Here is a 459100-nt window from a genome sequence, read left to right on the forward strand (position 1 = left end):
ACTGACCACGCGTCACCAGACACGCCGCATCTCTGCCCGGTCACGGCGAACGACGAAGCGCCCGCCGGACAGACCAGCCCGACGGGCGCTTCACCCTGCCCGCTTGACAAAACGAGTTACATATCAGTCGACCAGCGACCCCCACGTCTTCGCACCGACGATCCCGTCCGCCGTCAGGCGCTTGGCCTTCTGGTAGGCGATGACCGCCGCCTTCGTCTTGGCGCCGAACGCGCCGTCGACCACAAGCGAGTAACCCTCGGCGCGCAATTCGGTCTGCAGCGCCTTGACCGCCGCACCCGACGACCCAGACTTCACGGTGGGCAGCACGGCCGGCCACGTCTTCGGGCCGGCGATGCCGTCGGCGGCCAGCTTGCGCGACTTCTGGAACTTCACCAGCGCCGCCTTCGTCTTCGCGCCGAACACGCCGTCGGCGGCCAGGCTGTATCCGCGCGCGGCGAGCGCATACTGCAGCGTGCGCACGGCGGCCTTCTTGGTGCTGCCCTGGGCGATGGTGGGGAACGAGGTCTCCGTCGCCTTCGGCGGCGTGGGCACCGACTGGCCGGTGAGCTTCTTGTAGTAGGTGCCGATCGCGCTCTTCGCGCCGACGTACTCGAAGTGCATTGTGTCGTGCTTGGTGTAGTGGCCACCCCAGTAGAAGCCCGCGTTCATCCACATCTTCACCACGGCCGGCGGGATCGTGCTGCGGAAGGTGTAGCTGTGCGGGTTCTGGTTCCAGTTGATGTCGACCGCGCGGCCGTAGGCGTGGTTGGACGGGGTCGTGGTGCCGCCGATGTAGCGGCAGTTGTACCCGCCGGTGCTGGCCGGGTCCATCGTGTAGCCCATCTTCTTGGTGCGGGTCAGCAGCTCCCGCACCAGCGCGGCAAGCTCGGTGCGCACGGTCACCCGCACGCCGCCGGCCGACACCGTCGTCGTGGCCACGTTGCACCGCGGACCGGGCTTGGTCACCTCGGCGGCGTCGTTGAAGCCCACCGGGTGGGCGCGGTAGGTCATGACCGCCTTGGGGTAGTCGCTCTCCTTGTAATTGGTGGCCGACGCGGCCGTGGGCGCGAGCGTGAGCGCGAGGGTCAGAGCTGCGCCGATGGCGACGAGTCTGCGCGCGGTGGTGCCGGTCTTCATGGTTCCTCCGATCGGTGGTGGCCAGGTCAGGCTAGAGTCGACGGTCCTCGGCGGTGAATGGGCAGTTCTCCCCACGTCCCGCGTATCGTGGAGGCCATGTCGATGGATGCCGGAAACTCCGACGAGCGCCGTGAAGATCTGCTGTCGGCACTCGAGGTGATCGAAGGGCAGCCGCTGAGCGAGCGCGCCGCCGCCTACGCCGCGCTGCACGACGAGCTCGCCCGACGCCTGGAGTCGGGGCCGCGCGACCTGCCGGCATGACGACCCGCCTCGACGCCGCCGTGGCCGCCCGCGGTCTCGCCCGCTCGCGCACGCACGCCGCGCAGCTGATCGGTCAGGGGCGGGTGAGCGTCGACGGGACCGCCGTGGTCAAGCCCGCCGCGCGCGTGGCCGACGACGCGGTCATCACCGTCGCCGGCACCGACCACTATGTGAGCCGCGCGGCACACAAGCTGATCGCCGGGATCGACGCGTTCGGAATCGACCCCGCCGGCCGGACGGCGTTGGACATGGGCGCCTCGACCGGCGGGTTCACCCAGGTGCTGCGCGAACGCGGCGCCGACCCGGTGCTGGCCGTCGACGTCGGCCACGGGCAGCTGGACCCGGCCATCGCCGTCGACCCGGCCGTGATCGCCGTCGAGGGCTACAACGTGCGGTACATGACCGCCGACAGCCTCGCCGAGGCGACCGGCATCCGCACCGCGCCGACGCTGGTCACCGGAGACCTGTCGTTCATCTCGCTCACCCACGTGCTGCCGGCCGTGGCCGAAGTGGCCGCCGACGATGCCGACATCGTGCTGCTGGTCAAACCCCAGTTCGAAGTCGGACGCACCGGCGTACGCGAAGGGCTCGTCACCGACCCGGTGCGCCGGGCCGACGCGGTCGCCGGCGTGCTGTGGGCGGCGTGGGATGCCGGGCTGGGCACGTTCGGTCTCATCGACTCGCCGATCGTCGGCACGCACGGCAACGCCGAGTACGTGGCGTGGCTGCGTCCACAGGTGAAGGGCGAACCCGCCGGCAATCCGACAGAATGGATGGGCACGGTGAACCGACTGGCGGGAGCTCCATGACCAGTGCCCCACGCAACATCCTCGTGGTCGCGCACGCCCATCGCGACGACACCGTCGCGGCGGCGCGGCGGGTCATCGCGGCGTTGCACGCCGCCGATGCGTGCCCGGTGGTCCCGGGGGACGATCCCGCGCTGCTCGAGGCCCTGCGCAGTCTCGACGTGCGCCTGCTGGGCTCCGACGTCGCCGTCGCCGACATCGAGGCGGCCATCGTGCTCGGCGGTGACGGCACGATCCTGCGGGCGGCCGAGCTGGTCCGCGACGGCACCGCTCCGGTGCTCGGCGTGAACATGGGCCACGTCGGGTTCCTCGCCGAGACCGAACGCGACGACATGGACGAAGCCGTCCGCCGGGTCATCGCCCACGACTACGAGGTCGAGGAGCGCCTCGCGCTGCAGGTGCGGGTGAAGGACTCCGCCGACGCGGTCGTCTACGAGACGTGGGCGCTGAACGAGGCCACCGTCGAGAAGGCCAGCCGGGAGCGCATGCTCGAGCTGGTCATCGAGATCGACGGGCGGCCGCTGTCGACCTTCGGGGCCGATGGCATCGTCGTGTCGACGCCCACCGGATCGACCGCCTACAACTTCTCCGCCGGCGGACCGGTGATCTGGCCGACCGTGCAGGCGCTGTCGGTCGTCCCGCTGTCCGCCCACGCGCTGTTCGCCCGGCCGCTGGTCGTCGGGCCCGAGCACGCCGTCGCGATCGAACTGCTCGAACGCAACCTCAGCGCCGGCGTGCTGTGGTGCGACGGCCGCCGCTCGCACGACCTGGCGCCGGGCGCGCGGGTGGTCGTGCGCCGGTCTGAGCGGCCGGTGCGCCTGGCCCGTCTGCACCCGGCCGCCTTCACCGACCGGATCGTGAGCAAGTTCCACCTGCCCGTCGAGGGCTGGCGCGGCCCGGGGGCGAAGACCACGACGCTGTCGACGATCCCGGCCTCGCCCGACCGGAGTGCACCGTGATCGAGCAGATCCACCTGCGCGACCTGGGCGTCATCGCCGAGGCCACCCTCCCGATCGGACCCGGGTTCACCGCGATCACCGGTGAGACCGGCGCCGGGAAGACCATGGTCGTCACCGGCCTCGGCCTGCTGCTGGGTCAGCGCGCCGACTCGGGCGCTGTGCGCTCCGGCGCCGCACAGGCGGCCGTCGACGGCGTGTGGCTCGTGCCGGAGCAGGGGCCGGTGGCCGACCGCGTGCGCGACGCCGGGGGAGAGGTCGAACCGGTCGGCGACGGCCGCGCTGAGCTCTACCTGGGGCGCGTGCTGTCCAGCGAGGGGCGCAGCCGGGCCACGGTCGGCGGCCGCACCGCCCCGGCCGGGGTGCTCGCCGACCTCGCCGACCAGCTCGTCGTCGTGCACGGCCAGTCCGACCAGCTGCGCCTGCGCTCGGCGGCCGCCCAGCGGGACGCCCTCGACCGGTTCGGCGGGGCGCCCCTCGCCGAGGCGCTGGAGCGCTACCGTGCGGCGCACGAGCACCACCGCACCGTCGCCGAGCGGCTGCACCGGCTCACCGCCACGCGCGACGACCGCGCCCGCGAGGCCGACGAGCTGCGTGCCGCGCTCACCGAGATCGAACAGCTCGATCCGCAGCCGGGCGAAGACGTCGAACTGGCGCAGCGCGCCGAACGGCTCGCCAACGTAGAGGAGCTCCGGCAGGCGGCTGCCCTGGCCCACGCCGCCCTTTCCAGCGACGACGACCAGCCCGACGTGCAGGGACTGCTCGGCGACGCGCGCCGGGCGCTCGAACGCGCCGCGCACAGCGACGAGACCCTCGCCGGCTTCGCCGCTGTGCTCGAGGAGATCGGGTACCGCGTCGCCGACGCCGCCGGTGACCTCAGCGGCTACCTGGCCGACCTCGACGAGTCGGGTCCGCACGAGCTTGCCGCCGTCGAGGAGCGTCGCGCGGCGCTGAACGGCCTCATCCGCGCCCACGGTACCCTCGCCGCCGCGCTCGAACTGCGCGAGATCGGCGCCGCGCGGCTGGCCGAGCTCGACGACGACTCCGACACCATCGAGCGGCTCACCGACGAGGTCTCGGCCGCGGCATCCACTCTCGACGACGCCGCCGCGGCACTCACCGCCGCCCGCACCGCCGCCGCCGAACGCCTCGGCGCGCAGGTGACCGAAGAGCTGCGCCACCTCGCGCTGCCGGACGCGCGCGTCGACGTGCGTGTCGCCCCCACCGCCGAGAGCGCCGCCGGCCGGGACGAAGTGACGATCCTGCTCGCGCCGCACCCCGGTGCCGAGCCGCGACCGGTCGCCCGGGGCGCATCCGGCGGGGAGCTCAGTCGCGTCATGCTGGCGATCGAGGTCGTCATCGCGCAGACCGACCCGGTGCCGACCTTCGTCTTCGACGAGGTGGATGCCGGGATCGGCGGCGCCGCGGCCATCGAGGTCGGGCGGCGCCTGGCACAGCTGGCGCAGAGCAGCCAGGTGATCGTGGTCACCCACCTCGCGCAGGTCGCCGCGTTCGCGACCAACCACCTGAGCGTCGTGAAATCCGGCGACGGCTCGGTCACCGCCTCCAGCGTCCGCGTGCTCGAAGGCGCCGAGCGCGAGGCCGAGATGGCGCGGCTGCTGTCGGGCCTGAGCGACTCCGACACCGCCCTCGAACATGCCCGGGAACTGCTCAGCCTCGGCGCACCACGACTGATAGGATGAAAGCCCGTGACGGACACTTCTGAATCGGGCCTTCTTTCCCACGACACCACCAAGCACATCTTCGTGACGGGCGGTGTCGTTTCCTCATTGGGCAAGGGTCTGACGGCCGCGAGCCTGGGCAATCTGCTCACCGCACGCGGCCTGCGGGTCGTCATGCAGAAGCTCGACCCCTACCTGAACGTCGACCCCGGGACGATGAACCCGTTCCAGCACGGCGAGGTCTTCGTCACCGACGACGGCGCGGAGACCGACCTCGACATCGGCCACTACGAGCGGTTCCTCGACATCGAGCTGAGCCAGGCCGCCAACGTCACGACGGGCCAGATCTACTCGCAGGTCATCGCCAAGGAGCGCCGCGGGGAGTACCTCGGCGACACCGTGCAGGTGATCCCGCACATCACCGACGAGATCAAGCGCCGCATGCGCCTGCAGGCCGACGAGACGCCCAAGCCGGACGTCATCATCACCGAGGTCGGCGGCACCGTCGGCGACATCGAGTCGCAGCCCTTCCTCGAAGCCGCCCGCCAGCTGCGCCACGAACTGGGCCGCGACAACGTGTTCTTCGTGCACGTGTCGCTCGTGCCGTTCATGGGCGCCTCGGGCGAGCAGAAGACCAAGCCCACGCAGCACTCCGTCGCGGCGCTGCGCCAGGTCGGCATCCAGCCCGACGCGCTCGTGCTGCGCAGCGACCGGCCCGTCAGCGAGAGCAACCGCAACAAGATCGCGCTCATGTGCGACGTCGACGTCGAAGGCGTCGTCAACACGGTCGACCTGCCCAGCATCTACGACATCCCCTCCACACTGAACGAGCAGGGGCTGGACGCCTACATCGCGCGTCGCCTGGGGCTGGCCGCCAAGGCGAACGAGGTCGACTGGACCCGCTGGAACACGGTGCTGCAGGCCGTGCACAACCCCAAGCACGAGGTCACCATCGGCCTGGTCGGCAAGTACATCGACCTGCCCGACGCGTACCTGTCGGTCACCGAGGCGCTCAAGGCAGGCGGGTTCGCGCAGGAGACGAAGGTGCAGATCACCTGGATCCCCTCCGACCTGTGCGAGACGCCGGAGGGCGCCGCGAAGGCGCTCGGCGGCATCGACGGCATCGTCGTGCCCGGCGGCTTCGGCATCCGCGGCATCGAGGGCAAGCTCGGCGCGCTGCGCTTCGCGCGCGAGCAGGGCATCCCCACCCTCGGCATCTGCCTGGGGCTGCAGTGCATGGTCATCGAGTACGCGCGCAACATGGCCGGGCTCGAGGGGGCCTCGTCGACCGAGTTCGACCCCGACACCGAGCACCCCGTCATCGCGACCATGGCCGAGCAGGTGGACATCCTCGACCACGGCGACCTGGGCGGCACGATGCGCCTGGGCCTGCAGGAGGCCGTGCTCGAGCCGGGCTCGCTCGCCGCCGAGGTCTACGGCTCGACCCGCGCGTCCGAGCGGCACCGCCACCGCTACGAGGTCAACAACAAGTACCGCGACCAGATCGCGGCCGCCGGCCTCGTGTTCTCCGGCATCCAGCCCGAGCGGAACCTCGTCGAGTACGTCGAGCTGCCCCGCGACGTGCACCCCTACTACATCGCCACGCAGGCCCACCCCGAGCTGCGGTCGCGCCCGACCGAGGCCAACCCGCTGTTCCGCGGGCTCGTGGCCGCGGCGCTCGAGCGTCACCGCGCGAGCGAGCTGTTCGACGTCGACAATGACTGACCCCGGCGCCGACCTGCTGCGTGACGACCCGCTCGAGGTGGAGATCACCGGCAGCGAGACGGTGTTCGAGGGGCGGGTGTGGAACATCCGCCGCGACCACGTGCGCTACGGCGACCAGACGCTTGTCCGCGAGTACATGGACCACACCGGCGCGGTCGCCGTCCTGGCGCTGGACGACGAGGACCGTGTGCTGCTGATCAAGCAGTACCGTCACCCGGTGCGCGTGCGCGACTGGGAGATCCCCGCGGGGCTGCTCGACGTCGCCGAGGAGGACCCGCTCCCCGCCGCCCGCCGGGAGCTGGCCGAGGAGGCCGACCTGGTGGCATCCACCTGGCACACCCTCGCCGAGTTCTACACGACGCCCGGCGGCAGCGACGAGGCGATCCGCGTCTACCTCGCGCGGGACCTGGCCGCCGCGCCGGCGGCCTTCGCGCGGTCGGCGGAGGAAGCCGACATCGAGGTGCGCTGGGTGCCGCTGGACGAGGTCGTCGACGCCGTGCTCGACCGGCGCGTGCAGAACCCGTCCCTCGTGGTGGGCGCGATGGCCGCGCACCTGGCGCGCTCGCGCGGCTGGCAGACCCTCGCCCCCGCCGACGCGCCGTGGCCCCGGCGCTCCCGCCCGGTCGGCGCGGCGCGGCCGTGAACCTCGACCGCGCGATCGATGCCTACCTCCGGCACATCTCGGTCGAGCGCGGACTGTCCGAGCACACCGTCGCCGCCTATCGCCGCGACCTGGCCGGCTACGCCCACTGGCTCGGCCTGCGAGACGTGCGCGACGTGGATGCCGTGACCCCGACGCTGGTCGCGGACTTCATCGCCGACCGCTCCGGCGCCGAGCCGCCGCCGGCGGCGACTTCACTCGCCCGCCTGCAGTCGTCGGTGCGCGGGCTGCACCGCTTCCTCGTGCGGGAGCAGCACACCGCCGAGGACCCCACCGCGCGGCTGCGCCCGCCCAAGACACCGCAGCGCCTGCCGAAGGCGCTGACCGTCGACCAGGTGCTGGCGCTGCTCGACGCCGCCGGCCCCGAACCCGGCGATTCCGTCGACGCCGACCCGCTGCGGCTGCGGGACCGCGCCCTGCTCGAGCTGCTGTACGCGACCGGGGCGCGGGTGTCCGAGGTCGTGCAGCTCGACGTCGACGACCTCGCGCACGGCGACGTCGTGCGGGTGCGGGGCAAGGGCGCGAAGGAGCGGATCATCCCCGTCGGCTCCTACGCGCGCGCGGCCGTCGAGGCCTACCTCACCCGTGTGCGGCCGGCGCTGGCCCGGCGCGGCACGGCGACGCCGCGCCTCTTCCTCGGCGCCCGCGGCGCCCCGCTGTCGCGGCAGAGCGCATGGCTGATCATCCAGCAGGCCGCCGAGCGCGCCCGGCTGACCGCGCACGTGTCGCCGCACACGCTGCGCCATTCGTTCGCGACCCATCTGCTCACCGGAGGCGCGGACGTGCGCGTCGTGCAGGAGCTGCTCGGTCATGCGTCGGTGGCCACGACGCAGATCTACACCCACGTGACCGTCGACGCGCTGCGGGATGTGTACGTCACCTCGCACCCGCGGGCCCGCTGAGCGGCCGCGGCTCCCGATTCCACAGACACCGTCGCGCCGCCCCCGGTGTGGACCGCGGCGTGACTAGAATCAGTAGGCGAAATGGTGAAGGCAGGAGAGCCGGTGGCGGGCAGCAAGCAGGGCACGGCCAAGCCCGCGAAGGGCGACACGCCGATCGGTCCCACCGGGCGTCCCTATCAGGGTTTCGCCACGCCGCCCAAGCTCGACGGGCACGGACCGGCGCGCATCATCGCGCTGTGCAACCAGAAGGGCGGCGTCGGCAAGACGACGACCACCATCAACCTGGCCGCCTCGCTCGCGCAGTACGGACGCAAGGTGCTCGCGGTCGACTTCGACCCGCAGGGCGCCCTGTCGGCGGGCCTGGGCATCCCCACCCACGACATCCCCACGATCTACGACCTGCTGCTGGACACCAAGCGCGACCCGCGCGAGGTCATCGTCTCGACCGCCGTCGAGAACCTCGACGTGATCCCGGCGAACATCGACCTGTCGGCCGCCGAGGTGCACCTGGTCAACGAGGTCGCGCGGGAGACGATCCTGTCGCGCGTGCTGCTGAAGGTGAAGGACGACTACGACGTCATTCTCGTCGACTGCCAGCCGTCGCTGGGCCTGCTCACCGTCAATGCGCTGACGGCGAGCCACGGGGTGCTCATCCCGCTCGAGTGCGAGTTCTTCGCGCTGCGCGGGGTGGCGCTGCTGATCGAGACGATCGACAAGGTGCGCGACCGGCTCAACCCCGCCATCAAGCTCGACGGCGTGCTGGCCACCATGTACGACGCGCGCACCCTGCACTCGCGCGAGGTGCTCGAGCGGGTCGTGGACGCCTTCGGCGACGATGTGCTCGAGACGGTCATCGGCCGGACGGTCAAGTTCCCCGACGCGTCCGTGTCCGGGGTCCCGATCACGAAGTTCGCGCCCGAGCATCCGGCCGCCCAGGCCTACCTGCGGCTGGCGCGGGAGCTGGTCGCACGTGGCGCCGTCGCCTGACGACGCGGCGTCGTCGCCCGAAGAGCACCCCGCCCCCGAGGGCGCCGAGCCGGTGGAGGGCACCGAGCCGACCGAAGGGGCGGAGCCGGCCGAGGGCGCCGAGCCCGCGGCATCCACGTTCACCGTCACGCTCGAGGGCTTCGACGGCCCGTTCGACCTGCTGCTGAACCTCATCTCGCAGCACGAGATGGACATCACCGAGGTGTCGCTGAGCAAGGTCACCGACGAGTTCATCTCCTACCTGCGCGGCCTCGACGAGGCCGGGCTCGAGCAGGCGTCGGAGTTCCTCGTGGTGGCCGCGACGCTGCTGGACATGAAGGTCGCGGGGCTCCTGCCGCAGGGCGAGCTCGTCGACGCCGAATCGGTGGCGCTGCTGGAGGCCCGCGATCTGCTGTTCGCGCGGCTGCTGCAGTACCGCGCCTTCAAAGAGGTCTCGGCGTGGTTCGCCCGCTGCCTCGAGCGCGAGGACCGCCGGCATGTGCGCGCCGTGCGCCTCGACGAGAAGTACCGCCGGGCGGTGCCGGAGCTGGTGTGGACGCTGTCGAAGGAGGACTTCGCCGCGCTCGCCGTGCTCGCGTTCACACCCAAGGAGATCCCGCACGTCGGGCTCGACCACCTGCACGCGCCGCTCGTGTCCATCCGGGAGCAGGCGGCCGTCGTGGTGACGCTGCTGCGGGATGCCGGAAGCCTCAACTTCCGGGAGCTGATCGCCGGGGTCGCGCAGCCCGGCATCGTGGTGGCGCGGTTCCTCGCCGTGCTCGAGCTGTACCGGCACGCCGCGCTGTCGTTCGAGCAGCTCGAGCCGCTCGGCGAGCTGACCCTGCGCTGGACCGCCGAACGGTGGTCGGAAGAGAACCTCGCGACTCTGGGAGCCGACTATGACCGATGACGCCGCAGCCGCCGCCCACGCCACGGCCGCCGACGACGAGACGCCGCAGCGCTCGCACGACCCGGTCGACGTCGCACGTCGCCTGGAGGCGATCCTCCTCGTCGTCGACGAGCCGCAGAGCCTCGTGGCGCTGGCCACCGCGGTCGGCGCCCCGGTGCCGGCCGTGCGCCAGGCGGTCGAAGGCCTCGTCGCCGACTACGACGGCGAGACCGGCGGCCCGCGCCGCGGGTTCGAACTGCGCGAGGTCGGCGGCGGCTGGCGCCTCTACGTGCGGGAAGAGCACGACGACCTCGTCAGCGAGTTCGTCAACGCGCAGGCCCCCTCGCGCCTGTCGCAGGCGGCCCTGGAGACCCTCGCGGTCATCGCGTACAAGCAGCCGGTGAGCCGCAGCCAGGTGGCGTCGATCCGCGCCGTGAACGTCGACTCGGTCGTGCGCACCCTGGTCGCGCGCGGGCTGATCACCGAGGCGTTCACCGACCCGGAGACCGGCGCCATCAACTACAAGACCACCGACGCGCTGCTGACCCACTTGGGCATCAACTCGCTCGACGAGCTGCCGCACATCTCGCCGCTGCTCGACGACGGCGCCGACGGGTTCGAAGGGGAGGTCCTGCCGTGACCGATACCGAAGGCGTCCGGCTGCAGAAGGTGCTGGCGAACGCCGGCGTCGCCTCACGGCGCGTGTGCGAGCAGTACATCGTCGAGGGTCGGGTGCGTGTCAACGGGCAGGTCGTCACCGAGCTCGGCACACGCGTGGACCCGGCATCCGATCTGATCGACGTCGACGGCACCGCGATCCAGCTCGACACGAGCAAGCGGTACGTCATGCTGAACAAGCCCACCGGCGTCGTCTCGTCCATGAAGGACGAGCAGGGGCGTCCCGACCTGCGCCGGTTCACGAAGGACTGGGACGAGCGGCTCTACAACGTCGGCCGGCTCGACGCCGAGACCAGCGGGCTGCTCGTGCTCACCAACGACGGCGACCTCGCGCACGTGCTCGCCCACCCGTCGTTCGGCGTCACCAAGGTCTACATCGCCCAGGTCTCCGGGCGGGTCACGCCGGCCACCATCGCGAAGCTCACCCGCGGCATCGAGCTCGACGACGGCCCCATCGCTGCCGACAAGGCGCGGCTGCTCGACGTCTCGGGCGGGGTGAGCCTGGTCGAGCTCACGCTGCACTCGGGCCGCAACCGCATCGTGCGACGCATGATGGCCGCCGTCGGACACCCCGTGCGCGAACTCGTCCGCCGCCAGTTCGGCCCGCTGCACCTCGGGACGCTGCCGGCCGGGAAGACCCGCGAGCTGACCGCCGCCGAGCGGGGCGCGCTGCTGACCCTGTCCCGCACCGAGCACGCATAGTCGCCGCCGGGCGGGCAGCGCCCAGGTGCGGCCACTAAACTGGTCCGCGGCGTGCCGCACTCGCGGGCGTCCTGCGGATCCCGTCCCCGGCGACCGCCCCGTCCCCGAGAGCGAGCCACCCCGTGACCGAACCTTCCCGCGCCGCCCGTACCCGCGGCGTCGTGCGCGTCGTCGGCGCCGGCCTGCTCGGCTCGAGCATCGGCCACGCGCTGGGCCGGCTGGGTGTCGACGTGGCCCTCGCCGACGCGTCACCGTCGCAACTGCGTCTGGCCATCGACTACGGCGCCGGCCGGGCCGCCCAAGACGACGACCGGCCCGTGCTGATCGTGGTCGCCGTGCCGCCGGATGTGGTCGCCGACGTCGTCGAGCGGGAACTGACGACCTACCCCGACGCCGTGGTCACCGACGTCGCCTCGGTCAAGCTCGACCCGCTGCGCGCGCTGCAGGCCCGCGGCGTCGACCTGACCCACTACATCGGCTCGCACCCCATGGCCGGGCGCGAACGCGGGGGAGCGATCGCCGCCCGCGCCGACCTGTTCGTCGGCCGCCCGTGGGTCGTGTGCCGCGACCACGAGACCCCCGCCGCCGACCTCGCGCTGGTCGAAGGGCTGGCTCTGGACCTCGGCGCCATGCCGCTGGAGATGACCCCCGAGGAGCACGACCGCTCGGTCGCGCTCGTCTCACACGTGCCCCAGCTGGTCGCCTCGCTCCTGGCGGCCCGGCTCGTGGACGCCCCCGACGACGCGCTGCGTCTGACCGGCCAGGGCCTGCGCGACACCACCCGCATCGCCGCCTCGGCCCCCGAACTGTGGGTGCAGATCCTCGGCGCCAACGCCACCCCGGTCGTCGACGTGCTCGACGCGCTCGCCGACGACCTGCGTGGGGTGTCCGCGGCGCTGCGCGCGCCCGACAGCCCCGGTGCGCGGCGTGCGGTCGCCGACACCATCCGCCGCGGCAACGACGGCGTCGAGCGGCTGCCCGGCAAGCACGGCCAGAACCGCCGCTTCGAGACCATCGTGGTCATGGTCGACGACACCCCCGGTCAGCTCGGGCGCCTGTTCGGCGAGCTCGGCGACCTGGAGGTCAACGTCGAGGACCTGCGACTCGAGCACTCGCCGGGCGCCCAGTTCGGCCTGGCCGAGATCAGCGTCGTCCCGAACATCGTCCGCCATGCCGTCGACGGCCTCGAGGCCCGCGGCTGGAAGATTGCGAGCACCACCGTTGACTGACTCCTTCGAACCCGTCGCCGTCGCGATCGACGGCCCGGCCGGCAGCGGCAAGTCGAGCGTGTCGAAGCAGGCCGCCCGCGTGCTCGGCTACGGCTACCTCGACACCGGCGCCGCCTACCGCGCGTTGGCCTGGCATGTGCTGCGCCGTGGGGCAGACACCGCCGATGCACCCGCCGTCATCGCCGCGGCCGACGACTTCGACTACGCCATCTCGCTCGACCCCGACACCTACTGGGTGCGGGTGGGTGACACCGACGTCACCGATGCGATCCGGGAACCGCGCGTGTCGGCCGCCGTCAGCGGCGTGGCCCGGGTGCCCGAGGTGCGGGAGCGGGTGAACGCTCTGTTCCGCACCCTGGTCGCCGAGTCGCAGACGCCGGGAGTCATCGTCGAGGGGCGTGACATCACGACCGTCGTGCTGCCCGACGCGCCGGTGCGCATCCTGCTGACCGCGGCGCCCGAGGTCCGTGCGGCCCGTCGCAGCGCCGAGCTGACCGGTGAGGATGCCGGTGAAGTGGCCGCCGCTCTGCACCGGCGCGATGCCTCCGATGCGCAGGTCGTCGACTTCCTCAACGCCGCACCCGGCGTGACCGTGGTGGATTCCACCGAACTCGATTTCGCCCAGACCGTGGACGCCGTCCTCGACGTCGTCCGGGCGGGGACAGGAGCGCACCGTGGCCGGTGACGAAGAATACGCAGGCGGTCCCGACCGCCTCGAAGAGAAGCTCGCCGACCTCGACGAGACGCTCGCCGAGCAGCGGGCGGCGGCACTGCGCAGCTCGTTGGCCGACTACGAGCTCGACGACGAAGACGCCGAGCTGCTGGCGGGTCTGACCGCCGGCGGCGAGGTCGTCGAGGTGCTGCCCGCGCTGCCGGTGGTCGCCATCGTCGGCCGCCCCAACGTCGGCAAGTCGGCCCTGGTCAACCGCATCCTCGGCCGCCGCGAAGCCGTCGTCGAAGACACGCCGGGGGTCACGCGCGACCGCGTCACCTACAAGGCCGAATGGATGGACCGGCAGTTCACGCTCGTCGACACCGGCGGGTGGGAGCCCGACGCCCGCGGCATCGACCGCTCCGTCGCCCTGCAGGCCGAGGTCGCCATCGAGCTGTCGGACGTCGTGCTGTTCGTCGTCGACGCCATGGTCGGCGCGACCTCGACCGACGAGCAGGTCGTGAAGCTGCTGCGCAAGAGCGGCAAGCCGGTCTTCCTCGTCGCCAACAAGATCGACGACGCCCGCCAGGAACCCGAGGCCGCGGCCCTGTGGAACCTGGGGCTCGGCGAACCGCACCCCATCTCGGCGATCCACGGACGCGGCGTGGCCGACCTGCTCGACGAGCTCATGAAGGTGCTGCCGACCGTGTCGGCGGTGGCCAAGCACGAGATCGGGGGACCCCGCCGGGTCGCGATCCTCGGCCGGCCCAATGTGGGCAAGTCGTCGCTGCTCAACAAGGCCGCCGGCGAAGAGCGCGTCGTCGTCAACGACCTCGCCGGCACCACCCGCGACCCGGTCGACGAGGTCGTCGAACTCGGCGGCAAGCTGTGGCGCCTGGTCGACACCGCCGGCATCCGTCGCCGCGTGCATCTGCAGCAGGGGGCCGACTTCTACGCCTCGCTGCGCACCTCGGCCGCGCTGGAGAAGGCGGAAGTGGCCGTCGTCGTGCTCGATGTCACCGAGTCGATCAGCGTGCAGGACCTGAACATCATCGACCTCGTGCTCGAGTCGGGCCGCGCGCTGGTGCTGGCCTTCAACAAGTGGGATCGCCTGAACGACCCGGACATGGACGGCGCGGACCGGCGCCGCTACCTCGAGCGCGAGATCGAGCAGGACCTCGCCCACGTCACCTGGGCGCCGCGGGTCAACCTGTCGGCACGCACCGGCCGGCACCTCGACAAGCTCGTGCCGGCGCTCGAGACGGCGCTCGAGTCGTGGGACCAGCGCATCTCCACCGGCAAGTTCAACGCGTTCCTGTCGGAGCTGGTCGCCGAGCACCCGCACCCGGTGCGCGGGGGCAAGCAGCCGCGCATCCTGTTCGGCACGCAGGTGTCGACCCGTCCGCCGACGTTCGTGCTGTTCACCACCGGGTTCCTCGACCCCGGCTACCGCCGCTTCATCCAGCGGCGTCTGCGCGAGCTGTTCGGGTTCGAGGGCACGCCCATCGTCACGAACATGCGGGTCCGCGAGCGGCGCCAGCGTTAGCGCGTCCCGACGCGAAAGTGGATGCCGGTGACCCCGGCATCCTGCTCACCCCTGTCGGGACGGGCGCACCATCGCTTGCCCAGGCCCGGATGGGGGCCCGACCCTCGCCGTGCGGGTGGTCGCGCACGGCGAGGGGGGCTGAGAGGTGGCGCCGGCCGGGTGCGGGGGATCGACCGGCGCCACAGGTTCGGGCGTGTCAGCGGACGATCACGCGCTCGAACCGGTCGGTGGGCACACCGCTGAAATCGACACGGCGGCCCGGGGTGGTGACCCGCGGCATCACGTCGCGGGTTCCGGTGTCCCGGAACCGCTGCAGCGCCCAGGTGCGCACGCCGGCATCCACCAGCCGCGTGGACAGGTCGGCCAGGCCGGTCTCGTCCACGGCGCCGGAGTGTACGGTGGTGCGCACCTCGAGGCCGAGGGGGCGGTCGGTGCCCTCGCGGCGGGCCTGTTCGGCGAGGACCAGTTCGAGGCTGCGCCACGCCTTGTCGCTCGCCCCGGGCCGGCCCACGACCTTCTCGTAGCCGGTCGCGGTGGCCTTCATGTCGAAGCCGATCCAGTCCACGAGCGGCAGCAGTGCCGGCAGCCGGCTCGGGTAGGCCCCGCCGGTGTGCAGGCCGATGCCGAAGCCGAGGTCGCGCACCGCCTGCACCGCCTCGCGCAGTGTGTGCTGCATGGTCGGTTCGCCGCCGGAGAAGACGACGCCGTCGAGCAGGCCCACCCGTCGGGTCAGGTGGGCCCACACGTCCCGCCAGGGCAGCGCGCCGGCGGCTCGCGGGTCGATCAGTGCGGGGTTGTGGCAGTAGAAGCAGTCCCACGGGCAGCCCTGCAGGAACACCGTCGTCACCAGCTTGTCCGGCCAGTCGACGCTCGACATGCGTGACATCCCCGCGACCTTCAGATCGATCGCGTCGCCGGCGCGCTGCGCGGTCATGCCGGCTGCACCACCTTCTGGTCGAAGTAGAGGCGCTCGGCCGCTTCCCCCTTCTTGCCGATGTTGAACGAGGAGATGGGGCGGAAGTACCCCATCACGCGGGTCCACACCTCGCACTCGGCGCCGCAGTCGGGGCACTGCTCGTGGTGGCCGGACACGTACCCGTGCTGCGGGCAGATCGAGAACGTCGGCGTCACCGTGATGTACGGGAGGCGGAAGCCCTCGAGGCACTTCTTCACGAGCGTCTTGCAGGCCGCGGCCGAGACCATCGCCTCGCCCATATACAGGTGCAGCACGGTGCCGCCGGTGTACTTGCCCTGCAGCGCCTCCTGCAGTTCCATCGCCTCGAACGGGTCGTCGGTGTAGCCCACCGGCAGCTGCGACGAGTTCGTGTAGTAGGGGTTGGCGTCGGTGCCGGCGTGCACGATCGCCTTGCCGAACCGGGCGATGTCGCTCTTGGCCAGCCGGTAGGTGGCGCCCTCGGCGGGGCTGGCCTCGAGGTTGTACATGTTGCCCGTCGCCTCCTGGAACTCGACCATCCGGGCGCGCACGTGATCGAGCAGGCGGCCCACGAGGTCGCGCCCTTCCGCGGAGGTGATGTCATCGGCATCCCGGGTGAAGTTGCGCACGAACTCGTTGAGGCCGTTGACCCCGATCGTGGAGAAGTGGTTGTCGAGGTTGCCCAGGTACCGCTTCGTGTAGGGGAACAGGCCGCCTTCGATGTGGTGGTTGATCGTGCGGCGCTTGGCCTCGAGCGTGTCGCGCGCGATCTCCAGCAGCTCGTCCAGGCGGCGGTACACCGCCTCTTCATCACCCGAGTGCACGAAGCCGAGCCGCGCGCAGTTGACGGTCACGACCCCCAGCGAGCCGGTCTGCTCGGCCGAGCCGAACAGGCCGTTGCCGCGCTTGAGCAGCTCGGTCAGGTCGAGCTGCAACCGGCAGCACATCGACCGGATCATGTGCGGGTCGAGGTCGGAGTTCACGAAGTTCTGGAAGTACGGCAGCCCGTAGCGTGCCGTCATGGCGAACAGTTCGTCGACGAGGGGGCCGTCCCAGTCGAAGTCCTTCGTGATGTTGTACGTCGGGATGGGGAAGGTGAATGCGCGGCCGTCGGCGTCGCCGGTGCTCATCACCGCGATGAACGCGCGGTTGATGACGGCCATCTCGTCGACCAGGTCGGCGTAGGTGAAGTCGCATACCGTGCCGCCGATGAGGGGATGCTGGTCGGCGAGGTCGTCGGGCACGGTCCAGTCGAAGGTGAGGTTGGTGAACGGGGTCTGCGTGCCCCAGCGCGAGGGCACGTTGAGGTTGAACACGAACTCCTGGATGGCCTGCTCGACCTCGTCGTAGGTGAGCGCGTCGAGCCGCACGAACGGCGCGAGGTACGTGTCGAACGAGCTGAACGCCTGTGCGCCGGCCCACTCGTTCTGCAGAGTGCCGAGGAAGTTCACCATCTGGCCGAGGGCGCTGGTGAGGTGCTTCGGGGGAGCGGACGCGATCTTTCCGGGGGCGCCGTTGAACCCCTGCTCGAGCAGCATGCGCAGCGACCAGCCCGCGCAGTAGCCGGCGAACATGTCGAGGTCGTGGATGTGCAGGTCGCCTTCACGGTGGGCGATACCGGCTTCGGGGGCGTACACCTCGTCGAGCCAGTAGTTGGCGACCAGCTTGCCGGCCGAGTTCAGGATCAGTCCGCCCAGGGAGTAGCCCTGGTTGGCGTTGGCGTTCACGCGCCAGTCGCCGCGCGACAGGTACTCGTCGATGGTCTGTCCGACGGCGACGGCGCGGGGCTGCGGACGGGCGGGCCGGGAGTCTTCTTCGGGGGTGCGCATGCGGTTCTCCTAGAGGGTTTCGAGTTGACTGCGTCCTTCCGACCACCGGTACGCGCGACCACTATATGTAGTGGTCTGTGGGATGAAGAAGCCCATATGTGGGGTTTGGCTACGTGGAAAATCTTCCGGACCTGTCCGGTTTGTGAGGGTGTACAGCCTCGCGTGTCGTGCGATGACATTCCCGCGGCCGGGTGTAGAGGCCGGCCGGTGACCGTGTGAGAGTCTGGAGGGGTGACGATCGTTCCCCCTGCCCCCGGTGAGCCGCGGCGCCCGCACGGTCCGCGTGATGCCGGGGACGCCTGGGTGGTCGCCGAGGACGGCACCCGCTACTGGGGTCGGTTCGGGGCGGCCGGGCTGTTGGCGGTGGATGCCGAGCGTGGCGTGCTGCTGCAGCATCGGGTGTCGTGGAGTCACTTCGGCGACACGTGGGCGCTTCCCGGCGGCGCACGGCACGAGGGGGAGTCCGCGTCTGACGGCGCGCTGCGCGAGTCCGCGGAGGAGGCCGGGGTGCCGCGTGAGGCGGTGGCGCCCCGGTTCATCAGCGTGCTCGATCTGGACATCTGGAGCTACGCCACGGTCGTCGCCGACGTCACCGCGCCGTTCGAGCCGGTGATCAGCGACCCCGAGAGTCGTGAGCTGGCGTGGGTGCCCGTCGACGCCGTGGAGTCGTACCCGCTGCACCCCGGATTCGCTGCGGCCTGGCCCGCACTGCGCTCCCTGCTGTCGGTGCGGCCGGTGGTCGTCGTCGATGCCGCGAACGTCGTGGGCTCGGTGCCCGACGGGTGGTGGCGCGATCGCGCCGGCGCCGCCGGGCGGCTGCTGTCCGCGGTCGCATCCCTCGCCGGGCGCGGGGTGGATGCCGGTGGCCTCGGCCTGGCGGGCGACACCTGGTTCCCGCAGTTCGAAGTGGTCGTCGAGGGCGCGGCGCGCGAGGTCGCCGACGTCGCGGGCGTGCAGGCGGTGCGCGCGGAGGGCCACGGTGACGATGCGATCGTCGCCGAAGCGGCCGCGCGGGTGGCGGGCGGTCATGACGTGACGGTGGTCACGAGCGATCGGGAGCTGTCCGAACGGGTGGCGGCCCTCGGCGCCCACGCCCGCTCGGTGTCGTGGTTGCGCGACCGGCTCTGACGCCGGCATCCGGCTGGTTCAGTCGCGGCCGCGCAGGCGGTCGATCTCGCGGCGCTCGCGCTTGGTGGGGCGCCCGGCCCCGCGGTCGCGGACCGCGACCATGGCGACGGGTTCACGCGGCGGCGTGCGGTCTTCCGCCGCCTCGGCGGCAACCGGGGCGCCCACCCGCTTGACGAGGAGCTTGCGGACCACGAGGATCCGGTCGAAGCCGGAGATGCGCACACGCACTTCGTCGCCGACGCGCACGTGCTGGGCGGCTTTGGTGCGCTCGCCGCCTATGCGCACGTGTCCGGCGCGGCACGCCGTGGTGGCTGCGGAGCGGGTCTTGTAGACCCGCACGGCCCACAGCCAGGCGTCGACGCGTGCGCTGTCCATCAGCGGGGGTCTCGCAGGAGGCGGACGATGCCGAGGGCGAGAAGGCCCTGGCCGAGCGTGTAGGTGGCCATGACCCAGCCGCCGGCGAACAGCGTGGGGTCGGGCCAGAACAGCCGGATCGACAAGATGGTGTCCGACGCCAGGAAGAACGCACCGCCGATTGCCGTGAGCACGCTACCGCGAGTGGATGCCGCGGCTGTGCCGCCGAGGACGAGCCCGTATCCGGCGACCGCGAAGGCCAGGGCGCCCAGGTGCGGCCACAGCAGGATCAGCATGCCGATCCACCACGCGACGTAGACGAGGGACCAGCGGGCCACGGGGCGCCGGGCGGCCGGGCGCACGAAGAGGGCGATGTACAGCAGGTGCGCGATGCCGAAGCAGGCGAGCATCGGGATCAGGGTCTCGTCGATGAAGGGGAAGAAGGCGGCGGCTCCGTCGCCGAGCCAGGAGAAGGCGAGGGCCAGGACGAGCAGTGCTGCGCCGAGGGGCCAGCGCGTGCCGCGCAGCGCCCAGATCACCGCGAGCGCCAGCGCCGGCATGAGGGCCAGCTTCGACGGGTACTCGACGACGCTCCAGCCGAAGATCAACGCGGCGACGTGGAACAGCGACACGGCAGCGTAGAGCCAGAAGCCCCACCAGCGCGTGTGGGCGCGAGTCGATGGGTGGGCATCGAGCTGTGTCACTGGTGCTCCTTCGTACCGGTGGCCGGTCCGCGTTCGGGTGGGCGGATCGCGACCATCGTACGCGGTTCGCTGATCAGGCGTCGGTCAGCGACAGGGCCACGATCGGCTGGTGCGGTGACGTGCGCGACACTTCGCGGAACCCGGCGGCGAGGAACGTCGAGAGGGTGCCGTGGAACAGGGAGTTGGCCGAGCTCTTCTTGGCCGCGAGGTCGAACGGGTAGCCCTCGACCACGCGTGCTCCGTTCCGGCGGGCGAAGTCGACGGCCGCGTCCAGCAACGCGGAGTTCAGGCCCTGCCGGCGATGCTCACGTCGCACCACGAAACAGGTTACGGCCCAGGTGGAGTCGTCGTCGAGCGACTCTTGGGAACCTTTGATGATGCGCATGCGCGCGACGCGGGCCTGTGCCGTTCGGGGTCCGACGCGCACCCATCCGGCAGCTTCGCCGTCGACGTAGGCGATCAGGCCCGGTGGGGGACCGGCATCCACTTCGTCGCGGAAGAGCTCGCGGCGCTCGTCGGCACTGGTGCTGTTCCAGTCGGCGTTGGACAACGTCATCCATTGGCACATGCAGGAGGCCCCGTCGCCGCCGCCGGTGAGCGCGTGCTCGGCGTCGGCGAATCGGCCGGGTGTGGCTTCGGCGATGGTGATCTCTGACATGGTTCGACGGTAGTGCGGGGCGCCGACATCGTCGAGGGTGCCGGTTCGCGGGGCGGGCGGCGAGCAGGTAGGATGGGGGAGTTGTCCGCGTGCGGATGGCAACGGGTTGTGGCGCAGCTTGGTAGCGCACCTCACTGGGGGTGAGGGGGTCGCAGGTTCAAATCCTGTCAACCCGACCGAATGGGCCGTTGGCAATATCGTTTGCAAAACGGTCGATAAACGAGACGGGCACTGGCGTGGAGCCAGTGCCCGTCTCGGTTTCTGCCGCCGTAGCGGGCTTTCTTGGGTGTTCGCATGGGTGGCGGAGCGAACTTTGCGCCGAAATAGCGAACGCGCCCGGTTTTCGGGCGCGTCGGATCGTCTGCGGTGAGCGGGGGTGTGCCGGGTTCGTCCCCGCTGCTAGGGTGAGCGTACTTTACCACGGGCGAAAGGTCATCGGATGAAGGGGATCAGCGCGGATCGAGCCCGACCAGGGTTGAGTTTTCGACAAAAGCTTGCCTTACTAGGGGTTGCTTCGTTTATCTTCGCCTCAGGTATTGCCGGGGGCTACACGGCATTCGCCGCTTCGGTTGAATCAAGTCTCGTAAAGATCGAGCCGTCCCAAGCAGGCGGCTGCATTCGTGTCAAGGCGAAAACGGTGAACACCTCGGGCGGATACGGTCAGATCTATTCGACTTCGTACGCGGCCGGCTTTCCCAGTGGTTGCGCATCCGCTCAGACGGCGGGCCATTTCGGAGGAAATGCCTTCCTGAAGAAGACTTCGGGTGCGATCTGCTCATCGATTGCGACCTGGTACTCCGGCGGCACGACCATCTACAACACTCGGAACGCCGTGAAGGCGGGATCCTCCTGCCCCAGCGGCCAGCTTTCGGGTGGCGGCCGCGCATACCTGTATACAGGGAGTGCTTACACGTCCAAGGTCGTTCAAGCACCCTACCTGGGAATGTGAGGTTAGCCATGGGTCGTCATTACAAGGTAAACGTGACCGCAACGTTCGGTGCCCTCGCGCTGGTTGGCGTGGCGGCCACCGCGGCTCTCGTCGGAGTATCGCTGGGGGGAACCTTCGGGGCCTCTGCTGTCCAGCGGGACGAAACCATAGGTGCTGGTACTGACGCGTTTGACGTGAATGAGTATGGTCAGACCATCGGGGAGTACGGGGTCGGGCTCCGCAGCGACCCAGCGGCGGAGCCGGAACTCATTCTGGCTGTCGGCGAAGATGGTAAAGAGGGATACGTCTACACCGTGGAGGCGTTCGGAGCGGTGCCAGCTACTCCGGAGGAAGCCCTCGAGAACCAGGCAGGTATCGGAGTGGACCCACTGCAAAAGAGGATTCCTTTATATGACGAGGACGGCAAGACGGTCATCGGGACATACCTAGCCACCTTCGGTAGTCCGGAAACACCGGACGACTAGGGCGTGTCTCCTAACCGTTTGAGCCAGAGGGTGATGGCTCGTAGGACGGCACCGCCGCGGGCCGGTGATCCTGGAAAGGCCGGCCGCCCTTGACCGACGTAGCCGACATCAACGGCTCGATCCGAGCCCACTCAGCATCCGAGAGAAGAGAAGTCCGCGACACCACTCAAGCCTGCCCGCGATTCGACCCCCGAGGTTAGGAGACACGCCCTAGCCGAGCACCCGTAACGACCACTCGTGTTGGGCCGACGTCAAAAATGCGGCGGCGGGTCATTCTCACACCCGATGCGCCGGACGTGAGCTCTTCGAGGGGACGGTGTCATGCAGCCGGCAAGGTCTCCAGGAAGTGCCTTGGAGAATCGCCGAGGCTGCGACATCTTGCGGATTCCACGCGTCCGCGTGCTAGCGGAGATGGGAAAGTGGTGAACACCCGAGGTGTCGCAGAGAGGTGACAGATGAGGGAAAGACCATGGACGCAATCGCACCACGATCCTGCTGCGGGCGACTAGTGGATGGGGCACCGATGCTAGCGGCGGCGGACCTGCCGGTGGGCCACTCGATGGCCGCGGTCGTCGGCCCTTGTTACACCGTGACGAGCATGGCGAACACCCTCGGTTGGAAAGAGTCCGAGGTTGTCGATGTCGCGCGTCAGACTTTGTGGCAGGACCATTGATTGAGTCCTGAGCGGAGAGTTTGACCATGGGTAGACCACCAGTGATCCCGGTGGAGAAGAAGACGAGGATCGTGCTGAGCATCCTCGCCGGCGAGATGACGATCGCGGAGGCGGCCAGGCGCGAGAAGGTCAGCGAGCAGTCGATAGGCCGGTGGAAGGCGGACTTCCTCGAGGCCGGGAAGACGAGTCTCGCGGCGGGCAAGAACGGGCCCTCGACCCGGGAGCAGCAGCTCGAGGCGGAGGTCGCGGAGCTGACTCAGGCGCTCGGTGAGGCGGCGGTCGAGATCCGGGTATGGAAGAAGTCCGCGGAGGGACGCTTGGGCCCTTCGAGGACCTCGAGGTGATCCGCGTCGAGGCGGGCATGTCGACCGCGAGGTTCTGCAAGCTGATCGACATGCCCGAACGCACCTGGCGACGCTGGCAGGCCAAGGCGCGGCAGGAGCAGCCGCCGAAGGGGCCGTGGCCGCAGCCGGCGAGGGATGCCGCTCGGCCGCTGGTGGCCAAGCATGCTCTGGCGAAGCCGGCGTGGGGTCACCGGAAGATCTGGGCGATGACGCGGCACGACGGGCACAAGGTGTCGCAGGCGACGGTGCTGCGGCTGCTGCGCGATGACGGGCTGATCCTGCCGTCGGAGTACCAGAAGCAGCGTCGGGAGTTGGCGAAGGACCGGAAGGCAGCGTTCGCTTGCAACCCGACCGGACCGAACCAGGTGTGGCAGCTGGACTTCAGCGAGTTCGAGACCACCCAGGGCGGGACCTGGCGGATCGCCGGGTGCCGGGACTGGTTCTCGAAGCTCGAGTACCCGTTCCATGTGTCGCCGACGGCGAACCAGTACGACGCGATCGCCGCGATCGAGCTCGCCCTCGCTGACTATGAGCAGATGTTCGGGCACCCGCTCGTCGACGAGTGCGAGGTCGACCCCGACACCGGTGAGGTGCTGCCGGTGCTGACGATCGTCACCGATAACGGCGGCCCGTTCCGGTCGCTGAACTTCGAGCTGTTCGTCATGCGGCACCCCGAGCTGCGGCACGTCCGTACCCGGGTGCGCTCGCCCGGGCAGAACGGGTCACGCGAACGCGGGTTCGGGACGCTGAAGTACGAGCGGCTGTTCCTCGACGAGATCCCGGACGCCTTGACGCTCATCGAGCGGGCCGAGGACTACCGAGTCGAGTACAACACCGAGCGCCCTCACGAGGCGATCGCCTGGAACCGGCCACTGGAGGTCCACCTCGGCCTGGCCGACCCCACCACCCCGACCTTTGAAACAGAAGAAATCCTGCCAACAACTTGACGCGGGACATCGAAGCCGGAGACCATTTACGGCTGCTTATGTTGCTGACCAGTGACGGCGTCCTCATCTTCCCTACGTTTCAGGTCGTTCATGGGGTGGTGGTGAAGGGACTTCCACGGGTCCTGCTCGTCCTGGAGACGGGGACCGACTCCCGTTGGATGTGGGCACAATGGCTGAACGCCGAGCGGCCCGATTCGGACCCGCGCCGCAAGATTGAGTACCTGTACGACGGTAGGCTTGAGGAAGCGATCCGCGATGCGAGACACGTGGTCTGGGCGTGGAACAGTTGAACCGTTCGACTGGGACCCGAGAAGGATCGGCGGCTCCGCGCGGTGCGCGACGCATCCGTGCCTGGTGCTGAAGCGCTACGCGGCTGTCGGACGCGCCGAGTAGGTTGGCCTGGACAGTACGGGGAGGGGTCACATGGCCGCCATGATCGAACTCTTTGGTGACAACGATGGTGTGGCGGTGGCTGGGGAGCCTGCCGCCGTGGAGCGCTTCCTGCGCCGCGTTGGCCTGCTCGATCGAGCGCACGTGTTCAAGCTTGACCGGTTGGCGGGCCCGCTGCAGCAGGGTGCGTCACTCCTTGAAGCAGCTTCGGGTATTGCCGAACAGTCGGCGATGTACTTGAAGCTCACCCCTCAATCGGCCGAACGTCTCAAAGAAGCGGGTGGGCTGATGAAGACGAAGTCCAGGGGCGTGAGTCACGCGATGCTCGGCGAGCCGGGTAAGGCCTCGCTCAAATGGCTCCAAGTGGAGGACAGGCCGAGCATGTTCTCGAATCCGGTCGTCCTCTCCGGAATCGGCGGCGTTCTCAGCCAGATGGCACGGCAAATGGAAGCGCAGGAGTTGCGCCGGCTTCTCGTCCGCATCGACGAGAAGCTCGAAGCGAAGGCGAAAGGTGAGCCTGTCATCGTGAGTGAGGAAATCGCACCGACAGAAGTCATCATTCCCGACTCCTCTGGGGCCCTCATCTCGCCAATGTCCACGTCTGATCCCGACAACTACTGGTGTGAACAGGGCACAAGATGCCACTCGGTTAGCACCGACTACAAGTCCAAGACCAAGGGCAACGTCGCCTGGGGCAACACGAATGGTGTGTCCGGCACATTCGACGTCGTTCTGCTGACCAACCTGAACGGGCGGTCAGCGCAAGCGCAAGTGAAACTCTTCCGTGATAGCGGCGCCTCGTTGCGCTTCACGAATCTCGCGATTGAGTGCAATCACGCCGGAAACCTGTTCGGTTGCGGCTCCAAGTTCGCAGATAAGGGCGACGGCATCGTTGTCGTATCGAGTTCGTGGATCGGTCCCACAGTGCAGGGGAACCTCCTCAATCAGACCGGCAAGTACAACAACCGGGTAACCGGACGTGTCACACCTACCGGAGCGCCGGTTCTACCAATGCCGGATCTCGTAGGCAAGCAGTTCGACTGCCCGTCTGGTGGCGGAGTGTGCAAGTTCCCGTGACCCAGACCAGATGGACCGCCATGTCCACTGTGCCGCCACACCCGGGGGATGTAGTGGTGCTGGGGCCACACCTGCAGCACTCGCTCGTCGCCTATCTCGCGGGTCCGCGTCATGTCCAGCGTGTGCCCCGGCAGCATGGGGACGTTCGTGTGCAGATCAACGATGGACCGCAGTTTGCGCGGCCGGCTGATGACGAGGACCGCGCCGAGATTCAGGATGCGCTCGAGTCGTACATGACCGACCTCGGCTTGCCTCCCCCGCCGTCGGAGGATGAATGGCGCCTCTATCTGCCCGAAAACGTCACGGAGGAGGACCTGTGGGCTGCGGTAAATAGCCCGGAGGTCGTGCCCTACACAGACACGAACGGTCGCGAGGTCGCCGCGCAGATCCGCGATCAGTTGGCTCGCTTGCTCGGTCCCCTCGACTAGGCCATACCTCCCATTAGTGCACACGTAGGTGCACACATATCGCTCTGATCAACGCAATGTTTTCGTCCGGGGACTGCTGCACGAGTAGGTGACATCTTGACCTGCCCCACGGAAAGGGTTCCAGTTTCGGTGGCTAACTGGTGGCCTGATCCGGAAGGCTCATCCTCATGCCTCGTCCCTATCCGCCGGAGTTTCGTGCTCGCGCTGTCGCGCTCGTGCGTGGGCGCTTGACCCCTGATCTGGGACACGCTGATTCCAGCACGGCGCTGGGGAAGCGAGAATCCAAGGGATGGCTAGGAAGAACTACACGGACGAGTTCCGGCAGCGGGCGGTGGACCTGTACGAGTCCACGCCCGGCGCGACGTTGAAGGGCATCGCGGCGGACCTCGGGATCTCCCGCGGTGCGCTGCGGGAGTGGGTCGAGAAGCACGGCTCCGGGACGACGACCGCCGGCACGGAATCGACGCCCGCGCGGCGGCGGGCGGAGTCGCAGGCGGCGAAGGTCCTCCGGTTGGAGGCCGAGAACGCGAGGCTGGAAGCGGAGAAGGTCAAGCTCGAGACGGAGCGGGACATCCTCCGTCAGGCGGCGAAGTATTTCGCCGGGGAGACGAACTGGTGAACCGCTTCCAGTTCGTTGAGGATCACAAGGACGCCTACGGCGTGAAGCGGTTGTGTGAGGTCGTCGAGATCGCGAGGTCGTCGTTCTACGCCTGGCTGGACGCGGCCCCGCGGCGCGCCGCGAAGGCCGCCGACGACGCTGCCCTCGCGGCGCGGATCCGGGTTTTGCAGGACCCCGCCCAGGGCGGCGACCGCGCCTACGGGGCGCCGCGGATCACCGCCGACCTCAACGACGGCGTCCCCGCCTCCGGGCGGGTGAATCACAAGCGGGTCGCCCGCGTGATACGGGAGCACCAGCTGGCGGGGATCCGGTTGCGACGGCGGGTGAAGACCACGATCCCGGACCAGTCCGGGCGGAAGTTTCCCAACCTGATCGGGAGGGACTTCAGCATCGGGGAGCCGAACCGCAGGTATGTCGGCGATATCACCTACCTGCCGATCGCGGACGGGTCGAACCTGTATCTGGCGACCTGCATCGACCTCGGCTCCCGGAAGCTCGCGGGTTGGCAGGTGGCCGACCACATGCGCACCGAACTCGTCGAAGACGCCCTCCGCGCCGCCGCCCGTGACCGCGGGTCACTGGCCGGCGCTCTGTTCCACAGCGACCACGGAAGCGTCTATACGTCGAAGGCCTACGCAACGCTCTGCGAGCAGCTCAAGGAGACCCAGTCCATGGGTACGGTGGGCACGAGCGCCGACAACTCACTCGCGGAGAGCGTGAACGCGACGCTCAAGCGGGAGCTCCTCGAAGGCGCTTCGGCGTTCCCGGACCAGGCCACCGCCTACCGGGCCGTGTTCCGGTGGGCGAACCGCTACAACACCCGAAGGCGGCACTCCGCGATCGGCCAGATCACCCCGAACAGCTACGAGAACGCCTACGCGGCGACCACGTCCGCTACCCTCGCGGAAGCGGCATAACCGAAACGACACCGTGTCCACGATCGCGGGTCAAGGCCCCGGCAAGTTCGACGACGCATGGCTCTGTGAGCGGCACGCTCGACCGATCATCTTGCGCGACCGCGAGGAAGAGCTATTGAGTAGCGACGACCTGGAAGTCGTCGACCCCAATGCGGACCCCGATGGACCGGCCAATCCGTAGAGGATCGCGCGCCCTCGCGGACCAGCACATTCGTTGCAGGAAAATCTGCAGTCACTTACAGGAAAAGTAGGAACAGCATGTCGCGCGTCAGACTTTGTGGCAGGACCATTGATTGAGTCCTGAGCGGAGAGTTCGACATGGGAAGACCACCAGTGATCCCGGTGGAGAAGAAGACGAGGATCGTGCTGAGCATCCTCGCCGGCGAGATGACGATCGCGGAGGCGGCCAGGCGCGAGAAGGTCAGCGAGCAGTCGATAGGCCGGTGGAAGGCGGACTTCCTCGAGGCCGGGAAGACGAGTCTCGCGGCGGGCAAGAACGGGCCCTCGACCCGGGAGCAGCAGCTCGAGGCGGAGGTCGCGGAGCTGACTCAGGCGCTCGGTGAGGCGGCGGTCGAGATCCGGGTATGGAAGAAGTCCGCGGAGGGACGCTTGGGCCCTTCGAGGACCTCGAGGTGATCCGCGTCGAGGCGGGCATGTCGACCGCGAGGTTCTGCAAGCTGATCGACATGCCCGAACGCACCTGGCGACGCTGGCAGGCCAAGGCGCGGCAGGAGCAGCCGCCGAAGGGGCCGTGGCCGCAGCCGGCGAGGGATGCCGCTCGGCCGCTGGTGGCCAAGCATGCTCTGGCGAAGCCGGCGTGGGGTCACCGGAAGATCTGGGCGATGACGCGGCACGACGGGCACAAGGTGTCGCAGGCGACGGTGCTGCGGCTGCTGCGCGATGACGGGCTGATCCTGCCGTCGGAGTACCAGAAGCAGCGTCGGGAGTTGGCGAAGGACCGGAAGGCAGCGTTCGCTTGCAACCCGACCGGACCGAACCAGGTGTGGCAGCTGGACTTCAGCGAGTTCGAGACCACCCAGGGCGGGACCTGGCGGATCGCCGGGTGCCGGGACTGGTTCTCGAAGCTCGAGTACCCGTTCCATGTGTCGCCGACGGCGAACCAGTACGACGCGATCGCCGCGATCGAGCTCGCCCTCGCTGACTATGAGCAGATGTTCGGGCACCCGCTCGTCGACGAGTGCGAGGTCGACCCCGACACCGGTGAGGTGCTGCCGGTGCTGACGATCGTCACCGATAACGGCGGCCCGTTCCGGTCGCTGAACTTCGAGCTGTTCGTCATGCGGCACCCCGAGCTGCGGCACGTCCGTACCCGGGTGCGCTCGCCCGGGCAGAACGGGTCACGCGAACGCGGGTTCGGGACGCTGAAGTACGAGCGGCTGTTCCTCGACGAGATCCCGGACGCCTTGACGCTCATCGAGCGGGCCGAGGACTACCGAGTCGAGTACAACACCGAGCGCCCTCATGAGGCGATCGCCTGGAACCGGCCACTGGAGGTGCACCTCGGCCTGGCCGACCCCACCACCCCGACCTTTGAAACAGAAGAAATCCTGCCAACTACTTGACGCGGGACAAGCACACCCTCGCCATCCGCACCGTGGATAGTAATGCCAACGGCCCACCGGTAAGTCCCGGGAACCTAAGGATTCCCGGGACTTTTTCGTTGGTGAAACTTGATCACGTCATCGCAATGCCATCACTTTGACCGCTCCATCACCCGATCGTGGCGCCGCGACTCGGCTGTCTCGACTTCGTTCGGGTCGCTTCCGAACGGTAGGGCGACATCGTGCCTACCTACTCGGTATGGACGCCATCGACAGCGTGACCCTCGAGCTCTGGGGCTTGGAGAGACTCCTCAACATCAACGAGCTCGCCGCATATCTGCGTGTCCCGGTGTCGACGATCTACGAATGGCGGATGAAGGGGCAGGCGCCTCATGCCCATCGATATGGCAAGCACCTGACCTTTGCGGCTTCCGACGTGCGCAACTGGGTGGAAGCGCACCGGGAGCTGGGCGCGCCGTCACCCGCCGACCCAAGGTGACGCGATGAGCCGCGCGCGGCTTGCGATCGGTACCTTCGGCGAGATCGGCTTTCTCACGGCCGAGAATGGCCGCGTGATCGCACGGGCGCGGTACCGCGATTGGGATGGTCGGACGAGGCTCGTGCAGGTTACGGCCGAGACGCGTGCACTCGCCGAACGTGCGTTGAAGGTGAAGCTCTCGGCGAGAAGCATGTTCCAGCCGTCGACTACTGTTCTCACGGCCGACTGTCTGTTCTCGCAACTCGTGGACTACTGGCTTGACGACCTCGATCAGGACGAGCAACCTGTGCCCGGTCACTGACCCAGCCCTCATCGCCGCAAAACTGACACAGGCCGAAGCCGAAATGTTCTTCACCGTTATCGACAACTGGGTCGAGTTCGCAGACCGACTCCGAGAGGCACTCGAGCAGCTCGATGACGACGATGAGGCAAAGCCCAACCTGCGCGCGGTCTGAGGGCAGACGCGTCTTGAATAGGCTTGGGTCATGGCTCGCCAACAAGAAACCGAAAGCCGTCTGGTCACTTCGCTGGTGCCTTCGCTTTCTCGAAGCCTCGCCGAGCAGTTCAATATGGGACTGCTGCACGATTAGGTGACAGGTTGTAGTCACGCAGCCAGCGCGGCTGGCGTGTTCATGATGACCTCGAATTCGACCGGCGTCAAACGGCCCAGGGCGGCCTGCCGGCGTCGGCGGTGATAGGTCCGTTCAATCCAGGTCACGATCGCGATGCGTAGTTGCTCCCGCGTCGTCCAGGACCGCCGGTCGAGGACGTTCTTCTGCAGCAGGGCGAAGAAGCTCTCCATGGCCGCGTTGTCACCGGCCGCGGCCACTCTCCCCATGGACCCGACGAGCCCGTGACGGGTCAGGGCACGCAGGAATTTCCGGCTGCGGAACTGACTGCCGCGGTCGCTGTGGACCACGCAGCCGGCGACGTCGCCGCGCATCGCGACGGCGTTGTTCAGCGCGTTCACGGCCAGACTGGACTTCATCCGATCGCTGATCGAGTAGCCGACGATCTTGTTGCCGAACACGTCCTTGATCGCGCAGAGGTAGAGCTTGCCCTCCGCCGTTCGATGCTCGGTGATGTCGGTGAGCCAGAGCTGGTTCGGGGCGTCGGCGGTGAACTCGTGCCGGACACGACCGTTCTCGTCGGTCACCGCGCACAGATCGTCGTGCACCGGCGGGCCCGGCTTCTTCCCGTTCCGGCCCCGCTTCTTCCCGAACGCGGACCACCAGCCATTGCTCGACGCGATCTTCCACGCGGTGCGATCCGACATCGCCTCGCCCGCCTCTGCGGCCTCGTCGGCGAGGAGCCGGTGCCCGAACTCCGGGTCGTCGCGGTGCGCGTCGAACAGGGCGTTCGCACGATACGCCTCCACCACCTCACTCGTGGTGATGGGGTCCGCCAGCCACCGGTAGTAGGGCTGGCGAGAGAGCTTGAGCACCCGACACGTCACCGTCACAGGGATCCCCGCGGCGGCGAGCTCCGTCACGAGCGGGTAGAACCTTTTCCCGGCAGGTTCGCCTGCGACAGATACGCAGCCGCCCGCCGCAGGACCTCATTCTCCTGCTCCAGCAGCCGATTCCGCTTACGCAGTTCACGGATCTCGGCCGCCTCAGTCCGGGACTGGCCGGGCTTGGCGCCCTCGTCGATATCGGCACGACGCAACCACTTCTGCAACGTCATCGGATGAACACCGAAGTCTTTCGCGATCTGCTCGATCGTCACTCCGGGCTCGCGGTTCCTCGCGACGCGGACCACGTCATCACGGAACTCCTCGGGATAGGGCTTGGGCACAGCAACATCCTTCCAGGCCCACCCCCTCGGGCAAGCCAGATCAGATGTCACCTATCCGTGCAGCAGTCCCGGTCTTTATCCTGGTGCGGTCTTCTGACGTTGAGAGCCTGCACCAAACGGATATCAGCTTGGAAGATGTACTCACCGGATTTGAGCCAGCGGATGATCGACTCGTTCAAACTGTGGTCCCGCTTGTACAGATGAACCATGCAGCTCAGGAATGATTCCGTCTGATCGCCACAGTGTTGAACCGGCCGACACGCTCGATCCGGCCTTCGTGTCGATCTGCAAATTCTCGTAGCCGCGAATTAGCGTTAGCAAGTTGTTGCGAGGTGAGGTCCGCAGTGACCGGCGCTTCATCTTCTGCATACGCCGACAACACCAGTCGGCCACGGGCATGACGCATGATCGATTCGCAGTCATCGTGTGAAAGATATGACGCTGAGCCGCCGAGCGCGAGCACGAGATCAAACTGTGTCCCTGCCAGGTTGCGGCGCGCGAGCGTGTCCGCAAACGTTCTTGGCTCAACCCGCGCCACGAGCGGGTGCTTCCGCACCAATTCATTGAGCATCGCCTGCGAAGGGTCTATCGCTGTTAGGCGGGGGGCTTCTGTCAGCCCCAGGTCGAGAGTGAGCCCGGTGCCTGCGCCGATGTCGAGTGTGCGGCACTTGCGGTAACCGCGGGTGACTTCGTCTACGAGTCGCGTGAACCCTCGTTGTTCTTCGTCAGACGCGGTGAAGTCGCGATCCCAGTAGGTTGCGATTGCGTCGTAGTCGGAGTGGAACTCGCTCTTCGTGCGTGGCATGTTCTGCACACCGTAGACGTGGTCGGCACGACCTCTGTTGATCAGCGTCACGTCGTCGTGCTCTCGATCCATGGTCCAGTACTTCCAGCCGTCGTGAACAAGATAGATGCGCGTTGATTTGAAAAACTTCTGCGGCTCACCGAACGTGTGAATGACCCGAGCCGCCCTGGCAAAATCAGCCTTTGTCATTCCTTCAGTTCGCTCAGCGATGTATTCGTGTGGTGCGCCCTCCGCGTAGGTCACTGCGAAGCCCCAGTCCAGCTTCGCAATCTTGTTTTGCCACCATTCAAGGTCGTTCTCGGTGATCGGCAACACGCTTACGTTCTTCCCAATACTCACTTGCTCACTCAACTATCTCTGCGCGTCTTGAATGACGTGCGTCTTCTTGTGGTTTCGAGTATGAGCCCAGCCACCGACATTCCTCGGTCAGTCGGATTCTGTGCTGGGTCACGTAAGGATTTCGACAAGACTTCATAGTCAGCGGCGTGCACCTGGGCTGACCCCACTTCGTAGGTCCGGCTGTTGTGAGAGTCGTCCTGTTGCCCGCGGTCGCGGGCAGGGAGACTGGTCTCATCATGACGAACAGCAGGAAGCGTCACACCCCGGAGCAGGTCGTCCGCAAGCTCGGGCAGGCCGACAGGATGCTCGCCGACGGCGCGGATGTCGCCGCGGTGTGCCGTGAGCTCGGCGTGTCCGAGCAGACGTACTACCGGTGGCGTAACCAGTACGGCGGCCTCAAGGCCGACGACGCGAAACGACTCAAGGAGCTGGAGAAGCAGAACGCCACCTTGAAGCGGCTGCTCGCCGAGGCGGAGCTGGAAAAGGCCGCGCTGAAGGAGCTGGCTGAGGGAAACTTCTAGGCCCGGATAGACGCCGCGCCGCCGTCGCTCACCTGATCAGGACCCTGCGGGTGAGCGAGCGGATGGCGTGCCGTTTGTCCGGGCTGAGCCGCTCCGCGTACCGCCGCCCATGCAAGGGCGACACCACCGCGGATCCGGACCGGGCGTTGCGAGACTGGCTCCGCCGGTACGCGAAGGACCACCCGCGCTGGGGGTACCGACGTGCGTACCATGACGCCTGCGCCGGGGGCTGGACGGTCAACCACAAGAAGATCCAACGGCTCTGGCGCGAGGAGGGCCTCCGGGTCCCGCAGCGACGCCGCCGCAAGCGCGTCGGGTCGTCGACCGCGGACGCACCGCCGGCGTCCGCACCGAACGTGGTGTGGGCGGTGGACTTCCAGTTCGACGCCGACGAGCAGGGCCGGGCGATCAAGATCTGCTCGATCGTCGACGAGCACACCCGGGAATGCATCGGCGGGCTCGTGGAACGGTCGATCACCGCCGACCGACTCACGAGCCATCTCGAGGACCTCGTCGCCGCCAGGGGCGCACCGGCGGTTCTGCGATCGGACAATGGACCCGAGTTCATCAGCGACGCGATGGCAGACTGGGCCGGCACCCGCACCGGCTTGTCCTACATCCCGCCCGGGTCGCCCTGGCGCAACGGGTACGTCGAGTCGTTCAACAGCCGGCTCCGCGATGAGTGTCTGAACATCAACAGCTTCTACTCGCTGCTGCACGCCCAGGTCATCATCGGCGATTGGAAGACCGAGTACAACCACGACCGGCGGCACTCATCGCTCGGGTACCTCGCACCCCTCGAGTACGCATCGGCGATGCACCCATCAAATAGAAACCGACGACTCACACACCGTCCGGACCTAACGAAGGGGGCGGTCCAGTGCCTTTCGGTCGGCAGCGGCGGGGTCTCGACAGGGCCCTCCGACGGGCTGGCGCTGGACGTTGTCCGCCCGGCGATGAGAGCAAACTCGAGAGCGAAGATGGCGATGCCAAGACCGGCCCACGCAGCGACCCGTGGACGGTTGTGACTGACGAGGCGGCCGATAGCAATGCCTATGGCGGTGGAGGCAGGCACCGACGCCAGCGCGAAACCGCCCGGAAGAGCGGTAACGAGCACGGTCGGCAATCGACAGCCAGCACCCTCGCAGAACTCTCTGGGATCGGATGGTGGCGTCCTCCCCGCCAGCGCCCGCCTTACTAACGATCAGTTATCGCCGATACGTTCCTGCGCCCAACGTTGTTGCGCTTCCTGAACTGACTGCTCCCGTTCCTCGAGTTGCGCGTCCGCCACGAACTTGACGAGCAGGTCCGAGTCGTTCGCCAGCGCTTCGAGTATGTCGAGCGGCGCATCCGGGTTCAGTGCAACCAGCAGTGCCAGCTCGGTGCTACGACCGGCGAGGTCGAACAGCACGTCGATCGGCGTGCCTGGATTGAATGCTATGGACATCAGCATGTCTGCGTCGTCCCGTGTTGCCAGCGATCTGAGGATCTCGGGTGGCGTGTTCGGATGCGCTGCCACGGCTTGTCGGACTTTCGCGCTGCGTCGCTCGCCGCCCAGGAACGCGAGGATGTCGGGCGTCGCGTGCTCGCTGTACGCAACTCGGATGCGTACTTCGGCCCTGGTGCTCGCGGCCATTTCCTGCATTTCCGCGACGTTGGGGGGCGTGTAACGGGTTGTAATGCCGACATCGGTCGACTCGGGCCTGTCGCCCTCGGTTGCATCGGCTTCGGTGTCGTCCCGGTACGCCGCAATACGAACGTCGAGATCATCGTCGAGGAGGAGAGTGTTGAGTAGGTCCTGCGGCAGGCGATCATTCCGGGCGACGGCTTGACGGACGGTTGCGTCCGCGTCCCGGGCCAGGCGTTCTATGATGCTCGGCGGGGTGCGAGGGTGCTCTGAAACCGCTATCCGCACGGCCGTGTCCTTGCTAGTGGCGAGGCGTTTCAGAGTCTTGATGCCTGTTCTGTGGTGCCTCGCCGCGTAGTGCCGGAGCTCTGGATCCCGGGCCCTGCTCTTCGATAAGCGGTCGAGTGCGTCCTCTATGCAGTTATCAGGGACTGTCAGGTCGGGCCGTCGCTCAACCTCGACGATGACCGAGTACAGATCGAGGTCCTCCGTCGACCCGAGGAGTGCCTCCGCGATGGAGGCGGCGAGGTCCTTGTGCGACCGGGGGTTCGCCATGACTGCCAGTCGGACATCGACCGAGTCATCCTGGGCCAGCCTCGACAGGACGTGCGGCGGTGCGGAAGGGTTGCGCGCCACTGCAGTACGAACATGAGTCTTCTTGTCCGTCGACAGTACTTCGAGGACCGCGGTCGGTGTCCAGCCCGATTCGCCGAATAGTCTGCGTGCGGCCTCAGTTCTGATGCTCGCCATCTTCTTCGTCAGCGACTCCCGTGTTCCCGCGCTGAGCGAGGGATTACCGGCCAATGCAAGGAGCACCTCGGGCGACTGTTCGGCGACCAAGCCTTCCAGCGCCTCGCCCGGGGTCGCCGGGTGGCGGGCGACGAGCCGTGCGACTTGGTCGCTGTACTCGGTCGGCGTGTTCCCGCGTTGGTTGGGGCCGAGCCCGTCGGTGATGAACTTGATCCGCGCGGTGCGGGAGCCGGCGAGTTCAGTGAGGACTTCACCCAGCAGAGGGTCCGGATCTCCCATTGATCGCTCGAGCGCGTGCCAGCGGATGGCAGGGTCCTCATCAGCGAAGAGCGCACGCCGGACGGCAGTGTCTGCGATAGGCAGCATCTTCGCCGCGATCTGGCGCACGTACGCTGGCCGGCGGTCCGACGTCAGATCCGCGATGATCTCCGGGGGGAGGCCCTGCGATGCTCTCGCCGGGAGGCGGAGGTATCTGTCAGATTTCCAGGACCAGAACCGGCTGGCCTCCGGCAAGCAATTGTCGAGCGCTCGAATGGCGGACCCGTGCAGCATCGCCCACAGAATCGAGCCGAGTGCGACCCCCGCAGTTGCTTCGGGGTCGCGGTCCTGGTTTATCTCCACGCGGCGCGTGTCGACCTCCGGCGATGGGCGCTTATCGAGCGGCACGATCTCGTCCGCCCCGGTCGCGAGCGGATCCGTACCACCGGGTTGCGCTGTGATTTGCGGCGTTTGCTGCGCCGAAGCGGTACCCTTCGAGGGGTTCGCGGCGGCTGCACGCCGCACCACCACGCTGCGGTCCTCGGCGAGGCGCTGCAGCACCTCGGCGGGTGCGGCTATGTTCGTGGCGACGCCTTCGCGCACGCGGGCGTAGTGGTCTTGCGCAAGCTGCTTCACGGTGTCCGTCGGAGCCGAAGCGTTGCGTCCCACCCGAAATCTGAGGTCGACGTCGTCGCCCTGTGCCAAAGCCATGAGCATGGCGTACGGGGTGTGCCGGTTGTCGGCGAGGAGCTGTAGCTTCCGGCGCTCCGACACCGGCACGTGCACGGCGATCTGATTCCGCGCCGCCGCGCCGATGAAGCCCTCGCGCAGCTTAGGCAGCAGCATCTCAGGGTCGTCACCGAGAAGATGTTCGAGCGGCCACGTCTTTAGTGTCTGCTGTCGCGGCAACCATACGCCGACTTCGCGGATGCCAAGCGCGTCCTCGAGGTCGAGCATCACGTATCCCAGTAGCTGGCGGAGGAAGTTGCGCAGCTTCGCGATGCTCAGCTTGTCGTAGACCTTGCAGTCGATGAGGGTTTCGCCGATTATCCAGTCGCCATCGGCCCCGCCCAGGAGTCTCGCGCCGCTGAAGCTTGGATTCGGCTCGAACCGTGTTCCCGACGCGATGCGCTCGCTCCAGGCATCAATTTGCGGGCGGCTCGCGTTCAGGAGGGCATCGACATCCTCGAGCCCCGACTCAGGAATCGCTCTTGCCAATCCCATCCCGTCCTCCGCTTCATCGCAGGCCGTGCCTAGACTTCCGGAGAGGGAACCGGAGCCGCCCCTGTAAACCTGCTCGCAGTACGCGAAAAGGATCGAAGCCCTCGTCAGTTTGGGCGGATCGTCGGGCCAGCCCAGCAGTTCCTCGCCGATGCGGAATGCTTCACTCAGCACCCGCGCACGGTGCTCGCCGTTCTCAACCTGCGCGGCGATATCGGATAGCGCCCGCACTCCAGCGGCGGACGACGATACAGCTGGTTCGAAGCCGCTGAGTTCGATCCGTGCGCGGATGTCGAACGCCGTGCCGGACAGCCGCCGGTCCACGCCATCGCTGGCGGGCACGAGCAACGGTTTATTGGCGAGGTCGACGAGGCCGAGAGCATCAGCAGCCTGCCGCGCGGCGGGGGTACTCCCTCGCGTCGCGGCCAGAACCGGTGAGACCCCGTCGACGTAAGCGCGGACAGGAGAGCGCGCGCTGCGCAGTTCGCGCGTGAGACTCATAGTGCGATCCTGTCAGACCACGACGTTTCCAAACGGCCCGGTTGCGGTCGCACGCCTCGTTGTTGAGGGCGGCTGGGCCGACGAGCGGGCGGCTCCGGCCGACTTCATCTCTCGTGGCACACTCGACCGATCGGCGAGTGAGCGCCTCGGTACAGGAAAAACGTGGACGGGTTACAGGGAACGTGGGAGCCGCTGGTATCCGCTGCCCGCATCAGGAGTAGTTTTGCCAACGGCCCACCGAATGGTCGTCGACGAACTCCACGCAGGAGTGTCGCAGGTTGGCTCCGCGTCTGCGTCGGTGTCGGAGCCCCTCCCTACGATCGAGATATGCCTCGGCAGCGCAGCTATACCGACGACCAACTCGCGCAGGCGATCGCAGCGTCGGCATCTTGGCGAGGCGTGTTGCGTGAGCTTAATCTGGTCGCCACGTCGGCCGGGGCGATGAGGTCCGTGCGGGCGCGCGCTGATCACATCGGCGTCAACTACCGACACTTCGTCGGGCAGCGCCGATGGACCGAAGAACAGCTCTGTTCGGCAGTTGCGACGAGTGACAGTTGGTCAGCGGTCACCAGCCAACTGGGCCTCACCGGCCGCTCGGCCGTTGCGACGGTCAAAGGTCACGTCGCACGGTTGGGGGTCGACGCCTCACACCTCTCTCCGATGCCAGCGGTCGTTCCGCATCCGGAGCCTGACTTCGCCCGGCTCGGCCGGGCTGGGGCCCTGATCGCCGCCGCCTGGTACACGCTTGCCGGTCACGATGTGTCGTGGCCGCTCGAGCCGAGCCGCTTCGATCTCATCGTTCACGGCGACCAGGGCCCACGGCGTGTCCAGGTCAAGACGACGACATCGCGAAAGGGCGACACGTGGCACGTTTTCCTGTCGAAGTCGCGTGGCGAGCGAATCACATACGATCCCGACGAGATCGATGACTTCTTCATCATCTGCGGCGACCTCAGCTGCTACCTGATTCCCGTGGAAGTTGTGGGAGGCCTCCACGCGATCAGTGTGAGAGCGTACGCGCAGTACCGCGTCGCCAGCTTCATCCCTCTGCCTGATCCGTCTGACTGTGTGGCGCCCACCTCACGCATCCAGACCGGCGAACACTGAGAACCCCGCCAGTCATCCGGCGGGCGTCGGCGGCGTCTCGGCGGACGGCAGGATCTCTCGCAGAGTGCCACAGCGATCGCGTCGCGCGCCGACACCGCCGGTGCCGATCGCTGCTCGCTGTCGAGGTCCAACGCGCGTTCGCGCAGCACCTCGCCGGTTTGCACATCCAGATACAGCTCGCCTCCGCTGCCGTCGGCGCGCAGCACGCCGACCTCCCACACCTCCACGCCGTCCTCGCGGTCGCGACTGAGCTCGACGACGACATCTCCCTCGGCGGATCGCGGCATCCACCGCCTGCTGGGCGTCGAGAGCCGCACCCGCACCCGGTGAGCCACCCGGCGATGTCTCGTCGGTGATCTGCGCGGTCGGTCCCGAACCGGGCTGCGAGTCCTCGGGCACGCACGCGGCGAGCCCCAGCGCGACGGCGGCAGCGCCCATTCTGCGATCACGCATTTCCAGCTCCGTCCTGTGATGAGGAGGCGACGCTAACACCGGGTGACCGCGACCGCCAGGGGGTGGCCTGCGCCGGCGCCGCGGGCAAGATGGAGAACCCGCGCGTCACCGCGCAGACAGAGAGTGGATGCCAGTGGCTGAGCCGACCGCGACCCCTGCCGCCTTCCGCGCGCCCATGCGCTCGCGTGATGACGCCGTGCCCGCCGGCGGCGCCGTCGAACGCGCGCTGACGGACGGGCTCTGTGGCCTGGGCGGGCGCCTCGACACGCCGCCGGCGAACCTCGATGCGGCCGTCCGCGCGGTCGACGCGAACTACGGCGAGCGTGCCGCACGGCGGCTCGAACGGTTCGCGGCGGCGCCGGACGGTGCGTTCGTATGGACGCGTGACGTCGACGGCGTGTTCTGGCTCGGCCGGCTCGCCGGGACCTGGCGCTACGACGCCGACCCGGCCGCCGTCGCGGTCGACCTGGTGCACGTGCGGCCGTGCCGGTGGCTACCCACACCGGTCGATGATGCCGAGGTGCCCTCCGAGGTGCAGGCCTCATTCGCCCGCGGCGGGCGCAACTGGCAGACCATTCGCGCACCCGGTGCCGCGGCGGCGACCGCGGCGGTATGGGCGGCGCGCAGCGACTGGTGAGCGAGGTGATCGCTCGGTCGGAGGTCGTGCGTGACGGGGCCGCCACCCACGACGACTAGTCTTCCTCGTCGGCGCCGTCGGATCCGCGCCGCTGCGCGAGGCGCTCCACGATCTTCTGCGAGAGACTCCCGCCAACCGATTTCGCGTGCTCCAATGTCGACAGGCCGAGTCTCCGCGCCGCATCGACGCTCTCGGCACCGGTCTCGATGGCTTTGTCGCGGGCTTCAGTGACGGCAGCACTCCAACGCTTCGCTTCGATCGCCCCATGCGCGGTTCCGATGCCGAGCCGCTCGTGAAAAGCACTGACATCGACCGCTACCGCGTTGCGTGACCGCACGACGCCCTCGGCACGCATTGGGTGAAGCAGGGCGCGGGCATTCGCGGAGCCTGCGACAGCATCGATGCGTTCGAGCAGCTGTCCGGTGGTGCCTGCGATGCGCTCTCGACGCTTGCGGCGGGCGGCCTGGAGGCCCGCGCGGTGGGCGTCCAATTCTTCCGGCTCCGCATCGCGGACGCGCTCGAGCTCGAGGACGGCCAGTCCATCGGAGAGCTGGAAGCAGCGTGCCAGGACAGCGAGCCACTCTCGGACGATCACCTCCGCAGACGCGGCAACCTCAGAAACCTCCCCGCGATTGCGCTTCTTCTCAAGCTTCTCGGCAAGCGCATCGAGTCGCCGTAGCGCGTACGCCTGTGTTGCAGCGATGGTCTGAGCCGTCCCTTGTACTCTCGACCACGTGACGTCCGAGACTCGGCCGGTATGTTCGCGGACCGTGATGGCGTCGTCGATCACGAGCCCTGCGCCGATCATTTCCGCGAGCACGGAGTCCTTCTGAGCGCGAAGAATGTCGTCGACCTTCTCATCGATCTTCGCGAGGTAGTCGGTGAGCTCATCCATCGTCTGTTGCATCGCCAGTTGAGCCATGAGCCCCGCTGCACCGGCGAGCACGGCCGGATTGGTGAATGTTGCTGTGAGCGTCTTCGGGTCAACGATTTCGAGCAGGCTCGACACCTTCCCCTTGTCGGTCGTCACGACGGCGCGCTTCACTCCGGAGGTCGAGCCCTTCATCAGAGAGCTGGTCTTCATCGCCTTGGCCGACTCCTCAGTCAGCTTGACCCACCGGCCCGCGCCCGCGGTGAGCTCCGAGCCCGCCTGCGCGACGCCCGCGGCGGTGCTCAATACCGACTGCGATCGCGACATGATCGCAATGTCTCGCGACGCGATGCCGGCGTTCGCGAGGTAGAGGTCGATCTCGGTGGCATCGCCGAAGAGGGCGATGCCATCGCCGTCGCTGAGAAGCTCGATTTCACTGCTCACCGGCACCCCGTTCCCGCGTCATCCCCGACGATCTTCCGCGTAGCGCGGCGCCATGGACTCCATCTGGTCCATGACGAGCTTGATGGCCTCCGGCTGCTTGTCCGGCGGGTACTTGTACTTCACGAGCAGGCGCTTGATCGACGACCGAAGCTTGGCGCGCACGTCGTCACGCACAGTCCAGTCGGTGCGCACGTCGCGGCGCATCACCTGCACCAGTTCCCGAGCGATCTGCGCGAGCACGCCTTCACCCTGCACATTCACGGCCGACTCGTTCGAGGCCACGGCGTCGAAGAATGCGAGCTCGTCGCTCGACAGCGGCGGTGAGAACTGATCGCCGCGCGAGGCCTCGGCGGCGACATCCTTCGCCATCTCGACGAGTTCGGCGATCACCTCGGCCGCGGTCAGCTGCTGGTTCGTGTAACGGCGCATGATCTCGGCGATCCGCTCCGAGAACGCCTGCTGGCGCACGAGGTTGCCACGCGTCGCGGCAGCTCCCGCGTCGATCAGCGACTTGCGCAGCGCCTCGATCGCCAGCTGCGGGTTGCGCGCGCGCTGCGCCTGCGCCAGGTACTCCGGGCCGAGATTGTCCAGCGCGATACGCGGCAGGCCGGCCGCCTCGTAGATGTCGAGCACCTCATCGGTGGCCATCGCCTCGGCCACGAGGTTGCTCAGCAGCCGCTGGATCTCTTCGGGAATGGGCTCGTCGCGCGCCTGCCGCTCGGCCGCGTCGTACTTCGCCATCCACACCCGCACCTCTTCGTAGAAGGCGATCTCGTCGTGCAACTCGGCGAGAGTGCTGCGGCCCGATGCCAGGGCCCAGGCCCGCGCAAGCTGCCCGCTCACCCGCCGGTACCGGTTCTTGAGCGTCTCGGTCTCGAGGCCGGGACGGTTCAGCGGGTTGCCGCTGTCGCGCAGGAAGTTCGTGGCCATCGTGGCGGCGGTCATATACGCACGGGCTCCGCCGCGCTGCCACACCTCACGCCAGGCGCAGCCGCGCAGCATCTCGCGGATCTCGGCGACCAGTTCGAGGGCGATGCCTGCAGCTTCGTCGACGCTGCGCCCGACGGGACGGGTCTGCTGGTCGTCGCGCGTGTACTCCGAGAGGGCCTGCGCAAGGTTGTCGGCCAGCGGCGCGTATGCCACGAGCAGTCCGTCCTCCTTGCCGCGGAATGTGCGGTTGACGCGGGCGAGCGTCTGCATGAGCAGCGCGCCCTTGAGCGGCCGGTCGAGGTAGAGGGTGTGCAGCGGGGGAGCGTCGAACCCCGTCAGCATCATGTCTTTCACGATGACGAGTTCGAGCTCGTCGTCCGGGTCTTTGAGCCGCTCCTTGATCGCCGCGTTCGCGGAATCGCGCCGTACGTGGTCGCTCACCGGTGGCTGATCCGACGCCGTACCCGAGTACACCACCTTGATGCGACCGGAATCGAGCGCATCCGCGTGCCAGTCCGGTCGCAGCTGCACGATCGCGTCGTAGAGCCGTGCGCAGATCTCGCGGGTGCCCCCGACGATGAGCGCTTTGCCGGGCGACTCGATGAACGGGATCATCCGCGCACGCCGCTCTTCCCAGTGGTCGACGAGATCCTGCGCGAGCTCGCGGATGCGCTCGGGCGCCCCGTACACTGCGTTGACGACGGCGACCGACGCCTCGAGACGCGCGCGCTCGGTGTCGTCGAGCCCGATCGTGTACTCGTCGGCGGCGCGGTCGATGTCGTCTTCGCTCGCATCTTCGGCGAACGCCACCTTGATCAGGCGAGGCTCGAAGTAGACGGGAACGGTCGCGCCGTCGGCGACCGCGCGGGTGAGATCGTAGACATCGATGTAGTCGCCGAACACCGCGCGCGTGTCGCGCTCGGCGAACGAGATCGGGGTGCCGGTGAAGGCAATCAGCGTCGCGTTCGGCAACGCATCGCGCAGGTGGCGTGCGTAGCCGTCGAGGTCGTCGTAGTGGCTGCGGTGCGCCTCGTCGACCACGACGATGACGTTGCGGCGATCGGTGAGTAGGGGGTGCTGGGCCCCGGCATCCTTCTCTTCTTTACTGAGCCCAAACTTCTGCAGCGTGGTGAAGTAGATGCCGCCGGTCACACGGCTGCGCAGCTCGTCGCGCAGCCGCGCGCGCTCGGTCACCTGGACTGGCTTCTCCGCCAACAGCAGGCTGCGGTCGAAGGTGCGGTAGAGCTGTCCGTCGAGTTCGTTGCGGTCGGTCACGACGATCACGGTGGGGTTCTTGAGAGTTGGATGCCGCGACACGAGGTTCGTGTACAGCTCCATCTCCATGGACTTACCCGACCCCTGGGTGTGCCACACGACGCCGGCCTTACCCGTCGACGAAACCGCGTGCACGGTGCTGCCGACCGCCTTGGTGACGGCGAAGTACTGGTGAGGCTTGGCGATGCGCTTGGCGAGACCGCCCGACCCCTCGTCGAACGCGGTGAAGTTGCGCAGCAGCTGCAGAAAGCGTTCCTGGTTGTAGAGCCCCGACAGGGCATCGTCGAGCGGCTGCACGTCGTGGCCGTCTTCGATGCGGGGCTGCTCGAGGCGGCCGCCGTCGTCGTCGACGTTCCAGGGTGCGAAGTGGTTGAGGGGAGTGAACGGCGTGCCGTACTTGGCGTCGAGGCCGTCGCTGGCGAGCACGAACACGCAGAAGCGGAACGCCATCGGAAACTCGCGCAGGTACGTGGTGAGCTGATCGCGGGCGGTCGCCGCGCCCGCGATCGCCGCGCCGGCGCGCTTGAGTTCGATGATGCTCAGCGGCATGCCGTTGACGAACAGCACGATGTCGAATCGACGGTGTAGGTCGCCCTGCCGGATTGTCACCTGGTTGACCGCGAGCCAGTCGTTCTGCGACGGCTCGGTGCTGAGCAGCCGCACGCGCACACTCTGCTCGGCGCCGTCGGCGTCGATGTAGGTGAGCGGATAACCGCCGACGAGGTACTCGTGGATGCGGTGGTTCTCGGTGATCGCATCCTGTGACTTCGGCGCGGCCAGTTCGGCGGCGGCCTGTTGCAGGTAGTTGAGCGGAACAGCGGGGTTCAGCTCTTGCATCGCGGCGACCAGCCGCGGCCGGATGAGCAGTTCGTCCCACGTGTCGCGTTCGTCGGTGCCCGGCGCGATCTGTTCTCCGCGTCGGGGCCGCCAGCCGAGCGGCTCGGCAAGCATGTCGAGCGCCGCAGTCTCCCAGTCGGATTCAGCCAGTCCAGTCACGTCACATCACATCCGTCAGCTCCGCGAAATCTTCTGCTCGGCAATCTTGCGGACAACGTCGAAGAAGCTGGGAGCATAATCGCTCCAGGCTTCACTGATCTTTTCAAGGTCAAGCTTGCCGGTGTGGACTTGCTCGCACAGACGCATCCACCCTTCGCCGGTTGCCGCAGTCAGCGCGAGCGCCACCGACGCGCCGATCACACTCCCCGCGCCAGGGATGACCTTGAGGAAGCTGCGTGCCAGAGCCTGCCCGGTCATCTGCACTCCCAGTTGCGCGAGCGCACCCGCTGACATCATCGTCTTGAGCTCCAGGTCGTAGATGGCCGCGATTCGCCCCATCATTCCGAGCTGGATCGGCGCCAGGGCCACCGCATCCGCGACAGGGATGGGAACTGCGGCAGCGGCGGCAGCAGCGGATGCCGCCGCTGCGATGATCGGCCGAGCCATCTCGCGCTTCCAGGGGAGGTTGAGTCGCTGTGCGATGCGAAAGGCATCCTTCTCGTCTTCAGGCGAAAGAGCGAGAGTCTCCGCGACGAGCTCACCGAGGCCGTGCCCCGATCCCTTTCCCTGCTTGTCTCGCGTTGAGGTGAGGATGACACGCTCGTAGGGGATCGAGATCGGCTGGTCGTTGTGGTCGACCGGGTTCTCGAGCCAGTCGACGAACTCCTCGACGCCCTTCGAGACGCCGCGCTGTCCGGTGATGCGGTTCTTGGTCCAGTCGACCTTGGTCAGCACGAGAATGACCGGCAACCGTGCAGACGCCAGTTCTCGGATCATCTCGATGTCAGCCGGCGTGAGACGGTCGTCATTCGCCTTGACGCAGTACCAGACGACCGAGATCTGCTGTTCGGCCGGATGACCTGCAATGACGCGCAGGTGCTCCCGCAGCTGCTCAGCCGGTGCCTTCTGAGACCCGATCTCGAAGCCCTCGACGTCCCAGATGCCGAGTGACTCATCGTGGTAATACCGCACACCACGGGTCACCGGCAGGCCTTTGCCGACCTTCGCCCAGTCACGCCCGAAGACGGCATTGACCAGCGATGACTTGCCGACGCCGGAGCCACCGATGACGGCGAGGTTGAAGCGTCCGTATCGCGATTTGGCCTCGGAGGTCGCGTCGAGAAAAGCGCGCCCGCTGATCTCGGAGGTGTCCACGTCCTGGGGCTCCGACTCAGATGCTATGTCCATCACTGCCTCTGTGATCTCACTCGCTGAACTCGAACGTCAGCGTGACTTCCGGGTCGATGCTCTCAACGATGCGGCTGTAGAAGTTGACAGCCTGGTCCTCGAGCAGAGGCCGGAAGCTATCCAGTTGCTCAGCGATCGACTCCTTGGCGAGCACTTCTTCAGCAATGGCGAGCTCGTCGATCTCGGGTGTTGCCCAACTCAGCAGCCCGTTGGCTTCGGTGGCGACGCTGAACTTGGGGTCGTCGTTGCCGAGCACCTCGAACGGGGGAATCGTGATCGCGTATGTCTTGTCGCCTGTGGGCGTGATGACGACGTTCCTGCCGTCGATTCCGAACTTGGCGTCGAACTCGTAGCGGAAGAACACGGTGCGGTCGCTCAGCGGAATATCGAAGAGCCCGAAGAACTCCTGGTTGTCCTGCTCCTCTTTGATGTCTGTGATTCCCACCGTGAGCAGGATGACCTGTTCTTCGGTCTGCACCGATCGCACGACCTGCACATCGCGGCTCTCGCCGGCGTTTAGCATCGAGCCAACGAAGTACGCGCCGACCATGGCCGCGAGGACCGCAAGCACGATGACGAATACGAGAAGGAACCTGGCCCAGACGGGTGACTTGGGCTTCGGTGCGACGGCGCTGGTCATGCGTTTGCTTTCATATGCGGGACATCATTGTCGGTTTCGGGTGGTGTACTGGAAATGTGGTCGGCTCATGGTCGCGCCATACCCGCGAGGAGCTTTGCCAGCCCCGTTTCGCCGACGATCGGAATGCCGTAGTCGCGCGCCTTCCGTGCCTTGCCTGACAGCGAGTCAGGGTCGGCGGCGACCACGAGCTTGACCTTCTTGGTCACCGCCGGGTGCGGCACCAGTCCTCTGCCACGCAAGTCGGCCTCCCAGTCCGATCGACCGCGGGTCATATCCCCAGTGAGAACGATCATGTCACCGGGCGCCAGCTGAAAGCGATCGCCACTCCCATTCGGCGAGGTCGTCGAATGGCTTTCCGCTTCCGTCATCGTCCGAGAGTCGACCTCGTCGGCGATGGATACCGGGATCTTCAGCAACGCCGCAACCGCGGCGAGATCCGCGCGCTCGGCATCGGTGAGGATGCCGTCCGACCACGCACGCTCGCCGAGCGCGCGGTAGTAGTCGACGTGCAACTCGTCGGCTCGCGCGCGGGTCACGCCGAGGTCTTTCGCGGCGTCGGCGAGCTCTGCGCTCTCGTGGGCGGAGATGTATCCGTCGAGCAGGCATCGATCCAGCAGCGCGAGGTACTGCGCGTCCGCACCCTCGACCGCCTCTCGAACGACGTTCGTAGAGATGCGCTCCAGAAAGCTCGGCGGCGCCGCCGACGAATCCGGGCGGGGCTTGACGGCGACGCCGGTGCGTCGCCCTTGCGGAAACGTGTAGGTGCGCCCGGCGTGCGCCACGGCATCCCAGTAGTCACTCCACCCCGGCCACTCTGCGCTCAGATGCCGGTAGGTACGCAGCAACTGGGCTGCCGCGTACGAGTCGGCGCCGGCGGAGTGCGCCTGTGAATGATCGATCGCGTAGGTAGTGCACGCGTGCACGAGCGAGGCCGACCCTCCCAGACCGAAGTTCGAGCCCAGCGTCATCGTGCAGATGCTCGGCGTGCCGCCGTTGAGCCAGTACCCCGCACGCTCGAACTCCGCCTGCAGAAATCTGAGGTCGAAGCTCGCGTTGTGGGCGGCGAACGCCCGGCCGTGCAGCAGTTCGGCGAACTCCGAGGCGATGTCACTGAACAGCGGTGCATCGAGGATGTCGACCGCGCGGATGCCGTGAATCTGCTGCGGGCCGAGATCCCGTTCGGGGTTGACGAGCGTCTCCCACCGGCCGGTGATCGTCCCGTCATCGTCGACGTGAGTCACCCCGATCTCGACGACTCGATGGTGGTACGAGGGCAGGATGCCGGTGGTTTCGAAGTCCACGACCGCGAACGCCATCACGCACCTGCTTCCTCGGCGATCCGCTCCGCGTCGCGGACACGGATCTTGCCGGACATGAGCTGCGGGAGCAGCGCATCGCGTGTCGCCGCGAGGGTGCGATTCTCAGCGAGAATGGAGCGGACCGAGGTACAGACTGCGTGAAGCCGCCTTGACAACGCGAGGCGTTCTTGTGCCTCAGGCCACGCGATCTCAACATCGCTGAGGTCCTTCCAACTCGTTCGAGGCATCCTCGTTCCCTCGCTCCGCGCGACTACCTCACGTACGACCAGGTCGCTGCTTAGCGCCGAGATGAGCATGCTCGACATGTCGGGGTCCTTCGCGCGAACCACCAATACATCGGTCGAACAGATACCATCCACGGGCGCGAGTACCACCTTGTGAAAGTACGGGCGCAGCTTTCCGAACAGCACATCGCTTTCCCGGAACCATGTCTTCCCGCTCGTAACGTCGTCAGCCACGCCGCTGGCGTCCAGCCACATCGACTTCCGGGGGATGTGCTCGAGACCGACGTATATGGTGTTCGGATCGAGTGCACGCGGCTCGGCGGAATCCCTAGGCGACAGCGCTATCTCGCCTATGCGGACGGTCCGTGTGGGACTCAAGGTCTCGTACTCTGCCCGTATCAAATTGTCCGCGACGGCGGCGAGGGTGGTGTTGGCGGCGATCTTGTCGTCGAGGGCACCCAGCACCTCGGCGATCGCCTGCTGTTCGGGGAGGGGCGGAATGGCCACGGGAACGCGGGCCAGCGTGCTCTGGTTCAGCGAAAGCAAAGTCGACCCGCCAGCATGCTGGAGGAGCCAATCCCGTACCGCGCGCCCACGCAGCTGGAATGCCACGAATCGCGAGTCCACGCCCGCGCGGGTCCGCACCCGGAGCCCATCAGACCCGAGAAACCAGCCCGCTTCCCGTGCAGAGACCCATGCGCTTCGGTCGACGGCACCCTTCCTTCCGAATACGATGTCGCCTTCGCGCAGGACGTACTCGCCGAGCCGCGAGGTGACTGATTGATCAACGCGGGGTGTGTCGTCACGGATCCGGAACTCGCCGTAACCGACTTCTCCGACAGAGATCACCGGCACTCCCTCTGCGCTGTACTCCGACGCTGAGAGGGCGGTGCCGAAGGGGCCAGACTTGATGCCTGCGTCCTCAGCGACGAGCTCGGACAAGGTTCCCGTCCGCCACTCAGACATCGACCCTCCCAAGCTGCTCGCGAACCACATCGGCCAGGCGGGCCGACTCGGCGAACTGCGACTCGAGCTCCGCGCGCAGGCGCGCGAGCTTCTCCTCGATCGGCTGGCCGTCGTCCTCTGCCTCGGCGGCGCCGACGTAGCGGCCGGGGGTGAGGGCATAGTCGGCGGCCTTGATCTCGGCCAGCGTGGCCGAGTAACAGAAGCCGGGAACATCCTCGTGCTCGGCGGGAGGGGCATCCGACGCGATGCCTCGCCATGCGTGGAAGGTACCCGCGATCTTCGCGATGTCGTCGTCGCTCAGGGCGCGCTCCGCGCGGTCGACCATATGGCCGAGGTTGCGGGCGTCGATGAACAGCACTTCGCCAGCACGCTTGCCCTTGTCTTTCGCGAAGAACCACACGCACACGGGGATGCCGGTCGACCGGAACAGCTGCGTCGGCAGCGCGACCATGCACGAAACGAGGTCTGCTTCGACGATCTCGGCACGGATCTGCCCTTCGCCGCCCGAGTTCGACGACATCGATCCGTTCGCCATGACGACGCCCGCCTGGCCGCCGGGGGCCAGCTTCGACAGGATGTGCTGGATCCACGCATAGTTCGCGTTGCCGACCGGCGGCACGCCGTAGCGCCACCGCGCGTCGGACTCGTTGCGCGCCCAGTCTTTGATGTTGAACGGCGGGTTGGCCATGATGAAATCCGCCTGCAGCTCGGGGTGCAGGTCGCGAGCGAACGTGTCGCCCCACCGCGGGCCGAGGTTGCCCGACAGTCCGTGGATGGCGAGGTTCATCTTCGCCATGCGCCAGGTGCGCTCGTTGAGTTCTTGGCCGTAGACCGAGATGTCGGCGCCCTCGCCGTGGTGCGCTTCGAGGAACTTCTCGGCCTGCACGAACATGCCACCGGATCCACACGCGGGGTCGTACACACGCCCGTGCGTGGGCTGCAGCAGCTCCACCAGCACCCGCACGACACCGGCGGGCGTGTAGAACTCGCCGCCCCGCTTGCCCTCGGCTGCGGCGAACTTCTCGAGGAAGTATTCATAGACCTCGCCCAGCAGGTCACGCGCGCGTCGCCCCGATTCGCCCGCCTGCCCCTGGCCGGCGAACCGCGCCGAGTTGAACAGATCGACCAGCTCGCCGAGCCGGCGCTGGTCAACGCTCTCGCGGTTGAAGATGCGGGGGAGTGTGCCGGACAGCTGCGGGTTGGCCTGCATCACGGCATCCATCGCCTCGTCGATCAGCGCGCCGATCGTCTTCTCGGCACCCTCCATCGACGGGCCCAGCCCCTTGGCGTTCTCTGCCAGGAACGACCATCGCGCGTGCGCCGGCACCCAGAAAACGCCCCGCCCCGTGTACTCATCGGTGTCGTCGATGAGCGCAGCGATCTGCTCGGCGTCGTAGCCGTCTTGATCAAGCTCGGCGCGAATCTGCGCCCGGCGCTCGTCGAACGCGTCGGACACGTACTTGAGGAACACGAGGCCGAGGATCACGTCTTTGTACTGCGACGCATCCATCGAGCCGCGCAGCTTGTCGGCCGCCTTCCACAGCGTGTCCTTCAGCTCTTTCATCGTCGACGGCGCCGCAGGTGCGGCTTTACGGGGACGGGGCATCGTGCTCCTCATTCGCTGCAGCGGTCGGGTGGCCGCTATCGGACAGAGTAATGGCACCGGCGACGACGCCAGCGGTCAGAACGTCGCGGTACGCATCGAGGCGTGCGATGCGCTCGCGCAGGTCGTCGCGCGCGGCGGCGATGTCAGCGAGCGTGCGCCGCAGACCCGCGATCGCGTCGGGTGTGACGCGGCGGAGCATCCAGCGTCGCCACGTGCCGGGGCCGGACGCCTGGCCGGCGATGTCGGCGGCGACGATCTCGGGCACCAGCCCGCCGGGGTCGGCGGGGTCGATGCGCAGCACCCGCGCGGGGTAGGCGACGACCGACGACCCCGCCGTGTCGACCCACGCGGCGGCAGTCGGGCTCGTGCGGAACACGACATCGCCGGGGCGGGTCAGCGGGGCATGTGGATGCCGGAGTGCGAAGGTCAGCGCGTCGATGCGCCGCGCGCCGATGCGCGTCGGGTCGTCGAGGTCGGCGGCGGTGACCACGACCAGGCCGGTGTCGTCGCCGTCGGCATCGGCCAGTCGCGTGCCGGCGATGACACGCGCATGGCGTTCGTGGATGAGATCGCCGAGCAGTGCCGGTGCGACGGATTCGAACGGAGCCGTTGCGGGTTCGACCCGCGGAGCTGCGAGATCGCCGGCGACGGCCTGGGCGGCCTCGTCGATGAGAGCCGGCAGCTGGCTCGGGTTGTGATCTGTGCGCGCGCGGCGAGTGGCCGCGCCCACCAGTGATCCACTTCGTGCGAGCAGCGACGACGTGCGCTGCAGCACTGCGAAGCGGAACGCGTGCGCCCGCACGTCGCGTGCCGAGCCGATGGCTGCCAGCACGTCGCTGACGAGGTCTTCGCGTGCGGCGCGCGTGGGCGCGGTGTCGGTGAGATCGGCGGTCGCGGTGAAGCGCTCGCCGAGCGGCACATCGCCCGTCGGCGGGCCGAGCACCCACACCCCGAGGGCCTCGCGCGCGGCGCCGGTGACCAGATTGGCCGGCAGTCGTACTGCCGCGCGCAGGCGACCACCGCGCAGCACATCCGACCGCACGAGGTCGGCCTGCCCGTCGAGCGCGTCGACGAGCGCGCGTGCGGGGCCGACCACCAGCCCGACGTCACCGTCGGCGAGGTGCAGCGCGACGTCGTCGGCTTCGGCGAGCATGGCTGCGATCGACAGACGTGGCACTGTCGGTACGCGCGCGATGCGCACCGATCGGCCGGTCGCGTCGTCGTCGGGCCAGATGCCGTCGGCGAGCAGCCGGCGACGGATGCCGCGGGCTGCGGCGCCCGGCAGAACAGTGAGCGGATGCTCGTCACCGACGGCGCGGACCAGCCTCGCGGCGAGCCGGGGATCGATTCCGCGACCGATCAGCAGGTGTCGGCCGGTGTCATGCGCGACCAATGCGGCGGTCATGGCGCTCAGCAGGTCTGTGGCGTCGTTCGTAAGGGCGGCCGTCGAGCCGACGCCCGTCTCGTGGGCCGAGTGCTTGGCGTGGATCAGGTCGAGGGCGTTCGTCGGCGAGTATGCCGAGTCGACCAGAGCATCGGTATACGCCGTCCAGTCACGGCCCTCCGCCACATGACGTTCGACCTCGGTACGCAGGTGTGTGTCGTTCGGATCGATGCTCGCGGCCGCGAGCATCAAGTCGTGGGACGTGAGTTCGGAGAGTCTGCCGTATCTCGCCTGCAGAGCGACCAGCGCCGCGAGCTCATCGACGACCGCCGGGTCGGCGAACGAGAACCCGTCCGGCGCGGCTGCTGCGGCGACATCCGCCACAGCGTCGGGATTGTTGCCCCGCCCGGTGTGCGCGAGCCAGCGTGCGACCTCACCCGCATCGAAAATCGGGGCGGCGGGAGTGCCACCGATCGATGACGGGAAGGCGTCGGGGCCTGCGCCATAGCGGGTGCGCCACATCGAGACGACCGGCCGCTGCACGCGCGCGAGCTCGGCGATGCCGCTGAGTGACACACGCAGTACGGCGTCACCTCGCGGCGCTTCGGTCACGGCGCTCGAGGTCATGGTCGAAACGATAGCGAGAGCTACCGACGCGAGGCGAGCGTCGAGGTGATAAGGGGGCTTATCGGACGGATTCGCCCAGTTGGTTGAATGCCGGTTCTACGTTCGGATCAGGCGGTCATCACCGCTGGAGCGGGCGGGTCACCGGTGGGGTGGCTGGGGAACCGGACCCGCCCGCTCATCTCGACCTCGCCCCGATCACACAAGGAGCACTGATGCGCCGATTCACCTCACTCATCGCCGCCGCGGCAGTCGTCGCCGCGCTGACCGGCTGTACCTCCGCGCCGGTGGAGCCCGACGCCGACCACCTGCCGTCGGCTGACCCGGTCGTCACCGAGCCGGCGCCCGAGCCCGAGGCACCGGAAGAACCCGAGCCGACGCCGAGCTCCGAACCGGCGTTCGGCGAGCGCATCGTCAACGATCGCGGCAACGTCATCAAGGAAGTGGGTCAGCTCGCCGGGCTGACGCTGAGCAACAGCGACGACACCGCGGCGCAGCTCGTCGTCACCGACATCGTCGTGGACATCGACTGCACCAACGAGTTTGCCGACCCTGCCCAGAATGGCCACCTCCTCGGCATCCATCTCAATGTCGAGACCACCCCGGCGCTGGCCCAGGACCCCTACCCGTCGCTGTCGTTCTCTGAGTACGGATGGGTCGCGTTCGACGCCGACGACAAGCGGGTCAACGACCCAATCGGCAACGGGCCCTACTGCATGGCCACGAGCGACCAGCTGCCCTACGACATCGGTCCGGCGCAGAGCGTTTCGGGCTGGGTCGTGCTCGACGTGCCGACCGAGCACGGATCGGTCGCGCTCACGATGGGCGCGCCGACCGGCTGGGAGTGGTCGTACTGACGGCCACGACGCCACCGATGAAGAACGCAATCACAAAGGAGGAAGCAGCATGACCACCCCGTCCTATCCCACGCCGCCACCCCCCGGACCCGTGCCGCCGGTGCCCACGTTCGACCCTTCGCGGGCAGGCGGGCCGGCCAAGTCCTTCATCGCAACCTGGCTGTTCGCCTGGCTGCTCGGCTTCTTCGGCGTCGACCGGTTTTACCTTGGCAAGATCGGCACGGGCATCTTGAAGCTCGTCACCCTCGGTGGCCTGGGCGTCTGGGTGCTCGTCGACCTCATCATGGTGCTCGCGGGTGCCGCCCGCGACAGTCGTGGCCGCCCGCTCGAGGGCTACGACAAGTCCAAGGTCATCGCCTGGATCGTCACCGGGGTCGTCATCGTCCTGGGCGTGGTGATCGGCGCCGTCAACGGCGCGACCCCGGGTTCGGGTGAGGAGCCGAGCGCGCCCGCCGTCGAACAGCCCGTGGATTCTGCGCCCGAACAGCCCGATTCTGATGCCGAAGAGCCGGCCGAAGAGCCCGAGCCCGCGCCCGAGGAAGAGCCCGAGCCCGAGGTCACCGCGAGCTCATGGGCGAACGAGGAGTGGGGCGAGTTCGCCGTGCTGGAGGAGTCCGGATCGGGCGACTCGCTGGTCATTCTGCCCGAAGGTGCACAGGGCGGCATCATCACTGCCACGCACGACGGATCCCGCAACTTCGCGATCTCGGTGATCGACGCATCGAACCAGTCCACCGGCGAGCTGTTGGTCAACACGATCGGCGTGTACACCGGGACCACCGCGTGGGGGCTCAATGCCTTCGGCGAGGGTACGCGGCTGCAGGTGACAGCCGATGGCGCCTGGACAATCACCGTGCAGCCGATGGGCGAGGCGCCCACCGTGGCGCCGTCGGGCACCGGTGACGCCGTGTTCCTCTACAACGGCCCGGCCGCGGCGCTCACCGCCACGCACGACGGCGAGCGCAACTTCGTGGTCTACGAAGAGACGGCCGAAGCGTTCAACATCGGGCTGCTCGTCAACGAGATCGGCGCCTACAGCGGCACCGTCCCGCTGTCAGCCGGCCCGTCGGTCATCACGGTGACCGCCGACGGCGGCTGGACGCTCGTCATCGAGTGATCACGCGTGGGGTGGCGCTCCACGGTTGAGCGCCACCGAGCCGGCGACGTGCGAGCACGGCGCGTCATCCTTCCGAACGACCCGGATCGGGTGAAGTCATCCTCGGGGGCGACGACGCAGACCCGCGCCGCGACGAGGCTTGAAGCATGGAAACTCCCGTGCTCCAGGCCACCGGCCTCGTCAAGACTTTCGGAACCACCACCGCCCTCGCCGGCGTCGACCTCACGATCCACCGCGGCGAGTCCGTCGCGGTCATGGGCGCGTCCGGATCGGGCAAGACCACGCTGCTCCACGTGCTCGCCGGCATCACCGCCCCCGACCAGGGGACGGTCGTGTACACCCCGGCATCCGGCACCCCCGTGCGGGTGACCGACCTCGGGGAGACGGCACGATCGCAGCTGCGGCGCGACCGGTTCGGATTCGTCTTCCAGGAGGGCCTGCTCATCCCCGAGCTCACCGCCGTCGAGAACGTCGCCATCGCCCTCATGATCACCGGCGTCTCCCGCGCCGATGCCACCGCCCGCGCCACGCAGTGGCTGGCCGCACTCGGGCTCGCCGGTATGGAGGAGCGGCGCATCAGCGAGCTCTCCGGCGGCCAGGCGCAGCGCGTCGCCATCGCCCGCGCGCAGGTCACCGGCGCCGAGATCGTCTTCGCCGACGAGCCCACCGGCGCCCTCGACTCGCACACCTCGGTCGAGGTCATGAGCGCCCTCCTGCACGCCACCACCGAACAGGGCCGCACTCTCGTCGTCGTCACCCATGACCCCGACATCGCCGCCCGCTGCTCGCGCATCGTCTCGGTGCGCGACGGTCGCCTGGTCACCGGAAAGGTGGCGGCATGAACCCCGGCGTGCTGAGGATGCTGCTGCGCCCCGGGCGCGGCGAACGCCACGTGCTCGCGCTGCCGATCGTGGCCTTCGCCACCGTGAGCGCCCTGGTAATCACCGTCGTCGGCGGCGCGCAGGCGTTCTGGCGCTGGGATGATGTCGAGGCGCCGATCTACCACGCGCTCGCCGCCATCGCCCTCGTCCTGCTGGTCGTCCCCCTCGTCACGCTGGGCGGGGCTGCCGCGCGCCTGTCGGCCCGCCGCCGCGACGAGCGCCTCTCGACGCTGCGGCTCCTGGGCGTGACCCCGGCCGGCGTCGTCGTTGCGACCGTCGTCGAGTCCGCGCTGGTCGCGGCCGTCGGCGCCCTCGCCGGCGTGGTCCTGCACCTCGCGCTCGTGCCGCTGGTGGGCCTCATCCCGTTCCGCGGCGCGGCCCTCGGCGCCGGCTCGGTGCTGCTGCCCCTGCCCACCGTCCTGGTCGTCGTCACGGCCATCGTGCTGCTGGCGGCCACGAGCGCCGCGCTGGGCCTGCGCAAGGTCGTCATCTCACCGCTCGGCGTGCGCACGCGTCAGAGCGCCGGCACCTCCCACTGGATCCGCGCCGTCATCGCGGTCGGCGTCCTGTGCGTCGCCTTCGCCCTCATCTCGCTCGTGCCGGCGGCCGCCGACATGCTGCCGACGATCATCGTGCTCACCGGCGCGTTCGCCATCGCATTCGCCGTCCTGAACGTGATCGGCCCCTGGGTGCTGCGCCTGCAGGCGCGCCTCCGCCTGCGCCGTGCCCGACGCGCCGACCAGCTGCTGTCGGCGCGGACCGTGCTCGAAGCGCCCAAGGCGGCATGGCGTCAAGTCAGCGGCATCGCGATGGCCAGCTTCATCGCCGTGTTCGCCGGCACCGCCGTCGCCCTGCTCGACGTCATGGGCACCGGCAACCAGGCGGACCTCCAGCTCGCCGTCGACATCCGCACCGGGGTGATCGTGACCCTCGTCGCCTCTTTCCTCATGGTGGCCGCGTCGGTCGGAGTCAACCAGGCGGCCGAGATCCTCGACCGCGGAGACCTGCACCGCAGCCTGCACCGGCTCGGCATGCCCATGACGACGGTCGAGCGGGCGCGCCGCGGCGCGGTCATGAGCCCGCTGCTGCTGGCCGCGGTCGGCTCGGCGGTGTGCGCCGGCGTGCTCATCCTCCCGCTGCTGGGAGTCGCCCTGGTGACCGCCCCCGTCTCGCTGATCACGACCGCCGCGGTCATCGCGGTCGGTTTCGCGATCGTCTGGCTGGGGCTGCGTGCCACCCGCCCGATCCTGAGCCGGGCGTTCGCCGCGGCGTGATCCGCCGGCCGGGCGTCACCCGCGCCCGGCCCACGGGTCGTAATCGACCTCGAGCGGCTCCTGCGGGGGCCGCTCCGATTCGGGCACATGCTGCAGGTTCACCCGGATGCGGTACCAGAGCGAGCTCGAACCGCGCATCCCGTCGACGAGCACATCGGCCGGACGCAGCTGCGCCACGACCCGGGGGTGCCGGTCCTTCCACCGCTCGAGCCCTTCGAGCGCCTCGTCCTTCGTCTTGGCCCGGGCGATCTCGATGAGCGGCATCGTCGACTGGCGGCGCCCCGACCCGTCGCCGCCGCGCGGCGCACGCTCAGCCGGACCCAGCTCGTCGGCCAGCGCCAGCAGCTTCTCCAGCGACCCGGCCGCGTCGTCCATGCCGGCGTGCGGACCGCCGATGTCGGCGAACCGGTCCGGAACCGTGCGGACCGTGAACTCGTCGGGCCGCCGCGTGCGCAGCTCGTCCCACCCCAACGGCGTCGACACCCGCGCATCCGGCAACGGCCGCACCGAGTAGGCCGAGGCGACCGTGCGGTCCTTCGCGTTCTGGTTGAAGTCGACGAACACGCTTTCGCCGCGCTCCTCCTTCCACCAGTGCGCCGTGGCCAGACCCGGCGCCCGGTTCTCCACCTCGCGGGCCAGGGTCTGCGCCGCCAGCCGCACGTCCGGATACTCCCACCGCGGGTCGATGCGCACCAGCACATGGATGCCGCGCGACCCGCTCGTCTTCGGCCAGCCCACCAGCCCCACGTCGTCGAGCACATCGCGGGCCACGAACGCGGCATCCACGATCTGCGCCCACTCCACGCCGGGCATGGGGTCCAGGTCGATGCGCAGCTCATCGGGATGGTCCAGATCCCACGCGCGCACCGGATGCGGGTTCAGATCCACGCAGCCGAGATTGACGACCCACGCCAGGCCCGCGGCATCCTGGATCACCGTCTCTTCGGCACTTGTGCCCGACGCGTACTCGAGCGTCGCCGTCTGGATGAAATCCGGATGCTTCTCCGGCACGCGCTTCTGGAAGAACGGCTGCCGGTCGATGCCCTTCACGAAGCGCTTGAGCACCATCGGCCGGTCGGCGGCGCCGCGCAGCGCCCCCTCGGCCACCGACAGGTAATAGTCGACCAGGTCGCGCTTGGTGAGCCCCGCCTCGGCGAACACCACCTTGCCCGGATGGGTGATGCGCACCTCGTGGTCGCCGATCTCGAGCATGACCGCGTCGTCCTTCGCCATGGCGCCCACGATACGAGCGCCGCCACCGCCCCGCGACGGGGTTGACGGCGCTACCGCGACCGGTTCGGCGCGTCAAGGCCCTGCGCACACGACCCGTCGCCGGTCATGCTCGCCGCAGAGCGAAAGGAACCCTCCCATGAGCATGGACAACCCCGACCAGGCCCCCATCGACCCCAGCACGGGAATGGCGCAGGAACCCGCGCTGCCCGAGCCCAGCGACGCCGAGGCGCCCGACGTGAACGAGCCGGAGACGGGCTTCGGCGCGGGAGAGTCGACCGACGTCGACCCCGACCTCGCGCTGGACAACCCCACCGACGAGGACGACACCCGGTGACGGCACGCGCCCCGGTGGCCGGCCGCCGGCGGTGATCGGCGACCCACGCGAAAGCGCCGGCGACGGAGAGGGCTGAGGTCTCCGCCGCCGGCGCGGCTTCGTGCGAGGGGGCGTGGGCCGTCAGGCCGTCTGGTCGCGGTGCGTGCCCTCGCCGATCTCCTCGACCAGCTTGGCGTTGAACGCCGGCAGGTCGTCCGGGGTGCGGCTCGTGACGAACCCGGCATCCACCACGACCTCCTCGTCGACCCAGTCGGCCCCCGCGTTGCGCAGGTCGGTCTGCAGGCTGGGGTAGCTGGTCATCTTGCGCCCGTCGACGACATCGGCCTCGACGAGGATCCACGCGGCGTGGCAGATCGCGCCGACCGGCTTGTGCCGCGCGAAGAAGTCCTTCGCGAAGGCGATCGACGCGTCGTCCATGCGCAGGTGGTCGGCGTTGACGACGCCGCCGGGCAGCACCAGCGCGTCGTAGTCGTCGGCCTTCGCATGCGCGGCCGACACCTCGACCGGCTGGGTGTGCCCCTTCTTGCCCTCGATCGAATCAGCCGTGGGCGAGACCATCACCGCCCGGGCTCCGGCATCCGTCACCGCCTGCCACGGCGACGTCAGCTCACTGTCTTCGTAGCCGTTCGTCGCGAGGAAGGCCACCGTCTTACCGGTCAGATCCGCCATAGTTCTCACTCTCTCCATCCGTTTCGGGTCGGTACTTTGCGGCACGCTACGGCAGCGTCCACCGGCGCCGTAGGGCCTTGACAAAGCCCGCCCGTCACAGCACTGTGAGGCCATAACCTGTGGCCACAGAGGAGCTGGGGATGAGCTCGGATGCGTCGGGGCAGGGCGGCACGCTGATCGCGTCGGTCCAGCGTGCGCTACGGCTGGTCGACATGGTGGCCAACGCGTCGCGGCCCGTGACGACCAAGGCGCTCGCGCAGGCCTCGGGGCTGACCCCGGGCACCACCTACAACCTCGTGCGCACCCTGCTGCGGGAGGGATATCTCACCAACCATCCCGACGGGCTGGTGCTCGGCTCCCGGTTCCTCGGCGTGCACGAGGAAGGGTCGGGGCTGTTCCTCGCCCGAGTGCGGGAATCGCTGCGCGAGGTGGCCGAAGGGCTCGGCGCGACGGCCTACCTGTCGCGGTACGACGACGGCGAGGTGCACCTGGTCGACATCGTGGACGCGAAAGCGAACCCGCGCGTCGAATTGTGGGTCGGGCTGCATGACAGTGCGCACGCGACCGCGCTGGGCAAGCAGATCCTGGCCGAGCTCTCGACCGACGAACGCCACGACTACCTCTCGCGGCACGAACTCGAAGAGCTCACGCCGTACACCATCAGCGACCGCCGGCTGCTGCTGCGCCAGCTCGAGCGCCCCGCGCCGGCCGTGCTCGACCGGCAGGAATACGCCATCGGCTTCGACTGTCTGGCCGTGCCGGTGCGTGCCCCGGGCATCACCGCCTCGCTCGCCGTCTCGCTGCCCGCCCACGCTGCGAAGCAGACGACCGCCGATCTGGCGGCGCGACTCCGGACGATCGGCAACCGGCTGTCGCTGCGCCTGGGGGCCGAACGACTCGACGACCGGTGACGCGGCTGTTCCCCAGGTTCACCATCTGAAATCTTCGGTCTGTCGCGGTGGCGGCCGGCGCCCTAACGTGGGTCAGGTAAAACGGCATCCGGTGTCTGCGTGCGTTGTCCCCAGCACGGCGCAGACGTCATCCCCCATACCGGATCGATCTCCGTGATGGCGCGCCGTCCGGCTTCCCCAAGGCCGGACGGCGCGCCGACTTCTTTCAGATGCGGGCGGCGATCTCGGCGGCGTCGACGCCGCGGGGGAGCGCTCCGTACAGACCGAGGGATGCCTCCTCACCCAGTCGCGCCGCGGTGAAACCGTCGGCGACCGGCGCCGGCGCGAAGCGCACCAGCAGCGAGGCCTGCAGGGCGAGGGCCAACGCGGCGACGAGACGCCGGGCCCCGGCATCCGGCACCGGATCGGCGGCGACCTCGGCCACCAGCCGCCGGGTGTGGTCGAGATGCGCGTCGAGGCGCCGGTCGGCGCCGCGGGCGAGTGACACCTCGGTATCGAACGCCTCAAGCGTCTCGGGCTCCCGCACCAGCGCGCGCAGCACGTCGAGGGCGATGACGTTGCCCGACCCCTCCCACACCGCCATGACCGGCTGCTCGCGGTACCGCATCGCGAGCGGGAACTGCTCGGTGTAGCCGTTGCCGCCGAGGCATTCGAGCGCTTCGTAGGCGTGGCCCGGGCCCCGCTTGCAGATCCAGTACTTCGCCACGGCGGTGGCCACGCGCCGGAAGGCCTTCTCGGTGTCCGATGCGTCGTCGTCGTGGGCACGGGCGAGTCGCATCGCGGTCGCTGTGGCCGCCTCGGTCTCGAGCTGCAGGTCGGCGAGCACCGCCGTCATCGCCGGCTGGTCGATGAGCGTCCGCCCGAACGCGGTGCGGTGCCGGGCGTGCCACGCCGCCTCGGCGACGGCCTGGCGCATGCCCGCCGTCGACCCGTAGACGCAGTCGAGACGGGTGCGCGCGACCATGTCGATGATGGCGCGCACCCCGCGGCCCTCCTCGCCGACGAGGTGCCCCTCGGCATCCACATACTCGACCTCGCTCGACGCGTTCGCGCGGTTGCCGAGCTTGTCCTTGAGGCGCTGAATGCGGATGCCGGTGCGCTCGCCGTCGTCGGTCAGCCGCGGCACCAGGAAGCACGACAGACCGGCCGGCGCCTGTGCGAGGACGAGGAACGCGTCGGACATCGGGGCGCTGCAGAACCACTTGTGTCCGGTCAGCGCGTAGCGGCCGGCGCCCAGGGGCCGGGCCGTGGTGGTGCCGGCGCGCACGTCGGAGCCGCCCTGCTTCTCGGTCATCGCCATGCCGAACAGGGCGCTGTGTTTCCCGGGCCGCAGTGCCGGGTCGTAGGTGGTGCTGTAGACGCGGTCGAGCCAGGCGCCGCCGACGTCCGGGTGCTGCTGCAGCACGGGCACGACCGCGTGGGTCATCGACACGGGGCAGGCGTGGCCGGGTTCGACCTGCGCGTAGAGCATGAAGGTGGCCGCGCGGGCGACACTGGCGCCGGGGTGCGGGTCGACGTAGGCCGAGGTGTGTGCGCCGTCGGCGACCGCGGCGCCGATGATGCGGTGGTAGGCGTCATCGTAGGTGACCTCGTCGATGCGGTGGCCGTACCGGTCGTGGGTGTGGAGCACCGGCTCGTGGATGTTCGCACGCTCGGCATCCCGCTGGAACGCTGCAGTGCCCACGCGCTGCCCGGTCAGGTGCAGCCGGTGGTGCGCCCACGCCGCATCGTGCCGCTCGACGGCCTCGACGAGCGCAAGGTGGGTGCCGTACTCGTCGATGTCGACGCGCGGCGGAGGCTGGTTCACGACGTCGTGGGTGCTCATGAGCCCCATCGAATCAGGCGGGCGGCGGCCGCGCCAGGGTGCTCACACGCCGACGTGCAGGCTCAGCGGTCGGCGACGGCGGCGTCGAGCCGCTCGAGGATCTCGACGCACCGCTCGACGTCCTCCGGCGTGCCCGCCAGTTCGAACTCGAACAGCACCGGCCGTCCCGACACCTGCGCGAGCTGACGGGCGGCGGCCTGGTAGTAGATGCCGAAGTTGCGGTTGCCCGACCCGATGATGCCGATCAGCCGCCGCCGGTTCATCGGGGAGCGCAGAAAGCTGCGCACCGGAGCGGGAAGGGTGACCTCTTCGGCATTGCCCGCCTTGTACGAGGGGGTCAGCAGCACCCACGGGCCCGACACCTCGCGGCGGCGCACCGCGGGGTCGGCGAGGTTGAACACGGCGCGGCCGTCGGCGGCGGCCAGATGCTCGGCGAACCGCCCGGTCAGATTCGAGACCGAGGAGTAGTAGTACACCGGCACCTTGGACATAGGGCCCAGTCTGCGCCGATCGGCCGGCGCCTGCACCGTCGGAGCGGCGTGACAAACCCCGCGCGTACGATCGGGCCGACCGCGCGCTCGACACGCTCATCGGGGTCGTGGAGGGCACCGGGGTCGCGGTCGTGTCGGCGTACGTGCGCCGCGCCCGCCGCGCCACGACCGCCTAACCTGGGGGTATGCAGCAACGACCCCTCGGCCGCACCGGCCGCACCGTGTCCACCATCGGCCTGGGAACGTGGCAGCTCGGCGCCGACTGGGGCGACGTGTCCGAAGACGCCGCCCTCGACGTGTTGGCCGCGTCGGCCGACGCGGGTGTGACCCTGTTCGATACCGCCGACGTGTACGGCGACGGACGCAGCGAGTCGATCATCGGCCGGTTCTTGGCCTCCCGCCCGGGCCACGGCATCACGGTGGCGACCAAGATGGGGCGCCGCGTCGCGCAGGAGCCGGGCAACTACACGCCCGAGAACTTCCGCGCCTGGACCGACCGTTCGCGCCGCAACCTCGGCGTCGACACCCTCGACCTCGTGCAGCTGCACTGCCCGCCCACCGAGGTCATCGAGGCCGACGCCACGTACGACGCCCTCGACGAGCTGGTCGCCGCCGGCAGCATCGCCGCCTACGGCGTCTCGGTCGAGACGTGCGCGCAGGCGCTCGCCGCCATCGCGCGCCCGAACGTGACCAACGTGCAGATCATCCTCAACCCGTTCCGGCTGAAGCCGCTCGACGAGGTGCTCCCGGCGGCAGCGGATGCCGGTGTCGCCATCTTCGCGCGCGTGCCGCTGGCCTCGGGTCTCCTCAGTGGAAAGTACACCGCGGACACGACGTTCGCGGAGAACGACCACCGCAGCTTCAACCGGCACGGTGAGGCCTTCGACCAGGGCGAGACGTTCTCCGGCGTCGACTATGAGGTGGGGCTGCGGGCCGTCGCCGAGCTCGAGGGTTCGCTGCCGGACGGCGTGAACCTGCCGACTGCGGCGCTGGCGTGGGCCGCCACCCGCCCGGGGGCGACCTCGGTGATCCCGGGTGCGCGCAACGTGGCGCAGGCGCAGTCGAACGCGGCCGCCGCCGCGGTGATCGACACCGTCGATCTGTCGCGGTTCGAGGCCGCCGTCGTCGACGTCTACGACCGCCTGCTGCGCGAGAGCATCCACCCGCGCTGGTGACGACGTCGGTTGCGCCCCGGCGCGGCGCCGCCGACCATGGAACGGTGGGTGCCCGTCGAACCGGAATCGCGCCGTGGCTGGTCACGGCTCTGTCGGCCGTGGCTTCGTTCGCCCTGGTCGGCGCCGCGGCGCTGACCGACCCGGGCGCTGCGGACGTCTCCGTGCCTCGCGCCGACACGACGCTGCCGGCACCGGCACCCACCTCGGTGGACGGAGAACCGGGGCAGACCGGACCCGACGCGGACACGGCCACGTACGACACCCGCCGTCTGCCGCGCCTGGATGTGTGGGTCGTCGACGGACGCCTGCCCGTCGACGACGACCCGTTCGGGCCGATGGCCGGCTATGTCGCGCAGCCGCACGAGGGCGGGGCCCCGGTGTTCGCCGAGCCGGGGGCGGAGCCGATCGCCTACCTGCCGCGCAACCAGACCTACGGGGGGACCAGCGTGCCGGTCGTCGAGCGACACGAGCACTGGCTGAAGGTCCTGCTGCCGGGACGTCAGGGTGTGCCGCCGCGCGGCGACGCCGGTCAGGTGGTGGGGTGGTTCCGCACGGCCGATGTGGAGCAGCGGCGCAACGACGCCTACGTCGAGGTGCACCTCGAGGCCCGGACTATCGACATCGTCACCGCCGCCGGGCTCGAGCGCGTCGCGGACGACTTCTCGTGGGGGAAACCGTCGACGCCGACGCCCACCGGGCGCACCTTCATCATGCTCACCAAGGTCGAGCCGCGGTTCGCGTATACGAAGGGGCACCCGCTCGTGTATCTCGGGGTGCAGTCGCCGGCGATGGCCGGGTTCGACGGGGGAGACGTCGCCGTCACGGCGTTCCACTACTACAAGGTGCGCTCGGGACCGAATTCCTTCGGGTGCATCTATCTCGACGGGCCCGCGACCGACCGGCTCGCACAGCTGGCGGAGGGGACGCCGGTGGTGATCCACCCGTAGGGCGACGACGGGGCGTGCCGGGTCACTGCGCCGCGTACACGGCCCGCTCGAACTCGGCGATGCCGTTGGCAGCCGGGGGATCGAAGAACGGCAGCAGCTGCGCGGCCCAGACGGCGGCGATGTCCGAGGTGCGGTCGATCCAATAGTGGATGTTGCCCAGGCCCGCCCACGACAGCGATCCGGCGCGGCGCCCGCCGGGCACATCGTCGTCATTGACCAGGAACGAGTAGGCCCACGACTTGGGTCCCGGCACGAGATCGGCGGGCCGGGTGAGGGCGGGGATCGCAGCCGTCAGCGGTGTGGCGACGAGTCCCGGATGGGGGCGCACAGCCCACTCGAGCGTCTCTGGGCGCAACACCCGACCGCCCGGCGCAGAGCCGTCGCCGAGCCACACCCGCAGCAGCGCGAGCACATCGGGCACGGTGGAGAACAGCCCCTGGCCGCCCATGTCGAGCTCCGGTGTATCCGGTGGGCTCGCTCGGGCGGGGACGATCTCGCCCTCGCGGTTGCGGCGGTGCATCGTCGCCAGCCGTGCCCGCATGTCGTGCGTCAGATCGAACGACGTCGACTGCATGCCGCAGGGGGCATAGATGCGCTCGCGTAAAACGTCTTCGAGCCGCCGGCCGCACACGGCGGACACGATCAGGCCCATCCAGTCCATCGAGGTGCCGTAGGTCCAGCGCTCGCCCGGGTCGTGCAGCAGCGGGGTGGTGATCGAATCCCGCAGGGGTGTGGTCGACGGCAGCGCGAGGCGCCGGCGGGAGATCGCGGCGTAGCGTTCGTCGAACATGTCGTAGGCCAAGCCCGAGGTGTGCAGCAGCAGCATCCGCGGGGTGATGTCGCGCACCGGTGGGCGTGTGTGGGCGGTGCCGTCGGGGTCGAGGCCGGTGAGCACCTGGAGGGCGCCGATCTCGGGCAGGTAGTCGCGGGCCGGGGCGTCGAGGTCGATCAGGCCGTCCTCGACGCACTGCAGGGCCGCGGTCGCGGTGAACGCCTTCGTCACCGAGTACAGCGCGATCACGGTGTCGGCGGCCGCGGCGAGTCCTTCCGACCGGATGCCGGCGGCGTGCAGCGCGATCGTCTCGCTCGGCGAGGTGATCCCGGCGACGACCATCGGCACGCCCGCGTCGACCGCCGCGTCGACTGCGCTGCGCACCCGGTCGTCGGGGGTGCGGACGGCCGCGTCGTCCCGCGCGCTGCTGTCACCGGTCATGCCTGCCCCTTCGCCTGCCCCGAGCCTACGTCGTCCGTCGCTGGCGCCGCGGGCGCGAAGCGCGGCCTCAGGGGCGGGAGAGCTCGATGACCTCGTGGTTCCAGCCCAGTGGGTGGTGCGCCACCCGGCGGCGGAGGCGCCACACCTCTGCGGCTGACCCTCGTCGGCCTTGCCCTGGGCGCGGTGCTGAACGGGCTGGCATCCACGTTCGCACTCATCAACCCGACGGCGTTCAACCATCTGCGGTTCTGGGCCGCCGGTGATCTGGCCGACCGTGAGCCGGAGGCGCTGCCGGTGGTCGCGGCGTGCATCTTCGTCGGGCTCGTCATCGCTCTGCTGCTGGCCCGGTCCCTGAACGCGTTCACACTCGGCGACGACCTGGCCCGCACCCTGGGCGCCCGCATCGGAATCACGCGCCTCGCCACGGTCGTCGCCATCACGCTGCTGTGCGGCGCGGCGACCTCCGCGGCGGGGCCGATCGCGTTCGTCGGGCTGATGGTGCCGCACGCGGTGCGGTGGTTCACGGGGCCCGACCAGCGGTGGATCCTGCCGTTCTCGCTCGTGCTCGCTCCCGTGCTGCTGCTGGTGTCCGACATCGTGGGGCGTCTCGTGGTCTGGCCGGGCGAACTGCAGGTGGGCATCGTGTCCGCGTTCCTCGGTGCCCCCGTGCTCATCTATCTCGTGCGGCGGACCAAGGCGGCCGCGCTGTGAACGCGAAGGCGGCGGCGCTGTGAACGCGATGACGGATGCCAGAGTGGAGAGCCCCGGGGTATCGACGCTGCGCTGGGGTGCGGTCTCGATGCGGGTGCGCCGGCGTGCGGTGATCGTGTGCCTCGCGCTGGCCGCGGTCGTGGGCGCCGGCATCCTGTCGCAGCTCGCGCTGGGCACCTACACGGTGTCGGTGGGCGACATCGTGGCGGCGCTGTTCGGCCAGGGGGACGAGCGGGTGCGCATGGTCGTGGTCGATTGGCGGCTTCCGCGCGCGCTGGCCGCCGCGATGTTCGGCGCCGCGCTGGGGCTGAGCGGGGCGGTGTTCCAGGCACTGACGAACAACCCGCTGGGCAGCCCCGACGTCATCGGGTTCAACATGGGGTCGTTCTCGGGGGTGCTGCTGGTCATGCTCGCCGGAGGCGCGAGCTTCGCGGCCATCGCTGGGGGAGCGCTCGCCGGCGGACTGGTCACCGCGTTCGCCGTGTATCTGTTCGCGTTCAAGCGTGGGGTGCAGGGATTCCGGCTCATCATCGTCGGAATCGCGGTTGCCGCGATGCTCGGCTCGCTGAACACCTGGATCATGGTCAAGGTCGACGTGGACTTCGCCATGCGCGCCGCGGTGTGGGGCGCGGGCACGCTCAACGGCGTCACCTGGGGGCAGGTGCTGCCGGCGGTGGGGGTGATCCTCGTGCTCATGGTGCTGATCGCGCTGGTCGTGCCGCGGTTGCGTCAGCTCGAGCTGGGTGACGAGATCGCGGCACTGCAGGGGCTGCCGGTCGAGCGCACGAAGACCGTGATGATCGCGTTGGGCATCGCCTTAACGGCGATCGTCGCGGCCGTCGCGGGGCCGATCGCGTTCGTCGCGCTCGCCGCCCCGCAGGTCGCGCGGCGTCTGAGCCGCACGAGCGCGTCGGTCGACCCGGTGACCTCGGCGCTCACCGGCGCGGCGCTGCTCACGCTCGCCGATCTCATCGCGCAGCACGCGCTGCCCGGAACCGCCATCCCCGTCGGCGCCGTCACGGTGTGCATCGGCGGGCTCTACCTCGTCTGGCTGCTGGCAAGGGAGACCAAGACCTCATGACCGAATCGTCGAACCGGCTCTCCGCCACCGGCCTCGAGGTCGCGTACGACGACCGGGTCGTGATCGACGGCGTCGACATCTCGATCCCGGACGGTTCGTTCACCGTGATCGTGGGGCCGAACGCCTGCGGCAAGTCGACGCTGCTGCGCACGCTGTCGCGCCTGCTGCCGGCGTCGCGAGGGTCGGTCGTGCTCGACGGGCGGGAGATCCACGAGTACCGCTCGCGCGAGGTGGCGCGCCGGCTCGGTCTGCTGCCGCAGTCGTCGACGGCGCCGGAGGGCATCGCTGTCGCCGATCTGGTCGCCCGCGGACGCTTCCCGCACCAGTCGCTCATGTCGCGCTGGTCGCGTGAGGACGAGCGCGTGGTGGCCGAGGCGATGGCGGCCACGCGGGTCACCGAGTTGCGCGACCGTCCGCTCGACGAACTGTCGGGTGGACAGCGGCAGCGCGTGTGGGTGGCGATGGCGCTGGCGCAGCAGACGCCGATCCTGCTACTCGACGAGCCCACCACCTTCCTCGACATCGCGCACCAGATCGAACTGCTCGACCTCATCGCGCAGCTGCGCGCCGAAGGTCGCACCGTGGTCGCGGTGCTGCACGAGATCAACCTCGCCGCCCGCTACGCGACGCACCTGATCGCGATGCGCGACGGGAGGATCGTGGCCGAGGGTACGCCGGGCGACGTCGTGACCGAAGCGCTCGTCGAGGAGGTGTTCGGGCTGGCATGCCGGGTGATCCCTGACCCCGACACGGGAGGACCGGTTGTGTTGCCGCGTGGGCGCGCCGTCGCGCAGTTGGAACGCGATTTTCACGGGTGAGTCCGAGGGCTGCGTGGGTCGCTAGGGTGGCCGCATGATCGTCGAGTTCGAGGGCACCGTCTTCCTGTGGGACGCGCGCACCGAGGCGATGTTCCTGGTCGCCGTGCCCGCCGAGCTCAGCGCCGACATCCGCGAGATTCCACGGATCCCGCGCGGTTTCGGCTCGGTCCGGGTGGGCGCGCAGATCGGTGGCTCACGCTGGCGCACGTCGATCTTCCCCGACGCGCGGCTCGGTGAGTACGTGCTGCCCCTCAAGCGCGCGGTCCGGGAGGCGGAAGGGTTCGGCGAAGGCGATGTGGTCGCGGTGCGGCTCGAGATTCTCGACGGCTGACCGGGGCGTGCGTCTCGGGGAACGCCTAGGGTGGCGCTATGGGCGGTCCGGCGATCAAGCTCGTGCACGGCGACATCACCACGCAGCGGGTGGATGCCATCGCCAACGCAGCGAACAACGCGATGCGCGGTGGCGGCGGGGGTCGACGGCGCGATCCATCGCGCGGGTGGGCCGGCGGTGCTCGAGGACTGCATCCGACGATTTCCAGACGGGATGGCAACCGGGGATGCCGGGTGGACGACCGCTGGCGATTTGCCCGCGAAGTGGGTCATCCACACAGTCGGACCGAGCTTTCGTGCCGGGCAACGCAATCGTTATCGCTTGGTGTCGTGCTACCGCCGAGTGCTCGAAGTGGCCGATGAACGGGGTGCACGCACGGTCGCATTTCCTCTCATCGGCGCCGGGGTGTATGGGTGGCCCCTCGATGATGCGATGGACGCCGCGGTCTTGACGATCGCGCGGGCAGAAACAGCGGTGGATCAGGTGTTTCTGGTGGCGAGGGATGGCGGGATCGTCGAGGCTCTTCGCGCTTGCGCAACCCGCGTTCAGTGACGCGCTGGCCCCGCTGTGGGGTTGTGTGCCCGGCAGGCGATTAACAATCGTCACGCCAGCCACACGCGTAACGAGTAACACTTTTCTCTCAGCTTTCTCACATTCACCGTTGACACAAACATGAGAGGTCTCTAATGTTTGGGATCGGAGAGGGAGATCCGTCCTCGCGGCGGGCTTTCTGAACCAGGCTCTGCATCTCTCAGGCTCACCCGAATCTGAGAGCCCCCCGAAGAGCCGGTTCCTGGGGAACCGCTAATCGGCGTGCACGAACAAGGGCCATGTCCTGTACACCCCCCCAAGGAAAGGCACGCATCATGCGCACCATCCACAACTATGTCCAGGCGGTGAAGGCCCGCCGCGAGGAGAACGGCGACGAGGGCTTCTCGCTCATCGAACTGATCGTCGTGGTCGTCATCCTCGGCATCCTCGCGGCGATTGCCATCCCGGTCTTCGCCGGACTGCAGGATCAGGCCAAGCAGAGTTCACTCGAGACCGTGGCCGCCAACGGCGCGACTGCCGCGGCGTCACAGATCGCGTCCGAAACTGATCCGACGAAGCACGCGGCTGCCATCACCGCGGAGCTCGGTCAGCTCGCGAAGGACGATGTGAAGGTCGCCCTCGTTCTTCCTGCTTCCGGTACCGCTCCCACTCTGGAGAACATCTGCGTGGCGGCGTACACAGGGAGTAGTGCCCCCACAACGGTCGCAGCCAACAGCTCAACCGCTGGGTTCGCTGGACCCGGATGCTGATCTAGCCACGACCTCATTCGAGGCTGGTCCGGCCCGGCGGGCCAGCCTCGAAGAACATCCATCCGGCGACCTCACTCCCCGACGGAGGTGATCATGCGCGGGCGATTCACCAGAGACGAGGGCTTCAGCCTCGTCGAGGTGATCATCGCGATGTTCATGCTCTCGGTGCTCGCCGTCGCCATCCTGCCCCTGATCATCGGTGCAACCCAGCTCAGCGCGACCAATCGCGAAATCACCACCGCCACGGCATTCGCCAACGCGCAGTTGTCACCGGTTCGCGACGCTTTCCCCCTCAACGCACTGACTCCCGCGACCTGCACCGCCGTCCAGACATACACAGCATCGGATGTTCCCGGGCCCGAAGGCCTCGAGGCGGACATTGTCGTGGGGAGTTGTCCAGCCTCGTATCCCGGGACTGTGACCGTCGACGTTTACGTGTCGTCTGGCCCCGACACCGTGGTGCACTTGCCCACACGCATCCTGGTGACGGCAGCATGAACGTGCTCCCCCGCGACGAAGACGGACTGACGCTGACGGAGCTCATCATCTACGTTCTGGTGTCCGCGCTCTTCGCCGGGCTCCTCGCAGCTCTCTTCATCAACGGCATGCAGGCGAACGCTCAGACGACGGACCGGGACAGCGCCACCGGTCGCGCTTCGGTCGTCAGCACGTCACTGTTCGGCTCGATCCGCAACGCGCTCTCGTTCACCGTGAAGGATGGCGGCAGCTCCGTCGTCGCTGTCGTCGCAACAGGGTCCACGGGCTGGGAGTGCCGGGCCTGGAGCCTCGTCGGTGACGAGCTCCGCTACCGCGCACAGGCGGGAGCGATCGACACCGCTACAGCGCCGGTCTGGGGAGCCCTCTCCGACGGAGTCACACCGACCCTTCCGGGGGCGGTCGCATTCGAGTCCACCGGCGCCCGCGGTCTGGCTGTGGGGCTGGACATCGCGGGTGAGGATGAGATCGTCAGTCTGGAAGATGGCGTGACCGCGCAGGCGGTCACCGACGAAGCGGGGACACCGACGTGTTGGTGACAATCGCCGATCGGTTGCGCGAAGGACGCGAGGCCGGATCCACGCTCATCTCGGTCCTGATCATCATGCTGGTCCTGGGCCTCGGGGGGATGACCGTTGCCGCCATCGTCGTGAACACGGCGGGACTGGTTGTCGACGGGCGCAGCACGGCCCAGTCGCGCGCCGCTGCCGATGCGGGGATGGCTGTGATCGTCGCCCAGGCGAAGAGTGGCGGCTCGATCTGCAGCGCGAGTGCGTCCTCGACTTCCGCTCCCCGCTACTCGGTGTCGGCAGCCTGCAGCGGAGGCAAGGTCACCTTCACGTCTGAGGGGCGTGGCGAGGATGGTGGCGTGACGAAAGCCCAGGCCGTCTACGAGATGCACGTCGCGTCCTCCACCCTCGACGGTGCACTCGTCTCGGCTAACGGCGGGCTGAACGTGTCGTCCATTCACGTCACTGCCTTCGACGTCGATGGCGACATCATTTTGAACCACGGCAGTTTGGACTGCAACAACTCCACCGAGATCGAGGGAGACGTCATCGTTCGAAACGGCTCGGTGAGCCTCTCGAACTACTGTCACGTCCACGGCGATGTCATAGCCTCCGGTGGTGTGACCCTCTCGAATCATGTCCAGATCGGCGGCGACGTGCACGCGATGGGCGACTTCAATATCAACAACAGCACCGTCGTCGCCGGCGATGTGTTCACTCGCGGAACGGCCACGATGACCAGTGGCGCCAAGGTCAGGAGCATCACTGCGCTCGGCACCGTCAGCGTGGACGGCGGCACCACCAGAGTCTTGGGTGCGATCCACACAGGCGGAACTGTCAGTGTCAACGCCGCCACAGTGACGGGGGCTGTGACAGCGGCGAGCAACTCGCCCTCGAGCTTCTACGGCGCGAAGACTGGAGCGATTCGTATCGCTGGTCGACTCAGTCAGTTGCAGGCCACAACCGTGACGGGCGATGTCATCTCGACGCTGGCCGGAGCGTCGCAGGATATTGCGCCCGACGTGACGATCACAGGGAATCTCACGCTTGCTGGCACCTACTCCACCTGGAACAGCGGACCCACAGTAGGCGGGTCGAAGACCGAGAACGTCGCAGGGCTCACTGTTCCCTCTGGGCCTTCCGTCGACGCGCCCTGGCAACTGGCCGCGGACGCATTCACCTGGTCGGATCTTCCTTACAACGCCGCTGCGTGGTCGAGCGCCGGTTACAACGAGATCCCCACTCCGGGTTGTACATTCCAAGGCAATCCCACGCTCATCGGCCAGATCAATTCCTTGACCACGCCGACCATCGTCGACGCACGGTCGTGCGGTCCGCTGAATCTGTACCAGGTGAACTTCAAGCTGAAGACCGATGTCACCTTCCTGGTGACCTCTCTCCAAGGCCAGCTCCTGAAAGTCGAGTCCGGAGACGGCAACGAGCACGTGTTCAACATCATCACCCCCGATCATGTGGTGAACCAGGCCAAGTCGTGCGTCGCCCAATCGCCGCTGCCCACGCCGGGAACCATCGGTCTGTCGGATGTCCAGATGGACCCGCTCATCACCGGCGTCGCATACTCACCCTGCACGATCCATCTCGGTCAGTCTGGCGGCAACCCCAGCCGATGGAACGGCCAGGTGTATGCCGGGACGGTCACGTGGGGTGGGAACAGCGGCACGCGCATGATTCTCGATTACCGCGAGGTGAATCTGCCCGGACTCGTCTCGTCCCCCGCCGGTGGCGGCGGCCCCGTCGCGCCGTCAGGGTTGGGCAATCTTCTGTGGCAGAGAGACGTGCCGTGAACGGTCTCGTTCTCACCCCTGCGCTGGTTGCGGCACTCGTTCTCGTCGGCCTGCTCGGACTCGTCGTCGGCTCCTTTCTGAACGTCGTGGTCTACCGTGTGCCGGCGGGCATCTCGCTGCTGCGTCCGAGTCAGTGCCCGGTATGTGACGCCCCAGTGAACCCATGGCAGAACATTCCGATCGTGTCCTGGCTCATCCTGCGGGGGAGATGTGCATCGTGCGCGGCTCGGATCTCGCCGCGATATCCCCTCGTGGAACTCGCGACGGGCCTGGCGTTCATCGGGGTCGTGTGGGCATGTCTGGATTCCGCGGCCCTCGGGCTCCAACTCACCCAGCAACCGGTGGCCTTCGTTCTCATCGCGATTGCCTATGTCTATCTGGCATCCATCAGCATCGCCTTGGCGCTGATCGACCTCGACACGCATCGCCTGCCCAACAGCATCGTGCTGCCTTCGTATCTCGTGCTCGGAGTGCTGCTCACGGCCGCGTGCCTGTTCGGTGCGTCGTGGGAAGCGTTGCTGCGTGCGGCCGTGGGGGGCGCAGTACTCTACGCGTTCTATTTCATCCTGCGCTTCGCGCAGCCGGGCGGCATGGGCGGCGGCGACGTCAAACTCGCTGGCGTACTTGGCATCGCACTCGGATGGATCGGCTGGGGAGCGCTCATCGTCGGTGCGTTCGCGGCGTTCGTGCTCGGCGGTGTCTTCGGGATCGCCCTCATGGTCGCACGTCGCGCGGGGCGCAAGACCGCCATCCCTTTCGGTCCGTGGATGATCGCGGGCGCGTGGGTGGGAATCTTCGCGGGCGAGCAGCTCGCGCAGTGGTATGTGGGAGCGCTGGTGCGCGGCTGAGGCCGTGACCGGCAGAGAGGGGACGAGACGATGGCGAAGTCAGTCGTCGCGTTGGAGATCACCGAGGAGGGCGTCCGTGCCGCCGAGGTGACGGTGGGACGAAACCCGACGCTCATCGCGTACGGTGCCGTGCCGCTCCCTCCCGGTGCCGCGAAGGACTCCGAAGTCTTCGACCGCGACGGCGTGGCGATGGCGATCCGGCAACTCTGGTCGCGCGCCGGTATCTCGTCGAAGAAGGTGGTGCTGGGCATGGGCAGCCGCCGCATCCTCGTGCGCGACTACACCACCACCGCCATGCGGCCCGACCTGCTAGCGCAGGCGCTGCCGTACCAGGTGCAGGACCTGCTGCCCGTGCCGGCCGACCAGGCTGTGCTCGACTTCTATCCCGTATCGCAAGAAGGCGACCAGGTGACCGGCCTGTTGGTGGCTGCCGTCGCCGAGACGGTGGAAGAGCTCGTCAAGACCGCAGGCAAAGCCAAGATCATCGTCGACGTCGTCGACCTTGCTCCCTTCGGCCTCGCGCGCTGCACCGCCGGTGTTGCGGCTCCGGGCGAGTGCGTCGCCGCACTGCATCTGGGTGATCACACCAGCTATGTGGTTGTGCTGCGCGACGGCGTTCCCCTGTTTGTGCGCATCATCCCCGTCGACATCGCAACCGAGGCGGTGCGCGCGCGCGACGCCGTTGCGCACGCTGATGCGTCGCAGGTGCCGGTCATGGAGGAAGCGTTCGAGACCGTGCCTCCCGGGGAGCCCATCATGCGCCGGTCACGTGCTGCCGCGCGGCTGCAGCCGCGTCCGACTGGGATGACTTCGGCGGCGATCGACGACCTCGTCTGGCGCTTGGGCAGCACGCTCCGGTTCTACGCCGACCGGTCGGGCGATCACCCCGTCACCCGGGTGCTGCTCAGCGGAGCGGGTGCTGCTGTCGAGGGCATTCCGGCGGCGCTGGCTGCCAGCCTGCCGATGCCTGTCGAAGTGGTCGGCGTGAGCCGCGTGCTGCAGTCGAAGGTGGCGATCGCCTCCGCCGATGACGACCTCAACCTGCTCACAACGGCAGGCCTCGCGCTCGGGGAGCACAGCTGATGGCATTCGCAGGAGACGCATCGATCGGCGGATTGCCCCGCGTCAACCTCCTTCCCCGCCGCGAGATAGAGCGCCGCGCGCAGATGTCTTTGCTGCGTCGCTGGGGGTGGGGGCTCGCAGCCGCGCTCTTGGTCGTGGTTCTCGTGACCGCCGGTGCCTTCGTGTTACAGGCCGGCGCATCGCTGAGGCTCGCGCAAGAGAACGCGCGAACGAACGCCCTGCTCTCACAGGTCGCCGCGTTGCAGCCTGTGCGTGACAAGTTGACGCTCGAATCCGAGCTCGCGGATTTTCGCGCACAGGCGATGGGAGCAGACCTGACCTGGAGCACCGTCGTCGCCACTGCCGAGAAAGCCCTGCCCGACGACGTGGTTCTCTCCGGCTTCAGCCTCACCGCCGGCGTGCTGCCATTCGGCGATGACCCGACGCTCGAGGTCGGCGCGGTCGGCACGCTGACGCTCGCCAGCGACTCGACTCTCGACATGGTGCCCTACGTGCGCGCGCTGCGCCAGCAAGCGGGCGTCCTCTCCACGGTCACCGACGGCTGGACTCTGCAGGCGGACGGGGCCGGCTACCTGTACACGGTCAGCCTGGGCATCGACCAGTCGGTGTACACGGGGGCATTCGCCGAGGAGGACCAGTGAACCTCAACAAGCAGTTCATCAACCTCGTCGGCTCGGTGGTGATCCTCGCCGTCGTCGTCGCGGGCATCGCGCTGATCGCCGTGCCGATGTGGTCACAGTCGCAGGCGACGGATGCCAGCACGCGCACCGTCGCGCAGACCAACGCCGTCTATCAGGCTCAGATCGACCAGTTGACGGCGGCAGAAACGCGGCTCGACGAGATCGACGCCCACTTGGTGGAACTGCGGACGGAGATCGCGCCGTTCACGCGTCTCGATGACGCCTTCGACCTCATCGTCACGGCCGCCGAGGAACGGGACCTGGTGCTTGAGTCTGTGACCGCCGGTGAGCCTGAGCCGTTCGTGCCGCGCACGGCCGTCACCGACGATGCCGGACAGGCCACACCGCCGGCATCCACTGAGGAGTCGACCGCACCGGCCGACGCGGACCCCTCGGCAGGGGCCCCGGCGGCTGAGGCCGCGCCGGAACCCACGTCGCCGGATGCGACATCCCCGCAGCAGCAGGTGGCATTCACGATCGCGGTGCCGGTCCCCGACGCGGAGGCGGCTGCGGCTTTCGTCGACGATCTGCGTGCCGGGCCACGACTGATCTCCGTCATCGACGCCACACTCTCCGACGGAGTCCTCACCGTCACCGCACTGACATACATCCGGACGGAGGACTGAATGTCCGTCGATACCTCCCCGCTCACCGACCTGCTCGCCATCGCGGGGCGCTCGCGCGCGTCCGACGTGCACCTGACCGCTGGGCACCCGCCGCTCATGCGCGTCGACGGCGATCTGGCGCCGATCCCGGGCTACCTCGAGGCGACGACGCCCGACTGGCTCGACTCGGCACTGGGCGGCATGCTCACCACCGACCAGGTGGGCGAGTACCGGCAGCACGGCGAGGTCGACCTCTCGATCGCGGTGCCGGGCGTCGCCCGCTTCCGTGTCAACGCGTTCCGGCAGCTCGGGCAGGTTGCGGTGGCGCTGCGATTCATTCCCGATCAGGCCAAGCCGCTCGAAGAGCTCGGCGTGCCGGCCATCGCGCGCGACCTCGTCATGAAGCCGCGTGGCCTCGTGCTCGTCACCGGCCCCACCGGCTCGGGCAAGTCGACGACCCTGTCGGCCATGATCGACATCGTCAACCGCACCAAACCCGCGCACATCGTGACGGTCGAAGACCCCGTGGAGTTCCAGCACACCAGCAAGGTCTCGCTCATCCACCAGCGCGAGATCGGCAGCGACACCGCGTCGTTCTCCGAAGCGCTGCGCCGGGTGCTGCGGCAGGACCCCGACATCATCCTCATCGGTGAGCTGCGCGACCCCGAGTCGATCTCGACCGCGCTGACTGCGGCCGAGACGGGCCACCTCGTGCTGTCGACCCTGCACACCCAGAGCGCGGCGAAGTCGATCAACCGTATCGTCGACGCCTTCCCGCCCGACCAGCAGAACCAGGTGCGCACGCAGCTGGGCGACACGCTGCAGGGGATCATCACCCAGACGCTGCTGCCCAAGGCGCAGAGCGAGGGCCGCGTCATCGGCACCGAGGTGCTCGTGAACACGCCGGCCATCGCCAACCTCATCCGCGAGGGGGAGATCAGCCAGATCTACTCCATGCTGCAGGCCGGCGGAGCGCTCGGCATGCACACGCTCGACCAGGACCTCAAGCGCCTCGTCTCGACCGGCCAGATCTCCATGGCCGTCGCGAAGGAGATCGCCGTCGACCCCAAGACGTTCGACGACGCGCGGATTCGGCCGGTCGACTTCGACGCGGACGCCTGGACGATGCACTCCACCGAGCGTCAGGCCCTGGGCTGGGGCAACTGATGTCGCTCATCGAGGAGTACACCTACCGCGCCGTCGACCCGCGCGGTGGCGGTATGGTCAAGGGCACCGTCGAAGCGTCGAGTGAGAGCGCGGTCGTCTCGAAGCTGCGCGCCCAGGGCCTCACCCCGCTCGATGTCGCGCTCACGTCGAAGACCGGGCTCAACCGCGAGATCTCCATCCCCGGGCTGGAGAAGAACGTCAAGGCCGACACCCTCGCCGTGTTCGCCAAGCAGATGGCCGGTCTCATCAACGCGGGCCTGCCACTCATGCGCACCCTCGCCATCCTCACCGAGCAGGCCGAAGACAAGAAGCTGCAGGCCGCACTCATCCAGGTCCACGCCGCCGTCGAGCAGGGCCAGCCGCTGTCGAATGCGATGGCCCAGCACGAACGCGTCTTCCCGCCGCTCATGGTCAGCATGGTGCGCGTCGGCGAATCGGGCGGATTCCTCGGTCAGTCGCTCACGAGCGTCGCGGCCACCTACAAGAACGAGGCCGAGCTCCACAACAAGATAAAGTCGGCCACGACCTACCCGCTGATCGTGCTGTGCATCGCGATCCTCGGTGTGATCGCCATGGTGACCTTCATCGTGCCGATCTTCGCGGGCATGTTCACCAACCTCGGTTCCGAACTGCCGCTGCCCACGCAGATCCTCGTGACCCTGTCGAACAACATGGTGTGGATCCTGCCCGTGATGATCGTGCTGGGCATCATCGGCGTGCTGTGGTGGCAGCGCAACAAGCACACCGAAAAGGTGCGACGTGTCGTCGACCCGTGGAAGCTGAAGCTCCCCGTCTTCGGCCCCCTGTCGACCAAGATCGCCGTCGCACGGTTCAGCCGCGGACTGTCGATGATGCTCAAGGCCGGTGTGCCCCTCGTGCAGGCCCTCGACATCGTCGGCGAAGCCGCCAACAACTACAAGATCGAAGCGGCCGTGCGCGCGGTGCAGGAGTCGGTCAAGCAGGGCAAGAGCTTCTCGACGCCGCTGGCCAAGGCCGAGATCTTCCCGCCGATGGTGGCCCAGATGGCCTCCGTCGGTGAGGAATCGGGCACGCTGCCCGAGATGCTGGCATCCATCGCCGACTTCTACGAGGGCGAGGTCGAGACCGCGACCGAGCAGCTCACCGCGTCGATCGAGCCGATCCTCATCGTCGGCATCGGCATCCTCATCGGCGGCATGGTCGTCTCGCTCTACATGCCGATCTTCTCGATCTACGGCGAGCTCGGAAACTCGTAGCGGGGGCAGGGGCGGGGTGGATGCCGGCGGCTCGGCGCCCCGGCATCCACTCTCTTGCCGGGATCAGTGACCGCCGCCGGTGCCGCCGCTGAGCCGACCGTGGAAGAGCGTCGTCGCATCGTTCATGCCCTCGAGGACGACGGTCTTGCCCAGCCGCTCATACTTGGTCTCGATCGCGTCGAGGGCCGCGACGGTCGAGGCGTCCCACACATGCGAGCGCGACAGGTCGATGATGACGCGCTCGGGGTCGGCCGTGTACTCGAACTGGGTGGTCAGGTCGTTGCTCGACGCGAAGAACAGCTCCCCGTCGACGTCGTAGCGCACGGTCGGCACCGCGGCATCCGGCACCTCGCGCCGGGTGACGCTCGTGAAGTGGGCGACGCGCCGCGCGAACAGCACCATGGCGGTCAGCACCCCCGCGACGACGCCGATGGCGAGGTTGTCGGTCCAGACCGTCATGACCACCGTGACGAGCATGACCGTGGTTTCGCTCTTGGGCATGGTCTTCAGCGTCCGCGGGCGCACCGAGTGCCAGTCGAACGTCGAGGCCGACACCACGATCATGACAGCGACCAGCGCGGCCATCGGGATCACGGCGACCACATCGCCGAGCACGAGGATGAGGATCAGCAGGAACACGCCCGCGAGGAACGTCGAGATGCGCGTGCGCGCCCCCGACACCTTCACGTTGATCATCGTCTGCCCGATCATGGCGCAGCCGCCCATGCCGCCGAACAGGCCGGAGAGGATGTTCGCGCCGCCCTGGCCGATCGCCTCGCGGGTCTTGCGCGAATGGGTGTCGGTGATGTCGTCGACGAGCTTCGCCGTCAGCAGCGACTCGAGCAGGCCCACCGCGGCCATGGCCAGCGCGTACGGTGCGATGATCTGCAACGTCTCGAGCGTGAACGGCACCTCGGGCAGGAACAGCGTCGGCAGCGACTCGGGCAGCTCGCCCTGGTCGCCCACGGTCGGCACCGCGATGCCGAAGACGACCACGATCACGGTGAGGATGACGATCGCGACCAGGGGAGCGGGCACGGCCTTCGTGATCCGCGGCCACAGATAGATGATGGCCAGCCCCGCCGCGACCAGCGGATACACGAGCCACGGGACGTCGAACAGCTGCGGCAGCTGCGCGATGAAGATGAGGATCGCCAGCGCGTTCACGAACCCGACCATCACCGACCGGGGGATGAACCGCATGAGCTTCGCGACCCCGAGCACGCCCAGCACGATCTGGATGATCCCCGCCAGGATCACGGTGGCGATCAGATAGTGGATGCCGTGCTCGCGCACGAGCGGGGCGATCACCAGGGCGACGGCGCCGGTCGCCGCAGTGATCATCGCCGGGCGCCCACCCAGGAAGGCGATCGCGACCGCCATGACGAAGGAGGAGAACAGCCCGACGCGGGGATCGACGCCCGCGATGATCGAGAACGCGATGGCCTCGGGGATGAGCGCGAGCGCCACCACGAGCCCGGCGAGCACCTCACGGGTGAGCAGGCGGGGGCTGCGCAGTGCCTGCCAGACGGTCGGCTCGATGCGGTAGCGGCTGCGCGGATCGTGGGCAGGGGTGACGGCTGTCATGATGCTCCGGGTCGGGTGGGGCGGGCGAATGCGGCCTCCTGCACTCTACCCGGGTGGGCGTTGGGGGTGGTCGTGCGGTAGGTCGGCTGGCGGGTGCGGGGACTCTATAGAACAAAGCATCGACACTGATGTCGGAGGTCTCGCGTAGAGTATCGGATATGAGCACTCCTCTCGACACCCTCGCCGACACGGTCGACGCCGTGCGTGCGCTGTGGTGCGACGAGCAGGTCGGCGCGCTCGACGGCGACGCTCTGATGAAGGTGAGCGCTCTGCTCGGGCGGGCACGCCGGCAGCTGGATGCTGCGGTGACGCAGGTGGCGGCGGAGATCAGCCGTCAGTCGCGGCCCGAGCTGGGGCCGGAGTCGCTGGCGAAGAAGCACGGGTTCCCCAACGCGAACAAGCTGTTGTCGGGCGAACTGGGCACCACCGGCGGAGAGGCGGCCAAGCTCATCGAGGTGGGCGAAGTGACCGCGCCCCGCGTGCTGCTGTCGGGTGAGACAGCGCCGGCGCGGTTCCCGCATGTGGCGGCCGCGCTGTCGGCGGGCCGTCTCGGCGCCGCAGCCGCCTCGGTCATCACCACCATGCTCGGGCGCGTGCAGCTCCGGGCCGGGGCCGCCGCCGTCGATGAGGTCGAGCGGTCGCTCGTGCAGCGGGCGGCGGGGCTGTCGCTGGACGCCGTGCGCAAACTCGTCCGCAGCGCGGAGGCCCACCTCGATCCCGGTGGGGTCGCCGAGCGGGAAGACCAGTTGCGGGCAGGGCGCCACCTGCGACTGTGGGAAGACCCCGACGGGGCGCTGATGCTCAACGGGCGGATCGATCCCGAGCACGCCGCGCCCGTGAGAGCCGTGTTCGAAGGGTTCGTGTCCGCGGAGTTCGCCGCGCAGCGCGCGGCCGAGGCGTCCGACGACCCGGACACCCCGCATCGCACGGTCCCGATGATCCAGGCCGATGCCCTCGTCCGGTTCTGCGAGCACCTGCTGGGCTGCGAGCACACCGACGTGCCCCTCGGCGGGGCGACCGTGGTCGTGCGCGTCGATCTGGCAGACCTCGAGAACGGCACGGGGCACGGCACCATCGACGGGCTCTCGACCCCCGTCTCCATCGCAACAGTACGAAGGATGGCCGCCGATGGCGGGGTGATCCCGTGTGTGCTGGGCGGCGACAGCGAGATCCTCGACTGGGGGCGCAGAAAGCGACTCTTCACCAGGGCGCAGCGCCTCGCGATCTGTGAACGCGACCTCGGCTGCGCCCGCTGCGGCGCACCACCGGGTGTCACCAAGGTCCATCACATCCGATGGTGGTCCCGCGGCGGCCCGACCGACCTGAGCAACGGCGTGCTGCTGTGCGAATCCTGTCACCATGTGATCCACGACAACGGGTGGGACATCCGCATCGACGGGCCGGGGACCGACGCGGTCGTGTGGTTCCTCCCGCCCGCCGCCCTCGACCCCGCACGGACTCCGCAACGCGGCCTCCGCACGAGATTCGTCGCGGCCGTCGCCTGACCGCGGGGGAGAAGTGTGCCTGACGACGGAGGAGAAGTGTGCCCGTTGGGGCGTGGGGCGCCCGGGTGACGGGTCAGATGGCGACCCGCAGCACCTCTTCGATCGTCGTGACGCCTTCGAGCACCTTGTTGAACCCGTCTTCGCGCAGCGGCACCATGCCGTCCTCGAGCGCCGCCTGGCGCATCTCGGTGCCGGTCGCATGTCCGACCACCAGGTGCTCCAGGCGCTCGGTCACCTCCATGACCTCATGCAGCGCCACGCGACCGCGGTAGCCGGTGCCCGAGCAGTCCGAGCAGCCGACGGCGCGGTACAGCACCGGCGGGTCCAGCGGGTTGTGCGGGAAGTTCACGCCGCCCAGCACATCCGGCGACTCGGTGTAGGCCTCCCGGCACTTGATGCACAGGCGCCGCGCGAGCCGCTGCGCGACCACCGCCGACAGTGCGGTGCCCACCAGGAACGGCTCGCAGCCGATCTCGGTCAGCCGCGTCAGCGCCGACGGCGCGTCGTTGGTGTGCAGCGTCGACAGCACGAGGTGACCGGTCAGCGCCGCCTCGATCGAGATCGTCGCCGTCTCCTGATCGCGGATCTCGCCGACCAGCACCACGTCGGGATCCGACCGCAGGATCGACCGCAGCGCCGCCTGGAACGTCATGCCCGCCCGCACGTTCACCTGCACCTGGTTGATGCCGGCCATCCGGTACTCGACGGGGTCCTCGACCGTGATGACGTTGATGCGGGGGTTGGCGACCGTGTTCAACGCCGTGTACAGCGTCGTCGACTTGCCCGAACCGGTGGGGCCGGTCACCAGCACCATGCCGTGCGGCCGGGTGATCGCGTTGCGGAAGCGCTGCTCATTGCGGATCGAGAACCGCAGATCGCTCATCGTCAGCGACTGCGCCGAGCTGTCCAGGATGCGCATGACGATCTTCTCGCCCCACACCGTCGGCAGCGTCGCCAGCCGCAGATCGATCTGCCGCCCGTCGTGATGCACCGACAGTCGGCCGTCCTGCGGCTTGCGCCGTTCGGCGATGTCGACCGACGCCATGATCTTCAGCCGCGAGATCACCCCGTCCTGGATCGCGCGGTCGGCTCGCTGCATCTCGTGCAGTACCCCGTCGATGCGGTACCGCACCGTCAGCTGCCGCTCGCCCGGCTCGATATGGATGTCACTGGCCCGGTCACTGATCGCCTGCGAGATCAGCAGGTTCACGAACCGCACGATCGGCGCGTCGTCGACGGTGTCCTCGATCGACTCGGTCGCCGCGGCGCCGTCGGCCAGCGCACTCTCGCCGATCTGCTCGGAGAGATCGCTCAGCTCCTCGTCGGAGCGGAGGAATCGCGAGAACGCGGTGTTCAGCGCATCGGTGGCCACCACGGCCGGGCGGATGTTCAGCTCGGTCGCCCGCGCGATGTCGTCGATCGCGATCAGGTCGCTCGGGTCGACCATGCCGATCGTGAGGCTGCGGCGCCCGCGCTCGACGGGGATCAGTCGATACCGACGGCATAGCGCCGCCGGCACGGCGCCGATCACCTCGGCGGGCAGGGTCAGCGCGGACAGGTCCACGAAGGGGAAGCCGGTCTGCGCGGCGATGCTCTGGGCGATCTGCACCTCGGTCGCGAGCTTCGCGGCGACCAGGCGGGCGCGCAGTTCTTCGCCCTCGCCGACTTCGGCGACGGCATCCCGCATATCCTCAGCACGTACTACCCCAGAACGTACGAGGGTCTCGGCGAGTCCTCGCATGGAACTTCCTTCCCCTGTGGTAGATCATACGGCCGCGGCGGGGCTGATGTGAATAGTGAGGTTCATGTGACGGTTGGGATTCTCTGTCCCTAGCCGACAGCGCCGACGGTGTCGACCCCTCTGACTCCAGGTGCCGGCCGTGGTTAGCCTGGCGTGATGAAGCAGATCGTGGCTCGGGTCATCGCGTGGGCGCTCAGCCTCAAGATCGTTCGCGCGCTGCTGCGCTACAGCGAGAGCCGTGGCCCCATGCTCGCCGACAGCGTCACCTACCGTGCTCTGTTCAGCGTCTTCGCCGGGGTGCTGCTGGGCTTCTCGATCGCCGGCATCTGGCTCAGCGGCAACCCCGAAGCGATCGACGCGCTGGTCGCGGCCATCGACAACGCGATCCCCGGCCTCGTCGGCGATCGAGGCCTCATCGATCCGACCTCGCTGAACCAGCCGATCGGCCTGTCGGTGGCCGGCATCATCTCGCTGGTCGGTCTCATCGGCGCCGCGATCGGCGCGATCGGCTCGCTGCGCCTGGCCATCCGCACCATCGCCGCCACCCTGGCCGACGACATCTGGTTCGGCTGGGTGCTGCTGCGCAACCTGGCCCTGGCCATCGGCGTCGGCGCGGCCCTCGGAGCCTCGGCCGCGGCCACCGTGCTCGGCACGGCCGGCCTGGGCTTCGTCGCCGACCTGCTCGGGCTGCCCGACGACCACGTGCTCGTGACCTGGGCGAGCCGCTGGGTCGTCATCCTCGTGACGTTCGTGCTGGATGCCGCGGTGATCGCGGTCATGTTCCGCGTGCTGTCGGGGCTGCGACCCCGCGCCCGGGCCCTGTGGAGCGGGGCGCTGCTGGGCGCGGTCGGCCTCATCGTGCTGCAGCAGCTGTCCGGACTGTTCGTCGGCGGCGCCTCGAACAACCCGCTGCTGGCATCGTTCGCCTCGCTCATCGCGCTGCTGCTGTGGTTCAACCTGTCCGCGCAGGTCATCCTCATCGCCTCGGCCTACATCGTCACCGGCGTCGAAGAGGACGAGGACCGCGTCCGCGCCCGCTACGCCGCCGAGACCTTCGCGCAGCGACGCGTCCGCCGGGCCGAAGACGCCGTCGCCACCGCCACCGCCGCGCTGCGCGCCGCGCGCGACGCCGAGGCCGAGGAGCGCGCACAATCCGAGAACGACTCGACGAAGGGGGAGTCCCATGGCTGACCGCATCCGCGTCCCCACCTATTCGGCCGCCCAGGTCCGCTCGGCCGAAGCGCCGCTGCTGAACGCCGGCGAGCCGCTGATGGCGCAGGCCGCCGCCGCCCTGGCCGACGTCGTGCGCGGCATGCTGCCGGCCACCCTCGACGACGTGGCCACCGGCACCGTCGACGCCGAACTCGCCCCGGCATCCCCGGCCGCGGCACCCGCCAAGCCCCGCATCCTCGTCCTCGCCGGCAGCGGCGACAACGGCGCCGACGCGCTGTTCGCCGCCGCGCAGCTGACCGACCGAGCCCACGTCGACATCATCCTCACCGGCACCCGCGCCCACCCTGAGGCCCTCGCCGCCGCGACCGCCGCCGGCGGCGTGCCGCACGATGCGACCCTCGCGAGCGAGTACGACATCGTCATCGACGGCATCCTCGGCATCGGCACCGGCGACGACCCCGCCCTGCGCGGCACGGCCCGCACCGCCGTCACCGCCCTGCTGCCGGCCGTGCGCGCCGGGCGCACCCGCGTCGTCGCGGTCGACCTGCCCAGCGGCCTGCACCCCGACACCGGCCGCACCGCCGACGACGTCGTACTGCCGGCATCGGTCACCGTCACCTTCGGTGCCGTCAAGCAGGGCCTGACCGCGGCGCCCGAACTGACCGGAGAGATCATCCTCGTCGGGCTGGGCCTGTCCCTGCCCGACTCAGCCGGCACCGCCGAGGTCACGGCATTCAGGCGGGCGGAGTAGCGTTTCCTCCGTGTCCGAGATCGACAACGCACCCGCATCAGATTCCCGCCTCGCACCCACCCACCCGCTCGCGCTCGCGCCGGTCTCCGGCCCCGCGGCCTCGGTCGACGGCTTCGTCCGGCAGTTCCTGCGCAACCTGAACTACGAGCGCGGCGTGATGCTGTCGGCATCCACCGTCGCCGACCGGTACTTCGCGCTGGCGATGACCGTGCGCGACTACCTCACGGCGCGCTGGCTCGAAGACCTGCGCCGCCAGCTCGCCTCGAAGGCGAAGGTGGTCTGCTACCTCTCGGCCGAATACCTGCTGGGCCGCCAGCTCGACAACAACCTGCTCGCCAGTGGCCTCGAGGACATCGCCACCGAGGCCATGACCGCGTGCGGCATAGACATCGACGAGCTGCGCGAGCAGGAGGTCGAACCGGGCCTGGGCAACGGCGGCCTCGGCCGCCTCGCCGCCTGCTTCATCGACTCCCTGGCCACCATGGGCATGGCCAACGTCGGCTACGGCATCCGCTACGAGCACGGCATCTTCCGCCAGACCTTCGTCGACGGCCAGCAGGTCGAGCAGCCCGACAACTGGCTGCAGATGGGCTCGCCCTGGGAGTTCCCGCACCCCGAGTTCGCGCAGGACGTCTCGTTCGGCGGCCACACCGAGACCTACGACGACGGCGGGGTCACGCGCACCCGCTGGGTGCCCGGCTGGGGCGTGAAAGCCGTGCCCTACAACTACATGGTTCCCGGCTACCGCAACGGTCGCGTCAACACCCTCCGCCTGTGGCGCGCCAAGGCCACCAACGCGTTCGACCTGCGCATCTTCAACTCCGGCGACTACGAAGAGGCCGTGCGGGCCCAGACCTACGCCGAGAACATCTCGCAGGTGCTCTACCCCGAGGACTCCACGCCACAGGGCAAAGAGCTGCGCCTGCAGCAGCAGTACTTCTTCGTCGCGGCATCCATCGCCGACGTGCTGGCCCTCGTGCCGACCGCTGATCTGCCTCAGCTGCACGAGCGGGTCATCTTCCAGCTCAACGACACCCACCCGGTCATCGCGGTGCCGGAGCTGATGCGCGTGCTCGTCGATGAGAAAGGCTTCGCATGGGATGCCGCATGGCAGATCACCCGGCAGTGCTTCGCCTACACGTGCCACACGCTGCTGCCGGAGGCCCTCGAGGTGTGGCCGGTCGAGCTGCTGGGCCGTCTGCTGCCGCGGCACCTGGAGATCATCTACCGCATCAATGAGGAGTTCCTCGCCGAGGTGCGCGCCCGCTACGGCGACGATGAGATGCGTCTGCGCGACATGTCGATCATCCAGGAGTTCCCCGAGCGCAGCGTCCGCATGGCCTACCTCGCCACGATCGCCGGCGCCAAGGTGAACGGCGTCGCCGAGCTGCACTCGCAGCTGCTGCGCGACAAGGTGCTGCCGCAGTTCCACGAGTTCTTCCCCGGCAAGTTCACCAACGTCACCAACGGCATCACCCCGCGCCGCTTCCTGCGCCTGGCCAACCCGAAGCTGTCCGCCCTGATCACCGAGGCGATCGGCCCGGCGTGGATCACCGACCTCGAGCGCCTGCGCGAACTCGAATCGCACGCCGAGGACCCGCAGTTCCGCGCCGCGTTCGCCGACATCAAGGCGGCGAACAAGCAGCACCTGAACGACGTGCTGCACCTGCGCGACGGTATGCGCGTCGGCGACGGCCACATGCTCGACGTGATGGTCAAGCGCCTGCATGAGTACAAGCGGCAGATGCTCAAGCTGCTGCACATCGTCACGCTGTACGAGGGCATCACCTCGGGTCGCGTGGCCCCCGGAGACGTCACGCCGCGCACCTTCGTGTTCGGCGCCAAGGCGGCGCCGGGCTACGTCATGGCCAAGCGCATCATCCACCTCATCAACGCGGTGGGCAAGGTCGTCAACGCCGACCCGCGCGTCGCGGGGCGTCTGAAGGTGCTGTTCCCGCCGAACTACAACGTCACCCTCGCCGAACGGCTGATCCCCGCCGCCGACCTGTCCGAGCAGATCTCGCTGGCCGGCAAGGAGGCCTCGGGCACCGGCAACATGAAGTTCGCCCTCAACGGCGCGCTGACCATCGGCACCGACGACGGCGCGAACGTCGAGATCCGCGAGCTCGTCGGCGACGACCACTTCTTCCTGTTCGGGATGAGCGAGCCCGACGTCGAGGCGCTGTGGGCCGCCGGCTACCACCCGGCCGAGTTCTACCAGCGCGACGAGAACCTGCGCCGCGCCATGGACCTCATCGCCTCGGGCGCGTTCTCCGACGGCGACCGGTCGGTGTTCGAGCCCATCGTGTCGAACCTGCTCTACGACGACCGGTTCATGGTGCTGGCCGACTACGCCTCCTACCTCGAGGCGCAGCAGCGGGTGGATGCCGCGTACGCGGACCAGGACGCCTGGACCCGGTCGGCGGTGCTCAACGTCGCCCGCACGGGGTACTTCTCGTCCGACCGGTCGATGCGCGACTACATCGACCGCATCTGGAAGGCGGCGCCAGTCCGCTAACCGGCCGCGGGCGTCGCCTCGCCCTGGGCGATGCGGATGTAGGCGTGGATCGCGCCCAGCGTCTCGGCGATCGCGACGTTGCGCGCGCCTTCGTCGCGGGCGACCGCCCAGTAGGCGAGCGGATGCGAGTAGGCGCCGGGCAGCACCGGCACCAGCCGCGGATCGGGTTCGCCCAGGAAGTCCGGCAGCACCCCGATGCCGGCGCCGGCGGCCGTCGCCTCCACGTGGGCGAACACGTTCGTCGACCGGATCGACGGCGGAGACGGCGGCAGCGCCTGCACCGCGCGGTCGAGCTCGTCCACCTGCAGTGACGCCTCCACGTAGTAGACGAGCGGGTGGCCGGCGAGGTCGGCCAGCGAGGTCGGAGCGCCCGTGCGCGCCAGATACTCCGGGGTCGCATACAGCCGCAGCTCATAGGTGCACACCGGCGTCGCATACGCGCGCAGCACCTGCGGCCGGCCCACGACGATCTCCAGGTCCACTCCGGAGCGGTTCTGCCGCACCCGCCGCGTCGCCGACAGCAGTTCGACCGACAGATCGGGATGCTTCTCGCGCAGCCGCGTCATCGCCGGCACCAGGAACACGGAGGTAAAGGCCTCGGGCGCCGCGATGCGGACGACGCCGCGCACCCGGTCGCCGTTCTCCCCGGCGATCAGCTCGTCCATGGACGCCTCGATGCGCTCGGCGACCTCGACGGCCCGGCGGCCCAGCGCCGTGACCTCCCATCCGGCGGTCGCGCGCACGAGCACCCGTCCGCCCATCGCCGCCTCCAGCGCGGCGATGCGCCGCGACACCGTCGAGTGGTTGACGCCCAGCACCTCGGCGGCGGCCGTGTACCGGCCCAGCCGGGCCACGGCCAGGAAGGTCATGAGGGCGTCGAGCGGCGGCGGAGTGGGGTGGGACACCGTTCGAGTGTGCACTGACGCACACGTCGAGTGCAAGATTGCCCCCTGAGCGTGCATTGATCGCTATGCACGGTCTGCCTACTCTGGGCATGAGACCCGGCGCCGCCCCCGGCGCCCCGCACCTCCGACGACGCAGGGAGCAGAACATGAGCACGATCGCCTGGATCGGACTCGGCCACATGGGTGCGCCGATGACCGCCCACCTCGTCGCCGCCGGCCACACCGTGCGCGGCGTCGACGTCAACCCCGACGCGGCGGCGGCCGCCGCGGCCCACGGCGTGGAGATCGTGGCATCCCTCGCCGACGCCGTCACCGGCGCCGACGCCGTCGTGACATCGCTGCCCAAGCCCGAGCACGTCCGTTCCGTCTTCGGCGGTCCCGACGGCGTCTTCGCCCACGCGACCGCCGACATGCTGCTGCTGGACACGTCCACCGTCGACGTCGAGACCTCCCGCTGGTGCCACGACGAGGCCGCCGCCCGCGGCCTCACGTTCGTCGACGCCCCCATCTCCGGCGGCACCGCCGGCGCTGAAGCGGGCACCCTCACCTTCATGCTCGGGGGCCGACCCGACGCCGTCGAGCGTGCCGCCGCCCTCGTGGAGCCCATGGCCGGCAACGTCATCCGCTGCGGCGGCGACGGTGCGGGCATCGCCGCCAAGCTCGCCAACAACCTCATCCTGTTCATCAACGTCATGGCGATGTCCGAAGGCGCCCAGCTGGCCGAGCAGCTGGGCCTGGACCCGAAGGTCTTCTGGGACGTCGTCAGCGTCTCGAGCGGCTCGTCCTGGGCCGTCAAGACCTGGTACCCGGTGCCCGGGGTGGTCGACGGGGCGGCGGCGAACCGCAACTTCGACGCCACCTTCTCGGTCGGTCTCGCCCACAAGGACGCCAGCCTCGCCATCGCCGCCGGAGAGACCACCGGCATCCACCTGCCGGCCGGCCAGCTCGCCGTCGCACAGCTGCAGCAGCTCATCGACGAGGGCTACGCCGACAAGGACTGCACCCTCGTCGCCCGCTTCGCCACCCCCGACGGCGCACTGCGCGGATTCGACCCCGCCGCCGACGCCGCCCCCACGCCCGCGACCGACGCCGCCCACGCCTGACGGCACCGCCCGCACCAGACCCCGAGGAAACACACCATGAGCACCACCGCCCAGACCACCACCGAAGCCTCCACCGACACCGGGCTGACCGCCATCCCGCACGTCATCGGCGGACGCCACGTGCCCGCCGACGGCCGCGTCGGACCCGTCTTCAACCCCGCCACCGGGCGGCAGACCGGCGAGGTCGCCCTCGCCTCGGCCGAGCTCGTCCACGAGGCGGCCCGCACCGCCCAGGCCGCGCAGCGCGCGTGGCGCGACACCGGCCTGGTCAAGCGGCAGCAGATCCTGTTCAAGCTCCGCGAACTGATCGCCGCGCGCGGCGAGGAGCTGGCGCGCATCATCACCGCCGAGCACGGCAAGACCGTCGCCGACGCCCACGGCGAGGTCACCCGAGGGCTCGAGAACGTCGAGTTCTGCACGAGCCTCATGCACCACCTGAAGGGCGAGTACTCCGAGCAGGTCGCCACCGGCGTCGACGTGCACCAGGTGCGCCAGCCGGTCGGCGTCGTCGCGTGCATCACGCCGTTCAACTTCCCCGCCATGGTGCCGCTGTGGATGGTCACCACCGCCATCGCCGCCGGCAACGCCGTCATCCTCAAGCCCAGCGAGCGCGACCCCTCCGCCGCGGTGTGGCTGGCCGACATCTTCGCCGAGGCGGGTGTGCCCGACGGCATCCTCAACGTCGTGCACGGCGACAAGGAGGCCGTGGACGCCATCCTCGACGACCCGATCATCCGCGCCGTCTCCTTCGTCGGCTCGACGCCCATCGCGAAGTACATCTACGCGCGTGCGGCCGAGAACGGCAAGCGCGTGCAGGCGCTCGGCGGCGCGAAGAACCACATGATCGTCATGCCCGACGCCGACCTCGACGCCGCCGCCGACGCCGCGGTGTCGGCCGGCTACGGCTCCGCCGGCGAACGCTGCATGGCCATCTCGGTCGTCGTGGCCGTCGGCGGTATCGCCGACGACCTCATCGCGAAGGTCACCGAGCGCATCGCCGGGCTGACCGTCGGCGACGGCACCGACCCGGCCACCGAGATGGGGCCGCTGATCACCCGCGACGCGCTCGACCGGGTCGGCGGATTCGTCGCCGGCGCCGCGGGGGAGGGCGCCGTGGTCGTCGTCGACGGCCGCGAGCTGAAGGTCGACGGCGACGGCTTCTTCATCGGCCCGTCCCTGGTCGACCAGGTGAAGCCCGGCATGCGCGTGTACGACGAGGAGATCTTCGGTCCGGTGCTCGCCGTCGTCCGTGTCGACACCTACGACGAGGCCGTCGCCCTCATCAACGCGAACCGCTACGCCAACGGCACCGCCGTGTTCACCCGCGACGGCAAGACCGCCCGGCAGTTCGAGTACGACATCGAGGTGGGCATGGTCGGCATCAACGTGCCGATCCCGGTGCCGGTCGGTGCGTTCTCGTTCGGCGGCTGGAAGGACTCGCTGTTCGGCGACACCCACATGTACGGGTCGGAGGCGTTCAACTTCTACACCCGCCGCAAGGTCGTCACCACGCGCTGGCCCGAGCCGAGCGAAAGCCAGATCAGCATGGGCTTCCCCACCCACTGAGCCCGGCGCGCAGTAGGCTTTCGGCAGGAGGTCATCATGGCGATCGCACGACTGCACGGAGGTCCGCTGGACGGACAGATCATCCCGCTCGACGACGCGCAGCAGGACCAGCTGATCCTGCCCTACAGCGAGACGCAGATCGTCTATGCCCGCCAGGGCGCCGATGAGAACACCGGCAGCGGCGACGGACCCACCGAAGCGGCGTTCCATTTCGTCCAGGCGCACGACGACATCGACCCGGACCCCGACGACCACGACAACGGCGAGTGACCACGCCGGAGTCCGCGCCGGCCACCGCGCTGGAGATCGAGCGCAAGTACGACGTCGACGCGGCGTGCGCGGTGCCGGACTGGTCGGCGCTGCCGGGCGTCGCCCGGGTGGGTGCGCCCGAGCCGCGCGACCTCGACGCGCACTACTTCGACACCGCCGACAGTGCGCTCGCGGGGGCGCTCACGGCGCTGCGCCGGCGCACCGGCGGGCCCGACGCCGGCTGGCACATCAAGCGGTCCACGCCCGAGGGCAAGCTCGAGACGCACTGGCCGCTCGGCGACGAGCCGGTGGATGCCGGTGATCCGGCCGTCCCGGCCGAGATCCTGGCATCCCTCGCCCCCGTGGCCGCCGGGCCGTTCGCCGTGGTCGCCCGCATCCGCAATGCCCGCACCGCCTACGCGCTGTACGACGCGGCCGGGGGAGTGCTCGCGGAGTTCGTCGACGACCACGTCACCGCCACCGACCTGCGCCGCGACGTGGTCACCACCTGGCGCGAGTGGGAACTCGAACTCGGTCCCGCCGCCCCTGCCGACGCCGCGTCGCGCGCCGCCCTGTTCGCGGCTGCCGACGCCCTGGTCGTCGCTGCCGGGGGACGCATCTCGGCATCCGGCTCGAAGCTCGCCCGCGCGCTCGGCGCCTGACCCGCCGCGCGCTCGGCGCCCGGCACACCCCGAAACGCACTGACGCCGCCCCCGGCTTCGGATGGGGCGGCGTCAGTCGTGGTGCAGAATCCTACAGGTTGATCATGTGACCGGCGAGGCCGTGGAAGCCCTCCTGCAGCGCCTCCGACAGCGTCGGGTGCGTGTGCACGTTGCGCGCCGCCTCGAGCGCGGTGAGGTCCCACTTCTGCGCGAGCGTGAGTTCGGGCAGCAGCTCCGACACGTCGGGGCCGATGAGGTGGCCGCCCAGCAGCTCCAGGTGCTCGCCGTCGGCGATCAGCTTCACGAAGCCGACCGCCTCGCCCAGGCCGTTGGCCTTGCCGTTCGCGCTGAACGGGAACTTGGCGACCTTGACGTCGTACCCGGCGTCGCGCGCCTGCTGCTCGGTGAGGCCGAACGAGGCCACCTGCGGCGAGCAGAAGGTCGCACGGGGCATCATGCGGTAGTCGCCCAGCGTCTGCGTCTCGGCCTTGCCGATGGTCTCCGCCGCCACGACCGCCTGCGCCTCGGCCACGTGGGCCAGCTGCAGCTTCGCGGTGACGTCGCCGATGGCGTAGATGCCCTCGACGTTCGTGCGCATGTAGTCGTCGATGTCGATCGCACCGCGCTCGGTGAGCTTGACCCCGGTGTTCTCCAGGCCGTAGCCCTCCACGTTCGGGGCGAACCCGATCGACATGAGCACCTTGTCGGCCTCGATCTGGCCCTGGGCGCCGTCGGCGTTCGCGCTGTAGGAGACCGTGACCGACGAGCCGTTGTCGACGACCGACTCGACTTTCGTCGAGGCGAGGATCTCGATGCCGTACTTCTTGTACTGGCGCGTGATCTCCTTCGACACGTCGACATCCTCGTTGGGCAGCGCCCGGTCGAGGAACTCGATGATGGTGACCTTCACGCCGTAGTTGGCCAGCACGAAGGCGAACTCCATGCCGATCGCGCCGGCGCCCACGATCACGATCGAGCCCGGCAGTTCACGGGCCATGATCTGCTCTTCGTACGTCACGACGTTCTCGCTCAGCTGCACGCCCGGCAGCAGGCGCACGGTCGAACCGGTCGCGATGATGACGTTGTCGAACGTGACCTCTTCGGTGGACCCGTCGGACTTGGTCACCGTGATCGCCTTCGGGCCGGTGAACGACCCGCGGCCCTCGTACTCGGTGACCTTGTTCTTCTTCATCAGGAAGTGGATGCCCTTGACGTGCGTCTCGGACACCTTGCGGCTGCGGTCCCAGGCGGTGCCGAAGTCGAAGTGCACGTCACCGGAGATGCCGAACAGCTCCGCCTTGTGCTGGAACGTGTGCGCCAGGTCGGCGTTGCGCAGCAGCGCCTTCGAGGGGATGCAGCCCACGTTCAAGCACACACCGCCCCAGTACTTCTCTTCGATGATGGCGACGGACAGACCGAGCTGGGCGGATCGCACAGCCGCGACATAGCCGCCGGGGCCGGCACCGAGGATGACGACGTCGTAGTGAGGCATGTCCTCCAGCCTAGTCCTCGCTCCGCGTGCGCCGGCGCGCGATCGTGACGCCCACCAGGGCACCGCCGACGGCGATCACCGCGGCGATCACGACGGTCACGATGATGCCCACCGGCAACCCGTCGGACTCCGCTTCCTGCTCGGGCGCCGCGCACGGTTCGGACGGTCCGCCCTCGCCCACGGTGAACGCGTACTCGCCCGAGATCGGGTGCCCGTCGCTGGAGACCACCCGCCACTGCACGGTCACCACGCCGTCGGCGCCGGGAGTGACCGGCTGGGTGAGCTTCGTGCCGTCGAGTACCGGGTCGCCGGCGGTCAGTGAGGCGCACGACGAGTCGACCACGGCCACGGCGGTCGCGCCGGCGTCGTCGAGCAGCACGCCGCTGAAGGTGAGCACCAGCTCCTCGGGCAGCGTGGCGACGGTGGCGTCGGGGGCCGGCTCGGTGCCGATCAGCTCGTCGTGGGCGACGGCGGGGGCGGCGACGGATGCCAGGACGAGGCCCAGCAGGACAGCGATCAGCGCGCGCATCGGACGACGGGCGGCGGGAGTGGCAGTGGTGGTCACGTCATCGAGGGTACCCACGCCTGGTGACGGCGGGGCCGGAGTCCTACCATGGCGGCAAGACGGGCATCCGGCCCGTGAGCACGACAGAGGAGACACGAATGGATGCCATGGTGATGAAGGCGATGACCGAGTCGATGTCGTCGGGCGATCAGTCGGCGATGGCGCCCATGCCGGAGATGGACATGGCGCTCATGCAGGAGTGCATGGATGCGTGCGCCGCGTGCGAGCAGGCCTGCGTGGTGTGCTCGACGCAGATGATGGACTGTGCGCCCGCGTGCATGAACTGCGCCGACATGTGCAACACGATGATGCGCACGATGATGCGCATGCAGGGCATGACCGCCGCGACCATGACAGCGATGCTCGACGCGTGCATCGCGGCCTGTCAGAACTGCATGGACATGTGCATGCCGCACGCCGAGATGAGCCCGGTGTGCAAGATGTGCGCCGACGCGTGCCGCGCGTGCATGGACGCCTGCAGCAAGATGCGCGACTCGATCATGGCGGCCGCGTAGCCCACGCGGCGTCAGCCGAGCCGCAGCGCGTTGAACAATCGGCCGGCGACCGACAGCGCGTGGTAGCGGGCGTGCAGCGCGACGGGCTCGCCGACCTGCACGGCCTGCGCGGCGCCCGCGCCGTTCCACAGTTCGATGCGCTCCCCGTCGAGGGTGTGCAGCACGAGCGTGCCGTCCGATTCGCGGGCGGAGACGGTGGCATCCACCCACTCGGCCGGCGTCGCCGAGGCGAGCCGCGCCTGGATGAGGTGCACCGCGTGACCGGGCGCGAACGACGAGCAGGCGCCGCCGCGCGCGCACATGCAGATCGCGTCCTGACGCGCCGGTGCGGGCGTGAGGCGGTTCTGCGGGGTGGTCACGACGGGGTCCTTCCGGTCGGTCGGGGGGTGAGGATGCCGAAAGGCTACGCGGCGGTGGGGCCCGACGTCGTCTGCGGCGACACACGACGCAATACGGCGCACACCGATTCGGTGGAATCCGACCCTTTGCCGGAGCGCATGATCCGTTAGGGTGTGAGGGGAGGAGGCCACGGTGGAGGAGAACAGTCGACCCGGCGACATTCGACGCGAAGGCGATGCCGCTGCGCAGCAGCGTTCGTCCGATACGACACAGACGTTCGGGCATGACTCCGACCTGTCGTTCATCCCGTTCGGGAGCGAGCTGAGCGAGGTCGAGCGTGAGGCGATCGCCGCGCTCCCGTCGCGGTCCGCATTGCTGCTGGTGCGCTCGGGCCCCACGGCCGGCGCCCGCTACCTGCTCGACACCGACGTGACCACCGTCGGGCGGCACCCCGAGGCCGACATCTTCTTCGACGACGTGACCGTGTCGCGTCGGCACGCCGAGATCACCCGCACCGGCACCGTGTTCGAGATGGTCGACCAGCGGTCGCTCAACGGCACGTACGTCAACGGCGAGCGGGTCGACCGCGCCACCCTCACCGACGGCGCCGAAGTGCGCATCGGCAAGTTCCGTCTGAACTTCTTCGCCGCACCCACCGACCGCGACGCGGTGACCGGAGCGTGACGCCCGCCGCCTCCGCCCGTGGCCGCGCAGCGGCCTCGGGTCATCTCAGCATCGGCCAGGTTCTGGCCCGGCTCACCCCCGAATTCCCGAATCTCACCAGCAGCAAGCTGCGGTTCCTCGAAGTGCAGGGCATCGTCACGCCCATGCGCACCGAGTCGGGCTACCGCAAGTTCTCGCCCGCCGACGTCAACCGACTGCGGGTCGCGCTGACGCTGCAGCGCGACCACTACCTGCCGCTGGCCCGCATCCGCGAGTACCTCGACGAGAACGGCGCCGCCGCGGTCCCGGCCGTCCCGACCTCGCTCGTGCCCGCCGCGCGCCGCTACAAGCGCGACGAGCTGCTGAAGACCGCCGGCGCGTCGGCCGCGCTGCTCAACGACGCCGTCAGCGCCGGGCTCATCGTCGCGGCCGACACGTACGACGAGACCACGCTCACGATGCTGCGCGCCCTCGTGGCGCTCGAAGCCCACGGCATCCAGCCGCGGCACGTGCGCGGGCTGCGCCAGGCGGCCGAACGTGAGGTCACCCTTGTGGAGAGCGCACTGGCACCGCTGCTGCGGCGCACCGACGCCGCCTCCCGGGGCCGCGCCGGCGAGCTGGCCCCCGAACTGGTGCGGCGCCTCGACGAGGTGCGGGCCTGCTTCGTGCAGGGCGCGCTCGAGCGGCTGCTGCCCTGACCCACCACGACACGCTGACGCGACACGGCCGGATGTCGTTGCCCGGACCGTCCGGACCATCTAGCGTGGGAGAACACCCCGAACACGGCAGGAGGCGAACATGACTGCGCACGACGCGCCCAGCGGACCGCAGCCCGGTCCGCATTTCGCCACCGAACTGCTGTTCACCGACGGACTGCCGCAGATGGACGACGAGGTCGGCTACCGCGGCGCCGTGGCCGCCCGCGCGGCCGGCATCACCTACCGTCAGCTCGACTACTGGGCCCGCACCGAGCTGGTCGTCCCGACCGTGCGCGGGGCCAGCGGCTCCGGCTCGCAGCGCCTCTACGGGTTCCGCGACATCCTCGTGCTCAAGCTCGTCAAGCGCCTGCTCGACACCGGCATCTCCCTGCAGCAGATCCGCACCGCGGTCGACCAGCTGCGCGCCGCCGGCATCCGCGACCTCGCCGGCACCACCCTGATGAGCGACGGCGCCTCGGTGTACCTGTGCACCTCGAACGACGAGGTCATCGACCTCGTCAGCCGCGGCCAGGGCGTGTTCGGCATCGCCGTGGGCAAGGTGCTGCACGAAGTCGAGTCGACGCTGCTCGACTTCGACCCGCAGATCCCCGATCCCGTCGACGAGCTCGCGGCCCGCCGCGCTGCACGCACCGCCTGACCGACCGTTCCGGCCGCCGCGCGCGCACCCGTGGCACCGTGACGCGGCGTCTCAGGCGCGGGCTTCGCCGGCGGTGACGATCCGACCGGTGCGCAGCACGCGGTCCAGCAGCGAGTCGAAATCGGCCGCGAGTTCCTGCGCCGAGTCTCCCGGCCAGATGTGCAGCGGCTTGGCCGCGCCCTGCGCCTGCTGCAACGACGTGCGCTCGGGCAGCTGCGGCGACAGCACCAGCGGACCGAACATGTCGCGCAGCTCCTTGATGCGGAACTGGTGCTCGATCGACTGCGGGCGCACGCGGTTGACCACGATGCCCAGCGGCTGCAGACGGGGGGAGAGGCCGCGACGGATCTCCTCGATCGCGCGCAGCGCGCGGTCGGCCGCGGCGACCGAGAACAGGCCCGGCTCGGTGACCACGACGACGCGGTCGGAGGCGGCCCACGCGGTGCGGGTGAGGGCGTTCAGCGAGGGGGCGCAGTCGATGAGCACGAGGTCGTACTCGCTCTCGATGGTGGCCAGCGCCTCCTCGAGCTTCCAGACGTCGCGCACGCTCGGGTGCGGGCCGTCGAAGTTGATCGCCGACGGGCTGCCGATCATCACGTCGATGGTGCCCGGGTGGACCTTGGCCCAGCCGCTGGCGGTGATGGCCTGACGGACCACCTTCTCCTTCGGGTTGGCGAGCACATCGGCGACGTTCAGCCGCCCGGCGACCTGGATGTCCATCCCCGTCGACACGTCGGACTGCGGGTCGAGATCGACGACGAGAGTCCGCACGCCACGGGCGAACGCCGCGGAGGCGAGCCCGAGGGTGACGGTCGTCTTGCCGACGCCACCCTTCAGCGAGCTGACGGAGAGTACGTGCACGAGGCTCTACGTTACCGTCCCCTAGGCTGTGAGGGTACACAGCACGCCCATGGCGACCCGATGTAGTGGCGCCCCGGCACCTCGAGGGGTGAGATGTTCCGCAAGATCCTGGTGGCCAATCGCGGTGAGATCGCGATCCGTGCATTCCGCGCCGCGTTCGAGCTCGGCGCCCGCACCGTCGCTGTCTACCCGTACGAAGACCGCTACTCGCTGCACCGGCTGAAGGCGGACGAGGCCTACCAGATCGGTGAGCAGGGCCACCCGGTGCGCGCCTACCTCGACGTCGACGAGATCATCCGCGTCGCCCGCGAGTGCGGCGCCGACGCCATCTACCCCGGCTACGGGTTCCTGTCCGAGAACCCCGAACTGGCCGCCAAGGCCGCCGAGAACGGCATCGCGTTCATCGGCCCGCCCGCCCACGCCCTGGAGATGGCCGGCAACAAGGTCACCGCCAAGGAGCACGCGATCGCCGCCGGCGTGCCCGTCCTGCGCTCCACCCCGGCCTCCGACGACGTCGACCTGCTCGTCTCGCAGTCCGCCGACATCGGCTTCCCCATCTTCGTCAAGGCCGTCGCCGGCGGCGGCGGCCGTGGCATGCGGCGCGTCGACACCCCCGAGCAGCTGCCGCCCGCCCTCGCCGAGGCCATGCGCGAGGCCGGCAGCGCGTTCGGCGACCCACGCGTCTTCCTCGAGCAAGCCGTGCAGCGTCCGCGTCACGTCGAGGTGCAAGTGCTCGCCGACAAGACCGGCCACACGGTGCACCTGTTCGAGCGTGACTGCTCGGTGCAGCGCCGGCACCAGAAGGTCGTCGAGATCGCCCCGGCGCCCAACCTCGACCCGGACGTGCGCACCGCCCTGCACCAGCACGCGATCGCCTTCGCCCAGTCGATCGGCTACGAGAACGCCGGCACCGTCGAGTTCCTGCTCGAGACGGCCGGCCCCCGCGCCGGCGAGGTCGTCTTCATCGAGATGAACCCGCGCATCCAGGTCGAGCACACCGTGACCGAGGAGGTCACCGACGTCGACCTCGTCCAGGCACAGATGCGGATCGCCGCCGGTCAGACCCTCGAGGAGCTGGGCCTGCGACAGGAGGACATCCACCTCCGCGGCGCCGCCCTGCAGTGCCGCATCACCACCGAGGACCCGGCACAGGGTTTCCGCCCCGACACCGGCAAGATCACCACCTACCGCTCGCCCGGCGGTGCCGGCATCCGCCTCGACGGCGGGACGACCGCCGCCGGTTCGCAGGTCAGCCCGCACTTCGACTCCATGCTGAGCAAGCTCACCTGCCGCGGCCGCGACTTCGCCTCCGCCGTGCAGCGCTCGCGCCGCGCCCTCGCCGAGTTCCGCATCCGCGGCGTGTCCACCAACATCCCGTTCCTGCAGCGCGTGCTCGACGACCCGGCGTTCATCGCCGGCGACCTCAGCACCGCGTTCATCGACGAGCGGCCCGAGCTGGTGACCGGCCGCGAGTCGAAGGACCGCGGCACCAAGATCGTCTCCTGGCTGGCCGATGTCACCGTCAACCGGCCCCATGGCGAGAACCCGCTGTCGGTGGCCCCGGCATCCAAGCTGCCCGCCGTCGACCTGACCGCCGAGCCCGTCCCGGGATCGCGCCAACGCCTGCTCGAGCTGGGCCCGGCCGGATTCGCGAAGGCCCTGCGGGAGCAGCGCGGCCTGGCCGTCACCGAGACGACGTTCCGCGACGCCCACCAGTCGCTGCTGGCCACGCGCGTGCGCACGAAGGACCTCGTCACCGCCGCGCCCTACGTCGCCCGGCTCACCCCGCAGCTGCTGTCGGTCGAGGCGTGGGGCGGGGCCACCTACGACGTGGCTCTGCGGTTCCTCGGCGAAGACCCCTGGGAGCGCCTGGACGCGTTGCGCGAGTCGCTGCCGAACGTCGCAATCCAGATGCTGCTGCGCGGCCGCAACACGGTCGGCTACACCCCGTACCCCACGCAGGTCACCGACGCGTTCGTGGCCGAAGCCGCCACCTCGGGCATCGACATCTTCCGCATCTTCGACGCGCTCAACGACGTCGGGCAGATGCGGCCGGCGATCGACGCCGTGCTGAACACCGGCACCGCGGTCGCCGAGGTCGCGCTCTGCTACACCGGCGACCTGCTCTCGCCGCGCGAAGACCTCTACACGCTCGACTACTACCTGCGCCTGGCCGAGCAGATCGTGGATGCCGGGGCCCACATCCTCGCCATCAAGGACATGGCGGGCCTGCTGCGTCCGGCCGCAGCCACCGCGCTGGTGACCGCGCTGCGCGAGCGCTTCGACCTGCCCGTGCACGTGCACACGCACGACACCGCCGGCGGTCAGCTGGCCACGCTGCTGGCCGCGAGCGCCGCAGGTGCCGACGCCGTCGACGCCGCCTCGGCGCCCATGTCGGGCACCACGAGCCAGCCCTCGCTGTCCGCGCTGGTGGCCGCGCTGTCGCACACCGACCGCGACACCGGCCTCGACCTGGCGGCCGTGTCCGGCCTCGAGCCGTACTGGGAGGCTGTGCGCCACCTGTACCGGCCGTTCGAGTCGGGCCTGCCCGGCCCCACCGGGCGCGTCTACCACCACGAGATCCCCGGCGGTCAGCTGTCGAACCTGCGGCAGCAGGCGATCGCGCTGGGCCTGGCCGAGGACTTCGAGCTCATCGAGGACATGTACGCCGCCGCCGACGCCATCCTCGGCCGGGTGCCGAAGGTCACGCCGTCGTCGAAGGTGGTCGGCGACCTCGCGCTGCACCTTGCGGCCGTCAAGGCCGACCCGGCCGACTTCGAGGCCAACCCGCACAAGTACGACGTGCCCGACTCGGTCGTCAACTTCATGGCGGGGGAGCTGGGCGACCTGCCCGGCGGCTGGCCCGAGCCGTTCCGCACGAAGGTGCTCGCCGGCCGCGAGGTCAAGCTCAGCCAGGTCGAGCTGACGGCCGACGAGTCCGCCGCGCTGGACGCCGATTCGAGCACCCGCCGGAACATGCTCAACCGGCTGCTGTTCCCGGCGCCCACCCGCGCGTTCCGCGAGGTGCGCGAGACCTACGGCGACCTCAGCATGCTCGACACCGCCGACTACCTGTACGGCATGATGCCCGGCGCCGAGCACGTCGTCGAGCTCGAGCGCGGCGTGCAGCTGTTCTTCGGTCTCGAGGCCATCGGTGAGGTCGACGACAAGGGCATGCGCACCGTCATGACCACCCTCAACGGTCAGCTGCGGCCGGTGTTCGTGCGTGACCGCTCGGTCGAAGTGACCACCCGGCAGGCCGAGAAGGCCGACACGTCCAAGCCCGGTCAGGTGGCCGCCCCGTTCTCGGGCGTGGTGACCCTCAAGGTCGATGTGGGCGACACCGTCAAGGCCGGTCAGCCGGTCGCCTCGATCGAGGCGATGAAGATGGAGGCGGCCATCACCGCCCCTGTCGACGGCACCGTCGAGCGCCTCGCGATCGCCGAGACGGCGCCGGTCGAGGCCGGAGATCTTTTGCTGGTTGTCAAGCCCGCCGACTAACCTGGAACGTCGGGCCCACCGCCCGTGAGACGTGGAGAGATCATCCGTGACGCCTGACCGACAAGACAACGCGCCCGAAGAGGCCGAGAACGGTGTGCTGGCCAGCACCGGCAACATCGACACCGCCGCCTTCGGCATCACCGACGGCCAGACCGCCCAGGTGAACGTGGCGCTGCCGCCGCTGAGCGCCGACGACGACGATTTCGTCGACGACGGCGTCACGCTCGCCGCCGCCGACGCGGCCCGCACCGCGGCCGCCATCGAAGACGCGACCGTCGAGGACGAGCCCGTCGTCGCCACGGCGGAAGTCGATGAGGACGAGGCGGCCGAGGCGGCCCTCGCCGAGTCCGCGCGGTCCACAGCCGGGGTGGTGGATGCCGACGTGGTCGGCACCGGGGCACAGCCCACGACCCGGCGCGAGGCGTTCCACCACGAAGACGACGAGCGGCACGCCGTCGAGCGGGTGCGGCACCCGCGCACCCCGGAGGTCGCGCTCCAGTCGCGTCGCCTGGGCGAGTTCGAAGCGGACCGCGAGACCAGCGACCTGCTCACCGCCGACCGGCTGCTGGAGCCCTCGCACCGCGTGCGGCCCGAGCCCGAAGGCGCGTGGCAGCACTTCGTGTACACGGTCACCGGGCGCCGCGTGAACCTGGGCGACGGCAAGCGCGCCCGCGCGCGCAAGGAGCTCGACCGGCGCATCGCCGCACCGCTGAGCGGCGGGGCACGGTTCGTCCCGGTGCTGTCCCGCAAGGGCGGTGTCGGCAAGACGACCATCACGACGCTGCTGGGCATGGCCCTGGCCGACGCCCGCGAAGACCGCGTCATCGCCGTCGACGCCAACCCCGACCGCGGCACGCTCGCCGAGCGCATCGGCGGCGCGAGCGGCAAGACCGTCCGTGACCTCGTGCGCATGCGCGGCGATGTGGCCGGCTTCAATGACCTGTCCACCGTCGTGGCCCGGGACGAGACACGCCTGGACGTCGTCGCATCCGACGCCGACCCGCGCGTGTCGGAGGCGTTCAACGACCGCGACTACCACGACGTGGCCGCCGTCGCCGCGCACTACTACTCGATCGTGCTCACCGACACCGGCACCGGCATCGTCCACTCGGTGATGGAGGCCACCCTCGAGCTGTCCGACCAGATGGTCATCGTCGCCGGGCTCAGCGTCGACGAAGCACGCCTGGCCGCCGAGACGCTGACGTGGCTGGAGACCAACGGCTACGCCGAGCAGGTGCGCGGCGCCGTCGTCGTGCTCAACACCTCGCGGCCCGGCAGCGCCCTCGTGCGCGCCGACGAGCTCGAGGCGCACTTCCGCAGCCGCGTGCGCGCCGTCGTGCGGATGCCGTACGACCCGCACATCGCGGCCGGCAGTTCGATCGCCTTCAAGGACCTGCAGCCGGCGACCCGCCTCGCGGCCCGGGAGCTGGCCGCGGTGGTCGTCGAGGGACTGCGCGCCCAGGTCGCCGCCTGATGGCCGTCCGGCAGATCCGGCTGTTCGGCGACCCGGTGCTGCGCGCCGTGTGCGCGCCGATCGACGTGATCGACGACGGCGTGCGCGCCCTGGTGCAGGATCTCCTGGACACGGTGACCCCGCCCGGGCGGGCGGGCGTGGCCGCGCCGCAGATCGGTGTCGGGCAGCGCGCGTTCAGCTACAACATCGACGGCGACATCGGCTACGTGCTGAACCCGGTGCTCGAGGTCTCGGGCGACCCCGAGCCGGTCGGGGAGGGGTGCCTGTCGGTGCCGGGGCTCTGGCATGACGCCCTCCGGCACCCGCACGCCAAGGTCACCGGCATCGACCTCGACGGCAACGAGATCGTGCTTGAGGGCGACGGGCTGCTGGCCCAGGCCCTGCAGCACGAGTGCGACCACCTCGACGGAAAGCTGTACCTGTCGCGGCTGAGCGCCGAAGACCGCAAGGTCGCGATGCGCGAGGTGCGCGAGAGCGACTGGTTCTGACCTTCGCAACGAAGAAGCCTCGACCCGCTGAGCGGGCCGAGGCTTCTGCACACCTGCCGGGTCAGCCGCCCAGCGGCACGTTGGTCGTGTTCACGCCGACGTTGTAGATCTCGTCGATCTCGTCCGCGAAGTCCTCGAGGATCACGTTGCGCTTGATCGACAGCTTCGGGGTGAGGTGGCCGCTGGCCTCCGTCCACTCCGAGTCGAGGATCGTGAACTTGCGGATCGACTCGGCGCGCGACACGTTCTTGTTCGCACGGTCGATCGCGCGCTGCACCTCGGCGCGCACCGCCTCGTTCTTCGCCGCGTCGGCCAGCGACATGTCGGCCGGCAGGCCGTTGTTGGCCAGCCAGGTCGGCAGCATCTCGGAGTCGAGCGTGATCAGCGCCGCGATGAACGGCTTCTGGTCGCCGACGACGACGACCTGACCCACGACCGGGTTGGCGCGGATCGGGTCCTCGAGCGCGGCCGGGGCCACGTTCTTGCCGCCGGCGGTGACGATGATCTCCTTCTTGCGGCCGGTGATCGTGAGGAAGCCTTCGCTGTCGAACGAGCCGAGGTCACCGGTGCGGAACCAGTCGCCGTCGAACGCCTCGGCGGTCGCCTCCGGGTTCTGCCAGTACTCCTTGAACACGTTGATGCCGCGCACCTCGACCTCGCCGTCCTCGGCCAGGCGGATGCCGACACCCGGCAGCGCGGGCCCGACGGTGCCGATCTTCGACTTGGTGGCCAGGTTCACCGTCGCCGGCGCCGTCGTCTCGGTCAGGCCGTAGCCCTCGAGGATCGTGACACCCAGGCTGTGGAAGAAGTGCCCCAGGCGCGGGCCCAGCGGCGCCGAGCCCGACACGGCGTAGGACACCCGGCCGCCCATGGCCTCGCGCAGCTTCGCGAAGACCAGCTTGTCGAACAGCGCGAACTTGATCTTCAGGCCCAGCGGCACCTTCTTGCCCTCTTCGCGCAGCTGCGAGTGCTCGACGGCGGCGGCCGCGGCGGCGCGGAAGATCTTGCCCTTGCCGCCGGCCTCGGCCTTCTGCTCGGCCGAGTTGTAGACCTTCTCGAACACACGCGGCACGGCCAGCAGGTAGGTGGGCTTGAACGAGCCCAGCGCCGGCAGCAGGTTCTTCGTGTCCGGCTGGTGGCCGGTCTTGACGCCCGCGTGGATGTTCAGAATCGAGATGAACCGTGCGAACACGTGCGCGGTGGTGATGAACAGCAGGGTCGAGGCGCCGCCGGGCGCCTGCACGACCTCGTCGAGCGCCTTGGCCGAGTTGCGCGACAGCTCGACGAAGTTGCTGTGGGTGAGCACGCAGCCCTTGGGTCGGCCGGTCGAGCCGGACGTGTAGATGAGGGTGGCGATGTCCGAGCCCACCGCGATCTGACGCCGGCGGACGATCTCCTCGTCGGCCACCTCGGCACCCTTCTCCCGCAGCGCGTCGAGGTCGCCGGACGCCATCGTCCACACCTCGCGCACCAGCGGCGTCCCGTCGCGGATCTCGGTGATGCGCGCGGCGTGCTCGGCCGACTCGGCCACCACGGCGATCGCACCCGAGTCCGAGAGGATCCAGCTGATCTGGGCGGGGGAGCTGGTCTCGTAGATCGGCACCATGACCGCGCCGGCGTAGAACAGCGCGAAGTCGACCAGCGTCCACTCATATGTGGTGCGGGCGATGAAGCCGACCTTCTCGCCGGGCTGGATGCCGGCGGCGGCGAAGCCCTTGGCCAGCGCGATGACCTCGCGCTCGAACTGGGCAGCGGTGATGTCGCGCCATCCGTCACCGTCGGGCACCGCGAACAGCGCGAGCGACGGCGTGCTCTTGACGCGCTCGACGAGCAGGTCGGCGACGCCGGCCTGCGGGTCGGCGGGCACGATCGCGGGGACTTCGAATTGAACGGCGCTCATGTGGCGGCAACTCCTTTGGTACCGGTGGTGGCCAGGTGGCTTTCGGGTTGCCACGAGTCTAACCGCCCGGATGCCCGGTTCCGGTTGCGGTCCAGCCTCAGGGGAGGCATTCACGCCGTGACGCCCGATGTCGCGCGCCGATGACGTGCGCGCCTGCGGGCTCGTGTGCGGCGCACTAGACTTCAGGGTTGTCGCGCCTCCGGCTGCGGCGGAGAGGAGCGCCGTGCGCAACGTCGGCATCGACATCGGCGGAACCAAGATCGCCGGTGGCGTCGTGGCAGAGGACGGCACCATCATCGAGCGGCTCCGGGTGAAGACCCCGACCGACCCGGCGGCGCTCGCGGATGCGGTCGCGGAGATGGTCCGCGCCCTCGCCGAGCGGCACGAGATCCACGCCGTCGGGGTCGCCGCGGCCGGCTTCATCGACCAGACGCGTTCGGTGATCATCCACGCGCCGAACATCGACTGGCGCGACGAGCCGCTGCGCGCCGAGCTGGAGCAGCGCATCGGCCGCCCGGTCACCCTCGAGAACGACGCCAACGCCGCGGGCTGGGGAGAGTACCGGTTCGGGGCCGGGCAGGGCAGCGCCAACATGACGATGCTCACGCTCGGGACCGGCGTCGGGGGAGCGGTCATCATCGGCGGCGAGCTGCTCATCGGCGGCCACGGCATCGGCGCTGAACTGGGCCACATCCGCTTCATCCGCGACGGCCGCCCGTGCGGCTGCGGCCAGCGGGGCTGCCTCGAGCAGTACGCGTCCGGGCGGGCTCTGCAGCGCGAGGCGAGCGAGATCGCCGACGCCGGCGGCATCGGCGCGGCCCTGGCCGCTGCGCGCAACGCCGACGGCATCATCCCCGGTGCCGAGATGGAGCGCCTGGTCGCGGCGGGGGATGCCGGTGCCCTCGAGGCCATCAGCCGGGTCGCGACCGCGCTCGGTGAGGCGTGCGGCGAGTTCCAGGCGGTCCTCGACCCCGACCTGTTCGTCATCGGCGGGGGTGTCGCGAGTCTGGGCGACCGGCTTCTGGACCCCGTGAAGGCCGCGTACGCGACCGCGCTCCCGGGCCACGGCGAGCGACCCGTGGCATCCTTCGCCATCGCCACCCTCGGCAACGACGCGGGCCTCATCGGCGTCGCCGACCTGGCGCGCATCCGAGGCTGACGATGTTCTACTGGTTCATGAAGTACGTGGTCATCGGGCCGATCGTCAAGGCGATCTTCCGGCCATGGATCGTGGGCCGCACCAACATCCCGGCATCCGGAGCCGCGATCCTCGCGAGCAACCACCTGTCGGTGAGCGACTCGATCTTCCTGCCGCTGATGATCGACCGGCCGATGTCGTTCCTGGCCAAGAGCGACTACTTCACCGGCAAGGGCCTGTCCGGCTGGGCCACGCGCATGTTCATGAAGGCGACCGGGCAGATCCCGATCGACCGCACCGGCGGCAAGGCGTCGGAGGATTCGCTCAACACCGGTCTGCAGGTGCTCGGCGGCGGCAACCTGCTGGGCATCTACCCCGAGGGCACCCGCAGCCCCGACGGCAAGCTCTACCGTGGCCGCACAGGCCTGGCGCGCATGGCGCTGGAGGCACGGGTGCCGGTCATCCCCGTCGTGATGGTGGACACCGGCACGGTCATGCCGATCGGTCGCGCCGTGCCCCGCATCGGCCGGGTCGGGATGATCATCGGCGAACCGCTCGACTTCACGCGCTTCCAGGGCATGGAGTCCGACCGATACGTGCTGCGGTCGGTCACCGACGAGATCATGGTCGCCCTGCAGCGCCTCGGCGGGCAGGAGTACGACGACGTGTACGCCTCGACCGTGAAGGACCGCCGGCCCCCGGCCTGAGCCCCGTCACACGGCGCTGGGGTGGTGCCGGGCCTGGCTAGACTTGGGTGATGCCCTCCTTGCACGATGACCTCGATCACTGGCGCGCGCTCGAGATCAAGCAGCAGCCCACGTGGCCCGATCCCGACGCCGTCGCGGCGGTGTCCGCCGACATCGCGACCCTCCCGCCGCTCGTCTTCGCCGGTGAGGTCGACAACCTCCGCGACCGGCTCGCACGGGCCGCGAGCGGCAAGGCGTTCCTGCTGCAGGGCGGCGACTGCGCCGAGACCTTCGCCGGTGCCACCGCCGAGCAGATCCGCAACCGCATCAAGACGGTGCTGCAGATGGCGGTCGTGCTCACCTACGGCGCCTCGATGCCCGTCGTGAAGATGGGCCGCATGGCGGGCCAGTTCGCCAAGCCGCGCTCGAGCGACACCGAGACCCGTGGCGACGTCACGCTGCCGGCCTACCGCGGCGACATCGTCAACGGCTACGACTTCACCGAGGGGTCGCGTCAGGCCGACCCGCAGCGGCTGCTGAAGGGCTACCACACCGCCGCGTCGACCATCAACCTCATCCGCGCGTTCACGCAGGGCGGGTTCGCCGACCTCCGCGAGGTGCACTCCTGGAACAAGGGCTTCGCCAAGAACCCCGCCAACCAGCAGTACGAGCGCCTGGCGACCGAGATCGACCGGGCCATCAAGTTCATGGAGGCCGCCGGCGCCGACTTCGACGAGCTCAAGCGCGTCGAGTTCTACACCGGCCACGAGGGCCTGCTCATGGACTACGAGCGCCCCATGACACGCATCGACTCGCGCACGAACACCCCGTACAACACGTCGGCCCACTTCCTGTGGATCGGGGAGCGCACCCGCGACCTCGACGGCGCGCACGTCGACTACTTCTCACGCATCCGCAACCCCATCGGCGTGAAGCTGGGTCCGACCACGACCCCCGAGACCGCCCTCGCGCTCATCGACAAGCTCGACCCCGAGCGCGAGCCGGGCCGCCTGACGTTCATCACCCGCATGGGCGCCGGCAAGATCCGCGACGCGCTGCCGCCGCTGCTGCAGGCCGTCAAGGACTCGGGTGCGACGCCGCTGTGGGTCACCGACCCCATGCACGGCAACGGCATCACGACGCCCACCGGGTACAAGACCCGCCGCTTCGACGACGTCGTCGACGAGGTGCGCGGCTTCTTCGAGGCGCACCGCGCCGTCGGCACGTTCCCAGGCGGCATCCACGTGGAGCTCACCGGCGACGACGTCACCGAGTGCCTGGGCGGTTCGGAGCAGATCGACGAGGACACCCTCGCGACCCGCTACGAGTCGCTGTGCGACCCGCGCCTGAACCACATGCAGTCGCTGGAGCTGGCGTTCCTGGTGGCGGAGGAGCTCGAGAAGCTCTGAGCCCACTCGGCGCGTGGATGCCCGGGCTCAGCCGGTCGCGCGGACCGTGACGACCGATCCGGGCAGGCGCCATTCACCGGCGGGTGGATCGGTCGAGCTCACGGTGAAGATCCCCCAGACCAGCTCAGGCAACGCTGTGCCGGGCTCGAATCCCGCGTCGCGGAGGACCTGCATCGCCTCGGCCACGTTGCGTCCCACGACGTCGGGCACCTCGATCGGCGCCGGGCCCTTCGACACGGTCAGCGGCACCGTATCGCCGGGGCGGAAGCTGCCGCCCCCTTCGCGGGCGCCGACGCTGATCACCCGTCCCGCTTCGACGGTGTCGCTGTACTCCTCGCTCGCCGCCGCCTGCAGGTCGACCTCGGCGAGCATCGACGTCGCGCGCTCGAGGGTCTCGCCGACCACGTCGGGCACGGGGCCCAGCGACACGTAGAGGACGGCGGTGGAGCCCTCCAGCGCCGTGCACCCCTGTGCGCAGTCGATCTCCTCGGCGGCATCGCCCAGGCCCGTCGTGACGGTCGCGTCGACGACGGTCCCGGCCGTGGCGTCCGTGAACCGCTGCGGGGTGTCGGTGACCTCGATGAAGACATCGCCCAGGGCCGTCGTGGCCGCCTCCGCGCTCATGCCGGCCAGTGCCGGCACCTGCTGTGCGGCGGGACCGGCGGACACCACCACGGTGATCTCGGTGCCCTTGTCGACGCGCGTGCCCTCACCCGGGTCGGTGCCGATCACCGTGCCCGGCGGCACCTCGCGGCTGTGCTCGCTGCCTTCCACGGCCTGCAGCTCCACCGCGGCCAGGGCCTGCTCGGCATCGGCGAACGTGCCGCCGGCGACGGCCGGCACGGCGATGAGAGACCCCGGCCCGGAGCCGAACCACCAGCCGACGCCGGCGGCCAGGCCCGCCAGGAGCACGACCAGCACGAGCAGCCCGGCCCCTTTGCGCGCATTGCGCCGGGTGCGCCGGCGCAGCAGGGTCGCGTTGTCGACGTCCTCGGTCACCGTCGGTGCGGTGAAGGTGCCGGGCATGACCTTGGTCAGCTCACCCGAGTCCAGTCCGTCGTCGACCGGCGCGGCACCGCCGGTGGGCGTGGGGCGCACCACCTGCGGGTAGACGCCGAGCTCCTTCTCGATCTCGCGCAGCCGGTCGAGCATCTCGCGCGCATCGGCGGGACGCTCGTCGGGCTCGCGCTCGGTGGCCCACATGACGAGCTCGTCCAGCGGCTCGGGCACGCCGGGGTTCTTGGCACTGGGCCGCGGCACCGAGTCGGTCGCGTGCTGGTAGGCGATCTGCATCGGCTGCTCGCCCTTGTACGGCTGCTCGCCGACGAGCATCTCGTACAGCATGATGCCCAGCGCATAGATGTCGCTGCGGGCGTCCGCCGTGCCGCGGGTCACCAGCTCGGGGGCGAGGTAGGCGATCGTGCCCAGCAGCATCTGGCCGCTCGCAGTGTTCGCGGTCGTCGCCCGCGCGAGGCCGAAGTCGCCGATCTTGATGCGGCCGTCCTCGGCCAGCAGCACGTTCTCCGGCTTCACGTCACGGTGCACGATCCCGGCGCGGTGCGCGGCCGCCAGCCCGGAGAGGATGGCATCCATGATGGTGATCGTCTGCGGGATCGACAGGCGGCGCTGCTCGCGCAGCAGCTCCCGCAGCGTGATCCCGGGCAGGTACTCCATGACCAGGTAGGCCATCTCGCCGTCCTGGCCCTGGTCGAACACGTTGACCACGTGCGGGTCGGCCAGCCGTGCCGCCGCCCGCGCCTCCTGGATGAACCGGCTCTGGAAGACGCTGTCGTCCGACAGGTGGCTGTGCATGACCTTGAGCGCGACGCGGCGCTCCAGCCGCAGGTCGGTGGCGACGTAGACGGTGGCCATCCCGCCGCGGGCGATGCGAGCGCGCACCCGGTACCGGCTGTCGACCAGACGGCCGATCAGCGGGTCGGTCTGCTGGCTCGTGCTCACGCGAAGAGTCTACGGAGCCGACGCCGCCACCCCGGGCAGCGGCTCACCCCTGGCGGCCACCCCGGCCGGCTCCCTGGGGAGTGTCGCCACGCCCGGTTCCTCAGCCCAGCGCGGCCAGCCAGCCGTACGCCTTCGACTCCCACTGTCCATAACGATCCGGGAACGCCGAGATCTGCACGGCCTGTGCGGCGTCGGTGAACGCCATCGACTCCCAGCCGGGGATGTCCAGCAGCCCGCGCGTGTTGTGCCCGTTGGGGTCGCCGGAGCCGCCGTAGAACACCGCCGTCGACCGGTAGGGGTCGAGGATCTGCGCCGCCGTGCCCCAGCCCTGACTCGGCCGCTGCTGGAACAGGCCCAGCGAGTCGCGGTCGCCGTAGTCGAGATTTCGGATGCCGGATTCGACCATCGCGGTGGCCAGCGCGATCGCGATGCCGCGATCCGACACCCCGAGGTCGCGCCCGACGCCGATGATGAGCTTCGCGTTCGCGATCTGCTCGGCGTCCAGTCCGGTCGCCGAGGGGATGACCAGCTTCTGGCCCGGGTAGATGATCGACGCCTCGGTCAGGCCGTTGGCCTTCAACAGTGCCGCCATCGACGTGCCGTTGCCCTGGGCGATGCCCCAGAGGGTCTCACCCGCCGCGACCGTGTGCGTCGCACCGGGGGCCGGGGCGGGCTTCGGGGCCGGTGCGGCCGGGCGCGTCGCGGCGGCGGGGGCGGCGGCGAGCTTCAGCGTCAGCTTCTGACCGGGGTAGATGATCGACGAGGTCTTCAGCCCGTTCATCGTCAGCAGGCTCGACAGCGACAGGCCGTGCCTCTGGGCGATCGACCACAGGGTGTCGCCGCGGACGACGGTGTGGGTGCGCGTCGCCGCCGAGCCGGATGCCGCGGGCTTCGACGCCGACGGCTTCGATGCGGCGGGCTTGGCCGGCGAAGGCGCCCCGGCGCTGAGCTTCAGCTTCTGGCCGGGGTGGATGACCGACCGGCCGGTGAGGCCGTTGAGCTTCAGGAGGGGGGACAGCCCGACGCCGTGTCGCTGCGCGATAGCCCAGAGGGTGTCGCCGCGGGTGACCGTGTAGGTCTTCGCGGTGGTCGCCGGTGCGGTGTCGGCGGCCGGCGCCGCCACGGCGACCGCGCCCGACAGCTTCAGCTTCTGCCCGGGGTAGATGGTCGACGACCAGCTCAGCCCGTTCCAGGCGAGCACGTCCTTCGTGCGCAGCCCGTGCCGGGCGGCGATCGCGCTGACGGTGTCGCCGGGCTTCACGGTGTGGGTGGTCGCGGAGGCCGGCACCCCGACGACGGTCGTCGACGCTGCGGATGCCGCCGGGGCGGTGCCGGTGACCGTCACGGCGCCGGGGGCGCGCAGCGGGGAGGGGTGGCGCTGGGGCTCACGGTCGCGCTCATCGGCGGCGACCGGGGCGGCGAATGCGGAGACGCTCGACAGGGACAGCGCGATCGAACCGACGATCGCGGCCGGCAGGCCGAGGCGTGCGCGCGTGGGTGATGAGCCGCGGTGGCTGGGTCGTCGCAAGAGCTTCCCCCTCTTTTCGGACTCCGCCACCGTGTCACGGAAGTGAATTGCTGTCAACCAGTGATATAGGAGTGACCCCGTGTGAAAGAAGTGAACATTCGGTGTCGTCGTCACGCGGTGCCCGCGGGATGGAGCGGGTGGGCGTGGGGATGGAATAGTGGACGTGTGACCGGTGAATCTGTCCCGACCGAATGGCTCACTCTTCCCGAGGTCGTCGCCCTGACCGGCGAACCGCTCGGCCGCGTGCGGCGACTGCTCGACGAACGGCACCTCGTGGCGTCGCGTCGCGACGGCGCGCCGCGGGTGCCCTCGGTGTTCTTTGTGGACGGGCACCCGCTGGGGTCCCTCCGCGGCACCGTCATCGTGCTGCAGGACGCCGGCTTCAGCGACGACGAACTCATCGACTGGCTGCTCGCGCCCGAGGACTCGATCGGCGTCGCGCCCATCGAGGCGCTCCGCGCGGGCCGCAAGAGCGAGGTCCGGCGCGTCGCGCAGACGCTCGCGTAGTCCGCGGCCGCGCCGGCTCAGGCGTGGCGGCTGATGGCCGCGCGGGCGAGGTCCCGCAGCGCGCTGACGGCGACGTTGTCCAGCGCGGCGCCGCGCAGCGCGCGGTCGGCTTCGGCCGCGAACGCCGCGATGTGGTCCTCGACGCGTTCCAGGGCGCCGGTCTCGGCGATCGTGCGCTGCAGGCTGCGGACCTGCTCGTCGTCGAGGGTGGGGTCGCCGACGAGTTCGTCGAACACGCGCCGTGCGCCGGCGCCCAGCTGCTCGCGCGCGTAGGCGATCAACAGTGTCCGCTTGCCCTCGCGCAGGTCGTCACCCGAGGGCTTCCCGGTCACCGCGGTATCGCCGAACACGCCCAGCACGTCGTCACGCAGCTGGAAGGCCATGCCCACCGGAAGCCCGAAGGCCGACAGTGCGGCCGTCTGCCCGGCATCCACCCCTGCCAGCGCCGCGCCCAGCAGCAGCGGCTGCTGCACGCTGTACCGCGCCGACTTGAGCGAGGCGATCCGCAGCGCACGCTCGGGGTGCTCGGCCTCGGGCGCCGCCACGAACGCCGACTCCTCGGCCACGTCCAGGAACTGGCCGATCGTGACGTCCCGTCGCATCCGGGCGTACACCCGGCGGGCCGCGTCCGCGTGCCCGGCGTCCCGCAGACCCTCCTCGAGCAGGTCGTCGCTCCACGCCACGAGCAGGTCGCCCAGCAGCACGGCGGCCGAGCGGCCGAAGGCCTCCGCATCACCGAACCACCGGCTGCCGGAATGCCCGGCCTCGAACGCGCGGTGCGCGGCGGGCCGGCCGCGGCGGGTGTCGGAGTTGTCGATGAGGTCATCGTGCACCAGCGCCGCGGCCTGGAAGACCTCAAGGGCGGCGGCCGCGCTGATCACGTCGATGCCCGGGGCGGCCGGTCGGCGGTGGGCGGCGACGGCCTGCCAGCCGGTGAGACAGAACCGCGCCCGCAGCCGCTTTCCGCCCTGCAGCGTCGCCGCCGCCGCGTCCACGAACAGCGTCGCCTCATCACCCCATTCCGCCGCGGCGGCACGTTGCTGCTGGGCAAAGCCTTCGAGTCGCTGGGAAACCGCCTCGATCGGCGCAGCAGGGGAGTCCACGGGCCTAGCCTAGTTCTCGCAGGGACGGCTAGAATCGAATGGACTCGACTCCACAAAGGGGGAAGCATGCCACTGTCAGAACAGGAGCAGCGGCTGCTCGATGAGATGGAACGCCATCTCATGCACAACGACGCAGACGTCGTCCGCGCCACGGGCGCCGGCCGTTCCCTCAGCTACCGCAACATCGTCTACGGCTCGATCCTCGTGCTGGCCGGCATCGCCGGACTCATCGTCGGCGTCTCCAGCAGCCTGATCATCGTCGGCGTCATCGCGTTCCTCGTCATGGTCGCCGGTGTCATCCTCGCCGTCACCCCCTCGCGCACGATGCGTGAGCGGTCGACGGATGCCGGCACCAAGAAGCCCTCGCCGACGCGGCCGTCGTCGTCTTCGGCCTCGTTCATGGATCGCATGAACGACCGCTGGGACCGCCGGAACGAACGGGGCTGAGCCGCCGCCGCACCCGCACACCATGAGCACCGACCTTCGGGTCGGTGCTTTTTTTGTGCCCGGGTGGGGGCGGATGCCCGAAATCGATAGGAAAGTGGAGGAAAGTGGAGTAAAGTGGCGCACAACTGAGACGGCCGGGTCGAAAGGGGGTGCAGGCCGATGCTGTTGGGCACGTACACCCCCAAGCTCGACGACAAGGGCCGCGTCATCCTCCCGGCCAAGTTCCGTGGCGACCTCGGCGACGGTCTGGTCGTCACCCGCGGGCAGGAGCGTTGCCTCTACGTGTTCAGCACGAAGGAGTTCGAGCGCGTCTACGAGCGCATCCGCGAGGCGCCGCTGACCAACAAGCAGGCCCGCGACTTCCAGCGCATGTTCCTGTCCGGAGCCAGCGACGAGAAGCCCGACGGGCAGAACCGCATCACCATCCCGCCGCACCTGCGCGCCTACGCCGACCTCGGCCGTGAACTGGTGGTCACCGGCGTCGGCGCGCACGCCGAGATCTGGAACGCCGACGCGTGGAACGCGTACGCCGAAGGCAACGAAGAGGCGTACTCGGACATGGAGCAGGAGGTGATCCCGGGACTGTTCTGACCGTGGCTGTGACTCCCAGCCGCACGCCCTGACACACTTCCCCGGTGCCAGGTCGAGGCGGATGGGGATCAGAGCCCCGGTCACCCCCCCCGCACATCATGGACCTCCGCGACATCCACACCCCCGTCTTCCTCGACCGCTGCGTCGAGTTGCTGGCCCCCGCCCTCGCCCACGAGCAGGCGGTGCTCGTCGACGCCACCGAAGGCATGGGCGGGCACTCCGAGGCCCTGCTCGAGCGGTTCGGCGACATCCACCTGATCGGCCTCGACCGCGACACCGATGCCCTGCGCATCGCCCGGGAGCGGCTGGCGCGCTTCGCCGACCGGGTCACCCTCGTGCACACGGTGTACGACGGGATCGTGGATGCCGTCGCCGGCACCGGCCGCGACCGCGTCGACGCCGTCCTGTTCGACCTCGGTGTGTCGTCGCTGCAACTCGACGAGGCCGACCGCGGGTTCGCGTACGCGCAGGACGCGCCCCTGGACATGCGGATGGACCAGACCGCCGGGACCACCGCCGCCGACATCGTCGCCACCTACGGGGAGGGCGACCTGCGCCGCATCTTCGAACGCTACGGCGAGGAGAAGCTCGCCGGCCGCTACGCCCGCGCGATCATCGACGCGCGGAGCCGGGAGCCCATCACCCGCTCCGGCCAACTCGTCGACATCCTCATCGGTGCCACCCCCGCCGCCGTCCAGCGGGACCGCGGACACCCCGCCAAGCGCGTCTTCCAGGCGTTGCGCATCGAAGTGAACCAGGAGCTGTCCGTGCTCGAGCGCGCCATCCCCGCGGCGCTGGGGCTGCTGCCCGTCGGCGGCCGCATGGTCGTCCTGTCCTACCAGTCGCTGGAGGACCGCATCGTCAAGCGTGTCTTCGCCGAGGCCACCGCCTCCACGGCGCCGGCGGGCCTGCCCGTCGAGCTGCCCGAGCACGCCCCCCGCTTCCGGCTGCTCGTCAAGGGTGCCGAACTGGCCTCCGACGAGGAGAAGGCGCGCAACCCGCGCGCCACGCCCGTGCGCCTGCGCGCGATCGAGCGGATCCGGGAGGCGGCATGAGCGTCCCGGCCTGGACCACCGCGCCGGCCCGGCCCCTGCCGGCACCGGCATCCGACCCCCGGCGCACTCTGCGTGCCCTCGAGCGTCCGCAGCCGGCGCGGCGGCCGCGGCTGCTGTACGGCATCATCGCCGTCGCGGGCACCCTCGCTATCGCCGGCGCCCAGATGGGCCTGTCGATCGCCACGACGCAGGGATCCTACGAAGTGTCGGCGCTGACCAGCCAGCAGCGCGAACTGGACTGGGAACGCCAGATGGTCGCCGACGACATCGCCGGCCTGAGCTCACCGCAGTATCTGGCCGCCAACGCGGCGGCGCTCGGCATGGTGGTCGGGCAGATGCCCGGTCACCTGCGGCTGAGCGACGGCGCCGTCTCCGGCGGCGGCACCGGCGCGGCCGACCGGTCGTCGGTGCAGGCGCTGTCGCGGGCGGCCGTCGGCAACGCGCTCGTCAGCGGTGTGCCGCTGGTGACCGACCCGCAGGCCAGCATCGCGGGCGGCACCACGGTGGACGACGAACTGCTGAACATCCCGACACCCCCGCCCATCACCGACGGTCTGCCGACCCCGACCACACACTGAGAGCATGACGACCCGAGCCACCCGCAGCCCGCGCCGCCGCACCGTCGTCGCCCTCGCCGTGGTCCTCGCGATCCTCGCGGCCTTCGTCATCCGGCTCGTCGACATCCAGGTCGTCAACGCCGGCACCCACATCGACGACTCCCGCCGCCTCGCGACCGGAACCCACGTGACCCTGCACGGCGGGCGCGGCGACATCGTGGACACCAACGGCGACGTGCTGGCCACGAGCACCATGCTCTACAACGTGCAGATCGACCCGCTGCTGGCCGTCAACGGGCTGCCGGAGACCGATCTGGCCGGGCGCACCGTCTACGGCGACGACGGCAAGCCCGTCATCACCCCGTGGGCCGACCTGGCCGCACAGATCGCGCAGATCACCGGGCAGGATGTCGATGAGGTCGTCGGCATCGTCGACGCCGCCCTCGCCGACAACCCCGAGTCCCGGTACGCGCTCATCAAGAAGGCCGTGTCCACCGAGGAGTACCGGGAGCTGGCGGCGCTCGGCCTGCCGTTCCTGGCCTTCCCGCAGGTGCCCTCGCGCACGTACCCCGCCGGTGCGGTCGCCGGCAACATCCTGGGCTTCGTCGGCTCCGACGGCACCCCGCTCGAGGGCATCGAATCGCTGCAGAACAGCTGCCTGTCCGGCACCGACGGCGAGCGCATCTACCAGCGGGGCGCCGACGGCGTGGTCATCCCCGGCACCGTCGTCGAAGAGCCCGCCGAGGACGGCGGCACCCTCCGGCTCACCATCGACGGCGACCTGCAGTGGTACATGCAGCAGCTGATCGAGGAGGAGACCGAACGCATGGACGCCGACTGGGGCGGCATCATGGTCGCCGAGGTCGCCACCGGCAAGATCCGGGTCGCCGCCGAGACGTCGACCGTCGACCCCAACGACGTCGGCGCCTCCGAGCCCGAGGACCGCGCGACGCGTCTCCTGCGCTACGCGTACGAGCCGGGATCGACGTTCAAGCCCGTCACCGCCGCCACCGCCATCGAGCAGGCCGGGCTCACCCCGTACTCCACGGCCTACTCGCCGGACCGGATGGAGTTCCCCAACGGCGCCGTCATCAACGACTCCGAGCACCACGCCGCCCAGAACCTCACCCTCACCGGCGGACTGGTCACCTCCTCCAACGTGGCGCTATCGCAGTTCGGGGCGACCGTCGACCCGGCCACGCGCCTGGAGTACCTGAAGAAGTTCGGCGTCGGGCAGGGCACCGACCTCGACTGGTCCGGCGAACCCGACGGCGTGTACATCCCCGTCGAGAACTGGGACAACCAGACCTACTACACGACCACGTTCGGTCAGGCGTTCACCGTGACGGTGCCGCAGACCGTCAGCGTCTACCAGACCATCGCCAACGGCGGGGTGCGCCAGCCGCTGTCGCTGGTCGAGTCGTGCACGAAGGCCGACGGCACCGTGGTGACCCCGGACCTCCCCGCCCCCGAGCGCGTGATCGAGGAGTCGACGGCTGAGACGGTCGGCCTCATGCTCGAGAACGTGTTCGCGCAGGGGACCCTCGCCGACGACATCCGCATCGACGGCTACCGGATGGCCGGCAAGACCGGTACCGCCCAGGTCATCGACCCCGGCACCAACAAGTACAAGAACAACATCTTCTTCACGTCGCTGATCGGTTACGCACCGGCCGACGATCCGCAGTACGTTGTCATTGCCGTCTTCAACGAACCCATGAAGCAGCGGATGTCGTCGGCGAACCGCTCGGTCTTCAAGAAAGCCATGACCCAGGTGCTCACGCACTACCGGGTCAAGCCGTCGGATTCGGAGACCCCCCTCCTCCCCATCACGAATTGATGCGGTCGGCCGACGCGCCCGCAGCAGAGGTACCCGCACCATGATCCGCATGACGCTCGCAGAGGTGGCAGCCGCCGTCTCGGGCGCACTCCACACCACCGGCTCCGACACCCCCGAGACCGTCGTCTCCGGCACCGTCGACACCGACTCCCGGGTGCTCGGGCCGGGCGACATCTTCGTCGCCAAGCCCGGTGAGGTCACCGACGGTCACCGGTTCGTCGCGTCCGCCGCCGAGGCCGGCGTGGTGCTGGCCCTCGTCGAGCACCTCGTCGAGGCCGATGTCACCCAGATCGTGGTGGCCGACGCCGTGACCGCCCTGGCCGACCTGGCCCGCGAGGTCGTCGCGCGCGTGCGGGCGCACGGCCGCCTGCAGATCGTCGGCATCACCGGATCCAACGGCAAGACCACGACCAAGAACATGCTCGCGCGCATCCTGCAGGACGAGGGGGAGACCGTCGCTCCGCGCGGCTCGTACAACAACGAGGTCGGCGCGCCGCTGACGATGCTGCGCATCACCGAGGACACGCGGTACCTCGTCAGCGAGTTCGGCGCCGACGGGCCGGGGAAGATCGCCCGGCTCGCCGGCCTGGTCACCCCCGACATCGGCGTGGTGCTCATGGTCGGCCTCGCCCACGCCGGCGGCTTCGGCGGCGTCGAGGCGACCCTCAAGGCCAAGACCGAACTGATCGAGGCGGTGCGGGCCGGGGGCGTGGCCGTCCTCAACGCCGACGACGCGCGCGTCGCGTCGATGGCCGACGTGGCGGTCGGTCGCGGTCTGAGCGTGCGATGGTTCGGCCACCGGCCCACCGCCGACGTGCGCGCCGACGACGTCGAGGTCACCGACGCCGGCACGGTCAGCACGATCACCGCCGACGGCACCGCGCACACGCTGCGCCTGCAGGTGCTCGGCGCCCACCACGTGATGAACGCCCTCGCCGCGATCACCGCGGCCGGCGTGCTGGGCGTGGCCCCCGCCGACGCCATCGCGCGGCTGGAGACCGTAGAGATCGCCGAACGCTGGCGCATGCAGCCGCTGGGCTCCGACCGCGTGCGGATCATCAACGACGCCTACAACGCCAGCCCCGACTCGATGGCCGCAGCGCTGCGCACGCTCGCGCAGATCACCGGACCCGGTCAGCGCAAGGTCGCGGTGCTCGGCGCGATGAGCGAACTGGGGGAGCAGGCCGGCGAAGAGCACGACCGGGTCGGGCTGCTCGCCGTGCGCCTGCGCTACGAGCGGATCGTCGTGGTCGGCCCGGAAGCCAGACGCCTGTTCATCTCGGCCATCGGCGAGGGCTCGTGGGACGGCGAGGCCGTCTTCTTCGAGACGCAGGACGAAGCGTACGACTACCTGATGGGCGAACTGCGCGACGGCGACCGCGTGCTCGTGAAGTCCTCGAACGCGGTGGGTCTGCGTCACCTCGGTGATCGTCTGGGAGAATCGTTCTCGTGAGATCCCTGCTCGCGTCCGCGACGATTTCGCTGGCGTTCACCCTCTTCCTCACCCCGCTGTTCATCCGGCTGTTCGAGAAGCTCGGATGGGGTCAGGTCATCCGGACGCCCGACGACGCCACCAACCCCAGCCACCACGCCAAGCGCGGCACCCCCACGATGGGTGGCATCATATTCATCCTGGGCGCGATCGTCGGCTACTTCGCGGGCACGCTCACCGGCGGGGCGCCGCCGACCATCTCGGGTCTGCTCGTCATCTGGATGATGGTGGGCCTGGGCATCGTGGGGTTCATCGACGACTTCATGAAGGTGCGCCAGCAGCGCAGCCTCGGCCTGTCGGGCTGGCGCAAGATCGTCGGGCAGGTGCTGGTCGCCGTGCCGTTCGGCATCGCCGCGCTCAACTTCCCCAACGCCCTGGGCCACACCCCCGGATCGCCCTACATCTCCTTCTTCCGCGACATCCCCGTCCTGTCGTTCATGGCCCTGGGCGCGGTCGTCGGGTGGATCCTGTACCTGATCTGGGTGTCGTTCCTGTCGGTCGCCTGGTCCAACGCCACCAACCTCACCGACGGCCTGGACGGCCTCGCCACCGGCGCCGGCATCTTCACCATCTCGGCCTACAGCCTCGTGACCTTCTGGCAGTTCCAGCAGCGCTGTTCGAGCAACGACGCCCTCGTCGACGCCTACGCGGCCGCCTGTTACCACACGCCCAACACGATGGACCTCACGATCATCGCCGCCTCCTTCGTCGGCGCCCTCGTCGGATTCCTGTGGTGGAACGCCCCGAAGGCGAAGATCTTCATGGGCGACGTCGGCTCCATGGCCATCGGCGGCGTCATCGTCGCCCTGTCGGTCCTGTCCCGCACCGAGATCCTCGCCGTCGTGGTGGCGGGCATCTTCATCATCGGCCCCGGATCGGTCATCCTGCAGCGCTACTACTTCAAGGCGACCGGCGGAAAGCGCCTGTTCCTGATGAGCCCGTTCCACCACCACCTCGAGATGCGCGGGTGGCCGGAGATCACCATCGTGGTGCGGATGTGGATCATCGCGGGCATGCTCGCCGTCACCGGCGTCGGCCTGTTCTACGTGGCCTGGCTGGCGGCCCTGTGACCGCGCGGCTGGACGAGCTCACCAGCTGGCACGCCGACTGGAAGGGCCTGAGCGTGGTCGTGCTGGGCCTGTCGGTCACCGGCTTCTCGGTCGCCGACACGCTGACCGAACTCGGCGCCGACGTGCTCGTGGCCACCGAGACCGCAACCGAGGAGTACGCGCGGCTGGTCCCCGTCATCGGTGCCCGCCTGTGGGAAGGGCCGCTCGACGCGGTCCCGGACGCCGTCGTGGCGCACGCCGCCGACGTCGTCATCGCCTCACCCGGCTTCCCGCCCCACCACGCCGTGGTCGCCTGGGCGCGGGAGAGCGGCATCCCGGTGTGGGGGGACATCGAGTTGGCCTGGCGCGTGCGCGACAAGGTGACCCGTCCCGACGGCCGTCCGGCGGAGTGGGTGCTCATCACCGGCACCAACGGCAAGACGACCACCACGCAGCTGACCGCGACGATGCTCGTCGCCGGCGGCCTGCGCGCCGCGCCGTGCGGCAACATCGGCGTGCCCGTGCTCGACGCCGTCCGCGACCCGGCCGGCTTCGACGTGCTTGTCGTGGAGCTGTCGAGCCACCAGCTCTGGTACCTCAGCCTCCAGACCGGACCGGAGCCGGTCTCGCCCCACGCGAGCGTATGCCTCAACCTCGCCGAGGACCACCTCCAGTGGCACGGCTCGTTCGCCGCCTACCGCGACGCGAAGGCGTTCGTCTACGAGAACACGCGGGTCGCCTGCGTCTACAACAAGGCCGACGTCGCCACCCGCGAGATGGTCGAAGACGCCGACGTCGTCGAAGGGTGCCGCGCGATCGGATTCGACCTCGGCGTCCCCGGGCCGAGCGATCTCGGCGTCGTGGACGGCATCCTCGTCGACCGGGCCTTCCTCGACGAACGGCACACCCGCGCCCTGGAGATCTCCACCGTCGCCGATCTCGCCGCCCGCGGGCTCGCCGCACCGCACATCGTCGCCAATATCCTCGCCGCCGCCGCACTGGCGCGGTCGCTCGAGGTCGCACCGGCCGCGATCCGCGACGCCCTGGCCTCCTTCCGCCTCGACCCGCATCGCATCGAGGTGGTGGGCGTGCACGCCGGGGTCACCTGGATCGACGACTCCAAGGCCACCAATCCGCACGCGGCCGCGTCGTCGCTGGCGGCCTACCCCGGCGCCGTGTGGGTCGTGGGGGGACAGCTCAAGGGCGTCGACATCAGCGACCTCGTCGCCACGCGCGGCGTGTCGGCCAAGGCGGCCGTCGTCATCGGCGTCGACCGCACCGCCGTGGTGGCGGCGTTCGCGCGACACGCGCCCGCGGTTCCCGTCTTCGAGGTCGAGGCCGCTGAGACTGAAGGAGTCATGACGCAGGTCGTCGACCTGGCGGCGGGTATCGCCGGTGACGGAGACGTGGTCCTCCTCGCTCCGGCCGCGGCATCCCTCGACCAGTTCACGTCCTACGCAGACCGCGGCGACCGGTTCGCCGCCGCAGTCCAGGAGCGGATCGGGAGGGGAACCGGTGACCACGACGCCGCAGACCCGTCCGACGACCACCGCTGACGGCGGGCACGGGTTCGCCGCCCGCGTGACGCTGGGCCGGGTCTTCGCGCCGGTGCCCAGCGAGTTCCTGCTGCTGGCCTCGACGGCGCTGCTGCTGACCGGGTTCGGGCTGGTCATGGTGCTGTCGGCGACGATGGCCACCTCGACCGCCGCCGGGGAGAGCCCGTTCGAAGTCGTCATGAAGCAGGCCGTGTTCGCGATCCTCGGCATCCCGCTCATGTTCATCGCCAGCCGCTTCCCGATCACGTTCTGGAAGCGGATCTCGTGGATCGCGCTGCTGCTGGCCCTCGGGCTGCAGATGCTCGTCTTCACTCCGCTGGGCGACTCCAACGACGGAAACCGCAACTGGATCATCGTGGGCGGCTTCCAGATGCAGCCGTCCGAGTTCCTCAAGCTCGCCTTCGCGCTGTGGCTCGGGTATGTGCTGTTCCGCAAGCAGACGCTGCTGGGCTCGTGGAAGCACGTGTTCATCCCCGTCGTGCCGGTCGGCGCGCTCGTGATCGGCTCGGTGGTGGCCGGCCGGGACCTCGGCACCGCCATGATCCTCGTGCTGATCCTGCTCGGCGCCCTGTTCTTCTCCGGCGTCAAGCTGCGCATCTTCGTGCTGCCGCTCATCCTCGCCGTGGGTGTGGTCGCCGTGCTCGCCGTCACCAGCCCCAACCGCATGGCCCGCATCATGAGCTTCCTCAACGCGGACTGCATCGCCGACTACGACGACGGCTGCTACCAGCCGCTGCACGGCATCTGGGGGCTCGCCAACGGCGGCGTTTTCGGGCTGGGCCTGGGCAACTCGCGCGAGAAGTACTCGTGGCTGCCGGCCGCCTCACACGACTACATCTTCGCGATCGTCGGCGAAGAACTCGGCCTCATCGGCTGCGTCGTCGTGCTCGCCCTGTTCACCCTGTTCGCCGTCGGCGCCTTCCACGTCATCCGCAAGACGCACGACCCGTTCATCCGCATCGTCGCCGGCGGCATCACCGTCTGGATCGTCGGGCAGGCGCTCATCAACATCGGCGTGGTGCTCCGGCTGTTCCCCGTGCTCGGCGTCCCGCTGCCGTTCATGTCGCAGGGCGGCACGTCGCTGCTGTCGGTGCTGCTGGCCTGCGGCGTGCTGCTGTCGCTGGCGCGCACCGTCCCGGCATCCACCCTGCCGGCGGACGCGTACCCCGTCACGCGCCGGGTATCGTCGTCTCGGTGACGACGTACCTCCTGGCCGGCGGCGGCACCGCCGGGCATGTGAACCCCCTGCTCGCCGTGGCGGACGCGCTGACCGCCCGCGACCCCGAGGCCGGTGTGCTCGTGCTCGGCACCCGCGAGGGACTCGAGGCGCGGCTGGTGCCCGAGCGCGGCTACGAACTGCTGATCGTCGACAAGGTGCCCTTCCCGCGGCGTCCGAACGGCACGGCGCTGCGCTTCCCGGCCCGGTTCTCGCGGGCGATCGCGCAGGTCCGCACACACATCCGCACGCACGGCGTCGACGTGGTCGTCGGGTTCGGCGGCTACGCGTCGGCGCCCGCCTACCTCGCGGCGCGGCGCGAGAAGATCCCGTTCGTGGTGCACGAGGCCAACGCCCGTCCGGGCCTGGCGAACATCCTGGGGGCGCGCAGCGGCGCGCTGGCCGGCGTCGCGTTCGCCGGCACGCCGCTGAAGGGCGCGCGGGTGGTGGGGATGCCGCTGCGACGCGAGATCGTCGATCTCGACCGCGCCGCGCTGCGCCCGCAGGCTGCAGCGTTCTTCGGCCTGGACCCCGCCCGCCCGGTGCTGCTCGTGTTCGGCGGCTCGCTCGGTGCCCGCCGGCTCAACGAGGCTCTCGCCGGATCCTGGCGCGACGTCGTCGCCGCCGGCTGGCAGGTGCTGCACGCCGTGGGGGAGCGCGACGCGCTGCCGCCGTCACCCGACCCAGCGTACGTGCCCGTCCCCTACATCGACCGCATGGACCTGGCGTTCGCCCTCGCCGATGCCATCGTCTCGCGCGCCGGTTCGGCCACCGTCAGCGAGGTCAGCGCCCTGGGCATCCCCGCGGTGTACGTGCCGTATGCGGTCGGCAACGGCGAGCAGGCGCTCAACGCCGCATCGGCCGTGGATGCCGGTGCCGCACGCCTGGTCGCCGACGCCGAGTTCACCGCCGACCGGGTGCGCACCGAGATCGTGCCGCTGCTGACCGACGACGCGGCGCTGGCCCGTATGCGTGCCGCCGCGGCATCCATCGGCACGCGCACCGGCACCGAGAACGTGATCGCGCTCATCGACGAGGCCCTCGCCCGCGCCTGACATCGCCGACCGGGACCCGCCAGTGGGGGGCGGTTGCCGCGGTCCGCGCGCCGCAGGCTCCTCACACCGGCGGCGACCTAGACTTGTCGGGCCATGATTCGCCCCGACCTGAGCCTGCCGATCCCCGAGCACATCACCGCCGCCCATTTCATCGGCATCGGCGGGTCCGGCATGTCGGGCCTGGCCGGGATGTTCCTCGACCGCGGCATCCGCGTGTCGGGCTCTGACCGTGCCGACAGCCCGGCGCTGCGCGCTCTCGCCGAGCGGGGGGCGACGGTGTCCGTCGGTCATGACGCCGCCCATCTGCCGGCCGATGCGGACACCGTGATCCACACCGGTGCGATCTGGCCGGAGAACCCGGAGTACGTGCTCGCGAAGCAGCGCGGGCTGCACGTCATCCACCGCTCGCAGGCGCTGCACTGGCTGATCGGCGGGAGGCGCCTGGTCAGCGTGGCCGGCGCGCACGGCAAGACCACCTCGACGGGCATGATCGTGACGGCGCTGCGGGGGCTGGGCGAAGCGCCCACCTTCGTCAACGGGGGAGTGATCGCCGAGCTCGGCGTCTCGAGCGCGACCGGCTCGGACGAGCTGTTCGTCATCGAGGCCGACGAGTCGGACGGCACCTTTCTGCTCTACGACACCTCGGTCGCCCTCATCACGAACGTCGACCCCGACCACCTCGACCACTGGGGCACGCGCGACGCGTTCTACGACGGCTTCGTCCGGTTCGCGAACGAGGCGCGGGAAGCCGTCGTCATCTCGGCCGACGACCCGGGCGCGCAGCGCGTGGCCGCCGCCCTCACCCACCCGCACGTGCTCACCTTCGGGGAGGCCGAGGGCGCCGACGTGCGGATCACCGACATCTCCACGACCGACGGGCCGGTCTCGTTCACGCTGAGCTACGGGCCGCACCGCGAGTCGATGCGGCTGGCCGTCCCCGGCATCCACAACGCGGTCAATGCGGCCGGGGCCGTGGCCGTCCTCGTCGCGCTCGGCCATCCGCTGGAGCTGGCCGTCCGCGCCCTCGAGCCCTTCGCCGGCACCGCCCGCCGGTTCGAACTGCACGGCACCGAGCGCGGCGTCAGCGTGTACGACGACTACGCCCACCACCCGACCGAGGTCGCCGCCGCCCTGTCGGCCGCGCGCACCGTCGCCGCCGGCGGGCGCCTCATCGCGCTGCACCAGCCGCACACCTACTCGCGCACGCAGGAGATGTACCGCGAGTTCGCCGAAGTGCTCGAGTCACTCGCCGACCACACCGTCGTGCTCGACGTGTACGGCGCACGCGAAGACCCCGTGCCCGGGGTGACCGGCGAGCTGGTCAGCGGGGCGTTCACCGACCCCGACCGCGTGCACTTCGTCGCCGACTGGCAGGAGGCCGCCGACTACACCGCGGGCGTCGCGCGCGAGGGCGACTTCATCATCACGCTCGGCTGCGGCAACGTGAACCTCATCATCCCGCAGGTGCTCGCCGCACTCGGCCGGAGCGAGGACTGACGATGCGCCGGCCCGGTCCGCTGCCGGCGCCCCCGCCGCGCCGCGAGCCCGCCGCGCCCGCACCCGACGCGGCCGACGAAGCTACCTACGACGACACGGAACACGCATTCGACGACGCGGAACGCGCGTTCGACGATGCGGGACGCGCGTTCGACGAGGCCGACCACGACCCGGCCCCCGGGCCCCATGACCCGGTCCCGGAGTTCATCGACACGATCGGGCCCATGGCCCGGCGCCCGGCGGCGACGATCGCCGATCCGCCCGCCCACGCCCGCCGCACCGCGCCGCCGGCCGACGATCCCGCGCAGGAGACCGTCGGCCCGCGCGAGGTCTGGGCGGCCGTCCGCGCCCGCCGCAAGGCGCTGCGCGCCGAAGTGCGCCGGTTCACCGCCCGCCAGCGGCGCAAGCGCCGGATCTGGCTCGGCGCCGGTCTGGCGGTCGCAGCCCTCGTGCTGGGAACCCTCGGCGCCGCGTACAGCCCGCTGTTCGCCGTCGAGCGGGTACGCGTGCTGGGCACCGAGGCGCTCGACACCGTCGCCGTGGAAGAGGCCCTCGCGGCGCAGTTGGGCACCCCGCTGCCGCTGGTCGACTCCAGCGAGGTCAAGGCCGCGCTGGTCGCCTTCCCGCTCGTGGAGTCGTACACCCTCGAAGCGCGGCCGCCCCACGAACTGGTCGTTCGCATCGTCGAGCGCACCCCGGTCGGCGCGATCGAATCGGCCGCCGGCTACACGCTGGTCGATGCCGCCGGGGTCGCCCTGGCGACGACCCCGGAGGAGCCGGAGGGCCACCCGCTGCTCGAGATCCGCGGCGGGGTGACGTCGCGTGCCTTCACCGCCGCCGGCACCGTGTTCCGGTCGCTGCCCGAGCCGATCCGCTCGCAGGTCACGAAGCTGTCGGCCACCACGGCCAGCGACGTCAGCTTCGTGCTGGGGGAGTCCGGCACCACCGTCGTCTGGGGCACCGCCGACGAGTCGGCGCGCAAGGCGATCGTCCTCGAGACCGCGATGGAAGCACTGCCCCCGGACGACGTCGACACCTACGACGTGTCCTCGCCCGGCGCCATCGTCGTCCGCTGACAGCCACCGCGCCATCCGCCCGGTACCACGAAGTTCCGACAGCCTGCGGATCGATGTCGCGACACGCCCACGGCCTGAGGGCCGGCAGCATCCGCGCCGCTTACCTTCAATCGAAGGAAATGCATACTCGGCAATTCTTTAAACCTCTAGTTGAGGTTCAAGGTTTGAAACGTGGTTCGGACGAGACGGAGGCCGGCATGAGCCAGAACCAGAACTACCTCGCGGTGATCAAGGTCGTGGGTGTGGGTGGCGGCGGCGTGAACGCCGTCAATCGGATGATCGAGCTCGGTCTTCGCGGCGTGGAGTTCATCGCCGTCAACACCGACGCCCAGGCGCTGCTGATGAGCGACGCCGACGTGAAGCTCGACGTGGGCCGCGAGCTCACGCGCGGACTCGGCGCCGGCGCCGACCCCGAGGTGGGTCGCCGTGCGGCGGAGGACCACGCCGAGGAGATCGAAGAGGCCCTCGCCGGTGCCGACATGGTCTTCGTCACCGCGGGTGAGGGCGGCGGCACGGGCACCGGTGGCGCCCCCGTCGTGGCGCGCATCGCGAAGTCGATCGGCGCCCTGACCATCGGTGTCGTCACCAAGCCGTTCTCGTTCGAGGGCCGCCGCCGTCAGCAGCAGGCCGAGCTGGGTGTGGCGACGCTGAAGGACGAGGTCGACACCCTCATCGTCGTCCCCAACGACCGGCTGCTCGAGATCAGCGACCGCGGCATCTCGATGATCGAGGCGTTCGCCACCGCCGACCAGGTGCTCCTGGCCGGTGTGCAGGGCATCACCGACCTCATCACGACGCCGGGTCTGATCAACCTGGACTTCGCCGACGTCAAGTCGGTCATGCAGGGCGCCGGCTCGGCGCTCATGGGCATCGGCTCGGCCCGCGGCGCCGACCGGGCGATCAAGGCCGCTGAGCTCGCCGTCGAGTCGCCCCTGCTCGAGGCGTCGATCGAGGGCGCGCACGGCGTGCTGCTGTCGATCCAGGGCGGGTCGAACCTCGGCATCTTCGAGATCAACGACGCCGCGCAGCTGGTCAAGGAGGCCGCGCACCCCGAGGCCAACATCATCTTCGGCACCGTGATCGACGACACGCTGGGCGACGAGGTGCGCGTCACCGTCATCGCCGCGGGCTTCGACGGCGGCGAGCCGCAGCTGAAGGTCGAGCCGATGACGGCGCAGCGCCCCGCCGCGGCGCCGGTGCTGCCGGCCGTGCCCGCCGACGAAGCCGCCCGCGACCTCGAGACGGTCGACGCTCCCGCGAACAAGGAATCGGTCTCGGTGAGCGTGCCGGTGTCCTCGAGCGACCGGGACTCGGTGTTCGGCGACGACGACCTCGACATCCCCGACTTCCTCAAGTAGTCGCGGTGGATCTGGAGGCACGGCTCGCCGACGTCGACGCGCGCATCGCGGATGCCGCGCGGGCGGCGGGCCGCGACCCTTCCGAGATCACGCGCATCGTCGTGACGAAGTTCCATCCCGCCTCGCTCATCTCCCGGCTGCACGAGCTGGGAGTGCGAGACGTGGGGGAGAACCGCCAGCAGGAGCTCACGGCCAAGCGCGGCGACCCGGCCGTCGCCGCGCTCGGTCTGACCTGGCACTTCATCGGGCAGGCGCAGACGAACAAGGCACGGCAGATCCGCGCGGCCGTCGACATCGTCCACTCGGTGGACCGGCCGCGCATCGCCGACGCGCTCGAGCGCGCCGGAGAGGACGACGCCGATCCGCTCGACGTCCTGCTGCAGGTGAACCTCACCGCCGACCCCGGGCGCGGCGGTGTCGCCCCCGACGGCGTCGTGGCACTCGCCGAACACGTCGCCGCCGCGTGCCCCACGCTGCGGCTGCGCGGCGTGATGGGCGTGGCGCCCCTTGACGAGGAGCCCGCCGCGGCGTTCGCGCGCCTGGCCGCGTGCCGCACGGCACTGCGCACGGTCGCACCCGCCGCCGACTGGATCTCGGCGGGCATGACAGGAGACTTCGCCGAGGCTGTATCCGCGGGTGCGACACACCTGCGGATCGGCTCGGCAATCACGGGTCCGAGGCCCGTGCACGGTTAACCTCGGAACAGACGAGCAAACGGAGGATGCGATGTCGAACCCGCTCAAGAAGACCATGGTGTACCTGGGCCTGGCCGACGAGGAAGAGGTCTATGACGAGCCGGTGGCCGAGACGCCGCAGCGTCGGGAGCGTTCCGTCGAGAAGCAGCCGGCGCCGGTGACGCCGATCCACCGTCCTGCCGTCGTGCGCCAGCCCACCGCGGGCACGGTCAGCGAGATCCTGACGGTGCACCCCAAGCAGTACCGCGACGCGCAGATCATCGCCGAGAACTTCCGCGACGGCATCCCCGTGATCATCAACCTGTCGCAGATGAGCGATGCGGACGCCCGCCGCCTGATCGACTTCGCGAGCGGTCTGTCGCTCGGGCTGTACGGCCGGATCGAGCGGGTCACGAGCAAGGTCTTCCTCCTGTCGCCCGAGAACATCGCGGTGTCCGGTGACGGGGCGGTCGCGCAGGCCGAGCCTGAGGCCGCGGCCTTCCCGCAGTAACCGTGGAGATCGTTCGGCTCGTCGCCGGAATCGCGAACTTCCTCCTGCTGCTGTACATCCTGGCGCTGCTCGCGCGGCTGATCCTGGAGTACATCCCGCTGTTCAACCGCGAATGGCGCCCGAAGGGCGTCGGGCTCGTGCTCGCCGAGATCGTCTTCACGATCACGGATCCTCCGATCAAGTTCTTCCGGCGCCTCATCCCGCCGCTGCGGCTGGGCGCCGTCGCGATCGATCTGGGCTTCCCGCTGACGATGCTCGCGTGCTTCGTGCTGCTGTCGATCGTGCGGGTCATCGGCTCGGTCTGAGTCCGGGCGCGGGGGTCTTTCTCGCGGACCCGGAACCCGCGCACTATGCTGAGGGGGTACGGCTCGCGGTCATGCGGGTCACCCCGCATCGCCGGGCGCAATGAGCCCCGAAAGAGGAAACACCATGGCTTTGACCCCCGAAGACGTCGTCACCAAGCAGTTCCAGCACGTCCGCTTCAAGGAGGGCTTCGACCCGGACGAGGTCGACGACTTCCTCGACGAGATCGTCGTCGAGTGGCGCAAGACGATCGCTGAGAACGAAGAGCTGAAGGCGAAGCTGGCGGCCTACGAGTCCGGTGCCGCCGCGCCCGCCGCCGCCCCTGCCGTCGAAGAGCCGGCCGTCGTCGAGGAAGTGCCCGCCCCCGTGGCCGCCGCTCCCGCCCCGGCCGCCGAGGGCACCGCCCCGGCCGCCGCGTCGGCAGGCATCATCGAGCTCGCGCAGCGTCTGCACGACGAGCACGTCGCCGAGGGCATCGCGCAGAAGGAGAAGCTCATCTCCGAGGCGCAGGCCCAGGCCGCGTCGATCATCGCCGACGCCGAGGCCCGTGGCCGCGACGAGGTCGCCCGTCTGGAGAGCGAGCGGGCGACGCTGGAGTCGCGCATCACCGAGCTGCGCAACTTCGAGCACGACTACCGCGCGCAGCTGCGCGGCTTCATCGAGGGCAAGCTCCGCGACCTCGACGCCTCGGGCTCGCCGTCGGGCGCGACGCCCATCTCCGCGTCCTAGGCCCGGCCTTTGACAGGCCGAGCCCGTCTGGGTACCACGGCGGCCGGCATCACCATCGCGATCCTCGCGGTGCTGGTGCTGGCCATCGACCAGTTCACGAAGCATCTCGCACTCGAGAACCTGCCGTTCCAGCAGACCGTGCCGGTCTGGGGCGAGTTCCTCCAGCTGTACCTCACCCGCAATCCGGGCGCGGCGTTCTCGCTCGGTGCCGAGTACACCTGGATCTTCACGATCGTGCCGGCGCTGGCCGCGGGCGCGATCGTGTTCCTCGCCGTCACGCGCGTGCGCTCGTGGGCGTGGGCGGCCGTCCTGGGCCTGCTGCTGGGTGGCATCCTGGGCAACCTCACCGACCGCCTGCTGCGTGAGCCGGGCTTCGGCGTGGGGGAGGTCATCGACTTCATCCACACGCCGTGGATGTGGCTGTGGTTCCCCTCGGCCATCTACAACGTCGCCGACATCTTCATCGTCACGATGATGATCGGCGTGGCGATCCTCGTGCTGGTGGGACTGCGCCTCGACGGCACCCGAGAGCCGAAGGCCGTCGAGCCCGCCGCTGACGACACCGAGAACCGGACGGCGTGATGGAGTCCCGCGCCGTCCCCGTGCCCGATGGCCTCGACGGCACCCGCGTGGATGCCGGATTGGCCAAGCTGTTCGGATTCTCCCGCAGCTTCGCGGCGGAGATCACCGAGGCCGGCGGGGCGACGCAGGACGGCCGCGTGCTCGGCAAGAGCGACAAGCTCGTGGCCGGCGCCTGGCTGGATGTCACCTGGCAGCCGCGGCGCGAGCCGGAGGTGGTGCCGGTCGCCGTCCCCGACCTCGGCGTCGTCCACCAGGACGACGACATCGTCGTGGTCGACAAGCCCGCCGGTGTCGCCGCGCATCCCTCGGTCGGCTGGGAAGGGCCCACGGTGCTGGGCGCCCTGGCCGCCGGCGGCCTCCGCGTCGCGACGACGGGTGCGGCCGAGCGGCAGGGCGTCGTGCATCGGCTCGACGTGGGCACCAGCGGCCTAATGGTGGTGGCCAAGAGCGAGCGCGCCTACACCGCGCTCAAGCGCGCCTTCAAGGAGCGCGAGGTCGACAAGATCTACCACGCCGTCGTCCATGGACATCCCGACCCCCTGGTCGGGACCATCGAGGCCCCGATCGGCCGCCACCCGAACCACTCGTGGAAGTTCGCGGTCGTCCCCGACGGCAAGGACTCGACGACCCATTACGAGACGATCGAGGCGTTCCCGCGGGCGTCCCTGCTGGAGATCCAGCTGGAGACCGGGCGCACCCATCAGATCCGGGTGCACATGGCCGCCCACCGGCATCCCTGCGTCGGCGACCCGCTGTACGGCGCCGACCCGACCCTGTCGGCACGGCTGGGGCTCACGCGGCAGTGGCTGCACGCCCACCGCCTGGGCTTCGCCCACCCCGTCACGAACCAGTGGGTCGAGTTCACCTCGGAGTATCCGGCCGACCTCGCCCACGCCCTCGCGGTGCTGCGCGGCGACTGACCTCCCGCGTCAGCGCCCGCCGCGGAACGTGGCCGGATCGTCTTCGGCCACGGCCAGGGCGATCTTGCGCACGTGCTCCGGGGCGACGTCGGTCAGCTCGCCCAGCCCGTACCAGCCGACCTCGGTCAGCTCGCCGTCGGCCGGATGCGGGTCGCCCGAGACCCAGTCGCAGCGGAAGACGAGGTCGAGATAGTCGACCTGGTCGCCGTTCGCGTAGGTGATGCGGGGTGTGGTCTGCACGAGCGCGAGCCGCGTCACCCGCACGCTGACGCCCGCCTCTTCGCGGCACTCGCGCACGGCCGCGTCGGCCGGTTCCTCACCCGGGTCGACGATGCCCGACACGCTCTGCCATTGACCGTTGTCGGCGCGCCGCCCGAGCAGGATCTTCTCGTCCTTGAACACGACGGCCGTCACCCCGACCAGCGGCAGCGGGGCGTGCCCGATCTTCTCGCGCAGCGACAGGACGAAGTCGGGTGTGGACATAGCCGCAAGCCTAAGCGCGGATGCCGGGTGCTGATGCGTCACCCCCTCTGACGCGGGCCGGTCACAGCAGCGAGCCCAGCACGTCCAGCCGCAGCTGCGCCGCCCCGGCGATCAGCACGTAGTCCAGGACCGTGATCAGCACCGCCCACGAGAACAGGCCCGCGCCGAAGCGGCGGGGAGCCCGGCCCCACACCCCGTCGCGCAGCGACCAGCCGAGCGTGAACCAGAACAGCGGGATCGTGACCAGCCACACGATCATGCACCACGGGCACAGCGACCCGTACTCGAAGACGCTGCGCCAGGCGAAGAAGTGCACGAGGACGAACGCCGCCGTCAGCCCCAGCACGTAGACCCGCCAGTACCAGCGGCGCAGACCGCCCGGCGCGGCCAGGGCGCTCACCGCCGCATACACCGGCCCCAGGAACATCGTGATGCCGATGATCGAGTTCGTGAACCCGAGCAGGTTGCCGCCGGGCGAGAGCAGATTCGGGCCGCACGTCACCAGCGGGCTGACATCGCAGCTGACGATCGGGGTGCCACCGGTGAGCTGCCCGATGTACTCGAGATACAGCAGGAACGACACCGTGCCGCCCAGGACCGCGGCGACGATCCAGAAGACGGCGAGCGCGCGTGGCGGTGCCACCACGGCCTCCTTCGCGGCGCGCGGGGGCGGGGGGACGACATCATCCGACATGCGACGAGTGTCCACCGAACCGGTGGCCGGACGCCACGGTGCACGCCGGAGAAAACCGCCGCGTCTCACCTTCAACCGAAGGGTGAACCGACCTGGCCCGGCGATCCGGCCGACTCGGAGGGTGCGGCCCGCGACGTCGGAGAGGCTCCGTAGACTCGAGGCCGTGGCATCCGATTCCTTCGTCCATCTGCACGTGCACAGCGAATACTCGATGCTCGACGGCGCCGCGCGCATCCGCGACATGGTCGATGAGGCCGTCCGGCTCGAACAGCCCGCCATCGCGGTCACCGACCACGGCAACACCTTCGCCGCGTTCGAGTTCTACAAGACGGCGAAGGATGCCGGGATCAAGCCGATCATCGGCATCGAAGCGTATGTGACCCCCGGCACGCACCGCTCCGACAAGTCCCGGGTGCGCTGGGGCAGCCCCGACCAGGCGAGCGACGACGTGTCGGGTTCGGGCGCGTACACGCACATGACGCTGCTCAGCGAGACCACCGAGGGCATGCACAACCTCTTCCGGCTGTCGAGCCTGTCGAGCATCGAGGGGTACTACTTCAAGCCCCGCATGGACCGCGAGCTGCTGCAGAAGTACAGCAAGGGGCTCATCGCCACCACCGGCTGCCCCTCCGGTGAGATCCAGACCCGGCTGCGGCTGGGCCAGTACGACGCCGCGCGCGCAGCCGCCGCCGAGTTCCAGGACCTGTTCGGCAAGGACAACTACTTCTGCGAGATCATGGACCACGGCCTGTCCATCGAGCGGCGTGTCCAGGGCGACCTCATGAAGATCGCGGCCGATCTCGACATCCCGCTGGTGGCCACCAACGACCTGCACTACACGCACCAGCACGACGCGACCAGCCACTCGGCGCTGCTGTGCGTGCAGTCCGGCTCGACCCTCGACGACCCCAACCGGTTCAAGTTCGACGGCGACGGTTACTACGTGAAATCCGCCGCCGAGATGCGCCAGGTCTTCCGCGACCGGGAGATCGCGTGCGACAACACGCTGCTGATCGCCGAGCGCTGCAACGTCGAGTTCAACACGTCGGCCAACTACATGCCGCGCTTCCCGGTGCCCGAGGGGGAGACCGAGGAGAGCTGGTTCATCAAGGAGGTCGAGAAGGGACTCCACCTGCGCTACCCCGCCGGCATCCCCGACGAGGTGCGCAAGCAGGCCGAGTACGAGACGGGCGTCATCGTCCAGATGGGCTTCCCGGGCTACTTCCTCGTCGTCGCCGACTTCATCAACTGGGCCAAGGAGAACGGCATCCGCGTGGGGCCGGGCCGCGGCTCGGGTGCCGGGTCGATGGCGGCGTACGCGATGAAGATCACCGATCTCGACCCGCTGCAGCACGGCCTCATCTTCGAGCGCTTCCTCAACCCCGACCGTGTCTCGATGCCCGACTTCGACGTCGACTTCGACGACCGTCGCCGCGGTGAGGTCATCCAGTACGTGACGCAGAAGTACGGCGACGAGCGCGTCGCCCAGATCGTCACCTACGGCACCATCAAGGCCAAGCAGGCGCTGAAGGACGCCGGTCGTGTGCTGGGCTTCCCGTTCAGCATGGGGGAGAAGCTCACCAAGGCGATGCCGCCGGCGGTGATGGGCAAGGACATGCCGCTGAACGGCATGTTCGACCGCTCGCACCCGCGCTTCAAGGAGGCCGGCGAGTTCCGCGCCCTCATCGAGACCGACCCCGAGGCCAAGACCGTCTTCGACACCGCCGTGGGGCTGGAGAACCTGAAGCGCCAGTGGGGCGTGCACGCGGCCGGCGTCATCATGTCGTCCGAGCCGCTGATCGACATCATTCCGATCATGAAGCGCGAGCAGGACGGCCAGATCGTCACGCAGTTCGACTACCCGGCGTGTGAGGCGCTGGGCCTGATCAAGATGGACTTCCTGGGGCTGCGCAACCTCACGATCATCGACGACGCCCTCGACAACATCGAGGCCAACCGGGGTGAGAAGCTCGTGCTCGAGGACCTGACCCTCGACGACAAGGCCTCCTACGAGCTGCTGACCCGCGGCGACACGCTGGGCGTGTTCCAGCTCGACGGCGGGCCGATGCGGTCGCTGCTGCGGCTCATGAAGCCCGACAACTTCGAGGACATCTCCGCCGTCATCGCGCTCTACCGTCCCGGCCCGATGGGTGCCAACTCGCACATCAACTACGCGCTGCGCAAGAACGGCCAGCAGGAGATCACGCCGATCCACCCCGAGCTCGAAGAGCCGCTCAAGGACATCCTCGACACCAGCTACGGCCTGATCATCTACCAGGAGCAGGTGATGGCGATCGCGCAGCGGGTGGCCGGGTTCAGCCTCGGCCAAGCCGACATCCTGCGCCGCGCGATGGGCAAGAAGAAGAAGTCCGAACTCGACAAGCAGTACGAGGGCTTCCACGCCGGCATGGTCGCCAACGGCTTCGGCGAGGGGGCCATCAAGGCGCTGTGGGACATCCTGCTGCCGTTCTCCGACTACGCGTTCAACAAGGCGCACTCGGCCGCGTACGGCCTGGTGTCGTACTGGACGGCCTATCTGAAGGCGCACTATCCTGCCGAGTACATGGCGGCGCTGCTGACCAGCGTCGGTGACTCCAAGGACAAGCTCGCCGTCTACCTCAACGAGTGCCGGCGCATGGGCATCAAGGTCCTCCCGCCCGACGTGGGGGAGTCGATCCGGTTCTTCGCCGCCGTCGGCGAAGACATCCGCTTCGGCCTGGGCGCGGTGCGCAACGTCGGGGCGAACGTCGTCGACGGCATCATCGCCGCGCGCTCCGAAGAGCCGTTCACGAGCTTCCACGACTTCCTCGCCAAGGTGCCGGTGCACGTCGCGAACAAGCGCACTGTCGAATCGCTCATCAAGGCCGGCGCGTTCGACTCCCTCGGCGCGACGCGGCGCGCGCTCATGGAGATCCACGAGGACGCGACCGAGCAGGCCGTCATCGACAAGCGCCGTGAGGCCAACGGCGAGGTCGGCTTCGACTTCGACAGCCTGTGGGGCGACGACGAGCCGCACGCGGTGCAGAAGGTGCCCGACCGCCCCGAGTGGACCAAGAAGGACAAGCTCGCGTTCGAACGCGAGATGCTCGGCCTGTACGTGTCCGACCACCCGCTGGCGGGCCTGGAGATCGCGCTCGCCAAGCACGCGTCCACCTCGATCCACGATCTGCTGGCCTCGGACGACGTGAGCGACGGCGATCAGGTCACCGTCGCAGGCCTGGTCACCAGCGTCCAGCACCGGGTCGCCAAGCAGAGCGGCAACCCGTACGGCATGATCACCATCGAGGACTTCGACGGCGAGGTCACGGTCATGTTCATGGGCAAGACCTACACCGAGTTCCAGTCGATGCTCGTGGCCGACTCGATCCTCGCGGTGCGCGGCCGGGTGTCGATGCGTGACGACGGGCTCAACCTGCACGGACAGTCCGCCTTCGCTCCCGATCTGGGGACGATGGATGCCAGTGGCCCGCTCGTCCTGCTCATGCCCGAGCAGCGCGCGACCGAGACCGTCATCGGCGAGCTCGCCGCGGTGCTGGGCCGGCACGCCGGGGACACCGAGGTGACGCTCAAGCTCCACAAGGGCGGTGTCGCGAAGGTGTTCGAGGTGCCGATCCCGGTCCGGGTGAGCGTCGGCCTGTACGGCGAGCTGAAGGGACTGCTCGGGCCGCAGTGTCTCGGATGATCGGCGCATAGCGCGGGCGAGTAGGATCACGTCTGACCCCGGAGCCGGAAGGACCATCGTGACCGACGAGAAGACCACCCCCGACAACCCCGAAGAAGCCGCTTTCGACGACGAGACGGTCCGTCGGATGACCGGGGCCGAGTCCGTCGACGACGCCACGGCCGCCGAGATTCCCGCCGCCGACGCCGACGCGCCCGCCGCGAACCCGGTCGCCGCCGAGCCGGAGGACGCCACGCCCGGCACGACCGGTGACGCCACCGCTGCGGAGACCGCCGCCGACCCGGCCGCCGCCGACCCGGCCGTCGCCGCCCCGGCCGGGCAGGCGACCGCCGACGGGCTGCCGCCGCAGTACGGCGTGGGCCCGTTCTCCATTCGCGAGGTCGCCCTGGGCGGCATCTGGCTGGTCGCCTTCATCGTCTCGTTCTTCCCGATCTACGGCGGATTCGCCTCCGGCGCCACCGTGTGGAGCGGCGGTATCGACTGGGTGCTCACCATCGGCGTGCCCACCGTCGCCGTCTTCCTCCTGGCGCTGCGCCGGCTCTCGCCGCAGGGCATCCGGCGGGTCGGCTCGCTCGGCATCGACCAGTTCGCCTCGGTCGCGTTCTCGGTCTCGGCCGTCATCTGGCTCGGCATCCTGTGGGGCGCGGTCGTCTCGCTGGGCGCCGGTCGCGTCTTCATCGCCACCTGGGTCGTCTGGGTCGAGTTCTTCCTGATGCTGGCCGGGGTCTTCCTGACCGTGCTGGCCCCGTTCATCGCACCGTTCAACGAGGACTTCCGCGGGCGCACCGAGACCGTCGCGCACCGCGTCGCGCGTCCGGCCCGCCCGGTCACCCCCCGCCCGGCCCCGCCGGCGAGCCAGACCGCCACGCCGTACGCGAGCGCGCCCGCCTACGGCGCCACCGCCGACCCCTACGCGTCGGCCTCGGCGCCCTACGGCACGTCGGCGGGCGCATACGGCTCGGCGCAGGCCTCGGCCACCGCGGCCGCCCCGACGACGCAGAACGACGGCGCCCAGACCGCCGCGCCGTCCGACGAGACGTCGGTGGTCGAGCAGCAGTCCGCGCCGGCGGCCACGCAGGCGTTCTGGGCGCTCGCCCCGGTCGAACGTGACGTCGTCGACGAGCAGGGCCTGCCGCTGTTCACCATCGGCCCCACCGCGTGGGCGCTGGTCATCGAAGACCGCGGCGACACGTTCGTGGTCCGCCACGAGGACGGCCGCATCGGTTACCTGACCGACGTCTCCGGCGTCACCCGCGGCTGATGCTGCGCACGATCGACCTGCGCGGTCGCACCCTGTCGCCGCGCGAACTTCTGGATGTCGTCCCGCGGGCCACCGCCGCGCGGGATGCCGCGCTGGCCACGGCCGAGCGCATCGTCGCGGACGTCGCCGAGCGCGGCGAAGCCGCGCTGCGCGCACAGGCCGAGCAGTTCGACCGGGTGACCGGGCACGACATCCGCGTCCCCGCCGCCCACCTCGACGAGGCGCTCGCAACCCTCGACAACGATGTCCGCGCCGCGCTCGAAGAGGCCATCCGGCGGGTGCGGACCGCCTCGGCCGCCCAGGTGCCGCCCGACGTCGTCACCGACATCGCACCCGGTGCGCGCGTCACCCAGCGGTGGCAGCCGGTGAACCGGGTCGGGGTGTACGTGCCCGGCGGCAAGGCGGTCTACCCCTCGAGCGTCGTCATGAACGTCGTGCCGGCGCAGGTGGCCGGTGTGCGCCAGGTGGCCCTCGCCTCACCGCCGCAGGCCGACCAGGACGGTCGGGTGCACCCCGTCATCCTGGCCGCCGCGAAGCTGCTGGGCGTGACCGAGGTCTACGCCATGGGCGGTGCCGGCGCGATCGCCGGCCTCGCCCACGGCGTGCCCACCCTCGACCTCGACCCCGTCGACGTCATCTCCGGGCCGGGCAACAACTTCGTCGCCCTCGCCAAGCGCGTCGTCTCGGGCCGGGTCGGCATCGACTCGGAGGCCGGTGCCACCGAGATCCTCATCGTCGCCGACGACAGCGCCGACGCCGACCTCGTCGCCGCCGACCTCATCAGCCAGGCCGAGCACGACGAGCAGGCCTCCGCGGTGCTCGTCACGCCGTCCGCCGCCCTCGCCGACGCCGTGGCGGACCGCGTCGCCGCGCGCGCGGCATCCACCCGCCACAGTGCCCGCATCGGTGAGGCGCTGGCCGGACCGCAGTCGGCGATCGTCCTGGTCGACGACCTCGACGCGGCGACCGCGTTCAGCAACGCCTACGCACCCGAGCACCTCGAGCTGCACGTGACCGACCCGCGCGTGGACGACTTCACCAACGCCGGTGCGGTGTTCGTGGGGGCGTACACGCCGGTCTCGCTGGGCGACTACCTCGCCGGCAGCAATCACGTGCTCCCGACCGGCGGACAGGCGCGCTATGCGGCCGGGCTGTCGGCGTCCACGTTCCTGAGGCCGCAGCAGGTCATCGACTACGACCGCGCCGCGCTGCAGGCCGTGAGCGCGCAGATCGTGGCCCTGGCCACGGCCGAGGCGCTGCCGGCCCACGGCGAGGCGGTCACCGCCCGGTTCGACGCGTAGGCTGGAGCGTCATGCACTGCCCGTTCTGCCGCCACTCCGATTCCCGGGTCATCGACTCGCGCACCAGCGACGACGGCCTGAGCATCCGCCGCCGCCGTCAGTGTCCCGAATGCGGGGGCCGGTTCTCGACCATCGAGACGGCGAGCCTCAACGTCATCAAGCGCTCGGGGGTCATCGAGCCGTTCAGCCGGGACAAGGTCATGTCGGGCGTCCGCAAGGCCTGCCAGGGCCGTCCGGTCACCGAGGGCGACCTCGCCGTGCTCGCCCAGGCGGTCGAAGAGGCGGTGCGTCAGACCGGCTCCTCGCAGATCGACACCAACGAGATCGGCCTCGCGATCCTCGGACCGCTGCGCGAGCTCGATGAGATCGCGTACCTGCGCTTCGCGAGCGTCTACCAGGCGTTCGAGTCGCTCGACGACTTCGAGGCGTCGATCGCGCAGCTGCGTGCCGACCACGCCGAGCGCGACGCCGCGTCATCGGAGGACTGAGCGCGCCGATACGCTGGAGGGGATGTACCCGCTCCTCTTCCGCACGGTTCTGTCGCGCATGGATCCCGAGACGGCGCACCACGCCGCCATGCTCGTCATCCGTGCTCTCGGCATGCGTCCGCTCGCGCCGCTCGTGCGCGCGTTCACCCGCCCCGACCCGACGCTGCGCGTGCACGCGCTCGGTCTCGAGTTCCCCTCGCCCTTCGGCGTGGCGGCCGGTTTCGACAAGAACGTTACGGGCGCCGCGGGCCTGGGGGCGCTGGGCTTCGGCCACGTCGAGGTCGGCACCGTCACGGCGATCCCGCAGGAGGGCAACCCGCGGCCGCGGCTGTTCCGCCTCATCCCCGACCGCGCGGTCGTGAACCGGATGGGCTTCAACAACCGCGGTGCCGCCGCCGCCGCGCGGCGCCTGGCCGCCCTCCACCACCGCCGCCACCGGCCGGTCATCGGCGTGAACATCGGCAAGAGCCGGGTGGTGGACGTCGCTGACGCGACTGCCGACTACGTCACCAGCGCCCGGCAGCTGGCGCCGCTGGCCGACTACCTGGTCGTCAACGTCTCCTCGCCGAACACGCCGGGCCTGCGCGGGCTGCAGGCGGTCGAGACGCTGCGCCCCCTGCTGGAAGAGGTGCACGCCGCCGCCGGCGCCACGCCGCTGCTGGTCAAGATCGCGCCCGACCTGCCCGACGACGAAGCCGAGGCCATCGCGCGGCTCGCCGTCGATGTGGGGCTGGCCGGTCTCATCGCCACCAACACGACGATCTCCCGCGAGGGGCTGACCACCGATGCGGCCGTCGTCGCCGCCGCCGGCGCCGGGGGACTGTCGGGGGCGCCGCTGAAGGCCCGCGCGCTCGAGGTGCTGCGCGTCGTCCGTGCTGTCGTGCCGGCGTCGTTCTGCGTCATCTCGGTGGGCGGCGTCGAGACCGCGGCCGACGTCCGCGAACGCCTGGATGCCGGTGCCGACCTCGTGCAGGGCTACACGGCGTTCCTGTACCGCGGCCCGCTGTGGGCGCGGCAGATCAACCGCGGCCTGCGCCGCGGCGCCTGAGACCGCTCAGGCCGGGTACTGTCCGCGCCGCACCTGCGGCTTGGGCAGGCGCATGAAGCGCATCTGCACGGTGCGCATCGCCGAGTACCAGGCCAGACCCTTCTCCAGCTTGGTCTCGCCGAACTTCGCCTTGGCTTTCTTCTTCACGCGCTGGCCGGTGATGATCATGTCGGCGACCGCGAGCAGGATGTACAGCCACAGCCCCACGAACGAGTAATAGGTGATCGCGGGGTTGGGGAACAGGCTCAGCAGGATCACGATGATCATCAGCGGCATGAGCAGCTCACCCAGGTGCCATCCGGCATCCACCCAGTCGCGCGCGAAGCGCTTCTGCGGACCCTTGTCCCGCACCGGCAGATACCGCTCCTCGCCGTTGGCCATGCCCACCCGGGCACGCTCACGCGCGGCCGCCAGCTCGGCCTTCGCGCGCTGCTTGGCCTCCTTCGTGTCGGCCACCAGCGGACGCTTGCGGGCTGCCTCCCGCTCGGCGCGCGTCGGCGTCGGGCGGTTCTTTCCGGGACCGGACGGAACGTCGGCGGTCGCGTCGGACGAAGGGGAGGAAGGGGGCTTTGCCACGGGAAGGGTCCTCGGATCGGCGGGTGCGGTGCCCTCTAAGATTACCCGCATGAGCTCTGAACTTCCCCGGCGCGACGCCGTCCGCGACGCCGCCCTCGCCGCCGTGCCCGCCGCACTGGCGGACCTCGGCACCCTCGTGCGCATCCCGTCGATCGCCTTCCCGGGCTTTGACCACGGTGAGGTGGCGCGCAGCGCCGAGGCGGTGCGCAGCCTGCTCGACGGACTCGGCATCTTCGAACGCGTCGAGATCAAGACCGCGGTGGTGCCGGGCACCGGGCAGCAGGGGATGCCGGCGGTGCTGGCCACCCGGCCGGCGCGCAACGGCGCGCCCACGATCCTTCTGTATGCACACCACGATGTGCAGCCGGTCGGCGACGAGGCGCTGTGGGAGTCGCCGCCGTTCGAACCGACCGTCCGCGACGGCCGCCTGTACGGCCGCGGCGCCGCCGACGACAAGGCGGGCATCATGGCCCACGTCGGCGCCCTGCGAGCGCTCGTGGACGCTGTCGGCACCGACTTCGACCTCGGCGTCAACATGTTCATCGAGGGGGAGGAGGAGGCCGGCTCCGCCTCGTTCGCGCAGTTCCTCAGCGACAACGCCGACGCCCTGCGCGCCGACGTCATCGTGGTGGCCGACTCCGGCAACTGGGACTCGACCACCCCGGCCCTCACCGTCTCGCTGCGCGGCAACGTGCGTTTCACGCTGACCGTGCGCACCCTGGAGCACGCGTCGCACTCGGGCATGTTCGGCGGAGCGGTGCCCGACGCGATGATGGCCACCGTCAAGCTGCTGGCGACCCTGTGGGACGAGGACGGCGCGGTCGCCGTCGCCGGACTCACCGAGCGCGAGGCCGACACGCCGGAGTACACCGAGCAGACCCTCCGCAGCGAGGCGGGGCTCCCCGAGGGCGTGAGCCCCATCGGTCGCGGCACGATCCTCAGTCGCATCTGGAACAAGCCGTCCATCACCGTCACCGGAATCGACGCGCCCACCGTGCTCGGCGCCTCGAACACGCTCAGCCCCGAGGTCTCGGTGGTCATCAGTGCCCGCATCGCCCCCGGCCAGAGCGCCGCCGAGGCGGAGGAGGCCCTGAAGGCGCACCTGCAGGCGCACGCCCCGTTCGGCGCCCAGCTGTCGTTCGCCGACGCCGACCGCGGCGACGGGTTCCTCGTCGACACCTCCGGTGATGCCGTCGCCGCGGTCCGCGAAGCCCTCGCCGACGGCTACGGCGTGGAGTCGGTCGACATCGGGGTGGGCGGATCCATCCCGTTCATCGCCGACCTGGTCCGGGAGTTCCCCGGCGCGCAGATCCTGGTCACCGGCGTCGAGGACCCGCACTCCCGGGCGCACAGCCCCAACGAGTCGCTGCACCTGGACACCTTCCGCCATGCGCTCGTGTCCGAGGCGCTGCTGCTCGAGCGTCTTGACACGGCCCGCTGACCGGCCCGCGTCGGGCGGCGCGGGCGTAGAATCGTGGCATCCAGCCGTCTGATAACGGCACGACCCCCAGGGAGAGCCATGACCGACATCGCCACGACGCCCGTCGAGACCACCCCCAGCCACGGCATCAGCCTCACCGAGGCCGCAGCGCTCAAGGTGAAGAACCTGCTCGGTCAGGAGAACCGCGACGACCTCCGTCTGCGTGTGGCCGTGCAGCCCGGCGGCTGCTCGGGACTGATCTACCAGCTCTACTTCGACGAGCGCTTCCTCGACGGCGACAAGACCGTCGACTTCGACGGGGTCGAGGTCATCGTCGACGACATGTCGGTGCCCTACCTCGACGGCGCCGTGATCGACTTCAAGGACACGATCTCGGAGCAGGGCTTCACGATCGACAACCCCAACGCGGCCGGCAGCTGCGCCTGCGGCGACAGCTTTCACTGATCCGGCTGGTTTCCTGCAGATCGGGCCGGGGAAACGCGCCCTCACGCTGGGCGATTGGCCTGAATGAGGTGTGAGGTTGCTCTAGACTGGCCAGAGACGACCTTCATGATCCCGAAAGGTGAACCGTGCGCGCAAAACGGCGACTCCGCTGGGCCATTGTGCCGATGGGCGTTGCGACCGCCATCGCCCTGGCGGCCTGCACCCCGACCGAGCTGAACGGGTTCATGCCCGGGTTCGAAGACGGCGGTGAGCCGGTCACCGACCGCACCGCGATGGTCTCGGGACTGTGGACGACCTCGTGGATCGTCCTGCTCGTGGTCGGTCTGGTCACGTGGGGGCTCATGGGGTGGGCGGCCATCGTCTACCGTCGCCGCCGCGGCCAGTCGGGCCTGCCGGTGCAGATGCGCTACAACATGCCGGTCGAGATCTTCTACACGGTCGTGCCGCTGATCCTCGTGCTCGGCTTCTTCGCTTTCACGGCGCGCGACCAGACGATCCTCGAGACGCAGCACGAAGACCCCGACGTGTGCATCACCGCGATCGCCAAGCAGTGGGCGTGGGACTTCCAGTACAACGGCGACGACTGCGAGCAGACCGATGACGCCGTGTGGACGATGGGCGTGCAGGCCCAGACCGACGAGAAGGGCAACATCACCAACGAGCTGCCCACCCTCGTGCTGCCGGTCGACCAGAAGGTCACGCTCAAGCTCGTGTCCCGCGACGTGGCCCACTCGTTCTGGATCGTGGACTTCCTCTACAAGAAGGACATGTACATCGGCAAGGACAACTATTGGTCGTTCACCCCGACCAAGGAGGGCACGTACGCCGGCAAGTGCGCCGAGCTGTGCGGCCAGTACCACTCGATGATGCTCTTCAACGTCGACGTCGTCTCCGACGCCGAATACCAGGAGTACCTGTCGTCGCTGCGTGAGGCCGGCCAGACCGGTGACATCAACGACGTGTACGACCGTCTCCAGAACCTGCCCGGCACCGGGGGCAGTGCTGATTCCGAGGGAGGCCAGTGATGGCGACGACTCTTCCACTCCAGGAGGACACGCACGCGCGTCCCACCACGCTGCCGCCGCGACAGGCCGCTCTGCTGAGCTCGTCGCGCGTCGAGCAGAAGGGCAACCTCGTCGTCAAGTGGATGACCTCCACCGACCACAAGACCATCGGGTACATGTACCTGATCACGTCGGTGCTGTTCTTCCTGCTCGGCGGTGTCATGGCGCTGATCATCCGCGCCGAGCTGTTCGAGCCCGGCATGCAGATCGTGCCGACCAAGGACCAGTACAACCAGCTGTTCACGATGCACGGCACGATCATGCTGCTGATGTTCGCGACACCGCTGTTCGCCGGGTTCGCCAACGCGATCCTGCCGTTGCAGATCGGCGCCCCCGACGTGGCGTTCCCGCGACTGAACGCCTTCGCGTTCTGGCTGTTCAGCTTCGGTTCGATCATCGCCGTGGCCGGCTTCCTCACCCCGCAGGGTGCGGCCGCGTTCGGTTGGTTCGCGTATCAGCCACTGGCCAATGCGACCTTCTCACCAGGCGCGGGCGGCAACCTCTGGATGCTCGGACTCGGTATGAGTGGTTTCGGCACGATTCTCGGTGCCGTGAACTTCATCACGACCATCATCACGATGCGTGCACCCGGTATGACGATGTGGCGTCTGCCGATCTTCTCCTGGAACACGCTGGTCACCAGCATCCTGATCCTGATGGCCTTCCCGGTGCTCGCCGCCGCGATCCTCGCCGCCGCGACCGACCGCGTGCTCGGGGCGCACATCTACGATCCCGCCAACGGCGGCGTCCTGCTGTGGCAGCACCTGTTCTGGTTCTTCGGACACCCAGAGGTGTACATCATCGCGTTGCCGTTCTTCGGCATCGTGTCGGAGATCTTCCCGGTCTTCAGCCGTAAGCCGATCTTCGGCTACAAGACGCTGGTGTACGCGACGATCGCCATCGCCGCCCTGTCGGTCTCGGTGTGGGCCCACCACATGTACGTCACCGGCGGTGTGCTGCTTCCGTTCTTCGCGCTGATGACGATGCTGATCGCCGTGCCCACGGGTGTGAAGATCTTCAACTGGATCGGCACGATGTGGCGAGGCTCGGTCACCTTCGAGACGCCGATGATCTTCTCGCTCGGCTTCCTCACCTCGTTCGTGTTCGGTGGTCTGACCGGTGTGATCCTGGCATCCCCGCCGCTGGACTTCCACGTCTCCGACTCGTACTTCGTCGTCGCGCACTTCCACTACGTGGTGTTCGGCACGGTCGTGTTCGCGATGTTCGCCGGGTTCTACTTCTGGTGGCCCAAGTGGACCGGCCGCATGCTCAACGAGCGCCTCGGCGTCGTGCACTTCTGGCTGCTGTTCATCGGCTTCCACATGACCTTCCTCATCCAGCACTGGCTGGGCGTGGACGGCATGGTCCGCCGCTACGCCGACTACTCGGCCGCCGACGGGTGGACCTGGCAGAACCAGGTCTCGACCGTGGGCGCGATGATCCTCGGCGCGTCGATGATCCCGTTCTTCCTGAATGTCTGGATCACCGCACGCAAGGCGCCGAAGGTCACCGTCAACGACCCGTGGGGCTACGGTGGCTCGCTCGAGTGGGCGACCAGCTGCCCGCCGCCGCGCCACAACTTCACGTCGATCCCGCGGATCCGCAGCGAGCGCCCGGCGTTCGACCTGAACCACCCCGAGGCGGGTATCCCGGTGGGGATCGGTCCGGCGAAGGACGCTCCGGACACCCCGGTCGTCGACAAGGCGGATGGAGAGGTCAAGTAAGTGAAGACGAATGTCAACCTCTGGTGGATCCTCACGGTCTTCTTCCTGATCGTCGCCGGGGTCTACACCGCCTGGAACATCATCGAGCACTCCCAGCTGCCGTGGTACACCGCCATCGAATGGGTGGGCACGATCGCGCTGCTGTTCACCGCGTTCATGTCGGTGCTCATCGGCTTCTACGTCCACCGTGTGCACCGCGCTCAGGGTGGTGAGCTGCCGGAGGATGTCCTGACCGCGGACATCGACGACGGCGACCCTGAGGTCGGCGAGTTCAGCCCGTGGTCGTGGTGGCCGGTCGTGCTGGCGTTCGCTGCCGGCCTGTTCATCCTCGGACTCGCGGTCGGACAGTTCCTGCTGCCGATCGGTGGAGCGGTGTTCCTCGTCGCGATCGTGGGCTGGGTCTACGAGTACTACCGCGGCTACTTCGCGCGCTGAGGTCTATGCCCCTGCGACTGCAGGCGGGCGTCTTCTCCGACGCCGGCACGTTCCGTGAGAACAATCAGGATGCCGCGTTCGCGGCGCCCTGGGCCGCCGGTGTCGCGGACGGCGTCGGCGGGGGCCCGGCCGGTGACCTGGCGTCGGCGGCGCTGGTCCACGGCCTGATCGGCGGCGGCCGGCACTGTATGGATGCCGCGGAGTTCGGTGCCCGCGTGCGGATGGCCAACTGGGTTCTGGGTGCGCACGTGCGACGCGACCCCGCGCTGCGCGGGATGGCGACGACGTTCACGGGACTGTGGTTCACCCCTGAGGGGGCGCTCCTGCTGGCCCATACGGGCGACTCCCGGGCCTACCTGGTCCGAGACGGCGAGATGTCGCGGCAGACGCGGGACGACTCGTTCGTGCAGGCGCTGGTAGACCAGGGTCTGGTGCGGGTCGAGGATGCCGCGTCGCACCCGCGCCGCAACGTGATCACCGCCTCGCTCCGCGGCGAGGAGAGCGACCTCGTCCGCGTCGACGAGCGCACGGCGCAGGAAAGCGACCGCTGGCTGCTGTGCAGCGACGGCGTGAGCGACTACCTGCCCGATGCCGAGATCAGGGCGCTGGTCACCGGCATCCCGGACTCCGCGGACGCCGCGCGCCGCATCGTCGAGCTCTCCCTCGAGGCCGGTTCCCGCGACAACGTCACGGCTGTGGTGTGCGATCTGACCGCCGCGCCGGAGCCGGAAGGCGCGGTTCCCCTCGTCGCCGGATCGGCGGCGCTGCGGTATCCCGAGGTGTTCGAGGCCGGGCTGGTCGCCACGGCCTGACCGGCGAGGTGCCGGGGCGTCAGGGGCGTACGTACATCGTCAGCGGGTCGAACGTGCGGGGGAGCGGCCCGTCGGCGTTCTGCGTCGGCTGTCCCTCGCGCACCCAGTACTCGTACCCGCCGATCATCTCCTTGACCTGGTAGCCGAGCTTCGCGAACTCGACGGCGCCCTTCGCGCCGGCGTTGCAGCCCGGGCTCCAGCAGTAGACCACAACCGGGACGGCCGGATCGAGCTCCTTCGGCGCACGCTCGGCGATCTCCCGGTACGGCATGTGGACCGCGCCCACGATGTGTCCCTGAGCCCACGCGTCGTCGCTGCGCACGTCGACGATCACGAGACTCTCGCCGGCCTTCTGCGCGGCGTACGCGTCGGACGGGTCGGTCTCGTGGGTGAGCTTGGCCGTGAAGTAGGAGAGTGCGTCGGTCATGCTTCGACGCTACCGGTACGACAAAGCGGCGAGGCCGACCATGACGGTCAATCCTCGCCGCTTTCCCGCCAGAAGGCGTCAGTCGTTCTTGGGCTTCTTCTTGCCCTTGCCGTCACCGTCGTCCGGGACGATCAGGTTCGAGGGACGGTTCGCCGTCTCGCTTCCCTTGCCGTCGTCGATCGGGTGCAGCGGAGCGTCGGGGACACCCGCGCGCTCGTGGGCGCCCTGCAGCTCGGCGGCCTCTTCCTCGGCGATGTGCTCGAGCGTGTGGTGCTGGTGCGCACGCGCCGCGTCGATGTCGCTCTGGGTGAGGCTGGTCAGCCGGTCCTCGAAGAACCAGCGCGACAGTGCGGAGCGCAGGTTCTCGTGCCACGGGATGCGGCCCTTGTCGTTCGGACGGACCACGAGCGGCTCGTTCGTCTCGAAGTCCACGAGCTTGATGAGCTCGTACTCGTCGACGGGCTGGTGCACCTCGATGTACTCGCCACCGGGCAGGCGCACGATGCGGCCCGACTCGTAGCCGTGCAGCGCGATCTCGCGGTCCTTCTTCTGCAGCGCGATACAGATGCGCTTGGCGACGAAGTAGGCGAAGATCGGCCCGAAGATCAGCATCGCCTGCAGCGCGTGGATGACGCCTTCCATCGTGAGGTGGAAGTGGGTGGCGATGAGGTCGGACGACGCCGCAGCCCACAGCACCGCGTAGAAGGTGACGCCGGCGGCGCCGATTCCGGTGCGGGTGGGCGCGTGGCGCGGACGCTGGGCGATGTGGTGCTCGCGCTTGTCGCCGGTGATCCACGCCTCGATGAAGGGGTAGATCGCGACGAGCAGGATGAACAGGACCAGCACGACCAGCGGCACGATGATGTTGAACGACCAGGTGCGGTCGAGCCACACGAACTCCCAGTGCGGCGGCACCAGGCGCAGCGCACCGTCGGCGAAGCCGATGTACCAGTCGGGCTGGGTACCGGCCGACACGGGGGACGGGTCGTACGGACCGTAGTTCCAGATGGGGTTGATCTGGAACAGCGATGCGATCAGGACCAGCACGCCGAAGGTGATGAAGAAGAACCCACCCATCTTCGACATGTAGACCGGCATCATCGGGTAGCCCACGACGTTGCTGTTCGTGCGGGCGGGCCCGGCGAACTGCGTGTGCTTGTTGACGATCATGAGCATGAGGTGCAGACCCAGCAGCGCCACCAGGATGGCCGGCAGCAGCAGGATGTGCAGCGCATACAGGCGTCCGACGATCTCGGTGCCCGGGAACTCACCGCCGAACAGCAGGAACGAGGTCCACGTGCCGATCAGGGGGATGCCCTTGATCATGCCGTCGATGATGCGCAGACCGTTGCCGGAGAGCACGTCGTCGGGGAGCGAGTAGCCGGTGAAGCCCTCACCCATCGCGAGGACGAACAGGATGAAGCCGATCACCCAGTTCAGCTCACGCGGCTTGCGGAACGCACCCGTGAAGAAGACGCGCAGCATGTGCACGCCGATGCCGGCGACGAACACGAGCGCCGCCCAGTGGTGCAGCTGGCGCACCAGCAGACCACCGCGGATGTCGAACGAGATCTCGAGCGTGGAGGCCATGGCCGCCGACATCTCGATACCGCGCATCGGCAGGTGGGCGCCGTCGTAGTGGGTCTCGACCATCGCCGCGTCGAAGAAGAACGTCAGGAACGACCCCGACAGCAGGATGACGACGAAGCTCCACAGGGCGATCTCACCCAGCATGAACGACCAGTGGTCGGGGAAGATCTTGCGGCCGAGCTCCTTGACGAACCCCGAGATCGAGGTGCGCTCGTCGATGTAGTTCGCCGCTCCCGCGACGAAACGCCCGCCGAGGGGCTTCTCGTCACGTGCGGTGGCCGTCTCGTGGCCCGTTGCGGTGGCAGTCGCGGTGCTCAATGACGCTCCCAGAAGCTCGGGCCCACAGGCTCTTCGAAGTCGCTCTGCGCGATGAGGTAACCCTCGTCGTCGACGGTGATCGGCAGCTGGGGCAGCGGCCGTGCCGCCGGGCCGAAGATGACGGCCGCGCTGCGCGAGACGTCGAACTGCGACTGGTGGCAGGGGCAGAGCAGGTGGTGGGTCTGCTGCTCGTACAGCGCGACGGGGCAGCCGACGTGTGTGCAGACCTTGGAGTAGGCGACGATGCCGTCGTATGACCACTCCAGCTTGTTGTGCTCAGCGGGCAGCTGCTCGGGGAGCAGACGCATGAGCAGGACGATCGCCTTCGCCTTCTCCTCGAGGTAGCCGTCGTGGTGGCTGAGGTCGGCGAGGGATTCGGGGATGACATGCATGGCCGAGCCGATGGTCACATCCGACGCGCGGATGGGCTCACCGCTGGGGTCGCGCGCCAGGCGCGTGCCCTTCTCCCACATCGTGTGCTTGAGCAGGGCAACCGGGTCGCCCTCGATGCCGGTGCCGTTCGGGTTGTTGTGCGGGGCCAGGCCGCGGAACAGCACGATGCCCGGCAGCACGGAGGCCACGAGGGCCGCGATCAGGGAACCGCGGATGGCGGTGCGGCGGCCGAAGCCGGACTCCTCGTTGGCGTCACGGAAAGCCTGCACCGCCGCTTCACGCGTCGTGTCGCGTCCGCGGGTCGCGTGGCGCGGCTCGATGAACTCACGGTCGGACATGATCGCCTTCGACCAGTGGATCGCGCCGATGCCGATCGCGAGGAGTGCGAGGGCGATGCCCAACCCGATGAACAGGTTGTTCTGGCGGATGTCGATCGTCCGGCCGCTCTCGATGGGGAACAGCATGTAGGCGGCGATCGCCCAGATGCTACCGGCGAGCGACAGATAGAACAGCGAGTACACCGTGCGCACCGCGCGGTTCATCGCTGCCGGATCCTTGTCCGTCAGACGCGCGCGGTGTGGCGGCAGCCCGGGATTCTGCACGGGGTCGCTGACCACAACGGCGAGCCCGTTGGAGGGCTTCCACGAAGCCCTCTCGTGCTCGAGTGGGTCTTCCTCGTGTGACATGGTGCTCCTCGTCCGTTCCGTACGTCAGTGTTCGATCAGTTCGACTTCGCCGTGATCCACACGGTGATGCCGATCAGGGTGCCGATGCCGAAGATCCAGATGAACAGACCTTCCGACACGGGCCCCAGCGAACCAAGGGTGAATCCGCCGACGGATGCGTCTTCCTGCATCCACAGCAGCGCCGAGATGATGTCGCGCTTCTCTTCAGCGCTGATGTTGAGGTCGCCGAACACGGGCATGTTCTGCGGGCCGGTGACCATGGCCGCGTAAAGGTGCAGTGCGCTGGTCTCCGTCAGCGCGGGTGCGTACTTGCCTTCGGTCAGCGCACCACCGGCGGCGGCGACGTTGTGGCACATGGCGCAGTTGATGCGGAACAGCTCGGCGCCGGCTGCGACATCGCCTCCGCCGTCGAGGATCCGCTCGTCGGGGTAGGTCGGGCCGGGGGAGACGGACTGGACCCAGGCTGCCATCGCCTCGATCTGCTCCTGCGTGAACTGGACCGGCTTGACCGGCGCCTGCGGGCCCTGCATCTGCAGCGGCATGCGGCCGGTCGCCACCTGGAACTCGACGGCGAGCTCACCCACGCCGTACAGCGACGGGCCGTCGGGAGTGCCTTCCAGGTTCAGGCCGTGGCACGTGGCGCAGTTGGCCTGGAACAGCTTCTTGCCGTCCTCGACGGTCAGCGCGGTGCTGGCGGCCGTAGGGGTCTCGGTAGCCGCCATCGCTGCGGAAGCACCGGCGTAGACGCCTCCGGTGACGAGCAGTCCGACGCCGATGAGGGCGGCGGCTGCCCACTTGCTGCGGCGTCCGCCGGCGCGGCGTGAGGTCTTGAATGCCATGGAAGTATCAGCTCCGGGTTACTTGACGAAGTAGATGACGGCGAACAGGACGATCCAGACGACGTCGACGAAGTGCCAGTAGTACGACACGACGATCGACGAGGTCATCTCCTTGCGCCCGAAGTTCTTGACCGCGTACGCGCGGCCGATCACGAGCAGGAAGGCCACCAGGCCGCCCGTCACGTGCAGGGCGTGGAAGCCGGTCGTCAGATAGAACGCAGAAGCGTAGGAGTCGGACGAGATCGGCATGCCCTCGGCGACGAGCGTGGCGTACTCCCACACCTGGCCGGAGACGAACACCGCGCCCATGATGAAGGAGAGGAAGAACCACTCGACCATGCCCCACTGGCGGAACTGCCAGATCGAGCCCTTGCGGTAGGGCTGGAAGCGCTCGGCTGCGAAGACGCCGGCCTGTGCCGTGAAGGACGAGAGCACCAGGATGAGCGTGTTGATCGCCGCGAAGGGGATGTTCAGCAGCTCGGTGCGCTCCGCCCACAGCTCGGGCGATGCGTTGCGGATGGTGAAGTAGATGGCGAAGAGGCCGGCGAAGAACATCACTTCGCTGCCGAGCCACACGATCGTGCCGACGGCGACCGGATCCGGCCGCTTCACGGAACGCAAAGCCTGGGGGTATGTCGCTGGAGTCGTCACGTCCCCCATTATGGCTGATTTCGGACCGAGGTTTTCGCATCACTGAAGGTGGTTCGGTCGTCGGACCCTCTTGGTGCCTGTTGGGAGGTGCCCGTGAGAGCGCCGGGAGTCGCCCGCAAAGGTGCCGATAGGATCGGTGTTCATGGCAGAGCACCTCACCTGGCCCGGCATCCTCACGGATCTTCTCGAACGTCGTGATCTCAGCGTGTCGGAGTCGACCTGGGCGATGCAGCAGGTGATGGCGGGTGAGGCGACCCCCTCGCAGCTGGCCGGGTTCCTGCTCGCACTGCGCGCGAAGGGGGAGACCGTCGACGAGATCGTGGGCTTCCGCGACGCGATCCTCGAGGCGGCCGTGCCCCTCCCGGTCCCGGCGGAGGTGCTCGACATCGTCGGCACCGGCGGCGATCGTTACGGCACCGTGAATGTGTCGACCATGTCGGCCATCACGGCCGCGGCCACGGGCATCCCGGTGGTCAAGCACGGCAACAAGGCCGCCAGTTCCTCTTCGGGTGCGTCGGACGTGCTCAGCGCGCTCGGCCTCGATCTCTCGCTGGCACCCGAGCGGGTGGCGGCTGTGCTGGCCGAAGTCGGCATCACGTTCGCGTTCGCGTCGGCCTTCCACCCCGGGTTCCGTCACGCCGGCGCGACCCGCTCCGAGCTGGGCGTGCCGACCGTCTTCAACTTCCTGGGACCGCTGTGCAACCCGGCGCGGGCAGAGGCCAACGCGGTCGGCGTGGCGCAGCTGGACCGCGTCCCCCTCATCACGGGCGTGTTCCGCACCCGGGGCGCGACGGCCCTCGTCTTCCGCGGTGACGACGGGCTCGATGAGCTGACCACCACCGGCCACAGCCGGCTGTGGGAGGTGAGCCTCGGCGACATCCACGAGCATGACCTGGACCCGCGGGACCTCGACATCCCCCGCGCGCGCATCGAAGACCTGCTCGGCGGAGAGCCCGCGCACAACGCGGACGTCGTCCGTCGGGTGCTGGCGGGGGAGACCGGGCCGGTGCGCGACATCGTGCTGCTGAACGCCGCGGCCGGGATCGTGTCATACCGCCTGTTCCGCGACCCGACCGAGGTGCAGCGGCCGATCCTGGAACGTCTCGCCCAGGCGCGGGACGAGGCGGCCCGGGCCATCGACACCGGTGCGGCCGAGGCCAAGCTCACGGCGTGGATCGAAGCGACCGCACGCGCGTGAGATACCGCACGCGCGTGAGATACCTCGTGTGTGTGACTTCCGGTGCGGCTCTGGCCCCGCGGGTGCGCGGACCGCTAGGTTGAACCCGATCGCACCCCCCCGGAACGAAGGAGCGCACCATGTCTGATCAGCCGCAGACCGTCGACACCATCGAGCCGCCCGCCAAGAGCGTGGGAGTGGTGAAGGTCGCCGGGATCCTCGGCATCCTCGGCGGTATCGCTTTGATCATCGTGGGCGTCGTGGTGTGGGTCATGGTCTCCACGCAGCTGCGCGCGGAGAACATCACGATCCCCGACGATGCGATGGCCTTCCAGGGGCAGACCGTCAGTGGGCCCTTGACGGCGTACCTGCAGGCGGACATCATCCAGCAGCACGCGCTCGCGGCGTCGGGCGGCAAGACCTACGCCGAGCTGCCGCAGGACGACCCGGTCCGCGCGACGATGATGAACGCGTCGTTCCTGCGGGCGTCGCTGTTCACCTCGGTGGTCTCGTTCGGCGTGGCCGTGTTCGCGATGGGCGTCGGTGTGCTGTCGATCCTGTTCGGCATAGCGCTGCGCAGGCTTGCCGATGTGCCTGTGGTGGTCCGCCGCTCGACCATCGCGTAGCGGGCCGCGCCGCCGGACGGCACGATAGGCGTCATGGATGCCGTCGCAGCGCTGACCGAGATCGCCACGCTGCTCGAGCGCGAACGCTCCTCGCGGTACAAGTCGAAGGCGTTCCGCGCCGCCGCCGATGCGATCGCCGGTCTCTCCGACGCAGAACTGGCCGACACGGCGAGCCTGCGTCGACGGAAAGGGATCGGCGCATCGACGCTGGCCGTCATCCAGCAGGCGGTCGCCGGCGAGGTCCCGGACTATCTGCGCGACCTGCGGGCGCGGGTGGCTCCCGAGAAGGACTCGCAGCTGCGGGCGCAGCTCCGGGGCGACCTGCATTGCCATTCGGAGTGGTCGGACGGTTTGACCTCGATCGACCTGATGGTCGATGCCGCGCGCGCACTCGGGCACGAATATCTGGCGCTGACCGATCATTCCCCGCGGCTGCGCGTGGCGCGAGGGCTGTCGGCGGAGCGCCTGCGCGAGCAGCTCGAGGTGGTCGCCGGGTTCACCGACGACCGCTTCACGCTGCTGAGCGGCATCGAAGTCGACATCCTCGACGACGGCGGTCTCGACCAGGAGGACGCACTCCTGGGCGAGCTCGACGTCGTCGTGGCATCCGCCCATTCGAAGCTGCGGATGGACAAGGCACCCATGACGCGGCGCCTGGTGGCGGCGGTGTCGAATCCGCGGGTGAATGTCCTGGGCCACGTGACCGGACGGCTGGTCGCCGGCTCGCGCGGGACGCGCCCGCCGTCGACGTTCGACGCGCAGGCCGTGTTCGCCGCCTGCGCGGAGCATTCCGTGGCGGTGGAGATCAATTCACGCCCGGAGCGGGAGGACCCGCCCGACGAGCTGATCGCACTCGCCCTGGCCGAGGGATGCCTGTTCTCGATCCACTCGGACGCGCATGCGCCCGGGCAGTTGTCCTTGCTCGACGAGGGCGCCGCGCGGGCCGAACGCGCCGGGGTGCCGGCCGAGCGCATCGTGACGACGTGGCCGCTGGACCGGCTGCGGGAGTGGGCCCGCAACGACTGAGCTCCGTCTGGTGAGCACGGGTTCAGACGCGCGCGTTCACCGCCTTCGCGGCGCGGGTCATCGACGTGCCCAGACCCCACCGGGTGGCGAGCTCATCGGCCCGCGCGGTGTCGACGGCGCGCAGCCGGCTGTCGATGTCGCCGAGTTCGAGGGTGCGCACGACTTCGACGACGGTGGGAGCGACTGCGAGGTAGTCGAGGGATGCCAGGATCTTGGTCTGCACGCCGGCCGCCATGCCGTCGCCGGCCTCGGCGGCGCGGATGATGCCGGCGAGGTCGCCGTGGCGGGCGAGGAGCGAGGCCGCGGTCTTGTCGCCGACGCCGGCGACGCCGGGCAGACCGTCGGAGGGGTCGCCGCGCAGCACGGCGAAGTCGGCGTACTGCTCGGGCAGGATGCCGTACTTGGACACGACGGCTTCGTCGGTCAGCACTTCGAGGTTGCTCATGCCGCGACCGGTGTAGGTGACGCGGATGCCGCGTGCGTCGTCGACGAGCTGGAAGAGGTCGCGGTCGCCGGTGACCACGTCGACGGGCAGCGGTGATTGGGTGGCGAGGCTGCCGATGATGTCGTCGGCTTCGTGTGCGGCGCGCCCGACGATCGGGATGCCGAGTGCGTCGAGCACCTCGCGGATGAGCGGCACCTGGGCCACCAGCGCGTCGGGCACCTCTTCGATATCGGGGCCGTCGGCGACCGCGGTGACCACACGGTGGGCCTTGTAGCTGGGGATGAGGTCGACCCGCCACTGCGGGCGCCAGTCGTCGTCCCAGCAGGCGATGAGGTGGGTGGGCTCGTAGGTGGTGACGAGCTTCGCGATCATGTCGAGCAGCCCGCGCGCGGCGTTGATGGGGTTGCCGTCCGGGGCGGTCACCTTGTCGGGCACGCCGTAGAACGCCCGGAAGTAGAGGCTGGCGGTGTCGAGGAGCATGAGTCGGTCGGCCACGCTTCATCCTGGCACGCGGCGCCGACACGGGCCGGTCAGCAACCGGGCCCGGTGGGGTCTTCGAGGCACGTGTGGGCGACGAGCGCGGTGTGCAGCTCGAGCACTTCGACGGTGGCGGCGGCGGTCGTCAGGGTGAGTGTGCCGGGGACGTCGAACCATCCGCCGCCGAGGTCGATGGATGCCGCGTAATGCACGTCGACCGTGACGGTGTAGGTGCCGCGTTCGTCGTACGCGTGGCTCGTGTCGGTCGCGGTGAACTGCGGCTGGCCGAGGCTCGGCCAGCTGGTGCCGCCGGAGGTCGAGTGGCGCGTCTCGCCGTCGCCGTAGCCGAAGTCGAAGGACACGGGGGAGAAGCGCACCCGGAGCGGGATGTCGAACAGCTCACCGGCGACGGTGTGAGTGGTCGCGGGCACGACGAAGTTGACGGGCATGCCCACGATCCCGACGCCGGCCGGCTCGCTCTCGAGGACCGGCGCGTCGGGCGCGAACACGGCGACGTCTTCGAGCGTGATCTCGGGGATCTCCTCGCCCTCTTCCGGTTCGGTCTCGTCGTCGACTGCGCAGGTGAAACTGATCCCATCGGCGCAGAGGAAGTGCATCTGACCGTCGCCGAAATCGAGCTCCGGTACGACTGATTCGATGTCCCATGTCTTGGGGCCCTCATAGCGAGCGTGCCTGTCTCGACCGTCATGAGATTCACCAGGCGCAGTGCGCTGACCGTCGACGACGAGCTGTGTCCCGTCGTTTGTGACGGACGGGCATTCGCCGTTCAGCATTTGGAGGTTCGTGCACTGACGATCCGTAGTCGGTGCGAGACGAGCCGGAATGGCGGCCGTGGGCCACGCCACGGATAGGAGCATGAAGGTTGCAATTACTCGGAGCACGCCGAATCACCCTCCGATGCGCCGACGGTTTGTATCAATAGTCCGGTAGGGGATGCGCCCTCGACCAGGTCCACTGTCACTGATTGCATAGGGTTTCGATCGGGGGATGTGCGAGTAGAGCCATCCGAATTAAAGAAGACGACATCAGACACGTCGACGCAGGCTGCGAGCGTCACGACCGATTCGGTCATGGCGAGCGGCTGAGTGCGGACCAGGGAAGCGGCCCCGGTCATCGTCACTTGTTCAGCGTGGAACTCAGAGTAGGACTTCCGGTCGAGCTCATTCAGTTCCCCCGTCGTCCACGCAAAGAGTGGCTCGAAGGTGGCGGGGTCGGAGAGATCGACCTGGTTCCCTGCCTCTACGTACGCGCGGTAGGTTTCCTCGGCGGCGGCGAAGGCCTCGGCCTCGGAGGCGAAGCCGGTGGGGGTGGGGGTCGGCTCCGGCTCCGGGGTGCAGCCGGAGAGAAGGACGACGACAGCGATCAGGGCGGCTGCGGTCTTCGTCTTGCCCGGCATGGGTGTCACGCTATCGTGCACACCTCGGCGCGGTCGGGGTTATCCACAGGGCCGGGTCTCCGGCATCCCGAACCGGTGTCTGGGGAGGAATAGACGGGCCGGGGCTCTGCGACGATGGAGCCATGTCCTTCGGTCAGGCGGCGGCACGCCGCGGCATCCACCCGCCCGCCGGCGCGCCCTGCCCGTGCGGTGGGCCGACGTTCGGCACCTGCTGCGGACCGATCATCGGCGGTGCTCCGGCGGCGACCGCAGAGCAGCTGATGCGGTCCCGCTACACCGCGTTCGCGATCGGTGATGCGGCCCATGTGGCCGCCACCTGGCATCCCTCGACCCGACCCGAGCCGCTCGACCTCGACGGTGACATCCGCTGGCAGGCGCTCGAGATCCTCTCCACCGAGGCGGGTGGGCCGGAAGACGACCGCGGCGTCGTGGAGTTCCGCGCGCACCATCGTGACGCCGAGGGCCGGCTCGGGTCGCTGCACGAGCGCAGCCGCTTCCGCCGGCAGCGCGGTCGGTGGTGGTACGTCGACGGCGTCGTCGATGCCTGACGCCCCCACGCGAAACCCCGATTCTGATACCCTGGAGTGTCACTCGTGTGGCCGTATCGCCGTGCACTCGTGACAAGCAATCCATAACCATCGCTTCGGCTCGGTGGCTTCCGTTCGCCCTCGTGTGAACGGATGCCGGAGTTCCGGGCACGGAGCCCGACACCACACCCAACAAGGACAACCCACTACATGACTAGCGCAACGACCGCCCCGGCCACCAAGCAGGTCGCCATCAACGACATCGGATCTGCTGAGGACTTCCTGGCCGCGGTCGAAAAGACTCTGAAGTTCTTCAACGACGGTGACCTCATCGAAGGCACCGTGGTGAAGATCGACCGCGACGAGGTCCTCCTCGACGTGGGCTACAAGACCGAGGGTGTCATCCCCTCGCGTGAGCTTTCCATCAAGCACGACGTCGACCCCAACGAGGTCGTCAAGGTCGGCGACGAGGTCGAAGCCCTCGTTCTCCAGAAGGAGGACAAGGAAGGCCGCCTCATCCTCTCCAAGAAGCGTGCGCAGTACGAGCGCGCCTGGGGCGACGTCGAGAAGATCAAGGAGAACGACGGCGTCGTGACCGGTCAGGTCATCGAGGTCGTCAAGGGCGGTCTCATCGTGGACATCGGCCTGCGTGGCTTCCTGCCCGCGTCGCTGATCGAGCTGCGCCGCGTCCGCGACCTCACGCCCTACCTCGGCCAGGAGCTCGAGGCCAAGATCCTCGAACTCGACAAGAACCGCAACAACGTCGTGCTCTCGCGCCGCGCGCTGCTCGAGCAGACGCAGTCCGAGTCGCGTTCGAACTTCCTCAACAACCTGCACAAGGGTCAGGTCCGCAAGGGCACGGTCTCGTCGATCGTCAACTTCGGTGCGTTCGTCGACCTGGGCGGCGTGGACGGCCTCGTGCACGTCTCCGAGCTGTCGTGGAAGCACATCGAGCACGCCAGCGAGGTCGTCGAGGTGGGCCAGGAGGTCACCGTCGAGATCCTCGAGGTCGACCTCGACCGCGAGCGCGTCTCGCTGTCGCTGAAGGCGACGCAGGAGGACCCGTGGCAGGTCTTCGCCCGCACCCACGCGATCGGTCAGGTCGCGCCGGGCAAGGTCACCAAGCTCGTTCCGTTCGGTGCGTTCGTGCGCGTCGCGGACGGCATCGAGGGCCTCGTGCACATCTCGGAGCTGTCGGGCAAGCACGTCGAGCTGGCCGAGCAGGTCGTGTCGGTCGGCGAAGAGGTCTTCGTCAAGATCATCGACATCGACCTCGAGCGTCGCCGCATCTCGCTGTCGCTGAAGCAGGCCAACGAGCTGGTCGACCCCTACGGCACCGAGTTCGACCCGGCCCTCTACGGCATGGCCACGGAGTACGACGAGAACGGGGAGTACAAGTACCCCGAGGGCTTCGACGCCGAGACCAACCAGTGGAAGGAAGGCTTCGACGAGCAGCGCCTGGCCTGGGAGGCCGAGTACGCCGCCGCGCAGGCGCGCTGGGAGGCCCACAAGGCTCAGGTCGCCAAGGCACTCGAGGCCGAGGCCTCCGCGCCCGCCGAGACCGGTGGATCGTCGTTCTCGAGCGACTCCTCCTCGGCCGGCACGCTGGCCGACGACGAGGCTCTCGCCGCTCTGCGCGAGAAGCTGTCGGGTCGCTGATCCTGCATTGATCGGTCAGAACGGCCGGGACCTTCGGGTTCCGGCCGTTCTGCGTTTCCGGGGGTCGCCGATGCCGGGCGGGACCGGGTGGCGCGGTAGCGTCATCGCATGAGTGCACGCGCGACACGGCCGCCCCGGCCGCCGGCCGATCGCACCCGTGAACGGGCGACGGCCGTCAACCAGCTGCTGACCGGGCTCGTCGCGCTCGTCTCATGCAGCGTCGCCCTCGCCTTCGGGGCGGTGGACGACATCTACCAGCTCGTGGGCGGGCTCGGACTCATGTTCGTGGTCACCGGGGTCGCGGTCATCGTGCCGTGGAACCGCCTGCCGCCGCTGACGATCGCGATCGTCCCGCTCCTCGACGTCGTGGCGATCACCATGATGGAGAGATCCGCGCCGACGGTGGGACTCGCGCTGCTGTGGGTCTTCCCCTGTCTGTGGCTGTCGTCGTCGTTCGGCGTGAAGGGGCTCGTGACGAGCATCGTCACCGTGTCCGCCGCGCTGTGGAGCACGGTGGCGATCGCCGCACCGGGGGAGTTCGAGACATCCTTCGTGGTCATCCCCGTCACGATGGCGATCGTGTCGGCCATCGCGTTCCTCTACGCCCGCCGAGCCACGGCTCAGCGGATGCTGCTGAGCCGGCAGAGCCTGTCGCTGCGTCGCGCCGCCGACCGAGCGCACCGCCAAGAGGCGTTCTTGACCGAGGTGCTGGATGCCGTGGACTTCGGTGTCGTGCGACTCGACCCGAGCGGTGCGACGACCCTGGCCAACGAGGCGCACGCACGGCTGCTGGCGCCCCCGCAGGACGATGACGGGGACCGTGCCGCCTACGCCGCCGACGGCGTCACTCGGCTCGCCCCCGACGAGGAGCCGGTGGCCCGCGCCGAGCGCGGCGAGACGTTCGAGTCCACCCTGGTCTGGTATGGCGCTCCCGGACGTGCCCGGCGCGCGCTGAGTGTGACGGCCCGCAGGCTGCGCGGCGCCGAGGGCGAACCGGCGGGTGGGCTCGTGGTCTCGCGTGATGTGACCAGCGAGGTGATGGCCCTGCGCGCGCGGGAGGACTTGATCGCGTCGGTGTCGCATGAACTGCGCACACCGCTGACATCCATCCTGGGGTACGTGGAGCTCGCGATGGATGCCGAAGGGCTGCCGAGCTCGACCCGGTCGAACCTTCAGGTGGTCGAGCGCAACGCCGAGCGGCTCCTGCACATCGTGTCCGACCTGCTGGCCGCAGCGGCCGACGCCCGAGGCGGCATCGCGCTGACCTTCCATCCGGAGCGTACCGATGTGTCGCGGCTGGTCGGGGCCGCCGTCGACGCGATCGCCGCCCAGGCGGATGCCCGTTCGATCACGATCGACACGACCGGCGTCGAAGACGCAACGGCGTGGACAGACCCGCTCCGGCTGCGCCAGGTGGTGGACAACCTCCTCAGCAATGCCGTCAAGTACCACCACGAAGGGGGTCGTATCGAGGTGGGGGTGACCTCGGACGTCGACCACGCGTGGGTCGTGGTGCGCGACGACGGACCGGGAATCCGGGCCGAGGAGGTGCCCCTGCTGTTCGACCGCTTCTACCGTGCGGATGCCGTGCGGCACACCTCTGCGCACGGCAGCGGGTTGGGGCTGGCGATCAGCCTGGAGATGATGAGAGCGCAGGGCGGCGACATCACCGTGCGCACCGAGGAAGGCAAGGGCAGCACGTTCATCGTGCGGATCCCACTGCGTTCGGGGGAGGAAGACTGATGCAACTGGACGTCCTGTCGGTGGCGGTGATCACCGCCATCGTCGTGAACGTTTCGGGCGTGCTGTTTCTGCTCGAGATGATCCTGCGGCGCGAAGAACGCGTCGGGCGCGTGTGGGCGCTGTCCTTCCTCGCCGGCATGCTCACCACGTTCTGCCGCGTGGTCTGGGCGGCGGAGCCCGGACCGGTCTGGCCGGCCGCGGTCGGCAATGGGGCGCTCGTCGCCTCCCTGGGTTTCATGTGGGTCGGATGCCGCGCGTTCAACCGTCGGTCGACCGCGGCGGCGGGTGCAGCGGTCGTCGTGGCATCCGTCGGGGTCTTTCTTCTCACCCTGTTGACATATGCGGAGGGGGACTGGGCGGGAGCGCTGCCGATGCTCGCCGTCTTCGCGCTCTTCACCGGCTTGGGTGCCTTCGAGGCGTTCCGGGGGGAGATGAAGCGCCACGGCACCGCGCTGGGCCTGGCGATCGTGCTCGTGCTGGTCTGCGCGTTCTTCGTCTGCCGGTTCATCGCGCACATCGCGTACGGTCCCGGTTCGCTGCTGTTCCGGACGTGGTTCGGCCCCGTGATGACCAGCGCGGTGACGGTCGTCTTCACGGTGGTCGCTCTGCTGACCACCTCGGTGCTCCGGGCGGAACGCGCCCGAGTGCGCGGAGTGACGGCCGCGACCGCGCTGCAGCGCGGTGACGACGGCGTCCTTCGTCCGGATTCTTTCCAGCTGACCTTCGGGGAGCTCGTCGAGCGCGCGGCCGCCCGCGGAGTGGTCGTGGGCGCGGTCGCGGTCATCATCGAAGAGGTGGGACAGATCGCCACGGCGTTCGGCGCAGATGAAACGTATCGTGTCACCTCGGCCTTCCGGCGCGCGACGCGAGAGGCGATGCCGCTCCAGTCGATGATCGGCGAGGGCGACACCGGGGAGTTGTTGGTGGCGATCACCCCGGGTTCGGAAGACGAAGCGCGCGAGGTCGCGTATGCCCTGCAGCGCGCGGCCTCGGCGGCTCTGGAGGGTGAGCGCGTCACCGTCGCCCCACTCGTCAAGGTCGGCGTCGCCGCGGCATCCGGTTCGGACGCTTCGGCGACGGCGCTGATTTCGGCGGCTCGGTGTGCGGCATTGGCCGGCGACGCCGAGAGCGGAGTGGTCGTCGCCTGGAGCGCCCGTCAGGAGCGGGTCGACCGATAACCCACGCCGCGCACCGTCTCGATCCACCGAGGCTTTGCGGGAGATTCGCCGAGCTTGCGGCGCAGGTTCGCGACGTGCACCTCGATGGCGCGCTCGTCGTGCTCGGTGACGAACCCTCCGCTGTCGCGGTCGCGCCGGAGCAAGAGCGCCAGCGAGCCTTTCGAGACGACGCGACCGTTGTGCTCGAGCAGGTCCAGGAGGATGTCGAACTCACTGCGGGTCAGGTCGACGTCGGCGCCGTCCACTTGCACCAGTCGCCGCGGTTCGTTCACCCGGAGGCCGTTGAACTCGAGCCACTCCGCGTCGTCCGGCGAGTCCGGGGTGGACGGGGGAGCGTCGGAGGTCGTGAGCGTCCGCGGTCTCCTCAGCATGGCCTCGATGCGCGCACGCAGCTCGCGGGGCCGGAACGGCTTGGTGACGTAGTCGTCGGCACCGGCTTGCAGACCCTGCAGCACGTCGATCTCCTCCGCGCGTGCGGTGAGCATGACGATGTAGGTCGAGCTGAGGGTGCGGATGCGCTTCGCCGTCTCGAAGCCGTCCATACCCGGCATGCTGATGTCGAGCGTCGTCACCACGGGGTCGTGCTCGCGGACGAGCTTCAAGCCCGCCTCGCCGTTGCCCGCGGAGAAAGCGGTGAAGCCGGCGCTTTCGAGGACCTCGGTCAGAAGCGCCCGGATGTCCGGGTCGTCCTCGATGACGACCGCGACCCGCTGTTCCACTGACTCATCCTCCGTCGTCCCGCCGCCTGACGCCGGCCACGTGATCTCGGTGATGATATCCCAGAACACGCTCTGGAACGCCTCGCCCATGGTTACGACCCGGCGCTATCGATCGTGCAGTGGAAGGCGGGATCGCCGGCGAGATCGTTCATCCACACATCACCTGCCGGTAGCCGCTGGGCTCAGTAGCTCGAAGAACATCGTCTGCGTGTTCCACTGGATCGTGCGTCCTGTCACTGTCGGCAGCCTGACCGACGTCCAGCCGTCGGTCGGGATGAACTGCGCGTTCCCCTGCACATTGGCTTTGCTCCAGTCCATCTCTGGTGCGTCGCCCGTCGCGGTGGTGAGGTCAATGGAGAAATCCACGAACTCCGCTTGGGAAGGCGTCGCGAAATCGACGTAGTACTGACGGTGGATGCCCGCACCGTCGATCCAGCCGCTCACCCTGATTCCCTTCACCTCGCACGACGCGAGTTTCGTGCCGCCCATCGCCCATGCGGTGCAGGAGTTGCCGGAGACCCACGACCCAGCGGTGGTGGTGGCCGTGACGTACACCGGATCGGTCCAGGCGGCCTGCGTCTGCGATGCCGCGCCGGCGCTGACGCCGATGCCGATGACGGCCGCTGCGGCGAGCGTGAGTGCGACGATGCGGGAGCGTCTCATGATCTCGTCTCTTCTTCGTCTTCCCTGCGGCGTCGCGCCAGGAGAATGATGATGATGCCGCCGACGAGGGCGGCGATGCCGGCACCGATGACGCCTGCCGCGATGGTGTTGCCGGTGGAGGGCAGTGCGGCATCCGCTTCGACGAACGTGATGCTGCCGCTGGCGGCTGCCGTCGCGCCCTGCTCGAGCTCATCCGGCATGCGGACGGTGGTCACCAGCGAGTGCGTACCGGAGGACAGGGTGGTGCCGACCAGGTCGTCCCAGCCCGTGCAGGCGTCGCCCGTGCACAGCGTGACGGTCCACTCGGCGTTCGTGCCCCCGATCGACCATGCGGAGTCCACGACTCGCGCACGCACCGGGATGGTGACCGGTTGCGCGGCGGAACGGGTCTCACCGGGCAGCATCTGCGCGAAGCTGATGTCGACCGGTTGCGCGAAGGTGGCGGGGGCCGGCGTGAGCAGGCCCACCCCCAGAACGGCTCCGATGATCACCGCAGGGACGGCTGCCAACGTTCGACGGACGTGCGCGTTCATCGTTGCACCGCCACAGCACGGGGTGTCCGCGGCCGAGGCCCGGCGGGGATCAACAGCGAGATGCCGAGCAGCGAGCCGAGCCCGATGAGGAGAGGGACGACCACGGCAGGCGTGGTGAGACGGGTGACGACTGTGCCCATGCCGGCCAGCTGCCAGGTGGGCTTCCAGACCGACGCGCCGACGGTGTAGTCCAGGGCGTCGGAGAACTCGTTGTTGTCACCCTTCATCGAGATGGTGAACCGGCCGTCTTCGGCCTGCTCGATGCTCTCGATGCGGTGGGTGACCAGCGATTCCGTAAGCTCGGAAGGGAGGCTGACGACGTCACCGACTTCGAGTTCCGCGGTGTCTGCAGGGGTGGCGATGAGCAGGTCGCCGGTCATGATGCCCGGCTCCATCGAGCCGGATATGACCACGAGCGGCTTGATGAGACCGGCCGTGGTCGCGCCCCAGACCGCGGCACATGCGATGCCGACGGCAGCCAGCAGCCACAGCAGGCCGCTCGACAGGCGGCGGAGAATCTGGAGCATGGCGTGTCCTCGTCTGGGCGGTGGTCGAAGGAAGGGCCGGCGACAGGACGCGGGGGGTGCGTCCTGCCGCCGGGGTCGGTCAGCCGGCGACGGCTGTCGCAGTGCCGGCGATCTTGACGACGATCGTCGCGGACTTGCCCTGGTTGGTGGCGGCCCAGTCGGCGGGGGCCTTCACGACCAGCTGGAACTCGTCGGTGGCGCCGTTCACGAGCGTGGGGGCCAAGTCCTCCACGGTCGCGGTCGGGTTCTCCTCAAAGGCGCTGGCGGCGAACTCAACCGACGACGTCAGCGCGGCGCCCACCGTGCTGTCGTTCTTGACGTGGAGCTTGATGGTGCGGGTCTCGCCCGGGAGAAGGTTCGCGAGCTCCGATGCGGGGATCTCGATCTTCGCCTCCTCGACGCCCTCTGTCCACGATTTGCCGTCGATCGAGCCCTGCAGGTTGAACGTGGCGGCCTCGGCGCCGGCCGAGAAGAAGACGTTGTCAGTCCACGCGGCGCTGGTCGCGGCCGCGCCGATCCCGCCGATGGCGAGCGCGGCGAGTCCGAACGCGATGACGGCCCGCTTCTTGTCCTTGCGCGGCTCCTCGACGGTCGAGGCGGTGGTGGGGGTGTTGTCGATCATGTTGTGACCTCTGAGACTCGGGGTTTCGGCGGGGTCGGGGCCCCGATTCGGTCACCGGTTTCGGTGACACTCTGAAGGTACGAACCGGCCCTCAGCGCCTCCCCAAGCGACCCTCAAGGCCGCCTCAGGATCGGCTCAGCAATGCGGCCGTGGCACGATGAACGCATGCCTCTCATCGCGCTGACCGGGGGAATCGCGTCCGGGAAGTCCACGATCTCCCGGCGCCTGGCCGAGCACGGCGCCGTCATCGTGGACGCCGATCAGATCGTCCGCGACGTGCAGGAGCCGGGCTCGCCCGTGCTCGCTGAGATCGCGACGGCGTTCGGCGACGAGGTCATCGCTGCCGACGGCAGTCTCGACCGTGCGGCGCTCGGCGCCGTCGCCTTCGGCGATCCAGAGGCACTGGCGCGGCTCAACGCCATCGTCCACCCGGCGGTCGGCGTCGAATCGAAGCGCCGGTTCGACGACGCCTTCCGGCAGAACCCCCAGGCCGTCGTCGTGTACGACGTGCCGCTGCTGGTCGAAGCCCGCGTGGACGACCCGTGGGACCTGATCGTGGTGGCCGACGCGCCCGCCGAGATGAGACACCGCCGCCTGAGGGAACTCCGCGGCATGAGCGACGACGAGGCCGCCGGGCGGATCGCCGCGCAGGTCTCCGATGAACAGCGTCGGGCCATCGCCGACGTCGTCATCGACACCTCGGGGACCCTGGAGCACACCCGTGCTCAGGTCGACGACCTCTGGGAGCGTCTCAGTACCGCGGAGTGAGCCGTATCCCGCGGAGGATCAGGCCGGCTCAGTGGGCGCGGGTCGGCGCCGCGCCCGCCGCCGCAACAGCACGATCGCGGTGATCACGAGGCCGACCAGGAGCAGCAGCGCGATGATCGGCACGAAGATCGCGGCCAGCGCCAGGCCGAACGACGACACGTCTTCGGCCGTCGACACCAGGGGCGCGGCGAGGCCCGCGGTCGCCGCGTTGGCCACGGGGCGCACGAGTGCCTTCAGCAGATGGACGCCGAGGGCGATCACCACGCCGATGACGATGGGCACCCACGCGTTGTCGGCGAACAGTGTCGCGGGATCGTCGAGGGTCAGCGCCTCCGCGCTCGAACCCGCACCGAACACGATGCCGCCCGCCGCGGGGCGGATCGCGGTCTGCAACACGTCATTGACCGAATCGACCGCGGGGACCTTGTCGGCGACGATCTCGACGACCAGCAGGATGCTGGTGATCCACAGCGCGACATCGCTCGACAGCCACGCCCAGCCCGAGGGCAGGTCGAACGCCGGGGCGAATCTGTCCACCAGCCCGAGGAGGAACAGCGGCATCCACGCGTTCAGACCGGCGGCGGCCGCCAGTCCTGTGCCCACGAGGAATTCCACGACGTCAGCCTACGGCGTGGGGTGCGGGCGCCGCGGATGCGTGGACCGGAACGACCATGGTCGAGCATGAAGATTCGACACAGAGTCGGTGGCCATTCGCGGGGCATAGAACCAATGTCGGAGGTCGGTGCAACGATGGATGCAACGCAGAAAGGGGGAGTCATGACGGCAGACACCGTGGTCGGCTCCTCCCGCCTGCACGCGCTCGTGGACGAGATCGTCACCCTCGAACAGCAGAAGGCGACGGTGGATGCCGCGATCGAGAAGGCCATGGCCCGGCTCGGCGACCTCACCGACGACGCCATCCGCGCACTGCCGGCCGACCGTCGGGCCGCCCAGATCCCGCTGCGTGACGTCTCCGCCCGCATCGCCGCGCGCCTCCGCGTGTCCGACCGCACGATCCAAGGGCGCCTGCTCGACGCGCAGACCCTGATGGCCGAGTACCCGCTCCTGGTCGAATCGTGGGCCCAGGCACGCATCACCCGGGGCCATGTCCGCGCGATCGTGGACGCCGGCGAGCGTCTGCGCGATCCCGAGATCCGCGCCGACTACGAACGGCACCTCGTGCGCGTCGCTGAAGAGGAGAGTGTGGCCCGCACCCGGCCGGTGGCTCAGCTCACCGCGGAGCGGCTGAATCCGGTGCCGCTCGCCGAGCGCCACGCCGAGGCGCGCAAGCGCCGCAAGATGCAGCTGCGCCCCCTGCCCGACGCGATGGTCCGCGTGCTCCTCGACGTGCCGGCGGTGCTTGGGCACGGCGTCTTCCAGCGCGCGACAGAGCTGAGCCGGCTCGACCGCGCGGCGCCGCCCCGGCCTGCGTCGGAACGGCTCGGGCTCGGCAGTGCGCCGACGCCCGAGCCCGGGCCGTCGCGGCACACCCTGCAACTGGTGACGGCGATCGCTCGCCGCCCCTCGGGGTTCGAGATCGCCGTGACCCTTCACCTGCGGGCCCTCGTCGCTGTGGCCGGGGTCAGCGGCATGGATTTCGTGCGGGATGCCGGTGCCCACGCCCTCGCCGAAGACACCCGGACCCTCGATCAGCGGCGGGCCGACCTCGCGTGCGAACTGCTGCTGGCCGGCGTCCCCACCGGGGTCGACCCGGAGACCGCCCTCAACATCACCGCGAAGGTCCGCCTGACCGTGCCGGTGCTCACACTCACCGGCGATGACACCACGCCCGGCCGCGCGCCGGCAGAGCTCGCCGGGCGCGTCCCGGTCGATCCGGCCACCGCGCGCCGGCTGGTCGCCCGGGCCCCGGGGTGGGACCGGGTGCTCACGCACCCGATCACCGGCATGGTGCTCGCCGTCGATCGGTATCGTCCGACCACCGCGCAGCGGCGCTACCTCGACGCACGCGACATGCAGTGCCGGTTCTTCGGCTGCACCGCGCCGGCGCACAGGTGCGATCACGACCACACGATCGAGTACTCCCGCGGGGGACCCACCGACGTGCGGTATCTCGCCGACGAGTGCAAGCGACACCATCCGCTTCGCCATCACAGTCGGTGGCAGGTGATCCCGCACGCGGACGGCGTGTTCGAGTGGATCGATCCGGACGGCCGCCGGTATCTCGACAGACCGGCGCCGACCGTCGGGTTCCTCCCCGACTCGTTCTTCGAAGCACGACATCGCCGCGACGGCCTGTACCTCCACGACAGCGGTGATCCGCCGCCGTTCTGAACCGACCGTTATTACGCCGCGGGTTCTGAATCGACCCTTCTGACGCCGCGGTTCTGAAGCGGCCATCCTGAACCGCCGTTCTGAAGCTGGCGTCCTGACCCCGTCACCCGGCGGCCGCCGGCCCGCATGTCCGGGGTCGCGCATACGCTGGAAGGATGCAGACCACGCGATCGGTGCGACCCTTCGAAGTCGTGAGCGAGTACGAGCCCAGCGGTGACCAGCCGCAGGCCATCGCCGACCTCGCCGCGCGCATCAACGCCGGTGAGACCGACGTCGTGCTGCTGGGCGCCACCGGTACCGGCAAGTCGGCGACCACCGCCTGGCTCATCGAACAGGTGCAGCGTCCCACGCTCGTGCTCGCGCACAACAAGACGCTCGCGGCGCAGCTGGCCAACGAGTTCCGCGAACTCATGCCGAACAACGCGGTCGAGTACTTCGTCAGCTACTACGACTACTACCAGCCCGAGGCGTACGTCCCCCAGACGGACACCTTCATCGAGAAGGACTCGTCGATCAACGCTGAGGTCGAACGGCTGCGCCACTCGACCACCAACTCGCTGCTCAGCCGACGCGACGTCGTCGTCGTCTCCACGGTCTCCTGCATCTACGGCTTGGGCGCCCCCGAAGAGTATCTGCGTGCGATGGTCGCGCTGCAGGTGGGGGAGCGGTACGACCGCGACGCCCTCATCCGCAAGTTCATCGCGATGCAGTACAACCGCAACGACGTCGACTTCTCGCGCGGGAACTTCCGCGTCCGCGGCGACACGATCGAGATCATCCCCGTGTACGAGGAGTACGCGGTGCGCATCGAGCTGTTCGGCGACGAGATCGAAGCGCTCTACATGCTCCACCCGCTCACCGGCGACGTCGTCCAGAAACTCGACAGCGTGCCCATCTTCCCGGCATCCCACTATGTCGCCGGCACCGACACCGTGCAGCGGGCCATCGGCACGATCGAGGCCGAGCTCGCCGAGCGGCTCACCGAGCTCGAAGGGCAGGGCAAGCTACTCGAGGCCCAGCGCCTGCGCATGCGCACCACCTTCGACCTCGAGATGCTGCAGCAGCTCGGATTCTGCTCCGGCATCGAGAACTACTCCCGCCACCTCGACGGCCGGCAGCCCGGCGAACCGCCGCACACCCTGCTCGACTTCTTCCCCGACGACTTCCTGCTCGTCATCGACGAGTCGCACGTGACCGTGCCGCAGATCGGCGCCATGTACGAGGGCGACGCGTCGCGCAAGCGCACCCTCGTGGACCACGGGTTCCGACTGCCCAGCGCCCTGGACAACCGCCCGCTGCGCTTCGACGAGTTCAAGCAGCGCATCGGCCAGACCGTCTACCTGTCGGCCACACCCGGGCGCTACGAGATGGGCATCGCAGACGGGGTCGTCGAGCAGATCATCCGCCCGACGGGCCTGGTCGACCCGCAGATCATCGTCAAACCCTCGAAGGGCCAGATCGACGACCTGCTCGAAGAGATCCGGGTGCGCGTCGAGCGCGACGAGCGCGTGCTCGTCACGACGCTCACCAAGAAGATGGCCGAAGAGCTCACCGACTTCCTCGGCGAGCACGGCGTGCGGGTGCGCTACCTGCACTCCGACGTCGACACCCTGCGCCGCGTTGAGCTGCTCACCGAATTGCGATCGGGCGTCTACGACGTGCTCGTGGGCATCAACCTGCTGCGGGAAGGCCTCGACCTGCCCGAAGTGTCGCTCGTCGCGATCCTCGACGCCGACAAGGAGGGCTTCCTGCGCTCGGGAACCTCCCTCATCCAGACGATCGGCCGCGCCGCGCGAAACGTGTCCGGCGAGGTGCACATGTACGCCGACAACATGACCGACTCCATGAAATCGGCCATCGACGAGACCGAACGACGCCGCGAGAAGCAGATCGCCTACAACCTCGAGAACGGGATCGACCCCCAGCCGCTGCGCAAGAAGATCGCCGACATCACGGAGGTGCTCGCGCGCGAGGCGTCCGACACGGCCGACCTGCTGTCGCGCAAGAACAAGTCGGGCAAGGGCAAGTCGCCCACGCCCCAGCTGCGCCGGGAGGGCATCGCCGCCGAGGGTGCGACCCAGCTCGAAGCCACCATCGAAGACCTCTCGAGCCAGATGCTGGCCGCCGCCGCCGAGCTGAAATTCGAACTGGCCGCGCGGCTGCGCGACGAGGTGCAGGACCTCAAGAAGGAGCTGCGCGCCATGGAGCGTGCCGGCCACGCGTGACCGGCACCGGAAGGGACCGGATATGCAGCAGCGCGTGAGCCTGATCACGCTGGGCGTCGCCGACCTCGAGCGCGCCATCGCGTTCTACCGCGATCTTGGTTGGGAGCCCCACGCGGCGTCCGTCCCGGGCGAGGTCGCCTTTTACCAGGCGGGCGGCATGGTTCTCGCGCTCTGGTCACGCGCCGAGCTCGCGGCCGATTCCCGGGTCGTCGATGCCGGAGGCTGGGGAGGGATCACCCTCGCGCACAACGTCGCCCGCGAAGCCGACGTCGACGCCGTGCTCGAGGCGGCCCGGACGGCCGGCGGCACCGTCGCCCGCCCCGGTGCGCCCACCCCGTTGGGCGGCTATTCGGGCGTGTTCCTCGACCCCGACGGCCACCCGTGGGAGGTCGTGGTGAACCCGGCCTGGCCCCTCGACGAGAACGGCGCCGTCTCGCTGGGAGGAAACCCGGGCCGACGCCGCGTCGTCACGGGCACGTCATGAGCGGCTTGGGGCCCGACCGGTCGAAGGTGTGCGCCGACATGGGGTGCCCGCACAGCGGGCACGCGCGCTCCGTGCGCACCGGCTCGGGCTCGGTGTCGTAGGGTCCGACGGACGCGGGCCCGGCGTAGCGGATCAGACGGGAGTTCCAGAACGCGTACCAGCCGCCGGCGTTGCGGATCCGCTCACGCAGTGGGGGTCGTTCCGGGGTGTTTCGCGTCATGATGGTTAGTGTACTAAACAAGCAGATAGGCTGACGTCGTGACGACCACCCGCGACGACCTTCTGAAGCTGGACAATCAGCTGTGCTTCGCCCTGGTGACCGCCGCCCGCAACGTCGTCGCCATCTACCGGCCGATCCTCGAACCCCTCGGCCTGACCCATCCGCAGTACCTCGTCATGCTCGCCCTGTGGGAGCGGTCGCCGCGGTCCCTGGGGGAGCTGGCCGCCGAGCTGGCCATGGAGCCGGCGACTCTATCGCCCCTGGTCAAACGCCTCGAGGCGCAGGGCCGCGTCGTGCGCCGGCGTCGCGCCGCCGACGAACGCGTGCTCGACATCGACCTGACCGCCGCCGGCCGCGATCTGCGCACCGAGGCGCTGGCCGTGCCCGAGCAGGTGATGGCGCAGGTGGGGGTGGATGCCGGAGCCCTCCAGGCGCTGCGCGACGGCCTCGCGCCGTTCGCCGGCCCCCGCGCCTGACGCCGCCCCAACCTGCCGATTCGCCCAGAACGGACCGCCCGCACGGGGCTCTCGGAGCCAGTGTCGGAGGCCCCATCTACACTTGTCTGGTGCCCATCGTCCCTGTCGTGAACCCCTCAAAACTCAGCGTCCGCGGTGCTCGCGTCCACAATCTGAAGGATGTGGATCTCGACATTCCGCGTGACGCTCTCGTCGTGTTCACGGGGCTGTCCGGGTCGGGGAAGTCGAGCCTCGCGTTCGACACGATCTTCGCCGAGGGCCAGCGGCGCTACGTCGAATCGCTGAGCTCCTACGCCCGTCAGTTCCTCGGCCAGGTCGACCGTCCGGACGTCGACTTCATCGAGGGTCTGAGCCCCGCGGTGAGCATCGACCAGAAGTCGACCAACCGCAACCCGCGGTCGACCGTGGGCACGATCACCGAGATCCACGACTACATGCGTCTGCTGTGGGCGCGCATCGGCGTCCCGCACTGCCCCGAATGCGGCGCGCAGATCCAGCGGCAGACCGTGCAGCAGATCGCCGACCAGCTCATGGAGCTGCCCGAGCGCACCCGCTACCAGATCGTGGCACCCGTCGTATCGCAGAAGAAGGGCGAGTTCGTCGACCTCTTCAAGGAGCTCAGCGCCAAGGGGTACGCCCGCGCCGTCGTCGACGGCGAGCTGGTGCAGCTGGCCGAGCCGCCCAAGCTGAAGAAGAGCTACAAGCACGACATCGCGGTGGTCGTCGACCGCCTCGTCGCCAGCGGCGACATCCTCAGCCGCGTCACCGACTCCGTCGAGACGGCGCTGAACCTCGCCGGCGGCATCATGCAGGTCAACTTCGTGGACGAAGAAGCGGATGCCGCGTGGCAGAGCTTCAGCGAGAAGCTCGCCTGCCCGAACGGGCACCCCATCCAGCTGACCGAGATCGAGCCGCGCACCTTCTCGTTCAACGCCCCGTTCGGCGCGTGCCCCGCCTGCTCCGGGCTCGGCACCCGGATGTCGGTCGACGTCGACCTCATGCTCGGCGATGAGGAGCTCTCGATCAACGAGGGCGTCGTCATCCCGTGGACGACGCAGGGCAAGGGGCTGTTCCAGTACTACGAGCGGCTGCTCGTCGGGCTGGCCGACGACCTCGACTTCTCGCTCGACACGCCGTGGAAGGACCTGTCGCCGCGCGTGCAGGACGCCGTGCTGCGCGGCGAGAACTTCAAGGTGACCGTCAAGTGGCGCAACCGCTACGGGCGGGAGATGCGCTACACCTCGGGCTTCGAGGGTGTCATCCCCTACATCGAGCGGCAGTACGCGAGCGCGGAGTCCGACACGCAGCGGCAGCGCTGGGGGGAGTACCTCCGCGAGGTGCCGTGCCCGGTCTGCAACGGTGACCGGCTCAAGCCCGAAGTGCTCGCCGTGAAGGTCCACGGTCACTCGATCGCCGAGGCCTCGCACCTGAGCCTGGGCGACGCGCAGAAGTACTTCGCCGATCTGCGGCTCACCGACCGCGAGGCGCAGATCGCCGCCGCCGTGCTGCGCGAGATCCGTGCGCGCCTCGACTTCCTCATCCAGGTGGGGCTGAGCTACCTCAGCCTCAGCCGCTCTGCCGGATCGCTCTCCGGCGGCGAAGCGCAGCGCATCCGGCTCGCGACACAGATCGGCTCGGGCCTCACCGGCGTGCTCTACGTGCTCGACGAGCCGTCGATCGGCCTGCACCAGCGTGACAACCGGCGCCTCATCGAGACGCTCGTCCGGCTCAAGGACCTCGGCAACACCCTCATCGTCGTCGAACACGACGAGGAGACCATCCACGCGGCCGACTGGATCGTCGACATCGGACCACGCGCCGGCGTGCACGGCGGCGAAGTGGTCCACTCCGGCCCGCTCGCCCCCCTGCTCGAGGACGACGCCTCGATCACGGGCGCCTACCTGAGTGGCCGCCGCGCGATCCCGACGCCGGTCAAGCGCCGCAAGGTCGACAAGAAGCGGATGGTGACCGTCGTCGGTGCCCGCGAGAACAACCTGAAGAACGTCACGGCCGAGTTCCCGCTCGGTGTGCTCACGGCCGTCACCGGCGTGAGCGGTTCGGGCAAGTCTTCCCTGGTCAACGGCATCCTGTACGAAGTGCTCGCCACGCGCCTCAACGGGGCCCGCCGCGTCGCCGGCAAGCACACCCGCGTCACCGGCCTCGACCACCTCGACAAGGTCGTCCACGTCGACCAGGCGCCCATCGGCCGCACGCCGCGATCCAACCCCGCCACCTACACGGGCGTGTTCGACCGCATCCGGACCCTGTTCAGCGAGACACCCGAGGCGAAGGCCCGCGGCTACCAGCCCGGCCGGTTCAGCTTCAACGTCAAGGGCGGGCGCTGCGAGGCCTGCTCGGGTGACGGCACGATCAAGATCGAGATGAACTTCCTGCCCGACGTGTACGTCGACTGCGAGGTGTGCCACGGCCAGCGGTACAACCGCGACACGCTGTCGGTGCACTACAAGGGCAAGAACATCGCCGAAGTGCTCGACATGCCCATCAGCGAGGCGGCCGAGTTCTTCGAGCCCATCCAGGCCATCCACCGCTACATGAAGACGCTCGTCGACGTCGGCCTCGGCTACGTGCGGCTCGGGCAGTCGGCCACGACGCTGTCCGGCGGCGAGGCGCAGCGCGTCAAGCTCGCCACCGAACTGCAGCGCCGCTCGAACGGGCGCAGCATCTACGTGCTCGACGAGCCGACCACCGGCCTGCACTTCGAAGACGTGTCGCGCCTGCTCGAGGTCTTGAACGGCCTCGTCGACAAGGGCAACACCGTCATCGTCATCGAGCACAACCTCGACGTCATCAAGTCGGCCGACTGGGTCATCGACCTGGGCCCCGAGGGCGGCGCCGGCGGCGGCCAGATCGTCGCGACCGGCACACCCGAGCAGGTCGCCACGGTGCCCGGCAGCCACACGGGGGCGTTCCTCAGCGAGATCCTGGGGACGGCGTCCGCGCGCAAGGCAGGCTGACGTGGCCGCCCAGCTGCCGTACAAGCCCAAGCCGGGGGAGATCCCCACCGAGCCGGGCGTCTACCGGTTCCGTGACGCCGAGGGCCGGGTGCTCTACGTCGGCAAGGCGAAGAACCTCCGTGCCCGGCTGTCGAACTACTTCGCTCCGCTGCACACGCTGCACGAGCGCACCCGCCGGATGGTCACGACGGCATCCTCCGTCGAGTGGACGGTCGTGGACACCGACGTGGACTCGTTGCAGCTGGAGTACATGTGGATCCAGGAGTACTCGCCGCCGTTCAACGTCCGGTACAAGGACGACAAGTCCTACCCGTACATGGCGGTGACCCTCGCCGATGAAGCGCCCCGCGTGATCGTCACGCGCAACCGCAAGATCCGCGGCGCGAAGTACTTCGGCCCGTACCCCAAGGTGTGGGCGGTGCACGACACGATCGACCTGATGATCAAGGTCTTCCCGATCCGCACCTGCAGCGACGCGTCGTACAAGCGGGCCATGGCCACCGGCCGGCCGTGCTTCCCGGGCCAGATCGGCCGCTGTGGCGGGCCGTGCTCGATGAAGGTGACCATCGAGGAGCACCGCGCCATGGTCGACGACTTCGTGTCGTTCATGTCGGGCGCCGACCAGCGCTTCACCAAGGCCCTCACCGCCCGCATGAACGAGGCGGCCGCCGCCACGGACTACGAGTCCGCGGCGGTCTACCGCGACAAGCTGCAGTCCATCGACGCCGTCCTGACCCGCAGCGCGCTCGTGCTGGCCTCCGACACCGACGCCGATCTGTTCGGCATCGCCGAGGACGAGCTGTCCGCCGCCGTGCAGCACTTCGTCGTCCGCGGCGGCCGCATCCGCGGGGTGCGCGCCACCACGATCGACAAGGAGCTCGACATCTCCGGCGCCGAACTGGTCGACCAGGTGCTGCAGCGCACCTACGGCGACGCCGCGCCCGCCGACATCCCACGGCAGGTGCTCGTACCGACCCTGCCCGACGATGCCGTCGAACTCGAGCAATGGCTGTGCGAACGTCGCGGCAAGCGGGTCAGCGTCCAGGTCGCGCAGCGCGGACGCAAGGCCGAGCTGATGCAGACGGCGACCCGCAATGCGCAGCAGGCGCTCCTGCTGCACAAGACCCGCCGCACGAGCGACTACACCGCGCGGTCCCAGGCCCTGACCGACCTGCAGGAGGCGCTCGGGCTCGACGAAGCCCCGCTGCGCATCGAATGCTACGACGTGTCCCACCTGTCGGGCACCAACGTCGTGGCCTCCATGGTCGTGTTCGAGGACGGGCTGCCCCGCAAGGATCAGTACCGCTCGTTCGGCGTCACCGGCACCACCGACGACACCGCCTCGATGCACCAGGTGCTCATGCGCCGGCTCGCCTACCTCGACCGTCCCGAAGAAACCGAAGCGGATGCCGAGGTCTCGACCGATCCGCTGGCCGAAGGCGACGTGGTGACCACCCGCAAGAAGCCGCGGTTCGCCTATCGCCCGCAGCTGCTCGTCGTGGACGGCGGGCAGCCGCAGGTGGAGGCCGCTGCGCGGGCGTTGCGCGACGCCGGCCACCCCGAGATCGCCCTGTGCGGCATCGCGAAGCGGCTCGAGGAGGTCTGGCTGCCGGGGGAGGAGTACCCGGTGATCCTGCCGCGCACGTCCGAAGCCCTGTATCTGCTGCAGCGGCTGCGTGACGAGGCGCACCGCTTCGCCATCACGCACCAGCGCAAGCGCCGCAAACGCGACATCAGCTCGGTGCTCAGCGAGATCCCGGGGCTTGGACCCAGCCGCATCAAGGCGCTGCTCAAGCACTTCGGATCGGTCGCCAAACTCAGTGCCGCCACACCCGAGCAGATCGCCGAACTGCCCGGCATCGGACCCAAGCTGGCGGCGACGATCCATCAGCACCTCGCCAGTCGCTAGGCTGGAGTCCGACGACAGGGGAGAAGCGGTGACGGACGATCAGCCGGCGGGCGAGGTTCTCATCGTCACCGGCATGTCGGGTGCCGGGCGGACCACGGCCGCCAACGCCCTCGAAGACCTCGGCTGGTACGTCGTCGACAACCTGCCGCCGCAGATGCTCAAGCCGCTGCTCGAGGTCACGGGCCTCGCCGCGGGCGCACTGCCGAAGATCGCCGCCGTCGTCGACGTGCGCGGCGGCGGGCTGCTGCGGGACCTGCCGGAGGTCACCCGCGTCCTGCGCGACGGCCGTCCGGTGCGGGTGATGTTCCTCGACGCCTCCGACGACGTCCTCGTGCGCCGCTTCGAGGCGGTCCGCCGCCCGCATCCGCTGCAGGGCGACGACACGATCGTCGACGGCATCCGCCGGGAGCGGGCGCAGCTCGCCTCGATCCGCGAGTCGGCCGACATCATCATCGACACCTCGCACAACAACGTGCACCAGCTCGCGACCCGCGTCGTCGACATGTTCCGCGACGACGGGCAGGCACGGCACACCGTCACCGTCATGAGCTTCGGCTTCAAGTACGGACTGCCGCCGGACGTCGACCTCGTCGCCGACATGCGCTTCCTGCCCAACCCCTTCTGGGAGCCCGAGCTCAAGGCGTTCACGGGTGAGGACGAGAAGGTCCGCGACTACGTGCTCGGCCAGACCGGCGCCACCGAGTTCATCGACGCCTACGCGAAAGCGCTGCGACCCGTGCTCGAGGGGTACCAGCGCGAGAACAAGCGCCACTCCGTGGTCGCGATCGGGTGCACCGGGGGCAAGCACCGCTCCGTGGTCACCGCGATCGAACTGGCCGAACGCCTGGCGTCGGTGCCCGGCGTCGCGGTCCGCGTGAAACACCGCGACCTCGGCCGCGAGTAGGCTGGACGTTCGTCGTGGCGTTCTTCCGCCGCGGCGTGACCCGCCCCACGAACGAAGGATTGCCGTGCCGCTGACCGCTGACGTGAAGATGGAGCTGGTCACCGTGCGTGACCCTCGTCCCACGGCCCGGGTGGCAGAGCTGACCGCTCTGCTGCGCTTCTCCGGCGGACTGCACGCCATCGCCGGCCGCGTCGCGGTCGAAGCCGAGGTCGACACCGAGCAGCTGGCCCGTCGTGTCGCGCGCGACCTGGTCGAGCTGTACGGCGTGCGCCCCGAACTGCACCGCGTGCAGGGCTCCGGCGGCCGGGGCGGCGGCCACATCGCCGTCCGCGTCATCGAGGGCGGCGAGACCCTCGCCCGACAGACGGGGCTGCTCGACCAGCGCCGCCGGCCCGTGCGCGGCCTGCCCAACAAGCTCACCACCGGCTCGCGTCCGGACCTCGCCGCCGTGTGGCGCGGCTGCTTCCTGGCCGCCGGGTCCCTGTCCGATCCCGGCCGCTCCGCCGCACTCGAGATCACCTGCCCCTCGGGCGAGGCTGCCATGGCGCTCGTGGGCGCCGGACATCGCATCGGCATCGCTGCCAAGGCCCGCGAGGTGCGCGGCGTTCCCCGGGTCGTCGTCCGCGACGGCGAGGCCATCCGCATCGCGCTGGCCGAGATGGGCGCCGCCCGCACCGCCGCGTCGTGGGAGGAGCTGCGCCAGCGCCGAGAGGTGCGCGCCGGGGTCAACCGCCTGGTCAACTTCGACGACGCCAACCTGCGCCGTTCGGCGCAGGCCGCCGTGGCCGCCTGCGCGCGCGTGGAGCGCGCCCTGGAGATCCTCGGCGACGACGTGCCCGCACACCTGCGGGAGGCCGGCACGCTGCGCCTGGCCCACCGCGACGCGAGCCTGGACGAACTGGGCCACCACGCCGACCCGCCGCTGACGAAGGACGCCGTGGCCGGCCGCATCCGACGCCTGTTGGCCATGGCCGACAAGAAGGCCGCCGCCGACGGCATCCCCGACACCGAGTCGGCCGTGCCCGCCGGCCTCGACGACTGACATCCGGCGCCCGCGGGGGAAGGAACCCTGTGCCGGCGACGTTGCCGGTCAATAGGATGGGGACAGTCCCCTCGCCGCGCTGAGCGGATCAGTGCGGCTCCGACAGGAAGAAGAGAGCATGGCGAAGTACACACTGCCCGACCTCCCGTACGACTACGCAGCGCTCGAGCCGCACATCAGCGGCAAGATCATGCAGCTGCACCACGACAAGCACCACCAGGCCTACGTGACCGGCGCCAACACGGCCCTCGAGCAGCTCGCCGAGGCCCGCGAGACCGGCAACCTCGCCAACGTCAACAAGCTCGAGAAGGACCTCGCCTTCAACCTCGGCGGTCACGTCAACCACTCGATCTTCTGGACCAACCTGTCGCCGGAGGGTGGCGGCGAGCCCGAAGGCGAGCTGCGTGCCGCGATCGACGAGTTCTTCGGCGGCTTCGACAAGTTCCAGGCGCACTTCACGGCGGCCGCCACCGGCATCCAGGGATCCGGCTGGGCCGTCCTCAGCTGGGACCCGCTGGGCGAGCAGCTCATCATCCAGCAGCTGTTCGACCAGCAGGCCAACACCGCGCAGGGCACCGTGCCGATCTTCCAGATCGACATGTGGGAGCACGCCTTCTACCTCGACTACCTGAACGTGAAGGCGGACTACGTCAAGGCCGTGTGGAACATCGCGAACTGGCAGAACGTCGCAGAGCGACTTGCAACGGCTCGCGAGAAGACGGCGGGCCTGCTCGCGTAGTAGTGTCACAAGAAAGGTGAGGATGCCGGGTTCCTCCCGGCCTCGGGCCGGGACCGGCATCCTCATTTCGTTTGCAAGGAAGAGGAATCGCGTGCCAGGTGCGCCGACGGGGCGTTGCCGGCGCGACAGGAAACGGGAGACAACGTGTCTGTCAAGATCGGCATCAACGGCTTCGGCCGCATCGGACGCAATTACCTTCGCGCGGCTCTCGCGCAGGGCGCGGACCTCGACATCGTCGCGGTGAACGACCTCACCGACAACAAGACCCTTGCCCACCTGCTCAAGTACGACTCGATCCTCGGTCGTCTCGACCAGGAGGTCTCGTACACCGGTGACTCGATCACCGTGGGTGACAAGACCATCAAGGTCTTCGAGGAGCGCGACCCCGCGAACCTGCCCTGGGGCGAGCTCGGCGTCGACATCGTCATCGAGTCGACCGGCCGGTTCACCAACGCGGAGGACGCCAAGAAGCACATCGCCGGCGGCGCGAAGAAGGTCCTGATCTCGGCGCCCGCCAAGGGCGAGGACGCGACCTTCGTCATCGGTGCCAACGAGGACCAGTACGACCCGGCCGCGCACAACATCATCTCGAACGCCTCCTGCACCACCAACTGCCTCGCGCCGCTGGCCAAGGTGCTCAACGACGAGTTCGGCATCGTCAAGGGCCTCATGACCACGGTCCACGCCTACACGGCCGACCAGAACCTGCAGGACGGCCCGCACGGCGACCTGCGCCGCGCCCGCGCCGCCGCCCTGAACATCGTCCCGACCTCGACCGGTGCCGCCAAGGCCATCGGCCTCGTGCTGCCCGAGCTGCAGGGCAAGCTCGACGGCTTCGCGCTGCGCGTGCCCGTGCCCACCGGTTCGGCCACCGACCTGACCGTGGAGCTCAGCCGCGAGGTCACCGTCGACGAGATCAAGGCCGCCTACAAGGCCGCCGCCGAGGGATCACTGAAGGGCATCCTGAAGTACACCGAGGACGAGATCGTCTCCAGCGACATCGTCACCGACGAACACTCCTGCATCTTCGACGCCGGCCTGACGCGCGTCATCGGCAACCAGGTCAAGGTCGTCGGCTGGTACGACAACGAGTGGGGCTACTCGAACCGCCTCGTCGACCTCACCGAGCTCGTCGCCGACAAGCTCTGACGACCATGGCTCTGCGCACCCTGGAATCACTGGGTGAGCTCGTCGGCACGCGGGTCATCGTCCGCTGTGACTTCAACGTCCCCCTCAAGGACGGCGTCATCACGGACGATGGCCGCGTGCGCGCGGCGCTGCCCACCCTGAAGCATCTCCGCGATCAGGGCGCCCGCATCGTGGCCTGCTCGCACCTGGGCCGCCCCGACGGGGCCCCCGACGCGAAGTACAGCCTGAAGCCGGTCGCCGACCGGCTCGCCGAGCTGCTCGAGGCGCCCGTCGCCTTTGCGACCGACACCGTCGGCGATTCGGCCACCCAGACCGTCGCGAACCTGCGCGACGGCGAGATCGCGGTCATCGAGAACCTGCGCTTCAACCCGGGCGAGACCGCCAAGGACGACGCCACGCGCCGTGCGTTCGCCCAGCAGCTCGCCCAGCTGGGCGACACCCTGGTCTCGGACGGCTTCGGTGTCGTGCACCGCAAGCAGGCGTCCGTCTACGACCTGGCCGAGCTGCTGCCGTCCGCCGCGGGCTTCCTCATCGAGAAGGAGGTCGACGTGCTCGACCGCCTGACCGAGAACCCGGAGCGTCCCTACGCGGTCGTGCTCGGCGGCTCCAAGGTGAGCGACAAGCTGGGCGTCATCGAGCACCTGCTGCCGCGCGTGGACACGCTGCTGGTCGGCGGGGGCATGATGTTCACCTTCCTCGCCGCGCAGGGCCACAAGGTGGGCAAGAGCCTGCTCGAAGCCGACCAGATCGACACCGTCAAGGGCTACCTCGCCACCGCCGCCGACCGCGGCATCAACGTCGTCGTGCCGGTGGACGCCGTCATGGCGGCCTCGTTCGCGGCGGACGCCGACCACGTCGTGGCCCCCGCCGACGCGCTGGAGGACACCGCGTTCGGCGCCGACGGGCTGGGCCTGGACATCGGCCCGGCCACCGCCGAGCTGTTCGCCGACGCGATCCGCACCGCGAAGACGGTGTTCTGGAACGGCCCGATGGGCGTGTTCGAGATGGATGCGTTCGCGGCCGGCACGCGGGCCGTCGCGCAGGCGCTCACCGAAGTCGAGGGCCTTTCGGTCGTCGGCGGCGGCGACTCCGCCGCGGCCGTGCGCCAGCTCGGGTTCGCTGACCACGCCTTCGGCCACATCTCCACCGGTGGTGGAGCCAGCCTCGAGTTCCTCGAGGGCAAGAAACTCCCCGGACTGGAGGTCCTCGGATGGCAGCAGTGACAGAAGGTGGCCGCATGCCGCTCATCGCCGGCAACTGGAAGATGAACCTCGACCACCTGCAGGCGGTCGCGTTCGTCCAGAAGCTGCACTGGACGCTCAAGGACGCCGCACACGAGGACGGCAGCGTCGAGGTGGCGGTCTTCCCGCCGTTCACCGACCTGCGCACCGTGCAGACGCTGCTCGACGCCGACAAGTTCCCCTTCGCGCTGGGCGCGCAGGACCTGTCGACGAAGGACTCCGGCGCCTACACCGGCGAAGTGTCCGGCGCCTTCCTGGCCAAGCTCAACGTCCGGTACGTGATCATCGGGCACTCCGAGCGTCGTGAGTACCACCACGAGAGCGACGAGGTCGTGGCCGAGAAGGTCCAGGCGGCGCTGCGGCACGGCCTGGTGCCGGTCATCTGCGTCGGCGAGACCGCCGCGGACCTCGAGGAGTTCGGCGCGTCGGCGGTGCCGGTGGGGCAGCTCGAAGCGGCCCTGAAGGGCGTGCCGGCTGACGCCGACATCGTCGTGGCCTACGAGCCGGTGTGGGCCATCGGCTCAGGCCAGGCGGCCACGCCGCAGCAGGCGCAGGAAGTGTGCGCCAAGCTGCGCGAGGTCGTCGCCGGTGCGCTGGGCGCCGAGGCGGCACAGCGCACCCGCGTGCTGTACGGCGGATCGGTCAAGGCGGCGAACATCGCGGCCTTCATGCGTGAGCCCGACATCGACGGTGCCCTCGTGGGCGGGGCGAGCCTGCTCGCGGACGAGTTCGCCGCGATCATCCGCTACCAGAAGCACGTCGGCGTCTGAGCGCACGGCGCGGCCCGCCGTCGTCGGACGCGGGCCGCGCCGTGTCAGCCGGTATACTCGACCGATGTGCGACTGACCCCGTCGCTGCGAAAGGCTTTCCAAGACTGTGCAGATTCTCGAGTTCGTCCTGCAGGTGATGCTGGGCATCACCAGCCTCCTGCTGACCCTCCTGATCCTCCTCCACAAGGGACGTGGTGGTGGTCTGTCCGACATGTTCGGCGGCGGCATGACCACCTCGCTCGGGTCGTCCGGGCTGGCTGAGCGCAACCTCAACCGGTTCACGATCGTCCTGGCCCTGGTGTGGTTCGTCACCATCGTGGCCCTCGGCCTCATCACGAAGTTCCAGGCGATCTGATGGCTACCGGAGGAAACGCGATCCGCGGCACCCGTGTCGGTGCCGGCCCCATGGGCGAGCAGGACCACGGTCACCACGCCGAGCGCATCGCCGTGTCGTACTGGGACGCCCTGGGCAACGAGACCGTCCGCTACTTCGCCGCCGGCATCGCGGAGGAGGAGATCCCCGAGGTCATCGACTCGCCGCACTCCGGTCTTCCGGCCGGCCGCGACAAGGACAACCCGCCCGCGGTCGCCAAGACCGAGCCGTACAAGACGCACCTCGCCTACGTGAAGGAGCGTCGCACCGACGAGGAGGCCGAGCAGCTTCTCGAGGACGCGCTCCAGCAGCTGCGCGAGCGCCGCGGCCAGGCCTGAGCCCGCCGCGGCGGTTCAATACTCCTGGTCGATGAGCTCGGCCGGCACCTGCGCGGCCGCGGCCTCGTCGACAAAGAAGATCGTCCGCTTGCGGCCCTTGGTGCCCGCCGCGGGCACGCTCTCGTAGCTTGCACCGGCCAGCGCCAGCCCCAGGGCGGCGGCCTTGTCCGAACCGGACACGACCATCCACACGCGCCGCGACCGGTTGAGCACCGGTCGGGTCACCGTCAGGCGCAGTGCGGGCGGCTTGGGGGCGTCCCGCACCCCGACCACGGCCCGGTCCGTGATCTGGATCTCGGGCCGGTCCGGGAACAGCGAGGCGACGTGTCCGTCGGCGCCGACCCCGAGGAAGCAGATGTCGAACGTGGGCCAGGCGCGCCCGTCGTCGCCGTAGCGCGCGAGCTCGGCCGCGTACCCCGCGGCCGCTTCGTCGAGATCGGCGAACCGGTCGGACCCCGGCATCCGATGCACCTGCTCGGCGGGGATGTCGATCGCGTCGATCAGCGGCCGGGCGGCCGCGTCGTTGCGACCGGGGTCGCCGGCCGGGGCGAAGACCTCGTCACTCCACCACAGGTGCACCCGCGACCAGTCGATGGGGTGCGCGGCCGCCTGGGTGCCGAGCGCCTGCAGCCAGGCCCGGGCGATCACCCCGCCGGTCAGGGCGACGTGCGCGGTCTTCCCGGACGCCACCCGCTTGCCGAGCCGGTCGTAGAAGCGCGCGGCCACAGCGGCGACGAGGTCGGCGGCATCCGGGCTGATGACGACGCGCTTCTCGGTCCAGAACTCAGCCATGCGACGGTGCCTCCTGCGGCTCTCACACCGCGGCGGGGGGCTCCAGAAGCTCCCACCCCTCGGTGATGACTCGACCATACAGGACGTCCGGATCCAGCCGACGGAGCTCCTCGGCGAGGCATTCGCGCAGGGTGCGACGCGGCAGGACGATGTCGTGGGCGGGCTGGCCGGGCTGGGTGAGCGTGGCATCCACAGGGGTGCTCCGCTCGAGCAGAATGTCGCCGGAGGCCCGCGTCAACCGCACCCGCTGGATGCCGTGCTCCCAGAGCGTGGGGTCGGCATACCGCCAGTCGACCGGGACCTGGAGCTTGAGCCGCAGCCAGGCGGCCAGCAGTGCCGTGGACGGCGAATCGGCGGCGCCGACGACCTCGACGGCGGTGACCGGCTCATACGGCGGCTGGTCGAGCACGGCGGCCAGCTGCTCACGCCAGTGGGTGAGCCGTGTCCAGGCGAGGTCGGTGTCGCCGGGGGCGTACCCCTGCGCCAGCTGCGGCAGCCGCTCGGGCGAGTGCGGCAGCGTCGCGGCGTCGGTGATCCGGCGCTGCGCCATGCGGCCGATGGGGGAGTGCGCCGGTTCCACCGGCGGGTGGTCGGGCCACCAGGCGACCACGGGCGCGTCCGGCAGCAGCAGCCCCGTGATGAGGCCCTCCTCGTTGCCGGCAGCGTCACCGCTCGCGTGCAGCACGAGCACCTCACTGGCACCGGCATCCCCGCCCACGCGGATCTGCGCATCCAGCTTGGCGTCGCCGTCGGGGCGGGCGACGAGCACGATCACCCGCATCGGGTGCTCGCGGGAGGCGTCGTTGGCCGCCTCGATGACTTCCTCTTCGAGCCCGCTCGAGGCGACGATCACGAGGGTCAGCACGCGGCCCAGCGCCACGGCACCGCCCTCTTCGCGCACGTTGACCAGCGCGCGGGCGATCTTCGAGACGGTGGTGTCGGGCAGATCGACGATCACGGGCGCCTCCAGACGCGGCCGTCGCGGGCCAAGAGCTCATCAGCGGACGGGGGTCCCCACGAACCGGGGGAGTACTGTTCGAGCGGGCCACCCTGTGCGGCCCAGTACTGCTCGACCGGGTCGAGGATCTTCCAGGAGAGCTCGACCTCCTCGTGCCGCGGGAACAGCGGCGGGTCGCCCAGCAGCACGTCGAGGATGAGGCGCTCATAGGCCTCCGGGCTGGACTCGGTGAAGGCGTGGCCGTAGCCGAAGTCCATCGTCACGTCACGGACCTCGGTGGCCGCTCCCGGCACCTTCGACCCGAACCGGATCGTGACGCCCTCGTCGGGCTGGACGCGGATGACCAGCGCGTTCTGGCCGAGCTCGGCCGTCTGGTTGCGCAGGAACAGGTGTTGCGGCGCGCGCTTGAACACGACGGCGATCTCGGTCACCCGCCGGCCGAGGCGCTTGCCGGTGCGCAGGTAGAACGGCACGCCCGCCCAGCGTCGCGTCGCGATCTCCAGCTTGACCGCCGCGTACGTCTCGGTGGTCGACTGCGGGTCCATGCCGTCCTCGTCGAGGAACCCGGTGACCTTCTCGCCACCCTGCCAGCCGCCGGCATACTGGCCGCGGGCGGTGGCGGTGGCGAGGTCGGCCGGCAGCGTGACCGCCTCGAGGACCTTCTCCTTCTCGGCGCGCAGGTGATCGGCGTCCAGTGAGATGGGCTCTTCCATCGCGGTCAGCGCGAGCAGCTGCAGCAGGTGGTTCTGGATGACGTCCCGGGCCGCGCCGATGCCGTCGTAGTACCCGGCCCGGCCGCCGACGCCGATGTCCTCGGCCATCGTGATCTGCACGTGGTCGACGTAGTTCGCGTTCCAGATCGGCTCGTACAGCTCGTTCGCGAACCGCAGCGCCAGGATGTTCTGGACCGTCTCCTTGCCCAGGTAGTGGTCGATGCGGAAGATCGAGTCGGCGGGGAAGGCGACTTCGAGCGACTCGTTCAGCGCCCGCGCACTGGGCAGGTCGTGACCGAACGGCTTCTCGATCACGACGCGGCGCCAGCTGTCGTCACCGGTGTCGTCGACCAGACCGGAGTTCTTCAGCTGGGTGGCCACCGTCGGGAAGTCCTTCGGCGGGATCGACAGGTAGTACGCGTGGTTGCCCATCGTGCCGCGTTCCACGTCGAGGCGCTCGACCGTCTCGCGCAGGCGCACGAACGCGGCCGGGTCGCCGAACTCGCCGGAGACGAACCGGATGCCCTGCAGCAGCTGCTTCCAGGTGTCCTCACGGAACGGCGTGCGGGCATGCTGACGCACCGCGTCGTACACGACCTGGGCGAAGTCCTGGTCCGCCCAGTCGCGGCGCGCGAAGCCGACCAGCGCGAACCCCGGCGGCAGCAGGCCGCGGTTGGCGAGGTCGTAGACGGCGGGCATCAGCTTCTTGCGCGACAGGTCACCGGTCACGCCGAAGATCACCAGGGCGCTCGGGCCGGCGATACGGCTCAGTCGGCGGTCGTCGGGATCGCGCAACGGATTGTTGCCGCGCGAGATCTCGACGCCGCCCGGCTCGGGGGCTCCGAGCGGGGAGTCGGAAGTCATGGGGCGGGGTGCTCCTACTGTGCTGCTTCGAACAGCTTCAGGACCTCGACCTGCGGGTCGGTCAAGGTCAGGGTGATCACGGGACGGCCGTGGGCGGCGAGGACCTGGGCGTCGCCGGCGGCCTGGGCGCGCAGCAGCTCACCGAAGGTGAACGGCCGGCCGGGAATCTCCAGATCGACGTCGGTGGCTTCGAGGATCTGCAGGAAGACGCCCTGGGCGGGGCCTCCCTTGTGGTACTGCCCGGTCGAGTGGAGGAACCGCGGCCCCCACCCGAACGTGGTGGGCCGGCCGGAATCAGCCGCGACCATCTCGCGCAGACCGGCGAGGTGGCCGAGCGCGATCCGGTCGACGTAGGCGTGGATGGCGACGTATCCGTCGGCGGGCAGCTGCTGCCACAGGGTGTCGAGCACGCCCTCCAGCGTGCCGGAGGCCGCCAGGGCGGGGTCCGACACGCGCACCTCCACCCCCTGCTCGACGAACGCGGGCGCGGCGACGGCGGGACGCTGGTCGAGCAGGCCCCGGGTGGCCTCCTTGGCCGACTCGACGTCGGGCTGGTCGAACGGGTTGATGCCCAGCATCCGACCGGCGATCGCCGTCGCATACTCCCAGACGATGAACTGGGCACCCAGCGAGCCGCTGACGAGGATCTCGTCCGGGTGCTGCTCGATGAGCCGGAAGTGCACGGCGTCGTCGACGATGCGCACCACCTGCATGTCGTCCGGGGTCCGGTCGAGTTCCGGCGACAGCGGCTGCAGCACGACGGGCAGGATGCCGGTGCCCTGCTTGCCGGTCGACTCGGCGATCAGCTGCTCGATCCAGTCCGGCAGACCCTCGATATGGGTGCCGTCGGTGACCAGGCCGAGCTTGTCGCGCCGCGGCTGCCCGCCGGCGATCGCGGCCGCCAGCACGAGGGCGGGGTTCTTCGGGTCGTCGATCGCGACCTCCAGCAGCGTCGCCTCGGCCTCGTCGAGCAGACCGGCGATGTCGGCGCCGGCCAGACCCGAGGGGACCAGGCCGAACGCGGTCAGCGCCGAGTAGCGGCCGCCCACGGTGGGGTCGGCGGTGAACACGCGGTAGCCCGCGGCGCGCGACGCCTCGTCGAGGGGGGAGCCGGGGTCGGTGACCACGATGATGCGTTCGGCCGGATCGATGCCGAGGTCGCTCCACGCCGCTTCGAACGCCCGACGTGCCGAGTCGGTCTCCACGGTGGAACCGGACTTCGACGCGACCACCAGGACGGTCTCGGCCGGCCCGCCCGACTCGGCGTCGCCGTCGATGGCGGCCAGCACCTGGCCGGGTGAAGTGGAGTCGAGGATCACCAGCGGCACGCCGGCGGTCCGGGTGATGACCTCCGGCGCGAGGGACGAGCCGCCCATGCCGGCCAGTACGACGCGGGTGATGCCCCGGGCGCGCAGATCGTCGCGCAGCGCGACGATCTCGTCGACCAGTGGACGCGAGACCGACACGGCCTGCACCCAGCCCAGCCGCTGCGGGGCCTCGGCGGCGGCCTCGGGCCCCCACAGGTCGGCGTCACCGGCCGTGATCCCACTCGCGACGAGGCTGTCGACCAGCCCCGTCAGCGAGTGCTCGACGGCGCGCTCGGCACGCCCCGAGACGTGGATCTCAAAGCTCACCGCGCACCCTCGAGGGCGGCCACGACCGTCTGCTGCAGGTCGTGCCACGAGGCGATGAACTTCTCGACGCCCTCGTCCTCGAGCACCTGGGTGACGTCGTCGAAGTCGATGCCGACGGCCTTCAGCTTCGCGAACACCTCGTGCGCGGCGGCGTACGTCCCGGTGACGGCGTCGCCGCCGATCTGACCGTGGTCGAACGTCGCCTCGAGGGTCTTCTCCGGCATCGTGTTGACGGTGCCGGGGGCCACCAGTTCGGTGACGTACAGGGTGTCGGGCAGCGACGGGTCCTTGACGCCGGTCGAGGCCCACAGCGGCCGCTGCAGGTTCGCACCGGCATCCCGCAGCGCCTTCGCGCGCGGCTCGGCGAACTTCTTCTCGAACAGCTCGTACGCCAGTCGTGCGTTGGCCACGCCCGCGAGGCTCTTCAGCGCGAGGGCCTCCTCGGAGCCGTCGGCGACGAGGCGCTTGTCGACCTCGGTGTCCACGCGCGACACGAAGAACGACGCGACCGAGTGCAGCTGGGAGATGTCGTGTCCGGCGCTCTGGGCTTGCTCGATGCCGGCCAGGTACGCGTCGATGACCTCCGCGTAGCGCTCGAGGCTGAAGATCAGGGTGACGTTGACGGGGATGCCGGCGGCCAGCGTCGCAGTGATCGCCGGCAGGCCCGCCTTGGTCGCCGGGATCTTGATGAGCGCGTTCGGGCGGTCGACCTTGGCCCACAGCTTCTTCGCCTCGGCGACGGTGGCGTCGGTGTCGTGCGCGAGGTCGGGGGAGACCTCGATCGACACGCGGCCGTCCTCGCCGCCGGTCGCGTCGAACACAGGGCGGAAGATGTCGGCCGCGTCGCGCACGTCGTCGGTGGTGATCTCGAAGATCGCCTCGTCGGCCGACGCGCCCCGCTGGGCGAGCGCGCTGATGGCCGCATCGTACGAGTCGTCGGACGCGTTGCCGATCGCGCCCTGGAAGATCGTCGGGTTGGTGGTCACACCGCTGACGTTGCGGGTCTGGATCAGCTCGGCCAGATTGCCGGTCGAGATGCGGGAGCGCGACAGGTCGTCGAGCCAGATGCTGACGCCGGCGTCGGACAGGGCCTGGGTGGGGGTGCTCATGCGTTCTCCTTGACGGCTGCGCGGGCCGCCTCGGCGACCGCTTCGGCGGTGACGCCGAACTTCTCGAACAGGGTCTTGTAGTCGGCCGACGCCCCGAAGTGGTCGATGCCGACGGTGCGGCCGGTGTCGCCCACGATGCCGCGCCACAGCCCGGTCGCGCCGGCCTCGACCGAGACGCGGGCGCGGACGGATGCCGGGAGGACCGACTCGCGGTACGCCTCGTCCTGAGCGGCGAACCACTCCAGAGACGGCGCCGACACGACACGCGCGGCGATGCCTTCCGCGGCCAGCGTCTCGCGGGCGGCGACGGCCAGCTGCACCTCGGAGCCGGTGGCGATGAGGATCACATCGGGGGTGCCGCCCGGCGCCTCCAGCAGCACGTAGGCGCCCTTGGCGACGCCGTCGGTGGAGGCGAAGCCGTCTTCGCCGCGCGGGAAGGTGGGGATGTTCTGGCGGGTCAGCGCGATGCCGACCGGTCCGTCCTGGCGCTTCACGATCTCGAGCCACGCGGCGGCGGTCTCGTTGGCGTCTGCGGGGCGGACGACGGTGAAGTTCGGGATGAGACGCAGCGACGCGAGCTGCTCGATGGGCTGGTGGGTCGGCCCGTCCTCGCCCAGGGCCACCGAGTCGTGGGTCCACACGAACACCGACGGGATGTCCATCAGCGCCGCCAGGCGCACGGCCGGACGCATGTAGTCGCTGAAGATGAGGAACGTGCCGCCGAACGGCCGCGTCGGGCCGTGCAGCTTGATGCCGTTGATGATCGCGCCCATCGCGTGCTCGCGGATGCCGAAATGCAGCACGCGGCCGTACGGGTCACCCGACCACTCGTCGGTGGACCACTCGGCCGGGATGAAGCTCTTGGCCGACTTGATCGTGGTCAGGTTCGACTCGGCGAGGTCGGCCGAGCCGCCCCACAGCTCGGGCAGCTGCTCGGCGAGGGCGTTGATGACCTGGCCCGACGCGGCGCGCGTGGACACATCCTTTCCCGCCTCGAAGGTGGGGACGGTCACGTTCTCGGGGAGCGCCCCGGCCTCGAGACGGTCGAGCAGCGCCTTGCGCTCGGGGTCGGCCGCCGCCCACGCGTCGAAGGACTTCTGCCACGCGGCGCGCTCCTCGGCGGCGCGGTCGGCCAGGGCACGCGTGTGCGCGATGACATCGTCGGCGACGACGAAGGTCTGCTCGGGGTCGAAGCCCAGCACCTTCTTGGTCGCGGCCAGCTCGTCGGCGCCCAGGGCGGAGCCGTGGATCTTCCCGGTGTTCTGCTTGCCCGGCGACGGCCAGCCGATGATCGTCTTCAGGATGATCAGCGACGGCTTGCCGGTCTCGCCCTGGGCGGCTTCGATCGCGGCGTGCAGCGCGGCGACGTCCTCGACGTACTCGCCGGTCTTCTTCCAGTCGACCGTCTGCACGTGCCAGCCGTACGCCTCGTAGCGCGCGGCGACGTCCTCGGAGTAGGCGACGTTGGTGTCGTCCTCGATCGAGATCTGGTTCGAGTCGTAGATCGCGATGAGGTTGCCCAGCTTCTGGTGGCCGGCGAGGCTGCTCGCCTCGGAGGTGACGCCTTCCTGCAGGTCACCGTCGCCCGCGATGACGTACACGAAGTGGTCGAACGGCGACGTGCCCGCAGCCGCTTCGGGGTCGAAGAGCCCGCGCTCATAGCGGGCGGCGTAGGCGAAGCCGACCGCCGAGGCCAGTCCCTGGCCGAGGGGGCCGGTGGTGATCTCGATGCCCTTGGTGTGGCCGTACTCCGGGTGGCCCGGGGTCAGCGAGCCCCACGTGCGCAGCGACTTGAGGTCCTCCAGTTCCAGGCCGAACCCGCCCAGGTACAGCTGCACGTACTGGGTCAGCGAGGAGTGGCCCGCCGACAGGATGAACCGGTCGCGGCCGAGCCAGTCGGTGTCGGCGGGATCGTGGCGCAGCACTCGTTGATAGAGCAGATACGCCGCGGGCGCCAGGCTCATCGCGGTGCCGGGGTGGCCGTTGCCGACCTTCTCCACGGCGTCCGCGGCGAGCACACGGGCGGTGTCCACCGCGCGCCGATCGATCTCTTCCCAAACAAGTTCCGACACTCGGGCAGCCTTTCGTCGAGAGTGCGCCCACAACCCGATCGTCCGCGGCCTCGTCCGGTCGGAAAAGGGGGAGTCGGCGCAGGGGCGCGCGTGTGGTGTTCAGCATAGCGAAGCGGCCTGACCTCGCCGCCATGTGCACCGTGCTGTTCCGAGTCTTTCCGGCCCGCGGATGGGGGCCGTGTCGGGGCCGTTTCCGCGCGGTGACATTGTTCTCACGCAGCCCGTCGCGCAGCTGTGAGCCGCCCGCCTCGGCCGGGAGGCGATGACATAGACTGAAATGAACTGTGCGTACAGGGATAGCGGGGGTCATGGACATCACGAAGCCGGCCGGGGAAACGGCACCAGTCGCCGCCGACGACACCGCGCGGCGGAGTCTGCGTCGCACCATCACCGCCTACGTCCAGCTGACCAAGCCCCGCGTCATGGAGCTGCTGCTGGTCACGACGGTTCCGGTCATGATCCTGGCCGCCGGCGGCATCCCCGATCCGTGGCTCGTGGTGGCCACCCTGATCGGCGGGGCGATGAGCGCCGGCTCGGCCGCGTCGTTCAACATGTACCTCGACCGCGACATCGACGTGCACATGAAGCGCACGCAGGGGCGGCCCCTCGTCACCGGTGAGGTGACCCCGCGGGCGGCGCTGATCTTCTCGTGGGTGCTGGCCGTGGCATCCACCGCCGTTCTCCTCCTGGCCACCAACTGGCTGGCGGCGACCCTCAGCGTCGTGGCGATCTTCTTCTATGTCGTCGTGTACACGATGATCCTCAAGCGCCGCACCGAGCAGAACATCGTGTGGGGCGGCATCGCCGGATGCTTCCCTGTGCTCATCGGCTGGTCGGCGGTGACCGGGTCGCTGGACTGGGCGCCGTTCATCCTGTTCGTGCTCGTGTTCCTGTGGACCCCGCCGCACTACTGGCCCCTGTCGATGAAGTACAAGGGCGACTACGAAGAGGCCGATGTGCCGATGCTCGGCGCCACGCGCGGCGGGGCACAGGTCGGCCTGCAGGTGATCCTGTACGCGTGGGCCACGGTGGCGTGCTCGCTGCTGCTGACCCCGGTCGCCGGCATGGGGCTGGTCTACACGGTCTCGTCGATCGTGTTCGGCGGTTGGTTCATCTACGAGTCGCACGTGCTCTACAACCGGGCCGTCCGCGGTGTGCAGACCAAGCCGATGCGCGTGTTCCACGCCTCGATCACGTACCTGACGCTGCTGTTCCTGGCCATCGCGGTCGATCCGCTGCTGCCCTTCTGAGCCCAGGCGCCGGTCAGGCGCGGACGCTCAGGCGGCGTCGGCAGGAGCGGTGCGGGGCGCCTTGAGCTTCATCACGACCACGGTCATCGCCGCCGCCGTCACCGACGCGAGCACCATGTGCGCACCGACGGCCAGCTCGGGCAGGCCGTTGCGTGCCTGGTACAGCCCGACGAGGATCTGCACGATCTCCAGCCCCAGCAGCACCGTCACCCAGGCGCGGGTGGCCAGGCGCAGGCGCCACGCGGCGCCGACGAGCACGAGGGTCAGTGCCAGCAGTGCGTAGCTCGGCCAGGCGTGCACGTGCTCGAGGATCGTCGCGTCGAAGCCGTTGCGCCCCACTGCGGCATCACCCGAGTGCGGACCGGCGCCGGTGGTGAGCACGCCGAACACGATCGTCAGCGCCATCATGAGGGTCGTCACGTGGGTCGTGACCGCGTACCACCGGGGGACCACGAGCGTGCGCGGGCCGGGCACGGTGTCCAGACGCACCAGCACCGCCGCCGTCACGCACACCAGCGCGAGGGAGGCGACGTAGTGGAACCCGACGATGAACGGGTTCAGGCCGGTCCACACCGTGATGCCGCCGACGACCGCCTGCGCGATGATCCCGGCCATGACGATCCACGCGAGGGTGAACAGGTCGCGCCGGTCGTGACGCAGCCGCCACACGAACACCAGCAGGAGCAGGGCGAACACGCCCAGCAGCGGGCTCATCAGCCGGTTGCCGAACTCGATCATCGCGTGGATGCCCTCATCCACCAGGGCGGGGGTCGGCACCAGCGAGTCAGGCGTGCACAGCGGCCACGTCGGGCACCCCAGGCCCGAACCGGTCAGACGCACGGCGCCGCCGGTCGCGATGATCACGACATTGCCGATGAAGTTCAGCCACGCGACCACGCGGAGGCCGCGGCCGGGCAGGCCGCGCCGGCGTGCGGCGTCGTGCGAAGCGGACGTGTCGGTGGGCGCCGTGGTCATGCGCGTTCCTCCTGAGTGGCACCCGAGAGCCCGGCCGGGGCGCGCCCCGGGGTCGGGCGTTGCCTGTAGAGTTGAAGGGTGAGACGGCGGGGCTGAAACCGCGCTCGTCCCCCCAAGTCTAGGCGCGCCGACGGGGCGCGGCCGGACGACGAAATCGAAGTGACCCTGAAAGCGACATCCCGCCCCCGCACACTCCACGGGGACCGGGAATGCCGGAGCGGATGACACCGTCGGGTCGCAGAGGAGGTAAATGCCCATGTCGGATGTCCTGATCGACAGGCCGGAACTCGACAGCCTCGGCGTCTACGAGTTCGGCTGGCACGATGCGGACGCGGCGGGTGCCAGCGCCCGGCGAGGGCTCAGCGACCTCGTCGTGCGCGACATCTCCGCGCTCAAGTCGGAGCCGGAATGGATGCTCAAGACCCGGCTGAAAGGCCTGCAGCTGTTCGGTCGCAAACCGATGCCGACCTGGGGCGCCGACCTCAGCGAGATCGACTTCGACAACATCAAGTACTTCGTCCGCTCGACCGAGAAGCAGGCGCAGTCGTGGGAGGACCTCCCGGAGGACATCCGCAACACGTACGAGAAGCTCGGCATCCCCGAGGCCGAGCGCCAGCGTCTGGTCGCCGGCGTCGCCGCGCAGTACGAGTCCGAGGTCGTATACCACCAGATCCGCGAGGACCTGGAGCAGCAGGGTGTCATCTTCATGGACACCGACACCGCGCTGCGTGAGCACCCCGAGTTCTTCGAGGAGTACTTCGGCACCGTCATCCCCGCCGGCGACAACAAGTTCGCGGCGCTGAACACGGCGGTGTGGTCGGGCGGCTCGTTCGTCTATGTGCCGCCGGGCGTGCACGTCGAGATCCCGCTGCAGGCCTACTTCCGCATCAACACCGAGAACATGGGCCAGTTCGAGCGGACCCTGATCATCGCCGACGAGGGCTCCTACGTGCACTACATCGAGGGCTGCACGGCGCCCATCTACAAGTCGGACTCGCTGCACTCGGCGGTCGTCGAGATCATCGTGAAGAAGAACGCCCGCGTGCGCTACACGACCATCCAGAACTGGTCGAACAACGTCTACAACCTCGTCACCAAGCGCGCCGTCGCCCACGAGGGCGCGACGATGGAGTGGGTCGACGGCAACATCGGCTCCAAGGTGACGATGAAGTACCCGTCGATCTACCTCATGGGCGAGCACGCCAAGGGTGAGACCCTGTCGGTCGCCTTCGCCGGTCCCGGTCAGCACCAGGACGCGGGCGCGAAGATGATCCACATGGCGCCGCACACGCAGTCGTCCATCATCTCCAAGTCGATCGCCCGAGGGGGTGGCCGCGCCGGCTACCGCGGCGAGGTCCGTGTCGACGCCAACGCGCACCACTCCGCGAACACGGTCCGCTGCGACGCGCTGCTGGTCGACACCATCTCCCGCTCCGACACGTACCCGGCCATCGACATCCGCGTCGACGACGTCGAACTGGGCCACGAGGCCACCGTGTCCAAGGTGAGCGAGGAGCAGCTGTTCTACCTCATGAGCCGCGGCATGCCTGAGGACGAGGCGATGGCCATGATCGTGCGCGGCTTCATCGAGCCGATCGCCCGTGAGCTGCCCATGGAGTACGCCCTAGAGCTGAACAAGCTCATCGAGATGGGCATGGAAGGATCCGTCGGCTGATGACGACCGTGACTCAGGCCCCCGCCGCGGAGGGCCACATCGACCCTGCGGCCGCGTTCGTGCCCGTGCAGACCCGCTCGGAGCGTCCGCGCTCGTACGACCCCGCCGACTTCGAGGCCCCGACCGGCCGCGAGGTGAACTGGAAGCACACGCCCGTGGCCCGGCTGCAGGCCGTGCTGACCGACGAGGACACCGAGTCCGGCGCCGACAACGCGATCGACTACGACCTCAGCCGTGTGCCCGAGGGCGTGCTCGTGCCGTCGTCCGGCCACGACGCCGACGTGCGCGGTGAGGTGTTCCAGCCCGAGGACCTCGTCAGCGCGCTGGCGTGGAAGAACGGCGTCGACGCGCTGCACCTGCGGCTGCCGCAGGGTGCCGAGTTCGACGAGGCGCTGCGTGTGGACCTCACCGGCCGCGGCGGTCACGCGCAGGCGCACGTGATCATCGAGGCCATGCCGCAGTCGCGCGGCACGGTGCTGCTGTACCACTCGGGCTCCGCCGACTACGCGCAGAACGTCGAGATCGTCGTCCGCGACGGCGCCCAGCTGACGGTCATCACCGCCCAGCGCTGGGACGACGACGCGGTGCACGTGTCGGCCCACCAGGCCCGCGTCGACCGCGACGCGAGCCTCACCCACGTCGTGGTGAGCCTCGGCGGCGGTGTCGTGCGCGTCAACCCCTCGGTCGAGCTGGCCGGTCCCGGCGCGAACGGCAAGCTGTACGGCCTGTCGTTCGCCGACTCGGGCCAGCACCTCGAGAGCCAGGTGTTCCTCCACCACAAGGGGCCGCGCACCACCGGCGACGTGCTCTACAAGGGCGCCCTGCAGGGTGCCGACGCGCGCAGCGTGTGGATCGGCGACGTGCTCATCGGACCCGATGCCGTGGCGACGGACTCGTACGAGGCCAACCGTAACCTCGTGCTGACCGAGGGCGCGCGCGCCGACTCGATCCCGAACCTCGAGATCCAGACCGGCGACATCCTCGGCGCCGGCCACGCCAGCGCGACCGGTCGCTTCGACGACGAGCAGCTGTTCTACCTGCAGAGCCGTGGCATCGCCGAAGACGAGGCGCGTCGACTCGTGGTGCTCGGCTTCCTGGGCGAGATCGTCCAGAAGACCGGCATCCCCGAACTCGAGGCCGAGCTGATCGCCGCCGTCGAGGCCGAACTCGCCGAGGGCCCCGCGGCATGACCGCGCACAAGGTCCTCCAGCTCAGCGCCCTCGAACAGGACACCGCCGTGCGCGTCGTCATCGACGACGTGCCGATCGCCGTCGTGCTCGACAGCAACGGCGAGGTGCACGCGATCGGCGACACCTGCACGCACGGCGACATCTCGCTGTCGGAAGGCTTCGTCGAGGGCGACTCGCTCGAATGCTGGGCGCACGGCTCGCGCTTCTCACTGCGCACCGGTCGACCCCTCAACCTGCCGGCGTACGAGCCGGTGCCCGTATACGCCGTCACGATCGAGGGCGATGACATCCTCATCGACCCTGCCGTGACCAAAGAAGTGAACTGAAGAAGGAAGGCAGCAATGGCTGTTCTCGAGATCCGCGACCTGCACGTGACGGTCGAGACGGATGCCGGAGTGACCCCGATCCTCAACGGTGTGACCCTGACGGTGCGCACGGGGGAGACCCACGCCATCATGGGCCCCAACGGCTCGGGCAAGTCGACCCTGGCCTACACGATCGCCGGGCACCCGAAGTACGCCGTGACCGGCGGCACCATCACCCTCGACGGTGAGGACGTCCTGGCCATGTCGGTCGACGAGCGCGCCCGCGCCGGCCTGTTCCTGGCGATGCAGTATCCGGTCGAGATCCCCGGCGTGACGGTGACCAACTTCCTGCGCACCGCCAAGACGGCCATCGACGGTGAGGCGCCCGCGATCCGCACGTGGACCAAGGACGTCAAGCAGTCCATGAAGAACCTGCGCATGGACCCGAAGTTCGCCCAGCGCAACGTCAACGAGGGCTTCTCGGGCGGCGAGAAGAAGCGCCACGAGATCCTGCAGCTCGAGCTGCTCAAGCCCGCGCTGGCGGTGCTCGACGAGACCGACTCGGGTCTGGACGTCGACGCGCTGAAGGTCGTGTCCGAAGGCGTCAACCGCGCCAAGGAGGAGACGAACCTCGGCGTGCTGCTGATCACCCACTACACCCGCATCCTCCGCTACATCAAGCCCGACTATGTCCACGTGATGGTGGGTGGGCGGATCGCCGAGGAGGGCGGCCCCGAGCTGGCCGACCGTCTCGAGAACGAGGGCTACGACCGGTTCCTTCCCGCGGAGGACGACGCCGTCGCCTCCGCCGAGGTTTAGGATCGAGCCATGACCGCCACCCTCACTCCCGAGAAGTACGACGAGGTCACCGAGGCGCTCAAGGACGTCATGGACCCCGAACTCGGGATCAACGTCGTCGACCTGGGGCTCATCTACGACCTCTCGTGGGATGACGAGAACGACGCACTGGTCATCCACATGACGCTGACCAGCGCGGGCTGCCCCCTGACGGACGTGCTCGAAGAGCAGACCGCGCAGTCGCTGGACGGGGTCGTCGAGCAGTTCCGCATCAACTGGGTGTGGATGCCGCCGTGGGGCCCCGAGCGCATCACCGACGACGGGCGCGACATGATGCGTGCCCTCGGATTCGCGATCTGACCGGCTGCCGTGACGACGCCGACGGTCGGGCTGTCCGCTCTGCCGCTCGACGTGCTGCGCCGCCGCCGCAGCGTGAAGTGGCGTGCGTACCCCGACGATGTCATCCCGATGTTCGTGGCCGAGACGGACTTCCCGCTGGCCGAGCCCATCACCCGGGCGCTCACCGACGCGCTGGCGATCGGCGACACGGGGTACACGCCCGCCGACCCCGGCCTGCGTGACGCGTATGCGGCGTTCGCGCGCCGCCGATTCGGGTGGGAGGTCGACCCGAGCGGCATCCGCTCGACCGGCGACGTCATGATGGGGGTCGTCGAACTGCTGCGCGCCATCCTCACGCCGGGCGACCGGGTCATCATCACGCCGCCGGTGTACCCGCCGTTCAGTGCCTGCATCCCCGAGGCGGGCGGCGTCGTCGAGCCGGTCCCGTTGATCGACACCGGCGACCGGTTCGAACTCGATCTGCTCGGCATCGAGGCGGCGCTGGCGCAGGGAGCGCGCGCGGTGCTGCTCTGCAATCCGCACAACCCCACCGGCACCGTGCATCCGCGCGAGACGCTGGCCGCCCTCGCCGACCTCGCTGCCGGATTCGGGGCGATCGTCGTCAGCGACGAGATCCACGCGCCGCTCGTGCAGCCCGGGATCGCCTTCACCCCGTTCCTGTCCGCGTCGGCCACGGCCGCGGAAGTCGGCTACGCCGTCACGAGCGCCTCCAAGGCGTTCAACCTCGCCGGCCTGAAGTGCGCGCTCATGATCGCCGCGGCACCGGCCACCGCCCGGGTCGTGCAGTCGCTGCCGCCGGAGGTCGAATGGCGGACCGGGCTGTTCGGTGCGCTCGGCGGTGTCGCCGCGTTCGATCCCGCGTCCGACGCGTGGCTGGACGCGCAGCTGGTCACCCTCGATCAGAACCGACGGCTGCTGGCCGACCTGCTGGCCGAGCACCTGCCGCGGGCCCGATACCGCATGCCGGATGCCGGTTACCTGGCATGGATCGACCTGTCCGACTACGGATGGGGCGACGACCCGGCGGTCCGCATTCTCGGCGGTGCGCGCGTCGCGCTGCACCACGGGCCTCATTTCGGAGCGGAGGGAGCCGGTCATGTGCGCCTGAACTTCGGCTGCGCACCGGAGCTTCTCCGCGAGGCTGTGACGCGCATCGGCGCGCTCGCACGTGACTGAGCCGTCCGCCGCCGACACGGCCGGCATCTGGCATCCCCGTCACCTCTGGGTGACCGTCGGCGTGGTCGCGTTGATCTTCCTCGAGGCGACGCAGGCGCTGGCGGTCACCACCGTCATGCCGCTGGTCAGCGCGGACCTCGACGGCGCGCAGCTGTACGCCGTCGCGTTCTCGGGCACGCTCGCCACCAGCGTCGTCGGCATGGTCGCGGTGGGGGCCTGGTGCGACCGGGCCGGTCCCGTCGCCCCGCTGGCCACCGCGGTGGGGGTGTTCGTGGCGGGCCTGGCGGTCACCGCGGCCGCGCCGGACATGGCGGTGCTCGTGGCGGGGCGCCTGCTGCAGGGGCTGGGCATCGGCGGGCAGACGGTGGCGTCGTACGTGCTTGTCGCACGGGTGTACCCGCCCAGGCTGCACGGCCGGGTCTTCGCGGCGATGTCGGCGGCGTGGGTGATCCCTGCGATCGTCGGGCCGGCGCTGACCGGCGCGATCGCCGAGTACCTGCACTGGCGCTGGGTGTTCGCCGGTGTTGCGGTGCTCACCCTCCTCGCGTTCGCGAGCGTCTGGCTGCGGCTGCGCGGGCTGCCGACCGGTCCCGGCCAGGCGGGCGGCGGGGCGGCGCCCATCGGAGCGCTGGCCGGGCGGCTCGTGCGGGCCGTGCTGGTGGCCGCCGCCGTGCTCGCGCTGAGCCTGGCCGGCGAGGCGGGGGTGTGGATGCCGGCGGTCCTGGTCGTGTCCCTCGCCGTGGCCGCCGTCGCCGTCCGGCCGCTGCTGCCGACCGGCGTGCTGCGCGTGCGGCGCGGACTGCCCAGCGTCGTGCTCATGCGAGCGCTCGTGGCCGCCGCGTTCTTCAGCGCCGAGATCTACGTGCCCTACCTCCTGATCGACCACTACGGATTCAGCGCGACGTGGGCGGGGCTGGGCCTGACCACCGCGGCGCTCCTGTGGGCGGCGGCCTCCGACGTGCAGGGCCGGTACGGCGACCGGCTGGGCAGCACCCGCATCGCCGTCCTCGCGTGCGTGCTGCTGGGCATTGCGATCCTCGTCGCCGCAGCCACGGCGCTGTGGCACCTGCATCCGGCGATCCTCATCGCCACCTGGTCGCTGGCCGGCGCCGGCATGGGGCTGATCCACCCGCGGCTGACGGTCCTGACCCTGGCCTACTCGACGCCGCAGAACCAGGGGTTCAACTCGTCGGCGCTGTCGATCTCCGACGCGGTGGGCTCCGCGGCATCCGTCGCCGTCGTCGGGCTGGTGTTCGTGGCCCTGACCGGGACCGGGGCGGCGTTCCCGGTCGTGTTCCTCATCGCCGCCGGTCTGGCCGCGGCGGCCCTGCTGCCGGGGGTGCGGCTGGGGAACGGGCGCTGAGGCCGGTCACTGGCCTTCGGCGCGGCCGAGCCGCCAGTACCCCATGAACGCGATCGCCCGGCGGTCGACGCCCAGGCCCGCCACGAGATGCCGGCGCAGCGCCTTGATGGCGCCGGCCTCACCGGCCAGCCACGAGTACAGCGGCGCGCTCTTGAGGGCGGCGCCGCCCTTGGCCGTGCGGGGCACCTCCCACAGGATGTCGTGGTCGACGTCGATCTCCTCCACCTCGGCGCCGCGGCCGGCCGGGGCCAGCAGGGCGGCGGCGTCTTCGACGGCCGGGACGAGGTGACTGTGGCGGTCGCGGGCGCCGCGACCGGTCACCCGGTACTCGAACCCGGGGTGCTGCGGCAGGTAGGCGGCGTCGTCGGGGTGCGGCAGTTCGAGCACGACGATGCCGCGGGCATCGGCCGGCAACTGCTCGAGGATGACGGCGATGGCCGGCGCCGCGGTCTCGTCGCCGGCGAGCAGGATGTGCTCGCTGCGCGCCGGCGGCACGAAGTCGATGCCGTAGCTGACGGCGGGGTGCGCGGTGGTGGGGGCGTAGATGAGCACCTCGTCGCCGACGACGGCGCGGGCGATCCAGCCCGACGCCGGCCCGAGCACGTCGTGGGCGACCATGTCGACGTCGACCTCGGGGGCGTCGGGGCGCACATACCGGGTCGTGTACGTGCGGAACGGGGGGCGCCGGTCCTCGGGCAGCTCACGCCATCGCGCGTACCAGTCCTCGTCCGTGGGCATATCGTCGAGCGTCAGCTCGGCGGTGGGGAACACGATCTTGATGCGCTGGTCGAACCCGGGGTCGCCGTAATCGGCCAGGTCGTCTCCGCCGAACGTGAAGCGGCGGAAGCTGGGCGTCAGGTCGGCGATCGCCGTGACGCGGGCGCGGAAGAACCGGCTGGGCAGGGTCATCGAAGGTCGGCTCCGGAGTCGGGGACGGGGACGGTGGGCTGGGTGGGCCGGGTGTGCCGGCGCCCGCGCGGGAGCACCAGCGGCGTGCCCGAGACGGGATCGGCGATGACCTCGCAGTGGAGGTCGAACACCTCTCGGATCAAGGCGGTGGTCATGACCTCCTGCGGGGCGCCGCTGGCCACGACGCGGCCCTCGCGCATCGCGAAGACGTGGTCGGCGTAGCGGGCGGCCAGGTTCATGTCGTGCAGGACCATGACCACCGTGGTACCCCGATCCCGGTTGAGGTCGTGCAGCAGGTCGAGGATCTCGACCTGGTGGGCGACGTCGAGGAAGGTCGTCGGCTCGTCCAGCAGCAGGATGTCGGTCTCCTGGGCGAGGGCCATGGCGATCCACACCCGCTGCCGCTGCCCGCCGGAGAGTTCGTCGACCGGGCGATCGGCCAGGTCGGTGGTGCCGGTGTCCGCGAGCGCCTGCGCGACCACCTCGTAGTCGCGTGCGGTCCACCGCGCCATCAGCCGCTGGTGCGGGTGGCGCCCGCGGCCGACGAGATCGGCCACGGCGATGCCCTCCGGGGCGCTGGGGCTCTGCGGCAGCAGCCCCAGCGTCCGCGCGATCTCCCGGGACGGGCGGGTGCGGACGTCCTTGCCGTCGAGGACGACGTGTCCGGCGCGGGGGGAGATGAGCCGGCCCAGCGCCCGCAGCAGCGTCGACTTGCCGCAGCCGTTCGCGCCGATGATCGCGGTCACCGCGCCGGTGGGAACCTGCAGGTCGAGCTCGTCGATGACGGTGCGGTCGCCGTAGGCGAGCGTCACTCCCTCGGCCTGCAGCGTGTGGGGTGCGGTCACAGTGAGCCTCCCGAGCGGTGGGTCCTGATGAGGAGATAGACGAGGTAGGGCGCCCCCAGGACGCCGGTGACGACGCCCACGGGGTAGCGGGTGCCGAAGGCGAACTGACCGATCAGGTCGGCGACCATCACCAGCAGGGCGCCCACGAGACCGGCCGGAATCAGCAGCGAGGCGCCGGGCCCCACCAGCCGGGCCGCGATCGGACCGGCCATGAACGCCACGAACGCGACCGGGCCGGCGGCGGCGGTGGCGAACGCCAGCAGCACGACGGCGCCCACGATGAGCAGGATGCGGGTGCGGTGCACCCGCACGCCGAGCCCGGCCGACGTGTCGTCGCCCAGCCGCAGCACGCCGAGGTTCCGTCCCTGCGACAGCATGAGCGGGACCAGCACGAGGCAGGCGCCCGCGAGCGGCGCGACGGCGTCCCAGGAGGCGCTGTTGAGGCTGCCGGTCAGCCATCGCATGGCGGTCTGCAGATCCCACGCGGCCGCGCGGGACAAGAGGTAGGTGATCACGCTGTTGAGCATGGCGGCCACACCGATGCCGATGAGGATGAGCCGCGTGCCGGTGAAGCCGCCCTTGTTCGAGAGCAGGTAGATGGCCAGCGCGGTCACGAGCGCTCCGGCGACCGCCAGCAGTGAGACGACGCCACCGTCGGCGGCGAGGACGACGATGGCGAAGACGGCGGCGGCGCCGGCACCGGCGCTGATGCCGATGATGTCGGGCGAGGCCAGCGGGTTGCGCAGCATGGTCTGGAAGGTGACGCCGGCCATGCCGAAGGCGAGGCCGGTGAGCAGACCGAGGGTGGCGCGGGGCAGCCGCAGCTCACCGACGGTGAAGGAGGCGCCGGGGACGGTCTGGCCGAAGATGACGCCGAGGACCTCCGCGGGGCTGTAGAAGGTGTTGCCGACCATGGTGGTCACGGCGAAGACCAGGAGGATCGCGGTCGCCAGCACCGCGGTCACGAGCGTCCGCCGGCGCTGCCGGACGCGACGTCCGGCGACGATGCGCGCGACCTCCGCCGTGCGGTCGGCGGCGACAGGACGGGTCTGCACGCTCACAGGGCACGCACCCGCTGTCGTCGCACGATCCAGATGAAGACCGGGGCGCCGATGAGCGCGGTGATGATGCCCACCTCGACCTCGGCGTCGCCCAGCAGTCGGCCGACCACGTCCGCACCCACGAGGAGGCCGGCGCCGGTGAGCAGCGAGAACGGCAGGAGCCAGCGGTGGTCGGTGCCCACGATCAGACGGCACAGGTGGGGGATCACCAGTCCGACGAACGCGATCGGACCGGCCACCGCGGTCGCCGCACCGCACAGGATGACCGCGCCGAGCGAGGCCACCAGCCGTGTCCGGCCGACGTCGGCGCCGAGACCGGCGGCCAGGTCGTCGCCGAGCGCGAGCGCGTTCATGCCCTGGGCGGCCAGCAGGCAGATCGCGGCGCCGATCAGCAGCACCGGGGTCACCACCGCGACCCGCTCCCAGGTGGCGCCTCCCACACCGCCGATCTGCCAGAACCGGAACGCCTCGAGCAGGTCGACGCGGGGGAGCAGGAGGGCACTGGTCAGCGACATCAGCGCGGCGGAGGTCGCCGCCCCGGCGAGGGCCAGCTTCAGCGGGGTGGCCCCGCCGGCACCCAGGGATCCGACGGCGTACACGAACACCGCGGCCGCCGCGGAGCCCAGGATCGCCATCGCCATGGTGGTGTACGGACCGGTCAGGCCGAACAGCACGAGGCCGGTCACCACCGCCAGTGCCGCGCCGCTGGTCACACCGAGGATGCCCGGGTCGGCCAGCGGGTTGCGGGTCACCGCCTGCATGGTGGCGCCGGACAGGGCCAGTGCGGCGCCGACGATCAGGGCCAGGACCGTGCGCGGCACCCGCCGGACGACCGCCGCGGTGGCGACGGTGCCGGTGTCGCCCGAGAGACCGGCGACGACGTCCGCGAACGAGACATCGCGCACGCCGAACGCGACCGAGGCCAGGCACAGCGCCGCCAGCACCAGCAGCACCGCGATCAGTGCCGTGAGTCGGACGGCCGCCGGACGCCGCAGTCGTGCGGCGTCCGGCAGCGGTGTGCGCAGGCCGGTCGTGCTCAATCCGTGCCGGAGATCGCGCTGGCCAGCAGCGCGAAGTAGTCGTCGATGCCCCAGCCGATGGACAGCGGCGACGGGTTCGCCGACGCGGCCAGGGGGGTGTTGTTCTCGAGCACGGCGATCCGGCCCTCGGCGATGGCCGGGATCTGCGACAGCAGGGGGTCGGCCTGGAGTGCGGCGACCATGGCGCCGTCCCGTTCGCCGTAGGTGACGAACACGTCGACGTCGGCGAAGCGGTCGGCCTGCTCGGCGCTCACGGTCAGGTAGAACGCCTCCGTGTCCTGGGATTCCTCCGCCACGACGGCGGGGGTGGGCAGCCCCAGGCTCTCCAGGAACCCGGGGCGCGTGTCGAGGCTCGTGTAGAAGCCCACCTGGCTGAGGTCGGCCGGGTCGAGGTAGGAGAACAGCACGGTGGCGTCGGCCAGCTCCGGGTGCGCCGCCAGCGCGGTGTCGACGGTCGTATGGAGCTCGTCGATCAGCTCGTCACCCTCCGCGGCCAGCCCGAGCGCTGCGCTGTCGAGCCGGATCATGTCCTCGTAGGACGTGCCCCACGCGACCTCGGGGTAGGCGACGACGGGCGCGATCTTGGAGAGGGTGTCGTACTCCTCCTGCGTGAGTCCGGAGTAGGCGGCCAGGATGACATCCGGGGCGGTGTCGGCGATCTGCTCGAACGGGATGCCGTCGGTCTCGTCGAAGAGCACCGGGGTCTCGCCACCGAGCTCGGCGAGCCGGTCTTCGACCCACGGCAGGATCCCGTCGCCGTCGTCGTCTCCCCAGGTGGCCTTGCTCATCCCGACCGGGACGATGCCCAGCGCCAGGGGGACCTCGTGGTTGGCCCAGGCGACGGTCGCCACCCGCTCGGGCTGCTCGGTGATCGTCGTGGTGCCGTAGGCGTGGGTGATCTCGACCGGGAAACCGGCGGCGGTGTCGTCCTCGGGGGCGTCGCCGGCGACCGGGGCGGAGGCACTCGCACATCCGGTGAGCAGGAGCAGGCCGGCGGCGGCGAGGGCGGCGAAGCGGAAACGTGGCACGGGGAAGCCTCCAAGAAGATGGGATCGGCACTAAGGCCAGGCTTACCTTACAACTCGATGGCGCTTTCGCGCGACCTCACTGCCCCCGAATGTGAGGGTCCCGCCGGGCGGCGCCTAGTTCTTGCGGGTGTCCACGGCGCGGACCAGCAGCCAGGCTCCGGGGACCAGCAGCGCCGCGATGGCGGCCTTCACGATCCCGGGCAGGATGAACTCGGCCACCCCGGCCTCCCAGATGAGCTCGGGGGTGACCACCACGCCGTTCACGGCCGCCAGGATCAGTGCCATGTAGGGCAGTCCGATCACGAACGGGATGATCGACGCCGACACGAACCCGACGAAGGCGAGCCAGGGCTTGCGGTCCCAGGCGCGCTCGGCGAACCAGCCGGCCACGAACGCGGCGGGGATGAAGCCGAGGACGAATCCGAACGACGGCATGAGGATGTAGGCGGGGCCCGCCGCCGGGCCGGCGAAGACGGGGAGGCCCGCCAGGCCCACCAGCAGGTATGTGGTCAGGGCAGCCGCACCGCGGCGGGCACCGAGCGCCGCGCCGACGACGATGACCGCGAGGGTCTGGCCGGTGATGGGTACCGGGCCGATCCAGAACGAGGCCTTCGCCAGCAGTGCCACCAGCGCGACGCCGGTCAGGACCAGGGCGGCGTCGACCGCGAACGCGCGGACGCGGTGGGACGGGCGGGCGATGAGATCGGCGAGCACCGGGCGGCGCGTCGTGGCGGTGAGGGACATGCGTGGTCTCCTTGGCGTCGAGTCGTGCGTCGCGACTCATCCTATGGGGACTGTGCGGCCCGGTACGGTGTGGACCGACGCACAGCGAAACGTCGATTCGTTGTGTGATCCCGTGGCATCCTGAGCGCATGAAGGCCGACCTGCGCCGCGAGATCCCCTCGGTGTGACGCGGCCCGGCCGCGGGACGCGACCTATAATGGGAGGCTGGCCGCTCGGCCGCCTCCACCTCACCAGAACGGACGTTCGCTGTGCTCGCCGTGCACGACCTCGAGATCCGCGTGGGCGCACGCACGCTCATGTCGGATGTGTCGTTCCGCGTGTCCGACGGGGACAAGATCGGGCTGGTGGGCCGCAACGGCGCCGGCAAGACCACGCTGACCAAGGTGCTCGCCGGCGACCTGCTGCCCTCCGACGGCCGCGTCGACCGCAGCGGTGAGCTCGGCTACCTGCCGCAGGACCCGCGTTCGGGCGACCCCGAGATGCTGGCCCGCACCCGCATCCTCGACGCGCGCGGCCTGGGCACGCTGGCCCTGGGCATGCAGGAGGCGTCGCAGCTGATGGCCGACGACGACCCCGCCGTCGCCGCGAAGGCCATGAAGCGATACGGCACCCTCACCGAGCGCTTCGAGGCACTCGGCGGCTACGCGGCCGAGGCCGAGGCGGCCTCGATCGCCCACAACCTGTCGCTGCCCGACCGGATCCTCGACCAGCCGCTGAAGACGCTGTCGGGCGGTCAGCGCCGGCGCATCGAGCTGGCCCGCATCCTGTTCTCGGACGCGCAGACGATGATCCTCGACGAGCCCACCAACCACCTCGACGCCGACAGCGTCGTGTGGCTGCGCGAGTTCCTGAAGAGCTACAAGGGCGGGCTCATCGTCATCAGCCACGACGTCGATCTGGTCGGCGAGACCGTCAACCGCGTGTTCTATCTCGACGCCACGCGCCAGGTCATCGACGTCTACAACATGAACTGGAAGAACTACCTGCGCCAGCGGGTGGCCGACGAGGAGCGCCGCAAGAAGGAGCGCGCCAACGTCGAGAAGAAGGCCACCGCGCTGCAGCTGCAGGCCGCCCGCTTCGGCGCCAAGGCGTCCAAGGCCGCCGCCGCCCACCAGATGGTCGCGCGCGCCGAGAAGATGCTGTCCGGACTCGAAGAGGTGCGCCAGACCGACCGGGTCGCGAAGCTCCGCTTCCCGAAGCCCGCACCCTGCGGCAAGACACCGCTCATGGCGAAGAACCTGTCGAAGTCCTACGGGTCGCTCGAGATCTTCACCGACGTCGACCTCGCGATCGACCGGGGGTCCAAGGTGGTCGTGCTCGGCCTCAACGGTGCAGGCAAGACGACGCTGCTGCGCATCCTCGCGGGCGTCGACCAGCCCGACACCGGCATCATCGAGCCGGGACACGGGCTGAAGATCGGCTACTACGCGCAGGAGCACGAGAACCTCGACGTCGAGCGTTCGGTGCTGGACAACATGATGTCGGCGGCGCCCGACATCACCGCGACCGAGGCGCGCAAGGTGCTCGGGTCGTTCCTGTTCACCGGTGACGACGTGCACAAGCCGGCGGGCGTGCTGTCCGGCGGCGAGAAGACCCGGCTGTCGCTGGCCACGCTCGTGGTGTCGTCGGCCAACATGCTGCTGCTGGACGAGCCCACCAACAACCTCGACCCGGCCAGCCGCGAGGAGATCCTCGACGCGCTCGCGCACTACGAGGGCGCGGTCGTGCTCGTCTCACACGACGAAGGCGCCGTGCAGTCGCTGAACCCGGAGCGGGTGCTGATCCTCCCCGACGGCGTCGAAGACATCTGGGGCCGCGACTACGTCGACCTGGTCGCGCTGGCCTGACGACTCAGCGGCCCGCCGAGTCCAGGAGCGCGTCCTCCTCCTCCATGTCGCGATCGCGGCGCCGGCGGGGGACCGCGGCGGCGGCCCGGTCCTCGGCATCCTCCTTGCGATGGCGCAGCTCAGTGCGGATCATGTACCAGATGAACGCGAAGCCCATGATCGCGAACAGGATCCACTGGATCGCGTAGGACAGGTGCGGACCCGGATCCTCGGAGGGCGGGGTCGGGGCCGACGGCCGCGACGCGGGGGCGGGGTCTTCGGAGACCAGCAGTCCGTACGCGGCCGTGATCGTGGCCTCGGGCTGCCCGATGGTCTCCGCGATGGTGGGCAGGTGGATGGTGGGAACCTGACCCTCGGGCGCCGAGCGGCCCGAGCGGGGCGCGGGCTCGCCGGCCTGCAGCCGTGCGACCACGGTCACCTCGCCGGCGGGCGCGGCCGGGATCACGTCGGGTTCGGGCTGGTCGTCACCGGGCGGCACCCAGCCGCGGTTGACGATGAACACCCGGCCGTCGTCGGTGCGCAGCGGCACCAGCACCTCGAACGCGCTCGTGCCGCCGTGCGGACGGTTGCGCACGAGCAGCTGCTGCGCGGTGAGGTACTCCCCGGTGAGGACGACGGGATGCCAGGTGATCCCGGCGTCCCACTCGTCGTCGGGGAGCAGATCGGACAGCGGGACCGGCTCGGCATCGTAGTTGTCGTCGACCAGCTGCAGCTGCGCGTTGCGCTGGTCGCTGCGTTCGAACTGCCAGTTCGACAGGAACCCGCACGCGATCGCGAACACGATGGCGACGGCCAGGTATCCCGCCCAGCGGGTGAGGTTCTCACGGTTCATGCGTCGGTCGTCCCGAACTGCTCGACGGCCACGGGGAAATCACGCGCCGCGAGGTAGTCCCGCAGGAACGCGACATGCTCGTCGCACGCGAGCCAGATCTTGCGCCGATCGGCCGAGTGGATGCGCGGGTTGCGCCAGACGACCTGCCAGCGCGCGTCGGATCGGCAGCCCGCACGCGAGCAGATGTGCTCACTCATCGCCGTCCGGTCGCCGCGGGCCCGTCTCCTCGATGCGGATGACACGGGTGGCGGGGGGCTCTTCGGCGGAGGCGGACGGGGCCGCCGGAAGGGCGCGTTCGGGCGAGATCCGCTCGGCACCGCCGCGGCCCGAACTGACGTTGGCGACCACGACGGCGAGATAGGGCAGGACGACCGCGCCGGCGGCGAACAGCCACGTGTACCAGCTGTAGGGGGTGACGACCACCATCAGCACGAAGCAGGCGACGCGCACCGACATCATGACGAAGTACTTCGTCATGCGGGTGTGCGCCTCATCGCGCGGAGCGCGGGGGAGCGACGTCGCCGATTGCGGCGTATGGCTGATCTTCACGGTGCTTCCAGGGTACGCCTGCGGGGGTACCCCGGGGCGCCCGTCAGGCGCCGTACCCCGTGGTGGGGGCGCTGGCGACCGCCAGGAAGAAACCGAAGAACGCGATCGCGCCGAGGATGACCAGGCCGAGGCCCACCCAGCCCACGATGACCCCCCGCCATCGCCATCCCACGGCCCTTCTCGCCCGACCGCTTGATCTGGTTCAGCGAGATGTGGCCCATGATGGCCCCCGCCAGCGACCCGATGAGCGGCAGCACCCAGATGAACCCGAGGATGGCGCCGATCAGCGACAGGATCGCCAGCGTGTTGGTCTTCACCGTGGGGTAGGCGCCGTAGGGGTACCCGGCGTACTGCGGGGCCGCGCCCGGGTACTGCGGCGCGGCGCCGGGTGTGCCCGGATACTGCGGCGCTCCCGGATACTGCGGGCTCTGGTATGCCGGCGGGGCGGCGTACGGCGGTGCCGGCGGCGGCGGGTACGACGGCGTCTGCTCGGGGTCGTGCGGGGTGGGGGTGCTCACAGCGGATCCTCTCGGAAGTGCACGACCAGCCTATCGGGCGGCGGTCGGCCGGATAGGCTGGGGCGGTTCGCCTGTCCGTGCCTGAAGGAGCCGTCATGTCCAGCGATCGCGTCGTCCTCGTCACCGGTGGCAACCGCGGCATCGGCCGTGCCATCGCCGAGCGGTTCGTCGCCGACGGCTATGCGGTGGCCGTCACGGCGCGGTCGGGCGAGGGTCCGGAGGGCACTCTGACCGTCCGTGCCGACGTCACCGACGCCGCATCGGTCGACGCCGCCTTCGCCGAGGTCGAGCAGAAGCTCGGGCCGGTCACGGTCGTCGTGGCCAACGCGGGCATCACGAAGGACACTCTGCTGCTGCGCATGACCGAGGACGACTTCGATCAGGTGGTCGACACCAACCTGGGCGGCACCTTCCGGGTCGTCAAGCGCGCCGCGAAGGGCCTGCTGCGAGCCAAGTGGGGCCGCGTGATCCTCATCTCGAGTGTCGTCGGGCTGTACGGTTCGGCGGGCCAGATCAACTACTCGTCGTCCAAGAGCGGACTGGTCGGCTTCGCCCGCTCGCTCACGCGGGAACTGGGCGGGCGCGGCATCACCGCGAACGTCGTGGCGCCCGGGTTCATCGAGACGGACATGACCGCAGCACTGCCCGAGGACACCCAAGCGGAGTACAAGAAGAACATCCCCGCCGGGCGCTTCGCCGCGCCCGAAGAGGTCGCCGGTGTCGTGGCGTGGCTCGCCTCGGACGACGCGGCCTACATCTCCGGCGCGGTCATCCCGGTGGACGGTGGCCTCGGCATGGGGCACTGAGCCCGCCTCCTCACCGCTACGGCAGCAGCGGGATGACCTCACGCAGGTCGACGCGGTCGATGACGAGATCGGCCTGCGCCCGCACGGCGGGCTTCGCGTTGAAGGCGAGTCCGAGACCGGCGACGGCCATCATGCGCAGGTCGTTCGCGCCGTCGCCGATCGCGATGGTCCGCGACGTCGGGAGGTCGTGTGCCGCAGCCCACTCGCGCAGCGCGGCGGCCTTGCCTGCGGCATCCACGATCTCGCCGTCCACCTCACCGGTGAGCGTGTCCGCGGCGACCGAGAGCCGGTTGGCCCGCCACAGGTCCACGCCGAGCGACGGCGCGACCGTGTCGAGGATCTCGTGGAACCCGCCGGACACGACGGCGGCGACACCTCCCCGCGCATGGATCGCGGCGATGAGGTCGGTGACGCCCGGTGTCGGCTCGACGCGCGCGCGCACCCGCTCGAGCCGGGACACCGGCACGCCGCGCAGCTGCGCGACCCGGGAGCGCAGGCTCGCGGCGAAGTCCACCTCGCCGCGCATGGCGGCCTCGGTGGCGGCGGCCACCTCGGCGCCGCGACCGGCTTCGTCAGCGATGAGCTCGATGACCTCGTTGCGGATCAGGGTGGAATCGGCGTCGAACACGACGAGGAAGCGGGCGTGGGGCACCCCTCCACGCTAGCGGGCCGCTCACTGCGCGATGTGCACGTTCTTCCCGACGACGGTGATCCCCGAATCGGTCACGGTGAACCCGCGCGCCAGATCGCGTTCACGGTCGACGCCGACCGTCGCACCCGGCTCGAGCACGACATTCTTGTCGAGGATCGCGCGGTGGACCCGCGCCCCCGCACCCACCTGCACGTTGTCGAACAGGACGGAGTCGGTGATGGTCGACCCGCCACCGGACAGGGTCCACGGGCCCACGACCGAACGCTCCAGGTGGGTGCCGGACAGCACCGAACCGAGCGACACGATCGAGTCGATGGCGTTTCCCATACGCCCCACGCTGTCGCGCACGAACTTCGCCGGCGGCGAGTTGACCGCCTGGGACTGGATCGGCCAGTCCATGTTGTACAGGTTGAACACCGGCAGAGTGGAGATCAGGTCCATGTGGGCGTCGAAGAAGGAGTCGATCGTCCCCACGTCGCGCCAGTAGTCCCGGTCGCGCGGCGCCGACCCGGGCACCTCGTTGCGCAGGAAGTCGTACACGGACGCCTCACCGCGACCGACGAAGTAAGGGATGATGTCACCGCCCATGTCGTGGTTGGAGGTCGGCAGCTCGCCGTCCGTCTCGACCGCCTCGATGAGCGCGTCGGCGTCGAAGACGTAGTTCCCCATCGACGCGAGCACTTCGCCGGGGCTGTCGGGGAGGCCGGTCGGGTTCTGCGGCTTCTCGAGGAACTCGCGGATCTTCGCACTGTCGGTCGGGTCGACGTCGATGACGCCGAACTGGTTGGCCAGGGCGATCGGCTGACGGATGCCGGCGACCGTGGCCCGCGCGCCGGAATCGATGTGGGCGTCGATCATCTGCCGGAAATCCATGCGGTAGACGTGATCGGCGCCGATGACCGCGACGATGTCGGGCTTCTCGTCGTAGATGAGGTTGAGTGACTGCAGGATCGCGTCGGCCGAGCCGGAGAACCAGCGCTTGCCGAGCCGCTGCTGGGCCGGGACCGAGGCCACGTAGGAGTTGAGCAGAGCGGACATGCGCCACGTCTGCGAAATGTGGCGGTCGAGGCTGTGCGACTTGTACTGCGTGAGCACGACGATCTGACGGAGCCCGGAGTTGAGGAGATTCGAGATCGCGAAGTCGATGAGCCGGTACTGTCCGCCGAACGGGACGGCGGGTTTGGCCCGGTCCACTGTCAGGGGCATCAGGCGCTTGCCCTCGCCACCGGCGAGGATGATTCCAAAGACCTTCGGCGCTGCTGGCATGGCACCACACTATGCCCCGTCGATGCCCGTGTACTAGCGTTCGAACCATGCGCGTCGACATCGTCTCGAAGGAGTACCCGCCCGAGATCTACGGCGGGGCCGGAGTCCACGTCGCCGAACTCGTGAAGGCGCTGCGCGCGCGCATCGACGTGCGCGTGCGCGCTTTCGGCGCCCCGCGCGACGAGGAGGGCACGACCGCCTACACGACCCCGCAGGAGCTGGCCGACGCGAACGCGGCGATCCAGACCCTGGGCACCGACCTGACGATCGTCGGCGATGTGGCGGGCGCCGACGTCGTGCACAGCCACACCTGGTACGCCAACTTCGCCGGTCATCTCGCGGCGCTGCTCCACGGCATCCCGCACATCGTCACCGCGCACTCGCTCGAGCCGCTGCGGCCCTGGAAGGCCGAGCAGCTGGGCGGCGGCTACGCCGTGTCCGGGTACATCGAGAAGACCGCCTACGAGGGGGCCGCTGCGATCGTCGCCGTCAGCGACGGCATGCGGCGCGACATCCTGCGCAGCTACCCCGGCCTCGACCCCGACAAGGTCCGGGTGATCCACAACGGCATCGACGTGGAGGCCTGGCGGCCCGTGGACGACCCCGATCTGCTGGCCCGGTACGGCATCGACCCGGACCGCCCGTCGATCGTGTTCGTGGGCCGCATCACGCGCCAGAAGGGGCTGCCGTACTTCCTGCGCGCCGTCGAGCTGCTGCCCGCAGACGTGCAGGTGATCCTGTGCGCCGGGGCGCCGGACACCCCCGAGATCATGGCCGAGGTGCAGGGGCTCGTCCGCGATCTGCAGGCCACGCGGGACGGCGTCATCTGGATCGAGGACTTCCTGCCGCGCGACCAGCTGTGCGCACTCCACACGGCGGCCACGGCTTTCGTCTGCCCCTCGATCTACGAGCCGCTGGGCATCGTCAACCTCGAGGCGATGGCTTGTGGTGCCGCTGTCGTGGCCACCGCGACCGGGGGCATCCCCGAGGTGGTCGTCGACGGGGCGACCGGCCGGCTCGTGCCCATCGAACAGGTGCAGGACGGCACCGGGACGCCGCTGCACCCCGACCAGTTCATCGCCGACCTCGCCGCCGCGCTCACCGAGGTGGTCTCCGATCCCGAGCGCGCGCGCCGCTACGGACAGGCGGGCCGCGAACGGGCGGCGCAGCACTTCAGCTGGGCGGCGATCGCCGACGCCACGGCGGCGCTCTACCGCGAGGTGGCGGCCTCCGGCCGATAGGCTGGACGCATGCCACAGGTCCTCGATTTCGCCGACGTCGTCGTCCGCCGCAACGCCCGCAACATCGTCGACCACGTCGACTGGACCGTCACCGACGACCAGCGCTGGGTGATCCTCGGGCCCAACGGGGCCGGGAAGACCACGATCCTGCAGCTGGCCGCGACGCTGATCCACCCGACCTCGGGCGTCGCGACCATCCTGGATGAGCGGCTCGGCCGTACCGACGTGTTCGAGCTGCGTCCCCGCATCGGCTTCGCGTCGTCGGCGATGGCCAAGCGCGTGCCGCCCGAGGAGACCGTATTGGATGTCGTGCTGACCGCGGCGTATTCGGTGCTGGGACGGTGGAACGAGGCCTACGAGCAGATCGACGAGCGGCGTGCCCGTCGGGTGCTGGCCGAGTGGCGGCTCGACCACCTCGCCGAGCGCACCTTCGGCACCCTGTCGGACGGCGAGCAGAAGCGCGTGCAGATCGCCCGGGCCGTGATGACCGACCCCGAGATGCTGCTGCTGGACGAGCCCACGGCGAGCCTCGACCTCGGCGGCCGGGAGGAGCTGCTGGCGCTGCTGGGCGGCTACGCGCAGGCTCCCACGACCCCCGCGATGATCATGGTGACCCACCACGTCGAGGAGATCCCGGTCGGGTTCACCCACGTGCTGCTCATGGCCGAGGGCGGCATCGTCGCGCAGGGCCCGATCGCCCAGACGCTCACCGCGGAGAACCTCAGCCGCACCTTCGGGGTCGAGATCACACTGTCGCACGACGGCGGCCGGTACGCCGCCCGCGCCGTTGCCGGTCACTGATCGGGCCCGAAGGCTGATAGAATCGCTCTTTGGTGCGCGTGCACCGCAGACTTTGACCGTCCTGGCAAAATCCAGGACACCAGGCTAAGGACTCCCATGAAGACTGATATCCACCCCGACTACCAGGCCGTCGTTTTCCGCGACCTGGGCTCCGGCGAGACGTTCCTGACCCGTTCGACGGTCACCAGCGACAAGACGATCGAGCTCGACGGTGTCACCTACCCCGTCATCGACGTCGAGATCTCCTCGGCCTCGCACCCGTTCTACACGGGCAAGCAGCGCATCATGGACTCGGCCGGTCGCGTCGAGAAGTTCAACCAGCGCTTCAAGAACTTCGGTTCCAAGTAAGCAGCCGCGCACGAATGCCCCGCCTCGGCGGGGCATTCGTCGTTGGGGCCGGCGCCGCCGCCGTGAGATGCTGGCCGGATGGGGGACAGCGTCGACGGCGACGAGCTGGCGGCCCTTCGCGCCCGAGCGTACGGCCGGGCGGCGCAGGGGCTGACGCCCGCCGAGCAGGACCGCCTGGAGGAGCTGGAGCGCGCGCGGCGTGCCCCCGGCGACATGCCGCCCGTCGCGGGTCCCGCGACCGCACCCGCCGACCGCCGCGAGGATGCCGCGGGCCCGGCGCCTGCGGCGTCGGAACCGGCGTCGGGGCCGCCCGAGGTCATCCGCCTGCGGCCCTCGCGTGCCTACCTGGTGGCACTGGTGACCGCCGCGGCGTTCGTGCCGGTGGCCGCGATCGGCGGCTTCCTGGCCGGCGCCTGGTTCGCGGACCTCGACGTCGGGACGGCCGGGCCGACGCTGGCCGGGCAGAGCGATGCCGAGGTCGACGCCAGTCTCGAGCGCGTCCGCGCCGGGCAGGCCTGGGACGAGAGGGCGCCGGCGCTGCTGGGCGGCACCGCCGACGCTCTGGTGTGGTGGGGCACGGTGGCCGATGGGGCGCAGACCTGCATCGTGCTCGACCTCACCGACATCGGGCCGATGCCGGTGTGCGGGCCGACGAGCGTGGTCCGCACCTCGGGCCTCAGCGGCCGGCTCACGGTGCTGCCGCCGGCGGCGGGAGACGGCGACGGTTCGCCGACCGCCACGGCGGCACCGCCCGTGACGATCACCTACGCCGTCAACCCCTACACGGGCGCGTTCGATGTGACGACACGCGATGAGCCGTGACCGTCAGCGGATCGGCCAGCTGCCGTCGAGCACGCCGTCCGGCTCGAGCCGGCCGATCTTGATGAAGTACTCCGTCAGGCTCTCCGCCTGAGCGCGGGCCCACCCGATCTGCTGCGTGTGGAGCTCGGCGGCGTCGGCCGGCAGCGCGAACCGCCCGGCGAGAGCCTGGGCCACGCGGCCGGCGGCCACCGCGTCCGCGGCGGCATCGTGTGCGCCCTCGAGGGTCACCGCGTAGTGCGCGGCGACCACCTCGAGCGTGCGCTTGCCCCTGCGGTACCGGTCGTAGGTCTTGTCGAGCACGAGCGGGTCGATCACCGGCGCCGGGTTCAGCAGCGGGGCGACCCCGTGGCGCAGGGCCTCATGCTTGAGCAGCGAGAAGTCGTACGGCGCGTTGTAGGCGACGACGGGGATGCCGGCGTCGAACAGGGCGCGCAGCGCCGCCACCACCTCGGCAACGACCTCGGCCGCGGGCCGGCCGTACGTGCGGGCGTGGGCGCTGGTGATGCCGTGCACGGCGGTCGCCCCGGCGGGGATCTCGACCCCCGGGTCGGCCAGCCAGCTCTGCGCGCGGACGACGGCGCCGTCGGCGCCGAGCAGTCCCACGTGCGCGGTCACCACCCGGTCGGTCGTGACGTCCACCCCGGTGGTCTCCAGATCGAACACTCCGACCGAACGGGCCCATGCGGGCACCGGCGCGGCCGCGGCTGCGGCATCCCACCCACCGTCGTCCCAGAGGGGGAGTGTGGGCTGGTGCGGCAGGTCCATGCCTCATACGGTATGACCGGCCACCGACACGCCCGCGGCGGCACGCCGCACTCGTAGACTCGGACGGTGACCGCACCCCATCCCACCGCCGGTGACCGCCTCGCCGCCCTGCCGGTCCGGCGGCATGAGGTCCGGGTCCTGGGCGGTACGACCGCGTACTGGACGTACGGTCCGGACGACGCAGTGACCACGCTCGTCGCCGTGCACGGCTTCCGCGGAGAGCACCACGGGCTCGAGCCGGTCGTCGCCCACCTCGACGGCATCCGCGTCATCGCCCCTGACCTGCCGGGCTTCGGGGAGACGGCACCGCTCCCGGGCCGTCGGCACACCCTCGACGCCTACGCCGAATGGCTCACCGCGTTCGTCGCGGCCGTCGCCCCCGGCGCCGAGATCCTCGGCCACTCGTTCGGCTCGATCGTCGTGTCCGCGGCGGTCGCCGGCGGTCTGCCGGCGCCCCGCGTGGTCCTGGTCAACCCGATCGGCGCGCCCGCGCTCGAGGGGCCCCGCGGCATCCTGACCCGTCTGGCGGTGTTCTACTACTGGGCCGGTGCGAAGCTGCCGCGCACGCTCGGCGAGGCACTGCTGCGCAGCCGGCTGATCGTGCGGGTCATGAGCATGTCGATGGCCAAGAGCCGTGACCCGGCGCTGCGCGCGTTCATCCACGAGCAGCACGACACCTACTTCTCCCGGTTCGCCGACCGTGACGTGCTGCACGACGCGTTCGTGGCGAGCGTCTCGAACGACGTGCGCCGGTTCGCCGCCGACATCACACAGCCGACGCTGTTGATCGCCGCCGAACGCGACGACATCACCCCCATCGAGGCCGAACGCGCGCTGCAGAAGATGTTCGCCGACGCCGAGCTGGTCGAGATCGCCGAGGTCGGCCACCTCATCCATTACGAGACGCCGGAACCGGCCGCCGCCGCGATCAGACGGTTTCTCGCGCGCGGCGCCGACGGTACGCGTTGACGTTCATGCGGTTGCCGCAGTTGCCGGTGTCGCAGTAGCGCTTCGACCCGTTCTTCGAGAAGTCGATGTAGACCCCGCGGCAGTCGTCCGCCCCGCAGACGCGGACGCGGTCGTACGTGTCGGAGCGGATGACCTCGACGAACGCCATCGCCGTCTCCACCACGATGCGCACCGCCAGCGGATCGCCGGCGTCGGTCGCGTGGATGTGCCAGTCGTGTCCGTCGTGCCGCACGAGTTGCGGCAGTGCCCGGCCGTCGCGCAGCATCGCGTTGACCAGGGGCACGGCGGCCTCACGGTCGACCTCCCACAGCGCGCGCAGCCGGGGCCGCACGTCCCGCAGGGCCGCCAGCTCGGCCTCGTCGTGGCGGATCGCGCCGGTGTAGGGGAAGTCGCTGAGGAACGCGTCCAGATCGGCCTGCGTCACCAGCCGGTCCGCGCCCTCGGGGCCTGCGTCACCGAGCGTGTTGACCAGGGCCGCAGCGGCCCGCAGCGACAGTTCGGTGTCACGAATGAAAACCAACTTGACTCCTGACGGTTGTCGGCAGTACCGTCACCAGTGTAGAGGCGGTTCGGTCATGACCGCCGTCGTCGAGGAGCACCGTGGCCGACACCGCGTCGATACCGATCATCGCCGAGCCGTCGGCGACCGCGTCCGCTGCCCGCCGCGCCCAGGGCATCCTCCTGGGCGTCGGGTCGGCACTGACGTTCTCCCTCAGCGGGCCGTTGGTCAAGCCCCTGCTGGAGGCGGGCTGGACGCTGTCGGCGGCCCTCGTGCTGCGCATGGGGCTGGCCGGGATCGTCTTGTCCCCGGCACTGGTGCGCGCCATCGCCCGCGAACGCTCCTTCCTGCGGCGCCACGGGGTGGCCCTGCTCACCTTCGGGCTCATCCCGGTGGCCGGATGCCAGCTGTTCTACTTCGCGGCGATGCAGCGCATGCCGGTCGCGGTGGCGCTGCTGATCCAGTTCCTCGCGCCGGTGCTGCTGGTCGGCTTCGTGTGGGTGCGCACGCGTCGCCGGCCCTCCCGGCTGGTGCTGGCCGGCTCCGTCGTCGCGATCGCGGGCCTCGTGCTGGTCGTCGACGTCGTCGGCGCCCGATTCGACCCGCTCGGGGCGCTGCTGGCCCTCGGGGCAGCGGTGTGCGTGTGCGTGTACTTCGTCATGGCCGAGCGTGCCGGCGACGACCTGCCGCCGCTTGCGCTGGCCTCGGGCGGGCTGCTGACCGGCGCGGCGATCATGTGCGTTCTCGCGGTGACCGGCATCCTGCCGTTCCGGGCCCCCGCCGTCACGGTGGTCTTCCGCGGCGTCGAGGTGCCCGGCTGGCTGCCCATCGTGGTGGTCGGCCTGCTCGCCACCTCGCTCGGCTACGCGCTGGGGGTCATGGCGGTGCCGCGCATCGGGTCGCGCCTGGCGTCGTTCGTCGGGCTCACCGAAGTGCTGGGGGCGCTCGTCTACGCGTGGCTGCTGCTGGGTGAAGTGCCGGCGGCGACCCAGTTCGTCGGCGGTGCCGCGATCCTGCTGGGGGTGGTCCTCGTGCGGATGGATGCCGAGGCGACGGCCGTCACTGCTCCCGTCGAGCCTCTTCCAGCAGCGGGCGCACCCGGTACCCGATGACCTCGCCCATCACCAGGGAGGTCTCGGTGCGCTCGACGCCCTCGATGTCGAGGATGCGGGCGTCCACCTCGAAGAGGTGACGCGTGTCCCGCGCGGCGACGTGCACGAGCAGGTCGATCGGGCCACTCAGGCCGTGCACCTGCACCACTTCCGGGATGCGTCGCAGATCCTCCGCGATGCGCGGCAGGTCGGCCTGCTGCACGGTGACGCTGATCATCGCCTCGATCGGGAACCCCAGCTCGTGCGGGGCGATCGCCCGCTCGTAGGAGAGGAACACGCCGGAGCGCTCGAGCTTGGCCAGCCGCGCCTGCACCGTGTTGCGCGACATGCCCAGGCGGTCGGCCAGCGCCACCACCGTGGCGCGATGGTCCTCGCTGAGTGCGCTCAGCAGTTCGAGATCGACGTGGTCGAGGGATCCCATAGTGCGAAACATTAGCAGGACCGAGCCCCGGAACATGGGCATCATGCTCAACTTGCGCCGACGTGCTTGAGCTAGGTGCGATGCCGACGTAGCCTGCGAGTGTCGGCGAAGCTGCCGACGACCGGCACCGGCCGGCGTGTCCACAAGACCCGCCGCCGAGACCTGGAGGGAAGACGATGACGCTGACCCCGACCACCGACACGTCGACTGATCTCGACGACCTCGCCCGCGTGCTCACGCCGGACGGCGAGCGCATCCCGGATCGGCGACTCGATCCCTGGATCGCCGACCTCGACGCCGACACGCTGCGCGGGCTGTACCGCGACATGGCCATCACCCGGCGCCTCGACGCCGAGGGCATCGCCCTGCAGCGCCAGGGTCAGCTGGGCCTGTGGGCGCCCGCGCAGGGCCAGGAGGCCGTGCAGGTCGGCACCGCCCGCGCCTGCCGCGACGACGACTTCCTGTTCCCCAGCTACCGCGAGCTGGGGGTGCAGCTCGTGCGCGGCGCGAAGCCCGCCGATTTCGTCCTGGCCTGGCGCGGCGAGCTGCACTCCACGTACGACCCCTACCTGCTGAACCTGGCCACCCCGCAGATCATCATCGGCGCGCAGACCCTGCACGCCGCCGGCTACGCGATGGGCATCCAGCGCGACGGCGGCGACCAGGTCGCCGTGGCCTATTTCGGTGACGGCGCCACCAGCCAGGGCGACGTGAACGAGGCGATGGTGTTCTCCTCGTCGTTCCGGGCCCCGATGGTGTTCGTATGCTCCAACAACCAGTGGGCCATCTCCGAGCCGGTCACGGTGCAGACGAAGTATCCGATCGCCGGGCGGGCGCCGGGCTTCGGCATCCCGAGCCTCCGCGTCGACGGCAACGATGTGCTCGCGTGCCTGGCCGCAATGCGATGGGCCGTCGACCACGCCCGCAGCGGTAACGGCCCGGCCTTCCTCGAGGCGGTCACCTACCGGATGGGGCCGCACACGACCTCGGACGACCCGAAGCGCTACCGCTCCGACGACCAGGTCGCCGCGTGGCGCCGGCGGGATCCGCTCACGCGGTTCGAGACGCACCTGCGTGCGCGGGGGATGTTCGACGACGCGTTCGCCGAGCAGGTCGACGCGGATGCCGGGGAGTTCACCGCGGCCATGCGCGCGGCCGCCCTCGGCGCCGTCACCCGACCGCCGATCGAGGTGCTCGACGACGTGTACGCCGAGCCGCACCGCGGGCTGATCGAGCAGCGCGAGCGGTTCGCCGCCTACCTGTCCGGCTTCGCCGACGAGGAGGTGGCCCGATGAGCGAGCAGCTGACGATGGGCAAGGCCCTCAACGCGGGACTGCGGCGCGCCCTCGCCGACGACGACAAGGTCCTCGTGATGGGCGAGGACATCGGGCGCCTGGGCGGGGTGTTCCGCATCACCGACGGGCTGCTCGACGAGTTCGGCGCGGCGCGGATCATCGACACGCCGCTGGCCGAGTCGGGCATCATGGGCACCGCCGTGGGGCTCGCGTTCCGCGGATTCCGTCCGGTGGTCGAGATCCAGTTCGACGGCTTCGTCTATCCGGCGTTCGACCAGATCGTGTGCCAGGTCGCGAAGCTCCACTACCGCACGCGCGGGCACGTGAAGATGCCCATCACCGTGCGCATCCCGTGGGCGGGCGGCGTCGGCGCCGCCGAGCACCACTCCGAGTCGCCCGAGGCCTACTTCGTGCACACGTCGGGGCTGCGCGTGGTCGCCGTGTCGAACCCGCAGGACGCGTTCATGATGCTGCGACAGGCGATCGCCTGCGACGACCCCGTCGTGTTCTTCGAGCCCAAGCGGCTCTACCACACCAAGGGAGAGGTCGACCTCGACGCCGACATCGCCGACGCGGCCCCGATGGGCCTCGCCCGCGTCGTGCGGCCCGGCACCGACGTCACACTGCTGGCCTACGGCGCGCAGGTGGCCACGGCCCTCGACGCGGCCGCCGCCGCCGAAGACGAGGGCACCTCCATCGAGGTGATCGACCTGCGCTCGATCTCGCCGGTGGACTACCCGACCGTGACGGCGTCCGTGCGCAAGACCGGCCGCGTCGTGGTCACCCACGAGGCGGCCCGCGAGGCGGGGGTGGGTGCCGAGCTCATCGCGAGCATCACCGAGAAGTGCTTCCACCACCTCGAGGCGCCGCCCGAGCGGGTCACCGGCCACGACATCCCGTACCCGCCGGCCAAGCTCGAGAAGTTCCATCTGCCCGACCTCGACCGCATCCTCGACGCCGTCGACCGGGTGCTGGAGCGTCCGAACAGCCTGTCGGAGGTGGAATCGTGATCACCGAGTTCCGTCTGCCCGACCTGGGGGAGGGGCTGCCCGAGGCCGAGATCGTGCAGTGGCTGGTGGCGCCGGGCGACACCGTCACGCTCAACCAGACGATCGCCGAGGTCGAGACCGCCAAGGCCGTCGTCGAGCTGCCCTCGCCGTACGCCGGCACCGTCAGCGCCCTGCACGCCGAGGCCGGCGACACCGTCGCGGTCGGCGACGTGCTCATCGCCTTCGACGTCGCCGGCGCCGAGGGCGACGACGCGCCCGCGGCCGACGCGCAGGACGCCGCCCCGACCGAGGCCGCCTCGGAGGCCGCCGGCGAGGCCGATCCGCCCAACCTGGTCGGCTACGGCGCGGCCCCACGCAGCGGCGATCGCCCGCGGCGCCGCGCCCGTGCGGGGCGTGCCGCACCGGCATCCGACACCGCCGTGCTGGAAGCCGCGCCCCACGACGCGGTGACCGCACCGACCCCGCCCGACACGCGTCACGAGCGGCCGCGCTCGACGCCTCCGGTGCGCAAGCTCGCGAAGGACCTCGGCGTCGACCTGGCGCTGGTCGAGGCCAGCGGCGCGACCGGCATCATCACCCGCGCCGACGTCGAGGAATATGCGGCGCGCGTGCAGTCGGCGGCCCCGACCCCCGCCGTGCCCGCCCCGGCGCCTGAGCCCGGTGCACGCGAGACCCGCACGCGCATCCGCGGCGTCCGCAAGGCGACGGCGGAGGCCATGGTCGCCAGCGCGTTCACGGCCCCGCATGTCACGAGCTTCCTGACCGTCGACGTCACGGCCACCACCGCGCTGCTCGCCCACCTCAAGGCCGACCCGCGCCTGGCCGAGCACCGCATCGGCATCCTCGCGGTCGTCGCCAAGGCGGTGTGCCTGGCGCTGCGCGCGCACCCCGAGCTGAACAGCCGTTGGGACGAGGAACACGGCGAGATCGTGCAGCACCACTACGTCAACCTCGGGATCGCCGCGGCGACCGAGCGCGGCCTCGTGGTCCCGCACATCAAGGACGCCGACCGGATGGGCCTGGCCGAGCTCGCCGACGCGATCGGGGAGCTCACGCAGACGGCGCGCAGCGGCCGGACGGGACTGGACGTGCTGCGGGGCGGCACGTTCTCGATCACGAACTTCGGCGTCTTCGGCGTCGATGCCGGCACCCCGATCCTCAATCCCGGCGAGGCCGGCATCCTGGGCGTCGGCGCCGTGCGCCGCCAGCCGTGGGAGCACGAGGGCCAGATCGCGTTGCGGGACGTGCTGACCCTGAGCCTGTCGTTCGACCACCGCCTCGCCGACGGCGAGCAGGGGTCGCGGTTCCTCGTCGCGGTCGGCGATGTGCTGCGCGAGCCCGGGCGGGCGATGCTGTAGACGGCGACCGCCGCGCTCACCGGCTCGTGAGCGCGGCGTAGGCCATGTGCGCCAGCAGAGCGCGCACCTCGTCGTCGGCGGGGGCGTCGCGCAGGCCGCGGACGCTGTGCGGTGTGGAGTTGATCAGGCCGAACCCGGCGTGCGCCCGCACCCTCAGGTCGGTGGAGGCCGGGACCCCCAGCACGTCGGCCAGCACGGCCGTCCACACCTCGACGTACTCCCGCTGCAGGCGGCGCACGCGGTGCCGGGCGGCCTCGTCCAGCTGCGCGAGGTCCCGGTCCTGCACGCGGATGACATCGGCGTCGGCCAGGGCGAAGTCGACGTGGAAGGCGATGAGGCCCCGCAGACGCGCGTCGGGGGAGTCCGCCTGGCCGATGACCCGCAGCCCGCCGGCGAGCAGGTCCTCGCTGGTGCGCACCAGGATCTCGCCCAGAAGTGCCCGCTTGCTGTCGAAATGGCGGTACACGGCGGGGCCGGTGATGCCCACGGCCGTGCCCAGATCCTCCAGGCTCACCCCGTCGAAGCCGTGCGCGGCGAACAGGCGTGCCGCCGCCGTCAGCAGCGCCTGCTGGCGGTCGGCCTTGGCCCGCTCGCGTGCCGTGCCCGCATCCGTCATGCCGCCCCCTTGTGGCTTCAGTTAATGATCGCTAACCTGTCGATTGAATCAGTTAGTGAACACTAACCGATTGCGCGGCCGCCGTGCCAGCGCCATCGACGGAGATGACATGACGACCCTGACGAGCAGGCTCACCCACGACGACGAGTTCCGCCGCCGCGACGAGGGGCAGCGGGCGGCGGCCGAGCGGCTGCGCGCGCGACTGGCCGAGGTCGCGCTCGGCGGTCCCGAGCGGGCGCGCGAACGCCACGTCGCCCGCGGCAAGCTCCTGCCGCGGGAGCGCGTGAACCGCCTGCTCGATCCGGGCAGTCCGTTCCTGGAGCTGGCGCCGCTGGCCGCCGACGGGCTGTACGACGGCGACGCGCCGGCGGCGGGGGTGATCGCCGGCATCGGCCTGGTCCACGGCCGGCAGGTCATGGTCATCTGCAACGATGCGACGGTCAAGGGCGGCACCTACTATCCGCTCACGGTGAAGAAGCACCTGCGTGCGCAGGAGGTGGCGCTGGAGAACCGCCTGCCCGTCATCTCCCTCGTCGACTCCGGGGGCGCCTTCCTGCCGATGCAGGACGAGGTGTTCCCCGACCGCGACCACTTCGGCCGGATCTTCTACCACCAGGCGCGGCTCTCGGCGGCGGGCATCGCGCAGATCGCCGCCGTGATGGGCTCGTGCACCGCGGGTGGCGCGTACGTCCCGGCCATGAGCGACGAGACCGTCATCGTCCGCGATCAGGGCACGATCTTCCTGGGTGGGCCGCCGCTGGTCAAGGCCGCGATCGGCGAGGTCGTCACCGCCGAAGAACTCGGCGGGGGAGAGCTCCATGCGCGCACCTCCGGGGTCGTGGACCACCTGGCCGACGACGACGAGCACGCCCTGGAGATCGTCCGTGACATCGTCGCCACGCTGCCGGCGCCGGGCGCACCGGCGTGGGAGGTGACGGCATCCGTGCCGCCCGCGCTGGACCCCGGCGAGCTGTACGGGGCCGTCCCCGTCGACGTGAACCAGCCGTACGACGTGCGCGAGGTCATCGGGCGCCTGGTCGACGGCAGCGACTTCCACGAGTTCAAGCGCGAGTACGGGGACACCCTGGTGACCGGGTTCGCACGCATCCACGGCCACCCGGTGGGCATCGTCGCCAACAACGGCATCCTGTTCAGCGAGTCCGCGCTCAAGGGCGCCCACTTCATCGAACTGTGCGACCAGCGCGGGGTGCCGCTGCTGTTCCTGCAGAACATCTCGGGATTCATGGTGGGGCGCGACGCCGAGGCCGGCGGCATCGCCAAGGACGGCGCCAAGATGGTCACCGCCGTGGCCACCACCCGGGTCCCCAAGCTCACCGTCATCATCGGCGGCTCCTTCGGCGCCGGCAACTACTCCATGTGCGGGCGGGCGTACTCGCCGCGATTCCTGTGGTCGTGGCCGGCCAGCCGCATCTCCGTCATGGGCGGGTCGCAGGCCGCGTCGGTGCTGTCGACCGTGCGCGCCGACCGGCTCGCCGCAGCGGGCGAGAGCTGGGACCCCGACGAGCAGGCCGCGTTCGAAGCGCCCATCCGCGCCCAGTTCGAACAGCAGGGCGACCCGTACTACGCCACCGCCCGGCTGTGGGACGACGGCATCATCGACCCGCTCGACACCCGCGACATCCTGGGCCTTGCCCTCGACGTGTGCTCCCGCACGCCGCTGCCCGAACCGCGCTTCGGCGTCTTCCGGATGTGAGGCCGATGTTCACCACCGTCCTGGTCGCCAATCGCGGCGAGATCGCCCGCCGGATAATCCGGACCCTGCGCGCCACCGGCATCCGCTCGGTCGCGGTGTACAGCGACGCCGATGCCGACGCCCCGCACGTGCACGAGGCCGACGTGGCGGTGCGCCTGGGCCCGGCGTCGGCCGCCCGGTCGTACCTCGACATCGACGCCGTGATCGCCGCGGCCGTGGCCACCGGCGCGCAGGCGATCCACCCCGGCTACGGGTTCCTGTCCGAGAACGCGGACTTCGCACGGGCGTGCGCGGCGGCGGGCATCACGTTCGTGGGGCCGGGCGTCGAGGCGCTCGAGATCATGGGCGACAAGATCCGTGCCAAGACCCATGTGGCTGCGCACGGGGTGCCCACGGTGCCGGGCTTCTCCGCCGCCGGCCTCGACGACGCGCAGATCGCCCGCCAGGCCGAGGAGGCCGGGTACCCGCTGCTGGTGAAGCCCTCCGCGGGCGGCGGCGGCAAGGGGATGCAGATCGTCGCCGACGCGGCGGCGCTGCCGAGTGCACTGGCGGCGGCGCGGCGCATCGCGGCGGCGGCCTTCGGCGACGACACCCTCCTGCTGGAACGGCTCATCACCCGCCCCCGGCACATCGAGGTGCAGGTGCTCGCCGACGACCACGGCGCCGTCGTGCACCTCGGTGAACGCGAGTGCACGCTGCAGCGCCGGCACCAGAAGGTGATCGAGGAGGCGCCGTCGCCGATCGTCGACGCGGCGACCCGGGCGCGGCTGGGGGAGGCGGCGTGCGCCGCGGCGGCCTCGGTCGGCTACCGGGGGGCCGGCACCGTCGAGTTCCTCGTGTCGGCCGAACAGCCCGACGAGTTCTTCTTCATCGAGATGAACACGCGACTGCAGGTCGAGCATCCCGTCACCGAGCAGGTCACCGGCGTCGACCTGGTCGCCGCGCAGCTGTACATCGCGGCCGGCGAGCCGCTCGCCTTCGCGCAGGACGAGGTCCGGCTCACCGGACACGCCATCGAGGCGCGCGTGTATGCCGAAGCACCCGACCGCGGGTTCCTCCCCGCGACCGGCGACGTCCTGTACTGGCATGCGGCGCCGGACGCGCGGACGGATGCCGGGGTGACCACCGGCAGCCACATCACCGCCGACTACGATCCGATGATCGCCAAGGTGATCGCCCACGGCGCCGACCGGACCGAGGCGCTCGACCGGCTCGACGCGGCGCTGGCCGACACCGTCGTGCTGGGCGTCGACACCAACATCGCGTTCCTGCGCGACCTGCTGGCCCAGTCCGCCGTGCGCGCCGGCGACCTGGACACCGGGCTCATCGACCGACTGCCCGCCCCCGAACCGGCCGCGCCCACTCCCGCGGCGCTGCAGGCCGCCGCGGACGCGCTGCGTGACCGCGCCGATACTCACGCGGGCGTGTGGCACCGATTGCCGGGATGGCGCATCGGCGGGCGCCGCGAGTGGGGGCGCGTGCTGCTGCGCGGCGACGACGGCGTGCTGCACACGGTGGATGTCGCGCCTGAAGTGTCGGCATCCACCCCGGTCGCCTTCGACGAGGACGGCGCCGTCTGGGTGCAGGCGGACGGCCGGGCCTGGCGACTGCGCCCGGTCAGCCGCCGTCAGGCGATGGCCGAGCGCCACGCCGCGACCCAGCGCGTGGCCGGCGCCGCCGACCCCGAGCTGCGCGCGCCGATGCCGGGCACCGTGGTGGCCGTCCACGTCGCCGAGGGTGCCACCGTGGCATCCGGAGACCGCCTCGTCACGATCGAGGCCATGAAGATGGAGCACGCCGTCACGGCGCCGCACGACGGCGTCGCGCGCGTGCACGTCGCCGTGGGCGCACAGGTGCGCCGCGACGAGGTGCTCGCCGACGTGCGCGCACAATCGGAGGGAAACCCATGATCGACCTGTCCGCCTACGACCTCGACGACGAGCAGCTCGAGCTCGCCCGGATGGTCCGCACCTTCGCCGACGAGGTGGTGGCGCCGCGTGCCTACGAGGCCGACCGCACCAAGACCCTGCCGCTCGACGTCGTCGCGCAGATGGGGGAGCTGGGGCTGTTCGGCCTGCCGTTCCCCGAGGAGTACGGCGGTCAGGGCGGCGATTACCTCGCCCTGTGCCTGGCCATCGAAGCGCTCGGCCGCGTCGACCAGTCGATCGCGATCACCCTGGAGGCCGGGGTGAGCCTGGGCGCCATGCCGGTGTTCCGGTTCGGCTCCGAACAGCAGAAGCAGGACCTGCTGCCCGACCTGCTGGCCGGCCGCGCGCTGGCCGGCTTCGGGCTGACCGAGCCCGAGGCCGGGTCGGATGCCGGGGCCACGCGCACGACCGCGCGCCTCGACGGTGATGAATGGGTCATCGACGGCGCGAAGCAGTTCATCACCAACTCGGGCACGGCCATCACCCGTTTCGTGACGGTGACCGCCGTGACCGGCCAAGACGGCGACCGCAAAGAGATCTCCACGATCATCGTCCCCAACGGCACCCCGGGGTTCACCGTCGAGCCGGCGTACGACAAGGTGGGCTGGCATGCGTCGGACACCCACCCCCTCACCTTCCAGGGCGCGCGGGTGCCCGCCGGCAACCTGCTGGGCGAGCGCGGCCGCGGGTTCGCCAACTTCCTGCAGATCCTCGACGAGGGACGCATCGCGATCGCCGCGCTGGCCACCGGTGCGGCCGAAGGCTGTCTGCAGGCGGCGGTCGACTACGCGAACACGCGCATGGTGTTCGGGCAGTCGCTCGCCACGCGCCAGGGCATCCAGTTCATGCTCGCGCGCATGCAGCAGCGGGTGCACACCGCGCGCCTGGCGTGGCTGCACGCCGCGCGGCTGCAGGGCGCCGGGAAGCCCTTCAAGACCGAGGCGGCGCTGGCAAAGCTCACCGCCGGCGAGGCCGCAATGGACAATGCCCGCGACGCGACGCAGATCTTCGGCGGGAACGGCTTCATGAACGAGTTCCCCGTGGCCCGTCACTACCGCGATTCGAAGATCCTCGAGATCGGTGAGGGCACCACCGAAGTGCAGCTGCTGCTCGTGGCACGCGCGCTCGGCGTGGCGCAGTAGCGTGGTGATGTGACCGAGATCGTCCAGCGCGGCCTCTACTACGAGGAGTTCGAGGTCGGCGCCGTCTACGCACATCGGCCGGGCCGCACGGCCACCGAGTCCGACAACGTGCTGTTCTCCTCCCTCACGATGAACACGCAGCCCCTGCATCTCGATGCCGCGTACGCGGCCGGCCAGCCGTTCGGGCAGCGTCTCATGAACTCGATGTGGACCCTGTCGACCATGGTCGGGGCGTCCGTGGCCCAGCTGACCCAGGGCACTCTGGTCGCGCAGCTGGGGCTCAGCGACATCACCTTCCCGGCGCCGCTGTTCCACGGCGACACGCTGTACGCCGAGACCGAGGTCGTCGCCAAGCGGCCGTCCGGCTCGCGCCCCGGCCAGGGCATCGTCACGATGCGCCACACCGGCCGGAATCAGGACGGCACCGTGGTCGCCACGGCATCCCGCGTCGCGCTGATGTGGTGCCGCGACCACGCGGAAGCCGCCGCGTCGTGAGCACGGCCGCCGGGCCCGTCGACGTGCGCGCCCTCACCGACGCGGAGGCGCGCGACCGGGACCGGACGCTGGGCGCGGTGGCCTGGCGCGAACTGCCGCCCGGGGTCATGCGCACCGAGTACGCCGTGCCCAGCGGCCGGCTCGCCGGGCTCGTCGCCGGGGAACCGGACGCGCCCCGCGTCGTGCTGGTTCCCGGCATCACCGGGTCGAAAGAGGACTTCATCGTCATGCTGCCGCTGCTGGCGGCGGCGGGCATGCGCGTGGAGACCTTCGACATGGCCGGCCAGTACGAATCGCACCGTGCCGGTCCCGAGAACCTGCGGCCGGCACGCGACCGGTACGACCTGGACCTGTTCGTCGAGGATCTGAAGGCGGTGCTCGCGATCGGGCCGGTGCCCGTGCATCTGGCCGGGTACTCGTTCGCGGGCACGGTCGTCGCGGCGCTGGCCGCACGCTACCCCGAGGCGATCGCCTCGCTCACGCTGATCTCGGCCCCGCCGGTGTCCGGGCAGGTGTTCTCCCGCATCAAGGTGCTCGGCCCCCTCGCACGCGTCACCCCGGCGCGTCGGGCGGCGCCGCTGATGATCTGGGGTGTGGGGCGCAATCTCAACCGCGCGCCGCGTCACCGCATCGCCTTCGTGCGTGAGCGGTTCACCCTGACCCGGCGTGACAGCGTCGCCGACGCCTTCGAGATCATGTCGGCCACGCCCGACCTCGACGACGCTCTCGCGGCGATCGACGCGCCCAAGCTCGTGGTCGCCGGTGCGCACGACCTGTGGCCGGACCGCCTGCACCGCGCGTATGCGGCGCGGATCGGCGCGGACCTCCTGCAGACCACCGGCGGCCACAGTCCCAGTGAGGATGCGCCGCACACGCTCAGCCGCGAGATCGTGCGGCGAGCGGGTCTCGGTGACGGCTGACCCGCCATGTGCGGCGGCGCGCCGGGAAGGACAGCTCCCGGTGGTTGACGGCGATCGTGTGCAGCGCCCACTCCAGCCGCCGGCGGATGGCCGCGACCGATGCGAACGGCCGGGCGGAGACATCGACGACGAGCGCGCGGTCGTAGCGCACCTCCGTGCCCGGTGGCAGGTTGATGGTGATGTCGAAGTCGTCGTGGATGCGCGGGTCGTCGCGGTGCACGACCCCGCGGACGCGGCGCCACAGGCCGGCGCGCATCGCCAGGTTGGAGCCGAACAGCACCTGGTGGCCGAGCACCGCACGCACCAGCGTCGGGTAGGCGCCCAGATACAGGTGCGTCGCGATCCAGCGGGTCACCGCGGTGCCGCCGTAGTACCGGCCGGGCCCGCTCAGCGCCGACAGGGCCGGGTCCGCGGCGAACGCGGACACGACGCGCGCCACCCAGTCGGGCGGCGGCACCGAATCGGCGTCCAGGCGCAGCAGCAGATCGCCGTCGGCGGCATCGAAGCCGGCGGCGCTGGCGGGGAAGACGCCGCGCAGCGGCTGGACAACGACCCGGGCCCCGGCCGCGCGCGCCACGGCGGCGGTGTCGTCGGTGCTGCCGTTGTCGACGACGACGATCTCATCCGGCGGCACGGTCTGGGCGGCGAGCGCCGCCAGGCATGTGCGCAGCATCACGGCGTCGTCGAGCGCCGGGATCACCACCGAGGTGCGCGTCACGGCGGGAGCCTATCGGGTGGCGGCGCGGTACCGTGAACACCATGATCGACATCGACGCATTCGGCTTCGGTCCGGCGCTGCTGTTCTGCCCCGCCGATCGCCCGGAGCGCTATGCGAAGGCCGCCGCGCGTGCGGACACCGTCATCCTCGATCTGGAGGACGCCGTCGCCGGCGATGCCAAGGGCGCCGCCCGCGGTGCGCTCATCGAGTCAGATCTCGATCCGCAGCGCGTCATCGTGCGGGTGAACCCGGTGGGCACCCCCGAGTTCGACGCGGACCTGGCGACCCTGAGCCAGACCGACTACCGCACCATCATGATCGCCAAGGCGCAGTCGCCCGGAAAGACCGGCCGCATCGACCCGCGGTTCGCCGTGGTGGCGCTGTGCGAGACGGCGCGCGGCGTGGCGGCGGCCGAGAAGCTCGCCGCGCTGGACAACGTCGTGGCGCTCATGTGGGGCGCGGAGGACCTGGTCGCGTCGCTGGGCGGCACCTCCAGCCGCAAGCCGAAGGGCGGCTATCGCGACATCGCCCGCTATGCGCGGGCCCGCGTGCTGCTCGCGGCCGGGGCCCGCGGCAAGGCCGCCATCGACGCCGTGCACCTCGACATCGCCGACCACAAGGGCCTGGCTCGCGAGGCGCGCGATGCGGCCGCGAGCGGCTTCGCGGCGACCGCGTGCATCCACCCCGACCAGGTCGCCGTGATCCGTGACGCGTACCGGCCGGATCCGCAGGAGCTCGCGTGGGCGCGGGACGTGCTGGCCGCCGCCGACGGGCAGCCCGGGGTCTTCCGGCACCGGGGCCGCATGGTCGACGAGCCGGTGCTGCGTCATGCGCGCACCCTCGTGCGTCGCGCGGACGCCTGACCGCGGGAGCTGCGCGCGTCAGTCGACCGGGATGCCGGCGTAGGACAGCAGCCGCAACCGGTCGCGCTCGACGAGGAACGTGTGCGCCGAGCCGTTCGCGAGCCGTTCGCCCTCACCCGGGTACGCGCCGGCGGTGGCGTGGCGGATCAGTTCACGGATGAGGGCGCCGTGCGACACGACGATGAGCGCCGGTGCGCGCGGTGCCGTGGCGCGGCGGGCGTCGCGGATGACCTCGCGCACGCCGGCGATCGCCCGGGAGCGCACATCGGCCCACGCCTCCGCCTCGGGCACCTGGGCGGTGTGCCAGTCGCCGAACTGCGTGCGGAACCGGTGGACGTCCATGCCCTCGGCCTGCCCGTAGCCGCGCTCGCGCAGCGCGGGATACTTCTGCGGCTCGGCCACGCCGAACTCCGCGGCGATGATGCGCGCCGTCTCGTGCGCGCGCGACAGGTCGCTGGAAGCGACGACGACCGGTCCGGCGTCGGCGAGCTGCTCCTTGAGGCGCAGGGCGGCAGCGCGCGCCTGGGCGCGGCCGGTGTCGTTGAGGGGGATGTCGGTCGAGCCTTGGATGAGCCGATTCAGATTCCAATCGGTCTCGCCGTGGCGCACCAGAGTCAGGGTGGTCACCCTTCGAGCCTACGGCCCGGCGACGGACGGAAGGCCGTCTCGGGCCCGCTCACGCGGGGAGGCGTGCGGCCAGGTGTGCGAGCACCTCGGAGGTGCCGGCATCCACTTTCACGGTCGCGCGGGCGTCGGCGCGCGTCGGGCCGCGGTTGACGATCACGACGGGCAGCCGCCGGCGGCGGGCGCGCTCGACGAGCCGGATGCCGGAGTTGACCACCAGCGACGACCCGGCCACGATGAGCGCGTCGCTGAGCGCCAGGAGCTGCTCGGCCTGCCGGAACCGCTCCGCCGGCACGAACTCGCCGAAGAAGACCACATCCGGCTTGAGCAGGCCGCCGCACACGCTGCAGGAGGGCACGACGAAGCCGTCGCTGGATGCCGGGGACACGTCGCCGTCCGGGCCGAGCGCGACCGCGTCCGGCGCGGTGATCCACGGGTTGTCGGCCTCGATCCGCTGGGCGAGGTCGCGGCGGTCGAACACCTGCCCGCAGTGCAGGCACCCCACCCGGCGCATCGTGCCGTGCAGTTCGACGACGCGGCGGCTGCCCGCCCGCAGATGCAGCCCGTCGACGTTCTGGGTGATGACGCCGGTGACGGGGCCGGAGGACTCCATGGCGGCCAGCGCCTCGTGGCCGGTGTTCGGGCCCGCCCCGGCGAACGCTCGCCAGCCCAGGTGACTGCCCACCCAGTACCGCCGCCGGTACTCGTCCCCGGAGAGGAACTGCTGCACGGTCATCGGCGTGCGCGCCCGGGAGCCCTGGCCGCGATAGTCCGGGATCCCCGAATCGGTCGACACGCCCGCACCGGTGAGCACCGCGATGCGGCGTCCGGCGAGCGCCTCGACGGCTCGGTCCAGTGCGGCCGTGGCCGTGGCATCCATCTGCTGCGCCGCCTGCACCGAGGTCATGCGCAGAGCCTACGCCCGGTGCGTTTCCGGCATGTGTCCGGGCGTGGCCCGGTCAGCGCAGGGCCCACAGCGCGACGGCGGCCGCCGCGGCGACGTTGAGCGAATCCACCCCGCCCGACATCGGGATGGTCACGACGGTGTCCGCGGCCGCCAGCGCCCGCCGCGACAGGCCGTCGCCCTCCGCGCCCATCAGCAGCGCCACCCGCTCCGGGCGCGCGGCGGCGAACACGTCCAGCGGCACCGCGTCGTCGGCGAGGGCCAGTGCCGCCACGTGCAGGCCCGCGTCGTGGAGGACCGCGGTGCCCGACGGCCCGTCCGCGGCGGCCCACTCGGGCAGGCGCGTCCACGGCACCTGGAAGACCGTCCCCATGCTCACCCGCACGCTGCGCCGGTACAGCGGGTCGGCGCAGCGCGGCGTCACGAGCACGGCGTCGACCCCGAGCCCCGCCGCGGCGCGGAAGGCCGCCCCCACGTTCGTGTGGTCGACGATGTCCTCCAGCACCAGCACCGTGCGCGCCGAGGCCACGACGTCGGCCGCCGGCCGCAGCGCCGGACGGTGCATGGCGGCCAGGGCCCCGCGGTGCACGGCGTATCCCGTCACCCGTTCGGCGATCTCGCTCGAGACGACATACACCGGCGCGTCCCCGGCCAGCGGCTCGACGTCGGCGAGCCACTTCTCCTGGACCAGCACCGACCGCGGGCGATGCCCGGCACCCACGGCGCGGGCGATCACCTTGGCCGACTCGGCGATGTACAGACCGCCGGCCGGCTCGAGCACGCGCCGCAGGGCGATGTCGGTCAGATCGCGGTAGTCGGCCAGGCGCGGGTCGTCGTGGTGCGCGATGCGCTCGATGCGCATGCGTCAGCTCTCGGCGGAGCCGGGGGTGTCGGAGCCTTCGGGGGCGTCGAGCAGCACGGGGGTTTCGAGCAGCACCGGAGTCGGCTCCGGGCGCTTGGCGGTGATGTTGTCGCCGGACGACTGGTGGCGCAGGCGCCGCAGCACCCACGGCACGAGGTGTTCGCGGGCCCACACGAGGTCGTTCACCCGCGCCTCGCGCCACGACAGGCTCGGCAGCGGGTCGGGCTGCATCGGCTGCAGGTCGTTGGGCACGTTCAGCGCGCGCAGCACCATGCGGGCCACCTCGTGGTGGCCGAGCGCGTTGTAGTGCAGGCGGTCATCGTCGAAGAATCGCATGTCCTGCACGGTCTTGAGCGCCCACTGGTCGGCCACGATGCAGTCGTACCGGTCGGCGATGCCGCGGATGTTCTCGTTGTAGATGGCCACCCGGCCCCGGATGCCGCGGAACACCGGCGTGAAGGCGGTGTCGATCCCCGTGAACACCACGACCGTCGCGCCCTGCGCCGACAGCCGAGCCACGGCATCCTCGAACTGCTGCGCGACCGCGTCGGGGTCGCCCCCGGGGCGGATGACGTCGTTGCCGCCGGCGGAGAACGTGATCAGGTCGGGGGACAGCGCCAGGGCCGGCTCGATCTGGTCGGCGGTGATCTGCCCGATCAGCTTGCCCCGCACCGCGAGGTTCGCGTAGGCGAAGTCGGACACCTGGGAGGCCAGGACCTCGGCGACGCGGTCGGCCCAGCCGCGGTGACCGCCGGGCAGCGACGGCTCGGGGTCGCCGATGCCCTCGGTGAACGAATCGCCGATGGCGACCATGCGCCGCCACGGGTGCACGGTCTCGTTGGCCACGAACGGGGTGCGGTGGCTGTCGGCGGCGCGACCGGTCATTGCTGCTCCTTCGGTTCCGGGCCGTCTCGTGGACGACCGGGCGGTACGAGGCTACCTGTCGCCGGGACCGTTTAGGGTGGTCACTCGTGGCAGTCGGGCAGGAGGCGGAGCAGGCGGTGGACCAGCAGGTGCATTTCGGCAGCTTCGCCGCCGAGCAGCTGTCGCCCGCCTTCCCGCAGCGCGCGCCGTGGGGCACCGCGCAGAACCTGCGGGCCTGGCAGGCCGAGGCGCTCGACCTCTACTTCCGCATGGACGGGCCCGACGGACCCGGCAAGGGTCCCCGCGACTTCCTCGCCGCCGCGACCCCCGGCGCCGGGAAGACCACGTTCGCCCTGCGCCTGGCATCCGAGCTGCTGCGCCGCGGCGTCATCGACCGCATCGTCGTTGTCGCCCCGACTGAGCATCTGAAGACGCAGTGGGCCGATGCGGCCGCCCGCGTCTCGATCCGGCTCGATCCGCGGTTCAGCAACCGTCACTACGCCCCGGCCCGCCACTTCCACGGCGTCGCGGTCACCTACGCCCAGGTGGCGGTGAAGGCGTCGGTGCACCAGCGCCTCACCATGGACGCCCGCACCCTGGTCATCCTCGACGAGGTGCACCACGGCGGCGACGCGCTCAGCTGGGGCGACGCCCTGCGTGAGGCGTACACGCGGGCCACGCGTCGGCTGCTGCTCAGCGGCACGCCGTTCCGCTCCGACACCTCGCCGATTCCGTTCGTCGAGTACCACCCGAACGCCAAGGGCATCCGGCTGTCCAAGACCGATTACGACTACGGATACGGCCGGGCGCTGGCCGACGGGGTCGTGCGTCCCGTGCTGTTCCTGGTCTACGCGGGCAAGATGCGGTGGCGCACGCGCGCCGGCGACGAGCTCGAGGCGCAGCTGGGTCAGGACAACACCAAGGACGTCACCGCGCAGGCGTGGCGCACCGCGCTGGACCCCGAGGGGGACTGGATCCCCGCCGTGCTCCGCTCCGCCGACCGCCGGTTGAGCGAGGTGCGACAGGACATCCCGGATGCCGGTGGCCTGGTCATCGCGACCGATCAGACCGCCGCCCGCGCCTACGCCGCGATCCTGCACCGGATCACCGGCGAGGAGCCCACCGTCGTCCTGAGCGACGACAAGGCGGCCTCGGGGCGCATCGAGACGTTCTCGCAGTCGACGACCCGCTGGATGGTCGCGGTGCGCATGGTGTCGGAGGGCGTCGACGTGCCGCGGCTGGCCGTGGGCGTGTACGCCACCAGCGCGTCGACCCCGCTGTTCTTCGCACAGGCCATCGGACGTTTCGTCCGCGCCCGCCGCCGCGGCGAGTCGGCATCCGTCTTCTTGCCCAATGTGCCGCAGCTGCTGACGCTGGCCGGGGAACTCGAGCGCCAGCGTGACCACGCCCTCGACCGCGACACCGATGGCGACGGCGATGGACTGGACGACGACCTGCTCGACGCCGCCGAACGGGAGGAGAAGGCGTCCGACGCGCTCGAGCAGGAGTTCACCTATCAGGCGCTGGGGTCCGAGGCCCACTTCGACCGGGTGCTGTACGACGGCCGGGAGTTCGGGCAGCTGGCCGTGCCCGGCACGCCCGAGGAAGAGGAGTTCCTGGGCATCCCCGGCCTGCTGGAGCCCGAGCACGTGCACGACCTGCTCATGCACCGGCAGTCCCGGCAGTCCCGGCACCGCCGCGCGCGGGAGGCACGGGAGGCGAACGGGTCGTCGCCGGCGGGCGGGACCGAGCCCGCGCTGCCGCAGGCGCTGCACCGCACCCTCCGCGAGCAGCGTCAGCTGCTCAACAGCCTCGTCGGCCTGTACGCCCGGCAGAGCGGCGAGCCGCACGGTGCCGTGCACGCCGAGCTGCGGCGCGTGTGCGGCGGGCCCGAGGTCGCCCGCGCGACCGTCGCGCAGCTGCAGGCGCGCATCGAGGTGCTGCGCGCCCGCGTGCGCTCCTGACCAGGGGGCGTCCGGGGCTTCGGAGCTCCGAAATGCTGGCAATACCGCGATCTGGGCCGGTTCCGGTGTGCGGCGCGGCTACGGTGATCGACGTGAACGATGCCCCGACCCCGCCGCAGCCGTCCGCGCGTGAGCGCCGGCGCTGGACCCGCTATCTCGTCGACGAGCGGGCCGAAGCGCATGTGTACCGGGAGCTCGCGACCCGCAAGACGGGGGAAGAGCGCGAGATCCTCGAGGCGCTCGCCGACGCCGAGGGACGGCACGAGGCGCACTGGCTGACGCTGCTGGGCGGGGAGCCCGAACGGCTGCCGAAGCCGGGGCTGGGCACCCGACTGCTGGGCTGGATGGCCAGCCGGTTCGGATCGATCTTCGTGCTCGCCCTCGCCCAGAACGCCGAGGGCCGGTCGCCGTACGACGCCGACCCCCATGCGCCGGCGAGCATGGCCGCCGACGAGAAGATCCACCGCGAGGTGGTGCGGGGTCTGGCGGCGCGCGGACGCCGTCGCCTGTCGGGGTCCTTCCGCGCCGCCGTGTTCGGCGCCAACGACGGGCTCGTCTCGAACCTGGCGCTGGTCATCGGCATCGGTGCGACCGGCGTCTCCGCGCAGTTCGTGCTCATCAGCGGCCTCGCGGGCCTGCTCGCCGGTGCGCTGTCGATGGCCGCCGGAGAGTTCGTGTCGGTCCGCTCGCAGCGGGAACTGCTGGCATCCACCGAGCCGAGCAACGACGCCGACGCGGCCCTGCCCGACCTGGATCTCGATGCGAACGAGCTCGCGCTCGTCTACCGCACCCGCGGGGTGCCCGCCGACGAGGCGCTGCGGCGCGCCCGCGAGGTCATCGCCACCGCGCAGGTCGCCGACCGCACCACCCCCTACCGGCTGCCGCACGCGCGGGTCCCCGACCACGAGGTCGTGGGCGGGGCCCTGGGCGCGGCGGCGTCGAGCTTCGGGTTCTTCGCCTCCGGTGCGGTCATCCCGGTGCTGCCGTGGCTGGTCGGCATGACCGGGCTGCCGGCGGTGATCGCCGCCCTCGTGCTGGTGGGCGTCGCGCTGATGGCGACCGGCGCCATGGTGGGTCTGCTGTCGGGCGGACCGCCGCTCAAGCGCGCCCTGCGACAGCTTGCGATCGGCTACGGGGCGGCCCTGGTCACCTACCTGCTGGGGCTCGCGTTCGGGGTGACGCTGGGGTGACCGCCGGGCGCCCCTCCGGTTTCGTCGCAGGGGCACGGTCGTGGTAGTGTCGATCTTCGGTTGGCGACAACCAGACACCCATGCGCGGGTGGCGGAATAGGTAGACGCGCTAGCTTGAGGTGCTAGTGCCCGTATAGGGCGTGGGGGTTCAAGTCCCCCCTCGCGCACGCGAACAAAATGTCCCCTGACCTGGGATTTTATCTCTCGGGTTGGGGGTCATTTTCGTGCCATGTGCTGAGATATGTGCTAAGCCCCACCGAGATGGGCCGCGAAGCGGTCTGCTGCGGCTTTCTGCATCGTCGGGGTGACATGGCTGTAGATGTTCATCGTGGTTGTGATGGTGGAGTGCCCCAGGCGCTCCTGTACTACCTTGGGATGCTCGCCCAGCTCCAGCAGGAGTGTGGCGTGCGTGTGGCGCAGCCCCTTGATCGTCACGCGGGGCAGCGTCGGGTGTACCTTGGCGAGCCACTTCATGCGGCGATCCCAGCGGCTCGTCATGGCGTCGGGTGAGCGCAGCTTGCCCTCGTCGTCACCGAACACATACGCATCGGCCCCCGCGAGCTTGAACGACACTTCGGCGCGGGCGACCTTGTAGGAGGCGAGCACTTTGAGGGTTGCGGCGTCCACGTCGCGCTGCTCGCGATCTTTCTACCGTCTGCGCTGCTCGTGATGGGGGTGCTGCCCTTCTGGGAGCGGTTGCGTCGTGCGCCGGGAGTGCAGCGTGTGCTGGCGGGCGTGAACGCCGGAGTCGTCGGGCTGCTCGCCGCCGCATTATACGACTCCGTATTCACCGCGGGTGTCACGAACGCCGCATCACTCGTCGTCGCGGCACTCGCGTTTGTCGCACTCACGTCCTGGAAAACACCGTCATGGGCTGTAGTGCTCGGGGCGGCAGGAGCCGGGGCATTGCTGCTCTGAACGCGCAACGCGAATACTCAGGCGAGGCTGGCCTGCAATGCGAGAAGCGTGCCCGCCTGGGAGAATTGAAGTGTGAGCCGATTTTCATCCCTGGTCAGGGCATACCCACTCGTGATCGCAACACTCTTAGTCGCACTGATCGGATTGATTCTTTTGGCGACCCCCGCCAGTGAGTCGGCCAGCTGGGTCGTGGGCGCATATGCGCTTGTGATTGCCGCATGGGAGGCGGTCGGGATGATTCGGCAGCTCATCCAAGGGCACGCCGGCCTCGACATTCTTGCGGTGACGGCGATCACCGCGGCAGTGCTCGTTGGGGAGCCGTGGGCGGCGCTCGTGGTGGTGCTGATGCTCACCGGCGGGGCGGCCCTCGAAGATTACGCTGAGAACCGTTCGAAGCGGGAACTGACCGCGCTGCTGCGTAAGGCACCCCAGCAGGCCACGCGCATCCTCGCCCCAAGCGCACCCGGCGCGGAAATGCACGGGCATACTGCCGAGGTCACGACCGAGGACATACGGGTCGAAGAGGTCGAGGTGGGTGATCTGTTGCTGGTGCGGCCGGGTGAACTCGTGCCTGTGGACTCGATCCTCGTCTCCGAGCACGCCGTGTTCGATGAGTCGTCATTGACCGGTGAAAGCCTGCCCGTTGAGCGTGACGCGGGAGAGAAAGTGTCGAGCGGTGCGGTGAATGGACAAGCCGCAGTCACCATGCGGGCTGCGGCTCCGGCCGCCGAGAGCGAGTATCAGCAGATTGTTCGGCTCGTCGAACAAGCCGCGGGGAGCAAAGCCAAAGTCGTGCGGCTCGCAGATCGGTACGCGGTGCCGTTCACAGTGCTCGCGCTCGTGATCGCCGGGATCGCGTGGGCGGTCAGTGGAGAGGCTGTCCGGTTTGCCGAGGTGCTGGTGGTGGCGACCCCATGCCCGCTGCTGATCGCCGCGCCGGTCGCGTTTCTCGGTGGCATGAGCCGTGCCGCGAGGTTCGGGCTGATCGTCAAGGGCGGCGGCACCCTCGAACAGCTTTCACGAGCCCGCTCGGCGGCATTCGATAAGACCGGCACCATCACTACCGGCAAGCCAGTGCTCGAACGCCTTCTGCCCGCCGACCGCGCCAGCGAAGACGAGCTGCTGCGTTTCGCAGCCTCAGCGGAGGTGTACTCCTCTCACGTGCTCGCGGACTCCGTCGTGCAGGCCGCGAAACAGCACGGTCTGTCGCTCATCGAAGCCGAACATGCCGAGGAGATCGCGACAAACGGAGTCGCGGCTGTGCTCCGCACTCCTGACGCACCTGAGGCAGTGACGGTTCGTGTCGGCAAGCCCTCCTGGGTGCGCCACTCCGCGCCGGACCTCGTGCTGGCAGACCTTGCTCCAGGGGAACTCGCAATCTACGTCTCAGTCGATGGCCGTTTCGCCGGAGCCATCGTCATGCGCGACCAAGTGCGCGAAGAAGCAGCCCAGGCTCTCCGTCAGCTGAGCGCACTCGGTATCGAGCGTACGCTCATGGTCACCGGAGACGTTGCAGCCACCGCCGAACCCATCGCGCGGCGCCTTGGAATCAGCGAGGTGCACGCGGAGTGCCGCCCCGGCGACAAAGTTCGCATTGTCAGTAGCGTGCAGCCCCGCCCGCTCATCATGGTCGGTGACGGCCTCAACGATGCCCCGGTGCTCGCTGCTGCGGATATTGGCTTCGCAATGGGGGCGCGCGGTGCAACCGCAGCATCGGAGTCTGCGGACATCGTGAACCGCTACGACACGCTCTCGGCCCTGCCGCGCGCGGTGAGCATCGGCAAGGACACCGTGCGCATCGCACTGCAAAGCATCTGGCTCGGCATCATCATCAGCGTCGGCCTCATGCTCATCGCCGCCTTCGGGTTCCTCCCAGCACTCCTCGGCGCGTGGCTGCAAGAAGTCGTTGACCTGGTGGCCATCCTCGGCGCACTCCGTGCAGTCGGCCCACGATCTGAGCGAATCACACGATCATCACCAGTCGCATCGACGGAACAACTTCACTTCAGCACGACCCAAGACAGGAAATGAACAATATGGCATCCGACTCAAGCACCACGCCGCATCCCGGCGAAGCCCACCTGCAGAACGTGGGCCAACGTTTGAACTGGCTACGTGCAGGGGTGCTCGGCGCAAACGACGGCATCGTCTCTACCGCGGGCGTCGTCATCGGCGTCGCAGCCGCTACACCAAACAACGTACTGGCAATCGCGACGGCCGGTATCGCGGCCGTTGTTGCCGGGGCGTTCTCAATGGCTGGCGGAGAATACGTTTCGGTGAGCACCCAACGCGACACAGAAAAAGCGCTCATCGCAAAAGAACGGTGGGAGCTCGAAACCATGCCCGAGGAGGAGCTTGAAGAACTCACCGAGCTCTACCGACAGCGGGGCCTCTCAGATGACCTTGCACATCAGGTAGCAGTGCAGCTTACCGAGAAGGACGCTCTCGCCGCTCACGCAGAAGTCGAGCTCGGAATCGACCATGAAGAGTTCACAAGCCCGTGGGCAGCCGCCGTGTCATCGTTCATTGCGTTCGCCGTTGGAGCACTGATCCCACTCATCATGATCCTGCTGCCTGTTGGTGGACACCGAGTTTGGATCGCAGCCATCGCAGTTGTGATCGGCCTCTTCCTCACCGGTTGGATCAGCGCTGCGCTCGGTGGAGCGCCGCGCGGTCGCGCAATTCTCCGAAACGTGGTCATGGGCTCCGCGACCATGATCGCCACTTACCTCATTGGGGCACTCTTTGGCGTGGCCATCGGATAGGCCGGTTCTCGTGATCCGGCCCGCTTTCATGTGCTAACTCATGTGCTATCGACTCTGCTAGGTCGTGAACTGCGGTGCAGTTATCCACAGGCAGGCTCCGCAGAAATGGCGGAATCATGCGGCAGAACGCCGGTTCACGATTTCGTGTGCGAGGGGGAACGGATCAGTTCAAGTCCCCCCTCGCGCACACAGCGGAAAAGGCTCTTGACCCGGGATTTCGGTCCCGAGTCAAGAGCCTTTCCCGTCTCGGTCAGCCGGCGGCGGCCTCCAGCGCGGCGAACAGATCGTCGGCGAGGTCCTCGACGTTCTCGATGCCCACCGACAGCCGCAGCAGATCGTCAGGCACGGAGACGGGTTCGGAGGCCAGTCGGCGCCGCCGCTCGATGAGCGACTCGACCCCGCCCAGGCTCGTGCCGGGCACCCACAGCCGCACCGACTGCGCGACGGCCACCGCGGCCGCGACACCGCCGGCCGGCCGCACCGTGATGATCGACCCGAAACCGGTCATCTGCGTCCGGGCGAGGTCGTGCTGCGGGTGGCTCGCCAGGCCCGGGTGGCGCACCTCGGCGACGGCCGGGTGGGCTTCGAGCCGGGCGGCGAGCTCGAGTGCGGTGCGCTGCGAGCGCTCCACGCGCAGCGCCAGGGTGCGGATGCCGCGCAGCGCCAGCCAGGCCTCCCAGGGTCCGGCGATGGCGCCGTGCACGTCGCGGTGCGATTTCAGCGCCGCCCACAGCTGCGGGTCGTCGGTGACCACCGCGCCCATGACCAGGTCGGAGTGCCCGGCCAGATACTTGGTGACCGAGTGCACGACCACGTCGGCGCCCAGGGACAGCGGCAGCTGGGCCAGGGGAGTGGCGAAGGTGTTGTCGACGATCACCCGGCCGCCGCGTTCGTGCACGGCGGCGGCGAGCGTACGGATGTCGGCGATCTCGAGCATCGGGTTGGTCGGCGACTCGATCCAGAGCACCGGGGCCTGCGCGGCCGCCACCTCGGCGATCACGGCGGTCGTGTCGGCGATGTCGACCTCGATGAGCGTGATCCCGCGCTGCTCGGCGGAGGAGCGCGCCGCGACCCGCGAGGTGTTGTAGCTGTGCCGCGGCATGATGAGCGTGCCGCCACCGGGCACGAGCGTGAGCGCGGCGCTGATGGCGGCCATGCCCGACCCGAACACGAGCGCCCGCTCGGTCGCGCCCTCCAGCGCGCCGATCGTCTCCTCGAGCGGCAGCCACGACTCCGTGCCGTACCGCGCGTACAGGAGCTGATCGGGATGGGGCTCGTCGACCCCAATGTAGGTGGAGGACAGGACGACCGGCGCATTGACCGGCGCTCCGGGCACACGGGGCGGGCGCCCGGCGGCCACGACGAGGGAATCGGTGCGAAGATGTTCGGCGCTGCTCACTTTTCGAGCGTACGACCGCGTGGCCGCCGCCCGGTGAAGATGACGCGCGTGCCGACCGACGGACCCGGACCGGTACGGTGGACTCCATGTCCGAGACCGACCTTCCCGAGGTCGCCCGCATCGCGCGCGACCTGATCCGGTTCGACACCACCAACTACGGCGAGGGGCGCAGCAACGGCGAGCGCGAGGCCGCCGAGTACGTCGGCGCGTACCTCGAGTCGCTGGGGCTGACGCCGGAGTACTACGAGCTGATCCCGCGGCGCACCAACCTGACCGCCCGCGTGCCCGGCCGCAACCGGGACAAGCCCGCGCTGGTGCTGCACGGCCACCTCGACGTGGTGCCCGCCGTGGCCGAGGACTGGAGCGTCGACCCGTTCGCCGGCGTCATCGCGGACGGCATGCTCTGGGGCCGCGGCGCGGTCGACATGAAGGACATGGACGCCATGATCCTGGCATCCGTCGCCGAGATCCTCCGCGCGGGAGAGCAGCCCGAGCGTGACCTGATTTTGACGTTCTTCGCCGACGAGGAGGCCGGCGGCGTCGCCGGTTCGCAGCTGGTCGTCCGCGACCGTCCCGAATGGTTCGCCGGCGCCACCGAGGCCATCAGCGAGGTGGGCGGATACTCGATCGCGGTCGGCGACCGCCGCGCGTACCTGCTCCAGGTCGGCGAGAAGGCGCTGGTGTGGATTCGGCTGCACGCCCGCGGCGCCGCCGGGCACGGCAGCCGCTTCCACGCCGACAACGCCGTGACCCGCCTGGCCGAAGCCGTCGCCGCCCTGGGCCGCAGCCCGTGGCCTGTCGAGCTGACCGCCACCACCCGCGACCTCGTCGACGCGCTCGCGCGGATCTCGGGCGCGGATGCCGGCGACCCTGACGCCGTGGCCGCCACCGCGGGACCGGCCGCGCCGTTCCTGCAGTCGACCTTCCGCACGACGACCAACCCGACAGGGCTCACCGCCGGGTACAAGCACAATGTGATCCCGGACACCGCCATCGCCGCCATCGATATCCGCACGTTGCCCGGGCAGGAGGACGCCGTGCTCGCCGAGGTGCAGCGCATCGTCGGCGACGACATCGACATCGAGGTGGTGCACCGCGACATCGGCCTCGAGGTGCCCTTCGCCGGGTCGCTCGTCGACGCGATGGTCGCCGCCCTCGGCCGCCACGACCCGGGCGTGCCGGTGCTGCCGTACCTCATGGGCGGTGGCACCGACAACAAGGCCCTCGCGGCGCTCGGCATCGCCGGATTCGGCTTCGCGCCGCTGCGGCTGCCGGCCGAGCTCGATTTCACCGGTATGTTCCACGGGGTGGACGAACGCGTCCCGATCGACGCGCTCACATTCGGCCGGCAGGTGCTCACCGACCTGCTGCGCACGTACTGACCGTCCCCCGACCCGCGCACCGCCGGCACGAAAGGCACCCATGCACGCCATCGAGGCGATCATCCTCGGGCTCCTCCAGGGGCTCACCGAATTCCTGCCGATCTCCTCCAGCGCGCACCTGCGCATCGTGGGGGAGTTCCTGCCGTCGGCCACCGACCCCGGCGCGACGTTCACCGCGATCACCCAGATCGGCACCGAGATGGCCGTGCTCGTGTACTTCTGGCACAAGATCGTGCGCATCATCGCGCAGTGGTTCCGCTCGCTCACCGGCGCCGTGCCGCGCAACGACCCCGACGCGCGGATGGGGTGGATCGTGATCATCGGCACGATCCCCATCGGTGTGCTCGGTTTCCTCTTCCAGGACGTCATCCGCGACACCTTCCGCAACCTGTGGCTGGTCGCGATCGTGCTGATCGTGTTCGGCGTCATCCTCGGGATCGCCGACGCGCTGGGCCGGCGCATCCGCGTCGAGAAGGATCTCACCTACCCGCACGGCCTCGCCCTCGGCTTCGCGCAGGCCTTGGCCCTCATCCCGGGCGTCTCCCGCTCCGGGGCGACCACCACGATGGGCCTGGCGCTCGGCTACACCCGCCCGGCCGCGGCGGAGGTCGCGTTCCTGCTGGCCGTGCCCGCCGTGTTCGGCAGCGGCCTGTACGAGCTGCTGCAGGCGATCCGTGAGCCCGGCACCGCGGTGTTCACCCTCGCCGAGACGGCGCTGGCCACCGTGGTGGCGTTCGGGGTGGGCCTGGCCGTGATCGCCTACCTGATGAAGTACCTCAAGCGCGGCAGCTTCCTGCCGTTCGTCATCTACCGGGTGGTGCTGGGCCTCGTGCTCATCGTCCTGCTGGCGACCGGGGTGCTGCAGGCCTACTGACGGCCGCGGTCAGCGGCGCCCGTCGCCGGGGTGTCCCTTGGGGCCGTCGCCGCCGCGTCGCAGATAGCGTTCGAACTCCTGCGCGATGGCGTCGCCCGACGCCTCGGGCGAGTCCCACGTGTCGCGGGTGCGCTCGAGCTGGCGGATGTACTCGCTCATCTCCTCGTCGTCGGCGGCGGCCGCGTCGATCGACGCCTCCCACGCGAGCGCCTCGGCCGGCAGCTCACCGCGCGGCATCGTCGCCCCGGTGATCTCGGCCAGGCGGTCCATCAGGGCCAGCGTCGCCTTCGGCGACGGGGTGTGCCCGGCGACGTAGTGCGGCACGCTCGCCCACAGCGTGGCGGTGGGGATGCCGGCATCCGCCGCTGCGCCGGTCAGGACGCTCAGGATGCCCACGGGCCCCTCGTAGGTGGTCTTCTCCAGGCCCAGGGCCTCGCGCACCTGCTCGTCCTCGCTGCCGCCGAACACCGTGATGGGCCGCGTGTGGGGCACATCCGACATCATCGAGCCCAGGGCGACGACGCCGGTGATGTCCTCGCGCAGGGCCGCGTCGATGAACTCGGCCGCGAACGCCTGCCAGGCGCGGGCCGGCTCGACCCCGCTGAGGATCCACAGCCGCGTCGGATCGTCACCGGGTCCGGGCCGCCATAGCGTGGCATCCGGCCACACCAGCGAGCGCTTGCCGGTCGCGTCCATCTGGATCTGCGGGCGCGTGTACTGGTAATCGAAGTACAGCTCCGGGTCGACGGCGAACACCGGTTCGTGGCCGCCGGCGGCGCGCAGGCGCGAGACAGCGGCAGAGGCCGCTTCGCCGGCGTCGTTCCAGCCGTCGAAGGCGATCACGAGCACGCGCTCTCCGAGAGGTGTCACCGCGCTCCTTCCGGTCCGTTGCGGGTTCCCCCCACGATACGCCGGGCGCGCGTGGTGCGGGCCACCGACCGGGACTGTCGCCGACCCCGCCGGTAGGATGGCCTGATGCCCGCCCTCCCCGCCGCAGTCCTCTGGGACATGGACGGCACGCTGATCGACACCGAGCCGTACTGGATGGGCGCCGAGACCGCCCTGGTCACCCGGCACGGCGGCACCTGGTCGCACGAGCAGGCCCTGCAGATGGTGGGCCTGGGGCTCGAGGACGCCGCGCGGGTGTTCCAGGAGGCCGGCGTGCGCATGAGCGTGTCCGCGATCGTCGACGAGCTCACCGCCGAGGTCACCGCGCAGCTCGCGGCGGAGGGCAACCCCTACCGCCCCGGTGCGGTGGCGATGCTCCGCGGCCTGCGGGATGCCGGCATCCCCACGGCCCTGGTGACCATGTCGATGCGCAGCATGACCGAGGTGTTCCTCACCCAGCTCGGGTTCGACGCCTTCGACGTCGTGGTCGCCGGCGACGACGCCACCCGGCCCAAGCCCTTCCCCGACCCGTACCTCCAGGCCGCCGCGGCGCTCGGGGTCGCCCCGGAGGACACCCTCGTCGTGGAGGACTCGCCCAACGGCATGCGCGCCGCCGTCGCGTCCGGCGCCGTGACGCTCGGCATCCCGCTCATGGTGTCGCTCGTGGGCACCGGCGCCCACGGATTGTGGGAGTCCCTCGAGGGCCGGACGGTCGACGACCTCGTCGCGCACTTCGCCGCCCACCGGCACGGAGCGGCGCAGTGAACCCCGAGCTGCGGCCCAGCGGCCCCTTCCGCCTCGGCGACCGCGTGCAGCTGACCGGCCCCAAGGGTCGGATGCACACCATCACGCTGCGCACCGGCGGCGAGCTGCACACCCACCACGGCGTGCTCCGGCACGAGGACCTGGTCGGGCTGCCCGACGGGTCGGTCGCCGTCAACAGCAGCGGGCACGAGTACCTGGCGCTGCGGCCGCTGCTGCGCGACTTCGTCATGTCGATGCCGCGCGGTGCGGCCATCGTCTACCCGAAGGACGCCGCGCAGATCCTCGCCGCCGCCGACATCTTCCCCGGCGCCACGGTCGTCGAAGCCGGCGTGGGGTCGGGCGCCCTGTCGCTGTGGCTGCTCCGGGCGATCGGGGCCGAGGGCCGGCTGCACTCGTTCGAACGGCGCGAGGAGTTCGCACAGGTCGCCGAGGCGAACGTGGAGACGTTCCTGGGGCACCGCCCCGACACGTGGGACGTCGTGGTCGGCGACCTGGCCGAGCAGCTGCCGCAGGTGGTCGCCCCGGCATCCGTCGACCGGGTCGTGCTCGACATGCTGGCGCCCTGGGAGTGCATCGACGTCGTCGCCGACGCGCTGACCCCCGGCGGCGTCGTGCTCTGCTACATCGCCACCGCGACCCAGCTCAGCCGCGTCGCCGAGTACCTGCGCGGCACGGGGCTGTTCACCGAGCCGGAGGCGACCGAGACGATGGTGCGCGGCTGGCACGTCGAGGGCCTCGCCGTGCGCCCGGACCACCGCATGGTCGCGCACACCGGATTCCTCATCACCGCCCGGCGGCTCGCTCCCGGGGCGGTGCCCCCGGACGTGCGCAAGCGGGCGCTGAAGAAGCCGAGCTACAGCGACGAGGACGTCGAGGTGTGGACACCCGGTGCGGTGGGCGATCGCGCGATCACCGACAAGAACCTGCGCAAGCGCGTGCGGGAGGCCCAGCGCGCCGCCGAGGGCGCCCGTCAGGCCGCCGGCGCGGGGAGCGCATCGGACGACCCCGTAGACTGATCCGGTGCGTCGGATCCCTGCTGTTCTCGCTGTCCTCGGGCTGTCGGCCCTGGCCCTCGCCGGCTGCGCCTCGTCGCCGGCCGCATCGCCCGCCTCGTGCGACCGCGCGGCGAGCGACTCCCCGGCGATCGACCTGATCGATGTCACCGGATCGTTCGGGTCCCCGTCGGCCACCACGACCGCGCCCGTGCACGTCGACGAGACCGTGTTCGCCGACGCCACCGCCGGTGACGGCCGCGTCGTGACCACCGGGGCACAGGACGTGCAGTTCGCCACGACGATCCTCAACGGCACCACCGGTGAGACGCTGGTCAGCGCCCCCACCCAGGTGACCCCGGTCGACCAGTGGGGCACCTACTACGCGGGCATCGCGACGATGCTCGAATGCGCCGTCGAGGGCTCGCGCATCGTCGGCGTCGCCGCGCCCGGCGACATGGGCGTGGATGCCGCCGCGAGCCTGGGCCTGGGCGAAGACGACTCCGCCGTGATCGTGATCGACCTGCAGAAGGTGTTCCTGCCCGCCGCGGACGGACAGCCGCAGCGGATCACGGACAACGCCCTGCCCCAGGTCGTGCTCGCCCCGGACGGGCGCCCGGGCATCATCGTGCCCGACAGCGAGGCCCCCACCGACCTGCGCATCGAGCTGCTCAAGAAGGGCGACGGCGAGCGGGTCACCGCCGATTCGCGGGTGCGGGTGCACTACACCGGCGTGACCTGGGCCGACCGCGAGGTGTTCGACTCGTCGTGGGAGAAGGGCGCGTCCACCGCGTTCACGCTCGACGGCGTCGTGCCCGGGTTCGCGCAGGCGCTGGAGGGTCAGGCCGTCGGCTCGCAGGTGCTGGCCGTCATCCCGCCCGAATTGGGCTACGGCGACCAGGCGACCGGTTCGATCCCGGCCGGGTCGACCCTGGTGTTCGTGATCGACATCCTCGGGATCGAGGAGTCCGCGACACAGTGATCGCGCGTCGGATCGGCGGCCGGTCCCCGCGCCTAGGATGGTCGGGTGGCCACCGACTCGACATCTGCGGGGACGCTCCGCACCGCTCCTGAGGAGCGCCTGGTCAACCTCGTGGTCGCACTGCTGGCGACCGAGCAGGGACTGACGAAGGACACCATCCTCACATCGGTGGCCGGCTACCGCGAGCAGTCCGCCGCCGGCGCGTCCAAGGACGCGCTGGAGAAGATGTTCGAGCGCGACAAGGAGAACCTGCGCGGACTGGGCGTGCCGATCGAGACGATCGGCGACCACACCGACCCCGACGACCTGCGCGAGGCCCGCTACCGCGTGCCCACGGCCGAGTACGAGCTGCCCGTCGACATCGACTTCACGCCGGCGGAGCTGGCCGTGCTCAACCTCGCCGGCGGCGTCTGGAGCTCCAGCTCCATGTCCGCACAGGCGCGCAGCGGACTGCGCAAGATCCGCGCCCTGGGCATCGAGGTCGATGCGCCCATCATCGGCTACTCGCCGCGCATCAACCTGCGCGAGCCGGCGTTCGACCCGCTGCAGCGGGCCATCGAGCAGACCCGCGTCGTCAGCTTCGACTACCTCAAGGGCGGCAGTCACACCGCCCACCGTCGGCGCATCCAGCCGCTGGCGCTCGTCGAGTTCGAGGCGCGCTGGCACGTCTTCGGGTTCGACCTCGACCAGGACGCCGAACGCACCTTCCTGCTGTCGCGCATCGTCTCGGACGTGCAGATCACCCGGTCCGGGTTCGACGCGGCACGACGGGAGGGCGCGGGGGAGAAGGCCCTCGCCGGCCTGCAGGAGCTCGCGGCCCGCCAGCGCGCGCTGCTGGAGGTCGCCCCGGGCACCGAGGCCGCGCTGCGGCTGAGCCGCCGGGCGCAGCGCGCACCGCAGGGCATCGAGGTGTCCTACGTCGACCCGCACATCTTCGCCGACGAGCTGGCCTCGTACGGGCCCGAGGTGCGCGTGGTGGCGCCCGACGACCTCCGGGAGCTGGTCATCGCGCGGCTGCAGCGCACCCTCGAGGTCCACGGAGGTGCCCGATGAGCGCCGCGCCGCTGTTGGCCACCGACCGCGCCGCGCTGATCCTGCAGCTGGTGCCGTACCTGATCGCGCAGGGCGAGGTCTCGGTGGCCGACGCCGCCGCCGAGTTCGACGTGTCGCCCGCGCAGATGCGCGCGATGGTCGAGAAGCTCACCGTCATCGGCCTGCCCGGCGACGGCGGCTTCTGGCAGATGGCCAACGACCTGTTCGACATCGACTGGGATCTGCTCGACCAGCAGGACGTGATCTCGATCACCAACACCGTCGGCCTCGAACGCACTCCGCGGCTCACCGCCCGCGAGGCCGCAGCGCTGCTGGCCGGCCTGCAGCTGGCCGCATCCCTGCCCGGGGTGGGAGACAGCGGCGTCGTGCAGGGGCTGCTCACCAAGCTCGCCCGCGGCGCGTCGGGCGTGCCGGCCGAGGTCATCGTCGCGCCGGAGGCCGTCGACGACGTGCGCGTCGCCGTCGACGAGGCCCTGCGCGCCGGTGTGGCGATCTCGTTCGCGTACAAGGCGCCCGACCGGCCGGTCACCACCCGCACCGTCGACCCCGTCAAGGTGCACATCGCCGACGGTCAGTGGTACCTGCAGGGCTGGTGCCACCTGCGCGAGGCCATGCGCACCTTCCACCTCGACCGGGTCAGCGACGTGCAGCTGACCGACATCGCGATCACCCACAGCGGCGACACCGTGCCCGAGCTGTTCGAGAGCACCGAGACCGACGTCGCCGTCGAAGTGCGCTTCGCCCCCGAGCTGCTCCCGCTCCTGCCCGCGTCGCTCGACCGCGGCAGCGTCGTCGCCGACGGCGCGCGCCGCACCGGGCGGGTGCGGGTGGCCGACGAGCGCAGCCTCAAGCGACTCGCGGCCCGTCACGGCGGCGACGTCGAGGTGCTCGCGCCCGAGGCCGCCCGGGCCGCCGCCGCCGCATGGGCCGCGGCCGGGCTCGATCAGTACCGCTGACCTGGTTCCGGGTTGCGGCAGGTACACTGAGACGACGCTCTGACGAGGGGACGCTATGGGAAATCTATTCGCCGGTCCGCATCTGTGGATCCTCCTGATCGTGATCCTGCTCCTGTTCGGCGCGGCCAAGCTGCCGGCACTCGCGAAGAGCATGGGCCAGTCCGCCCGCATCTTCAAGGGTGAGATGAAGGCGATGAAGGAAGACGACGCCGCCAAGAGCACCGCCGCACCGGATGCCACGGTCGCCGACGGCACGACCGGGTCGACCGCCGCCGAGCCCTCGCCGCCGGCCGCCGGCAACGGCAGATCCGACTCCCCGCAGTAACGCCCCGTGGCCACGGCCCAACGCCCACGCCTGAACGACAACGTCCCGCGCCGCGACCGGAAGATGTCGCTCGGCGCGCACCTCATCGAGCTGCGCAAGCGCCTCCTGATCTCCCTCGCCGCGCTCGTGGTCGGCATGGTCGTGTCCTTCATCTTCACCGACGCGATCATCTCGGCGATGAGCGAGCCGATCCGCATCGTGGCCGAACGCCGCGTTGAGGACGCCCAGGCGATCGTACAGCTCATGTACTCCACGGTGACCGGGCCGTTCGACATGCGCCTGCGCATCGCGTTCGCGGTCGGCATCATCATCTCGGCGCCCGTGTGGCTGTGGCAGATCTGGGCGTTCCTCATGCCGGGGCTGACCCGCAAGGAGATCCGCTACACGGTGGGCTTCGTCGCCGCGGCCGTGCCGCTGTTCTTCGCCGGCTGCTATGTCGGCTGGTGGGTCATGCCGCACATCGTCGAGATCATGGCGTCGTTCTCGCCCGAAGGCTCGGCGAACCTGTACGAAGGCAAGTACTACTACGACTTCGTCTTCAAGCTGCTGCTGGTGGTGGGGGTCTCCTTCATCCTCCCGGTCTTCCTCGTGGCGCTGAACCTCGCCGGCATCATGACCGGCAAGGCGATCCTCCGCGGCTGGCGGGTCGCCGTGCTGGTCGCCGTCGTCTTCGCCGGCATCGCGACCCCCGCGGCCGACATCGTGAGCATGCTGCTGCTCGCCGGCATCCTGATCGTGCTCTTCTTCGCCGCGGCGGGTCTGTCGGCGCTGTTCGACTGGCGTCGCCGCCGGCGTACCGCCGCCGAGCTCGGACCGCTGCCGTGACCGATCCCGCCGAACGGTTTGCGCGCGCCGAGGCGGCCGCCGCCCACCCGGTGACGACGGCCTTCGCCGCAGCCCAGCCGTTCGACCTCGACCCGTTCCAGATCGCCGGCTGCCACGTCCTCGAAGACGACCGCAGCGTGCTGGTGGCCGCCCCCACCGGGGCGGGGAAGACCGTCGTGGGCGAATTCGCGGTGCATCTGGCCATGCGCGACCCGGGCGCCAAGGCGTTCTACACGACGCCCATGAAGGCGCTGTCGAACCAGAAGTTCCGCGAGCTGCAGGCGGTATACGGCGAGTCCGAGGTGGGGCTGCTCACCGGCGACACCAACATCAACGGCAACGCCCGCGTGGTGGTGATGACCACCGAGGTCCTGCGCAACATGCTCTACGCCGACTCGCCGGCGCTGCAGGGGCTGCGGTTCGTCGTCATGGACGAGGTGCACTTCCTGGCCGACCGCTTCCGCGGCGCGGTGTGGGAAGAGGTCATCATCCATCTGCCGTCGGCGGTGCGCCTGGTGTCGCTGTCGGCGACCGTGTCCAACGCCGAGGAGTTCGGCGACTGGCTGGACACGGTGCGCGGCGACACCGCCGTCATCGTGTCGGAGACGCGGCCGGTGCCGCTCGAGCAGCACGTGCTCGTGCGCGGCGACCTGCTGCCGCTGTTCGACGACCGGGCCGGCGTGGCCACCGCCCAGGTCAACCAGGAGCTCACCCGCATCCGGTCGGCGAAGGCGCAGACGTTCGAGAACAACCGGCGGTCGCACCAGTTCCGCTCCGGCGGCTACGAGGCCGGCCGGCGCCGCCCGCACAAGGGCGGCCGGCGTCCGGTCCGCGCCGCGAACATCCAGCGCATCGAGCGGATCGACCGTCCCGAGGTCGTCGAGCTGCTGCGGCGCTCCAACCTGCTGCCGGCGATCTTCTTCATCTTCAGCCGGGCCGGCTGCGACGCCGCGGTGCAGCAGGTGCGGCGGGCCGGCATCCGCCTGACGACCCGCGACGAGCGCGACCTGATCCGGCAGATCGTGGACGCCCGCACCCGCACCATCCAAGACGAGGACCTCGCGGTGCTCGGCTTCTGGGAGTGGAAGGAGAACCTCGAGCGCGGCGTCGCCGCCCATCACGCCGGCCTCCTCCCGGCGTTCAAGGAGATCGTCGAAGAGCTGTTCCAGCGCAAGCTCGTGAAGGCGGTGTTCGCCACCGAGACCCTCGCGCTGGGCATCAACATGCCCGCGCGCACGGTCGTCCTCGAGAAGCTCGAGAAGTTCAACGGCGAGGCCCGCGTCGCCATCACGGCGGGGGAGTACACCCAGCTCACCGGCCGGGCCGGCCGCCGCGGCATCGACGTGGAGGGACACGCGGTCATCCAGTGGACCGAGGGCCTGGACCCGCAGGCGGTCGCCGCGCTCGCCTCCCGCCGCACCTACCCGCTGAACTCGAGCTTCCGGCCCACCTACAACATGGCCGTGAACCTCATCGACGGCTTCGGACGCACGCGGGCGCGCAAGATCCTCGAGTCGTCGTTCGCGCAGTTCCAGGCCGACCGCGCCGTCGTGGGCCTCTCGCAGCAGGTGAAGGATGCCGAGCAGTCACTGGCCGGCTACGCCGAGGCCATGCGTTGCGACCGCGGTGACTTCACCGAATACGCGGCGATGCGGCGCGAACTCAGCGAGCTGGAGAAGAGCGGACGAGGCGAGACGTCGCACGCCGCCCGGCAGAAGCGGCAGCAGCAGATCCAGGCGCTGCGCCGCCGCCTGCAGCGGCACCCGTGCCACAGCTGCCCCGACCGTGAGCATCACGCCCGGTGGGGTGAGCGCCACGCGCGGCTGGAGCGGAAGACGGAGAAGCTGCGACGCCAGATCGCCACGCGCACCGGCACCGTCGCCCGCGTGTTCGACCGGGTAGTCGACGTGCTCTCGGCCCTCGACTACGTCGTGTTCGAACCCGACGGCACCACCCGGCTCACCGACGCCGGACGCACGATGCGCCGCATCTACGGCGAGCGCGACCTGCTGGTGGCCGAGTCGCTGCGCCGTCGGCTCTGGGATCAGCTCGACGCTCCCGGCCTGGCGGCCCTGGCCTCCTGCCTCGTCTACGAGCCGCGCGGCGACGCCGCCGACGCCGAGGTGCGGGCACTGCCGCGCGGCCCCTTCCGCCAGGCGCTCAGCGAGACGCAGGACCTGTGGTCGCGGCTCGACGACCTCGAGCGCGATCACCGGCTGCCCGGGTCCGAGCCGGTCGCCACCGGTCTGGCCCCGGCCATGCACGCGTGGGCACGGGGGATGCCGCTGGACGTCGTGCTGGATGCCGCCGACATGGCCGCCGGCGACTTCGTGCGGTGGACCAAGCAGGTGATCGACCTGCTCGACCAGCTGTCGATGGTCGCCGACCCGCCGGTGGCGACCACCGCGCGGCGGGCGCTGGAGGCGGTGCGTCGCGGCATCGTCGACTACAGCTCGGTGTGACTCTCCCGCCCGCCGGCGCTGTCAGCCGGTGGTGAGCCGCACCGCTTAGGCTCGATGCGTGCCCGAACGCCCCCGCCCGCTGCTGCCGATGTGGTTCGCGCTCATGGCCGCCGTCGTCGGGGGCGCGGTGCTGGATCTCGCCTTCCCCGACATCGGGTGGTGGCCGTTCGCCTTCGTCGGTGTCGGGCTGTCGCTGGTCTCCCTCATCGGCCGGTCGGCGTGGGGCGCGTTCCTGGTCGGGTTCGTGTTCGCGGCATCCTTCTACCTCATCCACATCGTCTGGATCACGCGCTACCTCGGCGTCGTGCCCTGGTTCGCCCTGGCGGGCATCGAGACGCTGCTGAGCGCCGCCGGAGCCGTCGCGTTCACCCTGGCCTACCGATGGCTCCCGAGGCTCGCACCGGGCCGCTGGGGGCGTCTGGTGGCCCTTCCCGCGCTCGTGGCGGGCCTGTGGACCGCGCGGGAGCAGTTCCTGGGCTCCTGGCCCTACACCGGGTTCCCGTGGGGGCGGATCGGCATGAGCCAGTCCGAGAGCCCGCTGGCCGAACTGGCCTCGTGGACGGGGGTGAGCGGTCTCACCTTCGTCATGGTGTTCCTCGCCGCCGCGCTCATCGAATGGGCTCGGCTGTGGCAGTGGCGCGACCTGCGCACGGTGTTGCCGGCGGTGGCCGCGATGGTCCTGCTCGTGGCGGTGCCGCAGTTCCCGACGGTGGATGCCGGGACGCTGCGCGTCGGCGCCGTGCAGGGCAACGGCCCCGCCGGGTACTTCGACGCGCGCGAACCGTACGCGGTGCTCGACGCGCAGCTGGCGGCCACCGAGGCGCTGCTGGACGAGGAGATGGATGTGCTCCTGTGGCCCGAGGGCGGCATCGACGCCGATCCGACGCACAACGGCTCGGTGGCCCAGGTGCTGGACCGCCTGTCGGCCCGGGTCGACGCGCCCCTGATCGTCAACGCGGCGACGACGCGCGGCGAGCAGATGTTCAACACCTCGATGCTGTGGCGCGACGGGGCCGAGAACCCGGTGACCTACCACGACAAGTCGCACCCGGTGCCGATGGGCGAGTACGTGCCCGACCGCTGGTTCTACGAGATGATCGCCCCCGACCTCATCGGCCTCATCCAGCGTGAGTACACGCCGGGGACCAACCCGCCGTTCTTCGACGTCGACGGGGTGGGTGTGGGGCTGGCCATCTGCTTCGACGTCATCTACGACGACGTCATCTGGCAGGGCGCCCGCGCCGGCGCCCAGGTCTACATGTTCCAGACCAACAACGCCGACTTCCGCGACACCGACGAGAACCTGCAGCAGCTGGCGTTCGCGCGGATGCGCGCCATCGAGACCGGCCGGGCCGTGGTGAACCTGTCGACGGTGGGCACCAGCCAGGTCATCGCGCCCGACGGGTCGACGATCGAGGCGCTGCCGGCCGCGCAGGCCGGCGCCATGATCACCGACGTGCCGCTGCGCACCGGGCTGACGGCGGCCGTCGTCGCCGGTCCGTGGCTGCAGCTGCTGCTGGGCTGGGGAAGTGCCCTGGCGCTGCTCGTGGTCGCCTTCGCCGTGCGGCGTCCGGGGACAGCGAAGACCCCGGCCTCGGATGAGACCGGGGTCGACGGCTGACGATCAGGCGGTGAGCTTGGCGTTTCCGCCGCGGCGCTCGCGCAGCAGGGCGAGGCGCTCTTCGAGGAGCTCCTCCAGCTCAGGGATCGTGCGGCGTTCCATGAGCATGTCCCAGTGCGTGCGGGCGACCTTGTCGCCCGAGTGGTCGACCTCGGCGACACCTTCGCCGACGCGGCGCAGGGCCTCGCCGCCGCAGGTGCGGCACTCCCAGGCGTCGGGCACTTCGGCATCCGCCGCGAAGGTCAGTACGGTCTCGCGTTCGCACTGGCTGCAAACGTAGGTGTGGTTGGCGCGCTCATGAAAAACGACGCCCTCTTCGCTCTGTAGGCTGGAGGCGCCGATCCGTGAGCCACGCAGGCTGCGATCTGCCATTGTGTGGTCCTCTCGTCGTCCTCAGGTATAACGCGTGCACCTGTGCGGATCATCCGAGGAAGCTGGATGGGCGTGTGCTTTCACAGCCGATCTTCAGGCCGCCGACCCGTCCGGCGCAGCTCGGTCGCCAGCGCGACGTCGGTGCGGTCGGTCACGATGCCGTCGACCCCCATGTCGAGCAGACGCTCCATGTCGGCCGGGTCGTCGATCGTCCACACATGCACTTCGGCCCCGGCCCGGTGCGCGGCGGCGATCAGACGGGGGGTGAGCACCCGCACGCGGAAGTGCCGCTCCGGGATCTGCAGGGCGTCGATGCCGGCCAGGGCCCGGCGCACGAGGCGATCCGACCGCGCGGCCACGGCCGCGAGCACCCGCACCATGGTGCCGGTGCCCGCCGAGGTCGCGGGCACGCCGCCGGCCGCCCGGGCCGCGGCGAGCGCCGCACGCCGCCGGTCGTCGTCGAAGCTCGTCAGCAGCACCCGGTCGGCGTGCCGCGCCACGGCGCGCCCGACGGGGCCGGCGGCGGCATCCACCTTCACGTCGAGGTTGAACCGCAGGGTCGGGAACGCGTCGAGCGCCTCCGCCAGGCTCAGGACGCCGCCGCGCGTGGCCATGACACGCTCGAGCTCGGCGAACGTGATCGCCGTGACGTGCCGACTGTCGCCGGCGACCCGGGTCAGATCCTCGTCGTGGAACAGCACGACCTCGCCGTCCGCGGTCAGGTGACAGTCGGACTCGACGTAGACCGCGCCGGCGGCGTGCGCGGCGGCGAAGGCCGCGGCGGTGTTCTCGACGATGCCCTCTGCGTCGGGCGGCACGAAGCCGCGGTGCGCGAGGACCCGGGGCGTCGGCGTGGCGGCGAACCAGGGGTGGGTCATTCGGATGCCGGGGGCTCGGCCTTCCGCGTCTGCCCGGGGACAGCGCGGGCCTCCGACGTGATCTCGTCGGCTGCCGACGCGGCCTGGCGCGCGGCGGACACGGCCTCGTCGGCGACGGCACTGGAGGTGCCGCCGGTGCCGCCGTGCGCACCGGACCGGCGCGGGCCGGGCGCAGCACGGCCACCGAAGGCGTTGCCGATGCCGTGGAGCGCCTCGGTCAGCTCGCTCGGGATGATCCACATCTTGCTCGACGGGCTCTCCGCGATCTTCGGCAGCGTCTGCAGGTACTGGTACGCCAGCAGCTTGTCGTCGGGCTCGCCCACGTGGATGGCGTCGAACACCATCTTGATGGCCTCGGCCTCGCCCTGCGCACGCAGCACCGCGGCCTGCTTGTCGCCTTCGGCCTTGAGGATCTCCGCCTGCCGGCGTCCCTCGGCCTCGAGGATCTGCGACTGCTTGGAGCCCTCGGCGGTGAGGATCGCGGCGCGGCGGTCGCGCTCGGCCCGCATCTGCTTCTCCATCGAGTCCTGGATCGACACCGGCGGGTCGATGGCCTTCAGCTCGACGCGGGACACGCGCAGGCCCCACTTGCCGGTCGCCTCGTCGAGCACGACGCGCAGCTGACCGTTGATGTTGTCGCGGCTGGTGAGCGCCTCCTCGAGGTTGAGCCCGCCCACCACGTTGCGCAGCGTCGTGGTGGTGAGCTGCTCGACGGCGCTCAAGTAATTCGCGATCTCGTACGTCGCGGCGCGGGCGTCGGTGACCTGGAAGTACACGACGGTGTCGATCGACACGACGAGGTTGTCCTCGGTGATCACCGGCTGCGGCGGGAACGACACCACCTGTTCGCGCATGTCCACCAGGGGCCGCAGCCGGTCGATGAACGGCACGAGCAGGTTCAGGCCGGGGGAGAGGGTGCGCTGATAGCGCCCCAGCCGCTCGACGATGCCGGCGTACGCCTGGGGGATGATCCGGATCGAACGGAAGATCACCACGATCACGAAGATCGCGATGACCACCAGCAGGACGATGACGAAGATCTGGCCCGCGAACGCGCCGACGTCGACCAGCAGGGGAGCGGCGGTGTCAGTCATGGTCGATGGTCCTCTCCTCGGGGATGACAGGGGCCACATCCACGGTGGCGCCGCGCACAGCGCGCACCACGACGCGGCTGCCGACGTCGAGCGCGGTCTCGTCGCCGTCGACCAGGCGCGCCGTCCAGGTCTCGCCGTTGTCGAGCTTGACCGAGCCGTCGCCGTCGCTGAAGGGCGCCACGACGCGGGCCGCCATGCCGTACAGGGCGTCGACGTTGGTGGGTTTCAGCTCGCTGCTGCGGCGCAGAGCCTTCAGCAGCAGGGGCCGGATAGTGAACAGCAACAGCCCCGACACCGCAGCCGCGCCCAGCACCTGCGCCCACCACGGGCCGCCGGCGAGGTTGACGCCCAGCCCGCCGATGAGGGTGCCGGCGCCGAGCATGAGGAAGGTGAACTCGAGGGTGAACATCTCGATGATCACGCACAGCAGCGCGAGGACGAGCCATGCGATCCACAGGTATTGCGTGAGATCCGGCAGCATCGCCGCTCCTTCCCGGGCTCTTTGTCCGAGACTACCGAACGGGGGGTGCGCGCGGTGTGCGACGCGGCTGTTCGCCGTGCCGATTGCTAAAGTCTGAACGGTCGCGGCGCTGTCGCGGCACACCTCGACCTGCAGGAGCATTCCCCATGTCCCAGCCCATCCCCGCCGGTTCACTGAGCGGCCGCACGGCCCTCGTCACGGGGTCGTCCCGCGGCATCGGAGCCGACACCGCCCGCTATCTCGCCCAGGGCGGGGCGAACGTGGTCATCAACTTCCGCAACAAGGCCCCGCGCGCCGAGAAGCTCGCCACCGAGCTGCGCGAGCTGGGCGTCGAGGTGCTGGTCGTCGGCGCGGACCTCACCGACCCGGGCTCGGTCGCCGACATGTTCGACGCCGTGGCGCAGCGCTTCGGGGGGCTCGACATCCTCGTGCTCAACGCCTCGGGTGGTATGGAGAGCGGCATGGCCGAGGACTACGCGCTCCTGCTGAACCGGGACGCGCAGGTCAACGTGCTCGAGACCGCGCTGCCGCTGCTGCCCTCCGGCGGCCGGGTGGTGTTCGTGACCAGCCACCAGGCCCACTTCATCCGCACGACCCCGACCATGCCCGAGTACGAGCCGGTCGCCCTGTCCAAGCGCGCCGGCGAGGACGCGCTCCGCGAGCGCATCCCCGCCCTCGCCGAGCGCGGCGTCGAGTTCGTGGTCGTCTCCGGCGACATGATCGAGGGCACGATCACCGCGACGCTGCTCGAACGCGCCAACCCCGGCGCGATCGCCTCGCGCCGCGAGGACGCCGGCCGGCTCTACAACGTGTCCGAGTTCGCCGCCGAGGTCGCCCTGGCCGCGATCGAGCCGGTCCCTGCGGACAACACGCGCCTCGTGGGCGACGTGAGCTCGTTCGGCGGTCAGTGACATGCGTGCCGCCGACATCGAGACCCTGATCTCGGTGGGGCGCCCGACGCTGGCGCCCGACGGATCGTTCGCCGTCTTCGCGACCTCGCGTCCGGAGGTGACCGCCGACCGCGGGGTCGGGCAGCTCTGGCGGGTCGACCTCGACGACCGTGCCGGCGGCACCGCTGTGCGCCGGCTCACCCGCGGTGTCGCCGACCGCGCGCCGCAGCTGTCGCCCGACGGGACGCGCATCGCCTTCGTGCGCGAGGACGCGTCCGGCACCGGGCAGGTGTTCGTCATGGATGCCGCCGGCTCCGAGCCGGTGCAGGCGACCGACACCCCCGCCGGGGTGGGGGCCTTCGCCTGGTCGCCCGACGGTGCCCGCCTGGCCTACACCGCGCGGATGCCCGAGCCCGGCCGCTATGGCACGGTCGAGGGCCGTGACGCCGCGGCCGAACCGCCGCGCCGCATCACCGGCATCCGCTGGCACGCCAACGGCCTGGGCTACATCATCGACCGGCCTTCGCACGTGTTCGTCATCGACGCCCCCGACACCGACGCGGAGCCCTTCTACGCGCCGGCGCCGGTGGTGGTCCCCGAGGGCGGACGCGCCCCGACGCAGACGATCGTCGCGGCCGAGCCGGTGCAGCTGACCGAGGGCACGCGCTCGCACAGCGGTGTCGTGTTCACCGCCGACGGCTCCGAGGTGCTCACCCTCGTCGACGAGATCGAGCCGTCGCAGCGTGACCTGCGCTCACACCTGGTCGCCGTCGCCGTGGACGGGTCCGGCCGGCGCGACGTGGTGCGCCCGGACGCCGGTCTGTCGATCGGTGACGTCGCGGTCGCCGGTGACGGGACCGTCGCGGTGCTGGGCTCGTCCGTCGGCCCGGAGGGGACGGATTTCGTCGCGCCCGGCGTCGGGCTGTGGCTCGTGGAGGGGGAGGAACTGCGCGCGCTGACCGACCCCGAGACGATCGACCTGGGGGAGAGCGACTCGCACATCACCGTCCTCGGCGACGACTACCTCGTGCAGAACCGCACCCGCGGCCGGGTGCACCTGCTGCGCGTGACGCGCGACGGCACGGTCACCCCGGTCTTCGACGGAGACGTCGAGGTCACCGGCCAGGCCGCGGCACGCACACCCGCCGGCGAGCGCATCGTGGTCGCGCACCGCACGCCCGACAGCTTCGGCGAATTGGCCGTCGTGGGCGCCGGCACGGTCACCGACTTCGGCGCGGCAGCACAGCGCTCCGGTCTCGTCCACCCCGTGGAACTCGAGGTCGCCGGGCGCGACGGGTACCCGGTGCACGGCTGGGTCGCCACGCCCGCGGGCGACGGCCCGTTCCCCGTGATCCTCCAGATCCACGGCGGGCCGTATGCCGCGTACGGCATACATCTGTTCGACGAGACGCAGGTGCTCGTCGACGCGGGCTACGCCGTCGTCTACTGCAACCCGCGGGGGAGTGCCGGGTACGGCCGAGCGCACGGCCGCAGCATCCGGCAGAAGATGGGCACGGTCGACTTCCATGACGTCATCGACTTCCTCGACGGGGCGATCGCATCCGACGACCGGCTCGACGGCGACCGCGTCGGCGTCATGGGCGGGTCGTACGGCGGGTACTTGACCGCCTGGGTGATCGCGCACGACCACCGCTTCGCCGGCGCCATCGTCGAGCGGGGGTTCCTCGACCCGGTGAGCTTCGCCGGCACGAGCGACATCGGCTCGTTCTTCGGTGACGAGTACGTCGGCACCGACCCCGCCCGGATCGCGGCGCAGAGCCCGATGGCGGTGGTGGACCAGGTGCGCACGCCCACGCTGGTGCTGCACTCCGAACTCGACTTCCGCTGTCCGCTGGAGCAGGCCACGCGGTATTACACGGCGCTCAAGCGGCACGGTGTCGAGGCCGAGATGCTGGTGTTCCCGGGGGAGGACCACGAACTGACCCGGGGTGGCCGTCCCCGACACCGCGTAGAGCGGTTCGACGCGGTCATCGAATGGTGGCAGCGCCACCTGCCGGTCGGCTGATCCGGTCGCGCTTCCTCCCGTCCGGGCGGTCTACCTCTTGCCGAAGGTGAACGCCCGCATGATGTTCACCACGCCCAGCGCGATCGCAGAGATGCCCAGCATCCACCACAGCACGAGCGCGCCCCACACGGGGGAGAGGAACAACAGGACGCCGGCGATGATCGAGAGGATCGCGAACGCGACGGCCCACCCCCTGGAGGCGGCGTCGCCCAGGGTCGACAGGGCGACGACGCCCTCGACGATCCACATGATGCCCACGAGGATGCCGACGAACACCGCGAGCCATGCGGTGGCCATCCCCAGATTGATGAAGGCGACGATGCCCGCCGCGATGTAGAGCAGGCCGAGGAGCAGGTGGCCGATGCGCGACCAGCCGCCCTTCGTCTTCGAGAAGATGCCCAGGCCCGCGTAGGCGAGTCCGGCGGCGATGGCGTAGATCGCGATCATCGCGGTGATCACCATCGCCGTCTTGCCCGGCCAGACCAGGATCAGGACGCCGACGATGACGGCGAGGACGCCGCTGATGCCGAGCGCGGTGCGGATGCCGTTGACCGCCTCTTTGTCGAACGATGTTGTGGTGGACATGCTCGCCCCTTTCTGAGAGGTTCCTGTGAGGGAACGTCTACAGCGTAGACCCGGCGGGGGAGTTTGGCACCTATTGGCCCTGCGACATCCGCGGACCGTTTGCTCCGGCATCCGGCATTCAGCCGAGCAAGACCATGATCAGCAGCAGCACGGGCACGCAGCCGACCGTCGTGAGGAAGATCGTGTCTCGCGAGATCGTCTCGCCGACGTCGTAGCGCTGGGCGTAGTTGAAGACGTTCTGCGCCGTGGGCAGGGCGGCCAGCACCGTCACGATCAGAACATCCTCCCGCGGCAGCTGGAACAGAAAGGTGGCCGCCGCCCACGCGGCCAGCGGCATCACGACGAGCTTCAGGGTCGTCGCCAGCACGATGTCGCGACGGCGGCCGGACGCGCCGAACACGCGCTGGCCGTGCAGCGAGATGCCGTAGGTGATCAGCAGCACGGGCACGCACGCGTCGGCGACGAGGGATGCCGGTTCGATGACGATGGGTGGCAGCTGGATGCCGGAGGCGGAGACCAGCACGCCCAGCACCGAGCCGAGGACGATCGGGTTGGTGAGGGTGCGGCGGGCGATGGGGATCACGCGGCGCTGCCCGGTGGTGACCGCTTCGAAGATCGCCATCGAGATCGGGGTGAACACCAGCAGTTGCAGGAGGATCACCGGCGCCGGATAGGCGGCGCTGCCCAGCAGATACAGCGACAGCGGGATGCCCATGTTGTTCGAGTTGACCTGGCCGCTGGACAGTGCGCCGATGAGCGTCTCGCCGACGCTGCGGCGCCAGACGAAGCGCATGACGGGCACGGCGATCGCGAACACGACCGCCGCGGCGATCGCCGACACCGGCAGCAGCGCGGAGAACAGCATGTGGATGTCAGCCTGCGCGAGCACGACGAACAGCAGGAACGGCGACAGCACGAAGAACGTCAACCGGCTCAGGACGTGCCGGGCGTGCGGACCCAGCAGGTCGATGCCGCCGATGATCCATCCCACACCGATCGCGACGCCCACGACGACGAATCCGGTGAGCGTATCGAGCACCCTTCGATGCTAGGGCCCGGCGGCGGCCGGCTGCGCTACCAGCGGATGCCGCTGGGACGTGCGCGCGCCGATAATACACATTATGTCAACTCAAGTACGGAGTCGGCTCCGCGTGTCCGCTCACCCGTGCCCGTCGACACCAGACATGTCATTCCTGCCATCGAACATGTCAATCTACGGATTCGAGCTCGTCGCGCCAGGTTGTGACACGAGACATGTCAGGCCGATGGCGAACCGATGCTGTGGCCTTGTGTCTCGATAAGCTCACGTGGCCGGTCGAATCGCCGGCGATCTGCGCACGATCCCACCGGCTGCGATCCTGGTCCGCAAGCAGTACCGGCGCGCCGTCACGGTCCTCGCGCGCCGCGAACCGGGAGCGCTGGAACTCCATGAGCGCGACCAGCGCCTGCACCTCCGGCTCGCGCGGCAGCAGCCCCGCCAGCACCCGCCCCAGGCGCAGCGCCTCATCGGCGAGGTCGGGGCGCATGCCGCGCTCCCCCGTCGTGGCGGCATACCCCTCGGTGAAGACCAGGTAGATGACGCCGAGCACTCCCGCGAGCCGTTCGCCCCATTCCGAGGGATCCGGGGTCTCGAACGGGATGTGCGCCGCGGCGAGGGTCTTCTTGGCCCGGGTGATCCGCGCCTGCACGGTGGTCACCGGGACCAGCAGCATCCGGGCGATCTCCGTTGTGGTCAGACCACCTACGACGCGCAGGGTCAAGGCGATCTGCGATTCGCGCGACAGGGCGGGGTGGCAGGCCGTGAAAACCAGCCGGAGCAGGTCGTCGTCGATCGGCATCCACTCGTCTTCGGTCGCCTCCGACAACTCGTGCGCCAGCGCCCGATGCCGGTCGTGCAGCCGCTCTCGACGGCGCCACGCATCGATCACGCGGCGCTTGGCGACCGCGGTGAGCCACGCCCCCGTGTTGGCGGGCAGTCCCCGCTCGGGCCAGGATGCCAGCGCTTCGGCGATCGCCTCCTGGGCGACGTCCTCGGCGAGGCCGAGGTCGCCGGTCATCTTGGCGAGCGTCGCGATGATGCGTGCTCCCTCGATGCGCCAGACGGCCTCGACCGCGCGTGAGACGTCGGAGGTCACTTGGCCTCGGCCTCCCGGCGCCAATGTGCTTCATCTGTCCGTCTCCTTGTGCGGTGGGCGCCGAATGCGCCCTCACTGATGCGTCGAACGGCACCGGGCGAAATCGACATCACCTGTCGAGATTCTTCGCCGCTCACCCCCGCGGTGTCCACCCCGCCGGCAGCGCACCGGGATCCAGCGCCCGCTCCCGGTCGGCCGCCGCCGACCACCCCTGCGCTTCGTCCACGGCGTCGAACCCGCCGCGCGCGAGCCGCACCCCCACGTCGTCGTGGTGCATCCGGGGCGCACCGCCCCGGCGGGTGCCGGCGCGCACGCTCCACGCGTCGTCGGCGAACCCGCCACCGCGGAACACCCGGTAGTCGCGGTACCGCGCCGGGTCCAGCAGATCCCAGCACCACTCCCAGACGTTTCCGAGCGTGTCGAACAGTCCGTGCAGGTTGGGGAGCTTCCCCCCGACGTCGGCCGGATGCCGCAGATCGTCCGCGGCGGTCCAGGCGACGTCGGCCAGAGGGCCGTAGTGCGGCCCCGTCGACCCGGCACGACAGGCGTACTCCCATTCGGCCTCGGTGGGCAGCCGGTAGCCGTCGGCATCCACGTGCCAGGTCACCTCCTCGCCGTCGAACGTGTAGGCCGGGTCCAGTCCCTCCCATTCGGATGCCGCGTTGCACAGCCGCACGGCCCGCAGCCAGCCCACGTCCGCCGCGGGTCGGCGGGGGTGGGATGCCGGTGTGCCCAGCAGCTCCGCCATCTGCTCCTCGGTGACGGGGAACACGCCGATCTGAAACGGCTCGAGCGTGACGGTGCGGCGCAGCCTGCGTCGCGCATCGTGGAGCGTGACCGTGCCGGCGGGGATCGCCGCCATCTCGATGTCGGTCATCCGTGCAGTCTCGCACGGGAACCGCGCCGGCGGACGGCGGGTAACGTGGGAAGGTGGCCCGATTCTCCGCACTGTCCCGCCCCGGCGTGCGCGCGTGGATCATCTGGGTCGTGGGTGTCGCGGGCTATGTGCTGGCGATCACGAACCGCAGCTCACTCGCGGCGGTGGGGGTGGACGCCGCCGAGCGGTTCAGTGCCGACGCGGCGACGCTGTCGATGTTCGCCGTGGTGCAGCTGGCCATGTACGGCGGGATGCAGATCCCGATCGGGGTGCTCCTGGACAAGTACGGTGCCCGTCCCATCATGACCGCCGGCATGGTCCTCATGGCGGTCGGCCAGCTGACGATGGCCCTCTCCCCCAGCGTCGGCGTGGCCTTGATCGCACGCATGCTGCTGGGTGCCGGCGACGCGGCTGTCTTCCCCGGCGTGCTGCGGCTGATCGCGACCTGGTTCCCGGCCCAACGCGCACCGGTCATGGTGCAGCTGACCGGCATCGTGGGGCAGACCGGGCAGCTGATCGCCCTGATCCCCCTCGCCGCCCTGCTGCACGCGACAACCTGGTCGATCACCTTCGGGAGCATCGCGGGCCTGGGCGTGCTGTTCGCGGTGCTGACGGTCGCGCTCATCCGCAACCATCCCCCCGAGGTGGCCGCCGACGTCACGGTCGACACCGACACCGGCGCGATCCGGGTGGTGCGGTCGTCGGTGGACACGGGGGTCGGCATCCGGGCGGCGTGGGGACACCCCGGCACACGCCTGGCGTTCTGGTCGCACTTCGCGACCCCGTTCGCGGGGACGGCGTTCATCCTGCTGTGGGGCATGCCGTTCCTCACCGCCGGCGAAGGCCTGTCGGTCGCGTCCGCGGCCGCCATCACCTCCACCTATGTGATCGTCGGCATGGTGGTCGGCCCGGTCATGGGCGACCTGTCCCGCCGCATCCCCCACCTGCGCTCGCGCGCCCTGGTCCTGCCGGCGGTGTTCGTGCAGATGGCGGCCTGGCTGGCCGTCATCGTCTGGCCAGGCACGGCGCCGCTGTGGCTGTTGTACGTGCTGGCGTTCGCGCTGGCGATGGGCGGACCGGCATCCATGGTCGCGTTCGACCACGCCCGCACGCACAATCCGGCGCAACGGCTGAGCACCGCGACCGGCCTCACCAACGCGGGTGGGTTCCTCGCGGCACTCATCGCGATCCTGCTGATCGGGCTGGCGCTCGACCTGCAGGGGGCGGGTACGCCGGCGACCTACTCGCTCGACGCGTTCCGGCTCGCCTTCCTCACCCAGGTGCCGCTGTGGCTGCTGGGGGCGACGTTCATCAGCATCGAGCGCAAGCGCACCCGCATCCACATCGGCATGGACCAGCCGCGCCGCCCCCGGCGCTGACGGTCAGACCACGGGGTCGTCGGGCGCGCTCGTCTCGGTGCGCGTGACACGGTCGCCCACGGCTGGGTCGCTCGTGCGCGTGACGGCATGGGTGGTACGCCGGCGGAACAGCAGGATGATCCCGATCAGGAACACCACCACTCCCGCTGCCATCAGGATGTACCCGATCATGTCGAGGTTCACCCACTCGACCTCCACGTTGACGGCGAAGACCAGAATGGCGCCGATGACGAACAGGACGATTCCGGTTCCGATACTCATGGCAATCTCCTCACTGCTGGGACATCGCCATGATGGGGGGCGGATGCCGGACCCGCGACGGGCTTGACACGGACCGGACCGCTGTGATTACGCCGCGGGCAGGACACTCACCCACTGCGGATGCTTGGCGACGCGGTGATCACCCGAGGAGGTGCCGGTCAACCGCCGCCGTACCCACGGCCCCAGGTGCTCGCGGAAATACCGCCGGTTGCTGAGCCGCTGAGCCGCGGCGGTCTCGGTCAGCGACCACCAGCCGTCCGGAACGCGCTCGCCGAGCGCGTCGAGCACCCGCGCGGCGACGCGGTGATGCCCCCGCGCGTTCATGTGCAGGCGGTCCGCCGACCAGTACGCCGGGTCGGACAGCGCCCGGTCGGGCCAGTTCAGCGCGCGGATGACGTCGGGACGGTCGGCCAGCATCTGAAGCACCGCCGCCGACATCAGGTCACCGCGACGCTGGATGAGCCGGCTCATCGGCAGCTGCGCAGACGGGTTCGCCCCCGACAGCAGCACGAGCGTCACGCCCTCTTCGTCACAGCGGCGCAGCACCTGCGCGAACGCGGCGGCGATGTGGCCGATCGATGTGCGCGGGCGCAGCATGTCGTTGCCGCCGCCGTTGAACGCTAGATGCGTGGGCTTCAACGCCAGGGCGGGCTCCAGCTGCTCCGCGACGATCGGCCAGACGAGCTTGCCGCGGATGGCGAAGTTCGCGTACTCGATGCTCTCCCCGCGCGAGTCGGCCCAGCCTTCGGCGACGAGGTCGGCCCAGCCGCGGACCGTGCCGTCGGGCCGTTCGTCGCCGACGCCCTCGGTGAACGAGTCGCCGATGGCGACGAATCGGACGGGTTCCACCGATCCAGCCTACGGCGTCTCAGCGCTCGTCCAGCGCGACCCCGCGGGTGTCGATCAGCCCCCAGGCCGCGGCAGCGGCGATGGCGAAGAACACCGCGAACACGACGAAGGCGAGCGCGATCCCTCCGACGGCGATCATCGGCGGGACGCTCAGCGGCGCGACGATCGAGGCGATGCGGCCGACTCCGGCGGCCCACCCCGATCCGGTCGCGCGCAGGGAGGTCGGGTACAGCTCCGGCGTCACGGCGTACAGCGCGCCCCAGGCCCCGAGGTTGAAGAACGACAGCGCCATGCCGGTCGCGATGATCGCGCCTTCACCGGCCGCCGTGCCGAACAGCACGGCCGAGACGGCCGATCCGACCAGGAACACCGACAGCGTCGTGCGCCGGCCCCAGACCTCGATCAGCCAGGCCGCGACCGCGTATCCCGGCAGCTGCGCCAGAGTGATGATCAGGGTGAACCCGAAAGACTTGACCAGATCGTAGCCCTGGTTGAACAGGAGCGTCGGGATCCAGATGAACGCGCCGTAGTACGCGAAGTTGACGCAGAACCAGATCGTCCACACGCATGCCGTGCGCATCGAGAACTCGGACGACCACAGCGCCGCCAGCCGCTCGCGCCCCGTGGTGGCCGCTGGGACCGGCACCGGCGCCGTCACCACGCGTACGGGAGCCAGTCGCCGCCGCGTCGACCAGCCCACGGCAGGTGACGCGTCCAGGTCAGCCACGACCGCCTCGGCTTCGCCGCGTCGCCCCTGGCGGTCGAGCCAGCGCGCCGACTCGGGCAGCCCCCACCGCACGATGAGGGCGTAGGCCGCCGGGATCGCCCCGATCGCGAACGCCCAACGCCAGCCATCGTCGATGTTCGGGATGACGAGGTACCCGATGAGAGCGGCGGCGGTCCATCCGACCGCCCAGAACGCTTCGAGGATCACGATGAGCCGGCCGCGCATGCGCGCGGGGGCGAACTCACTGACGTAGGTGCTGGCCACCGGCAGCTCGGCACCCAGACCCAGGCCCACCACGACGCGCAGGATCAGCAGGGCGACCAGTCCGCCGACGAGGGCGCTCGCCCCGGTCGCCAGGCCGTAGACGAGGAGCGTGAGGGCGAACACCGAGCGGCGGCCGAGCCGGTCGGCCAGCAGACCGCCGACGCTCGCGCCGACGGCCATGCCCACGAAGCCCGCCGAGGCGATCCACGAGGCCTGCTCACCGGTGAGCGACCATTCCGACACGAGCGCGGCGATGATGAACGAGATGAGACCGACATCCATCGCATCCAGCGCCCAGCCGATGCCCGAGCCTCCCAGGATGCGCAGGTGGTCGCGGGTGAACGGCTGCGCGTCGAGGCGCGACGCCACCGAAGGGGTCGACAGATCGGTCATGTTCAGAATCGTATGGCTGTCGCGCGGAGCACGTCACGCCGACGCGAGCATGTCGGCGACCATCGGGGCGACCCGGGTGCCGTACAGCTCGATCGAGCGCATCATCCGGGCGTGCGACAGCGGTCCGTGAGAGTACTTCAGGTCGAAGCGGTCTGCGCCCAGCACCCGGACGGTGTCGGCGATCTTGCGGGCGACGCGTTCGGGCGAGCCGGCGAACACGGCGCCGTCGGGACCCACGTCGTTCTGGAACTGCAGGCGGTTGTAGGGCGGCCAGCCGCGCTCGGCGCCGATCGCGTCCCGGTTCGCCTTCAGCGCCGGGTAGAGCTCCTCCCACGCCTGCTCGTCGGTGTCGGCGACGTGGCCCGGCGAATGCACGCCGACCGGACGATGGTCGTGGGCGAACGAGTCCAGGGAACGGTGGAACAGGTCGACGAAGGGACGGAAGCGGGCCGGTCCCCCGCCGATGATCGCCAGCATGAGGCCGTAGCCGTAGCGCGCCGTGCGCACGACCGACTCGGGACTGCCGCCGACCCCGACCCAGGCGGTCAGTCCGTTCTCGGTCTTGGGGTGCACGTCGGCGTCCTGCAGGGATGCCCGCGTTGTCCCCTGCCACGTCACCGGCTTCTCGCGTATCAGCTGCGAGAACAAGTCCAGCTTCTCTTCGAACAGCACCTCGTAGTCGGACAGCTCATAGCCGAACAGCGGGAACGACTCGATGAACGAGCCGCGGCCGAGGATGACCTCCGCGCGCCCGTGCGAGAGCGCATCGAGGGTCGCGAACCGTTCGTACACCCGCACCGGATCGTCGCTGGAGAGCACGGTCACCGCCGTGCCCAGCCGGATCCGGCTCGTCCGGGCGGCCGCGGCGGCGAGCACGATCTCGGGGCTGGAGACGGCGAAATCGGGCCGATGGTGCTCGCCGACGCCCAGGAAGTGCAGACCGACGTCGTCGGCCAGCACCGCCTGGTCGACGACGTGGCGGATCGTCTGCGCCGCCGACAGCGGCCGGCCCTCCTCGTCGTGGGTGATGTCGCCGAAGGTGTCCAGTCCGAGCTGCACGGTGGTCATGGGTAGAGCGTACGGTGAGTTCATGGCCGAGTTCACCGATCGGGCCGATGCGGGCCGGCAGCTGGCGAGGGAACTCGCCGCCTGGCGCGGCACGGATGCCGTCGTCGTCGGCATCCCCCGCGGCGGTGTCGTCGTCGCCGCGGCGGTGGGCCGGGAGCTGGGGCTGCCGGTGAGTGCGGTCGTGGTGCGCAAGCTCGGTGCGCCCGCCCACGAGGAGTTCGCCGTCGGTGCGATCGCCGACGACGTCCGGTTCGTCGACGAGCGGGCCGCCCGCGCCGAGGGTGCCGATGCGGCCGCTCTGCAGGCGGTGGAAGACCGGGAGCGCGTCGAACTGCGCCGTCGCAGCCGGCTGTTCGGCGGCGGTCCCGAGGTGTCCGGGCGCGACGTGCTCGTCGTGGACGACGGCGTCGCCACCGGCGCGACCGCGATCGTGGCGTGCCGGGCGCTGCGCGCGCGGGGTGCCCGGCGGATCGTGCTGGCTGTGCCCGTCGCGCCGGCCCACTGGCATCCGCCGGCCGACGTCGTCGACGAGTTCGTCTGCCCGCACCGGAAGAGCGACTTCTGGGCCGTCGGTCAGTTCTACGACGATTTCACCCAGACCACCGACGCGGAGGTCGTCGACCTGCTCAGGGACGACCCCCGCGCCGGATGAGCGGTCAGCCCTGCGCGAGCGCCATGCGCAGGGTGTCGAGGCCGACACCGCCCAGGCGCAGTGCGCGCATGTGGAACTGCTTGATGTCGAAGTCGGCACCGGCGCGCTCGGCCGCCTCGTCCCGGATCTGCTCCCAGATGCGCTGCCCCACCTTGTACGACGGGGCCTGGCCCGGCCAGCCGAGGTAGCGGTTGACCTCGAACCGGACGAACTCGTCGGACATGTTGACGTTGCGGCGCATGAACTCCAGCGCGTAGTCCGCGTTCCACGGCTCGCCGCCGTCGAGCTGGGGCTTGCCCAGGTGCACGCCGATGTCGAGCACGACGCGGGCGGCACGCATGCGCTGGCCGTCGAGCATGCCCAGCCGGTCGGCCGGGTCGTCGAGGTAGCCCAGCTGCTCCATGAGGCGCTCCGCGTACAGAGCCCAGCCCTCCGCGTGGCCGCTGGAGCCGGCCAGCAGGCGACGCCACGAGTTGAGTTCGGCGCGGTTGTAGACCGCCTGCGCGATCTGCAGGTGGTGGCCGGGGACGCCCTCGTGGTACACGGTGGTCAGTTCCCGCCACGTGTCGAACGTGTCGACGCCCTCGGGCACCGACCACCACATGCGGCCGGGACGTGAGAAGTCGTCGGTCGGGCCGGTGTAGTAGATGCCGCCTTCGTTGGTGGGCGCGATCATGCACTCGAGTGTGCGGATCGGCTCGGGGATGTCGAAGTGGGTCTTGCCGAGCTCGGCGACGGCGCGGTCGCTGGTGGCCTGCATCCACTCCTGCAGGGCTTTGGTGCCGTGCAGCTTGCGCGACTCGTCGGCCTCGAGGAACGCGACGGCCTCTTCGACCGTCGCCCCGGGCTTGATCTCGTTCGCGATCCGCTCCTGCTCGGCCACCATGCGGGCCAGCTCTTCGATCCCCCACTCGTATGTCTCGTCGAGGTCGATGGTCGCCCCGAGGAAACGCCGTGAGTGCAGGGCGTACAGCTCGCGGCCCACGGCGTCGTTCTCTCCGGCGACCGGCGCCAGTTCGTCGGCGAGGAACCGGGCGAGCGTGTCGTAGGCTCCGCGGGCTGCATCGGCACCGGTCTTCAGGTCGTCGGTGAGGGAATCGGGCAGCGCGCCGTCGGCGGTGGCGGCACCCTGGGTGAACTCGGCGAAGAAGCCGTCGTCGGCGGTGTACCGACCGATCTGGGTGATCACCTCGGCCACCTGGCGGCGGGCGGGTACGACGCCGGCGGCGATGCCCGCGCGCAGCGTCTCGATGTAGCCGTCGAGGGCGCCCGGCACGGCGGACAGGCGCTTCGCGATGACGCTCCAGTCGTCGGCGGTGGCGGTGGGCATCAGGTCGAAGACGTTGCGCATCTCCTGTGCCGGCGAGGCGATCACGTTGAGGTCGCGCAGGTGGGCCTGTGCGTCGTGGAGATCGAGCTCGAGCTGGAGGTCGGCGGAGAGGTCGGCCTTGGTGACCTCGTCCACGTCGTCGACGGGCTCGGCGGCCTGCAGGCGCGCGAGGGTGTCGCGTGCGGCCTGGGCGGCGCGGTCGGCGCCCGCCGGCGACAGGTCGTCGAGGCGGTCGTTGTACTCGGAGCGGCCGATGTAGGTGGCAAGGCCGGGAGAGAGCTCGGCAAGGGTGTCGACCCAGGCGTCGGCGATCGTGTCGACCGGCGTGGGGGTGCGCTGTACGTCTGTCATCCCCCGAGCCTAATCCGGCGCGTGCGGGTTGCGCAGGTGGCGCCGCCGGGTCAGTGGCCGGCGGAATCCCAGTTGTCGCCCCGACCCAGTTGCACGTCCAGCGGCACCGACAGTTCGGCGGCGTCGCCCATGCGGGTGCGGACGATCTCCGCCACCGGCTCCCACTCCCCCGGCGCGACCTCGACGACCAGTTCGTCGTGGATCTGCAGGAGCACGCGCGAGGCCAGGTTCGCCGCGGTCAGTTCGTCGTGGATGCGGAACAGCGCGATCTTCATGATGTCGGCCGCGCTGCCCTGGATCGGGGCGTTCAGTGCCGCCCGCTCGGCGTTCTCGCGCAGCACCCGGTTGGGGCTGGTCAGGTCGGGGAACGGCCGGCGGCGCCCGAAGATCGTCTCGGTGTAGCCGTCGATCCGGGCCTGCTCGACCGACGAGCGCAGATAGTCGCGCACGGCGCCGAACCGGGCGAAGTACTCCGTCATCAGCTGCTTGGCCTCGGACTGCTCGATGCGCAGCTGCTTGGACAGGCCGAACGCCGACAGTCCGTAGACGAGGCCGTACGACATCGCCTTGACCTTCGTGCGCATCGCGGGGGTGACCTCGGCCGGGTCGACGCCGAACACGCGGGCGCCGACGAATCGGTGCAGGTCCTCCCCCGAGTTGAACGCCTCGATGAGCCCCGGATCGCCGGACAGGTGCGCCATGATGCGCATCTCGATCTGCGAGTAGTCGGCGGTGAGCAGCGTCTCGTAACCGGCGCCCACCTCGAACGCGGCGCGGATGCGTCGCGACTCCTCGTTGCGGATCGGGATGTTCTGCAGGTTCGGGTCGGTGCTCGACAGGCGTCCGGTCTGGCTGCCGGTCTGCACGTAGGTGGTGCGGATGCGCCCGTCACCGCCGATCGCCAAGTCGAGCGACTCGATGATCTGGCGCAGCTTGGTCGCTTCGCGGTGCTGCAGCAGCAGATCGAGGAAGGGGTGCGGGTGCGACTCCTGCAGGTCGGCCAGGGCCCCGGCATCCGTCGAGTAGCCGGTCTTGGTCTTGCGCGTCTTCGGCAGCTCGAGCTGGTCGAACAGCACCTCCTGCAGCTGCTTGGGCGAGCCCAGGTTGACCTCACGGCCGATCGTCGCGAACGCCTGCCGGGCGATGTCGTCGGCGCGGGCACCCAGCTCGGCGGAGAACGTCGAGAGCTTCTCGTGCGACACGGCGACGCCGGCCAGCTCCATGGCTGCCAGAGCCCGCAGCGTGGGCAGTTCTATGTCGGTGAGGACGGTGGCCACATTCGGCGGCAGCTGTTCGCGCACGGCACCGGCCACCCGCAGCGTGTACCAGGCCAGCTGGCCGGGGGTGGCGCCCTCCGTCTCGGGCACGAGCTGGGTGGGGTCGGCCTCGGGCAGCTTCTCGTCGAGGAAGCGGTAGACGAGGTCGGCGAGGGTCTTGTCGGGCAGGCTCGGGCGCAGCAGCCACCCGGCCAGCAGCGTGTCGAACGCCAGGCCGCCCAGCGTCACGCCGGCACGGGCCAGGGCCTTGACCGGGGTCTTGGCGTCGTTCATGACCTTCGGGCCGTCGCCCTCGAGCCACGGGCGCAGCGCGTCGGCGACTGCCGGCGACCAGGTGGCCTCGACGGCGGCGTCGGCCGACGCCACACCCACGCGGGCCGGCAGCCCGCCCTCGACCGTGACCGTCAGACCGAGCTCGGTCTGCGCACCGGCGTCGGCCAGCCACGCGGTGAGGGCCGCGGCATCCGCTTCGGTCGGGGTGGGGGCCGCGACGGCCGGCGCAGCCGGCTCCGCCTCGGCGGGGTCACCGCCCATCGCGTCGAACACCCTCGGCAACAGGGTGCGGAATTCCAGCCGCGCGAAGATGTCACGCACGGCGATCGGGTCGATGGGCCGCACGGCCAGGTCGGCGGGGCCGACGCCGAGCTCGACGTCGCGCAGCAGGGCGTTGAGGGACCGGTTGCGGCGCACGTCGTCGAGGTGCTCGCGGAGGTTGCCGCCCACGACGCCCTTGATCTCGTCCGCACGGGCCAGCAGCTCGTCGAGCGAACCGAACTGGGTGAGCCATTTGACCGCAGTCTTCTCACCCACCTTCGGCACGCCGGGAAGGTTGTCGCTGGTCTCACCCACGAGCGCGGCGATGTCGGGATAGTTGGCCGGCGGGAGCCCGTACTTCTCGATCACGGTGGCGGGGGTGTAGCGCTTGAGCTGGGAGACGCCCTGCACGCTCGGGTACAGCAGTGTGACCTCGTCGGTGACCAGCTGGATGGTGTCGCGGTCACCCGAGCACACCAGCACGTCGAAGCCCTCGGCGACACCCTGGGTGGCCAGGGTCGCGAGGATGTCGTCCGCCTCGACGCCCTCCTGAGTGAGCACCGTGACGTTCATGGCCGCGAGGCAGTCCTGCAGCAGCGGGATCTGCCCCTTGAACTCGGCGGGCGACTCACTGCGGTTGGCTTTGTATTCGGCGTACTGGTCGGTGCGGAACGAGTGCCGGGACGTGTCGAACGCGACGGCGAGGTGGGTCGGCTGCTCGGCCTTGACGAGGTTCACGAACATCGACAGGAAGCCGTAGATGCCGTTGGTGTGCTGTCCGTCCTTGGTCGAGAAATTGTCGACGGGGAGGGCGAAGAACGCGCGATACGCGAGCGAGTGGCCGTCGACGACGAGGAGGGTAGGCTTTGCGGAGTCCGTCACCCTGCAAGCCTAGTCAGGGGCGAGGACACCCGAGCCGGCTCCCTCCGAAGGCGGAAGATGACCACCGAGACCTCCCCTGCAGACAGCGACGGCCTCGCCTGGGCCCGCGCGCGCGGCAACGGCGCACTGGCCGACCGCATGGGGTTCGAATGGGTCGAGTTGAGCCGGGAGCGCGCGGTGGCCACGATGCCGGTGGAGGGCAACACCCAGCCGGTGGGCCTCATGCACGGCGGTGCGTTCGTCGTGCTCGGCGAGTCCCTCGGGTCGATGCATGCGAACTACCACGCCGGTGAGGGACGCCTGGCCGTCGGCGTCGACATCAACGCGACGCACACGCGCTCGGCGACCCGCGGCCGCGTGACCGGGGTCTGCACGCCGGTGCATCTGGGGCGCACCATGACGGTGCACGAGATCGTCATCTCCGACGATCAGGGGCGCCGCTGCTCGACCGTCCGCATTACCAACATGATCAAGGACATGCCGCCGCTCTGAGCGCCGGCATCCCCCTCGACGGCGGTCAGCCCTTCTTCGGCGACAGCTGCTCGATGATGGCCTTGGCGACGTCCTGCATCGTGAGGCGACGGTCCATGGACGCCTTCTGGATCCAGCGGAAGGCTTCGGGCTCGCTCAGACCCATCTTCTCGTTGAGCAGACCCTTGGCCCGGTCGACGAGCTTGCGCGTCTCGAAGCGCTCGACCATGTCGGCGACCTCGGCCTCGAGCGTGATGATCTGCTCATAGCGGGCCAGCGCGATCTCGATCGCCGGCAGCAGGTCGTTCGGCGTGAACGGCTTGACGACATAGGCCAGCGCGCCCGCCTCGGTCGCCCGCTCGACGAGCTCCTTCTGGCTGAACGCGGTCAGCAGCACGACCGGGGCGATGTGGTTCTTGCTGAGCTTCTCGGCAGCGCTGATGCCGTCGAGGACCGGCATCTTCACGTCCATGATCACGAGGTCCGGGCGCAGCTCGGTGGCCAGCTGCACGGCCGTCTCGCCGTCTCCGGCCTCGCCGACGACGTCGAAGCCGTTGTCACGGAGGATCTCGACGATGTCGAGGCGAATCAGCGATTCGTCCTCGGCCACGACGACACGACGGGGGGCGGATGCCGCGGGCACCGGGGTCTGTTCCTGCTCAGTCACCACCCAATCCTACGATAAGGTCGATCCCGGGCGTGCGACGGCGTCCCGATGCAGTGCGCCGGTGTGGCGGAATGGCAGACGCGACCGACTCAAACTCGGTTGCCCGCAAGGGCGTGTGGGTTCGACTCCCACCACCGGCACTCTTCGTGTGCGACCTCTCTCGGCCGCACGTGAACGAGAAGAGGGGATGCCACGCGGCATCCCCTCTTCTCATTGGACGACTACTTCGGATCCTGGTAGATCGGTGCCTTGCCGTTGACGGCGTCGCCGATCTTGTGGATGCGGATGTCGTTGGTCGAGCCGATGATCCCGGGAGGGGAACCGGAGATCACCACGACCGTGTCGCCTTCGGCGGCCAGGCCGTTGCCCAGGAAGAACTTGTCCACCTGCAGGAACATGAGGTCGGTGTGGGCGACGTGCTCGACCAGGGTCGACTGCACGCCCCACGTGAGCGCCATGCGGCGACGGACGGCGGGGTCGACCGCGAATGCCATCATCGGGATGCCCGAGCGCAGTCGTGACATCCGACGTGCGGTGTCGCCGGACTCGGTGAAGATGCAGATGTACTTCGCCTCGACGAACTCGGCGACGTCGTGCGCGGCCAGAGTGATGATGCCGCCCTGCGTGCGCGGGCGGGCGGTGACCGGCTTGATGCGCTCCAGCCCGTGGTCCTCGGTCGCGGCGACGATGCGCGCCATCGTCTCGACGACGACGACCGGGTACTTGCCCACACTCGTCTCACCCGACAGCATGACCGCGTCGGCGCCGTCGAGCACGGCGTTGGCCACGTCACTGGTCTCGGCACGGGTGGGCACCGGGTTCTCGATCATGGTCTCCAGCATCTGGGTGGCCACGATCACCGGCTTGGCCATGCGGCGGCACAGCTCCACGGCACGCTTCTGCACGAGGGGCACCGCCTCCAGGGGCAGCTCGACGCCGAGGTCGCCGCGGGCGACCATGATGCCGTCGAACGCGTCGATGATCTCCTCGAGGTTGTCCACCGCCTGCGGCTTCTCGATCTTGGCGATGACGGGGATCTTGCGCCCCTCCTCGGCCATGATCTCGTGCACGCGGGTGACGTCGGCGGCATTGCGCACGAACGACAGCGCGATGATGTCGGCGCCGGTGCGCAGACCCCAGCGCAGGTCGTCCTCGTCCTTCTCGCTCAGCGCCGGCACGTTGACGGCCACGCCGGGCAGGTTGATGCCCTTGTTGTTGGACACCGCGCCGGCGACGATGACCTTCGTCGTGACGACGGGGCCCTCGACGGCCGTGACCTCGACACGCACCTTGCCGTCGTCGATCAGCAGGAAGTCACCGGGCTTGACGTCGCCGGGCAGGCCCTTGAAGGTCGTCGAGACGATCTCATTGGTGCCGGCGATGTCCTCGGTCGTGATCTTGAACTCGTCGCCGACGGCCAGCTCGTGCGGTCCGTCCGCGAACTTGCCCAGGCGGATCTTCGGGCCCTGCAGGTCGACGAGGATGGCGACGGCGCGCCCGGCGTCGTCGGCCGCCTTGCGCACGTTGGCGAACCGGGCTTCATGCTCGGCGTACGAGCCGTGGCTCAGGTTGAAGCGGGTGACATCGACGCCGGCCTCGATGATCGCCCGGATCATCTCATAGGACTCGGTGGCTGGTCCCAGGGTGGCGACGATCTTCGCACGTCTCACAGCAATTGACTCCGGTCTGTATTCGGGTTGGGATTCTCAGGGAGTGTCAGGCGACCGGGAGGCCGATCGCGACATCACGCGGGCGCACGGGCGCCGGCAACGTGGTCTCCCCCATAAGGTACCCGTCAATCGCCGCGGCGGCCGCACGGCCCTCCGCGATGGCCCAGACGATGAGCGACTGGCCGCGCCCGGCGTCGCCGGCGACGAACAGCCCCGGCAGGGTCGTCGCGTACTGGTCGTCGCGTGCGAGGGCGCCCCGATCGGTGAAGGACACGCCCAGCTGGTCGTCCAGCGCGTCGCGCTCGGGGCCGGTGAAGCCCATGGCGATCAGCACGAGGTCGGCGGGGATCTCCCGCTCGGTGCCGGGCTTGGGCACGCGGCGGCCGTCAACGTACTCGGTCTCGGCGACCCGCAGCGCACGGACCTCGCCGGAGCCGTTGTCGAGGAAGGCGACGGTGGATGCCAGATAGGCGCGTTCGCCGCCCTCCTCGTGCGCGGACTGCACTTCGAACACCTGCGGGGCCATGGGCCAGGGCTGGTGCTCGGGACGCTCGTCCGGCGGCCGCACGCCGATGGCGAGGTTCGTGACGCTCAGTGCGCCGTGACGGTGGGCGGTGCCGATGCAGTCGGCACCGGTGTCGCCGCCGCCGATGACGACGACGTGCTTGCCCTCGGCGTGGATCTGGTTGGGCACCGCGTCCCCGGCGACCGCCTTGTTCGACTCGACGAGGTACTCCATCGCGAAGTGCACCCCGGCCAGGTCGCGGCCGGGGATCGGCAGATCGCGCGGCACGGTCGACCCGGTCGCCACCAGGACGGCGTCGTAGCGGGCGCGCAGATCGCTCCAGCTGATGTCGACCCCGATCTCGACGCCGGCGCGGAACCGGGTGCCCTCGTCCTGCATCTGCCGCAGACGCTGCTCGACGAGGCGCTTCTCCATCTTGAAGTCCGGGATGCCGTAGCGCAGCAGCCCGCCGATGCGGTCGTCGCGTTCGTACACGGCCACGGTGTGACCGGCGCGGGTGAGCTGCTGGGCGGCGGCCAGACCCGCCGGCCCCGACCCGACGACGGCCACGGTCTTCCCCGTGAGCCGGGCCGGCGGCTGCGGCTGGACCCAGCCGTGGCTCCAGGCGTCGTCGGCGGTGGACACCTCGATCTGCTTGATGGTCACCGGGGGCTGGTTGATGCCGAGCACGCACGCGCTCTCACACGGCGCCGGACACAGGCGCCCGGTGAACTCGGGGAAGTTGTTCGTCGCGTGCAGGCGTTCGATCGCGGCACGCCCCTCCCCGCGCCACATGAGATCGTTCCACTCCGGGATGAGGTTGCCCAGCGGGCACCCCTGGTGGCAGAACGGCACACCGCAGTCCATACAGCGTCCGGCCTGGCGGCGCAGCACGGCCGAGTCGCCCGGCTCGTACACTTCCTTCCAGTCCATGATGCGCACCGATACCGGTCGGCGCGGGGGCAGTTCGCGTTCAGTGGTCTTCAGGAATCCCTTCGGATCAGCCACCGGTCACCTCCAGGATGCGGGTCCAGACGACATCGCTGTCGGGGTCCAGCCCCTCGGCGGCCGCCTGTTGGCGGGTGTTCATGACGGCGGCGAAGTCGCGCGGCACGACCTTGACGAAGTTCGCGGCCTCGAGGTCGATGTCGTCGAGCAGGCGCGCGGCCAGCGTCGAATCGGTCTCGGCGATGTGCTGCGCGAGCAGGTCCCGCAGGATCTCGACGTCGCCCGACCCGAGCTCGGTCAGCGCGAGCTCGCCACTGGCGAGCGCCTCGCGGTTGACGAGGTAGCGGTTTAGCCGGTACACGTACGCGGTCCCGCCCGACATCCCGGCGCCCAGGTTGCGCCCGGTGCTGCCGAGGATGACGGCCAGCCCTCCGGTCATGTACTCCAGGGCGTGGTCGCCGACGCCTTCGACGACGGCGGTGGCGCCCGAGTTGCGCACCAGGAACCGCTCCCCCACCACGCCGCGCAGGAACATGGTGCCCTGCGTGGCGCCGTAGCCGATCACATTGCCGGCGATGACGTTGCGCGACGCGTCGAACCGTGCCGCGCGCGGCGGGCGCACCACGATCTGCCCGCCGGACAGGCCCTTGCCGACGTAGTCGTTGGAGTCGCCCTCCAGACGCAGTGTGATGCCGGCCGGCAGGAACGCCCCGAAGGACTGACCGGCCGAGCCGGTGAGGTTGATCTCGATCGACCCGGAGGGCAGCCCGTGCTCGCCGTGGGCGCGCGTGACGTGGTTGCCCAGCAGCGTGCCGACGGCCCGCTCCGTGTTGCGGATCGGCAGGTCGATCGCGAAGTGGCCGCCGTGGGCGATGACGTCGCGGGCCTGCGCGATGATCGGCACGTCGAAGTGCTGCTCGAGCTCGTGGTCCTGATCGCGCTGGTGGCGCCGCGGGACGTCGTCCGCGAAGGCGGGGCCGCGCAGGATCGGGGTCAGATCGAGCCCGTCCGCCTTCCAGTGCTCGATCGCCCGGTTCACGTCCAGCAGCTCGCTGTGGCCGACCGCCTCCTCGAGCGACCGGAAGCCGAGCTCGGCGAGGTACTCGCGGACCTCCTGGGCGATGAACTCCATGAAGTTCACGACGAACTCCGGCTTGCCGCTGAACCGCCGGCGCAGCACGGGGTTCTGCGTGGCCACGCCGACGGGGCAGGTGTCGAGGTGACACACGCGCATCATGATGCAGCCCTCGACCACCAGCGCGGTGGTCGCGAAACCGAACTCCTCGGCGCCCAGCAGCGCCGCGATGACCACGTCACGACCGGTCTTGAGCTGGCCGTCGGCCTGCACGACGACGCGGTCGCGCATGTCGTTGAGCATGAGCGTCTGCTGCGTCTCGGCCAGGCCCAGCTCCCACGGGGTGCCCGCGTGCTTGAGCGAGTTGAGCGGGCTCGCCCCGGTGCCGCCGTCGTGACCCGACACGAGGATGACGTCGGCGAGGGCCTTCGCAGTGCCGGCGGCGACCGCGCCGATGCCCGACTGGCTCACGAGCTTCACGTGCACGCGGGCGGCCGGGTTGGCGCGCTTCAGGTCGAAGATGAGCTGCTTGAGGTCTTCGATCGAGTAGATGTCGTGGTGGGGCGGTGGCGAGATGAGACCCACACCGGGCGTGCCGCCGCGGGTGCGCGCGATCCACGGGTACACCTTCGCAGGCGGAAGCTGCCCGCCCTCACCGGGCTTGGCTCCTTGCGCGAGCTTGATCTGGATGTCGTCGGCGTGCGTCAGGTACATGCTGGTGACGCCGAAGCGGCCCGAGGCGACCTGCTTGATGGCGCTGCGCCGCTCGGGGTCCAGCAGGCGCTCGACGTCCTCGCCGCCCTCCCCCGTGTTGGACTTGGCGCCCAGACGGTTCATCGCGATCGCGAGGGTCTCGTGCGCTTCCTTCGAGATCGAGCCGTAGCTCATCGCCCCGGTCGAGAAGCGCTTCACGATCTCCGACACCGGTTCGACCTCGTCGATCGGCACCGGCGGGCGCTGGCCGGTGCGCAGCTCGAACAGCCCGCGCAGCGTCTTCAGTTGCGCCGCCTGGTCGTCGACCAGCCGCGTGTACTCGCGGAAGATGTCGTAGCGCCGCGTGCGCGTCGAGTGCTGAAGCCGGAACACCGTGTCGGGGGTGAACAGGTGCGGCGCGCCGTCACGACGCCACTGGTACTCGCCGCCGGTCCACAGCCGCTCGTGGGCGCGGGCGGCGGCGTCCTCGGGGTAGGCGAAGTCGTGCCGCGCCTGGTTCTCCTCGGCGATCTCGCGGATGCCGATGCCGCCGAGCTTGGTCTCGGTGCCGGTGAAGTACTTGTCGATGAACGACTGCGACAGGCCGATCGCCTCGAAGACCTGCGCGCCGGCGTAGGACGACACGGTCGAGATGCCCATCTTGGACATGATCTTCAGCACGCCCTTGCCCAGCGCGTAGATGAGGTTCTTCACTGCGCGTTCGGGCGTGATTCCGGTGATGAACCCGGCACGCACGAGGTACTCGACCGTCTCCATGGCCAGATACGGGTTGACCGCCGAAGCGCCGTAGCCGATGAGGGTCGCGACGTGGTGGACTTCGCGCACGTCGCCGGCCTCGACCACCAGGCCCACCTTCATGCGGTTCTCGCGCCGGATCAGGTGATGGTGGATGGCGGAGACCATCAGCAGCGACGGCACCGGGACGAGGTCCTTGTTGGAGTCGCGGTCGCTGAGGATGAGGAACTCGGCGCCGCCGGCGATGGCCGCGTCGACCTCGTCGTACATCTCCTCGAGCCGCGCTTCGAGTGCGTCGGGGCCCTGGTCGAAGTGGTACAGCCCGCGGATGATGGCCGACCGCCGCCCGGGCAGCGCCTTGTCGATGTTCTGGAGTTTGGCCAGCTCGTCGTTGTCGATCACCGGGAAGTCCAGTGTGATCGAGCGCGCGTGGTCGGGTCCCCACGAAAGCAGGTTGCGCTCCGGACCCAGGCCCAGCCCGAGCGAGGTGACGACCTCTTCGCGGATGGAGTCCAGCGGCGGGTTGGTGACCTGCGCGAACTGCTGGGTGAAGTAGTCGAACAGCAGGCGCGGGCGGTCGCTGAGGACGGCGACCGGGGTGTCCGAGCCCATGGCACCCAGCGGCTCGGTGCCGTTCTGCCCCATCGGGGTCAGCAGGATCCGCACTTCCTCCTCGGTGTACCCGAAGGTGCGCTGACGACGGGTGATCGAGGCGATCGGGTGCACGATGTGCTCCCGCTCGGGCAGATCCCGCAGGCGCACGCGCCCGTCGTCCAGCCACTGCTGCCAGGGCTCCATCGCGGCCAGGTCGGCCTTGATCTCCTCGTCCTCGATGATGCGGCCCTGCGCCGTGTCGACCAGGAACATGCGTCCCGGGCTCAGCCGGCCGCGGCGCTTGATGCGCTCGGGTTCGATGTCGAGCACGCCGGTCTCGCTGCCCACGACGATCAGGCCGTCGGTGGTCTCGGTCCAGCGGCCCGGACGCAGACCGTTGCGGTCGAGGGTGGCGCCCACGACGGTGCCGTCGGTGAAGATGAGGGCGGCCGGCCCGTCCCAGGGCTCCATCTGCATCGAGTGGTACTCGTAGAACGCGCGCAGGTCCGGCGCGATGTCGGCCTGCTTCTCGTAGGCCTCGGGCACCATCATCATGATGGCGTGCGGCAGGCTCCGCCCGGTCAGGGTGAGCAGCTCGAGCACCTCGTCGAACGAGGCGGAGTCACTGGCGCCGGGCGTGCAGATCGGCAGCAGCGGGGCGATGTCGCCGAGCAGTTCGGATTCGAGCTGCGACTGCCGGGCCCGCATCCAGTTGCGGTTGCCGCCGACGGTGTTGATCTCGCCGTTGTGCGCGAGCATGCGCAGCGGCTGCGCGAGCGGCCACGACGGGAAGGTGTTCGTGGAGTAGCGCGAGTGCACGACGGCCAGTTCGCTCGCGAAGCGCTCGTCCTGCAGATCCGGGTAGAACGGCTCCAGCTGGAGAGTGGTGACCATGCCCTTGTAGCCGATAGTGCGGCTCGAAAGGGAAACAAAATACGCGCCCAACTCATGCTGGGCGCGTTTGCGGAGCCGATACGTACGGCGGTCGAGTTCCACACCGGACATCGCCGGCGCACCGCCGATGGCGGGGCGGGACAGGAACAGCTGCTCGAGCGCGGGTCGCGCGTCGTAGGCGAGCTTGCCCAGCTGCGCCTCGTCGGTGGGCACGACACGCCAGCCGAGGACGGTCAGTCCTTCGGCGGCGGCGAGCTTCTCGATGGCGGCCTTCAGCTCGGCGCGCGCATCGTCGGCCAGCGGCAGGAACGCGATGCCCGCGGCGTACTCGCCGACGGCGGGCAGCTCGAAGTCGACGACGGCGCGCAGGAACGCGTCCGGCATCTGGGTGAGGATTCCCGCGCCGTCGCCGGTGCCGGCGTCGGAGCCGATGGCACCGCGGTGTTCGAGGTTGCGCAGCGCCGTCAGCGCCAGCGACACGATGTCGTGGCCCGGCGTGCCGCGCAGGGTGGCGACCATCGCCAGCCCGCAGGCGTCCTTCTCGAACGCGGGGTTGTACATGCCCTGCTTGGCGGGCAGGCCCGGCGGACCGGCGGTGAGTGCGGGGCTCAGATTCGAGGCCATACGTTCCGTCCTCTGGAAGTTGCGTGCAATGGGGACGTCGTCGGCCCTGCGTGGATTACTTCGAGATGTCCTTGCTTGTGGCTGCGACGCTCGCCGGCTCGGGTGCGGGAGGCTCGCTGACATCCACGAAGTCGTCAGTGTCCTGCGATTGTACAGCCCCTTCGGGCGTCCACTCACGTCCCGCGACATACGGTGACGGTTCGATGCCGGGGTGCCGGCGCTTCTGGGCCATCATGATGACCAGGCCCAGCACGACACCGAGGATGGCCGCCCACACGTTCGTGCGCAGGCCCAGGATGATGTCGCTGGGGTCGATGCGGATCGATTCCCACACGATGCGCCCAGCGCTGTACCAGACCAGGTAGAGACCGAACAGGCGCCCCCACTGCAGACCCAGTCTGCGGCCGGCCCACAGCAGCACGAGTACGCCCAGCACGTTCCAGACCACCTCGTAGGCAAACGTCGGGTGGAACAGCGTGTCGTCGGCCAGCCCCGGGGGGAAGGCCGGGTTGTCGGGGCTGATCTCCAGCCCCCACGGCAGGTCGGTGGGCAGGCCGAACAGCTCCTGGTTGAACCAGTTGCCGAACCGTCCGATCGCCTGCGCGAGCAGCAGTCCCGGGGCCAGCGCGTCGGCGAAGGTCCAGAAGCGGATGCCGGTCCACTTGCAGCCCAGCCACGCGCCGACGGCGCCGCCGATGAGCGAGCCGTAGATGGCGATGCCGCCGTCCCAGACGTTCCAGATCGCGTCCTGCTCGAACGGGTTCCACCACTGCCTTCCGGCGGCGAAGTAGAAGTCGAAGTGCGTGAAGACGTGGTACAGCCGGGCGACGATGATCGCCAGCGGCACGGCCAGCAGCGAGATGTCGATGACGACCCACGGCTCGGCACCGCGCTTGGTGAGGCGGTGGTTGGTCATCAGTGCCGCCACGATGATGCCCGTGAGGATGCACAGCGCGTAGAAGTGGATCGTCAGCGGGCCGATCTGGAACGAGCTGATCGACGGTGACGGAAGGGACGCGATGACCGGGAGTGCGGAGAAAGTCACGTCCGCGAGTCTAGTTGCCCGGGGCGGATGCCGGTGACGCGGCCAGTGCGGCCGTCGTGGCGGCGAGCTGTTCCAGTCCGCCGTCGCGCAGTGCGCGCACCAGCGCCGTCCCCACGATCGCACCGTCGGCGTACTCCCACACGCCTTCGACGTGCTCGCGTGAGGAGATGCCGATGCCGACGCACGCGTGCAGCTTTCCGTGCTGCCGCAGCCGGGACACCAGGGTGCGGGCGGCGGCGTCCAGCTCGGCGCGTTCGCCGGTGATGCCCATGGTCGACACCGCGTACACGAACCCGGTCGTGTTCCGGGCGATCATCTCGAGCCGCTCGTCGGTCGAGGTGGGTGCGGCCAGGAAGATGCGGTCCAGCCCGGTGCGCTCGGACGCGGCGATCCACTCGCCGGCGGCCTCGGGGGTGATGTCGGGCGTGATCAGCCCCGCTCCCCCGGCGGCGAGCAGGTCGTCCGCGTAGCGGTCGACGCCGTACTGCAGCACCGGGTTCCAGTACGTCATGACGACCACGGGCACGTCCGTGCGCGCGGTGATCTCCCGCACGGCGGTGAAGGTGTCGTGCAGCCGGAACCCGCCGGCGAGGGCGGCCTGGGTGGCCTCCTGGATGACGGTGCCGTCCATGACGGGGTCGGAGTACGGCGGACCGAGTTCGATGACGTCCGCGCCGTTGTCCGCCAGGGTGACGGCGGCTTCGATGCTGGTGGCCAGATCGGGGAAGCCCAGCGGCAGGTAGCCGACGAACGCCCCGCGTCCGGCGGCGTGTGCGGCGTCGATGGCGGCGGCGACGCGGCTCACAGCTTCGTCCCCTCGCCCTTGGCGGTGGCAGCGGGCTCGGCGCTCTCGACGGGCTCGGCGCCCTCGTCGTACAGCCGGAACCAGCGTGCGGCGGTGTCCATGTCCTTGTCCCCTCGGCCCGACAGGCACACGGCGATGATCGCATCCGGGCCCAGCTCACGGCCCAGGCGCAGGGCCCCGGCCAGCGCGTGCGCCGATTCGATCGCGGGGATGATCCCCTCGGTGCGGCTGAGCAGCCGCAGCGCCTCCATGGCCTCGGTGTCGGTGGCCGGGATGTACTCGGCGCGTCCGATCGAGGCCAGCCACGAGTGCTCGGGGCCCACGCCCGGGTAGTCCAGTCCGGCCGAGATCGAGTGCGATTCGATGGTCTGGCCGTCCTCGTCCTGCAGCACGAAGGTCTTCGCGCCGTGCAGCACCCCGGGACGGCCGCGTTCGATCGACGCGGCGTGCTTGTCGGTGTCGACGCCGTCACCGGCGGCCTCGACGCCGTACAGCTTGACGGACTCGTCGTCGAGGAAGGCGTCGAACATCCCGATGGCGTTCGAGCCGCCGCCGACACAGGCGACGACGGCGTCGGGCAGGCGTCCGGTCTCCTCGAGCAGCTGCGCGCGTGCCTCTTCGCCGATGATCTTCTGGAAGTCGCGCACCATCGCCGGGAACGGGTGCGGTCCGGCGGCGGTGCCGAAGATGTAGTTGGTCGTCTCGACGCTGGCGACCCAGTCGCGGTAGGCGTCGTTGATGGCGTCCTTCAGCGTGCGCGAGCCGGTCGTCACCGCGACCACCTCGGCACCCAGCAGTCGCATGCGGGCGACGTTGAGCGCCTGGCGCTGGGTGTCGACCTCGCCCATGTAGATCGTGCACTCCAGACCGAACAGGGCCGCGGCGGTGGCCGTGGCGACCCCGTGCTGACCGGCACCGGTCTCGGCGATGACCCGCGTCTTGCCCAGCCGCTTGGTCAGCAGCGCCTGGCCGAGCACATTGTTGATCTTGTGCGAACCGGTGTGGTTGAGGTCTTCGCGCTTGAGGAAGACCCGGGCGCCGCCGACGTGCTCGGCGAACCGGGGCACCTCGGTGATCGCCGAGGGGCGGCCCGCATAGGAGTGCAGCAGTGCGGACAGCTCCGCGGTGAAGGCGGGATCGGCGATGGCCGCCTCGTACTCGGTGGTGAGTTCGTCGATCGCGGCGATGAGCGACTCGGGCATGTACCGGCCGCCGAACTCGCCGAAGAACGGTCCCTTGGCGTCGCGCAGGCTCATGATCCGGCCTCCAGGAAGGACTGCAGGGTGGTGACGGGGTCGCTCGTGACCAGTGCCTCGCCGATCAGGACGACGTCGGCTCCCGCGGCGCGGTAGTGCGCGACGTCGGCGGGGGCGAGCACCGCCGACTCGGCGATCTTGACGGCCTGCTCCGGCAGGTGCTCGACGAGTCGGCCGAACAGGTCGCGGTCGAGCTGGAAGGTGGACAGGTCGCGCGCGTTCACGCCGACCAGTCGGGCGTCGATGTCGGCGGCACGGTGCACTTCGTCGAGCGAGTGGGTCTCGACCAGCGCGGTCATGCCCAGCTCCCCCACGAGCGTGTGCAGCGCCGTGAGCCGGGCCTGGTCGAGGGCGGCCACGATGAGCAGCACGATGTCGGCGCCTGCGGCGCGCGCCTCGAGCACCTGGTATTCGGTGGCGATGAAGTCCTTGCGCAGCACCGGGAGCGAGACGGCGGCACGGACGGCTTCCAGGTCGGCGAGGCTGCCTTTGAACTTGCGGCCCTCGGTGAGCACCGAGATGGCGGACGCGCCGCCCTGTTCGTACCGGGTGGCCTGCAGGGCCGGGTCGGGGATGGCGGCGAGGTCGCCGCGGGACGGGCTCGCGCGCTTGACTTCCGCGATGATCTTCACCCGGTCCGCCGGCGCCAGCGCCGCGAGGGCATCGAGGGCGGGCGGCTGTGCGAGCGCGCGGCGCTCGACGGCATCGTACGGCTCGGTGAGCCGGCGCTCTTCCGCATCCTGAACGGCGCCGGCCGTCAGGTCGGCGAGCACGTCAGTGGGCTTTCGGCGTGTACTTGGATCCGCCGACGCCGTACCCGGCGCGTGCCATGCCCCAGCCGACGAGAAGGCCGACGACCAGCAGTGCGGCCGAGGCCCACACCAGGGCGGGCATGTCGAGGAAGAAGAACAGGGTGCCCAGGGACACCGCGATGAGCATGATCACGACGGCCGTCCAGGCTGCCGGGGAGTGTCCGTGACCGGGGTCGCCGATGGGGTTGCTCATTGTTCTCCTTCGCGTGCCGAGGCGGACGATGCCCGCTCGGCCCAGTCTAGCGGGGTGTGCGGTCGGGCAGCGGCACCGGTCACGCCGTCGGGTCCTCGCCGCGGCTGAGGTCGTCCCACGAGTCGATCGCGTCGTGCGGTCGGGAGCCGGCCGGGCCCGCCGGGGCGGCCGGGTCGGTGCGGAACCGTCGTCCCGAACGCCCCCACGTGTGCGCGGTGGCGAGCGTGAACGCGCCGCCGAGTGCGAGCACGGCCCCGGCGACGACGGTGACCGTCGGCCACGGCGTCACGGTCACCTCCTCGACGAGCCCGGCCACGGTGGCGGAGCCGCTGAGCCCGGTCGCCTCGGTCACCGTAGCGGCGAACGCCGACACGGGCGGACCGGTCACGATCTGCACGGCGCCGACGAGCAGGGTCACGCCGATCGCCACCGCGAGCACGCCGAAGATCCAGCGCAGCGCGCGGCCCACGATCGACAGGGCCAGTGCCAGGGCAAGGCCCGCCAGACTGAGGGGCGCCAGCAACGGCAGCGCGGTGGCGCCGTCGACCGCCAGCACCGGATGGCTGCCCTCCCGCAGCGTGACGTCGAGCCAGGTCTGCGTCGAGCCGATCAGGGCGACGGCCGCGGCGACCAGCAGCACCGTCACGGCGACCAGGCGTGCACGGGTCAGCAGAGGGGATGCCATGGCGAAGACCTTCCTGTCACTTCCCGGTCGGAGCCGTCAGGCAGCATGCGGCGCCGCCCCGGGCGGTGAGCACGGTCCGGCCGGTCGCGTCGTGCCAGGTGCCGGAGAAATCGGTGCCGGCACTGCGCACCGTGTACCCGCCGAAGGTCATGCCCTCGACGGAGACGGGCTGTCCGTCGCGGCGGATGGTCAGATGCACGTGCTCGAAGGTGGAGCCGCCGCCGCACGGCAGCGTCTGGGCGGTGTCGCCGAGGTAGGTGCCCGCCGGCACGGTCGTGCCGACGAGGTCGCGCTGCTCGTTCTCCAGGTGGTAGTACGTCGACTGCCACCCGGCCGCGTGCTGCACGCCGAGGTAGCTCTTGCTGCCGCACCGGTACAGGTAGACGGTGCCGTCGGCGATCGTGACCACGCGCTCGGATGCGGTGCGGTACGGGCCGAAGTCGAGGGAGCCGCGCGCGCCCTGGTTCGATCCCAGGGAGGTGTGCGGACCGCCGGCCGACCAGCGCTGGCCGGCTTCGAACGGCAGACCCCAGATCGGTGCGTCGCGACCGGTCATCGTCGCCCACCGGATCGCCCCGCGGCCGGTCTGCAGACTCACCTCGCCGTCGTCCCCGACCCGCAGCTGCACCGCGGCGGTTCCGCCCGTGCTGGACTGCCAGCGCACCTTCCCCGTGGTGCCGAACAGGACGAGGTTGCCGTCGGCGCGGATCCGCAGCACTGCGGGATCGGCGGTCGTCGTCCGCGAGCGCCAGGTGACGGCGCCGTCGACGGCGACGCTGAGCTCTCCGTTGCCGGCGACGCAGAAGCGGGTCGTCGCATCGCGCGAGGTGAGGCACGACCCGGGCCTCAGCTCGGTACCGCTGGTGAGCCGGTCGCCGGAGGCGGCCGGGTGGGCGACCCCGAAGTCCTGCACGAGCGTCTCGACACCCGCGGAGATCGCGCCCGTGCCGCCGAGCACGACGACCTTCGTCGGCGACAGTCGCCACAGCGCCGCGCCGGTGGCTTCGCTCAGGGCCGTCGGCGGGGTCAGCAGCACCGGCGCTCCCGCGGCGGCGGCCGCGCCCGACAGCGCGTCGGGGAACGTCGCGCCGCTGGCGAGGAACGCGGTGGGGACGCCCGTGCCGAACTCCTGCGCGATGGCGGCAGAGGTCGCATACCGGTCGATGCCGCCCAGCCGGTCGGCGGCACGTCCGGCCGCGCGGGCGGCGGCGTCGGCGACGGCCGGCGAGACCGCCGCGGTGCCGCCCAGCACGATCAGCCGCCGCGGCTTGAGGCGCTGCAGTTCCGCCGTCACCGTGGCCGGGACGGCGCGCGCGGTCGTCAGCAGGACGGGTCCGCCGAGCCGGGCGGCCAGGGCTGCGCCGCTGAGCGCATCGGGGAACAGTTCGCCGCTGGCGAGGAAGGCGACGGGGGCGCCGGGGCGGAAGGTCGCCGCGCTGACCCGGGCCGACGTCTCGTACCGGTCCTTGCCGTCGAGCCGTTCGACCGGCCCCGCGGTGTAGGCGGCGAGGGCGCTGTGCACCTGCGGCGACACGGCGCCTTCGCCACCGAGCACGACGATGCGCTGCGGCTGGAGGCGACCCAGTTCGTCGGTGATCGCCCCCGGCAGCGCTGTCGGCGTGGTCAGCAGCACCGGACCGGCCTGGGCGGCGGCGGCCGCCGAACCGCTCAGCGCGTCCGGGAACAGCTCGCCGCTGGCGATGAACGCGACCGGCGCACCCTGCGCGAAGGTGACGGCGCTCACGGCCGCCGACGTTTCGTAGCGGTCCGCGCCGGCGAGCCGGGTGACCTGACCGGGCGCAGCCGTGGCCACACCGGCATCCAGTGCGACGGTGCCGGCGGCGACCACCGTCGCGATCGCGAGGGTACTCAGAGCGCGGCGCAGCCGTCCCGTCACGGCGCTCCCACGACGGGGGTCAGGTCGTCGGCGTCGAAGCAGGTGCGGTCACCGGTGTGGCAGGCCGCGCCGATCTGCTCGACGGTGATCAGCAGGGTGTCGCCGTCGCAGTCGAGGCGCGCGCCCTTGACGAACTGGGCGTGCCCCGAGGTGTCGCCCTTGCGCCAATACTCCTGCCGCGACCGCGACCAGAAGGTCACCCGGCCCTCGGTCAGGGTGCGGCGCAGGGCCTCGGCGTCCATCCAGCCCAGCATGAGCACCTCGCCGGTGCCCTCCTGCTGGATGATGGCGGGCACGAGGCCGTCGGCGTTGAACACGACCCGGTCGAGGCGCACGTCGGCGGTCATCGCACCTCCACCCCCTCGGCGGCCAGCGCCTGCTTGACGTCGCCGATGGTGAGCTGGCCGGAGTGGAAGACCGAGGCGGCCAGCACGGCGTCGGCGCCCGCGTGCACCGCCGGTGCGAAGTGCGCGGCATCCCCCGCACCGCCCGAGGCGATCACCGGCACCGAGGACACCTCGCGCATGAGACGCACCAGCTCGAGGTCGAAGCCGTCCTTGGTGCCGTCGGCGTCGATGGAGTTGACCAGCAGCTCGCCCGCGCCGCGCTCGATCGCCTCGCGTGCCCAGGTGAGGGCGTCGAGCGAGGTGAGGGTGCGGCCGCCGTGGGTGGTGACGGCGAAGCCGGACGGCGTGCCCGGGGCGCGCTTGACGTCGAGGGAAAGCACGAGCACCTGGGCGCCGAACCGGTCGGCGATCTCGTCGATCAGCTCCGGCCGGGCGATGGCGGCGGAGTTGACCCCGACCTTGTCGGCACCCACGCCCAGCAGCCGGGCGACGTCGTCGGTCGAGCGCACTCCCCCGCCCACGGTCAGCGGGATGAACACCTCTTCGGCCGTGCGGCGCACGACGTCGTAGGTCGTGGCGCGGTCGTCGACGGTCGCGGTGACGTCGAGGAAGGTCAGCTCGTCGGCGCCCTGCTCGAAGTAGCGTCGCGCGAGTTCGACCGGGTCGCCCATCTCACGGAGGTTCTCGAAGTTGACGCCCTTGACGACCTTTCCGTCGGCGACGTCCAGGCACGGGATGACGCGGCAGGCGAGGGTCATCACAGCCTCGCGTTGTGGATCGCGGTGACCAGAATCGCCCGGGCCCCGATCTTGTAGAGGGAGTCCATGACCTGGTTGACCGTCGCGCGGGGGGTCATCACGCGCACCGCGACCCAGTCGGGGTCACGCAGCGGCGAGATGGTGGGCGACTCGATGCCCGAGGCGATGGTGATCGCCTTGTCCACGAGGTGGGCCGGCAGGTCGTAGTCGATGAGCACGTAGCGGCGGGCGACCATGACGCCGCGCAGACGCCGGAGCAGGATGTCGGTGCCGTCCGCCTCCTGCGGGGAGCGGATCAGCACGGCTTCGGACTCCAACAGGACGGGGCCGAAGATCTCCAGGCCGGCCTGGCGCAGCGTCGTGCCGGTCGATACGACGTCGGCGACCGCGTCGGCCACGCCGAGCTCGACGGCCGACTCGACGGCGCCGTCGAGCGGCACGAGGTCCACCGCGACGCCGTGCTCGTCGAGGTACGCGTCGACCAGGCCCGGGTAGGCGGTCGCGACGCGCACACCGTCGAGGTCGGCCAGGTCGCTGAAGCGTCCGGGGGGCCCCGCGAAGCGGAACGTCGAGGAGCCGAAGCCGAGCTGCTCGATCTCGAGGGCTCCCGGCATCCGCGCGTCCAGCAGCAGGTCACGGCCGGTGATGCCCACGTCGAGGGCGCCCGACCCGACGTAGGTGGCGATGTCCTTGGGGCGCAGGTAGAAGAACTCGACCTCGTTGACGGGGTCGATGACGTGCAGGTCCTTGGGGTCGCGGCGACCGGTGTACCCGGCCTCGGCCAGCATCTCGGAGGCGGTCTCGGCGAGCGATCCCTTGTTCGGCACAGCGATTCGCAGCATGTCGCGGGCTTTCGTGTCGTGGCGGTGGGGGTCAACGGGCGTGATCAGAGATGTCGGTACACGTCCTCGAGGGTCAGCCCCTTCGCGACCATCAGCACCTGCAGGTGGTACAGCAGCTGCGAGATCTCCTCCGCCGTCTCGGCGTCGGACTGGTATTCGGCGGCCATCCACACCTCGGCGGCCTCCTCGACGATCTTCTTGCCGGTCGCGTGGACACCGCGGTCGAGCTGCGCGACCGTGCCGGAGCCTTCCGGGCGTGCAGCGGCGATGGCGGTGAGCTCAGCGAACAGCCCGTCGAACGTCTTCACCCTGACAGGCTACCGGTCGCCGGAGCCGACGGACGCCGCCGGAGGTCAATGCCGGTGTGCGGCGGCGGCCCCCGCGCGCAGCGCCGCGATGGCCTGCTCGGGGTCGTCGGCGCCGAACACCGCGGAGCCGGCCACGAACGTGTCGGCGCCGGCCTCGGCGGCCTGACCGATGGTGGCCGGGCCGATGCCGCCGTCGACCTGCAGCCACACCTGCGAGCCGCGGCGGCGCGTCTCGGCCGACAGCCGGGCGAGCTTGGGCATCATGTCGACCATGAACCCTTGGCCGCCGAAGCCGGGCTCGACGGTCATGACCAGGATCTGGTCGAACTCGTCCAGCACATCGAACAGGCTCTCCACATCGGTGGCCGGCTTGACGGCCACGCCGGCACGCGCGCCGATCTGCCGCAGTCGGCGGGCGAGGGCGATCGGCTCGGCCGCCGCCTCGAGGTGGAACGTCACCGAGGCCGCGCCGATCTCGGCGTAGCCGGGTGCCCAGCGGTCGGGGTCCTCGATCATGAGGTGCACGTCCAGCGGCACGGGGCTGGTCGCCTGGATGCGCTCCACCATCTGCGGCCCGAAGGTCAGATTCGGCACGAAGTGGTTGTCCATCACGTCGACGTGCACGAAGTCGGCGGTCGCGATGCGGGCGAGTTCCGCCTGCATGTTCACGAAGTCGGCGGCCAGGATGCTCGGGTTGATGCGCGGGGTGTCTGCAGGCACGGGCCCAGCCTACTGACAAGACGGGCCGCGGACCCGGGCACCGGACGCGGGTCAGCGGTGCTGCAGGAGCGAGATCGACATCGCGTCGGTGCCGTGCCGGTGCGGCCACAGCTGGGCGCGGCCCGATCCGTCGGCGGGTGCGGGCAGGTCGAGTCTCTCGCCGACGACGGATGCCAGTGTCGCCCGCGCGTCGAGCTCGACGACCTCGTCGCCGAAGCGGTGGCGGATCTCGGCGAAGATGCCGGCCGTCTCGGCCAGGTGCGGGGAGCAGGTCACGTACGCGACGATGCCGCCCGGGGCGAGCGCCTCGACGGCCGCGGCGAGCAGCTCCCCCTGCAGTGCGGTCAGGTCCGGGAGGTCGGCGGGGCTCTTGCGCCACCGGGCCTCGGGGCGACGGCGCAGGGCACCCAGCCCGGTGCACGGGGCGTCGACGAGGATGCGGTCGTAGCGCCCGCGGCCGGCGCGCACCCGGCCGTCCTCCTCGGACACGGGCACCTCCAGCGGCACGCCCTCGACGGAGGCGCGCACGAGACCGGCGCGCACCGGGGACACCTCGTTCGCCTCGAGCGTGGCGCCGTGCGCGAGGGCTTCGGCGGCCAGCACGGCGGTCTTGCCGCCGGGGCCGGCGCACAGGTCGAGCCAGCGCTCGCCGCCGGTGACGGGCCGGGCGCGCGACAGCGCGAGGGCGGCCAGCTGCGAGCCTTCGTCCTGCACACGGATGCGACCGCCGGCCGCGGCGATGACCTGCTCGGGATCTCCCCCCTGGAGCCGGAAGCCGATCGGCGAGTAGGGCGTGCGCTGCGCATCCGCGGGCGCCTCGGCAAGGCCCGGCAGCGCGGCGAGGGTGACCGCCGGCGAGGCGTTGTCGGCGGTCAGGAACGCCTCGAGCTCCTCGGCCCGGCCCTCGGCCGCGAGTGCGCGCCGCACGGCGCGGATGACCCAGACCGGGTGCGCGTGCCGCAGGCCCAGGCGCTCGTCGTCCGAGCGGGCGGCGGCCTCGATGCGCGTCAGCCATTCGTCCGCGGTGCGCTCGCTGATGCGGCGCAGCACGGCGTTGGCGAACCCGGTCGCCTTCTTGCCCGCCGCGCGGCGGACGAGTTCCACCGTCTCGTGCACCGCGGCGTGCGGCGCGACGCGCGTGGCGAGCAGCTGGTGGGCGCCGATGCGGAGGGCGTCGCGCACCGGCGGGTCGATGGCCTCGATGGACCGGCCTGCCGCATCGGCGATGAGCGCGTCGTACGTGCCCTGCCGGCGCAGCGTGCCGTAGGTCAGCTCGGTGGCCAGCCCCGCATCGGCGGAGGTGAGCCCGGCCTGCCGCAGCTCGCGCGGCAGCAGCAGGTTGGCGTAGGCGCCCGACTCGTGGACGGCGCGGACCACCTCGTAGGCGACGATGCGCGCCGGATTCACGCCGTGCCTCCGGCAGCGGGCACATCGACGCGGGGGTCGTCCATCCGCAGGCCGCGCCACCAGTCGGCGGCCGACATGGGGCCCTTGCCGGCCGGCTGCACGGTCTTCAGCGCCACGGTGCCGTCGCCGGCGCCGACGACCACCTCGCGCCCGGCCAGGCCCAGCTCACCGGGAGCCAGCGGCAGATCGGGACCGCGGTGCGCGGCGAGCACCTTGAGCCGCTGTCCGCCGACGGTCGTGTGCGCCCCGGGCTCGGGGGTCGTGCCCCGGAACCGGTCGACGACGCGGTCGGCCGGTGCGGTGAAGTCCAGTGCCCCGTCGGCGATCGAAAGCTTCGGGGCGAAGGTCGGCGTGCCGGTCTGCGGGGTCGCGGTGGCGGTGCCGGCGTCGATGGCGTCGACCACTTCGGTCAGCAGGCCCGCGCCGGCGACGGCCAGGTCGTCGAGCACGTCGCCGGCGGTCGCGCCGCGCGGCACGTCGTAGCGGACCTCGGCGTACACGTCGCCGGCATCCAGGGCGGGCACCAGCCGGAACACGCTCGCGCCGGTGACCCGGTCGCCGGCGATGAGCGCGTGCTGCACCGGGGCGGCACCGCGCCAGGCGGGAAGGAGCGAGAAGTGCAGGTTGATCCAGCCGTGCCGCGGGAGCGACAGGAGCGGTTCGCGGACCAGGCCGCCGTAGGCGACGATCACCCCCAGGTCGGGGCGCAGCGCGTCGATGCGGGCGGTGGCTTCGTCGTCGAGCCGGTCGGCCTTGACGGTGGGCAGCCCCAGTTCGTCGGCGACGACGGCGACCGGCGAGGGGGTGAGCACGCGCTTGCGGCCCAGCGGCGCGTCGCGGCGCGTGACGACGCCGACGAGGTCGTGCGCGGTGGATGCCAGGGCGCGCAGCGACGGGACGGCCGGTGCCGGGGTCCCGGCGAAGACGATGCGCATGGGACTCCTCACAGATCGAGCTCGGGCACGTCGAGCCGCACCCTGAGTGTAGTCGGCGCCGTCGCGCCCTTCCCGCGCCGCCGGCCGCGGATCGCGTCGGCGACGACGGCCGCGCGCAGCTGTTCGGCGACGCGGCGGCCGAGCCCGTACTCGAAGCGCACGAGCGCCCGCACGCCGCCCTCGTCGACCGGCACGGGGCCGAGCACGGCCGCGGCGGGCAGCTCCGGGACCTCGTCGCGCAGCCGGGCCAGCGCGGCCTCGACGGCGGTCGCCGTGCCGGTGACGGCGGCCACGCGCACCACCGGCGGCATCAGCAGCGGCGCCCGGTCGGCCAGCTCGCTGCGCGCATAGGCGGCGTGGGTCCATGTCGCCAGCGCGCGTGCGATGGGCCCGGAGACGCCCACCAGGTGCACGGGAGCGCCGGGTGCGGCCAGAGCCCCGGCGTTCGACCACCAGCGCAGACACGACTCCCCCACCCGCAGCTGCTCGGCCATGAGCATCCGGTCGGCGTCGAGCAGGATCACCGCGCGGTATCCGCCGACCGCGGCCGGCTCCGCGCCGCGGGTCGCGATGACCAGGGCGGGTCGGTCCTCGACGCGGGACACCGGGTGGTCGCCGTCGGCGATGATGACGCGCGTGTTCGGGAACGCGCGGCCCAGCTCGTCGGCGGTGCGCTCGCTGCCCGACGACGCCATCCGCAGCCGGGACGACCGGCAGTTCGCACACGTCCAGTTCGGTGCGGACCGCCCGCACCAGGTGCAGTCCGGCACGGCGCCGGCCCGCCGCGCCCGCATGGGCCCGCCGCAGTGGGCGCAGTGCGCGGGCGTGCGACAGTCCGCGCACACCAGCACGGGGGCGTAGCCGGGGCGCGCGACCTGGATCAGCACGGGGCCGGCGGTCAGCGCCTCGCGGGCGGCGGCGAACGCGGCCGACGGCACCCGCTGGCCGCGGGACTCCCCCTCGCGGGTGGCCGACAGGATGACCCGGGGGCTCACCCGCCGGGCGGCGGGCAGATCACGCACCCAGCCCAGCTGCACGAGGCGTTCGACGTCGGTGGTGCGGGTGTGCCCGGCGAACACGAGCGCGCTGTGCTCGAGCTCCTGCCGCACCAGGGCGGCGTCCCGGGCGTGGATGCCGGGGCTCAGCGGTTCGGCCAGCAGGGGGTCGCCGTCGTCCCAGATGGCGACGGCGCCCACGGCGTGGGCCGGCGCGTACACGGTCGACCGGTTGCCGACGACGATGGCCGGTGCCGGGCTGAGCAGCCGCAGGTAGCCGGCGTAGCGTTCGGGGCCGGACCGGCGCGCGTCGTCACGCAGCACGGCCTCGTCGGGGGCGCGCCCTTCCAGTGCGGTCAGCAGCTGATCCTGGTCGCGCTGGTCGGGCACCACGAGCAGCGTGCTGCGCCCGGCGGCCAGGGTGGCCACCGCGATCGCCGCCAGCAGTTCGGCCCAGGCGCCGATCACCCGTTCGGCGGCGGGATGCGGCGGGGCGTCGACGGCGACCCGGTCGCCCGCCGCGATCGCGGCGGCCAGGCCCGGATAGACGTCCAGGACGTCGGCGGCCCACCGGCCGGCCTCGGCCGACACCACGGGCGCCGACACCGGGCCTGAGGCCAGCCACGCCTTCTCGGCGCGCACCATCCGCTTGGGGATCGCCAGACGCAGCACGTCGCCGGCCGATCCGGCGGCGCGGTCGGCGGCCTTGCGCGCGAGCGCGTACAGCTCGGGGGTGAGGGCGGCCACCGGGGAGACGACCGCGTCGATCTCCGACAGCGGCCGGTCGGGTTCGACGATCTCGCCCCGCTCGACGACCCAGCCCTCCACCACGCGCCCGGCGCTGCGCAGCGGCACCTTGACGCGCACGCCCGGCAGCGCCTCGTCGGCCAGCTCGGCGGGCACCGCGTAGTCGAACAGGCGGTCCAGCTGCGGCAGCGGCGAGTCGATGAGGACCCGGGCGACGGCGGTCACGTCACAGTCCGGCGGCGGCGCGCAGCTCCTCGACGCGGTCGGTGCGCTCCCAGGTGAACGCGGGCAGCTCGCGCCCGAAGTGCCCGTAGGCCGCGGTGGCGGCGTAGATCGGCCGGATCAGGTCGAGCTCGGCGATGATCGCCTGCGGACGCAGATCGAACACGTCGCGGATCGCGGCGGTGATCACCTCGTCGGCCACGTGCCCGGTGCCGAAGGTCTCCACATACAGGCCCACCGGCGCGGCGCGGCCGATCGCGTACGCCACCTGCACCTCGAGGCGGTCGGCCAGGCCCGCCGCGACCGCGTTCTTGGCGACCCAGCGCATCGCGTAGGCGGCCGACCGGTCGACCTTGGAGGGGTCCTTGCCGCTGAACGCCCCACCACCGTGCCGGGCGGCGCCGCCGTAGGTGTCGATGATGATCTTGCGACCGGTCAGCCCCGCGTCGCCCTTCGGGCCGCCGGTGACGAACGGCCCGGCAGGGTTGATGACGTATTTCACGTCGGACACGTCGAGGCCGGTGGTGGCCAGCACCGGGTCGATGACCTCGGCCTGCACCGCGGCGCGCAGCGCCGGGATCGAGATGTCGGGGTTGTGCTGGGTCGACAGCACGACCGTGTCGACCGTCCGCGGCACGGCGCCGTCGTAGCCGAGGGTGACCTGGGTCTTGCCGTCGGGGCGGAGGAACCCGAGCGCGCCGCTGCGGCGGGCTTCGGTGAGCCGTTCGGCCAGACGATGGGCCGTCCACGCGGCCATCGGCATGAGCTGCGGGGTCTCCGTGGTCGCGTAGCCGAACATGATGCCCTGATCGCCGGCGCCGAGTGCGTCGATCGGGTCGACCGAACCGCCTTCGCGGTGCTCCAGGGCGGTGTCGACCCCCTGGGCGATGTCGCCGGACTGCTCGCCGATCGAGACGGTCACCCCGCACGAGTCGCCGTCGAAGCCGGTGTCGCTGGAGGTGTAGCCGATGTGGTTCACGACGCGCCGGACGATGCCGGGGATGTCGACGTACCCGTCGGTGCGCACCTCGCCGGCAACGTGCACCAGCCCCGTGGTCACGAGGGTCTCCACGGCGACCCGGCTGCCGGGGTCGGCCGCCAGCAGCGCGTCGAGGATGCTGTCGGAGATCTGATCGCAGATCTTGTCGGGGTGCCCCTCGGTGACGGACTCGGAGGTGAACAGGCGCAGCGGGCTCATCGTGGCTCCAGACGAGTGGTCGGCCGGTCCGCGGCGCGGACGCGACCGGCGCGGACGGGACGGGCGGGGGTGTTGACCGCGGGGGTGTTAACCATCATGCCCGCGCTCCCCGACATGCGGGGACGCGCGGGCACGGTGACGCCATGCGGCGTCATGGTCTCACTCGACGGGGCGCAGGCGCAGCTTGTCCTCGTGGATCTCGTGCAGCGCGATCGTGAGCGGCTTGTCCTCGACGTTCGAGTCGACGAGGGGGCCGACGTTGTCGAACAGGTTCCCCTCGTGCAGGTCGGAGTAGTAGTCGTTGATCTGGCGCGCGCGCTTGGCCGCGTAGATCACGAGCTGGTACTTCGAGTCGACCTTCTCGAGGAGTGCGTCGATGGGCGGGTCGATGATGCCCTGGTCGCGATTGGCCATGGAGGACCTCCTGGATCGGATGGCGGTGGGAAAGACTCAGGCGCGGTCGGGCCGCGGCATCCGACCAGTCTACCGGACGCCGTCGTCAGCGACTGAGGAGCTGCCGCTTCGAGCTGATGACGCCGGTGTCGAAGCCGGCCAGCCGGAGCCCGCCGTGGAAGCGGGCGTGCTCGATCTTCAGGCACCGGTCCATGACGACGGCCAGTCCCGCATCCTCGGCGATCTTCGCCGCCCCTTCGTGCCACGACCCCAGCTGCAGCCACAGCGTCTGCGCGCCCGCCGCGACCGCCTCGCCGGCGACGCCGGGCAGGTCGTCGTGCTTGCGGAACACGTCGACGATGTCGGGGGTGACCGGGAGATCGGCCAGCGACGCGTAGGCGGGGCGTCCCAGGATCTCGGTCGCCCGTGGGTTGACGAAGTACACGTCGTAGTCCGCGCTGCCGAGAAGGTAGGTGGCCACGAAGTAGCTGGCCCGGGCCGGGTTGTCGGAGGCGCCGACGATGGCGACCGTGCGGGCGCGCCGCAGCAGGGCGAGGCGCTCGGGGGCGCTGGGCCCGCGCCAGGTGCGCTCCGGGTGGGCGGCCGCCGCGCCGGGCAGGGCGCAGGCGGCACCGTCGGCGGGGCCGGGCAGGGCGCAGGCGGCACCGTCGGCGGGGCCGGGCAGGGCGCAGGCGGCACCGTCGGCGGGGCCGGGCAGGGCGCAGGCGGCACCGTCGGCGGGGCCGGGCAGGGCGCAGGCGGCGGCGTCGCTCGGCGCGGGGATCGCGCACGCGTTCACATCGGTCATCGGGTCTCTCCCGTTGCTGCGGTCAGGGCCTGATCCAGGTCCCACAGGATGTCTTCGGGGTCTTCCAGACCCACCGAGATGCGGATGAGGTCCGCCGGCGCCCCGGCCGCGGCCAGCTGCGCGGGCGTGAGCTGCTGGTGGGTGGTGGACGCCGGGTGGATCACCAGCGTGCGGGCGTCGCCGATGTTGGCCAGGTGCGACGCCAGCTGGAGCGCGTCGATGACCTTCTCCCCCGTCTGCCGCGCCGCGCGCAGCCGGTCGTCGTCGGAGTCGAACGTGCCCGCCGGCCGCACGCCGAAAGCGAAGACCGAGCCCGGTCCGCTCGGGAAATACTTCCGGGCGCGTTCGTGGTGCGGGTGACCGGGCAGTCCCGCCCAGCTGACGAACGAGATGCGCGGGTCGGCATCGAGCCATTCGGCGACGATGCGTGCGTTCGCACCGTGCGCGTCGATGCGCTGCGGAAGGGTCTCGATGCCCTGCAGCAGCTGGAACGCCGATTGCGGGCTCAGGGCCGGGCCGATGTCGCGCAGCTGCTCGGAGCGGAGCTTGGTGAGGAAGCCGTACTCGCCGAAGTTGTCCCACCAGCGGATGCCGCCGTAGCTGGGCACCGGTTCGGTCATGGTGGGGAACTTCCCGTTCCCCCAGTCGAAGGTTCCCTTCTCGATGACGACGCCGCCCAGGGTGGTGCCGTGGCCGCCGAGGAACTTCGTGACCGAGTGGATGACGATGTCGGCCCCGTGCTCGAGCGGACGCGACAGGTAGGGCGTGGCGAGGGTCGAGTCGACGACGAGGGGTATGGATGCCGCGTGCGCGACCTCGGCGAGCCCTTCGATGTCGGCGATCTCCCCCGACGGGTTGCCGATGCCCTCGACGTACAGCACCTTCGTCTCGGGGCGGATCGCTGCGGCGTAGTCGGCCGGGTCGGTCGAGGCGACGAACGTGGTGTCGACGCCGAACCGGCGCAGGGTCACATCGAGCTGAGTCACCGTGCCGCCGTAGAGCTGGGCCGACGCCACGACATGGTCGCCCGCGCCGACGAGGGCCGCGAACGTGATGAACTCGGCGCTCATGCCCGACGCGGTCGCCACCGCGCCGATGCCACCCTCGAGCGACGCGAGGCGCTCTTCGAGCGCGGCGACGGTGGGGTTGCCGATGCGCGAGTAGATGTTGCCGTACTTCTGCAGCGCGAACAGGTTCGCGGCGTCGTTCGCGTCGTCGAAGACGAACGACGAGGTCTGGTAGATGGGCACGGCACGCGCCCCGGTGGCGGCGTCGGGCGTGCCGCCGGCGTGGAGGGCGCGGGTGCGGAATCCGAAGCGGTGTTCGTCGGTCATGTCTGCTTTCGGCTCGGGGCGGGTCGGTCAGGCGTCTCGGGTGGGGTGGGGCGGGTGGACAGGTGGGACGCTGGGCGTCTGGCGTCGGTACGTCAGGCGTCGGCGAGGACGGCGGCGATGTCGGCGATGGCCCAGGGGTTCTGCAGCGAGGTGGTGTCGCCCAGCGGTGCCGGCGTTCGGCCGGCCCGGCGCTCCTGCTCCGCCTCCCACAACTGTGACAGCAGACGGCGCAGGATCTTGCCCGAGCGGGTCTTGGGCAGCTCGGGCACGGCATAGACGTGCGACGGCTTCGCGATCGGGCCGATCTGACGGGCCACCTGGGCGCGCAGCGCCTCATGCGGCACTCCGGCATCCGTCACCACCACGAAAGCCGCCACCCGGTGACCGGTGACCGCGTCGGGGACGCCGGTCACGCCCGCCTCGGCGATGCCGTCGTGGGCGACGAGCGCCGACTCGATCTCGATGGTCGACAGGCGATGCCCCGAGACGTTCACGACGTCGTCGAGACGGCCGAGGATGCGGATCGCGCCGTCGGGGTCGACGGTCGCGCCGTCGCCGGCGACGTAAAAGGCGCCATGGTCGCCGTGGCCCGCGTAGGCGGTCCAGTAGGCGTCGCGGTAGCGTTCGGGGTCGCCCCACACCGTCCGGGCCATGCCCGGCCAGGGGCGCCGCACCACGAGCGTGCCGGAGCGACCCGGTTCGACCGGCCGGCCGTGCGCGTCGACGACGGCCGCGTCGATGCCCGGCAGCGGCACGCTGGCAGAACCGGGCGTGAGCGTCGTGACGCCCGGCAGCGGGGCGATCATCGCGGCGCCGGTCTCGGACTGCCACCACGTGTCGACGACCGGCACCTCGTCGCGGCCGAAGGTGCGGCGGAACCATACCCACGCCTCGGGGTTGATCGCCTCGCCCACCGTGCCCAGCAGCCGGATCGACGACAGATCGTGGCCGCCGGGCAGCTCGGCGCCGAACCACGCCATGAACGAGCGGATCAGCGTCGGCGCGGTGTAGTAGACGGTCACCCCGTAGCGTTCGATGATCTCGAGGTGACGCTCGCGGTGCGGAGTCTCGGGCGTGCCCTCGTAGATCACCTGCGTGAGGCCGTTCGACAGCGGTCCGTAGATCTCGTACGTGTGCGCGGTGACCCACGCGAGGTCGGCCGTGCACCAGTGCACGTCGTCGGGCTTGGCGTCGAAGTGCGCCCAGTGCGCCCAGCTCGCGTGTGCGAGGTAACCGCCCGAGGTGTGCACGAGGCCCTTGGGCTTTCCGGTCGTGCCCGAGGTGTAGATGATGAACAGCGGATGCTCGGCGTCGAAGGGCCGGGCGTCGTGGTGGGCGGGGGCGGTGTCGACGACGTCGTGCCACCACAGGTCGCGGCCGTCGGTCCACGCGATGTCGTCGCCGGTGCGGCGCACCACGAGCACGTGCTCGACGTGCGCGAGCCCGGCGGCGGCCGCATCGGCGGCGGACTTGACTTCAACGGCCTGGCCCCGGCGGAACTGGCCGTCGCTGGTGACGAGCACCTTGGCGCGCGTGTCCTCGAGGCGGAAACGCAGCGCCTCGGCCGAGAAGCCGCCGAACACGAGCGAGTGCACGGCGCCGATGCGGGCACAGGCCAGGGTGATCACGACGGTCTCGACGAGCACCGGCAGGTACACCACGACGCGGTCGCCGGGCTCGACGCCGAGGGATTGCAGGGCGTTGGCAGCCCGTGAGACGCGGCGCTGCAGGTCGGCGTAGGTGACGGTGGTGCGGTCGCCCCGCTCCCCCTCGAAGTGCAGCGCGACCTTCGCGCCCCGGCCGGCGGCGACGTGCCGATCGACGCAGTTGTGCGCGACGTTCAGCCGGCCGCCGGCGAACCAGCGCGCGGCCGGCACCGACAGGGCGCCGTCGGGGCCGGGCAGCGGCGGCTCCCACTCGTGGGCGGTGTGCCAGGGTTCTGCCCAGTCGAGGCGTCGGGCGGCATCTTCCCAGAACCCGATCGGGTCGGCCGCGGCCGTGGCGTAGGCGTCGGCGGTCACGTTCGCCTGCGCGGTGAACGCGCCGGACGGCGGATAGGTGCGGGTTTCGACCAATCGCAACTCGTCGGCGACCTGCTCGAGCGTCATCTCACGCCCACTTCTTGAGCAGGCGCCGGTGCGCGAAGCTGACCAGCAGGTCGGAGATCGTGCCGAGCACAGCCAGGAGGACGATCGCCAGCAGCAGCCGGTCGACCCGGCCCGTGTTCTGCGAGTCGGTCAGCATGAAGCCGAGGCCCATCGACGCGCCCAGCAGCTCGGCCGCCACCAGGAACAGCCACGCCTGGGCGAGCGCCAGCCGCAGCCCCGAGACGATCGAGGGGATTACGGCCGGAAGCTGCACGGTGCGCAGCAGATTCCACCCGCGCAGGCTGAACGAGCGGCCCATCTCGACCAGCTGCGGGTCGACATGGCGAAGGCCCGACGCCACGGTCGTGAACACGGGGAAGAACGCGCCGATGGCGATGAGCGTGATCTTGGACTCCTCGCCGATCTGCATCCACAGGATCAGCAGCGGGACCAGGGCCAGCGACGGGATCGCCCGGAACGCCGCCAGGATGGGGCTGAGCAGCACGTCGCCGCCCTTGGTGAGGCCGACGAACGCCGCCACCGCCAGGCCGATGACCGAGCCGATCGCGAAGCCGATGAGCACCCGCTGCACCGAGATGGCGATGTGGATCCACAGCTCGCCCCGCTGGGCGAGGTCCACGGCGGCGGCCAGCACCGCCCCGGGGGGCGCGAGCCGGTAGGGCGGGATGATGCCGGTGACGGTGACCGCGTGCCAGGCGACCAGCACGGCCAGCGGCACGAGGGCGCCGCCGACGATCTTCACCCAGGTGCGCTCCCAGAAGGAGCGGCTCGCGGTGGCGGGGACGGACAAGGGTGCCTCGACCGGGTCCGGCGACGGCACGGCCGCGTCGCCGGTGAGGTACTCCTGGCCCGCGAGGCTCACTGCCCGTTCACCGCCTTCTCGGCGAACGAGGCGTTGATGATCGTGTCGAGCGCCGCGTTCACGGCATCCAGGCCCCCGGCGACGTCGCCGGACTCGACGAGGACCGGCGCGATGACCTTCAGCACGGCCAGCTGGTCCTCGCCGGGCACACCGCTGACGTCGAGGTTCGAGCGCTCCTGGATGACGGTGGTGGCCACCTCGGGGGCGATCTCGGCGGCGTCGGCCAGCAGTGCGGCGGTCTCGTCGAGGTTGTCCAGCGCCCACGTGCGGGCCTGCTCGTAGGCATCGACGACGACCTGCGCCACGTCGGGGTGATCGGTCAGGAACTCCTCGGTCGCGTTGAGGAAGCCGTAGGTGTTGAAGTCGACGTTGCGGTAGATCAGCTGCGCGTCGGCATCGACCTGGGCGGCGGCCATGATGGGGTCGAGCCCCGACCAGGCGTCGACCGAGCCGCCGGCCAGAGCCGACCAGCCGTCGGCGTGCTGCAGATTCTGCAGCTCGACGTCCTGGATCGTGAGACCCTCGGTGCCCAGCGCCTGCAGCAGGAAGAAGTACGGGTCGGTGCCGACGGTGGCGGCGACCTTCTTGCCCTCGAGGTCGGCGACCGTCGTGATGTCGCTGCCGGCGGGGACCACGATGGCCGACCACTCCGGCTGCGAGTAGATGTCGATGACCTGGATGGGGGAACCGTTGGCGCGCGCCAGCAGAGCGGCCGACCCGGCGGTCGAGCCCACGTCGACCGAACCGGAGCGGAGCAGCTCGTTCGCCTTGTTCGACCCGGTCGACTGCACCCACTCGACGGTGACGCCCTCGCCCAGGGCCTCTTCGATGATGCCCTGCTCCTTGAGGATGATGCTCAGCGGGTTGTAGGTGGCCCAGTCGATCTTCAGCGTGCTGGTCGACCATTCGCTGTCGCCGGACGGGGCCGCGTCGGCGTTCTCCCCTGCGATGCAGCCGGTCGCCATGAGCATGACGGTGCCGGCGATGGCGAAAGCGGGCAGCGTGCGGCGGGCGATGCGGTTCATTCGGGTTCCTCAGGTGGTGGTGGGTGTCAGTGAGTGGACGTGTGGGTGTCGACGCCGAGGCCTTCGAGCAGCTCGGCGCGCAGCCGGGCCAGTGCGCCGTCGGCGCGATCGCGAGGCCGTTCGCCGGGCACCGTGACGGTGCGCGCGATCGAGCCGGCGGCGGGGTCGTCAGCGTCGAGGGCGCGCAGCAGCAGCACGCGGTCGGCGAGGTACAGGGCCTCTTCGACGTCGTGGGTGACCAGCACGATCGTGGTCGGCTGGGCGGCGTGGATCTCGAGCAGCAGATCCTGCATGCGCAGGCGGGTCAGGGCGTCGAGAGCCCCGAACGGCTCGTCCAGCAGCAGCACCTCGGGGTTGCGGGCCAGGGCGCGGGCCAGCGAGGCACGCTGCGCCATGCCGCCGGAGACTTCGCGCGGGCGCAGCTGCGCGGCGTGGTCGAGGCCCACCAGCTGCAGCAGTTCGGCGACGCGGGCGGCGCCCTCGCGGCGGGCGGTGCCGCGGCGCAGTCCGAGCTGGACGTTCTGGGCGAGGGTGCGCCACGGCAGCAGGCGCGACTCCTGGAAAGCGACGGCGGTGCGCTCGTCGGTGTCGGAGACGGCCGAGCCGTCGACCTCGATCGTTCCGGTGGTGGGCCGGTCGAGACCGCCGATCAGGCGCAGCAGGGTCGACTTGCCGCAGCCGGAGGGGCCGACGACGGCCACGATCTCGGCGGGCGCGATCTCGATGTCGACACCGTGCAGCACCGGGCGGCGACCGGTGGGGACATCGAAGGCGCGGCCGACCCGGTCGACCCGCACGGCCACGTCGGCGACGGACGCCGTGGCGCGCGGCGGCGCGAGGAGTGTGCTGGACATGTCACCATCGTCCCGGCATCCGCGTCGATGGCGAAGTCGGCCGTAATGAACGGAAACCACCCGGGGCGAAGGCGGCGTCCCGACCGGGTCAGTGCGCGAGCGCGGCGACCTCGGCGGCGGCGCGGGCCACCTCGTCGTTGACGACGCGGTGGTCGAACTCGGCCTGTGCGGCCAGCTCGCGGCGCGCGGTCTTCAGCCGCCGCGCCCGTTCTTCCTCGTCCTCGGTGCCGCGGCCCACGAGACGCTGCACCAGATCGTCCCAGCTGGGCGGCAGCAGGAACACCAGGTTGGCGTCCGGGGCGGCGGCGCGCACCTGCCGGGCACCCTGCAGGTCGATCTCCAGCAGCACCGTCCGGCCCTGCGCGAGCGCGGCCTCGATGGGCGCCTTCGGGGTGCCGTACCGGTAGGCGTTGTGTACCGTGGCGTGCTCGAGCAGCTCGCCGTCGGCGATCAGCCGGTCGAACTCGGCGTCGTCGACGAAGAAGTAGTGCTCGCCGTCGACCTCCCCCGGTCGCGGCTTGCGGGTGGTCGCCGACACCGACAGCATGATCTCGGGGTGGTGGTCCTTGATGTGCGCGGCCACCGTGCCCTTGCCGACGGCGGTGGGTCCGGCCAGCACCAGCAGATTGCTGCGCCCGGCGCGCGGGGACGGCTCCGGCCAGCGCTCGTCGAGGTAGCGCCGCAGCGCCACGCGCTGCCGCACGCCCAGGCCGCCGAGGCGCTTGACCGGCGAGATGCCCAGGGATGCCAGAATGCGGTCGCGCTTGCCCTCCCCCACGGCGGGGATCGCCGTGAGGAACTCCGTGATCCGCATGGCGCCGGCGGGGGTGTCCGGCCGGTCCTGCGCCCGGCGCAGCAGCTCCTGCGGGGTGATGACGCGCGTCGCGACATCGCGCTTGAGCGCGGCGCGTTCCCGCCGGGCGGCGACGGCGCGACGGGAAGCGGCGACGCGGTCGACCTCGGGCGGACCCTGCCGGTCAGCCATGGATGCCCTCCTGGAGCTGTCGATTGTGGGAGTCGATGGCGCCGGTGAGCCCCTGCCGGCCGGCGCTGAGGATGCTGCGGCTGGCCGAGGCCAGCACCTGCGGGGTGAGCCGGCCGAACAGGCCGCGCACGTCTTCCAGACGGGCGCCCTGCGCCCCGAAGCCCGGCGCCAGGATGGGCGTGGCATCCAGCCAGGAGTCGTGGATGCGCAGCCGGGCCCGGTCGACGGTCGCGCCGAGGACGACGCCGGTGCTCCCCCACTGGCCCGCCTGCTGTGCGCTCCGGTTGGCACTGCCGGCGGCCCGGCAGTTCATGTCCGCGACGCTCTGCCCGCGCGACTCGATCGTGTCGTCGTCGTACGCCTCATGCTCGAGGAGCTCCGCGCTCTGCACTCCGTACGCCTCGGGGTTGCTCGTGGCGGCGAGCACGTAGACCCCCTTGCCGGCCTGCTCGGCGGCCGCGATGGTGCCGCGCAGCGCCCCGAACCCGAGGTACGGGCTCAGGGTGACCGCGTCGGCCTCCAGCGGCGCGCCGGGGGTGAGCCAGGCGGCCGCGTACGCGTCCATCGTCGAGCCGATGTCGCCCCGCTTGGCGTCGGCGATCACGAGGAGCTCCGCGGCGCGGGCCGCCGCCAGGACCTCCTCGAGCACCGCGAACCCGGCCGCGCCCCACCGTTCGAAGAACGACACCTGCGGCTTGACGACCGCGACGCGCCCTTCCGCGGCATCCACCACGCGCAGGGCGAACTCGCGCACGCCCCGGGCGTCGACGGTGAGGTCCCAGTCGCGCAGCAGCGCCTCATGGGGGTCGATGCCCACGCACAGCTGCCCGCGCTCGGCCACCGCCGCGCGCAGTCGCGAGCCGAATGAGGTCATACCGCCGCCATCCGGTCGGCGGCGTACTCCTGCAGGCTGCGCACCGCGAAGCCCGACCGCAGCACCGGCAGCGACGACACCGCCGCGCCCAGCACCGCCATCGTCGTGAACAGCGCCTTGTCGGCCGCCACGGCCGCGGCACGGATCTCGTAGCCGTCGGCGCGGGCGATGCCGCCCGAGGGCGTGTTCACGACGATGTCGATCTCCCCGGCATCGATGAGGTCGATCACGTTGCGCTCGCCCGTACCCTGCGTCTCCGAGAACTTGCGCACCGTCTCCACGCGGATCCCGTTGCGCGCGAGGATCTCCGCCGTGCCCTCGGTCGCGACCAGCCGGAACCCGAGCTCCTGCAACCGGTGGGCGGGCAGGATGACGGCGCGCTTGTCGTCATCGGCGACCGAGAGGAACACGGTGCCGGAGGTCGGCATGCCGCCGTACGCGGCCGCCTGGCTCTTGGCGAACGCCGTCGGGAAGTCCCGGTCGATGCCCATCACCTCGCCGGTGGAGCGCATCTCCGGTCCGAGCACCGAGTCGACGGTGTGCCCCTCGGCGGTGCGGAACCGCTTGAACGGCAGCACGGCCTCCTTGACCGCCACCGGCGCGTCCAGCGGCACGCGGGAGCCGTCCTGTGCCGGCAGCAGTCCCTCGGTCTTGAGCTGGTCGATCGTGGCGCCGGCCATGATGCGGCTGGTGGCCTTGGCCAGCGGGATGCCGAGCGCCTTCGACACGAACGGCACGGTGCGGCTGGCGCGCGGGTTGGCTTCGATGACGTAGAGCACACCGGCCGACACCGCGAACTGCACGTTCAGCAGACCCCGCACGCCCACGCCCTCGGCGATGGCCAGGGTCGCCTCGCGCACCCGGTCGATCTCGGTGCGGCCCAGCGACATCGGCGGGAGCGTGCACGACGAGTCGCCCGAGTGGATGCCGGCCTCTTCGAGGTGCTCCATGACGCCGCCGATGTACAGCTCGGTGCCGTCGTACAGGGCGTCGACGTCGATCTCCACCGCATCGTCGAGGAACCGGTCGACCAGCAGCGGGGCCCCCTCGCCGATGATGGCCTGATCGGCCACCCGCACGAAGTAGTCGCGCAGGCTGTCGGTGTCGTAGACGATCTCCATGCCGCGGCCGCCGAGCACGAAGCTGGGACGCACGAGCACGGGGTAGCCGATCTCCTCGGCGATCGCGATGGCGCCGGCCTGGTCGGTGGCGGTGCCGTGGCGCGGCGCGAGCAGGCCCGCACGGCTCAGCAGCTGCGAGAACTGCTCGCGCTCCTCCGCGATGTCGATCGCGGCCGGCTGCGTGCCCAGGATCGTGTACCCGGCCTCCTCGATGCCCTTGGCCAGGCCCAGCGGCGTCTGGCCGCCCAGCTGGCAGATGACACCGAGGATCTCCCCCGACGCCGCTTCCGCGTGCAGCACCTCGAGGACGTCCTCGAGGGTCAGCGGCTCGAAGTAGAGCCGGTCGCTGGTGTCGTAGTCGGTCGAGACGGTCTCCGGGTTGCAGTTGACCATGACGGTCTCATATCCGGCATCCGACAGCGCGAACGAGGCGTGCACGCAGGAGTAGTCGAACTCGACGCCCTGCCCGATGCGGTTGGGCCCGGACCCGATGATGACGACCTTCTGCCGGTCGCTGGGGGTGACCTCGGTCTCGGTCTCGTACGACGAGTAGTGGTACGGGGTCAGGGCGGGGAACTCGCCCGCGCAGGTGTCGACGGTCTTGTAGACAGGGCGGATGCCGCCGGCGTGACGGATGCCGCGGACCTCGGTCTCGGTGAGCCCCCGCAGCTGCGCCACCTGCGCGTCGCTGAAGCCGTGCTCCTTCGCGATGCGCAGCGTGTCCGCATCCAACTCGTCGGCCGCGGCGACGAAGTCGGCGACCTCGTTGATCAGCACGATCTGGTCGAGGAACCAGGGGTCGATCGCGGTGGCGGCGAACGCCTGCTCGACCGTCGCGCCCTTGCGCAGCGCCTGCTGCAGCACGACGATGCGGCCGTCGGTGGGCGTCTTCGCGATCTCGAGCAGCTCGTCGACCGAGCGCGGCTCCTCGCCCCAGTGGAAGCTCGACCCGCGCTTCTCCAGCGAACGCAGCGCCTTCTGCAGGGCCGTCGCGTAGTTGCGGCCGATCGCCATCGCCTCACCGACCGACTTCATGGTCGTGGTCAGGGTGGTGTCGGCGGCGGGGAACTTCTCGAAGTTGAACCGCGGCACCTTCACGACCACGTAGTCCAGCGTCGGCTCGAAGCTGGCCGGGGTGACCTTGGTGATGTCGTTGGGGATCTCATCGAGGCGGTAGCCGATCGCGAGCTTGGCGGCGATCTTGGCGATCGGGAAGCCGGTCGCCTTGGAGGCCAGCGCCGACGACCGCGACACCCGCGGGTTCATCTCGATGACGATGACGCGGCCGGTGGCGGGGTCGACGGCGAACTGGATGTTGCAGCCGCCGGTGTCCACGCCCACCGCGCGGATGATGTCGATGCCGATGTCGCGCAGCTTCTGGAACTCGCGGTCGGTGAGGGTGAGCGCCGGGGCGACGGTGATCGAGTCGCCGGTGTGCACGCCGACCGGGTCGACGTTCTCGATGGAGCACACCACGACCGTGTTGTCGGACGTGTCGCGCATCAGCTCGAGCTCGTACTCCTTCCACCCGAGGATCGACTCCTCCAGGAGCACCTCGTGGGTGGGCGAGTCGTGCAGGCCGGCCCCGGCGATGCGGCGCAGGTCCTCCTCGTCGTAGGCGAAGCCCGACCCCAGGCCGCCCATCGTGAACGAGGGGCGCACCACCAGCGGGTAGCCGAGCTCAGCGGCCCCGGCGAGCACCTCGTCCATCGTGTGGCAGATGCGGGAGGCGGCGACCTCGGCCCCGGCGGCGATGACCAGGTCCTTGAAGATCTGGCGGTCCTCGCCCTTGTTGATCGCCTCGAAGTTCGCGCCGATCAGTTCGACGCTGTACTTGTCGAGAACGCCGTTCTTGTGCAGGTCGATCGCCGCGTTCAGCGCCGTCTGGCCGCCCAGGGTGGGCAGGATCGCGTCCGGCTTCTCCTTGGCGATGATCGTCTCGATGACCTGCCAGGTGATCGGCTCGATGTAGGTCGCGTCGGCGAAGTCGGGGTCGGTCATGATCGTGGCCGGGTTGGAGTTGACCAGGATGACGCGCACCCCCTCTTCGCGCAGCACGCGGCACGCCTGGGTGCCCGAGTAGTCGAACTCACAGGCCTGGCCGATCACGATCGGGCCGGAGCCGATGACGAGGACGCTGCTGATGTCGTCGCGCTTGGGCATTACTTCCCCTCCGCCTGGGCGGCGTTGGTCCTCACGACGAGGTCGCGGAAACGGTCGAACAGGTAGTTGGCGTCGTGCGGTCCCGCAGCCGCCTCGGGGTGGTACTGCACCGAGAAGGCGGGGATGTCGAGGGCCCGCAGGCCCTCCACGACGTTGTCGTTGAGGCCGACATGGCTGACCTCCACGCGGCCGTAGCCGTTCGGGCTGTCGGTGACGCCCTCGATGGGTGCGTCGACGGCGAAGCCGTGGTTGTGCGCGGTGATCTCGACGCGGCCGGTCTCCTTGTCGAGCACCGGCTGATTGATGCCGCGGTGTCCGAACGGGAGCTTGTAGGTGCCGAACCCGAGGGCGCGGCCCAGCAGCTGGTTGCCGAAGCAGATGCCGAAGAACGGGAGCCGGTCGTCGAGGATGTCCCGCAGCAGCGCGACGTGCGCGTCGCTGGCGGCTGGGTCGCCCGGCCCGTTCGAGTAGAACACGCCGACCGGGTCGATCGCGCGGATGTCCTCGATGGTGGCGCTGTGCGGCAGCACGTGCACGTCGAACCCGCGCGCGGCGAGGTTGTCGACGGTGGCCTGCTTGACGCCCAGGTCAAGCACGGCGAGATTGCCGATGCGCTCCCCGGTCGCGGGCGTGACCTCGGCGGCCGACACCGACACCTGCGACGACAGGTTCCGGCCCGCCATCTGCGGGGCCTCGCGCACCAGCCGCAGCTGCTCGTCGGGGTCCAGCCCCGCCGCGTCGCCGGAGAAGACGCCGCCGCGCATCGCGCCGGCCGACCGCAGCACGCGGGTCACCGCGCGGGTGTCGATGCCGCTGATGCCGACGATCCCGTCGCGGATCAATGCGTCGTCCAGCGACTCCTCCGAGCGCCAGTTCGACACGACGCGGGAGGGGTCGCGGACGATGTAGCCGGCCACCCAGATGCGGCGGGATTCGACGTCCTCGCTGTTCATGCCGGTGTTGCCGATGTGCGGCGCCGTCTGCAGGACGATCTGGCCCGCGTAGGAAGGATCGGTCAGCGTCTCCTGGTAGCCGGTCATGCCGGTGGCGAAGACGACCTCGCCGAAGGTGGTGCCGCGGGCGCCGTAGGCGCGTCCCGCGTAGCGGCCGCCGTCTTCGAGCACGAGGACGGCGGGATCGGGGGTGAAAGTCATGAGTCGGTTCCCGTCGGGGTGGTCGTGGATGTCGGGGGTGATGTCGGCGCCGGCAGGATCGCGGCGATCGCATCGGTGAGGGTGCGGGCGGAGGCGTCCTGGGCGCGCAGGTAGCTGTCGACCGGGGTGTCGCCGGCCGGCCAGGTCACCCGGACCAGGCCGCCTTTCTCGACGACCCGGTCGATCGCCACGGTCGCCTGCGCGACGTCGGAGATGTCGGTGGCGGGCAGGAAGATGCGCGGCTGACCGGTCAGGTCGAGGGCCACGCCCCGGTCGGTGACGGTGATGTCCACCCGTGAGCGGAACGCGAGGCCGCCGATGGCGAGCCGCTCGAGCGGGTCGCCGTGCCGGGTGGTGGCGACGTACAGCCCGGTGAAGGTCGCCGTCGTCGTCGCACCGTCGGGCACCTCGCCATAGGGCACCGTCAGCCCGGCGTCGCGTCGTCGCCGCCGCAGCCACGCCCACACGCCCACGCCGATGAGCACGACGGTGAACGCGACGATCAGCAGCAGCACCAGTTCGCGGGTCATGCCGCCACCTCCTCGACGATGCGGCCGTCGGCGACGGTCGCCCGGCCGGTGTAGAACGTCCAGCGCACTTCGCCCGGCAGCTCGCGGCCGAGGTAGGGCGAGTTGTGGCTGCGGCCGCGCAGGTCGTCCCGCCCGAACCGGCGCACGGGCGCCGGGTCGTACAGGGTGAGGGATGCCGGTTCCCCGGCCTGCAGCGGGGTGCCCGCGCCGGCGAGACGCCCGATCCGGGCCGGTGCGGCCGACATCACGCGGGCCACATCGGCCCAGTCGAGCAGCCCCGTGTCGACCATCGCCTGCTGCACGACGCGCAGCGCGGACTCGAGGCCGACCATGCCGTGGGCGGCGGCCTGCCACTCGCACGACTTCGTCTCGTCGGGGTGCGGGGCGTGGTCGGTGGCGACGATGTCGATCGTGCCGTCGGCGAGGCCGGCGCGCACCGCCTGCACGTCCTCGTCGCGGCGCAGCGGCGGATTGACCTTGAAGCGCGCGTCGTAGCCGCGCACCAGTTCTTCGGTAAGCAGGAGGTGATGCGGGGTGACTTCGGCGGTCACGTTCACGCCGCGTTTCTTGGCCCACCGGATGATGTCCACCGACCCGGCCGTCGACAGGTGGCACACGTGCAGGCGGGAGCCGACGTGTTCGGCCAGCAGCACGTCGCGGGCGATGATCGACTCCTCCGCGACGGCCGGCCATCCGGTCAGGCCCAGCTCTGCCGAGACGCTGCCCTCGTTCATCTGGGCGCCCTCGGTCAGCCGCGGGTCCTGGGCGTGCTGCGCGACGACCCCGTCGAACGACTTCACGTATTCGAGCGCGCGGCGCATGATGAGGGGGTCCCAGACGCAGAAGCCGTCGTCGCTGAACACGCGGACCGCGGCGCGGGAGGCGGCCATGGCGCCCAGCTCCGCCAGACGCTGGCCCTGCTGCCCGACGGTGACCGCGCCGATGGGCTGCACGTGCACGTAGCCGGCGGCCTCGCCGAGCGCGAGCTCCTGCTCGACGACGCCCGCGGTGTCGGCCACCGGCGAGGTGTTGGGCATGGCGAACACCGTCGTGTAGCCGCCGGCGGCGGCCGCGCGCGACCCGGTGAGGATCGTCTCGGCCGCCTCGAAGCCGGGCTCGCGCAGGTGGGTGTGCAGGTCGACGAGACCGGGCAGGGCGATGAGGCCGTCGGCGTCGATCTCCCGGGCGCCGGCGTGGCTGAGGCCCGAGCCGACCTCGGCGATGCGGCCGTCGCGCAGGAGCAGGTCCGTGCGGGTGCCCGTGCTCAGCTGTGCGCCGCGGATGAGGGTCGCCTCGGTCATCGTGCCTCTTCTTCTGTGTGACTCGTGGTGCGCTCGCCCGCCAGCAGCAGGTACAGCGCCGCCATGCGCACCGACACGCCGTTCGCGACCTGTTCGAGCACGGTCGACCGCGGGGAATCGGCGGCGTCGGCGGAGATCTCCAACCCACGGTTCATGGGCCCGGGGTGCAGGACAATGCTACCGTCCGGCAGCGCGGCGATGCGCCGCGCATCGAGCCCCCAGCGCCGGGAATATTCCCGTTCAGTGGGGAAATAGGCCGCCTGCATGCGTTCCAGCTGGATGCGCAGCATCATGACGGCGTCCGGACCGGCGGCGACGGCCTCGTCGAGGTCGTAGCCGACGTCGACGGGCCAGGCCGACACATCCTGTGGAATGAGGGTGGGTGGGCCCACCAGCGTCACGTGTGCACCGAGGGTCGTCAGCAGCCACACGTTCGAGCGCGCGACCCGGGAGTGCAGCACGTCGCCGACGATCGTGACCCGGATGCCGGCGAGGTCCCGGCCGCGGCTGTCGTCGCCGTACAGCCGCTTGCGGATCGTGAACGCGTCCAGCAGCGCCTGGGTGGGGTGCTCGTGGGTGCCGTCGCCGGCGTTGAGCACGCCGGCCGAGATCCAGCCGCTCGTGGCGAGGGTGTGCGGCGCCCCGGAGGCGGCGTGGCGGATGACAACGGCGTCGGCGCCCATCGCCTGCAGCGTCTGCGCGGTGTCCTGCAGCGACTCGCCCTTGGACACCGACGAGCCCTTCGCCGAGAAGTTGATGACGTCGGCCGACAGGCGCTTGGCCGCCGCCTCGAACGAGATGCGGGTGCGGGTGGAGTCCTCGAAGAACAGGTTCACGACGGTCTTGCCGCGCAGCGTCGGCAGCTTCTTGACCTCGCGGGACTGGGTGTCGCGCATGTCCTCGGCGACGTCGAGGATGCGCAGGGCGTCGACGCGCGACAGCGTCTTGGTGTCGAGCAGGTGCCTCATGACGCGATCGTCACCTCGTCGACGCCGTCGATCTCGGCGACGCTCACGTTCACGCGTTCGTCGCGGGCGCTGGGCAGGTTCTTGCCCACGAAGTCGGGGCGGATCGGCAGTTCGCGGTGTCCGCGGTCGACGAGGATCGCCAGGCGCACCGCGGCGGGGCGTCCGATGTCCTGCAGGGCGTCCAGTGCCGCGCGGATCGACCGGCCCGAGAACAGCACGTCGTCGACGAGGACGACCACCTTGCCGTCGATGCCGCCGGGCGGGATCTGGGTGGGCCGCGGGGTGCGCGTCGGATTGCGGTGCAGGTCGTCGCGGTACATCGTGACGTCGAGCGCGCCGACCGGGATCGGCGTGCCGGCGATGTCGCCGACGAGGCTCGCGATGCGGTCGGCGAGGGTGACGCCGCGGGTGGGGATTCCCAGGATGACCAGACGGTCGGGGCCCTTGTTGGATTCGAGGATCTCATGGGAGATCCTCGTCAGGGCCCGTGCGATATCGGCTTCGTGCAGCACAGTACGCGTGCTCATCCGCCGCTCCCTTCTCCGCCTCACGGGACGGGGTTAAAGGTTGCCGGGTTGCAGGTCCAGCCTACAGGCAGGCGGAGGTCAGGGTGTGGGCACCGCGGCATCCGTCGTCTGCGCGGCGCGGATCTCGTGGCCCTGCGTCGTCAGGCAGCGGCCGGTGGCAAGATCCCACTTCCAGTCGTGCATGCTGCAGGTGAGCACGCCGTCCTCGATCCGGCCGGTGCGCGACAGGTCGGCGCGCAGGTGCGGGCAGCGCCGTTGCACCACCCAGTCGCCGATCTGCGCGTCCTCGCTGGTGTCGGACTGCTCCGAGTACCAGTTCTCGACGTACTCGATGCGGTCGGTCGACAGGCACTTGAGGAAGGTCGTGAGGAACTCGTTGAACTTCCCGGTGCGGCCGACCGAGAACTGCATCGACAGGAAGATCGAGTTCGACCAGTCGATCTCGTGATCGCGGATGTTGGTGGAGACGAGGTCGGCGGGGATCGTGTACCAGTAGATGCACTCCTCCCCCGCGTACTCGCGCACCTTCGCGCGCGGGAAGTCGACGACCATGTCGAGATCGCCGATGCGGAAGCGCACATTGCCGCCGACGCCGAGCCGGATCGTGCGGGACTTCTTCAGCAGCGGCTCCCACCACTCCTTGATGGCGGCGAGCATCTCGTCCGGCGGCAGGATCGGCGCGCGGCGGGCCTCTTCGGCGCGGATCTCGTCCTGCCGGCTGTCGCGCTGCTCTGCGAGGTAGGCCCACTTGTCGGTGAAGATCCGCTCGATCTCCGCGTCGGTGTACAGCGTCTGGATGATCTCGATCGCGCCGTGGTCCAGGTCGACCTGCGTCCCTGGGACGAACAGGTGCCCCTTCTGGTCGGGACGCTCGGCGGCCAGGTGCTCGAGGAACTGTGCCTGGTCGGTGAAGATCGCATCGTCGTGGAGGCCGTGCCCGTTGTACCGGAACAGCTCCTCACGCAGGAACATCGGGGGGCCGGCCATCGGGAACACATGCGGGGCGTCGACCTTGTCGATGTAGTACAGGGCCCGCTTGAGCTGCGCGTCGCGCTTGAGCTGGGCGAAGTTCTGCTTGGCGGGCTGCGGCAGGTCGTAGACCATGGGCCACCAGATGGCGCCGGAGACCTGGGTGAAGTACGCCTCGGGCTTCGAGAACGACAGCAGCTTCTCGAGGTCCAGGGGGTGCGAGTCGTTCTGGTTCAGGATGCTGGCGGTGCCGTCGTCGACCGACAGCGACGAGTCGCCGATGGGGCCGTCGCTGGGGGCGCGCAGGGGCGTGACCATGAGCTTCAGCGCGCCGAACTCGAGCGGCACGCCCGCCTGCGTGTAGATGATGTTCTCGTAGCCGAGGCCACGCAGGTCACGCTCGAGGTCGTCGGTCGGATAGTCCGGGAGGAGCACCCGGATGTCGGTGGGCACGACGCGGCGCAGCAGCGCGGGATCGAAGTGGTCGCGGTGCCGGTGGGAGATGTACAGGAAGTCGGCTGCGCCGAACCGCTCCCAGTCCAGCGCCCGGTTGTCGGGGAACGGGAACCACGAGCCGAAGAACGTCGGGCCGACGACGGGGTCGCACAGGATGCTGCCGCCCGCCGTTTCGATGAACATCCCGGCGTGGCCCAGGCCTGTGATCCGCATTCCAACCTCCTGATCGAGCGCCCACGATTCTACGGGAGCGGTCGCCGTGAACCTGGACGCCGCGGCGGGCGGCTCACGGGTCGAACAGGTCACGGATGTCGTCGGCGGTCAGCGACCGGGCGAGCAGATCGTCGTCGTCGAGCACGGCGCGGAACAGGCGCGCCTTGCGCTGTTGCAGGGCGAGGACCTTCTCCTCGATGGTGCCGGTGGCGATGAGACGGTAGACGTTCACCGGCCGCGACTGGCCGATGCGGTGCGTGCGGTCGATCGCCTGCGCCTCGGCGGCGGGGTTCCACCACGGGTCGAGCAGGAACACGTAGTCGGCCTCGGTGAGGGTCAGACCGAACCCGCCGGACTTCAGGCTGATGAGGAACACCGGCGCGTCACCCGTGCGGAAGCCGGAGATGACCTCGTGACGGCGGCGCGTCGCCCCGTCGAGGTACGCGTAGCCGATGCCGCGCGTTGTCAACGCGTCCTGCACGAGGGCGAGGTAGGAGGTGAACTGGCTGAACACGAGGGCGCGGTGTCCTTCGGCGATGAGCTCCTCGAGGCGTTCGGTGAGCGCCTCGAGTTTGCTCGACCGGATGCCGGGGTCGCCGGCATCCACCAGCGACGGGGCCAGCGCGAGCCGGCGCAACAGCGTGAGCGAGCGGAAGACGATGAACCGGTTGCGGTCGAGGTCGTCGAGCAGGCCGAGCACCTTCTGCCGTTCGCGCTGCAGCACGGTGTCGTAGACGGCGCGGTGCGCGGCGCTGAGGTCGACGCGGACCTCCTGCTCCTGCCGGGGCGGCAGGTCGCCGGCGACGAGGTCCTTCGTGCGCCGCAGCACGAACGGCCGGATGCGGTGGCGCAGGCGCGCGAGCCGCCGGGCGCGGTACGGACCGCCCTCCGCGTTCTCGGGCACCTTGCCCTTCTCGATCGGCTTGATGTACTCCTCGCGGAAGCGTCGCGCCGACGGGAACAGGCCCGGGCACGTCAGCGACAGCAGCGCCCACAGCTCCGACAGCGAGTTCTCCAGCGGTGTGCCGGTGACCGCCAGCGTGGCCCCGGCGTGCAGGCCCGCGACGGCCCGGTGCAGCCGGGTGGCCGCGTTCTTGACGAACTGGGCCTCGTCGAGCACCAGCAGCGCCCAGTCCACGGCGGCGAACGCGGCCTCGTCGAGCCGCAGCACCGTGTAGGAGGTCACGACGATGTCGGCACCGTCAGCCGCCTCGGCGACGCTCCGTGCGCGCTTGACGCCGGTGGTGTCGAGCACGGTGACGGTCAGGCCGGGGGTGAACCGGGCCGCTTCGTCGCGCCAGGTCGACAGCACCGAGGTGGGGGCGACCACCAGGAACGGCCGCGTCTCGCCGTCTTCACGGGCCCGGGCCAGCAGGGCGAGCACCTGCAGGGTCTTGCCCAGTCCCATGTCGTCGGCCAGGATGCCGCCCAGCCGGTGCCGCCACAGGAACGCGAGCCGGTCGTAGCCGGAGCGCTGATAGGGACGCAGCTGCGCGCGCAGCCCCGCCGGCAGCGGCGCCGGCTCGATGCGGTCAAGGGTGCGCAGCGCGCTCGCCGTCTCGCGCCAGCCGGCCGCCGGCGCGGACTGGTCGGCGAGGTCCTCGAAGTCCGTCCACACCGGCAGCTGGTAGCGGCTGATCTTCGGCCCCGCCTCCCATTCGATGAGGTCGGCGGATTCGTCGATCAGCTCCCGCAGCCGGTCCAGTGCCGGGTGGGCGAGGGAGAAGTACCGCCCGTCGGCCAGCAGGAGCTTCTTGCGGCGCTTGGCCAGCGCGGTGAACAGCGGGGTGAACGGGATGCGCCGGCCGTCGATCTCGACGATGACGCCCAGGTCGAACCAGTCGGGGTCGGAGGTCTCCACCGTGGTGACCGTGATGCGCGGGTCGCCGGTCAGCTCACGGTAGACGCGGCGGCGGCCCGAGGGCTCGATCCGGACGCCGTCGATCTGCTCGAGCGCCGGGAGCACCTGCGCGGCGAACTCCGCGGCATCCACGCCCACGAGCGTCGCGCGCGCCGCGAACGGCAGCGGTGCCGCCTGCCCCCACGCCGTCTGCACCGTGGTGCGCAGCGCGGCCTCGTGCTCGTCGTCACCGGCCGTGTCCTCGAAGGGCGCCCGCCCGGCGCCGGGCCGGTGCCAGTCCAGCCGGTAGTCGATCGTGTCCCCGGCGCGGAACGCGGCGGTCACCACCAGCCGGGTCGGCTCGGGCGCGGGCAGCTGCAGTCCCGGCTCGAGCCGGATGCGCCCCGACCGGGCCAGGCGCGGGTACACCTCGCGCAGGAACTCGTCCGTGTCGGTTTCGGGCACCGTCACCGGGTCGGGGGTGGTCAGCAGGGCGTGCGCGGTGTCGTCGAGGCTCACCGGGGCGAGGGTGAGGTGGATGCCGGTGCCCTGCGCCGCGTACGCGTAGACGCCGGTGCGTCCGATCGGCCGCACCGCGGCCGGGTCGACGTCTGCACCGGCGAGGGTGACCCGCGGCGTCAGCCGCAGGGCGTCGCCGTCGGCGGCGGACAGTTCGACCTGGACCTCGGCGCTGTCGACGAGCGCGACCTGCTGACGCTTGCCCGCGGCCACGACGGGGATGTCGCGTGCGGTGGCGGCCGCCAGCAGCGTCCACAGCAGCGGTGATTCGATCCGGTCGAGGGTGAGCCAGTCGGACTCGTCGCGGCCGAGACCGTACACGTCGCGGGCCACGCCGTACAGGTCGGCGAACCAGCGGCGCTGGCCGCCGGCGAACCGCTGACCGTCGCGGCGGGCGGTGTCCCAGGTGACGCCCGAGCGCACCCAGGCCCCCGTGCCGGGACTGCGCACCAGCGGCCGCAGGCCGACCTGCAGTTCGGGGGCGCCGTCGAGGTCGCGCGCGGTCGCGGTGCGCAGCCGCCGTGGCCCCCACGGGTCGTGCGGGATGCGTTCGCGCACGCGCAGCTCGACCCCGAGCGCGAGCGGCGTGGTGCCGGGCCGGTGCGTGCTCTCCAGCAGCCGGCGCCACGACGGCTCCGGCGCGGCCGCTGCCGGCGCGGGGGCATGGATGACGGCGGCGGCGCTGCCGGCGTTGCTGCGCAGCAGGGTGGCGATCGTGTGCTTGCAGTTCACCTGCACCGGGCACGAGCAGCGCGCCGACATGATCCGCGGCGGGCGGGCACCGGCATCCACCCGGATCGTGCAGCGGTACAGCTGCGCGGCGCTGCCGGCGACCAGGCCGGTCAGCGTGCCGTCGTGCGCGTCCCACGACAGGTAGCGCACGGCGCCGTCGCGGGCGTAGCCGACCCCGCGCCGGTACGAGACGCTGTCGGCCAGGCCACGGATCGCCGCGTCATCGATGTGGGGTGCCGACACGGCATCCATCCTCGCATCGGGCTCCGACGCCGGGTCGGGCGGAGCGTCGCTCAGCCGGCGCGGGCGATGCGCGCGAGCACCCCGTGCACGAACGAGCCGGAGTCGTCCGTGGAGAACTCCTTGGCCAGTTCCACGGCCTCGTCGATGGCGACGGCGGTGGGCACCTCGGCGTTGAAGACGATCTCCCAGACGCCGATGCGCAGGATCGCGCGGTCGACGGCCGGCATGCGGTCGAGCTTCCAGTCCCGGGCGTGGGTGACGATGTGCTCGTCGATCTCTTCGCGGTTGTCGATGACGCCGTCGACGATGTCGCGCGCATAGAGCCACGACGCCTCGCGGGCCGGTTCGCTGGCCGCGCGCTGGGCTTCGGCGGCGAGCGTGGCGGCGAGGTCGTCGCCGCGCACGTCGGACTGGTACAGGATGTCGAGCGCGCGTTTGCGCGCCTTGGAGCGTGCGCTCAAGGTCAGTTCACGCGGCCGAGGTACTCGCCCGTGCGGGTGTCGACCTTGACCTTGGTGCCGGTCTCGAGGAACAGGGGCACCTGGATCTCATAGCCGGTCTCGACGGTGGCGGCCTTGGTGCCGGCCGACGAGCGGTCGCCCTGCAGGCCGGGCTCGGTGTAGGTGATCTCGAGCACGACGGAGGCCGGCATCTCGACGTACAGCGGGGTGCCGTTGTTCAGCGCGATCTGCACCTGCTGGTTCTCGAGCAGGAAGTTGGCGGCGTCGCCGACGGTGGCAACCGGGACGTTGATCTGGTCGTAGTCGGTCATGTCCATGAACACGAAGCTGTCGCCGTCGTTGTACAGGTACGAGAAATCACGGCGGTCGACGTTCTCGATCTCGATCTTCGTGCCGGCGTTGTACGTCTTGTCGACGGTCTTGCCCGTGACGACGTTCTTGAGCTTCGTGCGCACGAATGCCCCGCCCTTGCCCGGCTTGACGTGCTGGAACTCGACGACGCTCCACAGCTGCCCGTCGATCTTGATGACGACGCCGTTGCGGATGTCTGCGGTGGATGCCATGAGTGTGGAGTTTCCGTTCGTGTGGGTTCGTCGGGCCAGTCGGGGCCCGACGGTCGATTCTACGGGATGCCGCCGGTGCGGCGCCTGCGTCAGCCGTCGGCGCTGCCGGCGAGCACCTCGAGCAGCAGCTCGACGGCGCGCGCGTAGCCGGGCACGCCCTCGCCGACCACGTGCACGGCGGCGACGTCGGCGACGTAGGAGTGATGGCGGAAGCTCTCCCGGTCGTACACGTTCGAGACGTGGACTTCGGCCACCGGCAGCGCCACCGCCGACAGCGCATCGCGCAGCACCACCGAGGTGTGGGTCAGGCCGCCGGGGTTGATGACGATGCCCGCGCAGTCGGTGCGGGCGGCGTGGATCGCATCGATCAGCACACCCTCGTGGTTGCTCTGGATCGCGCGCACCTCATACCCGCGCGCCGCCGCGGTCTCGCCCACCAGCCGCTCCACGTCGGCGAGGGTCTCCCGCCCGTACACGTCGGGCTCGCGGATGCCGAGGAGATTCAGATTCGGCCCGTTGACCAGCAGGAGTCGGCGCGGTGCGGCGGCGGCGCTCACCCGGCCACCTCCTGGTACGCGGCGAACAGCAGCGACTCGTCGGGCGCCTGCAGCACGGTCGGCTTGCCGATGTCGTCGAGCACGATGAACCGCAGCATCGAGCCGCGGGTCTTCTTGTCGCGCTGCATCGTGGCCAGCAACTGCCCCCAGGCACCGGCCCGGTAGGTGGTGGGCAGGCCCAGCAGCTCGAGGATGTCGCGGTGGCGCTGCGCGGCGGTGTCAGGCAACCGGCCGGCCAGCCGAGACAGCTCGGCGGCGAACAGCATGCCCACCGAGATCGCCGCGCCGTGGCGCCAGCGATACCGCTCGGCGTGCTCGATCGCGTGGCCCAGGGTGTGTCCGTAGTTGAGCACCTCGCGGAGTCCGGCTTCGCGGAGGTCCTCGCCCACGACGCGGGCCTTCATGTCGATGGCCAGTTCGATGCACCGGCGGAAGGCGGGGGTGGCCGGGTCGACCGCGGCTTTCGGGTCCGCCTCGATCAGGTCGAGGATCTCGGGATACCAGATGAACCCGGCCTTGACGACTTCGGCGAACCCGGCGACCCGCTCGTGCTCGCTGAGCGAGTCGAGCAGTTCGAGGTCGCAGATCACCGCGCGCGGCGGCCAGAACGCCCCGACGAGGTTCTTGCCCTCGGCGGTGTTGATGCCGGTCTTGCCGCCGACCGCGGCGTCCACCATGCCGAGCACGGTCGTGGGCACCTGCACCACGTCGACGCCGCGCAGCCACGTTGCGGCGACGAACCCGGCCAGATCGGTGACCGCTCCCCCGCCGAAGCCGATGACGGCGTCGGTGCGGGTGAAGTCCGCCTGCCCCATGACCTGCCAGCAGAACGCGGCGACCTCGACGCGCTTGCCCTGTTCGGCGTCGGGCACCTCGGCCAGCAGCACCTGCAGGTCCCCCGCGGCCATCAGGTCGGCGCGCAGCGCGGCGGCGCGCTCGGCGAGCGTGGGCGGATGCACGACGAGCACCCGCTGTGTGGCCGGAGCCAGCGCCGCGCGCACCGTCGAGAGGATGCCCCGGCCGATGGTGATGTCGTAGGGGCTGTCGCCGGCGACGGTGATCGTCGTCGTGTCGGTCATGTCCGGTCCTCCTGTCGCACCCACGCCACGATGCGGTCCACGACCCCGGCCAGCGGCCCGGTGGAGGTGTCGATCGTGACGTCGGCGGTGCTCTCGTACAGCTCGCGGCGCTCTTCGTAGATGCGCGTCCAGCGCGCCACGGGGTCCTCGCCCTCGGCCAGCAGGGGCCGTCCGCCGCCCCCGATGCGGCCGGCGACGGCGCGCGGGTCGACCGTGAGCAGGACGACCCGGTGGTCGGTCAGTGCGGCACGGGTGGTGGGGTCGAGCACGGCGCCGCCCCCCAGTGCCACCACGCCCGCCGAGGCGAGCGCCTCGGTGACGGCCGCACGCTCCAGCGCGCGGAAGTGCGCTTCGCCGTGCTGTGCGAACAGGTCGGGGATCGGTCCGTGATCGCGCACGACGAGCTTGTCGGTGTCGACGAACGGCACGCCGAGGACGCGGGCGACGCGACGGCCGACGCTCGTCTTGCCGGCGCCCATGGGGCCGATGAGGACGACGGCGCCGCCGGTCATGCGTGCTCGGCGCGGCTCGCCGTCGTGGTCTGCAGGTTCTCGGGGATCGCGGCGAGGTAGGCCTCGAGGTTGCGGCGCGTCTCGGCGACGCTGTCGCCCCCGAACTTCTCCAGCACGACGTCGGCGAGGGTGACCGCCACCATCGCCTCTGCCACGACACCGGCCGCGGGCACGGCGCAGACGTCGGAGCGCTGGTGGTGCGCGGTGGCGGCGTCGCCGGTGGCCACGTCGACCGTCCGCAGCGCCCGCGGCACGGTCGCGATCGGCTTCATGCCGGCGCGCACGCGCAGCACGGTCCCCGTCGACATGCCGCCTTCGGTGCCGCCGGCCTTGTCGGTGGAGCGGGTGATCCCGTCCTCGGTCGTGAACAGTTCGTCGTGCGCGGCCGATCCCCGGCGCCGCGTCGTCTCGAAGCCGTCGCCGACCTCGACGCCCTTGATCGCCTGGATGCTCATGAGCGCCTGCGCGAGCTTCGCATCCAGGCGCCGGTCCCATTGCACGTGGGAGCCCAGCCCCGGGGGCAGCCCGTACGCGAGCACCTCCACGATGCCACCGAGCGTGTCGCCGTCCTTGCGTGCGGCATCCACCTCGGCCACCATGGCCGCCGACGTGTCCGGGTCGAAGCACCGCAGCGGATCGGCGTCGAGCGCGTCGACGTCGTCGGGGGTGGGCAGCGAAGCGCCCTCGGGGGCCCGCACCGGGCCGATCGACAGGGTGTGGCTCACCAGGCGGATGCCGAGCTCCCCCAGGAACGCGCGCGCCAGGGCGCCGAGGGCGACCCGGGCGGCGGTCTCGCGGGCGCTGGCCCGCTCCAGGATGGGTCGTGCGGAGTCAAAGCCGTACTTCTGCATGCCGACCAGATCGGCGTGGCCGGGCCGCGGCCGGGTCAGCGGGGCGCCGCGGCCGCGGGAACGGTCGGTGAGCTCGACCGGCTCGGCGCTCATGACCTCGGTCCACTTCGGCCACTCGGTGTTGCCGATCCGCAGAGCGATGGGGCTGCCGAGAGTCGAGCCGTGAACGACGCCGGACGAGATCGTCAGCTCGTCCTCCTCGAACTTCATGCGCGAGCCGCGGCCGTAGCCGAGCTTGCGTCGGGCGAGGTCGGCCTGGATCGCGGCACGGGAGACGGGAACGCCTGCCGGCAGACCCTCCATGACGGCGACGAGTTCGGGGCCGTGCGATTCGCCGGCCGTGAGCACGCGGAGCATTGCTCTATCCTCCCATGAGCGCGCGCCGCATGACGGCCACCACTGACGGCTCGTCCGGCAGCGGCTGCGTCACTTCCCCCGTGGCGAAGACGCGGATCTGCAGCACCGCCTGGTGCAGCAGCATCCCGGCGCCGCTGACGGCGGCGCGGCCCACGCGCTCCCACGCCGCGGACAGGGCCGTCGGCCAGTGTCCGTAGACGACGTCCATGAGCAGTCCGCCGGCTCCGGCCAGCGCGTCGACGGTGGATTCCGGCAGCGTCACCCCGCCGGGCAGGGTCGCGATCGTGAGCGGTACCGTCCGATGCCCGGATGCCGCCAGCGGCACGGGCTGCACGGTGACGCCGAGCCGGGCGCCCAGCCGGGTCAGGCCGGCGGCGGCTTCCGGACGGCGGGCGGCCACGTCCACCCGCGTCGCCCCGAGCTCGGCCAGGGCCACGAGAGCGGAGGTCGCGGTGGCGCCCGCCCCGACGATGCGGGCGTCGGCCACCTGCCCGAGGCCCTCCTCCCCCAGCGCGGCGACGATCCCGCCCACGTCGGTGTTGAACCCGACGGGACCGTCCGCGGTCAGCCGGAGGGTGTTGACGGCGCCGGTCAGCTCGGCCCGCTCGTCGCGGCGCACGGCCGCCGCGTGGGCGACGGCCTTGAGCGGCATGGTCAGCGACAGCCCGCGGTACGACGCGTCCAGGCCGGCCAGCGCGTGGGCGAACCCGTCCTCATCGACCCGGCGCCGCCCGTAGGTCCAGTCCCAGCCGAGGTGCCGGTACGCGGCGGTGTGCAGGGCGGGAGACAGGCTGTGGTCGATGGGGTCGCCCCACACCTCGAGCGCGGTGGCCGGCATCGGTCAGCAGTCGCCGTTGTCGGGATTGTCGGCGCACCACTGGCGCCACTTCTCGACGAGCTGCTCGTGCTCGGCGTGGGTCTGCGCGAACTCGGTCTCCCCCGACGACGGATTGACCGTCACGAAGTACATCCACGGTCCGTCGGCTGGCTCCATCGCCGCCTCGATGGCGAGGTCACCGGGGTTGGCGATCGGTCCGAGGGGCAGGCCCGGGTACAGGTACGTGTTCCACGGGTTGTCGTCCTCGAGGGTCGAGGCATCGGAGCTCACGGTGCCGTCGTCCTCGTTCGCGCCGTACTGTGCGGTCGAGTCCATCTGCAGCAGCCCGTGCGTCTCGGTGTTGTCCGGCTTCAGCCGGTTCTGGATGACCCGCGAGACCTTGAAGAAGTCGTCGGAGAAGCGCGCCTCGCGCTGGATGATCGAGGCGATGGTGAGGATCTCGTGGCGACGGTCGACCGGGACGCCGGCGTTGTCGAGCGAGGTGACCGCGCGGTCGACCAGCGTCTGGATCACCTGGTCGGCGGTGACGTCCGGTTCGAACGTGTAGGTGGCCGGGAACAGCCACCCCTCGAGACTGTCGGCCGACACGCCGAACGCGGACGGGTCGGCGATGGCGGCTTCGAAGTCGGCCTGCGCGATCCCGGTGGCCTCGGCCAGCAGCGGGAGGGTCTGCTCGACGGTGAGGCCCTCGCGCAGCTGCGCCGTGTTCTCCAGCTTGTTGGCCGGGTCGGTGAGCGCCTCGAAAGCCGCGGCGGCGGTCATCTTCTGCTGCAGGGAGAACACCCCCGGCACCAGCAGGTTCGTGTCGGCGCCCGAGGCGATGAGGTAGTCGTAGAAGACGCCCGGCGTCTTGGTCACGCCCGCGTCGTGGAGCGTCTCGGAGATCGTGCCGCCGGTGTCGCCACTGGCGATCGTCACCGTCGCCTCGCCTTCGGCGATGCCTGCCTCGTAGTCCTTCGGCTCGGTCCACCCGAAGAACTCGCGGATGGGCTGCTCGTAGATGCTCCACACCCAGAAGCCGCCGAACACCAGTCCGCCCAGCAGCGCCAGCACGACGCCGAAGACGCTCCAGGCGGCGATGCGACTCTTGCGACGATCGCGGTCGTGATGCTTCTGCTGACCGTGGTGCCCCGCATCGTCGAAAAGCGCGTCGAGCGAGCCGGCCGCGGCGACCGGGTGCGGCTCCTCGGGCGAGGACGGTGCGTCCCGGCCCGCGGCCATCGCGGCGGTGACCACCGGATAGTCGGCCGCCCGGGCGGATGCCACGGGTTCGGGCGTCTCCGAGCGGTCGGAGGCGGCGGCGCGGGCAGCCGCCTCGCGGGCGGCACGGCGGCTCATCGGGGCCTGAGCGGCCCGGTCCCGGTCGGCCCCTGCCGCTGCGGCGGCGGAGGGGTCGGTGGCCGTGCGCGAGGATCGGTCCGCCGGGGTGGGCAGCCTGCTGAACAGGTCGGCGAACTGATCGTCGTTCGACGGCGTGCTGGGCATCAGGCGGACTCCGGGGATGTGGACACGAGCGAGCCGGTCGGGCTTCCGGTGCTCTTCTCGACGTCGATCGCCTGCTGCAGCAGGACGACGGCGGCGACTTGGTCGACAATCCTACGAGACGAACGCTGGGATCTTCCAGACTGGCGCAGCGCCGCATGGGCCGAGACCGTGCTCAGCCGCTCGTCGACGAGGCGCACGGGCAGCCCCGACGCCGCAGCGAGGTCACCGGCGAAGGCGCGGGCGTCGGCGGTGGAAGCGGTGTCGGTGCCGGCGAGACTCACCGGCAGGCCGACGAGCAGTTCCATCGCCTCATACTCGGCGGCGAGGGCGACGATGCGGGCGACGGAGTCCTCACCGCGCGGGACCGTCTCGACCGGCACCGCCAGCAGCCCGTCGCGGTCGCACCGGGCGACGCCGACGCGGGCGGTGCCCACGTCGATGCCCAGCCGGACCCCGCGACGGAACCCGGTCACGCGGCGGAACCCTCCAGCGCGGTGCGCACGGCGCTGAGCGCCGCGTCGACGGCGGTCGCATCGGTACCGCCGCCCTGGGCGACGTCGTCGCGCCCGCCCCCGCCGCCGCCGAGCACGGCGGCCGCCGTCTTCACGAGTGCGCCGGCCTTCGCGCCCGCGGTGCGGGCGGCGTCGTTGGTGGCCACGATGACGACCGGGCGCCCACCCACCTCGGCGGCGAGGGCCACCACCGCGGCATCCGAGCCGAGCCGGTCCCGCAGCTGGAGGGCGAGGGTGCGCACATCGTCGGCGGATGCCGCGGTGCCCAGCGACTGGGCCACCACCCGGTGCGCACCGATTCGCTGCGCGCTGTCGGCCAGCGCCGGGATCCGGTCGCCGAGCGCCTTCGCCTCGAACTGGGCGATCTTCTTCTCGGCCGCCTTCAGGCTCGCGGCAAGCTCCGCGATCCGCTCGGGCAGCTGGTCGCGCGGGGTCTTCAGGCTGGCGGTCAGCTGCGACACGATCGCCCGCTCGGCGGCGAGCTCGCGGAACGCGTCCAGACCCACCAGCGCTTCGACGCGGCGGTTGGAGGCGCCGACCGACGACTCGCCGACGAGGCTGATCAGCCCCACCTCGGCCGAGGTCGACACATGCGTGCCCGCGCAGAGCTCCCGCGACCACGGGCCGCCGATGTCCACCATGCGCACGGTGTCGCCGTACTTCTCGCCGAACAGCGCCACGGCGCCCAGTTCCTTCGCCTCGGCCAGCGGCAGGGTCCGGGTCGTGACCTCGAGGTTGTCGCGGACGGCGTTGTTGGCGATCTCCTCGATCTCCGACTTCGTCGCGTCGCTGAGGCCCTGGCTCCAGGTGAAGTCGAAGCGCAGGTACCCGGCGCGGTTGAGCGAGCCGGCCTGCGTGGCCGTCTTGCCCAGGGTGTCGCGCAGGGCGGCGTGCACGAGGTGGGTCGCGGAGTGCGCCTGGCGCGCCGCACGCCGGTTCGCGGCATCCACCACCGACGTGGCGGGCTGATCGACGCCCACCTCGCCGCTGGTGACCTCGACGGTGTGGCTGACCAGTCCCGGCACCGGACGCTGCACGTCGAGCACATCGAGTTCGAAGCCCGGGCCGACGATGACGCCCTTGTCGGCGACCTGCCCGCCCGACTCCGCGTACAGCGCGGTCTCGGCCAGGATCACCTCGGCGACCTGGCCCTGCGTCGCGCGGGTCACGGACTGCCCGTCGACCAGCACGCCCAGCACCCGCGACTCAGTCTGCAGGTCGGTGTACCCGGTGAAGACGGTCTCACCGAGGGCGCGCAGCTCGCGGTAGACGCTGACGTCGGCGATGGCGCGCTTGCGCGACTTCGCGTCGGCCTTGGCCCGCTCCCGCTGCTGCTTCATGAGCGTGTCGAAGGCGTCACGGTCGACGGAAAGACCGGCCTCTTCGGCGACCTCGAGGGTGAGGTCGATCGGGAAGCCGTAGGTGTCGTGCAGCAGGAACGCCTGCGAACCGTCGAGCGCGGCACCCCCGGCGCGCTTGGTGTCCTCGAGTGCCTGGTCGAGGATCGTGGAACCGGCGGCGAGGGTGCGCAGGAACGTCTCCTCCTCGGCGAACGCGTACTGCGAGATGCGCGGCCAGTCGGACTCGACCTCGGGGTACGCCTCCTTCATCGCGTCGCGGGAAGCGGCGAACAGCACGGGGAAGGTCGCGCCCTCGACACCGAGCAGACGCATCGCGCGGATGGCGCGGCGCATGAGACGGCGCAGGATGTAGCCGCGGCCCTCGTTCGAGGGCGTGACGCCGTCGGCCAGCAGCATGAGCGAGGAGCGGACGTGGTCGGCGACGACGCGGAAGCGCACATCGTCGTCGTGGTCGGCGCCGTAGGTCCTGCCGGACAGGGTCACCGCGGCGTCGAGCACCGGGCGGACCTGGTCGGTCTCGTACATGTTGTCGACGCCCTGCTTGATGAACGCGATGCGCTCCAGGCCCATGCCGGTGTCGATGTTCTTGGCGGGCAGCTCGCCGACGATGGTGAAGTCGGTCTTCGACTTCACGTCCGTGATCTCGTACTCCATGAACACGAGGTTCCAGATCTCGACGTAGCGGTCGTCGTCGGTGGCCGGGCCGCCGTCGACGCCGTAGGCGGGGCCGCGGTCGAAGAAGATCTCCGAGCAGGGGCCCGCGGGGCCGGGAAGACCCGTGCTCCAGTAGTTGGTGTCGCGGCCCAGACGCTGGATGCGCTCGGCCGGCAGCGAGGTCAGACGCAGCCACAGGTCGTGGGCCTCGTCGTCCTCCTCGTAGACGGTGACCCAGAGGTCCTCTGGGTCGAAGCCGAGACCGCCCTCGGCTTCCGAAGTGGTCAGCAGCTCCCACGCGTAGGTGATCGCGCCTTCCTTGAAGTAGTCGCCGAAGGACCAGTTGCCCATCATCTGGAAGAACGTGCCGTGGCGCGGCGTCTTGCCGACCTCTTCGATGTCGTTGGTGCGCAGGCACTTCTGCCGGTCGGCCACGCGCGGGTGCGGTGCAGGCACGTCGCCGCGCAGGTACGGGATGAACGGCACCATGCCGGCGACCGTGAACAGCAGCGCCGGGTCGGCGCTGACGAGGGAGGCCGACGGCACGATGACGTGCCCGTTCTTCTCGAAGTACGACAGGTAGCGCTGGGCGATCTCAGCGGTCTTCATGAGTGGATCCTCGGGCAAGCGGGCGCGATGTCAGCGCCCCGGCGGGGCGGATCGATCGACGCGGAAATCAGTCGGTGGCGGTGGTGCCGGCGCGGGAGGCGGCGTCGACGACGTCGGAGGCCGCTGCGGCGGCCTTGTCGACGGTCTCGGCGGCGGCATCCTTGACGTCTGCGGCCAGACCCTCGATCCGGGCCTCCTGGGCGCGGTAGGCCTCGCCGATCCGGTCGGCGAACTCGGAAATGCGCGCATCCACCTCGGCGAGCACCTCGTGCCCGCGGGGGTCCTTGTTCATCAGGTGCGCGGCGACGAACCCGCCGGCGATGCCGAGCACGAACCAGAGCGCGTTCTTCATGGGTTCCATGTTAGGCGTAAACGCCACAGGGCGCCGGGGTGGACCCCCGACGCCCTGGGACGTGGAACGTGAGTGGAGACTCAGCGCGCGGCGTAGTACTCGACGACGAGCTGGACTTCACAGGTCACGGGGACCTCGGCACGCTTCGGGCGGCGCACGAGGCGCGCCTGCAGCTTGTCGAGCTCGACCTCGAGGTAGGCCGGGACCGGGGGCAGGACCTCGGCGTGACCACCGGCGGCGGCGACCTGGAACGGCTCGAGGGACTCGCTCTTCTCCTTGACGTGGATGAGCTGGCCCGGCTTCACACGGAAGGACGGGCGGTCGACGAGCTGACCGTCGACGAGGATGTGCCGGTGCACGACCAGTTGGCGGGCCTGCGCGGTGGTACGGGCGAAGCCGGCGCGCAGGACGAGGGCGTCCAGACGCATCTCCAGCTGCTCGACCAGGTTCTCACCGGTCAGGCCGTCCTTGCGGCGAGCCTCGTTGAACTGGATGCGCAGCTGCTTCTCGCGGATGCCGTACTGCTCGCGCAGACGCTGCTTCTCGCGGAGGCGGACGGCGTAGTCGCTGTCGGCCTTGCGCTTGGTGCGGCCGTGCTCACCCGGAGCGTACGGACGCTTCTCGAGGTAGCGGGCGGCCTTGGGGGTGAGGGCGACGCCGAGGGCGCGCGAGAGGCGCACCTTGCGACGGTCCTGAGCCTTCGATGCCACGAAGATTCCTTTCGATACGCGGCGGTGACTGTCACCGCTCGCGGACGTATCTCCCGCTCCTCGCCCTGTCCGGACTGCACGCCGGGGCATGCCGGAAGGTCTTGGTCGGAGGAGGGGGATGCCCGAAAACCCGGTTTCGAGCCGACCAAGTCTAACAGAGACCGGGATGCGGCCGCTGCCGACCGGGGCCTACTCCCCCAGGATCTTGCGGATCTTCTCGAGCCGGGCGCCGATGTCGCGTTCGAGCCCGCGCGCGGTCGGGTCGTAGTAGCGGCGGCCGCGCAGCTCGTCCGGGAGGTACTGCTGCCGGGCGACTCCGACGTCGAGGTCGTGCGGATACACGTAGCCCTTGCCGTGACCGAGCCGCTTCGCGCCCGGATAGTGCGCGTCACGCAGGTGCGTCGGCACGCGGCCGAAGCCGCCCGCGCGCACGTCGGCGATCGCCGCGTCGATGGCGGTGTAGGCGGCATTCGACTTGGCTGTCGTGGCCAGGTAGGCGGTCGCCTCGGCCAGCGGGATCCGGCCCTCCGGCATCCCGATGAAGGCGACCGCGTCCGCCGCGGCGACGGCGATCTGCAGCGCCTGCGGGTCGGCCAGCCCGATGTCCTCGGCGGCCGAGATGACCAGCCGCCGTGCGATGAACCGGGGATCCTCCCCCGCCTCGATCATCCGCGCGAGGTAGTGCATCGCGGCATCCACATCGGACCCGCGGATCGACTTGATGAAGGCGCTGATGACGTCGTAATGCTCGTCACCCTGCTTGTCGTAACGCAGCAGGGCCCGGTCGACGGCCTGCGCGACGTGCTCGGCGGTGATCTCTGCCGCGTGCTCGTCGGCCATCGCGGCCGCCGCTTCCAGCGAGGTCAGCGCGCGCCGCGCGTCGCCGGATGCCAGCTGGATCAGCGCCGTGCGGGCTTCGGGCGTCAGCGTGAGGGCGCCGGCCAGACCCCGCGGGTCGGCGACCGCCCGGTCGATCAGCAGCCCCAGGTCGTCGTCGGTCAGCGGCTGCAGCGTGAGCAGCAGCGAGCGGGACAGCAGCGGCGCGATCACCGAGAACGACGGATTCTCGGTGGTCGCGGCGATGAGGATCACCCAGCCGTTCTCGACCCCCGGCAGCAGCGCGTCCTGCTGGGCCTTGGTGAAGCGGTGGATCTCGTCGAGGAACAGGATCGTCGACGTGTCGTACAGGTCGCGCCGGGTCATCGCCTCCTGCATGACCTCGCGCACGTCCTTGACCCCCGCGGTGACGGCGGACAGTTCGACGAAGCGCCGTCCCGACGTGCGCGCGATCGCCTGCGCGAGCGTCGTCTTGCCGGTGCCCGGCGGGCCCCACAGGATCACCGACACGGCGCTCTTGCGCCCCGGCTGGGGGTTGGCCAGTCCGATCAGCGGCGACCCGGGCTTGAGCAGGTGCGCCTGCCCGGCGACCTCGTCGAGCGAGATGGGGCGCATGCGCACGGCGAGGGGCGTCTGGCCCCGGAACAGTGCGGTCGCGTCGGTCATCCGTCCAGGCTAGCCGCGCCCGCCGACGCCGACGCGTTTGTCCGCCGCGCCGGGGCGCCGTAGGCTTTTCACGCCCCGGAACACCGGGAATCGAAGGAGGTCCCGTGGCGACGGGTGCAGGGAAGAAGAACGCGCGCGCGGAAAGCGAACGCGCACGGCTCTATCAAGCGCGCCGGCAGTTCCACGCCGGCACGGTGCGACGCCGGACCCGGGACAACCTGATCGCCGGCGTCGGCGGCGGCGTGCTGATCCTGGCGATCCTCGGCGCCCAGTGGGCGTACTTCACCGCCGGACCCGGCCGGCCCGAGCCGACTCCGGCCTCCACGTCCACGCCCGCGCCTTCCCCCGAGCCGACCCCTTCTGCGTCGCCGGAACCGGATGCGTCGCAGACGCCCGCGCCCGATCCGACCGCTACGACGAGCCCATCGCCCGACCCTGCCGAGTAGGCCGCGCCATACTAGGCTGTGAGCCGACCGAACCCCCATGCGGCGTGCGCCGCGACGAGGTGTAATCCGTGACTTCTCCCACCACCCCCGAACCCGCCGAGAACGCGCGCGACGACGCATCGCCGGAGCCCTCCGAGGCGACCGCCGCAGCCGCGCCGGAGACGACCATGGCCGAGGCGCCCGCGACGCCGGTTCCCACGCCGCGCCCGGCTCCGAAGCCCACGCCGGGTCGGATCCCGACGCCGGCGCCCGGGCCGGTGCCCGCACCGCCGGCCGCGGTGCCCGCCACACCTTCGGCGGGGGGCGAGCCGTGGGGGCGCGTCGACGAGGACGGCACCGTGTCGGTGCGCGAAGGCGACCAGTGGCGCGTCGTCGGGCAGTACCCCGACGGCACCCCGGCCGAGGCGCTCGCCTACTTCGAGCGCAAGTACGCCGACCTGGCCGGCGAGGTCGCCCTGCTGGAGGGGCGGCACCGCAGCGGCGGCGCCGCGGCCTCGGACCTGCGGGCCACCGCGAAGGCCGTGCGGGAGCGGGTCACCGGGGCCATGGCCGTCGGCGACCTGGCGGCGCTGGAAGCGCGCCTGACGGCACTGGACGAGCAGCTGAGCGAGGCCAGCGCCGAAGAGGCGCAGGCCCAGCGCGAGGCCGTCGAGGCCGCGATCGCCGAGCGCACCGGCATCGTCGAGCGGATGGAGGCTCTCGCCGCGCGCGATCCGAAGTCGATCCAGTGGAAGCAGACCACGGCTGAGATCACCGCGCTGTTCGAGCAGTGGCAGACGCACCAGAGCACCGGTCCGCGCCTGCCCAAGTCGGTCGGACAGCAGCTGTGGAAGCGATTCCGTGACGCCCGCTCCGTGCTCGACAAGCACCGCCGCGAGTTCTACGCCGGCCTCGACGAGCAGCACAAGGCCGCCCGCGACGCGAAGACCCGCCTCATCGAGCGTGCCGAAGCGCTGGCCAGCCGCGGCGAGGACGGCATCGCCGCCTACCGCACGCTGCTGGACCAGTGGAAGAGCGCCGGACGCGCGGGCAAGAAGGCCGACGACGCCCTCTGGGCACGGTTCAAGGCCGCGGGTGACGCGCTGTACGCCGCGCGCGCCGACCGCGAGAACGCCGAGATCGAAGCCTCCAAGGAGAAGATCGACGCCAAAAAGGAGCTGCTGACCGAAGCGGGCGCCATCGCCAAGGAGAAGGACACCGCCAAGGCCCGGTCGCTGCTCACCGGCATCCAGCGCCGCTGGGACGACATCGGTCGGGTGTTCCCGCGCGACGTCGAGCGCGGCCTGGACGACCAGCTCCGCAAGATCGAGCAGGCCGTCAAGGCGCGCGAGGACGCGGAGTGGAAGTCGAACAACCCCGAGACCAAGGCTCGGCAGAACGACATGACCTCGCAGCTGCACGAGGCCATCGCCAAGCTCGAGGCTGAACTGGCCGAGGCGGAGAAGTCGAAGGACAAGAGCCGCATCGCGCAGGCGAAGGACGCGCTCGAGGCCCGTCGCGGCTGGCTCAAGGCACTCGGCGGCTGACCGGCGCTTCCTCCCCAGCGCGGGAGGCATCGGCGTTCTCCACAGGTCGTCGGAGCGGGATGCCGGCGCACGGCCGGACTGCGCCACACTGCCAGCATGTGGCCCTTCCTGTACTTCGCCGGCGAACGGCTGTCCACGGCGGAGCTGACCGCGGCGCGCCTGGACGGCGACGTGGTCGAGATCGGCGAGGGCTTCATGCCCGCCGACGCCGTGGAGACGCGGGAGCTGCGCGCGGCATCGCTGCGCGGGTTCATCCGGGACACGCTGGCGGTGACGCATGAGTCGGCGGCCTGGGTGCACGGCGCGCTCGCGCAGCCGCCGAGCCCGCACCTGGTCCAGCGGGTCGTCCCGCACCGCATCCACCATGTCCTCGACACCCGCCTGCGCTACCGCGATCTGCGCCTGCCGCCTGCCGACGTGATGCTCATCTCGGGGCTGCACGTGGCGTCGCCGGTGCGCACGCTGGTCGATCTCGTGCGGGAGGCGGTGGGCACCGGCGGGGACACCGCCGCCGTCGAGGCGATGTGCCTCTGGCGCCCCACGTTGCCGCAGGCGGCGATCACGTGGCTCGAGAACGCGCAGCCGCTGCACCACAAGCGGGCCGCCCTGGCCTACCTGCGGGAGCGTCAGGAGGTCGTGACGCGGTAGACGTCGTAGACGGCGTCGATGCGGCGCACGGCGTTGAGCACGCGGTCCAGGTGCACGGTGTCGCCCATCTCGAACACGAAGCGGCTGATGGCCAGCCGGTCGTTCGAGGTGTTCACGCTCGCCGACAGGATGTTCACGTGGTGCTCGCTGAGCACGCGGGTGACGTCGCTGAGCAGACCGGAGCGGTCTAGCGCCTCGACCTGGATCTGCACCAGGAACACGCTCTTGGAGGTGGGCGCCCAGGCGACGTCGATCATGCGCTCCGGGTCGGTCTTGAGCGACTTCACGTTCGAGCAGTCGGCGCGGTGCACCGACACGCCGCTGCCTCGCGTCACGAAGCCGACGATTTCGTCCCCGGGCACCGGGGTGCAGCACTTGGCGAGCTTGACGAGGATGTCGTCGGCACCGCGCACCAGCACGCCGGAGTCGCCGGCCCGCGGTGCCCGCCGGCGGCCGACCGGCAGCGTGATGGCGCCGGTCGACGTGTCCTCGTGCGCGGCCACCAGTGCGCTGACCTTCTCGATCACCGACTGGGTCGACACGTGCCCTTCGCCGACCGCGGCGTACAGGGCACTGACATCCTCGTACCGCAGCTGCTGGGCCACCTCGGTGAACGAGTCCTGGCTCATCAGGCGCTGCAGCGGCAGGTTCTGCCGGCGCATCGCCCGGGCGATGGCATCCTTGCCTTGCTCGATGGCCTCTTCGCGGCGCTCCTTGGTGAACCAGCCGCGGATCTTGCTGCGGGCGCGGGTGCTCTTGACGAAGCTCAGCCAGTCCTGGCTCGGTCCCGCGTCGGGGTTCTTCGAGGTGAACACCTCGACCACGTCACCGGAGTGCAGTTCGGATTCCAGGGGCACGAGCCGGCCGTTCACCTTGGCGCCCATCGTGCGGTGGCCGATCTCCGTGTGCACGGCGTAGGCGAAGTCCACCGGGGTGGCACCGGCGGGCAGGCCGATGACCCGGCCCTTGGGCGTGAAGACGTAGACCTCCTTCGCGCCGATCTCGAAGCGGAGCGAGTCGAGGAACTCCCCCGGGTCGGCCGTCTCGGCCTGCCAGTCGGAGATGTGGGCCAGCCACGCCATGTCGGTGTCGACGGCGCCCTTGCTCTCGCCCTTGCCGCTGTTGACGCGCTCCTTGTACTTCCAGTGCGCGGCGACGCCGTATTCGGCCTGCTGGTGCATCTCGTTGGTGCGGATCTGGATCTCGACCGTGCGGCCGCCGGGGCCGATGACGGTCGTGTGCAGCGACTGGTACAGGTTGAACTTCGGTGTCGCGATGTAGTCCTTGAACCGGCCCGGCAACGGTGTCCAGCGAGCGTGGATCGCGCCGAGCACCGCGTAGCAGTCGCGCACCGTGCCCACCAGCACCCGGATGCCGATCAGGTCGTAGATGTCGTCGAACTCGCGGCCGCGCACCACCATCTTCTGGTAGACGGAGTACAGCTGTTTGGGCCGGCCCATGACGCGGCCGCGCAATCGCAGCTCGCGCAGGTCGGACTCGACGGCCTCGATGACCGACTGCACGTACTGCTCACGCTGCGGGGTGCGCTGTTTGACGAGGCTGTCGATCTCGGCGTAGAGCTTCGGGTGGAGCACCGCGAACGAGAGGTCTTCGAGCTCGTTCTTGATGGCCTGGATGCCGAGGCGGTTGGCCAGCGGCGCATAGATCTCGAGCGTCTCGGTCGCCTTCTTGGCAGCCTTGTGCGGAGGCACGAAGCCCCAGGTGCGCGCGTTGTGCAGCCGGTCGGCGAGCTTGATCAGCAGCACGCGGATGTCCTTGGACATCGCCACGATCATCTTGCGCACCGTCTCGGCCTGGGTGGCGTCGCCGTACTTGACCTTGTCGAGCTTGGTGACGCCGTCGACGAGCATGGCGACCTCGTCGCCGAACTCCGCCGTCAGCCGGTCGAGGCCGTAGTCGGTGTCCTCGACGGTGTCGTGCAGCAGTGCGGCCGCGATGGCGCGCGGCCCGAGACCCAGCTCGGCGAGGATCTGCGCCACCGCGAGCGGGTGGGTGATGTACGGCTCGCCGCTCTGCCGCTTCTGACTCGCGTGGGCCCGCGCGGCGACCGTGTACGCCCGCTCGATGAGTGCGGTGTCGCCCTTCGGGTGGTGGGTGCGGACCGTGCGGGTCAGCTGTTCGATGCCGTCCCGTGAGGGCGCGCGCGAGAAGATCCGCGGCACGAGCCGGCGCAGCGAGGAACTCTGTGCGGGCGGCGCGCCCGCGGTGGAGGCCGTCTCGGCCATGGGCTCACCTCCCTCTGCAGAATCTCAATCCTACGCCCGAGGGCGGTGCGGACGGCTCAGGCCTGGACGGCGGCGAGCTCCCGCGCCTCGAGGATCCGGGCGTCGCGCGTCTTGATGTCGGGTTCGCCCTCGCGCATGAACGAGAACAGCGGCGCGGCGACGAACAGCGTCGAGTATGCGGCGATGATGGTGCCCACGAAGATCGACAGCGAGATGTCGGTCAGGGTCTGCGCACCGAGCCACAGGGCGCCGATGAACAGGATCGCACCGGTGGGCAGCGCCGCCACGACGGTCGTGTTGATCGAGCGCACCAGCGTCTGGTTGACGGCGAGGTTGACCGACTCGCCGAACGTCCGGCCGGATTTCTCGCCGTCCTCATGCGTGTTCTCGCGGATCTTGTCGAACACCACCGTCGTGTCGTACAGCGAGTACGACAGGATCGTGAGGAATCCGATGACCGCCGCCGGCGAGATCTCGAAGCCGCACAGCGCGTACACGCCGATCGTGATGATGAGCACGTCCAGCAGGCCGACGATCGCGGCGACCGACATCTTCCAGGTGCGGAAGTACACGGCCAGGATGAGGAAGGTCAGCGCGAGGAAGATCGCCAGGCCCCACAGGGACTGCCGGGTGACGTCCTGACCCCAGCTGGGGCCGATGAACGAGGCGCTGACCTGCTCGACCGGCACGCCGAAGGTCTCGGCCAGTGCGGCGCTGACCGCGCGCGTCTCGGCGTCGGACATCTGGTCGGTCTGGACGCGGATGGCGTCCTCGCCGATCGTGGTGACCTTCGTCGTCGCGCCGGGCACCACGCCCTGGACGGCCGCGGAGGCGGCCGCCTGGTCGGGGTCGGCGACCTCGTTGACGGTGAACTGGGAGCCGCCGGTGAACTCGATGGAGAACTCGATGGGCCGGAACAGCGGCACCAGGGCCGAACCGATCACCAGGATCGCGGCGATGATGAACCACAGCCGGCGACGCCCGACGAACGGGAAGGAGGTCTTCCCGGTGTAGAGGTTGTTGCCGAACTCGCTCATGGTGGCCATCAGCGGTCCCCCTCCGTGGTCGAACGGCCTTGCGCGTTCTGCTCGGCGAGCTTGCGTTCGGCGATGGTCTGGCGGCGCTCGGCCTCGCCACGCGACCGTCCGGCGCGGCGCGCCGCCGAGCCCTTGGCGCCGGCGACCGACACCGGTGCGCGGAACTGCGCCCGGCCGCGGTAGACCGCGCCCAGTGCATCGGGATCGAGCCCCGACAGCGGGTGCCCGCCCCCGAAGAACCGCGTGCGCGCCAGCAGCTGCAGCACCGGGTGGGTGAACAGGATGAAGATCAGGATGTCGATGACCGTGGTCAGACCCAGCGTGAACGCGAAGCCCTTCACCGTGGCGTCGGCGAGGATGTACAGCACGACGGCGGCGAGGATGTTGATCGACTTCGAGATGTAGATCGTGCGCTTCGCGCGACCCCAGCCGTCCTCGACCGAGCTGGTGATCGACTTGCCGTCACGCAGCTCGTCTCGTATTCGCTCGAAGTACACGATGAACGAGTCGGCCGTGAACCCGATCGTCACGATCAGGCCGGCCACACCGGCCAGCGACAGGCGGAAGCCCATGCGCCAGGCCAGGATGCACAGGGTGATGTAGGTGAGCACACCCATCACGACCAGCGACGCGATGATGACGAAGCCCAGGGCGCGGTAGACGACCAGGGAGTACACCGCCACCAGGGCCAGGCCGATCAGACCGGCGACCAGACCGATCTGCAGCTGCTGGGTGCCCAGCGTCGCGGAGATCGAGTTGCTGCTCTGCACTTCGAAGCTCATCGGCAGCGCGCCGTACTTCAGCTGGTCGGCGAGGGTCTTGGCCGTCTCCTGCGTGAAGCTTCCGGTGATCTGCGGCTTGCCGTCGAGGATCACGGCGTTCATGGACGGCGCCGACAGGATGATGCCGTCGAGCACGAACGCGAACTGGTTCTGCGGCGCGGTCTGCCCGTACAGGCGCTGGCTGATCTTGCCGAAGGTTTCGGTGCCCTCGGAGTCGAACACCAGGTTCACGGCCCACTGGCCGTTCTGGCTGTTCATGCCGAAATTGGCGTCCGCGATGGACGAGCCGTCGAGCTCGACGGGGCCGAGGATGAACTTCTGCGTCTTCGTGTCGTCGCAGGTGATCAGCGGCTGGTCCACGGGTGCGGATGCCGGATCGTTGGCCGCGTCGGTGCAGTCGTACGCGAGGAATTGCGCGTACAGGGCGTCGGTCACCCAGTTGGGGTCGCTGCCGTCGGTCGGGGCGACCGTGGGCGTCGCGTTGAGCGTCGGGTCGGGCGTCGGGTACGGCGTCTCGTTGCCGTCCTCGCCGATGAACGACGTGGACGCGCCGGCGGTGTAGATCACGGCCCGCAGCTGCAGCTGCGCGGACGCCTCGATGCGGTTGCGGGTCTCCTCGTCGGCCTGGCCCGGGATCTGCACGACGATCTGGTTGCCGGCCTGGGTTGTGATGTCCGCCTCGCCCACGCCCGATGCATCCACTCGCTGGCGGATGATCGACGCGGCCTGGTCGAGCTGCTCGGGTGACGGGGCGGCCCCGTCCGTGGTCTGCGCTTCCAGGACGATCTGCGTCCCACCCTGCAGGTCGAGCGCCAGTTCAGGCAGCCACGAGCTCTCCTTGAAGGCGTACACGCCCAGTGCGTTGATGCCGAACAGCACCACGGTCAGCGCGAGCAGTCCGGTCAACGCGCGCCAGGCATGGCGGACGGGGGTGGGTGTGGCCACGGAGGGTCAGCTTTCTGCGAGCACCGCGTCGCGGTGGGAAGTCAGGCCTGGGGCTTGTCGTCCGCGTCCGGGGCCGGGGTGTCGGCGGCGGAGGGCTCTTCGGCGGCGTCGGCCGGGGCGTCGTCCATGGGGACCGACTCGGGCTCGACCACGCGCAGGATCGACTGGCTGTGCACCTCGATCTCGACGCCGGGGGCCAGCTCCACGCGCGCCGACTTCGAGAGGTCTTCGGCGTCGTACTCGACGAGCGTCGCGTACAGGCCGCCCTGGAGGAGCACCTTCACACCCGGCAGCAGCTGGCGGGCCTTGGTCTCCTGCTCTTCCTTCATCTTCTTCTGACGGCGCCGCGAGCTCCAGAACATGAAGACGATGAGCAGCAGCAGCATGAGCAGGAGCCCGTACTGCGCGAAGAAGCCGGCGAATCCGCCTACCTGCTCGGGGGACTGCGGCGTCGTTGCGAAGATCATGGAGGGAGGGGCACCTTTCACGGTGTGTGCGGCGCACGCGGCGCTGCGTCGGGAGAATGCGGCGAAAGCCTTCAGCGATTATAGGTCATCGAAACTCAGCGCACCGTCGGGGTGCGGGACGCCCACGTGCGCGTACGCCTCGGGCGTCGCGATGCGGCCGCGCGGCGTCCGTCCCATCAGGCCGATGCGCACGAGGTACGGCTCGACCACCGATTCGATGGTCTCGCTCTCCTCGCCGACGGTGACGGCGAGGGTGTTGAGCCCGACCGGGCCGCCGCGGAACCGGCGGATAAGCGCGTCGAGCACGGCGCGGTCCAGGCGGTCCAGGCCGATCGCGTCGACGTCGTAGAGGTCGAGCGCGGCCGCGACGTCCTGCTCCGTGGCTCCCCCGCCGGCGTCGCCGTGCACGATCACGTAGTCGCGCACGCGACGCAGCAGCCGGTTGGCGATGCGGGGCGTGCCGCGGGAGCGGCGTGCGATCTCGGCACGCGCCGCCGCGGGGACGGCCACGCCCAGCACGGTGGCCGAGCGGGCGATGACCTGCTCGAGCTCATGGGGCTCGTAGTACTCCAAGTGCGCGGTGAACCCGAAGCGGTCGCGCAGCGGGTTGGGCAGCAGGCCCGAGCGGGTGGTCGCGCCCACCAGGGTGAACGGCGCCAGGTCGAGGGGGATGCTGGTGGCGCCGGCGCCCTTGCCCACCATGATGTCGATGCGGAAGTCCTCCATGGCGAGATAGAGCATCTCCTCCGCCGAGCGGGCCATCCGATGGATCTCGTCGATGAACAGCACCTCGCCGGGGACGAGGCTCGACAGCAGGGCCGCCAGGTCGCCGGCGTGCTGGATCGCGGGGCCGCTCGACAGGCGCAGCGGGCGGTCGCTCTCGTGCGCGACGATCATCGCGAGGGTGGTCTTGCCGAGCCCGGGCGGGCCGGACAGCAGGATGTGGTCGGCGGGCCGCTGCTGCAGGCGGGCGGCGTCCAGCAGCAGCTGCAGCTGACCGCGCACCTTCTGCTGGCCGATGAACTCCGCCAGTGACCCCGGCCGCAGGGCGCCTTCGACGGCGAGTTCGCTCTCGTCTTCGGGAAGCGCCGGGTCGACGGCGCCGTCGTGCGGCTCAGGCACCGGTCTGCTCCCGCTGGGCGCGGTCGCCCCGGGCCGGACCCAGGTGCGCCAGCGCGAGCTTCAGCAGCGCGGGCACGGTCGTCGCGTCCCGCGCTGAGGGCTCGGCGGTCACGGCGCCGACGGCGTCGGTGGCCACCCGTTCGTTCCAGCCCAGTGCCATGAGCGCGGCGACCACCTGACCGGCGACCGGTGAAGCGGCGGCCGGTCCCCCGCCGGCGGGCACGGCGGCGACGGCGAGCTTGCCGGCCAGCTGCACCGCGATCAGCTTCGCCGTCTTCGGGCCGATGCCCGACACACGGCGGAACGGCGCGTCGTCTTCGTCGGCGACGGCCTGGGCGATCTGCGCCACCGTGAGGGCGGACATGACGCCGAGCGCGGACTTCGGTCCCACGCCCGACACGCTCAGCAGCTGGCTGAACACGGTGAGCTCTTCCCGCTCACGGAACCCGTAGAGAGACAGCGCGTCGTCGCGGACGATGAGGGCGGTGTGCAGCACGATGTCGTCGCCCAGGTGGAACTCCCGCGCCAGCGGTGCCGGCACGGCCACGGCGAAGCCGACACCGCCGACGTCGACGACGACGCTCTCGGCGTCGAGATGCAGGACGCGTCCGCGCAGCGAAGAGATCATGCCGCCAGCCTACGCGGCATTTCGGACATTTGTTCGAGCGACACGCATCACCGGCGGGCGAGGCGCTCGGCGTCGGCCCACGCCTGCTGGGCGGGGGTGAGCGCGCCGGTCGCGGCGGCCGCGGGAGCGCCGCGGCGCCAGGCGTGGCACAGCGCCAGAGCGAGCGCATCGGCGGCGTCGGCCGGTGTGGGCAGCGCGTCCAGCCGCAGCACCCGGGCGACCATGGTCTGCACCTGGAGCTTGTCGGCCGAACCGTACCCGGTCACGGCGGCCTTCACCTCCGACGGGGTGTGCGTCGCGGCAGGCACGCCGTGCTCGGCGGCCAGCAGCAGTGCGATGCCGCTGGTCTGGGCGGTGCCCATGACGGTGTGCCGGTTCTGCTGGGCGAACACGCGCTCCACGGCCACGGCGTGGGGGCGATGCTCGGCGAGCACGGCCCGGATGCCGGCGGCGATCGTCGCGAGCCGCTGCTCGATCGGCAGGTCGTGCGCGGAGCGGACGACCCCCACGTGCACGAGCGTGGCGGAGCGGTCGCGGGCGACGTCGACGATGCCGACGCCGCAGCGGGTGAGGCCGGGGTCGATGCCGAGAACGCGAAGAGCGGATGCCACGCTCCCACGCTACGCGGGCAGCTGCGGCATCCGCTCTGCGAAACGCGGGGAGCTCAGTCGTCCTGCTCGAGCTCGGTCTGCACCTCGGGGCTCAGGTCGAAGTTGCTGAACACGTTCTGCACGTCGTCGCTGTCCTCGAGGGCGTCGATCAGGCGGAACACCTTGCGGGCGGTGTCGGCGTCGATCTCGACCTTGAGGTTCGGGACGAACTCGACGTCGGCCGACTCGTAGTCGATGCCGGCATCCTGCAGCGCGGTGCGCACGGTGACCAGGTCGGACGCCTCGGTGATGACCTCGAAGCCCTGCGGGTGGGCCTCGACCTCCTCGGCGCCGGCGTCGAGCACGGCCAGCATGACGTCGTCCTCGGTGGTGCCCTCACCGGAGACGATGATGACGCCCTTGCGCGTGAAGTTGTACGCGACGCTGCCGGGGTCGGCGAGGTTGCCGCCGTTGCGGCTGAGGGCGGTGCGCACTTCGGCGGCGGCACGGTTCTTGTTGTCGGTGAGGCACTCGATCATGAGGGCGACGCCGTTGGGCCCGTAGCCCTCGTACATGATCGAGGTGTACTCGACGGCCTCTCCGCCGATGCCGGCGCCGCGCTTGATGGCGCGGTCGATGTTGTCGTTGGGGACCGACGTCTTCTTGGCCTTCTGGACCGCGTCGTACAGGGTCGGGTTGCCCGCGAGATCGGGGCCGCCGATCTTGGCGGCGACTTCGATGTTCTTGATGAGCTTGGCGAACGACTTGGCACGACGGGCGTCGATGACGGCCTTCTTGTGCTTCGTGGTCGCCCATTTGGAGTGGCCGGACATGAGAGCAATTCTATGCGCGACGGCCGTTGCGCCCGTGCGCGGCGGCGAGGACACTGCCGATATGGATGAGCGTGAACGCGCATTGGCGGCCGCGCGGCGGGCTGCGATCGCCTTTCTGGACGGGCTCGACGAGCGGCCGGTGTGGCCGCGGGCCTCACTCGAGGCGATGCTGGAGATCTTCAGCGGTCCGCTCCCCGACGAGGGTGTGGATGCGGCGGACGTGGTCGCCGATCTCGAACTTCACGTGCCTGGCCACCGCGCAGCACGCCGTGCTGCGCCGCACCGGGTGGGACCTGAACCGGCAGGGGCTGCGCGGGGCACCGCCGGTGCGGGTGATCGTCGGCGAGCATCGCCACGCGTCGATCGACCGCGGCGCGCGGTTCTGCGGCATCGGGTCGGCGGCGCTCACCGCCGCGGAGTGGGCGGGGCGTGCCGCGCTGCGCTGCTCGATGTCGTCCTGGGCGACCACGGCCGACGACATCGACCGCACGGTCGCGGCGATCGGCCGCCTGGCGACCGCCGGCTGAACAGCGGCCCGGGTTCAGCGCCCGGCCGCCCGGGCGAGGAATCGTGCGTGGAACCGGGTCTCACCGGTCACCTCGGGGTGGAACGAGGTGCCCATGACAGCGCCCTGCTCGACGGCGACGATGCGGCCGTCGGCGAGCGTGGCGAGTACGTCCACTTCGGCGCCGACCGATTCGACCAGCGGCGCGCGGATGAAGGCGGCACGCACGGGGGCGGCGTCCAGGACGGGCACGTCGAGGTCGGTCTCGAACGACTCGACCTGGCCGCCGAACGCGTTGCGGCGCACGGTGACGTCGAGCCCGCCGAAGGTCTGCTGGCCCGCAATGCCGTCGACGATCCGGTCGGCCAGCAGGATGAGCCCGGCGCACGTGCCGTAGACCGGCAGACCCGCGCCGATGGCGTCCCGCAGCGGTTCACGCAGGCCGAACGCGCGGGAGAGCTTGTCGATGACACTGGACTCGCCCCCTGGCAGCACGAGTCCGGCGAGGGATGCCAGGTCCTCCGGCCGCCGGACCGGCACCACCTCGGCGCCGAGCCCGGTCAGCACCCGGGTGTGCTCGCGGACGTCGCCCTGCAGCGCGAGGACGCCGACGCGGAGGGTCACCAGCCGCGCTCGGCCAGCCGGTGCGGGGCGGGCAGATCGGCGACGTTGATGCCGACCATCGCCTCGCCCAGGCCCCGCGACACCTCGGCGATGACCTTGGGGTCGTCGGCGAAGGTCGTGGCCTTCACGATGGCGGCCGCGCGCTGGGCGGGGTTGCCGCTCTTGAAGATGCCCGAACCGACGAACACGCCGTCGGCGCCCAGCTGCATCATCATGGCCGCGTCGGCAGGCGTGGCCACTCCCCCGGCGACGAACAGCACGACCGGCAGCCGGCCGGTCTCGGCGACCTCGGCGACCAGGTCGTACGGCGCCTGCAGCTCCTTGGCCGCGACGTACAGCTCGTCCTTGGTCATCGACCGCAGCGCGTTGATCTCACTCGTGATCTTGCGGATGTGCTTGGTCGCTTCCGAGACGTCACCGGTGCCGGCCTCGCCCTTTGAGCGGATCATCGCGGCGCCCTCGTTGATGCGGCGCAGCGCCTCGCCGAGGTTGGTCGCGCCGCACACGAACGGCACGGTGAAGTTCCACTTGTCGATGTGGTTGACGTAGTCGGCGGGGCTGAGCACCTCGGACTCGTCGATGTAGTCGACGCCCAGCTCCTGCAGCACCTGCGCTTCGACGAAGTGGCCGATGCGGGCCTTGGCCATCACCGGGATCGACACCGCGTCGATGATCGAGTCGATCATGTCCGGGTCGCTCATGCGCGACACGCCCCCCTGCGCGCGGATGTCGGCGGGGACGCGCTCGAGGGCCATGACGGCGACGGCGCCGGCATCCTCGGCGATGCGAGCCTGCTCGGCGGTGACGACGTCCATGATGACGCCGCCCTTGAGCATCTCGGCCAGGCCCCGCTTGACGCGCGACGAACCGGTGGTGGCAGTGGACACGGGGACTCCTTCCGGCGCGACCGGGCGCCGCGGGTGGGGTGATCGGATGTCGGCGGACACACCGGCATCCATTGGCCTAGGCCAAAATGTACCACGCCCCAGCACCTACACTCATGCCCAGTGACACCCGACGACACGGAGGCCCGGATGCCGGTACTCATCAGCGGCGCGACGGCGACCCAGATCGCCGAGAGCGTGCGCGAGCACATCGAGCAGGGTGCGCTCGCGCCTGGCGCCGCGCTGCCGCCGGTACGCGTGTTGGCGGAGGAGCTCGGTGTCAACCGCAACACGGTGAACGCCGCATACCGCCAGCTGGCCGCGGCGGGCGTCGTCGTCTCCCGGGGACGGGGCGGCACGCGTGTGGCGGACCTGACGCCCGTCGCCCAGGAGGGCTACGCGCCCGGCACCGTGCTGCGCGACATCGGCACCGGCAACCCGGACCCCGATCGGATCCCCGACATCTCCCGGGCGTTGGCGGGGCTGGCCGGACGGCCGGTGCTGTACGGCGAACCGGTGATCGACCCCGATCTCGAACGGTGGGCGCAGGGCTGGATGGGTGAGGCGCTGCCGCCCGGACAGCCCCGGGCCCTCACGATCACCAGCGGCGCCGCCGATGCGGTCGAACGGCTGCTCGCGCAGGCGCTGACCCGCGACGACGCCGTCGGGCTCGAGGACCCCTGCTTCCTGGCGAGCCTGAACACGGTGCGCCTGGGCGGCTATCGGCCGGTGCCGGTGCCCGTCGATGAGGAGGGGATGAGGGTGGCCGGCCTGCAGGCCGCGCTGGCCGCCGGGGTGCGGGCCGTGGTCTGCACGCCCCGCGCGCAGAACCCGACCGGTGCCAGTCTCACCGCCGAGCGGGCCGCGGCCCTGCGTTCCGTGCTGGCCGACCACCCCTATGTGCTCGTGATCGAGGACGACCACTTCTCGATGCTGTCCACGCATCCCTACCACTCGCTGATCGGTCCGGAGCACCGGCGCTGGGCGCTCGTGCGTTCGGTGTCGAAGTTCCTCGGGCCGGACATGTGCCTCGCGGTCACCGCGTCCGACCCCGAGACGGCCGAACGCCTCGCCCAGCGGCTGAGCCCGGGCACGACGTGGGTGAGCCATCTGCTGCAGCGGCTCACCCTCGCCCAGGTCACCGACGAGGCCGTCCGCGCGCAGATCCGGGATGCCGCCGCCCACTACGCCGCCCGCAACCGCGCGTTCGCGCAGCGACTGACCGCACGCGGCCTGGCCGGACGCGCGGGCGACGGGCTCAACGTGTGGGTGCCGCTGCCGGTCCCGGCACGGGACGTGACCGAGCAGCTCATGCGACGCGGATGGCTGGCGCGATCGGGCGCCGAGTTCCAGCTGTGGGGCGAGGAGGCCGCGCGGCACCTGCGGCTGACCGTGCACGAGCTCGACGACCACGACGCCGACCGGCTCGCCGACGATCTGGCGGACGCCGTCGACGCGGCGCGCAGGAGCGCCGCCCGGAAGGTGGGATGATCTACCCGTGAAGATCCTGTCGATCCAGTCTGCCGTCGCCTACGGACACGTGGGCAACTCCGCGGCGGTGTTCCCGCTGCAGCGCATCGGGGTCGAAGTGCTGCCGGTGTACACGGTGAACTTCTCCAACCACACCGGCTACGGAGCATGGCGCGGCCCGCTCATCTCCCCCGACGACGTGCGGGATGTGATCACCGGCATCGAGGAACGCGGAGCCTTCGCCGACATCGACGTCGTCCTGTCGGGCTATCAGGGCAGCGAAGGCATCGCCGACGTCATCCTCGACGCGGTCGCCCGCGTCAAGGCCGCCAACCCCGGCGCGGTCTACTCGTGCGACCCGGTGATGGGCAACGCGAAGTCCGGCTGCTTCGTGGCACCGGCCATCCCCATCCTGCTGCGCGATCGCGTGGTCCCGGCCGCCGACATCATCACCCCGAACCAGTTCGAACTCGGCTTCCTGACCGAGACCGAGCCGACCGACCTCGACTCCACCCTCGCGTCGGCCGACCTCGCGCGCGAGATGGGTCCGCGCACCGTGCTGGTCACCAGCGTCGAGCGGCCCGACCGCCCCGCCGGGACGATCGAGATGATGGCCGTCACCGACGACGGCGCATGGATCGTGCGCACCCCGCACATCCCGATGAAGGCCAACGGCTCCGGAGACGTGACCGCGGCGCTGTTCACCGCCCACTATCGCCGCACGGGCGACGCGGCCGCCGCGCTGGCGCTTACCACCTCGAGCGTGTTCGACCTGCTCCAGGCCACGTACGACTCGGGCGAGCGCGAGCTGCAGCTCATCGAGGCGCAGGAGGCCTACGCGCATCCCCGGCTGCAGTTCGAGGTCACCCGGGTGCGCTGACCCGCGCCCCCGCGCGTCCGTGCGCGCGCGTGGGCGTCGCGCGAGGATGCCGGGTGCGGCGGCCGGTCGCAAACCGACACGCCGCGGGTTGAGGACCCCGTGCAACCTCGTTAGCGTCGGGGGCGCATGACCCAGATCTCAGAAGCAAGCCATGCCCGCACCCCGAACCCGGCCGGAGTGCGGATCGCCCCGCCTGCCTTGACGCACGGCGCCGGCATGTGGCGCGTCGCGCGCGACAGCGGCGAGCTCGATCTGAACTCGTCCTACATGTACGTGCTGTTCGCACGGGACTTCGCCGCGACCTGCCGCGTCGCCCTGGACGGCGACGACGTCGTCGCATTCGTGCTGGGCTACCGTCGCCCCGACGAACCGGAATGCCTGCTGGTCTGGCAGATCGCCGTCGACGCGACCCACCGCGGTCAGGGGCTGGCCGGGCGACTCCTCGACGACCTGCTCGCCACCGCCGTGCCCCCCGTCGCAATGCTGGAGACGACCATCACCGACGACAACGCCGCCTCGCAGCGACTGTTCGCGGCGTTCGCGCGGCGTCACGACGCCGGCCACGAGGTGACGCCGCTGATCGAGGCCGCGCACTTCCCCGACGACCACGACCCCGAAAGACTCCACCGGATCGGACCGCTGGCCGCGCCGCGGTCAGGCGACCGATCCCCCACAGCCTGAGGAGGCGCACCCCCATGCCCATCACCGACTCCAGCACCGACGTGTTCGACGCACTGGAATCGAAAGTCCGCAGCTACTCGCGCAGCTGGCCGGTCGTGTTCGACCGCGCCGACGGCAGCCACCTCTACGACGAGAACGGCCGGGAGTACCTCGACTTCTTCTCGGGCGCCGGCGCGCTGAACTACGGGCACAGCAACCCGCTGTTCACCCAGGTCCTGGTCGACTACCTCACGTCGGGGCGCATCGTGCACTCGCTCGACATGTTCACCACCGCGCGGCGTGAGTTCCTCACGACGTTCGACGAGCAGATCCTGCAGCCCCGCGACCTCGACTACCGCGTCGTGTTCCCCGGCCCGGGTGGCGCGAACGCGGTCGAGGCCGCGCTGAAGCTGGCGCGCAAGGCCACCGGCCGGGAGTCGATCGTCAACTTCACCAACGCGTTCCACGGCATGACGCTGGGCGCCCTGTCGGTCACCGGCAACTCGCTCAAGCGCGGCGGGGCCGGGGTGCCGCTCGTGCACGCGACGCCCATGCCCTACGACGACTACTTCAACCAGGACTACCCTGACTTCTTCTACTTCGAGCGGCTGCTCACCGACAGCGGCAGCGGCTTGAACACCCCGGCGGCCGTGATCGTGGAGACCGTGCAGGGCGAAGGCGGCATGAACGCGGCCCGGGCCGAGTGGCTGCGCAAGCTCGCCGCGCTGTGCCGCGCGCACGACATCCTGCTGATCGTCGACGACGTGCAGATGGGATGCGGGCGCACCGGCGGGTTCTTCAGCTTCGAAGAGGCCGGTATCACCCCCGACATCGTGTGCCTGTCGAAGTCGATCAGCGGTTCGGGCCTGCCGATGGCGCTCACGCTCATCAAGCCCGAGCTGGATATCTGGGAGCCCGGCGAGCACAACGGCACCTTCCGCGGCATCGCACCCGCGTTCGCCACCGCCACCGCCGCCATCCGCGAGTACTGGCAGGACGACGAGCTGGCGGCGGCCACCACCCGCAAGGGCGCCCGGGTCGAGAGCCGTTTCAACGCGCTCGTGTCGCAGTACGGCGACGCCGGCCTGGTCGCGAAGGGCCGCGGCTTGGCGCGCGGCCTGCAGATGGCCGACGGCGCCACCGCCGACGCCGTGTGCCGGGCGGCCTTCGAGCGCGGACTGCTCATGGAGACCTCCGGCCCCGAGGGCGAGGTCGTCAAGCTCCTGCCGGCGCTGACCATCACCGACGCACAGCTCGACCGGGGCCTCGACGTGATCGACGCCGCCGTCGCCGAGGTCCTGGCCGGCCGCTGAGATCCGGCATCCACGAAGGGAAGACCATGCTCGTTCGCACGATCGATGAGATCACCGGCACCGATGCCGACATCCAGACCGAGAACTGGCGCAGCAAGCGCATCATCCTTGCCCGCGAGGGCGTCGGGTTCTCGCTGCACGAGACCACCCTGTACGCCGGCACCGAATCGGAGTTCCACTACCAGAACCACATCGAGGCCGTCTTCATCGTCGAGGGTGAGGGCGAGATCGAGGACCTCACCACCGGCCAGGTGCACCAGCTCGGCCCCGGCTCGGTGTATCTGCTCAACGACCACGACCGGCACCGGGTGCGCCCGCGCACCGACATCCGCACCGTGTGCGTGTTCAACCCGCCCGTGACCGGGCGCGAGGTGCACGACGAGAACGGCGTGTACCCCCTGCTGACCGAACCGGTCGGCTGACCGATGACCCAAGGAAGGAAGAGACGATGACCATCGCCACGACGGAACAGGACCTCTACCCGACCCGGCTGGCCACCGCGCAGGACCCGGTGACCCGCGAGCACCCGACCGTGTGGGGCGACGCGGCATCCGGCCCGTTCACGCAGGCCGAGCTCGACGCCCACGAGGAGCGCGGGTACACCGTGCTGCCCGTTTTCATCAGCGGCGACGAGGTCGAGCGCTACACCGCCGAGCTCGAGCGGCTCTCCGCCGACCCGGCCCTGGCCGCCGACCCGCGCGTCGTGCGGGAGCGCAGCACCGGCGCCGTCCGCTCGATCTTCGCGGTGCCCGAGCTCAGCGACACGATCCGCGCGCTGACCCGCGACCCGCGTCTGCTCGACCGGGCGCGGCAGCTGCTGGGCGGCGACGTGTATCTGCACCAGACCCGCATCAACTACATGCCCGGGTTCCGCGGCACGGGGTTCTACTGGCACTCCGACTTCGAGACCTGGCACGCCGAAGACGGGATGCCGATCCCCCGCGCCGTGAGCTGCTCGATCGCGCTGACCGACAACTACCCCTTCAACGGCGGGCTCATGGTCATGCCCGGTTCACACAGGGAGTTCATCTCCTGCGTGGGCGAGACGCCGGAGAACAACCACGAGTCGTCGCTGCAGGCTCAGGAGGTGGGCGTGCCCACCGAGGCCGACATCACCCGCATGGCCGGCCGCTACGGCATCGACCAGTTCACCGGTCCGGCCGGTTCGGCACTGTGGTTCGACTCGAACATCATGCACGGGTCGGGCAACAACATCACGCCGTTCCCGCGGTCGAACGTGTTCCTCGTTTTCAACAGCGTCGACAACGCCCTGGTGGACCCGTACGCCGCGGCCACCCCGCGTCCGGAGCACATCGCGCACCGGGCTGACATGTCGCCGCTGCGCTGACCTGCGCGCCTCCGCGCCCGGCGCCCGGTCCATCCGGCGCCGGGCGTCGGCATGCGGTGGGCCGGCGGCTACCGGCGGCGTCAGTCGGTCGGCCAGGCGGAGGCCACGGCCTCGCGCACCTCGCCCAGCAGCTGCGGCAGCGCCTTGGTCTTGGCGATGATCGGGAAGAAGTTCGCGTCGGTCGCCCACCGCGGCACCACATGCTGGTGCAGGTGCCCGGCAACGCCGGCGCCGGCGACGGCCCCCTGGTTCATGCCGAGGTTGAAGCCGTCGCACCGTGACACCTGATGCAGCACCCGCATCGCCGTCTGCGTGAGCGCGCCGATCTCGGCAACCTCCTCCGGGTTGGCCAGGTCATACGTGGCGATGTGGCGGTACGGGCAGACCATGAGGTGCCCCGAGTTGTAAGGGAACAGGTTCAGGATCACGAACGCGGTCTGGCCGCGGGCGATGATCAGCCCGTCCTCGTCGCTGCGCTGCGGCGCGGCACAGAACGGGCAGTCGTCGCGCAGCGGCTCGGGCCCGGCCTGGATGTAGGCCATGCGGTGCGGCGTCCACAGGCGCTGGAACTCGTCCGGCACCCCCGCCAGATCCGCGGCGTCCTCCAAGCCGGGCCCGTCGCTCATGCGAGGTCCTCGGCGGTGTCGACGAGGAGCTTGTCGGTGACGGCGGCGACGATCTTCGCGATCGCCTCATCCACCGGGATGCCGTTGGTCTGCGACCCGTCCCGGAAGCGGAACGACACGGTGCCGGCGGCGCGGTCGGTCTCCCCCGCGATCAGCTGGATCGGCACCTTCTGGGTGGTGTGCGTGCGGATCTTCTTCTGCATGCGGTCGTCGGAGTGGTCCACTTCGGCGCGCACCCCGGCATCCCTCAGCCGGCCGACGATCTCGTCGAGGTAGTCGCCGTACTCGGCGGCCACGGGCACGCCCACCACCTGCACAGGCGACAGCCACACCGGGAAGGCGCCGGCGTAGTGCTCGAGCAGGATCGCGAAGAACCGCTCGATCGAGCCGAACAGGGCGCGGTGGATCATCACCGGACGGTGCTTGGAGCCGTCGGGGCCGGTGTACTCGAGCTCGAACCGCTCGGGCAGGTTGAAGTCGAGCTGCACCGTGGCCAGCTGCCAGGTGCGGCCCAGGGCGTCCTTGGTCTTCAGGTCGATCTTCGGACCGTAGAACGCGGCCTCGCCCGCGACCTCGGTCAGCTTCAGCCCCGAGGCCTGGGCGACGCGGCGCAGCGCGTCGGTCGCGACCGTCCAGTGCTCCTCGTCGCCGATCCACTTGGCCTTCTCGTCGTCGCGCATCGACAGTTCGAGCTCGAACTCGGTGAGCCCGAAGTCCCGCAGCATCGACAGCACGAAGTCGAGCACCTTCTCGGCCTCGCCCTCGAGCTGGTCGGGGGTGACGAACAGGTGCGAGTCGTCCTGGGTGAATCCGCGCACGCGGGTCAGACCGTGCAGCGCACCGGAGAGCTCATAGCGGTAGACAGTGCCGTTCTCGTACAGCCGCATCGGCAGGTCGCGGTAGCTGCGCGCCCGCTCCCGGTAGATGAGGATGTGCATCGGGCAGTTCATCGGCTTCAGGTAATAGTCGACGCCCTGCTTGGTGACGTTGCCCTCGTCGTCGCGCTCCTCGTCGAGGTGGATGGGCGGGAACATGCCCTCCTTGTAGGTGACGAGGTGGTTCGACTCGATGAACAGGTCGCGCTTGGTGATGTGCGGCGTGTACACGTAGGTGTAGCCGCCCTCACGGTGCCGCTTCAGGGCGTGCTGCTCCATCTCCTGACGGATGATGCCGCCGCGCGGGTGCCAGACCGACAGGCCCGAGCCGATCTCCTCGGGGAACGAGAACAGGTCCAGCTCCTTGCCGAGCTTGCGGTGGTCGCGCTTGGCGGCCTCCTCGAGCCGGTGCTGGTAGGCGCGCAGCTCGTCCTTCGACGGCCAGGCGGTGCCGTAGATGCGCTGCAGCTGCGGGTTCTTCTCGCTGCCGCGCCAGTAGGCGCCGGCGATGCGGGTGAGGTCCCACCCGTTGCCGACCAGGCGGGTGGAGGGCACGTGCGGACCGCGGCAGAGGTCCTTCCAGGCCGTCTCGCCGTCACGGGTGACGTTGTCGTAGATGGTGAGCTCGCCGGCGCCGACCTCGACCGAGGCGCCCTCGGCGGCCTCCTTCGTCCCGCCCTTGAGCCCGATGAGCTCGAGCTTGAACGGCTCGTCGGCCAGTTCGGCGCGCGCCTCGTCGTCGGTGACGACCCGGCGGACGAAGCGCTGCCCTTCCCGGACGATGCGCTCCATCTCCTTCTTGATGGCCTTGAGGTCTTCGGGGGTGAACGGCTCGTCGACACCGAAGTCGTAGTAGAAGCCGTCGGTGATCGGCGGGCCGATGCCGAGGTTCGCCTGCGGGCGGATGCGCTGCACCGCCTGGGCGAGCACGTGCGCGGTCGAGTGGCGCAGGATGTCGAGGCCGTCGGGGCTGTCGACGGTGACCGGCTCGACGGCGTCGGCCGCGGTCACGGTCGTGGCGAGGTCCTTCAGCTCGCCGTTCACGCGCAGGGCGATCACGGAGCGGTCGGGGAACAGGGCGAAACCGTCGGCGGGATACGACACGTCCGACGGGATGGCGACGTCAGTCACGGAACTTCTCCAGTAGTGGCTCGGAATCTTCGGTTCAGCTTCGAGTGCCCACGGCACTCCGCCCGCTCAGGCCTGAAGCGTTCGCGCGCCGGTGAGCGTGACGAGAGTCGTCAGTGCGGTGATCCGGCCCGGTTCCATGCGTCGAGTCTATCGTCCGGCCGGTTGCCGGGTCAGTGGATCGTGAGGTCGACCTGGATCTCACCGGCCAGCCGCTCCAGCGCGGCGGTGAGGATGCCGGCATCCGCCCCCGCCGGAATGCGCACTTCGGCAGTCGCCTCGAACAGCGTGCCGCCGGCCATCGGCGCTTCGAGCGTGCGGCTGTGGAACGCGTCGATGCTGAACGCGTTGGCCGCGATCGCGGCACTGACCTCCCGCACGATGCCGGGGCGGTCGTTGCCCAACACGGTGACGGTGAGGCTCTGCGTGGATGCCGGTGCGGCGGCGGAGCTGCCGGCGTGCGTCGTGACGCGCAGCATCCCGGTCAGGCTCTCCAGCGCCGCAGTCAGGGCGGCGGCGCGGTCGTCGGGGACGGACACCAGCACGATGCCGGCGAAGGCGCCCACGAGCTCCGCCAGCTCGCTGCGCTCCCAGTTGCCCCCGTGCGCGCTGACCGTGTCGGCCAGCGCGCTCACGAGCCCAGCACGATCGTCGCCGACGACGGTCAGGACGAGCTGGGTCATGGCTGTGGCGGGGTCAGGCGTCGTGATGACGTTCCTTGGCCGCCGGCAGGTGCAGGCACAGCGCGAGCGCGGCCGAGACGGCGAGCAGTCCGAGCGTGAACACGAGGCCCTGCATCGACTCGAGCTGGAACGAGAGCCCGAACAGGTAGAACCCGCCGAGGAACAAGACCATGTACACGATGAACATCCGGACCTCCTGAAGTCTGAGCTCCTTCGATCGTAGCGGGCCCCGCGCGCCGCTACGGGCAGCAAACGACAAAACCCCCGTGTTACCGGGGGTTTCTCTGTGCGCGATACTGGGATCGAACCAGTGACCTCTTCCGTGTCAGGGAAGCGCGCTACCGCTGCGCCAATCGCGCCCGAATCGGGCTGTTCAGTTATCGGAGAGGTGGCGACGGGATTCGAACCCGTGTAAACGGCTTTGCAGGCCGGTGCCTAGCCGCTCGGCCACGCCACCATGTGGTTCGACCCACGTGTCGTGATCCCCTGGAAGGAATCCTCGCACTCGAGCGGATGACGAGACTCGAACTCGCGACCCTCACCTTGGCAAGGTGATGCGCTACCAACTGCGCTACATCCGCGTGCTCCCTGGTTGCCCCGGGCGCTTGATCGACTTTAGCCGAAGTTGGCCGTGGTGCAAAACCGGCAGCACCCCGCGCGTGTCTTCGATCCCGATTCGTTCGCAGGGCCCGGCATCCGGTAACATCGTGTCTCGGCCCCACGGGGTTTGGGCGATTGGCGCAGTTGGTAGCGCGCTTCCTTCACACGGAAGAGGTCATCAGTTCGAGTCTGGTATCGCCCACCACTCACTTCCCGGCATCCCAGCCGTATCGGCGATGCAGCGCGTTCGCGACGACGACGAACCGGTCGAGATCCAGCGCCGCCGCCTCGCGGCGCATGCCTTCGCGGTGCACGAGGTAGATCTGCTCGGTGTCGACCCACGATTCACGTCCGCGCGAGTCCCACGGGCCCGAGCCGATCGACAGATAGTCACGGTCGCCGTCGCGTGCCCTGCTCGTCAGGCGCACCGCATAGACCCAGTCCGCGTCCTGCCGACCGATGATGAGCACCGGCCGGTCCTTGCCGCGGCCGTCCTTCTCGTCGTACGGCACCCAGGTCCACACGATCTCCCCCGCGTCGGGGTCGCCGTCGCGATCCGGCGCGTAGGTGATCGTGAGCGCCGACGGCGGTGGCGGCGCGATCTCGACCGTCGCGAACGGTCCGCCGCTGCCCGGACTCGTCTCACGCTCCGCAACCGGGGTGGATGCCGGACGGCGGCGCCGTGGACGCAGCAGGTCGGTGAGGGCTCTCAGAATGCGGTTCCCGGTGCTCACGACCTCACCCTAGAGGCCGGACCGCCCCGGGCATGCCGCACACACCGGAGGGCGCCGCGCGAACGCGACGCCCTCCGGTCGGGGAACGGTCAGTCGGCCAGCACGTAGCCCGACTCGCCGTGCACGACGGTGTCGATGCCCGCCAGCTCGTCCTCGTTGCGGATGCGGAACCCGATCGTCTTCTCGATGACCAGGCCGATCACGAAGGCGACCACGAAGGAGTACACGGCCACCGCCAGCGCGCTGCCGGTCTGCAGGATCAGCTGCGAGACGTCGCCGGTGAACAGCAGGCCGGCGTCGGTGGCGACGAACCCGAGGTAGACGGTGCCGATGAAGCCGGACACGAGGTGGATGCCCACCACGTCGAGCGAGTCGTCGTAGCCGAGCTTCCACTTCAGCTCGATGGCCAGCGCCGAGACCGCGCCGGCGATCAGGCCCAGCAGGATCGCCCAGCCCGGGGTCAGATTGCCGGCGGCCGGCGTGATGGCCACCAGGCCCGCGACGGCACCCGATGCGGCGCCGACCGAGGTGGGCTTGCCGTCCTTGATCTTCTCGATGAGCAGCCAGCCGAGCATGGCCGCCGCCGGCGCGCCGATCGTGTTCAGGAAGCTCAGGCCGAGCGCGCCCTGGTCGCCCGACAGGCCCGTGTTGAAGCCGAACCAGCCGAACCACAGGATGGAGGCGCCCAGCACCACGAACGGGACGTTGTGCGGCTTCTGGATGCCCTTCTGGAACCCGACGCGCTTGCCCAGGACGATCGCCAGGGCCAGCGCCGCGGCACCGGCGTTGATGTGCACGGCCGTGCCGCCCGCGAGGTCGATGACGGCGTAGCCGTTGATCTCCCACGACTGGATCCAGCCGCCGCCCCACACCCAGCCGGCGACCGGGAAGTAGACCAGCGTCGCCCAGACCCCGGCGAAGATCAGCCACGAGCCGAACTTCGCGCGGTCGGCGATCGCGCCGGAGATGAGGGCGGTCGTGATGATCGCGAAGGTCGAACCGAACGCGACGTCGATCAGGTCGATGCCCTCGGCGGTGAGTCCGAAGCCGGCGAACGGGTTGCCGACGAAGCCGGGGATCAGCCCTGCGGCGCCCTCGAAGTAGCCGCCGTCGCCGCCGGCGCCGGTGTACATCATGTAGCCGAAGAGGATCCACAGCACGCCGATCAGCGCGATGGACCCGAAGCTGAGCATCATCATGCTGACGACGCTCTTGGCCTTGACGAGACCGCCGTAGAAGAACGCCAATCCTGGCGTCATCAGCAGCACCAGCGCGGCGCTGGTGACGATCCAGATACTTGACGGAGTGAGTTCCATCGCTACCTCTCCTGAGTGAGTATGCCTGCCGCATCGAGTCGCAGTGTGCGGTCGGGCGTGCCGGTCGGGTGCGATCAGTTTTCTCCCGGGGCGTTTCCGGAGGCGTGCGTGTCGTGTTTCGCGCGCGTTACAGCCCTCCGCCGCACGTGAACATCACATTTCGACGGGCCGAAGGGCGCCTGCGCAACCGCTGTCAGGAGTGCGTGAGAGCGACCAGGCGGGAGATCGCGCGCAGGTACTTCTTGCGGTAACCGCCGGCCAGCATCTCCTCGGTGAACACCGCGTCCAGCGCCACACCGGTGGCGCGGATGGGGATCTGGGCGTCGTACGCCCGGTCGACGAAGGCCACGAACCGCAGCGCCGCGGACTGGTCGTCCAGCGGGGCGACGTCACGCAGTCCGATCAGGCCGAGGTTCTCGATGAGGCGGATGTACCGCGAGGGATGCACCTGCGCGAGGTGGGTGATGAGGGCGCCGAACGCGTCGTCCGAGGCGAGGGTGCTCGCCGCGGCATCCGTCACCGCGCGCTCGTACTCGGCGTCGGTCACGGTCTGGGCGTGCCCGTCGACGGCGCGCTGGCGGTAGTCGGTGCCGTCGATGCGGATGGTCTGGAAGCTCGCCGCCATCGCGTGGATCTCGCGCAGGAAGTCCTGCGCGGCGAAGCGCCCCTCGCCCAGCGCGTTGGGCGGCGTGTTCGAGGTGGCCGCCAGACGCGTGCCCCCGGGCACCAGCTCGCCGATGAGACGGGTCATCACCATCGTGTCGCCCGGGTCGTCGAGCTCGAACTCGTCGATGCACAGCAGCTGCGCGCCGCGGAACAGCTCCACGGTCTTCTGGTAGCCGATCGCGCCGACCAGCGCCGTGTACTCGATGAACGAGCCGAAGTACTTCCGCCGAGCGGGGACGGCGTGGTAGATCGCGGCGAGCAGGTGCGTCTTGCCGACGCCGAAGCCGCCGTCCAGGTACACGCCAGGCTTGAGCTCGGGACCCTTCTTGGCGCGCCGGAACAGACCCCCGCGGGCGGCGGGCGCTCCCCCGCCGGCGAACGCCATCAGCGTGTCCTTCGCCTCCTGCTGCGACGGATACTGCGGGTCGGCCCGGTAGGTGTCGAACGTGGCGTCGTCGAACTGCGGGGGCGGCACGAGGGCCGCGACCATCTCAGCGCCCGAGACCTGGGGTCCGCGATCGGTCAGGTGCACGATGCCGACGGGTGCGCTGCTCACCCCTCAACCCTAATCGGCGTGCGCGGTCAGTCCGACCCGCTCGAGCCACGACGTGATCGCGGCGGTCCAACGCTGCTGGTCGTAGTTCCACAGCTTGGTGTGCCGGGCCACCGAGAACGACTGCAGCTCGACCAGGTCGGGGCGGGCCGCGGCCAGATCGTGCGACGCGTTCGACGGCACGAAGCCGTCGTCGTCGCTGTGCAGGATGAGGATCGGATGCCGCAGCTCGGACGCGCGGGCCACGCCGTCCAGGCGACGGAAATCGATCGCGGCGCCCCCGCTGAGCCCGGCCGACCACTCCTGCTGCAGGGTCCCCACGGCCAGCTCCGCCAGCTGCGACGGCAGCCCGAGCAGGCGGGCCTGGTGGTCGAGCACGCGTCGCCAGTCGAGGACGGGAGAGTCAAGCACGAGCCCGGCGATGAGATCCCGGTGCGCCGAGTGCAGGGCCACCTGCAGCGCGATCGCCCCACCCATCGACCAGCCCATGAGGATGATCCGGCGCGCGCCGCGCCGCTGTGCGAACGCCAGCGCGGGCTCCACATCGTGCCACTCGGTCGCGCCGAGGGTGTAGGTGCCCGAGCGTGACCGGGGCGCCTCGGAGTCGTTGCGGTAGGACACCACCATCGACGTGATGCCGGCCGCGTGGAAGACCGGCACGGCCCGCAGGCACTCGGTGCGGGTGGTGCCCCGGCCGTGGATCTGGATCACCCACGTGTCGGCGCCGTCGACGGGGAACAGCCACGCCGGGCACGGCCCGACCGGGGTGCCGATCAGCTCGTTCGTGTACGGCAGGCGCAGCTCGTCCGGATCGTCGAAGTACCAGCCGCTGAAGGCGGCCTCCGGTGCCAGGTGCGCGTCGGACGGCACGTGCGTGAGCAGCTTGCGCTTCACGCCGGTCGCGTCCTCCGACAGCACCGATCCGAGCTTGAGGTAGTCGGCGCTGCCCACCGTGAACAGGCCGTACCGACCCGGCAGCACGGTGTCGGCCGTGCGGCTGAGGGTGATCGTCTGCGCGGACGTGTCGATGTTCAGGATGCGGGTGTCCGGCATCCGCCCGCCCGGCGTCACGACGCGGCGCGCCATGCGCACGGCGACGAAGCTCGTCACGCCCAGGATGCCGACCAGCGCCGCGGAGAGGGCGACGATCAGGGCGCGCAGAGCGGTGACGAGCGCGGGTGGGGCCCCCACGGGCCCGGCGCGCCTGAGTCCCAACATGGTGCACTCACTCTAGTCTGTCGACGTGGATGAGCCCGGTCCCTCCGATGCCTTCGCGGTCGTCGCCGATGCCCTGCGCGCCCTGACGTTCCGTCGCGACCTCACGGTGCGCGAGATCCCCGCGCCCGGCTCCCTCGCCCCCGACGCGGTCGCGTTCGCGGGCGACGTGCGTCCGGAGGCGGAGGACGCCGACTCGGCGTACGGCACCGGCCGGTTCATCCTGTTGCACGACGCCGCCGAGCCGGACGCCTGGCGCGGACCGTGGCGCATCGTGTGCTTCGCGCAGGCGCCGCTCGAGCCGGAGATCGGGACCGACCCGCTGCTGGCCGACGTCGCCTGGTCCTGGCTCATGGATGCGCTGAAGACCCGGGGCGCTCGCTTCCACTCCGCCTCGGGAACGGCCACCAAGACGCTGTCCAAGGGCTTCGGCACGCTCGAGACGGAAGGCGACGGCGCGCAGATCGAACTGCGCGCATCCTGGTCGCCGTCGGGCGACCTGACCGGGCACGTCGAGGCGTGGGCGGAGCTGGTGTGCATGCTGGCGGGTCTGCCGCCCGGCTCGGAGGGCATCGCAGTGTTCGGATCGCGGAAGGGCTCTCGTGCCTGAATATCCAGTCATCGCCGATCGGGCGCAGTTCCATGACGCCGCTCAGGCGCTGGCTGAGGGCACCGGTCCGGCCGCGGTGGACGTCGAGCGCGCCTCGGGGTTCCGCTACTCCCAGCGCGCCTACCTCATTCAGGTCTACCGCCGCGGTGCCGGCGTCTTCCTGTTCGACCCACCGGCGTTGGGCGACATGTCGTCGCTGCAGAAGGCGATCGGCGGCGTCGAGTGGGTGCTCCACGCCGCCAGCCAGGACCTCCCGTCGCTGCGCGAGGAGAACCTCGAACCCCCGCACATCTTCGACACCGAACTGGCGTCGCGCCTGCTGGGACACGAGAAGGTCGGCCTCGGTGCGGTGGTCGAAGACACGCTGGGCATCACCCTGGCCAAGGCCCACTCGGCCGCGGACTGGTCGACCCGGCCGCTACCGCCGTCCTGGCTGGAGTATGCGGCCCTGGACGTGCTGCACCTGGTCGACGTGCGTGACGCCCTCGAGGTCGAGCTGTTCGCGCAGGACAAGGTGGAGATCGCGGCGCAGGAGTTCGAGGCGGTCCGCACCCGCCCGGCCAAGCCGCCGCGTGAGGACCCGTGGCGGCGACTGAGCGGGCTGCACACGGTGCGCGGACGCCGTGCCCTCGCGATCGCGCGGGAGCTGTGGACCGCACGTGAGGAATACGCGCAGGCCCAGGACATCGCCCCCGGCCGGCTCGTGCCCGACCGTGCCCTCGTGGCCGCGGTGCGTGCCAACCCGGCGAGCAAGCAGGAGCTTGCGGGCCTGAAGGAGTTCACCGGACGGGCCAGCCGCTCCCAGCTGGACCGGTGGTGGGCGGCGATCGAGGCGGGGCGCAAGACCGACGACCTGCCGGCGGAGCGGCTGCCCAGCGACGCGCTCCCGCCGCCGCGCGCCTGGGCGGATCGCAACCCCGATGCGGATCTGCGCCTCAGAACGGCCCGCCCGGCCGTCGAACGCCTCGCCGGCGAGCTGCGGATGCCGGTGGAGAACCTGCTCACCCCCGACACCCTCCGTCGGGTGGCCTGGCGCCCGCCGCAGCCGGCCGATGCCGACGCCATCGGCGAGGCGCTGGCCGCGCACGGTGCGCGGCCCTGGCAGATCGAGCACGTGGCCGCGGTGATCGCCGAGGCGTTCGCGCACCCGGTGCCGCCCGAGGCGTCGGCGCCGGCACCGTCCGCGGATGAGGCCGAGGTGCCGCCTCCGGCGGCGTCCACCGACGCGCCCTGAGAACCGCCCAGGCGACCGCGCTAGCCTTTGTGCAATCCCTGCACGCGGCCGTCACCGCCGCGCGCCGGTTCGTAGATTCGACCCAACCGATTTCGCGACACTGAGTGTCACACTAGGCTGGACTGAATCCCAACCTTTGGAGGCAGAGTGGCCGAGCTCTCGGACGTCTACTTCGTCGATGGAATGCGCACCCCGTTCGGGCGCGCGGGCGAAAAGGGCATGTACTGGAACACCCGCTCCGATGACCTCGCCGTGAAGGCGACCATCGGGCTCATGGAGCGCAACCCCGCAGTGCCGGCGGATCGCATCGACGACGTCGCGATCGCCGCGACGAGTCAGACCGGCGACCAGGGACTGACCCTCGGGCGCTCGGTGGCGATCCTGGCCGGACTCCCCCAGACCGTGCCCGGTTTCGCGATCGACCGCATGTGCGCCGGCGCCATGACCAGCGTGACCACCATGGCCGGCGCCATCGGCGTCGGCATGTACGACCTGGCCCTCGCCGGCGGTGTCGAGCACATGGGGCACCACCCCATCGGCGGCAACGCCGACCCGAACCCGCGCTTCGTCGCCGAGAAGATGGTCGACCCGGGCGCCCTGAACATGGGTGTCACGGCCGAGCGCATCTTCGACCGGTTCCCGCACCTGACCAAGGAGCGCTCCGACCGGTTCGGCATGCTCAGTCAGCACAAGGCCCAGGCCGCGTACGAGGCCGGCAAGTTCCAGCCCGACCTGGTGCCCGTCGCCGTCAAGGGCGCCGACGGCGCATGGGGGCTGGCCACCGAGGACGAGGGCCGTCGCCCGCAGACCACGATGGAAGACCTGGCCGGGCTCAAGACGCCCTTCCGCCCGCACGGCCGGGTCACCGCCGGCACGTCCTCGCCGCTCACCGACGGTGCGACCATGTCGCTGCTGGCCGGCGGCGGCGCCGTCAAGGAGCTGGGCCTGGCTCCCAAGATGAAGCTCGTGTCGTTCGCGTTCGCCGGCGTGCAGCCCGAGATCATGGGCATCGGCCCCATCCCGTCGACCGAGAAGGCACTGCGCAAGGCCGGGCTCACGATCGACGACATCGGACTGTTCGAGCTGAACGAGGCGTTCGCGATCCAGGTCATCTCGCTCCTGGACCACTTCGGCATCGCCGACGACGACCCGCGTGTCAATCAGTGGGGCGGTGCGATCGCGCTCGGCCACCCGCTGGCCGCATCGGGCGTGCGTCTCATGATCCAGCTGGCGGCCCAGTTCGCCGAGCGCCCCGACGTCCGCTACGGGCTGACCGCCATGTGCGTCGGCCTCGGCCAGGGCGGCTCGGTCATCTGGGAGAACCCGCACTACGACGGCAAGAAGAAGAAGTGAGGACCGGACGATGACCGACTACGACAAGATCGACTTCTCCCCCATCCTCGCGCTCACCGACGACGAGGTGGTCACCCACTCGCTGGTGCGCGACGTGCGCCTGCCCTCGGGCCGGACGCTCGCGCTGATCACCCTCGACAACGGCCGTGACCACACCCGTCCCAACACGCTGGGCCCGGCCACTCTCGCCGAACTGGGCGAGACGCTCGACGCGCTCGCGGCGCGGGCGGCGGCCGGTGAGATCGCCGCGGTCGCCGTCACCGGCAAGCAGTACATCCTGGCCGCCGGCGCCGACCTGTCCGACATCACCAAGGTCGGCTCCAAGGACCAGGCGCGGCTGGTGGCGCAGCTGGGCCACAAGGTGTTCGGCAAGCTCAGCGAGCTCGGCGTGCCCTCGTTCGCGTTCGTGAACGGTCTGGCCCTGGGCGGCGGTCTCGAGATCGCCCTCAACTCGACCTACCGCACGGTCGATGCTTCTGCCGCCGCGATCGCGCTGCCCGAGGTGTTCCTGGGACTCATCCCCGGCTGGGGCGGCGCCTACCTGCTGCCGAACCTCATCGGCATCGAGAACGCGCTCGAGGTCGTCATCTCCAACCCGCTCAAGCAGAACCGCACCCTGAAGCCGCAGCAGGCGTTCGAGCTCGGCATCATGGATGCCATCTTCCCCGCCGCGAACTACCTCGAGGACTCGCTGCGGTGGGCCGACGGCGTCCTGGCCGGCACGATCAAGGTCGAGCGCAAGAACGAGCCCGGCAAGATCGAGCGCCTCACGAAGTGGCCGATCGCCGTCAAGGTGGCGCGCGGCATGCTGGAGTCGAAGATCGGCACCGTGCCCCGGGCGCCGTACCTGGCGCTCGACCTGCTCGACAAGGCCAAGAGCGGCACGAAGGCCGAGGGTTTCGCCCGCGAGGACGACGCGCTGGCCGAACTCGTCACCGGCGATCAGTTCGCGGCATCCATGTATGCGTTCGACCTCGTGCAGAAGCGCGCGAAGCGCCCCGTCGGCGCGCCCGACAAGGCGCTGGCGAAGAAGGTCACCAAGGTCGGCATCATCGGCGCCGGCCTGATGGCCAGCCAGTTCGCACTGCTGTTCCTGCGGCGCCTGCAGGTGCCGGTGCTCATCACCGACCTCGACCAGGCCCGCGTCGACAAGGGCGTGGCCTACATCCACGACGAGATCGCGGCGCTCGAGGCGAAGGGCCGACTGGATGCCGACACCGCCAACAAGTTGCGTGGCCTGGTGACCGGCACGACCGACAAGTCGCTTTACGCGGACTGCGACTTCGTGATCGAGGCGGTCTTCGAGGAGGTCGGCGTCAAGCAGCAGGTCTTCGCCGAGATCGAGGCGATCGTGGCCGAGGATGCCATCCTCGCGACGAACACGTCGTCGCTGTCGGTCGAGGAGATCGGGTCGCAGCTGGCACACCCCGAGCGGCTGGTCGGCTTCCACTTCTTCAACCCGGTCGCCGTCATGCCGCTCATCGAGATCGTCAAGACGCCGCAGACCTCGGAAGAGGCCCTCTCGACCGCATTCGTCGTCGCGAAGAACCTGCGCAAGAACGGCGTCCTGACCGCCGACGCGCCCGGCTTCGTGGTCAACCGGCTGCTCGCCAAGGTCATGGGCGAGGCGGCGCGTGCCGTCTACGAGGGCACCCCGGTCGCCGACGTCGAGAAGGCCTTCGCGCCGCTGGGGCTGCCCATGGGGCCGTTCCAGCTCATCGACCTGGTCGGCTGGAAGGTGGCCGCGCACGTCCAGGACACGATGGTGCGCGCCTTCCCGGACCGTTTCTACGCGAACGAGAACTTCCACGCGCTCGCGGAACTGGAAGCGGTCGTCGAGAAGGACAAGGGCGGTCGCGTCACCGGCTTCACCAAGGCCGCCGAAAGGGCGCTCAAGGGGCATGTCGGATCCACGCCGGCATCCGCCGACGAGATCCTCCGCCGCGTCCAGGACGGACTCGCCCAGGAGATGAAGATCATGCTCGACGAAGGTGTGGTCCCGGAGGTGCAGGACATCGATCTGTGCCTGATCCTCGGCGCCGGCTGGCCGTTCATCGACGGTGGCGCCTCACCCTACCTCGACCGGGAAGGCGCCTCTGAGCGCGCGTTCGGCGGGACGTTCCACACGCCCCCGATCCGCGGCATCGGCGGCTGACACCGCGACGGACGGAAACGGCCTCGGGCTTCGGCTCGGGGCCGTTTCCCATGCACACGCAGGAATCTGAACGCGTTCAGTTCATGGTACGTTCCGAACATGCTCATCGCCGCGGCCCTGGCCCCCGGGTCGGCGGTGAACCCGCTCTCGGCCGACTCCGCGCCCGCGCGGGACCTCACCGAGGCGCTGTTCTCGCGCGCCGTCTCCGGTGCCCGTCACGGCCTGCCGGGGGACATCGCACAGCGTCTACGTCGACCCGTACGCGAACTGCTCGACATCGTGGCGGAGGTGCGGTCGTGAGCGAGCCCGCCGTGCGCAGCGCTGCCGAGCCGATGGCGTTCACGCGCGGCGAGTTCCTCCGCGGCGCCGTCTCGGCATGGCTGTGGTTCCTGGGCCTGGACATCGCGGCGTGGATGATCATCTACCTGCCCTCCGGCGGGGTCGTCGCGGCGATCTACGTGCTCGGGTGGGCGACGGTCGGGCTCGTCGTGTTCGCCGCGCCTGCCTGGTGGCTGGGGCGCGCGCTGCGCCGCACCGACCGGATCGGCCGACACCTGGCCGCCTTCGCGGTGTTCGGCGCCGGTGTCGGCGTGGTCGTGACCGCGCTCTTCTTCCTCACCCTGGCCGGACGGCTGCCCCTCGACCCGTCCGCCGCGGTCGTGTATGTCGTGAACACCACCGCAGCCGCCGCGGCGGTCACCCTCGGCTGGCGCCGGGGCGCGCGGGACGTGCTGCGGCCGGACGTGCCGCAGGAACGCGGCGACCCCGACGCGCAGGTCGAGGATGCCCTCGTCGAGCGGGCGCAGGCACCGCAGGAGAACGGTACCCCCGAGACGGACCGGTGAGCCGAGGCCCGACGTGTCAGCGTGCGGCCGGCGGCTGCGCGGCGCGCACCCGCAGATCGCGGTACAGCCCGTCCCGCTGTTCGATGACGATGCGGCGCAGGGATGCCGGAGCATCGGCGTGGGCGGCCAGCCAGGCGTCGGCGGGTGCCAGGGTGTCGGATGCCGGGAACAGCCCCCGCACGAGCCGTCGCGCGATCTCGATGCTGCGCGCGGTCCACACCTCGCCGATGCGCGCGAAGTAGTCGTCGTCGACGGCGGCGATCAGGTCGCGCCGGTGCCCGGCGCGGATGCCGGCGATCGTGGCGTCGAGCTCGTCATTGGTGAGTGACCGGTCCTCCCACGCCGCCTGCCACGCCTCCGCGCGCACGGCGGCGTCGGGCCGTGCCGCCAGGGCGGTGCGGTGCGACACGCGCCCCTTGGCCGTCGGATCCGTGGCCAGCTCCGCGTCCAGGTCCGCCGGCGTCGCGTGCCCGGTGGCCGACAGTGCGATGAGCCACGACCACCGCAGCTCGGGATCGAGCGCCAGCCCCTCCGGCGTGGCGGCGGCGCCGCTCAGCATGGCGCGCAGGGCGTCGGCACGCCCGTCGCTGACGGCCGCAGCCGCCCCCACGGCGCGTGCCCACACCAGCTGCGCATCGCTGCCCGGCGCGGCCGCATGCAGGGCGTCCCATGTGGTCGTGAGCCATTCGGCGGCGAGGCCGGCGCGGTCGGCCGCCACCGCGTAGTGAGCGACGGCGAAGCCGGCGTGGGCCAGCGCATCGGCCAGCAGCGCCACGTTGGTCTCCGCCGGCGCGTGGCGGGTCACGATCTCCAGGTAGCGCGTGGTCGGCAGCAGGCCGTCGCGCACCGCGTTCCACAGCGCCGCCCACACCACCGAGCGCACCAGCGGCGCGTCGATCGTGGACAGGCCCCGCGCCGCGGCATCCATCGACCGCTCATCCAGTCGCACCTTCGCGTAGGTGCGGTCGTCGACGTTCGGGACGATGAGGTCTGCGGCAGGGATCACCGGCGCCGTGATCGGAGTGCGCGCGGCGACGGCGTCGAGGTCGATGTCGCCGCGAGGGGTCAGCTGGTCGCCCTCGAAGGCGTAGAACCCGACGCTCAGACGGTGCGGCCGGGGCTCGGTCTGTACGACCTCGAGCGTCTCGGAGCGTTCGACGCGGATCTCCGACACGCCGGTGGTCTGCAGCCAGGCCGCGGCCCACGTGCGAAGATCCCGACCCGATGCCGCCTCGAGCGCTGCGAGCAGGTCCGGCAGGGTCGTGCTGCCGAACGCGTGCTCGGCGAAGTACCGTTGCGCGCCGCGGAAGAACGCCTCCTCGCCCACGAAGGCGACGAGCTGCTTGAGCACCGACGCGCCCTTCGCGTAGGTGATGCCGTCGAAGTTGAGCTTCGCGGCTTCGAGATCGACGATGTCGGCGACGATCGGGTGCGTGGTCGGCAGCTGATCCTGCTCGTACGCCCAGCCCTTCCGGCGGCTGGCGAAGGTCACCCAGGCGTCCGGGAACCCACCCGCCGCGGCCGCCGCATGCGCCCCCATGTAGTCGGCGAACGACTCCTTCAGCCACAGGTCGTCCCACCACCGCATCGTCGTCAGGTCGCCGAACCACATGTGCGCCATCTCGTGCAGAATTGTGTTCGCGCGCGCTTCGTGCTGCGCGGCCGTCGCCGCGCCGCGGAACACGTACGCCTCGGTGAACGTGACCAGCCCCGGGTTCTCCATCGCCCCGAGGTTGTACTCGGGCACGAAGATCTGGTCGTACTTGCCCCACGGGTACGGGTACGCGAAGGCCTCGCTGAAAAAGGTCAGGCCGCGCCGGGTGACGTCCAGGATCTCCTCGTGATCCAGGTGCGGGGCCAGCGACGCGCGGCACAGCACCCCCAGCTCCACCGTCTGGTCACCGTGCTCCCACCGGCCCTCCACGCGGTGGTACGGGCCGGCGGCGACGGCGGTGATGTAGCTCGACAGCGGCAGCGTCTCGGCGAAGGTGTGGCGGATGCCGGCATCCACCTGCGCACGGGCCGTCTCGGCGCCGTTGGCGAGCACGGTCCACCCGGCGGGGGCGGACACCGTGAACCGCCAGCGCGCCTTCAGATCGGGCTGCTCGAAGCATGCGTACACGCGTCGGCAGTCGGCCGGTTCGTACTGCGTGTACAGGTAGACCTCGCCGTCGACCGGGTCGGCGAAGCGGTGCAGTCCCTCGCCCGAACGGCTGTACACACCCCGGGCGCGTACGGTCACCACATTGTGTGCGGCCAGGCCGGTCAGTTCGATGCGCGCACCGTCCCAGCGCACGTCGCGGGCGGCGCCGTTGACGATCACCTCGTCGACGGCCGCGCCGATGAAGTCGACCCAGGTCGCCTCGGTCTCGGCGGTGAACGTCAGCGTCGTGACGGTCGCGAAGGTGGTCTCGTCGAGGTCGCGGGCCGCGCGCAGATCGAGGTCCACCTCGATCGTGTCGACACGGATCGCGGCCGCGCGGGCGGCCGTCTCCTCACGGCTGAGGTTGGCGGAGCGGGACAGATCGGCAGGGGTCACCCGTCCATGCTGTCACGTCATCAGGAGTGGTCGTCGCGGGCCGACTCGGTGGGCGTGGGCAGCCACAGCGCGTCGGTGTCGGCGTGCGGCCGGCGGGCGACCGGGATGCGGGTGCCCAGCACCTGCGAGACCACGTCGTGCGCGATCTTGGGTGCGGTGAGCCCGGCGTCGGCGAGGATCTCCTCGCGCGAGGCGTGCGCGATGAACTCGTCGGGCACGCCCAGTTCGTCCACCGCCGTGTCGACCCCGGCTTCGCGCAGCACCTGGCGCACGCGGGTGCCGATCCCGCCCACGCGGATGCCGTCCTCGATCGTGATGACCAGCCGGTGGCGCGCGGCCAGCTCGACCACCGACGGCTGCACCGGGACGACCCAGCGCGGGTCGACGACGGTGGCGCCGATCCCCTGCGCCTGCAGGCGCCCGGCCACATCCACGGCGAGGTGCGCCATCGGGCCGATGCCCACCAGCAACACGTCCTCACCGCCGTCGCGGAACAGGACGTCGACCCCGTCCGGCAGACGCTCGACCGCGGGCAGATCCGGTGAGACGGTGCCCTTCGGGAACCGGATGACCGTCGGCGCGTCCTCCACGGCGATCGCCTCGTCGAACTCCTCGCGCAGCCGGTCCCGGTCGCGGGGCACGGCGATGCGGATGCCGGGGACGGCCTGCAGCATGGCCAGGTCCCACACGCCGTGGTGGCTGGGACCGTCGGGGCCGGTGACGCCGGCGCGGTCGAGCACGAAAGTGACCCCGGCGCGGTGCAGCGCGACATCCATGAGCACCTGGTCGAACGCACGGTTCATGAACGTAGCGTAGATGGCGACGACGGGGTGCAGCCCGCCGAAGGCGAGGCCGGCCGCCGAGGCGACGGCGTGCTGCTCGGCGATGCCGACGTCGTGCACGCGGTCGGGGAAGCGCTGCGCGAACGGCTGCAGGCCGGTGGGACGCAGCATGGCGGCGGTGATGGCCACGATGTCTTCGCGCCGTTCCCCGGCCTCCAGCAGGCTCTGTGCGAACACATCCGTCCAGCCGGTGGCGCCGGAACCGCCGAGGGGGGCGCCGGTGGCCGGGTCGATCTTGCCGACGGCGTGGAACTGGTCGGCCTCGTCGTTGCGGGCCGGCTCGTAGTGGTGGCCCTTCTCGGTGATCGCGTGCACGATCACCGGCGCACCGTACGACTTCGCCAGCGTCAGCGTCTCCTCGAGCGCTTCCAGGTCGTGGCCGTCGATGGGGCCGAGGTACTTGATGTCGAGGTTGGAGTACAGCGCGACGTTGTTCGTGAAGCGCGACAGGAAGCCGCGCGTGCCGCCCCGGACGCCCCGGTACAGGGCCCGGCCGGGCGCCCCGAAGATGCGGAAGAACGAGTCCGAGCCGCGGCGCAGGTTCTCATAGCCCTCGGTCGTGCGCACGCGGTTGAGATAGCGGGCCATGCCGCCGATCGTGGGAGCGTACGAGCGGCCGTTGTCGTTGACGACGATGATCAGATTGCGGTCGTTGTCGTCGGAGATGTTGTTGAGCGCCTCCCACGTCATGCCGCCGGTGAGGGCGCCGTCGCCGACGACGGCCACGACGTGGCGGTCCTTGCGCCCGGTGCGGGTGAAGGCGCGGGAGATGCCGTCGGCCCAGCTGAGCGAACTCGACGCGTGCGAGGACTCCACGACGTCGTGCGGGCTCTCCGACCGCTGCGGGTAGCCGGCCAGTCCCCCGCGGGAGCGGAGGTTCGAGAAGTCCTGTCGGCCGGTGAGCAGCTTGTGCACGTACGACTGGTGCCCGGTGTCGAACACGATCGGGTCGTTGGGCGAGTCGAACACCCGGTGCAGGGCGATGGTGAGCTCGATCACGCCGAGGTTCGGCCCGAGGTGACCGCCGGTGCGGGCGACGTTCTGGATGAGGAACGCACGGATCTCGTCCGCGAGCTGGGTCAGCTGGTCCGCGGAGAGACCGTCGAGGTCGCGCGGACCGTGGATCTTCTCGAGCAGACTCATGCGCTCGAGTCTACGTGGTGACCCCCGGCCGCGGCTGTGACGACACCGACCGCGGACACGCCGAAGGGCCCGGGGACCTGAAGATCCCGGGCCCTTCGGACGTCGCGTCAGACGAGCGAACGCAGCACGTACTGCAGGATGCCGCCGTTGCGGTAGTAGTCGGCCTCACCGGGGGTGTCGATGCGCACGACCGCGTCGAACGTGACCGTCTCCTTGCCCTCGGGCGAGAACTCGCTGGGGGCCGCGGTGACCTTCACCGTCTTCGGGGTGACGCCCTCGTTCAGCTGCTCCAGGCCCGTGATCGATACGATCTCGGTGCCGTCCAGGCCCAGCGACTTCCAGCTCTCGCCGGCCGGGAACTGCAGCGGCACGACGCCCATGCCGATGAGGTTCGACCGGTGGATGCGCTCGAAGCTCTCGGTGATGACGGCCTTCACACCCAGCAGGCTGGTGCCCTTGGCGGCCCAGTCACGGGAGGATCCCGAGCCGTACTCCTTGCCGCCGAACACCACCAGCGGGGTGCCCTGCGCCGCATAGTTCTGGCACGCGTCGTAGATGTACGACTGCGGGCCGCCGGGCTGCGTGAAGTCGCGGGTGTAGCCGCCCTCGACGACCTGGCCGTCGTTGACGGCGGCCACGATCTCGTTCTTCAGACGGATGTTGGCGAACGTGCCGCGGATCATCACCTCGTGGTTGCCACGGCGCGAGCCGTACGAGTTGAAGTCCTTCTGGGCCACGCCGTGCTCGGTGAGGTACTGGGCCGCAGGCGTGCCGGCCTTGATGTTGCCCGCCGGGCTGATGTGGTCGGTCGTGACCGAGTCACCGAGGGTCGCCATCACGCGGGCGCCGGTGATGTCGGCGACCGGCGTCAGCTCCATCGTCATGCCGTCGAAGTACGGCGCCTTGCGGACGTAGGTCGAGTCGGGCTCCCACTCGAACGTCGGGCCGGTCGGGGTGGGCAGGTTGCGCCAGCGGTCGTCGCCGTCGAAGACGGTCGCGTACTGCTTGATGAACTGCTCACGCGAGATCGACGAGTCGATGACCTCCTGCACCTCTTCGGGAGCGGGCCAGATGTCCTTCAGGAACACGTCGTTGCCCTCGGTGTCGGTGCCGAGCGGGTCGGTCTCGAAGTCGAAGTGCATCGAGCCGGCCAGAGCGTAGGCGACCACCAGCGGCGGGGAGGCCAGGTAGTTCATCTTCACGTCGGGGCTGATCCGGCCCTCGAAGTTGCGGTTGCCCGAGAGCACCGCGGTGACGGCCAGGTCGTGATCGTTGACGGCGGCCGAGACCTCTTCGATGAGCGGGCCCGAGTTACCGATGCAGATCGTGCAGCCGTAGCCCACGGTGTAGAAGCCGAGGCTCTCGAGGTCCTTGTCGAGGCCGGACTTCTCGTAGTAGTCGGTGACGACCTTCGAGCCGGGGCCCAGGGTGGTCTTCACCCACGGCTTCTGCTTCAGGCCCTTCTCGCGCGCCTTGCGCGCCAGCAGGCCCGCCGCGATCATCACCGACGGGTTGGACGTGTTGGTGCACGAGGTGATCGCCGCGAGGGTGACCGCGCCGTTGTCGAGGATGTACGGCGAACCGTTCGGCGGCGTGATCTTGATCGGCTTGGATACCGACGCCGGCGCCCCGGAGTTGATGTGCACCTCGCGGGTCTCCGACTCCTCCTCACCCGGCACGGCGCCGGGGTCGGATGCGGGGAACGAGTGCTTGGACTCGAGGTCGACGATGTCGGTGGACGTCGACGGCGTCGCGTAGTTGAGGATGTCGGACTCGAACTGCTGCTTTGCCTCGGACAGGAGGATGCGGTCCTGCGGACGCTTCGGACCGGCGATCGAGGGGACGACCGTGGACAGGTCGAGCTCCATGTACTCGCTGTAGCTGGGCTCGCGGCTCGGGTCGTGCCAGAGCGACTGCTCCTTGGCGTACGCCTCGACCAGCGACACGACGCTCTCGTCACGCCCGGTCAGGCGCAGGTAGTCGAGGGTGACGTCGTCGATCGGGAACATGGCGGCCGTCGAGCCGAACTCCGGGCTCATGTTGCCGATGGTGGCGCGGTTGGCCAGCGGCACCGAAGCGACACCGGCGCCGTAGAACTCGACGAACTTCCCGACCACGCCGTGCTGGCGCAGCATGTCCGTGATGGTCAGCACGACGTCGGTCGCGGTGACGCCGGCGGGGATGTCGCCGATGAGCTTGAAGCCGACCACGCGCGGGATGAGCATCGACACAGGCTGGCCGAGCATGGCCGCCTCGGCTTCGATGCCGCCGACGCCCCAGCCGAGCACGCCCAGGCCGTTGACCATCGTGGTGTGCGAGTCGGTGCCCACACACGTGTCGGGGTAGGCACGCAGCACGCCGTCGACCGTGCGGTCATAGACGACCTTGGCGAGGTGCTCGATGTTGACCTGGTGCACGATGCCGGTGCCCGGCGGGACGACCTTGAAGTCGTCGAACGCGGTCTGGCCCCAGCGCAGGAACTGGTACCGCTCCCCGTTGCGCTCGTACTCGATCTCGACGTTGCGCTCGAGGGCGTTCTCGGTGCCGAACAGGTCGGCGATCACCGAGTGGTCGATGACCAACTCGGCCGGCGCCAGCGGGTTGATCTTGTTCGGGTCGCCGCCCAGGGCCGTGACGGCCTCGCGCATCGTGGCGAGGTCGACGATGCAGGGCACGCCGGTGAAGTCCTGCATCACGACGCGGGTCGGCGTGAACTGGATCTCGGTGTCGGGCTCGGCGTCCGGGTCCCAGTTGCCCAGCGCCTCGATCTGCGCCTTGGTGACGTTCGCGCCGTCTTCGGTGCGCAGCAGGTTCTCCAGCAGCACCTTCAGGCTGAAGGGCAGCTTCTCGTACCCGGGGACGGTGTCGATCCGGAAGATCTCATAGTCGGTGTCGCCGACTTTCAGGTTGCTCTTGGCTCCGAAGCTGTCAACAGTGGACACGGCTGTTCTCCTTCATCGGCGGACGCGCGGGCACAGGCCCCACGTCTCCATCTTCCCCGTCTGCGCCACACTCTGCCAGTGAGGTCGGCCTAACAGACGGAGTCGGAATTTATCTTGATGTCGAGATAAATCTATCACGCGGCGGGCGGGACGGCGGGCTTGGCGTACACGGCGCGTGCCGCCAGCCACGTCACCGCGACGAGCGGGGCGAACAGCGGCAGACCCATGATGAGCTTCAGGGTTCCCAGCGTGGTCACGTCGCCGGCGAAGTAGAAGGGCAGCTGCACGGCCAGCCGCAGATAGAACAGCCCGGCCCAGGCGATCGCGAGCCAGAAGAACGTCCGTCGCTTGCGCGGGTCGGCGCGCCACCCGGTGCTGTCGTTCATGAGGAACCCGGCGATCAGACCGATGATCGACCAGCCGATGAGCGCCGACACCAGGAAGGCCGTGCCGTACACCGCGTTGGTGATCAGGCCGGGGACGAAGTTGTCTTGCCCGCGCCCGGTCCACAGGGCCAGGGCGGCTGCGGCGCCGGTGGCGATCAGTCCGCCGAGCGCGGCGGTGAGGGTGGAGCGCTGGACCAGCCGCACGATGCTGAACACCGCGGCCAATCCCACCGACAGCCCGAGCGAGAGCCACAGGTCGCCCTGGCCGGTGTCCCGGTCGATCGTGAGGGTGAACACCACGATGAACACGAGGCCCGGGAGCACCGACTCGAGCACGCCGCGCCAGCCGCCCATCGCCCGCCACACGACGTGGCCGGTGGTCGCCTGCGACGCGGGGTCGAGCCCGGCGCGCAGCGCCGCCTGCCCGAACGCCTGGCTCACCAGTTCGGAGGCCGTCGGTTGCTCGGTGCCGTCCTCGGGGGTGCGCCGGTCGTCCCCGTGAGAAGGGCGGGATGCCGGAGTGCGGCCGGATTCGTCGGTCATGCCGCCCCGGGCGAGGCCGGCATCTTCAGCGGGATGAGGTCGCGCGGGGGCATCGGTGTGCCGCCGCGGACGACCACGATCGAGCGGAACAGGTCCTCGACCTGCTCGGCGGCGGCGACGTCGCCGGTGGCAGCCCCGCCGATGACGCCGCGCAGGAACCAGCGCGGTCCGTCGACGCCGACGAAGCGCGCCAGGCGCTTGCCGGTGGCGCCGTCCTGGTTGGCCGCGACCGGCACCTCCGCGAGCAGCTCGGGGCCGAGCGGGCCCTCCCGCTCCTCGACGCGGCCGCCCTGCTGACGCACCTGCTGACGGATCTGCTCGCGGGTCTCGTCCCACAGTCCGGTGGAGCGCGGAGCGGCGAACGGCTGCACCTGCAGCGTCGATCCGGCGTAGTCCAGGCCGACGGCGACGATGCGCTTGGTCTGCTCCTCGACCTCCAGGCGCAGGTTCAGCCCCTCGCGCGGCAGGATCTTGATGCCGCCGAGGTCGATGTAGGGCCGGACCGGGTTGGCCTCGGACTCGTCGAAGGGACCGTTGGACGCGCGATCTGCCGGCGCGCTCTTGCTCGGGACATCACTCACGAGGCACCTCCTGACTGGTAGCCGGTGGAACCGAAGCCGCCTTCGCCGCGGACGGAGTCGGGCAGTTCCGTCACCGGGATGAAGTTCGCCCGCGACACGGGCATCACGATCACCTGGGCGATGCGGTCGCCGGGGGCGATCTCGAACGCGGCCTCGGTGTCGGTGTTCAACAGGGTCACCTTCAGCTCGCCGCGGTACCCCGCGTCGACGGTGCCGGGGCTGTTCACGATCGTGATGCCGTGCTTGGTGGCCAGGCCGCTGCGGGGCACCACGAACGCGACGTATCCGTCGGGCAGCGCGATGCGCACACCCGTTCCGATGAGCGCGCGCTGGCCGGGCTCGAGGCGCACGGCCTCCGTGGAGACCAGATCGGCGCCGGCGTCACCGGGGTGGGCGTACGCCGGCACGTGCTCGGCGATAATGGGAACGTCCACGGTTTGAATCACCCCATGAGGCTAATGCACAACAACGCCGCCGGCACTCGCCCCACGGTATCCGGCTACCGTGAACGTCTCAGCCCGTCGTTGTGGGTGTTCGTCAGCGCGGCGGTGGCCGCGCCGATGATCGCGCTCGTGTTCGCTCCGCTCGATGCGACCCTCGCGCTGGCGGTCGGGCTGGTGGCCGGTGCGCTGATCGTGTCCGCCCTGATCGCGTCCGCGCCCGTCGTGTCGGTGGCGGACGGGGTGCTGCGCGTGGGGCGCGCACACATCCCCGTCACCGAGCTGGGTGACGCCGTCGCCCTGACCGGGGATGCGGCGCGCGCCGCCCGGGGTCCGGAACTGGCGCGGACGGCCTGGCACCGGCTGCGCGGCGGGATCGACGGGGTCGTGCGGGTCACCGTCACCGATCCCGACGACCCGGTCACCGAATGGGTGTTCTCATCACGGACGCCCGATCGCGTGGTGGCGATGATCGCGCGGGCTCAGCACCCGCGCTGATCGCTCAGGAGCACTCGGTGCAGACGTAGCCGCCGGCGACCTCGTGGTCGATCTGGGTGCGGTGCTTCACGAGGAAGCACTCCATGCAGGTGAACTCGTCCTCCTGGGGCGGCAGCACGACGACGTCCAGCTCCAGGTCCGACAGGTCGGCGCCGGGCAGCTCGAAGCCGCTCGGGTTGTCCGCGTCCTCGGCATCCACCGAGCCGGACAGCTTGTCCGGAACCCGCTCCTTGAGGGCCTCGATCGACTCGCTGTCGTCCTCGGTCTTGCGGGGTGCGTCGTAATCCGTGGCCATGCTCGAACGTCTCTACTTCCAGGAGGGGCTGCGTGCGGGGACCCGATGGGGCGGCGATAGTTTGCACGAACGGTCGGGTTTTCGCAAATGCCGTCGTGCGCGTCGGCGCCATCGGAGGGTGCATGCCGTGAAACTCGCGGCGCGCCCACGATATTCCCTCGGCCGTCGGACGCCTGTGACACCATGGGCGCACACGCAGGATCGGGAGGGTGTTTCGCATGGAACAGCTCAAAGTCATCGGCACCGAAGAGGGCGTCCTCGTTCTCGCCACGGAGTCCGGCGACAGGTTCACGCTGCCCGCGGACGATGCGCTGCGCGCGCACCTGCGTCGCCTGCAGCGCGAGGCGGAGCCGCGCGCGGCCCGGCCCAACCCGCGGGAGATCCAGGCCCACATCCGTGCCGGCATGTCGACCGAAGAGGTCGCCGAGCTGCTGGGCCTGCGCGTCGACGACGTCGCCCGGTTCGAAGGCCCCGTGCTTGCCGAGCGGGAACACGTCGTCGGCCAGGCGCTGGCCGTTCCGGTGCTCATGGGCGGCGAACTCGACCCCGATGCGCAGCCGACCTTCGGCACCGCCGTGCGTGCCAAGCTCGCCGAAGCCGGCGCCTCCGGTGAGCGGTGGACCAGCTGGCGCGAGGAGTCGGGCTGGATCGTGAAGCTCGAGTTCACGGCGAACGAGGTCGACCACGACGCCCGCTGGGGCTTCGACCCGCGCCGCTCGACGCTCTCGCCGCAGAACGCCGACGCCGTGCAGCTGTCGCGGCAGGGCTCCCTCCCCGAGGGTCTGATCCCCCGCCTGCGCGCCTTGGACACGTCCGGCATCAAAGACACCTCGCGGTTCGACAGCGCCGCCTTCGGCCCGCGCCGCGCGCCCGAGCCGGAGCCCGAGTCCGTCGAACCCCGGCAGCCGAGTTCGGCCGCCGTGCAGGAGGCGGCCATCAAGCGGGCACCCGACCAGGGCGTGACCTCCGCGGAGACGGCCGACCTGCTCGAGGCGCTGCGCCGCCGTCGCGGGCAGCGCGAGCCGATGCCCGCCGACGAGGCCGGTGCACCCGCCTCCCCCGTCGCACTGTTCGACGCGCTCGAACCCGGATTCGACGAGCTCACACCCGAGCCCGAGACGCGTCCGGCCGAGCCGACGCCGGCCGACGACGGCAACGCCTCGGACGGCGGTCGCCGCAAGGGCCGTACGTCGATGCCGTCCTGGGACGAGATCGTCTTCGGTGCCCGCACCGAAGACGGCGGCGCCTGACAGCCGGTCAGGCCACGGCGTCGAAGGCGCCCAGGCGGATCAGCGGCACGATCCGCTCCTGGTCGGTGAGCGACCCGTGCTGCCCGACCATCTTCTGCGGCTTCTTGTCGGTGAGACGGTCGTCGTAGTACGCGATGCCGGCGCGCGCCGCCACCAGGAGGTCCCCGATCCGCGGCAGCACCTCGGTGGCGACGGCCGGGCCGAACAGGCCTGCGGCGACGGCCTCGTCCCGCGACATGACCCAGGAGCGGGCGCCCTCGGCCTCGCGCCAACGGGCCAGAACGGCGTCGGCGCGTCCGGGCTGTGCGTACAGATGCAGCATCCGCGGTTCGCCGGCGACGAGGTCCACACCGTCCAGCAGTGGGTCGCCGTCGGCCAGGAGGACATGCCGGTGGGGCGGCACGTCCACCATCCCGTGGTCGGCGGTGACGAGCACTCCGACGTCGGTGGGGACGGCGGACGCCAGCCGCCGCATCGCCGTGTCGACATGCTCGAGTGCCGCCGTCCAGGCGGCGCTCTCCCACCCCGACGCGTGGCCGATCGTGTCGAGTTCGGGGATGTACAGGTAGACCAGCGTCCCGGCAGCGGCGGTCGCCGCCTCCACGGCCCGCTCGACGCGGTCGTCGATGCTCTCCCCGGGGAGGAAGCTCGCCCCGCGTTGCAGCGCCCGGGTGAAGCCGGTGTGCACATACCGCGCCTTCGACACGACGACGCACGGCCGGCCCGCGGCCGCCTCACGTTCGAAGAGGGGCTGCGCGCGCTGCCAGGCCAGCGGGTCCAGGCCGTCGGTCTCCCATCCGGTGAGCTGGTTGGGCGCGACATCGGTGCCGGGCACCCGCACGCGATACCCCACGATGCCGTGGGTGCCCGCCGGTGCGCCGGTGAACAGGCTCGTCAGGGCGGTCGCCGTCGTCGCCGGGAACACCGAGCGCGCGGCATCCTTCTTCATCATCCGCGACGTGAGGAACCGGGCGTGACCGGACCGGGCCGTCAGGTTGCCGCGGCCCAGGCCGTCCACGACCACCACGATCGCCGACCGGGCCGGCGCGAACCACTCGCCCCGGGCCTGCAGCGCGGCCAGGACCTGCGGCAGAACCGCGGTGAGGCTCCGGGCTGTCGGCGGGTCCGCGGGTAGGCTGAGAGGCATCGGGGCCAGTCTCGCACACGGCGCGGACGGCCCCTTCCCGTCACCCGGAGGACCCCGCAGATCCATGGCAGCTTCGCGCACCGAATCCGCCCCCGCAGACCACGGCCGAATCGAGGACGTCGACCTGTCCTCGGAGATGCAGGACTCCTTCCTCGAGTACGCGTACTCCGTGATCTACTCGCGCGCACTCCCCGATGCGCGCGACGGGCTCAAGCCGGTGCAGCGGCGCATCCTGTTCCAGATGGCCGAGATGGGGCTGCGCCCCGACCGCGGGCACGTCAAGAGCGCCCGCGTCGTCGGCGAGGTGATGGGGAAGCTGCACCCGCACGGTGATTCGGCCATCTACGACGCACTCGTGCGCCTGGCGCAGGGCTTCGCGCTGCGCGTGCCGCTGGTCGACGGGCACGGCAACTTCGGTTCGCTCGACGACGGCCCGGCGGCGGCCCGCTACACCGAGGCCCGGCTGGCACCGGCCGCGCTGGCCCTCACCGAGAACCTCGACGAGGACGTCGTCGACTTCGTCCCGAACTACGACGGGCAGTTCCAGCAGCCGGAGGTGCTGCCGGCCGCGTTCCCGAACCTGCTGGTCAACGGCACCACCGGCATCGCGGTGGGGATGGCGACCAACATGGCGCCGCACAATCTCATCGAAGTGGTCTCCGCGGCCGTGCACCTGCTCGAGCATCCCGAGGCGACGCTGGAAGAGCTCATGGAGTTCGTGCCCGGCCCGGACCTTCCCGGCGGCGGCATCATCGTGAGCCTGGACGGGATCAAAGAGGCGTACGCGACCGGGCGCGGTACCTTCCGCACCCGGGCCAAGACATCCATCGAGTCGCTCGGACCGCGCCGCACCGGCATCGTCGTCACCGAGCTGCCGTACATGGTCGGCGTCGAGCGGGTGATCGAGAAGATCAAGGATGCCGTCGGCGCCAAGAAGCTGACCGGTATCTCCGACGTGACCGACCTGACCGACCGCAACCACGGGCTGCGGCTGGTCATCGGCATCAAGACCGGCTTCGACCCGAACGCCGTGCTGCAGCAGCTGTACCGGCTGACCCCGCTCGAGGACTCGTTCGGCATCAACAACGTCGCCCTCGTCAACGGCCAGCCGCAGACGCTCGGCCTGAAGGACCTGCTGCGCGTCTACCTCGACCACCGTCTCCAGGTGGTCACCCGGCGCAGCCGCCACCGGCTCAACCGCCGGCAGGAGCGCCTCCACCTCGTGGAGGGTCTGCTGATCGCGATCCTCGACATCGACGAGGTCATCCAGGTCATCCGCGCGTCGGATGACGGCGACCAGGCCCGCACCCGCCTGATGAGCGTGTTCGATCTCTCCCAGCCGCAGGCCGAGTACATCCTCGAGCTGCGCCTGCGCCGGCTCACGAAGTTCTCCCGCATCGAGCTGGAGGCCGAGCGTGACCAGCTGAAGGCCGAGATCGCCCAGCTGGAGGCGCTGCTGCGTGACGACGCGCTCCTGCGGGCGCAGGTCGCGCGGGAACTCGACGCGGCCGCCGAGACCTTCGGAACCCCCCGCCGCACCCTCCTGCTGGACGGGGGACCCGTCACGACGCGCTCCCGTGCGGCCGCCCCGGTCGACCTGCAGATCGCCGACGAGCCGTGCCGGGTGTTCCTGTCGGCGACCGGGCGCATGGTGCGCGCACAGCTCGACGCGGCCGGCGGGGGCATCGTGCCCCCGGCACGCCGTTCGAAGCACGACGCGATCCGGTCCGTCGTCGACACCACGGCCCGGGGCGAGATCGGTGCGGTGACCAGCGCCGGCCGGCTCATCCGCTTCTCCCCCGTCGACCTGCCCGCCGTGCCGGGCAACTCCGTGCAGCTCGCCGCGGGCACCAAGGCCGACCAGTACCTGGCGCTGGCCGCAGGTGAGCACGTCGTGGCGATCGTGCCTCTCGTCGACCAGCCCGTGGTCGCGCTGGGAACGCGGCAGGGCGTGGTCAAGCGCGTGGCCGCGACCGAGCTGGCGCCGGGCAAGACCGACGTCGAGATCATCTCGCTCAAGCCCGGTGACAGCGTCGTCGGTGCCGCCGCGGCCCCCGATGACAGCGAACTGGTCTTCGTCACCAGCGATGCCCAGCTGCTGCGGTTCGGCGCCGGTGCCGTGCGTCCCCAGGGCCGCGCGGCGGGTGGCATGGCGGGCGTCCGCGTCGCCGACGGGGAGCGGGTCGTCGCCTTCACCGCACTGACGGCGACCGAGGATGCCATGGTCGTCACCATCGCCGGGTCCAGCACCGCCCTGGCCGGCACCGACGCGGGATCGGGCAAGGTGTCGGCGCTGTCGGAGTTCCCCGCCAAGGGACGCGCGACCGGTGGGGTGCGCGCCCAGCGGTTCCTGAAGGGCGAGGACACGCTCCTGGTGGCGTGGGTGGGTGTCGAGCCGCGTGCCGTCGCCGCCGACGGCGCGGTGCGGGCGCTGCCCGAAGCCGGGGCCAAGCGCGACGCGTCCGGTCAGACCCTCGACGCGGCGATCAGCGCCGTGGGCACCGCCGTCTCCTGAGCGTCCGGCGCAGCGTGGCCCCGGATCAGTCGATGCTGACCAGGCGCAGCTGAGCGGCCCGGATCAGCACCTGGATGCGATCACGGACGCCCCATTTGGTCGTGATGCGTCCGAGGTGGGACTTCACGGTCGCCTCCGACACGAACATCTCCGCGGCGATCTCCGCGTTCGACATCCCGCGGGCCAGCAGCACGACCACCTGCATCTCCCGTTCGGTGAGCGCCTCCTCGCGGCTGAGCTCCCGGGGCGCGGGCGGCTGGCTGTTCTGCACCGAGCCGACCAGGGCCTGCGCGACGCGCGGCGAGAGGACGTATCCGCCCTCGTACGCGAGCCGCGCGGAATCGACGATGCGGTCCGGCGCAGTGTCCTTGACCAGGAACCCCGACGCGCCGGCGCTGAGCATCGGCACCACGACACGTTCGGTGGAGAACGTGGTCAGCGCGATGATCTTAATCCCCGGGAACTCGCGGGTCAGTCGCTCGGTGGCCTCGATGCCGTCCATCGTGGGCATCTGCACGTCCATGAGCACCACATCGGGGCGCACGGCGCGCACCAGTGAGATCGCATCCGCCCCGTCTTGGGCCTCCCCGACGACCTCGAACCCTTCGGCGGACTCGAAGAACACCCGCAGCGCCGCCCGGACAAGCGACTCGTCGTCGACGACAATCACCCGAATCGCATCAGTCACATGGTCATCTTACGGAGAGGCCGGCGTCCTCCCGCGCCGTGCGGTCTCGACGAAAGTCGCAACGGATGTAGTCGTGAGTCGGTCGCGGCGCGCAACGTCGGTTTGAAGAATCGATTCGAGACATTGCGGGAGGTGAATCGCATGAGTATCTTCTACATCTTCGGTCAGATGATCGGCATCTTCCGCTGATCGGCGGGCACAGGACAATCACGCCATAATCAGGTGGTGACCCCTCGACGTCGGCTGTCCGATCTGCTCCGCGCGCCGCTGTGGGCGTACCAGCCCCTGCGCGTGCGCACCCGTCGGGTGCTGCTGGTCCTCGTCGCCGTCGTGCTCATCGTCGACTCGCTGGTGCGCGCGACCGGCTCCACCGAGACGCCGCTGCTGCGCGCGATCGTGGGCACCGCGATCATCATCGCCACGGCGCTGTTCGCGTGGCGGCCCCCGGTGGCCGCCGTCGCGCTCATGGCCGTTGCGGTCCTTGGCGCCGCTTCCGGTGTCGCCGGCGACTACGTGATCGCCGCGGCCCTCATCCTGGGGATCGTCGCCGCCACCTGCAGTCTCGCCCTCACGGCGCTGTCGGCGGCCGTGACCGCCGCGTGGGTGGTGGTCGAAGTCGTGCTGCCGCAGGGGATCCTGGAGCCCGTCGGCGCGATCATCGTGGGCGTGCTCGGCGTGGTCAGCATGCTGATCGGCTTCACCATCCGGCAGCAGCACAGCCGGTGGCGCGAGCTGTCCGCGCAGCTGGAGGAGAACGAGCGGATCGTGGCCGAACAGCTGCGGCACGAACGTGAACTGATCGCAGACGAGCTGCACGACATCGTCGCGCACGAGATCACAATCGTCGCGCTGCACGCGGCGGTGCTGGAACGCACCGACGACTCCGGGGCGCGCCGGCAGTCGCAGACGGCCATCCGAGAGTCCGCGGTGCAGGCGCTGACCGATCTGCGCCGTGTCCTGGGCATGGTCCGCGGCGAGGAGAACCCCGCGCCGGAGAACGTCCCGGCACCTGAATCCCTCGACACGGCGCTCGAGGATGTGGCCGGCGAATTGAAGGCCGCGGGCATCGAGGTGCACGTCTCCGTCCCGAACCGGCTGCGCCTGCCCAACGCGTCGCTGCTCGCGCTGATCCGCGTCATCCGCGAGAGCGCCACCAATGTGCTCAAGCACGCCACCGGCGCCCGCAACGTGCGCATCTCGCTCACCGTCGAGCACGGCTGGGCGCATCTGGTGTTCTCGGACGACTCGCCCCCGGCACACACGGCGGGCCTGCCGTCCTCCGGCTACGGCATCATGCGTCTGCGCGAGCGGTTCCGGCTGTTCGGGGGGACGTTCGCGGCGGAGCGCCGCCCCGAGGGGTGGACGGTCACCGCATCGCTCCCCCTGTCCGACTGATCCCGGCCGAGAATGTAGACGAAAGTCGCAATCGGGGTGACCGAAGGTTCACAGTGTGTCGTCCCGCAGCTACCTAGGCTGGCAGGAGCCGGCAGACCAGTAGCCCCCCAACGCTGGTCGCTTGTGTGCGAACGCCATGCGAGTCCTGGTGCACATCGGGGACGAGAGCGTGCACGCGATCGTCGCCCAGAGCATCGCAGGCGTGACGCCCGCGGCGATGCCCGGGATCGATTCCCCCAAGATCGGTCCCGGGCCCCACGGTCGCCGGGCCGGTCCACGGCCGCCGAGATCGAACTCCGCCGGCCCGGCCGTGATCCTCAGGCGTCGATCGCCTCGCGGTTGAGGCTGTCCGCCGACGACACGATGAAATCCCGTCGCGGCGCGACGTCGCTGCCCATGAGCAGTTCGAACACGCGGGCGGCGCCTTCCGCATCCTCCACGCGCACCCGACGCAGCAGGCGTCCGGCGCGGTCCATCGTCGTCTCGGCGAGCTGGTCGGCGTCCATCTCCCCCAGGCCCTTGTAGCGCTGCACCGGCTCCTGCCAGCGTCGGCCCGACTTCTGGATCTTCGCCAGCAGCGCGTGCAGCTCCTTCTCGCTGTAGGTGTAGATGGTCTCGTTCGGCTTCGAGCCGGGGTTGATCACCACGACGCGATGCAGCGGGGGCACCGCCGCATACACGCGGCCGGCTTCGATGAGCGGGCGCATGTATCGGAAGAACAGCGTCAGCAGCAGGGTGCGGATGTGCGCGCCGTCGACGTCGGCGTCGCTCATCAGGATGATCTTGCCGTAGCGGGCCGCATCGAGGTCGAACGTGCGTCCGGAGCCCGCCCCGACGGTCTGGATGATCGCCGCGCACTCCGCGTTGGAGAGCATGTCGCTGATCGAGGCCTTCTGCACATTGAGGATCTTGCCGCGGATGGGCAGCAGCGCCTGGAACTCGCTGTTGCGCGCGTGCTTGGCCGTGCCCAGCGCGGAGTCGCCCTCCACGATGAACAGCTCCGACTGTGAGACGTCCTGCGTGCGGCAGTCGGCGAGCTTCACCGGCAGCGACGACGACTCGAGCGCGTTCTTGCGGCGCTGGGTCTCTTTGTGCGTGCGCGCCGAGATGCGCGCCTTCATCTCCGAGACGACCTTCTCCAGCAGCTGCGCCGTCTGGGCCTTGTCCTCGCGCTTGGTCGAGGTGAACCGGGCCGTCAGCTCCTTCGTGACGATGCTCTGCACGATCTGTCGGACGGCAGGGGTGCCGAGCACCTCCTTGGTCTGACCCTCGAACTGCGGCTCGGGCAGACGCACGGTCAGCACCGCCGACAGGCCTGCCAACACGTCGTCCTTCTCGAGCTTGTCGGTGCCGACCTTCAGCCGCCGCGCGTTCTGGTCGACCTGGGTGCGCAGCACCTTGATGAGACCGGCCTCGAAGCCCTGCTGATGCGTGCCGCCCTTGGGCGTGGCGATGATGTTCGCGAACGACCGGGTGACCGTCTCGTAGCCGGTCCCCCAGCGCACCGCGATGTCGACCTCGCAGGTGCGCTCCACGTCGGTGGGGACCATAGCGCCGCCCGGCTGCAGCACCGGCACCGTCTCGGTGAACGTGCCGGTGCCGGTGAGGCGCCACACGCTCGTCACCGCGGCATCCGGCGCGAGGAACTCGGCGAACTCGGAGATGCCGCCGTCGAACCGGTAGCTCGTCTCGACGCGCTCCGCCTCGCTGCCGGCGCGCTCGTCGATGATGACGATCTCGAGTCCCGGCACGAGGAACGCGGTCTGACGGGCGCGCTGGATCAGCTCGTCGAGATGGAACCCGGCATCCTTCGTGAAGATCTGCCGGTCGGCCCAGTAGCGGATGCGTGATCCGGTGACGCCCTTGGCGACCTTGCCGACCACGCGCAGCTCGGACGACTTCTCGAAGGGGGTGAAGTCGGCGTCGGGGCTCGGCCCGGAGAAGACGCCGGGTTCGCCGCGGTGGAACGACATCGCGTACGTCTTGCCGCCGCGGTCGACCTCCACGTCGAGGCGCTCGGACAGCGCGTTCACGACCGAGGCGCCCACCCCGTGCAGGCCGCCGGAGGCGGCATAGGAGCCGCCGCCGAACTTGCCACCGGCGTGCAGCTTGGTGAACACGACCTCGACACCGGTCAGCCCGGTGCGCGGCTCGACGTCGATCGGGATGCCGCGGGCGCGGTCGCGCACCTCGACGCTGCCGTCCGCGTGCAGCACCACTTCGATGCGGTCGCCGTGGCCGCCCAGCGCCTCGTCGACAGCGTTGTCGATGATCTCCCACAGGCAGTGCATGAGCCCGCGGGAGTCGGTGGAGCCGATGTACATGCCGGGCCGCTTGCGAACGGCCTCGAGCCCCTCGAGGACCTGCAGATGATGGGCGGAGTACTCGGCGGTCACAATCCTCCAGCGTATCCGCCGCCCCGGGGCGTAGGGCGGAGGACACACACGCTGCGGTCTACCAGAGACCCGCGGGCCGGGCGGCGGGTACGCGCACAGCGAAATGCCCCGCCTCAAGGGCATGATTCCCCGATGGGCGTGGTTGTATTTCATGACCGTGATGATCACTGAGCGGTCGGAGCGAACCGTTCGATACGTACAAGGAGGACCGAGCATGAGCACGTCGACCACCACCGAGCCCGGCACCGTCCTCGAGTACCGCCTGACGGCCGCGGACCGTTGCGACGCCTGCGGCGCGCAGGCCTACATCGCCGCCGAGGTCAACGGCAGCGAGCTGCTGTTCTGCGCCCACCACGGCCACAAGTACGAAGAGAAGCTGCGCGAGGTCGCCACGACCTGGCACGACGAGACGGCGCGCCTGCTCGAATCCGTCTGAGCGGCGCGGCCGCCGGGCATCCGTCCCGCGGTGCACAGCGCGCCGGTCAGAACCCGATCGCGTCCTTGTAGACCGACAGGAGACCGGTGCGCACCCCCGACGCGGAGGGCTTGGGCTGGAACACGCTCGAGTTGTGATTGCCCTCGATGACCACCGGTCCGTCCGGGGTGATCGCGAGATCCCACCCCACGTACGGGGCTTCGGGCGTGCGGGCGGCCAAGGCCTGAGCCAGTTCGACGACGCGGTCGTACATCGGCACCCGGAACCCCACGATCGGCGTCCCGGTGACCGGATGGTCGCGGTAGACATTGCTGTTCTTGTCCACGCCCGGGTAGAGGGCCACGCCGTCGGCGTCGAGCATCGTGAACATGCCGCCGGAGGCGAAGTTGTCGATGACGGCGCCGTTGCCGATGCGCAGGACCGCGGCGAGCAGGTGCACCGTGCCCTGCGGGTCGAGGAAGGTGATCAAGCGGATCGTGTTGACGCTGTCCGGGTAGAGGCGGGCCATGTCCGGATGCTGCACGATGAACTCGTCGATCATCGTCTGCCCGCGCGCGGTCACCTCGGCGCGGAAGGCGGCCGCGTCGGTGCCCGGCCCCGTCTCATGCAGGTCGATGCCCCCACCGCCCTGCCCATCGTTGGGCTTGGCCAGCACGCGCGGATGCCGGGTCAGGAAGGCTGCCAGTTCGGTGTCGTCCACGTCGCGCAGGTCGATCGACTCCCGGCCGAGCAGGTCGGCGTACTCTCGGGCGAACCGGCGCTTGTCCTCGAGCCGGGCGCGCCCCTCGGGGGTGTTGTACATCTTCGTGACCCGGTACGACTTCGGGTGGGTCATCCACGTCGCGCGTTCTTTCGCGTTCAGCAGGCGGATGTCCCACACCGCGTAGTCCCGGAAGCCCATGTCGTACTTGACCGAGCACCACAGCATGTCGGCGATGATCACCGGCAGCGGCGCCTTGGACACCTTCTGCGTCTGCCGGGCGAACTCGACGAGGTTGCCGAACCGGATGTTGCGCGCCCGGTTGAGCAGATACCCCAGACGCACGCGTGCCTGACCCATGGATCGATTCCCCTCGTGCTCAGAACCGCATGGCGGCACGGTAGTGCGGCAGCAGCCCGCGGTGGATGCCGGAGACGGACGGCTTGGACTGGAAGACGCCCGTGTTGTGGTTGCCCTCGATCACGACCGGACGCGTCGGCGTGATGGCGATGTCCCAGCCGATGTAGGGCAGCGCCGGCACGCGCCGGGCCAGGCGGTCGATCAGCTGCAGGATCTCGCCGTACAACGGCACCTGGTACCCGGTGATCGTCACACCGGTGATCGGGTGCGTCTCGAAGGGGTTGCCCTCCTCGTCGCTGGCGGCGTGCAGCGCGCGGCCGGCCTCGTCGAGCATCGTGTACATGCCGCCGTTGCTGAAGTTGTCGATCACCCCGCCGTTGCCGACCTTGAGCACGGCGGCCAGCAGGTGCACCTGGCCGTCCGGATCGAGGTAGGTGACCATGCGCAGCGAGTTGACGCTGCCCGGGTACAGGCGCGCCATCTCGGGATGCTGCACGAGCACTTCTTCGACGAGGGTCTCCCCCGCGGCGATGAGTTCGTCGCGCAGGGCGCCCGCGTCGCTGATGTCGGCGGTCTCGCGCATCGTGATGCCGTTGCCGCCGACGCCGCCGGGGTTCTTCGTGATGACACGGTCGTGGCGGCTGAGGAAGGCGGCCAGCTCCGCGGCATCCGTCCGGGTCACGTCGAGCCACTCGCGGCCGAGCTCGTCGCCGAAGCGCTGGGCGAACTCGAGCTTGTCGTCGAAGATGTGCCGTTGCGAATTGTCGTTGAGCCGGCGCGAGAGGTGGAACGACTTCGGGTCGGTCATGTACGTCTTGCGCTCACGACCCTTCAGGATGCGGAAGTCCCACTCCGAGTAGTTCTCGAACGTGGTCTCGTAGCGCACGGCGCACCATGCCATGTCGAGCACCACCCACCACACGGGCGCCTTCGACAGCCGCGCCGACTGCCGGGCGAACTGCAGCACCCGCTCGCGATCGAACGAGGTCACGCGGCGCACGAAGAAACGCGCGCGACGGTACAGGCGGTTCAGCGCTCCCATGTCAGGCCTTGCGGATGATGCCCAGGGGCGTGGACTGATGTCCCTGCCCGAGCGGGTTGTCGCCGAGGATGCGCACGAGGCGTGCTTCGGCCTGCGGGTCCAGGGTCGAGCCGAGGATGTTGCCGCCGATGTCGTTGATGTCGACGACGGCGACCTCGACCCCCACGAGCGCCTTCAGCCGGCGGGCGACGCCGTCCGGGTCGTTCGGGCCGAGCACGACCGCCTTGTTGTAGGGCGGGATCGTGCCGCTGGTGGGGCCGTCGATGGCGCGGGCCTTGTCGCCGGCGATCCGGTAGAAGTCGCCCCGGCGGCCGAACAGCTTCGTGACCGCGCTGACCGCCGCCGCGAACAGGATCCGGGGCGTGCCGCACTCGCGCAGCGCCATCTCCATCGTCTCGGGCATGCCCAGGCCGATGCCGTACGGCGTGCGGGTCACGTACTTCGACAGGAACCGGGCCAGCGGACGCGGCCGGATCTCGTCGAGCGTGTACGAGCGACCCTGCGTGATGGCGACGATCTTCTCGGTCACGAACAGCAGGTCACCCGGCTGCAGGTGACCGGCGGTGTACTCGGCCACGATCGCGTCGAGGTCGTCCCCGGGCATGACGACGCGCGTACGCAGCGGGATGCGCGCGTACGCGGTGTCGTCGACGGTGACCTCGAGCGCCTTGCCCTCGTTGGCCTCCAGGGTCATTCGAGATAGTCCCGCAGCGACTGCGAACGCGAGGGGTGCCGGAGCTTGGCCATCGTCTTGGACTCGATCTGGCGGATCCGCTCACGGGTCACCCCGAAGGTGTCGCCGATCTGGTCGAGCGTCTTGGGCTGACCGTCGCCGAGGCCGAACCGCATGCGGATCACGCCCGCCTCGCGCTCGGACAGCGAATCCAGCAGCGACTCGAGCTGACGCTGCAGCATGGTGAAGCCCACCGCGTCCGCCGGGACGACCGCCTCGGTGTCCTCGATGAGGTCGCCGAACTCGCTGTCGCCGTCCTCGCCGAGCGGGGTGTGCAGCGAGATGGGCTCGCGGCCGTACTTCTGGACCTCGACGACCTTCTCCGGCGTCATGTCCAGCTCGCGGCTGAGCTCTTCGGGGGTGGGCTCGCGGCCCAGGTCCTGCAGCATCTGGCGCTGCACACGGGCGAGCTTGTTGATGACCTCGACCATGTGCACCGGGATGCGGATGGTGCGCGCCTGGTCGGCCATCGCGCGGGTGATCGCCTGACGGATCCACCACGTCGCGTAGGTCGAGAACTTGAAGCCCTTGGTGTAGTCGAACTTCTCGACCGCACGGATCAGACCGAGGTTGCCCTCCTGGATGAGGTCGAGGAACTGCATGCCGCGGCCGGTGTAGCGCTTGGCGAGCGACACGACCAGACGCAGGTTCGCGCCCAGCAGGTGGCTCTTGGCACGCTGCCCGTCACGGGCGACCCATTGCAGGTCCAGGCCCAGCTGCGACGACTTCTCCGCCGCCGACATGTGCGAGAGCTTCTCCTCGGCGAACAGGCCCGCCTCGATGCGCATCGCCAGCTCGACCTCTTCGGCCGCGTTCAGCAGCGGCACCTTGCCGATCTGCTTCAGGTAGTCCTTGACCGGGTCGGCGGTGGCGCCGGTGATCTGCGTCGAGTAGACGGGGACGTCGTCCTCGTCCGACGAGGTGATGCGCAGCGCACCGGTCGGCAGGGGCTCGGTGAACGCCGGTTTGGCGGCGTCCTCGTCGTCCTCCGCGTCGTCGGCCTTGTCGGTCGCGCCGTTGGTGGTCTCGTCCGCCTCGTCCGCGTCGGTCTCGGCGACCTCGACGTCCTCGTCCTCGGGGGCGTCGTCGTCGGCGGCCTTCTTCCGGGCCTTGGCCGGTGCCGCCTTGGCGGCGGTCTTCTTCGCCGCGGGCGCGGCCTTCTTGGTGGCGGTCGCCTTCTTCGCCGAAGCCTTCTTCGCGGCGGCCTTCGGTGCGGCGGCCGTGCCGGCCGCTTCGGCGGTGGTCGTCTCTTCGGCGTCCTCGCCCGTACGCGTGCGGCTGGTCTTCGTAGCTGACGTCACGTCGTGCCTTTCACCGGCGGAACCCGCCGGGTTTTCGGACATTAGTATGACCCTTGTCAAGTCCGGCGACTGCACTGCCAGGCAGTGCGGCCACGATGACAACGGGTCAGATCCCCCATTGTCTCATACTCCCTCGCGATCCCTGCGCGTGCGCGGGTGTCGCGGAAACCCCTCTGCCGAGGTCAACGTGCGGCGACGGGCGGATATTCCCGCAGCGGGGGCCGGTTACCGGTCACTGCCGCGTGCGGCGGTCGTCGTCGCCGGGCGGGCGGGAGGCCAGGAAACGCTCCAATTCGGCGGCCAGTTCGTCGGCGCTCGGCAGGTCTCCGGTGTGGATGATCGGCTGCCCGAGGTTCGACCCCGCCATGTAGGAGTCGTACCGCTCCTCCAGCGTCTGCAGCATCGTGGTCAGCTCGGCGCTGGCGGCGACTTGCGCACTGACCTTTTCGAGGTACTCCTTGTTCTCCTCGCGCAGCTCTTCGCTCGAGAACACGAGACCCGTCGCGACGGTGAGGCTGTCGAGGACGGCGATGGCCGCGGCAGGGTATTCGGTGTCGCCCAGATAATGGGGCACCAGCAGCACGAATCCGGCCACCTGCGCACCGGCCTGGGCGAAACGGTGTTCGAGCAGGTGCCCGACCGTCGCCGGCACCTGGGTGCGCGGCTTCCAGACCGAGTGGGCCTCGGTCAGCTCGGTGCGCGTGCCGCTGACGGTGGTGCCCAGCGGCCGCGTGTGCGGGACGGGCATGGGGATCGCGTGCACCCAGGTGACGGTGGACACGGACAGCCCTTCGGCCAGGCCGATGACCGTCTCGGTGAAGGCGTCCCACGCGAAGTCCGGTTCGTATCCGGCCAGCAACACAAAGGGGTGTCCCAGCGTGTCGTGCGCGAGGGAGAGCTCGAGCCGTGGCGCCCGGTAGTCGGTCAGCCGGTCGCCGTCGAACGTGACGACCGGCCGGCGGGCGCGGTAGTCGAGCAGTACGTCCGCCGAGAACGACACGATCGGCGTCGGGTCGAGGTCTTCGCGCAGCAGGTCGATGACGCGCGAGACGGCGCCGCCGGCATCGGTGAAGCCGGTCAGCATCACGACGAGCGGCAGCCCCGGCGGCACGGGCGGTGCCGACGCAACGCGCTCATAAAGAGGACCCGACAAAGGCATAGATCCACTGTACGAGGCGTGGGCCGGGCCGGGCGCACCGTCGTCCCGCTGACAGCGAACACGATCGGCGGGCGAAAACTAGGATGGTCAGCATGCCGATCCCCGCGTTGACGCTCTCCCCCGCCCCCCTGACCGATGCCGACGCGGATGCGCTGGTGCTCGCACTGCCTCCCCTCGGCGATGACGCCGAGGCCCTGGCCGCGTGGCCGGGACTGGCGGCCTCGCTGCGCGCCGTCGGCTTCACCGGCACCGCCGGCAGCACCGTCCGCGCGTACGCACCGGAGGTGACCGACAAGCCCCTCGTCGTCGTGGGCACCGGGGTCGACCCTGACGCCGCCGCCGTGCGCGACGCCGTGGGCGCCGCCGTGCGCACCACGACCGGTTTCGCGACGCTCGCCGTCGCCGTGCCCGACACCGCCAGTGCGCTGTGGCGCGCCGCGGCCGAAGGTGCCGTGCTGGGCGGCTACCGGTTCGACGGGTACAAGAAGGATGTCGGTGCGCAGCGTGCCGAGCGGGTCGTCCTGCACACGGCGGCCGCGGCCTCCGAGGCCGACATCGCCGCGGTCACCGCGGTCGGCGAGGCCGTCGCACTGGTCAAAGACCTCGTGCACACGCCCGCCGAGTGGCTGGGGCCGGCGGACTTCGCCCAGCAGGCCGTCGACGCCGTCGCCGCCCTGCCGGTGGACGTCGAGGTCCTGGACGAGGTCGCGCTGGCCGAGCAGGGCTTCGGCGGCATCCTCGGCGTCGGCAAGGGCTCGGACCGCCCGCCGCGGCTGATCCGCCTGGACTACTCGCCCGCCGACGCGTCGCGGCACATCGCGCTGGTCGGCAAGGGCATCACGTTCGACACGGGCGGGCTTTCGCTCAAGCCCGCCGCGTCGATGGTCGGCATGAAGTACGACATGGCCGGCGCCGCGACGGTGCTCGCCGTCGTCCGCGCCGCCGCCGCCCTGCAGCTCCCGGTCCACGTGTCCGGGTGGCTGTGCGTGGCCGACAACATGCCGTCCGGTCGGGCGACACGACCCGGGGACGTCGTGCGCACGTTCGACGGCACCACCGTCGAAGTGCTCAACACCGACGCGGAGGGACGGCTCGTGCTCGCCGACGGTCTCGCCGCGGCCAGCCGCACCCGCCCCGACGTGCTCGTCGACATCGCGACGCTGACCGGCGCCATCATCGTGGCCCTCGGAAACCGGCACACCGGCGTCATGGGCGACGATCACGCGGTGGCCGAGTACCTGGCGGCCGCCGACCGGGCCGGTGAACTCGCCTGGCAGCTGCCCCTGCCGGCGCACATGGCCGAAGAGCTCGACTCCCCCATCGCCGACCTGCAGAACGCGAAGATCGGCGATCCCGCCGGCGGGTCGATGTTCGCGGGGCTGTTCCTGCAGCGTTTCGTCGGTACCGTCGGTGAAGACGATCCGACGCCGATCCCCTGGATCCACCTCGACATCGCCGGCTCCGGAATGCTCAAGGGCGCCGGCTACGGCGTCACCGACAAGGGGCCGACCGCCGCCACCGTGCGGTCGCTCATCGAGTTCGTGGGAGGCGCGGAATGAGCGAACGCAACGCAGACGTCGTCGTCCTCGGCGGCGGCAGCGGCGGCTACGCGGCGGCGCTGCGGGCAGCCGAACTGGGCAAGAGCGTCATCCTCATCGAGAAGGACAAGCTCGGCGGCACCTGCCTGCACCGCGGCTGCATCCCCACCAAGGCGCTGCTGCATGCGGCCGAGGTCGCCGATCACGTGCGCACCGCCGCCGACGTGGGCGTGACGGCCACCCTGACCGGGATCGACCCGGCCGGTGTGGCCGCGTACCGCGAGGGCATCGTCGCCAAGAAGCACAAGGGGCTCGAAGGCCTCATCAAGGCGCGCGGCATCGAGGTCGTCACCGGCACAGGACAGCTCACCTCCGATCGTGCGGTGGCCGTCGGCGACGATCTCTACCGCGGCGCCGACATCGTCCTGGCGACCGGTTCGTACAGCCGCACGCTGCCCGGGCTCGAGATCGGCGGCCGGGTGCTGACCAGCGAGGGCGCGCTGGGGCTGGCTGAGATCCCCGCGCGTGTGGTCATCCTCGGTGGTGGGGTGATCGGCGTCGAGTTCGCGAGCGTGTGGCGCTCCTTCGGCGCCGAGGTCACCATCGTCGAAGCGCTCGACCACCTTCTGCCCGGAGAGGACGTCGCATCCAGCAAGGCGCTCGAGCGGGCGTTCCGCAAACGGGGCATCGCCGCACGTCTGGGCACCCGGTTCGCCGGGGTGACCCAGACCGACGACGACGTCTCGGTCGCGCTCGAGGACGGCACCGCGCTGGAGGCGGACCATCTCCTCGTCGCCGTCGGCCGCGGACCGGCATCGGACGGTCTCGGCTTCGAAGAGGCCGGCGTCTCGCTCGAGCGCGGGTTCGTCACCGTCGATGATCGTCTGCACACCACGGCCGACCGCATCTGGGCCGTCGGCGATCTCGTCGCGGGGCCGCAGCTGGCCCATCGCGGATTCGCGCAGGGGATCTTCGTGGCCGAGCAGATCGCGGGTCTGTCACCGGTGCCGGTGCCCGACACCACGATCCCGCGGGTCACCTACTCGCACCCCGAAGTGGCCTCCGTCGGGCTCACCGAGGCGCAGGCGCGGGAGGCGCACGGCGACGCGGTGGTCGCCTACGAATACAACCTCGCCGGCAACGGCAAGAGCGAGATCATCGGCACCGGCGGCATCGTGAAGGTCGTGCGTCGGAAGGACGGTCCGGTCGTGGGCGTCCACCTGGTCGGCGACCGGGTCGGCGAGCTCATCACCGAAGGTCAGCTCGCCGTGGGCTGGGAGGCCCACCCCGAAGACATCGCGCCGCTCATCCACGCGCATCCCACGCAGAGCGAGGCACTGGGAGAGGCATTCCTCGCGCTGGCGGGAAAGCCGCTGCATGCACTCTGACTCGCGCCCGCGGGTCACTAAGCTAGAGAAGACATCGACATCTGAAGGAGACACACCCATGAGCACATCCGTGGTCCTCCCCGCGCTCGGCGAGAGCGTGACTGAGGGTACGGTCACCCGCTGGCTCAAGCAGGTCGGTGACACCGTCCAGGCCGACGAGGGACTGCTGGAGATCTCCACCGACAAGGTGGACACCGAGATCCCTTCGCCGGTGAGCGGCGTGCTCGAGGCGATCCTGGTGCAGGAGGACGAGACCGTCGAGGTGGGTGCTGTCCTGGCCGAGATCGGCGACGGCTCCGGCGCCGGCTCTTCGGATGCTCCTGCTGCCGAGCACGCGGCCCCCGCTGAGCACGCGGCCCCCGCTGAGCAGGCGGCGCCCGCTGAGCAGGCCGCTCCTGCCGAGCAGGCCGCTCCTGCCGAGCAGGCCGCTCCTGCCGAGCAGGCCGCGCCCGCCGAGCAGGCTCCTGCCGCGCCGGCCGCCGAGCAGCCCGCGGCCGCTGCGGCCCCCGCCGCTTCCGGCGACGCGAAGGATGTCGTGCTCCCCGAGCTCGGCGAGAGCGTCACCGAGGGCACCGTGACCCGTTGGCTCAAGCAGGTCGGCGACAGCGTCGAGACCGACGAGCCGCTGCTGGAGATCTCCACCGACAAGGTCGACACCGAGATCCCCTCGCCCTTCTCCGGCACGCTGCAGGAGATCGTCGTCTCCGAGGATGAGACCGTCGAGGTCGGTGCCGTGCTCGCGCGCATCGGCTCCGGCGCGGCCGCCCCCGCCGAGGCTCCCGCCGCCGAGCCCCCGGCGCCCGCTGCTGAGGCTCCGGCCCCCGCCGAGGCTCCGGCTCCCGCTGCGGAAGCGCCCGCCGCTCCGGCTCCGGCCCCCGCCGCTCCGGCTCCGGCCCCCGCCGAGGCTCCGGCTCCCGCTGCGGAGGCACCTGCCGCTCCGGCTGCACCCGCACCGGCCCCGGCAGCCGCTCCTGCGCCGGCTGCGCCGGCGGCCGGCGATGACACCGTCACCTACGTCACCCCGCTCGTGCGCCGACTCGCGCAGCAGCAGGGCGTCGACCTGGCGACGGTCACCGGCACGGGTGTGGGCGGACGCATCCGCAAGGAGGATGTGCTCAAGGCCGCCGAGCAGGCGAAGTCTCCGGCCCCGGCCGCCGCGGCTCCGGCCACCCCGCAGCTCGAGGTCTCGCCGCTGCGCGGCACCACCCAGCCGTTCTCGCGGCTGCGCAAGGTCCTCGCCCAGCGCGCGGTCGCCTCCATGCAGGAGACCGCCCAGCTGACCACCGTGGTGAAGGTCGATGTCACCAAGGTGGCGGCGCTGCGCAGCGCGGTGCAGGCGGACTTCGTCGCCAAGACCGGCGGCAAGCTGTCGTTCCTGCCGTTCTTCGTGCTGGCCGCGACCGAGGCGCTGCAGGCCTACCCGATCATCAACGCGACGGTCGAAGGCACCGACATCGTCTACCCCGCCTCCGAGAACATCTCGATCGCGGTCGACACCGAGCGCGGTCTGCTGACGCCGGTCGTGCGCGACGCGGCCGGCAAGAACCTGGCGCAGATCTCGAACGAGATCGCCGATCTGGCCGCGCGCACGCGCGAGAACAAGCTGAAGCCCGACGAGCTGGCCGGCGGCACGTTCACCGTGACCAACACCGGTTCGCGGGGCGCGCTGTTCGACACGCCGGTCGTGTTCCTGCCGCAGTCGGCGATCCTCGGCACCGGCGCGGTCGTCAAGGAGCCCGGTGTCGTGAAGGTCGACGGTGTGGACGCCATCGCCGTCCGCTCCTACGTCTACCTCGCCCTGTCGTACGATCACCGCATCATCGACGGCGCCGACGCGGCCCGCTTCCTCGGCGCGATGAAGGCGCGCCTGGAGGCCGCCGAGTTCGAGGGTCAGCTCGGCATCTGAATCACTCCGGCCCCGCGATGTCGTACACGTCGCGGATCAGCCACCCGCCGCCGTCCCGCACGATCACCACGATCTGTGCCGGGGCGGCGGCGTCGTCTGTGTCCTCGGCGCGCAGCACCACCACCCCGCCGTATTCGTCGAGGACCGACAGCTCCGGCTTCACCGATCCGGTGGCCACCCCGGCGGGAACCGGCCGGCCCGGCTCTTCGAGCACGCCCTCGCACGCGTCGTCGGAGGCGTCCCGGCAGTGCGTGAGTCGGCCCAGCAGCGCCGTGGCGGCGTCGACTGGGTCGGGGGCGGCGTCCGGCGTCGGCACGGACGGCTGTGGCGGATCCGTGGGCACAGGTGACGGCGTGTCGATGACGGATGCCGGGGCGGCGGCCGAGTCGTCGTCCTGCGGCCACAGTGCGCCGCCGGCCACGATCACCCCCGCGATGCCGGCGGCGATCAGCCAGGCACGGCGGCGCGTGGGTGGCGCGGCGTCGTCGGGCGGGGTGTCCGGCTCGACCTGATCCGGTGCGTCGGTGTCGGGATCGGCGGCCGTCGCCGTACGAGCCGTGATCCCGGCCTTCGGGCGGTGTGAGCGCAGCCGCTCCCCCAGACCGCGGAGCCGGGCGGCCAGGTCGCCATCGAACGCCTGCACGAGGCGGTCCACCAGCACCGCGACCGTGCCCGGCGCCGCGGCGTCCGGCCCCGGCACGCGCGACGCGGTCACCGGAACCGATCGGGCCGGCGGCGCCGCGCGCCGGCCGAGGGCGACGGGAGCCGCCGCATCCAGCAGCCGCTGTTCACACGCCTCCCAGGCTCCCCGCGGCGGGTCCGCGGAACCGACCAGGGCCGCCGCATCCTCGAGCGCCTCCGCGAGCGGCTCCTCCTGGGCGGCCGCCAGCCGGCCCAGCAGCGCGTCGGTCTCCTCGCGCCAGGAGCCCCCACCACCCAGCGCCAGCACGGGGCGTCCCTCATCGGTGAGCCACCACGTGCCGCCGTCCTCGTCGCGCGCCGCCGCCTCGCCGGCCCCGCGCAGCAGGCTGACGGCGATGTTGACGGCCTCGCCCGGCGACAGCGGATCACACGCGGCGACCCGCGGCACCAGCCGGTCCGGACACAGCGGCAGCAGCACCGCGTGCCCGTCGCCGGTGCGGGCGATGTCGACCGGCGCGAGCAGATGGCCGTCGGCCGCCGCATCCCACACCGCCGCGATGCCGGGCTCCCCGGCATCCACCCAGACGCGCGGCGGAACCCCGGCGCGCACGGTCCCCGGGTACGGGTAGTCCCCCGGACGCACGGTGCGCAGCGCGGCGGGCGGCTGCAGCGGGTCGTTCCACATCGAGGCGGCCATCGTCCGAGTCTGCGTCCCCCACCCCGCGGGGGGCACGGGTGGTACGCGACTCGGTGGACAGTCGCGCCCACAGCGAACCTGGGGAGGAACCGGCGCGACGCGCAGGTAGGCTGGGAGCCATGGCATCCCGCAGTTCCGCACCCGAGAAGCGCCCCGGGTTCTTCAAGCAGCTCCGCTCCCTGATCACGTTCACGAAGGACGCGTACCCGTGGCTGCCGTGGGTGCTCATCGGGACCATCGTGCTCGGTGCCGCCCTGGGTGTGCTGGTCGGCTTCCTCATCCCGCCCGCGGCCATCTGGAGCGTCATCCTCTGGGGCGTCACCGGACTCATGTTCGGTCTGCTCGGCGCGATGATCACCCTCACGCGCCTGTCCACGAAGGCGATGTACAAGAAGATCGACGGCATGCCCGGCGCGTCCGGGCACGTGCTGTCGACGTCCCTGGGGCGCAAGTGGATCGCATCGGACATGCCCGTGGGTATCAACCCCAAGACGCAGGATGCCGTGTACCGCGCGATCGGTCGCGGGGGCGTCGTCATCGTCGCCGAAGGCGCGCGGGGCCGGATGACGCGGCTGATCAACGACGAGCGGCTGAAGGTGCAGCGGGTCGCGGCCGGTGTGCCCATCGAAGTCTTCTACGTCGGTCACGGCGAGGACGAGGTGCCCATCAGCAAGCTCGCCTCGACGATCAAGTCCCTGCCCAAGAAGCTCGACCGGGCCACCCTGGCCGCAGTCGTCAAGCGCGTCGACTCGGTGTCGCAGTCGGTCACGTCGCTGCCGATCCCCAAAGGCATCGACCCGATGAAGGCCCGCGCCCCGCGTCCGCGCTGAGCGCGGCGCCCGGATCAGGCGCGGACGAGGATCGTGCCGGCCGCCTTGTCGTGCAGACCGCGCTGATCAGCATCCCAGATCACGGCGGGGATCACGACGACCAGCAGCAGCGTCCGCACGATGGGCCGCCACAGCCCCGGCCAGCCGCCGTGCAGCATCTCGAGCCGCAGTCCCATGATGCGGTGACCGGGACTGCCCCCGAGGGTCGGGATGAACAGGACCTGCAGGATCGCGAACACGATCAACGGTGAGAACATCGTCACCCCGGCGTCGGCGGGCAGCGCGAACTGGTCATAGCCGAAGAACGCCGTCGCGATGAGGGTGGCGGCGGCGTAGTCGATGATGAGCGCGACGATGCGGCGGCCGAAGCGTGCGACGCTGCCTGATCCGCTGTCCGGACGGCCCAGTCGTTCGCCCGGATAGGTGTTCTCGGTCACGGGATCTGGCACCCTTCCAGCCTACGTCGTCCACGAAACATCCCCGAAACACGGGAGATACTGCCGGGCAACTGGATGCCGATAGATTCGAGGCACGCGCGATCCGAGATGCGCGACACTCACCCGATCTGGAGACTCCATGTTCAAAGACTCATCCGAGGTGCTGAAATTCATCCAGGACGAGGACGTCAAGTTCCTCGACATCCGGTTCACGGATCTTCCGGGTGTGCAGCAGCACTTCAACATTCCGGCTTCGACCGTCGATGAGGAGTTCTTCACCGTCGGCCAGCTCTTCGACGGCTCGTCGATCCGCGGCTTCGCGAACATCCACGAGTCCGACATGCAGCTGATCCCGGATGTCACCACCGCCTACATCGACCCGTTCCGCGAGGCGAAGACGCTCATCATGCTCTTCGACATCTACAACCCGCGCAACGGCGAGATCTACGCGAAGGACCCGCGTCAGGTCGCCAAGAAGGCCGAGAAGTACCTGGCATCCACCGGCATCGCCGACACCGCGTACTTCGCCCCGGAGGCGGAGTTCTACATCTTCGACGACGTCCGGTACGAGGTCACCTCGAACTCGAGCTTCTACAAGGTCGACTCCGAAGAGGGCGCCTGGAACACCGGCCGCGAAGAAGAAGGCGGCAACCTGGCGAACAAGACCCCCTACAAGGGCGGCTACTTCCCGGTGGCGCCGGTCGACAAGACCGCGGATCTGCGCGACGACATCTCGCTGCGCCTGATCGAGTCGGGCCTGCAGCTGGAGCGCTCGCACCACGAGGTGGGCACCGCCGGCCAGCAGGAGATCAACTACCGCTTCGACACGATGGTGCACGCGGCCGACGACATCCTGAAGTTCAAGTACATCGTCAAGAACACCGCGAATGAGTGGGGCAAGGTCGCCACCTTCATGCCCAAGCCGCTGTTCGGCGACAACGGGTCGGGCATGCACACCCACCAGTCGCTCTGGCTGAACGGCGAGCCGCTGTTCTACGACGAGAAGGGCTACGCAGGTCTGTCCGACACCGCGCGCTGGTACATCGGCGGTCTGCTCGCCCACGCACCCGCGGTGCTCGCGTTCACGAACCCGACCCTGAACAGCTATCACCGCCTGGTGAAGGGCTACGAGGCTCCGGTGAACCTCGTGTACTCGGCGGGCAACCGCTCGGCGGCCATCCGCATCCCGATCACCGGTTCCAACCCGAAGGCCAAGCGCATCGAGTTCCGCGCGCCGGACGCGTCGGGCAACCCGTACCTCGCCTTCGCCGCCCAGCTGATGGCGGGTCTGGACGGCATCAAGAATCGCATCGAGCCGCACGAGCCGGTCGACAAGGACCTCTACGAGCTGCCGCCCGAGGAGGCCAAGGGCATCCCGCAGGTGCCCAACTCGCTGCTCGACTCGCTCGAGGCGCTGCGCAACGACCACGAGTTCCTGCTCGCCGGCGGCGTGTTCACCCCCGAGCTGATCGAGACCTGGATCGAATACAAGATCGAGAACGAGATCATCCCGCTCGCGGCGCGTCCGCACCCGTTCGAGTACGAGCTGTACTTCGGAGTCTGATCCGGCGCCGACCCACGGCCCCGTCGCCTCGTGCGGCGGGGCCGTCCGCGTCAGCCGTAGAACAGCTGCTCGAACACGCGGCGCGCACGGCGGGCGGTACGCAGCCAGTCCTCCTCCACGCGCGTGGCGGAGCGCGCGGGGTACTCCAGCAGGCGGCCGATGCCGTCGAGCTTGGCCCGGTCGGTGGGAAGGACGTCGCTGGTCTGCCCCGACAGGAGGGTGTTCGCCGATCGCAGGCGGGATGCCAGCCGCCACGCCGCGGTGAGCTGTGCGGCCGCGGCGTCCGGCACCAGCCCGGCCTCGCGCGCGGCTTCGAGTGCGCCCAGCGTCGAGGTCGTGCGCAATCCGGGCACGGTGTGCGCGTGCTGCAGCTGGAGGAGCTGGACCAGCCATTCGACGTCGCTGAGCCCACCGGGGCCGAGCTTCAGGTGCCGGCTCGGATCCGCGCCCTGCGGGAGCCGCTCGTTCTCCACACGTGCTTTGATGCGCTTGATCTCCCGGAGATCCTGCAGCTTCACGTCTGCCGGATAGCGCAGCCCGTCCGCGAGCGAGGTGAACCGTTGGATGAGGGAGACACTGCCGGCCACGCCACGGGCCCGCAGCAGCGCCTGCGCCTCCCACGAGAGCGACCAGCGCCGGTAATACGCCTCATACGACTCGAGCGACCGGACCAGCGGCCCGTTGCGCCCCTCCGGTCGCAGATCCGCGTCGAGGTCGAACGGCACCCGGTGGTCTTCGGAGTGGCGGCGCAGACCCGCCACCAGCTGCAGCGACAGCTCCTGCGCACGCTGCGGGTCGACGCCGTTCGGCTCATACACGTACATCACATCGGCATCCGACCCGAACCCCAGCTCCGCACCGCCGAAGCGGCCCATGGCGATGACGCTGAAATCGAGGTCGGCGGCGTCCTCGGGGATCACCTCACGCCGCACGGCGCGCAGCGTGGCCTGGATGGTCACCTGACTGATGTCGGTCAGGCTCGGGCCGAGCTCGTCGATGGTGACCGGGCCCGACACGCACCCCAGGGCCAGGCGCAGCAGCTCGCGGCGCCGCAGGGCCCGCACCGCCCGCATCGCCGACTCGACCGAGGAGTGCCGTGTCTGGATGGCCCGCGCCTCCTCATCGAGCGCCGCCGCCGACCGGGGCCGCAGCGCGTCGGGCGAGTCCAGCCAGGCGACGGATTCGGGGATCCACTCCATGAGCTCGCCGATGTACCGCGACCCCGACAGCACCCGCGTCAGCCGTTCCGCCGCGCCCGCGGAGTCACGCAGCACCCGCAGGAACCAGGGCGTGTCCCCCAGCCGCTCACTGATGCGCCGGAACGCGAGCAGCCCCTCGTCGGGATCGGTGCCGTCGGCGAACCAGCGGATCATGACCGGCATCAGGTGCCGCTGGATGGTGACCTTGCGGCTGATGCCGGTGGTCAGCGCGCCGATGTGGCGCAGGGCGCCCGCCGGGTTGCGGAATCCGATGGCTGCGAGGCGGTCGTGCGCGTGCTCCGGCGCGAGGCTCCGCTCCTCGCTGGGCAGGGCCGCCACCGCCGACAGCAGCGGACGGTAGAAAAGCCGCACGTGGATGTCGCGCACTTCGCGCTTGACCGACTCCCAGAGCTTCCACACGTCGTCGCCGGTCTCGGCCAGCCCCGAGGCGCGGGCGAGGATCCGGCGGCCGTCGGCGTCGGCCGGCATGAGATGCGTGCGGCGCAGGCCGCGCAGCTGCAGCCGGTGCTCCAGAACGCGCAGCACCCGGTAGTCCTGCGCGAACGTGGCGGCATCGGCGCGGCCGATGTAGCCGGCGGCGACGAGCTCCTCCAGGGCTTCGAGGGTGCCGGGGCGGCGCACCGCGTCGTCCGACAGCCCGTGCACGAGCTGCAGCAGCTGCACCGTGAACTCGATGTCGCGGATGCCGCCGGGACCGAGCTTGAGCTGGAACTCGACCTCATCGGCAGGGATGTTGTCAGTGACGCGCTCGCGCATGCGCTGCACGCTGTCGACGAAGTTCTCCCGCGCCGCGCTGGTCCACACCTTCGGCTGCACGGCCTGAAGGTAGGCGGCCCCCAGCTGCAGGTCACCGGCGAGCGGCCGGGCCTTCAGCAGCGCCTGGAACTCCCAGCTCTGCGCCCAGCGGTCGTAGTACGAGATGTGCGACTCGAGGGTGCGCACCAGGGCGCCCTGCTTGCCCTCGGGGCGGAGATTGGCATCCACCTCCCACAGCGGCGGCTCGACCTCCATGCCGCTGATGCCGTGCATGGTCTGCACCGCGAGGCGCGTCGCGATGTCGATGACACGGCTCTCGCCGATGGATGCCAGGGCGTCCTCGTCGGCGCCCCCGACGAAGATGACGTCGACGTCGCTGACGTAGTTGAGCTCGCGGGCACCGGCCTTGCCCATCCCGATGATCGCGAGGCGCGTCGCAGCGACCTGGTCGTGCGGGAACAGCCCCGCGCCCTGCGAGATGCGGGTGCGCGCGACCGCGAGCGAGGCCTCCAGCGCCGCGCCGGCGGCATCCGCGAGGGCGGCGGCCACGTCGGCCAGCACCTCGGGGGCGCTTCCGGCGGCGAGATCGAACACGGCGATGCGCGACAGCATCCGCCGATAGCAGACCCGCAGCGCGACCCACGCGGATTCGTCACCGGTGGCGGCGAACCCGTCGGCGTCGGCGCCGACCGATGCCCACAGTGCGTCATCCAGCTCGGCGGCGGTGGGCAGGCTGGTGTGGTCGCGGTGCAGGTCGGCCAGTTCGCCGGGATGCCGCAGGTAGAAGTCCGCGAAGCCTTCGGAGGCGCCCAGCAGCAGCCACAGCGGCGCCGCCGAGGTGCGCAGGGCCGCCGTCACGGCATCCGCGTTCCGGCGGGCGATGCGCACCAGCGCGGCGACCGCGCCGTCGGGGTCGGCCGCTCCCCCGGCCTCGGCGACGATGTCCTCGCGCGGCAGGCCGACCAGCTGGGCGAGCTCGGTCAGGCAGACGTCGGCGGCGGTGAGATCACTGAACCCGGCGCGCGCCAGTGCGGTGAGCGCCGTGGACCGCACCCGTGAAGCCATGGCGGGTCAGAGCATCTCCAGGTTGCTCTTGAGCTCGTACGGCGTCACCTGCGCGCGGTACTCGTCCCACTCGCGGCGCTTGTTCAGCAGCACGTAGTTGAACACCTGCTCGCCGAGGGTCTCGGCGACGAGCTCGGACTGCTCCATGTAGCTCAGCGCCTGGTCGAGGCTCGTCGGCAGCGCCTGGTAGCCGAGCGCGCGGCGCTCGCCCTCGGTGAGCGACCACACGTTGTCCTCCGCCTCCGGCGGCAGCTCGTAGCCCTCTTCGATGCCCTTGAGACCGGCGGCCAGCAGCAGCGCGTACGCCAGGTAGGGGTTGGCGGCCGAGTCCAGCGCCCGGTACTCGACGCGCGAGGACTGACTCTTGTGAGGCTTGTACATCGGCACCCGCACGAGCGCCGAGCGGTTGCTGTGGCCCCAGGTGATGTAGCTGGGAGCCTCGTCGCCGCCCCACAGTCGCTTGTACGAGTTCACGAACTGGTTCGTGATCGCCGCGATCTCGCCCGCGTGCCGCAGCAGACCGGCGATGAACTGCCGGCCGGTGCGGGAGAGCTGATACTGCGCACCCGCCTCGTAGAAGGCGTTCACATCGCCCTCGAACAGCGACATGTGCGTGTGCATGCCGCTGCCGGGCTGCCCGGCCAGAGGCTTGGGCATGAACGTCGCGTACACGCCCTCTTCGATCGCGACCTCCTTGACGACCGTGCGGAACGTCTGGATGTTGTCGGCGGTGGTCAGCGCATCGGCATACCGCAAGTCGATCTCGTTCTGGCCCGGACCGCCCTCATGGTGGCTGTACTCCACCGAGATCCCGAGGTCCTCGAGCATGCGCACCGACCGGCGCCGGAAATCGTGGGCCGTGCCGCCGGGCACATTGTCGAAATAGCCCGCCGAGTCGACCGGCACCGGACCCTCGGGACCGAAGGTCTTCGACTTGAGCAGGTAGAACTCGATCTCCGGGTGCGTGTAGAACGTGAACCCGGCGTCGGCCGCCTTCTCGAGCGCGCGCTTGAGCACGTGCCGCGGGTCGGCCACGGCCGGCTGCCCGTCGGGGGTGGTCAGGTCGCAGAACATCCGCGCGGTCGGGTCGACGTCGCCGCGCCAGGGCAGCGTCTGGAACGTCGTCGGGTCGGGGCGGGCCAGCAGGTCCGACTCGTACGTACGGGTGAAGCCCTCGATCGCCGAACCGTCGAAGCCGATGCCCTCGGTGAACGCGCCCTCCACCTCGGCCGGCGCGATGGCGACCGACTTGAGCGTGCCGATGACGTCGGTGAACCACAGGCGCACGAACTTGACCCCGCGCTCCTCGATCGTGCGCAGTACGAAGTCACGCTGCTTGTCCATCGGATCCTTCCGGGCCGGTCGTGGGCGGATGCGTGATCAGACTATCGGCCCGAGCCGCCATCCGAATCTGCCGCGTCGTCGGAGCTCGTCGGCGGGGCGGGCGGCGTCCCCCACGCGTCGTCGGCCGCCTCCTCCTCCGCCCATGCGCGCGACCGCTCGCGCAGCAGCTCGGGCGCCCGGGCGGCCTCCTCGGCGGTGTCGAACGGCCCGGCACGATCGATCGTCGGGGACTCGAAACCCTTCTCGACGGCGCCGGTGGCGAAGTTGTACCAGTACTTCTCGGATGCGGTGGTCATGACGCCCTCCTCCGGCCCGCGCGGGCCACGGTCCGATCCTAACGAGCAGGGCCGGGGCGCTGGGTAGTGTGGGGAGCATGGCGAAAGCACGAGGCCGCGCTGTCGGAGTGGATATCGGCGGGACGGGCATCAAGGGAGCACTCGTCGACCTCGACGACGGGAAGCTGCTCAGCGACCGCGTCAAGGTCGCCACGCCGCGCGGCGCCGAGCCCGATGACGTGCTGACAGCCGTGCGCACCGTGCTCGACACCCTCGGCGTCGCCGACGCCGATGTGCCGTTGGGCGTGGCGTTCCCCGCCATCGTGAAGCACGGCCGCACGATGTCGGCCGCGAACGTGGCCGACACCTGGATCGGGTTCGAAGCCGAGAAGTTCTTCGAGGACGGACTCGGGCGCGAGATCCACTTCGCGAACGACGCCGACGTGGCCGGCATCGCCGAAGCTCGGTACGGTGCCGCCCGCGACGTGTCCGGACTGGTCCTGTTGACGACTCTGGGCACCGGCATCGGCACCGCGCTGCTGTTCGACGGACGCCTGATCCCCAATTCCGAGCTCGGTCACCTGCAGCGCGCCGGGCACAAGCGCGACGCCGAGGCGTGGGCGGCCTACTCGGCGATGGAGCGCGACGACCTCAGCTTCGAGTCGTGGGCACGGCGCCTGCAGTGGTACTACACGCATCTGGAATTCCTGCTCAGCCCCGACCTGTTCATCGTGGGCGGAGGCGTGTCCAAGCACGCCGACAAGTTCCTGCCGCTGCTCGAACTGCGCACGCCCATCGTGCCGGCCGTCCACCGCAACAACGCGGGCATCATCGGCGCGGCGGCACTGTCCGCCGACTGATCCGGCGGGGCGAATGGGCCGGCCTGTACGCCGGGTTCTGTTCCGGGGCCGAAGCCCCATCGACGGTCATCTCTCTCGGCGACACGTTGCCGTGCCGCTCCAGCGGCCTACCCGGGGACTCGGCGGGCCGCGTCGTCATCCCCTGTCTGGCCTTGCTCCGGGCGAGGTTTGCCGTGCGGGACGTGTCACCACGTCCCCGGTGGTCTCTTACACCGCCCTTTCACCCTTACCGGCTCGCGCCGGCGGTCTGCTCTCTGTGGCACTGTCTCGCGGATCGCTCCGGGTGGGTGTTACCCACCGCCCTGCCCTGCGGAGCCCGGACGTTCCTCGGTGCGGTCTCCCGCCACGCGACCGTCCGGCCGACCCATTCGCGTCGCCGAGTCTAGCGGGGCGGGCTGGGCGTTCCCCGACCCGCGGGCGCGGGTGATTGTGGCGGTCGCCCCGATCCGCTAGCGTCAGGGGCAGGGGAAACGAGCATTTGGGGTGCTCGTACATGAAGGGTGTCGCTCAGCGGCGTCCGCTATCGACCTTTGGGGAGGTCTGATGGACAAGCGATCGATGGCTGCGGCTGTGGCCGTGGCCGCACTACTGCTCGTGGGCGCGCCTGCCGGGGCGTCCGCCGCCGGTGGCGCACCGGCTGTGACTGCGGCCGCCGACGGCGTGGACTACGTGCCCGACAAGCCGGAAGAGCCGAGCCTGGCCGGCTCCTGGGCCGAAGCGCAGTGCCTGCAGTCGGCGCCCTGGATCAGTTTCAGCGTCACGCTGACCGATCCGGACGGCCAGTCCACCGGTGACACCGCGGCGCTGGTCATCAGCGACGGCACGCACCGGGTGTCCCTGCAGCTGGGCACCCTCACGTCCGGCCGCCTGAGCGGGTCGGTGCTGTGGCCCGGGGCGTCCGTCGACGCATCGGGCACGGGCGACGGCTGGCCCGGATGGGTGTACGAGCAGGACGAGTGGCTCGAGACGTCCGGCAACTTCGCGTGGACGCGCGGGGACATCAGCGCCTGGATCCGGGTGAACCCGGAGCTCGCGGTGCCGCTGTCGTATCCGGACGAGTCCGCTGAATGCGCCGGCCCCGCCGGTGTCGCAGCGTCGTTGGCCGCGACCGGTGGCACGACCTCGATCGTCGCGCCGCTGGCGGGCATCGCCGCCGCAGCGGTCCTCGGCGGCGTCGTCCTGCTCGTCGCACGCCGCAGACGTCACAGCTGACGCGTCGTGGCCCGCTCCATCCGGATCGCGCCCGTCGTCGTCACCTCGGCTCTGCTGCTGTGCGCGGTGATCGCCGCGTTCGGCTGGCTGGCGCTGCGGGTGACGGCGGCGGCGACGCACCTCACGGCGCTCGCGCAGAGCGGCCGTGACCTGGTGGCGGCTGCCGACGGTTCCGACATGGCGGCGGTCGCCGTCGCGGCGCGCGCCGTCGGCGATCATGCCCGCGCCGCCGCGGCCGCGACCGAGGACCCGCTCTGGGCGGTCGCCGAGGCGATGCCGCTGCTCGGGGACGACTTCGGTGCCGTGCGCACGCTCTCGGCCCATACCGCCGAGCTGGCCGATGCGGTGCTCGACCCGCTTCTGGCGGCGGCCGGCAGCCCCACCTCCGCCGCCGCGCCGGACGCGGAGACGCTGTCGCGGATCGGACGGGATCTGAACGACGCGGGTGTCGCCGTGACCACTGCGCGGGACGCGGTCGCCGAGTTGCACACCGCCGGACTGCTGCCGCCGATCCGGGCGGCGGCCGAGCAGCTCCGGGACGCCCTCACCGTCGGCCTGCCCACCGTCGACGCCCTCGCCGCCGTGGCCTTGCTGGGCGGCGCGCTCGCCTCCGACGAGGAGGCGACCGTGCTCGTCATGCTGCAGAACCCGGCCGAGGTGCGCACCGGCGGCGGGATCACCGGATCCTTCGTGCTGCTGCGCGCGCAGGAAGGCCGGTTCGCCCTGGTCGATCAGGCCGACTCCACGCAGTTCCCCGAGCGGGCCACCTCGATCCTTCCGGTGGGAGACGCGCGCACAGCGCTCTACGGCGACGTCGTCGGCCGCTTCGTGCAGAACGCCTCGATGCCGACCACCTTCTCCGAATCCGCCGCGCTGGCGCGTGCGTGGTGGACGGGCCATGGCGGGGCGGAGCCCGACGCGGTGGTCTCGCTCGACCCGCTGGCGCTGCGCGGGCTCCTCGCGAGCACGGGGCCGGTCGACCTGCCCGACGGTTCGGTGCTCACGGCGGACAATCTCGTCGACCGGATCCTGCTCGAACCGTACCTGCGATACGACAGCACCGGGCAGACCGCCTACCTGCAGGCGGTGACCACGGCGCTGTTCGAACGCGTCACCGAGCTCCAGACCGACGCGTTCACCTGGGCGCGGGCCCTGGCCGAGCCGATCGGCGCCGGGCGCCTCGCCCTGTGGAGCGCCGATCCGGCCGTGCAGGCTGCGATCGACGGCAGCATCCTCGACGGGGTGTCAGGGCGTGTCGCCGCCGCCGGCGACGATGCGTTCGCGGTGCTGTTCAACGACGCCACGGGCGGGAAGATGGACACCTTCCTGCACGTGGACATGGAGCTGATCGCCGACCGGTGTCGCAGTGACGGGCGTGCGGAGGTCCTGGTGCGCCTGACCATGAGCAGCAGCGCGCCCGACGCCGCATCCCTGCCGCCGTCGATGACCGGCCACGGGCTGTTCGGCACCGGCATCGGCGACATCGGCACGAGCGTGTCGGTCGCGGCGCCGCCGGGCACCTTCTTCGGGGGCGTCACGAAGGACGGTGAGCGCGAGATCTCGGTCGACGTCGTGGATGCCGGTCGGCCGACCAGCCTGGTGCGCATCAACCTCTCGCCCGCCGAGGTCAACGTGGTCGAGTTCCGGTTCATCGCCGCCGAACCGAGGCCACTGGATCTGGGTCTGGTGCACACCCCGCTGATCAATCCGTCGACGGTGACGGTGGCGCCGGCGGTGTGCGGCTGAGTCACGTCTTGCCGGCGTCGGCGGTCACCCGCAGATCCAGCGGCACGTCGATCGGGAACCGGCCGAACAGCAGCGTCGTGGCGTGTGCGGCCGCGGCCCGGACCGCTGCGGTGGCCGCGTCGGCATGCTCGGCCGGCGCATGCACGATGATCTCGTCGTGCAGGAAGAAGGCCAGGTGCGCGCGTCGGGAGAAGACCGGGCCGGACGCGGTCGCCGGGGTGGCGGCATCCGCGACCGGCAGGGCTGCGAGCCGCTGACGCAGGTCGGCGAGCCAGGCGAGCGCCCATTCGGCGGCGGTCCCCTGCACGACGAAGTTGCGGGTGAACCGCCCGCGGTCCCGCGCCGCGCGCCGGGCCCGCTCGCCGGCGGCGGCGTCGCCGTCGGCCGCCGCGGACTGCACGGTCCGCCACAGCGTCGGCGGTGCCGGACTGGTGCGGCCGAGCCACGTGCTGACGACACCCCCGGCCTCGCCCGTACGGGCGGCGTTGTCGACGAGCCCCATGGCGCGGGGGTAGGCCCGGCGCAGCGCCGGCACGAGGCGACCGCTGTCGCCGGTGGTCGCGCCGTACATGGCGCCGAGCATCGCGATCTTGGCGTCCTGCCGGGTCTCGACGACGCCCCTGTCGACGATCCCGGCATACAGGTCACGGCCGCGGGAGGCGTCGGCCAGCGCCGTGTCCGCCGACATCGCCGCCAGCATGCGCGGCTCGAGCTGGGCGACATCGGCGACGACCAGCACCCAGCCGGGATCCGCACGCACGGCCGGGCGCAGCTGTCGGGGCAGCTGCAGCGCTCCCCCGCCCGATGACGCCCAGCGGCCGGTGACGACGCCGCCCGGCACATAGACCGGCCGGAAGCGGCCGTCGGCGACCCACTCGCGCAGCCAGGCCCAGCCGTTGGCGGTGTGCAGCCGCATGAGCTTCTTGTAGGCCAGCAGCGGCGCGATGACGGGGTGATCGTGCTCGGCGAGTTCCCACCGCGCGGTCGACGTCGCCGGCACACCGGCCCGGTGCAGGGCACGCAGAAGCTTCGGCTGCGAGTCGAGGCTCGCCGCGGGGTCGCCCAACGCCGTGCGCACCTCGGCCGCCAGTCGTTCGATCTCGGCCGGCAGGCCGGACGGTCCCGGACGGCCGAAGGCGTCGGCGAGGATGCCGTCGTGCACGCCGATATCCCAGGGAACCCCCGCGGAATGCAGTTCGGCGGCGATGAGCGCCCCGGCCGATTCGGCCGCCAGCAGCAGTCGCAACCGCCCCGGATCGCGGGCGCCGGCCAGGGCGGTGTGCTGCCGGACGAACTCGGCCAGCACGTCTGCGATCGCGTCGGGAGGGGCGACGCCCGGCGCCGCATTCAGCTCGAACAGCGCCGGGGCCGCTGGAGTCCCCGGCTCCCCCGCGGCGACATCCCACTCGGCGTGACCCCGCAGCGGATCGGCATCGGTCACCAGCACGCTGTCGCGCAGGATGGCGTGGCACAGCCGCAGATCATGGGCCCGGGACACCCGCACGCCCGCGCGCAGCATGTCGGGATACCACCGGCCCACGTCGCTGAAGACCCAGCGACGGACGTCGCCGGCGGCGGCGATCAGGGCGGGCAGTCTCTCCGGCGCGATGGACTGTCGGCCGGTCTCGACGGCGTCGGCCGCCAGGTCGACGACCACCACGCGGTCCTCGTCGTGGCCGACGACGCTCCAGACCGTCGGCACGGCGCCGGGCGCGTTCACCGCCGTGGCGCGGCGCGCATCTCAGAGACCGGACTCGTCGGTGCGCACCAGGATGCAGCCGCACTCGGGGCAGTGGGCGACCTCATCGTCGGGGACCTGGCGCAGCGCGTTCAGATCCGTGCCCGACAGCACCATGTGGCAGCCCTCGCAGGTGCGCCGGCGCAGCAGGCCGGCGCCGACGCCCCGTGCGGCCAGTGTCTCGTACCGCGCGACGAGGTCGGCCGGGAGCGCGTCGGCCACCGCCGCACGGTCGCGCGACGCCTGCTCGAACCGGGTCGTCGCCTCGGCGACGGCGGCTTTGCCTTCGGCGCTGAGCCGCGCGCCCTCCTCGTTCGTCGTGGCGATCAGTGCTTCCTGGGCGGCGACCTCCGCCTCGGCCGCTTCGAGCTTCTCCATGAGCATGAGCTCGGAGTCCTCCAAGTCGCGCTTCCGCTTGGTGAGGGAGGCGATCTCGTGCTCGAGGCCCTGTGCGTCCTTGGCGTTGGTGGAGGTGGCGAGCCGCTCGGCGTCGCGGGCGCTGCGTGCCTCCACGACCGCGACGTCGGACTCGAGACGCTTGAGTTCGGCCGCGAGGTCATCGCGGACCCCCAGCAGCCGGGTGAGCTCGACCGAGTACTCCTGACGCTGGGCGAGCAGCTCCTTCACCCGGGCGGCCGCGGCAGGATTGCGGCGGGCGTCGTCGGCCTGCGCGAGCGCGACGTCGAGGGCGGCGAGGTCGAGAAGACGACGTTGGTCGGCGGGGCTGGCTTTCACCCTTCCAACCTACCCCGCCCACGCCCGTAGACTGGGGCGGTCAGGGCCTTTAGCTCAGCTGGTAGAGCGCCACGTTTACACCGTGGATGTCGTCGGTTCGATCCCGGCAGGGCCCACACCGGACCCGCGGCGATTCGCACGGTCGCAGGGTCGTCCCGGCGGGGCCGAGTGTGACTAGGCTGAGTGATGGTGCGTTGTCCGTGCTACACAAAGCCGCGCTCGCCTGAACCCCGATTCCTGGCACGACCTGCCAGACGACGAAAGGCCTCCCGTGACTGTCAACGAACAGGATCCGTATTCGCAGGGCCCGCTGGACAGCGATCCCGAAGAGACCGCGGAGTGGCGGGAGTCGCTCCAGCAGCTGGTCGATGCCAAGGGCGCAGGCCGCGGCCGCGAGATCATGCTCAGCCTGCTGAACACCTCGCGTGAGCTGCACCTCAACGTCCCCCAGGTGCCGACCACCGACTACATCAACACGATCGCGACGGAGAACGAGCCCGCCTTCCCCGGTGACGAGGAGCTCGAGCGCCGCTACCGCCGCTGGATCCGCTGGAACGCCGCGCTCACAGTGCACCGTGCGCAGCGGCCCGAGATCAGCGTCGGCGGCCACATCTCCACCTACGCGTCCTCCGCCTCGTTGTACGAGGTCGGCTTCAACCACTTCTTCCGGGGGCTGGACCACCCCGGCGGCGGCGACCAGGTGTTCATCCAGGGGCACGCCTCCCCCGGCATCTACGCCCGCTCGTTCCTCGAGGGTCGTCTCTCGGCCGACCAGCTCGACGGGTTCCGCCAGGAGAAGTCCGCCGCCCCGCTGGGCCTCCCCTCCTACCCGCACCCGCGGCTCATGCCGGAGTACTGGCAGTTCCCGACGGTGTCGATGGGCCTGGGGCCGATCAACGCCATCTACCAGGCGATGACCAACAAGTACCTCACCAACCGCGGCATCAAGGACCTCTCCGACTCGCGGGTGTGGGCGTTCCTCGGTGACGGCGAGATGGACGAGATCGAGAGCCGTGGTCAACTCCAGGTTGCCGCCAATGAGGGCCTGGACAACCTCACGTTCGTCATCAACTGCAACCTGCAGCGGCTGGACGGTCCCGTCCGCGGCAACGGCAAGATCATCCAGGAACTGGAGAGCTTCTTCCGCGGAGCCGGCTGGAACGTCATCAAGGTCGTCTGGGGCCGCGGTTGGGACGAACTGCTCGACCAGGACCGCGACGGCGCGCTCGTGCGCCTCATGAACACCACGCCCGACGGTGACTTCCAGACCTACCGCGCCGAGGACGGCAAGTTCATCCGCGACCACTTCTTCGGCCGTGACGAGCGCACCGCCGCCATGGTCAAGGACTGGAGCGACGACGACATCTGGGGCAAGCTGCGCCGCGGCGGCCTCGACTACCACAAGGTGTATGCCGCCTATCGGTCGGCCGTCGAGCACAAGGGTCAGCCCACCGTCATCCTGGCCAAGACCATCAAGGGCTACGGCCTCGGGCACCACTTCGAGGGGCGCAACGCGACCCACCAGATGAAGAAGATGACGCTCGAGGACCTCAAGCAGTTCCGTGACTCGATGCGCATCCCGATCACCGACGCGCAGCTCGAGGAGAACCCGTACCTCCCGCCGTACTACCACCCCGGCATGGAGGACGAGACGATCCAGTACATGATCGAGCGCCGGCGCGCACTGGGCGGATTCCTGCCCGAGCGGCGCAGCCACCACGTGCCGATCGAACTGCCCGACGACAAGACCTACGAGCTGCCCAAGAAGGGCTCCGGGTCGCAGGAGATCGCCTCCACGATGGCCTTCGTCCGGCTGCTCAAGGACCTCCTGCGCGCCAAGGGGTTCGGTCACCGCATCGTCCCGATCATCCCCGACGAGGCCCGCACGTTCGGCATCGACGCGTTCTTCCCGTCGGCGAAGATCTACAACCCGAACGGGCAGAACTACACCTCGGTCGACCGCGACCTGCTGCTGGCCTACAAGGAGAGCCCGCAGGGTCAGATCATGCACGTCGGCATCAACGAGGCCGGCGCCGCCGCCGCGTTCACCGCGACCGGGACGTCGTACTCGACGCACGGCGAGCCGCTGATCCCTGTGTACATCTTCTACTCGATGTTCGGCTACCAGCGCACCGGCGACGCGCTGTGGGCTGCCGGCGACCAGATGGCGCGCGGCTTCATCATGGGCGCGACCGCCGGCCGCACCACCCTCACCGGTGAAGGGCTGCAGCACGCCGACGGCCACTCGCCCCTGCTGGCGTCCACCAATCCGGCGACCGTGTCGTACGACCCGGCCTACGGCTACGAGATCGCGCACATCGTGCGCGCAGGCCTGGACCGGATGTACGGCGGCAACCACCCCGACCCGAACGTCATGTACTACCTGACGCTGTACAACGAGCCGATGGTGCAGCCGGCCGAGCCGGCCGACGTCGACGTCGAGGGCATCGTCCGCGGCATCCACCGTGTCTCGGTCGGCTCCGGCGACGGTCCCCGGGTGCAGCTGCTCGCATCCGGTGTGGGCGTGCCGTGGGCGCTGGAGGCGCAGCAGCTGCTGAAGGACGACTGGGGCGTGGTCGCCGACGTGTGGTCGGTCACGAGCTGGGGTGAGCTGCGCCGCGACGGCCTCGCCGCCGACGAGCACAACTTCCTCCACCCGGAGAGCGAACCGCGGACCGCTTACGTGACGCAGAAGCTCGCCGACACCGAGGGCCCGGTCATCGCGGTGAGCGACTACATGCACGCCGTCCAGGATCAGATCCGTCCGTGGGTGCCGCGCAGCTACGCGACCTTGGGTGCCGACGGCTTCGGCTTCTCCGACACCCGCGCCGCCGCACGCCGGTTCTTCAAGATCGACGGGCCGTCGATGGCCGTGCGGGCGCTGCAGTCGCTGGCCGAGGAGGGCGTCGTCGACCGGGCACTGTCCGCGCAGGCGATCGAGAAGTACCGACTGCACGACGTGACGGCCGGCACGAGCGGCAACGCCGGCGGCGAAAGCTGACGCGTATGCCCGCCCGTCCACCGCAGGAGAAGGCGGAGACCCTCGCCTGGCTGCGGCGGATCTCCGGTGACCTCGCAACGGCGACCATCCAGCGACTCGAGGATTCGCTGCCGTGGTACGCGGAGATGCCGCCGGCGCGCCGCTCCGCGGTGGGCCTGGTCGCACAGGCGGGCATCACGTCCTTCATCCAGTGGTACGACGACCCCAACTCGACACCCTGGATCGCGGCCGACATCTTCGCGGCGGCTCCTCGTGAGCTGCTGCGCAGTGTCAGCCTGACCCAGACCCTCCAGCTGGTGCGGGTAACCGTCGAGGTGACCGAGGAACGCATCGCCGGGCGGGGTGAAGACCTCCGCGAGAGCATCCTGCTGTACTCGCGGGAGGTCGCCTTCGCCGCCGCCGACGTGTATGCGCGCGCGGCGGAGGCCCGCGGCCTGTGGGATGCGCGGCTGGAAGCGCTCGTGGTGGACTCGATCCTCACCGGCGAAGCCGACGAGGAACTGCCGAGCCGGATCGCGGCCCTGGGCTGGCACGGACACGGCGAGGTCGCGGTGCTCGTGGGCACCGCACCGGCACAGTTCGACGTCGACCACCTGCGGCGCATGGCCCGCAAGCTCGGCGTCGATGTGCTGATCGGCGTGCAGGGATCCCGGCTGGTCCTGGTCATCGGCCGTGCCGAGCCGGCAAAGGTCGACGCGGCCGAAGAGCTGCCGTTCGTCGAGATCGCCCGTCGCCTCGAACCGGGGTTCGGGGCCGGGCACCTGGTGCTGGGGCCGACGGTGCCGGCCCTCGTGGATGCCGGGCAGAGCGCGCGTGCGGCACTGGCCGGGTTCGCGGTCGCCGCGGCCTGGCGCAACGCCCCGCGGCCGGTCGAGGCCGACGACCTGCTCCCCGAGCGGGCGCTGGCCGGCGACGCGCTGGCCAAGGCGACCCTCGTCGAGCGCATCTACCGTCCGCTGCACGCGCACTCCACCGACCTGGTGGCGACGCTGTGGAGCTACCTCGACAACGGGCGCTCCCTGGAGGCGACCGCGCGCGAGCTGTTCGTGCATCCGAACACCGTTCGCTACCGACTCAAACGCGTGTCCGACGTCATCGGCTGGGATGCCACCGGACCCCGGGAGGCGCTGATCCTGCAGACCGCCCTCATCCTCGGTTCGATCGGCACCGACCTCACCCGTCGGCGCAGCGCCGGCGCCCGGCGACCGTGACCCGAATGTACGGCACGCACAAAGCCTGCGCGGTTTCTTGTGACATGATCGCCAGATGGGGTCGCCCGGTTGTTGGCAGGATGGAACCGTGAAAATCGCCGTCTTCCCCGGACAAGGGTCGCAGACCCCTGGGTTCCTGGTTCCGTGGCTCGAGCGTGAGGGCGCCCGCGAGCGTCTCGCGCACTTCTCGGAGGCCGCCGGGGTCGACCTCATCGCGGCCGGCACCGAATGGGACGCCGACCGCATCCGCGACACCCAGGTGGCGCAGCCGCTGATCGTAGCGGCGGGCCTCTTGGCCTGGGAAGCGCTGACCGCCACCGGCACCCGCCCCGCCGGGGTCGCCGGTCACTCCGTGGGCGAACTGGCCGCGATGGCCGCGGCCGGGGTGCTCTCGGTCGACGATGCGATGCGGCTGGTCGGCGTGCGTGGCCGTGCGATGGCCGAAGCCGCCGCAGCGGCGGACACCGGCATGAGCGCCGTCATCGGCGGGGACCAGGATGCCGTGGTCGCCCGACTCGACGAGCTGCGGCTCACCGCGGCCAACTACAACGGCGGGGGGCAGATCGTCGCCGCCGGGGCCCTGGCCGACCTGGCCGAACTCGCCGCCGAGCCGCCCCGCGGCGTGCGGGTCATCCCCCTGCAGGTGGCCGGCGCCTTCCACACCGGCTACATGGCCTCCGCCGTCGACACGCTGCGCGCGGCGGCCGCCGATGTCGCGGCATCCACCCCCGAGCTGACCCTGTGGACCAACCGCGACGGCACGACCGTGGGCGACGGCCGCACGGCCGTGGACCTCATGGTCGCGCAGGTGGCCAGCCCCGTGCGCTGGGACCTGTGCATGGCGTCCTTCGCCGACCACGGTGTGGACGGCATCATCGAACTGACCCCCGCCGGCACCCTCGTCGGGCTCGCCAAGCGTGCCCTGCGCGGCGTCCCCGCGGTCGCGGTGAAGTCTCCCGAGGATCTCGAGGGGGCCACCGCACTTCTGACAGGAGGCGACGCGTGACCGTCACGCTGAAACAGTCCACCGGAGCGGCACACACCCGCATCTACGCGTACGGCGCGGCACGCGGCGAGAACGCCGTGCCCAACGACGACCTGATCGGTCCGATCGACTCCAGCGATGAGTGGATCCGCCAGCGCACCGGCATCGTCACCCGCACGCGCGCCGTCGCGACCACCACCGCCATCGACCTCGCCGCCGACGCGGCCCGCGAGGCCGTCGAGCGTTCGGGCGTGCCCGCCGACCAGATCGACGCCGTCATCGTCGCGACGATCTCCAACCCCAAGCAGACACCGTCGGTGTCGGCCATCGTCGCCGACCGCGTCGGTGCCAACCCGGCCGCCGCCTACGACGTCAACGCCGCCTGCGCCGGGTTCGCGTACGGCGTCGCGCAGGCCGACGCGCTGATCCGTGCCGGCGCCGCCCGGCATGCGATCGTGGTGGGCGCCGAGAAGCTCAGCGACATCGTCGACCCCACCGACCGTTCGATCTCGTTCCTACTCGGCGACGGCGCCGGCGCCGTGGTCATCGGCCCCAGCGACACACCGGGTATCGGCCCGACGGTATGGGGGTCGGACGGATCCAAGGCCGACGCCGTGGGCATGAACCACACCCTCGTCGAGTTCCGCGACGGTCTCGCCCCCTGGCCGACGCTCCGTCAGGAGGGCCCCACGGTGTTCCGCTGGGCGGTGTGGGAGATGGTCAAGGTCGCGCGCCAGGCGCTGGAAGCCGCGGGTGTGACGCCGGCGGATCTCGCCGCGTTCGTCCCGCACCAGGCGAACATGCGCATCATCGACGAGTTCGCCAAGCAGCTCAAGCTGCCCGACTCGGTCGTGATCGCCCGTGACATCGAGACGACCGGCAACACCTCCGCGGCATCCATCCCGCTCGCCGCGCACCGTCTGCTCGAAGAGCACCCCGAACTCAGCGGCGGACTGGCCTTGCAGATCGGTTTCGGCGCCGGACTCGTGTTCGGTGCGCAAGTCGTGGTGCTCCCCTGACCGCGCCATCCGCACACCTAAACTGAACAGCGGCCCGGTCGGGCCCTGGAAGACCACCATCAGAACAAGGAGACATCCCATGGCACTCACCAACGACGAGGTTCTCGCCGGGCTCGCCGAGCTCATCACCGACGAGACGGGCATTGCGGCCGACGAGGTCGCTCTCGAGAAGTCGTTCACCGACGACCTCGACATCGACTCGATCTCGATGATGACGATCGTCGTGAACGCCGAGGAGAAGTTCGGTGTCACCATCCCCGACGACGAGGTCAAGAACCTCAAGACGGTCGGCGATGCTGTGACGTTCATCACCTCCAACCAGGAGTGACCTTCAACGGCGGTGGGGGCCCGTGCCCCCGCCCCGAGACCGCGAGGAGACCATGACCAAGCCCCGTATCGTCGTCACCGGCATCGGTGCGTCCTCCCCCATCGGCGGGACCGCGCCCGACAGCTGGTCGGCGCTGCTGGACAAAGCATCCGGCGCCCGCACGCTCGAGTACGACTGGGTCGAGCAGTACAGCCTGCCGGTGACGTTCGCCGCCGAGGCGCTCGTCCGGCCGGACACCGTGCTCGAACGACCCGTCGCCAAGCGACTGGACCCGTCCTCGCAGTTCGCGCTCGTCGCCGCGCTGGAGGCGTGGGCCGACGCCGGGGAGCCGGAGGTGGAGCCCGAGCGGCTCGGTGTCGATTTCGCGACCGGCATCGGCGGCGTGTGGACGCTGCTGGACGCGTGGGACACGCTGCGTGAGAAGGGGCCGCGGCGCGTGCTGCCGATGACGGTCCCCATGCTCATGCCGAATGCGGCCGCCGGCAACCTGTCGCTGCACTTCGGGGCACGGGCGTACGCGCGGACCGTCGCGAGCGCCTGCGCGTCGAGCACCGAGTCGATCGTGAACGCGGTCGAGCACCTGCAGCAGGGGCTGGCCGACGTCGTCATCGCCGGCGGCACCGAGTCGGCGGTGCATCCCATCACGATCGCCTCGTTCGCCTCGATGCAGGCGCTGTCCCGTCGCAACGACGACCCGGCGACCGCATCGCGTCCGGGCAGCGTCGACCGTGACGGCTTCGTCATGGGCGAAGGTGCGGCGGTGCTGATCCTCGAGACCGAGGAGCACGCCAAGGCCCGCGGCGCCAAGATCTACGGCGCCGTCCTCGGCGGCGGTGTGACGGCCGACTCGTACCACATCACCGCGAACGACCCCGAGGGGACCGGGGCCGCCCGCGCCGTGCAGATCGCCCTGCGCAACGCGGACGCCTCCCCCGACGACGTCACGCACATCAACGCGCACGCGACATCGACACCGGTCGGCGACCCCAACGAGTACGTGGCGCTGAAGACCGTGTTCGGCGATCGGGTCGACGAGATCCCGGTCTCGGCCACCAAGGCCTCCACCGGCCACCTCCTGGGCGGCACCGGCGCGCTCGAAGCGGTCTTCACGATCCTCGCCCTGCGCGACCGGGTCGCACCGCCGACGATCAACATCACCGAGCAGGACCCGGCCGTGCCCTTCCGGCTGTCGGGTGAGTCCACACCGCTGGGCGCCGGCGATCAGCTCGCGATCAGCAACTCGTTCGGCTTCGGCGGCCACAACGCCGTCGCCGTGTTCGCGTCGGTCTGATCCTGCATGTGAAGACGCCCCCGGGAAGCCATCCGGGGGCGTCTTTCCATGTCAGGCGGTGCGGTACGCGGTCCTGGGACCCGGGAAACCCGTCATCCGAGTCCCGTACTGGCGCCACGCGCCCGCCTGCGTCTTCAGTCGTCCAGTGTCACGACCGACCGATCGTCTCAGCCGACCTTGTGCAGCCAGACCACCGGGGCATCGTCGCTGGCGTGCCGGAACGGGTCGAGCTCCTCGTCCCAGGCCGCGCCCAGGGCGATATCGAGTTCACGCTGCAGCTCGTGCACGTCCCCGGCCGCGATCTCCATCGCATACCGGATGCGGTCCTCGCCGATGACGACGTTGCCGGCGGTGTCGGTCTGTGCGAAGTGGATGCCCAGGCCCGGCGTGTGCATCCAGCGTCCGCCGTCGCTGCGGGGCGTCGGATCCTCGCTCACCTCGAACCGCAGGTGCTCCCAGCCGCGGATGGCCGTGGCCAGGGCCGCTCCGGTACCGGCCGGACCCTCCCAGTAGTACTCGGCGCGGCGGCTGCCGGCGAGGACAGGCTGGTCTGCCCAGTCGAAGCTGACGGCGTGCCCGAGGGCGCGACCGACTGCCCACTCGAGGTGGGGGCACAACGCGCGCGGCGCGGAGTGGATGTAGATCACTCCACGCGCTTGTGGTGTCGCCATGACTTCTCCGTTTCATCAGGTGCGTCTTCCCCTACGACCTGAGTGCCGGAGTGCGGCGGGATATGCGGTTGTGCGCCTATTATCTCTGATGCCGGGGTGGAATCACAAGCCTGTGATTCGACGGACCCGCCCGGGAACCGGCGGACGGTGGGAGGATGGGAGCGGCTGCCTGACAGCCGTCGATCGATTCGCCAACGAAGGAGAACGAGATGGACGACAAGACGCCGCACGCCACCGGTTCCACCACGCAGGCCGGCATCCCCGCGGTCAGTGATCGGAACGCCCTGACCGTCGGCAACAACGGGCCGATCGTCCTGCACGATCACCACCTGATCGAGACCATGCAGCACTTCAACCGGATGAACGTGCCCGAGCGTCGTCCGCACGCCAAGGGCGGTGGGGCGTTCGGCAGGTTCGAGGTCACCGAGGATGTGTCGCGGTACACGATGGCCGACTTCCTCCAGCCCGGCAAGACCACCCAGATGCTGGCGCGGTTCTCCACCGTGGCCGGGGAACTGGGCTCCCCCGACACCTGGCGGGACGTCCGGGGGTTCGCGCTGAAGTTCTACACCGATGAGGGCAACTTCGATCTCGTCGGCAACAACACCCCGGTGTTCTTCGTGCGCGACCCCATGAAGTTCCAGCACTTCATCCGGTCGCAGAAACGGCTGCCGCACAACGGGTTGAGGGACGCCACCATGCAGTGGGACTTCTGGACCTGCAACCCGGAGTCCGCCCATCAGGTCACCTACCTGATGGGCCAGCGCGGCCTCCCCCGCACCTGGCGGCACATGAACGGGTACAGCTCGCACACCTACTCCCTCGTCAACGCCCAGGGTGAGCGGTTCTGGGTGAAATGGCACTTCCAGACGAACCAGGGGGTGGAATACCTCACCAACGCCGAGGCGGAGCGGCTCGCCGGGGCCAACGCCGACTTCCACCGTCAGGACCTCTACGAGGCCATCGCGGGCGGTGACGCGCCCTCGTGGGACCTGTACTTCCAGATCATGCCCTACGACGAGGCCCGGTCGTATCGGTTCAACCCGTTCGACCTGACGAAGATCTGGTCGAAGAAGGACTACCCGCGCATCAAGGTCGGAACGATGACGTTGGACCGCAACCCGGAGAACTTCTTCGCCCAGATCGAGCAGGCGGCGTTCTCACCGGCCAACATGGTCCCGGGCACCGGGAACTCTCCGGACAAGATGCTGCTGGGCCGCACGTTCTCGTATCAGGACGCCCAGCGGTACCGGATCGGCACGAACTTCCAGCAGCTGCCGGTCAACAAGCCCGTCAACGAGGTGCACACCTACAACTTCGAGGGCAGCATGTGGTACGAGCACACCGGCGCCCGCTCGGTGTACGCCCCGAACTCGTTCGGCGACTCGTGGTCGGACGAGGAAGGCCCGGTGGCCAACGGGTGGGAGGCCGACGGCGAGCTGACGCGCCACGCGTACGACCTGCATCCCGAAGACGACGACTTCGGCCAGGCCGGCACCCTCGTGCGGGAGGTGTTCAGCGATGCGCAGCGCGACGAGTTCGTCCAGACGGTGGCCGGCGCATTGGACGGCGTGCGCGAGCCCGTCCTGTCGAACGCATTCCAGTACTGGAAGAACGTCGATGCGGTCATCGGTCAGCGGATCGAGGACGCCGTGCGGCACGGCGCCGAAGGTGCCACCGTGCCCGGCATGGGCGTCGATGCGGAAGAAGGTTCCGCCCCCGCCGTGTGATGCGCGAAACGGCCGCCCCCGGGCGGCCGTTTCCTGCGTGGGGCGGGTGGGACTTGAACCCACGATCGTCGGGTTATGAGCCCGCTGCCTTGACCAGCTTGGCCACCGCCCCCTGCGTTCCGAGCCTACCGGAGTGCGCCCGCGGCACCGGTCAGCGGCGGTGCGGGCCGAGGGGCTTGTCGTCGTCGACGGGCGGCTCCGGCCACACCTTCGACACGGCCTCGGTGATGCGTACCGAACCGGTGCGCGGTGCGGGATCGTCGGGGACCACGCCCCCGCTGCTCCCGCGGCGGATCGGCAGCTCCTGGCTCTCGCTGATGACCTGCGGGTGGTGTCGGGCGAGCTGGAAGACGCCGACGATGGCCAGGGCGCCCGCGACGGCGAAGCCCAGGTAGGCGGGCCACGGGGCACCCTCGGCCTCCTGCAGGACCACGAGGCCGATCAGGATCGCCACGATCGGATCGATCACCGTCAGTCCCGCGATGACGAGGTCGGGCGGTCCGGAGGCGTACGCACTCTGGACGAAATAGGCGCCCACACCGGTGCCGGCGAGCAGCCCCAGCAGGCACAGCAGGGTGAGCCACTCGAAGTCCCCCGACTGGATGCGGCTGATCACGACCTTCGCGAGCGTCGCCACAAATCCGTACATGATGCCGGCGGCGACGATGTAGAACAGCGCGGTCATGCGGTGGCGCAGCCACAGCCACGCGCCGGTGAGCAGGACCGTCACCGCGGCCAGGATGATGAGGATGGTCGTCAGTTGCCCGTCGGTGACCGGCTCCTCGGTCGCGTACAGGGCAGCGATGGTCACGAAGATGAGGATGCCGCCCACGCACAGCGCGATGGCGGTGAGCGAGCGTCCGGTGGGCTTGTGGCCGCTGATGCGCGCGTTGAGCAGCGTCGTGATGACCAGGGAGATCGCGCCCACGGGCTGGACGAGGATGAGCGGGGCGAACGACAGCGCCGACAGCTGGCACACGATCGCCAAGCCGAGCATGACGGTTCCGATCACCCACGACGGCCGGCGCAGCAGATTCACCAGCTGTCCCCCGCTCAGGCCGCCGCGCTCACCCGACTGCTTCGAGAGCCGTTCGACCTTCTGCACGCCGCGATGCTGGTACTGCGCGCCGAACGACATGAACACGGCGCCGAGAAGGGCCAGCGGGATGCCGATGAGGATCGCCGGGTCCCTGAACACCCCCACCACCTGATCGGTGATGTCCTCCAGCGCCATACCCGCCGCATCCACACAATGACACTAACGGCATGCCTGCGTCGGTAGGCTCAGGACGTGGCAGTTCTCCCGATTCGCATCATGGGCGATCCCGTCCTCCACGCCGTCGCCGCCCCGGTCGACGAGGTGACCGACGAGATCCGCACTCTCGTGACCGACATGTTCGAGACCATGGACGCGGCCCCGGGGGTGGGCCTGGCCGCCCCGCAGGTCGGGGTGGGGCTGCGCATCTACACGTACAGCTACCAGGACGACGACGGCGCCCCGTGGCGCGGCGTCGTGCTCAATCCCGTGCTGTGGCAGAAGCCGTTGGAGCCGGGTGCCCCCGACCCCGACGAGGAGTCCGAAGGATGCCTGTCCTTCCCCGGTGAGCGCTTCCCCCTGCGCCGCTCGGACGAGGTGCGCGTCACCGGGATCGACCTCGACGGCGCCCCGGTCGAGATCCATGTCACGGGCTGGCGGGCGCGCATCATGCAACACGAGTTCGACCACCTCGACGGCGTGCTCTACATCGACCGGCTCGACGACGGCGACTGGAAGACGGTGCAGAAGATCGCCCGCAAGCGCGGGTGGGGCCGGCCGGGGCAGAGCTGGATGCCGGGCGTCGACGACCTCGACGCCTAGTCCGGCACGCACGCGAAGCCTCGTCACCACCGGAAACAGGAACGGCCCCGAGGTGGAGCTCGGGGCCGTTGGCTCCCCGGCTTGGACTCGAACCAAGAACCTATCGGTTAACAGCCGATTGCTCTGCCAATTGAGCTACCGAGGATCAGTCACCCGCGAGCGGGCAACCAGACCATGCTATCAAAGCCTGAGGGGTGCTCGTGACATCAGGCCGGCTTCTGCGTGCGCGCGTCGGGGGTCCACAGCAGATCGTCGACGCGGTGCCCGAAAGCGACCGGCACACCGTCTCGCAGCACGAGGACGTCCGCGTCGAAACCCCTTACCGCGTCCTCCTCGTTGGTGGCCAGCAGCAGCGCCATGCCGTGCTGCCGCCGGCGGCGCTCGATCGCGTCGTACACGGTCGAACGCACCTCGGGGTCCAGATTCGCGAACAGGTCGTCGGCGATCAGCACCTGCGGCTGCAAGACGAGGGCGCGTGCCAGCGCGACCCGCTGCCGCATCCCGGCCGACAGCTCATACGGATACTTCTGTGCCGCGCCCAGGGGCAGCTGCAGCTCATCGAGAAGCGCCGCCACCCGCACCTCCAGTGCCCGCGGATTCGCGCGGCGGGCGCGGCTGGTGATCGGGTCGGCGATGACGTCGGACACGGTCATCCGCGCTGCCAGGTCGGCGCCCGCCCGCTGCGACAGGTAGCCGGTCACGTAGCGCCGGGCCCGCCCGACGCGGCCGCGGCGGTCGACCCGGATGCCGGCGACTTCGGCCGTGCCGCCCACGAGCCGCACCTGCGGGTCGGCGCCGGCCAGCAGCGCCAACAGACTGGACTTGCCGGACCCGGTGGGTCCCATGAGGGCGAGCGCTCCCCTGCGGGCCACGGTGAAGGACACCCCGTCGACCACGCGCGGTCCGCGGGCACCACGCGCGACGGACACGTCCACGCAGCGGACGACGACCTCGTCGGGAGCCTCAGGCATGCGCTTCATCCTGCCCGGTCCCACCCGAACATGCCACTCGCGCCCGCGTTCAGTCCTCGCTGAGGAGGCGGCGACGGGCATCGATCTCGCGGAGCGCGACACGGACGCTGCGGCCCTCCTCCGAGTCCGCCGGAACCCGCTGGATGGCCCCGAGCAGCTCGTGCTTCTCGCGATCGATCGCCCGCACGCGCAACCGCCGACACAGGGAACGCGTCGAGGCGAGGGCTTCGGCCTCGGTCAGCGCCGGGAAGGTCGCGGTCAGCAATTCGACGCCCAGAGAACGGTAGGGCTCGCGCACCGCGTCGATCGCCGCCGACGCCCAGCCCACCCGCGTGCGATCCGGCTGCGCCGCCACCGCCGCGCGGACGGCGTCGAGCGCGGGATGACTCATCGGCAGCATCATCGCCTGCGCGATGTCGTCGCCGTCGATGAGGTGCCCGTACTGCAATACGCCCATCAGGGCGTCGCGCTCCATGACGGTCTCGGCGGTGCGCGGAAGTGACGCGATCGTCACTCGCGTGTTCTCCGCGGCGGGAGCGGATGCCGGCGCGACGGTCTCCGGGGCGCCGCCGGAGCGCGCGGCGCGCTCGACCGCGGGGGTGACCTCCCCGAGGTCCATCCCGAGCTTGCGGGCGAGCACCCGTGTGTACCCCGGTCGGAGCGACCGGTCGCGGATGTCGGCGACGATGGGGGCGGCGGCGCGCAGGGCCCCCACCCGACCCTCGACCGTGGCCAGGTCGAAGCCCGCCAGGCGCTGGTCGATGACGAACTCGAACATCGGCGCCTTTGTCTCGATGAGGCTGCGTACCGCGGCGTCCCCCCGGCTCAGGCGCAGGTCGCAGGGGTCGAGGCCGTCGGGCGCGACGGCGACGTAGGTCTGGGCGGAGAACCGCTTCTCGTCGCCGAACGCCCGCAGCGCGGCCTTCTGGCCGGCGGCATCCGGGTCGAACGTGAAGATGACCTCACCGGCGGCCGAGTCGTCATCCCCCATGACGCGGCGCAGCACGGTGATGTGGTCCGAGCCGAACGCGGTGCCACAGGTCGCGATGGCGGTGGTCACGCCGGCGAGGTGACAGGCCATCACGTCCGTGTAGCCTTCGACGACCACGACCTGGTGCCCGCGCGAGATGGACTTCTTCGCGAGGTCGAGGCCGTAGAGCACCTGCGACTTCTTGTAGATCGGGGTCTCGGGGGTGTTCAGGTACTTGGGGCCCTTGTCGTCGTCGTACAGGCGCCGGGCGCCGAAGCCGATCGTCTGCCCGGTGACGTCCCGGATCGGCCAGACGACACGGCCGCGGAACCGGTCGTAGCCGCCGCGCTGACCCTGGGAGAGCAGACCGGCCGTGAGCAGCTCCTCCTCGGTGAACCCCTGGGCCTTCAGAGCGTTGCGCAGGCCGTCCCAGCCCTTCGGTGCGTAGCCGATGCCGAAGTGGGCGGCCGCGCCGGCGTCGAATCCGCGTTCGCCCAGGAACCGTCGGGCCGCGTCGGCTTCCGGTATCGCGAGCTGAGAGCGGAACCACTCGGCGGCCGCGGTGTTCGCCTGGTACAGACGCGTGCGGCCGCTGGTCTCGGGCGCGGCGGCGCCGTCCTCATAGTGCAGCTGGTAGCCGATGCGGCCCGCCAGCCGCTCGACCGCTTCCGTGAACGACAGGTGGTCCATGGCGCGCAGGAACGAGTACACGTCGCCGGATTCGCCGCAGCCGAAGCAGTGGTAGAAACCGACCTGCGGGCGGACGTGGAAGCTCGGGCTCCGCTCGTCGTGGAACGGGCACAGCCCCTTGAACGAACCGACCCCGGCGGGTTTGAGTGCCACCCGTTCGCCGATGATGTCGGCGAGGTCGGTGCGTGCCTTCACCTCTTCGACGTCGGTCTGCCGGATGCGCGCCATCACAGACCCTCGATCGGCTCGGGCAGCGCGAAGTCGTTCGACGCGGTCACCCGCGCGTGTGTCGACCACAGGCCGAGCTCGCGCAGGTCGACGTGGCCGACCAGCCGCGTGTGCCATTCGATCGCGAACCGGTCGGTCAGGGTCGCCACCTGGTCGACGATCACGCGTTTGCGGGCAGCGTCGGTCTCGGCCCGGCCGAAGTCCTCGGCGTGGAGCGGGTCGAGATGCTCGGGGCGCTCCGCCAGGGCGGAGGCGAGCCGCTTGAGCACCCGCCGCTGTTCCTTGTACAGGCCGCGGCGCCCGTCGATGGACACGACGAACGCCCCGATCGTGCCCTTGAGCACCGCCATCTCGGCTTCGATGCTGCGCGGCACGATGACCCGGCCGCCGAAGCGGGTGAGCACCGGCGTCTCGTAGTGCTCGCGGGTGGCGGCCGTGGCGGCCCGGGCGAACCGGCCGATCAGGTCGGAGGTGAGGTTCTTGAGGCGGGCCACCCCGGCGCGCGACGGTTCGAACGACCGCAGCCACTCGGGCAGGTTCACGAGCCGGTACAGGGCGTCCTCGAGCTCGTCGCGCTCGAACCCGTAGCCGACCCAGCTCTGGATCGCCGTCAGCAGCGCTTCGTGCTCCCGCGGGTCGGTCAGGCGCCGCGGGTCGAGGTACCCGTTGAGGATCGCGTCTTCGACGTCGTGCACCGAGTAGGCGATGTCGTCGGACAGGTCCATGACTTCGGCCTCGATGCAGCGGCGTCGACCCGGCGCGCCCTCGCGCATCCACCGGAACACCTCTTCGTCCTCGGGGTAGACGCCGAACTTCTGCCGCCCGCCGGGGTCTGGGATGGCATGCTCCACCGTCCACGGGTACTTGCAGACGGCGTCGAGGCTGGCGCGGGTGAGGTTGAGGCCGAACGCGGTGCCGTCGTCGCCGGTGACCTTCGGCTCCAGGCGCGACAGGATGCGCAGCGACTGCGCGTTGCCCTCGAACCCGCCGATGTCCTCCGCCCAGTCGTTGAGCGCACGTTCACCGTTATGACCGAACGGCGGATGCCCGATGTCGTGACTCAGGCAGGCCGTGTCCACCACGTCGGGTGACAGCTCGAGGGCGATCGCCAGTTCCCGGCCCACCTGGGCGACCTCGAGCGAGTGGGTCAGCCGGTTGCGGGCGAAGTCGGCGGCGCTGGCGGGGCTGAGCACCTGCGTCTTGGATGCCAGTCGGCGCAGCGCCGCCGAGTGCAGCACCCGCGCCCGGTCGCGGGCGAAGCTGTCGCGCTGGGATCGGTGTCGCTCGGGGTGGAAGCGCTCGGCGTCACGGTCGTCGTATCCGGTCGGGCGGCCGTGGGCCACCCCGACACCGGCGCCGTCAGCCGCCACTGGTGTCCAGTTCCGCATCGGCGAGGGTAAGTGCCGCCTGGGCGCCCACATCGCGGGAGGCCAGCCAGCCCTCCGGCAGAGCGGGGCGCTTGGGCGTGCCCGCGCGGCCGCGCTGCCCTTCGGCGGCCGCCCCGGGGTACGGCGCGGCCAGGTCGAGCGTGGCGATCAGGTCGTCGATCTCGGCGATGGTCGACACGGACGCGAACCGGGCGCGGGTGTCGCCGCCGACCGGATAGCCCTTGAAGTACCAGGCGACGTGCTTGCGGATGTCCCGGCATCCGCGCTCCTCGTCGTCGAAGAACTCGACGAGCAGCTCGGCGTGCCGGCGGAAGGCCGCGGCGACGAAGCCCAGGGTGGCGTCGACGGGCGCCGCCGCGCGGCCGCCGAACGCACGGGCCAGGTCACCGAACAGCCACGGCCGCCCGAGGCATCCGCGCCCCACGACCACACCGTCGCACCCGGTCTCGGCCATCATCCGGGTGGCGTCGTCGGCGGACCAGATGTCGCCGTTGCCGAGCACCGGCACGCTCGTGACCGCCTCCTTGAGCGCGGCGATCGCGGCCCAGTCGGCGGTGCCCGAGTAGAACTCCGCGGCGGTGCGCGCGTGCAGCGCGACGGCGGCGACGCCGGCGTCTTCGGCGATGCGACCCGCGTCGAGGTAGGTCAGGTGGTCGGCGTCGATGCCCTTGCGCATCTTGACGGTCAGCGGCACGTCGCCGGCGGCACGGGCGGCGCGGGTGACGATCTCTCGGAACAGGTCGAGCTTCCAGGGCAGCGCCGCTCCCCCGCCCTTGCGGGTGACCTTGGGCACCGGGCACCCGAAGTTCAGATCGATGTGGTCGGCCCGGTCCTCTTCGACGAGCAGCCGCACGGCGGCCTCGGTCGTGGCCGGGTCGACGCCGTACAGCTGGATCGAGCGGGGCGTCTCCGACTCGTGATGGGTGATCAGCCGCATCGTTGTGGCGTTGCGCTCGACGAGGGCTCGGGTGGTGATCATCTCGCTGACGTAGAGCCCCGCGCCGTACTCGCGGCACAGCCGGCGGAACGCCGTGTTGGTGATCCCGGCCATCGGGGCCAGCACGACCGGCGCATCGAGCGCGATCGGCCCGATGCGCAGCGCGGGGGCGGGTGCGAGCGTGGTGGTGGACATCCTGTCCATTCTCCCAGACTCATCGGGGCTTCAGGTGTGTGCGAGGCCATATCGTGGACACATGGCCCCTACCCAGACTGCGGAACTGACCGACATCCGCTTCGAGACCGCCGACGGCGCGTCGACGACACTGGCCGCCTACGGCGAGCGTGCCCTGCTCGTGGTGAACGTGGCATCCAAGTGCGGGCTGACGCCGCAGTACGAGCAGCTCGAGCAGCTGCAGCGGACCTATGGGGACCGCGGCCTGCAGGTGATCGGCTTCCCCTGCAACCAGTTCATGGGCCAGGAGCCGGGCTCCATGGAGGAGATCCTCGACTTCTGCTCGACGACCTACGGGGTGAGCTTCCCGATCATGGCGAAGGTGCGGGTCAACGGTCCGCACGCCGCGCCCCTGTACAAGGCACTGAAGAAGGCGCCCAACCTCGAGGGCGTCTCCGGGCCGGTGGCCTGGAACTTCGAGAAGTTCCTCGTGACGCCGGCCGGTCGCGTGCACCGGTTCCGCCCGCAGACCAAGCCGGACGCCCCCGAGGTGATCGCGGCGATCGAGGCTAGTCTGCCGGCGTGAGCTCGCTGTCGGGCTCCGCGATGCGCTCGGCCCAGAGCTGACGGGCGATCTGCGCGAACGCCTCGGCCGGCTGGGCGCCGGACACGCCGTACTTGCCGTCGATGACGAAGAACGGCACACCCTGGATGCTGTACTGCGTCGCCTGCGCCTGATCGGCGCGCACATCGTCGAGGTGACGGCCGGACTCGAGCGCCTCGCGCGCGGCACCGGCATCCAGTCCCGCCTCGGCGGCCAGTTCGACGAGGTCGTCGACGCGGCCGACGTGCCGGCCCTCGGTGAAGTAGGCGGACATGAGCCGCTCGGCCATCGCGAGCTGCGCGCCCTGCTGCTTGGCGAAATGCAGCAGCTCGTGCGCCTTGACCGTGTTGGTGTGCTTGAGCAGGTCAAACCGGTAGTCGAGTCCGGCCTCCTTGGCGACGGCGGTGACGCGTTCCAGCATCTGCTCGACGTTCGCGCGCGGCATGCCCTTGTGGCCGGCGAGGAAGTCGATCTCATCGCCGTCGAAGTCGACGGGCGTGTCGGGTGAGAGTTCGTAGGAGTGGAAGGTCACCTCTACCCGGGGGGCGTCGTCGTCGCCGGCGGTCGCCGCCAGCCCCGTCTCGAGGTTGCGCTTGCCGATGTAGCACCACGGGCAGGCGATGTCGCTCCACACGTCGATTTTGATGGGATCAGTCACATCGGGTGCAACGCCCGGTCGCGGACGGCGTATTCCCGTCAGCCGGTCGGGGCGTCCACGGCGCCCCCGAAGCGGCGGTCGCGGTCGAGGTAGAGGCCGATCGCGTGCCACAGGTCGGTGCGCGAGAAGTCCGGCCAGAGCGTGTCGAGGAACACCATCTCGGCGTAGGCAGACTCCCACAGCAGGAAGTTCGACGTGCGCTGCTCGCCGGATGACCGGATGAACAGGTCGACGTCGGGCATGTCGGGGATGTACAGGTGGCGCCGGATCGTCTTCTCGGTGATCGCAGCGGGCTTGAGCCGGCCCGCGGCGATGTCCTCGCCGATGCGCCGCATCGCGTCGACGAGCTCGACGCGGCCGCCGTAGTTGATGCACATCGTGAGGGTGAGCACGTCGTTGTCCGCGGTGAGCTTCTCGGCGAACTGCAGCTCCTTGATGACCGAGCCCCACAGTCGCGGCTTGCGCCCGGCCCACCGCACGCGCACGCCCCACTCGTTGAGCTGGTCGCGGCGGCGGTGCAGCACCTCCCGGTTGTACCCCATGAGGAAGCGCACCTCGTCGGGCGAACGGCTCCAGTTCTCGGTGGAGAACGCGTACACGCTGAGGTGCTTGACCCCGGCCTGCACGGCGCCGGCGACGACGTCGAGCAGCACCTCCTCCCCCGCCCGGTGCCCTTCGATGCGGGTGAGCCCGCGACGGTTGGCCCACCGGCCGTTGCCGTCCATCACGATCGCGACATGCTGCGGCACGCGCCCGGCCGGGAAGGCGGGCGGGTGGATGCCGGTCCAGTCCAGCGGTCGGTAGGGTACGGCGTCGCGGTGCGTGTAGGGCTTGGGGGTCAACGCACACCTTCCATGTGGCCGAGCGAGCGGATGCCGCGTTCCAGATGCCACTGGGCGTAGGCGGCGACGAGCCCCGACGCGGCGCCGGTGGCTTCGGCGGTGGAGCCGTCGACGACGTCCCACTCGCCGGCGAGCAGCGCCCGCAGGAGATTGCCCGTCTCGGGCCGCACCCGCGCCGAGCCGGCCGGCGCGCAGTCACCGCACACCATGCCGCCCAGCTGGGCGACGAACCACTCGTGGGGCCCCGGGCGGCCGCAGCGCGTGCAGTCGTGCAGCCCGGGCGCCCACCCCGACAGCGACATCGCCCGCAGCAGGTACGAGTCGAGCACCGACCGGGAGGCGTGGTCGCCGCGGGCCAGCGCCCGCAGCCCGCCGACCAGTAGCAGGTACTGCTGGGGTGTCGTCTCGGCCTCGTTGAGCCGGTCGGCCGCTTCGACCATCGCATGGGCGGCCGTGTAACGGTCGTAGTCGGCGACGATCGCCGCCCCGTAGGACCCGAGCGACTCGGCCTGCTGGACGATGTCGAGCGTGCGGCCCTTGTACAGCTGCGCGTCGGCGACCATGAACGGTTCGAGGCGGGCGCCGAACCGGGAGGAGGTGCGGCGCACCCCCTTGGCGACGGCGCGCACCTTCCCGTGACGTCTGCTGAGCAGTGTCACGATGCGGTCGGCTTCACCCAGCTTGTGGGTGCGCAGGACCACGACCTCGTCGCGGTAGGTGGGCACCGTTCGATTATCCCTTCCGCCGGTGACAATGGCCCTGTGACAGGGCCGCTGTCCGCGATCCGTGCGCGGTGCCGGGTGCGACGCACGCGATGGGGCACCGCTTGTGGCGGCGGCCATCGCGTGCGTCGTGGTGGCGACGATCATCCGGCTTCTGGCCGTGATCGTCGACGTCTCTCTGCCGGGGGCAGCGAGTTCTTCATCGCCGGAAGGTCGCGGTGGTGACCTCGGCGACACCGATCTGGGGGCTCTGGCGGGCCGTCAGACGGTGGCCAGTGCGGGTTCGGCCTGACCCTGGCGGGTGCGGATCGCGCGGTTGACCCCTGACACGATCGCCTTCAGGCTCGCCGTGGAGATGTCACCGTCGATGCCGACGCCCCACAGTCGCTCGCCGTCCACGTTCAGCTCGACGTAGGCGGCGGCCTGGGCGTCGCCGCCGGCACTGAGTGCGTGCTCGACGTAGTCGTACACGGCGATGTCGAACCCCTGGGCGCGGATCACCTCGAGGAACGCGGCGACCGGTCCGTTGCCGTGCCCGGTGGCGTCCACGGTCGTCTCTCCGTCGCGCAGCGTCACGGCCAGGGCCACGTCACCGCTCATGTCGCTCTCGGTGCGGGTCGACAGCAGTTCGAAACGGCCCCACTTGGCGTCGTCGGCCGAGGCGGGCAGGTACTCGTCGGTGAAGATGGACCAGATCTCGTCGCTGGAGACCTCGCCGCCCTCGGCATCCGTCTTGGCCTGCACGACGCCCGAGAACTCGATCTGGAGCTTGCGAGGCAGGTCCAGGGCGTGGTCGGTCTTGAGCAGGTACGCGACGCCGCCCTTCCCGGACTGCGAGTTGACGCGGATGACCGCCTCGTACGAGCGGCCCAGGTCCTTCGGGTCGATCGGCAGGTACGGCACCGCCCACTCGATCTCGTCGACGCTCACCCCGGCGGCCGCGGCCCGGGCATCCATCGCCTCGAAGCCCTTCTTGATGGCGTCCTGGTGCGAGCCGCTGAACGCGGTGAACACGAGGTCACCGGCCCACGGGCTGCGCTCGGGCACCGGCAGCTGGTTGCAGTACTCGGCGGTCCGCTTGACGTGGTCGATGTCGCTGAAGTCGATCTCCGGGTCGATCCCCTGGGTGAGCAGGTTGATGCCCAGCGCCACCAGGTCGACGTTGCCGGTGCGCTCCCCGTTGCCGAACAGGCATCCCTCGATGCGGTCCGCGCCGGCCATGTAGCCCAGCTCCGCCGCCGCCACCGCGGTGCCGCGGTCGTTGTGCGGGTGCAGCGAGAGGATGACGTTCTCGCGGTGGTTCAGGTGCAGGCTCATCCACTCGATCGAGTCGGCGTACACGTTCGGGGTGGCCATCTCGACGGTGGCCGGCAGGTTGATGATGACCTTGCGGTCGGGGCGGGGCTCGAACACTTCCAGCACCTGATTGCAGATGTCGACGGCGAACTCCAGCTCGGTGCCGGTGTACGACTCCGGGGAGTACTCGTAGTACACCGTGGTCTCGGGGATGCGCTTCTCGTACTCGCGGCACAGGCGCGCGCCCTCCAGGGCGATGTCGATGACGCCCTGCTTGTCGGTGCGGAACACGACCTCGCGCTGCAGGATGCTCGTCGAGTTGTACAGGTGGACGATCGCCTGCTTGGCTCCGGCGATCGCCTCGTACGTGCGCTCGATGAGGTGCTCACGCGACTGGGTCAGCACCTGGATGGTGACGTCGTCGGGGATCAGATCCTCTTCGATGAGCTGACGCACGAAGTCGAAGTCGGTCTGGCTGGCCGAGGGGAATCCGACCTCGATCTCCTTGTAGCCCATCTTCACGAGGAGCTCGAACATGATGCGCTTGCGCTCGGGGCTCATCGGGTCGATGAGGGCCTGGTTGCCGTCCCGCAGGTCGACCGCGCACCAGCGCGGCGCCTTCTCGATGCGGGCCGAGGGCCAGGTGCGGTCGGGCAGGTCCACGCGGATCTGCTCGTGGTACGGCCGATACTTGTGGATCGGCATGCCGGACGGCTTCTGGGTGTTGTCCATGAGGTCGCTTTTCTCTCGTCAGATGAGGCGGGCCAACACCAAGCTCCGCGACGAGGGAGGCCCTAGAACGTGGCCTCGTCGCGGCAGCTAAGGAGGAGCTGGCCGAAGCGCATGGGACCAGAGTACACCCGAACGTCCGCCGGTGCCGACGATGAGACGGTCGTCGCGGCGCCGACACTGTAGGGACATGACACGTCTCCGACACGCGACGGTACTGCTGGCGGGATGCGCGATCGTCGGCCTGGCGGCCGGCTGCGCCACGGAAACCGACGCCGGCGCGGCGCCGGACGCCCCGGTCGGCCACTCCCTGGGATCCCTCGCCCCCGGACTGCCCGACGGTGAGGTGATCGCGGAGGGCACGGTGCTCGAAGACAGTGACGGCGCGCGCGTGTGCTTCGCGGTGATGGAGTCCTATCCCCCGCAGTGCCACGGGCTGCCCCTGACCGGGTGGAGCTGGGAGGGCCTGGACGGGGCCGAATCGGCGAACGGCGTCACGTGGGGTGCGTATGCCGTGCAGGGGACATACGACGGCGAGTCGCTGACGGTCACCCAGCCGCCGGTGCTGCTGGCGCTGTACGACCCGATGATGCGCGAGGACCCCACCGGCGGCGAGCCCGGCGACACCGACGCCGCGACCCTGCAGCGCATCGAGGAGGAGCTGCCCGAGCGCCTGGGCGACGAACTGCTGTCGTGGTGGCCGCAGGAGGGGCGGATGTGGGCACAGGTCGTCTGGGACGACGGCACGTGGCAGGATGCCGCGGATGCGGACTACGGCGATGGGACCGTCGTGATCCAGCCGTGGCTGCGCGAGCTCGGCTGAGCACGCCCGCGTCGGTCAGAAGCCGAGGCGACCGAGCTGCTTGGGGTCGCGCTGCCATTCCTTGGCGATGCGCACGTGCAGCTTGAGGAACACCTTCGTGCCCACGAGGAGCTCGATCTGCGCGCGGGCGCGGGCGCCGACGTCGCGCAGCCGGGCGCCCTTGTGCCCGATGATGATGCCCTTCTGGCTGTCGCGCTCGACGATGATGTTCGCGTACACGTCGGTGATTTCGGCATCCTCGCGTTCGGCGATGTCGTCGATCGTCACCGCGATGGAGTGGGGCAGTTCGTCCCGCACGCCCTCCAGCGCCGCCTCGCGGATGATCTCGGCGATGCGGTCCTCGAGGGACTCGTCGGTGACGACGCCGTCCTCGTAGAGGGCGGGGCCTTCCGGCATCAGCTGCAGCAGCTCGTCGGCGAGCACCTCCAGCTGCTCGCCGGCGACCGCCGACAGCGGGATCACGGCGGCCCAGTCCTCACGGAGACCGTCCACCTCGATGAGCCGCTCCGTGATCTGATCGCGGGTGGCGATGTCGGTCTTGGTGACGATCGCGACCTTCTTGGCCCGCGGGTACCCGTCCAGCGATGCGGCGATGCGCCGGTCGCCGGGACCGACCTTCTCGGTGGCCGGCACGAGGAAACCGATGGCGTCGACGTCGCCGAGCACCTGCTCGACGAGGTCGTTGAGACGCTGTCCGAGCAGCGTGCGCGGGCGGTGGATGCCGGGGGTGTCGACGATCACGAGCTGGCCGGCGGGACGGTTCAGGATGCCGCGGATGGCGCGTCGTGTCGTCTGCGGCTTGTCGCTGGTGATGGCCACCTTCTCCCCCACCAGCGCGTTCGTCAGCGTCGACTTGCCCACGTTGGGGCGGCCGACGAAGGTGACGAAGCCGGAGCGGTGGGCGGTCATGCGGACTCTCCTCTGCGGCGGATGCGGGTCTCGCCCGTGGTGGGCAGGCGGATCTCTTCGGTCTGCGCGGCCGCCGAGGCGCGCCGCCAGGCGGCCAATTCGGCCGTCTGCTCCACGAACACGGTGGCCAGTCCCCGCCCGCGGCCACGCGACGTGCCGCCGGTGAGCACGAGGCCGCCGTACTCGGCGGTGGCGCCCGGCAGAGGCACCCGGCCCAGGACCTTGCCGAGCAGTCCGCCGATCGAGTCGACCTCGTCGTCCTCGAGCTCGATGCCGAACAGGTCGCCGACCTCATCGAGGCCCAGGCGGGCGCTGACCCGATAGCGGCCCTCTTCGAGCTCCACGATCTCGGTGGACCGCGCGTCGTACTCGTCGGCGATGTCGCCCACGAGCTCCTCGATGAGGTCCTCGAGGGTCACCAGGCCCGCCACCCCGCCGTACTCGTCGACGACGAGGCACACGTGCACGGCATCCTTCTTCATCTGCTGGAGCAGGGTTTCGGCCTTCATCGACTCGGGGACGAACACCGCCGGTCGGGCGATCTGGACCACCGGCGCCGATCGCCACGCGGTCTCGTCCCGGTAGGCGAACTGCACGAGGTCCTTCAGGTAGACCACGCCGGTGATGTCGTCGGACTCGCCGTCGGCGACGGGGATGCGGGACACGCCCTTGTCGAGGAACAGCTGCATGGCCTGCTGGGTCGTGGACCCCGCATCCATCGTGACCATGTCGGTCCGCGGCACCATGACCGCGCGCACGATGGTGTCGGTGAAGTCGAACACCGAGTGGATGAGCGAGCGGTCGTCCTCTTCGATGAGATCCTGCGACGCGGCCTCGTCGACCATGCTCAGCAGCTGTTCCTCCGACGCGAACGACCCGCCGCGCTGCACGCCCGGGGTGAGGCGCCGGCCCAGCAGCACGAGCAGGTGCGCGAGCGGTCCGAGGACGATGCGGGCGCCGCGTACCACCGGCGCGCACACCCGCAGCAGCGGCTTGGCGTGCTGGCGGCCGACGCTGCGGGGGCTGGCGCCGACAAGGACGAACGACACGGCCGTCATGAGCAGGGCCGCGGCGAGCATCGCCCACCAGATGCTCTCGAACAGGATCGTGAAGGCGACGGTGACCAGCACGGCGGCCGTGGTCTCGGCCAGGATGCGGATGAACACGACCGCGTCGGCGTGTGCGTCGGGGTCGGCGGCGATGCGTGCGAGCGACGCGGGCCGGCGGGCGGTGACGCCGAGGTCGGCGAGGTCGCCGCGCGAGGTGACGCTGAGTGCCGCATCGAGGGCGGCCATGAGACCGCCCAGCGCGACCAGGAGGACGGCGGCGACCAGGAGCAGGATCTCGGTCATGCGCGTCGTCGGCGTTCAGCGGCGTGGAACGAGACGATCAGCTCACGCTGGAGACCGAACATCTCGCGCTCTTCGGCCGGCTCGGCGTGGTCGAAGCCCAGCAGATGCAGCAGGCCGTGGGTGGTCAGCAGGATGAGCTCGTCGAGGGTGGAGTGGCGGGCCGCCTGGGCCTGGGTCTCGGCGACCTGCGGGCACAGCACGATGTCGCCGAGCAGTCCTGCGGGGGTCGGCGCCTCCTCGGTGCCCGGGCGCAGTTCGTCCATCGGGAAGCTCAGCACATCGGTGGGGCCGGGCTCGTCCATCCACTGCACGTGCAGCGCCTCCATCGCGCCTTCGTCGACCAGCAGGATGGCCAGGTCGGCGTCGGGGCTGACGTTGAGCTGCGCGAGGTTGTGCTCGGTCAGGCGCAGCAGCACCGCCTCGTCGATCTCGACGCCGGACTCGTTGGTGATCTCGATCGTCATCATCGTCCTCGTTTGGGCAGATGGTCTCGGGGGCCGCGGGGTCGGCGGTCGGCCGCTCGACGCTCCGCGCGGCTGGCGAACTCGCTCGCCTCGTCGCGCTCGCGGCGTGCGGCGAGGCGCTGCTCGTCGTACGCGCTGTAAGCGTCGACGATCCGCCCGACCAGGCTGTGGCGCACCACATCGTCGCTGGTGAGGGTCGCGAAGTGGATGTCGTCGATGTCCTTGAGCACCCGCGTGACCAGCCGCAGCCCCGACGCGCCCTGCGGGAGGTCGATCTGCGTGATGTCGCCGGTGACGATCATGCGCGTGCCGAACCCGAGACGCGTCAGGAACATCTTCATCTGCTCCGGCGTCGTGTTCTGCGCCTCGTCGAGGACCACGAACGAGTTGTTCAGCGTACGGCCGCGCATGTACGCCAGCGGCGCGACCTCGATGGTGCCGCTGGCCATCAGGCGCGGCACGATCTCGGGGTCCATCATCTCGTTCAGCGCGTCGTACAGCGGACGCAGGTACGGGTCGATCTTGTCGTTGAGGGTGCCGGGCAGGAATCCGAGCCGTTCCCCCGCTTCGACCGCGGGGCGGGTCAGGATGATGCGGTCCACTTCGCGGCGCTGCAGCGCCTGCACGGCCTTGGCCATCGCGAGGTAGGTCTTGCCGGTACCGGCGGGGCCGATGCCGAACACGATCGTGTTCTCGTCGATCGCGTCGACGTAGGCCTTCTGGCCGAGGGTCTTCGGACGGATCACCTTGCCCCGGCTGGACAGGATCGCCTCGCCGAGCACCTCGCTCGGGCGCTGCCCGGCGTCGAGCACCCGGCGGGAGGCGGTCACATCGGCGGGGTCGAGGCCCTGCCCGGAACGGGCCAGGGCGATCAGCTCGTCGACCAGGGCGCGGGCCGCCGCGACCATGGCCGGGTCGCCCGCGAGCGTGATCTCGTTGCCGCGCACATGCACCTCGACGTCGGGGTGCTCGCGTTCGACGACCCGCAGCAGACGGTCCTGGGGGCCGAGCAGCTGCACCATCGCGACGCCGTCGGCGTAGATCCGCTCGACGGCGCGCTCGGAATCGTCAGCCACCCAGGCTCCCTTCGGACAGGCCGCCGCCGAGCACGTGCGCATGCACGTGGAAGATGGTCTGTCCTGCTGCCGCGCCGGTGTTGAACACGAGGCGGAAGTGGCCGTCGGTGTGCTCGGCGGCCAGGCGGTCGGCCAGGGCCACCACTTCGGCCAGCAGCGCCGGGTCGCCCGCGGCCAGCTCCACGACGTCGCGGTACTGTGCGGTCTTCGGGATCACCAGCAGGTGCACCGGCGCCTGCGGGTTGATGTCGCGGATGGCGAACACGTTCTCGGTCTGGGCGATGATCTCCGAGGGGATCTCCCCCTCCAGGATGCGCGTGAAGATGGACGGCTCGCTCATGATCCCAGTGTAGTCAGCGCGTCGACGACGCTCACCAGCGTCCCAGGCGGGCCTGGAGCACCGCCAGCGCCGCCGGCCCCGCAGTCGAGGTGCGCAGCACCGTGTCGCCGAGCCGCACCGGTTGCGCGCCGGCGGCGGTCAGCGCGTCGAGCTCCTCCGGGGCGATGCCGCCCTCGGGGCCGACCACCAGGACGAGGTCCCGATCGGAGATGTCGACCACGGACAGCGCGGTGCCCGCCGTCGGCTCCAGCACGAACATGTGTGTCGATGCAGTGCGCGCGACCAGCTGCCGTGTCGTGACCGGCTCGGCGACGGTCGGCAGCCAGGCGCGGTGGGCCTGCTTCGTCGCCTCACGCACGATGGTCGACCAGCGGGCGACGCCCTTGGCCGCCTTCTGCGGGTCCCAGCGGGAGACGCTGCGGGCGGCCTGCCAGGGGACGATCTCGTCGGCGCCCAGCTCGGTCGCCGCCTGGATCGCCAGTTCGTCGCGGTCGCCCTTCGCGAGCGCCTGCACGAGCACGATCCGGGGGGTGGATGCCGGGACCTCCCGGCGGCCGTCCACGCGCACGGTCACCTCGCGCGGTGCGGCGGCCTCGACCGTGCCGGTCAGCCACACGCCGTGGCCGTCCCCCACCGTGACCGGCTCCCCCGGCCGCACGCGGCGCACCGCGGCGGCGTGATGGGCCTCGGCGCCGGTGAGCACGACCGTGCCACCGGGCTGCGCACCGCCGGCATCCGCCGTCACGAAGTGCAGCGCCACGGTCACCCGGTCCGGAAGCGGTCGCGCAGCTTCGAGAACAGACCCTGATGGAACTCGGCCAGCCGCGGCCCGGGCGCCTTCGTGCGCTTGGCGAAGTCCTCGATGAGGGCGCGCTGCTTCGCGTCGAGCCGGGTCGGGGTCACCACGTGCACACCGACCCGCAGGTCGCCGCGCTGGGTGCCGCGCAGGGGCGTGATGCCGCGGCCCTTGATGGTCAGCACGTCACCGGACTGCACGCCGGCGCGCACCTCCAGCGGCACCGGGCCGTCGAGCGACTCGATGACCACCTCGGTGCCCAGGATGGCGTCGGGCATCGACACCTCGAGGGTCGCGAGCAGGTCGTCGCCGTCGCGGCTGAACACCTCGTGCGGGGCGACATGGATCTCGAGGTAGAGATCGCCGTTCGGGCCGCCCGCCGGACCCACCTCGCCGGAGCCGGGCATCTGCAGGCGCAGACCCGACTCGACACCGGCGGGGATGTCGACCGAGACGGTGCGGCGGGCCCGGACCCGGCCCTGCCCTTGGCAGGTAGTGCACGGGTACGGGATGGTGGTGCCGTAGCCCTGGCACGCCGTGCACGGCTGCGAGGTGACGACGTTGCCCAGCAGGCTCCGCACCGTGCGCTGCACGCTGCCGGCACCGTGGCAGATGTCACACGTGACCGGCTGGGTGCCCGGCTGACAGCACGAGCCCTGGCACGTCTCACACAGCACGGCCGTGTCGACCTCGAGGTCGCGGTGCACGCCGAACACGACGTCCTTCAGTTCGAGGTTGACGCGCACCAGCGCGTCCTGGCCGCGCTCACGGCGGGACCGGGCCCGGCCCGCACGCGCACCACCGCCGCCGCCGAAGAACGTCTCGAAGATGTCGCCGAAGCCGCCGAAGCCCGCACCGCCGAACGGGCTGCCGTCACCGCCCATGTCGTAGCGCTGGCGCTGCTCGGGGTCGCTGAGCACGTCGTAGGCGTGGGTGACGAGCTTGAACCGCTCCGACGCCTCCTCACCCGGGTTCACGTCGGGGTGCAGTTCACGGGCGAGCCGCCGATACGCCTTCTTGATCTCGTCCGGCGACGCGTCTCGCGACACGCCGAGTACTTCGTAGTGGTCTGCCACTTTCGCCTTTCCTGGTGCACCCCGAGGGTGGTCGTTCGCTGTCAGCGGGCCCGTTCGTCTTCCTCGAGCAGACGGCTGAGATAGTGTGCGACCGCGCGGACCGCCGCGAGGTTGCGGGGGTAGTCCATGCGGGTGGGGCCGAGGATGCCGACCCGGGCGCGCGAGCCGGTCGCATCGTAGTCACCGGCGAGGACCGAGGCCTCGCTCAGCCCGAACGGTTCGTTCTCGCGGCCGATGCTGGTGGCCAGCCCGTGCTCGTCGGCGACCATCTCGCCCATCAGGCGCAGCAGGGTCACCTGCTCCTCGATGGCCTCCAGCAACGGGTAGATGCTGCCGCGGAAGTCGCCCTCGCGCCGGGCCAGGGTGGCGCTGCCGGCCATGACCATGCGGTCCTGGCGGAACTCCTCGAGCTCCTCGGCGACGATCCCCGCGATCAGGCGCACGGCATCGTCGTGGACGTCGCCGGCGGCGGGGGTGGCCAGCAGACGGGCGATCTCCTGTGCGCCGTCGCGGACGCTGCGCCCCGTGACGAGGGTGTTCACGGCGGTCTTCAGGCGTGCCGCCTCGGTCTCGTCGGGCTCGAACGGCAGGAACGCGACCCGCTGCGACACCCGGCCGGTGTCGGTGACCACGATCACGACCAGCCGGGTCGCTCCCAGATGCACCACCTCGACGTGGGACACGTTGGCCCGGGCGAACGACGGGTACTGCACGATCGCGACCTGACCGGTGAGCCGGGTCAGCGAGCGGACGGTGCGCACGAGCAGCTCGTCGAGGTCGGCGGGACCTTCCAGGAAAGCGGTGATCGCCGAGCGCTGCGCCGGGGTGAGCGGCCGCAGCTCGGCGAGATGGTCGACGAAGACGCGATACCCCTTGTCGGTCGGGATCCGCCCCGACGAGGTGTGGGGCGCTTCGATGAGCTCCTCGTCCTCCAGCAGCGCCATGTCGTTGCGGATGGTCGCCGCCGACACGCCGAACCGGTGCCGGTCCACGATCGACTTGCTGCCGACCGGTTCCTTCGTCTCCACGTAGTCCTGCACGATCGCGCGGAGGACCTGGAGTCCGCGTTCTGAGACCATGTCCTCTCCCTCGCTGGCACTCAATGTCCCGGAGTGCCAATTCTAGCGCGAGCGCTCGGGGGATGCTCAGTCCGTGAGCACGCGGACGACGGCATCGGCCAGGAGCCGGCCGCGCAGGGTGAGGACCACCCGGCCGCGCACGGCCGCGGGCCCGTCGACGAGGCCGTCGGCGATGAGGGACGCCACGGCTGTGCGGCCGGGGGCGGACAGCTCGGCGATCGGCAGCCCGTCGGCGATCCGCGATCCCAGCAGCACCCGTTCCAGACGCCGGGCGGTGTCATCGGGACGCTCCCGCCCCGCCGCCGGCGACGACCCGTCGGCGAGCCGCTGGGCGTAGGCGGCCGGATGCTTGACGTTCCACCAGCGGAGGCCGGCGACGTGGCTGTGGGCGCCCGGCCCGTACCCCCACCAGTCCGCACCCTGCCAGTACGCGAGGTTGTGGCGCGAGCGGTCGGTGTCGCTGCGGGCCCAGTTCGACACTTCGTACCAGCCGAACCCGGCGGCGGCGAGCAGTTCGTCGGCCAGCTCGTACATGTCGGCCTGCAGATCGTCGTCGGGCGCGGGCACCTCGCCGCGCCGGATCTGACGGGCGAGGCGCGTGCCCTGCTCGATGATCAGCGCGTACGCCGACACGTGGTCGGGTTCCAGCGCCGTGGCCGCTTCGAGCGAACGCCGCCAGTCGTCGAGCGTCTCCCCCGGTGCGCCGTAGATGAGGTCGACGCTGACCGCCAGCCCCGCCCGTCGTGCCGCGGTCACGGCCGTGGCGACACCGGCGGGGTCGTGCGTGCGGTCGAGGGCGGCCAGCACGTGCGGCACGGCCGACTGCATGCCCACCGACATCCGGGTCACCCCAGCGGCTGCCAGCTGTGCGGCGACCTCGTCGGTCACCGTGTCGGGATTCGCCTCCACCGTGATCTCCGCCCCTGGCGCCAGCCCGAACGTCTCCCGCACCCCGGCGAGCATGCGCGCCAGGTCGCCCGGCGGCAGCAGCGTCGGGGTGCCGCCGCCGAAGAACACGGTGGATGCCGCGCGCAGCGGTCCCCGCGCGGCCAGCACGTCGCGGGACAGGGCGATCTCGCGCAGGACCTCGTCGGCGTACGCATCCTGGCGGGCGCCGCGCAGCTCGGTGGCGGTGTAGGTGTTGAAGTCGCAGTACCCGCAGCGCACCCGACAGAACGGCACATGCAGGTAGACGCCGAAGGGCGTGTCGGCGGACACGGCCAGATCTGCCGGCAGAGCCCCGTCGCGTGGGGCGGGGTCGCCGTCGGGAAGCGCGGCGCCCATCAGGACGGCGTCGCGTACAGCGGCGAGATGGCGCGCAGGTACCGCTGCAGCAGCTCGCGGCGACGGCGCCGCACCAGGAACGGCAGCAGTCGGTACAGCCAGCCGGCGGGGCGGTCGAAGGCGCGCACCGTGAACCACACCTCGTCGTTGTCGCGCCAGTCGATGGCGAAGGACTCCTCGCCGCTGACCACCGAACCGCCGACGGTGCCCAGGGCGAATGCGACCCGGCGCGGCTCTTCGGCGACGTAGATGACCCGCAGCTCTGCGTCGGCGCGCAGGCCCTTCACACGGCCGCGCACGTGCACGGTGGTGCCGGCGGCGACGTACGGCGTGCCGTCGGCGTCGAAGCGCTGGTCGCCTTCGAGACGGCTGGGCTCGATCGGATTGCCCTCGCCGTCGAACCCGACGCCGGCGTACATCGGACCGGAGGCGGGGCGCACGTCGGTCACGGTGAGGCCGGCGCCGCGCAGGGCACCCCACGACAGCAGCGTGTCGGCGGACGTGCGGAACCGCTCCTCGCCGCTGCCGATGCGCCAGGAGTCTTCGGCGGGCGTCGACTTCTCCGGCGGGTAGCCCATCAGATCGGCGGCCTGGGTCGCCCCCACCGCGGCGTAGTCGACTGTGCCGTCCTGGAAGGTTCCGCGACGCATGGGTGCCAGCCTACTTCTTGTCCTTGCCCTCGACGTCGCCTGACAGCGCGGCGATGAAGGCCTCCTGGGGGACTTCGACGCGACCGACCATCTTCATGCGCTTCTTGCCCTCCTTCTGCTTCTCGAGCAGCTTGCGCTTGCGGCTGATGTCGCCGCCGTAGCACTTGGCGAGCACGTCCTTGCGGATCGCGCGGATGTTCTCGCGGGCGATGATGCGCGCGCCGATCGCGGCCTGGATCGGCACCTCGAACTGCTGACGCGGGATGAGCTTGCGCAGTCGCTCGGTCATCATCGTGCCGTAGGCGTACGCCTTGTCCCGGTGCACGATCGAGCTGAACGCGTCGACCTTCTCCCCCTGCAGCAGGATGTCGACCTTCACGAGGTCGCCGATCTGCGAGCCGGCCGGCTCGTAGTCGAGGCTCGCGTAGCCCTGCGTGCGGCTCTTGAGGTGGTCGAAGAAGTCGAACACGATCTCGCCCAGCGGCATGTTGTAGCGCAGCTCGACGCGGTCCTCGCTGAGATAGTCCATCCCCAACAGAGACCCCCGGCGGGACTGGCACAGCTCCATCACGGCGCCGACGTAGTCCTTGGGCAGCAGGATGCCGACCTTCACGATCGGCTCGGACACCTCGGCCACCCGGCCGTCGGGGTACTCGCTCGGGTTGGTGACGGTGACCCGTTCGCCGGTGTCGGTGGTCACCTCGTAGGTGACCGAGGGTGCGGTCGTGATCAGATCCAGCCCGAACTCGCGCGAGAGCCGCTCGGTGATGATCTCCAGGTGCAGCAGACCCAGGAATCCGCAGCGGAACCCGAACCCGAGCGCGACGGAGGTCTCCGGCTCATACTGCAGCGACGCGTCGGACAGCTTGAGCTTGTCCAGCGCTTCGCGCAGGTCGGCGTAGTCGCTGCCGTCGATCGGGTAGATGCCCGAGAACACCATGGGCTTCGGGTCCGTGTAGCCGGGCAGCGGTGTGGCGGCCGGAGTCCGATGCGACGTGATGGTGTCGCCGACCTTGGACTGACGCACATCCTTCACGCCGGTGATGAGGTAGCCGACCTCTCCCACACCGAGTCCGCTGGAGGGCACGGGCTCGGGGCTGGATACGCCGATCTCCAGCAGGTCGTGCTGCGCGCGGGTCGACATCATCTGGATGCGCTCACGCGGCTGCAGCTTGCCGTCCACCATGCGCACATAGGTGACCACGCCGCGGTACGCGTCGTACACCGAGTCGAAGATCATCGCGCGCGCCGGCGCGTCGGCGTCTCCGGTGGGCGGCGGGATGTCGCGGACGATGCGGTCGAGGAGCTCTTCGACGCCCTGCCCGGTCTTGCCGCTGACCCGCAGCACGTCGTCGGGGTCGCCGCCGATCAGGCCCGCCAGCTCGGCCGCGAACTTCTCGGGGTCGGCGGCAGGCAGGTCGATCTTGTTGAGCACGGGAATGATGTGCAGGTCGTTCTCGAGCGCCAGGTACAGGTTCGCCAGTGTCTGCGCTTCGATGCCCTGTGCGGCGTCAACCAGCAGGATCGCACCCTCGCACGCGGCCAGCGACCGGCTCACCTCATACGTGAAATCGACGTGGCCGGGGGTGTCGATCATGTTCAGTGCGAAGGTGCCGTCGGGCCCGGCCCACGGCATCCGCACCGCCTGCGACTTGATCGTGATGCCGCGTTCCCGCTCGATGTCCATCCGGTCGAGGTACTGCGCGCGCATGTCGCGGTCGGCGACCACGCCGGTGGTCTGCAGCATCCGATCGGCCAGGGTCGACTTGCCGTGGTCGATGTGGGCGATGATGCAGAAGTTGCGGATCTGCTCGGGCGGGGTCGCGGCAGGCTCGAGAGGGGTGAGGGCACGGGGTGACATGTCCCCAGCAGTCTACCGGGGTGGGCCCCCGAAACCGGCCGCAGCCGGGCGGCAGAGTCTAGCCCGGCCCGAGACCGACGCGCCAGCAATCCGATTCGTGAGAAAGAGTTAACCGACCGGACCCTTGCCCGCGCGTCGCCGCCCGGCCGATGCTCAAGAAGGCGGTCGGCCTCCGCGCGTGATCCCCGCGCCCGAACCGCTCCGGGAGAACACTGTGACGCACCACGTTGCCCCTGCCCCCACGCCCCGCCGAGGCCGCAGCAGCACCGCTGTCCTGGCCGCCGCGACCACCGTCATCGCCGGGGTGATCCTGTCCCCCGGCGCCGCGCAGGCCGCCGTGTCGACCGAGGCGGCGGTGCTCATCAACGAGGTGTACGGCGGGGGCGGCAACAACGGCGCCACCCACACCCACGACTTCGTCGAGCTGTACAACACCAGCGACGAGGCCGTCGACCTCGACGGCTGGAGCCTGCAGTACGCCTCCAGTGCCGGCACCTTCAACAACGTCGACACGCTGACCGGCGTCATCGAGCCGGGGTCCTACTTCCTCGTGCAGCAGGCCGAGGGCGCCAACACCGCCGGCACCGCCGCGCCCCTGCCCACGCCCGATGACACGGGCAGTCTGGCGCTCAGCGGCAGCGGCGGCAAGATCGCCCTGGTGTCGTCGACGACGGCGCTCACCGGCGCGACCGGCAACGCCGCCGGGGCCGAGTCGGTCGTCGACTTCGTCGGCTGGGGATCCAGCGCCTCCGACTTCGCCGGCAGCGGACCGGCGCCGGGCACGTCCAACAGCACGAGCGTGGCCCGCAACGCCACGCACGACAACACCGCGGACAACGCCGCCGACTTCACGGCGGGCACGCCCACACCGACCTCGTCGACCGGATCCGAGCCGGAGGACCCGGAGGAGCCGGTCGAGCCGGTGACCGCGACGATCGCCGAGATCCAGGGCACCGGAGCCGCCGCGGCGCTGGCGGGTCAGACGGTCACCACCCGCGGTGTGGTCACGGCGAGCTACCCGACCGGCGGGTTCGACGGGTTCGTCATCCAGACCCCGGGCACCGGCGGAGAGATCGACTTCGGCACGCACAATGCGTCGCACGCGATCTTCGTGTACACACCCTCGTTCACGCCGCCGGAGATCGGTGCCCACGTCGAGGTGACCGGACTGGTCAGCGACTTCGACGGCCTGTCCGAGATCACCCCGGCCGGGCCCGACGACGTGGTCGTGCTGACCGAGACCGCTGCGCCGGTCACCCCCGTGACCACCACTTGGCCCACCGACGACGCTGTCCGCGAAACGCTCGAGTCGATGCTCGTGGCCCCGCACGGCACCTTCACCGTGAGCGACACGTACCGCACGAACCAGTACGGCAACGTCGGACTGGCATCCGGCACGACGCCCCTGTGGCAGCCCACCGACCTCGCCCGCCCCGGCAGCCCCGAGGCCGCCGCGGTCGAGGCCGACAACGCGGCCCGGGGCGTCATCCTCGACGACGGCGTGTCGTACTCGTACCTCGACGAGGAGTACAGCGACCTCACGCCCGCCTATGTGTCGCTGGTCGAACCGGTCGTGGTGGGTGCCACGGCGACCTTCACCGCCCCCGTGATCGTCGACTGGCGCAACCGGGACTGGAAGTTCAACCCCACCGCACCGCTGGTCGGCGACGGCAGCGGCGACGACCTCGTGGAGTTCTCGGACGTGCGCACCCCCGCCCCGGAGGACGTGGGCGGCGACATCTCGGTGGCCGCATTCAACGTCCTGAACTACTTCACGACCCTCGGTGAGGACGACCCGTCCTGCCAGGCGTACCTCGACCGCGACGGCGACGGCATCTCGGTGCGCACCGGGTGCGACCAGCGCGGCGCGTGGGACGACGAGGACTTCCAGCGTCAGCAGAGCAAGATCGTGGCGGCCATCGCCGCGCTCGACGCCGACGTGGTGGGTCTTATGGAGATCGAGAACTCCGCGGTGCTGGGCGAGGAGGCCGACGAGGCCACCGCGACGCTGGTGACCGCGCTCAACACCGCGGCCGGCTCGGAGGAATGGGCGTATGTGCCGTCCTCGGCCGAACTGCCCGATCTGGCCCTGCAGGACGTGATCACCAACGCGATCATCTACCGTCCCGCCGCGGTCGACCCGGTCGGTGCCTCGCGCGCACTGGGCACCCAGAGTGGTGCCGACCAGGCCTTCGGCAACGCCCGCGAGCCGATCGGTCAGGTCTTCGAGCCCGCCGAGGGCGGCGAACCGTTCCTGTTCGTGGTCAACCACTTCAAGTCGAAGGGTTCCCCCGGCCCGTGGCCCGGTGACGCCGACGCCGGGGACGGCCAGGGAGCGTCGAACGAGTCGCGCGTGCGTCAGGCCACCGCGTTGTCCGACTGGGTCGCCGACATCCAGGGCGACGTCGACGCGGTCGTCCTGGCCGGTGACTTCAACGCCTACACGCACGAGGACCCGCTCCAGGTGCTCTACGACGAGGGCTACGTCGACGCCGTGGACGCGCTCGACCTGGGCGAGGCCACCTACAGCTTCAGCGGGCAGTCCGGCTCGCTGGACCACATCCTGCTGAACAGCGCCGCATCCGGCCGGCTCACCGGCGGCGACGTGTGGAACATCAACGCGGGCGAAGCCGTGGCGCTCGAATACAGCCGCTACAACGTGCACGGCACGACCTTCCACGCGCCGGACGCGTACCGTTCCTCCGACCACGACCCCGTCAAGGTCGGGCTCACGGCGGCGGCGGCGCCGGTGGAACTGACCCTGCTGGGGATCAACGACTTCCACGGCCGCATCAATGCCGACACCGTCCGGTTCGCCGGCACCGTCGAGCAGCTGCGTGCCGAGGCGGACGGCCCCGTGCTGTTCCTGTCCTCCGGCGACAACATCGGCGCGTCACTGTTCGCCTCGTCGGTCGCGCAGGACCAGCCGACCATCGACGTGCTGAACGCGCTGGGACTGCAGGCCAGCGCGGTCGGCAACCACGAGTTCGACCGCGGCTGGGCCGATCTGCGTGACCGCGTGCAGGCCGCGTCCGATTACCCGCAGCTCGGGGCGAACGTGTATCTCGCCGGCACCGAGACGCCGGCATTGCCCGAGTATGCGCTGCTGGATGCCGGTGACCTCACCGTCGGGGTCATCGGTGCCGTCACCGCGGAGACGCCGGCCCTGGTGTCGCCGGCCGGCATCGTCGATCTCGAGTTCGGCGACCCGGTGGAGGCGGTGAACCGGGTGTCCGCGCAGCTGAGCGACGGCGATGAGGCCAACGGCGAAGCCGACGTGCTGGTCGCGCTCTACCACGAGGGCGCCGGCGCCGGCACGCCCGACGGTGCGACGCTCGAGGAGGAACTCGCCGCGGGCGGCGTCTTCGCCGCCATCGTCGACGACACCGACGCCGAGGTGGACGCGATCTTCACCGGGCACACGCACAAGGAATACGCGTGGTCGGCGGCGGTGCCCGGCACCGATCGCACCCGACCGGTCGTGCAGACCGGGTCGTACGGCGCCAACCTCGGTGAGATCGTGCTGACGGTCGACCCGGCGACCGGTGACGTGACCGCGCACACCGAGCGCAACGTGCCGCAGGTGACGACCGACCCGCAGACGCTGGTGGACGTCTATCCGCGCGTCGCCGAGGTCGACCGCATCGTGACCGAAGCGCTCGCGGCCGCGGCGGAGGTCGGGAACACCGCGGTCGCCGAAGTGGCCAGCGACATCACCACCGCGCACTCCGGCGGCAGCTTCGTCGACGGGGTGTGGACCGGCGGCAGCCGCGACGACCGCGCTTCCGAGTCGACGCTGGGCAATCTCGTGGCCAACACCCTGCGCGACACCCTCGCCGACCTGCCCGACGGCGCCGTGATCGGCGTGACCAACCCGGGCGGCCTCCGCGCCGACCTGTGGGACACGCAGGCCGAGTTCGGGGAGAACGCCGTGCCGGGCATGGCCGACGGTACGATCTCGTTCTCGCAGGCCAACGCGGTGCTGCCGTTCAACAACACGATGGCACTGGTGACCCTGACGGGCGCCCAGTTCACCACGCTGCTCGAACAGCAGTGGCAGCGCGACGACGACGGCAACGTCCCGTCGCGGCCCTACCTGCAGCTGGGGCTGTCCGACAACGTGACCTACACGTACGACCCGGCCCTGGCAGAGGGCTCCCGCATCACCTCGGTGACCGTGGACGGGCAGCCGCTCGACCCGCAGGCCGAGTACCGCATCGGCACGCTCTCGTTCCTCGCCACCGGCGGTGACAACTTCCATGTGTTCACGGAGGGCACCGATTACGTCGACACCGGCCTGCTCGACTACGAGGCATGGATCGACTACCTGGCCGACAACTCCCCCGTCGCCCCGGACTACGCCAAGCACGCCGTGCAGGTGACCGGGGTGCCCGAGTCGGTTGCCGCGGGCTCGGACGTCGCGTTCGACGTCGCCGGGCTCAACCTGACGAGCCGCGGTGCACCGGAGAATACCCGCCTCGACGTCACGCTCGGCAGTGCGACGCTCGGCTCGTTCCCGGTGGCCGACGGCGCCGCGCAGGTGGCGGTCACCCTGCCGGGCGATCTGCCGACGGGCCCGACGGCCCTGGTGCTGACGGCGCCGGACAGTGGCACGGTCGTCACGGTCCCGCTCATGATCGCCGACAGCGGGGTGGCATCGAGCACGACCCTGTCGCTGAACCGCACGAGCGCGCCGTACGGCGCCGACACCACGGTGCGCGCGACGGCCCGCGTCGTCGCCGACGACGCCGGCGTCACCGGCACGGTCGAGTTCCTGGTCGACGGTGAGGTCGTCGGCACCGCGGACGTCGACCGCCGCGGCCGCGCCCGCGCGACGCTCGCGCTGCCGGGTGACCTCGGCACCGGCACCTACGCGGTGACCGCGCGCTATGTCGGCAGCGACGAGGTGGCGGGTTCGATCTCGGCGCCGGTGGAGTTCACGGTCACGGCGGCGCGCACGGCCACGACGCTGCTGCCGGTGCTGCCGGTCCACATCAACGGGCTGCTGCCCACGCGGCTGGTCGCGGTGGTGAGTCAGGCCGGCGGCGGCGATCCCGAGGGCACGGTCGAGTTCCGCGCCGGCGGCGCCGACGGGCAGCTCGTGGCCGCGGTCGAGGTCGCCGACGGCCTCGCCGTGCACACCCTGGGCCGGCTCAGCCGTGGCTCGCACTCCTACACCGCGGTGTTCGTCCCCGCCGCACCCGACGACGTCACCGGCTCTCAGAGCCGCACGGTGTCGGTGCGCGTGCTGTTCTGACCGCGGTGGAGATCGGTGCCGGGGCGGGTCGCCGCCCCGGCACCGCCGCGCCCGCCCGTAGAGTGACGTCATGACAGTCCAGGTCGTGCTGGTCCACGGCATCCGGACCTCGGCGACCATGTGGCGTGCGCAGCAGGCGTATCTCGACGAGCGGGGCACGCCGTCGGTGGCCGTGGATCTGCCGGGACACGGCACCCGGCTCGGTGAGACGTTCACCCTGGACGGGGCGCTGGCGACCATCGACGAGGCCGTCCGGCAGGCTGCGGCCGCCGGGCCGGTGCTGCTGGTGGGACATTCCATGGGCGGTCTCTTGTCGGCCTCCTACGTCGGCGACGAGTCCCGTCCGCCTGTCACCGGGTTCGTGGCCGCGTCGTGCACGGCGATCCCCCGCGGGGTGGGGCTGGCCGCATACCGCGCGCTCGCCCGCGGCTTCAACCGGCTGCCCGGTCGCGGGCAGTGGCTCACCGACCGCGTGCTCGCCGGCACCCTGCCGCCGGAGACCCGCGCGGACTTCGGCGCCGGCGGCTACGCGTACGACGCCCAGGACGTCGCCCTGGCGAGCCTGTCCGTGCTCGACCTGCTCGCCGCGCTGCGCCGCATCGACGTGCCGACCTGGTTCGTGAACGGCCAGTACGATCAGCTGCGCGTCAACGAGAAGCTGTTCGTGTCCCAGGTGCCGGATGCCGAGCTGCTCGTGGTGCCGCGCACCACGCACCTGGTCACCGCCATGCGTCCGCGGGTGTTCAACGCCGTCCTGGGTGTGGCGCTCGCGACGCTCGAGGCGGCGGGGCGCGAGTGAAAGCCCAGACCTGGTAGACTCAGGGATTGGCTTGCGTGTGGGTTTCCTCCCTCACACGACCGCCGTGGGGCAGCCCTCTTCTGCCGCTCGGCACCTCCACCGATAACTCCGAACGAAAGATACGTCTCACGTGGCGAACATCAAGTCGCAGATCAAGCGCAACAAGACCAATGAGAAGGCGCGCGAGCGCAACAAGGCCGTCAAGAGCCAGCTGAAGACCGAGGTGCGCCGCACCCGCGAGGCCATCGCCGCCGGCGACAAGGCCGCTGCCGAGAAGGCTCTCGCCGTGGCGACCAAGAAGCTCGACAAGGCTGTGAGCAAGGGCGTCATCCACGAGAACCAGGCCGCGAACCGCAAGTCGTCGATCGCGAAGCAGGTCGCCGCTCTCTGAGCCGCATACCCGTGTGAAAGGCCCGTCCCTCCGGGGCGGGCCTTTCACGTTGCCCGAGACGGATGCCGGGCGCCTCAGGCGCCGTAGGGCGCACGCGTGGCCACGACCGTGACCAGACGCTCGACGGCGAACACGGGGTCGCGTGACGCGCCCTTGACCTCGGCGTCGGCGCGCGCGGCCGCCTGGATCGCGATGGCCAGCGCCGCCTGGTTCCAGCCGACGAGGTCACGCCGGGCGCGATCGACCTGCCAGTCCTTCATGCCCAGGCGGGTCGCGAGTGCGCGGGACGGTTCCCGGTTGCCGGCGACACGGGCCATCGTCCGCAGTTTCGACGCGATCGCGGCGACGAGGGGCACAGGATCGGCGCCGGCCGCCAGGGCGTGACGCAGGGCGATGAGCGCGTCACCGTACCGGCCGGCGATCGCAGTGTCGGCGACCGTGAAGGCCGTCGCCTCGACCCGGCCCCCGTAATAGCGCTCGACGACCTGTTCACCGATGTCGCCCGGCACGTCGGCGATCAGCTGCTGGCACGCGGCTGCGAGTTCGGTGACATCGTCGGCGAACGCCGAGACCAGCGCACGCAGCGCGGCCGGCGCAATCCGGCGCCCCGCGGCCGAGAACTCACCGGCGGCGAAGTCGAACTTGTCGGAGTCGCGCTTGATCGCCGGGCACGCCACCTCGACGCCACCGCCGGTGCCGGCGCGGATGGCGTCGAGGAGCTTCTTACCGCGCACGCTCGCCCCGGTGTGACGCAGGATCACGGTGGCACCGTCCTGCGGCGTCTGCAGGTACGCGAGAGCCTCGGTCAGGAACGTGTCGCTGCACTTTTCGACACCGCTCACGCGCACGAGCCGCGGTTCACCGAACAGGGACGGGGAAGTCAGCCCTAGCAGACTGCCGGACTCATAATCGTCGGCGCGCAGGTCCGACACCTCGAGGCTGGGGTCCTCGGCGCGCAGGTAGTCACGGATGCCGCTGATCGCGCGTTCCGCGCAGACCTCTTCGGGCCCGGAGACCAGGACGATGGGCGCCGGCTGGGGCGCACGCCACGACAGCTGTGGAATCGCCGCGGCGGAGCGCGCGGCGGGTCGGCGCGGGGCGGGCGTCATTGCTCCAGCCTACCCAGCGGCGGCGACATCACCGGCCGTGCGGGAGCGCCACAGCCTCAACCGCCCGTCCTCCTGCCAGACCGCGAGGTCACCGGCGAGATCGGTGCGGACGACGCGCGCCCCGAGCGAACGGAGGGTGCTCAGGATCTCGGTGCGCGGATGGCCGTAGTCGTTCTCCCCCACGGTCACCATCGCCAGCGGTGCGTGCAGGCGCCGGTAGAGCTCGGGTGCCTGGTCGGCACTGCCATGATGGGCCACCTTCACCACGGCGACGTCCCGGGGCACCCGGCCGCCCGCGAGCAGCGCGCGTTGCGCGGCGGCGGACAGGTCGCCCAGGAACACGCTGCGGGGCACGCCGCCCCCGGCGATGGCGATGATGACGCTCGCGTCGTTGCCCGCCGGGTGGACGGGGTCCCGCGGCCGGGGCCAGAGCACCTCCCACCGGGCCCGACCGAGCGTCCCGGTCAGTCCGGCATGGGCGGGCCGCAGGTCGGCACCCCGGTCGTGGAGTCGCGTGAGCAGGCGCTGGTCGGCGGGCCCGGCGGTCGGTCCGTGCAGCACGGTCGTCACGCGCCCGGCGACGGCCTCGATGCCGCCGCGGTGATCGGCGTCGAAATGAGTGAGCACCAGCAGGTCGATGGTGCCGACGCCGAACCGGTCCAGGCAGCGCGCCAGCGGGGCCGGATCGGGGCCGGTGTCGATCAACGCGATCGCATCGCCGGAGCGGACGAGCACGGCATCACCCTGGCCCACCTCGCACGCCGCGACCGTCCACGCCGCCGGGCTCGCAGCCCGGTCCACGATCCCGGCGACGGGTCCCGCTGCGACGCCGGCGCCGGCCAATCCCGCCAGCACAAGGACGCCCACGCGCCGCATGCGTGCCGGGCCCGGCACCACCACGGCCAGAACGGCGGCGCCGAGCAGGGTCAGCAGTGCCAGCCCGGGCAGCCCCTCCGGCCACGGGACAGAAGCGGCCGGCAGCTGTGCCAGGGTGGTGGCGGTCGCCGCGATCCAGGCGGCGGGCAGCCATGCGATGAGCGCGATGCCGGCGCCGAGCCCGGGTACGGTGGCCAACAGGCAGGCCAGCAGCCCCACGACGGTGCCGACGGGCGCCGCGGGCGCCGCGAGCATGTTCGCGACGACCCCGTACAGCGGGACCCGCGGATCGATGAGGACCAGCAGCGGGCCGCACGCCAATTGGGCGGCCAGCGGCACGGCCACCGCCAGGGCGACGGGCCGTGGCATCCACCGCGCGAGTCCGTCGGTCAGGGGGCCGGCCGCCAGCAGCAGGGCACCGGTCGCGGCGGTGGACAGGGCGAAGCCCAGCGAGGCGGCGAGCCAGGGGTCGAGGACCAGCAGGACGGCGACCGCCAGAGCGAGCACGGAGACGCCCGCTCCGGGGCGGCCGAGCAGCACGCCGAGCATGGCGATGGCGGCCATGGTGGCGGCCCGGACAACACTCGGCTCGGGTGAGACCAGGATGACGAACGCCGTCAGCGTCGTCAGGCCCGCCGCGACACGGACCGCGCGCGGCGCTCCGCACAGGGCGGCGACGGCGAAGGCGATCCCGACGACCAGTGCGCAGTTCGCCCCGGACACGGCGGTGAGGTGGGACAGCGACGTCGTCTTCATGTCGGCGTCGAGGGCGCTTGTCACCGCCGAGGTGTCGCCGACGGCCAAGCCGGACACGAGGCCCGCCGCGGGCTGCGGCAGTCCCGCCACGGACCGCTGCAGGCCGGTGCGCAGCGCGGCGGCGACCTGAAGCGGCCCCTGCGGTGGTTCCCGGACCTGCGGTGCGCCGATGCTGCGCAGGACGAGCACCTCTCGCCGCCCGGCGTCGGCGGGGAACGTCGTACCGCGCACGGTGACCGCCGCGCCCAGGTCGAGACCGGCGGCCACCTCGTCGGTGCGCACCTGGATCGGCACGGTGCCGGTGTGCGTGCGCGTGCCGTAGGCGATGCGGTGGGTGTGCGCGTCGAACCGCCAGCCGGTGCCGCTGCGCTCCATCTTGCCGACCACGACGGCCTCGACCTCCAGCACGCGACCTCCGGCGTGGTCGAGCGACAGGACGGCGGAGCGGTGCGGCTGGGCCAGGGCGACGTGTGCGGCGGCCGCGCCCGCGACGGCCAGGGCGACCGCCGCGAGTGCCCACACGGTGCGCCGCTTCGGCCGGTACCGCGCGAGCCCCAGGGACGCCGCGCAGCCCACCGCTGCCGCGATGGCGATACCCGCGGCGGCCGCGGGCAGGTGGATGCCGGCCGCCGCGGCCACCCAGGCGCAGACGGCGATCGGGACCAGCCGGAGGTCCCGGCGCCGCAGGCCGCGTGCGCTCACACCCGCACCTGATCGCGCAGCGCCGCGAGCACCTTCTCACCGATGCCCGCGACGGCCAGCAGGTCGTCCACGCTCGTGAACCGGCCGTGCTCTTCGCGCCATGCGATGATGCGCGCGGCGAGGGCCGGGCCGATGCCGGGCAGGGCCTCGAGGGCGGCGGCGTCTGCGCCGTTCAGATCGATGCGGCCGTCACCGGCGCCGGGAGAGACGGTCTCCCCCGCGGCACCGACATGCAGCTGCTCCCCGTCGCCGATCAGCCGTGCCAGGTTGACCGCGGACGGGTCGGCGTCGTCCGCGAACCCGCCGGCGGCGGCGATCGCATCCACGACGCGCGCGCCCTCGGCCAGCCGGTACAGGCCGGGGCGTGCCACCGCGCCGGACACGTGCACGTACACGACCGTGGCCGACACGGCGACATCGGGCTCGGGCAGCTCCTCGACGGTGGCCGTCGCCGTGCGCACCAGCCCGATCGCGACGGTGACGGCCACTGCGACCAGCACCGCGACCACGGCGGCGCCGACGCCCAGGCGCCGGGCACGACCAGGCTCCGTCGGTCCGCTCACCGCGCCAGACTGGCATCCGCTGTCGCCGCCGATGACCCGTGCCGACGGATCTGCGGACGGACCGCCGAAATCGGCGACTGGGGAGGAGGCTACGCGGTGGTGAAGCTCACGACCTTCGGGGCGCGGACGACGGCGCGGGCGATCTCACGCCCGGCCAGCGACCGCAGCACCTTCTCGTCGGCGCGCGCGATGCGCTCCAGCTCGTCGGCGTCGATGCGGGCGGACACCTCGAGGGTGGCACGCACCTTGCCGTCGATCTGCACCACCGCCGTGACGGTGTCGTCCACCAGCAGCGTCGGATCGGGCTGGCGCCAGGTCGCCAGGCCCACGAACGGCTCGTGGCCGAGCATCGCCCACATCTCCTCGGCGGTGTGCGGCGCCATCAGATCCAGCACCATCGCGACCGCTTCAGCCGCTTCGCGCACGGCCGGGTCGGCCGGGCCGGGCGCCCCGTCGATGGCCTTGCGGATCGCGTTGACCAGCTCCATCAGCCGCGCGACGACGACGTTGAACTTCGTCTGCTCCACGAGCCCCGGAACCTCGGCCCACATCTTGTGGGTGACCCGGCGCAGCGCCGCGTCGCCTTCGGCCCAGACCACGTCCACGGGGCTGGACACATCGGCCGCGACTCGCAGCGCCCGCGCGAGGAACTTCGCCGCACCGGTTGTGGACACGTCCGCCCAGTCCTTGTCGTCCTCCACCGGTCCGGCGAAGGCCAGCGCCACGCGCAGCGCGTCGGCGCCGTGCTGTTCGAGCTCCTCCTGGAACAGGACGAGGTTGCCCTTGCTCTTGGACATCTTCGCGCCGTCGAGGATCACCATGCCCTGGTTGATCAGGCTCGAGAAGGGTTCGGTGAACTCCACCAGGCCCATGTCGAACAGGGCCTTGGTGATGAACCGGGCGTAAAGCAGGTGCAGGATCGCATGCTCGACACCGCCGATGTAGAAGTCGACCGGCCCCCACTTGTCGGCCTCCCGCTGCGAGAACGCCTCGCCGCTGTCGCCGGGCGAGAGGAACCGCAGGAAGTACCACGAGCTGTCGACGAACGTGTCCATCGTGTCGGGGTCGCGGCGCGCCGGCGCCCCGGTCTCCGGGTCGGTCGTGGTGACCCAGTCGGTGGCCGCACCCAGCGGCGAGGTGCCCTTCGGCTTGAGGTCGAGGCCGGCCGCCGGCGGCAGCTCGAGCGGCAGCTGCTCGTCGGGCACCGGCACGATGCGCCCGTCGTCGGTGTGCACCATCGGGATCGGCGTGCCCCAGAACCGCTGCCGGGAGATCAGCCAGTCGCGTAGGCGGTACGTCTTGGTGGCGCGCCCGGTGCCGTCGGCTTCGAGCTGCTCGATGACGCGCGCGATGGCGTTGCGCTTGCTCAGCCCGTTGAGGGCGCCCGAGTTGATCATCCGGCCCTCGCCGGTCAGCGCGACCCCGGTCTTGACCGGGTCGAGCTCGTCGAGCGCGCCCAGGTCGACACCCGGGTCGACCGGCACGCCGTCGTCGTCGACCTCGATCACGGGGACGGCGCCGGTGATCGGCGCGGTGGTGTCCACCACGACGCGCACCGGCAGGTCGAACGCGCGGGCGAAGTCGAGGTCGCGCTGGTCGTGCGCGGGCACCGCCATGACGGCGCCGTGGCCGTAGTCGGCCAGCACATAGTCGGCGGCCCAGATGGGCAGGCGCTCCCCATTGACGGGGTTGATCGCGTAGCGCTCCAGGAACACACCCGTCTTGGGTCGGTCGGCGGTCTGCCGCTCGATCTCACTGGTCTTCTGCACGCGGTCCAGGTAGTCCTGGAAGCGCATGCGCACCTCCGGCGACGCCTCGGCGGCGAGTTCGGCCGCGAGGTCACCGTCGGGGGCGACGACGAAGAACGTCGCGCCATGCAGCGTGTCGGGCCGGGTCGAGAACACGGTGACCTTCTCGGCGCGCCCCTCGATCTCGAAGTCGATGTCGGCGCCGACCGAACGGCCGATCCAGTTGCGCTGCATCTGCAGCACCTTGTGCGGCCAGGAGCCCTCGAGCTGGTTCAGGTCGTCCAGCAGCCGGTCGGCGTACTCGGTGATCTTGAAGTACCACTGCGTGAGCTTCTTCTTGATGACCTCGGCACCGCACCGCTCGCAGCGGCCGTCGACGACCTGCTCGTTGGCCAGCACCGTCTGGTCGTTCGGGCACCAGTTGACCGGGCTCTCCTTGCGGTACGCCAGGCCGCGCTCGTACAGCTTCTGGAACAGCCACTGGTTCCAGCGGTAGTACTCCGGGTCGCTGGTGTGCAGGACGCGGTTCCAGTCGAACGAGACGCCGTACTGCTTGAGGCTCGCCTTCTGCTGCGCGATGTTCGCGTAGGTCCACTCGCGCGGGTCGGAGCCGCG

At 70.4% G+C, this 459100-nt stretch carries 422 protein-coding genes, 10 tRNA genes, 1 other RNA gene and 3 pseudogenes (1 of these 436 cut by a window edge); 218 read left to right on the plus strand and 218 right to left on the minus strand.

All coding sequences use genetic code 11. The features are described 5' to 3' along the window. Nucleotides 1-123 precede the first annotated feature (123 nt). A complete protein-coding gene (locus ACQ143_RS00005; RefSeq protein ID WP_449568677.1) occupies nt 124-1137 on the minus strand; it encodes a peptidoglycan-binding protein in 1014 nt (337 codons plus the stop codon). A gap of 96 nt (nt 1138-1233) precedes the next feature. Between ACQ143_RS00005 and ACQ143_RS00010 the strand changes: the two genes are divergently transcribed. From ACQ143_RS00010 to der, 14 genes are all read left to right on the plus strand, one after another. Next, nucleotides 1234-1398, plus strand: coding sequence for a hypothetical protein (locus ACQ143_RS00010; RefSeq protein ID WP_449568678.1), 165 nt, complete (start codon nt 1234-1236; stop codon nt 1396-1398). Beyond that, entirely contained in the window at nt 1395-2207 is an 813-nt protein-coding gene (locus ACQ143_RS00015) for a TlyA family RNA methyltransferase (RefSeq protein WP_449568679.1), read from the plus strand. The genes ACQ143_RS00010 and ACQ143_RS00015 overlap by 4 nt, the downstream gene beginning before the upstream one ends. Further along, on the plus strand, nt 2204-3163 hold the full coding sequence (locus ACQ143_RS00020) for an NAD kinase (RefSeq protein ID WP_449568680.1): 960 nt from the start codon (nt 2204-2206) through the stop codon (nt 3161-3163). Before ACQ143_RS00015 ends, ACQ143_RS00020 begins: the two co-directional genes overlap by 4 nt. Beyond that, entirely contained in the window at nt 3160-4863 is a 1704-nt protein-coding gene (gene recN, locus ACQ143_RS00025) for a DNA repair protein RecN (protein WP_449568681.1), read from the plus strand. The genes ACQ143_RS00020 and recN overlap by 4 nt, the downstream gene beginning before the upstream one ends. 6 nt (nt 4864-4869) lie before the next feature. Further along, nucleotides 4870-6567 (plus strand): CTP synthase, encoded by a 1698-nt coding sequence (locus ACQ143_RS00030; RefSeq protein WP_449568682.1) that lies wholly within the window; start codon nt 4870-4872, stop codon nt 6565-6567. Beyond that, nucleotides 6560-7210 (plus strand): NUDIX domain-containing protein, encoded by a 651-nt coding sequence (locus tag ACQ143_RS00035; RefSeq protein WP_449568683.1) that lies wholly within the window; start codon nt 6560-6562, stop codon nt 7208-7210. The genes ACQ143_RS00030 and ACQ143_RS00035 overlap by 8 nt, the downstream gene beginning before the upstream one ends. Then, on the plus strand, nt 7207-8130 hold the full coding sequence (xerD, locus tag ACQ143_RS00040) for a site-specific tyrosine recombinase XerD (RefSeq protein WP_449568684.1): 924 nt from the start codon (nt 7207-7209) through the stop codon (nt 8128-8130). Before ACQ143_RS00035 ends, xerD begins: the two co-directional genes overlap by 4 nt. Nucleotides 8131-8211: 81 nt before the next feature. After that, on the plus strand, nt 8212-9117 hold the full coding sequence (locus ACQ143_RS00045; protein WP_449568685.1) for a ParA family protein: 906 nt from the start codon (nt 8212-8214) through the stop codon (nt 9115-9117). Then, a complete protein-coding gene (locus ACQ143_RS00050; protein ID WP_449568686.1) occupies nt 9101-10006 on the plus strand; it encodes a segregation/condensation protein A in 906 nt (301 codons plus the stop codon). The genes ACQ143_RS00045 and ACQ143_RS00050 overlap by 17 nt, the downstream gene beginning before the upstream one ends. After that, nucleotides 9996-10625: an SMC-Scp complex subunit ScpB gene (scpB, locus tag ACQ143_RS00055; RefSeq protein WP_449568687.1), complete on the plus strand. Its 630-nt coding sequence runs from the start codon at nt 9996-9998 to the stop codon at nt 10623-10625. The genes ACQ143_RS00050 and scpB overlap by 11 nt, the downstream gene beginning before the upstream one ends. Continuing rightward, a complete protein-coding gene (locus tag ACQ143_RS00060; RefSeq protein ID WP_449568688.1) occupies nt 10622-11365 on the plus strand; it encodes a pseudouridine synthase in 744 nt (247 codons plus the stop codon). The genes scpB and ACQ143_RS00060 overlap by 4 nt, the downstream gene beginning before the upstream one ends. Nucleotides 11366-11487: 122 nt before the next feature. After that, nucleotides 11488-12594, plus strand: coding sequence for a prephenate dehydrogenase (locus tag ACQ143_RS00065; RefSeq protein WP_449568689.1), 1107 nt, complete (start codon nt 11488-11490; stop codon nt 12592-12594). Further along, the gene (gene cmk, locus ACQ143_RS00070; RefSeq protein WP_449568690.1) at nt 12587-13279 is read left to right on the plus strand and encodes a (d)CMP kinase; all 693 of its coding nucleotides are present in this window, start codon (nt 12587-12589) and stop codon (nt 13277-13279) included. The genes ACQ143_RS00065 and cmk overlap by 8 nt, the downstream gene beginning before the upstream one ends. Beyond that, nucleotides 13269-14792, plus strand: coding sequence for a ribosome biogenesis GTPase Der (gene der / locus ACQ143_RS00075; protein WP_449568691.1), 1524 nt, complete (start codon nt 13269-13271; stop codon nt 14790-14792). Before cmk ends, der begins: the two co-directional genes overlap by 11 nt. 196 nt (nt 14793-14988) lie before the next feature. On the opposite strand, the gene ACQ143_RS00080 is transcribed toward der, so the two are convergent. Continuing rightward, nucleotides 14989-15726: an anaerobic ribonucleoside-triphosphate reductase activating protein gene (locus ACQ143_RS00080; protein ID WP_449568692.1), complete on the minus strand. Its 738-nt coding sequence runs from the start codon at nt 15724-15726 to the stop codon at nt 14989-14991. After that, nucleotides 15723-17555, minus strand: coding sequence for a ribonucleoside triphosphate reductase (locus ACQ143_RS00085; protein ID WP_449568693.1), 1833 nt, complete (start codon nt 17553-17555; stop codon nt 15723-15725). The genes ACQ143_RS00080 and ACQ143_RS00085 overlap by 4 nt, the downstream gene beginning before the upstream one ends. A 231-nt stretch (nt 17556-17786) precedes the next feature. Here ACQ143_RS00085 and ACQ143_RS00090 point away from each other — a divergent pair, with 231 nt between their 5' ends. Then, nucleotides 17787-18683: an NUDIX domain-containing protein gene (locus ACQ143_RS00090; RefSeq protein ID WP_449568694.1), complete on the plus strand. Its 897-nt coding sequence runs from the start codon at nt 17787-17789 to the stop codon at nt 18681-18683. 18 nt (nt 18684-18701) lie between these two features. Here ACQ143_RS00090 and ACQ143_RS00095 read toward each other — a convergent pair whose 3' ends face one another. The 3 genes from ACQ143_RS00095 to ACQ143_RS00105 form a co-directional block, all read right to left on the minus strand. Beyond that, nucleotides 18702-19058, minus strand: coding sequence for an RNA-binding S4 domain-containing protein (locus ACQ143_RS00095; protein WP_449568695.1), 357 nt, complete (start codon nt 19056-19058; stop codon nt 18702-18704). Continuing rightward, nucleotides 19058-19741 (minus strand): lysoplasmalogenase, encoded by a 684-nt coding sequence (locus ACQ143_RS00100; RefSeq protein WP_449568696.1) that lies wholly within the window; start codon nt 19739-19741, stop codon nt 19058-19060. The genes ACQ143_RS00095 and ACQ143_RS00100 overlap by 1 nt, the downstream gene beginning before the upstream one ends. Before the next feature lie 73 nt (nt 19742-19814). Continuing rightward, nucleotides 19815-20399 carry a GNAT family N-acetyltransferase gene (locus tag ACQ143_RS00105; protein ID WP_449568697.1) on the minus strand — a complete coding sequence of 195 codons (585 nt, stop codon included), beginning with the start codon at nt 20397-20399 and terminating at the stop codon, nt 19815-19817. A 102-nt stretch (nt 20400-20501) separates the two neighbouring features. Here ACQ143_RS00105 and ACQ143_RS00110 point away from each other — a divergent pair. The 14 genes from ACQ143_RS00110 to ACQ143_RS00175 all read left to right on the plus strand — a co-directional run bounded on the left by ACQ143_RS00110 (nt 20502) and on the right by ACQ143_RS00175 (nt 29569). Further along, nucleotides 20502-20575: transfer RNA gene (locus tag ACQ143_RS00110), tRNA-Pro, on the plus strand. Nucleotides 20576-20838: 263 nt separating this feature from the next. Further along, nucleotides 20839-21348, plus strand: coding sequence for a hypothetical protein (locus ACQ143_RS00115; protein ID WP_449568698.1), 510 nt, complete (start codon nt 20839-20841; stop codon nt 21346-21348). 32 nt (nt 21349-21380) lie between these two features. Beyond that, a complete protein-coding gene (locus tag ACQ143_RS00120) occupies nt 21381-21812 on the plus strand; it encodes a hypothetical protein (protein WP_449568699.1) in 432 nt (143 codons plus the stop codon). A 699-nt stretch (nt 21813-22511) separates the two neighbouring features. Then, complete coding sequence (locus tag ACQ143_RS00125) at nt 22512-22829, plus strand: transposase (protein WP_022883238.1); 318 nt, start codon at nt 22512-22514, stop codon at nt 22827-22829. Continuing rightward, on the plus strand, nt 22826-23776 hold the full coding sequence (locus ACQ143_RS00130) for a transposase (RefSeq protein WP_449568700.1): 951 nt from the start codon (nt 22826-22828) through the stop codon (nt 23774-23776). Before ACQ143_RS00125 ends, ACQ143_RS00130 begins: the two co-directional genes overlap by 4 nt. Continuing rightward, entirely contained in the window at nt 23773-24066 is a 294-nt protein-coding gene (locus ACQ143_RS00135) for a hypothetical protein (RefSeq protein ID WP_449568701.1), read from the plus strand. Before ACQ143_RS00130 ends, ACQ143_RS00135 begins: the two co-directional genes overlap by 4 nt. A 133-nt stretch (nt 24067-24199) precedes the next feature. Continuing rightward, a complete protein-coding gene (locus ACQ143_RS00140) occupies nt 24200-25243 on the plus strand; it encodes a hypothetical protein (protein WP_449568702.1) in 1044 nt (347 codons plus the stop codon). Between the two features lie 20 nt (nt 25244-25263). Beyond that, the gene (locus ACQ143_RS00145; protein WP_449568703.1) at nt 25264-25671 is read left to right on the plus strand and encodes a DUF5956 family protein; all 408 of its coding nucleotides are present in this window, start codon (nt 25264-25266) and stop codon (nt 25669-25671) included. A 289-nt stretch (nt 25672-25960) separates the two neighbouring features. After that, a protein-coding gene (locus ACQ143_RS00150) for an IS3 family transposase (RefSeq protein WP_449568704.1) occupies nt 25961-27207 on the plus strand; the annotation gives its coding sequence in 2 pieces (ribosomal slippage) (nt 25961-26276 and nt 26276-27207; 1248 coding nt in all). Between the two features lie 13 nt (nt 27208-27220). Next, nucleotides 27221-27388 (plus strand): hypothetical protein, encoded by a 168-nt coding sequence (locus tag ACQ143_RS00155; RefSeq protein ID WP_449568705.1) that lies wholly within the window; start codon nt 27221-27223, stop codon nt 27386-27388. Nucleotides 27389-27525: 137 nt separating this feature from the next. Next, complete coding sequence (locus tag ACQ143_RS00160) at nt 27526-27843, plus strand: transposase (protein ID WP_022883238.1); 318 nt, start codon at nt 27526-27528, stop codon at nt 27841-27843. Then, a complete protein-coding gene (locus tag ACQ143_RS00165) occupies nt 27840-28790 on the plus strand; it encodes a transposase (RefSeq protein ID WP_449568700.1) in 951 nt (316 codons plus the stop codon). Before ACQ143_RS00160 ends, ACQ143_RS00165 begins: the two co-directional genes overlap by 4 nt. A gap of 238 nt (nt 28791-29028) precedes the next feature. Then, on the plus strand, nt 29029-29268 hold the full coding sequence (locus tag ACQ143_RS00170) for a helix-turn-helix transcriptional regulator (protein ID WP_449568706.1): 240 nt from the start codon (nt 29029-29031) through the stop codon (nt 29266-29268). Between the two features lie 4 nt (nt 29269-29272). Further along, on the plus strand, nt 29273-29569 hold the full coding sequence (locus ACQ143_RS00175) for a hypothetical protein (protein ID WP_449568707.1): 297 nt from the start codon (nt 29273-29275) through the stop codon (nt 29567-29569). A gap of 303 nt (nt 29570-29872) precedes the next feature. On the opposite strand, the gene ACQ143_RS00180 is transcribed toward ACQ143_RS00175, so the two are convergent. Beyond that, nucleotides 29873-31065, minus strand: a protein-coding gene (locus tag ACQ143_RS00180) for an IS3 family transposase (RefSeq protein WP_449568708.1) whose coding sequence is annotated in 2 segments (ribosomal slippage) — nt 29873-30778 and nt 30781-31065 — 1191 coding nt in all. Because the reading frame shifts where the segments join, the coding sequence is not laid out codon by codon here. 214 nt (nt 31066-31279) lie between these two features. Next, a complete protein-coding gene (locus ACQ143_RS00185) occupies nt 31280-32185 on the minus strand; it encodes a methyltransferase (RefSeq protein ID WP_449568709.1) in 906 nt (301 codons plus the stop codon). Between the two features lie 260 nt (nt 32186-32445). Here ACQ143_RS00185 and ACQ143_RS00190 point away from each other — a divergent pair. Next, nucleotides 32446-33594, plus strand: a pseudogene (locus ACQ143_RS00190) (IS3 family transposase). Nucleotides 33595-33934: 340 nt separating this feature from the next. Here the strand turns inward: ACQ143_RS00190 and ACQ143_RS00195 are convergent. Further along, nucleotides 33935-37087: a hypothetical protein gene (locus ACQ143_RS00195; RefSeq protein WP_449568710.1), complete on the minus strand. Its 3153-nt coding sequence runs from the start codon at nt 37085-37087 to the stop codon at nt 33935-33937. A gap of 327 nt (nt 37088-37414) precedes the next feature. Here ACQ143_RS00195 and ACQ143_RS00200 point away from each other — a divergent pair, with 327 nt between their 5' ends. Beyond that, nucleotides 37415-38194, plus strand: a complete 780-nt coding sequence (locus ACQ143_RS00200) for a group I intron-associated PD-(D/E)XK endonuclease (RefSeq protein WP_449568711.1) — start codon at nt 37415-37417, stop codon at nt 38192-38194. Nucleotides 38195-38343: 149 nt separating this feature from the next. On the opposite strand, the pseudogene ACQ143_RS00205 reads toward ACQ143_RS00200, so the two are convergent. Next, nucleotides 38344-38481 (minus strand): annotated as a pseudogene (locus ACQ143_RS00205) (hypothetical protein); the annotation flags it as partial. A 299-nt stretch (nt 38482-38780) separates the two neighbouring features. On the opposite strand from ACQ143_RS00205, the gene ACQ143_RS00210 reads away from it, so the two are divergent. Further along, the gene (locus ACQ143_RS00210; RefSeq protein ID WP_449568712.1) at nt 38781-39284 is read left to right on the plus strand and encodes a GAF domain-containing protein; all 504 of its coding nucleotides are present in this window, start codon (nt 38781-38783) and stop codon (nt 39282-39284) included. 55 nt (nt 39285-39339) lie between these two features. Here the strand turns inward: ACQ143_RS00210 and ACQ143_RS00215 are convergent, their stop codons facing one another. The 8 genes from ACQ143_RS00215 to ACQ143_RS00250 all read right to left on the minus strand — a co-directional run bounded on the left by ACQ143_RS00215 (nt 39340) and on the right by ACQ143_RS00250 (nt 51754). After that, nucleotides 39340-40599 carry a hypothetical protein gene (locus ACQ143_RS00215; protein WP_449568713.1) on the minus strand — a complete coding sequence of 420 codons (1260 nt, stop codon included), beginning with the start codon at nt 40597-40599 and terminating at the stop codon, nt 39340-39342. Between the two features lie 18 nt (nt 40600-40617). Continuing rightward, nucleotides 40618-43800 carry a type I restriction endonuclease subunit R gene (locus ACQ143_RS00220; RefSeq protein ID WP_449568714.1) on the minus strand — a complete coding sequence of 1061 codons (3183 nt, stop codon included), beginning with the start codon at nt 43798-43800 and terminating at the stop codon, nt 40618-40620. 15 nt (nt 43801-43815) lie between these two features. Next, entirely contained in the window at nt 43816-44955 is a 1140-nt protein-coding gene (locus tag ACQ143_RS00225) for a GTPase family protein (RefSeq protein ID WP_449568715.1), read from the minus strand. Between the two features lie 49 nt (nt 44956-45004). Beyond that, nucleotides 45005-45628 (minus strand): hypothetical protein, encoded by a 624-nt coding sequence (locus ACQ143_RS00230; protein ID WP_449568716.1) that lies wholly within the window; start codon nt 45626-45628, stop codon nt 45005-45007. Between the two features lie 65 nt (nt 45629-45693). After that, on the minus strand, nt 45694-46944 hold the full coding sequence (locus tag ACQ143_RS00235) for an exonuclease domain-containing protein (protein WP_449568717.1): 1251 nt from the start codon (nt 46942-46944) through the stop codon (nt 45694-45696). After that, entirely contained in the window at nt 46944-48137 is a 1194-nt protein-coding gene (locus ACQ143_RS00240; RefSeq protein ID WP_449568718.1) for a restriction endonuclease subunit S, read from the minus strand. Before ACQ143_RS00240 ends, ACQ143_RS00235 begins: the two co-directional genes overlap by 1 nt. Further along, nucleotides 48130-49743 (minus strand): class I SAM-dependent DNA methyltransferase, encoded by a 1614-nt coding sequence (locus tag ACQ143_RS00245; protein WP_449568719.1) that lies wholly within the window; start codon nt 49741-49743, stop codon nt 48130-48132. The genes ACQ143_RS00240 and ACQ143_RS00245 overlap by 8 nt, the downstream gene beginning before the upstream one ends. After that, the gene (locus ACQ143_RS00250) at nt 49727-51754 is read right to left on the minus strand and encodes a hypothetical protein (protein WP_449568720.1); all 2028 of its coding nucleotides are present in this window, start codon (nt 51752-51754) and stop codon (nt 49727-49729) included. The genes ACQ143_RS00245 and ACQ143_RS00250 overlap by 17 nt, the downstream gene beginning before the upstream one ends. A gap of 212 nt (nt 51755-51966) precedes the next feature. Here ACQ143_RS00250 and ACQ143_RS00255 point away from each other — a divergent pair, with 212 nt between their 5' ends. The 4 genes from ACQ143_RS00255 (at nt 51967) to ACQ143_RS00270 (ending at nt 55880) form a co-directional block, all read left to right on the plus strand. Beyond that, the gene (locus tag ACQ143_RS00255) at nt 51967-52608 is read left to right on the plus strand and encodes a hypothetical protein (RefSeq protein ID WP_449568721.1); all 642 of its coding nucleotides are present in this window, start codon (nt 51967-51969) and stop codon (nt 52606-52608) included. 49 nt (nt 52609-52657) lie between these two features. Further along, complete coding sequence (locus ACQ143_RS00260) at nt 52658-53725, plus strand: TM2 domain-containing protein (protein WP_449568722.1); 1068 nt, start codon at nt 52658-52660, stop codon at nt 53723-53725. A gap of 146 nt (nt 53726-53871) precedes the next feature. Beyond that, nucleotides 53872-54567 (plus strand): ABC transporter ATP-binding protein, encoded by a 696-nt coding sequence (locus tag ACQ143_RS00265; RefSeq protein ID WP_449568723.1) that lies wholly within the window; start codon nt 53872-53874, stop codon nt 54565-54567. Further along, nucleotides 54564-55880, plus strand: a complete 1317-nt coding sequence (locus ACQ143_RS00270; RefSeq protein ID WP_449568724.1) for an FtsX-like permease family protein — start codon at nt 54564-54566, stop codon at nt 55878-55880. The genes ACQ143_RS00265 and ACQ143_RS00270 overlap by 4 nt, the downstream gene beginning before the upstream one ends. 15 nt (nt 55881-55895) lie before the next feature. Here ACQ143_RS00270 and ligD read toward each other — a convergent pair whose 3' ends face one another. Continuing rightward, nucleotides 55896-57113 carry a non-homologous end-joining DNA ligase gene (gene ligD, locus ACQ143_RS00275; protein WP_449568725.1) on the minus strand — a complete coding sequence of 406 codons (1218 nt, stop codon included), beginning with the start codon at nt 57111-57113 and terminating at the stop codon, nt 55896-55898. A 136-nt stretch (nt 57114-57249) separates the two neighbouring features. On the opposite strand from ligD, the gene ACQ143_RS00280 reads away from it, so the two are divergent. After that, nucleotides 57250-57447, plus strand: coding sequence for a hypothetical protein (locus ACQ143_RS00280; protein WP_449568726.1), 198 nt, complete (start codon nt 57250-57252; stop codon nt 57445-57447). A gap of 120 nt (nt 57448-57567) precedes the next feature. Here ACQ143_RS00280 and ACQ143_RS00285 read toward each other — a convergent pair whose 3' ends face one another. After that, the gene (locus ACQ143_RS00285; protein ID WP_449568727.1) at nt 57568-58116 is read right to left on the minus strand and encodes a type 1 glutamine amidotransferase domain-containing protein; all 549 of its coding nucleotides are present in this window, start codon (nt 58114-58116) and stop codon (nt 57568-57570) included. A gap of 140 nt (nt 58117-58256) precedes the next feature. Between ACQ143_RS00285 and ACQ143_RS00290 the strand changes: the two genes are divergently transcribed. Further along, the gene (locus tag ACQ143_RS00290) at nt 58257-59027 is read left to right on the plus strand and encodes an IclR family transcriptional regulator (protein WP_449568728.1); all 771 of its coding nucleotides are present in this window, start codon (nt 58257-58259) and stop codon (nt 59025-59027) included. 205 nt (nt 59028-59232) lie between these two features. On the opposite strand, the gene ACQ143_RS00295 is transcribed toward ACQ143_RS00290, so the two are convergent. Then, complete coding sequence (locus ACQ143_RS00295; RefSeq protein WP_449568729.1) at nt 59233-60852, minus strand: acyl-CoA dehydrogenase family protein; 1620 nt, start codon at nt 60850-60852, stop codon at nt 59233-59235. 62 nt (nt 60853-60914) lie between these two features. Then, the gene (gene nrdI, locus ACQ143_RS00300; protein WP_449568730.1) at nt 60915-61343 is read right to left on the minus strand and encodes a class Ib ribonucleoside-diphosphate reductase assembly flavoprotein NrdI; all 429 of its coding nucleotides are present in this window, start codon (nt 61341-61343) and stop codon (nt 60915-60917) included. 185 nt (nt 61344-61528) lie between these two features. On the opposite strand from nrdI, the gene ACQ143_RS00305 reads away from it, so the two are divergent. Both ACQ143_RS00305 and ACQ143_RS00310 read left to right on the plus strand, forming a co-directional pair. Beyond that, nucleotides 61529-62518: an aldo/keto reductase gene (locus ACQ143_RS00305; protein WP_449568731.1), complete on the plus strand. Its 990-nt coding sequence runs from the start codon at nt 61529-61531 to the stop codon at nt 62516-62518. Nucleotides 62519-62562: 44 nt separating this feature from the next. Next, nucleotides 62563-63465 (plus strand): L,D-transpeptidase, encoded by a 903-nt coding sequence (locus ACQ143_RS00310; protein WP_449568732.1) that lies wholly within the window; start codon nt 62563-62565, stop codon nt 63463-63465. Between the two features lie 22 nt (nt 63466-63487). Here the strand turns inward: ACQ143_RS00310 and ACQ143_RS00315 are convergent, their stop codons facing one another. Further along, entirely contained in the window at nt 63488-64678 is a 1191-nt protein-coding gene (locus tag ACQ143_RS00315; protein WP_449568733.1) for a serine hydrolase domain-containing protein, read from the minus strand. 108 nt (nt 64679-64786) lie between these two features. Here ACQ143_RS00315 and ACQ143_RS00320 point away from each other — a divergent pair, with 108 nt between their 5' ends. The 15 genes from ACQ143_RS00320 to ACQ143_RS00390 all read left to right on the plus strand — a co-directional run bounded on the left by ACQ143_RS00320 (nt 64787) and on the right by ACQ143_RS00390 (nt 77347). Continuing rightward, complete coding sequence (locus ACQ143_RS00320; RefSeq protein ID WP_449568734.1) at nt 64787-65389, plus strand: iron chelate uptake ABC transporter family permease subunit; 603 nt, start codon at nt 64787-64789, stop codon at nt 65387-65389. A gap of 28 nt (nt 65390-65417) precedes the next feature. Further along, entirely contained in the window at nt 65418-66470 is a 1053-nt protein-coding gene (locus tag ACQ143_RS00325) for a FecCD family ABC transporter permease (RefSeq protein WP_449569551.1), read from the plus strand. Continuing rightward, on the plus strand, nt 66467-67288 hold the full coding sequence (locus ACQ143_RS00330; RefSeq protein WP_449568735.1) for an ABC transporter ATP-binding protein: 822 nt from the start codon (nt 66467-66469) through the stop codon (nt 67286-67288). The genes ACQ143_RS00325 and ACQ143_RS00330 overlap by 4 nt, the downstream gene beginning before the upstream one ends. A 34-nt stretch (nt 67289-67322) precedes the next feature. Then, the gene (locus ACQ143_RS00335; protein ID WP_449568736.1) at nt 67323-67619 is read left to right on the plus strand and encodes a DUF1905 domain-containing protein; all 297 of its coding nucleotides are present in this window, start codon (nt 67323-67325) and stop codon (nt 67617-67619) included. Between the two features lie 93 nt (nt 67620-67712). Next, a complete protein-coding gene (locus ACQ143_RS00340; RefSeq protein ID WP_449568737.1) occupies nt 67713-68171 on the plus strand; it encodes a macro domain-containing protein in 459 nt (152 codons plus the stop codon). A 314-nt stretch (nt 68172-68485) separates the two neighbouring features. Continuing rightward, nucleotides 68486-68920, plus strand: coding sequence for a type II secretion system protein (locus ACQ143_RS00345; RefSeq protein ID WP_449568738.1), 435 nt, complete (start codon nt 68486-68488; stop codon nt 68918-68920). Between the two features lie 93 nt (nt 68921-69013). Further along, entirely contained in the window at nt 69014-69418 is a 405-nt protein-coding gene (locus ACQ143_RS00350) for a type IV pilus modification PilV family protein (RefSeq protein ID WP_449568739.1), read from the plus strand. Next, a complete protein-coding gene (locus tag ACQ143_RS00355) occupies nt 69415-69954 on the plus strand; it encodes a hypothetical protein (RefSeq protein ID WP_449568740.1) in 540 nt (179 codons plus the stop codon). The genes ACQ143_RS00350 and ACQ143_RS00355 overlap by 4 nt, the downstream gene beginning before the upstream one ends. After that, on the plus strand, nt 69951-71729 hold the full coding sequence (locus ACQ143_RS00360) for a hypothetical protein (RefSeq protein WP_449568741.1): 1779 nt from the start codon (nt 69951-69953) through the stop codon (nt 71727-71729). Before ACQ143_RS00355 ends, ACQ143_RS00360 begins: the two co-directional genes overlap by 4 nt. Next, the gene (locus tag ACQ143_RS00365; RefSeq protein WP_449568742.1) at nt 71726-72577 is read left to right on the plus strand and encodes a prepilin peptidase; all 852 of its coding nucleotides are present in this window, start codon (nt 71726-71728) and stop codon (nt 72575-72577) included. The genes ACQ143_RS00360 and ACQ143_RS00365 overlap by 4 nt, the downstream gene beginning before the upstream one ends. 30 nt (nt 72578-72607) lie before the next feature. Continuing rightward, nucleotides 72608-73660, plus strand: coding sequence for a pilus assembly protein PilM (pilM, locus tag ACQ143_RS00370; protein ID WP_449568743.1), 1053 nt, complete (start codon nt 72608-72610; stop codon nt 73658-73660). Beyond that, nucleotides 73660-74301: a hypothetical protein gene (locus ACQ143_RS00375; RefSeq protein WP_449568744.1), complete on the plus strand. Its 642-nt coding sequence runs from the start codon at nt 73660-73662 to the stop codon at nt 74299-74301. Before pilM ends, ACQ143_RS00375 begins: the two co-directional genes overlap by 1 nt. Then, on the plus strand, nt 74298-74966 hold the full coding sequence (locus ACQ143_RS00380) for a hypothetical protein (RefSeq protein ID WP_449568745.1): 669 nt from the start codon (nt 74298-74300) through the stop codon (nt 74964-74966). The genes ACQ143_RS00375 and ACQ143_RS00380 overlap by 4 nt, the downstream gene beginning before the upstream one ends. After that, complete coding sequence (locus ACQ143_RS00385) at nt 74967-76112, plus strand: type IV pilus twitching motility protein PilT (RefSeq protein WP_449568746.1); 1146 nt, start codon at nt 74967-74969, stop codon at nt 76110-76112. After that, entirely contained in the window at nt 76112-77347 is a 1236-nt protein-coding gene (locus tag ACQ143_RS00390) for a type II secretion system F family protein (RefSeq protein WP_449568747.1), read from the plus strand. Before ACQ143_RS00385 ends, ACQ143_RS00390 begins: the two co-directional genes overlap by 1 nt. Before the next feature lie 63 nt (nt 77348-77410). On the opposite strand, the gene ACQ143_RS00395 is transcribed toward ACQ143_RS00390, so the two are convergent. Further along, the gene (locus ACQ143_RS00395) at nt 77411-78934 is read right to left on the minus strand and encodes a SulP family inorganic anion transporter (protein ID WP_449568748.1); all 1524 of its coding nucleotides are present in this window, start codon (nt 78932-78934) and stop codon (nt 77411-77413) included. A 158-nt stretch (nt 78935-79092) separates the two neighbouring features. Between ACQ143_RS00395 and ACQ143_RS00400 the strand changes: the two genes are divergently transcribed. Further along, nucleotides 79093-80439: a DUF222 domain-containing protein gene (locus tag ACQ143_RS00400; protein WP_449568749.1), complete on the plus strand. Its 1347-nt coding sequence runs from the start codon at nt 79093-79095 to the stop codon at nt 80437-80439. A gap of 73 nt (nt 80440-80512) precedes the next feature. Here ACQ143_RS00400 and ACQ143_RS00405 read toward each other — a convergent pair whose 3' ends face one another. After that, complete coding sequence (locus ACQ143_RS00405; protein WP_449568750.1) at nt 80513-82180, minus strand: GspE/PulE family protein; 1668 nt, start codon at nt 82178-82180, stop codon at nt 80513-80515. Nucleotides 82181-82336: 156 nt separating this feature from the next. Between ACQ143_RS00405 and ACQ143_RS00410 the strand changes: the two genes are divergently transcribed. Genes ACQ143_RS00410 through ACQ143_RS00420 form a run of 3 tightly spaced genes read left to right on the plus strand, consistent with a single transcriptional unit; the run spans nt 82337 to nt 86622 of the window. After that, a complete protein-coding gene (locus ACQ143_RS00410; RefSeq protein WP_449568751.1) occupies nt 82337-83371 on the plus strand; it encodes a YihY/virulence factor BrkB family protein in 1035 nt (344 codons plus the stop codon). Next, nucleotides 83364-84104 (plus strand): NAD(P)H-hydrate epimerase, encoded by a 741-nt coding sequence (locus tag ACQ143_RS00415; protein ID WP_449568752.1) that lies wholly within the window; start codon nt 83364-83366, stop codon nt 84102-84104. The genes ACQ143_RS00410 and ACQ143_RS00415 overlap by 8 nt, the downstream gene beginning before the upstream one ends. A gap of 19 nt (nt 84105-84123) precedes the next feature. Then, nucleotides 84124-86622: a glycogen/starch/alpha-glucan phosphorylase gene (locus ACQ143_RS00420; protein WP_449569552.1), complete on the plus strand. Its 2499-nt coding sequence runs from the start codon at nt 84124-84126 to the stop codon at nt 86620-86622. Here ACQ143_RS00420 and ACQ143_RS00425 read toward each other — a convergent pair. Then, on the minus strand, nt 86619-87491 hold the full coding sequence (locus ACQ143_RS00425; protein ID WP_449569553.1) for a LysR family transcriptional regulator: 873 nt from the start codon (nt 87489-87491) through the stop codon (nt 86619-86621). The genes ACQ143_RS00420 and ACQ143_RS00425 overlap by 4 nt on opposite strands. A gap of 182 nt (nt 87492-87673) precedes the next feature. Between ACQ143_RS00425 and ACQ143_RS00430 the strand changes: the two genes are divergently transcribed. Genes ACQ143_RS00430 through ACQ143_RS00445 form a run of 4 tightly spaced genes read left to right on the plus strand, consistent with a single transcriptional unit; the run spans nt 87674 to nt 91107 of the window. Further along, a complete protein-coding gene (locus ACQ143_RS00430; RefSeq protein ID WP_449568753.1) occupies nt 87674-88630 on the plus strand; it encodes an NAD(P)-dependent oxidoreductase in 957 nt (318 codons plus the stop codon). Nucleotides 88631-88666: 36 nt separating this feature from the next. Beyond that, nucleotides 88667-90196 carry a CoA-acylating methylmalonate-semialdehyde dehydrogenase gene (locus ACQ143_RS00435; protein WP_449568754.1) on the plus strand — a complete coding sequence of 510 codons (1530 nt, stop codon included), beginning with the start codon at nt 88667-88669 and terminating at the stop codon, nt 90194-90196. 36 nt (nt 90197-90232) lie between these two features. Continuing rightward, the gene (locus ACQ143_RS00440; RefSeq protein ID WP_449568755.1) at nt 90233-90466 is read left to right on the plus strand and encodes a response regulator; all 234 of its coding nucleotides are present in this window, start codon (nt 90233-90235) and stop codon (nt 90464-90466) included. Next, a complete protein-coding gene (locus ACQ143_RS00445; protein ID WP_449568756.1) occupies nt 90463-91107 on the plus strand; it encodes a CYTH domain-containing protein in 645 nt (214 codons plus the stop codon). Before ACQ143_RS00440 ends, ACQ143_RS00445 begins: the two co-directional genes overlap by 4 nt. A 91-nt stretch (nt 91108-91198) precedes the next feature. Here ACQ143_RS00445 and lpdA (ACQ143_RS00450) read toward each other — a convergent pair whose 3' ends face one another. Both lpdA (ACQ143_RS00450) and ACQ143_RS00455 read right to left on the minus strand, forming a co-directional pair. Beyond that, nucleotides 91199-92599: a dihydrolipoyl dehydrogenase gene (gene lpdA, locus ACQ143_RS00450; protein ID WP_449568757.1), complete on the minus strand. Its 1401-nt coding sequence runs from the start codon at nt 92597-92599 to the stop codon at nt 91199-91201. A gap of 10 nt (nt 92600-92609) precedes the next feature. Further along, nucleotides 92610-93164: a copper resistance CopC family protein gene (locus ACQ143_RS00455; RefSeq protein WP_449568758.1), complete on the minus strand. Its 555-nt coding sequence runs from the start codon at nt 93162-93164 to the stop codon at nt 92610-92612. 23 nt (nt 93165-93187) lie between these two features. Here ACQ143_RS00455 and ACQ143_RS00460 point away from each other — a divergent pair, with 23 nt between their 5' ends. Then, the gene (locus ACQ143_RS00460; RefSeq protein WP_449568759.1) at nt 93188-93679 is read left to right on the plus strand and encodes a four-helix bundle copper-binding protein; all 492 of its coding nucleotides are present in this window, start codon (nt 93188-93190) and stop codon (nt 93677-93679) included. Between the two features lie 11 nt (nt 93680-93690). On the opposite strand, the gene ACQ143_RS00465 is transcribed toward ACQ143_RS00460, so the two are convergent. After that, nucleotides 93691-94038, minus strand: coding sequence for a hypothetical protein (locus ACQ143_RS00465; RefSeq protein ID WP_449568760.1), 348 nt, complete (start codon nt 94036-94038; stop codon nt 93691-93693). Between the two features lie 172 nt (nt 94039-94210). Between ACQ143_RS00465 and ACQ143_RS00470 the strand changes: the two genes are divergently transcribed. The 3 genes from ACQ143_RS00470 to ACQ143_RS00480 all read left to right on the plus strand — a co-directional run bounded on the left by ACQ143_RS00470 (nt 94211) and on the right by ACQ143_RS00480 (nt 96037). Further along, nucleotides 94211-94702 (plus strand): FHA domain-containing protein, encoded by a 492-nt coding sequence (locus ACQ143_RS00470; protein WP_449568761.1) that lies wholly within the window; start codon nt 94211-94213, stop codon nt 94700-94702. After that, nucleotides 94699-95379, plus strand: a complete 681-nt coding sequence (gene ftsR, locus ACQ143_RS00475; RefSeq protein ID WP_449568762.1) for a transcriptional regulator FtsR — start codon at nt 94699-94701, stop codon at nt 95377-95379. Before ACQ143_RS00470 ends, ftsR begins: the two co-directional genes overlap by 4 nt. Nucleotides 95380-95479: 100 nt before the next feature. Continuing rightward, nucleotides 95480-96037 (plus strand): MerR family transcriptional regulator, encoded by a 558-nt coding sequence (locus ACQ143_RS00480; protein ID WP_449568763.1) that lies wholly within the window; start codon nt 95480-95482, stop codon nt 96035-96037. A 51-nt stretch (nt 96038-96088) separates the two neighbouring features. Here the strand turns inward: ACQ143_RS00480 and ACQ143_RS00485 are convergent, their stop codons facing one another. Continuing rightward, entirely contained in the window at nt 96089-96898 is an 810-nt protein-coding gene (locus ACQ143_RS00485) for a ParA family protein (protein WP_449568764.1), read from the minus strand. Nucleotides 96899-96991: 93 nt separating this feature from the next. Here ACQ143_RS00485 and ACQ143_RS00490 point away from each other — a divergent pair, with 93 nt between their 5' ends. From ACQ143_RS00490 to ACQ143_RS00500, 3 genes are read left to right on the plus strand one after another with little or no spacing between them, the layout of a single operon-like run. Beyond that, nucleotides 96992-100399: a pyruvate carboxylase gene (locus tag ACQ143_RS00490; RefSeq protein WP_449568765.1), complete on the plus strand. Its 3408-nt coding sequence runs from the start codon at nt 96992-96994 to the stop codon at nt 100397-100399. A 46-nt stretch (nt 100400-100445) separates the two neighbouring features. Continuing rightward, complete coding sequence (locus tag ACQ143_RS00495; protein WP_449568766.1) at nt 100446-101873, plus strand: MinD/ParA family ATP-binding protein; 1428 nt, start codon at nt 100446-100448, stop codon at nt 101871-101873. Next, nucleotides 101873-102361: a peptide deformylase gene (locus ACQ143_RS00500; protein WP_449568767.1), complete on the plus strand. Its 489-nt coding sequence runs from the start codon at nt 101873-101875 to the stop codon at nt 102359-102361. The genes ACQ143_RS00495 and ACQ143_RS00500 overlap by 1 nt, the downstream gene beginning before the upstream one ends. Before the next feature lie 61 nt (nt 102362-102422). Here the strand turns inward: ACQ143_RS00500 and ACQ143_RS00505 are convergent, their stop codons facing one another. Further along, a complete protein-coding gene (locus tag ACQ143_RS00505; protein WP_449568768.1) occupies nt 102423-104261 on the minus strand; it encodes an AMP-dependent synthetase/ligase in 1839 nt (612 codons plus the stop codon). A 223-nt stretch (nt 104262-104484) separates the two neighbouring features. On the opposite strand from ACQ143_RS00505, the gene ACQ143_RS00510 reads away from it, so the two are divergent. The 3 genes from ACQ143_RS00510 to ACQ143_RS00520 are packed head-to-tail and all read left to right on the plus strand — an operon-like array spanning nt 104485 to nt 107494. Further along, nucleotides 104485-105420: an ROK family glucokinase gene (locus ACQ143_RS00510; protein WP_449568769.1), complete on the plus strand. Its 936-nt coding sequence runs from the start codon at nt 104485-104487 to the stop codon at nt 105418-105420. Nucleotides 105421-105422: 2 nt separating this feature from the next. Beyond that, complete coding sequence (locus ACQ143_RS00515; protein ID WP_449568770.1) at nt 105423-106106, plus strand: lysophospholipid acyltransferase family protein; 684 nt, start codon at nt 105423-105425, stop codon at nt 106104-106106. Between the two features lie 50 nt (nt 106107-106156). After that, nucleotides 106157-107494 (plus strand): class II 3-deoxy-7-phosphoheptulonate synthase, encoded by a 1338-nt coding sequence (locus tag ACQ143_RS00520; RefSeq protein WP_449568771.1) that lies wholly within the window; start codon nt 106157-106159, stop codon nt 107492-107494. 27 nt (nt 107495-107521) lie between these two features. Here ACQ143_RS00520 and pknB read toward each other — a convergent pair whose 3' ends face one another. Next, nucleotides 107522-109453 (minus strand): Stk1 family PASTA domain-containing Ser/Thr kinase, encoded by a 1932-nt coding sequence (pknB, locus tag ACQ143_RS00525; protein ID WP_449568772.1) that lies wholly within the window; start codon nt 109451-109453, stop codon nt 107522-107524. A gap of 100 nt (nt 109454-109553) precedes the next feature. Further along, a complete protein-coding gene (locus tag ACQ143_RS00530; protein WP_449569554.1) occupies nt 109554-110636 on the minus strand; it encodes a LysM peptidoglycan-binding domain-containing protein in 1083 nt (360 codons plus the stop codon). Between the two features lie 510 nt (nt 110637-111146). Between ACQ143_RS00530 and ACQ143_RS00535 the strand changes: the two genes are divergently transcribed. Next, nucleotides 111147-111488, plus strand: a complete 342-nt coding sequence (locus ACQ143_RS00535) for an Rv2175c family DNA-binding protein (RefSeq protein WP_449568773.1) — start codon at nt 111147-111149, stop codon at nt 111486-111488. A 17-nt stretch (nt 111489-111505) separates the two neighbouring features. On the opposite strand, the gene ACQ143_RS00540 is transcribed toward ACQ143_RS00535, so the two are convergent. Continuing rightward, the gene (locus ACQ143_RS00540; protein ID WP_449568774.1) at nt 111506-112591 is read right to left on the minus strand and encodes a polyprenyl synthetase family protein; all 1086 of its coding nucleotides are present in this window, start codon (nt 112589-112591) and stop codon (nt 111506-111508) included. Between the two features lie 66 nt (nt 112592-112657). Between ACQ143_RS00540 and ACQ143_RS00545 the strand changes: the two genes are divergently transcribed. The 19 genes from ACQ143_RS00545 to ACQ143_RS00635 all read left to right on the plus strand — a co-directional run bounded on the left by ACQ143_RS00545 (nt 112658) and on the right by ACQ143_RS00635 (nt 131099). After that, the gene (locus ACQ143_RS00545) at nt 112658-113038 is read left to right on the plus strand and encodes a DUF3040 domain-containing protein (protein WP_449568775.1); all 381 of its coding nucleotides are present in this window, start codon (nt 112658-112660) and stop codon (nt 113036-113038) included. 159 nt (nt 113039-113197) lie between these two features. Beyond that, complete coding sequence (gene mraZ, locus ACQ143_RS00550; RefSeq protein WP_449568776.1) at nt 113198-113629, plus strand: division/cell wall cluster transcriptional repressor MraZ; 432 nt, start codon at nt 113198-113200, stop codon at nt 113627-113629. 98 nt (nt 113630-113727) lie between these two features. After that, nucleotides 113728-114684 (plus strand): 16S rRNA (cytosine(1402)-N(4))-methyltransferase RsmH, encoded by a 957-nt coding sequence (rsmH, locus tag ACQ143_RS00555; protein ID WP_449568777.1) that lies wholly within the window; start codon nt 113728-113730, stop codon nt 114682-114684. Next, nucleotides 114681-115262 (plus strand): hypothetical protein, encoded by a 582-nt coding sequence (locus ACQ143_RS00560; RefSeq protein WP_449568778.1) that lies wholly within the window; start codon nt 114681-114683, stop codon nt 115260-115262. Before rsmH ends, ACQ143_RS00560 begins: the two co-directional genes overlap by 4 nt. A gap of 4 nt (nt 115263-115266) precedes the next feature. Then, nucleotides 115267-117081, plus strand: coding sequence for a peptidoglycan D,D-transpeptidase FtsI family protein (locus tag ACQ143_RS00565; protein WP_449568779.1), 1815 nt, complete (start codon nt 115267-115269; stop codon nt 117079-117081). A gap of 40 nt (nt 117082-117121) precedes the next feature. Next, on the plus strand, nt 117122-118534 hold the full coding sequence (locus ACQ143_RS00570) for a UDP-N-acetylmuramoyl-tripeptide--D-alanyl-D-alanine ligase (RefSeq protein ID WP_449568780.1): 1413 nt from the start codon (nt 117122-117124) through the stop codon (nt 118532-118534). After that, nucleotides 118531-119643, plus strand: coding sequence for a phospho-N-acetylmuramoyl-pentapeptide-transferase (gene mraY / locus ACQ143_RS00575; RefSeq protein WP_449568781.1), 1113 nt, complete (start codon nt 118531-118533; stop codon nt 119641-119643). The genes ACQ143_RS00570 and mraY overlap by 4 nt, the downstream gene beginning before the upstream one ends. After that, complete coding sequence (gene murD, locus ACQ143_RS00580) at nt 119640-121178, plus strand: UDP-N-acetylmuramoyl-L-alanine--D-glutamate ligase (protein ID WP_449568782.1); 1539 nt, start codon at nt 119640-119642, stop codon at nt 121176-121178. The genes mraY and murD overlap by 4 nt, the downstream gene beginning before the upstream one ends. Next, nucleotides 121138-122376, plus strand: coding sequence for a putative lipid II flippase FtsW (ftsW, locus tag ACQ143_RS00585; RefSeq protein WP_449568783.1), 1239 nt, complete (start codon nt 121138-121140; stop codon nt 122374-122376). Before murD ends, ftsW begins: the two co-directional genes overlap by 41 nt. Further along, entirely contained in the window at nt 122373-123449 is a 1077-nt protein-coding gene (locus tag ACQ143_RS00590; RefSeq protein ID WP_449568784.1) for a UDP-N-acetylglucosamine--N-acetylmuramyl-(pentapeptide) pyrophosphoryl-undecaprenol N-acetylglucosamine transferase, read from the plus strand. The genes ftsW and ACQ143_RS00590 overlap by 4 nt, the downstream gene beginning before the upstream one ends. A 93-nt stretch (nt 123450-123542) precedes the next feature. Further along, a complete protein-coding gene (gene murC / locus ACQ143_RS00595; protein WP_449568785.1) occupies nt 123543-124946 on the plus strand; it encodes a UDP-N-acetylmuramate--L-alanine ligase in 1404 nt (467 codons plus the stop codon). 2 nt (nt 124947-124948) lie between these two features. Continuing rightward, nucleotides 124949-126022, plus strand: coding sequence for an FtsQ-type POTRA domain-containing protein (locus tag ACQ143_RS00600; protein ID WP_449568786.1), 1074 nt, complete (start codon nt 124949-124951; stop codon nt 126020-126022). A 197-nt stretch (nt 126023-126219) separates the two neighbouring features. Continuing rightward, nucleotides 126220-127380, plus strand: a complete 1161-nt coding sequence (gene ftsZ / locus ACQ143_RS00605; RefSeq protein WP_449568787.1) for a cell division protein FtsZ — start codon at nt 126220-126222, stop codon at nt 127378-127380. A 5-nt stretch (nt 127381-127385) separates the two neighbouring features. Next, complete coding sequence (locus ACQ143_RS00610) at nt 127386-128075, plus strand: YggS family pyridoxal phosphate-dependent enzyme (RefSeq protein ID WP_449568788.1); 690 nt, start codon at nt 127386-127388, stop codon at nt 128073-128075. A gap of 31 nt (nt 128076-128106) precedes the next feature. Further along, nucleotides 128107-128565, plus strand: a complete 459-nt coding sequence (locus ACQ143_RS00615; RefSeq protein WP_449568789.1) for a cell division protein SepF — start codon at nt 128107-128109, stop codon at nt 128563-128565. Nucleotides 128566-128567: 2 nt separating this feature from the next. Further along, complete coding sequence (locus tag ACQ143_RS00620; RefSeq protein WP_449568790.1) at nt 128568-128870, plus strand: YggT family protein; 303 nt, start codon at nt 128568-128570, stop codon at nt 128868-128870. Nucleotides 128871-128994: 124 nt separating this feature from the next. After that, nucleotides 128995-129597, plus strand: a complete 603-nt coding sequence (locus tag ACQ143_RS00625; protein WP_449568791.1) for a DivIVA domain-containing protein — start codon at nt 128995-128997, stop codon at nt 129595-129597. Nucleotides 129598-129606: 9 nt separating this feature from the next. Then, entirely contained in the window at nt 129607-130179 is a 573-nt protein-coding gene (lspA, locus tag ACQ143_RS00630) for a signal peptidase II (protein ID WP_449568792.1), read from the plus strand. Continuing rightward, nucleotides 130179-131099, plus strand: a complete 921-nt coding sequence (locus ACQ143_RS00635; RefSeq protein ID WP_449569555.1) for an RluA family pseudouridine synthase — start codon at nt 130179-130181, stop codon at nt 131097-131099. Before lspA ends, ACQ143_RS00635 begins: the two co-directional genes overlap by 1 nt. A 9-nt stretch (nt 131100-131108) precedes the next feature. On the opposite strand, the gene ACQ143_RS00640 is transcribed toward ACQ143_RS00635, so the two are convergent. After that, nucleotides 131109-131582 (minus strand): NUDIX hydrolase, encoded by a 474-nt coding sequence (locus ACQ143_RS00640; protein ID WP_449568793.1) that lies wholly within the window; start codon nt 131580-131582, stop codon nt 131109-131111. Between the two features lie 61 nt (nt 131583-131643). After that, a complete protein-coding gene (locus tag ACQ143_RS00645) occupies nt 131644-132276 on the minus strand; it encodes a vitamin K epoxide reductase family protein (protein WP_449568794.1) in 633 nt (210 codons plus the stop codon). Nucleotides 132277-132487: 211 nt separating this feature from the next. Here ACQ143_RS00645 and dnaE point away from each other — a divergent pair, with 211 nt between their 5' ends. The 5 genes from dnaE to ACQ143_RS00670 are packed head-to-tail and all read left to right on the plus strand — an operon-like array spanning nt 132488 to nt 140056. After that, complete coding sequence (gene dnaE / locus ACQ143_RS00650; RefSeq protein ID WP_449569556.1) at nt 132488-135958, plus strand: DNA polymerase III subunit alpha; 3471 nt, start codon at nt 132488-132490, stop codon at nt 135956-135958. 58 nt (nt 135959-136016) lie between these two features. Continuing rightward, nucleotides 136017-137219 carry a hypothetical protein gene (locus ACQ143_RS00655; RefSeq protein WP_449568795.1) on the plus strand — a complete coding sequence of 401 codons (1203 nt, stop codon included), beginning with the start codon at nt 136017-136019 and terminating at the stop codon, nt 137217-137219. Continuing rightward, nucleotides 137219-138520 carry a histidinol dehydrogenase gene (gene hisD, locus ACQ143_RS00660; RefSeq protein WP_449568796.1) on the plus strand — a complete coding sequence of 434 codons (1302 nt, stop codon included), beginning with the start codon at nt 137219-137221 and terminating at the stop codon, nt 138518-138520. The genes ACQ143_RS00655 and hisD overlap by 1 nt, the downstream gene beginning before the upstream one ends. An 11-nt stretch (nt 138521-138531) precedes the next feature. Then, complete coding sequence (gene nrdR / locus ACQ143_RS00665) at nt 138532-139008, plus strand: transcriptional regulator NrdR (protein ID WP_449568797.1); 477 nt, start codon at nt 138532-138534, stop codon at nt 139006-139008. Nucleotides 139009-139030: 22 nt separating this feature from the next. Then, nucleotides 139031-140056 carry a quinone-dependent dihydroorotate dehydrogenase gene (locus ACQ143_RS00670; RefSeq protein WP_449568798.1) on the plus strand — a complete coding sequence of 342 codons (1026 nt, stop codon included), beginning with the start codon at nt 139031-139033 and terminating at the stop codon, nt 140054-140056. 6 nt (nt 140057-140062) lie between these two features. Here ACQ143_RS00670 and ACQ143_RS00675 read toward each other — a convergent pair whose 3' ends face one another. After that, nucleotides 140063-140632 carry a DUF3043 domain-containing protein gene (locus ACQ143_RS00675; protein ID WP_449568799.1) on the minus strand — a complete coding sequence of 190 codons (570 nt, stop codon included), beginning with the start codon at nt 140630-140632 and terminating at the stop codon, nt 140063-140065. A 49-nt stretch (nt 140633-140681) separates the two neighbouring features. Between ACQ143_RS00675 and ACQ143_RS00680 the strand changes: the two genes are divergently transcribed. From ACQ143_RS00680 to ACQ143_RS00705, 6 genes are all read left to right on the plus strand, one after another. Beyond that, on the plus strand, nt 140682-142073 hold the full coding sequence (locus tag ACQ143_RS00680) for a M20/M25/M40 family metallo-hydrolase (RefSeq protein ID WP_449568800.1): 1392 nt from the start codon (nt 140682-140684) through the stop codon (nt 142071-142073). Between the two features lie 78 nt (nt 142074-142151). Next, nucleotides 142152-142517 (plus strand): iron-sulfur cluster insertion protein ErpA, encoded by a 366-nt coding sequence (erpA, locus tag ACQ143_RS00685; RefSeq protein ID WP_449568801.1) that lies wholly within the window; start codon nt 142152-142154, stop codon nt 142515-142517. Between the two features lie 125 nt (nt 142518-142642). Next, on the plus strand, nt 142643-143542 hold the full coding sequence (ctaC, locus tag ACQ143_RS00690) for an aa3-type cytochrome oxidase subunit II (protein WP_449568802.1): 900 nt from the start codon (nt 142643-142645) through the stop codon (nt 143540-143542). Next, nucleotides 143542-145305 carry an aa3-type cytochrome oxidase subunit I gene (gene ctaD / locus ACQ143_RS00695; RefSeq protein WP_449568803.1) on the plus strand — a complete coding sequence of 588 codons (1764 nt, stop codon included), beginning with the start codon at nt 143542-143544 and terminating at the stop codon, nt 145303-145305. The genes ctaC and ctaD overlap by 1 nt, the downstream gene beginning before the upstream one ends. Beyond that, entirely contained in the window at nt 145306-145740 is a 435-nt protein-coding gene (locus tag ACQ143_RS00700; protein WP_449568804.1) for a cytochrome c oxidase subunit 4, read from the plus strand. A gap of 5 nt (nt 145741-145745) precedes the next feature. After that, nucleotides 145746-146552, plus strand: coding sequence for a PP2C family protein-serine/threonine phosphatase (locus tag ACQ143_RS00705; RefSeq protein ID WP_449568805.1), 807 nt, complete (start codon nt 145746-145748; stop codon nt 146550-146552). Between the two features lie 19 nt (nt 146553-146571). Here ACQ143_RS00705 and ACQ143_RS00710 read toward each other — a convergent pair whose 3' ends face one another. The 5 genes from ACQ143_RS00710 to ctaE form a co-directional block, all read right to left on the minus strand. Beyond that, nucleotides 146572-146979: a rhodanese-like domain-containing protein gene (locus ACQ143_RS00710; RefSeq protein ID WP_449568806.1), complete on the minus strand. Its 408-nt coding sequence runs from the start codon at nt 146977-146979 to the stop codon at nt 146572-146574. A gap of 78 nt (nt 146980-147057) precedes the next feature. Then, entirely contained in the window at nt 147058-148887 is a 1830-nt protein-coding gene (gene qcrB / locus ACQ143_RS00715) for a cytochrome bc1 complex cytochrome b subunit (RefSeq protein WP_449568807.1), read from the minus strand. Then, on the minus strand, nt 148884-149966 hold the full coding sequence (gene qcrA / locus ACQ143_RS00720; protein WP_449568808.1) for a cytochrome bc1 complex Rieske iron-sulfur subunit: 1083 nt from the start codon (nt 149964-149966) through the stop codon (nt 148884-148886). Before qcrA ends, qcrB begins: the two co-directional genes overlap by 4 nt. Nucleotides 149967-150001: 35 nt before the next feature. Continuing rightward, nucleotides 150002-150805 (minus strand): cytochrome bc1 complex diheme cytochrome c subunit, encoded by an 804-nt coding sequence (qcrC, locus tag ACQ143_RS00725; RefSeq protein ID WP_449568809.1) that lies wholly within the window; start codon nt 150803-150805, stop codon nt 150002-150004. 18 nt (nt 150806-150823) lie between these two features. Continuing rightward, a complete protein-coding gene (ctaE, locus tag ACQ143_RS00730) occupies nt 150824-151465 on the minus strand; it encodes an aa3-type cytochrome oxidase subunit III (protein WP_449568810.1) in 642 nt (213 codons plus the stop codon). Between the two features lie 133 nt (nt 151466-151598). Between ctaE and trpD the strand changes: the two genes are divergently transcribed. The 3 genes from trpD (at nt 151599) to ACQ143_RS00745 (ending at nt 154285) form a co-directional block, all read left to right on the plus strand. Further along, nucleotides 151599-152654 carry an anthranilate phosphoribosyltransferase gene (gene trpD, locus ACQ143_RS00735; protein WP_449568811.1) on the plus strand — a complete coding sequence of 352 codons (1056 nt, stop codon included), beginning with the start codon at nt 151599-151601 and terminating at the stop codon, nt 152652-152654. Nucleotides 152655-152773: 119 nt separating this feature from the next. After that, nucleotides 152774-153259: an aromatic ring-opening dioxygenase LigA gene (locus ACQ143_RS00740; RefSeq protein ID WP_449568812.1), complete on the plus strand. Its 486-nt coding sequence runs from the start codon at nt 152774-152776 to the stop codon at nt 153257-153259. A gap of 33 nt (nt 153260-153292) precedes the next feature. Then, nucleotides 153293-154285: a PHP domain-containing protein gene (locus tag ACQ143_RS00745; RefSeq protein ID WP_449568813.1), complete on the plus strand. Its 993-nt coding sequence runs from the start codon at nt 153293-153295 to the stop codon at nt 154283-154285. 22 nt (nt 154286-154307) lie between these two features. Here ACQ143_RS00745 and ACQ143_RS00750 read toward each other — a convergent pair whose 3' ends face one another. From ACQ143_RS00750 to ACQ143_RS00760, 3 genes are all read right to left on the minus strand, one after another. After that, nucleotides 154308-155225, minus strand: coding sequence for a 5'-3' exonuclease (locus tag ACQ143_RS00750; RefSeq protein WP_449568814.1), 918 nt, complete (start codon nt 155223-155225; stop codon nt 154308-154310). A gap of 35 nt (nt 155226-155260) precedes the next feature. Next, nucleotides 155261-155824 carry a hypothetical protein gene (locus ACQ143_RS00755; RefSeq protein ID WP_449568815.1) on the minus strand — a complete coding sequence of 188 codons (564 nt, stop codon included), beginning with the start codon at nt 155822-155824 and terminating at the stop codon, nt 155261-155263. Nucleotides 155825-156096: 272 nt separating this feature from the next. Further along, nucleotides 156097-156624 carry a hypothetical protein gene (locus ACQ143_RS00760; protein WP_449568816.1) on the minus strand — a complete coding sequence of 176 codons (528 nt, stop codon included), beginning with the start codon at nt 156622-156624 and terminating at the stop codon, nt 156097-156099. Nucleotides 156625-156746: 122 nt separating this feature from the next. Here ACQ143_RS00760 and ACQ143_RS00765 point away from each other — a divergent pair, with 122 nt between their 5' ends. The 4 genes from ACQ143_RS00765 to ACQ143_RS00780 all read left to right on the plus strand — a co-directional run bounded on the left by ACQ143_RS00765 (nt 156747) and on the right by ACQ143_RS00780 (nt 161731). Next, a complete protein-coding gene (locus ACQ143_RS00765; RefSeq protein ID WP_449568817.1) occupies nt 156747-157172 on the plus strand; it encodes a YchJ family protein in 426 nt (141 codons plus the stop codon). Between the two features lie 189 nt (nt 157173-157361). Next, nucleotides 157362-158810: a 30S ribosomal protein S1 gene (gene rpsA, locus ACQ143_RS00770; RefSeq protein ID WP_449568818.1), complete on the plus strand. Its 1449-nt coding sequence runs from the start codon at nt 157362-157364 to the stop codon at nt 158808-158810. Nucleotides 158811-158918: 108 nt separating this feature from the next. Beyond that, nucleotides 158919-160553, plus strand: coding sequence for a sensor histidine kinase (locus ACQ143_RS00775; RefSeq protein WP_449568819.1), 1635 nt, complete (start codon nt 158919-158921; stop codon nt 160551-160553). Beyond that, complete coding sequence (locus ACQ143_RS00780) at nt 160553-161731, plus strand: hypothetical protein (RefSeq protein WP_449568820.1); 1179 nt, start codon at nt 160553-160555, stop codon at nt 161729-161731. Before ACQ143_RS00775 ends, ACQ143_RS00780 begins: the two co-directional genes overlap by 1 nt. On the opposite strand, the gene ACQ143_RS00785 is transcribed toward ACQ143_RS00780, so the two are convergent. From ACQ143_RS00785 to ACQ143_RS00805, 5 genes are all read right to left on the minus strand, one after another. Beyond that, complete coding sequence (locus ACQ143_RS00785; protein ID WP_449568821.1) at nt 161710-162450, minus strand: response regulator transcription factor; 741 nt, start codon at nt 162448-162450, stop codon at nt 161710-161712. The genes ACQ143_RS00780 and ACQ143_RS00785 overlap by 22 nt on opposite strands. 159 nt (nt 162451-162609) lie before the next feature. Continuing rightward, complete coding sequence (locus ACQ143_RS00790; protein ID WP_449568822.1) at nt 162610-163113, minus strand: hypothetical protein; 504 nt, start codon at nt 163111-163113, stop codon at nt 162610-162612. Beyond that, entirely contained in the window at nt 163110-163622 is a 513-nt protein-coding gene (locus tag ACQ143_RS00795; RefSeq protein ID WP_449568823.1) for an LPXTG cell wall anchor domain-containing protein, read from the minus strand. The genes ACQ143_RS00790 and ACQ143_RS00795 overlap by 4 nt, the downstream gene beginning before the upstream one ends. 20 nt (nt 163623-163642) lie before the next feature. Further along, on the minus strand, nt 163643-164173 hold the full coding sequence (locus ACQ143_RS00800) for a signal peptidase I (protein WP_449568824.1): 531 nt from the start codon (nt 164171-164173) through the stop codon (nt 163643-163645). A 79-nt stretch (nt 164174-164252) separates the two neighbouring features. Then, nucleotides 164253-164795, minus strand: coding sequence for a hypothetical protein (locus ACQ143_RS00805; protein WP_449568825.1), 543 nt, complete (start codon nt 164793-164795; stop codon nt 164253-164255). A 165-nt stretch (nt 164796-164960) separates the two neighbouring features. On the opposite strand from ACQ143_RS00805, the gene coaE reads away from it, so the two are divergent. Next, nucleotides 164961-165563, plus strand: a complete 603-nt coding sequence (coaE, locus tag ACQ143_RS00810) for a dephospho-CoA kinase (protein ID WP_449568826.1) — start codon at nt 164961-164963, stop codon at nt 165561-165563. An 18-nt stretch (nt 165564-165581) separates the two neighbouring features. Here the strand turns inward: coaE and ACQ143_RS00815 are convergent, their stop codons facing one another. Further along, nucleotides 165582-166178: a DUF4126 domain-containing protein gene (locus ACQ143_RS00815; RefSeq protein WP_449568827.1), complete on the minus strand. Its 597-nt coding sequence runs from the start codon at nt 166176-166178 to the stop codon at nt 165582-165584. A 162-nt stretch (nt 166179-166340) separates the two neighbouring features. Between ACQ143_RS00815 and ACQ143_RS00820 the strand changes: the two genes are divergently transcribed. The 3 genes from ACQ143_RS00820 to ACQ143_RS00830 all read left to right on the plus strand — a co-directional run bounded on the left by ACQ143_RS00820 (nt 166341) and on the right by ACQ143_RS00830 (nt 170564). Beyond that, entirely contained in the window at nt 166341-167855 is a 1515-nt protein-coding gene (locus tag ACQ143_RS00820) for a DUF222 domain-containing protein (protein ID WP_449568828.1), read from the plus strand. A gap of 155 nt (nt 167856-168010) precedes the next feature. Continuing rightward, nucleotides 168011-170080, plus strand: coding sequence for an excinuclease ABC subunit UvrB (gene uvrB / locus ACQ143_RS00825; RefSeq protein ID WP_449568829.1), 2070 nt, complete (start codon nt 168011-168013; stop codon nt 170078-170080). Nucleotides 170081-170114: 34 nt separating this feature from the next. Further along, on the plus strand, nt 170115-170564 hold the full coding sequence (locus tag ACQ143_RS00830) for a VOC family protein (RefSeq protein ID WP_449568830.1): 450 nt from the start codon (nt 170115-170117) through the stop codon (nt 170562-170564). Here ACQ143_RS00830 and ACQ143_RS00835 read toward each other — a convergent pair. Beyond that, nucleotides 170548-170784, minus strand: coding sequence for a hypothetical protein (locus ACQ143_RS00835; RefSeq protein ID WP_449568831.1), 237 nt, complete (start codon nt 170782-170784; stop codon nt 170548-170550). The genes ACQ143_RS00830 and ACQ143_RS00835 overlap by 17 nt on opposite strands. Before the next feature lie 38 nt (nt 170785-170822). On the opposite strand from ACQ143_RS00835, the gene ACQ143_RS00840 reads away from it, so the two are divergent. From ACQ143_RS00840 to ACQ143_RS00890, 11 genes are all read left to right on the plus strand, one after another. Beyond that, on the plus strand, nt 170823-171260 hold the full coding sequence (locus ACQ143_RS00840; protein WP_449568832.1) for a MarR family winged helix-turn-helix transcriptional regulator: 438 nt from the start codon (nt 170823-170825) through the stop codon (nt 171258-171260). Nucleotides 171261-171349: 89 nt separating this feature from the next. Further along, a complete protein-coding gene (uvrA, locus tag ACQ143_RS00845) occupies nt 171350-174235 on the plus strand; it encodes an excinuclease ABC subunit UvrA (protein WP_449568833.1) in 2886 nt (961 codons plus the stop codon). Nucleotide 174236: 1 nt separating this feature from the next. Then, nucleotides 174237-176144: an excinuclease ABC subunit UvrC gene (uvrC, locus tag ACQ143_RS00850; RefSeq protein ID WP_449568834.1), complete on the plus strand. Its 1908-nt coding sequence runs from the start codon at nt 174237-174239 to the stop codon at nt 176142-176144. 28 nt (nt 176145-176172) lie between these two features. Then, nucleotides 176173-177048, plus strand: coding sequence for an RNase adapter RapZ (rapZ, locus tag ACQ143_RS00855; protein WP_449568835.1), 876 nt, complete (start codon nt 176173-176175; stop codon nt 177046-177048). A 64-nt stretch (nt 177049-177112) separates the two neighbouring features. Further along, nucleotides 177113-178090, plus strand: coding sequence for a DNA-binding protein WhiA (gene whiA / locus ACQ143_RS00860; RefSeq protein WP_449568836.1), 978 nt, complete (start codon nt 177113-177115; stop codon nt 178088-178090). A gap of 118 nt (nt 178091-178208) precedes the next feature. Then, nucleotides 178209-178829 (plus strand): superoxide dismutase, encoded by a 621-nt coding sequence (locus ACQ143_RS00865; protein WP_449568837.1) that lies wholly within the window; start codon nt 178209-178211, stop codon nt 178827-178829. Between the two features lie 144 nt (nt 178830-178973). After that, complete coding sequence (gap, locus tag ACQ143_RS00870) at nt 178974-179978, plus strand: type I glyceraldehyde-3-phosphate dehydrogenase (RefSeq protein ID WP_449568838.1); 1005 nt, start codon at nt 178974-178976, stop codon at nt 179976-179978. 5 nt (nt 179979-179983) lie between these two features. Next, nucleotides 179984-181201 carry a phosphoglycerate kinase gene (locus tag ACQ143_RS00875; protein WP_449568839.1) on the plus strand — a complete coding sequence of 406 codons (1218 nt, stop codon included), beginning with the start codon at nt 179984-179986 and terminating at the stop codon, nt 181199-181201. Between the two features lie 14 nt (nt 181202-181215). Next, on the plus strand, nt 181216-181989 hold the full coding sequence (gene tpiA, locus ACQ143_RS00880; RefSeq protein ID WP_449568840.1) for a triose-phosphate isomerase: 774 nt from the start codon (nt 181216-181218) through the stop codon (nt 181987-181989). Between the two features lie 106 nt (nt 181990-182095). Beyond that, on the plus strand, nt 182096-182344 hold the full coding sequence (secG, locus tag ACQ143_RS00885) for a preprotein translocase subunit SecG (RefSeq protein ID WP_449568841.1): 249 nt from the start codon (nt 182096-182098) through the stop codon (nt 182342-182344). Beyond that, the gene (locus tag ACQ143_RS00890; RefSeq protein WP_449568842.1) at nt 182344-182700 is read left to right on the plus strand and encodes an RNA polymerase-binding protein RbpA; all 357 of its coding nucleotides are present in this window, start codon (nt 182344-182346) and stop codon (nt 182698-182700) included. Before secG ends, ACQ143_RS00890 begins: the two co-directional genes overlap by 1 nt. 15 nt (nt 182701-182715) lie before the next feature. On the opposite strand, the gene pgl is transcribed toward ACQ143_RS00890, so the two are convergent. From pgl to tkt, 6 genes are read right to left on the minus strand one after another with little or no spacing between them, the layout of a single operon-like run. Continuing rightward, the gene (gene pgl, locus ACQ143_RS00895) at nt 182716-183492 is read right to left on the minus strand and encodes a 6-phosphogluconolactonase (RefSeq protein WP_449568843.1); all 777 of its coding nucleotides are present in this window, start codon (nt 183490-183492) and stop codon (nt 182716-182718) included. Nucleotides 183493-183514: 22 nt separating this feature from the next. Next, nucleotides 183515-184450: a glucose-6-phosphate dehydrogenase assembly protein OpcA gene (locus tag ACQ143_RS00900; protein WP_449568844.1), complete on the minus strand. Its 936-nt coding sequence runs from the start codon at nt 184448-184450 to the stop codon at nt 183515-183517. Continuing rightward, nucleotides 184447-186027, minus strand: coding sequence for a glucose-6-phosphate dehydrogenase (gene zwf, locus ACQ143_RS00905; RefSeq protein ID WP_449568845.1), 1581 nt, complete (start codon nt 186025-186027; stop codon nt 184447-184449). The genes ACQ143_RS00900 and zwf overlap by 4 nt, the downstream gene beginning before the upstream one ends. A 14-nt stretch (nt 186028-186041) precedes the next feature. Next, nucleotides 186042-187661: a glucose-6-phosphate isomerase gene (locus ACQ143_RS00910; RefSeq protein ID WP_449568846.1), complete on the minus strand. Its 1620-nt coding sequence runs from the start codon at nt 187659-187661 to the stop codon at nt 186042-186044. Beyond that, complete coding sequence (gene tal / locus ACQ143_RS00915) at nt 187658-188770, minus strand: transaldolase (RefSeq protein WP_449568847.1); 1113 nt, start codon at nt 188768-188770, stop codon at nt 187658-187660. The genes ACQ143_RS00910 and tal overlap by 4 nt, the downstream gene beginning before the upstream one ends. Further along, on the minus strand, nt 188767-190842 hold the full coding sequence (gene tkt / locus ACQ143_RS00920; RefSeq protein WP_449568848.1) for a transketolase: 2076 nt from the start codon (nt 190840-190842) through the stop codon (nt 188767-188769). The genes tal and tkt overlap by 4 nt, the downstream gene beginning before the upstream one ends. Nucleotides 190843-191150: 308 nt before the next feature. Between tkt and ACQ143_RS00925 the strand changes: the two genes are divergently transcribed. Continuing rightward, complete coding sequence (locus tag ACQ143_RS00925; RefSeq protein WP_449568849.1) at nt 191151-192092, plus strand: heme o synthase; 942 nt, start codon at nt 191151-191153, stop codon at nt 192090-192092. 27 nt (nt 192093-192119) lie between these two features. Here ACQ143_RS00925 and ACQ143_RS00930 read toward each other — a convergent pair whose 3' ends face one another. Beyond that, nucleotides 192120-193067, minus strand: coding sequence for a COX15/CtaA family protein (locus ACQ143_RS00930; protein WP_449568850.1), 948 nt, complete (start codon nt 193065-193067; stop codon nt 192120-192122). A 256-nt stretch (nt 193068-193323) separates the two neighbouring features. Here ACQ143_RS00930 and sufB point away from each other — a divergent pair, with 256 nt between their 5' ends. From sufB to ACQ143_RS00965, 7 genes are read left to right on the plus strand one after another with little or no spacing between them, the layout of a single operon-like run. Further along, a complete protein-coding gene (sufB, locus tag ACQ143_RS00935) occupies nt 193324-194742 on the plus strand; it encodes a Fe-S cluster assembly protein SufB (protein ID WP_449568851.1) in 1419 nt (472 codons plus the stop codon). After that, complete coding sequence (sufD, locus tag ACQ143_RS00940; protein ID WP_449568852.1) at nt 194742-195932, plus strand: Fe-S cluster assembly protein SufD; 1191 nt, start codon at nt 194742-194744, stop codon at nt 195930-195932. The genes sufB and sufD overlap by 1 nt, the downstream gene beginning before the upstream one ends. Continuing rightward, the gene (locus tag ACQ143_RS00945; RefSeq protein ID WP_449568853.1) at nt 195929-196258 is read left to right on the plus strand and encodes a non-heme iron oxygenase ferredoxin subunit; all 330 of its coding nucleotides are present in this window, start codon (nt 195929-195931) and stop codon (nt 196256-196258) included. The genes sufD and ACQ143_RS00945 overlap by 4 nt, the downstream gene beginning before the upstream one ends. 15 nt (nt 196259-196273) lie before the next feature. Then, nucleotides 196274-197056 carry a Fe-S cluster assembly ATPase SufC gene (gene sufC, locus ACQ143_RS00950; RefSeq protein WP_449568854.1) on the plus strand — a complete coding sequence of 261 codons (783 nt, stop codon included), beginning with the start codon at nt 196274-196276 and terminating at the stop codon, nt 197054-197056. Between the two features lie 9 nt (nt 197057-197065). Further along, complete coding sequence (locus tag ACQ143_RS00955; RefSeq protein ID WP_449568855.1) at nt 197066-197395, plus strand: metal-sulfur cluster assembly factor; 330 nt, start codon at nt 197066-197068, stop codon at nt 197393-197395. A gap of 9 nt (nt 197396-197404) precedes the next feature. After that, nucleotides 197405-198571 carry a MalY/PatB family protein gene (locus tag ACQ143_RS00960; protein WP_449568856.1) on the plus strand — a complete coding sequence of 389 codons (1167 nt, stop codon included), beginning with the start codon at nt 197405-197407 and terminating at the stop codon, nt 198569-198571. Beyond that, nucleotides 198564-199934 (plus strand): MFS transporter, encoded by a 1371-nt coding sequence (locus ACQ143_RS00965; protein WP_449568857.1) that lies wholly within the window; start codon nt 198564-198566, stop codon nt 199932-199934. Before ACQ143_RS00960 ends, ACQ143_RS00965 begins: the two co-directional genes overlap by 8 nt. 6 nt (nt 199935-199940) lie before the next feature. On the opposite strand, the gene ACQ143_RS00970 is transcribed toward ACQ143_RS00965, so the two are convergent. The 6 genes from ACQ143_RS00970 to ACQ143_RS00995 form a co-directional block, all read right to left on the minus strand. Further along, complete coding sequence (locus ACQ143_RS00970) at nt 199941-200843, minus strand: siderophore-interacting protein (protein WP_449568858.1); 903 nt, start codon at nt 200841-200843, stop codon at nt 199941-199943. Next, complete coding sequence (locus ACQ143_RS00975) at nt 200840-201688, minus strand: ABC transporter ATP-binding protein (protein ID WP_449568859.1); 849 nt, start codon at nt 201686-201688, stop codon at nt 200840-200842. Before ACQ143_RS00975 ends, ACQ143_RS00970 begins: the two co-directional genes overlap by 4 nt. Then, nucleotides 201685-202749 (minus strand): FecCD family ABC transporter permease, encoded by a 1065-nt coding sequence (locus ACQ143_RS00980; RefSeq protein WP_449568860.1) that lies wholly within the window; start codon nt 202747-202749, stop codon nt 201685-201687. Before ACQ143_RS00980 ends, ACQ143_RS00975 begins: the two co-directional genes overlap by 4 nt. Then, a complete protein-coding gene (locus ACQ143_RS00985; RefSeq protein ID WP_449568861.1) occupies nt 202746-203789 on the minus strand; it encodes a FecCD family ABC transporter permease in 1044 nt (347 codons plus the stop codon). The genes ACQ143_RS00980 and ACQ143_RS00985 overlap by 4 nt, the downstream gene beginning before the upstream one ends. Next, the gene (locus ACQ143_RS00990) at nt 203786-204817 is read right to left on the minus strand and encodes an iron-siderophore ABC transporter substrate-binding protein (protein WP_449568862.1); all 1032 of its coding nucleotides are present in this window, start codon (nt 204815-204817) and stop codon (nt 203786-203788) included. Before ACQ143_RS00990 ends, ACQ143_RS00985 begins: the two co-directional genes overlap by 4 nt. 114 nt (nt 204818-204931) lie before the next feature. Beyond that, on the minus strand, nt 204932-205561 hold the full coding sequence (locus tag ACQ143_RS00995) for a biotin transporter BioY (protein WP_449568863.1): 630 nt from the start codon (nt 205559-205561) through the stop codon (nt 204932-204934). 248 nt (nt 205562-205809) lie between these two features. Here ACQ143_RS00995 and ACQ143_RS01000 point away from each other — a divergent pair, with 248 nt between their 5' ends. Beyond that, nucleotides 205810-207408 carry an ABC-F family ATP-binding cassette domain-containing protein gene (locus ACQ143_RS01000; RefSeq protein WP_449568864.1) on the plus strand — a complete coding sequence of 533 codons (1599 nt, stop codon included), beginning with the start codon at nt 205810-205812 and terminating at the stop codon, nt 207406-207408. Between the two features lie 4 nt (nt 207409-207412). On the opposite strand, the gene ACQ143_RS01005 is transcribed toward ACQ143_RS01000, so the two are convergent. Genes ACQ143_RS01005 through ACQ143_RS01020 form a run of 4 tightly spaced genes read right to left on the minus strand, consistent with a single transcriptional unit; the run spans nt 207413 to nt 209307 of the window. After that, entirely contained in the window at nt 207413-208240 is an 828-nt protein-coding gene (locus ACQ143_RS01005; RefSeq protein ID WP_449568865.1) for an SURF1 family cytochrome oxidase biogenesis protein, read from the minus strand. Beyond that, nucleotides 208237-208437, minus strand: a complete 201-nt coding sequence (locus ACQ143_RS01010) for a hypothetical protein (protein ID WP_449568866.1) — start codon at nt 208435-208437, stop codon at nt 208237-208239. Before ACQ143_RS01010 ends, ACQ143_RS01005 begins: the two co-directional genes overlap by 4 nt. After that, nucleotides 208430-208789, minus strand: a complete 360-nt coding sequence (locus tag ACQ143_RS01015; protein ID WP_449568867.1) for a DUF3099 domain-containing protein — start codon at nt 208787-208789, stop codon at nt 208430-208432. The genes ACQ143_RS01010 and ACQ143_RS01015 overlap by 8 nt, the downstream gene beginning before the upstream one ends. After that, the gene (locus ACQ143_RS01020) at nt 208786-209307 is read right to left on the minus strand and encodes a DUF4190 domain-containing protein (protein ID WP_449568868.1); all 522 of its coding nucleotides are present in this window, start codon (nt 209305-209307) and stop codon (nt 208786-208788) included. The genes ACQ143_RS01015 and ACQ143_RS01020 overlap by 4 nt, the downstream gene beginning before the upstream one ends. A 95-nt stretch (nt 209308-209402) precedes the next feature. Here ACQ143_RS01020 and ACQ143_RS01025 point away from each other — a divergent pair, with 95 nt between their 5' ends. Beyond that, nucleotides 209403-210113: a beta-ketoacyl-ACP reductase gene (locus ACQ143_RS01025; protein WP_449568869.1), complete on the plus strand. Its 711-nt coding sequence runs from the start codon at nt 209403-209405 to the stop codon at nt 210111-210113. A gap of 16 nt (nt 210114-210129) precedes the next feature. Here ACQ143_RS01025 and serB read toward each other — a convergent pair whose 3' ends face one another. Then, nucleotides 210130-210765: a phosphoserine phosphatase SerB gene (serB, locus tag ACQ143_RS01030; RefSeq protein WP_449568870.1), complete on the minus strand. Its 636-nt coding sequence runs from the start codon at nt 210763-210765 to the stop codon at nt 210130-210132. Nucleotides 210766-210786: 21 nt separating this feature from the next. Then, on the minus strand, nt 210787-212031 hold the full coding sequence (glgC, locus tag ACQ143_RS01035; protein ID WP_449568871.1) for a glucose-1-phosphate adenylyltransferase: 1245 nt from the start codon (nt 212029-212031) through the stop codon (nt 210787-210789). Between the two features lie 47 nt (nt 212032-212078). Here glgC and glgA point away from each other — a divergent pair, with 47 nt between their 5' ends. The 4 genes from glgA to ACQ143_RS01055 all read left to right on the plus strand — a co-directional run bounded on the left by glgA (nt 212079) and on the right by ACQ143_RS01055 (nt 215243). Beyond that, a complete protein-coding gene (gene glgA, locus ACQ143_RS01040) occupies nt 212079-213272 on the plus strand; it encodes a glycogen synthase (RefSeq protein WP_449568872.1) in 1194 nt (397 codons plus the stop codon). 9 nt (nt 213273-213281) lie between these two features. Continuing rightward, nucleotides 213282-214073, plus strand: coding sequence for an ABC transporter ATP-binding protein (locus tag ACQ143_RS01045; protein WP_449568873.1), 792 nt, complete (start codon nt 213282-213284; stop codon nt 214071-214073). A 96-nt stretch (nt 214074-214169) separates the two neighbouring features. Then, complete coding sequence (locus ACQ143_RS01050) at nt 214170-214421, plus strand: type B 50S ribosomal protein L31 (RefSeq protein WP_449568874.1); 252 nt, start codon at nt 214170-214172, stop codon at nt 214419-214421. Nucleotides 214422-214499: 78 nt separating this feature from the next. Continuing rightward, a complete protein-coding gene (locus tag ACQ143_RS01055) occupies nt 214500-215243 on the plus strand; it encodes a hypothetical protein (RefSeq protein ID WP_449568875.1) in 744 nt (247 codons plus the stop codon). A gap of 3 nt (nt 215244-215246) precedes the next feature. Here ACQ143_RS01055 and ACQ143_RS01060 read toward each other — a convergent pair whose 3' ends face one another. After that, nucleotides 215247-216008, minus strand: coding sequence for an exonuclease domain-containing protein (locus tag ACQ143_RS01060; protein WP_449568876.1), 762 nt, complete (start codon nt 216006-216008; stop codon nt 215247-215249). Nucleotides 216009-216074: 66 nt separating this feature from the next. Here ACQ143_RS01060 and ACQ143_RS01065 point away from each other — a divergent pair, with 66 nt between their 5' ends. Beyond that, entirely contained in the window at nt 216075-216977 is a 903-nt protein-coding gene (locus ACQ143_RS01065; RefSeq protein WP_449568877.1) for an alpha/beta fold hydrolase, read from the plus strand. Here ACQ143_RS01065 and ACQ143_RS01070 read toward each other — a convergent pair. Next, nucleotides 216937-217497, minus strand: coding sequence for a CGNR zinc finger domain-containing protein (locus ACQ143_RS01070; RefSeq protein WP_449568878.1), 561 nt, complete (start codon nt 217495-217497; stop codon nt 216937-216939). The genes ACQ143_RS01065 and ACQ143_RS01070 overlap by 41 nt on opposite strands. A gap of 80 nt (nt 217498-217577) precedes the next feature. Here ACQ143_RS01070 and ACQ143_RS01075 point away from each other — a divergent pair, with 80 nt between their 5' ends. Next, complete coding sequence (locus tag ACQ143_RS01075) at nt 217578-218588, plus strand: EamA family transporter (RefSeq protein WP_449568879.1); 1011 nt, start codon at nt 217578-217580, stop codon at nt 218586-218588. On the opposite strand, the gene ACQ143_RS01080 is transcribed toward ACQ143_RS01075, so the two are convergent. Next, a complete protein-coding gene (locus tag ACQ143_RS01080; protein WP_449568880.1) occupies nt 218536-219009 on the minus strand; it encodes an Lrp/AsnC family transcriptional regulator in 474 nt (157 codons plus the stop codon). The two genes, ACQ143_RS01075 and ACQ143_RS01080, sit on opposite strands and share 53 nt — an antisense overlap. A 176-nt stretch (nt 219010-219185) precedes the next feature. On the opposite strand from ACQ143_RS01080, the gene pdhA reads away from it, so the two are divergent. The 3 genes from pdhA to ACQ143_RS01095 are packed head-to-tail and all read left to right on the plus strand — an operon-like array spanning nt 219186 to nt 222672. Next, the gene (gene pdhA / locus ACQ143_RS01085; RefSeq protein ID WP_449568881.1) at nt 219186-220304 is read left to right on the plus strand and encodes a pyruvate dehydrogenase (acetyl-transferring) E1 component subunit alpha; all 1119 of its coding nucleotides are present in this window, start codon (nt 219186-219188) and stop codon (nt 220302-220304) included. Beyond that, entirely contained in the window at nt 220301-221314 is a 1014-nt protein-coding gene (locus tag ACQ143_RS01090; RefSeq protein WP_449568882.1) for an alpha-ketoacid dehydrogenase subunit beta, read from the plus strand. Before pdhA ends, ACQ143_RS01090 begins: the two co-directional genes overlap by 4 nt. Next, nucleotides 221311-222672, plus strand: a complete 1362-nt coding sequence (locus ACQ143_RS01095; protein WP_449568883.1) for a dihydrolipoamide acetyltransferase family protein — start codon at nt 221311-221313, stop codon at nt 222670-222672. Before ACQ143_RS01090 ends, ACQ143_RS01095 begins: the two co-directional genes overlap by 4 nt. Before the next feature lie 16 nt (nt 222673-222688). Here the strand turns inward: ACQ143_RS01095 and ACQ143_RS01100 are convergent, their stop codons facing one another. Then, the gene (locus tag ACQ143_RS01100; RefSeq protein ID WP_449568884.1) at nt 222689-223288 is read right to left on the minus strand and encodes a TetR/AcrR family transcriptional regulator; all 600 of its coding nucleotides are present in this window, start codon (nt 223286-223288) and stop codon (nt 222689-222691) included. A gap of 109 nt (nt 223289-223397) precedes the next feature. On the opposite strand from ACQ143_RS01100, the gene ACQ143_RS01105 reads away from it, so the two are divergent. From ACQ143_RS01105 to ACQ143_RS01125, 5 genes are read left to right on the plus strand one after another with little or no spacing between them, the layout of a single operon-like run. Further along, entirely contained in the window at nt 223398-225002 is a 1605-nt protein-coding gene (locus tag ACQ143_RS01105; RefSeq protein WP_449568885.1) for a carboxyl transferase domain-containing protein, read from the plus strand. Nucleotides 225003-225007: 5 nt separating this feature from the next. Continuing rightward, nucleotides 225008-226912, plus strand: coding sequence for an acetyl/propionyl/methylcrotonyl-CoA carboxylase subunit alpha (locus tag ACQ143_RS01110; RefSeq protein ID WP_449568886.1), 1905 nt, complete (start codon nt 225008-225010; stop codon nt 226910-226912). Further along, nucleotides 226909-228072, plus strand: coding sequence for an acyl-CoA dehydrogenase family protein (locus tag ACQ143_RS01115; RefSeq protein ID WP_449568887.1), 1164 nt, complete (start codon nt 226909-226911; stop codon nt 228070-228072). Before ACQ143_RS01110 ends, ACQ143_RS01115 begins: the two co-directional genes overlap by 4 nt. A gap of 9 nt (nt 228073-228081) precedes the next feature. Then, nucleotides 228082-228567, plus strand: coding sequence for a MaoC family dehydratase (locus tag ACQ143_RS01120; protein WP_449568888.1), 486 nt, complete (start codon nt 228082-228084; stop codon nt 228565-228567). Next, entirely contained in the window at nt 228564-229487 is a 924-nt protein-coding gene (locus ACQ143_RS01125) for an alpha/beta fold hydrolase (RefSeq protein WP_449568889.1), read from the plus strand. Before ACQ143_RS01120 ends, ACQ143_RS01125 begins: the two co-directional genes overlap by 4 nt. Here ACQ143_RS01125 and ACQ143_RS01130 read toward each other — a convergent pair. Next, on the minus strand, nt 229444-230205 hold the full coding sequence (locus tag ACQ143_RS01130) for a glycosyltransferase family A protein (RefSeq protein WP_449568890.1): 762 nt from the start codon (nt 230203-230205) through the stop codon (nt 229444-229446). The two genes, ACQ143_RS01125 and ACQ143_RS01130, sit on opposite strands and share 44 nt — an antisense overlap. 41 nt (nt 230206-230246) lie before the next feature. On the opposite strand from ACQ143_RS01130, the gene ACQ143_RS01135 reads away from it, so the two are divergent. Beyond that, nucleotides 230247-231068, plus strand: a complete 822-nt coding sequence (locus ACQ143_RS01135; RefSeq protein ID WP_449568891.1) for an HpcH/HpaI aldolase/citrate lyase family protein — start codon at nt 230247-230249, stop codon at nt 231066-231068. 18 nt (nt 231069-231086) lie between these two features. On the opposite strand, the gene ACQ143_RS01140 is transcribed toward ACQ143_RS01135, so the two are convergent. From ACQ143_RS01140 to ACQ143_RS01155, 4 genes are read right to left on the minus strand one after another with little or no spacing between them, the layout of a single operon-like run. Next, nucleotides 231087-231695 (minus strand): histidine phosphatase family protein, encoded by a 609-nt coding sequence (locus tag ACQ143_RS01140; protein WP_449568892.1) that lies wholly within the window; start codon nt 231693-231695, stop codon nt 231087-231089. Nucleotides 231696-231744: 49 nt separating this feature from the next. Next, nucleotides 231745-232599, minus strand: coding sequence for a Sir2 family NAD-dependent protein deacetylase (locus ACQ143_RS01145; RefSeq protein WP_449568893.1), 855 nt, complete (start codon nt 232597-232599; stop codon nt 231745-231747). A gap of 52 nt (nt 232600-232651) precedes the next feature. Further along, nucleotides 232652-233458 carry a TrmH family RNA methyltransferase gene (locus ACQ143_RS01150; protein ID WP_449568894.1) on the minus strand — a complete coding sequence of 269 codons (807 nt, stop codon included), beginning with the start codon at nt 233456-233458 and terminating at the stop codon, nt 232652-232654. Nucleotides 233459-233461: 3 nt separating this feature from the next. Further along, a complete protein-coding gene (locus tag ACQ143_RS01155; protein ID WP_449568895.1) occupies nt 233462-234343 on the minus strand; it encodes an SGNH/GDSL hydrolase family protein in 882 nt (293 codons plus the stop codon). A gap of 128 nt (nt 234344-234471) precedes the next feature. Here ACQ143_RS01155 and ACQ143_RS01160 point away from each other — a divergent pair, with 128 nt between their 5' ends. The 3 genes from ACQ143_RS01160 to ACQ143_RS01170 all read left to right on the plus strand — a co-directional run bounded on the left by ACQ143_RS01160 (nt 234472) and on the right by ACQ143_RS01170 (nt 237643). Next, nucleotides 234472-236286, plus strand: coding sequence for a DEAD/DEAH box helicase (locus ACQ143_RS01160; RefSeq protein ID WP_449569557.1), 1815 nt, complete (start codon nt 234472-234474; stop codon nt 236284-236286). 92 nt (nt 236287-236378) lie between these two features. Next, on the plus strand, nt 236379-237476 hold the full coding sequence (locus ACQ143_RS01165; protein WP_449568896.1) for a VIT1/CCC1 transporter family protein: 1098 nt from the start codon (nt 236379-236381) through the stop codon (nt 237474-237476). Nucleotides 237477-237558: 82 nt separating this feature from the next. After that, nucleotides 237559-237643 (plus strand) — tRNA-Leu (locus ACQ143_RS01170). 79 nt (nt 237644-237722) lie between these two features. On the opposite strand, the gene ACQ143_RS01175 is transcribed toward ACQ143_RS01170, so the two are convergent. Then, on the minus strand, nt 237723-238103 hold the full coding sequence (locus ACQ143_RS01175) for a tyrosine-type recombinase/integrase (protein ID WP_449568897.1): 381 nt from the start codon (nt 238101-238103) through the stop codon (nt 237723-237725). 42 nt (nt 238104-238145) lie between these two features. Between ACQ143_RS01175 and ACQ143_RS01180 the strand changes: the two genes are divergently transcribed. The 3 genes from ACQ143_RS01180 (at nt 238146) to ACQ143_RS01190 (ending at nt 241159) form a co-directional block, all read left to right on the plus strand. Continuing rightward, nucleotides 238146-238394, plus strand: a complete 249-nt coding sequence (locus ACQ143_RS01180) for a chromate transporter (protein WP_449569558.1) — start codon at nt 238146-238148, stop codon at nt 238392-238394. A gap of 111 nt (nt 238395-238505) precedes the next feature. Beyond that, a complete protein-coding gene (locus ACQ143_RS01185; RefSeq protein ID WP_449568898.1) occupies nt 238506-240425 on the plus strand; it encodes a heavy metal translocating P-type ATPase in 1920 nt (639 codons plus the stop codon). Nucleotides 240426-240430: 5 nt separating this feature from the next. Continuing rightward, a complete protein-coding gene (locus tag ACQ143_RS01190; RefSeq protein ID WP_449569559.1) occupies nt 240431-241159 on the plus strand; it encodes a VIT1/CCC1 transporter family protein in 729 nt (242 codons plus the stop codon). 250 nt (nt 241160-241409) lie between these two features. Here ACQ143_RS01190 and ACQ143_RS01195 read toward each other — a convergent pair whose 3' ends face one another. Next, nucleotides 241410-242558 (minus strand): trans-sulfuration enzyme family protein, encoded by a 1149-nt coding sequence (locus ACQ143_RS01195; protein WP_449568899.1) that lies wholly within the window; start codon nt 242556-242558, stop codon nt 241410-241412. 86 nt (nt 242559-242644) lie between these two features. On the opposite strand from ACQ143_RS01195, the gene ACQ143_RS01200 reads away from it, so the two are divergent. Further along, complete coding sequence (locus tag ACQ143_RS01200) at nt 242645-243940, plus strand: M20/M25/M40 family metallo-hydrolase (protein WP_449568900.1); 1296 nt, start codon at nt 242645-242647, stop codon at nt 243938-243940. A 40-nt stretch (nt 243941-243980) separates the two neighbouring features. Continuing rightward, nucleotides 243981-244814 carry an undecaprenyl-diphosphate phosphatase gene (locus ACQ143_RS01205; RefSeq protein WP_449568901.1) on the plus strand — a complete coding sequence of 278 codons (834 nt, stop codon included), beginning with the start codon at nt 243981-243983 and terminating at the stop codon, nt 244812-244814. Between the two features lie 9 nt (nt 244815-244823). Here ACQ143_RS01205 and ACQ143_RS01210 read toward each other — a convergent pair whose 3' ends face one another. Beyond that, the gene (locus tag ACQ143_RS01210) at nt 244824-245684 is read right to left on the minus strand and encodes a PAC2 family protein (RefSeq protein ID WP_449568902.1); all 861 of its coding nucleotides are present in this window, start codon (nt 245682-245684) and stop codon (nt 244824-244826) included. A 102-nt stretch (nt 245685-245786) separates the two neighbouring features. Here ACQ143_RS01210 and ACQ143_RS01215 point away from each other — a divergent pair, with 102 nt between their 5' ends. From ACQ143_RS01215 to lnt, 9 genes are all read left to right on the plus strand, one after another. Beyond that, a complete protein-coding gene (locus tag ACQ143_RS01215) occupies nt 245787-246467 on the plus strand; it encodes an HAD family hydrolase (protein ID WP_449569560.1) in 681 nt (226 codons plus the stop codon). After that, nucleotides 246464-247483, plus strand: coding sequence for a tRNA (adenine-N1)-methyltransferase (locus ACQ143_RS01220; RefSeq protein WP_449568903.1), 1020 nt, complete (start codon nt 246464-246466; stop codon nt 247481-247483). Before ACQ143_RS01215 ends, ACQ143_RS01220 begins: the two co-directional genes overlap by 4 nt. A 4-nt stretch (nt 247484-247487) precedes the next feature. Further along, nucleotides 247488-248441: an FKBP-type peptidyl-prolyl cis-trans isomerase gene (locus ACQ143_RS01225; RefSeq protein ID WP_449568904.1), complete on the plus strand. Its 954-nt coding sequence runs from the start codon at nt 247488-247490 to the stop codon at nt 248439-248441. Nucleotides 248442-248486: 45 nt separating this feature from the next. Next, on the plus strand, nt 248487-249494 hold the full coding sequence (locus ACQ143_RS01230) for a helix-turn-helix transcriptional regulator (RefSeq protein ID WP_449568905.1): 1008 nt from the start codon (nt 248487-248489) through the stop codon (nt 249492-249494). Beyond that, a complete protein-coding gene (locus ACQ143_RS01235; RefSeq protein ID WP_449568906.1) occupies nt 249491-250450 on the plus strand; it encodes a helix-turn-helix transcriptional regulator in 960 nt (319 codons plus the stop codon). Before ACQ143_RS01230 ends, ACQ143_RS01235 begins: the two co-directional genes overlap by 4 nt. A 55-nt stretch (nt 250451-250505) precedes the next feature. Next, nucleotides 250506-250775, plus strand: coding sequence for a twin-arginine translocase TatA/TatE family subunit (locus tag ACQ143_RS01240; RefSeq protein WP_449568907.1), 270 nt, complete (start codon nt 250506-250508; stop codon nt 250773-250775). 63 nt (nt 250776-250838) lie between these two features. Beyond that, the gene (gene tatC, locus ACQ143_RS01245) at nt 250839-251600 is read left to right on the plus strand and encodes a twin-arginine translocase subunit TatC (RefSeq protein ID WP_449569561.1); all 762 of its coding nucleotides are present in this window, start codon (nt 250839-250841) and stop codon (nt 251598-251600) included. Then, the gene (locus ACQ143_RS01250) at nt 251597-254062 is read left to right on the plus strand and encodes a DEAD/DEAH box helicase (protein WP_449568908.1); all 2466 of its coding nucleotides are present in this window, start codon (nt 251597-251599) and stop codon (nt 254060-254062) included. The genes tatC and ACQ143_RS01250 overlap by 4 nt, the downstream gene beginning before the upstream one ends. A gap of 88 nt (nt 254063-254150) precedes the next feature. Next, the gene (gene lnt, locus ACQ143_RS01255) at nt 254151-255683 is read left to right on the plus strand and encodes an apolipoprotein N-acyltransferase (RefSeq protein ID WP_449569562.1); all 1533 of its coding nucleotides are present in this window, start codon (nt 254151-254153) and stop codon (nt 255681-255683) included. Nucleotides 255684-255686: 3 nt separating this feature from the next. On the opposite strand, the gene ACQ143_RS01260 is transcribed toward lnt, so the two are convergent. From ACQ143_RS01260 to ACQ143_RS01275, 4 genes are all read right to left on the minus strand, one after another. Beyond that, nucleotides 255687-256055: an RNA polymerase-binding protein RbpA gene (locus ACQ143_RS01260; RefSeq protein ID WP_449568909.1), complete on the minus strand. Its 369-nt coding sequence runs from the start codon at nt 256053-256055 to the stop codon at nt 255687-255689. A gap of 80 nt (nt 256056-256135) precedes the next feature. Then, nucleotides 256136-256933 carry a glycerophosphodiester phosphodiesterase family protein gene (locus tag ACQ143_RS01265; protein ID WP_449568910.1) on the minus strand — a complete coding sequence of 266 codons (798 nt, stop codon included), beginning with the start codon at nt 256931-256933 and terminating at the stop codon, nt 256136-256138. Then, the gene (locus ACQ143_RS01270) at nt 256930-258027 is read right to left on the minus strand and encodes an SPFH domain-containing protein (RefSeq protein ID WP_449568911.1); all 1098 of its coding nucleotides are present in this window, start codon (nt 258025-258027) and stop codon (nt 256930-256932) included. Before ACQ143_RS01270 ends, ACQ143_RS01265 begins: the two co-directional genes overlap by 4 nt. Then, nucleotides 258020-258508 (minus strand): NfeD family protein, encoded by a 489-nt coding sequence (locus ACQ143_RS01275; RefSeq protein WP_449568912.1) that lies wholly within the window; start codon nt 258506-258508, stop codon nt 258020-258022. Before ACQ143_RS01275 ends, ACQ143_RS01270 begins: the two co-directional genes overlap by 8 nt. A gap of 146 nt (nt 258509-258654) precedes the next feature. On the opposite strand from ACQ143_RS01275, the gene ACQ143_RS01280 reads away from it, so the two are divergent. Together ACQ143_RS01280 and ACQ143_RS01285 are read left to right on the plus strand one after the other, a co-directional pair. Next, nucleotides 258655-259419 (plus strand): SDR family oxidoreductase, encoded by a 765-nt coding sequence (locus tag ACQ143_RS01280; RefSeq protein ID WP_449568913.1) that lies wholly within the window; start codon nt 258655-258657, stop codon nt 259417-259419. Between the two features lies 1 nt (nt 259420). Further along, nucleotides 259421-261424, plus strand: coding sequence for a S9 family peptidase (locus tag ACQ143_RS01285; RefSeq protein ID WP_449568914.1), 2004 nt, complete (start codon nt 259421-259423; stop codon nt 261422-261424). Nucleotides 261425-261454: 30 nt separating this feature from the next. Here the strand turns inward: ACQ143_RS01285 and ACQ143_RS01290 are convergent, their stop codons facing one another. From ACQ143_RS01290 to ACQ143_RS01305, 4 genes and pseudogenes are all read right to left on the minus strand, one after another. Next, on the minus strand, nt 261455-262009 hold the full coding sequence (locus tag ACQ143_RS01290; RefSeq protein WP_449568915.1) for an HdeD family acid-resistance protein: 555 nt from the start codon (nt 262007-262009) through the stop codon (nt 261455-261457). Between the two features lie 118 nt (nt 262010-262127). Further along, nucleotides 262128-263048, minus strand: coding sequence for an AEC family transporter (locus ACQ143_RS01295; protein ID WP_449568916.1), 921 nt, complete (start codon nt 263046-263048; stop codon nt 262128-262130). A gap of 253 nt (nt 263049-263301) precedes the next feature. Further along, nucleotides 263302-264144: pseudogene (locus ACQ143_RS01300) on the minus strand (RNA polymerase sigma factor); the annotation flags it as partial. A 133-nt stretch (nt 264145-264277) separates the two neighbouring features. Next, nucleotides 264278-265021, minus strand: a complete 744-nt coding sequence (locus ACQ143_RS01305; protein ID WP_449568917.1) for a formylglycine-generating enzyme family protein — start codon at nt 265019-265021, stop codon at nt 264278-264280. Between the two features lie 53 nt (nt 265022-265074). Here ACQ143_RS01305 and ACQ143_RS01310 point away from each other — a divergent pair, with 53 nt between their 5' ends. After that, nucleotides 265075-266400 (plus strand): MFS transporter, encoded by a 1326-nt coding sequence (locus ACQ143_RS01310; RefSeq protein WP_449568918.1) that lies wholly within the window; start codon nt 265075-265077, stop codon nt 266398-266400. Between the two features lie 3 nt (nt 266401-266403). On the opposite strand, the gene ACQ143_RS01315 is transcribed toward ACQ143_RS01310, so the two are convergent. The 4 genes from ACQ143_RS01315 to ACQ143_RS01330 form a co-directional block, all read right to left on the minus strand. Next, on the minus strand, nt 266404-266661 hold the full coding sequence (locus tag ACQ143_RS01315) for a DUF6458 family protein (RefSeq protein WP_449568919.1): 258 nt from the start codon (nt 266659-266661) through the stop codon (nt 266404-266406). An 87-nt stretch (nt 266662-266748) separates the two neighbouring features. Further along, entirely contained in the window at nt 266749-267510 is a 762-nt protein-coding gene (locus tag ACQ143_RS01320; RefSeq protein ID WP_449568920.1) for an SGNH/GDSL hydrolase family protein, read from the minus strand. 19 nt (nt 267511-267529) lie between these two features. Then, the gene (locus tag ACQ143_RS01325; RefSeq protein ID WP_449568921.1) at nt 267530-268894 is read right to left on the minus strand and encodes an MFS transporter; all 1365 of its coding nucleotides are present in this window, start codon (nt 268892-268894) and stop codon (nt 267530-267532) included. A 33-nt stretch (nt 268895-268927) separates the two neighbouring features. Further along, a complete protein-coding gene (locus ACQ143_RS01330) occupies nt 268928-269962 on the minus strand; it encodes an LLM class flavin-dependent oxidoreductase (RefSeq protein ID WP_449568922.1) in 1035 nt (344 codons plus the stop codon). A gap of 22 nt (nt 269963-269984) precedes the next feature. On the opposite strand from ACQ143_RS01330, the gene ACQ143_RS01335 reads away from it, so the two are divergent. Continuing rightward, nucleotides 269985-270614, plus strand: a complete 630-nt coding sequence (locus ACQ143_RS01335) for a phosphoribosyltransferase (RefSeq protein ID WP_449568923.1) — start codon at nt 269985-269987, stop codon at nt 270612-270614. A gap of 4 nt (nt 270615-270618) precedes the next feature. On the opposite strand, the gene ACQ143_RS01340 is transcribed toward ACQ143_RS01335, so the two are convergent. Both ACQ143_RS01340 and polA read right to left on the minus strand, forming a co-directional pair. Continuing rightward, a complete protein-coding gene (locus tag ACQ143_RS01340) occupies nt 270619-272295 on the minus strand; it encodes a DUF885 domain-containing protein (protein WP_449568924.1) in 1677 nt (558 codons plus the stop codon). Between the two features lie 50 nt (nt 272296-272345). Further along, complete coding sequence (gene polA, locus ACQ143_RS01345) at nt 272346-274988, minus strand: DNA polymerase I (protein ID WP_449568925.1); 2643 nt, start codon at nt 274986-274988, stop codon at nt 272346-272348. A gap of 57 nt (nt 274989-275045) precedes the next feature. Between polA and ACQ143_RS01350 the strand changes: the two genes are divergently transcribed. After that, a complete protein-coding gene (locus ACQ143_RS01350) occupies nt 275046-275480 on the plus strand; it encodes a hotdog fold thioesterase (protein ID WP_449568926.1) in 435 nt (144 codons plus the stop codon). A 25-nt stretch (nt 275481-275505) separates the two neighbouring features. Here ACQ143_RS01350 and ACQ143_RS01355 read toward each other — a convergent pair whose 3' ends face one another. After that, nucleotides 275506-276126, minus strand: coding sequence for an ANTAR domain-containing response regulator (locus ACQ143_RS01355; RefSeq protein ID WP_449568927.1), 621 nt, complete (start codon nt 276124-276126; stop codon nt 275506-275508). 57 nt (nt 276127-276183) lie between these two features. Here ACQ143_RS01355 and ACQ143_RS01360 point away from each other — a divergent pair. Beyond that, nucleotides 276184-276266: transfer RNA gene (locus ACQ143_RS01360), tRNA-Leu, on the plus strand. 81 nt (nt 276267-276347) lie between these two features. On the opposite strand, the gene pyk is transcribed toward ACQ143_RS01360, so the two are convergent. From pyk to ACQ143_RS01605, 49 genes are all read right to left on the minus strand, one after another. Then, nucleotides 276348-277796 carry a pyruvate kinase gene (gene pyk / locus ACQ143_RS01365; protein WP_449568928.1) on the minus strand — a complete coding sequence of 483 codons (1449 nt, stop codon included), beginning with the start codon at nt 277794-277796 and terminating at the stop codon, nt 276348-276350. A 46-nt stretch (nt 277797-277842) separates the two neighbouring features. Continuing rightward, the gene (locus ACQ143_RS01370; protein ID WP_449568929.1) at nt 277843-279309 is read right to left on the minus strand and encodes a glutamate synthase subunit beta; all 1467 of its coding nucleotides are present in this window, start codon (nt 279307-279309) and stop codon (nt 277843-277845) included. Then, a complete protein-coding gene (gltB, locus tag ACQ143_RS01375; protein WP_449568930.1) occupies nt 279302-283885 on the minus strand; it encodes a glutamate synthase large subunit in 4584 nt (1527 codons plus the stop codon). Before gltB ends, ACQ143_RS01370 begins: the two co-directional genes overlap by 8 nt. 55 nt (nt 283886-283940) lie before the next feature. Then, nucleotides 283941-284930: a prolipoprotein diacylglyceryl transferase gene (lgt, locus tag ACQ143_RS01380; RefSeq protein WP_449568931.1), complete on the minus strand. Its 990-nt coding sequence runs from the start codon at nt 284928-284930 to the stop codon at nt 283941-283943. A 10-nt stretch (nt 284931-284940) separates the two neighbouring features. Then, nucleotides 284941-285735, minus strand: coding sequence for a tryptophan synthase subunit alpha (trpA, locus tag ACQ143_RS01385; protein ID WP_449568932.1), 795 nt, complete (start codon nt 285733-285735; stop codon nt 284941-284943). Continuing rightward, nucleotides 285732-286991 (minus strand): tryptophan synthase subunit beta, encoded by a 1260-nt coding sequence (trpB, locus tag ACQ143_RS01390; protein WP_449568933.1) that lies wholly within the window; start codon nt 286989-286991, stop codon nt 285732-285734. The genes trpA and trpB overlap by 4 nt, the downstream gene beginning before the upstream one ends. Continuing rightward, nucleotides 286988-287764 carry an indole-3-glycerol phosphate synthase TrpC gene (gene trpC / locus ACQ143_RS01395; RefSeq protein WP_449568934.1) on the minus strand — a complete coding sequence of 259 codons (777 nt, stop codon included), beginning with the start codon at nt 287762-287764 and terminating at the stop codon, nt 286988-286990. Before trpC ends, trpB begins: the two co-directional genes overlap by 4 nt. Before the next feature lies 1 nt (nt 287765). Next, on the minus strand, nt 287766-287996 hold the full coding sequence (locus ACQ143_RS01400; RefSeq protein ID WP_449568935.1) for a DUF6704 family protein: 231 nt from the start codon (nt 287994-287996) through the stop codon (nt 287766-287768). 79 nt (nt 287997-288075) lie between these two features. After that, the gene (locus ACQ143_RS01405; RefSeq protein ID WP_449568936.1) at nt 288076-288681 is read right to left on the minus strand and encodes a Trp biosynthesis-associated membrane protein; all 606 of its coding nucleotides are present in this window, start codon (nt 288679-288681) and stop codon (nt 288076-288078) included. Nucleotides 288682-288697: 16 nt separating this feature from the next. Next, nucleotides 288698-290578, minus strand: a complete 1881-nt coding sequence (locus tag ACQ143_RS01410; RefSeq protein WP_449568937.1) for a cell wall-binding repeat-containing protein — start codon at nt 290576-290578, stop codon at nt 288698-288700. Further along, nucleotides 290575-290925, minus strand: a complete 351-nt coding sequence (hisI, locus tag ACQ143_RS01415) for a phosphoribosyl-AMP cyclohydrolase (RefSeq protein ID WP_449568938.1) — start codon at nt 290923-290925, stop codon at nt 290575-290577. The genes ACQ143_RS01410 and hisI overlap by 4 nt, the downstream gene beginning before the upstream one ends. Further along, a complete protein-coding gene (gene hisF, locus ACQ143_RS01420; protein WP_449568939.1) occupies nt 290922-291683 on the minus strand; it encodes an imidazole glycerol phosphate synthase subunit HisF in 762 nt (253 codons plus the stop codon). Before hisF ends, hisI begins: the two co-directional genes overlap by 4 nt. Continuing rightward, nucleotides 291683-292525, minus strand: coding sequence for an ATP phosphoribosyltransferase (hisG, locus tag ACQ143_RS01425; RefSeq protein ID WP_449568940.1), 843 nt, complete (start codon nt 292523-292525; stop codon nt 291683-291685). Before hisG ends, hisF begins: the two co-directional genes overlap by 1 nt. A 44-nt stretch (nt 292526-292569) precedes the next feature. Next, a complete protein-coding gene (locus ACQ143_RS01430; protein ID WP_449568941.1) occupies nt 292570-292833 on the minus strand; it encodes a phosphoribosyl-ATP diphosphatase in 264 nt (87 codons plus the stop codon). A 45-nt stretch (nt 292834-292878) separates the two neighbouring features. Continuing rightward, complete coding sequence (rpe, locus tag ACQ143_RS01435; RefSeq protein WP_449568942.1) at nt 292879-293553, minus strand: ribulose-phosphate 3-epimerase; 675 nt, start codon at nt 293551-293553, stop codon at nt 292879-292881. Nucleotides 293554-293604: 51 nt separating this feature from the next. Continuing rightward, a complete protein-coding gene (locus ACQ143_RS01440; protein WP_449568943.1) occupies nt 293605-294960 on the minus strand; it encodes an RsmB/NOP family class I SAM-dependent RNA methyltransferase in 1356 nt (451 codons plus the stop codon). Continuing rightward, entirely contained in the window at nt 294957-295895 is a 939-nt protein-coding gene (gene fmt / locus ACQ143_RS01445; RefSeq protein WP_449568944.1) for a methionyl-tRNA formyltransferase, read from the minus strand. Before fmt ends, ACQ143_RS01440 begins: the two co-directional genes overlap by 4 nt. Nucleotides 295896-295903: 8 nt before the next feature. Beyond that, the gene (locus tag ACQ143_RS01450) at nt 295904-297862 is read right to left on the minus strand and encodes a primosomal protein N' family DNA-binding protein (RefSeq protein WP_449568945.1); all 1959 of its coding nucleotides are present in this window, start codon (nt 297860-297862) and stop codon (nt 295904-295906) included. Nucleotide 297863: 1 nt separating this feature from the next. Continuing rightward, nucleotides 297864-299057 carry a methionine adenosyltransferase gene (gene metK / locus ACQ143_RS01455; RefSeq protein WP_449568946.1) on the minus strand — a complete coding sequence of 398 codons (1194 nt, stop codon included), beginning with the start codon at nt 299055-299057 and terminating at the stop codon, nt 297864-297866. Nucleotides 299058-299216: 159 nt separating this feature from the next. After that, entirely contained in the window at nt 299217-299471 is a 255-nt protein-coding gene (gene rpoZ, locus ACQ143_RS01460; protein WP_449568947.1) for a DNA-directed RNA polymerase subunit omega, read from the minus strand. 85 nt (nt 299472-299556) lie between these two features. Beyond that, nucleotides 299557-300069, minus strand: a complete 513-nt coding sequence (locus ACQ143_RS01465; protein WP_449569563.1) for a CoA-binding protein — start codon at nt 300067-300069, stop codon at nt 299557-299559. A gap of 185 nt (nt 300070-300254) precedes the next feature. Then, nucleotides 300255-301592, minus strand: coding sequence for an O-acetylhomoserine aminocarboxypropyltransferase/cysteine synthase family protein (locus tag ACQ143_RS01470; protein ID WP_449568948.1), 1338 nt, complete (start codon nt 301590-301592; stop codon nt 300255-300257). A gap of 92 nt (nt 301593-301684) precedes the next feature. Further along, nucleotides 301685-303700, minus strand: a complete 2016-nt coding sequence (gene acs / locus ACQ143_RS01475; RefSeq protein WP_449568949.1) for an acetate--CoA ligase — start codon at nt 303698-303700, stop codon at nt 301685-301687. Nucleotide 303701: 1 nt separating this feature from the next. Continuing rightward, the gene (locus ACQ143_RS01480) at nt 303702-304562 is read right to left on the minus strand and encodes an ABC transporter permease (RefSeq protein WP_449568950.1); all 861 of its coding nucleotides are present in this window, start codon (nt 304560-304562) and stop codon (nt 303702-303704) included. Further along, a complete protein-coding gene (locus tag ACQ143_RS01485; RefSeq protein ID WP_449568951.1) occupies nt 304559-305587 on the minus strand; it encodes an aliphatic sulfonate ABC transporter substrate-binding protein in 1029 nt (342 codons plus the stop codon). The genes ACQ143_RS01480 and ACQ143_RS01485 overlap by 4 nt, the downstream gene beginning before the upstream one ends. 26 nt (nt 305588-305613) lie before the next feature. Continuing rightward, nucleotides 305614-306441, minus strand: a complete 828-nt coding sequence (locus ACQ143_RS01490) for an ABC transporter ATP-binding protein (RefSeq protein WP_449568952.1) — start codon at nt 306439-306441, stop codon at nt 305614-305616. Nucleotides 306442-306529: 88 nt separating this feature from the next. After that, nucleotides 306530-307426 (minus strand): guanylate kinase, encoded by an 897-nt coding sequence (gene gmk, locus ACQ143_RS01495; protein WP_449568953.1) that lies wholly within the window; start codon nt 307424-307426, stop codon nt 306530-306532. After that, nucleotides 307419-308300: an orotidine-5'-phosphate decarboxylase gene (gene pyrF / locus ACQ143_RS01500; RefSeq protein WP_449568954.1), complete on the minus strand. Its 882-nt coding sequence runs from the start codon at nt 308298-308300 to the stop codon at nt 307419-307421. Before pyrF ends, gmk begins: the two co-directional genes overlap by 8 nt. After that, nucleotides 308297-311584 (minus strand): carbamoyl-phosphate synthase large subunit, encoded by a 3288-nt coding sequence (carB, locus tag ACQ143_RS01505; RefSeq protein WP_449568955.1) that lies wholly within the window; start codon nt 311582-311584, stop codon nt 308297-308299. Before carB ends, pyrF begins: the two co-directional genes overlap by 4 nt. After that, nucleotides 311584-312738: a glutamine-hydrolyzing carbamoyl-phosphate synthase small subunit gene (carA, locus tag ACQ143_RS01510; RefSeq protein ID WP_449568956.1), complete on the minus strand. Its 1155-nt coding sequence runs from the start codon at nt 312736-312738 to the stop codon at nt 311584-311586. Before carA ends, carB begins: the two co-directional genes overlap by 1 nt. Beyond that, nucleotides 312735-313268: a PH-like domain-containing protein gene (locus tag ACQ143_RS01515; protein ID WP_449568957.1), complete on the minus strand. Its 534-nt coding sequence runs from the start codon at nt 313266-313268 to the stop codon at nt 312735-312737. Before ACQ143_RS01515 ends, carA begins: the two co-directional genes overlap by 4 nt. Beyond that, entirely contained in the window at nt 313265-314569 is a 1305-nt protein-coding gene (locus tag ACQ143_RS01520; RefSeq protein ID WP_449568958.1) for a dihydroorotase, read from the minus strand. Before ACQ143_RS01520 ends, ACQ143_RS01515 begins: the two co-directional genes overlap by 4 nt. Continuing rightward, complete coding sequence (locus tag ACQ143_RS01525; RefSeq protein WP_449568959.1) at nt 314566-315537, minus strand: aspartate carbamoyltransferase catalytic subunit; 972 nt, start codon at nt 315535-315537, stop codon at nt 314566-314568. The genes ACQ143_RS01520 and ACQ143_RS01525 overlap by 4 nt, the downstream gene beginning before the upstream one ends. After that, nucleotides 315534-316064 carry a bifunctional pyr operon transcriptional regulator/uracil phosphoribosyltransferase PyrR gene (gene pyrR / locus ACQ143_RS01530; protein WP_449568960.1) on the minus strand — a complete coding sequence of 177 codons (531 nt, stop codon included), beginning with the start codon at nt 316062-316064 and terminating at the stop codon, nt 315534-315536. Before pyrR ends, ACQ143_RS01525 begins: the two co-directional genes overlap by 4 nt. Nucleotides 316065-316142: 78 nt before the next feature. Continuing rightward, nucleotides 316143-317702, minus strand: a complete 1560-nt coding sequence (locus tag ACQ143_RS01535; protein WP_449568961.1) for a Rieske 2Fe-2S domain-containing protein — start codon at nt 317700-317702, stop codon at nt 316143-316145. Between the two features lie 73 nt (nt 317703-317775). Next, nucleotides 317776-321036, minus strand: a complete 3261-nt coding sequence (locus ACQ143_RS01540) for a DEAD/DEAH box helicase (protein ID WP_449568962.1) — start codon at nt 321034-321036, stop codon at nt 317776-317778. A 50-nt stretch (nt 321037-321086) separates the two neighbouring features. After that, nucleotides 321087-321497 carry a transcription antitermination factor NusB gene (nusB, locus tag ACQ143_RS01545; RefSeq protein WP_449568963.1) on the minus strand — a complete coding sequence of 137 codons (411 nt, stop codon included), beginning with the start codon at nt 321495-321497 and terminating at the stop codon, nt 321087-321089. Between the two features lie 2 nt (nt 321498-321499). Next, entirely contained in the window at nt 321500-322060 is a 561-nt protein-coding gene (gene efp, locus ACQ143_RS01550; RefSeq protein WP_449568964.1) for an elongation factor P, read from the minus strand. An 89-nt stretch (nt 322061-322149) separates the two neighbouring features. Further along, nucleotides 322150-322617, minus strand: a complete 468-nt coding sequence (gene aroQ / locus ACQ143_RS01555; RefSeq protein WP_449568965.1) for a type II 3-dehydroquinate dehydratase — start codon at nt 322615-322617, stop codon at nt 322150-322152. Continuing rightward, nucleotides 322614-323696, minus strand: a complete 1083-nt coding sequence (aroB, locus tag ACQ143_RS01560; RefSeq protein WP_449568966.1) for a 3-dehydroquinate synthase — start codon at nt 323694-323696, stop codon at nt 322614-322616. Before aroB ends, aroQ begins: the two co-directional genes overlap by 4 nt. Beyond that, complete coding sequence (locus tag ACQ143_RS01565; RefSeq protein ID WP_449568967.1) at nt 323693-324208, minus strand: shikimate kinase; 516 nt, start codon at nt 324206-324208, stop codon at nt 323693-323695. The genes aroB and ACQ143_RS01565 overlap by 4 nt, the downstream gene beginning before the upstream one ends. After that, nucleotides 324205-325416: a chorismate synthase gene (gene aroC, locus ACQ143_RS01570; protein ID WP_449568968.1), complete on the minus strand. Its 1212-nt coding sequence runs from the start codon at nt 325414-325416 to the stop codon at nt 324205-324207. The genes ACQ143_RS01565 and aroC overlap by 4 nt, the downstream gene beginning before the upstream one ends. 4 nt (nt 325417-325420) lie before the next feature. Beyond that, nucleotides 325421-326254, minus strand: a complete 834-nt coding sequence (locus ACQ143_RS01575; protein ID WP_449568969.1) for a shikimate dehydrogenase family protein — start codon at nt 326252-326254, stop codon at nt 325421-325423. Nucleotides 326255-326257: 3 nt separating this feature from the next. Continuing rightward, nucleotides 326258-327739 carry an endolytic transglycosylase MltG gene (gene mltG, locus ACQ143_RS01580; protein ID WP_449568970.1) on the minus strand — a complete coding sequence of 494 codons (1482 nt, stop codon included), beginning with the start codon at nt 327737-327739 and terminating at the stop codon, nt 326258-326260. Continuing rightward, nucleotides 327739-328212 (minus strand): Holliday junction resolvase RuvX, encoded by a 474-nt coding sequence (ruvX, locus tag ACQ143_RS01585; protein ID WP_449568971.1) that lies wholly within the window; start codon nt 328210-328212, stop codon nt 327739-327741. The genes mltG and ruvX overlap by 1 nt, the downstream gene beginning before the upstream one ends. Then, a complete protein-coding gene (gene alaS / locus ACQ143_RS01590) occupies nt 328209-330875 on the minus strand; it encodes an alanine--tRNA ligase (RefSeq protein ID WP_449568972.1) in 2667 nt (888 codons plus the stop codon). The genes ruvX and alaS overlap by 4 nt, the downstream gene beginning before the upstream one ends. A 67-nt stretch (nt 330876-330942) precedes the next feature. Next, entirely contained in the window at nt 330943-331227 is a 285-nt protein-coding gene (locus ACQ143_RS01595; RefSeq protein WP_449568973.1) for an ATPase, read from the minus strand. Nucleotides 331228-331307: 80 nt separating this feature from the next. Further along, nucleotides 331308-331937 (minus strand): 30S ribosomal protein S4, encoded by a 630-nt coding sequence (gene rpsD, locus ACQ143_RS01600; RefSeq protein ID WP_449568974.1) that lies wholly within the window; start codon nt 331935-331937, stop codon nt 331308-331310. Between the two features lie 189 nt (nt 331938-332126). Next, nucleotides 332127-333440, minus strand: a complete 1314-nt coding sequence (locus ACQ143_RS01605; protein ID WP_449568975.1) for a replication-associated recombination protein A — start codon at nt 333438-333440, stop codon at nt 332127-332129. A 104-nt stretch (nt 333441-333544) separates the two neighbouring features. Between ACQ143_RS01605 and ACQ143_RS01610 the strand changes: the two genes are divergently transcribed. The 3 genes from ACQ143_RS01610 (at nt 333545) to ACQ143_RS01620 (ending at nt 336060) form a co-directional block, all read left to right on the plus strand. Continuing rightward, nucleotides 333545-333886: a dioxygenase gene (locus ACQ143_RS01610; RefSeq protein WP_449568976.1), complete on the plus strand. Its 342-nt coding sequence runs from the start codon at nt 333545-333547 to the stop codon at nt 333884-333886. Nucleotides 333887-333954: 68 nt separating this feature from the next. Continuing rightward, nucleotides 333955-335412 carry a DUF349 domain-containing protein gene (locus ACQ143_RS01615; protein ID WP_449568977.1) on the plus strand — a complete coding sequence of 486 codons (1458 nt, stop codon included), beginning with the start codon at nt 333955-333957 and terminating at the stop codon, nt 335410-335412. Nucleotides 335413-335508: 96 nt separating this feature from the next. Beyond that, complete coding sequence (locus ACQ143_RS01620) at nt 335509-336060, plus strand: SAM-dependent methyltransferase (RefSeq protein ID WP_449568978.1); 552 nt, start codon at nt 335509-335511, stop codon at nt 336058-336060. On the opposite strand, the gene ACQ143_RS01625 is transcribed toward ACQ143_RS01620, so the two are convergent. From ACQ143_RS01625 to ACQ143_RS01660, 8 genes are all read right to left on the minus strand, one after another. Next, a complete protein-coding gene (locus tag ACQ143_RS01625; RefSeq protein ID WP_449568979.1) occupies nt 336039-338306 on the minus strand; it encodes a RelA/SpoT family protein in 2268 nt (755 codons plus the stop codon). The genes ACQ143_RS01620 and ACQ143_RS01625 overlap by 22 nt on opposite strands. Nucleotides 338307-338362: 56 nt before the next feature. Next, the gene (gene secF / locus ACQ143_RS01630; RefSeq protein WP_449568980.1) at nt 338363-339352 is read right to left on the minus strand and encodes a protein translocase subunit SecF; all 990 of its coding nucleotides are present in this window, start codon (nt 339350-339352) and stop codon (nt 338363-338365) included. Then, complete coding sequence (gene secD, locus ACQ143_RS01635) at nt 339352-341070, minus strand: protein translocase subunit SecD (RefSeq protein WP_449568981.1); 1719 nt, start codon at nt 341068-341070, stop codon at nt 339352-339354. The genes secF and secD overlap by 1 nt, the downstream gene beginning before the upstream one ends. A 41-nt stretch (nt 341071-341111) precedes the next feature. Beyond that, entirely contained in the window at nt 341112-341537 is a 426-nt protein-coding gene (locus ACQ143_RS01640) for a preprotein translocase subunit YajC (protein WP_449568982.1), read from the minus strand. Nucleotides 341538-341615: 78 nt separating this feature from the next. Then, nucleotides 341616-342659 carry a Holliday junction branch migration DNA helicase RuvB gene (gene ruvB / locus ACQ143_RS01645; protein ID WP_449568983.1) on the minus strand — a complete coding sequence of 348 codons (1044 nt, stop codon included), beginning with the start codon at nt 342657-342659 and terminating at the stop codon, nt 341616-341618. Further along, complete coding sequence (gene ruvA / locus ACQ143_RS01650; RefSeq protein WP_449568984.1) at nt 342652-343287, minus strand: Holliday junction branch migration protein RuvA; 636 nt, start codon at nt 343285-343287, stop codon at nt 342652-342654. The genes ruvB and ruvA overlap by 8 nt, the downstream gene beginning before the upstream one ends. Nucleotides 343288-343334: 47 nt before the next feature. Beyond that, nucleotides 343335-343898, minus strand: a complete 564-nt coding sequence (gene ruvC, locus ACQ143_RS01655) for a crossover junction endodeoxyribonuclease RuvC (RefSeq protein WP_449568985.1) — start codon at nt 343896-343898, stop codon at nt 343335-343337. A 53-nt stretch (nt 343899-343951) separates the two neighbouring features. Then, nucleotides 343952-344710: a YebC/PmpR family DNA-binding transcriptional regulator gene (locus tag ACQ143_RS01660; protein WP_449568986.1), complete on the minus strand. Its 759-nt coding sequence runs from the start codon at nt 344708-344710 to the stop codon at nt 343952-343954. Between the two features lie 209 nt (nt 344711-344919). Between ACQ143_RS01660 and ACQ143_RS01665 the strand changes: the two genes are divergently transcribed. Next, the gene (locus ACQ143_RS01665) at nt 344920-345237 is read left to right on the plus strand and encodes a hypothetical protein (RefSeq protein ID WP_449568987.1); all 318 of its coding nucleotides are present in this window, start codon (nt 344920-344922) and stop codon (nt 345235-345237) included. A gap of 14 nt (nt 345238-345251) precedes the next feature. Here ACQ143_RS01665 and pdxT read toward each other — a convergent pair whose 3' ends face one another. Together pdxT and pdxS are read right to left on the minus strand one after the other, a co-directional pair. Further along, nucleotides 345252-345839: a pyridoxal 5'-phosphate synthase glutaminase subunit PdxT gene (gene pdxT / locus ACQ143_RS01670; RefSeq protein WP_449568988.1), complete on the minus strand. Its 588-nt coding sequence runs from the start codon at nt 345837-345839 to the stop codon at nt 345252-345254. Continuing rightward, the gene (gene pdxS / locus ACQ143_RS01675; RefSeq protein WP_449568989.1) at nt 345836-346726 is read right to left on the minus strand and encodes a pyridoxal 5'-phosphate synthase lyase subunit PdxS; all 891 of its coding nucleotides are present in this window, start codon (nt 346724-346726) and stop codon (nt 345836-345838) included. Before pdxS ends, pdxT begins: the two co-directional genes overlap by 4 nt. A 147-nt stretch (nt 346727-346873) precedes the next feature. Between pdxS and ACQ143_RS01680 the strand changes: the two genes are divergently transcribed. From ACQ143_RS01680 to thpD, 6 genes are all read left to right on the plus strand, one after another. Further along, entirely contained in the window at nt 346874-348214 is a 1341-nt protein-coding gene (locus tag ACQ143_RS01680) for an aminotransferase class I/II-fold pyridoxal phosphate-dependent enzyme (RefSeq protein WP_449569564.1), read from the plus strand. A gap of 7 nt (nt 348215-348221) precedes the next feature. After that, on the plus strand, nt 348222-349073 hold the full coding sequence (gene pdxY, locus ACQ143_RS01685) for a pyridoxal kinase PdxY (protein WP_449568990.1): 852 nt from the start codon (nt 348222-348224) through the stop codon (nt 349071-349073). Nucleotides 349074-349199: 126 nt separating this feature from the next. Next, nucleotides 349200-349754 (plus strand): diaminobutyrate acetyltransferase, encoded by a 555-nt coding sequence (gene ectA, locus ACQ143_RS01690; RefSeq protein ID WP_449568991.1) that lies wholly within the window; start codon nt 349200-349202, stop codon nt 349752-349754. A 14-nt stretch (nt 349755-349768) separates the two neighbouring features. Then, a complete protein-coding gene (ectB, locus tag ACQ143_RS01695) occupies nt 349769-351046 on the plus strand; it encodes a diaminobutyrate--2-oxoglutarate transaminase (protein ID WP_449568992.1) in 1278 nt (425 codons plus the stop codon). Between the two features lie 26 nt (nt 351047-351072). Then, the gene (locus tag ACQ143_RS01700; RefSeq protein ID WP_449568993.1) at nt 351073-351468 is read left to right on the plus strand and encodes an ectoine synthase; all 396 of its coding nucleotides are present in this window, start codon (nt 351073-351075) and stop codon (nt 351466-351468) included. 26 nt (nt 351469-351494) lie between these two features. Next, the gene (thpD, locus tag ACQ143_RS01705; RefSeq protein ID WP_449568994.1) at nt 351495-352394 is read left to right on the plus strand and encodes an ectoine hydroxylase; all 900 of its coding nucleotides are present in this window, start codon (nt 351495-351497) and stop codon (nt 352392-352394) included. An 80-nt stretch (nt 352395-352474) separates the two neighbouring features. Here thpD and ACQ143_RS01710 read toward each other — a convergent pair whose 3' ends face one another. The 7 genes from ACQ143_RS01710 to ACQ143_RS01740 form a co-directional block, all read right to left on the minus strand. Continuing rightward, the gene (locus ACQ143_RS01710; RefSeq protein WP_449568995.1) at nt 352475-353020 is read right to left on the minus strand and encodes an HIT family protein; all 546 of its coding nucleotides are present in this window, start codon (nt 353018-353020) and stop codon (nt 352475-352477) included. Continuing rightward, complete coding sequence (thrS, locus tag ACQ143_RS01715; protein WP_449568996.1) at nt 353017-355026, minus strand: threonine--tRNA ligase; 2010 nt, start codon at nt 355024-355026, stop codon at nt 353017-353019. The genes ACQ143_RS01710 and thrS overlap by 4 nt, the downstream gene beginning before the upstream one ends. 170 nt (nt 355027-355196) lie before the next feature. After that, nucleotides 355197-355706: a glycine cleavage system protein R gene (locus ACQ143_RS01720; RefSeq protein WP_449568997.1), complete on the minus strand. Its 510-nt coding sequence runs from the start codon at nt 355704-355706 to the stop codon at nt 355197-355199. 13 nt (nt 355707-355719) lie between these two features. Next, complete coding sequence (locus tag ACQ143_RS01725; RefSeq protein ID WP_449568998.1) at nt 355720-355893, minus strand: hypothetical protein; 174 nt, start codon at nt 355891-355893, stop codon at nt 355720-355722. A 100-nt stretch (nt 355894-355993) separates the two neighbouring features. Continuing rightward, nucleotides 355994-356065: transfer RNA gene (locus ACQ143_RS01730), tRNA-Val, on the minus strand. A gap of 27 nt (nt 356066-356092) precedes the next feature. Continuing rightward, nucleotides 356093-356163 (minus strand) — tRNA-Cys (locus tag ACQ143_RS01735). 51 nt (nt 356164-356214) lie between these two features. Continuing rightward, a tRNA-Gly gene (locus ACQ143_RS01740) sits at nt 356215-356287 on the minus strand. A 148-nt stretch (nt 356288-356435) separates the two neighbouring features. On the opposite strand from ACQ143_RS01740, the gene ACQ143_RS01745 reads away from it, so the two are divergent. Further along, nucleotides 356436-356511 (plus strand) — tRNA-Val (locus ACQ143_RS01745). A gap of 1 nt (nt 356512) precedes the next feature. On the opposite strand, the gene ACQ143_RS01750 is transcribed toward ACQ143_RS01745, so the two are convergent. From ACQ143_RS01750 to ACQ143_RS01765, 4 genes are all read right to left on the minus strand, one after another. Continuing rightward, the gene (locus ACQ143_RS01750; RefSeq protein WP_449568999.1) at nt 356513-357040 is read right to left on the minus strand and encodes a type II toxin-antitoxin system PemK/MazF family toxin; all 528 of its coding nucleotides are present in this window, start codon (nt 357038-357040) and stop codon (nt 356513-356515) included. 89 nt (nt 357041-357129) lie between these two features. Next, entirely contained in the window at nt 357130-358356 is a 1227-nt protein-coding gene (locus ACQ143_RS01755) for an ammonium transporter (RefSeq protein ID WP_449569000.1), read from the minus strand. A gap of 193 nt (nt 358357-358549) precedes the next feature. After that, complete coding sequence (zapE, locus tag ACQ143_RS01760) at nt 358550-359578, minus strand: cell division protein ZapE (protein ID WP_449569001.1); 1029 nt, start codon at nt 359576-359578, stop codon at nt 358550-358552. 9 nt (nt 359579-359587) lie between these two features. Next, entirely contained in the window at nt 359588-360793 is a 1206-nt protein-coding gene (locus ACQ143_RS01765; protein WP_449569002.1) for an alpha/beta hydrolase family protein, read from the minus strand. 25 nt (nt 360794-360818) lie between these two features. On the opposite strand from ACQ143_RS01765, the gene ACQ143_RS01770 reads away from it, so the two are divergent. The 6 genes from ACQ143_RS01770 to ACQ143_RS01795 all read left to right on the plus strand — a co-directional run bounded on the left by ACQ143_RS01770 (nt 360819) and on the right by ACQ143_RS01795 (nt 366987). Next, nucleotides 360819-361400 carry a DUF3000 domain-containing protein gene (locus ACQ143_RS01770; protein ID WP_449569003.1) on the plus strand — a complete coding sequence of 194 codons (582 nt, stop codon included), beginning with the start codon at nt 360819-360821 and terminating at the stop codon, nt 361398-361400. Then, complete coding sequence (locus ACQ143_RS01775) at nt 361393-362634, plus strand: HRDC domain-containing protein (RefSeq protein ID WP_449569004.1); 1242 nt, start codon at nt 361393-361395, stop codon at nt 362632-362634. Before ACQ143_RS01770 ends, ACQ143_RS01775 begins: the two co-directional genes overlap by 8 nt. 147 nt (nt 362635-362781) lie before the next feature. Then, on the plus strand, nt 362782-363987 hold the full coding sequence (locus ACQ143_RS01780) for a thiolase family protein (RefSeq protein ID WP_449569005.1): 1206 nt from the start codon (nt 362782-362784) through the stop codon (nt 363985-363987). A 10-nt stretch (nt 363988-363997) separates the two neighbouring features. Further along, entirely contained in the window at nt 363998-366142 is a 2145-nt protein-coding gene (locus ACQ143_RS01785; protein ID WP_449569006.1) for a 3-hydroxyacyl-CoA dehydrogenase NAD-binding domain-containing protein, read from the plus strand. Between the two features lie 99 nt (nt 366143-366241). Continuing rightward, nucleotides 366242-366442: a hypothetical protein gene (locus ACQ143_RS01790; protein ID WP_449569007.1), complete on the plus strand. Its 201-nt coding sequence runs from the start codon at nt 366242-366244 to the stop codon at nt 366440-366442. Beyond that, nucleotides 366439-366987 (plus strand): hypothetical protein, encoded by a 549-nt coding sequence (locus ACQ143_RS01795; protein ID WP_449569008.1) that lies wholly within the window; start codon nt 366439-366441, stop codon nt 366985-366987. The genes ACQ143_RS01790 and ACQ143_RS01795 overlap by 4 nt, the downstream gene beginning before the upstream one ends. Nucleotides 366988-367003: 16 nt before the next feature. On the opposite strand, the gene pepN is transcribed toward ACQ143_RS01795, so the two are convergent. The 6 genes from pepN to dut form a co-directional block, all read right to left on the minus strand. Continuing rightward, nucleotides 367004-369526 (minus strand): aminopeptidase N, encoded by a 2523-nt coding sequence (pepN, locus tag ACQ143_RS01800; protein WP_449569009.1) that lies wholly within the window; start codon nt 369524-369526, stop codon nt 367004-367006. Nucleotides 369527-369546: 20 nt separating this feature from the next. Next, a complete protein-coding gene (gene dxs, locus ACQ143_RS01805) occupies nt 369547-371511 on the minus strand; it encodes a 1-deoxy-D-xylulose-5-phosphate synthase (RefSeq protein WP_449569010.1) in 1965 nt (654 codons plus the stop codon). Nucleotides 371512-371618: 107 nt separating this feature from the next. Next, the gene (gene acnA, locus ACQ143_RS01810; RefSeq protein WP_449569011.1) at nt 371619-374453 is read right to left on the minus strand and encodes an aconitate hydratase AcnA; all 2835 of its coding nucleotides are present in this window, start codon (nt 374451-374453) and stop codon (nt 371619-371621) included. 134 nt (nt 374454-374587) lie between these two features. After that, entirely contained in the window at nt 374588-375382 is a 795-nt protein-coding gene (locus ACQ143_RS01815) for a DUF3159 domain-containing protein (RefSeq protein WP_449569012.1), read from the minus strand. Then, nucleotides 375379-375963 (minus strand): DUF3710 domain-containing protein, encoded by a 585-nt coding sequence (locus ACQ143_RS01820; RefSeq protein ID WP_449569013.1) that lies wholly within the window; start codon nt 375961-375963, stop codon nt 375379-375381. Before ACQ143_RS01820 ends, ACQ143_RS01815 begins: the two co-directional genes overlap by 4 nt. Continuing rightward, nucleotides 375960-376409, minus strand: coding sequence for a dUTP diphosphatase (gene dut / locus ACQ143_RS01825; protein WP_449569014.1), 450 nt, complete (start codon nt 376407-376409; stop codon nt 375960-375962). The genes ACQ143_RS01820 and dut overlap by 4 nt, the downstream gene beginning before the upstream one ends. A 3-nt stretch (nt 376410-376412) precedes the next feature. Between dut and ACQ143_RS01830 the strand changes: the two genes are divergently transcribed. After that, complete coding sequence (locus ACQ143_RS01830; protein WP_449569015.1) at nt 376413-376901, plus strand: DUF3093 domain-containing protein; 489 nt, start codon at nt 376413-376415, stop codon at nt 376899-376901. 4 nt (nt 376902-376905) lie between these two features. Here the strand turns inward: ACQ143_RS01830 and ACQ143_RS01835 are convergent, their stop codons facing one another. Next, entirely contained in the window at nt 376906-377196 is a 291-nt protein-coding gene (locus tag ACQ143_RS01835) for a DUF4193 domain-containing protein (protein ID WP_449569016.1), read from the minus strand. 218 nt (nt 377197-377414) lie between these two features. Here ACQ143_RS01835 and sepH point away from each other — a divergent pair, with 218 nt between their 5' ends. Further along, the gene (gene sepH / locus ACQ143_RS01840; protein ID WP_449569017.1) at nt 377415-378446 is read left to right on the plus strand and encodes a septation protein SepH; all 1032 of its coding nucleotides are present in this window, start codon (nt 377415-377417) and stop codon (nt 378444-378446) included. Between the two features lie 7 nt (nt 378447-378453). Here the strand turns inward: sepH and ACQ143_RS01845 are convergent, their stop codons facing one another. Beyond that, complete coding sequence (locus ACQ143_RS01845) at nt 378454-379593, minus strand: alkaline phosphatase family protein (RefSeq protein ID WP_449569018.1); 1140 nt, start codon at nt 379591-379593, stop codon at nt 378454-378456. Nucleotides 379594-379657: 64 nt separating this feature from the next. Here ACQ143_RS01845 and ACQ143_RS01850 point away from each other — a divergent pair, with 64 nt between their 5' ends. After that, on the plus strand, nt 379658-382108 hold the full coding sequence (locus ACQ143_RS01850; RefSeq protein ID WP_449569019.1) for a DNA gyrase/topoisomerase IV subunit A: 2451 nt from the start codon (nt 379658-379660) through the stop codon (nt 382106-382108). A 25-nt stretch (nt 382109-382133) separates the two neighbouring features. Here the strand turns inward: ACQ143_RS01850 and ACQ143_RS01855 are convergent, their stop codons facing one another. After that, entirely contained in the window at nt 382134-382796 is a 663-nt protein-coding gene (locus tag ACQ143_RS01855) for a response regulator (protein ID WP_449569020.1), read from the minus strand. Between the two features lie 225 nt (nt 382797-383021). On the opposite strand from ACQ143_RS01855, the gene ACQ143_RS01860 reads away from it, so the two are divergent. After that, nucleotides 383022-384191 carry a sensor histidine kinase gene (locus ACQ143_RS01860; protein WP_449569021.1) on the plus strand — a complete coding sequence of 390 codons (1170 nt, stop codon included), beginning with the start codon at nt 383022-383024 and terminating at the stop codon, nt 384189-384191. A 317-nt stretch (nt 384192-384508) separates the two neighbouring features. Here ACQ143_RS01860 and ACQ143_RS01865 read toward each other — a convergent pair whose 3' ends face one another. Further along, nucleotides 384509-386587 carry a DNA gyrase/topoisomerase IV subunit B gene (locus tag ACQ143_RS01865; protein WP_449569022.1) on the minus strand — a complete coding sequence of 693 codons (2079 nt, stop codon included), beginning with the start codon at nt 386585-386587 and terminating at the stop codon, nt 384509-384511. Between the two features lie 214 nt (nt 386588-386801). On the opposite strand from ACQ143_RS01865, the gene ACQ143_RS01870 reads away from it, so the two are divergent. Continuing rightward, nucleotides 386802-387023: a DUF7455 domain-containing protein gene (locus ACQ143_RS01870; RefSeq protein ID WP_449569023.1), complete on the plus strand. Its 222-nt coding sequence runs from the start codon at nt 386802-386804 to the stop codon at nt 387021-387023. A gap of 46 nt (nt 387024-387069) precedes the next feature. On the opposite strand, the gene ACQ143_RS01875 is transcribed toward ACQ143_RS01870, so the two are convergent. The 5 genes from ACQ143_RS01875 to ACQ143_RS01895 all read right to left on the minus strand — a co-directional run bounded on the left by ACQ143_RS01875 (nt 387070) and on the right by ACQ143_RS01895 (nt 392318). Beyond that, on the minus strand, nt 387070-388083 hold the full coding sequence (locus tag ACQ143_RS01875) for a sugar-transfer associated ATP-grasp domain-containing protein (RefSeq protein WP_449569024.1): 1014 nt from the start codon (nt 388081-388083) through the stop codon (nt 387070-387072). A 19-nt stretch (nt 388084-388102) separates the two neighbouring features. After that, nucleotides 388103-389125 (minus strand): sugar-transfer associated ATP-grasp domain-containing protein, encoded by a 1023-nt coding sequence (locus ACQ143_RS01880; protein WP_449569025.1) that lies wholly within the window; start codon nt 389123-389125, stop codon nt 388103-388105. A 1-nt stretch (nt 389126) separates the two neighbouring features. Continuing rightward, nucleotides 389127-389819: a coenzyme F420-0:L-glutamate ligase gene (locus ACQ143_RS01885; protein ID WP_449569026.1), complete on the minus strand. Its 693-nt coding sequence runs from the start codon at nt 389817-389819 to the stop codon at nt 389127-389129. Continuing rightward, nucleotides 389816-391159, minus strand: a complete 1344-nt coding sequence (locus ACQ143_RS01890) for an RNA polymerase sigma factor (RefSeq protein WP_449569027.1) — start codon at nt 391157-391159, stop codon at nt 389816-389818. Before ACQ143_RS01890 ends, ACQ143_RS01885 begins: the two co-directional genes overlap by 4 nt. A gap of 232 nt (nt 391160-391391) precedes the next feature. Next, the gene (locus tag ACQ143_RS01895) at nt 391392-392318 is read right to left on the minus strand and encodes a proteasome assembly chaperone family protein (protein WP_449569028.1); all 927 of its coding nucleotides are present in this window, start codon (nt 392316-392318) and stop codon (nt 391392-391394) included. Between the two features lie 92 nt (nt 392319-392410). Between ACQ143_RS01895 and ACQ143_RS01900 the strand changes: the two genes are divergently transcribed. The 3 genes from ACQ143_RS01900 to sucB are packed head-to-tail and all read left to right on the plus strand — an operon-like array spanning nt 392411 to nt 397150. After that, the gene (locus tag ACQ143_RS01900) at nt 392411-393877 is read left to right on the plus strand and encodes a leucyl aminopeptidase (protein WP_449569029.1); all 1467 of its coding nucleotides are present in this window, start codon (nt 392411-392413) and stop codon (nt 393875-393877) included. Further along, on the plus strand, nt 393874-395244 hold the full coding sequence (gene lpdA / locus ACQ143_RS01905) for a dihydrolipoyl dehydrogenase (RefSeq protein WP_449569030.1): 1371 nt from the start codon (nt 393874-393876) through the stop codon (nt 395242-395244). The genes ACQ143_RS01900 and lpdA (ACQ143_RS01905) overlap by 4 nt, the downstream gene beginning before the upstream one ends. Nucleotides 395245-395302: 58 nt before the next feature. Further along, on the plus strand, nt 395303-397150 hold the full coding sequence (gene sucB, locus ACQ143_RS01910; protein ID WP_449569031.1) for a 2-oxoglutarate dehydrogenase, E2 component, dihydrolipoamide succinyltransferase: 1848 nt from the start codon (nt 395303-395305) through the stop codon (nt 397148-397150). 1 nt (nt 397151) lies between these two features. On the opposite strand, the gene ACQ143_RS01915 is transcribed toward sucB, so the two are convergent. Next, nucleotides 397152-398489, minus strand: a complete 1338-nt coding sequence (locus ACQ143_RS01915; protein WP_449569032.1) for a hypothetical protein — start codon at nt 398487-398489, stop codon at nt 397152-397154. 119 nt (nt 398490-398608) lie between these two features. Between ACQ143_RS01915 and ACQ143_RS01920 the strand changes: the two genes are divergently transcribed. Then, a complete protein-coding gene (locus tag ACQ143_RS01920; protein WP_449569033.1) occupies nt 398609-399319 on the plus strand; it encodes a DUF4191 domain-containing protein in 711 nt (236 codons plus the stop codon). 14 nt (nt 399320-399333) lie between these two features. Here the strand turns inward: ACQ143_RS01920 and ACQ143_RS01925 are convergent, their stop codons facing one another. Then, nucleotides 399334-399768 carry an RDD family protein gene (locus ACQ143_RS01925; RefSeq protein WP_449569034.1) on the minus strand — a complete coding sequence of 145 codons (435 nt, stop codon included), beginning with the start codon at nt 399766-399768 and terminating at the stop codon, nt 399334-399336. A 127-nt stretch (nt 399769-399895) separates the two neighbouring features. Between ACQ143_RS01925 and glnA (ACQ143_RS01930) the strand changes: the two genes are divergently transcribed. Further along, nucleotides 399896-401320, plus strand: a complete 1425-nt coding sequence (glnA, locus tag ACQ143_RS01930) for a type I glutamate--ammonia ligase (RefSeq protein ID WP_449569035.1) — start codon at nt 399896-399898, stop codon at nt 401318-401320. 50 nt (nt 401321-401370) lie between these two features. Here glnA (ACQ143_RS01930) and ACQ143_RS01935 read toward each other — a convergent pair whose 3' ends face one another. Genes ACQ143_RS01935 through ACQ143_RS01945 form a run of 3 tightly spaced genes read right to left on the minus strand, consistent with a single transcriptional unit; the run spans nt 401371 to nt 406001 of the window. After that, complete coding sequence (locus ACQ143_RS01935) at nt 401371-404361, minus strand: bifunctional [glutamine synthetase] adenylyltransferase/[glutamine synthetase]-adenylyl-L-tyrosine phosphorylase (protein WP_449569036.1); 2991 nt, start codon at nt 404359-404361, stop codon at nt 401371-401373. A gap of 6 nt (nt 404362-404367) precedes the next feature. Next, nucleotides 404368-405705, minus strand: coding sequence for a type I glutamate--ammonia ligase (gene glnA, locus ACQ143_RS01940; protein WP_449569037.1), 1338 nt, complete (start codon nt 405703-405705; stop codon nt 404368-404370). Between the two features lie 41 nt (nt 405706-405746). After that, nucleotides 405747-406001: an SPOR domain-containing protein gene (locus ACQ143_RS01945; RefSeq protein ID WP_449569038.1), complete on the minus strand. Its 255-nt coding sequence runs from the start codon at nt 405999-406001 to the stop codon at nt 405747-405749. A gap of 77 nt (nt 406002-406078) precedes the next feature. Here ACQ143_RS01945 and ppgK point away from each other — a divergent pair, with 77 nt between their 5' ends. Further along, on the plus strand, nt 406079-406840 hold the full coding sequence (gene ppgK, locus ACQ143_RS01950) for a polyphosphate--glucose phosphotransferase (RefSeq protein ID WP_449569039.1): 762 nt from the start codon (nt 406079-406081) through the stop codon (nt 406838-406840). Nucleotides 406841-406850: 10 nt separating this feature from the next. Here the strand turns inward: ppgK and rnpB are convergent. After that, nucleotides 406851-407207, minus strand: an RNA gene (gene rnpB, locus ACQ143_RS01955) — RNase P RNA component class A. Between the two features lie 176 nt (nt 407208-407383). Here rnpB and ACQ143_RS01960 point away from each other — a divergent pair. Further along, entirely contained in the window at nt 407384-408052 is a 669-nt protein-coding gene (locus ACQ143_RS01960; RefSeq protein WP_449569040.1) for an LPXTG cell wall anchor domain-containing protein, read from the plus strand. Nucleotides 408053-408058: 6 nt separating this feature from the next. Further along, a complete protein-coding gene (locus tag ACQ143_RS01965) occupies nt 408059-409798 on the plus strand; it encodes a DUF4012 domain-containing protein (RefSeq protein WP_449569041.1) in 1740 nt (579 codons plus the stop codon). Nucleotide 409799: 1 nt separating this feature from the next. Here ACQ143_RS01965 and ACQ143_RS01970 read toward each other — a convergent pair whose 3' ends face one another. Then, a complete protein-coding gene (locus ACQ143_RS01970; protein ID WP_449569042.1) occupies nt 409800-411500 on the minus strand; it encodes a bifunctional 3'-5' exonuclease/DNA polymerase in 1701 nt (566 codons plus the stop codon). A 39-nt stretch (nt 411501-411539) separates the two neighbouring features. Continuing rightward, on the minus strand, nt 411540-412271 hold the full coding sequence (locus ACQ143_RS01975; protein ID WP_449569043.1) for a zinc ribbon domain-containing protein: 732 nt from the start codon (nt 412269-412271) through the stop codon (nt 411540-411542). 43 nt (nt 412272-412314) lie between these two features. On the opposite strand from ACQ143_RS01975, the gene ACQ143_RS01980 reads away from it, so the two are divergent. The 7 genes from ACQ143_RS01980 to ACQ143_RS02010 all read left to right on the plus strand — a co-directional run bounded on the left by ACQ143_RS01980 (nt 412315) and on the right by ACQ143_RS02010 (nt 420106). Beyond that, nucleotides 412315-412387: transfer RNA gene (locus ACQ143_RS01980), tRNA-Val, on the plus strand. Nucleotides 412388-412542: 155 nt separating this feature from the next. Next, nucleotides 412543-415272 (plus strand): pyruvate dehydrogenase (acetyl-transferring), homodimeric type, encoded by a 2730-nt coding sequence (gene aceE / locus ACQ143_RS01985; protein ID WP_449569044.1) that lies wholly within the window; start codon nt 412543-412545, stop codon nt 415270-415272. Between the two features lie 5 nt (nt 415273-415277). Continuing rightward, a complete protein-coding gene (locus ACQ143_RS01990; RefSeq protein ID WP_449569045.1) occupies nt 415278-416483 on the plus strand; it encodes a PucR family transcriptional regulator in 1206 nt (401 codons plus the stop codon). A gap of 88 nt (nt 416484-416571) precedes the next feature. Beyond that, on the plus strand, nt 416572-417489 hold the full coding sequence (locus tag ACQ143_RS01995) for an ACP S-malonyltransferase (RefSeq protein ID WP_449569046.1): 918 nt from the start codon (nt 416572-416574) through the stop codon (nt 417487-417489). Then, the gene (locus tag ACQ143_RS02000; protein ID WP_449569047.1) at nt 417486-418487 is read left to right on the plus strand and encodes a beta-ketoacyl-ACP synthase III; all 1002 of its coding nucleotides are present in this window, start codon (nt 417486-417488) and stop codon (nt 418485-418487) included. The genes ACQ143_RS01995 and ACQ143_RS02000 overlap by 4 nt, the downstream gene beginning before the upstream one ends. A 79-nt stretch (nt 418488-418566) precedes the next feature. Continuing rightward, nucleotides 418567-418815, plus strand: coding sequence for an acyl carrier protein (locus tag ACQ143_RS02005; protein ID WP_449569048.1), 249 nt, complete (start codon nt 418567-418569; stop codon nt 418813-418815). Between the two features lie 52 nt (nt 418816-418867). Next, entirely contained in the window at nt 418868-420106 is a 1239-nt protein-coding gene (locus tag ACQ143_RS02010; RefSeq protein WP_449569049.1) for a beta-ketoacyl-[acyl-carrier-protein] synthase family protein, read from the plus strand. A 167-nt stretch (nt 420107-420273) separates the two neighbouring features. Here the strand turns inward: ACQ143_RS02010 and ACQ143_RS02015 are convergent, their stop codons facing one another. Further along, nucleotides 420274-420777 (minus strand): DUF3145 domain-containing protein, encoded by a 504-nt coding sequence (locus tag ACQ143_RS02015; protein ID WP_449569050.1) that lies wholly within the window; start codon nt 420775-420777, stop codon nt 420274-420276. A gap of 209 nt (nt 420778-420986) precedes the next feature. Between ACQ143_RS02015 and ACQ143_RS02020 the strand changes: the two genes are divergently transcribed. Further along, on the plus strand, nt 420987-422507 hold the full coding sequence (locus ACQ143_RS02020) for a catalase (protein WP_449569051.1): 1521 nt from the start codon (nt 420987-420989) through the stop codon (nt 422505-422507). A 38-nt stretch (nt 422508-422545) separates the two neighbouring features. Here ACQ143_RS02020 and ACQ143_RS02025 read toward each other — a convergent pair. Beyond that, nucleotides 422546-422619: transfer RNA gene (locus tag ACQ143_RS02025), tRNA-Ile, on the minus strand. A gap of 39 nt (nt 422620-422658) precedes the next feature. Further along, a complete protein-coding gene (locus tag ACQ143_RS02030) occupies nt 422659-423741 on the minus strand; it encodes a DMT family transporter (RefSeq protein WP_449569565.1) in 1083 nt (360 codons plus the stop codon). Between the two features lie 57 nt (nt 423742-423798). On the opposite strand from ACQ143_RS02030, the gene def reads away from it, so the two are divergent. After that, nucleotides 423799-424365, plus strand: a complete 567-nt coding sequence (def, locus tag ACQ143_RS02035) for a peptide deformylase (RefSeq protein ID WP_449569052.1) — start codon at nt 423799-423801, stop codon at nt 424363-424365. A gap of 69 nt (nt 424366-424434) precedes the next feature. Here def and ACQ143_RS02040 read toward each other — a convergent pair. The 5 genes from ACQ143_RS02040 to dusB form a co-directional block, all read right to left on the minus strand. Continuing rightward, a tRNA-Asn gene (locus ACQ143_RS02040) sits at nt 424435-424510 on the minus strand. 61 nt (nt 424511-424571) lie between these two features. After that, nucleotides 424572-425336 carry an ATP-binding cassette domain-containing protein gene (locus tag ACQ143_RS02045; protein ID WP_449569053.1) on the minus strand — a complete coding sequence of 255 codons (765 nt, stop codon included), beginning with the start codon at nt 425334-425336 and terminating at the stop codon, nt 424572-424574. A gap of 49 nt (nt 425337-425385) precedes the next feature. Further along, nucleotides 425386-427224, minus strand: a complete 1839-nt coding sequence (dnaG, locus tag ACQ143_RS02050) for a DNA primase (protein WP_449569054.1) — start codon at nt 427222-427224, stop codon at nt 425386-425388. Next, nucleotides 427224-428612 carry a deoxyguanosinetriphosphate triphosphohydrolase gene (locus ACQ143_RS02055; protein WP_449569055.1) on the minus strand — a complete coding sequence of 463 codons (1389 nt, stop codon included), beginning with the start codon at nt 428610-428612 and terminating at the stop codon, nt 427224-427226. Before ACQ143_RS02055 ends, dnaG begins: the two co-directional genes overlap by 1 nt. Continuing rightward, nucleotides 428584-429744, minus strand: coding sequence for a tRNA dihydrouridine synthase DusB (dusB, locus tag ACQ143_RS02060; protein ID WP_449569056.1), 1161 nt, complete (start codon nt 429742-429744; stop codon nt 428584-428586). The genes ACQ143_RS02055 and dusB overlap by 29 nt, the downstream gene beginning before the upstream one ends. Before the next feature lie 61 nt (nt 429745-429805). Between dusB and ACQ143_RS02065 the strand changes: the two genes are divergently transcribed. After that, nucleotides 429806-430309 (plus strand): glutathione peroxidase, encoded by a 504-nt coding sequence (locus tag ACQ143_RS02065; protein ID WP_449569057.1) that lies wholly within the window; start codon nt 429806-429808, stop codon nt 430307-430309. On the opposite strand, the gene ACQ143_RS02070 is transcribed toward ACQ143_RS02065, so the two are convergent. The 4 genes from ACQ143_RS02070 to leuA all read right to left on the minus strand — a co-directional run bounded on the left by ACQ143_RS02070 (nt 430293) and on the right by leuA (nt 434577). Then, nucleotides 430293-430985, minus strand: coding sequence for a DsbA family oxidoreductase (locus tag ACQ143_RS02070; RefSeq protein WP_449569058.1), 693 nt, complete (start codon nt 430983-430985; stop codon nt 430293-430295). The two genes, ACQ143_RS02065 and ACQ143_RS02070, sit on opposite strands and share 17 nt — an antisense overlap. 38 nt (nt 430986-431023) lie before the next feature. After that, nucleotides 431024-431827 (minus strand): isoprenyl transferase, encoded by an 804-nt coding sequence (locus tag ACQ143_RS02075; RefSeq protein WP_449569059.1) that lies wholly within the window; start codon nt 431825-431827, stop codon nt 431024-431026. Then, the gene (gene recO, locus ACQ143_RS02080) at nt 431824-432552 is read right to left on the minus strand and encodes a DNA repair protein RecO (protein WP_449569060.1); all 729 of its coding nucleotides are present in this window, start codon (nt 432550-432552) and stop codon (nt 431824-431826) included. Before recO ends, ACQ143_RS02075 begins: the two co-directional genes overlap by 4 nt. 258 nt (nt 432553-432810) lie before the next feature. Further along, nucleotides 432811-434577, minus strand: coding sequence for a 2-isopropylmalate synthase (gene leuA, locus ACQ143_RS02085; RefSeq protein WP_449569061.1), 1767 nt, complete (start codon nt 434575-434577; stop codon nt 432811-432813). A 187-nt stretch (nt 434578-434764) separates the two neighbouring features. Here leuA and ACQ143_RS02090 point away from each other — a divergent pair, with 187 nt between their 5' ends. Then, nucleotides 434765-435397 carry a hypothetical protein gene (locus ACQ143_RS02090; protein WP_449569062.1) on the plus strand — a complete coding sequence of 211 codons (633 nt, stop codon included), beginning with the start codon at nt 434765-434767 and terminating at the stop codon, nt 435395-435397. A gap of 15 nt (nt 435398-435412) precedes the next feature. On the opposite strand, the gene era is transcribed toward ACQ143_RS02090, so the two are convergent. The 11 genes from era to lepA all read right to left on the minus strand — a co-directional run bounded on the left by era (nt 435413) and on the right by lepA (nt 446284). Then, nucleotides 435413-436306 carry a GTPase Era gene (gene era, locus ACQ143_RS02095; RefSeq protein WP_449569063.1) on the minus strand — a complete coding sequence of 298 codons (894 nt, stop codon included), beginning with the start codon at nt 436304-436306 and terminating at the stop codon, nt 435413-435415. Beyond that, nucleotides 436303-437658: a hemolysin family protein gene (locus tag ACQ143_RS02100; RefSeq protein WP_449569064.1), complete on the minus strand. Its 1356-nt coding sequence runs from the start codon at nt 437656-437658 to the stop codon at nt 436303-436305. Before ACQ143_RS02100 ends, era begins: the two co-directional genes overlap by 4 nt. Beyond that, entirely contained in the window at nt 437655-438122 is a 468-nt protein-coding gene (ybeY, locus tag ACQ143_RS02105; protein WP_449569065.1) for an rRNA maturation RNase YbeY, read from the minus strand. Before ybeY ends, ACQ143_RS02100 begins: the two co-directional genes overlap by 4 nt. Further along, nucleotides 438122-439240 (minus strand): PhoH family protein, encoded by a 1119-nt coding sequence (locus ACQ143_RS02110; protein WP_449569066.1) that lies wholly within the window; start codon nt 439238-439240, stop codon nt 438122-438124. The genes ybeY and ACQ143_RS02110 overlap by 1 nt, the downstream gene beginning before the upstream one ends. Then, nucleotides 439191-439538: an HIT domain-containing protein gene (locus ACQ143_RS02115; RefSeq protein ID WP_449569067.1), complete on the minus strand. Its 348-nt coding sequence runs from the start codon at nt 439536-439538 to the stop codon at nt 439191-439193. The genes ACQ143_RS02110 and ACQ143_RS02115 overlap by 50 nt, the downstream gene beginning before the upstream one ends. Nucleotides 439539-439569: 31 nt before the next feature. Further along, on the minus strand, nt 439570-440298 hold the full coding sequence (locus ACQ143_RS02120) for a 16S rRNA (uracil(1498)-N(3))-methyltransferase (protein ID WP_449569068.1): 729 nt from the start codon (nt 440296-440298) through the stop codon (nt 439570-439572). Between the two features lie 2 nt (nt 440299-440300). After that, on the minus strand, nt 440301-441410 hold the full coding sequence (gene dnaJ / locus ACQ143_RS02125; protein ID WP_449569069.1) for a molecular chaperone DnaJ: 1110 nt from the start codon (nt 441408-441410) through the stop codon (nt 440301-440303). Between the two features lie 41 nt (nt 441411-441451). Next, the gene (hrcA, locus tag ACQ143_RS02130; RefSeq protein WP_449569070.1) at nt 441452-442489 is read right to left on the minus strand and encodes a heat-inducible transcriptional repressor HrcA; all 1038 of its coding nucleotides are present in this window, start codon (nt 442487-442489) and stop codon (nt 441452-441454) included. 66 nt (nt 442490-442555) lie between these two features. Next, complete coding sequence (gene hemW / locus ACQ143_RS02135; RefSeq protein WP_449569071.1) at nt 442556-443773, minus strand: radical SAM family heme chaperone HemW; 1218 nt, start codon at nt 443771-443773, stop codon at nt 442556-442558. Then, nucleotides 443773-444423 (minus strand): DUF1990 family protein, encoded by a 651-nt coding sequence (locus ACQ143_RS02140; RefSeq protein WP_449569072.1) that lies wholly within the window; start codon nt 444421-444423, stop codon nt 443773-443775. The genes hemW and ACQ143_RS02140 overlap by 1 nt, the downstream gene beginning before the upstream one ends. Before the next feature lie 10 nt (nt 444424-444433). After that, nucleotides 444434-446284 (minus strand): translation elongation factor 4, encoded by a 1851-nt coding sequence (lepA, locus tag ACQ143_RS02145; protein WP_449569073.1) that lies wholly within the window; start codon nt 446282-446284, stop codon nt 444434-444436. A 214-nt stretch (nt 446285-446498) separates the two neighbouring features. Between lepA and ACQ143_RS02150 the strand changes: the two genes are divergently transcribed. From ACQ143_RS02150 to rpsT, 3 genes are all read left to right on the plus strand, one after another. Further along, nucleotides 446499-451541, plus strand: a complete 5043-nt coding sequence (locus ACQ143_RS02150; RefSeq protein ID WP_449569074.1) for an ExeM/NucH family extracellular endonuclease — start codon at nt 446499-446501, stop codon at nt 451539-451541. 70 nt (nt 451542-451611) lie between these two features. Beyond that, complete coding sequence (locus tag ACQ143_RS02155) at nt 451612-452340, plus strand: alpha/beta fold hydrolase (RefSeq protein ID WP_449569075.1); 729 nt, start codon at nt 451612-451614, stop codon at nt 452338-452340. A gap of 130 nt (nt 452341-452470) precedes the next feature. Then, nucleotides 452471-452731 carry a 30S ribosomal protein S20 gene (gene rpsT, locus ACQ143_RS02160; protein WP_449569076.1) on the plus strand — a complete coding sequence of 87 codons (261 nt, stop codon included), beginning with the start codon at nt 452471-452473 and terminating at the stop codon, nt 452729-452731. Nucleotides 452732-452805: 74 nt separating this feature from the next. Here rpsT and holA read toward each other — a convergent pair whose 3' ends face one another. From holA to leuS, 4 genes are all read right to left on the minus strand, one after another. Continuing rightward, complete coding sequence (gene holA / locus ACQ143_RS02165; RefSeq protein WP_449569077.1) at nt 452806-453840, minus strand: DNA polymerase III subunit delta; 1035 nt, start codon at nt 453838-453840, stop codon at nt 452806-452808. 9 nt (nt 453841-453849) lie between these two features. Further along, entirely contained in the window at nt 453850-456174 is a 2325-nt protein-coding gene (locus ACQ143_RS02170; protein WP_449569078.1) for a ComEC/Rec2 family competence protein, read from the minus strand. Then, nucleotides 456171-456737 (minus strand): helix-hairpin-helix domain-containing protein, encoded by a 567-nt coding sequence (locus ACQ143_RS02175; protein ID WP_449569079.1) that lies wholly within the window; start codon nt 456735-456737, stop codon nt 456171-456173. The genes ACQ143_RS02170 and ACQ143_RS02175 overlap by 4 nt, the downstream gene beginning before the upstream one ends. A gap of 89 nt (nt 456738-456826) precedes the next feature. Further along, nucleotides 456827-459100: the 3' portion of a leucine--tRNA ligase gene (gene leuS / locus ACQ143_RS02180; protein ID WP_449569080.1), read on the minus strand. 318 nt of this gene lie beyond the right edge of the window; only the last 2274 of its 2592 coding nucleotides appear in the window; the start codon falls outside the window, past its right edge; the stop codon is at nt 456827-456829.

Source organism: Microbacterium pollutisoli (genome assembly GCF_053586795.1).

What these genes read in the sequence shown, in the direction of transcription:
- ACQ143_RS00005 (WP_449568677.1), bottom strand. Translation starts at nt 1,137, where the DNA reads ATGAAGACCGGCACCACCGCGCGCAGACTCGTCGCCATCGGCGCAGCT.
- ACQ143_RS00010 (WP_449568678.1), top strand. Translation starts at nt 1,234, where the DNA reads ATGTCGATGGATGCCGGAAACTCCGACGAGCGCCGTGAAGATCTGCTG.
- ACQ143_RS00015 (WP_449568679.1), top strand. Translation starts at nt 1,395, where the DNA reads ATGACGACCCGCCTCGACGCCGCCGTGGCCGCCCGCGGTCTCGCCCGC.
- ACQ143_RS00020 (WP_449568680.1), top strand. Translation starts at nt 2,204, where the DNA reads ATGACCAGTGCCCCACGCAACATCCTCGTGGTCGCGCACGCCCATCGC.
- ACQ143_RS00035 (WP_449568683.1), top strand. Translation starts at nt 6,560, where the DNA reads ATGACTGACCCCGGCGCCGACCTGCTGCGTGACGACCCGCTCGAGGTG.
- ACQ143_RS00045 (WP_449568685.1), top strand. Translation starts at nt 8,212, where the DNA reads ATGGTGAAGGCAGGAGAGCCGGTGGCGGGCAGCAAGCAGGGCACGGCC.
- scpB (WP_449568687.1), top strand. Translation starts at nt 9,996, where the DNA reads ATGACCGATGACGCCGCAGCCGCCGCCCACGCCACGGCCGCCGACGAC.
- ACQ143_RS00080 (WP_449568692.1), bottom strand. Translation starts at nt 15,726, where the DNA reads ATGACCGCGCAGCGCGCCGGCGACGCGATCGATCTGAAGGTCGCGGGG.
- ACQ143_RS00085 (WP_449568693.1), bottom strand. Translation starts at nt 17,555, where the DNA reads ATGCGCACCCCCGAAGAAGACTCCCGGCCCGCCCGTCCGCAGCCCCGC.
- ACQ143_RS00095 (WP_449568695.1), bottom strand. Translation starts at nt 19,058, where the DNA reads ATGGACAGCGCACGCGTCGACGCCTGGCTGTGGGCCGTGCGGGTCTAC.
- ACQ143_RS00105 (WP_449568697.1), bottom strand. Translation starts at nt 20,399, where the DNA reads ATGTCAGAGATCACCATCGCCGAAGCCACACCCGGCCGATTCGCCGAC.
- ACQ143_RS00115 (WP_449568698.1), top strand. Translation starts at nt 20,839, where the DNA reads ATGAAGGGGATCAGCGCGGATCGAGCCCGACCAGGGTTGAGTTTTCGA.
- ACQ143_RS00125 (WP_022883238.1), top strand. Translation starts at nt 22,512, where the DNA reads ATGGGTAGACCACCAGTGATCCCGGTGGAGAAGAAGACGAGGATCGTG.
- ACQ143_RS00140 (WP_449568702.1), top strand. Translation starts at nt 24,200, where the DNA reads ATGGCCGCCATGATCGAACTCTTTGGTGACAACGATGGTGTGGCGGTG.
- ACQ143_RS00145 (WP_449568703.1), top strand. Translation starts at nt 25,264, where the DNA reads ATGTCCACTGTGCCGCCACACCCGGGGGATGTAGTGGTGCTGGGGCCA.
- ACQ143_RS00160 (WP_022883238.1), top strand. Translation starts at nt 27,526, where the DNA reads ATGGGAAGACCACCAGTGATCCCGGTGGAGAAGAAGACGAGGATCGTG.
- ACQ143_RS00170 (WP_449568706.1), top strand. Translation starts at nt 29,029, where the DNA reads ATGGACGCCATCGACAGCGTGACCCTCGAGCTCTGGGGCTTGGAGAGA.
- ACQ143_RS00175 (WP_449568707.1), top strand. Translation starts at nt 29,273, where the DNA reads ATGAGCCGCGCGCGGCTTGCGATCGGTACCTTCGGCGAGATCGGCTTT.
- ACQ143_RS00195 (WP_449568710.1), bottom strand. Translation starts at nt 37,087, where the DNA reads ATGAGTCTCACGCGCGAACTGCGCAGCGCGCGCTCTCCTGTCCGCGCT.
- ACQ143_RS00200 (WP_449568711.1), top strand. Translation starts at nt 37,415, where the DNA reads ATGCCTCGGCAGCGCAGCTATACCGACGACCAACTCGCGCAGGCGATC.
- ACQ143_RS00230 (WP_449568716.1), bottom strand. Translation starts at nt 45,628, where the DNA reads ATGACCAGCGCCGTCGCACCGAAGCCCAAGTCACCCGTCTGGGCCAGG.
- ACQ143_RS00235 (WP_449568717.1), bottom strand. Translation starts at nt 46,944, where the DNA reads ATGGCGTTCGCGGTCGTGGACTTCGAAACCACCGGCATCCTGCCCTCG.
- ACQ143_RS00240 (WP_449568718.1), bottom strand. Translation starts at nt 48,137, where the DNA reads ATGTCTGAGTGGCGGACGGGAACCTTGTCCGAGCTCGTCGCTGAGGAC.
- ACQ143_RS00245 (WP_449568719.1), bottom strand. Translation starts at nt 49,743, where the DNA reads ATGCCCCGTCCCCGTAAAGCCGCACCTGCGGCGCCGTCGACGATGAAA.
- ACQ143_RS00250 (WP_449568720.1), bottom strand. Translation starts at nt 51,754, where the DNA reads ATGACCTCGAGCGCCGTGACCGAAGCGCCGCGAGGTGACGCCGTACTG.
- ACQ143_RS00255 (WP_449568721.1), top strand. Translation starts at nt 51,967, where the DNA reads ATGCGCCGATTCACCTCACTCATCGCCGCCGCGGCAGTCGTCGCCGCG.
- ACQ143_RS00260 (WP_449568722.1), top strand. Translation starts at nt 52,658, where the DNA reads ATGACCACCCCGTCCTATCCCACGCCGCCACCCCCCGGACCCGTGCCG.
- ACQ143_RS00265 (WP_449568723.1), top strand. Translation starts at nt 53,872, where the DNA reads ATGGAAACTCCCGTGCTCCAGGCCACCGGCCTCGTCAAGACTTTCGGA.
- ACQ143_RS00270 (WP_449568724.1), top strand. Translation starts at nt 54,564, where the DNA reads ATGAACCCCGGCGTGCTGAGGATGCTGCTGCGCCCCGGGCGCGGCGAA.
- ligD (WP_449568725.1), bottom strand. Translation starts at nt 57,113, where the DNA reads ATGGCGAAGGACGACGCGGTCATGCTCGAGATCGGCGACCACGAGGTG.
- ACQ143_RS00280 (WP_449568726.1), top strand. Translation starts at nt 57,250, where the DNA reads ATGAGCATGGACAACCCCGACCAGGCCCCCATCGACCCCAGCACGGGA.
- ACQ143_RS00285 (WP_449568727.1), bottom strand. Translation starts at nt 58,116, where the DNA reads ATGGCGGATCTGACCGGTAAGACGGTGGCCTTCCTCGCGACGAACGGC.
- ACQ143_RS00290 (WP_449568728.1), top strand. Translation starts at nt 58,257, where the DNA reads ATGAGCTCGGATGCGTCGGGGCAGGGCGGCACGCTGATCGCGTCGGTC.
- ACQ143_RS00295 (WP_449568729.1), bottom strand. Translation starts at nt 60,852, where the DNA reads ATGAGCACCCACGACGTCGTGAACCAGCCTCCGCCGCGCGTCGACATC.
- nrdI (WP_449568730.1), bottom strand. Translation starts at nt 61,343, where the DNA reads ATGTCCAAGGTGCCGGTGTACTACTACTCCTCGGTCTCGAATCTGACC.
- ACQ143_RS00305 (WP_449568731.1), top strand. Translation starts at nt 61,529, where the DNA reads ATGCAGCAACGACCCCTCGGCCGCACCGGCCGCACCGTGTCCACCATC.
- ACQ143_RS00315 (WP_449568733.1), bottom strand. Translation starts at nt 64,678, where the DNA reads ATGACCGGTGACAGCAGCGCGCGGGACGACGCGGCCGTCCGCACCCCC.
- ACQ143_RS00325 (WP_449569551.1), top strand. Translation starts at nt 65,418, where the DNA reads ATGACGGATGCCAGAGTGGAGAGCCCCGGGGTATCGACGCTGCGCTGG.
- ACQ143_RS00330 (WP_449568735.1), top strand. Translation starts at nt 66,467, where the DNA reads ATGACCGAATCGTCGAACCGGCTCTCCGCCACCGGCCTCGAGGTCGCG.
- ACQ143_RS00335 (WP_449568736.1), top strand. Translation starts at nt 67,323, where the DNA reads ATGATCGTCGAGTTCGAGGGCACCGTCTTCCTGTGGGACGCGCGCACC.
- ACQ143_RS00340 (WP_449568737.1), top strand. Translation starts at nt 67,713, where the DNA reads ATGCCATCGCCAACGCAGCGAACAACGCGATGCGCGGTGGCGGCGGGG.
- ACQ143_RS00345 (WP_449568738.1), top strand. Translation starts at nt 68,486, where the DNA reads ATGCGCACCATCCACAACTATGTCCAGGCGGTGAAGGCCCGCCGCGAG.
- ACQ143_RS00350 (WP_449568739.1), top strand. Translation starts at nt 69,014, where the DNA reads ATGCGCGGGCGATTCACCAGAGACGAGGGCTTCAGCCTCGTCGAGGTG.
- ACQ143_RS00355 (WP_449568740.1), top strand. Translation starts at nt 69,415, where the DNA reads ATGAACGTGCTCCCCCGCGACGAAGACGGACTGACGCTGACGGAGCTC.
- pilM (WP_449568743.1), top strand. Translation starts at nt 72,608, where the DNA reads ATGGCGAAGTCAGTCGTCGCGTTGGAGATCACCGAGGAGGGCGTCCGT.
- ACQ143_RS00375 (WP_449568744.1), top strand. Translation starts at nt 73,660, where the DNA reads ATGGCATTCGCAGGAGACGCATCGATCGGCGGATTGCCCCGCGTCAAC.
- ACQ143_RS00385 (WP_449568746.1), top strand. Translation starts at nt 74,967, where the DNA reads ATGTCCGTCGATACCTCCCCGCTCACCGACCTGCTCGCCATCGCGGGG.
- ACQ143_RS00390 (WP_449568747.1), top strand. Translation starts at nt 76,112, where the DNA reads ATGTCGCTCATCGAGGAGTACACCTACCGCGCCGTCGACCCGCGCGGT.
- ACQ143_RS00395 (WP_449568748.1), bottom strand. Translation starts at nt 78,934, where the DNA reads ATGACAGCCGTCACCCCTGCCCACGATCCGCGCAGCCGCTACCGCATC.
- ACQ143_RS00400 (WP_449568749.1), top strand. Translation starts at nt 79,093, where the DNA reads ATGAGCACTCCTCTCGACACCCTCGCCGACACGGTCGACGCCGTGCGT.
- ACQ143_RS00405 (WP_449568750.1), bottom strand. Translation starts at nt 82,180, where the DNA reads ATGCGAGGACTCGCCGAGACCCTCGTACGTTCTGGGGTAGTACGTGCT.
- ACQ143_RS00410 (WP_449568751.1), top strand. Translation starts at nt 82,337, where the DNA reads ATGAAGCAGATCGTGGCTCGGGTCATCGCGTGGGCGCTCAGCCTCAAG.
- ACQ143_RS00415 (WP_449568752.1), top strand. Translation starts at nt 83,364, where the DNA reads ATGGCTGACCGCATCCGCGTCCCCACCTATTCGGCCGCCCAGGTCCGC.
- ACQ143_RS00425 (WP_449569553.1), bottom strand. Translation starts at nt 87,491, where the DNA reads ATGACCTTCCTGGCCGTGGCCCGGCTGGGCCGGTACACGGCCGCCGCC.
- ACQ143_RS00430 (WP_449568753.1), top strand. Translation starts at nt 87,674, where the DNA reads ATGAGCACGATCGCCTGGATCGGACTCGGCCACATGGGTGCGCCGATG.
- ACQ143_RS00435 (WP_449568754.1), top strand. Translation starts at nt 88,667, where the DNA reads ATGAGCACCACCGCCCAGACCACCACCGAAGCCTCCACCGACACCGGG.
- ACQ143_RS00440 (WP_449568755.1), top strand. Translation starts at nt 90,233, where the DNA reads ATGGCGATCGCACGACTGCACGGAGGTCCGCTGGACGGACAGATCATC.
- lpdA (WP_449568757.1), bottom strand. Translation starts at nt 92,599, where the DNA reads ATGCCTCACTACGACGTCGTCATCCTCGGTGCCGGCCCCGGCGGCTAT.
- ACQ143_RS00480 (WP_449568763.1), top strand. Translation starts at nt 95,480, where the DNA reads ATGACTGCGCACGACGCGCCCAGCGGACCGCAGCCCGGTCCGCATTTC.
- ACQ143_RS00490 (WP_449568765.1), top strand. Translation starts at nt 96,992, where the DNA reads ATGTTCCGCAAGATCCTGGTGGCCAATCGCGGTGAGATCGCGATCCGT.
- ACQ143_RS00500 (WP_449568767.1), top strand. Translation starts at nt 101,873, where the DNA reads ATGGCCGTCCGGCAGATCCGGCTGTTCGGCGACCCGGTGCTGCGCGCC.
- ACQ143_RS00505 (WP_449568768.1), bottom strand. Translation starts at nt 104,261, where the DNA reads ATGAGCGCCGTTCAATTCGAAGTCCCCGCGATCGTGCCCGCCGACCCG.
- ACQ143_RS00515 (WP_449568770.1), top strand. Translation starts at nt 105,423, where the DNA reads ATGTTCTACTGGTTCATGAAGTACGTGGTCATCGGGCCGATCGTCAAG.
- ACQ143_RS00520 (WP_449568771.1), top strand. Translation starts at nt 106,157, where the DNA reads ATGCCCTCCTTGCACGATGACCTCGATCACTGGCGCGCGCTCGAGATC.
- ACQ143_RS00545 (WP_449568775.1), top strand. Translation starts at nt 112,658, where the DNA reads ATGCCACTGTCAGAACAGGAGCAGCGGCTGCTCGATGAGATGGAACGC.
- mraZ (WP_449568776.1), top strand. Translation starts at nt 113,198, where the DNA reads ATGCTGTTGGGCACGTACACCCCCAAGCTCGACGACAAGGGCCGCGTC.
- rsmH (WP_449568777.1), top strand. Translation starts at nt 113,728, where the DNA reads ATGGACCTCCGCGACATCCACACCCCCGTCTTCCTCGACCGCTGCGTC.
- ACQ143_RS00560 (WP_449568778.1), top strand. Translation starts at nt 114,681, where the DNA reads ATGAGCGTCCCGGCCTGGACCACCGCGCCGGCCCGGCCCCTGCCGGCA.
- ACQ143_RS00565 (WP_449568779.1), top strand. Translation starts at nt 115,267, where the DNA reads ATGACGACCCGAGCCACCCGCAGCCCGCGCCGCCGCACCGTCGTCGCC.
- ACQ143_RS00570 (WP_449568780.1), top strand. Translation starts at nt 117,122, where the DNA reads ATGATCCGCATGACGCTCGCAGAGGTGGCAGCCGCCGTCTCGGGCGCA.
- murC (WP_449568785.1), top strand. Translation starts at nt 123,543, where the DNA reads ATGATTCGCCCCGACCTGAGCCTGCCGATCCCCGAGCACATCACCGCC.
- ACQ143_RS00600 (WP_449568786.1), top strand. Translation starts at nt 124,949, where the DNA reads ATGCGCCGGCCCGGTCCGCTGCCGGCGCCCCCGCCGCGCCGCGAGCCC.
- ftsZ (WP_449568787.1), top strand. Translation starts at nt 126,220, where the DNA reads ATGAGCCAGAACCAGAACTACCTCGCGGTGATCAAGGTCGTGGGTGTG.
- ACQ143_RS00615 (WP_449568789.1), top strand. Translation starts at nt 128,107, where the DNA reads ATGTCGAACCCGCTCAAGAAGACCATGGTGTACCTGGGCCTGGCCGAC.
- ACQ143_RS00625 (WP_449568791.1), top strand. Translation starts at nt 128,995, where the DNA reads ATGGCTTTGACCCCCGAAGACGTCGTCACCAAGCAGTTCCAGCACGTC.
- ACQ143_RS00635 (WP_449569555.1), top strand. Translation starts at nt 130,179, where the DNA reads ATGGAGTCCCGCGCCGTCCCCGTGCCCGATGGCCTCGACGGCACCCGC.
- ACQ143_RS00640 (WP_449568793.1), bottom strand. Translation starts at nt 131,582, where the DNA reads ATGTCCACACCCGACTTCGTCCTGTCGCTGCGCGAGAAGATCGGGCAC.
- ACQ143_RS00645 (WP_449568794.1), bottom strand. Translation starts at nt 132,276, where the DNA reads ATGTCGGATGATGTCGTCCCCCCGCCCCCGCGCGCCGCGAAGGAGGCC.
- dnaE (WP_449569556.1), top strand. Translation starts at nt 132,488, where the DNA reads ATGCTCGACGGCGCCGCGCGCATCCGCGACATGGTCGATGAGGCCGTC.
- hisD (WP_449568796.1), top strand. Translation starts at nt 137,219, where the DNA reads ATGCTGCGCACGATCGACCTGCGCGGTCGCACCCTGTCGCCGCGCGAA.
- nrdR (WP_449568797.1), top strand. Translation starts at nt 138,532, where the DNA reads ATGCACTGCCCGTTCTGCCGCCACTCCGATTCCCGGGTCATCGACTCG.
- ACQ143_RS00670 (WP_449568798.1), top strand. Translation starts at nt 139,031, where the DNA reads ATGTACCCGCTCCTCTTCCGCACGGTTCTGTCGCGCATGGATCCCGAG.
- ACQ143_RS00680 (WP_449568800.1), top strand. Translation starts at nt 140,682, where the DNA reads ATGAGCTCTGAACTTCCCCGGCGCGACGCCGTCCGCGACGCCGCCCTC.
- erpA (WP_449568801.1), top strand. Translation starts at nt 142,152, where the DNA reads ATGACCGACATCGCCACGACGCCCGTCGAGACCACCCCCAGCCACGGC.
- ctaD (WP_449568803.1), top strand. Translation starts at nt 143,542, where the DNA reads ATGGCGACGACTCTTCCACTCCAGGAGGACACGCACGCGCGTCCCACC.
- ACQ143_RS00705 (WP_449568805.1), top strand. Translation starts at nt 145,746, where the DNA reads ATGCCCCTGCGACTGCAGGCGGGCGTCTTCTCCGACGCCGGCACGTTC.
- ACQ143_RS00710 (WP_449568806.1), bottom strand. Translation starts at nt 146,979, where the DNA reads ATGACCGACGCACTCTCCTACTTCACGGCCAAGCTCACCCACGAGACC.
- qcrA (WP_449568808.1), bottom strand. Translation starts at nt 149,966, where the DNA reads ATGTCACACGAGGAAGACCCACTCGAGCACGAGAGGGCTTCGTGGAAG.
- qcrC (WP_449568809.1), bottom strand. Translation starts at nt 150,805, where the DNA reads ATGGCATTCAAGACCTCACGCCGCGCCGGCGGACGCCGCAGCAAGTGG.
- ctaE (WP_449568810.1), bottom strand. Translation starts at nt 151,465, where the DNA reads ATGGGGGACGTGACGACTCCAGCGACATACCCCCAGGCTTTGCGTTCC.
- trpD (WP_449568811.1), top strand. Translation starts at nt 151,599, where the DNA reads ATGGCAGAGCACCTCACCTGGCCCGGCATCCTCACGGATCTTCTCGAA.
- ACQ143_RS00740 (WP_449568812.1), top strand. Translation starts at nt 152,774, where the DNA reads ATGTCTGATCAGCCGCAGACCGTCGACACCATCGAGCCGCCCGCCAAG.
- ACQ143_RS00745 (WP_449568813.1), top strand. Translation starts at nt 153,293, where the DNA reads ATGGATGCCGTCGCAGCGCTGACCGAGATCGCCACGCTGCTCGAGCGC.
- ACQ143_RS00755 (WP_449568815.1), bottom strand. Translation starts at nt 155,824, where the DNA reads ATGCACTTCCTCTGCGCCGATGGGATCAGTTTCACCTGCGCAGTCGAC.
- ACQ143_RS00760 (WP_449568816.1), bottom strand. Translation starts at nt 156,624, where the DNA reads ATGCCGGGCAAGACGAAGACCGCAGCCGCCCTGATCGCTGTCGTCGTC.
- ACQ143_RS00765 (WP_449568817.1), top strand. Translation starts at nt 156,747, where the DNA reads ATGTCCTTCGGTCAGGCGGCGGCACGCCGCGGCATCCACCCGCCCGCC.
- rpsA (WP_449568818.1), top strand. Translation starts at nt 157,362, where the DNA reads ATGACTAGCGCAACGACCGCCCCGGCCACCAAGCAGGTCGCCATCAAC.
- ACQ143_RS00775 (WP_449568819.1), top strand. Translation starts at nt 158,919, where the DNA reads ATGAGTGCACGCGCGACACGGCCGCCCCGGCCGCCGGCCGATCGCACC.
- ACQ143_RS00780 (WP_449568820.1), top strand. Translation starts at nt 160,553, where the DNA reads ATGCAACTGGACGTCCTGTCGGTGGCGGTGATCACCGCCATCGTCGTG.
- ACQ143_RS00790 (WP_449568822.1), bottom strand. Translation starts at nt 163,113, where the DNA reads ATGAGACGCTCCCGCATCGTCGCACTCACGCTCGCCGCAGCGGCCGTC.
- ACQ143_RS00800 (WP_449568824.1), bottom strand. Translation starts at nt 164,173, where the DNA reads ATGCTCCAGATTCTCCGCCGCCTGTCGAGCGGCCTGCTGTGGCTGCTG.
- ACQ143_RS00805 (WP_449568825.1), bottom strand. Translation starts at nt 164,795, where the DNA reads ATGATCGACAACACCCCCACCACCGCCTCGACCGTCGAGGAGCCGCGC.
- coaE (WP_449568826.1), top strand. Translation starts at nt 164,961, where the DNA reads ATGCCTCTCATCGCGCTGACCGGGGGAATCGCGTCCGGGAAGTCCACG.
- ACQ143_RS00820 (WP_449568828.1), top strand. Translation starts at nt 166,341, where the DNA reads ATGACGGCAGACACCGTGGTCGGCTCCTCCCGCCTGCACGCGCTCGTG.
- uvrB (WP_449568829.1), top strand. Translation starts at nt 168,011, where the DNA reads ATGCAGACCACGCGATCGGTGCGACCCTTCGAAGTCGTGAGCGAGTAC.
- ACQ143_RS00835 (WP_449568831.1), bottom strand. Translation starts at nt 170,784, where the DNA reads ATGACGCGAAACACCCCGGAACGACCCCCACTGCGTGAGCGGATCCGC.
- ACQ143_RS00865 (WP_449568837.1), top strand. Translation starts at nt 178,209, where the DNA reads ATGGCGAAGTACACACTGCCCGACCTCCCGTACGACTACGCAGCGCTC.
- ACQ143_RS00875 (WP_449568839.1), top strand. Translation starts at nt 179,984, where the DNA reads ATGGCTCTGCGCACCCTGGAATCACTGGGTGAGCTCGTCGGCACGCGG.
- tpiA (WP_449568840.1), top strand. Translation starts at nt 181,216, where the DNA reads ATGCCGCTCATCGCCGGCAACTGGAAGATGAACCTCGACCACCTGCAG.
- ACQ143_RS00890 (WP_449568842.1), top strand. Translation starts at nt 182,344, where the DNA reads ATGGCTACCGGAGGAAACGCGATCCGCGGCACCCGTGTCGGTGCCGGC.
- pgl (WP_449568843.1), bottom strand. Translation starts at nt 183,492, where the DNA reads ATGGCTGAGTTCTGGACCGAGAAGCGCGTCGTCATCAGCCCGGATGCC.
- zwf (WP_449568845.1), bottom strand. Translation starts at nt 186,027, where the DNA reads ATGACTTCCGACTCCCCGCTCGGAGCCCCCGAGCCGGGCGGCGTCGAG.
- tal (WP_449568847.1), bottom strand. Translation starts at nt 188,770, where the DNA reads ATGAGCACCCCCACCCAGGCCCTGTCCGACGCCGGCGTCAGCATCTGG.
- ACQ143_RS00925 (WP_449568849.1), top strand. Translation starts at nt 191,151, where the DNA reads ATGGACATCACGAAGCCGGCCGGGGAAACGGCACCAGTCGCCGCCGAC.
- ACQ143_RS00930 (WP_449568850.1), bottom strand. Translation starts at nt 193,067, where the DNA reads ATGACCACGGCGCCCACCGACACGTCCGCTTCGCACGACGCCGCACGC.
- sufB (WP_449568851.1), top strand. Translation starts at nt 193,324, where the DNA reads ATGTCGGATGTCCTGATCGACAGGCCGGAACTCGACAGCCTCGGCGTC.
- sufD (WP_449568852.1), top strand. Translation starts at nt 194,742, where the DNA reads ATGACGACCGTGACTCAGGCCCCCGCCGCGGAGGGCCACATCGACCCT.
- ACQ143_RS00945 (WP_449568853.1), top strand. Translation starts at nt 195,929, where the DNA reads ATGACCGCGCACAAGGTCCTCCAGCTCAGCGCCCTCGAACAGGACACC.
- sufC (WP_449568854.1), top strand. Translation starts at nt 196,274, where the DNA reads ATGGCTGTTCTCGAGATCCGCGACCTGCACGTGACGGTCGAGACGGAT.
- ACQ143_RS00955 (WP_449568855.1), top strand. Translation starts at nt 197,066, where the DNA reads ATGACCGCCACCCTCACTCCCGAGAAGTACGACGAGGTCACCGAGGCG.
- ACQ143_RS00970 (WP_449568858.1), bottom strand. Translation starts at nt 200,843, where the DNA reads ATGACCCTGCCCAGCCGGTTCTTCCGCGCCCGCGTCACGGCGATCGCC.
- ACQ143_RS00995 (WP_449568863.1), bottom strand. Translation starts at nt 205,561, where the DNA reads ATGTCCCTCACCGCCACGACGCGCCGCCCGGTGCTCGCCGATCTCATC.
- ACQ143_RS01005 (WP_449568865.1), bottom strand. Translation starts at nt 208,240, where the DNA reads ATGAACCGTGAGAACCTCACCCGCTGGGCGGGATACCTGGCCGTCGCC.
- ACQ143_RS01010 (WP_449568866.1), bottom strand. Translation starts at nt 208,437, where the DNA reads ATGAGTGAGCACATCTGCTCGCGTGCGGGCTGCCGATCCGACGCGCGC.
- ACQ143_RS01025 (WP_449568869.1), top strand. Translation starts at nt 209,403, where the DNA reads ATGTCCAGCGATCGCGTCGTCCTCGTCACCGGTGGCAACCGCGGCATC.
- glgC (WP_449568871.1), bottom strand. Translation starts at nt 212,031, where the DNA reads ATGCCAGCAGCGCCGAAGGTCTTTGGAATCATCCTCGCCGGTGGCGAG.
- glgA (WP_449568872.1), top strand. Translation starts at nt 212,079, where the DNA reads ATGCGCGTCGACATCGTCTCGAAGGAGTACCCGCCCGAGATCTACGGC.
- ACQ143_RS01045 (WP_449568873.1), top strand. Translation starts at nt 213,282, where the DNA reads ATGCCACAGGTCCTCGATTTCGCCGACGTCGTCGTCCGCCGCAACGCC.
- ACQ143_RS01050 (WP_449568874.1), top strand. Translation starts at nt 214,170, where the DNA reads ATGAAGACTGATATCCACCCCGACTACCAGGCCGTCGTTTTCCGCGAC.
- ACQ143_RS01055 (WP_449568875.1), top strand. Translation starts at nt 214,500, where the DNA reads ATGGGGGACAGCGTCGACGGCGACGAGCTGGCGGCCCTTCGCGCCCGA.
- ACQ143_RS01060 (WP_449568876.1), bottom strand. Translation starts at nt 216,008, where the DNA reads ATGGACCTGCCGCACCAGCCCACACTCCCCCTCTGGGACGACGGTGGG.
- ACQ143_RS01080 (WP_449568880.1), bottom strand. Translation starts at nt 219,009, where the DNA reads ATGGGATCCCTCGACCACGTCGATCTCGAACTGCTGAGCGCACTCAGC.
- pdhA (WP_449568881.1), top strand. Translation starts at nt 219,186, where the DNA reads ATGACGCTGACCCCGACCACCGACACGTCGACTGATCTCGACGACCTC.
- ACQ143_RS01090 (WP_449568882.1), top strand. Translation starts at nt 220,301, where the DNA reads ATGAGCGAGCAGCTGACGATGGGCAAGGCCCTCAACGCGGGACTGCGG.
- ACQ143_RS01100 (WP_449568884.1), bottom strand. Translation starts at nt 223,288, where the DNA reads ATGACGGATGCGGGCACGGCACGCGAGCGGGCCAAGGCCGACCGCCAG.
- ACQ143_RS01105 (WP_449568885.1), top strand. Translation starts at nt 223,398, where the DNA reads ATGACGACCCTGACGAGCAGGCTCACCCACGACGACGAGTTCCGCCGC.
- ACQ143_RS01110 (WP_449568886.1), top strand. Translation starts at nt 225,008, where the DNA reads ATGTTCACCACCGTCCTGGTCGCCAATCGCGGCGAGATCGCCCGCCGG.
- ACQ143_RS01115 (WP_449568887.1), top strand. Translation starts at nt 226,909, where the DNA reads ATGATCGACCTGTCCGCCTACGACCTCGACGACGAGCAGCTCGAGCTC.
- ACQ143_RS01135 (WP_449568891.1), top strand. Translation starts at nt 230,247, where the DNA reads ATGATCGACATCGACGCATTCGGCTTCGGTCCGGCGCTGCTGTTCTGC.
- ACQ143_RS01145 (WP_449568893.1), bottom strand. Translation starts at nt 232,599, where the DNA reads ATGACCTCGGTGCAGGCGGCGCAGCAGATGGATGCCACGGCCACGGCC.
- ACQ143_RS01150 (WP_449568894.1), bottom strand. Translation starts at nt 233,458, where the DNA reads ATGCGCATCGAGCGCATCGCGCACCACGACGACCCGCGCCTGGCCGAC.
- ACQ143_RS01155 (WP_449568895.1), bottom strand. Translation starts at nt 234,343, where the DNA reads ATGACCGGTCGCGCCGCCGACAGCCACCGCACCCCGTTCGTGGCCAAC.
- ACQ143_RS01180 (WP_449569558.1), top strand. Translation starts at nt 238,146, where the DNA reads ATGGGGGTGCTGCCCTTCTGGGAGCGGTTGCGTCGTGCGCCGGGAGTG.
- ACQ143_RS01190 (WP_449569559.1), top strand. Translation starts at nt 240,431, where the DNA reads ATGGCATCCGACTCAAGCACCACGCCGCATCCCGGCGAAGCCCACCTG.
- ACQ143_RS01200 (WP_449568900.1), top strand. Translation starts at nt 242,645, where the DNA reads ATGTCCGAGACCGACCTTCCCGAGGTCGCCCGCATCGCGCGCGACCTG.
- ACQ143_RS01205 (WP_449568901.1), top strand. Translation starts at nt 243,981, where the DNA reads ATGCACGCCATCGAGGCGATCATCCTCGGGCTCCTCCAGGGGCTCACC.
- ACQ143_RS01235 (WP_449568906.1), top strand. Translation starts at nt 249,491, where the DNA reads ATGAGCGCCGCGCCGCTGTTGGCCACCGACCGCGCCGCGCTGATCCTG.
- ACQ143_RS01240 (WP_449568907.1), top strand. Translation starts at nt 250,506, where the DNA reads ATGGGAAATCTATTCGCCGGTCCGCATCTGTGGATCCTCCTGATCGTG.
- tatC (WP_449569561.1), top strand. Translation starts at nt 250,839, where the DNA reads ATGTCGCTCGGCGCGCACCTCATCGAGCTGCGCAAGCGCCTCCTGATC.
- lnt (WP_449569562.1), top strand. Translation starts at nt 254,151, where the DNA reads ATGTGGTTCGCGCTCATGGCCGCCGTCGTCGGGGGCGCGGTGCTGGAT.
- ACQ143_RS01260 (WP_449568909.1), bottom strand. Translation starts at nt 256,055, where the DNA reads ATGGCAGATCGCAGCCTGCGTGGCTCACGGATCGGCGCCTCCAGCCTA.
- ACQ143_RS01265 (WP_449568910.1), bottom strand. Translation starts at nt 256,933, where the DNA reads ATGACCCACCCCTGGTTCGCCGCCACGCCGACGCCCCGGGTCCTCGCG.
- ACQ143_RS01270 (WP_449568911.1), bottom strand. Translation starts at nt 258,027, where the DNA reads ATGACTGACACCGCCGCTCCCCTGCTGGTCGACGTCGGCGCGTTCGCG.
- ACQ143_RS01275 (WP_449568912.1), bottom strand. Translation starts at nt 258,508, where the DNA reads ATGCTGCCGGATCTCACGCAATACCTGTGGATCGCATGGCTCGTCCTC.
- ACQ143_RS01280 (WP_449568913.1), top strand. Translation starts at nt 258,655, where the DNA reads ATGTCCCAGCCCATCCCCGCCGGTTCACTGAGCGGCCGCACGGCCCTC.
- ACQ143_RS01285 (WP_449568914.1), top strand. Translation starts at nt 259,421, where the DNA reads ATGCGTGCCGCCGACATCGAGACCCTGATCTCGGTGGGGCGCCCGACG.
- ACQ143_RS01290 (WP_449568915.1), bottom strand. Translation starts at nt 262,009, where the DNA reads ATGTCCACCACAACATCGTTCGACAAAGAGGCGGTCAACGGCATCCGC.
- ACQ143_RS01305 (WP_449568917.1), bottom strand. Translation starts at nt 265,021, where the DNA reads ATGACCGACATCGAGATGGCGGCGATCCCCGCCGGCACGGTCACGCTC.
- ACQ143_RS01315 (WP_449568919.1), bottom strand. Translation starts at nt 266,661, where the DNA reads ATGAGTATCGGAACCGGAATCGTCCTGTTCGTCATCGGCGCCATTCTG.
- ACQ143_RS01325 (WP_449568921.1), bottom strand. Translation starts at nt 268,894, where the DNA reads ATGACCGATCTGTCGACCCCTTCGGTGGCGTCGCGCCTCGACGCGCAG.
- ACQ143_RS01330 (WP_449568922.1), bottom strand. Translation starts at nt 269,962, where the DNA reads ATGACCACCGTGCAGCTCGGACTGGACACCTTCGGCGACATCACCCAC.
- ACQ143_RS01335 (WP_449568923.1), top strand. Translation starts at nt 269,985, where the DNA reads ATGGCCGAGTTCACCGATCGGGCCGATGCGGGCCGGCAGCTGGCGAGG.
- ACQ143_RS01340 (WP_449568924.1), bottom strand. Translation starts at nt 272,295, where the DNA reads ATGACAGACGTACAGCGCACCCCCACGCCGGTCGACACGATCGCCGAC.
- ACQ143_RS01350 (WP_449568926.1), top strand. Translation starts at nt 275,046, where the DNA reads ATGACCACCGAGACCTCCCCTGCAGACAGCGACGGCCTCGCCTGGGCC.
- gltB (WP_449568930.1), bottom strand. Translation starts at nt 283,885, where the DNA reads ATGGCCTCGAATCTGAGCCCCGCACTCACCGCCGGTCCGCCGGGCCTG.
- trpB (WP_449568933.1), bottom strand. Translation starts at nt 286,991, where the DNA reads ATGAGCCTGCGCGACGCCAAGGGACCGTTCTTCGGCGAGTTCGGCGGC.
- ACQ143_RS01400 (WP_449568935.1), bottom strand. Translation starts at nt 287,996, where the DNA reads ATGAGCAACCCCATCGGCGACCCCGGTCACGGACACTCCCCGGCAGCC.
- ACQ143_RS01405 (WP_449568936.1), bottom strand. Translation starts at nt 288,681, where the DNA reads ATGGCATCCCCTCTGCTGACCCGTGCACGCCTGGTCGCCGTGACGGTG.
- hisI (WP_449568938.1), bottom strand. Translation starts at nt 290,925, where the DNA reads ATGACCGCCGACGTGCGCCTCGACCGGGTCGTGTTCAACGCCGACGGC.
- hisF (WP_449568939.1), bottom strand. Translation starts at nt 291,683, where the DNA reads ATGACCCTCGCCTGCCGCGTCATCCCGTGCCTGGACGTCGCCGACGGA.
- hisG (WP_449568940.1), bottom strand. Translation starts at nt 292,525, where the DNA reads ATGCTGCGAATCGCTGTGCCGAACAAGGGATCGCTCGCCGAGACCGCC.
- fmt (WP_449568944.1), bottom strand. Translation starts at nt 295,895, where the DNA reads ATGCGCATCGTCTTCGCCGGGACCCCGGCACCGGCCGTCCCGTCGCTG.
- metK (WP_449568946.1), bottom strand. Translation starts at nt 299,057, where the DNA reads ATGAGCCCGCTGCGCCTGTTCACCTCCGAGTCCGTCACCGAGGGGCAC.
- rpoZ (WP_449568947.1), bottom strand. Translation starts at nt 299,471, where the DNA reads ATGGCCAATCGCGACCAGGGCATCATCGACCCGCCCATCGACGCACTC.
- ACQ143_RS01470 (WP_449568948.1), bottom strand. Translation starts at nt 301,592, where the DNA reads ATGACCGACGAACACCGCTTCGGATTCCGCACCCGCGCCCTCCACGCC.
- acs (WP_449568949.1), bottom strand. Translation starts at nt 303,700, where the DNA reads ATGACGCTCGAGCAGGTCGCCGACGAGTTGCGATTGGTCGAAACCCGC.
- ACQ143_RS01485 (WP_449568951.1), bottom strand. Translation starts at nt 305,587, where the DNA reads ATGAACCGCATCGCCCGCCGCACGCTGCCCGCTTTCGCCATCGCCGGC.
- ACQ143_RS01490 (WP_449568952.1), bottom strand. Translation starts at nt 306,441, where the DNA reads ATGTCCAGCACACTCCTCGCGCCGCCGCGCGCCACGGCGTCCGTCGCC.
- gmk (WP_449568953.1), bottom strand. Translation starts at nt 307,426, where the DNA reads ATGGCTGACCGGCAGGGTCCGCCCGAGGTCGACCGCGTCGCCGCTTCC.
- pyrF (WP_449568954.1), bottom strand. Translation starts at nt 308,300, where the DNA reads ATGACCTCATTCGGCTCGCGACTGCGCGCGGCGGTGGCCGAGCGCGGG.
- carB (WP_449568955.1), bottom strand. Translation starts at nt 311,584, where the DNA reads ATGCCCAAGCGCGACGACATCAGCAGCGTCCTCGTCATCGGCTCCGGC.
- carA (WP_449568956.1), bottom strand. Translation starts at nt 312,738, where the DNA reads ATGACTTTCACCCCCGATCCCGCCGTCCTCGTGCTCGAAGACGGCGGC.
- ACQ143_RS01515 (WP_449568957.1), bottom strand. Translation starts at nt 313,268, where the DNA reads ATGACCCGCGAACTGGTGCTGCTGCTGATCGTCGCGTTCACCGTCGTG.
- ACQ143_RS01520 (WP_449568958.1), bottom strand. Translation starts at nt 314,569, where the DNA reads ATGACCGAGGCGACCCTCATCCGCGGCGCACAGCTGAGCACGGGCACC.
- ACQ143_RS01525 (WP_449568959.1), bottom strand. Translation starts at nt 315,537, where the DNA reads ATGAGGCACCTGCTCGACACCAAGACGCTGTCGCGCGTCGACGCCCTG.
- pyrR (WP_449568960.1), bottom strand. Translation starts at nt 316,064, where the DNA reads ATGAGCACGCGTACTGTGCTGCACGAAGCCGATATCGCACGGGCCCTG.
- ACQ143_RS01535 (WP_449568961.1), bottom strand. Translation starts at nt 317,702, where the DNA reads ATGCGGATCACAGGCCTGGGCCACGCCGGGATGTTCATCGAAACGGCG.
- efp (WP_449568964.1), bottom strand. Translation starts at nt 322,060, where the DNA reads ATGGCATCCACCGCAGACATCCGCAACGGCGTCGTCATCAAGATCGAC.
- aroB (WP_449568966.1), bottom strand. Translation starts at nt 323,696, where the DNA reads ATGACCGACACGACGACGATCACCGTCGCCGGCGACAGCCCCTACGAC.
- ACQ143_RS01565 (WP_449568967.1), bottom strand. Translation starts at nt 324,208, where the DNA reads ATGACCGGCGGCGCCGTCGTCCTCATCGGCCCCATGGGCGCCGGCAAG.
- aroC (WP_449568968.1), bottom strand. Translation starts at nt 325,416, where the DNA reads ATGCTCCGCGTGCTCACGGCCGGCGAATCGCACGGCCCCGAACTCGTC.
- ACQ143_RS01575 (WP_449568969.1), bottom strand. Translation starts at nt 326,254, where the DNA reads ATGCCGGCCACCGCGCTCGAGGTGTGGGGCGACCCCATCGACCACAGC.
- mltG (WP_449568970.1), bottom strand. Translation starts at nt 327,739, where the DNA reads ATGCCCAGCACGCCGTCGAACGACGATCAGTTCGCCGACCTGTTCAGC.
- alaS (WP_449568972.1), bottom strand. Translation starts at nt 330,875, where the DNA reads ATGAAGACCGCTGAGATCGCCCAGCGCTACCTGTCGTACTTCGAGAAG.
- ACQ143_RS01595 (WP_449568973.1), bottom strand. Translation starts at nt 331,227, where the DNA reads ATGAAGAACGCGCTCTGGTTCGTGCTCGGCATCGCCGGCGGGTTCGTC.
- ACQ143_RS01605 (WP_449568975.1), bottom strand. Translation starts at nt 333,440, where the DNA reads ATGACCGACGCGACCGCACTGTTCCGGGGCCAGACGCCCCTCGCCGTG.
- ACQ143_RS01620 (WP_449568978.1), top strand. Translation starts at nt 335,509, where the DNA reads ATGTGGCCCTTCCTGTACTTCGCCGGCGAACGGCTGTCCACGGCGGAG.
- ACQ143_RS01625 (WP_449568979.1), bottom strand. Translation starts at nt 338,306, where the DNA reads ATGGCCGAGACGGCCTCCACCGCGGGCGCGCCGCCCGCACAGAGTTCC.
- secF (WP_449568980.1), bottom strand. Translation starts at nt 339,352, where the DNA reads ATGGCCACCATGAGCGAGTTCGGCAACAACCTCTACACCGGGAAGACC.
- ACQ143_RS01640 (WP_449568982.1), bottom strand. Translation starts at nt 341,537, where the DNA reads ATGATCTTCGCAACGACGCCGCAGTCCCCCGAGCAGGTAGGCGGATTC.
- ruvA (WP_449568984.1), bottom strand. Translation starts at nt 343,287, where the DNA reads ATGATCTCTTCGCTGCGCGGACGCGTCCTGCATCTCGACGCCGAGAGC.
- ACQ143_RS01660 (WP_449568986.1), bottom strand. Translation starts at nt 344,710, where the DNA reads ATGTCCGGCCACTCCAAATGGGCGACCACGAAGCACAAGAAGGCCGTC.
- ACQ143_RS01665 (WP_449568987.1), top strand. Translation starts at nt 344,920, where the DNA reads ATGCGGCGGACGTGGTCGCCGATCTCGAACTTCACGTGCCTGGCCACC.
- ACQ143_RS01680 (WP_449569564.1), top strand. Translation starts at nt 346,874, where the DNA reads ATGCCGGTACTCATCAGCGGCGCGACGGCGACCCAGATCGCCGAGAGC.
- ectA (WP_449568991.1), top strand. Translation starts at nt 349,200, where the DNA reads ATGACCCAGATCTCAGAAGCAAGCCATGCCCGCACCCCGAACCCGGCC.
- ectB (WP_449568992.1), top strand. Translation starts at nt 349,769, where the DNA reads ATGCCCATCACCGACTCCAGCACCGACGTGTTCGACGCACTGGAATCG.
- ACQ143_RS01700 (WP_449568993.1), top strand. Translation starts at nt 351,073, where the DNA reads ATGCTCGTTCGCACGATCGATGAGATCACCGGCACCGATGCCGACATC.
- thpD (WP_449568994.1), top strand. Translation starts at nt 351,495, where the DNA reads ATGACCATCGCCACGACGGAACAGGACCTCTACCCGACCCGGCTGGCC.
- ACQ143_RS01710 (WP_449568995.1), bottom strand. Translation starts at nt 353,020, where the DNA reads ATGAGCGACGGGCCCGGCTTGGAGGACGCCGCGGATCTGGCGGGGGTG.
- ACQ143_RS01720 (WP_449568997.1), bottom strand. Translation starts at nt 355,706, where the DNA reads ATGACCCAGCTCGTCCTGACCGTCGTCGGCGACGATCGTGCTGGGCTC.
- ACQ143_RS01725 (WP_449568998.1), bottom strand. Translation starts at nt 355,893, where the DNA reads ATGTTCATCGTGTACATGGTCTTGTTCCTCGGCGGGTTCTACCTGTTC.
- ACQ143_RS01755 (WP_449569000.1), bottom strand. Translation starts at nt 358,356, where the DNA reads ATGGAACTCACTCCGTCAAGTATCTGGATCGTCACCAGCGCCGCGCTG.
- ACQ143_RS01765 (WP_449569002.1), bottom strand. Translation starts at nt 360,793, where the DNA reads ATGTTGGGACTCAGGCGCGCCGGGCCCGTGGGGGCCCCACCCGCGCTC.
- ACQ143_RS01785 (WP_449569006.1), top strand. Translation starts at nt 363,998, where the DNA reads ATGACCGACTACGACAAGATCGACTTCTCCCCCATCCTCGCGCTCACC.
- ACQ143_RS01790 (WP_449569007.1), top strand. Translation starts at nt 366,242, where the DNA reads ATGCTCATCGCCGCGGCCCTGGCCCCCGGGTCGGCGGTGAACCCGCTC.
- dxs (WP_449569010.1), bottom strand. Translation starts at nt 371,511, where the DNA reads ATGAGTCTGCTCGAGAAGATCCACGGTCCGCGCGACCTCGACGGTCTC.
- ACQ143_RS01815 (WP_449569012.1), bottom strand. Translation starts at nt 375,382, where the DNA reads ATGACCGACGAATCCGGCCGCACTCCGGCATCCCGCCCTTCTCACGGG.
- ACQ143_RS01830 (WP_449569015.1), top strand. Translation starts at nt 376,413, where the DNA reads ATGAGGCTAATGCACAACAACGCCGCCGGCACTCGCCCCACGGTATCC.
- ACQ143_RS01835 (WP_449569016.1), bottom strand. Translation starts at nt 377,196, where the DNA reads ATGGCCACGGATTACGACGCACCCCGCAAGACCGAGGACGACAGCGAG.
- sepH (WP_449569017.1), top strand. Translation starts at nt 377,415, where the DNA reads ATGGAACAGCTCAAAGTCATCGGCACCGAAGAGGGCGTCCTCGTTCTC.
- ACQ143_RS01845 (WP_449569018.1), bottom strand. Translation starts at nt 379,593, where the DNA reads ATGCCTCTCAGCCTACCCGCGGACCCGCCGACAGCCCGGAGCCTCACC.
- ACQ143_RS01850 (WP_449569019.1), top strand. Translation starts at nt 379,658, where the DNA reads ATGGCAGCTTCGCGCACCGAATCCGCCCCCGCAGACCACGGCCGAATC.
- ACQ143_RS01870 (WP_449569023.1), top strand. Translation starts at nt 386,802, where the DNA reads ATGAGCACGTCGACCACCACCGAGCCCGGCACCGTCCTCGAGTACCGC.
- ACQ143_RS01875 (WP_449569024.1), bottom strand. Translation starts at nt 388,083, where the DNA reads ATGGGTCAGGCACGCGTGCGTCTGGGGTATCTGCTCAACCGGGCGCGC.
- ACQ143_RS01880 (WP_449569025.1), bottom strand. Translation starts at nt 389,125, where the DNA reads ATGGGAGCGCTGAACCGCCTGTACCGTCGCGCGCGTTTCTTCGTGCGC.
- ACQ143_RS01885 (WP_449569026.1), bottom strand. Translation starts at nt 389,819, where the DNA reads ATGACCCTGGAGGCCAACGAGGGCAAGGCGCTCGAGGTCACCGTCGAC.
- ACQ143_RS01895 (WP_449569028.1), bottom strand. Translation starts at nt 392,318, where the DNA reads ATGCCTTTGTCGGGTCCTCTTTATGAGCGCGTTGCGTCGGCACCGCCC.
- ACQ143_RS01900 (WP_449569029.1), top strand. Translation starts at nt 392,411, where the DNA reads ATGCCGATCCCCGCGTTGACGCTCTCCCCCGCCCCCCTGACCGATGCC.
- lpdA (WP_449569030.1), top strand. Translation starts at nt 393,874, where the DNA reads ATGAGCGAACGCAACGCAGACGTCGTCGTCCTCGGCGGCGGCAGCGGC.
- sucB (WP_449569031.1), top strand. Translation starts at nt 395,303, where the DNA reads ATGAGCACATCCGTGGTCCTCCCCGCGCTCGGCGAGAGCGTGACTGAG.
- ACQ143_RS01915 (WP_449569032.1), bottom strand. Translation starts at nt 398,489, where the DNA reads ATGGCCGCCTCGATGTGGAACGACCCGCTGCAGCCGCCCGCCGCGCTG.
- ACQ143_RS01920 (WP_449569033.1), top strand. Translation starts at nt 398,609, where the DNA reads ATGGCATCCCGCAGTTCCGCACCCGAGAAGCGCCCCGGGTTCTTCAAG.
- glnA (WP_449569035.1), top strand. Translation starts at nt 399,896, where the DNA reads ATGTTCAAAGACTCATCCGAGGTGCTGAAATTCATCCAGGACGAGGAC.
- ACQ143_RS01935 (WP_449569036.1), bottom strand. Translation starts at nt 404,361, where the DNA reads ATGGCTTCACGGGTGCGGTCCACGGCGCTCACCGCACTGGCGCGCGCC.
- glnA (WP_449569037.1), bottom strand. Translation starts at nt 405,705, where the DNA reads ATGGACAAGCAGCGTGACTTCGTACTGCGCACGATCGAGGAGCGCGGG.
- ACQ143_RS01945 (WP_449569038.1), bottom strand. Translation starts at nt 406,001, where the DNA reads ATGACCACCGCATCCGAGAAGTACTGGTACAACTTCGCCACCGGCGCC.
- ppgK (WP_449569039.1), top strand. Translation starts at nt 406,079, where the DNA reads ATGGCGAAAGCACGAGGCCGCGCTGTCGGAGTGGATATCGGCGGGACG.
- ACQ143_RS01960 (WP_449569040.1), top strand. Translation starts at nt 407,384, where the DNA reads ATGGACAAGCGATCGATGGCTGCGGCTGTGGCCGTGGCCGCACTACTG.
- ACQ143_RS01990 (WP_449569045.1), top strand. Translation starts at nt 415,278, where the DNA reads ATGCCCGCCCGTCCACCGCAGGAGAAGGCGGAGACCCTCGCCTGGCTG.
- ACQ143_RS02005 (WP_449569048.1), top strand. Translation starts at nt 418,567, where the DNA reads ATGGCACTCACCAACGACGAGGTTCTCGCCGGGCTCGCCGAGCTCATC.
- ACQ143_RS02010 (WP_449569049.1), top strand. Translation starts at nt 418,868, where the DNA reads ATGACCAAGCCCCGTATCGTCGTCACCGGCATCGGTGCGTCCTCCCCC.
- ACQ143_RS02015 (WP_449569050.1), bottom strand. Translation starts at nt 420,777, where the DNA reads ATGGCGACACCACAAGCGCGTGGAGTGATCTACATCCACTCCGCGCCG.
- ACQ143_RS02020 (WP_449569051.1), top strand. Translation starts at nt 420,987, where the DNA reads ATGGACGACAAGACGCCGCACGCCACCGGTTCCACCACGCAGGCCGGC.
- ACQ143_RS02030 (WP_449569565.1), bottom strand. Translation starts at nt 423,741, where the DNA reads ATGGCGCTGGAGGACATCACCGATCAGGTGGTGGGGGTGTTCAGGGAC.
- ACQ143_RS02045 (WP_449569053.1), bottom strand. Translation starts at nt 425,336, where the DNA reads ATGCCTGAGGCTCCCGACGAGGTCGTCGTCCGCTGCGTGGACGTGTCC.
- dnaG (WP_449569054.1), bottom strand. Translation starts at nt 427,224, where the DNA reads ATGGCGCGCATCCGGCAGACCGACGTCGAAGAGGTGAAGGCACGCACC.
- ACQ143_RS02055 (WP_449569055.1), bottom strand. Translation starts at nt 428,612, where the DNA reads ATGCGGAACTGGACACCAGTGGCGGCTGACGGCGCCGGTGTCGGGGTG.
- dusB (WP_449569056.1), bottom strand. Translation starts at nt 429,744, where the DNA reads ATGTCCACCACCACGCTCGCACCCGCCCCCGCGCTGCGCATCGGGCCG.
- ACQ143_RS02065 (WP_449569057.1), top strand. Translation starts at nt 429,806, where the DNA reads ATGGCCCCTACCCAGACTGCGGAACTGACCGACATCCGCTTCGAGACC.
- leuA (WP_449569061.1), bottom strand. Translation starts at nt 434,577, where the DNA reads ATGGACAACACCCAGAAGCCGTCCGGCATGCCGATCCACAAGTATCGG.
- ACQ143_RS02090 (WP_449569062.1), top strand. Translation starts at nt 434,765, where the DNA reads ATGACACGTCTCCGACACGCGACGGTACTGCTGGCGGGATGCGCGATC.
- era (WP_449569063.1), bottom strand. Translation starts at nt 436,306, where the DNA reads ATGACCGCCCACCGCTCCGGCTTCGTCACCTTCGTCGGCCGCCCCAAC.
- ACQ143_RS02100 (WP_449569064.1), bottom strand. Translation starts at nt 437,658, where the DNA reads ATGACCGAGATCCTGCTCCTGGTCGCCGCCGTCCTCCTGGTCGCGCTG.
- ybeY (WP_449569065.1), bottom strand. Translation starts at nt 438,122, where the DNA reads ATGACGATCGAGATCACCAACGAGTCCGGCGTCGAGATCGACGAGGCG.
- ACQ143_RS02110 (WP_449569066.1), bottom strand. Translation starts at nt 439,240, where the DNA reads ATGCGCACGTGCTCGGCGGCGGCCTGTCCGAAGGGAGCCTGGGTGGCT.
- ACQ143_RS02115 (WP_449569067.1), bottom strand. Translation starts at nt 439,538, where the DNA reads ATGAGCGAGCCGTCCATCTTCACGCGCATCCTGGAGGGGGAGATCCCC.
- hrcA (WP_449569070.1), bottom strand. Translation starts at nt 442,489, where the DNA reads ATGGTCTCAGAACGCGGACTCCAGGTCCTCCGCGCGATCGTGCAGGAC.
- hemW (WP_449569071.1), bottom strand. Translation starts at nt 443,773, where the DNA reads ATGGGCGCCGCGCTTCCCGACGGCGACCCCGCCCCACGCGACGGGGCT.
- ACQ143_RS02140 (WP_449569072.1), bottom strand. Translation starts at nt 444,423, where the DNA reads ATGCGTCGCGGAACCTTCCAGGACGGCACAGTCGACTACGCCGCGGTG.
- lepA (WP_449569073.1), bottom strand. Translation starts at nt 446,284, where the DNA reads ATGTCACCCCGTGCCCTCACCCCTCTCGAGCCTGCCGCGACCCCGCCC.
- ACQ143_RS02155 (WP_449569075.1), top strand. Translation starts at nt 451,612, where the DNA reads ATGACAGTCCAGGTCGTGCTGGTCCACGGCATCCGGACCTCGGCGACC.
- holA (WP_449569077.1), bottom strand. Translation starts at nt 453,840, where the DNA reads ATGACGCCCGCCCCGCGCCGACCCGCCGCGCGCTCCGCCGCGGCGATT.